The following is a 449,515-nucleotide window of genomic DNA, read 5'->3' on the forward strand; positions in this document are numbered from 1 at the left end:
GGTGAAGGGCGAGCCGCGCGTGCACCGCGTGACCGCCGGCGTGCATGCCAACCGCGTGGTCAACCCGTTGTCGGCCGAGGCCCAGATCCAGGGCGGCTGCGTGTTCGGGCTGGCGATGACCAGGCCGGGGTTTGCCATCGAGATCGAGAACGGCGCCGTGAAGAACAGCAACTTCACGGACTTCCCGCCGCCACGCATCACCGATGCACCGGTGGTGGAGGTGTTCTTCGTGCCCTCGCAGGAGAACCCCACCGGCCTGGGCGAGCCGGGCGTGCCGCCGATCGCGCCCGCGGTGGCGAATGCGCTGTTCCGGCTGACCGGCAAGCGGCAGCGGCAGTTGCCGTTCGAGCTGGCGTAGGCGGCCGCCAGGGGCTGGCCGGATCACCGTGCCGATGGCGATATCGGCCACGCGGGCGCTATCGCGGTAAGGCAGCTCCGCCAGCTCACGCAGCGCCAGCACGTTGCGATAGGCCAGCGGCAGCTGGGGTAAGGGGGGTAGGCGGCCCTATTGCCTTTGCCCTGCGAGCCGCGTAGAACGTAGGGAAACCGGCGCCGCCAGCGGCGCCGCAGCCGCCTGCCATGCGCGGCAGCGCACAATGGAGGATCGAGGTGTGGCCATGGAGACCCAAGACAGCGCGCTGACGCTTGCCCTGTTGACCGAACCCGCGCGCGCCACGATCTGCCGCGCGCTGCTGGAAGCCGGCGAGGAAGGGCTGCCTGCCGCCGAACTGGCGCGGCTGGCCGGCCTGAGCCTGCCGCGCGCCGCGCATGTGTTCCAGGAACTGGTGCAGGCCGATGTGGTGGCGCTGGCGATCCGCGAGCGCCAGGTCTGCTACCTGCTCAAGGCCAGGCGCGCGGTGCGCGAGGCGCTGGGCTATATCGACAGCAGCGGCCTGGCTGACTGACCGGCGCGGCTGACACGCCGGCGCCATGCCGGCCGGCTATTTCCGCACCTGCTCCAGCGCCCGCTTGCGCGCGGCCTCCTGATCCTGCATCAGCCGGTAGGCCGCGTAGTACTTGAAGATGTTGCGCACATAAGTGGTGGTCTCGATGCCGATCTTCTCCGCCACCACGATCTCGACATTGTTGAACCACTTGTCGGGATCCAGGCCGCGCGCCGCCGCTTCCTTGCGCATCTTGGCGATATTGCCCGGCCCGGCGTTATAGCTGGCAAAGGCGAACAGCGGCCGGTTCGATTCCGAGAAATGCGCGTCGGGGAAGTACTTCGTCATCAGCCGGTCCATGTACTTGGCGCCGGCGTGGACGTTGGACTCGGCCATCCGGATATTGCCGACATTCAGCTCCTTGCCGGTAGCCGGCATGATCTGCATGATGCCGACCGCGCCGACGTGGCTGCGCGCCTCCTGGTTCAGCTGCGACTCCTGGAAGCCCTGCGCGGCCAGCATCAGCGGGTCGAAGCCATAGTCCTTGCCGTACTTCTCGAAGAAGGCGATGGTCTGCTGGAAGCGCTTGTACTCGGCATCCTCGGTGTTGTTCTTGATCTGCTTGACGCGCTGCATGGCCTGCTTGAGCCGGTACTCCGCCACGCCCTGCTTCTTGACGAAGTTGACGTAGAAGTCCTCGATCGCCTGCCGCAGCTGCGGGCTGTTCTTGCGGAACGCCCAGCCGACATGGCCGCCTTCGCGCACGGCCAGGTCTTCGCGCACCTTGATGTCCGGCAGGATCTGCGCCCACATCGCGGCCTTCCAGTCATCGACCACGACGATCTGCAGCACGCCCGCGTTAAGCATCTCCAGCGCGTCTTCATCTTCGAGCGCCTCAGGCAGCATGACCAGCTTCATCGGCGCCTTGCCCGCATGGCGCAGGCGGTCGTTCAGCACGGTCAGGCTGTCGAAATAGCTGCTGGCGCGCCGTACGTGCACGGTCTTGCCGGAAAGGTCGTCGAGACGCTGCAAAGCCGGCGCCTTCGGCCCGGTGACCACCAGCTCGCGCACCGGCTTGCGGTCGCGCGGCGCGGCGAAATCGACCTGCTTCAGCCGGTTCTCGGTCTCGGTCAGGTTGCCCGCGGCGATATCGCCAAGCCCCGCCATCAGGTCAGGCAGCAGGCGGTCGCGCGTGGTCGGGATGATGATGATCGTCAGCGGGCGCTTGCCGAGATCGTCGGCGTATTTCTTGTTCAGGTAGCGCTCGAAGTCACGCACCAGTTCCGCGGTCAGTCCGCGCTCGCGACCCTTGTCGCTGAAGTAGAGCGTGCGGCTGTATGGCACCAGCACGCGGATCACGCGGCTCTTGAACATCACGTCGAAGTCGCCGGTACGGGGCTTGTTGGCAAGGTTCAGGCCACGTGGCTTGGCGGGGATTGCCTGGCTTGGCGGCGCGGTCGCGGCAGGAGCCGTCGCAGCGGGCGCGGCTTTTTGCGACGGCGGAATTTGCTGCGCCACAGCAGAGGGCGCGCGCAGGCCGAGGATACCCATCAGGCCGGACAGAAGCAGGCCTGCCAACCAGAAAGACGGGCGGACAGCGGGCATGGCGTGGATTGCAAGCCGCGCAAGCATGCGCGCGGCTTGCCCATAACGAGTCTAGGCTCGATACGGCAGCTTGCAAGCGGGAGGCAGCGCGCGGCCCGCGTAAAGGCAGCGCAGGGATGCGCAATCCAGGAGGAGCGCGTCGAGGGAGTGAAAAGAAGGCGGCCGGCTTGCGCCGGCCACCCATGGCATTCGCGCTTGCGCGATGCCGCTATTGCTTGGGCGCTGCCATTTCCTGGCGGGCAGTGGAGTCCGCGGCCTTGTTCTCGACCTTGCGCTCTTGCTTGGCCTCGCTGACTTCTTCCTTGTACTCGCCCTTGGCGGCCTTCTTCTTCGCCTTGTATTCGTCGGAGGCGCGTTTGCGTGCCTCGCGGCGCTCGACCAGCGGGTCCTTGGGCGGTTCGATCTGGGTCACGCCGGGCGGCACGCCCTGCGCGCCCGACGGGGGTGCCGCGGGCGCGGCCGTGGTCTGGGCCAGCACGGTGGCGCAGCTGAGGCCTGCCAGGCCGGCGGCAATCGCGCCGACGATCTTGGGAAGGCTAGCGGGCTGTTTCGGATCCATGGAAAACCTCCAGAGTTGTTGTCGGAGGCGCCGGTAGTGGAGGGGCCCGGCGCGGCTTTGACCGCGCATCGCCGCCGTGGCGGGGATGCAGCGGTAGCACTCAGTCTAGGCAGCGGGGCGGTGTTGCGCTGTCGGGCGCACGCTGATGCGCCGCCGGCGTTACTCCTACACGGCCGCGTTGATGCCTGGCCGCAACAGACTCCTGTCAAGGGGCCCGGCCGCCACATCGTGGCCGGCGCGGTTCAGCGAAACGCAGCGAGGCTCAGCGAAACCCAGCGAGGCTCAGCGAGGCGGTGACAGCGCCACGCCGAGCAGCGCGGCGATCAGCGGGCGGTCCTTGCGCACGTCCAGGCAGCACAGCGCGTAGTCGATCGACAGCAGCGCATCGTCGACCGGCACTTCCTGCAGTCCCGGCAGCGGGATGCATTCGATCTGCGTGACGAAGCTGATGCCCATGCCGCTGGCCACGGCATGCAGCGTGGCCTCGCGGCTGTTGATCTCCATCGCGCAGTGCAATGCCACGCCATGCTGCGCGCAGGCGCGCTCGACGCGGTCGCGCGTCTTCGAGCCCGGCTCGCGCAGGATCACGGACTCGCCGGCAAGGTCCTGCAAGGTGATCGCGTGGCGCGATGCCAGCCGGTGCCCGCGCGGCACCACCGCGACGATGCGTTCGCTGCGGTAGGGGGCGATGTGCAGTCCCGGCACGGGATCGGGTTCGGCCACGATGCCGACATCGATGTCGAAATCCTGCAGGCCGCGCAGCACCGAGTCTTCCGAGCCGATCGTGACGGTGAGGTCCAGAGAAGGATACGCGCCGCGGAAGCTCCGCGCCAGCTCCAGCGCGATCGGCGGCGAGACCGCGCCCACGCGCACCAGCCCGGTCTTGAGCTTGTGCGCGCTGTGCAGGAACTGCATCGCTTCCTCTTCCTGCCCGAACAGTCCCTGCGTGATGGCGTAGAGGCGCGCGCCGGTATCGGTCAGGCGCACGGTGCGGCCGGCGCGCAGGAACAGTTCAACGCCGAAGCGCATCTCCAGCGCCTTGACCTGGTCGGTCACGGTGGGCTGCCCGATATGCAGGTACTGCGCCGCGGCAGTGAAGCCGCCGGTGCGCGCCACCGCGTGGAAGCAGCGGATCGCCTTGTAGTACTGGTGGAACATGTGGGGTCAGGGAGGACGGCCGCGGCCCGGTGCCGCAGGCGTCAAGAGTCTCCCACAGCCACACGCCGGCGCCCACGCAGGGTTTCCCCCGAGGCCACGCGATCCATCGGTTTTTCCGCATCGGCCCGTCAAAGATGCGATTGGACTGCCCTCTGGCGGTCTCCCACACTTCGGTCAACGCAGGGCGCGGCGCACGCCGCTCCCGCCCCGCCACAAAGAAAAGTGAGGAGCCCCCCATGATCCATGCGTATTACAACCCCGTCTCGATCCACTGCGGGCCGGGCAGCCTTGACCGGCTGCCTGCCTTGCTGCACGGCCGCCGTGCCGTGGTCGTGACCTTTCCCGAAGCCCGCGCGCTGGGGCTGGTCGCGAGGCTCGAGGCGCTGCTCGGCGCCGGCCTCGTTGCCGTGATCGAAGACGTACAGCCCAATCCCGACGTGGCGCAGCTGTCGGGCCTCTACAACCGCTTCTGGGAACAGCCCGACGCCTGCGACGCGATCGTCGCGGTCGGCGGCGGCAGCGCCATCGACACGGCCAAGGCGCTGATGGTCGGCACGGCCGGAACGACCGGATCAACGAGCGGCGGCCGCTTCGATTCGCTGCTCAGCCTGCTCGCCACCGGCAAGCCGTTCGCGCCGGCGCAGGTCAAGCCGCTGATCGCGGTGCCGACCACCGCGGGCACTGGCAGCGAAGTGACGCCATGGGCCACGATCTGGGACGCGGCCAACCAGAAGAAATACTCGCTGCACCTAGACGCGACCTGGCCGGAGGCGGCCATCGTCGACCCGGGGCTGATGGTGTCGGTGCCGCTGGGCACGACGGTCTCCACCGGCCTCGACGCGCTCTCGCACGCACTGGAATCGGTGTGGAACGTCAACGCCAACCCGATCTCCGACACCTACGCGGTGTCGGCGGTGGAAGACATTTTCGAGACCCTCCCGGCGCTGGTGCGCAACCCGGCCGACATCGCGCTGCGCGAGCGCATGGCGCTGGCCGCGCTCAAGGCCGGCCTGGCGTTCTCCAACACCAAGACCGCGCTGGCGCATTCGATCTCGTACGAAATGACGCTGCGCCACGGCCTGCCGCACGGCATCGCGTGCTCGTTCACGCTGCCGCTGGTGCTGGAGAAGGCGTGGGCGCGCCGCCCCGACCGCGACCGTACGCTGCAGCGGCTGTTCGGGCCGTCGCTGGAAGCCGGCCAGCAGCGCCTGCGCGCCTTCCTGCAGGGGCTGGGCGTGAAGACCGAGTTTGCCGACTACGGCGTCTCCGACGAGGAGGCCGGCGCCATGATCGCGCGAGCGCTGGACGGCGCGCGCGGCAGGAATTTCATCGGCGCCGTGCCGGCTTAGCGGGGCGTCCGCCACGGGCAAGGTTTACCCCGGCCACCAGAGCCCCCCAGAGCCCGCAATACGGGCCGACAATACAACAGGAGACAAGAATGGAAACTGCCGATCGCATCCAGGTGGGGGCGTTCGTCGCCCCGGCGGCGCAATCGTTCCGGCGCGCACAGTGGCGCATGCTGCTGGCCGCGATGTTTTGCTACTTCTTCTTCTACACCGGCCGCCAGACCTTCGGCTTCGCCATCCCCGGCATCCAGCAGGAATTCGGTTTTTCCAAGGAAGCGCTGGGCTGGGCCTCCACCTGCCTGTTGTGGTGCTATGCGATCGGGCAGGCCATCAACGGCAACCTTGGCGACAAGTTCGGCGGGCGCCGCGTGATGACTGCCGGCGCGATCCTGTCGTGCGCGGCCAACTGGGTGGTCAGCTTTGCCGTGGGGTTCAAGAGCCTGGCGATTCCCTGGGGCATCAACGGCTACTTCCAGGCGCTAGGCTGGGCGCCGGGCAGCCGGCTGCTGTCGAACTGGTGGGGGGCCGGCGAGCGCGGCAAAGTCTATGGCTTCTACGTGTTCGCCGCGGGCTGCGCGTCGGTGCTGTCGTTCGTCACGTCGATCGTGGTGGTCAATATCCTGCACCTGGACTGGCGCTGGATCTTCCGGCTGCCGGTGCTGCTGATGCTGGTAGGCGGCATCACCTTCTACCTGATCGTGCGCGAACGTCCGGAAGACCTCGGCTACAGGTCGCCGGATACCGGCGTGGCCAAGGGCGAGGATGGCGGCCAGGGCACGCATGCCGGGACCGATGCCGATGAAAGTTCCTGGTCGCGCTACAAGGCCGTGCTGCGCAACCCGCGCCTGCTGATCGCCGGCCTGTCGATCGGCTTCCAGAATGCCGCGCGCTATGGCCTGATCGTCTGGGTGCCGGTGCACTTCCTGGGCAAGGACTGGAAGCATGCCGACAGCCTGATCGACCCGGCCTGGATCTCGGTGGCGCTGCCGGTGGGCATGGCCTTCGGCGCGCTGTCCAACGGCTGGATCTCCGACCGCCTGTTCGGCTCCAGCCGCAGCAAGGCCATCATGCTCTACATGGTGCTGGGCGCGATCGCGTCGATGGTCATGTACCAGCTGCCCACCGGCATGGGTGCGATCGTGGCGCTGTTCCTGGCCGGCTTCTTCGTCTACGGCCCGGCCTCGTCGTTCTGGGCGCTGTGCCCCGACCTGGTCGGCGCCAGGCGCGCCGGCACCGCGACCGGCATCCTGAACTTCTTTTCCTACCTGCTCGCCGGCCTGGGCGAGCCGCTGATCGGCCGCATGCTGGACCACTCCGGCAACACCTCGCTGGTGTTCCCGATCGTCGCGGCCAGCTGCGTGATCAGTGCCGTGATCGCGGCCTTTATTCGTCGCTGAACCTCCGTCGCTGAACCTCCGCCGCTGAACGAAGCGGCCGGCGCCGCGCCGGCGCCTGCCTTGTTTCCATCCTGAAGACACGCCCTGAATCCCGGGGCATCGACATCATGAACGCATCCCACGCCATCCCTGAAATCCGCCACGACATCCGCCACCACATCCGGCACGAAGCGCTGCGCATCGCCGGCGAAAAGATCTACCGCGAAGACGTGATCGAGGTGACCTACCCGTACACCGGCGAAGTCATTGCGACCGTGCCCAAGGCCACGCTGGACGACGTGCGCCGCGCCTACCGCATCGCGCGTGATTACCAGCCCACGCTGACGCGCTACGAGCGCTACAGGATCCTGATGCGCGCCGGCGAGATCATCGCCTCGCGGCTGGACGAGATCTCGCGCACCATCACGCTGGAGTCCGGGCTGTGCCGCAAGGATTCGCTGTATGAAGTGGGCCGCGCCTCTGACGTGCTGCTGTTCGCCGCCAACCAGGCGCTGGTCGACGACGGCCAGGTGTTCTCGTGCGACCTGACGCACCACGGCAAGAGCCGCAAGGTCTATACGCTGCGCGAACCCTTGCTGGGCGTGATCACCGCGATCACGCCGTTCAACCATCCGCTTAACCAGGTCATCCACAAGGTCGCGCCGGCGGTGGCCACCAACAACCGCATGGTGCTCAAGCCCAGCGAGAAGACGCCGCTGGCGGCCTTCATGCTGGCCGATATCCTGTACGAGGCCGGCCTGCCGCCGCAGATGCTGTCCGTCGTCACCGGCGACCCGCGCGAGATTGCCGACGAGATGCTGACGCACCCCGATGTCGACCTGGTGACCTTCACCGGCGGCGTGCCGATCGGCAAGTACATCGCGGCCACCGCCACCTACAAGCGCCAGGTGCTGGAGCTGGGCGGCAACGACCCGATCATCGTGATGGAAGACGCCGACCTGGAAGAAGCCGCCACGCTCGCGGCCAGCGGCTCGTACAAGAACTCGGGCCAGCGCTGCACGGCGATCAAGCGCATGCTGGTGCATGAAGCCGTGGCCGACCGCTTTGTCGAGCTGCTGGTGCAGAAGACCGAAGCCGTCAATTATGGCGACCCGATGGACCCGAAGGTCGACATGGGCACCGTGATCGACGAGGCCGCCGCGATCCAGTTCGAGACCGTCGTCAATGAAGCCATCGCCGCCGGCGCGACGCTGCGCTACGGCAATATCCGCTGCGGCGCGCTGTACTCGCCCACGGTGCTGGACCACGTCGATCCTGGGATGACGGTGGCCAGACACGAAACCTTCGGGCCGGTGTCGCCGGTGATCCGCTTCAGGGATATCGACGAAGCGATCCACATCTCCAACGGCACCGCCTACGGCCTGTCGTCGTCGGTCTGCACCAACCGGCTCGACTACATCACGCGCTTCGTGCGCGAGCTGAAGGTTGGCAGCGTCAATGTGCGTGAAGTGCCCGGCTACCGGCTGGAACTGACGCCGTTCGGCGGCATCAAGGACTCCGGCCTGGGCTACAAGGAAGGCGTGCTGGAAGCGATGAAGAGCTTCTGCAATACCAAGACGTATTCGCTGCCCTGGTAAGCCCTTGCCTTCAGGCGTTCGAGACTGGTCGCAGCGTGCGGAAATGCGCGGCGACCAGCGCGGCGAATTCCTCGGCGATGGTCGAGGGCGACCAATGGCCTGAAAACGCCATGCGGACATCCACGCCGCAGCGCGGGGACAGCGGCACCACGCGCAACGCGTGCGCGAACACGTTGGCAACGTACTGGATGCCGATGCCGATGCCGATGCCGGTGCCCTGCGCGGCCATCGTGCAGATCGTGCCGGAATAGGTGGTCTCGATGGTGGCAGCGGGCTCGGCGCCGACGCGGCGCATGCTTCGCTCAGCGCCACTTGCAGCGGGTCGTCGGCATTGAGCGTGATCAGCGATTGCCCGGCGAGGTCGCGCACATGCAGCGACGTGCGGCGCGACAACGGATGGTCCGGATGCATGACACAGACCGCGTGGCTCCGGTGCATGATGCGCACGTTGAACTGGGGATGGTCCAGCGGGCTGGTGCTCAGCACCAGGTCGTACTGCCCGGTCAGCGATCCGTCGCGCAGCGCATGCGCGCCGACGGTCTGCACGTTCAGGTGGATATCGGCATGCCGGGCCGAAAACTGGCCGACCACCGCGGGCAGCACGCCCAGCCCCAGCGACATCGCCAGCGGCGAGTCGCGGCTGATCCTGAGCTACCAGGCGTTGCGCCAGTTCCATCCGCGCGCGTCGATGGACAAGGCGATCCAATGGGTCAGCCACATCGAGATCAATCCCGCCTCGTCGCGCGTGCTGCTGCTGCATCGCTGGACCGAGCGGGTCGAGGACGAGACCTGCTTCCTGCACCGGCTCGTCACGGTCAATCCGGACGGCAGCGACTTGCGGCTGCTGGAGTGCTCGGACCATCCGCTGCCCCAGCTCGCCGACGATTTCGATCCGAACGCGGTCGGCACCTTCGACTACGAGAAGTCCGAGTACCAGATCTCGCATCCGCTCTGGCGCGATGACGACACCATCATCGTGTGGGGTCCGCATGCGGGCAGCATCCACTACCACCTGTACCAGGACCGCGAGGAGGGCAAGCGCGGCGAGGTGCGCGTGGTCGGCGACGGCGTGCTGACCGAGAACGGGCATATGACGTTCTCGCCGGTGAATCCGCGCTGGCTGCTCAGCGACACCTATCCCGATGCGCAAACCAACGAGCGCACGCTGTTCCTGTACGACATGCAGCAGGGCATGCGCCACGACCTGGGACGCTTCTACACCAGCCCCGCGCTGAAGAAGGAGAACCGCTGCGACCTGCATCCGCGCTGGAGCCGCGATGGCCGGCGGGTGTGCATCGACTCCATCCACGAGTCGGAGCGCCAGCTCTACGTGATCGACGTGTCGCCGCTGGTTGCAGCGTGATGGCGCGGCGGGCGTGCCCGGACACCAGTCACGCCCGCGCTGCGGCGCGCTATTCCGCCTTCACATTGGCGCCGCGCACCACTTCGCCCCAGCGCTTGAGTTCCGCCGCGGTGAAGTCCTGGAATTGCTTGCCAGGCATGTAGCTGGGCAAGGCGCCATCGGCCTCCATTGCGGACCTGAGCTTCGGCTGGGCCAGCGCCTTGCCCACGGCGGCCTGCAGCTTCTCCAGCACGTCCGGTGGCGTCTTCGCCGGCGCCACGATGCCGGCCCATGAAGTGACCTCGAATCCCGCCAGCCCCGCCTCGGACAGCGTCGGCAATTGCGGCAACGCCGGCGAGCGCTGCCCCGACGTGACGGCAAGGCCCTTGAGCTTGCCGGACTTCACGTGCGGGATCATGGCGGGAATGGTCTCGATCGTCATGGTGACCTCGCCGCCCATCGCGGCCAGCATGGCCGGGCCGCCGCCCTTGTAGGCGACGTGGGTCAGGTCGACCTTGCCCATCGACTTGACCAGCTCGCCGCTGAGGTGGCCGGGCGAGCCGGAGCCCGCCGACGAGAAGAACACCTTGCCGGGATTGGCGCGCATGTAGGCGAGCAGTTCTGCGGACGTCTGCGCCGGCAGCGCCGGGTTGACCGCCACCACCAGCGGGTAGCGCGCGACCAGCGCCACCGGCTCGAAGCTCTTTATCGGGTCGAATGCCAGCTTGGGGTAGATCCAGGGATTGATGGCCTGGCTGCTCAGCGTCGCCATGAACAAGGTATAGCCGTCCGGCGCCGCCTGTGCGACATACTGCGCGGCGATGTTGCCTGCCGCGCCCGGGCGGTTCTCGACCACCACCTGCTGCCCGAGCGCATCCTGCATCTCCCTGGCCAGCAGCCGGGCCAGCTTGTCGGTCGAGCCGCCGGCGGCGAAGCCGACCACCAGGCTGACCGGGCGCGCGGGATAGCCGCCCTGCGCGTAGGCAGCGCAGCACGCGGTCGCGGCCACGCCGAAGACGGCCAGGGTTGTGCGGAGGCGCCGGAAAGGTTGCCGCTTGCGCTGGGTGGCTTGCATGTCTGTCTCCTGTGTGGACGTTTGTCGTCGTCGTTGTTTTCGTTGTTGTTTTCTTTATAGTTTCACGCCGCGCCTGGATTGCCGGCAACCAGCGCTGGAACATCTTCGTGCATCGTGCCGCGCAGCGCACCGGGCATGCTTACCGGCGCGGCGCACAGCAGGGCGTTCATCTGTGACAGCTCGCGCAGCGTATCGAGGTGCAGCGCGCTGGTCTCCACGCTGGCCGTGCGCCGCTGCGACACCCGGGCGAGGTGGCGGGCGGTGAAGCGTTCGGCGCGCGCCTGGAAGCGCGCGGCGCAGTCGTTGAGCAGCGCGTGGGCGGCGCGGTCGCCGGCGACGAACAGCGACATCCGGGTACGCAGGTTGGCCGCCAGCATGTCGCATAGCTCCAGCAGTTCGGCGCTGCCCTCGTCCGAGAAGCAATAGTTGCGGCGCAGCTTGCGCTGGTCCAGGTCGACCAGGGTCCGCTCGGCGATATCGCCCGCATATTCCAGGTTGATATTGAGCAGCATGATCTCGTCCCAGCGCATGGCGTCCTCCGCGCCGAGCTTGCCGGCATCGACGTCGGTCAGGTACATCTTGACCGACGAGTAGAGTTCGTCGACGCGGTCGTCCAGCGCGCAGCAGCGCGCGTTCGCGGCACGGTCGTTGGCGACGATCGCCAGCTTCATGCCGGCGAGCATGTCCTCGATGACGTCGCCGATGCGCACGACTTCGCGGGTGGCATTGCCCAGTGCCACCGACGGATGCTGCAGGTCGCCCTGGCTCAGGTAACGCGCGCCGCGCGACGCCGCCCCGGCGGGCGCATCGGGCAGCCATCGCGCGCACAGGGCGGCCACCGGTCTGACAAACCAGATCAGCGTTGCCGCCAGCGTCAGGTTGAAGGCCATGTGGAAGTCGATGGCCATGGTGGCGGCACTGCTGCCGATGCCCGCGAGCAGCGGCGGCACGGCGTCCAGCAGCGGCAGGAACACCAGCACCCCCGCGATGCGGAAGAGCAGGTTGGCAAGCGATACGCGCCTGGCCGCGGGCACGCTGGCGGAATTGGCCAGGCAGGCTATCAGGCCGCTGCCGAGATTGGCGCCAAGCACCAGCGGCAGCGCGGTCTCCGGCGCGATGACGCCACCCATCGCCAGCGTTGCGGTCAGCAGGACGGCGGCCAGGCTGGAGTACGCCAGCAGGGCCAGCAGTGCGCCGATCACCACCGCGAGCAGCGCGTCATGGCCGAGCGAGGTAAAGATGGCGCGCACAAGGTCGGCATGCAGCAGCGGTGCGGCGTAGAAGCGGATCAGCTGCAGGGCCAGCGTGATCAGCCCGAGTCCCACCACGACCTCGCCCGCGCGCCCGCGCAGGCTGGCCTTGCCGGACAGCCGCATGGCGATGCCGGTCACCAGCAGCAGCGGCGACAGCCACGAGATATCGACCGACAGCAGGCGCGCCATCATGCTGGTGCCGACATCGGCGCCGAGCACGATCGGCAGCGCCGCCGACAGCGACACCAGGCCCTCGGCGACGAAGGCGCTGGTCATCAGCGCCGTGGCGCTGCTGCTCTGGATCAGCGCGGTCACGCCCAGCCCGGCCGCGAAACCGCGCGCCGGGCTTGCGGTGCCCGCTGCCAGCACCAGCCGCAGCCGTGGCCCCAGCAGTTCCAGCATGCCGTGGCGCGTGACATGCGTGCCCCAGATCAGCAGGGCAACGCCGGACATCAGGGAAAGCAGGATCTGCATGGCGCCTCGCTGTGCCTGCGTGCTTCGGTGGGCGTGTTTCGGTGGGGGTATTTCAGTCGGCGTGGTTCAGTCGGCGCAATTCAGCGCCAGCCGCAGGATGTCGAAATTGCGCAGCCGCTGGCCGGCCGGCGCGCTCACCTTGCGGTTGAACAGCAGCGGCACCTTCTGCTCGGACAGGCCGCCGTGCGAACGCAGCGGCACGTCGAGGCCGCTCAGGTCATGGCGTGCCGGCGTGGTGCCGATCACGGTCAGGCGCTCGCTGACCACCACCAGGTCGCCGATGCGGTCGGCCGGCAGTTCAAAGCGCTCGCAGGCGGCGCGCTTGTCGAGCACCAGCTCGATGCCCGGCAGCGCGGCAATGGCTTCGTGCACCGCGCGCTGGTCGGCGCCCGCCGGCAGGTACACCGTGGCGTATGACCCCAGTGCGCCATGGTGGGCGACGTACGGGTCGGTGATCGGCAGCAGCACGCGCGTGGCTGCCGTGCCAAAGCGATCGTCCAGCAGTTGCTGCAGGTACAGGATGTTGGCCTTGCCGAGCGAATCGGTCTTGGCATTCATGCCATGGTCGGCGGTCACGCCGATGACCGCGCCGAGTGCGTCGAGCCGCTGCAGGTAGCTGTCCATCATCGCGTAGAACGCATTGGCGCCGGCCGTGCCGGGCGCGTGCTTGTGCTGGATGTAGTCGGTGGTGGACAGGTACATCAGGTCCGGCCGCTCGGTTTCGAGCAGGGCCACACCGGCGGCGAACACGAACTCGGACAGGTCCGCGCTGTAGACCGAAGGCAGCGGCATGCCGACGCGGGCCAGCACGTTGTCGATGCCGTTTTCCTCGACACTCGCCTGGTCGGCCTTCTCCGCCGAGAAGCAGATGCCCTGCAGGCCGTGGCCGAGCAGGGCGCGCAGCTTGTCCTTGGCCGTCACCACGGCGACCTTCGCGCCAGCCTTTGCCGCGGCGGCCAGCACCGTGGGCGCGCGCAGGTAGCGGGCGTCGTTCATCAGCACCTCTTCGCCGGATTCGGTGTCGTAGAAGAAGTTGCCGCAGATGCCGTGCACCGACGGCGGCACGCCGGTCACGATCGACAGGTTGTTGGGGTTGGTGAACGACGGCACCACGCAGTCGCCGGTCAGCACCGTGCCGCGTTGCGCCAGGCTGGCAAAGAAGGGCGCGACGCCGGCCTGCACGGCCAGGTTGATGTACTCCTGCTCGCAGCCGTCGATGCAGACGATCACGGTGGGGCGGGCGGGAAGCTGGTAGCGGTGTCCGTTGGCTTCGATGTGGGCGTTCATGGCGGGTCTCGTGGGAGGGAGTCGGTAAGCCGCCGCCGGATGCGGGGCGGCGCGTTTTCTTGAGACCATGCTAAGGTTTCCAATAAACTCACACAAACGAGTTTATTTCCCACAATCTGTCAGGAAATATCACAGTGCCGCATAAGCTACCTCCGCTCAACGCGCTGCGCATCTTCGAGGTTGCGGCCCGCGCCGGCAGCTTTTCCGCGGCGGCGCGCGAGCTGCACCTGACGCATGGCGCGGTCAGCCGCCAGATCGAGATCCTGGAGCAATGGCTGGGGCAGCCGCTGTTTATCCGCCAGGGGCAGCGCATGGTGCCGACGGTGCACGCGCAGGCCTTCGGGCGCGAGGTCAGCGCCGCTTTCGACCATCTCAGCGCGGCGTCGGAGCGCTATGGGCGCATCGCCACGCGCAAGGTGGTGCGCGTGAACGCGCCCGCCACCTTCGCCATGCGCTGGCTGATCCCGCGGCTCGATGATTTCCGCCAGCAGCAGCCGGAAGTCGATGTACGGGTGTCAACTGCCTTCAGCAACGAGGCCGGGTTCAACGGCACCTTTGACGTCGCCATCCGGCGCACGCTGGAGCGCGGCGAGCAGTTCGAGTCCGTGCCGATCTTTGCCGAATACCAGACCGTGATCGCCAGCCCCGCGTTGCTGGCGCAGGCGCCGGTGCGCGATGTCGAAGACCTGGCCGACAGCGTGCTGCTGTACACGGAGACGCGCCCCGGCAGCTGGGAATCGTGGCTGCAGCAGGCCGGCCATGCATCGCTGCGGCCGGTGCGCACGCTGCGCTTCGACCATTTCTTCGTCACGCTGCAGGCGGTGGTGGACAGCCTGGGCTTTGCCATCGGCACCTTCCCGACGCTGGCGGCGGATCTTGACGGCGCACGCATTGCCACGCCGTTCGACGCTATCCGCGCGCCGGGCAACACCTACCACGCGCTGGTGCCACGCGATGCCGACAAGCCGCTGCACCTGCGCGCGTTCGTGGAGTGGCTGGTGCAGCAGGGCGAAGCGCCGGCGGCGGACGCCGGGCGCAAGGGCCGCCGCCAGCGGTGAGCGGTCAGGTCACCGCTTCAGATCACCCCTGCCGCGCGCAACGCCTGCATCTCCTGCCGGGTCAGCCCGGCCGCGGCGTAGATCTCTTCGTTGTGCTCGCCGACTGACGGCCCGGTCCGGGGCACGGCGGGCTCGTACCCGGAGAAGCGCGGCACGTGGCACGGCGCGGGGACCGAGCCCAGGTCCGGATCAGGCAGGCGCACGATGGCCTCGCGCGCGCGGAAGTGCGGGTCTTCCAGGATGTCCTGGATGGTGAAGATCTTGCTGAACGGGATCTGTTGCGCCTCCAGCGCCGCCGCGACGGCATGGTAATCGTGCGCCGCGAACCAGGCGCCGATCGCGTCATCCAGCGTGTCGAGGTGCTGCACGCGCGCCGGATTGGTGGCGTAGCGCGGATCGTCCGCCAGTGCCGGCTGGCCGATGGCCGCGCACAGGCGCCGGAAGATCGGGTTGGACGACGCCACCATCGACACCCAATGGCCGTCGGCGGTCGCATACATGTTGGACGGCGCCGTGTAAGTGGCCCGGTTGCCCGCGCGCTGGCGCACCTGGCCGAGCTGCTCGTATTCCACCGCGAGCGGCTCCAGCAGGCGGAACAGCGCCTCGGTGGCGGAGAGGTCGATATCCCGGCCGCTATCCCGGCCGCTATCCCGGCCGGGGGCGGCGGGATCGCGCCTGCGCTCCGCCGCGGCGGTGGCGATGGCGAATGCGCCAAACAAGCCGGCCACCACGTCGCCGGCCGGATAGTTCATGTGCAGCGGCGGACCGCCCGGTTCGCCGGCAAGGTTGGTGAAGCCGCTCATCGCTTCGAACACGCGCGCGAAGCCGGCGCGCGACGCATACGGGCCGGTCTGGCCGAAGCCGGTCAGGCGCAGGATGATCAGGCGCGGGTTCGCTTCGCGCAAGGTCTGCGCGTCGAGGCCCCAGCGGTCGAGCGTGCCGGTGCGGAAGTTCTCGACCAGCACGTCGAATTCGGGCAGCAGCCTGAGGAACAGCGCGCGCCCCTGTGGCTGCCGCACGTCGAGCGAGATGCCGCGCTTGCCGCGATTGGCCACCTTCCAGTAGAGCGGCAGGCCGTCCTTGACCGGTGCCAGGCCGCGCAGCGGATCGCTGCCGTCGGGCAGTTCAAGCTTGACCACGTCGGCGCCCATGTCGGCGCACAGCGTGCAGGCCAGTGGCGCGGCCAGCACCGTGGCCATGTCGAGGATGCGCAGGCCGGCGAGGGGGCCCTCGGTCTTGCCGTTGCCGTTCACAAGCGAGGTCTGGTTCATGCGTCCACCTTGATGTCGCGGGCCTTGATCAATGCCGCCCAGCGCGTTGCCTCGGCCAGCAGCAACTGGTCGAACTGCCTGGCGTCGAGCGGGAGGATTTCCGCATCCAGCGCCGCCAGCCGGTTGCGCACGTCGGCGCTGCCCATCGCCGCCTGCAGCGCGGCGCCAAGGTAGTCGACGATGGCCGGCGCCGTGCGTGCGTGGACGGCCAGGCCGTACCAGGACTGCACCAGCGCGTCGGGATAACCCGCTTCGGCGATGGTCGGGACCTCCGGCAGCGAGCGCGTGCGCCGCGCGGCATTGACTGCGAGCGGCCGCACGCGTTTCGACTGGATCAGCGGCAGCACCAGGTTCTGCGACACCAGCGCGAACTGCAGCTGTCCGCGCCCAAGGTCCAGCACCGAAGGCGGCTGGCCCTTGTAGCCGACGTTGGTCACGCGCACGCCGGTGGCTTCGAAGAACAGCTCCTGCGCCAGGTGCAGCGAGCTGCCGGCGCCCGGCACCGGCACGTTGACGGCGCCGGGGCGCGCCTTGGCCCAGGCCGCGAACTCCTTCAGCGTCTTCACCGGGACGTCGTTATGCACCACGAACACCGACGGCACCGCGGCCACCGAGCCGATGGCGCGGAAGTTCTGCACGCGAATGCCGGAGTCCGGGTAGAGCGTCTGCGCCACCGCCAGCACCGGCGTGACGCCCAGCATCGTGTAGCCGTCCGCCGGCGCGCGGCTGGCGAACTCGACGCCGATGCGGCCATCGGCACCGGGCTTGTTCTCCACGACCACGCGCTGCGGCAGGTCGAGCGACATGCGGTCAAGCGCGGCGCGCAGGGTCACATCGACCACGCCGCCGGCCGGGTAGGGCACCACCGCGCGCAGCGGCCGCTCGGGGAAGTTGCCCGGGCCGGTGCCGGCGCGGGCCAGCGCTGGCAAGAGGCCGGGCGCGGCCATCATCAGGGCGGTCTGGAACGCAGTCCTTCCGAATGCTCGGCGATCCATGCTGTCTCCTCGTTCTCGTATCTGTCTGGTCTATTTGCCTGCGGGCGGCAGGTAAGGGCGCAGGCATTCGAGCGACTGGCGCGTCTGCCGCACCAGCCGGTCCATGATCCGCGCCACGGGCTCGACTTCCTTTACCCAGGCCACGCTCTGGCCCGCCGCCTCGTACATCAGCGGGGCGATCCCGTGCTCTTCCACTGCCGCCAGCAGCCGGCCGGTCAGGGCCTGCTGGTAAGGCATGTCGAGAGGCGCCGGGGCGTCGGCCGCCGCCCATGCATCGGAGAAGGCGCTGCGCACCACGCGGCAGGGCTTGCCGCTGTGCGCGCGCGTGATCACCGTGTCTTCGCTGCCGGCGGCCAGCAGCCGCTCGGTCAGCGCGGCCGGCAACCGGTGCTCGGCGCTGCCCAGCCACACGGTGCCGAGCCACGCGCCCTGCGCCCCCATTGCCAGCGCCGCGGCGATCTGGCTGCCTTCGCCGATGCCGCCGGCGGCAAGCACCGGGCGCCCCTCGGCGGCCGCGATGATCTGCGGCACCAGCGTGAAGGTGCCGATCGTGCCGGTATGCCCGCCGGCGTCATAGCCCTGCGCGACCAGCACGTCGACGCCGGCCGCAATGGCCTTGCGCGCATGCTTGACGGCGCCGACCAGCGCCATGGTGGTCTTGCCGGCACGGCGCACCCTGGCGATGGTGTCGGCCGGTGTGCCGACACCCGCCGCGAACACCTCCACCTCGCTCTCCGCCACGGCCGCGACCTGCTCCTCGAACAAGGCCTGCGAACGCACGTACTGCGAGAAGAAGTTGCCCGCCGTGGCCGGCGGTACGGCAAAGCGCTCGAACAGGCCGTCGACGAAGCGGCGATGTCCTTCGGGAATCGCGGCGCTCACGTCCTCGGGGGTGGAGACGCCCGGCAGCGTGGTGGGCAGCAGCAGGTCCACGCCCACCGGCACGTCGGGGCACAGCGCGCGCAGGTCGCGCAGCTTTTGCGCCAGTTCGTTGGGGCCGTCGCGTGCCGCGGCATACACGCCGAGCCCGCCGGCATTGGAAATGGCCGCGGCGACTTCGATGCTGTGCGCGAGCCCGAACACCGGGTAGCGGATGCCCAGCCGGCGGCACAGCGCGTTGGCCAGGCTCTGGTCGGCGGTGCTTGCCATCATTGCGCTCCGAACAGGTTTGGCTCGAAATCGAGGCAGGGGTGTTGCGGCATCGCCGACGCCGTTTTCATCACGTGCCGGCCGATCAGGTTCTTGTGGACCTCGCTGGTGCCTTCGCCGATCTGGTTCATCTTGGCGTCACGCAGGAAGCGCTCGATCGGATACGCATTCAGGTAGCCGTTGCCGCCCAGCAACTGCGCGCAGTCCACCACCACGCGCATGCACAGGTCGGTGCTGTGCATCTTGGCGATCGAGGCGTGGATCGAGGTCTCGGGGTCCTTGCGGTCGTAGCGCTGCGCCGAACTGTAGACCAGGCAGCGCGCGGCCTCGATGCGCGCGGCCATGTCGGCCAGCATCCACTGGATGCCCTGGTGCTCGCCCACCGCCTTGCCCGACACCTGCCGGTGCCCCGCGTATTGCGCGGCAATCTGCAGCGCACCGGTCATCCGCCCCAGCGCGATCGCGGCATGGCCGACGCGCGCGCGCACCAGCGTGTCCTGCGCCAGCGCCATGCCCTGTCCCTCTTCGCCGAGGCGATGCGAGACCGGCACGAACACATCGTCGAGGCGGACCTCGGCGATCGGCACGCCATGCCAGCCGAGCTTGGGAATGATCGGCGAGACGCTCAGCCCTTCCGCATCGCGCGGCACCAGGAACGCCGTCAGCCCCTTGCTGCCGCCGGGGCCATCGGCAAGCGAGGCCACCGCGACAAACATGTCAGCCACGTTGGCGCGGGTGATGAACTTCTTCACGCCGGACAGTCGATAACCGCCGGGGTGCCGGCTGGCGACGGTGCGCAGCCGCGCGAGGTCCGATCCCGCGCCAGGCTCGGTCAGCGCGAAGGCTGACTGCTTGCTGCCGTTGGCCAGCAGCGGCACCGTCTGCGCGCAAAGCTCCGCGGAACCGCCGGCGACGATCGGGCGCGACGACAGGTCGGTGCCGGTGACGATCGATGCCGCCGTGCTGCACGTCCGCGCAATCTCTTCGATGATCCTGACGCGCAGCAGCATCGAGGCGTCGGTGCCGCCGAGCGCGGTGGGAAACGCCGTGGCGATGACGCCGCTTTCCGCCAGCGTGCGGAAGGTGTCCCACGCGAATTCGTCGTCGCGGTTCACCGCGTTGGCCCTGGGCCCGATGGTGTCGCGGACCAGTGCCTGGACACGGGCCAGCATGTCGTTCTCCGCCGCATCGAGCGGCGCCAGCGGATGGTGTTCGGCGGACAGGGGCATGAGGCGCAATCTCCTTGGTGGTGGTGTGCGATTGCCTCTAAAGATAGAGAGGCGGTATCCTCGGATCAATGCCGGTATGGGAAAGCAGATATCTCCACAGGAGATAGCAGGAGGGGATATGCATGCGGATGCGGGACACGACCTGACGCTCAAGGCGTTGACCACCTTCGTCGCCGTGGCGCGCACGGGCAGCGTTTCGGGCGCCGCGGCGCAGCTTGGCCTGGCACAGTCGGCGATCAGCCGGCAGGTCGCCGAGCTGGAGAAGATGTTTGGCGGCCCGCTGTTCTACCGCACGGGGCGCGGCGTGCGCCCGACGACGCTGGCCGCGCAGGTGCTGGCCGATGCCGAGCCGCTGCTGGACGGCGCCAGGCAGCTGGTCGAGTCGGCGCGCGGCCGTGCCGGCAACGTCAGCGGCATGGTCACGCTGGGGCTGGTGCCGGCGGTGGCGCCGCTGCTGTCGAGCCGGCTCTACGCCGCCGTGCAGGAGCGGCTGCCCGCGGTGAAGCTGCGCATCGTGGAGGGCTACAGCGGCGAGATGGAGACGCAGTTGACCCAGGGCAGCATCGATCTCGCCGTGCTGAACCGCTATCGTGCCGAAGGCCGGAACAGCTACCGCCGGCTGCTCGATACGCCGCTGATGCTGGTCGGGCGGCGCGAGACCCACCAGGCGCACTGGCGCGCCGCGGGCGGCAGGCCCGCTTCGATGTTGCTGCGCCAGCTCGGCGGCGTGCCGCTGGTGCTGCCGGTGCCGCCCAACGCCATCCGCAACCTGCTGGAAGAGGCTGCCGCCGCGCACCGCATCGCGTTCAACATCTGCATGGAGGCCAGTTCATCGGTGGTCATCAAGCGGATCCTGTCCGACCATGCGGCGTTTTCCGTGCTGCCATACCACGCGGTGGCGGCCGAGCTGGAGCGCGGGGAGTACGACGCCGTGCCGTTGGCGGACCGCGCCATGCGGCAGAGCGTGGTGCTGGCGACAAGCAGCCAGCGTCCCTTTACCGCCGCGGCGCGGCAGGTGGCGCAGATGATCCCCAAACTTGCCGAGGCGCTGATCGGCGAAGGGAAGTGGCGGCGGTGATGGCGTTCAGCGGGCGCTCAGCGGGCGCTCAGCGGGCGCTCAGCGGCGATCCCCGCTGTCCGCGCGCTCCAGCAACCGCCCCGGCAGCGCCAGCAGCAAGGCCACGGCACCCACCGCCAGCAGCGCGGCAAGCAGGTCGAAGGCCAGGTACAGGTCGCCGGTGCGGGTCTTGATCGCACCCACCGCGATCGGGCTGAGCAAGGCCGCCACGCCGCCCAGGCTGCTGACCAGCGCGATGCCGGCGGGGGCCTGGTTGCCGCCCAGGTAGGCCGGCGGAATCGTCCAGAACACCGGCAGCGCGGCCAGGCACGCGGCGGAGCCGACCGTCATGCACGCCACCGCCGGCATCAGTTCGCCGCGCAGGACGCCCATCAGCAGGAAGCTGGCGGCCGCCACCAGCAGGCAGCCCGCCACATGCCAGCGCCGTTCCAGGCGGCGGTCCGAACTGCGCGCGAGCAGGTACATCGTCAACAGGCCGAGTACATAGGGCAGGGTGGAGATCCAGCCGATGCGTGCCATGTGCGCTTCACCGAAGCCCTGGATCAGCGTCGGCATCCAGTAGGCGATGGTGTTGGTGCAGGCATAGATGGACAGGAAGGTCAGGCCGATGACATAGATGCGTGGATCCCTGAGCAGCGCCCGGATGCCGCCGTGCTGGCGCGCGTGGCCTTCCTTGCCGAGGTCGCTCGCGAGCATGGCCTTCTCCGCCGGCGTGAGCCACGCTGCCTGCGCCGGACTGTCGTCGAGGTAGCGCCAGGCAACCAGGCCCAGCAGCATTGCGGGAAGGCCTTCCACCACGAACAGCGCCTGCCAGTCGCGCAGCCCCAGCCACCCGTCCAGGTGCAGCATGATCGCCGCCGCCAGCGGGCCGCTGATCATGCCGGCGAAGGTGCCCGACATCAGGAACAGCGACGTGATCCGTCCGCGGCGCTGCGCCGGGAACCAGTAGGTCAGGTACAGGATGACGCCCGGGAAGAAGCCGGCCTCGGCCACGCCCAGCAGGAAGCGCGCGACGTAGAGCGCCTCGGGCGAATTGACCTGGCTGGTGGCGACGGTTGCGAGGCCCCACAGCAGCAGGATGCGCGTGATGGTCCGGCGCGCGCCGGTCTTCTGCATATAGAGGTTGCTGGGCACCTCGAACAGGATGTACCCGGCGAAAAAGGCCGCCGCGCCGATGCCGTAGGCCGCATCCGAGAGACCCAGGTCGCTGGCCATGCGCAACTTGGCGAACGAGATGTTGATGCGGTCGATCGTGTTCAGCACATAGGCCGCGAACAGGAACGGCAGCAGCCGCCACGTGATCTTGCGGTAGAGGGCGGCAAGCGAGCCGGCATCCTGCAGTGGTGCCGAAGCAATGGCCGAGGCGGGGGCGAGTGGTTGCACTTGGTACTCCTGGGCTTTGCGGCTGTTGTCTCCCCGCTCCCGCAAGCGGGAGCGGGGAGCAAGCCGGTCGCGGGGTCAGGCTGCGGTTTCCCGCATGGCGCGGTCCAGCATCGGCACCGCGAGTTCGCAGGTCTCGATGCCTTGCAGGCTGACGATCTTCAGCACGGCCAGGATCTGCGCGCGCGTGGCGCCGAGGCGCAGCGCGGCTTCGATATGCCGCTGGGTGCCGTGGCCGTACATGTGGGTGATTGCCGCATCGCCGGCGATGCAGAGGAACTCGATCCACAGCGGCGGCAGGATGTTGTCCTGCCACAGGCCGAAGCCCATCGCCAGGAATTTCTCCAGGTACTGCGGATCCCAGCGGTACAGCGTTTCCCACAGCGGATTGAACATGCCGTTGGCGCGCACCGCGTCGCACACGGGCGTGGCGCCGGGCGTGACTGACGCAACAGCGGGTTCATCGGAGATGCCGGCACGCGCCAGTTCCTCGGCCAGTGCCGGCACGCCGACCGCGCAGGCATGGATGCCGACCACGCTGGCGAGCTTGAAGACTTCCAGGATCTCGGCACGCGTGGCGCCCAGCCGGATGGCTTCGCGCACGTGGCGCGACACGCCCGGCTTGTACAGGTGCGTGGCGGTGACGTCGATATTCAGGCGGATCAGCGCCACCAGCTTGGGGTCAAGTACGCCTTCGGCCTGCGCATCGCGGGCCAGCGCGACCCAGCTGGCAATCCACTTGGGATCCCATTCGGTCAGCGGATCGAGCTCGCTGCCGAGCGCACCGGTGTCGCGCAGCGCCTTGTAGTGGGGAAAGAGGTTGTGTTGCATGGCTGTCGAAATCCGGGATGGGCTCAGATGGCCGAGCCGCCGTTGGGGCTGATGACCTGGCCGACCAGGTAGTGTTCGTCGCTGGCGAGGTGCAGCACGGTGGCGGCGTATTCCTCCACGGTGCCGAAGCGGCCCGCCGGGCAGCTTTGCCAGAGCCGGTTGCGGCCGTCTTCGCCGATCTTTTCCAGGTATTCATTGAAGGCCGGCGTCGCGACCCCACCGGGCGCCATGGCGTTGACGCAGATATTGGCGCCGGCCACTTCCAGCGCCACGGAGCGGGTGAAGGCAACCACCGCGCCCTTGGTGGCGCTGTAGTGCGGGCTGTGCGCGCTGCGGGACGAGATCCCGGCAATCGAGGCGATATTGACGATGCGGCCGTAGCGTTGCGGCTGCATCAGCCGCAGCGCCTCGCGCGTGCAGTAGAACGTGCCGTGTACGTTCACGCCCCAGTAGCGCAGCCATTCCTCGTCGGTGATCTCGCTGGTAAAGCCCAGCGACGCGCGCGGCACCGGTGTCTGCAGGTACGCGTAAAGCTTGTTGCGGCGCTCGGTGTCCACCGGTCGGTTCGGGGTCAGCGCGGCGTTGTTGACGAGGATATGCACCGTGCCGAAGGTCTCGCGCGCCTGCGCGAACATGTCGGCCACTTGCTGGCTCGACGATACGTCGCAGACGACGGAAAGGCAGCGGCGGCCTTCGGCCAGCACCGCTTCGCGCGCCGCGGCCAGCGATGCCGGGTTGATGTCGCAGATCACCAGGTCGGCGCCTGCGCGCGCCAGCGCCACGGCGATGCCCTGGCCCAGGCCGGGGCCGACGCCGGTCACCACGGCGATCTTGTTGGTCAGTTTCATGATCGGTTGCTGCAAAGGGGGCTGTGTTCAGAGGCCGACGGCACGCGCGGCCGAAGCATGGCGCGCCGTGGCGGGTGACTGCGCTCAGACGCTGCCGGGTACCGGGAAACCGCGTTGGCCCGGCTTGCGGTTCGGTGCCATGCCGAGCTGGCGGATGGTCTCGTCGGCGCTGTCGTACCACTCGTCGATCTTGTAGATGCGGCGCGCTTCCTTGCCGTTGGCCACATCGCGGCCAAGCTCGCGCGCCAGGCGCACGGTCTGCTCGATCTGCTGCACGGAGGTCATGCGCTCGCCCTTGCGGCCCCACAGGTTGTCTTCGATGCCCACGCGCACATGCAGGCCCAGCGCAATCGCCATCGCGTTCATCGGCAGCACCGCGCGCATCGCGCTTTCGATCGTCAGCACCGCGCCGTCCGGCGTGCGGCGCGCGAATTCGATCATGTCGGCCGGGTGCAGGCCCGCCGCGCCGCCGCCGATGGCGACGTAGTTCAGGATCAGCGGGCCGCGGTACAGGCCCTTGCGGATCAGGCGCTCCACCGTCTCCAGTTGCGCCACGTGGCCGAGCATGAAGTGCGGCTGGATGCCGGCCCTGGCCAGGCGCTCCAGGTGCTCGATGAAGAACGACGGCTTGGAGTCGACCACCATTTCGCTGTACGCGTTGAAGTATTCGGGCTTCTCGAGGATGGTGCCCTGCACGTCGTCGGCGGTCAGCATCTCGCAGATATTCATCTGGCTGGTGTTGATCGCGATCGTGACCTGGTCAGGCTTCGGATCGAGTGCGGCCAGCATGTGGCGCGTGTCATAGTCCAGCCACTCGGCGGCCTTGCCTTCGCCTTCGGGCGCGAACGAGATCGAGCCGCCGACCTGCAGCACCATGTCGGGCACGGCTTCACGCAGGCGCGCCAGCATCTCGTTGAACATCGAGATGCGCTTGGAGCCCTTGCCGTCCGACTCGCGCACATGCACGTGCAGCACCGTGGCGCCGGCGTTGTAGCAATCGACCGCCTTCTGGATCTGCGCATCCATGCTGACCGGGATGTCGTCCGAGTCGGAGGGCAGCCACTGCGGGCCGTAGGGAGCGACCTGGATCACCAGTTTTTCCTGGTTTTCGGGAAGCAGGCTGTCGTCGAGAAAATGCATGGATAGTCTCCTGATGGTGAAGCCCTCTGCACGGGGGCGGTGCAGGTATTCTGGACGCCGGCCGCATGCGGCGTTTATCCTGCTGTCACTATTTCCTATCCCTTTGGCACAGCTGGTGAAAACCCGAACGCTGGGGCCCGGGAAGCGCTCCGGGCACGGCTTGCCGTGCCATCCGCGCCGTGCTGGCATGACCAGTCGCTTATGTTTCCGCGGTTTTATTTCATTGGTTTTTGCGGCCGGACCGTGCGCAAAATCCCGGTGCACACACGCCACCGATGCCATCGGCACCATCGACCTCGGGCATCGCATCCACAGAAGCGGCGTGGGCTTACGGAGACAATATGAAATCAAGCCCGACATGCCGCGGCAAGCGCGCATGGCATCTCGCAGTACTGACCGCCACCGCACTGGCAGCCGCCCCCGTCCTCGCGCAGGGCACATGGCCGTCACGCCCTATCCGCATGGTCGTGCCGAGCCCGGGCGGCAGCGGCCCCGACGTGCTGGCGCGCGTGTTCGCCGAACAGATCTCGCAAGCACTGAAGCAGCCCGTGGTGGTCGACAACAAGCCCGGCGCCAACGGCCAGCTGTCGGTCGATGCCGTCGTGCGCGCGCAGCCGGACGGCTATACCGTGCTGCTGGCGAGTGCCTCGGCTACCGTGATGAACCAGGCGATCCAGCCGAAGCTGCCGTTCAACATCGTCGATGACCTGGTGCCGGTCGCGCAGATCGGCTCGGGCGGCGTGCTGCTGGTGGTCACGCCGGACTTTCCGGCCAGGGACATGAAGTCCTTCGTGGCAACGGTCAAGGCGCAGCCCGGCAAGTATGACTACGGCAGCTGGGGGATCGGCTCGGGCGGGCACCTTGCCATGGCGCAGCTGCACACGCTGGCGGGCATCGATCTGACCCATGTGCCCTACAAGGGCGTGCCGCCGATCCTGACCGACCTGCAGGGCGGCGTGCTGAAGATCGCCTTTGTCGATATCACCACCTCGGTGCCGCTGGTGAAGAGCGGCAAGATCCGCCCGCTGGGCATCACGGGCAAGCACCGCGCGCCGGCGTTCCCCGATGTGCCGACCATGGCCGAGCAAGGCTTCCCGATGACCAACGAGGGCTGGTACGGGCTGTTCGTGCCTAAAGGGACGTCGCGCGAGATCGTCGCGACGCTGAACCGGGAGATCAACAAGGCGCTGCGCTCGCCGGCGCTGGGCACGCGCTTCCAGCAGCTCAACATGATGACCGATCCGCCGCTGACCACGCCGGACGAGTTCGCGCGCACGGTGCGCAACGACTATGCCACGTGGGCCAACGTGGTCAGGATCAACGGCATCAAGCCGGAATAGCGGGGCGCGGGGGCGGGGCGCGGGGCGAACAGCAGGCAAGTCAGCCGGCCGCGGCCAGCTCCGCGCAATGCTGGAACAGCTCGATGGCCGGCGAGGGGGCCTTGCCGGCCAGCGTGAAGGTGGACACCGGCAGCAGCACGCCCGGTATCTCCAGCGGAAGGACATGGGCGAGGCCGCGCGCTTCATAGGTGCGCGCCAGGCGCCCGGTCATCATCGCCACCGCCTGCATCGCCTCCAGCAGGCCCAGCACCAGGCCAGCCGATACGGACTCGACATGGTTGGCCGGCACCTCCACCTTCATGCGCCGCAGCGACGCGTCCAGGCTCTGGCGCAGCCGCGCCGTGCGCGGCGGCACGACCCACGGGTACGCCACAAGGTCGGGCCAGTCCACCGTCGCGCAGGCCGCCAGCGGATGTTCCGGGTGGACCGCCACGCGCATCACTTCCTCATACAAGTGGCGCTGCTCGATGTCCCCGGCCGTGGCACGTTCCGATAGCGCACCCAGCACGATGTCCAGCCGCCCCGTGCGCAACTGGCCCATCAGCACGTCCATCGGCGCCTCGTACACCGCGATATTCAGCGTCGGCCTGCGCGCCTTGGCCAGCGCGATGATGCGCGGCGCGAGCGCCAGCGTCGAACCCGGCATGGCGCCGACGGCAATCGATGCGCATGCGCCTTGCCCCAGCGCCAGCAGTTCATCGCCGGCGCGGTCCAGTTCGTCCAGGATCGACTGCGCATAGCGGACAAAGATCATGCCGTGCGGCGTGGGCTCGATGCCGCGGGGCTGGCGCACGAACAAGGGGTAGCCCAGCCCTTCCTCGACCTCGGTCAGCGCCTTCGATACCGCCGGCTGCGTGATGTTCATCGCGTTCGCGACACGCGCGACCTGCCGGTACTCCTCCAGTGCTATGACCAGACGGAGATGGCGCAGCTTTAGTCCGCTGCGCAGGAAGCCGATCGCATCCATGCTGAAAACCCCTAGAAACCAAGCGTGATTCGTTGCGGCGCGGCCGGTGAAGGCAAGGCGTCGCCGTGGGCGATATTACCTTTTGGTTTGGTCAGTCGCATCACTTTTCATTAGTCATGCGCACGCTGCCTTCGCACAATGGCTGCACCGGCCCGGCACTGGCGCCGAGACAACAAGGAGACAGCAATGGAAGCAGCACAGACGGCAGCAGCACTGAAGGCGGTGGAGACCCCGGCGGCGTGGGAGGCCAGCGACATTGCCGCAAGGGAGGGTGAATGGGTGGTCTGGCTGGGCGCGGACGAAATCGCGCAACTCGACGCAGCGCTGGCGCATACGAAATCGCTTGGGCTCGCCGTGCCGGCCATCTGCAAGGAGACATTCCCCCTCGGCAGCCTTGCCGCGAAGCTCGAAGTCCTGCGCCATCGCCTGGAACGGGGGCTGGGCGTGGTGCTGCTGCGCGGACTGCCGGTCGAGCGCTATTCCAAGATGGATGCCGGCACGATCTACTGGGGCATCGGCATGCACCTGGGCCGCGCCGTCGCGCAGAACGCGTTTGGCGACGTGCTGGGCCACGTCTGGGACCTTGGCAAGGACCCGAAGGAAGACATGACGGCGCGCGGCTACCAGTCCCGCCATCGGCTGCCGTTCCATACCGATGGCGCCGACGTGGTCGGCCTGCTGTGCCTGCGCACGGCGCGCCGTGGCGGCATGAGCAGCATTGCCAGTTCGATGGGCATCCACAACGCCATGCTGCGCGAGCATCCCGAACTGCTGGCACGGCTGTACCAGCCCTTTGCCTTCGACCGCCGGCACGAAGAAGCGCCGGGCCAGGCGCCGTACACGATGACGCATGTCTTCAGCTGGCACAACGGCCGGCTGTTCAACCGCTATATCCGCAGCTTCATCAATACCGCGCAGCGCTTCCCGGACGCGCCGCGTCTGGCGCCCGAGGATATTGCCGCGCTCGACCAGTTCGACGCATACACGCAGGACCCGCGCTTCCGCATCGACATGGCGCTGGCGCCCGGCGACATGCAGTTCCTGAACAACTACGTCGTGCTGCACTCGCGCACCAGCTACGAGGACCATCCCGAGCTTGACCGCAAGCGCCACCTGCTGCGGCTGTGGCTGTTCACGCCGGGCCTGGCCGACGTGCCGGAGAGCTTCCGGCTGCGCTACCTGCTGACCGACGCGTGGGCGAAGAACCCGCGTCCGCCGATCTATGACGTCAACCAGATCATGGGCGTGACCACGCATTGATGCGTACCGCGCGCCAACTCTCTTCAGCCATCCCAGACAAAGGAACCCCGCAATGCACGCCCCCATGATTTCCCTGCACGGCAAGACCGCCTGGATCACCGGCGGCTCCAGCGGCATCGGCCGCGCCTGCGCGCTGTCGCTGTGGCAAGCCGGCGCGACCGTCGTGATCTCCGCGCGCAGCGAAGCGGCGATCGCCGCGCTGGCCGCCGAATGCGGCAATGAGCGCGTGATCGCGCTGCCGCTGGACGTCTCCGACCGCGAGGCCGTGGCCGCCGCCGGCCGGCAGCTGCAGGAGCGCGTCGGCGCCATCGACATCCTCGTCAACGCGGCCGGCATCAACGTGGTCAACCGCAGGCTGTCCAGGCTGACGCCGGCCGACTGGGACCAGGTCATCGACATCAACCTCAACGGCGCGTTCTACTGCATGCACGCGGTGCTGCCCGGCATGCGCGACAAGGGGGAGGGCACCATCATCAATATCTCGTCGTGGGCGGGGCGCCATGCGTCGGCGCTGACGGGCGCCGCCTACGGCGCCAGCAAGCACGCCATGGCGGCGATGACAACTTCCGTGGCGATGGAGGAGTGCGCCCACGGCATCCGCGCGTGCGCCATCTATCCCGGCGAGACCGCCACGCCGATCCTGATCAACCGGCCCACGCCGCCCGCCGCGGAAGACCTAGCCCGCATGCTGCAGCCGGAAGACGTGGCCGACGCCGTGGCGTTCGTGGTGTCCCTGCCGGCGCGCGCCACCGTGAACGAGCTGGTCATCAGCCCCACCTGGAATCGCGCCTTCCTTGGCTTCCAGCCGCCGCTTAAGCGCGGCTGAGCGCGGCTGAGCAGCTTAGCAGCACCGGCGGCCGACACGGCCGCTGCCATGGTGCGAGCAGCACCTGGCAGCGGCGTGCGGTCAATGCATGGCAGGACAATCCCGGAAGAAGACAACCATGAACCGACGCAGATGGTTGCAGGACCTGATCCCCGCCGCGATGGCGGCGTGCCTCGCCCCAAGGGTGTTCGCTCAAGCCGCGGCCCCTCCGGCGTGGCCATCGCGGCCGTTGCGGATGATCGTGCCGGGCGGCGCGGGCTCGGGCACCGACCTGATCGCCAGGGTGTTCGCCGAGCCGCTCGCGCGCGCGCTGCGGCAACCGGTCGTGGTGGAAAACCGCGCGGGCGCCAACGGCATCGTCGGCAACAACCTGGCGGCCAAGGCGGCACCCGACGGCTATACCATCCTCTTCAGCAACGCCTCCGCCATCGCAATCAACGCGGCCCTGCGCGACACCATGCCCTACGACACCCTCAGGGACCTCGCGCCGGTGATCCAGGTCAGCGCCGGCGGGGTGCTGCTGGTGGCGACGGCCGAGACCCCGGTGCGCGACCTCGCAGGCTTCGTCGAATACGTCCGCGCGCATCCCAACATTGCGTACGGCACCTGGGGCGTCGGCTCGACCGGACACCTGGCGATGGAAGCCATTGCCCGCGCGCGCGACCTGCGCATGCGGCATATCCCGTACAAGACCATGGGGCAACTGCTTACCGATCTGCAGGGCGGGGTCGTCAGCATTGCGTTCGTGGATGCACGCTCGCCGCTGTCGCTGATCCAGGCCGGCAAGCTGGTGCCGCTCGCCATGACCGGCACGCGGCGCTCGCCGATGTTGCCGGAGGTGCGGACGCTGAAGCAGCAGGGCTTCGACCTGGATCTCGATGGCTGGTACGGCGTATTCGTTCCGGCGCATACGCCTGCCGGCATCGTGCTGCGGCTCAACGAGGAAATCGCCAGGGTGATGGTGGCGCCGGCATTGCAGGCCAGCTTCACGCAGCAGGGCTTGCTGTGGGTCGAGAAGAACTCGCCGGAACAGTTCGCGCGGGTGATCCAGAGCGATATCCGGGCGTGGAAAGCGCTGGCGACGACGGCGCGGATCCAGGTCGACTGAGCAACGGTCCGCTACGGCGGACCGTTTGCTACGCGGCGGCGCGCGTAGGGTACAGCGCTTCGAGCGGCCGGCTCGCGCCGACAGACAGCGCCGCAGCGCGCGCTCCTGCGCATCTTTATACGTTCTTTATACGCACCGATCACCTTTCTACCCGGTTTTTACGACCCCGTCGCTAAGCTGCAAGGCGAAACCATTCAAAGGTGCTTTGTCATGGACGGGATCTACTTGATCGTATTGATCGGCTTCGCGGTGCTGAGCGCAGCCCTGCTCGGGCTTTGCGCTGCGCTCGCGCCCAACGCGCCGGCACGCAGCGAACACGGCGGCCCGCATCACCAGATGCCGGTAAAGAACAGCGCAACGGACAGGGGGTTGTGATGAGCTGGACGGACCTGTTGAGCGGCGCGCTGGCCGTTGCCATTTTTGCCTACCTCCTCATTGCGTTGTTCCGGCCGGAGAAATTCTGATGTCCTCCCAATTCGTGGGCCTGCTGGTCCTCTATCTCGCCGTCCTGCTGGCGTGCGCCCCTTTTCTCGGCCGCTATCTCCGGCGTGCGGTGGAGGACGGCAGCTATTCGCTGACCGCCTGGGGCCGTCCGCTGGAACGGGTGCTGTATCGACTGGGCGGCGTGCGTGCCGAGTCCGGGATGGGGTGGAAGCAGTACGCCATCGCGGTGCTGGCCTTCAACCTGCTTGGCGTGGTGGCGGTCTATGCGCTGCAGCGCGTGCAAGGCATGCTGCCATTGAACCCGCAAGGCTTCGGTGCCATTACGCCGGACTCGGCCTTCAACACGGCCATCAGCTTTGTCAGCAACACCAACTGGCAAGGCTATGCCGGCGAGTCGACCATGGGCTATCTGACCCAGATGCTCGCGCTCACCGTGCAGAATTTCCTGTCCGCGGCAACCGGCATCGCCGTGGTGTTTGCGCTGATCCGCGGCTTTGCGCGCCAGAGCGCCGCCACCATCGGCAACTTCTGGGTCGACATGACGCGGGTCACGCTGTACGTGCTGGCGCCGATCGCGACCGTGATTGCGCTGGCGCTGGTCAGCCAGGGCGTTATCCAGAATTTCGACGCCTACAAGGAAGCCAGCCTGGTCACGCCGGCCGAATACAGCCAGCCGAAGGTCGACGCGGCCGGGCAGCCGGTGCTCGATGCGCAAGGCAAGCCGGTGGCGGAAGACCTGAAGACCGACAAGCAGACGCTGGCGATGGGCCCGGTTGCCTCGCAGGAAGCCATCAAGATGCTGGGCACCAACGGCGGCGGCTTCTTCAATGCCAACTCGGCGCATCCGTTCGAAAACCCGAATGGCCTGGCCAACCTCATCGAGATGCTGGCGATCTTCCTGATCCCGGCGGCGCTGTGCTTCACCTTTGGCGAGATGGTGGGAGACAGGCGACAGGGTGTGGCGGTGCTGGCTTCCATGACGGTCATTTTTGTCGCGATGGCCTGCGTGGCGGCGATGTCCGAGCAGATGGCCAATACGGCGCTGGCCGGGCTGCCGGTGGATCACGCCGCGTCGATGTGGCAGGCCGGCGGCAACATGGAAGGCAAGGAAACACGCTTCGGCATCGCGGCATCGGCACTGTTCGCCACCATCACGACGGCGGCATCGTGCGGCGCCGTCAACGCCATGCATGACTCCTTCACCGCCATCGGTGGCCTGGTGCCGATGCTGCTGATGCAGCTGGGCGAGGTGGTGTTTGGCGGCGTGGGTTCGGGGCTGTACGGCATGCTGGTCTACGCCGTGCTCGCGGTGTTTATCGCCGGCCTGATGATCGGCCGCACGCCGGAGTACCTCGGCAAGAAGATCGAAGTCTACGAAATGAAGATGACGGCCGTGGCGATCCTGGTCACGCCGCTGCTGGTGCTGCTCGGCACGTCGGTGGCGGTGATGGCCGAGGCGGGGCGCGCCGGTGTGTTCAATCCCGGCACGCACGGCTTCTCCGAGATCCTGTATGCACTCTCGTCGGCGGCCAACAACAATGGCAGCGCCTTTGCGGGCCTGTCCGCCAACACGCCGTTCTACAACACGCTGCTGGCGGCGGCCATGTGGTTCGGCAGGTTCTGGATCATCATCCCGGTCCTTGCGCTGGCGGGCTCGCTGGCAGCCAAGAAGCGCGTCCCGGCGAGCGGCGGCACGATGCCGACGCACGGCCCGCTGTTTGTCGTCCTGCTGGTGGGCACGGTACTGCTGGTCGGTGCGCTGACCTATGTCCCGGCGCTGGCGCTGGGGCCGGTCGCCGAGCAGCTGCAGGGCACGGCGGCGGCAACGGTGGCCAGGTAAATCGACCTCTGACAAAAACATATCGAGCATTCCTGACACGTTCGGCCCCTGCACTGACTCGCCAATGCAGGTGCCGTCCGTCTCCAGCGGATTGCGGAGCAACCATGCGACATGAATCGACGGCCCCGGTGGCCAAGGGCGGCGCCAACAGGACCGGCGCATCTGCCTCCAACACGCCTCAGGCGAAGAGCGCGCCGGTGTCGGACCGGCAACACGGTTCGCACCATCATCGCCCGCCAGCGCGCAGCATGTTCGCGCCGGAGCTGGTGAAGCCCGCGCTGGTCGCGGCCTTCAGGAAGCTGTCGCCGCGCGACCAGCTGCGCAACCCGGTGATGTTCGTGGTCTACGCGGGCAGCATCCTGACGACCATTCTTTTCCTGAAGGCATTGGCCGCGCCGGCAGCCGCCGGTGGAGAATCCGCCGGCTTCATCCTGGCGGTTGCGGTGTGGCTCTGGTTCACGGTGCTGTTCGCAAACTTTGCCGAGGCGCTTGCCGAAGGCCGGAGCAAGCAACAGGCCGAGGCGCTGCGCGGCCTGAAGACCACTGTCACCGCGCGCGTGCTCAAGGACGGCAAGCGCGGCAGCGCCACCGAAGCGCGCCCAGCGACCGCGCTGCGACGCGGCGACGTGGTGCTCGTCGAGGCGGGCGAAATGATCCCGGGCGATGGCGAAGTGATCGACGGCGTGGCCTCGGTCGACGAAAGCGCCATCACGGGCGAATCGGCGCCGGTGATCCGCGAGTCGGGCGGTGACTTCTCGTCGGTGACCGGCGGTACGCGCGTGCTGTCCGACTGGATCGTGGTGCGCGTCACGACCAACCCCGGCGAAAGCTTCATCGACCGCATGATCACGATGGTCGAAGGCGCCAAGCGGCAGAAGACGCCGAACGAACTGGCCCTGACGATCCTGCTGGTGGGGCTGACCATCGTGCTTCTGCTGGCCACGGCCACGCTGCAGCCGTTCTCGCTCTACAGCGTCCTGGTGGCCAAGGCGGGCGTGCCGGTCACGATCACCGTGCTGGTGGCGCTGCTGGTGTGCCTGATCCCGACCACGATCGGCGGGCTGCTTTCCGCGATTGGCGTGGCCGGCATGAGCCGGATGATGGAAGCAAACGTGATCGCCACCTCGGGCCGGGCTGTAGAAGCCGCCGGCGACGTAGACGTGCTGCTGCTCGACAAGACCGGCACCATCACCCATGGCAACCGCCAGGCCTCGCGCTTCATTCCGGCGCCGGGCGTGTCGCCGTTGCAGCTCGCGGAAGCGGCGTGGCTGTCGTCGCTGGCCGACGAAACGCCGGAAGGGCGCAGCATCATCACGCTGGCCCGCCAGTTGCCGGGGGTGACCGCGCCGGCGATGGCAAGCCTGAAGCCGGAGTTCGTGCCGTTCAGTGCGCAGACCCGCATGAGCGGAGTGGATCTGCGCGATGACGGCGGCGAGCGTCACGTGCGCAAGGGTGCCGCGGCTGCCGTGCGCCGGTACGTCACGGAACGCGCCGGCAAGTTTCCCGATGCGGTATTGCAGGCCGTCGATGAGGTCGCCCGTGCCGGCAGCACGCCACTGGTGGTTGCCGACGCCAACGGCGATTCGGTGCGCGTGCTTGGCGTGATCGAGCTGAAGGACATCGTCAAGACCGGCATTCGCGAGCGCTTCGGCGAACTGCGCAGGATGGGCATCAAGACGGTGATGATCACCGGCGACAACCGGCTGACGGCGGCGTCGATCGCAGCGGAAGCAGGCGTTGACGACTTCCTGGCCGAAGCCACGCCGGAGGCCAAGCTCAAGCTGATCCGCGAGTACCAGGCAGAAGGGCGGCTCGTCGCGATGACCGGCGATGGCACCAACGACGCCCCCGCGCTCGCCCAGGCCGACGTGGCCGTGGCGATGAACAGCGGTACGCAGGCGGCCAAGGAGGCCGGCAACATGGTCGACCTGGACAGCAACCCGACCAAGCTGATCGAGATTGTCGAGATCGGCAAGCAGATGCTGATGACGCGCGGCTCGCTGACGACCTTCAGCGTGGCCAACGACATCGCCAAGTATTTCGCGATCATCCCGGCGGCCTTTGCCACCACGTATCCGCAGCTCAACCTGCTCAACGTGATGGGGCTGGCCACGCCGGCGTCGGCCATCATGTCGGCGGTGATCTTCAACGCGCTGATCATCGTCGTGCTGATCCCGCTGGCGCTCAAGGGCGTGGTCTACCGTCCGCTGGGCGCCGCGGTGCTGCTGCGCCGCAACCTGCTGATCTACGGCCTTGGCGGCATCCTGGTGCCGTTTGCCGGCATCAAGCTGATCGACATGATCCTGGCCCTGTTCGGCTGGGTCTGATTCGCTTCTCTCTCTCTCTCTCTCTCTCTCTACCCCTTCTACGATTCGGAGCATTCATGAATACGCAAGTGCAGTCCCGGCAGCCGTCTCCGGCACCCGTGCAGGGTGGCTTGTTGCGGCCAATGCTGGTGGTGTTCGTCGGCCTTTCGCTGGTGACTGGTCTGCTGTATCCCGGCGTGATCACGGCCATCTCCAAAGCCGTGTTCCCCCATCAGGCAGGCGGCTCGCTCATCGAGAAGGATGGCAAGGTGGTTGGCTCGGAACTGATCGGCCAGCCGTTCTCCGACCCGAAGTACTTCTGGGGCCGGCTGTCCGCCACCGCACCGATGCCGTATAACGGCGCGGCTTCGGTGGGGTCCAACCTCGGGCCCGCCAATCCGGCGCTGACCGACGCCGCTCGCGCGCGCGTCGACGCACTGCACGCCGCAGATCCGGACAATCAGGCGCCGGTTCCCGTGGATCTGGTGACGGCATCCGGCAGCGGGCTCGACCCGCACATCAGCCCCGCGGCCGCCGAATACCAGGTGGCGCGCGTCGCCCGCGTCAGGGGGATTCCGATCGAACAGGTGAAGCAGCTGGTTGCCGCACACACGGAAGCGCCGCTGCTGCCAGTGCTGGGGGACCCGGGCGTCAATGTCTTGAAGCTGAACCTTGCGTTGGATGCCATCGCACGGAAGTAGCACGGTGCCGCGTGCGTGCCACGACGCCGCCGCGCAGAGGCGCGGCGGCACTGGCCTGCCCGCGCGAAATCCCGGCACCTTTATCGAATTTGCACACGGACGCTGCAGCTTTTGATGCCGTTTTTACGCGTCAGTCCATATCGTGGCGAGGCTCCCGGTAACGGGGGATTCCTTCAACTCTCGTCGCATCAACAATGACTGACCTGCGCCATACCGCGGCCGTGCTGCTCGCATGTTCCGCATCTTCCATCCTTGCCTTCACTGCCATGCCCGCCATGGCGCAATCCCAGCCTGACGCCGAGCCGTCTGCGCATACGCTCACGGCCAACCTCTCGATCGCCACCGACTACCGCTACCGCGGTCTGATGCAGACGAACCGCCGGCCGGCGATTCAGGGCGGGTTCGACTACAGCCATGCGAGTGGGTTCTACCTCGGCAACTGGAATTCGAGCATCAGCTGGCTGGGAGACAGCAATCCCGAGGTGTCGGCCCCGATCGAGATGGATTTCTACGGCGGCTACAAGAATACGTTCGGTGGCGACTGGACCTACGATCTCGGCATGCTGCAGTACTACTACCCGGGCGACTACCCGGCGAACTACACGCGCCCGTACACCACCGAGGTGTACGCGGCCCTGGGCTACGGTCCGGTGACGCTCAAGTACTCGTACGCCCCGACCAATCTCTTTGGCTTCGCCGACAGCAGGCACAGCTGGTACGTAGACCTGACCGCCAACGTGCCGCTCAATGTCTGGGACCTTACGCTGAACACCCATGTGGGTTACCAGAAGGTGCAGGTCGCCAATGCATCGTATATGGACTGGAAGATCGGCCTGACCAAGGACCTGGGCAAGGGATTCGCGCTGGCCGTGGCCTACATCGACACCAATGCCGACAAGGCGGTGTACACCAATGCCAGGGGCCGCTACATGGGCCGTGGCACCGCATGGGCTTCCTTGACGAAGACGTTCTGAGCGCGCGTGGCCGGCGCTGCCGATTTTGATGCGGATTTAATGCGTCGGCCTTATCTCCTTACATCAAATTTAGACGGCGCTGGCTAGCATGAGGGCATGTTCAACACGTGACCCGCAAGCGCGGGTTCATCCCAACATGCGATAGTCAAGCCTGGCCCGTTGATGCTGGAGGAGGCCATTGCCCTGCTTCCTCAGCCATCCGTGGCGCGGGATGAGCATCTGGCAGCCTGAAAGTCCTGCCTGTCGAGACGACGATGAAACCCCCTGTCCCACTCTTCTTCACCTGCGCGGTGTGCGGGCACGTTCACTCCGAGACCTTGCAGGATCTGGTCTCGGGGAAGGCGCCGCGGCCGCTGACTTGTCCTGCCTGCCACCGCGAGCTGGGCATCGACTGGGGCTGGGTCACTGACCAGGCGGCCCAGCCAGGGCTCATCTCCACAGAGCGGTAGGGCACTCGCCCGTACCGCCTGCTCCCACCCCGATCGCCCGTCCGGGAAAACCCCCATAAAGCCGCTGTCTTGAAATGGCCATACCCCGTCCCTATAATTAGCACTCGTCGGGGGTGAGTGCTAACAGCATCAAGTGCCCCTTGCGACACCTGAACATTTCAGACGGCCGTCGCCTCGGTAGCCGGCCGATTTGTGATCGAAAACTCACTTTTGTATCTAGGAGTCCGTATGAACCTGCGTCCTCTGCACGACCGCGTGATCGTGAAGCGTCTGGACAACGAAACCAAGACCGCGTCCGGTATCGTGATTCCCGACAACGCTGCCGAGAAGCCCGATCAAGGCGAAGTGCTGGCGATTGGTCCCGGCAAGAAGGATGACAAGGGCAACAACATTGCCCTGGACGTCAAGGTCGGCGATCGCGTGCTGTTCGGCAAGTATGCCGGCCAGGGCGTGAAGGTGGATGGCCAGGAACTGCTGGTCATGCGCGAAGAAGACATCATGGCCGTGGTCAACAAGTAATTCGTTACTTGCAGCACACCACCCGTACAGATTTCAGGAGATTCAAGAATGGCAGCTAAAGACGTAGTGTTCGGCGACGCCGCACGTGCCAAGATGGTTGAAGGCGTGAACATCCTCGCCAACGCAGTCAAGGTGACCCTGGGCCCGAAGGGCCGCAACGTGGTGCTGGAGCGCAGCTTCGGCGGCCCGACCGTGACCAAGGACGGCGTGTCCGTGGCCAAGGAAATCGAGCTGAAGGACAAGCTGCAGAACATGGGCGCCCAGATGGTCAAGGAAGTGGCTTCCAAGACCAGCGACAACGCCGGTGACGGTACCACCACCGCTACCGTGCTGGCCCAGTCGATCGTGCGCGAAGGCATGAAGTTCGTTGCCGCCGGCATGAACCCGATGGACCTGAAGCGCGGTATCGACAAGGCTGTCGGCGCCGCCGTGGAAGAGCTGAAGAAGGTCAGCAAGCCCACCACCACCAGCAAGGAAATCGCCCAGGTTGGCGCGATCTCGGCCAACAGCGACACCTCGATCGGTGAGCGCATTGCCGAAGCCATGGACAAGGTCGGCAAGGAAGGCGTGATCACCGTCGAAGACGGCAAGTCGCTGGCCGACGAGCTGGAAGTCGTGGAAGGCATGCAGTTCGACCGCGGCTACCTGTCGCCGTACTTCATCAACAACCCGGAAAAGCAAGTTGTCCAGCTGGACAGCCCGTTCGTGCTGCTGTTCGACAAGAAGGTCTCGAACATCCGCGACCTGCTGCCGGTGCTGGAGCAAGTGGCCAAGGCCGGCCGTCCGCTGCTGATCATCGCTGAAGACGTCGAGGGCGAAGCCCTGGCGACCCTGGTGGTCAACAACATCCGTGGCATCCTGAAGACCGCCGCCGTCAAGGCCCCGGGCTTCGGCGACCGCCGCAAGGCCATGCTGGAAGACATCGCCATCCTGACCGGCGGCACCGTCATCGCTGAAGAAATCGGCCTGACGCTGGAAAAGGCCACCCTGAACGACCTGGGCCAGGCCAAGCGCATCGAAATCGGCAAGGAAAACACCATCATCATCGATGGCGCCGGCGACGCAGGTGCGATCGAAGGCCGCGTGAAGCAAATCCGCGCCCAGATCGAAGAAGCGACCTCGGACTACGACCGTGAAAAGCTGCAAGAGCGCGTGGCCAAGCTGGCTGGCGGTGTTGCCGTGATCAAGGTTGGCGCTGCCACCGAAGTCGAAATGAAGGAAAAGAAGGCCCGCGTGGAAGACGCCCTGCACGCCACCCGCGCTGCGGTGGAAGAAGGCATCGTCCCCGGCGGCGGTGTGGCCCTGCTGCGTGCCCGCGCTGCGATCTCGGCACTGACCGGTGAAAACCCGGACCAGAACGCCGGTATCAAGATCGTGCTGCGCGCCATGGAAGAGCCGCTGCGCCAGATCGTGCTGAACGCCGGTGAAGAAGCGTCGGTCGTCGTTGCCAAGGTCATCGAAGGCAAGGGCAACTACGGCTACAACGCGGCATCGGGCGAGTACGGCGACCTGGTCGAAATGGGCGTGCTGGACCCGACCAAGGTCACCCGCACCGCACTGCAGAACGCCGCTTCGGTGGCTTCGCTGATGCTGACCACGGACTGCGCTGTTGCCGAATCGCCGAAGGAAGAGTCGGCTCCGGCAATGCCGGGCGGCATGGGCGGCATGGGCGGCATGGAAGGCATGATGTAATTTGTGCCGACCGACTGCCGGCAGGGTGTCACAACCTGAGCCGGCAGGCTGTCACAGCAAAAACCCCCGCGGGTGCGAACCCGCGGGGGTTTTTGTTTGTGGGGGCCTTGCCTGCTTTATGACTTGCGGGGCTTCAGGGTCAGACCTCCACCACGTAGCACCAGTCAAAGCGCGCATTTTCCAGTTCCCCCGTCCGCCGGCTGACATAGCCGCGCGGATTGCACACCACGCGTGAATCGTCGATGCAGTAGTCGAAACTGGTGTGCGTATGCCCATGGATCCACAGGTCCGCCTGCGCCACCAGGTCTGGCCGGCGCGACAGGAACCCGCCTGACACCAGGTCGTGCGAGTAGCGCGGGTCGAGACTGCCCAGGTCCGGGCCATGATGCGTGACCACCACGGTCTTGCCCTGGAACGGCCGCGCCAGTTGCGCGGCCAGCCAGGCCGAAGCAGCCTCGTGGCGCGCCAGCGCGTCTTCCGGGGTGAAATGGCGTGCCTTGCCATCGCCGCCTTCCAGTTCGATCAGCCGGTGATCGAGCATCACGCCCGCGCAAGCCTGCATCGAAGCCTCGCGCCGGTCGGCGCCGAACAGCGTGTAGTCGGTCCACCAGGTCGTGCCCAGGATGCGCACGCGGCCCCTGGCGCTATCGAACTCGGCGACGGCATTGTTGAGCACGTGCATGCCGGGGTGGTCCGCGGCAGCCTCGGCCATCTGCCGGTCGACGGCGTTGAAGTTGCTCTCGTAGTACTCGTGATTGCCCGGCACATAGACCACGGGCTTGCCGAAGGTGCGCGCAGCCCAGTCGATGCCGTCGCGGCCGTTGGCGATGTCGCCAGCCAGCACCACGATGTCGGCATCGCAGCCGGGGACTTCCTGCGGCAGGTTGTGCTCGATATGCAGGTCGCTCAGGATGCGCAGTTTCATGGGAACTCCGGGGCGATGTTGTCGGGCTGCATGCGCCGCGCTGTCGGCGGGGGCAGTGGTGGCATTCTTAAGAAGCCTGGCGCCGTGGTCAAGTCCCCCGGGCGAAACGGATGGCCGTAGCCTGTGCCGCCGGAAAGGAAAAAAGCCCGGAACCAGGTCCGGGCAAGGGACTGTCTGGCCGGCGTTGCACCGGGAGACAGCCGGGGGAACCGTTCAGGGTTACCCGAGAGTCCTATCCTCCCTGTCCTGCCATGGTCGGCAGCAGGACGCGATAGATCTGGATAAACGCCGGCCCCAGCAGCACCAGCAGCAGCGAGGGGAAGATGGTAAAGATCAGCGGGAACAGCAGCTTGAGCGCGATCTTGGCGGCCTCTTCCTCGGCCAGCATGCGGCGCTTGGTGCGCAGCATGTCCGACAGCACCCGCAGCGACTCGCCCAGGCTGGTGCCGAAGCGGTCGGCCTGGATCAGCATCGAGGCGAACTTGTCCACATCCTCCACGCCGGTGCGCAGCGACAGGTTGGACAGCGCCTTTTCCTTGGAGAAGCCGGAGCGCAGTTCGAGCAGCATCAGCTGCAATTCGTCGGCCATTACCGGGCAGCGCAGCGCAAGTTCGTCGGCGACCCGCATCAGCGCGGCGTCGAGGCCGAGGCCGGCTTCCACGCACACGGTGAGCAGGTCGATGACGTCGGGAAATTCCTCGAAGACCTTGCGTTGGCGCTCGGCAACCTTGCGTGCCAGCACGACGTTGGGGAGGTAGTAGCCGATCGCGCCCAGCAGCGCCAGCAGGGCGAGCATCGTGTACTGGTCCTCGAACGCTGGATGGCCATTCAGCGCCAGCAGCCCGGTCATCGGCAGCACCAGCGCTAGCACGGTCTTGGCACCAAAATACAGCGGCGCGGCGCTTGCGCTGCGCCAGCCGGCGTTTGTGAAGCGCACGCGCAGCTGTGAATTTTCCCAGCCCTCTTTGGGCAGGGACAGCCGCGACACCGGTTGTGCCAGGCGCACCAGCTTCTCGATCCAGGCCTGCCGCGCGTCGGGAGCGGAGGGCATGCCTGCCTGGCCGGCGAGCTGCTCGACGCGTCCGTGCATGCGGTTCGGTGAAAACGCGTACATCACGGCAAGCACTGTGCCGAATGCCGCCACGAAGACCAGCGCGAGCACGACCAGCTGCTCGGCAGGAATACCCTCGATGATGCCTTGCATGATTGACTCCCCTCAGGACCGTTGTGCCGCCGTGGCTTGCTGTTGTTGTCTCATACTCGGATGCGGATGATCTTGCGCATCCATAGCACGCCGAACACCATCGACACCAGCGCGCCGCCGATCATGCGCCACCCGATCGGGTCTTCCCACAGCACCTTCATGAAGCCCGGGTTGACCACCATGATCATGCCGGCGGTCGCAAATGGCAGCAGGCCCAGGATCCATGCGGACAGGCGTCCTTCGGCAGAAAGCACGCGGATCTTGTCGAACAGCTTCAGCCGCTCGCGCACCATGTTGGCGATGGTGTCGAGGATCTCGGCAAGGTTGCCGCCGCTTTCGCGCTGGATCAGCACGGCGATGACAAAGTAGCGCAGGTCGCCCACCGGCACACGGATTGCCAGGTTGGTCATGGCCTCGTCCAGCGCCACGCCGTAGTTGATTTCTTCGAACGTAGTGCGGAACTCGGGGCCGATCGGGGCCTTGATCTCCTGGCCGACCATGCCCAGCGCACCGCTGAACGAGTGCCCGGCGCGCAGGGAGCGGCTGATCATGTCGACGGCGTCCGGCAGTTGCTTCTCCATCTGCTTGATCCGCTTGATCCGCAGGCGCATCACGTGCAGCACTGGCATCAGCCCGGCCACGGCGGCAATGGCCAGCACCACCGGCGCCGGCACCGGCACCAGTGGGATCAGTGCGACCGTGCACAGCACCACGAGCGCGCAGTAGCCCAACAGTTGCGATACCGACCAGGAACTGCCGGACTGCTCCAGCCAGCGGTCCAGCGAGCCGATGCGCGGCATCCGCATCAGCCACTGCTGCATCCGCGGTGAATCGCTGAGCAGGCGCTTCTTTAGAATCGACAGGCGTTCGGCATTGACGTGGCCGCCCGCGGACAGCGCACGCAGCCGCGCCTCGATACGCTTGGCGGCGGGGCCGTGGTAATTGTTCCACCAGAGATAGATGCCCTCGACGCAGAGCACCACCGCCGCGAACAGCAGGATGCCGAAGGCATAGAAGATCGTGCTCATTTGCGTCTCCCCCGATTGAATGTGCCGCGTGCCTTGCGCGGATCACACTTCATAGCGATGCGCCGGATCGTAAGTTTCATCGGGCAAGCCCACGCCGAACACGCGCAGCCGCTCGGCAAACTTGGGGTACACCCCGGTGGCGCGGAAATGGCCGCGCACGGTGCCGTCCTTGTCCACGCCGGAGCGCTGGAAGGTGAAGATCTCCTGCATGTTGATGATTTCGCCTTCCATGCCGGTGATCTCCGCGATGCTGATGATCTTGCGTCGCCCATCGGTCATGCGTGCGGCCTGGACGATCACCGTGATGGCTGAAGAGATCTGCTGGCGTATCGCCTTGGCCGGCATGGTCAGGCCGGCCATGCTGACCATGTTTTCAAGGCGTGTCAGCGCGTCGCGCGGGGTATTGGCGTGAATGGTGGTCAGCGAGCCTTCGTGGCCGGTGTTCATCGCGTTAAGCATGTCCAGCGCCTCGCCACCACGCACCTCGCCCAGGATGATCCGGTCCGGGCGCATGCGCAGCGCGTTGCGCACCAGCGAGCGCTGCGTGATCTCGCCCTTGCCTTCGATGTTCGGCGGGCGGGTTTCGAGGCGCAGCACATGAGGCTGGCGCAACTGCAGTTCGGCCGCATCCTCGATAGTGACCACGCGCTCATCCTCGGGGATAAATCCGGACAGGATGTTCAGCAGCGTGGTCTTGCCGCTACCGGTGCCGCCGGAGACCAGCACGTTGATCTTGGCGTGCGCCAGCGCCTGCAGCATCTGGGCCATCGGCGGGGTCAGGCTTCTCAGGTTTACCAGGTCGGAAACCTGCAGCGGATTGACTGCGAAGCGGCGGATCGACAGCAGCGGCCCGTCGATCGCCGATGGCGGGATGATGGCGTTGACGCGCGAACCATCGGGCAGGCGCGCGTCGACCATCGGGCTGGTCTCGTCGATGCGGCGCCCCACGCGCGACACGATCTTCTCGATGACCTTCATCAGGTGGGCGTCGTCGTAGAAACCGATATCGGTAAGTTCCAGCTTGCCGCGTCGCTCGACATAGGTTTGCTTCGCCGTGTTGACCAGGATGTCGGACACGGTCGGATCCTGCAGCAGCGGCTCGAGCGGGCCGAAGCCAAACATCTCGTCATAGATGTCCGACGTCATCTGGCGGCGTTCAGTGTCATTGATCAGGATCCGCTCTTCGTCGATGATGGCGTCGATCAGCACGCCAATCTCCGTCTTCACCTGCTCCAGTGGATAGCGCGCCAGCCGCTCGAGTTCGACCCGGTCCAGCACAGCGTCGTGGACGGTCTTCTTGAAATTCCGGTAAGCCTGCGTGGTGCCATGGCTGCGGGCGGGCACAGCATGGCCGTTCATTTGCAGCACCGGGTTCTCTGGCAGGGAAAGCTGTTCGCGGATCGACATGATGGACTCCGGTTCGTGATGCGGTTCAGGCGGCGCTCGACTTCGGGCGCAGGAAGAGCCTGGCCAGCGACTGCCTGGCCGGCTGCGCCTGCCGTTCGGTCCCGGCGCTTGCGGCAAGCGTGGCGCCGAGAGACAGCAGCGACTTGGCGATGGCGCTGCGCTTCTGTCCCTTGAGCACGGGAACGCCGTGGCCGATCGATTCATCCACGGCAACAGGATCATCGGGCAACGCGTGGAAGACCTTCATGCCGAAGACTTCTTCCAGCTTGGCACGCGGCAGCTCGTCGCGGCGGCCCTGGCGGTTCAGCAGGATGCGGATCTTGTCCTCGGTGTAGTGCAGCGCGCGCAGGATATCCAGCAGGCGCTTGCCGGTGCGGACATAGGGGATGCTGGGCTGCACGGTCAGGAAGATGCTGTGGCTGCGGTCGAAAGCCGCAAGCGACAGTGGGGTGACCGACTGCCCGATGTCGATCAGGATGAAATCGTAGCGCGGGCTGACCACGGAAAGGATGTGGTCGATCCTGTCCTTGCGGACCTCGTTGGCCTTGATCGGGTCGATCGCACCGGCCAGGATATCGAATCCCTCGTCGACGCGGGTCATGCAGGCATCGAGGAAGGTATCGTCCATGCGTTCCAGCTGCGAGCACACGTCCGTCAGGGTCGCGGGCGGGGTCTTGTCGCTGACCAGGAATGCCGTATCGCTGAACTGGGTGTTCAGGTCGATCAGAAGTACCCGTTTGCGCTCGCCGGCGCTCAGGGCGTAGGCCAGGTTGCCGGCGATAAAGCTGGTGCCGGCGCCGCCCTTGCATGAAACCAGCGAGATCACGCGCGCTTCGTTGCGCTCCCTGGGCACGTGGTTTGCCTCCAGCCGCCCGAGCGCCTCGCTCAACTGGCCCTTGTCGAGCGGCCACGGCAGGATGTCGCGCACCCCGGCACGCAGTGCCCGGATCAGGACATCCGGCTGCTGCGCCGACGTCACCAGGATGCAAGGCAGGTCGGGATGCTGCTGGCGCAAGGCTTCAATGCCCAGCATCTGCGTGCCGCCGCGGAAGTCCTGGTCGAGGATAAGCGCATCCGCGCTGCGCAGGTGGCTGCCATGCGTGCATAGCGCGGCGGGAGCATCCTGCAGCCGCATGATCTGGAAGGTTCCACAGGCGTCCGCCATACGCGAAAGCTCGCCCAACCTTTCAGCATCCTCGGAAACGATCAGAATTCTGAGCATGGTGTGCTCCTGGTTATGCGTGCTAATTGCAGATCTTGCCGCCGGTTGAAGAGTTCAGGCTTTCCCGCGGCAGCGTAGTCGTGAACGAAGGCATGGCCAGCGTGATCGGCACGACGGGAATGAAGGTCTTGACCGAGATGTTGGCAACGCTGACGGTGACCGAGCGGCACGTGCTGCGGGCAGCGTCGGCGTCCGCGTCGCAGCCGCTGGGCTCGTAGCCGATCTGGATATTGGTGGCCTGTAGCTTCGGCATCAGATTGGTCATCCTGGCCTTGATGGTCGCGTCCTTGGCGTCGCACACCGCCGCGATGCGTGCGCCCAGGCGGGTGGCCTCGCCAGCGGTGTTCCAGTAGAACAGCACGCGCGAGAACTCGGCAATGCCGATCAGCAGCATGAAGAAGATGCTGGCTACCAGGGCGAACTCGATCGCGGTGGCGCCGGCCTGGTGCGGACGCAGGCGGGTGGTACGATGCGGAGTCATAGCACTTGCCTCATGACTGTTGCGATATCGGAGAACGCCAGGTTTCCCACCTTGATGTAGGTCTGGATTGGCGAATATGAGTAACCCGATATCTTCACTTCGACCAGGTTGATGGTGCCGGCCTGCACGCCTGAACTGTCGCCGCCCTCGTAGATGGGGACGTTGGCGAACTGCTTGCCGCCACATCCGCTCGCCTCGACACGGTCACAGACGACCACCATCGAGGTGCTGAGGCCTTTCACCAACACCTCGCCTTCGCAGACGCTCTTGCCATAGACGGCCATGCACTTTGCCTGCGCCAACGGATAGCCCGGCTCGCTGGGCGCGTACTGCGACAAGAAGCGGGCAGCGTCGCGCGTGGCTTTGGTCAGGGCGTTGTATTGGTAAATGGCGCGACCGTACTCCGCCACCCCGCTCACCAGCAGAAGCAAGGGCACCAGGACCAGTGCGAATTCCACCGCGACCACCCCGCGTCGATTGTGCCGAGTGTGCCGATTGCGCCTGCGCTGGCTGCATCGCTCCATGATTCGCTCCTATTGCACCAGCACCGGCACGCGGGGGCCTGCACCTGTATCGGACCCGGGCACGCCCTGGGTCGCGCAGGGGCTGGTTGGATCCTTCGAATTGCCCAGATATTCGAGGTAGACCACATCCTTTGCGCTGGGCTCCTGCATTGGCTGCACCATCAGCATGCAGTTCCAGGAAACTACCTTGGCCAGCTTGGCAGAGGCGAATTCGGTGCAATCCACCATGGGAACATGTACCAGCCTGCGGTCGGCGCCGGCCTTGTGCACCGCCTGTGTCGACTCCGTACCCTTGGTGGTCAGGCCGCTATTCTTGTCCGTCTGGTATGGCGAGTTCGCGCTCCGCTTCTGGATGAAGTCAGCGTAGGCGTTGCCGCCGTTCGGCGGATTCCATGTAGTTACGCTGTAGGCATAGCCGGTAAAGTCCGGCGCCCCATCGGTCGGTCCCTTGTAAGAGCCGGTATAGATACCGAAGCGGGTATTCCACGCCGCGATCAGCGCCGAGATATTGCCCGGTTCACCAACCTTGGAGCCCACTGCCGGCAGGTCGCACTGTCCGCTGCCGGCAATCAGGTCCGCCAGCTCGGAAGCACCGCCGGCCGGAGGCGACAAGTCAGCCCAGCCAAAGCTGCCGGGGCCATACGGGTCCTTCGGATCGACCTTGGACTTGATCCAGTCGCCGCGGTTGTACGCGGTTTTGGGCGGATTGGCCGTCGGCGGCGTGCAGACATAGACCGGGATTGCGCAGGCCGTCTGCGCACTGGTGGTGGTGGCCACGCCCATTGCGCTTACGGTACTGGGCTGAATGTCGATGCCTGGCAGCAGGTTAAGGAGGTGGATGAACCAGTGGGCAATATCCGTGCGCTCGGCGGTGCATTTGACGTACTTCACCTTGTCCAGCGCGAACGGCACCTTGTCCTTGGTGTAATAGGTACCGTCAGGCGTGTCGCCGTACGAGACGTTGAGATCCTTGACCATCTTCACTGCCTCGTTCTGGAACATGGCAGCGTTGCTCGTGCCGGTGGCAAGGCCGGCCGCCTCCGACACAAGCAGCGGCGTGGCCCCGGTAACGTCGCGCGCGGCGGCCAGCGCGCAGGCATCGACGCTGTTCTGCAGCTCGCTCTTGGTCACATAGAGCTTGCCCAGGTCGAGCGCCAGCCCGACGAAGCCGATCAGTACGGCCAGCGACAGGCCGACGATGATGGCGATCGCGCCACGCTGCCGCTTGCGCCAGGTGGTCCGCCGGCCTCGGTGGGTGGTAGGGCGTGACATATCGGCTCTCCGTGGTTTGCGCGGATCAGCGTGACCCGCCGCCTGACATGCCCACGCCACCGTAACCGCCGGCGCCGAAGTCGATCGTCATAGAGGGCGAGCTGCCTTGCTTGCCGTTGGCCAGCGAACGGTCGAAGTTCTTCATTGCCGCCACCGCGGTCTTGCCATCGGTGCCGGTGACCGTGGGTAGGCCAGCCGGCGCATCGGGATTGATGATCTGCATCTGCGTAACCGTGGCGAGCGCCACGCCGCGCTGGCCATCCCACACCGGCGTGGAGGTCATGCAGGCCGACAGCGAGAGGCAGGCCAGGCTGCCGAGCACCAGCGTGGCGGTGCCGCGCGAAAGGTTGAGTTTCTTGATCATGATCATTCTCCTTTGGGCGCGGCGGTTCAGTTGCCGCCCGCGGCGCTGCGCGTGGCGATCGCGGCGGCTTGTGCCTGTGCCAGGCGCGCTGCGGTGGCTTCGATGCGGGCGATGCGCGCGGCGGTGTCCTCGGCAGGGGGGGCGGCGGCGATATTGCGGGCAACTGGTTGGGCCGGTTCCGGCGCGCCGGAGGTCCGAGGCATTGCGGTCGCGGCTGCCTGCGCTCCTGACGATCCAGCAGTTGCCGGCGGGTCCAGTGGGCGACCCGTCGGCACCATCGAGACCGATGTGCCAGTGCCTTCGCTGCGCGGCGTCGACGGCGGCGTGACGGGTGCGGCGGCCGGCGCGGCGGGTTGCGAAGGGGCCGGCGCGGGCTGCGGCGCGGGCTTGCCGCTGCCTTCCATATTGCCCATGAAGTACAGCGACAACGGGTTGGGCGTGGAGAAGCTGTCGGTCGGCAGCGGGTAGTTGTTGGTCTGCATCGGCTTGACCAGGCGCGGCGTGATGACGAACACCAGTTCGGTCAGGTCCTGCTGGTACTGCGTGCTGCGGAACAGCGTGCCCAGCACCGGCACCTCGCCCGCACCCGGCAGCGCCTTGAGCGAGCCGCGCGCGCTATCGGTCAGCAGCCCGCCGATGGCGAAGCTTTCGCCGTCGCGCATCTGCACGGTGGTGGAGGCGCGGCGGGTGGTGATGACAGGCAGGATGGTCTGGCCCGCCAGCGTGCCGCCGCGGATCGTGGCACCCGTGGGCGACAGCTCGGACACTTCCGGCGACACCTTCAGGTGGATGCGGCCGTTTGCCAGCACAGTGGGCGTGAACTTCAGGCCCACGCCGAATTCTTCTTCCTGCAGCGTGACGGTGCCAGCCCCGTTCAGCACATTGGCCTGCGCTACCGGGATGTAGATCTTGCCACCGGCGAGGAAGCTGGCCTCTTGGCCGCTGATCGTGACCAGGTTTGGCTCGGCCAGGATCTTGACCAGGCTGTCGTTCTTTTGCGCGTCGATGGCGAACTCGAAGGGCAGGTTGTTGGCCTTGCTGCCGAAGATGGCCCCCGAAGCGCCGGTCAGCAGCGACGTCACGACACCACCCGTCCACGAGCCAAAGCCGCCCTGCAGGTTGACCGCGGAACCTAGCTGGTTCAGCAGCGTCTTGGATACCTCGGCCACCTTGACTTCCAGCATCACCTGCTGCGGGCTGTCGACGGACAGCATGTTTAGCACGCCGCCTTTCTTGTCCCCGTTCTTGCCGTCGGTGCCTTGTGCCGCGTTGGCGTACGCCTGGGCGATGTCCATGGCCTGCTGGGCGGACTGGGCATTGGTGACGCTGCCGGTCAGCACAAGGTTATCGGCTGCGGTCATTACGCGGATGCCAGGCTCGCCGGGCAAGAGCTGGCCGAGCGACGTCTGCAGGCCGCCGGCATCGGCATTGACCACAACGTTGATGATGGTGCAGGCGCCGCTGCGGCCTTGCACGATCATGTTGGTGGTGCCCACGCTGCGGCCCAGCACGTAGAGCGTCTGGGGCGAGACCATGGTGGCCTGCACGACATTGGGATTGCCCAGGGTGCGGTTGCGCACGGGCTCCTGCAGCGAGATCAGCTGCGACTTGCCGACCGGCACCATCACGCTGGATTCGCTGCGGATCGCGCCGACGCAGTTGGGACCGCGCGCCTCGGCGGACGGCGCGGGTGCCTGCGCCGCGCCCTGCGCCAACGTGGTCGGGGCACCTGGCGTCATGCTGATGGTCATCTGCATCGGTGCCGCAGGTGCCTTGGCCGCGGCTGGCGCAGTGGTCTTGGTCAGAACGCCCGCCTCCATGGCGGCTTGCGCCGCGGCGGCCAGCGGGGTGAAGAGGATGGCGGCAAGCACCAGGATACGGGTGCCGCCTGCGGCGTCGGATCTTTTCTGGTTCATTTTGAATCTCCCCCCGGAGAGGCTGTGATGCAGATCAGGATTCGTTGGGCGTCGTGCGAGACGCAGTCAGAAGCACTCGACGCCGCCCTGCATGCCTGCCAGCACACCGATGCAGTTGCCACGCGAGGGCTGTGCTGCCACCGTGCGGGTCTTCACCACGGTGCGCGTGGCCGTCTGGGTCACGACCTTGACGGGCGGCGCTTCGGGTGCCTTGCCCAGCAGCGTGCCCTTGGTGGCGCCGCCAGTGTTGATGTCAGCAACGTCCATCTGGTTGCGCAGCACGAGCGACAGCGTGCCGACACTGCGGGCCACGTCGAGCTTCTCGGCCTGCTCGGGCGTCACTTCCAGCGTGACGGCATTCACCACCTTGGGCTGCGTGTCGTCACGGCTGACCTGCTGCGCTACCGCCAGCACCAGGATCTTCTCGAGCACGATCTTGGAGATGTTGCTGTTCTGCGCGTTTCGCGCTTCTTCATTCGTATTGACGATCACGTCGACATAGTTGCCCGGCAGCGCGAAGCCGGCCACACCCACCACGTCATTGACGCGAACCGTGATCGCGCGCTTGCCGTCGTTGATGACCGCCGACAGTCCGCCCTTGGTGCCGATCGGCGCCAGCTTGGCATCGAGAACCGGCTCGCCGCGCTGGAGGCTGGTGCGGACCACGCGGCCCTCCAGAGCCTTCATGTCCTGGAACGCACCAGGCGGAACGCTGCCAGTCGGCCAGCTGACAAGCCGCAACTGGCTGCCGTTGAGCGGTTGCCCCAGGTTCAGGTCGTTGGCGGCTACCACTACCTGCCTGACCGAACTCGATGACTGCTGCACCAGCCATCGCGACGCCGACACCACTGCCGCCACGCCGGCGACCAGGGCAATCAGCAGCATCAGGATTGCGCGCATGTTTTTCATGATGACTCTCCCCAGTATTCCCAATGGTTTCCGTGTCGGCTGCTATTGTTCAGCTCGCGGCGCGGTGGTTGTCTGACCAGCGACGGGCGCCGCTGGCCTGCGGCATTCCTTCGGGCGAGGTGCGCAGCCCGTAATAACCCTGCCAGGCCGCCACCAGGCGCTCCTCTGTGACTTGCGGCGCGGCGCCGTGGTAATGCACGCCGGAGGCGACCAGGCGCAGCAGGTCGCGCGGGATGCAGGCGAACAGCGGCGTATCGCTGGCGTAGTGCAGGCTGTCGACAAGGAAGTCGAACACGGCCTCGCCGCTGGCCAGTCCGTATTCGGCGGCAGTGCGCTGGTACACCTCGCGGTAGTCGTCCACCGACAGCGGGCCCACGTAGAGCTTGCTGCCGAGCCGGCGCAGGAAGGCATCGTCGCCGAGCTCCGCCGGTTCAAGGTTGCTCGAGAACACCGGCCATACGTCGAACGGCACCGTGAAGCGCACGCCTGTCTGCAGCGTGAACATGTCGATGTTGCGGTCCAGCGGCACGATCCAGCGGTTCAGCAGGTCGGTGACGCCAACCAGCTGGCGGCCCAGGTCGTCGATGATGTAGATGCCATTGTTCGCCTTCATGTGCGGCGGCGCCTGGTAGAAGCCGGCGACAGGGTCGTGGCGCAGGTCCAGCATGGACAATGTCAGTTCGCCGCCGGACAGCACCACCGGGCGGTGGCAGAGAGTCCAGCGGCGGTCCAGCGAACGGCGTGCCATCGAGTCCTCGCTGTCATCGCAGGGCACATGGACCAGCGGGTCGTAAACCTGGATGATTTCGCCGGCCACGGTGATGGCATGCGGCACCGGCACCGCCCCCGGCAGCAGCATCCCCAGGCGCTGCGCCAGGTAGGTCTTGCCGCTGCCGGCGGGCCCGTAGATCATCAGGGCCCGGCAGGTATTCAGCGACATGCCGATGGCATCCAGCAGGTGCACCGGGATCACCAGGTCATGGAAGGCCGCGGTGACGTCCGCCTTGGTCACCGATGCCTGGCCGACTGAGTGGCGCTCCACCGCCTGGACATAAGCGTCCAGCGTGACCGGCGCAGCGCCGACGTAGCTGCAGCGCGCCGAGGCTTCGGCGGCGCGGGCATAGCCGGCGTCCGTCAGCCGGAAGCGGACGTCGAGGTCGCTGGCGCCGCGGTGGGCGATTTCCAGCAGGCGCTCACGTACGGCGACGGAGGCGACTTCGTTGACCACGGTGCCCGGCAGCTTCAGCGTGTCGGTAAGCACTGCCAGCGTGACGGTGCGGTGCTGGTAGGCGGCCTTCATCAGCAGGCCCAGCAGCAGTGCCACTTCCAGCCCGGTGTCGGCGATGGTGCGCGGCAGGACGTGCCAGGGGGACAGGGCCACCGTGCCGTGGTCGGCCTGGGTATTCCTGGCTGTCGCTACGGGTTCGAGGTGCCGCGTGGCGTGACCCGTGTCGTGGTACTCATTCATTGCCTTCCCCCGGTTGCTGATCTGCTTGTTCTGGCGCTTCAAGGCGCTCGCCGTGTGCTGGCTGCGCTGTCGTGTGGTTCTCAGGTGCTGGCAAAGAGCATGGCAAGCGTGCCGGCGGCAATGGCGACGCCGTAGGGTATTGAGCCTGCGGATGCTTCGGTTTCCGGCTGCACTGGCCTCGCACGGCGTTGAACCGCCATGCTGAGCATGTAGCTCACTCGCGACAGGGTCACAAGCGTCTGCCTGGTGACGAGAAGGTGCACCAGCGCCCACACGCCACCGATCACGCATGTCGCAAGCGCGACGTTCACAACCATGGCCGCGCCAAGCCAGGCGCCCACGGCTGCCAGCAGCTTGACGTCGCCGGCGGCCATGCCGCGCAGCAGGTAGAAGGGCAGAAACAGCGCCAGGCCCACCAGCCAGCCAGACAGCCATGCCAGCGAGCCAGCGGTGATGCCATGAATGGTCATCTGGACTGGCAGCGCGGCGACCCAGGCGCCGAAGGTCAGCCAGTTGGGAATGCGGCGCCGGTCCAGGTCGATGGCCGCAGCGGTCAGCACGATGCCGATCGTGGCGGGGCCTACGAGGGAGGCGAGAGTCGTGGCTGTTTGCATGGCGTGTCGGCTTGAGGGTTGGGGCGATTGGTCAGGGGAATTACTGTGCGGATGTTCTAGGGCATGCTGGAAGCAATTAGGTCGTACATCTCTTTCACTGCGCCGCTAAGCTTGAACACGGAGCCGATAATGGCCACCGCAATCAGCATGCCGAGCAGCGCGTATTCAAGAGAGGAGACGCCTTTGTCGTCTTGCAGCAGATCCTTTGATACGGCGAGGAACTTCGACATTGGCGTCTCCGAATTCACGGCGAAGGCTTGAAGCACGGGCGCACCGCACGGCCAACGCGTTGCTGCAGCCATATATGCGTCCGCGTCGATTGCATATCTATCATCAGGTGGGAGTCTTGTTGGCGTCCTGGAGCGACGTGCCGATCTTGTCAAACGTCAAGTCCAATTCGGTGCCAACAAGCCTGACGGCCGCAATGATGACGACGGCAATCAGCGCGGCAATCAGGCCATATTCAATGGCGGTCACGCCTTCTTCATCGCGGATGAATTGCTTGAACATAGTGGTCAGGGTTTGCATGATTAACTCCTTTGGTTTGGAATAAGCACTACAGGACTGCGGAACTTCGGAAAGGAATGCAACCGGCACCAGATCTCAATGCCGGGAAACACAGCATCACGGCGGGGCGCAGATAGCACATGCATGGAAGGGCCAGCGGCCAGGACCGCCGCACATGCCCTGCGGGCTGCGCGCCTCCAGCCGGCGTTCGGCCGAAGCGTGCATGCAGCGAGCTACGTGGTGCGCATGGCCAGCGCGGGTCATGCAACGGAACGGCACGCTGCCGCCCATGCGGGCGGATGTGGCGTGACCAGCGTTCCGGTGCGTCAGCGCGAAATGGCGTGCGGCAGGCATGGCAAGTTTCCCCGTATCGTTTTTTGGTTCTGATGCCGGCTGGTTGCTCCAGCATCTCGGCATTCGTCTTTGTGGCGGTGCCGGTGCCAGGACATAGGCAAGCGGCGGGCCAGCCAACACGAAACCCTTGTGCCATAAGGCTTTCCGGGAAGCATGGGTGAAGCGGTGGCAGGCCATCGGAACCGTATGCGGTGTTTTCACCGCGCTTCGTTGCCGGCGGGAAACGCAAGCCGCAGAGGCCATTTCGGATGAACCAACTAACGGATTAGGGCGCAGGGCGCGTTGGCACGCGGGGGGCGGTCAATCCAGGGCAGGCGCCTCAACCAAAAGCATGATTTGGCAGGGTTGGATGAGAGCGATACATACGGCGCTTGGATGGGGCTTTGCGGTTGTCGCTGACTGCGGCGCGGACAGTGTTGCCTGATGGATGAGGAAGCCAGCCCGGCGGGCCAACGTTTCCGGATAGAAACGTCGACGCCTTCCGTGGCGCGCCTGGCATGTGTTGCAATCCCGGCCGGATCCCCTGCAACCCCTGTATTTGCGCGGCTTGCCGGCCAGGCAGGCCGCGTGATTCACGGCGGAAACGTTGCTCGATCCGGCGTCGCCCGGGACGGCTGTCCATGCGTTGCCGACGCCCGCGCGCCTTGCTTTCTGTACGGTGTGCGACAAGACTGGGCCAGTAAGAACGGCTGCGCCTCCGCTATGCACGGCGGGTGGCGCATGCACAAGACTAAAAAAGCTCGGGGGAAGATGTCGCATCGACAGCCGGTGTGGTTGCACACGCGCACGCCCCCTGATGCAGGTATTGCCAGCATCGGAGGATCCAGGTCATGTCCAACTATGAAACCCAGCTCCTGTCGTTGGTGGTGCCGTTCCACAACAACGGCGCTGCGACAGATGGCTTCTTTGCGCGCGTGCTGCCGATCCTGGAATCCCTGCACGCCACGCAGTTCGAGATCGTCTGCATCAACGACGGTAGTACGGACGATACGCTGCCCAGGCTGGTCGAAGCGGCGCGCCATGATGGCAGGATCCGCGTGATCGAACTGACGCGCTGCTTTGGCAAGGAGGCGGCCCTGACTGCCGGCATGGACGAGGCACACGGGGACGCCGTAATTCCGTACGATGCCGACCTGCGTGATCCGCCCGAGCTGATCCCGACGCTGGTCCAGTGTTGGCGGCAAGGTGCGGAGGTGGTGCTGGCCCAATGCATGGGTCCAAGTGAGGGCTCCTACCTGAAGCGTTTGGCCGGAGCCGTTTGCGACCGCTTGCACAACGCACTGTCAGACCTGAAGATTCCCAGCAATGTCGGTGAATTTCGTCTGATGGATCGTGCCGTGGTGAATGCCCTCAAGCAGCTTCCCGAAAGGCACCGCTTCATGAAGGGTCTGTTCTCCTGGGTGGGCTTCAGTACCGTGATCGTGCCGTACCAGCGTGAACAGCGCCGTGCGGGCTTATCGAACGACCAGGGAGGCGGGCGGTGGAGGGCGACGCTGGCCGACATCGCCAGCTTTGGATCGGTGCCGCTGCGTGGCTGGACGTACCTTGGCTCGTGCATCGCGCTGGTTTCAATCTGCTACGGCCTTTACATCGTCGCATGTAGTGCGATGGGTAATGCGGACGGCTTCGGCTATGCGCCGGTGATCGCGCTGTTGCTGTTTTTCAGCGGCGTGCAGCTGATTGGCATTGGCCTGCTTGGCCAATATATCGGGCGCATCTACGAGGAATCAAAAGGCCGGCCGATCTACCTGGTCAAGCGCCGCTACCATACGCGCCGTCCGCAGCGGCGCGCAGGCGGGGACGGCAAGATCATTCCACTGGTTGCCGGCAAGCGCAGCTGACAGACGCCTGCGCCGGTGCGGCCGCGCGGCGTCGCGGCCGGCTATTTTTTTGAGGCAGGCAGGCATGCCGGGCCCCAAGCTAGCAAATCATGAAGGTAAAGCGCTGGCGGGATCGCGATCGACCCCGCCAGCAACGTCGTGAGAGATGGGTTGGGCGTGCGTGCGTAACCGGATGGGCGCGGTTTGCCTGGACGGTCTCCCGCCTCAGCTTCCCTGCACGCACACCATCCCCATATCCCCCTTCTTCACCTGCAGCTTGTAATCCCGCATCAGCCTGAACAGCGTCACGCGCGAAATCCCAAGCTCCGCGGCGACGTCAATGAGCCGTTCGTGATTGCGTTGCAGCGCCTCGATAATGGCGTTCTGCTCCGCGGCCTCGCGGATTGCCGCGAGCGTCAGCGGGCGTTCCTCGGCGGGTGCGGCCAGCTCCAGGTCCGCCGGCTGGATCACGCCGTCTTCGCACATTGCCGCGGCGTGGCGGATGCGGTTGATCAGCTCGCGCACATTGCCCGGCCAGTTGTGTTGCTGGATCGCACGCAAGGCCAGCGGCGAGAAGCCGCGGATGCGTGCCGGCGACTGCTTGCGCACGCCTTCGAGCACGTGCTCGGCGATCAGCATGATGTCGCTGCCGCGTTCGCGCAGCGGGGGCTGGCGCACGCGCAGCACGCACAGGCGGTGGTAAAGGTCGCCGCGGAAGCGCTCGGCGGCAATGGCGGCCTCGAGGTCGACGTGGGTGGCGGAGACGATGCGTACGTTCACTTCGACCGATTCGGTGCCGCCCAGGCGCTCGATGCGGCCGGTCTCCAGGAAGCGCAGCAGGCTGGTCTGGCTTTCCAGCGGCATGTCGCCGATTTCATCGAGGAACAGGGTGCCGCCCTGCGCCATCTCGATGCGGCCGGGCTTGCGCTTGGTCGCGCCGGTGAAGGCACCGCGCTCGTAGCCGAACAGCTCGGACATCAGCAGCGTGGGCGGGATGGCGGCGCAGTTGACAGCCACGAACGGGTGCGAGGCGCGCTCCGACGCTCGGTGGATCGCTTGCGCGGCCAGTTCCTTGCCGGTGCCTGACTCGCCGGAGATCAGGACAGGGGTGTCCCAGCGCGACACCTTCTCGATGCCGCGGAACAGCGTCTGCATGGCCGAGCAGCTGCCGATCATGCCGTCGGGGCGCAAGGTGCCGGGGGTGGCGCGCTGCACACCGGGCCGCAGCTGCGCCATGCCATGCGCATGGCCGAGCGAGTGGGCCAGCTCGGCGTGCTCGAACGGGGCGGTGTAATAGTCGACGAAGTACAGGCCAAGCAGCCGTCGCGCGGTCTCGGTCAGCGCCTCGCGCCCGGCGACGGCGCCGATCCAGCCGATCTGGGGTTGCGCGAGCCAGGGCTCGAACGATTCCAGGTCGGCGTCACTGAAGCCGCTGTGCAGGTCCAGCAGCGCGGCATGGGGCTGGTTGCCGGCCGGCAGGGCATGGAGGTCTTCCAGGCAGGACGCGAAGCTGAGTTTCCAGCCACGTTGGGCAAGGACCCGGCACAGCATGGCGTCGTGGTGCTGCGACAGGTACAGCAGCGGGCGGTTGGCATACGCGCTCATACGATTTCCCCGGATTTCTTCTTATTTAACGAAGCCGGCGGCGGCGGTTGCCGCGCACCGGATTCGGTGGCCCTGAGGCCCGCGCCAGCGCCACGCACTATGGATGCGTCACGCGGGCGTCCTCCCCGAATTCTGTTTTGCCGTCCCGCTGTTGCGCCGCGTAGTCCGCCGCTGCCGCGCCGATGTCGATGGCATCGGTCACGGCAGCGGCGTCTCGCCGCGCCTGCATGGCAGGCCGGTCAGCACCCCATTCATCCAGACGCGCCGGCAAGCCGGTACATCCGCGTTCCCCTTTGCCGCCCGGTGGTCCGGACTGGCGGGGTCTTTCCAGGTTCCACGGGCCGCGCGCTTGCGCGCGGCCCGTGTCCCGAAAGACCTCCTCTGATCTTGTCGGCAACCGCTGCAAAGCAGGCAGCAGCAAGCTCCGGTGCGGGCCAGTTCCAGCCGCGTGGCCCAACGCTTACAGCACCAGCCCGACGCCCCACCCTGGGATGCGAGGGTCGTTCTGAAACTGATCTTCGGCGAACGCGTGCCATATGTTTGCCGCTTCCGTTTCAGACTTCCCCTGTGTCGGGCTTCTGTTCGCGGAGACATAAGTGCGACGAACGTGCCAGAGTGCAGCAGGCCTTTGATTTGAAAAGGAAATCGTGAAAAGCGCGCGCGCGGGTCGCCGGCGAGCCGTCAAAAAACGTTCGGATTTTGATACATCGTTGGCAAGTTTCATGCTGCAGTGCAGCATGTCAACGGTGACACATGCCAGCGATACGTCACACGTTAACCAGATGATGTGTCGAATGGCGTACCTGGAGGCATCCGTTGCCATCCGAAAGAGGGGAAGCGGTAATTTCAACGCTCAGGCGTCATGAAACCTATGCTGCACGCGGAATCGCGCTCCCGGAGGTTTCATTTCCGTTACAGCGAACTGGATCTTTTGCAGCCGGCGTGGCCTGCCGAAGACACCTTGTCTCAGCCTTTTGGCGCTTTGCAGCCAGGTGTGTCTGTGCCGGGAGGCGTCTGCGCCGGACGTTGACAGGCATTTGCGGGGTTCCGCGCATGAGCTGGCATGCCGGGACTCGCCTGTTTGGATGAGTATCGTGGGACGTACACGCGTGCCGGCACGGTCAGCAAAATGGTTGCATCGGTGAAACTCGGAGGGATTTCGGATCCGGGCGAAAGTCCGCTTCCAAGGTACGGCGCCGGGGTTGTGATCGCCCGCCAGCCGTTGAAAAGCCTGGAGTTATCGAAAATGATTCGTATTGCCAACTTCGGCGTACGAAACAATTTCATGAATGAAACTGATGCTGTTGCCCGCCGACGGTTGGAGGCGTCTGCGTGGCCTCGCCCCGCACCTGCTGCTGCAACCAGGCGTGGAAGGCATGGATCGCCTTTTCCCGCGGATTGCCTTCGCGCCAGGTGACCCAGTAGTGCAGGCTGGACGGAATGCGGGTCGAGCCTATCTGCACCAGCTGGCCGGTGGACAGGTAGTCGTGCGCCAGTTGCGCGCGCGCGGTCGCCACGCCCAGCCCGGCCACCGCGGACTGCAGCATCAGCCCTGCATCCTGGAAGATCGGGCCGCGCTCGGGCTCGTCGCCCGGCAGTCCGGCGGCTTCGAGCCAGTCGCGCCACGGGCGCAGTGCAAAGCGCAGCATCGGCAGGCGCGGCACGTCGGCCAGTGTGAAGCCGGGGTAGCGCGCCAGCAGCGCCGGGCTGGCCACGGCGATGACGTGGTCCTCGATCAGGTTGTGGCATTCGAAGCCGGGCAGGTCGACGCGCTGGTGCCAGATGCCGACGTCGACGCTGTAGGGGTCCGGCGGGGTGATCTCGGCGTGCATCCGCAGGTGCAGGTCCAGCGACGGCACCTGCTCGTGCAGGCTGGGCAGCCGCCGGATCAGCCAGGCGTTGGCCAGGTCCTCCATCACGCTGACCTGCAGCCGCACCACCGGCGGCGCGGCGCTGTTGCCAGCCTCGCGCAGCGCGCTTTCGATGCTGTCGAGCGCGGCGCGCACCTGCTCGGCCAGCCGCGCGCCGGCGCTGGTCGGGGTCATCTGGCTGCCGGTGCGCTGGAACAGCTTGGTGCCCAGGCTGGTTTCCAGCCCGCGGATATGGTGGCTGATGGCGCTGTGCGTAAGCGCCAGCTCTTCGGCCGCGCGCGAGAAGCTGCGGTGGCGCGTGGCGGCCTCCAGCGCACGCAGCGCTTGCAGCGGAGGCAGGTGAACGGGGCGATTCGCGGGTTTGCCGGGTGATTTGGCCATGGCCGTCAAATTCTACTCACAATTGCCGCGGGTATGTTTCGTTGGCCTTGCACCGGAATGGGGACGACAATGCAGCCCATGACAACTACCACTTCTACTGCCTTGTCTTCGGCCCCCGCGCCAACACAACAAGCTGACGCCCGCTGGCGCGTGCTGGCCGTATTCTCGCTGGGCTTTCTGGTTTCTTATGTGTTCCGGGGCGTCAACCTGGGCTTCGCGCCGCACCTGACGCGCGAGCTGGGGCTCAATGCCGGCGACCTCGGCCTGCTCACCAGTTTCTATTTCCTCGGCTTTGCCTGTGCCCAGCTGCCGGCCGGCATCCTGCTGGACCGTTTCGGCCCGCGCCGCACCGAGGCGGCGATGCTGCTGGTGGCGGTAGCCGGCTCGCTGGTGTTCGCGCTGGCGCCGGGCATGGCCGGGCTGGCCGCCGGCCGGCTGCTGGTCGGCGTGGGCGTGTCGGTGTGCCTGGGTGCCGCCATCCAGGCGCTGTCGATGTGGTTCCCGCTGTCGCGCATGCCGCTGCTCAACGGCGTGGTGATGGCGATCGGCGGGCTCGGTGCGGTGCTGGTCGGCACGCCGCTGTCGTGGCTGCTGTCGCTGACGGACTGGCGCACGATCAGCGCCGGGCTGGCCTGCGTGTCGCTGGCGATGGCGGTGCTGCTGTGGTTCGGCGTGCCCGACAAGCCGCGCGCCGGCAAGGAAAGCCTGCGCGAGCAACTGCGCGGCACGCGCCAGATCCTGGGCAGCGAGCGCTTCTGGCGCGTGGTGCCGCTGACGCTGCTCAACCAGGGCGTGTTCCTGGCGGTGCAGACGCTTTGGGTCGGTGCCTTCCTGCGCGATGTGTCGGGCTTCGATCCGGCCACCAGCGCGCGGCTGGTCTCGGTGATCGGCTTTGCGATGATGGCGGGCTGCGTCGGCTCGGGCTGGGCGGCGCGCCACCTGGAACGCATCGGCGTGAGCCTGTACGCCTTTGCCGGCATCGGCATGACCGGGTTTATCGTGGTGCAGGGGTTGCTGATGGCACAGGTGCCACTGCCGCCGGCGCTGCTGTGGGCGGCTTACGGTGTGTTCGGTTCCAGCGGCATCCTGACCTATGCGGTGCTGGCGCGCAGCTTCCCGGACGCGCTGATCGGCCGGGCCACCACGGCGCTGACGCTGACAGTGTTCCTGGCCACCTTTGCGTGCCAGGTAGGGGTTGGGTTGGTGCTGGACCTGTGGCCGTCGAGTGCAGGCCATTATCCGAAGGCGGCCCACCTGACGGCGTGGGCGGGGCTGGTTGGGCTGCAGGTGCTGGCTGCGGTCTGGTATCTGATGGGGGCGCGCCGCGCGCCGGCCCGCTAGATCACCATCGGCCGGTCATCCAGCTCATTGGGGTTGTGCCCGCCGTCCGACGGGAAATGGGTAGCCAGCAACTCATGGACGCGTGCCACCGTGGCCAGCACCGGTGCCACCGACAGGTCCTGCTTCAGCCCGTGTGCCAGCTCATCGCACAGTTCGCGCCAGATGGATGGCCCCACGCTGGCGTCGATGCCGCGGTCGGCCAGCAGTTCGACCGCGTGGTCGGCCAGGTTGATGTAGAGCAGCACGCCGGTATGGTCGGCGGTATTCCAGACTTCGAGCGCGCCGAACAGGAAGCGGGCGCGCTCGCGCGGGGTCACGCCGGCCCAGGCGTGGCCCATCGGCAGGCTGGCTTCGATGACCACGCGGATCTCGCCGCGATGGCGCGCCTCGCCGGCATGCACCGCAGCATGGAGCTGCTGCTGGGCCTCGGGCGGGAAGTGCTTGCGCGCGGTGCCGGCGGTGGTGGCGAGATGGTGCAGGGCACGTCGGAGATGGGGCATGGTCGTCGCTTATCTGTTACCAGTTGCCGGATGCGCCGCCGCCATCGAAGCCGCCGCCGCCTCCGCCGCTGAAGCCGCCGCCACCTCCGCCGCCGCCGCCGAATCCTCCGCCACCAAAGCCTCCGCTGCGCCGGCCCCAATCCTGCCCCATGCCATAGCCGCCCAGCCCACCCAGGCCGCCGGCGATCACGTCACGGCCGCGCCCGGTGGTGACGATCTGCGGCCCGCGCGAGCGCAGCATGGCGCCGATAAAGAAGAACAGGATGATCGCCAGCGGGAACAGCACCGGCAGCCAGTCGTCCAGCCCGGAGGCCTGCTGCGCCTTGCGCGGCTGCGGGCCGGCCAGGCCTTCCTTGTCGATGGTGGCCTGGATGGCGGAGATGCCGGCCGCCAGCCCGCCGTAGAAATCGTTCTGGCGGAAGTGCGGCGCCATCACGTCCTGCAGGATGCGCTTGGACATGGCATCGGTCAGCGACCCCTGCACGCCGCGGCCGACCTCAAGCCGCATCTTGCGCAGGCCGGGCGGGTTGTCCTTGGCGATCAGCACGATCACGCCGTCGTCGATGCCCTTGCGCCCGGCACGCCAGGCGTCGGCCACGCGGATGCTGTAGGCGTCGATCGGCTCGGGATCGGTGGTCGGCACCATCAGCACGAAGATCTGGCTGCCGCGCTGCTGCTCGTATTCGCCCAGCACGTTTTCCAGGGCGGTGCGCTGCTGCGAGGTCAGCGTGCCGGTCAGGTCGGTGACGCGCTGGGTCAGCGGCGGCACCGGGACAAAGCCGTCGGCCGCCAGTGCCGGCGCGCACAGCCATGCCGCCAGCCACAGCAGCAGCGCGGCGAAGGCCGGCCGCCACGCGGACGGCCGCGGCATCGGGCTGGTCAGGCGCATGGCCGCTGCCTCAGAACTTGACCGCGGGGGGCGTCGAGATGGCCTTCTCGTTTTCCACCGTGAATGAAGGCTTGACCGGGTACTTGAAGATCATCGCGGTCAGGTTGGTGGGGAAGCTGCGCGCCAGGATGTTGAAGTCCTGCACCGCGGCGATATAGCGCTGGCGCGCCACGGTGATGCGGTTCTCGGTGCCCTCCAGCTGCGACTGCAGGTCGCGGAAAGAGGCGTCGGCCTTCAGTTGCGGGTAGTTCTCGGACACCGCCAGCAGGCGCGACAGCGCGCTGGACAGTTCGCCCTGCGCCTGCTGGAAGCGCTTGAATGCTTCCGGGTCGTTCAGGGTCTCGGGCGAGACCTGGATGCTGGTGGCGGCGGCGCGCGCCTTGGTCACCGCTTCGAGCGTCTCGCGCTCGTGCGTGGCATAGCCCTTGACGGTGTTGACCAGGTTGGGGATCAGGTCGGCGCGGCGCTGGTACTGGTTGATGACCTCGCCCCAGGCCGCCTTGACTGCCTCGTCCTTGGACTGGAAGTCGTTATAGCCGCAGGCGGTCAGCAGGCTGGCCATGGCCGCCAGCAGCAGCCAGCGCAGCACGGACAGCGGCGAGCGCAGTGGCAAAGGCAGGGAGGAAGAAGCGCGCATCGTGGGGCTCCGCAGGTTAGGCATGATGGCATGGACAAGCGAATCCCAAGTGTAGCGCACCGCCTTTCTGACAGGTGACGGCCAGGCGACGGCCAGGCGACGCCCGGCGCGTCGCCTGCCGGCGTGGCCTCAGGCCGCCGCGAACGCCTTGCGCGCGGCGTCGAAGGTGGCGCCCAGGATGGCGTCGTCGTGCTGTGCCGAGACAAAGCCGGCCTCGAACGCCGACGGCGCCAGGTAGACGCCGTTGTCCAGCATGGCATGGAAGAAGCGGTTGAAGCGCGCGGTGTCGCTCTTGGTCACTTCGGCAAAGCTGCCAGGCACGCCTTCGCGGAAATACAGGCCGAACATGCCGCCGATGGCATCCGCGGCGAACGGTACGCCGGCCGCCCGCGCGGCTTCGGCCAGGCCGTCGGCCAGCTTGCGGGTTTGCGCCGCCAGCTTGTCGTAGAAGCCGGGCGCCTGGATCAGCTTGAGCGTGGTCAGGCCGGCGGCCACCGCCAGCGGGTTGCCCGAGAGCGTGCCGGCCTGGTAGACGCCGCCCAGCGGCGCCAGCTTTGCCATGATGTCGCGCCGCCCGCCGAAAGCCGCCGCCGGCATGCCGCCGCCAATGACCTTGCCCAGGCAGGTCATGTCCGGGCGAATGCCGTAATAGGCCTGCGCGCCGCCCAGGGCCACGCGGAAGCCAGTCATCACTTCGTCGAAGATCAGCACCGCGCCGTCGCGGCTGCACAGCTCGCGCATGGCTTTCAGGAAGGCGTCGCTGGCGCGCACCAGGTTCATGTTGCCGGCCACCGGCTCGACGATCACCGCGGCGATCTCGCCGGCGTGCCTGGCGAAGGCCTGCTCCAGCTGCTCGACGTTGTTGTACTCCAGCACCATGGTGTGGCGCGTCACGTCGGCCGGCACGCCCGCCGAGGAGGGCGCGTTCTGCGTGGTGTCGGCAAAGGTCAGCAGGCCCGAGCCGGCCTTGACCAGCAGGCTGTCGGCATGGCCGTGGTAGCAGCCCTCGAACTTGATGATCAGGTCGCGGCCGGTAAAGCCGCGCGCCAGGCGCAGCGCGCTCATGGTGGCCTCGGTGCCGGAAGACACCAGCCGCACCTGCTCGATCGATGGCACCAGCTTGCAGATTTCTTCGGCCATGGTGATCTCGCCCTCGGTGGGCGCGCCGAACGAAAAGCTCTGGGCGCAGGTTTCCTGTACCGCGCGCACCACTTCAGGGTGGGCATGGCCAACGATCATCGGGCCCCAGGAGCCGATGTAGTCGATATAGCGCTGGCCGTCGGCATCCCACATATAGGCTCCCTCGGCGCGCGTAATAAAGCGCGGCGTGCCGCCCACCGAGCGGAAGGCGCGCACGGGGGAGTTGACGCCGCCGGGAATGGTCTGCTGGGCGCGGTCGAAGAGCTGCTGGTTACGGGACATGGCGTTGAGTGGAATCAAGGACTGCTGGGAACGTGGCGGCGCGGCCGGACAGTCCGTAGACATGCAGGCAATACCGATGAACTTCACGGCAATTGCCTGTCAATCCGGCGCTAACATGCGCGAACACGGCGGAACTGGCACGATTCTGGCTGCCGCCGGCTGGCGCGGGCGGCACGGTTTCGGTACCATCTGCGCTGGATTTTAATGGAGAGTGGCCAGAGCCTGTTATGGAATACAAGACTTGGATGTGCCTGATCTGCGGCTGGATCTACGACGAAGCCGCAGGCGCGCCGGAAGACGGCATCGCCCCGGGAACCCGGTGGGAAGACGTGCCCATCAACTGGACCTGCCCGGAATGCGGCGCGCGCAAGGAAGATTTTGAAATGGTGGCCATCTGAAGCTGGCCGCCTGAAGGCACGACGCCAGCTTGCGCGCCATCGAGGCTTCACAGAAAGCCGCCAGACTGGCAGCGCGCGTCGCGCCGATACGACAGAACGCCGGCAAGGGACCGCTGCCCCGGATTGACGGCCCAGCGGCGTCTTGTCACACTCTGTTGCAAATTATGTGGCCGTCCATCCGCCATTGGTAGGGAAGACGGCAGGCAGGTGCGGGGTCCACGCACCGCCGCTGCCGGGTCTGGCCCGGCCTTGAAGGGAAAGCAGAATTATTTGTCGGGGGTCCGTCGGGGCGCGCATGGGTCGCGCTGCTCCGCACGGGTGTTCTCTAGTGCTTGCCGGCGCGCCGCATGGTGTGGCCGGTCGCGGGAACAACATGCGGGTCGCTCAAACAGAAGAAAACCAGCGGGTCAATGCCGCCGGCGTCAGCGTTGCGGCGCCTGGCGTGCCAATGCCGGACACCATGGCGCACGCGCGCCGCAAGGTCCTGGTCATCGACGATTCCAGCACCATCCGCCGTACGGCGGAGATCTTCCTGTCGCAGGCGGGATACCAGGTGATGCTGGCCGAGGACGGCTTCGAGGCGCTGGCCAAGGTCGGCGAGCTGCATCCTGACCTGGTCTTCTGCGACATCCTGATGCCCCGGCTGGACGGCTACCAGACCTGCTCCCTGATCAAGAAAAGCCCGCGCTTCCACACCATCCCCGTAATCATGCTGTCCTCGCGCGACGGCGTGTTCGACCGCTCGCGCGGGCGCCTGGTGGGAGCGCACGACCATCTTGCCAAGCCGTTCACCCGTGAAGCGCTGCTGCAGGCCGTGCAGGCCTGCCTGCCGGACCACGGCGCCGCCTTGCCGGCATGCTGACGGCCTGAACGAATCGAAGGAAACCTCATGACCGCCATCAACAAGATCCTGATCGTCGACGATTCCCCGACCGAAGCGCTGTTCATGTCCGACCTGCTCGGCAAGCGCGGCTTCAAGGTCTCGGTCGCCGGCAACAGCGACCAGGCCTTCGCGCGCCTGGAATCGGAAAATTTCGACCTGATCCTCATGGACGTGGTGATGCCCGGCCAGAACGGCTACCAGGCCACCCGCGCGATCAAGCGCGACGACCGCTTCAAGGACATCCCCGTGATCATGTGCACCAGCAAGGGCCTGGACACCGACCGCATCTGGGGCATGCGCCAGGGCGCGTCGGACTACATCGTCAAGCCGGTGGACGGCGAGGAACTGCTGGGCAAGATCGCCGCGCTGTCGCACTGAGTTGCCAGCGCCAGCCGTACGGGATGCCACTGCCACCAGTACCGGGGACCGCCACATGAACGCGCCACGCCAAGACCTACGCGCCCGCCAGACCCGCCTGCAGGACTACCAGGCCATGCTGGCCCGGCGCCTGCGCGAGGCGCGCAGCCTGCCCGCCGCCGACAGCTACCTGGCGCTGCAGATCGGCACGCGCCACTGGCTGCTGCCGCTGGCCGAGACCGGCGAGGTGCTCGACATGCGCCAGCCCAGCCGCGTGCCGCTGACGCAGCCGTGGTACAGCGGGCTGGTCAATGCACGCGGCAGCCTGCTCGGCGTGATCGATTTCAGCCTGTTCTGCGGCGGCGCGCCGACGCCGGTGCAGCCTGGCAGCAAGCTGGTGGTGCTGTCGCGCCAGGTGGAGCGCGCCTGCGCGGTCCTGGTTACGCGCGTGGCGGGTTTGCGCCATGCCGCGGATTTGGGCCTGCCGCACGAAGAGGCGGCACAAGAACCAGGCGAAGCGCCGGCTTGGGAGGGCCAGCGCTTCGCGGATCGTGAGGGACGCGACTGGCAGGTGCTCAACGTGCGTGCGCTGCTGGAGGCGCCGGCGTTCCTGCAGGTGGGCCGCAGCGCGGCCTGAGGCGGCGTGAACCACCCCACGCCGCAACCGGGCAGGAAATACCGGGCGCTACAACCGGGCAATAACAACCAGGCAATAACACGCGCGGGCCACGGGCTGGCGCACCCGGCACGAGCCGCCGGGCACAACAACGAATAACGGAAGAGGGTGCCATGGGTTTCAAGAAATTCAGCCTGGGCCGGCGTACGCCGGCAGCCGACGCCGCCGCTGCGGCCGCCCTTGGCGGCGGCCCGGAAGCCGCACCCGCCGCACCTGCCGCACCCGCGGCGCCCGCCGGCCTTGGTGCCACGCCGCTGGAGCACGTGTCGGCGTGGCTGGGGCGCATGCCGTTCTCGTCGCAGCAGCGGGCGCTGACGGTGGGCGTGGTGGTGTCGCTGGTGGCGCTGCTGGGCTCGGTGTACCTGGACAACCGCATCGCCAACAATGCCGCGGCGCAGATCGAGATCGCCGGCGACATGCTGATGCACTCGCAGCGCCTGGGCAAGGCGGTGCCGGTGGCGTTGCTGGGCAATGCGCAGGCCTTCAAGCAGCTGCGCGAGTCCAAGGAAACGCTGGCGAACGACTTGAAGGCGTTGCAGGAAGGCAGCGACGAAAAACGCGTGCGCGCCACCAGTGGCGACGCCGGCCCGCTGCTGGAAGCCGCGATGACCTCGTGGAAGCGCTCCGAGAAGAGCGCGGCCGATGTGCTGGCGCAGCAGCCGGTGCTGACCACCATCGGCCAGACCCTGCAGGTCTTCAACGCCTCCAACCCCGAACTGCTGGAAGCCGCCGAGCAGGTGGCCGCGATCAAGCTGCAGTCCGGCGCCAATGCGCGCGAGGTGGCGGCGTCCGCGCAACTGGTGATGCTGACGCAGCGCCTGGGCAAGAACCTGAACGAGTTCCTGGCCGGTGAAGGCGTCAACCCCGAAACCGCGTTCCTGCTCGGCAAGGACACCAACACCTTCCGCGAGACGCTGGACGGGCTCATGAACGGCAGCGAAGCGCTGCGCCTGGGCGCGGCCACCGATGACGAGACGCGCGGGTACCTGAAACAGCTGTCGCAGCGTTTCGACGCGGTCCAGAAGACCACCCAGACCATCCTGCAGAACCTGCCCGGCCTGATCGCCGCCAAGCGCGCGCAGCAGCAGATCTTCAACGACAACGAAGCGCTGCGCGGCGAGCTGTCGGCGCTGCAGCGCGCCTATGCAGAGTCGGCGCGCTTGCGCCCGGTGACGCTGGGCGCGACCGTGGTGTCGGCGCTGCTGACGCTGCTGTGCCTGGTCGGCCTGGCCGCGCTGTACCTGCGCGATTCGCGCATGCGGGCGCTGGAAGCCGAGGCGCGCGAACGCGAGGCCGAATCGCGCCGTCTCGACGAAAAGCGCAACAACGACAACACACAGAAGGCCATTCTGCAGCTGATGAACGAGTTGCAGGACATCGCCGACGGTGACCTGACGCGCCAGGCCACGGTGACCGAGGACATCACCGGCGCCATCGCTGACTCGGTCAACTACACCGTGGAAGAACTGCGCGAGCTGGTCGGCCGGGTGCAGCAGACCGCCGGCGAGGTGACGCAGGCCTCGGGCCAGGTGCACGCCACGTCGACCCAGCTGGTGTCGACCACCGAAGAGCAGTCGCGCCAGATCCGCCAGACCGGCGAATCGGTGGTGGAGATGGCGGACCGCATCACGCAGGTGTCGCGTGGCGCGGCCGAGTCGGCCAACGTGGCGCGCGCCTCGCTGTCCGCCGCCGAGCAGGGCCAGCAGGCGGTGCAGAACGCCATCACCGGCATGAACGACATCCGCGAGCAGATCCAGGAGACCTCCAAGCGGATCAAGCGGCTGGGCGAGTCGTCGCAGGAGATCGGTGAAATCGTCGAGCTGATTTCCGACATTACCGAGCAGACCAACGTGCTGGCACTGAACGCCGCCATCCAGGCCGCATCGGCCGGCGAAGCCGGGCGCGGCTTCTCGGTGGTGGCTGAAGAAGTGCAGCGGCTGGCCGAACGCTCCGGCGAGGCTACCAAGCAGATCGGCGCGCTGATCCGCACCATCCAGACCGATACCCAGGACGCCGTGCACGCGATGGAGCGCAGCACGCAGGGCGTGGTCGAAGGCGCGCGGCTGTCGGACAACGCCGGCGCGGCGCTGGTCGAGATCGGCCGCGTGTCGCGCCAGCTGGCGGAGCTGATCGAGCAGATCTCGCAGTCCACCTCGCACGAAGCCGACCTCGCCACCACCGTGGCGCGCCATATCGAACGCATCCTGCAGGTCACCGAGCAGACCACCACCGGCACGCGCCAGACTGCGCAGTCGGTGCGCCAGCTGACGCTGATGACCGAGGAGCTGCGCAACTCGGTGCAGCGATTCAAGATCGCCTGAGTGGCCGGATGACGCCTGCGACCGCTTCCGCGCTGCGCGGCGCCTGCTGCCACGCCTGCTGCCACGCCTGCCAACAAGCCAACCCAGCGCCTGCCTGCCGCCGCGGCGGGCCGCCCGCGGCCGCCCTGGCGGCGCCGCAATGGAAGCCGTCATGTCCATGAATTTCCCCATCCCGCGCGAAGCGGACGGCGCCGGCGCATCGGCGCCGGCCATGCCCGAACCGGAAGCAGCACCGCTGCCGCCGCGACAGACAGCCACTGCCGGGCCGGCCGACGCCGGCGGCGCGGCGCGCGACCTGTCCGGGCTGGCCTGGCTTGCGCCGAGCCTGCGCGGCGCGCTCGAAGACGCGGCCGCGGAACTGGGCCACTACGTCGAAGAAATCCGCCAGGCGCCCGAGGCGCTGGGCGCGCGCGATACCACCTCGCTGCGGCTCGCCGGCCAGCACCTGCACCAGGCCGCCGGCGCAGTGCATATCGTCGGGCTGCGCGGCACCGACCCGTACTGCCAGGCGCTGCGCCGCCTGCTCGAAGCCATCGATGCCGGCCAGCTCGCCGCCGATGCGCAGGCGCTGGCGGTGTTCCGCGCCGGCGTGCAGGCACTGGCCGAATATGTCGATGACCTGATGGCCGGCGACGACGAGGCCCCGCTGCGGCTGTTCCAGCCTTACGCCGGCGTGCTGGCGCAACTGCGCGAGGAGCGCGTGCATCCGGCCGACCTGTGGCTCGACGAGCTGCAGATGCTGCCCGGCATGCTGCTGCCGGCGCGCAGCCCCGCCGCCATCACGCGCGCGCGCCAGCAGTTCGAAGCCACGCTGCTCAAGGCCATGCGCCTGCCAGTTGCGTGCCAGGACGCGGCCCTGCTGCGCGAGGCCTGGCTGCCGCTGCATGCGGCGCTGGACGAAGTGCGCGCCAACGAGCAGGAACCACGCCGCGCCGCCGACCATCCGGACCGTGGCGTCTGGCATGTGCTGGGGCTGGTGTTCCGCGCGCTGGCGCATGGGCTGCTGCCGTCCGACCTGCTGGCAAAGCGCTTTGCCGGGCGTGCCAACCTGCTGCTGCGCCAGTACCAGCAAGGGCATGTGCGCGTGCCGCAGGCGCTGCTGAACGACGCCGTGTTCCTGCTGGTCTGCACGGGTCTGGCGAAGACGGCTGCCGGCGACGCTCCCCAGGCCGATGGCGCCGCTGCCGTGCGCAGCGACATCGCCCGTACGCTGGTGGCTTTCCGCCTCGATGCCGCGCACGCGGTGGCCGATGCCGACTTCCGGCTGCGTTACTACGGCTGGCTCGACCCGATCGATACGCGCAACCTGCAGCAGGCCGCCGCGGGGCTGGAGCAGGCCGCCGCCGGCGACCAGGCCGGCTGGGAAACCGCGCTCGCCGCGCTGGCCGAAGCCGCACAGCCGCTGGCCCAGCCGGGCCTGCAGCACTGCCTGGCACAGGCGGCGGGGTCCGCCGCGGGGTGCGACTGGGAACGCAGCCGTGCGGGAGCGCTCGGTGCCACCGGCATCGCGCTGTTCCTGACGCGCGCGCTGGCCCTGCCGTGGCGCGTGCACGGACAATCCGCGCATCCCGCCGCGGCGCGCTTTGCCGCGCAGTGCGAGGCGCTGGCCGATTGCCTGCACCAGTCGGTCTCGGATCCAGACGTGGGCGCGCCTGCGTGGCTGGCCAGCATGGTCGACGAAGCGCGCGCGCAGGCGCTGCGCAGCGAGGCCGTGGCGCAGCTGCGCGCGCAGCTTGACAGTGGCGAATCGTGGCTCGACAGCTATGACCGCAATGCGGCGCGCGCCGATGGCGCCGGCCACCTGCGCGATGCGCGCCAGGCGTTCGCGGCGCTGGGCAACACGCTGGAGCGGCTGCAGGCGACGCCGGCGTTGCCGGCTGTGCTGGCCGGCGACGCGGCCAGGGCCACGGCCGCGGTGCAGGCCGTCAACGCGCGCCTGGCCGCGGTCGGCGATGCCTCCTACGCTTCCGACGCCGCTACGCGCACCGAGCTGCTTGCCGCCGTGGCCGCGGAGCTCGGCACCGTCCATGCCTTTGCCGATGCACTGGAATTCGGCCGTGCCCGCCGCCACGACCTGCCCGCCGAAGCGGCAGCCGTCGAGGATGTGCGCGCACCGCAGCATCCGCTCGCTGCCGCCCGCGATGCCGCGGCTGAAGCCCTGCAGGCCGGGCCCATGCCCGACGCGCCGCAGGTGCAGCGCCTGCGTGCCGCGCTGCAGGCGCTGGCCGACCAGGCCGCGATCGACGACAACGCGCCGCTGCGGCGCCGCGCCGCCGACGCCACCACGCAGTGCAATGCCTGGCTGGCCGGCAGCGACGATGCCGCCGGGCGCCTGATGCTGGCGCTGGCCGATGCCGCGGGCGAACCCGATCCCGCGCCGCTGCCTGCCGCCGCCACAGCGCCGGCTCTGCCTGCTGCTGGTGACAGCGCCGCGGTCGATGCCGAACTGCTCGACATCTTCCTGAATGAAGCCGACGAGGTGCTGGGCGGCATTGCCGGCGACCTCAACGCAGGCGTCGAGGCGTTGCGCGATTCCGATACGCTCAGCCGCGTGCGGCGCGCCTTCCATACGCTCAAGGGCTCGAGCCGCATGGTCGGGCTGCATCGCTACGGCGAAGCCGCGTGGGCGGTGGAGCAGGTGATGAACCTGTGGATCGCCGAGGCGCGCGCGCCGGTGCCGGCGCTGCTGTCGCTGCTGCGCCGCGCGCACGCCGAGCTGTCGGCGTGGGTGGCGCAGCTGCACCGCGACGCGGGCGCTGCGCACGATATCGCGCCGCTGGTGGCGACTGCCGAGGCGGTGCGCGACGGCGTCCAGCCGAATGCCGACGAGGCAGTCCCAGCCGAGCCCTCCATTCAGGAGGAGGATTTGCCAGCGGTGTCCGCGGACGACAACCAGCCGGGCGCGGCGGCACCGCAGGACACGGCCGCAGACGAAGACAACGTCATCCCGTTCCGCCTCGCCGGCGGACTGTCCAGCGACGAGGACAACTACAAGGTCATCGGTCCGGTCCGCATCGGCCTGGCGCTCTACAACGTCTACCTGCAGGAGGCCGACGACCTGCTGCGGCAGTTCGCCACCGATATCTCCGAATGGCGCCACGAGGGGCGTCCGTGCCCGAGCGAGCTGGCACTGCGCGTCGCGCACACGCTGCAGGGCAGTGCCTCGACCGTGGGGCTGGAGCCGGTGCGCGAGATCGCCGAAGCGCTGGAAGGATTGCTGCTGCAGCTGGGCTCGCACCCGGTGGCGATGCATCCGGGCGACTTCCGCCTGCTGGAGCAGGCGGCGGAGCGGCTGCGCGGCATGCTGCACCAGTTTGCCGCGGGCGTCTGGCCGCAGGCCGATGCCGGTCTGCGCCGCGGCCTGGTGGAATTCGGCGAGCGCGCCTTGCTGCGTCCGCGCGTGGCCGTGCCGGCGTCGCCCGCGCCGGTGGATGGGATGGCGCAGCTTTATGGCCAGCCGCTGCACGCGGACAACGAAGCGCCGCTGGTGCCGGCCCCGGCCCGGCCCGCGCCGCCTGCGCATCATGATGCCGTCGTGATTGCGCTGCCGACCTCGCACCGGCCGCCGGTCGCGGCGGAGGCCGACGACGGCGACGGCGCCGCACCCGACCCCGCGCTGGTCCAGATCTTCCTCGAGGAAGCCCAGGGTACGCTGCCCGAGCTGGGCAAGCTGGTGCGCACCTGGGAGGCGGCGCCGGTGGACACGCGCCACGGCGGACTGGTGCTGCGCGCGCTGCATACGCTCAAGGGCAGTGCGCGCATGGCCGGCGCCATGACGCTGGGCCAGGCCGCGCACGAGATGGAGACGCTGCTCGATGCCAGCCTGCGTGCGCAGGCCGGGCAGGGCGTCGACCCGCAGCTGTTCGCGCGCCTCTACGCCTGGTACGACCGTATCCTCGCGCACGCTGAAGCGCTGCAGGCCGGCCGCCTGCTGCCCGCGGACGACCCCGACGTGGTCAACGGCCTGGGCGTGTCCCCGCGGGATGAGGCGGAACCCTTTGCAGAAGCGCAGCCAGGAGCGCTGCCAGAGGCGCAGCCAGGAGGGGCCGCGGATCCTGTTGCCGATGCCGCCGTTGCGGTTGCCATGCTGCCGGTCATGCCCGGGCCCGCGGACGTGATGGTGCCAATGCCGCCCACTCTGCCCACGCCTGCCGCCGAGCCGCAGCGTGCGCTGGTGCGCGTGCAGGCGCGCGCGCTCGACACGCTGATCAACGAGGCCGGCGAAGTCGGCGCGACGCGCGCGCGGCTCGACAGCGAGCTCGACGCGATGCGCACCTACCTGGGCGAACTCAACGACAACGTCGCCCGCCTGCGCGGCCAGTTGCGCGAGATCGAGATCCAGGCCGAATCGCAGATGGCGTCGCGGATCGCCGACGCGCAGCACAAGCAGGAGTTCGACCCGCTCGAGTTCGACCGCTTCACCCGCTTCCAGGAACTGACGCGGATGATGGCCGAATCGGTCAACGACGTGGCCACCGTCGAGCAGAACCTGCAGCGCGGCTTCGACCGCGCCGCGGGCGACCTGGCAGCGCAGGCGCGCCTGACGCGCGGGCTGCAGCGCAGCCTGATGCAAGCGCGCATGGTGCAGTTCGACGCGCTGGCCGAGCGCCTGTACCGCGTGGCGCGCCAGGCTGCCGCCGAGACCGGCAAGGAGGTGCGGCTGCTGATCAAGGGCGGCACGGTGGAGATCGACCGCTCCGTGCTGGATCGCATGGCCGGCCCGATCGAACACCTGATCCGGAACGCGGTGGTGCACGGGATCGAGCCCGCGCTGCAACGCCGCGCAGCCGGCAAGCCCGCCACGGGCGCGCTGACGCTGGAAGTGCAGCAGGAAGGCAATGAAGTGGTGCTGCATTTCGTTGATGACGGCAACGGGCTGGACCTGGCGCGCATCCGCGCGCGCGCGGTCGAGCGCCACCTGCTCGCGCCGGACGACGACGCCGGCGAGGCGCGCCTGACCGAGATGATCTTCACTCCCGGCTTCTCCACGGCCGAGGCGGTCTCCGAGCTGGCCGGGCGCGGCGTCGGCATGGACGTGGTGCGCGCCGAGACCGTGGCGCTGGGCGGGCGCATCACGCTGGAATCGAAGCCCGGGCGCGGCACCACCTTTACCGTGCACCTGCCGCTGACCACGGCCATCACGCAGGTGCTGGTGTTTTCGCTGGGCGCGCGGCGCTATGCGGTGCCCAGCGGCATGATCGACCAGGTGCAGCAGCTGCGCGCGCCGGCGCTGGTGGAGGCCTACAACCAGGGGCGCCTGGCGGTGGCCGGCGCCGAGGTGCCGTTCTTCTACTTCGGCGCCTTGCTGGAAGAGGGCAACGCCGTCGCGGCTGGCCGCAAGTACTCGCCGGTGGTGCTGGTGCGCAGCGGCGCCGAACGTGTCGCCGTGCACGTGGACGAGGTGGTCGGCAACCGCGAAGTGGTGGTCAAGCACATCGGGCCGCACCTGGCGCGGCTGGAAGGCATTGCCGGCGCGACCACGCTCGGCGACGGCGAGATCGTGCTGATCTACAACCCGGTGGTGCTGGCGCAGCGCCTGGTGCGCGAGCGCGGCCAGCCCGCGCCGCAGCAGATGGTGCCCGCGCAGTCCGCGCCGGCGCTGGCGCCGCAGTTGGCGCCGCAGTTGGCGCAACCCGTGGCCGGGCCGCTGGGCGCGGTTGCGGAACTGGCCGGCGACGGCAGCGCCGCCCCGGTGGGCGGCCTGGCGCTGCAGCCCACGGTGATGGTGGTCGATGATTCGCTGACCGTGCGCAAGGCGACCCAGCGCCTGCTCAGCCGCGCCGGCTACCAGGTGGTGCTGGCGCGCGACGGCGTGGATGCGCTCAAGCAGCTGCAGGACGTGATGCCGGATGCGATGCTGGTGGATATCGAGATGCCGAACATGGACGGCTTCGACCTGACCCGCAACGTGCGTTCCGATTCGCGCACAACGCATATGCCGCTGGTCATGATCACCTCGCGCACGGCGGACAAGCATCGCCGCTACGCGGAGGAGATCGGCGTCAACGTCTACCTCGGCAAGCCGTATAACGAGGACCAGCTGCTGGCCACGCTGCAGCGCCTGCTGGGCGAGCGCGCGGCGGGGACGGCGGCTTCGGTGGCGCAGATGCTGGGCGAGGGACCCCAGGACTGACGGTTTGCCCCTCGCCCGCTTGCGGGAGAGGGAGACCACCGGCAGCCGCTCGACCGCCTGCAGATAAGAAAAAGCGCGGCATCGCAAGACGCCGCGCCCTTCCTCTCCTCCGGCAACGCCGCGCTGCGGCGCTCCCATCCTCAACCTACCAGCGCATCTGGCTGTTGCGCCCGCCGGTGCTCACCGTGGCCGTCTTGGTCCGGCCCTGGTAAGTCGCCCGCACGTTGTACGTACCGCTCGGCGCCTTCAGCAGGCAGCGTGGCCCGTCCGCGACAAAGCTCGCGACTTCCTTGTTGCCGCGCATCAGCTTGACGTCGACGTCCGACAGGTACTCCCCGCGGTCGCCCTGCGTAAAGAGCAGGCTCATGTTGTAGTTGCGTGACTGCCGTTGCAGCGCGACCTGCTCGTCTTCGGCAACGCCGCCGCAGATATAGGTCACCGGCCCCGCAGTACGCTGCACCATCGCGTCACGCGGTGGCGGAGGCGACGGCGTCGTCAGCGGCGGGCGCGGCTGGGCCGCGGTGGGCGGCGGCGCGGGTACGGCGGGTGCGGCGGGTGCGGCGGGTGCGGCGCCTCCCGGTGCAGGGGTGGGTGACGCCACTGGCGGCGGCGCGGCAGTGCCTGGCGCCGCAGCCGGCGGGGCAGGCTGTGCCACCGGCGGCGGCATGGCGGTCGGCGGCTGCGTTGCAGGCGCGGTCACGCCTGGGGTCGGCGCGATGGCACCGGCAGGAGCTGGGGCAGTCGCTGCCGGGGCTGGCGCAGGTGCAGTCGCTGCCGGGGCTGGTGCAGGTGCAGCGGGAGCAGGCGTTGGCGTGGCTTCGACCACGGGTGCCTGGGCATGGCTGGCGGCAGGCACGACGGCGAGCAGCGCGACCACGCCGGCGCTCAGTGCAATCACGATGCGCTTGACGCGCGTGCGGCGTGCGAGACGCGCTTCAACGCGCTCAAGCGACTGGGTCGGGGCAAACGGGGGCAGGTGCGGCATCGTGGCCTCCTTGGCGAACTTCAGGATTCACATGCCCGGAGGACCCCGTGTGGATCACTCCGGGTGTCTTCCTTTCCATGCTAGGGCGCAAGCCGCGGCCACACTGCCGGGCTTGGTCCTACATCCGCGTCAGCGGACCGCGCGTCGTGGGCAGATGGGCGGCGCGCCAGACACTTGCCGGAATCCCAAAGAAAAACGGCGCCTCCCTTGCCGGAAAGCGCCGTTGCCGGGCCTTGAGCGAAGCGCTTGCCTACCTTCGGCCCACCAGTCGTGCCGGCACCGACAGCGTAAGCGCCGCGCCCACCACCAGGCACGCGGCCAGCAGGTACATGCCGGAGTCCGTGCTCTTGGTCAGGTCCTTGAGCCAGCCCACCGCGTACGGGCTGAGGAAGCCGGCGAGGTTGCCCAGCGAGTTGATCAGCGCAATGCCGGCGGCCGCGCCGGTGCCCGCCAGGAACGATGTGGGCAGGCTCCAGAACAGCGGCAGCGTGGTCAGGATGCCGATGGTGGCCAGCGTCAGCGCGAACATGGCCAGCGTGGTATCGGTGGCCCAGTGCACCGACAGCAGCAGGCCGAACGAGCCGAGCAGCGCGGGGATCGCGATATGCCAGCGCCGTTCGCCGCTGCGGTCGGCGCTGTACGCCACCAGCACCATGCCGATGACCGCGCAGCCATACGGGATCGCGGTCAGCAGGCCGATGTCGAGCGCGCTCTTCACGCCGGTCTGCTTGATGATGGTCGGCAGCCAGAAGCTGACGCCATACAGGCCCATGACGAAGCAGAAGTAGATCGCGCTCATCAGCCAGACGCGCGGGCTGAACAGCACGGTGCGGATCGGCGGGTCTTCCTTGTGTGCGTCTTCGGCGGCGATATTGCGCTCGAGCAGCGCCTTTTCCTCGGCCGTGAGCCACCTGGCGTGCGCGATGCGGTCGTCCAGGTAGGCCAGCACCCACAGCCCGACCAGGATCGAAGGCACGCCTTCCAGCAGGAACATCCACTGCCAGCCCGCCCAGCCATTGTGGCCGTCGAAATTCTGCATGATCCACCCCGACAGCGGGCCGCCGATCACGCCCGACAGCGCGATTGCGGTCATGAAGAAGGTGGTGGTGCGGCCGCGCCGGTTGGCCGGGTACCAGTAGGTCAGGTACAGGATGATGCCGGGGAAGAAGCCGGCCTCGGCAATGCCCAGCAGGAAGCGCAGCACGTAGAACATGGTCGGCGTGGTGACGAACATCATCGCCGCCGAGATCGCGCCCCAGGTGATCATGATGCGCGCGATCCAGATGCGCGCGCCCACCTTGTGCAGGATCACGTTGCTGGGCACTTCGAACAGGAAGTAGCCGATGAAGAAGATGCCTGCGCCCAGCCCGTAGACGGTCTCGCTGAACTTCAGGTCGTTGAGCATCTGCAGCTTGGCGAAGCCCACGTTGACGCGGTCCAGGTAGGCCACCACGTAGCACAGCAGCAGGAAGGGCACCAGGCGCCAGCTCACCTTGCGGTAGGTGGCGTCTTCAAAGGCGGCGCCGCCGACGCCAGGGTTTACTGCGGTCGTTGTCATGCTGTCTCCTGAGGATGGTTGCGTTCTTGCGACGCGGTACAGCGGTATTACGACAAGGAAATTTTCGACAAGGAAATGCTGGTGGGGCAGGGCTCAGACGCAGCGCCCGCCGTCGACTTCGATGCAGGTGCCGGTGATGAAGGCGGCTTCGTCCGAAGCCAGGTACAGGCAGGCGTTGGCGACGTCCTGCGGGGTCGACATGCGTCCCATCGGGATGGTGGCGAGGAATCTGGCGCGGTTCTCGGGCGTGTCGGGCATGCCCATGAATTCTTCGAGCAGCGCGGTGGCGCCGATCACCGGGTTGACGCAGTTGACGCGGATCTTGTCCGGGCCCAGCTCCGCCGCCATCGCCTTGCTGGCGGTGATGACCGCGCCCTTGCTGCCGTTGTACCAGACCAGGCCGGGACGCGGGCGGATGCCGGCGGTGGAAGCGATATTGACGAACACGCCTCCGCCGCGCTGGCGGAAGTGCGGGACAAAGGCACGCGCCGACCAGTAGATGCTCTTGACGTTGACCGCGTAGACGCGGTCGAACTCATCCTCGGTGATCTCCAGGATGGGCTTGTTGCGATGGGTGGTGCCGGCGTTGTTGACGACGATATGCACGTCGCCGAAGGCGGCCAGCGCGGCCTCGCGCATGGCCTCGGTATCGTCGCCGCGCGAGACGTCGGCGCGCACCGCGCGCGCCTGGCCGCCGGCCTCGCGGATCGCCGCGGCAACGCGCTCGGCGGCGTCTTCGCGCAGGTCGGCCACCAGCACGCTGGCGCCCTCGCGCGCGAAGGTGTGGGCGATGCCTTCGCCGAAGCCGGAACCGCCGCCGGTGACGATCGCTACCTTGTTGGCCAGTCTCATCGCTTGTCTCCTTGTGTTGTGGTTTTCGGTGATCGATGCGGGTAAGCGTTCAGTGCGGCGATGTCAGTGCGAAAACGGCCCCCGTCCGCGCAAGGCATTCGCGACCATCATCACCGCCAGCAAGAACGGCAGCGCCACATACAGGCACCAGTGCACGCGATCGCCCATGACGTCGCCCCACTTGCGCTTGAACACCTGCAGCCGCGGCATGCCGGAGGGATTGGTGGCGCGCTTGTTCCGCACATGCCACGCCATCCAGAAAAAGAAGATGGCAAAGGCGATGGAAAGGAAATTGATGTTACCCATGTTGAATGGCGATGGTTTTCAGTGTGGTGAATCCATACAGGGCCTCGAAGCCCTTCTCGCGGCCGTAGCCGGACTGGCCGGTGCCGCCGAAGGGTAGCTCAACGCCGCCCCCCGCACCGTAGTTGTTGATAAAGACCTGGCCCGCGCGCAGCTTGTGCGCCAGGCGCAGCTGGCGGCCGCCGTCGCGGGTCCAGACGCCGGCGACCAGGCCGTAGGGCGTGCCGTTGGCCAGCGCGATGGCATCGGCCTCGGTGTCGAAGGGCATGGCCGCCAGCAGCGGGCCGAACACTTCTTCCTGCGCGAGCCGGTGCGCGGGCGGGACATCGCGGAACAGCATCGGCACCTGGTAGTAGCCGGCCTCGGGCGCCTCGGCCACGATCTGGCCCTGCGCCATGACTGCCACGCCGGCATGCTGTGCGTCGGAGACGAAGTCCCACACGCGCTGCTGCTGCTTGCGGCTGATCAGCGGGCCGCATTCCAGGTCGAGTTCGGCCGGGCCCACGCGCAGCGACTCGAACACCGACGCAATCCGGTCAAGCAGCGCGTTATAGACCGGCCGTTCCACCAGCAGGCGGCTGCCGGCCGAGCAGGTCTGGCCGGCGTTCTGCACGATGCCGTTGACCACCACCGGCACCAGCGCGTCGATGTCGGCATCGGCAAACACGATCTGCGGTGACTTGCCGCCCAGTTCCAGCGTGACCGGCACGTGGTTCTCGGCGGCCAGCTGCGATACCAGCTTGCCGGTCTGCGGCGAGCCGGTGAAGGAGATGTGGTTGATGCCGGGATGGCGCGCCAGCGCGGCGCCGGCTTCGTGGCCGTAGCCGGTGATGATGTTGAGCGCGCCTTCGGGCAGGCCGGCCTCGGCTGCGATCTCCGCCACGCGCAGCAGCGACAGGCAGGCGTCCTCGGCCGGCTTGACCACGCAGGCATTGCCGGCGGCCAGTGCCGCGCCCACGCTGCGCCCGAAGATCTGCAGCGGGTAGTTCCACGGAATGATGTGGCCGGTCACGCCATGCGCCTCGCGCACCGTCAGCACGGTGTAGCCGGGGGTGTAGGGGATGGTCTGGCCGTGCAGCTTGTCGACCGCGCCGGCATAGAACTCGAAGTAGCGCGCCACGGCGCGGGCGTCGGCGCGGGCCTGGCGCAGCGGCTTGCCGGTGTCGCGCGCTTCCAGCGCGGCCAGTTCGTCTTCCTGGGCGATCAGCGCCACGGCAACGCGGTTAAGCAGGCGCACGCGCTCGGCCGGGGCCATCTGGCCCCACGCGCCGTCGGCGGCCTGGCGCGCGGCGTGGACCGCGACGTTGATGTCGGTGGCGTTGCCACGGGCGATCTCGGCAAAGGGCTCGCCGTTGGACGGGTCGAACACCTTGATGCGCAGGCCGTTGTCCGGCGCGATCAGGCGGTTGGCGACAAAGTGCTGGGCATGCATGGGTGGCTCCGGGGCAGCACGGCGGCTGCGGCTATTCAGTGTCGGCTGAAGAATGCGCCATTATCGCGCACGGCGGCGTGGCGGCAACGCGTTGCACCGGGCAGAGAGGGCAGAATGGGGCTGGCTTGTCAGCAACCGGTCAGGCGCGAGCCGTTATAATGCCCGCCATCCGACAACATAGCGCAGGCATCTGGAGAACCGCATGAGCTTCAACCTCGTAACCCCGGGCAAGGACATCCCCAACGATTTCAACGTCATCATCGAGATCTCGGCCCAGAGCGATCCGGTGAAGTACGAAGCCGACAAGGAAACCGGCCTGCTGTTCGTGGACCGCTTTATCGGCACCGGCATGCGCTATCCGGCCAACTACGGCTACATCCCGCAGACCCTGTCGGGCGACGGCGACCCGGTGGACGTGCTGGTGCTGTCCCCGTTCCCGATCCTGGCCGGCGCCGTGGTGCGCTGCCGTGCACTCGGCATGCTGAAGATGACCGACGAGTCGGGTGTGGACGCCAAGCTGGTGGCCGTGCCGCTGGACAAGCTGTCGCCTGCTACTGCCTACATGAAGGGCCTGTCGGACGTTCCGCAGAACCAGTTGGACCAGATCAAGCACTTCTTTGAGCACTACAAGGCACTGGAAGCCGGCAAGTGGGTCAAGGTCGAAGGCTGGGCCGGCATCGAGGAAGCCCACAAGGAAATCACCGACGGCGTGGCGAACTACAAGAAGTAAGCTGAACCTTCGCTGAAGAAACCCCGCCGCGGCGGGGTTTTTTGTTGCCCGCCGCCTGATGGCGGTTAGGACCTGCCCGCGCGGCTTGCGCTACGCTGGGCCGGTGTCGAACGAGAAGGAGAACCACACCATGAACCGCACCACACCGGGCATCAAGCCGATGCAGGGCCTGCCGGAAGTGCTGTCGCCATCGCGCCGCTATGACCGGCTCGCGGTGGGCTTCCATTGGGTGGTGTTCGTGCTGGTGGCCCTGGCATATGCGGCCATCGAACTGAAGGGCAATTTCGACAAGGGCACGCCGGCGCGCGCGCTGGCCATGGATATTCATGAATGGGCCGGGGCGCTGGTGCTCTTTTTGGCGCTGCCGCGGCTGCTGTGGCGGCTGGTGCGCGGCGCCCCGGCGCCCGAGCCCGGCCCGCGCTGGATGCGGCTGGCGGGCGAGGCCATGCACTGGGTGCTGTACCTGTTTATCCTGGCGCAGCCGCTGCTGGGGCTGTTGGCGATGAATGCCGGCGGGCACCTGCTGGCGTTGCCGTCGCTGGGGATCGAGGTGCCCGCGTTGGTGGCGGCGGACCCCGCGCTGAAGGATACGGTCAAGGTTATCCACGAAACGCTGGGGACCGCGTTCTACCTCGTCATCGGGCTGCATGCGATGGCTTCGCTGTTCCACCACTACATGCTGGGCGACAACACGCTGCGGCGCATGTGGCGCTGAGCGCCACGGCGGCTCAGGAACGGGCGAAGGGATTGCGTTCGTTCAGTTCGTCCAGGTAGGCGTCGATGCCGTGGCGCTCGCGCGCGAGGAAGCGCTCCACGGCATCGGCAAAGTCGGCATGCGCCAGCCAGTGCGCCGAGCGCGTGGCCACGGGCAGGAAGCCCCGCGCCATCTTGTGCTCGCCCTGCGCGCCGCCTTCGAAGGTGCGGATGCCGTGGGCGATGCAGAACTCCAGCGGCTGGTAGTACGCGGTCTCGAAGTGCAGGCAGGGGTGGTATTCGAGTGCGCCCCAGTAGCGGCCGTACAGCGTGCTGACGTGCGGCGCATCGTCGTACACCAGCAGCGACGAGGCGATCGGCTGGCCCGCGCGCTCGGCCACCACCAGCAGCAGGTGCTGCGGCATCGCCGCGCCGATGCGCCGGAAGAAGTCCAGGTTCAGGTAGGGGGTGGAATGGTGCTCGCGATAGGTCTGGCGATAGCATCGGTTGAAGAAGCGCCAGGCCTCGTCGTCGATCTCGCTGCCGCGCAGGTGACGGAAGGTGATGCCGGCCTGCGCTACCTGACGCCGTTCGGCGCGGATGTTCTTGCGCTTCTTCTGTGACAGCGTGGCGAGGAAGTCGTCGAAGCTGGCGTAGGGTTTGCCACCGCTTTCGCCATTGCCTTCACCACCATTGGTCCAGTGGAACTGCACGCCGTGCCGCATCAGCATGCCGGCCTGCTGCATCAGCCCGGCTTCGGCCTCGTCGGGGAAGAGGACATGCAGCGACGACATGCCGCTTTCCGCCGCCAGCGCCAGCGCCACCTCCAGCAGCAGCCGGCGGGCTTGCGGATCTTCAGCGATCAGCCGCGCGCCGCGCACCGGCGTGAACGGTATCGCCGACAGCCACTTGGGGTAGTACTCGATGTTGTGCCGGGCATAGGCATCGGCCCAGGCCCAGTCGAACACGTACTCGCCGTACGAATGCGCCTTGGCATAGAGCGGCATCGCCGCAGCCAGGCGGTCGCCTGCCCACAACGTCAGGAAGCGCGGATGCCAGCCGGTCTCGGCGCATGCGCTGCCGCTGGCATGCAAGGCATGCAGGAAGGCGTGGCGCAGGAAGGGCGTCGGTTCAGGCTGGCGCACCAGCAGCGCGTCCCAGGCGGCCGGGTCGATCTCGGCCAGGTCGGAGACGATGCGCGTCTGGTAGGCCGAAGTGTCCGCTTGGCGGGCCTTCTGGTCGTCTGCGCGGCTGCCTGCGGCCGCCGTGTCGCCGGAATCCGACTGCATGGGCTGTAGCTGAAGGGGAGGGACGGGATTACCGCGCGCGGCGCGCATGGCGGCTTGAGTCTACCGGAAACGGCGCGCAGGCGCTGCGGCAAGGCACCTGCGGCAGGGCGCTGGGTGGCGACGTAGAATGGCGGATATGCGTCACCCCCCAGGTTCAGGCGCGGATGACCCGCCCCATGCCTGCCATACCCCAGGGCCCGATATGAAGACTCCGTTTTTCAACCTCTATTCCCACGGCTTCGCCCGCGTGGCGGTCGGCGTGCCGGTCTGCCGCGTGGCCGACCCCGCCTTCAATGCGCGCGAGACGCTGGCGCTGGCCACACAGGCCGCGCAGCGCGGCGCGGTGCTGGCCGCGTTCCCCGAGCTGGGCCTGTCGGCCTATACCTGCGACGACCTGTTCCACCAGCGCACATTGCTCGATGCGTGCGAGGCCGCGCTCGGCACCATCGTCGAAGCTTCGCGCAAGTTGCCGCTGGCGATGGTGGTGGGCATGCCACTGCGCGTGCAGCACCAGCTGTTCAACTGCGCCGTGGTGGTGGCCGCTGGCCGTGTGCAGGGCGTGGTGCCCAAGTCGTTCCTGCCCAACTACTGGGAATTCTATGAAGGGCGCCAGTTCAGCGCGGCCGACTGCGCCACGGTGGACAGCGTGCGGCTGCTGGGCCAGGACGTGCCGTTCGGCGCCGGGCTGCTGTTCGATATCGAAGGGCTGCCCTTCTTCCGCTTCCATGCCGAGATCTGCGAAGACGTGTGGGTGCCGGTGCCGCCGTCGTCGTTTGCCGCGATGGCTGGCGCGACCGTGCTGGTGAACCTGTCGGCATCGAACATCGTGATCGGCAAATCGGGCTACCGGCACCAGCTGGTGTCCCAGCAGTCGGCGCGCTGCCTGGCGGCGTACCTGTACACCTCGGCAGGGAAGGGTGAGTCGTCGACCGACCTGGCCTGGGATGGCCAGGCGCTGATCTACGAGAACGGCGAGATGCTGGCCGAGTCCGAACGCTTCTCCGACGACTCGCACCTGCTGTTTGCCGATGTCGATGTCGAACGCCTGTCGCGCGAGCGTATGCACCAGGTCACCTTCGGCCATTCGGTGCGCCGGCACAAGGCCGAGGTGGGAGCTTTCCGCGTGGTGACCTTCGCACTCGACCTGCCGCGCGACAAGTCGCTGCCGCTGGCGCGCAACGTGGCGCGCTTCCCGTACGTGCCGGCCGATCCGCGCCAGCGCGACGAGCGCTGCATGGAGGTCTACAACATCCAGGTGCAGGCGCTGGTGCAGCGGCTGTCGGCCAGCAAGATCAGCAAGGTGGTGATCGGCGTCTCCGGCGGGCTCGATTCCACGCACGCGCTGCTGGTCTGCGCCAAGGCGATGGACCGCCTGGGGCTGCCGCGCGCCAATATCCTGGCGTACACCATGCCCGGCTTCGCCACCAGCGACCGCACGCTGGACCAGGCGCGCAAGCTGATGCAGGTGGTGGGCTGCAGCGCCACCGAGATCGATATCCGCCCCAGCTGCCTGGCCATGCTGAAGGACCTGGGCCATCCGTACGCCGCCGGCGAGAAGGTCTATGACGTGACCTTCGAGAACGTGCAGGCCGGCGAGCGCACCAACCACCTGTTCCGGCTGGCCAATTTCCAGGGCGCCATCGTGATCGGCACCGGCGACCTGAGCGAGCTGGCGCTGGGCTGGTGCACCTACGGCGTGGGCGACCACATGTCGCACTACAACGTCAACGCCAGCGTGCCCAAGACATTGATCTCGCACCTGGTGCGCTGGGTCGCCGAGACCGGGCAGATCGGCGAGGGCGGTGCCGATGTGCTGCTGGCGGTGCTGGACACCGACATCAGCCCGGAGCTGGTGCCCGGCGACAGCAACCATGGCCCGGAGCAGAAGACCGAAAGCACCATCGGGCCGTACGAACTGCAGGACTTCAATCTCTACTACACGCTGCGCTTTGGCTTCACGCCGTCCAAGATCGCCTTCCTGGCCCAGCACGCCTGGGGCGACCGCGAGCGCGGCGTGTGGCCGTACGGGCCGGAAGTGGCGCGCAACCAGTATGGGCTGCCGGAGATCAAGCGCAACCTTGCGATCTTCCTCGACCGCTTTTTCCGTACCAGCCAGTTCAAGCGCTCGTGCATCCCGAACGCGCCCAAGGTGGGATCGGGCGGTTCGCTGTCGCCGCGCGGCGACTGGCGTGCGCCGAGCGACTCGGAGTCGGCGGTGTGGCTGGCGGACCTGGAGAAGGTGCCGGACTAATACCGCGGTCTCACTAAGCAGTGAAATGGCCCGCATTGTGCGGGCCATTTTCTTGCCGGGGTGCTGTCAGGCAGCCGGCCCCGAGACCAGCTTCAGCCCCATCACGCCGCACAGGATCAGCGCGATGCAGCCCGCGCGTGCCAGCGAGGCCGGCTCGCCCAGCCACAGCATGCCGAGCATTGCGGTGCCGGCCGCGCCGATGCCGGTCCAAACCGCGTAGGCGGTTCCCACCGGCAGCACTCGCAACGACAGCGTCAGCAGCACGATGCTGGCCAGCCCGGTTGCCACCGCATAGACGCTGGGCCAGAACCGGCTGAAACCGGCCGACCATTTCATGCCGAAGGCGAAGGCAATCTCGAGCAGGCCGGCGACGACCAACAGGGTCCACGGCATCGCTCAGCCGGCCAGCAGGCGACGCGTGAACAGGCTGTGCAGCGTACGCACGGACAGCACCGCGATCGCCACCGTCAGGACCAGCAGGATCAGCCCGGCCAGCCAGTGGAGCACGCCGGCCTGCGCGTGGCCCGCATACTTCAGCGCCGCGTTCGACAGCGCCGCCATCGGAAAGCTGATGGCCCACCACGACGGCGCGAACTGCACCGGGCGGCGGAACACGCGCCACGCCAGCAGCACGAACAGGAACAGGCCGAAGTAGAACAGCATGCCGGCAAACAGGTCGACGTGGCCGGTCACGTTGACGTAGGCGAGAAAGCCCACCTCGAACGGCGCGATCAGGATGATCAGCGACGGCACCATGCCGGCGGGCAGCGGATCATGATGGACGAGGCGCGAGAAGATCATCACGAAGAACACCAGCGCGATCACGGTGCCGACGGCGGCGGCGAACAGGTTGACCTCGTGCGCCCACGCCATCGGCATGGTGCCGCCGGCCACGGCGATGTCGAGCGTCGCCACGCCGGGAATCAGCCAGGCCGGCACGACATTGGCCGGCTCGGTGCGGCCGTTGAGCAGGCGGCCCGCGATGACGACGGTCAGCGCCACGGTGAGCACCGTGCCGACCACCCAGATTGCCTGTCCCAGCGCCGCGTGATGCACGCCGACCACCGACGACAGCAGCAGGATGGCGATGGCGATGGTGCCGAAGAAATTGCCGGCGACGGGATGGCTGAATTCCGCGCGGACTGCGTCGGGATAGCGCTTCCACTTGGCCAGATAGCCGGCCGCCAATGCCACGAAGGCGAGCACGGCGAGCACGCCGACGGCCTCGCCGATGGCGGGGCTGGCACCGAAGGGAGTGACTGCGCCGCGCCATGCCAGTGACAGGCCGGACAGGCCCATGACGGCGGCGAACAGGTTGACGGGGAGGTGCTTCACGGAACTGCGGGGCGCCGGCAGGGCGGCCGCGAGATGGGCTGCAACAGTCATATTCGTGGTTCTGCTTCAGGAAATTGCCCGCATTGACGGGTGATAAGGAGCGAGGAGCTTGCCGCGGCCTGCGGGGATTGCGGCAGGGCCTGGTGAAGGGAATTATGGTTTTCGGATGCACTGGCCGATAGGCGCCAGATGCGTCAAATCCTGCCAATCACGGGTCGCTCGCTGCCAGTGGCGACGCAGCGCCGCTTTTCCTGCCTAGACTGCGCGCCGTTTGCGATGCGAAGGAAAGGAAAACTGATGAAGCCATCCCTGATAAAGCGGGCCGCTGGTCCCGCGCTGCTGTTGTTGTGCTGCGTGGGCCTCGCCGCCTGCATCCAGGCGCCGATCCGGCGCCACGAAGGCGAACCGCTGCTTCGGTTCGGCCAGGGCGGCGCGCGCGAACACGTCGACGGCGTCGACATCTGGATGCGAGGCGAGCCGCCGCGACCCTACGAGGTGCTGGCCTACACCACCGTGGAAACCGCGGAAGGCTGGATCGGCGAGCGCTTCCTGCTGAAGCGGGTCGCCAGCCGCGTGCGCGAGGCCGGCGGCGACGGCGCGCTGATCGGCGACCAGCGCAGCCGGCTGGTGGCACTGCAGCGCGCGGGCAGCCATCCCGCGCTGGCGGATTCGCGGCGCATCGTCGAGATTTCCATCGTGCGCTACCGCTGAGGCGCGGCTGGGTGAATCTGCCTAGACTCGTGGTATCCAGCCACGCCGGGCCATCGCCGGCTCTTGCCTTCCAGCCCATGAAAATCGCCGTCGTTGCCTTTCCTGGCTTCCAGATGCTGGACATCGCGGGTCCCATTGACGTGTTCCACGAAGGCGCGCGCCAGGCCGGACAGCCGGATGCCTACCAGTTCGAGATCATTGCGCCGCAGCCCGGGATGCTCACTGCCTCCAACGGCATGCGCATCGAGCCGGACGCGACGCTGAAGACCGCCAGTGACGATATCGACACGCTGCTGGTCGCGGGCGGCCCCGCGCTCTGGCAGCAGACGCAGGACGAAACCGTCCGCGCATGGCTGGCCCGGCAGGCACGCACCGTGCGGAGGATCGGGTCGGTCTGCTCCGGCGCGATGGTGCTGGCGCACGCGGGCTTGCTCGACGGACGCAGCGTTACCACGCACTGGAATACCACCGACCGGCTGGCGCGCATGTTTCCGGGCGTCCAGGTGGAGCCGGACCGGATCTATGTCAAGGACGGCAACCTGTACACCTCTGCCGGCGTGACCGCCGGGCTGGACCTGGCATTGGCGCTGGTCGAGGAGGATTTCGGGCGCGTGGTGGCGCTGCGGGTGGCGCGGGAACTGGTGATGTTCCTCAAGCGGCCGGGCGGGCAGTCGCAGTTCAGCGCTCACCTCGCGGCGCAGACGGCCGAGCGCAATGCCCTCCGCGAGGTGCAGGGCTGGGTGGTCGAGAACCTTGCCGGCGACCTGTCGGTCGAGGCGCTGGCGGCGCGTGCCGGCATGAGCACGCGCAACTTTGCGCGCGTCTTCAGGCAGGAATGCCAGGTGACGCCAGCCGATTTCGTCGAGGCCGCGCGCATCGACGCCGCGCGCCGGCTGCTGGAGGGCTCGCGCCATCCGCTCAAGCGCGTCGCCGCGCTGGCCGGTTTTGGCGATCCCAATACCCTGCGGCGCGCCTTCCTGCGCCGGATCGGGGTGGCGCCTTCGGATTACCGGCGCCGCTTTCTCAGCACGGCCTGACCGGATGCTGTGCACAGGGTTTGCACAGGCTGTGCACAGGATTCCGCGGCGGCTATCCACAGGGTTGTCCACAGGCGCGGGCGGCATTACGCCACCCCGCGATGCGTGACGCCGAACGTTCCGGCCGCGCCGGGGGCGGGATTGCGGGGAATGCATGGCGCCAATGGCTGGTAAAATGCCAGCCGGAGAGCGCCGCGCCCGCGGCGGTGCGCCACCAGGCGCGTGAACAAACGATAACCAGGGGCCAGTCATGAAGCAGATTACCGCCATCATCAAACCGTTCAAGCTCGACGAGGTGCGTGAAGCCCTGGCTGACGTCGGCGTGACCGGGCTGACGGTGACCGAGGTGAAGGGATTTGGCCGCCAGAAAGGGCATACCGAGCTTTATCGTGGTGCCGAGTACGTGGTCGACTTCCTCCCCAAGATCAAGATCGAGGTGGTGGTGGCTGAGAACCAGCTGGACACCGTGCTGGACGCGATCGTCAAGGCCGCGCACACCGGCAAGATCGGCGACGGCAAGATCTTCGTGACCGAAATCGAACGCGTGATCCGCATTCGTACCGGCGAACAGGACGAAGCCGCGGTCTGAACCGCCGGCTGCAAAAGCAAGAACGCCGCCCAACCGGGCGGCGTTTTTTATTTTGGGGTTTGCCCTGCGGAGGGCGAGGCTCAGCTTGGCAGCTTCCAGCCGTAGCGCACCGACACCAGCCGCATCGCGATGATCGCCAGCGCGCCGGTCAGCAGCGCCGCCTCCTGCTGTACCTCCAGCCACGTCAGGCCGACGTAGATCCAGCAGCCGACAAAGGAGCAGGTCGCGTACGGCGAGCGGTCGCGCAGGATCATCGGCACTTCATTGCACAGCACGTCGCGCACCACGCCGCCGAACACGGACGAGATGATGCCCATCATCACCGCCACGGTCGGCGTCATCTGCGCCACCAGCGCCAGCGAGGCGCCGGTGACCGAGAACAGCCCCAGGCCGATCGCATCGGCAACGATCATGGCCCGGTCCGACGCCACGCGGCTGACCACGCGCAGCACGAATGACGCACCGAACGACATCGCGAAGATCAGCAGCACATAGCCTTCATGTTCGACCCAGTAGAACGGTCGCCGGTCCAGCAGCACGTCGCGCAGCGTGCCGCCGCCGAAGGCCGTGGCGAACGCGACCACGAAGGTGCCGACCACGTCGAGCCGCTGCTTGCGCGCGTCGACCACGCCCGACACCGCGAAGGCGAGCACGCCGATGACCTCCATGATATGGAGGATCAGGGGCAGCCGCCCCATCAGCAATTCGAGCGGGAGATGCATCCGGCGCGGGCTGGGGGCTCAGGTCCGGCGCATCAGGGCTTTGGCTGGCGCAGCAGCACCATCAGCGCGCCGGCGCCGCCTTCGGCCTCGCGTGCCTGCACGAAGGCGAGCACTTCTTCCTTCTGCACCAGCCAGCTGCGCACCTTGCCCTTGAGCACTGGAAGCTTGTCGGGCGAGCCCAGGCCCTTGCCGTGGATCACACGCACGCAGCGCACGCCGTTGCGCACCGAGCGGCGCAGGAACTCGGCCAGCGCCTCGCGCGCCTCGTCGCTGCGCAGTCCGTGCAGGTCGACCTTGTCCTGCGGCACCCATTCGCCGCGGCGCAGCTTGCGGATCACGTCCATGCCGATGCCGGGCCGGCGGAACGACAGCGTCTCGTCGGTTTCCAGCAGGCTTTCGACATCGAACTCATCAGACAGGGAGGCCTGCAGCACCGCCTGGTCGTTGCGCTGCGACTGCACCGGCACAGGCGCGGGCTTGCTGGCGGGATGGTGGGCGCGGTTGCGGTCGCGCAGCTGGCTGACCTGGCCCACGCTGGCACGGAACACGTCGGCTTCCTCGCGGGCACGCTGCGCCGCCTGTTCGGCAGCCAGGCGCTCGGCTTCGCGCCGCTCGGCATCGGCCTTGAGGTTGTCGCGCAGGCTGGACAGGTCGTTCAGGCCAAAGCGTTGGGTCGGTCGGTCGGGTTTGCGGGCGCCTTGCGTCATGAAAAAATCTCCGGGGGCACGCCGGGATTATATCGACTGGGGCTGGACAGCCGGGAAGGCTGCGGGGAGGCGGGTGAACCGGCCGCGGCGGGCCGGTTCAGGAGGGCTTGCGCTTACTTCAGGGCTTCGACAAAACGCTGCGCGTCCAGCGCGGCCATGCAGCCGGTGCCGGCGCTGGTGATTGCCTGGCGGTAGACGTGGTCCTGCACGTCGCCGGCGGCGAACACGCCCGGCACGCTGGTAGCGGTGGCGTCGCCCTGCAGGCCCGACTTGGTCACCAGGTAGCCGTTCTGCATGTCCAGCTGGCCGGTGAACAGGTCGGTGTTGGGCTTGTGGCCGATGGCGATGAACACGCCCGCCAGCTTCAGGTCTTCGGTCTGGCTGGTCTTGGCGTTGCGGATGCGGATGCCGGTCACGCCGGAATCGTCGCCCAGCACTTCATCCAGCACGTTGTCGTAGCGGATTTCAATGCGGCCTTCCTTCTCGCGCTGGAGCAGGCGGTCGACCAGGATCGGCTCGGCGCGGAAGCTGTCGCGGCGGTGGATCACGGTCACCTTGCTGGCGATGTGCGACAGGTACAGCGCTTCTTCGACGGCGGTGTTGCCGCCGCCGACCACGGCGACTTCCTGGTTCTTGTAGAAGAAACCGTCGCAGGTGGCGCAGGCCGACACGCCGCGGCCCATGAAGGACTCTTCCGACGGCAGGCCCAGGTACTGGGCCGAGGCGCCGGTGGCGATGACGAGCGCGTCGCAGGTGTATTCGCCGGCGTCGCCGATCAGCGTGAAGGGGCGGGCCGGCTTGCCGTTCTCGTCCACGAGCTTGGCGGTGTGGATGTGATCGAAGATGATTTCGGTCTTGAACTCTTCGGCATGCGCCAGGAGGCGCTGCATCAGTTCCGGACCCTGGACGCCCTTGGCATCGCCCGGCCAGTTCTCGACGTCCGTGGTGGTCATCAGCTGTCCGCCCTGGGCCAGGCCGGTGATCAGCACCGGCTGCAGGTTGGCGCGGGCCGCGTAGACCGCGGCGGTGTAGCCGGCGGGACCAGAACCGAGAATCAGCACTTTTGCGTGTTTTGCCATGATGCGTTCCTGTGGCCGGTGCGGCATGATGCCCACCGGCATTGCTCGAAACCGACATTATAAGAGGTGCCGCATTTGCCCACTGTTGCAAATTCCAATGGGTGCGATAGCCGCCGGCCACGTTAAAATGGCCGCCACGATGCCCGTCAGTCACCTGGCCAGTCAACGCTGACACAGGCCGACGGCGGTGCCAAACGTATTCGGAATCACCCTAAAAGAGTCCTATCCAGGCATGGCCCGAGCTACCACGACCACCCGCACCGATCCGTCAGCCTTGCCTTCCCGCATCGGCAAACTGCTGGGCGAGGTACGCTGGTTCCTGCTTCTGGCCGTCACGCTGGGCTTCCTGTGCGTGCTGGCCAGCTACAGCAAGACCGACCCCGGCTGGTCGCATGCCAACCAGGTCGCCGATATCCATAACCTGGGCGGCCGCGTCGGCGCCTGGGTGGCCGACGTGCTGTTCTTTATCTTCGGCTTCTCGGCCTACTGGTGGGCGGTGTTGCTGGTGCGGCGCTGCTGGCGCGGCTGGCGCACGCTGACCGCCGAGCTGCCCGAGCGCGAGGACCATCGCCAGGGCGTGGCGGTAAGCTGGATCGGCTTCGTGCTGACGCTGCTGTCCAGCATGGGGCTGGAGGCGATCCGCATGTACCCGCTGCGCGCCGCGCTGCCGCGCGCGCCGGGCGGGGTGCTGGGCGACACGCTGGGCGGCTGGATGCAGGTGGCGCTGGGCTTCACCGGTGCGACGCTGCTGCTGCTGTTGCTGTTCGCGATCGGGCTGTCGCTGTTCTTCCACTTCTCGTGGCTGTCGGTGGCCGAGCATATCGGCGGTTTTGTCGAGAAGCTGTTCCTGGGCTTCAAGGCCCGCCGCGAAAGCAAGCAGGACCGCATCATCGGCGAGGCCGCCAAGGTCGAGCGCAAGGAGACCGTTGAGGTCCAGCGCGTGCGCATCGAAGAAGCGCCGCCGGTGCAGATCGTGCGGCCGCAGGCGGTGCCCAAGCATGAACGCGTGGAACGCGAGAAGCAGCAGCCGCTGTTTGCCGATATCCAGGACTCGGACCTGCCGCCGCTGTCGCTGCTGGACCCGATCCCGCCGCACCAGGAAACCGTCAGCGCCGAGACGCTGGAGTACACCTCGCGCCTGATCGAAAAGAAGCTCAAGGACTTCGGCGTCGAGGTCAAGGTGGTGGCCGCCTACCCGGGCCCGGTCATCACGCGCTATGAGATCGAGCCGGCCACCGGCGTCAAGGGCAGCCAGGTGGTCAACCTGGCGCGCGACCTGGCCCGTTCGCTGTCGCTGGTGTCGATTCGCGTGGTCGAGACCATCCCGGGCAAGAACTACATGGGGCTGGAACTACCCAACCCGAAGCGCCAGACCGTGCGGCTGTCGGAAATCCTTGGCTCGCAGGTCTACAACGAGAGTGCTTCCAACCTGACCATGGCGTTGGGCAAGGACATCGCCGGCAAGCCGATGGTGGCGGACCTGGCCAAGATGCCGCATTGCATGGTCGCGGGTACCACCGGCTCGGGCAAGTCGGTGGGCATCAACGCGATGATCCTGTCGCTGCTGTACAAGGCCAAGGCCGAAAGCGTGCGGCTGATCCTGATCGACCCCAAGATGCTTGAAATGAGCGTCTACGAGGGCATCCCGCACCTGCTGTGCCCGGTGGTGACCGATATGCGCCAGGCCGGCAACGCGCTGAACTGGGCGGTCGGCGAGATGGAGCGCCGCTACAAGCTGATGAGCAAGCTGGGCGTGCGCAACCTGGCGGGCTACAACAAGAAGATCGACGAGGCGGCGGCCAGGGAAGAAAAGATCCCGAACCCGTTCAGCCTGACGCCGGACGCGCCGGAGCCGCTGGATAGGCTGCCTACCATCGTCATCGTCATCGACGAGCTGGCCGACCTGATGATGGTGGTCGGCAAGAAGGTGGAAGAGCTGATCGCGCGCATCGCGCAGAAGGCGCGCGCCGCCGGCCTGCACCTGGTGCTGGCCACGCAGCGGCCGTCGGTGGACGTGATCACCGGCCTGATCAAGGCCAACGTGCCGACCCGCATCGCCTTCCAGGTCAGCAGCAAGATCGACTCGCGCACCATCCTCGACCAGCAGGGCGCCGAAGCGCTGCTGGGCATGGGCGACATGCTCTACCTGGCGCCGGGCACCGGCCTGCCGGTGCGCGTGCATGGCGCCTTTGTCTCGGACGATGAAGTCCACCGCGTGGTGGAAAAGCTGAAGGAAGGCGGCGAGGCCAACTACATCGAAGGCATCCTTGAAGGCGGCCTGGCCGACGATGGCGGCGGCGATGGACTTGGCGGCGGTGCCGGCATCGGCGGCGGCGGCGGCGAGGCCGATCCGCTGTATGACCAGGCCGTGGAAGTGGTGCTGAAGAACCGTCGCGCGTCGATCTCGTTGGTGCAGCGCCACCTGCGCATCGGCTACAACCGCGCCGCGCGGCTGCTGGAGGACATGGAGAAAGCCGGGTTGGTGTCGGCGATGTCGGGGAATGGCAACCGCGACATCCTGGTGCAGGGCGGTGGCGCGGCTGCGCGGGATGAGGAGTAAGCAGAGGCGGCATTCCGGCTTGGCCGGGGATTGCCCAGCCGTGTGTGCTAGCGGCGCTTCAGTACCAGGTCGAGCTTCGCGTTGATGTTCTCGACCTTCGCGCTGACGTTTTCGACCTTTGCGTTGATGTTATCGACCTTCGCGTTGACGTTTTCGACCTTTGCGTTGATGTTCTCGACCTTCGCGTTGACGTTCTCCAACTTCGCGTTGATGTTTTCAAACTCCCTTTCGACCCGCACCTCAAGACGCTCAATGCGCGAATCAACCGCATCTAGTCGTCCCGTAAGGCGGCGGTCCATCTCGGTGATCCGCGAGGCGAGCGGACCGGTGGTCTTGTCGATCTTGTCCTGGGTGCTTTCATTCAGCCAGGACATCACGGAAAACACGAACGCTACACCGGCCAGGATGCCCGTGACTACCATGGCGGGATGAAAGGGCTTGGCTGCAGTCATTTCCCTGCGGGCTTCGAGTTCAATCCTGACCTGGCGTGTCACGATCCTCTTCATCTCGTCGCGGTCGAGACGCCTGGCGTCGTGCCGCAATGGCTGACGCCCGGCTGCAGGTTTGGCGGTGGTCATATTGCTGGCCCAGAGTGTTTGGCCGCCTGCCGGCGAAGCAGCGAGCAAGAGGCGGCGTGGCGAGTGCTCTACGTACATGCACTGCATTGTCTTCCACGCCAGGTAAGGAAGTGTTTCGTCCTGATACGAGATTCGCATTGCCGGACCCTTTGCCGCAAATTGAGAGTTTTCGTGCCGGAACCGGCGCAGTTCGCACAGCATCTGCCGTAATATCCCGTTACCCGTGAAGCGCGGATAGCGCGGAATCCTTCCCCGGCAGCCGGCTCTAACCAGACACGTTGACCGTGCAGCAGACTGCCCCGGCAGGTGCCGCACCAGTGCAACGCTTTCGATAACAACCAGGAACCAAACCATGCGCAACCGCATCCTCGTGTCGGCCTGCGCCGCGCTGGCGATGTTTGCCATCCAGGCGCCGGCCCATGCCGCAGCCACCGACCAGTTGCAGAGCTTCGTCACCGGCGTAAAAAGCGCACGCGGCGAGTTCACGCAGCGCCAGGTCAAGGGGCAGGGCGCGAACGTCAAGGTGACCGGCACCTCCAGCGGCACCTTCGTGTTCTCGAGGCCGGGCAAGTTCACCTGGCGCTATACCAAGCCCTACGAGCAACTGCTGCAGGCCGATGGCCAGACCCTGTACATCTACGACAAGGACCTGAACCAGGTCACCGAGCGCAAGCTCGATGCCGCGCTGGGTTCCAGTCCCGCGGCGATCCTGTTCGGCAGCAATGACCTGGAAAAGAACTTCGCCATCAAGAACGGCCCGAGCCGCGATGGCGTGGAATGGCTGGAGCTGACACCCAAGGCCAAGGACACCCAGTTCGAGCGCATCGGTATCGGCTTCAAGGGCGGCAACCTCGAAGCGATGGAGTTGCGCGACGCCTTCGGCAACACCACCATGCTGACCTTCACGAACATGCAGAAGAATCCGCCGCTGGCGGCCGATGCCTTCCGGTTCACGGTGCCCAAGGGCGCCGACGTGATGAAGCAATGAGGTCCGCCATGATCGACAACTCAGCAAAAGCCGGTCGCCTCGTCACTGCCCGCGGACGTTCCGGCGCAGCGATCATCGCCGGTGCCGGCGCACTGGTGCTGGCGGCTTGCGCCAGCACCGGCGGCGGTGCCAGCAAGTTCGATGTCGATTCCTTCCTGCGCGCGTCGGACACCGCATTGCCCGAAGTGCTCGGCAACCCGGCGTTCTTGAAAGCGACCCGCGTGCCCGCATCCGACTGCGCGGTCATGCTGCAGTCCGCCAGCACTGGTGTGCTGGAAGACCTGCCGCCCAGCAGCAACGCGCGCGGTCCCGCCTGGCTGCTGCATCCGAAGGGCAAGCCTGAGCAGGTCTGGCTGGTCGTCAGCGAGGCTGGTGGCGAGCGGACGTGTCACGGCCCGTTGCCGGCCGACGCGATGAAGACGCTGGCTGACCGCGCAAAAGGCTGATCGCGCAAAAAGCTGATCGCGCCGGCTTCAGCGTTGCTTTATTGCGATCGGAACGCCACCGGCGGTCATGTGTCCAAGCATCCTTATCCATGCACAAAACGGGAGAATGACATGACCGCGATCCGAACCACTTCCCGCGCGCGCCGGCTGCTCTGGCTGGCCGCGGGCGCAGCCTTGCTGGCTGGTTGCGCGGCGCAACCCGGCGAGCCGGCACCGATGCCCGGCCCGCAAGGTGCGCGCGGCACGCCGGCCGGCTGTGCCGCCGACAAGGTGGCCGACGATGCGCTGGTGGGCAAGGGCGAGGCCGAGGCCGTCGGCTTGCTGCAAGGCTGCGCGTGGCGGCTGGGCGAGCGCGACGGACAGCAGTTCCCGGGCACGATGGACTACAACCCGCAGCGCCGGACCCTTGGTATCAAGGCTGGCAAGGTGGCGTGGGTGCGCCGTGGCTAATGCGTCGCGCCAGCCGCGAGGCATTGTGTTGAGCGCACAATAATTGATCCATCAACGGGCGCTCAACATGACAGAAATGTAATTTGACCGCCTGAACAAGAATCAATATTGTTTTTGGCTGTCCGGAATCCAATAACCGGGCAGTCCCGGGTGCCCCGGATGCTGGCGACTGCCCACCCATGCTGGGGAGCCATCCGCGTGAAGACCACTATCCGAAACTTGCTGCCGCGTGCCGCGGCGCTGGCCCTGCTGACGCTGCCGCTGGCGGCCGCGGCACAGGAAAAGGTGCTGAACCTCTATACCGCGCGGCACTACCAGACGGACGAGGCGCTGTACGCCAATTTCACCAAGCAGACCGGCATCAAGGTCAACCGCATCGAAGGCCAGGAGGATCCGCTGCTGGAGCGCATCCGCAATGAAGGTGCCAACAGTCCGGCGGATGTGTTCATCACCGTCGATATCGGGCGGCTGTGGCGGGCCCAGCAAGCGGGCGTATTCGCACCGGTCAAGTCGAAGGTGCTGGAATCGCGCATCCCCGCCAACTACCGCGACCCGAACGGCGAGTGGTTCGGCTTCTCGGCGCGCGGCCGCGTAATCGCGTACAACAAGACCGCGGTCAAGGCAGGCGACATCGCCAACTACGAGGATCTGGCCGATCCCAGGTGGAAGGGCAAGGTGTGCACGCGTTCCAGCGGGCACGTCTACAACCTGTCGCTGGTGTCCAGCCTGATCGCCCACGATGGCGAGGCGCGTACCGAGCAGTGGGCGCGCGGCGTGGCAGGCAACCTGGCGCGCGTGCCCAAGGGCGGCGATACCGACCAGCTCAAGGCCGTGGCCGCGGGCGAGTGCGACGTGGCAATCTCCAACACCTACTACATCGCGCGCCTGCTGAAGTCGACCAAGCCGGAAGACAAGGCCGTGGCCGACAAGCTGGGCGTGGTGTGGCCCAACCAGAAGAGCCAGGGCGTGCACATGAACATCTCCGGCGGCGGCATGCTGAAGCACGCGCCGAACAAGGAGGCGGCAGTCAAGTTCCTGGAGTACCTGGCCAGCGACGAAGCGCAGCGCTACTTTGCCGATGGCAACAACGAATGGCCGGTGGTGCAGGGCGTGAAGATCAGCAATCCGGCACTCGACGCACTGGGCGAGTTCAAGGCCGATGCCATTAACGTGGCCGAACTGGGCAAATACCAGCCGCAGGCACAGAAGCTGGTGGACCGCGCGGGCTTCAAGTAAGCCGCTGGCCAGGCCGGCCGTCCCCGCACGAGGATGGCCGGCCGGTTCTGCGTTACAGCAGGAACCGCTTGTTTCCCTTCACCTCGATTGGCTCGACCTTGCGGAACGTCAGCTTGACGCTGCTGTCGAGCCGCCGCCCGGCCTGGCGCCGGATCAGCGCACGGTGCACCAGGCCCTTGTGGCCGACCGTGCCTTCCGCATAGGGCTGGCCCCCGGCCGTGCCCAGCGTCATCGCGGCCAGCGCCTGGTTGCGCTCCGCCGCACTTTTTTCCAGCAGCTTGTCCAGGGCCATGCGGGCACGCACCTGCGCGGCCAGCGCGGTGTCGCCGGGATTGGCGCGGGCTCGCTCGGCGTCCCATGGCAACTTCACCTTGCCCGCCAGCCGGCGCAGCGCCGCGCGCAACTCGGCGCCGTCCATGCGGGTTTCCTGCACGATCCACACCGCATCGTGGCGCACCGCCGCTTCGGCATCCGCCATGCTGCGCACCAGCGCTGGCTGCAGGTTGGGCGAGGTGAACTGGCGCGCGCGGCGGATCGCATTGAGCGCGATGCGGCGCACCCGCGGGTTGGCGTGGTCGCAAAGGTCATCGATGACGCGCGCCGCAGAATCGGCGGAGTCGATCATCTCGGCCAGTTGTCCGGCCAGCGAGATTTCTTCCACGCCGCTCAGCGTGTTGCGGCTGACCAGCCGGTTCAGCTTGAACAACAGGATGTGGTATCGCAGCATACGCCCCCGTCATGCGTTCCGGCGGCAGGCGCCGAAGGACCCGGCGTGCCGCTGTTCTTGTTCCCGGGCGAGCGCCGGGCCATAAAAGGCTATCGGCGCGGCAGGGGCGGTACTTGAGGGGGGTTAGCGCTGCGCTTCGCGCCGGATCGTGCGCGACAGCACGATCACCGGCAGCAGGCCGACAGCGACGATCACCAGCGACGCGGTCGCGGCTTCGGTCAGGCGTTCGTCGGCAGCGAGGTTGTAGGCCTGTACGGCGAGCGTATCGAAATTGAACGGCCGCATCACGAAGGTGGCCGGCAATTCCTTCATCACATCGACAAAGACGATCAGCGCCGCCGTCAGCAGGCTGCCGCGCAGCATCGGGAAATGCACGCGCCGCAGCGTGGCGCCCGGACCGTGGCCGAGGCTGCGCGCGGCGGCGTCCATGCTGGGCGTGATCTTGCCCAGCCCGGCGTTGACCGTCTGCAGCGCCACGCCCAGGAAACGCACCAGCAGCGCATACACCAGCGCCGCGATGCCCCCGGTCAGCAGCAGCCCCACCGACAGCCCGAACTGCTGCTGCAGCCAGCCCGACAGAGCGTTGTCAAAGCGCGCCACCGGCACCAGCACGCCTACGGCGATAACCGAGCCGGGTAACGCATAGCCCATGCCGCACAGGCGCGTCAGCCCGCGCACCAGCCAGCCGCGCCGGCCGTTCGCGGCGCGTCCGGCGTAGCCGATCGCCAGCGCCACCAGCACCGCCGCCAGCGCCGTCGCGCTGGCCAGCAGGAAGCTGTTGCGCACCAGCCCGACAAAGCGCGGACCGAACTGGGCATCGCCGTCGGTGAAAGCCATGCGGCACAACATCAGCGCCGGCACCAGGAAGCCGAGCAGCACCGGCACGGCGCACACCGCCAGCGCGAGCCAGCCGCGCGAGCCATCGAGCGTCCATGCCGCGGCGCGGCGCTGGTTGCCATAGACCTGCGCGCGGCCGCGGCTGGCGCGTTCCATCAGCAGGATCGCGGCGACGAACAGCAGCATGCACGCCGACAGCTGCGCCGCGGCGTTCTTGTCGCCGAGCGAGAACCACGCGCGGTAGATGCCGGTGGAAAACGTGGGGATGGCAAAGTACGCCACGGTGCCGAAGTCGGCCAGCGTCTCCATCATCGCCAGCGCGGTGCCGGCGACGATGCCGGGCCGGGCCAGCGGCAGCACCACGCGCCAGAGCCGGCTCCAGGTGCCGTGGCCGAGCAGGCGCGCGGCCTCTAGCGTGTTCTGCGTCTGCTGCAGGAAGGCGGCGCGCGCCGTCAGGTAGACATAGGGATACAGCACCAGCGAGAACAGCGCGATGGCACCGCCCAGTGAGCGGATATCGGGGAACCAGTAGTCACGCGCTTTCCAGCCCGTCAGCTCGCGCAGCCACCCCTGCACCGGCCCGGCGAACTGCAGCGCATCGGTGTAGGCGTAGGCAATCACGTAGGCCGGCATCGCCATCGGCAGCACCAGCGCCCATTCCATCACGGCATGGCCGGGAAAGCGGTAGGTCGAGACCAGCCACGCCGTGGTCACGCCGAGCAGCAGCACGCCCGCGCCCACGCCCAGCAGCAGCCCGATGGTGTTGAGAACGTACTCTGCCAGCACTGTGTCGATCAGGTGGCGCCAGGTCTCGCCGGCGGGCAGCAGCACGGCCGAGGCAACCACCAGCACCGGCACGGCGATCAGCAGCGCCATCGCAAGCGTGGCCAGGGTCAGGGGGTGGAAGCGGCGGCGGCTGGGCAGGAGCATGCGGTGGATTCGATGGGAGCGCGCCCCCGGACAATGTGGTGTCGGCGCGGCACGCCGGCTGCCGCATTCTAGCAATGCGGCGCACACACCGGCGCAGCGCGACGCCGCGTCCCTATAATGCGCACATGCGAACCGATTCCTATTCCCGATTACCCGGAGCCCAGGCACGCGCGCGGCCGATGGCGCGCAGCGGCACCGACCGGGCTGCCGCTGGCGCTGCCGTCATCGAGGTAGACCGTATCCGCCATGCCTTCGGGCGGCACACGGTGGTCAAGGGCCTGTCGTTTGCGCTGGCGCGCGGCAATATCGCCTGCCTGCTGGGCCCCAGCGGCTGCGGCAAGACCACGGTGCTGCGTGCCATCGCCGGCTTCGAGCCGTTGCTGGATGGCTGCATCATGCTGGACGGGCAGACTGTGTCGTCGTCGGACGCGCTGGTGCCGCCGGAGCAGCGCCGCATCGGCATGGTATTCCAGGATTACGCGCTGTTCCCGCATCTCGATGTGGCGGCCAACGTCGGCTTCGGGCTGACCCGCGCCGGCCGCGCCGAGCGAGCGGCGCGGGTGGAAGAGGTGCTGCAGCTGGTCGGGCTTGCCGGCTCGGGCCGCAAGTATCCGCACGAGCTGTCCGGCGGCCAGCAGCAGCGCGTGGCGCTGGCGCGCGCACTGGCGCCGCGGCCGGAACTGCTGCTGCTCGACGAGCCGTTCTCCAACCTCGATGTCGATTTGCGCGAGCGCCTGAGCCTGGAAGTACGCGCGATCCTGAAGGCACAAGGCACCACCGCCATCCTGGTCACGCACGACCAGTACGAGGCCTTTGCCATGGCCGACGAGATCGGCGTGATGCATGACGGCGTGATCGAGCAGTGGGGCAGCGCGCATGAGTTGTACCACCGTCCCACCTCGCGCTTCGTCGCCGGCTTTGTCGGCCAGGGCGTGCTGATGCCGGGACACCTGCGCGGCGATGCGCGGATCGAAGTGGAGCTGGGCATGCTGCACCCGGCGGTGCCCTTGCAGCTGCCCTCGGGTGCCGCCGTCGACGTGCTGGTGCGTCCGGACGACATCGTCCATGACGACGCCAGCCCGATGCGGGCCGAGGTCGTCCACAAGGCCTTCCGCGGCGCGGAGATCCTGTACACGCTGCGGCTGGCCAGCGGCGGCCGGGTGCTGGCGCTGGTGCCGTCGCACCACAACCACGCCGTGGGGGAACGCATCGGCATCCGGGTCGAGATCGAGGACGTGGTCGCCTTTGCCGCTTAGGCCGGCGCCAGGCCCGGCACCCGAGCGCGGGACGCCGATGGTCTACACTGTGGCGTTCTGCAATCGCAAGGTTTGATGACGTGGCGGACTCGCTGTTCTCCGATACCCCTGACCGTTCCCGGCAACCGCTGGCCGAGCGCCTGCGCCCGCGCACCATCGACGAGGTGATCGGGCAGCAGCATCTGCTGGGCCCGGGCAAGCCGCTGCGCGTGGCGTTCGAGTCGGGCGAGCCGCATTCGATGATCCTGTGGGGCCCGCCTGGCGTGGGCAAGACCACGCTGGCGCGGCTGATGGCCGATGCCTTCGACGCCGAGTTCATCGCGCTGTCGGCGGTGCTGTCGGGCGTCAAGGACATCCGCGAGGCCGTCGAGCGCGCCGAGCAGTTCCGCGCGCACGGGCGGCGCACGCTGGTGTTCGTCGACGAGGTGCACCGCTTTAACAAGAGCCAGCAGGATGCCTTCCTGCCGCACGTCGAGAGCGGGCTGTTCACCTTCATCGGCGCGACCACCGAGAACCCGTCGTTCGAGGTCAACGGCGCGTTGCTGTCGCGCGCGGCGGTCTATGTGCTCAAGAGCCTGGACGATGCCGAGCTGACCCAGCTGGCCGTGCGCGCCACCGAGGAACTGGGCGGCAAGCTGGGCGAACTGAGCTGGCAGGACGAAGCGCTGCAGCTGATCGTGGCATCGGCCGACGGCGATGGACGCAAGCTGCTGAACAATATCGAGATCGTGGCGCGTGCCGCGCGCACCGCTGGTGCCGCGCAGATCGATACCGCGCTGCTGGGCAGCGCGCTGTCGCAAAACCTGCGCCGCTTCGACAAGGGCGGCGATGCTTTCTACGACCAGATCAGCGCGCTGCACAAGTCGGTGCGCGGCTCGGACCCCGATGCCGCGCTGTACTGGTTCTGCCGCATGATCGACGGCGGCGCCGATCCGCGCTACCTGGCGCGGCGCATCGTGCGCATGGCGTGGGAAGACATCGGGCTGGCCGACCCCCGTGCCGCGCGCATCACGCTGGATGCCGCCGAGACCTACGAGCGCCTGGGCTCGCCCGAAGGCGAGCTGGCGCTGGGGCAGGCACTGATCTACCTGGCGGTCGCGCCCAAGTCCAACGCGGGCTACAACGCGTACAACGCTGCCCGCGCGTTCGTCGGCAAGGACAAGTCGCGTGCGGTGCCGGTGCACCTGCGCAACGCGCCGACAAAGCTGATGAAGGAGCTTGGCTACGGCCACGCCTACCGCTATGCGCATGACGAGCCCGAAGCCTACGCCGCCGGCGAGCACTACTTCCCGGACGACCTGAAGGCGCAGGGCTGGTACCGGCCGGTGCCGCGCGGCCTGGAGGGCAAGATCGCCGAGAAGCTGCGTCATCTGCGTGAACTGGACAACGCCTGGCACCGCGAACAGCGTGCGGCCAAGGCGCGCGAAGGTGCCAGGGACGGCAAGGACGGCAAGGATGGAGACAAGGGCGAGTAGTTTTCGCCAGACCCGGCGCGGTGCGCGCCATTCGCTCGTCCCGGGCCATGCGGGTGCAGTAAAATGGCGGCTTCGCCGGCATGTCGCTGGCCCTGCACTTCACCTCAAGCAACATGCTCGACATCCAGCTGTTCCGCAAAGACATCGACGCCGTGGCGCAACGCCTTGCCACGCGCGGCTACCAACTCGACGTGGCGGCGTTCCAGGCACTTGAAGCCGAACGCAAGCAACTGCAGACCCAGACCGAGGAACTGCAGGCGCGCCGCAACAGCCTGTCCAAGCAGATCGGCATGCTCAAGGGCAAGGGCGAGGATGCCTCGGCCGTGATGGCGGAAGTGGGCGGCATCGGCGACACGCTCAAGGCTTCGGCCGCGCGGCTGGACGAAATCCAGGCGCATCTGTCAGAACTGATGCTGTCGATCCCCAACCTGCCGCACGAAAGCGTGCCGGTGGGCAATGACGAGACCCAGAACGTCGAAGTGCGCCGCGTGGGCGAGCCGCGCCAGTTTGACTTTGAAGTGCGCGACCACGTCGACGTGGGCGAGAAGCTGGGCCTGGACTTCGACACCGCGGTCAAGGTCACCGGCTCGCGCTTCTCGATGCTGCGCGGCGGCGTGGCGCGCATGAACCGCGCGCTGGTGCAGCTGATGCTCGACACCCATACGCAGGAACACGGCTATACCGAGATGTACGTGCCGTACATCGTCAATGCCGCGTCGATGCGCGGCACCGGCCAGCTGCCCAAGTTCGAGGAAGACCTGTTCAAGGTGCCGCGCAAGGTCGGTAGTGAGGAAGGCGAGCGCATCGAGAACTTCTACCTGATCCCCACTGCCGAGGTGCCGCTGACCAATATCGTGCGCGATGCCATCGTCGCCGGCGAGAAGCTGCCGCTGCGCTTCGTCGCGCATACGCCGTGCTTCCGCTCGGAAGCCGGCTCGTATGGCAAGGACACGCGCGGCATGATCCGCCAGCACCAGTTCGACAAGGTCGAGATGGTGCAGATCGTGCCGGCCGCGCAGTCGTTCGATGCGCTGGAAGAGCTGACCGGCCACGCCGAGGCGATCCTGAAGAAGCTGGGGCTGCCGTTCCGCACCATCGTGCTGTGCACGGGCGACATGGGCTTCGGCAGCACCAAGACCTATGACCTCGAAGTGTGGATCCCGGCGCAGAACACCTACCGCGAGATCAGCTCGTGCTCGAACATGGGCGACTTCCAGGCGCGCCGCATGCAGGCGCGCATGCGCGCGGGGCAGGGCAAGCCGGAGCTGGTGCATACGCTGAACGGCTCGGGCCTGGCCGTGGGCCGCACGCTGGTGGCAATCCTCGAGAACTACCAGAATGCCGACGGCTCGGTCACCGTGCCAGCCGCGCTGCAGCCCTACATGGGCGGCATCACTCGCCTGGAACCGGAGCTGTAAAAAATCTGTTGCCGGCCTCTTGCACAGGTCGGTACGGTTTGGCTATAATCTTGGTTTCGCCACACGGCAAAGCAGTTACCGGAGAGGTGGCAGAGTGGTCGAATGTACCTGACTCGAAATCAGGCGTACCGGCGACGGTACCGTGGGTTCGAATCCCACCCTCTCCGCCAGACAAGAAGCTGCCCGGTCTCGACCACCGGACAGGCAACAACAGTGTAGTAAAGCTCAGACCGACGCCCACGCAAGTGAGCGTCGGTTTTGTTTTTTGGGCGGTCGGTTTCATCGCGGCCAGCGCCTGGCCGTGCACTATCATGGCGATCCAGCGGACTGCCATGAACGAGGCCACCGATGACACAGCCACCCGCCACGCCTGCCGAATTCCACGGCGACCCCGCCGAACTCCCGAACGATCCCGACCTCATTGCCGGCATGCCATACCGCCACCACAAGGGCGGTGCCTATGCGGTCGTTGGCATCGGGCGGCTTGAGGCCGACCTCGCGCCGGCCGTCGTCTATCGCGCAATGCGCGATCCGGCATTGCTCTGGGTGCGCCGTGCCGACGTGTTCACCGAACCCGTGGCGACGCCGCAGGGCGCGGTGCCGCGCTTCGCCCCGGACTGGCCCGCGGCGCTGGCCTGCCTCGACTTCCTGCCGCGCAGGACGGTGCTGGATGTGCTGGCGCTGCATGACACGCCGTACCGGCACTACCACGATCGCCGCCATATCCTGGAGATGTTCGATGTTGCCCACGCGCGCGGCGTCGCGCTGGATCCGGCGCAGGCCCTTGCGGCGCTGTGCCATGACGCGGTCTATGTGCCGGGATGCGAGCACAACGAATCGGCTTCGGCGGTCCTGGTCGAGACCATTGCACCGGAGCTGGACCGCGCGGTGCTCGGCCGTGCCGCGCAGATCGTGCGCGACACGCGCACGCATGCGCCGACCATCGACGGCGCGGACACCGTGCTCGATCTCGACCTGTTCCGGCTGGCCGCGGCCCCTGACGTATTCGATGCCCACAGTGCCGATGTCTTCGCCGAGAACCGCGCCATGCTGGCTGCGCGCACCGGCCTGCATGGCGATGCGCTGCTGGCGGAGTTCAGGCGCCGCCGTGCCGCCTTCCTCGGCGAACTGGCGCAGCGGCCGCGCCTGTTCCTGACGCCGGCCTTTGCCGACTGCGAGGCGCCCGCACGCGCCAATATCGCGCGCATCGGCGGCACCGGAGTGCCGCGTGCCTGAACTGCCGGCGCGCGTAGGCGCGGTCGCCGATGGCTGGCTGACGCCAGGCACGGCGCTGGGGTTGCTGGGCTTATTCACGCTCGCCACGGTCTTGCTGCTGTGCCTGGTGCCGCTGCTGGTGGCGCTGCTGCGCCCGCTGGTGCGCTGGCTCGATGGCATGCGCGTGTGGGGCGCCGGTGCCTTGTCGACGCGCGTGGCCGCACAGGATCGGCCGCGCCGGCTGAGCACGCTGACGCTGCGCGTGCTGGAGCGCGATATCGCCGAGCTGCTGCTGGTGCTTGTTGCCGGCGCCGCGCTGCTGGCTTGCGGGGCAGCGCTGTTCTGGCTGGCCGCCGAAGTCGCGGAGGGCGAGGAGGTGGTTCACCTCGACCAGCTGGTGTTTGCGCAGCTGCGTGCATGGCGCCGCGACTGGCTCGATATCGCCATGGTCGCGGTGACCGAGCTGGGCGGTGCGCGCATCTCGGTGGCGGTCGGTGTGGCGGTGTTCGCGTGGCTGTGGTGGCGGCGCGCCTGGATCACGGCGCTGTACTGGGCCGCGGCGCTGCTCGGCGCGCGCGCCTGCGTGATGGCGCTCAAGCTCGGCATGGCGCGGGTGCGGCCGGCCAGCATCTACAGCGGGCTGGAGTCGTACTCCTTTCCCAGCGGCCACGCCACCAGCAGCATGGTGACCTACGGTTTCCTGGCGTTCCTGCTGTGCCTGCGCCAGCCATGGCGCGTGCGCATCCCGGTGCTGGCGCTGACCGTGGTGGCGGTGGTGGCGATCGGGGTGTCGCGGCTGTACCTGGGCATGCACTGGCTGTCCGACGTGGCCGCGGGCTATGCGCTGGGGCTGGCGTGGATCGCATTGCTCGGCACCGCCTACCGCACGCTGCACGTGCCGGCGCCGCGGGATGCGGTGGCGCCGGGGCGGCTCGGCGTGGTGGCCGCCGCCGCGGTGGTGGTGTCGTTCAGCTACGTGGCGTGGTTCCGCATGCCGGATACGCTGGAGCGCTATCGCCAGGCCGGACCGGCCACGGCTACGGTTGCTGCGCAGCAGCCTCTTCTGGCGACGGCAGTCGCGATACCAGCAGCTGGTCGATCTTGTGATGGTCGATGTCCAGCACCTCGAAGCGATAGCCTGCCACGGTGATCGACTCGGACTTCTTCGGGATGCGCTTGAGCGCGTAGATCACCAGCCCGCCGGCGGTGTCGACATAGTCCTCGCCGGGCAAGGCATCGAGTTCCAGCGCCTTCTTCAGGTCCACCAGCGGCGTCACGCCGTCGACCAGCCACGAGCTGTCGTCGCGGCGCACGATCTGCTCGTCTTCGCTGGAGTAGAGGATGTCGCCCATCAGCGCGCCGACGATATCGTCGAGCGTGACGATGCCGACCACCAGCCCGTACTCGTTCATCACCACGGCAAAGCTCTGGTGCATTTCGCGGAAGCGCGTCAGCGACTCCGACAGGGTCAGCGTGTCGGGGATCACCAGCACGTTCTTGTCGTGGTGGCGGCCGATATTGCCGATCACCGTGGCGCTTTCGTCGGCCAGCAGCAGTTGCAGGATGTCCTTGGAATCGATATAGCCCTGCACGTCGTCCAGGTCGTGCCCGCACACCGGGTACTGCGCATGCGGCTGGTTGACCAGCTTGCGGCGCACGCTGTCGGCGCTCTCGTCCAGGCTCAGGAAGACCACGTCGTCGCGCGGCGTCATGATCGCGGTAATGCCCTTGAATTCGAGCTCGAACACGTTCTCGATCAGGTGCAGTTCATGCTTGTGCAGCACGCCTGCCTCGGCGCCGGCATCGACCATGGCGGCGATGTCCTCGGTGGTGATCTGGTCGACCGGCTTCGTCGGCAGGCGCAGCAGGCGCAAGGTGGCATCCGCGGCGGCGTTGAAGATCCACACCAGCGGCTTAAGCACGCGCAGCAGCGTCAGCATCGGGTCGATCACAGCCAGCGCGCACCGCTCGGGGAAGGTCATCGCGATGCGCTTGGGGATCAGGTCGGCAAACTGGATGAACAGCAGCGTCACAATCAGGAACGAGCCGATATTGGCCACGCGCTGCGCGTGGACTACCTGCATATACGGCGACAGCGTTTCCAGCAGCAGGTCGGACACATGCTTCTCGCCGAGGATACCGGCCAGGATGGCCACGCTGTTGACGCCGATCTGCACGATGGTGAAGAAATTCCCTGGCTCTTCCTTGAGCAGCAATACGCGCGTGGCGCGGCCATCGCCGCGCTCGGACAAGACTTGAAGCTTGGTGCGGCGTGCGGCGGTCAGCGCGATCTCGGAGATGGAGAAGAAGGCGCTGACCAGGACAAGAGCGGTCAGGGTCAGGACGAACATAGGCAATCTGGCGCTTGCGACCAGTGAGTGCAGGCGGCTTGATGATGGTGCACCGCCTGTGAAGCTGTCAAATCGGGACCGGCGTGGCCGTCACTCCGGTATCGGCGTGCGCACCTTGGCGCCGCCCGGGAGCGCGCCGTCCAGGCTGACCACCGGCACTTCCAGCCGCTGCGCCAGCGTGGCCGCCAGTTCCTGCGCGGCCTGCGCGAACTGCGCGCGCAGGTCGTCGGCCAGGCTGGAGCCGGCGCGGTGGCTGGCGCGCAGCATCTGGATCTCGAACGGCAGTTCCGGCGCCACATCATGCAGCGCCACATGGCCGGGATTGGCGCTGAGCGCGGTGTACTGGTCCAGCAGCGTCAGGCCGAGTCCGGCATCGACCAGCGCCAGCGCCAGCGAGTAGGTCTGCACCTCCAGTGTCGAGCGCGGCTCGAGCGCGTGCCGCGCCAGCGTCTGGCGTACCAGCAGGCCGAGCGAGCTGTTGTCGTCATAGCCGATGAAGGGGCGATCCATCAGCCGCTGCATCGGCACCTGGCGGCGGCGCCCCGCGGCGGGCAGCGGCTGGCCGCGCGGCACCGCCAGCAGCATGCGGCCGCTGGCGACCGGTTCGCTCGAAATGGCCTCGTGGCGCGGCGGCGAGAAGGCGAAACCCAGGTCGATCTGGTTGGCCAGCAGCGCGCCGACGATCTCGTCGGTATGGTGGGTCAGCACCTGCACCTGGGTGTCGGGGTGGCGCGCGCAGAAGCGCCGCACCGCCGGCACCAGCAGCGGGTTGGCCAGGCTCGGCGTGGCCGCCACGCGCAGGCGCCCGGCACCCTTGTGGCGCAGGCTTTCCGAGACGCGGCGCACGCGCTCGATCTCGCCGTATAGCCTTTCGACATCGCCGTACAAGGCGTTGGCCTCCGGCGTCGGCTGCAGCCGCCCGCGCACGCGCTCGAACAGGCGAAAGCCGAGCGAGGCCTCCGCATGCTGCAGCACGCGCGTGACCACCGGCTGCGACACGTGCAGCAGGCGCGCGGCTTCGCTGACGGTGCCGGTCAGCATGACCGCGCGGAAGACTTCGATCTGGCGCAGGCGCATGGGAGCTGGGGCGTCGGGATTGCGGGGGTGCGGGAATTCGGGAATTCGGGAATTCGGCGTACAGGCCATCCATAGCCTGAAGACATATTCTGGCACGTATTCGCATTGGGCAAGCCGGCGCCACTGTTCTACCCTCTGGCATCGGCCTTTTGATGTGAAGGATGGCAATGCGGGTAGTGATCGTGGGCGCTGGCGTGGTTGGCATGACGACGGCGTGGCGCCTGGCCCAGGACGGGCATGCGGTGACGGTGCTGGAGCGGCACCGGGGCCCGGGCGAGGAAACCAGCTTTGCCAATGGCGGGCAGCTCAGCTACAGCTACGTGGCGCCGCTCGCCGGGCCGGGCGTGATGGGCAAGGTGCCGGGCTGGCTGCTGCGGCGTGATTCGCCGATGCGCTTCCGCCCGGTGGCCGATCCCGCGCAATGGCGCTGGCTGGCCGCCTTCATGGGCGCCTGCAATGCCAGCACCAGCGAGGCCACCACGCGCAAGCTGCTGCGCCTGGGTTTCTATTCGCGCGACCAGTTGCAGGCGTTCGTGGCGCAGCATGAGCATAAGGACAGTGGGTTTGGCTTCGATTTTGCGCGGCGCGGCAAGCTGGTGGTGCACCGCGACCAAGCGGCGTTCGCCTCGGCCTGCCGGCTGCTGGATTACCAGGCCAGCCTGGGTTGCGAGCAGAAGGCACTCGACCGCGATGCCTGCGTCGCGCTGGAGCCGGCCCTGGCCGGCATCCGAAACGAGATTGCGGGCGCCATCTACACGCCGAGCGAGGAGGTGGGAGATTGCCACCGCTTCTGCGTGTCGCTGGCACGGTTGCTGCAACACGGCGGCGGCCGCACTGGGGTGTCCCTGCGCTTCGGCACCGTGGTGCAGGGGCTGATGCAGCAGGGCGGGCGCGTGACCGGCGTGCGCACCGACGCTGGCGAGGTGCCGGCGGACGTGGTCGTGGTCGCGGGCGGCATCGGCAGCGTGCCGCTGCTGCGCCCGCTGGGCGTGCGGCCGATGCTGTGGCCGCTCAAGGGCTATAGCATCACCGTGCCGCTGGCCAGCGGCACGCGCGCGCCGCATATCAGCGTGACGGATTTCGCCAACAAGATCGTTTACGCGCGGATCGGCAATACATTGCGGGTGGCGGGCATGGCCGACCTGGTGCGCGGCGGCACCCGCATCGACCCGGAGCGGGTCGGCACGCTGGTGGCGCAGACGCGCGCACTGTTCGACGGCATCGTGCCGGACCTGCCGCTGGCGCAATTGCAGCCGTGGGCGGGGCTGCGCCCGGCCACGCCGGACGGGCTGCCGCTGATCGGGCCGTCGCGCGTATCCGGGCTGTGGCTGAACCTGGGCCACGGCGCGCTGGGATTTACGCTGGCGATGGGCAGCGCCGGCCTGCTGGCCGACCGTCTGGCAGGGCGCCGTCCGGCCCTCGACGCCGCAGATTTCGATGCCGCGCGCGCGTAGCGCGCGAGCATGCAGCAATGGTTCCTGCAATACCCGTGAGTTCGCATTACCTCGAGGAAGCGAGCCTCAATGACCAAGCCCCTACAAGGAGCGCGACATGAAGCCACTGCACACCCGCCTTGCCATCCGTCCTGACGCCCGCCGCATGCTCGCGGCCGCCGCGCTTTTGCTGGCCTCCGGCGTGGCCCACGCCGCCGACGGCGACACGCTGAAGAAGATCAAGGACAGCGGCGTGATCTCGCTGGGCTACCGCGAATCGTCGATCCCGTTCTCGTACACCGACGGCAAGGAGGTGATGGGCTACTCGCACGAGATCCTGCTGCAGATCGTCGACAAGGTGAAGAGCGAGCTGAAGATGCCCAGCCTGCAGGTGCGGCTGACGCCGATCACCTCGCAGAACCGCATCCCGCTGGTGCAGAACGGCACCATCGACATCGAATGCGGCAGCACCACCAATAACCTGGAGCGCCAGAAACAGGTGGCATTCTCCAACAGCCTGTTCGTCTACGGCATCAAGATGCTGACGAAGAAGGATTCGGGCGTGAAGGAGTTCGCCGACCTGAAGGACCGCAACGTGGTCACCACCGCCGGCACCACCGGCGAGCGCCTGCTGGTCAAGATGAACGGCGAGAAGACCATGAACATGAACCTGATCAGCACCAAGGACCATGGCCAGTCCTTCCTGATCCTGGAAAGCGGCCGCGCCGCGGCCTTCGTCATGGACGAGCCGCTGCTGTATGGCGAGCGCACCAAGGCCAAGAGCGCCGGCGACTGGGTAGTGGTGGGCGCGCCGCTGCAGACCGAGAACTACGCCTGCATGTTCCGCAAGGGCGATCCTTCGTTCAAGAAGCTTACCGACGGCGTGATCGCCGACCTGCAGACCAGCGGCCGCGCGGAGAAGCTCTACAACAAGTGGTTCATGTCGCCGATCCCGCCGCGCAACATCAACATGAACTACCCGCTGTCTGCTGACATGAAGGCGCTGTTCGCGGCGCCCAATGACAAGGCCTACCAGTAACGGGGCAGGGCGTTGCCGCCGTGGAGTATGGGTCGCCCCGGCGGTTATATAGCCATAATGAATCGTTATTTTGTCCTCGATAGTGTTTGCGGTAGTGTTGAGCCCGATATAGGCTCATAGCAGCACAAGCGGCCGGCAGCTCTCCACGAGAGGCCAGAAGGCGTTGTCTGCCCACCTACTGCTTATCCGCATTCACTGGAGAACATATGCGATCGATTCGTTCTGGCTGGTTCAAGTCGCTGCTGGCGGCCTCGCTGATGGCCGGGGCCGGCCTGGCTGCCACCGCGGCCCATGCCGCCGACCTGCTCGATACCGTCAAGCAGGCTGGCGTGCTCAAGATCGGCCTGGAGGGCACATACCCGCCGTTCGGCTTCCGCGGCGCCAAGAACGAGCTGGAAGGGTTTGATGTCGACGTGGCTCGTGCGGTGGCGGGCAAGCTGGGGGTCAAGCCCGAGTTCGTCACCACGGAATGGAGCGGCATCATCGCCGGCCTGCAGGCGGGCAAGTTCGACGTAATCGTCAACCAGGTCAACGTCACGCCGCAGCGCCAGCAGGTGCTGGACTTTTCCACGCCCTACGTCTACTCGGATGCGCAACTGATCCAGCGCAAGGACGACAAGCGCCAGTTCAAGTCGCTGGAAGACCTGAAGGGCCACAAGCTCGGCGTCAGCCTGGGCAGCAATTACAACGAACTGGCCAAGGCGGTGGCGGGCATCGACGTCAAGACTTATCCCGGCGCGCCTGAGTACCTGCGCGACCTGGCTGCACAGCGCGTCGACGCCGCGCTGAACGACCGGCTGATGGTCGCCTACCTGGTCAAGACCGCCAACCTGCCGCTGCGTCCGGGCGCGATCGTGGCGGGTGCCACCACCCAGGTGGCCATCCCGTTCCGCAAGGACAACCCCAAGTTCGCGCAGGCCATCAACCATGCGCTGGAAGACCTGGGCAAGGACGGCACGCTTGGCAAGCTGTCGGTGAAGTGGTTCGGCACCGACGTGACCAAGCCCGCCGGCAAGCCGGTCAAGTAAGCCGGTCAGGCAAGCCGGCCAGCAAGCACGGCGGTATCATGTCGCGGCGCGGCGGCCTGCATGGCTGCCGCGCCGCGTTGTTTTTTACCATTAGCCCGCCGCCACGCCCATGTCCGCTCTCCAGCTCGTCATCGATTCCCTGCCCGTGCTGCTGCAGGGCACGCTGCTGACCATCAAGTTCGCACTGTGGTCGATGCTGTTCGGGCTGGTGCTCGGCACCGTGGTCGCGCTGATGGGCATCAGCCACAGCCGCACGCTCAAGGCGGCGGCGCGCACCTACGTCAGCATCATGCGCGGCACGCCGCTGCTGGTGCAGATCTTTGTCGTCTACTACGGGCTGCCGGGCATCGGCATCGCGCTGGAACCCACGCCGGCCGGCGTGCTGACGCTGAGCCTGAATGTCGGGGCCTACCTGTCGGAAAGCATGCGCGGCGCCATCCTCGGCGTGGCGCGCGGCCAGTGGCTGGCGGCTTACAGCCTGGGGCTGACGCCAGCGCAGGCGCTGCGCTTCGTGGTGGGCCCGCAGGCGCTGCGGCTGGCGGTGCCGAGCCTGTCGAACAGCCTGATCAGCCTGATCAAGGATACGTCGCTGGTGTCGGTGATTACCGTGACCGAGTTGTTGCGCACCGCGCAGGAGGTGATCGCGGCGACGTACCAGCCGTTGCCGCTGTACCTGGCGGTGGCAGCGATCTACTGGGTGTTGAGCACGGGGTTGTCAGGGCTGCAGCATATGCTGGAGCGCAAGCTGTCGCTGCCGGGCAGGCACTGAGCCACACCGCTGCCAAAGCAAAAGAGCCAGCTCTGGAGAGCTGGCTCTTTTTTTGCCGGCGATGCGGGCCGTCGCCGGCCCGCACGCTCAGCCCTGCGCGATGCGCCCGGCGATATGCCCCAGCGCCTCTTCCACCTGGTCCACCAGGATCAGGCACAGGTCGCCCGACTTCAGGTGCGACAACGCGGTATCGATCGCCACGAATTCCCCGCGGATTTCCTCGACCTGGCTGGTGCGCTGCGCGCCTTGCAGGCCCTCGCGCAGCAGCGCCAGCACCTCGCCATCGGCACGCCCGCGCTGGCACTGGTCCTGGTACAGCACCACTTCGTCGAACACACCGCCCAGGATCTGCGTCTGGCGGCGGATGTCCTCGTCGCGGCGATCTCCCGCACCGCTGATCACGACCACGCGGCGGCCGGCCGGCATGGTTTCGACCGCGTTGCACAGCGCCTGGATCGCGTCCGGGTTGTGGCCGTAGTCGGCGATCAGCATGGCGCCCTTGTAGTCAAACACGTTGAAGCGGCCCGGAGCTGTCGCGGCGTCGTTGACAAAGGTGGCCAGGCCGCGGCGGATGACGGTCCAGTCGATGCCCAGCGCCCAGGCCGCGGCGATCGACGACATCGCGTTCTCGACCTGGAAGCCGATGGTGCCGTTGCGCGTCAGCGGGATCTCCGCCAGCGCGATGCGCACCTGGGTATCGCCCTCCGACGCCACGATCTCGGCGCCGTCGACAAAGACCACGCGCTTGCCTTGCGCGCGATGCGTGGCCATCGCCGGCTGGTTGGGATCGTGCGCGAAGAAGGTCACGCTGCCGGGACAGGCGTCGGCCATGCGCACCACCATCGGGTCGGCGGCATTGAGCACGGCCATGCCGTGCGGCGCGACGTTCTGCACGATCACGCTCTTGAGCACGGCCAGGTCTTCCACCGAGTTGATGAACGACAGGCCCAGATGGTCGCCCTCGCCGACATTGGTCACCACGGCCACGTCGCAGCGGTCGAAGGCCAGGCCCTCGCGCAGCAGGCCGCCGCGCGCGGTCTCGAACACGGCTGCGTCCACGTCGGGGTGCAGCAGCACGTTGCGCGCGCTGCGCGGGCCGCTGCAGTCGCCGGTGTCGATGCGCTCGCCCTGGATGTAGACGCCGTCGGTGCCGGTCATGCCCATGCGCAGGCCGCTGGTGGCCATGACATGGGTGATCAGGCGCACGGTCGTGGTCTTGCCGTTGGTGCCGGAGACGGCCACCACCGGGATACGGCCATCGTCGCCATCGGAGAACATGGTCGAGATGATGGCCTCGCCCACCGCGCGGCCCTTGCCGTAGGAAGGCTGCAGGTGCATGCGCAGGCCCGGCGCGGCGTTGACCTCGACGATGCCGCCGGCCTGTTCCTCGAACGGCTTGAGCATGGTCTCGCACACCGCGTCGACGCCGGCAATGTCCAGGCCCACCATCTGCGCTGCGGCCACGGCGCGCGCGGCGATGTCCGGGTGGACGTCGTCGGTCACGTCGGTGGCGCTGCCGCCGGTGGACAGGTTGGCGTTGTTGCGCAGCACCACGCGCGTGCCCTTGGCCGGCACGGAATCGGCGGTCAGGTTCTGCTTGGCCAGGACCGCCAGCGCGATATCGTCAAAGCGGATCTTGGTCAGCGAGGTGGCATGGCCTTCGCCGCGGCGCGGGTCACGGTTCACTTCCTCGACCAGCTCGCGCACGGTGTGCACGCCGTCGCCGGTGACTTGCGGCGGGTCGCGGCGCGCGGCCGCCACCAGTTGCTTGCCGACCACCAGCAGGCGGAAGTCGTGGCCCGGGATGTAGCGCTCGACGATCACGTCGGAGCTGATGTCCGAGGCGACCTCGTAGGCCGTCATGACTTCCTCGCGGGTGCGGATGCGCACGGCCACGCCCTTGCCCTGGTTGCCGTCGCGCGGCTTGACCACCACCGCGGCGTCGATTTCCTGCGCGGCGGCCCAGGCTTCCTCGGCGCTGCGCACCGAGCGGCCCAGCGGCACCGGCACGCCGGCGGCGTGCAGCAGGCTCTTGGTCAGTTCCTTGTCCTGCGCGATCGATTCGGCCACGGCGCTGGTGCGGTCGGTCTCGGCGGCCTGGATGCGGCGCTGCTTGCTGCCCCAGCCAAACTGCACCATCGAGCCCTGCGTCAGGCGCCGGTAGGGGATGCCGCGCGCCACGCCGGCGTAGACGATCGAGCCGGTGCTGGGCCCCAGCCGCACGTCTTCGTCCAGGTCGCGCAGACGGTGCAGCGCGTCGGCCAGGTCGAACGGTGTGTCGTCGCGCGCGGCCAGGCACAGGGCCTCGGCCAGCTCGAACGCCAGCCGGCCGACCTCTTCCTCGCTGTATTGCACGATCACCTGGTAGGTGCCGGGCTCCACCGTCTGCGCGGTGCGGCTGAAGGTGACCGGGCAGCCGGCCGCGGCCTGCAGGCGCAGCGCCGTCATTTCCAGCACGTGGGCCAGCGACATCTCGCCCGCTTCCTCGTCCGGGTGTAATGGCCCGACCTCAGGGAATCGGGCGCGCAGCCGGTCTTCAAAGCCGGGCAGGGCCGACAGCATGTCGGCGGTGTCCTGGCAGGCCACGATGGCTTCAATGGCGGTGTGGCGGCACCACAGGTTCGGGCCCCGCAGGGCCCGGATACGGGAGACTTCCATGGAACGGTTCCGTGTCTTCTATGCGCTGTTTCAGGCGCCGCGTCAGGCGCGGCGCGCAGGCTGGCCCATCCAGTGGTGCACCAGGTCGACGGTGGCAGCGGTGGCGGCCTCGTCGCACTGCAGTACCAGCAGGTCGCCTGGCACCAACTGGCCAAGCGCTGCCTCGATAGCATTGGCGCGTGCGCCTTCGTCGATGATCTTGGTCACGCGGCGGCCTTCATACAGGCCTTGCTTGAGCAGCGCGCGTGCCTCGGCATCGGGCAGGGCGCGCTTGACGCTGCGATCTTCGCACAGGAAGACGCGGTCGAAATGCTTGCCCAGCACCTTGCCCTGGCGCACCAGGTCCTGGTCGCGGCGCTGCACGCCGGCACCGTAGACCACCATGCGACGCTCGGACGGGAAGCGCTCCAGCGCGGCCGCCAGCGCTTCCAGCGCGGGGGCGTTGTGGGCGTCGTCGATGACCACGGTGGCACCGTTGCGCTCGAACAACGTGAAGCGGCCCGGCACGTCGACCTGGCCGACGTCGAAGGTCACCACGCCGGCGCGGATCAGGTCGTTGGAGATGCCCAGCGCCCAGCCCGCGGCCACGGCCGCCAGCACGTTCTCTACCTGGAACGCCACGCGGCCGGCGTAGGTCAGCGGCACCGCGGCCACGTCGACCAGCGGCGTTTCCTTGCTGCCGACCGCCAGCACGATCTTGCCTTCGCGCACATACACGGCGCGCTTGCCTGCGGCGCGGTGCGACATGATCGCGGGCAATTCGGGCGTCAGGCCAAAGAAGATCACGTCGCCGTCGCACAACCCGGCCATCTCGACCAGGCGTTCGTCGCGTGCGTTCAGCACGGCGGCGCCGTCCTTGAGCACCACGTCGACCTGCGTGCGCAGCACGTTGTACATGCGGTCCTCGTCCTCGACGTAGTAGTCGCCGAGGTGGTCGGGCTGGTCGAAGTTGGTGACCACGCCGACCTGGCAACGGTCATAGACCAGGCCTTCGGACAGGATGCTGCCGCTGTCGTTCTCGAACACGGCGGCCTCGACCGCGCGGTTCATCAGGATGCGGTGGCCGGCGTCCCAGTTGGCGCGGTCGCCGCTCTGCACCAGGCGCCGGTCCAGGAACAGGCCGTCGCTGCAGGCCAGGCCGGTATGCTTGCCCGACAGCTGCAGCAGGCGGGCGACCAGGCGCGCCACCACGGTCTTGCCGTTGGTGCCGGTCACGCCGACCACCGGGATGCGGCCGCAGTCGTCCTGCTCGGACTCGGGGAACAGGTGGTTGACGATGGCGCGGCCAACCGGACGCGGCGTGCCTTCGGCCGGCTTGATGTGCATCAGCAGGCCGGGGCCGGCGTTGACCTCTACGATGGCCCCGCGCTGTTCGGCCAGTGGGCGTGAGATGTCCTCGGCCACCAGGTCCACGCCAGCGATATCCAGGCCAACCACGCGCGCGGCCAGCGACGCATGCGCGGCCACGCTCGGGTGAACGCGGTCGGTCACGTCGAAGGCGACGTTGCCGTTGCGCTGGATCAGCACGGTGCGGCCTTCCGCCGGCACCGAGCTGCCGTCCATGCCCTGGCGCTTCAGCTCCAAGCGCGCGGCGGAATCCAGGCGCACGCGGTTCAGCGGATGGTCTTCGGTGCTGCCGCGGCGCGGATCGGAATTGATCTGCAGTTCGATCAGCTCGTCGATGGTGGACTTGCCGTCGCCGACCACGCAGGCGGTCTCGCCCATCGCGGCGGCGACCATGCGGCCGCCCACCACCAGCAGGCGGTGTTCGTTGCCTGGGATGAAGCGCTCGACAATGACGCCGCTGCCTTCTTCCAGGGCGACCGCGTACGCGGTCTCGACTTCCTCGCGGGTGATCAGGTTGGTAAAGACGCCGCGGCCGTGGTTGCCGTCATAGGGCTTCACCACCACCGGCACGCCGATGTTTTCGGCGGCGCCCCAGGCGTCTTCCGGCGAGTCAACCATGCGGCCTTCCGGCACCGGCACGCCGCACGACTCCAGCAGGCTCTTGGTCAGGTCCTTGTCGCGCGAGATGCTCTCGCCGATGGCGCTGGTGCGGTCGGTCTCGGCGGTCCAGATGCGGCGCTGGCGCGCACCGTAGCCCAGCTGGACCAGGTTGCCGTCCGACAGGCGGATGGCGGGGATGTCCCGGTCGTCCGCGGCATCGACGATGCACGCGGTGCTGGGGCCGAGGCAATGTTCGTCGACCAGGCGGCGCAGGTGGTCCACGGCGGCGGGGACGTCGAAGGGACGGTCCTCGATCGCGGCCATGACCAGGTCGCGAGCGGCGAACAGGGCGGCGCGGGTGACTTCCTCGTGCCACGCACGGACGATCACCTTGTACACGCCGCGCACCGGGGTCTCGCGCGCCTTGCCGAAGCCGCCGGGCATGCCCGCCAGGTTCTGCAACTCAAGCGTCACGTGTTCCAGGATATGGCCCGGCCAGGTGCCTTCCTTCAGGCGCTGCAGGAAGCCGCCGCGCTCGCCGATGCTGCAGCGATGCTCGATCAGCGATGGCAGCCAGGCCGACAGGCGCTCGTAGAACCCCGGAATCGTGTTGGAGGGAAAGTCCTCCAGTTCCCCGATATCGACCCATGCCTCCAGGACGGGCCGATATGTCCACATATTCGGGCCGCGCAGCGACATGACATCGAAAATCTCAATGTCCTTCTTTTTCATTGAATTTGCTTGAGGCAGTGGGCGGAACGCCCGAGAAATGGAAGCCTAACCTTTCAATAACGTTACAGCTTAGTACAGGTTGACTTTCTTCGATTAAAAGTGATTGTGCAGTGCATCAGGGCAACCCGCGGGTTCGCTGTTATTTGCGTCGTTATGTATACTGCGGGCGAATTCACGGGCAGCTAGTGCGCGCCCGGCCTAAATTTGTTTCAAGTTATGTCCTTTTCCCCTGGACGCTGCATGCCGCGCCATCCATGACCCAGTCCTCCCTGCCTGCCCTCAACACCCCCGCCTCCGACGAGCCGTGGCGTGCCGAATCCGGAACGTGGCTCCGTTCCGGCGAGAACGTCCTGGCCGGACTGATGCTGGACCTCGACGCGAGGCTGCATTTTACCCAAGGGTGGCTGGTTGTGACGGACCAGCGCATCGTCGCCCGGGCGCCGGGTGAAAAAAATGTGCGCGAATGGAGCATCTCGCCCGAACTGCGCCTGTCCCATACCGATCATGCGGGGGTTGGCACCCTCGAACTGGCCGGCCCCGGGGGGCGGCTGGCCAGCTGGCGATATACGCTTGGTTACAATCCTGCCGCGCTGCGGCTGGCCGACCAGTTCGAAACGCGCCGCGACGCAACCTCGGCGGCTCAGGTAGGCGAGCAGGGCGAAGTGGCTTGCCCGACCTGCAAGGCACCGCTGCCGCCAGATGAGGAAGAGTGCCCGCAATGCAACCGCGAGCTGGAAACGCCGCCGTCGACCTGGGCGCTGCTGCGCCTGTGGCGCTTTGCCCAGCCTTACCGCTGGCAACTGCTGGCCGGCTTCATGCTGACGCTGTTTTCCACCGGCGCCACGCTGGTACCGCCGTACCTGACCATGCCGCTGATGGACAAGGTGCTGATTCCGTACCAGAACGGCGTGCCGATCGACTACAACCTGGTGCGCATGTACCTGGGCGGCCTGCTCGGCGCCGCGCTCGTGGCGTGGAGCCTGGGATGGGCGCGCACCTATCTGCTGGCGCGTGTATCCGAGCGCATCGGTGCCGATCTGCGCACAACGACCTATGAACATCTGCTGAAGCTGTCGCTGGAATATTTTGGCGGCAAGCGCACCGGCGACCTGATGGCCCGCATCGGCTCGGAAAGCGACCGCATCTGCGTGTTTCTTTCCCTGCACTTGCTGGACTTCGCCACCGACGTGCTGATGATCGTGATGACGGCGGTGATCCTGGTCTCGATCAACCCCTGGCTGGCGCTGGTCACGCTGGTGCCGCTCCCGTTCATCGCCTGGATGATCCATCTGGTGCGCGACCGCCTGCGCCACGGCTTTGAGAAGATCGACCGCATCTGGTCTGAGATCACCAACGTGCTCGCCGACACCATCCCCGGCATCCGCGTGGTCAAGGCTTTTGCCCAGGAGAAGCGGGAGGTGACGCGCTTTCACGAGGCCAACAAGCACAACCTGGCGATCAATGACCGCGTCAACGCGGTGTGGTCGCTGTTCACGCCGACGGTGACGCTGCTGACCGAGATCGGGCTGCTGATCGTGTGGGTGTTCGGCATCTGGCAGGTGTCGCACAGCGCCATCACGGTGGGCGTGCTGGTTGCCTTCCTGACCTATATCAGCCGCTTCTATACGCGCCTCGATTCGATGAGCCGCATCGTTTCCGTGACGCAGAAGGCCGCGGCGGGCGCCAAGCGGATCTTCGACATCCTTGACCATGTCTCGAGCGTGCCCGAGCCGGTGCGTCCGGCGAAGCTCGACAAGGTCGAAGGCGCCATCGACATGCGCGACCTCGGCTTCCGCTATGGCAACCGGGCGGTGATCCGCGGGCTGGACCTGTCGATCGCCCCGGGCGAGATGATCGGCCTGGTCGGACACAGCGGCTCGGGCAAGAGCACGCTGGTCAACCTGATCTGCCGCTTCTACGATGTTTCCGAAGGGGCGATCCGTGTCGACGGCGTCGATATCCGCTCGCTGCCGGTGTCCGAGTACCGCCGCCATATCGGCCTGGTGCTGCAGGAGCCGTTCCTGTTCTTCGGCACCATCGCCGACAACATCGCCTACGGCAAGCCGGATGCCACGCGCGAGGAGATCATCGCTGCCGCGCGCGCGGCGCATGCGCACGAGTTCATCCTGCGCCTGCCGCACGGCTACGACTCGCTGGTAGGGGAGCGCGGCCAGGCCTTGTCGGGCGGCGAGCGCCAGCGCATCTCGATCGCGCGTGCGCTGCTGATCAACCCGCGCATCCTGATCATGGACGAGGCCACGTCATCGGTCGACACGCAGACTGAGAAGGAAATCCAGAAGGCGCTCGACAACCTGGTGCAGGGCCGTACCACCATCGCCATCGCACACCGGCTGTCGACGCTGCGCAAGGCCGATCGCCTGGTGGTGATGGACCGCGGCAAGATCGTCGAAGTCGGCAGCCACGACGAACTGCTGCTGCGCGAGGGCGCGTACTACAAGCTCTACCAGGCGCAGGCGCGCAACGTCGATACCGAGGATGACGACGAGCGTGAAGCCGTGACCGAACTGCCGGAGGTGGCCAATGCCCACTGACATGACTTTGGCTGACATCAATGCCGCAGCCAGCGCGACCTTCACGCTGTCGCGCAATGCATTCGGCCGCCTGACGCTGATCCATGGCGACGGCACGGTTTATGAAGGGGTGGTGCCGGTACGGGCCTTCCCGATTTCCGCGCCGCAAGGCGGTATCGGCATGATGAGCGCCGACGGGCATGAGGTGGTATGGATTCCGCGGCTTGAAGCCCTGCCTGCCGCCGAGCGCGGCATGATCGAGGAAGAACTCGCGTCGCGCGAATTCATGCCGGAGATCGAGCGCATCGTCGAGGTATCGACGTTTGCCACGCCGAGCGTGTGGACCGTGCAGACCGATCGCGGGCAGACCTCGCTCGTGCTGCGTGGGGAAGAGGCAATCCGGCGCCTGTCCGGCAACACGCTGATGGTGTCGGACAGCCATGGGATCCACTACCTGATCCGGGACCTGATGGCGCTCGACAAGCACAGCCGCAAGCTGCTTGACAGGTTCCTCTGACGGCGGGCAGATGGTCCGGCGCAAGCCGAAGCGGCGCCTGGCGGCGCCGCGTTTCGTTTACTGGTAGTCCAGCGTAAATATCATGGCGCTCGATACGCTGCCAGGCGAAGGCGCGCCCCCCAGCGAGACATAGCGCGCACCGAAGCGGTAGGTGGAAGGCACATTGGCGGCAATGTTGCCCATGGCATTGCGTACTTGCAGCGGCACGGGTTCGCTGCCGGTGGCGTTGACGATCTGCACGCCGGCACCGCTGGCCATGCCGCTCATACCGGCGTTAGCGATGCCAAGGATGCCATTCGGTGCCGATTGCACGGGCGTGCCACCCGCGCCGTCCAGCGTCAGGCCCACGATGGCAGCGCCGCTGCAGGTCAGCTGGATCGTGAAGGGCGTGTTACCGGCGGCTCCTTGGTTAGCCAGCGTGCTGGCACTGACATTGGGCAATGTCACCACGGCGGGGTAATTGACATTGCAGGCAATCTCGCGCGGCGAGGCACTGCCCGAGAAGCCGATGTAGTTGACGTCGCCGCCGCCAAGCGCGCCTGCCGTCGAGCCCTGGTAGACACCAAAGCCGAAGCGAGTCTGTGCCGGATCGAGATTTCCCGCGGAGATGGTCCCAGTCTTCACGAATTCCACCGAAACCGATATGGAATAGGTCATGTCCGCGTTGAGCGTGCCCAGGTTGGCCGAGCGCGTATCGCATTTGACCCCCGAGGCATTTGTCATCGGCTGTCCCGCGGCATTGCGTAGCCGGATGCCGATGCCGGCTACGCCGGTGGAGTAGACGCCGGGCATCACTTCAGTGCCCGAACCGTAATAGCAGGAAATGATCTGTGCGCCGGCAACCACGGACGGCCAGGTCACCGTGCAATTGCCACTGAAAGTGTAATTGCGGATGGTGCCGGGGATGGCGCTTCCGACCGGCAGGTTGGCCGCCACCGCCATATTGTTCATGGTCTGCAGAAAAGGCATGGCAGGCGTGGCAGTGCAGCCGGCATGGGCGAGGTGCGGGGATGCTAGGCACGCGAGCACCAGAAGCCAGCGTTTGAGGGCATCGAGCAGTCGGATACCGATGGGTGGAGCGTTGTGCATGGGTTTCAGCGGTTACGGGCTGGCGGTGGCCGTGGGTTGCCAATTCGCGTTCGCTGGAGCTGGCGCGGCCTGCCGGTTAAAGGACGAGCCAACTGTATTGGTACCGCTTGCGCCCATGGCCGGAAAATTCCGAATGCGCAGGGCAAATTTTCGGCAGTTGCCGCGCTCATGCCGAAACCGGCACCTCTGATACGCACCCGGCGGGCATGAAAAACGGGCCATGGTGGCCCGCTGATCTCGTCGTCCCAATCATATGCCCCGCACGTGGCAGCGCCGCTGAAGCACAACTAGTGCAGCATGTCCGGCGAGTCGTCGTCCTCGTCCCAGTCTTCATGCAGCATCGGCGCATCCGGCGCCATGTCGAAGACCATGGAGTGGTAGCGGATGCTGAACCACTCCCGGAACATGTCCAGCGTCAGGGTCTCCGGCCAAAGCGAGTCGTCGAACCACTCGCCCAGCATGAATTCGAAGAATTCCTGCCAGCGCTTTTCGACCCAGTGGACCGCGTTGGCATGCGTATCCGCGAGTTCTTCGGGCAGCAGGAATACGCTCTGGTCCTCGCGCACCTGCTCCAGCGTGAGACCGGCAACCGGCTGCGGATCGACTGTCTGGATCCAGTCCAGGAACGGCTGTTCCGGAACCAGCGCGACCATGGCACGGTTGAGGGTATAGCGGGGATAGTCGGACATGGGGAAAGGCGCTTATGGCTTCGGCTGAACTGAGTATTGTAGTCGTCCGGATGCCCGAGGTAACGCTCTGTCGCTGCGAATGCGCGGCGGTCGCCTTTCCCGGCCCGACAAGCGCTACTGGTAGCTCATCGAAAACGTCGCAACGGCATTGACGAGTCCGCTCGATACCACGGGGCTGGTCTTGTAGTACCGCGCAGTCATCGGAATGCTGATCGCCTGGTTGTCGCTGTTCGTCCTGATGCCGGCGTCCATGACGGTGCCAAGGCTGATCGGCGCGGCGCCCTGCAAGACCTGCACGCCCACGCCTGTCGCCATTCCGCTGCCGATCCCGTTGGCGAGCACGCCGGGGGCATTGGCGGGATCGGCCGGACCGTCGATGTCGTAGTGGAGGTTGATGTTCGCGTCGCACACCAGCGAGATGGTGAACGGCGTGGCACCCTGCGTCGATCCGACCGCGGCGAGGCTCTGCGCGCTGGTCGTCGGCAGCTTGACGACAATATTGCTGTTCGTCACGCGGCAACTGGCGGTTTTCACGTTGATTTGCGTGCTCGTGAAGAACGTCGAGGCTGCAACGACTCCGCCATACACTGCTGACGCGGTCGGGTTCTGGAACGAGATGACGCCGGGGCTGGTCTCTCCCGTCTTGATGAATTGCGCCCGATAGAGTGCGGGCGGCAGGTAGACGCCGTTCAGGTACGGCATGGTCAGCTGGGCGCGCGGCCAGTTCTGGATCATGGCCTGGTTGATGTCGCCCGGCCTGTCGGCAATCACATTGGACCAGGCAATCTTGATGCCGATTCCGGGAACGCCGGTCTCATACACGCCCGCGATCCCGGTTGGCGTCATCGGCGTCGCGTAACCATAGCTCCATGCTTCATACGGGTTGCATTGGATGTAGGCGGAGTTGGTTCCGACCCAACCCGTGTCAAAGATGATGGCGCCCACCGGCAGGTCCCGCGGAATCTCGAGGTTTGCGGGCAAGTTCATGATCGAGGTGACACCCGTTCCGGTGCAGGCGCGGGCAGGGCCGGTGGCAACGATCAGAAGTAAGAGGCAGGCAATCAGGCAGTGCAATCGGCGCATGGCGGGGCAGGCGGAATGATCGGTGCGACCATTCTATGGAGCGAAGCTTTGCCGCCCGTTCGGACTTTTCCGAGAATGCCCGGGAATTAGCCATGCCGCGCCGCATGCGCCCGGAAACAAAAAACCCGTGAAGACGCTGGTCATCACGGGTTTCCCGGGCTTCGGAGATGGAGGTCTCCGAAGTGTTTAGCTGGTGGAGCCGGCGGGAATCGAACCCGCGTCCGCAAGCCCTCCACAGAGAGTTCTACATACTTAGTTCTGTCATTTGATTTAACCGGCGCATCGCGGACGAACACGCTCTACGACGGCGAGTCACTAAATTTTCGTCTCCGGACCCGTGACACTTCCGGAGCTTATCTGACGTAAATGACCTCGCGTGGTCTTGCGACCCTAGCCCGTCAGCGAGCCAGTGCGAGGACGGCGGCCCTTAGGCTGCCAGTGCGTAACGTTCGTCGTTAGCAGTTATTGCATTCCCATTGATTAACGAGGTGACGGGTCCTCGGTATGCCCTCCACTGCTTTGTAACCCACGTCGAAACCAGGTCGGCCCCAGTTAGAAGAAGATTGTACCCCGTTGGACGGAAAGTGTCGCGAGGAGTTCAATGCCGGCCAGCTGTGCGCTGGCCGCCACGCCGCTAGCAGACGGCCGCGGGTACCAGCAGGGGGATCAGTTCGGCCGGATGCCACACCAGGTGGTCGGCGCCCCATGCCTCCGGCGGCTCGCCGTCGCCGCAGTATCCATAGGCGGCCGTGACGGTCATCATGCCGGCGGCCTTGCCCGCCTGGATGTCGCGCAGGTCGTCGCCCACGTACACGCAGCGGCGTGGATCGACGCCAGCGCTGGCCGCGGCGTGCAGCAGCGGGGCAGGGTGGGGCTTGGCATGGGCGGTGGTGTCGCCGCTGACCACGGCACTGGCGCGCGGCGCCAGTCCGATGGCGGCGACCAGCGGCACCGTGAATCGCGCGATCTTGTTGGTGACGATGCCCCAGGGGATGCCGGCCGCTTCCAGAGCCGACAGCACTTGCGGCATGCCATCGAACAGTCGGGTGTGGACGGCGATGTCGGCCTCGTAATAACCCAGAAAGATATCCCGCAGCGCCGGAAATTCAGCGTCTTCCGGCACCAGCCCGAAAGCCGCGCCGAGCAGGCCGCGCGCACCATGCGAGGCGACCGGGCGAAGCTTCTCGTACGCCACCGGTGGGCGGCCGCGCTCGATCACGAGCCGGTTGGCGGCGGCGGCCAGGTCGGGGGCCGTATCCGCCAGCGTGCCGTCCAGGTCGAAGAAGACGCCTGCGATGCCGGTGTTCATGTTGCCATTCATGCCGCCACCCGGCGGAACGCCATCATGTAGTTCACATCCGTGTCGCGGCCCAGTGCGTAGACCTGCGACAGCGGGTTGTAGGTCATGCCGCGCATTTCGACCAGGTCCAGCCCGGCGTTGCGGGCAAAGCGCGCCAGCTCGGATGGCGTAATGAATTTGTCATAGTCGTGCGTGCCGCGCGGCAGCATGTTCAGTACGTACTCGGCGCCCACGATGGCCAGCAGGTAGGCCTTCAGGTTGCGGTTGATGGTCGAGAAGAAGACGTGGCCCCCCGGCTTCACCAGCGTCGCGCAGGCTTGCACGATAGATGCCGGATCCGGTACGTGTTCCAGCATCTCCATGCAGGTCACGACATCCAGGCTGGCGGGCTCGCGCGCCGCCAGCGCTTCTGCCGCGATCTCCTCGTAGGTCACGGCAACTCCGGACTCCAGGCTGTGCAGGTCTGCGACCTTCAGCGCCTTGCTGGAGAGATCGATGCCGCGCACGGTCGCGCCGAGGCGCGCCATGCTCTCGGACAGGATGCCGCCACCGCAACCCACGTCGACCACGCGCTTGCCCGCCAGGCCGGCGATCCCGTCGATCCATGCAAGGCGCAGCGGATTGAGTTCGTGCAGCGGCTTGAACTCGCTCTCGGGATCCCACCAGCGGTGGGCGAGCTCGCTGAACTTGTCGATTTCCTTGGGGTCTGCGTTCCGGCGCAGCGGATCGGGATGGGCGGACAGGGTCTGGGAGGGCAACGTCATCGTGTACGGGCCGGCGGCAACTGCCCACGCCGGCGGAGGAGGTATCTGGGCAACTGTATCAAAAAAAAAGCCCAGCTTGCGCTGGGCTTTCTTGATCGGAAAGTATCCGATTAACGTGCGCTGCGGGTGCCGACCACTTCGACTTCCACGCGGCGGTTCGGCTGCTGGCAGGCGATCTGGGCCTTGCGGTTGCCCTTGCACGACTTCGGATCGACCTTCAGCTGGCGCTTGCCCTTGCCTTCGGTGTAGACACGGTTGGCTTCAACGCCCTTGCTCACCAGGTAAGCCTTGACCGATTCGGCACGGCGGATCGACAGGCGATCGTTGTACTTGTCCGAACCGAACGAGTCGGTGTGGCCAACGGCGATGATGACTTCCAGGGTGATGCCTTGCAGCTTCGAGACCAGGTCGTCCAGCTTGGCCTTGCCTTCGGGCTTCAGTACAGCCTTGTCGAAGTCGAACAGGGTGTCAGCAGCGAAAGTGACCTTCTCGCTCGACACGACCGGCGGTGCCACCGGAGCCGGTGCCGGAGCGGCCGGGGCTGCGGGGGCCAGGGCGCCGTCGCACAGGGCGTTGGCGGTGGCCGGGGTCCAGGAGCTGTCGCGCCAGCAGAGCTCGTTCGTGCCATTCTTCCACACGTACTCGCTCGTACCGTTGCCCCAGTTATCGTTCACTGCCTTCTTTTCGTAGGGGACGGACTGGGCTTGAGCGGATGCAGCCATTACTGCGGTAGCTGCAACGAGCGCGAGCTTGGCAAATTTTTTCATATTTCTCCTCTCAGGATGAGATCACCGCAGGGTTACTGCGAGCAAATGGACGAAAACAAGTCATACATTCTTCGGAGTATAACATTCTCGATGTGGTGGATGCTCCACTTCGAACAATGTCTGGCTCTTCGCTGGGGAATTGTGCCACAAGGGTCGTTTCCTAAGAAGTAAATATATTCGATTCGCCCCATGGGTTTTGGGCCTGTGGTGTTTGTGCAACATAGGTCTTGTGTCGCCCGCAAAGCCTTGTGGCATCAGGGTTTCCGGGTTTTGGGCAGAGCCGCCGGCCACCTTCGGCGGGCCTGTTTCGGCACGGTAAGGCGGGGGTGCCGGCATGTTAGAATGGCACGTTGCCCAGCCGTCAGGCGCCTGCCCGCGCCACGTGCAAAAGGGCCTGTCATTCGCTTAAACCTGCCGCATAAACCACGCCGCAATGGATCCATTCGCAAAAGAAACCCTTCCGGTCTCCCTCGAAGAGGAAATGCGCCGCTCTTACCTCGACTACGCCATGAGCGTGATCGTGGGGCGCGCGCTTCCCGATGTGCGGGACGGCCTGAAACCGGTGCACCGGCGCGTGCTGTTTGCGATGCACGAGCTCAACAACGACTGGAACCGTGCTTATAAGAAGTCAGCCCGTATCGTCGGGGATGTGATCGGTAAGTACCATCCGCACGGTGACACTGCTGTATACGACACCATTGTCCGCATGGCGCAGAACTTCTCCCTGCGTTACATGCTGGTGGACGGGCAGGGCAATTTCGGCTCGGTCGATGGCGATAACGCCGCGGCCATGCGTTATACCGAAATCCGCCTGTCGAAAATCGCCCACGAGATGCTGCACGACATCGACAAGGAAACCGTCGATTTCGACAGCAACTATGACGGCTCTGAAAAAGAGCCTTCTATACTCCCGGCCCGTATTCCCAATCTGCTAATCAACGGTTCCTCCGGTATTGCAGTGGGTATGGCCACCAATATCCCGCCGCATAACCTGAATGAAATCGTAGACGGCTGCCTGCATCTGCTGCGCAATCCGCAGGCGACGGTGGATGAGCTGATTGAATTGATTCCGGCCCCGGATTTTCCGACCGCCGGCATTATCTATGGCATCCAGGGTGTGCGCGAAGGCTACCGCACCGGTCGGGGCCGCGTCGTCATGCGCGCCAAGACGCATTTCGAGGACATCGACCGGGGTCAGCGCCAGGCGATCATCGTCGACGAGCTGCCCTACCAGGTGAACAAGCGCACCCTGCTGGAGCGCATCGCCGAGCTGGTCACGGAGAAGAAGGTCGAGGGCATTTCGGATATCCGCGACGAGTCGGACAAGTCCGGCATGCGCGTGGTGATCGAGCTCAAGCGCAACGAGGTGCCCGAGGTCGTCCTCAACAACCTGTATAAGAACACCCAGCTGCAGGACACGTTCGGCATGAACATGGTGGCGCTGGTGGACCGCCAGCCGCGCCTGCTGAACCTGAAGCAGATGCTGGAGTACTTCCTCGCGCACCGCCGCGAGGTGGTGACCCGCCGCACCGTGTTCGAATTGCGCAAGGCGCGCGAGCGCGGTCATGTGCTGGAAGGCCTGGCGGTGGCGCTGGCGAACATCGACGAGTTCATTGCCATCATCAAGGCGGCGCCGACGCCGCCGATCGCCAAGCAAGAGCTGATGTCCAAGCCCTGGGATTCGGGCCTGGTGCGCGACATGCTGGCACGAGCCGAAAGTGAGACCCCGGGCGGCCGCGCGTCGTATCGCCCGGACGGCCTGCCGGCGGTTTTCGGCATGCAGGCCGACGGCCTCTATAAGCTGTCCGACGGCCAGGCGCAGGAAATCCTGCAAATGCGCCTGCAACGCCTCACCGGGCTGGAACAGGACAAGATCGTCCAGGAATACCGCGACATCATGGCGGAAATCGCCGATCTGCTGGATATCCTGGCGCGGCCGGAGCGCATTACGGCGATCATCACCGACGAACTCACGGCGATCCGTGCCGAATTCGGTGATGACCGACGTTCGCAGATCGAACTGAACGCGACCGAGCTGGACACCGAAGACCTGATCACGCCGCAGGACATGGTGGTCACGCTGTCGCACAGCGGCTATATGAAGAGCCAGCCGATCTCCGAGTACCGCGCGCAGAAGCGCGGCGGCCGCGGCAAGCTGGCAACTGCGACCAAGGAAGACGACTGGATCGACACCCTGTTCGTCGCCAATACCCACGACTACATCCTGTGCTTCTCGAACCGCGGCCGGCTGTACTGGCTGAAGGTGTACGAGGTGCCGCAGGGTTCGCGCAACTCGCGCGGCCGCCCGATCGTCAATATGTTCCCGCTGTCGGACGGCGAAAAGATCAACGTGATCCTGCCGGTGCGCCAGTTCGACGCCGAGCACTTTATCTTCATGACCACCGCCCGCGGCACGGTCAAGAAGACGGCGCTGACGGAGTTCTCCAATCCGCGCAAGGCCGGCATCATCGCGGTCGACCTCGATGAGGGGGATTACCTGATCGGTGCCGCCGTGACCGACGGCCAGCACGACGTGATGCTGTTCTCCGATGCCGGCAAGGCGGTGCGTTTCGACGAGAACGACGTTCGCCCGATGGGCCGCCAGGCGCGTGGCGTGCGCGGCATGAACCTGGAAGACGGCCAGGCGGTGATCGCCATGCTGGTGGCGCCGGCGGAAGCCGCGGAGGGAGCCGCCGAGGAAGCCGAGGCGGGCGCGCGCGGCAGTGTGCTGACCGCAACCGAGAACGGTTACGGCAAGCGCACGCCGATCGCCGAGTACACTCGGCACGGCCGCGGCACCAAGGGCATGATCGCGATCCAGACCAGCGAGCGCAACGGCCGCGTCGTGGCGGCGGCGCTGGTTTCGCCGGACGACGAAATCATGCTGATCACTACCGGTGGTGTGCTGATCCGTACACGCGTCGCCGAAATCCGTGAAATGGGCCGCGCCACGCAGGGTGTCACGCTGATCAACGTCGACGAGGGCACCAAGTTGTCTGGCCTGCAGCGCATCGTCGAGAGCGATGCCGACAACGGCGCCACCCCGGAAGAGACGGAAGAGGCTGGCGGTAACGCCGATGCTGACGCCAATTCGTAACCAATTGGCCCCATCGCGCGTTAAAACGTAAATTGTTGCAACAACAGGACGTCAGCCGGAACTCGACTTGCGGCTGTCCGGACTAAAACGGACGTATTTACCAGGGAGTCACAATGCTCAAAACCTTTCGACGTATCGCTGTTCTGGCCGCTTTCGTTCCGACCTTCATGGTGGCGCAGCATGCCCATGCACAGGACGCGGAAAAGACGGCAGCCATCAAGGAACTGCTTTCCGTCATGCAGGCTGACCAGGCCGTGAAGGGCCAGGCAGAAAACTGGCAGCAAGGTGCCAAGCAGGAAGCCCCGCTGGTGCTGGAGCAGGTTCTGGTCGAGAACAAGACCCTGAACGACAAGCAAAAGCAGGCCGCGGTTGAAAAGCTGAAGAAGAACGGCGCGGTCCAGCGCATGGTCGACGGCGCCGGCACGGCATTCAACACCGACGGTTTCCGCAAGGATGCCATCCAGGCCCACTATGACGCCTTCGGCAAGTACTACTCCACGCAGGAGTTGAAGGACCTGACCACGTTCCTGAAGTCGGCGACCGGCCAGAAGTTCATGGCCAACCAGGGCAAGGCGACCCAGGAGATCTGGGGTTCGATGATGCAGAAGTACGGCCCGCAGGTCGGCAAGTCGATGCGTGACGCCGCCGAGAAGGAAATCACCGCCGCGTCGAAGTGATCTTCGCCGCAGGATCCGCCTGAGGCAATGCGCCTCAATGCGCCGGTCAGGCCGCTTCGCGCGGGCCGGCGCGGCACCGGGGTCCGGCCCCGGGCGCCCAACCGGGCGCGGGTTTGAGGGATAATGGCTGCTTGGGTAACTCCGGCAGCCATTTTTCCATTCCGTCTCATGAACGATCCCCAGAATCCCGCTCTTGCCGGCATGATGCAGCGTGCATTGGCCGAACGCGTCTACAACTTCTCCCCGGGCCCGGCCGCGCTTCCGACCGAAGTGCTGCAACAGGCTGCCGAGGAAATGCTGTCATGGCGCGGGACCGGAGTCTCGGTGATGGAGATGAGCCACCGCAGCCGCGACTTCGAAGGCATCCACAACGAGGCCATCGCCGACCTGCGCGAGCTGCTGCATATCCCCGACAATTTCCGCGTGCTGTTCCTGCAGGGCGGCGCCATCGGCGAAAACGGCATCGTGCCGCTGAACCTGATGCGCCTTCGTAGTGCCGAGCAGCCGAAGGCCGACTTCGTCATCACCGGCACCTGGTCGATCAAGACCGAGCAGGAAGCGCGCCGCTACGGCACCGTCAATATTGCCGCGTCCAACGAGGCGGGGAAGTTCCACCGTATCCCGGATGTTGCCGACTGGAAGCTGTCGGATGACGCCGCCTACGTGCACCTGTGCACCAACGAGACCATTGTCGGCGTGGAGTTCCAGAACATCCCCGACATCGGCCAGGTCAAGGGCAAGCGCGTGGTGGTGGCCGATGCCTCCAGCCATATTCTGTCGCGCCCGATCGACTGGTCGCGCGTGCAGGTGGTCTACGGCGGTGCGCAGAAGAATATCGGCCCGGCCGGCGTCACCATCGTGATCGTGCGCGAGGACCTGCTGGGCCACGCGCATCCGCTATGCCCGTCGGCATTCAACTGGCGCCAGGTGGCCGAGAACAACTCGATGTACAACACGCCGCCGACGTACGCCATCTACATTGCCGGGCTGGTCTTCAAATGGCTCAAGCGCCAGGGCGGCGTGCCCGCGATCGAGCAGCGCAATATCGCCAAGGCGAAGGCGCTGTACACCTTCCTGGACCAGAGCGACTTCTACCGCAACGAGATCGATCCGAACTGCCGTTCGCGCATGAACGTCCCGTTCTTCCTCGGCGACGAATCGCGCAACGATGCCTTTCTGGCGCAGGCACGCGCCAACGGCCTGGTGCAGCTCAAGGGGCACAAGACCGTGGGCGGCATGCGCGCCAGCATCTACAACGCGATGCCGCTGGAAGGCGTGACCGCGCTGATCGATTTCATGCGCGAGTTCGAACGCACCTCGGCCTGACGTGCGTGCCCGCGACCCAGACCGCGCGCCATTGCGCGCGCTGGCTGGCGCGGACAGGTTTTTCCCCGGCCGCCGCGCCCCGGCGGCCCACCGGATTCATAAAATGACAAATCAAGACAGCACCCCTGCGCGCGAGGAGACGCAGCCCAACGGCAACCACTTGAGCGAGGCCGAACGCAATCTGTCGGTCGAGCTGGCGCCGCTGCGCGAGCAGATCGACACGGTGGACCGCGAACTGCTGGCCATGCTGAACCATCGGGCCAAGCTCGCGCTCGAGGTCGGCGAGGTCAAGAAGAAGTACGGCGCGCCGGTGTTCCGCCCCGAGCGCGAGTTGCAGGTCATCCGCAAGGTGCAGGGCGCCAACCCCGGTCCGCTGCTGGGCGAAAGCGTGGCCGCGATCTGGCGCGAGGTGATGTCCGCCTGCCGCGGGCTGGAGAAGCCGCTCGAAGTCGCTTTCCTCGGCCCGGCCGGCACGTTCTCGGAGCAGGCGTTGTATGCGCACTTCGGCCATGAAGTGAGCGGCGTGCCGTGCCCCAGCATCGACGAAGTGTTCCGCGCGGTGGAAGCGGGGACTGTCGAATACGGCGTGGTTCCGGTGGAAAACTCGACCGAGGGCGCGGTGTCGCGCACCCTCGACCTGTTCCTGCAGACGTCACTGAAGATCAGTGGCGAGATCGCGCTGAAGGTGCACCACAACCTGATGGCGTCAACGCCCGACATGCAGGGCGTGACCGTGGTGCGCGCGCACGCGCAGGCGCTGGCGCAGTGCCAGCACTGGCTGACCGCCAACTATCCGCACCTGGAGCGCCAGGCGGTATCGAGCAATGCCGAAGCGGCGCGCATGGCCAGCGAGGATCCGACCGTCGCGGCGATCGCCGGAGAATCGGCCGCCAATCGCTACCACCTGCACCTGGTGCGCACGCATATCCAGGACGATCCGCACAACCGCACGCGCTTCGCCGTGATCGGCCGCTACGAGACCGAGCCGTCGGGCAGCGACCAGACCTCGCTGATCCTGTCGGTGCCGAACAAGGCCGGCGCGGTGTATCAGCTGCTCGCGCCGCTGGCCGAGAACGGCGTGTCGATGTGCCGCTTCGAGTCGCGCCCGGCGCGCAGCGGTGCCTGGGAGTATTACTTCTACGTCGACGTCGAAGGGCACCAGCATGAGCCGTCGGTAGCGCGTGCCATCGACGAACTGCGCCGCAACGCGGCCTACCTGAAGGTGCTGGGCTCGTATCCGTCGAGCAAGTAAGCTGAATAAACAAGGCCAGCGCAACCGGAGCAAGGAGACAAGATGGCAGAGCAGGGTAAGCAGGGCGGCACGGTGTTCGGGCCGGAGTATGTGCGGGCGATCTCGCCGTACGTTGCCGGCAAGCCGATTTCGGAAGTCGCGCGCGAGTTCGGCCTGGACGAGGCCGGCATCGTCAAGCTGGCCTCTAACGAGAACCCGCTGGGCATGCCGGCTTCGGCGCAGCGCGCCGTCGCAGCCGCGGTGACTGACCTGGGCCGCTATCCGGATGCCAACGGTTTTGCCCTGAAAGCAGCCCTGTCGGCGCGTTTCGGCGTGCCGGACGATTGGCTCACGCTCGGCAACGGCAGCAACGATATCCTGGAGCTGGCGGCGCATGCGCTGGTCGAGCCCGGCCAGTCGATCGTCTATGCCGAGTACTCGTTCGCGGTCTATGCGCTGGCGACGCAGGAGATCGGCGCCCGGGCCATCGAAGTGCCGGCGCGCGACTACGGCCATGACCTCGAGGCCATGCGTGCGGCGATCGCGCCGGATACGCGGCTGGTCTTTATCGCCAACCCCAACAATCCCACCGGCACCTTCCTGCCGGCGGCCCAGATCGAGGCTTTCCTGCAAGCGGTGCCGGCGAACGTGGTGGTGGTGCTCGACGAGGCCTACAACGAATACCTGGATGCCGGCCAGCAATACGATTCGATCGAGTGGGTGCGCCGCTATCCCAACCTGATGGTGTCGCGCACCTTCTCCAAGGCGTATGGCCTGGCGGGGCTGCGCATCGGCTATGCGGTGGCGCAGCCGGCACTGACCGATTTGCTCAACCGCATCCGCCAGCCGTTCAACGTCAACAGCGTGGCGCAGGCCGCGGCGATCGCGGCGCTGGGCGATGACGACTTCCTGCGCCGCAGCGCGGAGCTGAACCGTGCGGGCAAGGCGCAACTGGTCGAGGCCTTCGATCGCCTCGGGCTGGAGTACGTGCCGTCGTCGGGCAACTTCGTGCTGGTGCGCGTCGGCGATGACGACGCTGCCGGTGCGCGCGTCAACCTGGCCTTGCTGAAGCAGGGCGTGATCGTGCGCCCGGTGGGCAACTACAACCTGCCGCGCTGGCTGCGCGTGACCATCGGCCTGCCCGAGGAAAACGCTGCCTTCATTGCGGCGCTGGAGCGGGCGCTGGCGTAAGCCCCGCTACAATCGCGGCGTTTCGCGCCGGGCCGGTGTGCCCGGCGCCGTGCCTTTTTGCTATTGCTCGGCCGGGCCGAGCCACTGCCCGTCGGGCCTGAAATCGTGAGTGCTTTGCATTTTTCCCGTGTTGTCATTGTCGGCGTCGGTCTGATCGGCGGCTCGCTCGCGCTGGCGCTCAAGCGCGCCGGCGTGGCGGGCACGGTGGTCGGCGTGGGCCGCTCGCCCGCGTCGCTGCAGAAGGCGCTGGACCTTGGCGTGATCGACGAAGCGGCGACGCTCGCCGATGCCGCGTGCGGCGCGAGCCTGATCGTGCTGTGCGCGCCGGTGGCGCAGACCTTCGCGCTGCTGCATGCGCTGGAGCCGCACCTGCAGCCCGGCACCATCGTCACCGATGCAGGCAGCACCAAGTCCGACGTGATCATGGCGGCCAAGACCGCATTGGGCGACAAGGTCGCGCAGTTCGTGCCGGCGCACCCGATTGCCGGACGCGAGCTCAACGGCGTGGAAGCCGCGCTCGCCGACCTGTATGTCGGCAAGAAGACCGTGTTGTGCCCGCTGCAGGAAAATGCGCGCGACGATGTCGCGGCGGTCCGCGCGATGTGGGAGCAAGCCGGCGCGCAATGCCACGTGATGTCGGCGGTGCAGCACGACGCGGTGTTCGCGGCGGTCAGCCATCTGCCGCATCTGCTGTCGTACGCGCTGGTGGCGCAGGTAGCCAATGCGGAAGACGCCGCGTTGAAGCTGGACTTCGCCGGTGGCGGGTTCCGCGATTTCACGCGCATTGCCGCGTCGTCGCCGGAAATGTGGCGCGACATCTGCGTGGCCAACCGCGAAGCGCTGCTGCGCGAACTCAATACCTACCAGTCGGTGCTGGCGCACCTGAAGACGCAGATCGAAAAGGGCGACGGCGACGGGCTCGAGCGGATCTTCACGCGCGCCAGCAAGACCCGGCTGGCCTGGGGCGCCGAGCGCGCCGCGGGCAACAATATCGAACCGTAAGCCAGGACGAGCGCGGCATGCTGCCGCATCGCGACTGAACTGCTGAATTTGCCTTATCGCGGCGCCCCGGCGCCCACCGAGACCATGGAACACCTGACGCTAGGCCCCCTGACCCGCGCCACCGGCACCGTGCGGCTGCCAGGCTCGAAGAGCATCTCCAACCGCGTGCTGCTGCTGGCCGCGCTGGCCAGCGGCGAGACCCGCGTGCGCGACCTGCTCGATTCCGACGACACCCGCGTGATGCTGCAGGCGCTGCGCACGCTGGGCGTGGCGTGGCGGCAGGACGGCGCTGATTACATTGTGACTGGCGCCAGCGGCAATTTCCCGAACAAGTCGGCCGAATTGTTCATGGGTAACGCCGGCACGGCGATCCGCCCGCTGACGGCTGCGCTGGCGCTGCAGGGCGGCAGCTACAAGCTGTCGGGCGTGCCGCGCATGCACGAGCGGCCGATCGGCGACCTGGTCGACGGCCTGCGCCAGGTCGGTGCAGTGATCGACTACACGGGCAACGAAGGCTTTCCGCCGCTGCATATCCAGCCGGCCGGCATCCGCATCGACGCGCCGATCCGCGTGCGCGGCGATGTGTCGAGCCAGTTCCTGACGGCGCTGCTGATGAGCCTGCCGATGGCGCAAAGCGACAGCGGCCGGATCGAGATCGAGGTGGTTGGCGAGCTGATCTCCAAGCCCTATATCGAAATCACGCTGAACCTGCTGGCGCGCTTCGGCATCCAGGTCGAGCGGCAGGGCTGGGAGCGTTTCGTGCTGCCTGCCGGCACGGCCTACACGTCACCCGGTGAGATCTTTGTGGAGGGCGATGCCTCCTCGGCATCGTATTTCCTGGCGGCCGGCGCGATCGGCGGTGGCCCGGTGCGGGTCGAGGGCGTGGGCATGGCCAGCATCCAGGGCGACGTGCGCTTTGCCGATGCGCTCAACCGCATGGGCGCCAATATCATGGCCGGCGACAACTGGATCGAAGTGCGCGGTACGGAACGCGACGACGGCCGCCTGCACGGCATCGAGCTGGACTGCAACCACATCCCGGATGCGGCCATGACCCTGGCAGTGGCGGCGCTGTTTGCAGAAGGCACCACCACCCTGACCAACATCGCCAGCTGGCGCGTCAAGGAAACCGACCGGATCGCGGCGATGGCAACGGAACTGCGCAAGCTGGGCGCAGTCGTGGAAGAAGGGGCGGACTATCTGCGTGTGACGCCGCCGCCTGCATGGCAGACCCCGGCCGACGGCATTGGCACCTATGATGACCATCGCATGGCGATGTGTTTCTCGCTGGCCGCATTCGGGCCGCTGCCGGTGCGGATCAACGACCCGGGTTGCGTGGCGAAGACGTTCCCGGATTACTTCAGCGTCTTTGCCGGCGTTACGCGCTGACCAGATCGACGGGCGTGGCTGGGGTGCCGGTTGCTTCATGGCTGGCCGACTGGCGGCGCTCGCGCCGTTCCCAGTAGCGATCGAAGAAGTAATGGGCCACGGTATTGACGGCCGGTTCGATGAACGTGACGGCACCGCTGATGGCAATGCTGCCGGTCAGCGCATACGTCACGCTGAAGGCGATGCCGAGGTGCATGATGCCGAACGTCAGGGTTTTTGCCATGGTAGATTGCCTCGCGACTGAAAACTGAAGGATGCGCCCCGCAAATGCGGCACAGCGCCATGAATCAAATGATAATGATTCTCAGTTGGCTTAACAATAAATCGTTTCTTTGAGTTTCATAACCAATGACTATCGTCAACGTCATCACCATTGACGGGCCGACCGCCTCGGGCAAGGGCACGGTCGCACACAAGGTCGCCGATGCGGTGGATTTCCACCTGCTCGACAGCGGGGCCCTGTACCGGCTGGTGGCGTTGGCCAGCGACCGCGCCGACGTTGACCTGGCTGACGTAGACACCCTTGCAAAGGTCGCCTCCCGCCTCGAAGTGAAATTCGGCCCCGACCGGGTCTGGCTGCGGGGAGAGGAAGTCAGCCTGGCGATCCGGGCCGAAGCCATCGGCAACCGCGCCTCGGCTATCGCCGTGCACCAGCCGGTGCGCGACGCGCTGACCCAGCTGCAGCGCGACTTCCGCAAGCTGCCTGGCCTGGTTGCCGACGGCCGTGACATGGGCACGGTGATCTTCCCGGACGCCCAACTGAAAGTGTTCCTTACGGCAAGTGTGGAGGCGCGTGCTCGCAGGCGCTATAAACAATTGATTGATAAGGGAATTTCTGCTAATATCGAAGACCTTTTGCGTGACCTTGAGGCGCGCGACGCGCGGGATCGCAACCGCGCCGCCGCGCCACTGCGCCCCGCCGAGGATGCAAAGCTGCTCGATACCTCCGACATGACGGTGGATCAGGCAGTGGCGCAGGTGCTGGAGTGGTTTGCCGCTGTGCGGTCCGGTGCATGAAATGCATGCGGACGCATAAGACAAGCGGAATACCCCGAAGGCACCGGTAGTGCCGGCACGGGCTTGCCCGACGCTGGCTTTTGTCAAACCTGACCCCGCTGCACTGGCAGACTGAGCGCGATAGTCGCGCCGGCCAGCGTACTGCGGATTTCACCTTACGTTTATGTCCGACCTGCAAACTAACGAATCCTTTGCCGCACTGTTCGAGGAATCGATCGCCCGCTCCAATATGAAGGCTGGCGAAGTGATCTCCGCTGAAGTCGTGCGCATCGACCACAACTTCGTGGTCGTCAATGCCGGCCTCAAGTCCGAGGCATTTGTGCCGGTGGAGGAGTTCCTGAACGACCAGGGCGAACTCGAAGTGCAGGCCGGCGACTACGTCTCCGTGGCCATCGACGCGCTCGAGAACGGCTATGGCGACACGATCCTCTCCCGCGACAAGGCCAAGCGCCTGGCATCGTGGCTGAACCTCGAGAAGGCGCTGGAAGACGGCGAAATCATCTCGGGCACCGTGACCGGCAAGGTCAAGGGCGGCCTGACGGTGATGGTCAACGGCATCCGCGCGTTCCTGCCGGGCTCGCTGGTCGACGTGCGTCCGATCAAGGACACCACCCCGTACGAAGGCAAGACCCTGGAATTCAAGGTCATCAAGCTGGACCGCAAGCGCAACAACGTTGTGCTGTCGCGCCGCGCCGTGGTCGAAGCGACCCTGGGCGAAGAGCGCCAGAAGCTGATGGAAACCCTGAAGGAAGGCGCCATCGTCAACGGTATCGTCAAGAACATCACCGACTACGGTGCGTTCGTTGACCTGGGCGGCATCGACGGCCTGCTGCACATCACCGACCTGGCCTGGCGCCGTGTCCGCCACCCGAGCGAAGTGCTGTCGGTTGGCCAGGAAATCACCGCCAAGATCCTCAAGTTCGACCAGGAAAAGAACCGCGTCTCGCTGGGCGTGAAGCAGCTGGGCGAAGATCCGTGGGTCGGCATCTCGCGCCGCTACCCGCAAGGCACCCGCCTGTTCGGCAAGGTGACCAACCTGACCGACTACGGCGCGTTCGTCGAGATCGAAGCCGGCATCGAAGGCCTGGTGCACGTGTCGGAAATGGACTGGACCAACAAGAACGTTGCTCCGTCCAAGGTTGTCCAGCTGGGCGACGAAGTGGAAGTCATGGTCCTGGATATCGACGAAGACAAGCGTCGTATCAGCCTGGGCATGAAGCAGTGCAAGGCCAACCCGTGGGACGATTTCTCGCGTAACCACAAGAAGGGCGACAAGCTGAGCGGCCAGATCAAGTCGATCACCGACTTCGGCGTGTTCATCGGCCTGCCTGGTGGCATCGACGGCCTGGTGCACCTGTCCGACCTGTCCTGGCAAGAGTCCGGCGAAGAGGCCGTGCGCAAGTACAAGAAGGGCGACGAAGTCGAAGCCGTGGTTCTGGGCATCGACGTCGACAAGGAACGCATCTCGCTGGGCATCAAGCAACTGTCGGGCGATCCGTTCAACAACTTCATCTCGGCCAACGACAAGGGTTCGCTGGTTCAGGGCACCATCAAGGCCGTTGACGCCAAGGGCGCCGTGGTCCAGCTGGCTGACGACGTGGAAGGCTACCTGCGTGCATCGGAAATCTCCGCTGACCGCGTGGAAGACGCCCGCAACGTGCTGAAGGAAGGCGAGCAGATCACCGCCCTGGTGGTGAACGTCGACCGCAAGTCGCGCAACATCAACCTGTCGATCAAGGCCAAGGACAGCGCAGAGCAGCAAGAAGCGATGCAGAAGTTCCAGGCTGACACCGGCACGGCTGGCACGACCAACCTCGGCGCCCTGCTGAAGGCCAAGCTCGGCCAGGACAACCAGTAATCGCAGGCCCCCGCGCTTGCGCGAATGCCCATGACCAAGTCGGAGCTCGTCGAAAAGCTGGCTGCCCGCTTCCCCCAGCTGCTGCTGCGGGACGCGGACATCTCGGTCAAAACGATACTCGACGCGATGTCCGAGGCGCTGGCCGATGGCCATCGCATCGAGATCCGCGGATTCGGCAGTTTTGGTCTGAACAAGCGTCCGCCTCGCGTGGGGCGCAATCCCAAGTCCGGCGAACGGGTGCTGGTGCCTGAAAAACGGGTACCGCACTTCAAGGCGGGCAAGGAATTGCGCGAACGGGTTGACCGCAGCCAGCCGGCGCCTGCGGGCGTCAATGGCCACGGCCATTCCGCCGGCACGGCCCAAGCCGTGCCAGGCAAGGCAGGCTCCGGTGCGGCTTCGGCTGCGCCTGCCGCTGCAGCGGTGTTGCACGAGGGCGGACTGAACCTGGTTCGCTCCTGAGCAGCGGTCTGCCGACCCGTTGTCTGGTAAGTCAAAAAAAAGCGCCCGTTAGGGCGCTTTTTTTTGTTTTGGAATGTTGGTTCTCCTGCGGTGCGGTGGATGCGGCAATGGCAGCAAAACGTGTCAGCGCCGCCAGATCGCCGCGCGTTAGGCTCTCGTGATCGCCGCGCGTTAAGCGCCCATGATCGTCGCGTTACCGCCGCGTTACCGAATCGACGAAGTGATTCCGTTACAATGCCGGGGTCATTGCCGGCCCGCGCGCAAGCGCCCACGCTGCCTAAACGTCACGCTGCCAAGCTGCCTACCTGCATGAAACTGTTCGCCTGGATCGTCCGTATCGTCGTATTCGTGCTGCTGTTTGTGCTGGCGCTGCGCAATACCGCCGACGCTTCGCTGCAGCTGTTTTTCAATGCCGTCTGGCACGCACCGCTGATCCTGATCCTGTTCGCCGCCTTCGTGCTTGGCGCGGTGGCGGCACTGGCCTCGGTCGCGCCCGGCCTGATGCGCCAGCGCATGGAACTGGCCAAGCTGCGCCGTGCGCTCACGCAGGTGCAGGCGGCCGCCGCATCCGCATCGCCGCAGCCGGCGGCTGGGAGCGCGGCCGCGCCGCGCGACGCCAGGCAGCCGGTCCCTTACAACGTAGTCGGCCCGAAAGTCTGATCCATGATGTTTGAAACCTGGTGGCTGCTGGCGCTGCCACTTGTCTTTGGCCTTGGCTGGATGGCGGCGCGTTTCGACGTGCGGCAGCTCATCAGCGAGCAGGGCGCGCTGCCGCGCTCGTATTTCAAGGGCCTCAACTTCCTGCTCAATGAGCAACCCGACAAGGCCATCGACGCCTTTATCGAGGTCGCCCGCCTCGATCCCGAGACCACCGAACTCCACTTTGCCCTGGGTGCGCTGTTCCGCCGCCGGGGCGAGACCGAGCGCGCGATCCGCGTGCACCAGAACCTGGCGAACCGTCCCGACCTGCCCGAGCCCGAGCGCGAACATGCGCTTTATGAGCTGGGCCAGGATTTCCTGCGCGCCGGCCTGCTCGACCGCGCCGAGGAGTCGCTGCGCCGGTTGATGTCCGGCCCGTATGCGGCCTCGGCCAAGCGCGTGCTGCTCGAACTGTATGAAGTCGAGAAAGAGTGGCAGAAGGCCATTGACGCCGCGCGCGAGCTGCAGACGCTGGAGCAGAAGAGCTACAGCCTGCAGATCGCCCAGTTCTGCTGCGAACTGGCGCAGGACGCACTTCAGCGCAAGCGTCCCGAGGACGCGGTGAAATGGCTGAACCAGGCGATCGCGGAAAATCCGGCCAATGTGCGTGCCCCCATCCTGCTGGGCGACGTGGCCGCAGCCGCTGGCGACGCGCGCGCGGCGCTCGGCCACTGGCTGGGCATCGAACAACAGGACGCCGCTTATCTGCCGCTGGTTGCCGACCGCGTGGTCAAGGCCTATGCCAGCCTGCAGCAGGAAGGCACGGCGCTTGAGTGGCTGCACGGCCTGCTCAAGGGCAAGCTTGCGCCGGAACTGCTCGACACCGCCTACAAGGCGGAGCTGGAAACGAATGGCCCGGAAGCCGCGGCGCGCCTGATGCGCGAGCAGCTGCGGCGCCAGCCCACCCTGCTGGCGCTGACGAAGTATTTCGAGGCGCAGGCCGCCGCGACTACGGTCGAAGCACCTGCGGGCGCCGATGTTCCCGCAGAGGAAGTCGCCAGCGACCGCGAGCAGGAAACCGGCGCGATCCGCGACCTGTTGCAGGCGCGCACGCGCAACCTGGCGCGCTACACCTGCCGCGAATGCGGTTTCCGCGCGCGCCTGTTCTACTGGCAATGCCCGGGCTGCAACCGCTGGGAAACTTACGCGCCGCGGCGTTCCGAGACACTGGGCTGAGCCCGGCGTGCAGCGCTACAGAATCTGATTTGAAGCCATGAAAGTCACCATTATCGGCAGCGGCTATGTCGGCCTCGTCACCGGAGCTTGCCTGGCGGAACTGGGCAACGATGTGTTCTGCCTCGACCTGGACGAACAGAAGATCGCGCTGCTCAATGCGGGCGGCGTACCGATCTACGAGCCGGGCCTGCAGGAGCTGATCCAGCGCAACCGCGCCGCTGGCCGCCTGGTTTTTTCCACCGACGTCGCCGCCAGCGTGGAGCATGCCGACGTGCAGTTCATCGCCGTCGGCACACCGCCGGACGAAGACGGCTCGGCTGACCTGAAGTACGTGCTGGCCGCCGCACGCAATATCGGCCGGCACATGACCGGCTTCAAGGTCGTAGTCGACAAATCCACCGTGCCGGTGGGCACGGGCGACCGCGTCACTGCCGCGATCCGCGAGGAACTGGCCGCGCGCGGACTGGAAGACCTGCAATTCTCCGTGGTGTCGAATCCGGAGTTCCTGAAGGAAGGCGCGGCGGTCGAGGACTTCATGCGCCCCGACCGCATCGTGCTGGGCTGCAACCCGGACGCCGCCGGCCGCCACGCGCAGGCCACCATGCGCACGCTGTACGCGCCGTTCAACCGCCACCATGAGCGCACGTTCTACATGGATGTGCGATCCGCGGAGTTCACCAAGTACGCCGCCAATTCGATGCTGGCCACGCGTATCTCTTTCATGAACGAACTGGCCAACCTGGCCGACGAGGTCGGCGCCGATATCGAACTCGTACGCATGGGCATCGGCTCCGATCCGCGCATCGGCTACAGTTTCCTGTATGCGGGCGCTGGTTACGGTGGTTCGTGCTTTCCCAAGGACGTGCAGGCGCTGATGCGCACCGCGGCCGACCATGGCAAGCCGATGCGCGTGCTCGAGGCGGTGGAGGCGGTCAACGGCGCGCAGAAGCGCGTGCTGGGCGAGAAGATCGTGCGCCGCTTCGGCGACGACCTTGCCGGCCGCACCTTTGCTATCTGGGGGCTGGCATTCAAGCCCAATACCGACGATATGCGCGAGGCGCCGTCGCGGATCCTGGCGCGGGAGCTGGCGTCGCGCGGCGCGGCACTGCGCGTGCACGACCCGGTATCGATGGCAGAAGCGCGCCGCGCGCTGGAGTCCGACCTGTCCGACCTGCCGGACGCGATGGCGCGCGTCAGCTTCCACGACAACCAGATGGATGCGCTGGACGGCGCCGACGCGCTGGTCATCGTGACGGAGTGGAAGGTATTCCGCAGCCCGGACTTCGCCCAGATCAAGCGGCGGCTGAAGACGCCGGTGATCTTCGACGGGCGCAACCTGTATGAGCCCCAGGCGATGGCCGAGACCGGTGTCGAGTACCACGCCATCGGCCGCGCGTTCCGGCAGGGGCAACCGGCGGTGCACGATTTCGCGAACAAATAGGGCATGCACCGGTCAACGACTGATCAACTGACATGCTGACGAGGCCGCGCTGGCTGCCTCGCAATCGCCAAGGATCTTCATGAACAAGACCATCTCGCAGGAACAGATCCGGCAGTCCCATATCCTGGTGGTCGGCGACATGATGCTGGACCGCTACTGGTTCGGCGACGTCGAACGCATCTCGCCGGAAGCCCCGGTGCCGGTGGTGCAGGTCAAGCGCAGCGACGAGCGCCTGGGTGGCGCCGCCAACGTGGCGCGCAACGCCGCCGCGCTGGGCGCGCGCGTGGGCATGCTGGGCGTGGTCGGCGACGACGAGCCGGCACGCACGCTGGAGGCGCTGCTGGCCGAGAGCCACGTCGAGCCCTACCTGCACCGCGATCCCAAGCTCAACACCACCATCAAGCTGCGCGTGGTCGCGCACCAGCAGCAGCTGCTGCGCGTGGACTTCGAGAATGCGCCGGCGCATGAAGTGCTGGCCGCGGTACAGGACCGGTTCCAGGGCCTGGTCAACGACTTCCAGGTGCTGGTGCTGTCCGACTACGGCAAGGGCGGCCTGACGCACGTCGCGCGCATGATCGACGCCGGCCGCGCGGCGGGCCGCAAGGTGCTGATCGATCCCAAGGGCGACGACTACTCGCGCTACCGCGGCGCCACGCTGATCACCCCCAACCGCTCCGAGATGCGTGCCGTGGTCGGCGCCTGGAAGACCGAGGCCGACCTCACCATCCGCGCGCAGAACCTGCGCCGCGAGCTGCAGCTCGAAGCCCTGCTGCTGACGCGTTCGGAAGAGGGCATGACGCTCTACACGGAAGCCGAAGTGCTGCACGTCTCGGCCCAGGCGCGCGAGGTCTATGATGTATCGGGTGCCGGCGATACCGTGATTGCCACCCTGGCTACCATGCTTGGCGCCGGCGTGCCGCTCAAGGAGGCCGTGCAGCATGCCAACCGCGCCGGCGCCATCGTGGTCGGCAAGCTCGGCACCGCCGTCGTCACCTACCCTGAATTGTTTGGCGCCGCCCCGTGACGCGCGGCGCCCATTACTGAAGCGACCATGACCATCATCGTGACCGGCGCCGCCGGCTTTATCGGCAGCAACCTTGTCAAGGGCCTGAACGACCGGGGCGAGACCAACGTCATCGCCGTCGACAACCTGACCCGTGCCGACAAGTTCCACAACCTCGTCGACTGCGAGATCTCCGACTACCTGGACAAGGAGGACTTCCTTGAGCGCTTTGCCAGGGGGCAGTTCGGCAAGGTCCGCGCGGTGTTCCACGAAGGCGCCTGCTCCGACACCATGGAGAGCGACGGGCGCTACATGATGGAGAACAACTACCGCTACACGCTGTCGCTGATGGAGAGCTGCCTGGAGCAGGGCGCGCAGTTCCTCTATGCCTCGTCGGCCGCGACCTACGGCGCTTCGCAGGTGTTCCGCGAGGACCGCGAGTTCGAGCGGCCGCTGAACGTGTACGGCTATTCCAAGTTCCTGTTCGACCAGATCGTGCGGCGCAGGCTGCCGTCAGCGCTGTCGCAGATCGTGGGCTTCCGATATTTCAACGTGTATGGTCCGCGCGAGAACCACAAGGGCCGCATGGCCTCGGTGGCCTTCCACAATTTCAACCAGTTCCGCGCCGACGGTACCGTGAAGCTGTTCGGCGAGTACGGCGGCTACGGTCCCGGCATGCAGAGCCGCGACTTTATCTCGGTCGAGGACGTGGTCAAGGTCAACCTGTTCTTCCTGGGCCATCCGGAGAAGTCCGGCATCTTCAACCTGGGTACCGGCCGGGCGCAGCCGTTCAACGACATCGCCGTCACCGTGGTCAACACGCTGCGCGAGGCCGAAGGCAGGCAGCGCCTGTCGCTGGAAGAGCTGGTGCAGGAAGGCCTGGTCGAGTACGTCAAGTTCCCGGACGCGCTGCGCGGCAAATACCAGTGCTTTACGCAGTCCGATGTGTCGAAGCTGCGCAGTGCCGGCTACAACGAAGCCTTCCTGACGGTCGAGGAAGGCGTGGCGCGCTACTGCCGCTGGCTGATCGAGCGCAACGGCTGACGCTGGCGCACGACCGCACTCCCGTATTACCGCAATCCCAATGACCGGCCGACACGTTTTCGTGCGGCCGGTGTCAACTTGTGTTGCCGTATGCGTCGCCGTGGCGCGCTGATCCTATCCTGAGCTGGCCTCGCCACGATGGCGGGGTGGTACTACCTACCATCCACAGCAAAGGAGCTTTTATGTTCAAGCATTGGGTCTGGCAACTCGTCCGTCGATTTTCCCTGTTGGCTGCGATGTGCCTGTGCGCGGGCGGGGCGGCGTATGCCGCCATCGACGTCAATACGGCCGACGAGGCCGCGCTGACTTCGGTAAAGGGCGTTGGCCCTGCCACCGCGCGCAACATAGTCGATGAGCGCAACAAGCGCGGGCCTTACAAGGATGCCGCCGACCTCGCGGAGCGCGTCAGCGGGGTGGGGCCGAAGTCCGTGGCCAGGCTGCAGGAAGGAGGGCTGGTGTTCGGCGCCGCTGGCGCTGCGCCGGCCCCCGCGGCCAAGCCCGCCAAGGCGGCTGTCGCGCCGGCTGCCGGCGCCGCCAAGGCAGCGCGCTGAACCGGCAAACGGCTCCTGTCGCCCTGTGCCGTGCCCGGATGCGTCCGGGCTGGTCCTTGCTGGTACGTCTCGTGCTCGACCTTCGCGGCTTCGCAGCCATCCGGCTGCGGAGTATCATGCGGACGCCGCGCTGGCAGGATCTGCCGCGCGCGCGTGCCAACCGGCAATATGCGGCCGGTTGGCGGCTGATCACCAATCACAATCGCGGCGGCCGCTGACGGAGCGGCCCGCCCGGACCACAGGGAGCACAACACATGGCGAATGGCGAGGACGCGGGTTTCCTGCCGAAATGGCGGCTCAAGACCGAAGGGGTGATCGGGCCCGACGAACGGCTGCCGGCGGGGCAGACGCTGCTGGCCGGCATCCAGCACGTGGTGGCGATGTTCGGCTCGACCGCCATCGCGCCGATCCTGATGGGCTTCAATCCCAATATCGCCATCCTGTTTTCCGGTATCGGCACGCTCATCTTCTTCCTGTGCGTGCGCGGCCGGGTGCCCAGCTACCTCGGTTCCAGCTTTGCCTTTATCGCCGTGGTGATCGCCGCTACCGGCTACGCCGGCAGCGGCCCCAACCTTAATATCCCGGTGGCATTGGGCGGCATCATCGCCGCGGGCGCGCTCTATACGGTGATCGGCCTGGTGGTGCAGGCGGTGGGCTACGCCTGGGTGGAAAAACTGATGCCGCCGGTGGTCACCGGCGCGATCGTCGCGGCCATCGGGCTGAACCTGGCCCCGGTCGCGGTCAAGGCCGTCAGCGGCGCGTCGCTCGACACCTGGGTGGGTCTGCTCACGGTGCTGGCCGTGGGGCTGGTCGCGGTGCGCGCGCCAGGCATGCTCGGCCGCCTGCCGGTGCTGATCGGCGGACTGGCGGGGTACGTTGCCTACTATGTGGGCACTAACGTGATGGGGCTGGGCAAGCCGATCGACTTCTCCAGCGTCGCCGCGGCCAGCTGGTTCGGCTTGCCTGCGTTCACCGCGCCGGTGTTCGAGGCCAGCGCCATGCTGCTGATCGCCCCGGTGGCGATCGTGCTGGTGGCCGAGAACCTGGGCCATATCAAGGCCATTGGTGTGATGACGGGCCGCAACCTCGATCCGTATATCGGCCGCGCGTTTATCGGCGACGGCATCGCGACCATGCTGTCGGCCAGCGGCGGCGGCACCGGCGTGACCACCTATGCCGAAAACATGGGCGTGATGGCGGTCACCAAGATCTACTCCACGCTGATCTTCGTGGTGGCGGCAGCGGTCGCCATCCTGCTGGGCTTTTCGCCCAAGTTCGGTGCGCTGATCCTGACCATCCCGGGGCCGGTGATAGGCGGCCTGACCATCGTGGTGTTCGGCCTGATCGCCGCGACCGCGGGCCGGATCTGGGTGCAGAACAAGGTGGACTTCTCCAGCTCGCGCAACCTGATCACAGTCGGCGCCACGCTGACGGTGGCCGCGGGCGACCTGACGCTGAAGCTGGGCGGCATGACGCTGGGTGGCATCGGTACCGCGACCTTTGGCTGCATCCTGCTGTATCACCTGCTGGGTGAAGGCAACCACGAGGCCGACTGAGTCGCGCGGGAAAGCGGGGAAGGAGGCGGGGCGCATCGGCGCAAATCCCGCCTGCCGGCGAGGGAAAGGTGACTGGATTACAATGGCCGGCGAACCTGACCTACCATCGCCACCCCCTCCCTCCATGGCTTACAAGACTATTGAAGACACCATCGGCAATACGCCGCTGGTCAGACTGCAGCGCATTCCCGGTGCCGACAACGACGCGCGCGGCAATGTGATCCTCGGCAAGCTGGAAGGCAACAACCCCGCCGGTTCGGTCAAGGACCGCCCGGCGGTATCGATGATTGCCCGCGCCGAGGCGCGCGGCCGCATCAAGCCGGGCGATACGCTGATCGAGGCCACCTCGGGCAATACCGGCATCGCGCTGGCCATGGCAGCCGCCATCCGCGGCTACAAGATGGTGCTGATCATGCCCGAGGACCTGAGCCTGGAGCGCCGGCAGAGCATGGCGGCCTATGGTGCCGAGATCGTGCTGACCCCGGTGAAGGGCGGCATGGAATACGCCCGTGATCTGGCGGACGCGATGGAGCGCGAAGGCAAGGGCGTCATCCTTGACCAGTTCGCCAACCCGGACAACCCGCAAGCCCATTACGAAGGTACCGGCCCCGAGATCTGGCGCGATACCGACGGCCGTGTCACCCATTTTGTTTCGGCAATGGGCACGACCGGCACCATCACCGGTGTGTCGCGCTATTTGAAGGAGCAGAACCCGGCGATCCAGGTCATTGGCGCCCAGCCGGCCGAAGGGTCGCGCATCCCTGGCATCCGCAAGTGGCCGGAAGCCTACCTGCCCAAGATCTACGACCCCAGCCACATCGACCGTACCGAGCCGGTGAGCCAGTCCGATGCCGAGCACATGGCGCGCCGCATGGCGGCAGAAGAGGGCATCTTCTGCGGCATATCGGCGGCCGGCGCATTGTGCGTGGCGCTGCGGATCGCCGAGGAAGTGGAGAACGCCACCATCGTGTTCGTGGTGTGCGACCGCGGCGACCGCTACCTGTCGACCGGCGTGTTCCCTGCCTGATCCGGACCTGATCCGGGCCTGATCCGAGTGGTGACGCCAGACAAAAAAGCCTCGCGCGTGCGAGGCTTTTTTGCGTCACGGGTGTCGGGCGGGCTCAGCCCATCGCCGCCTTGACCGCTTCGCCCAGTTGATACACCGCCAGTGCGTAGAAAAAGCTGCGGTTATAGCGCGTCAGCACATAGAAGTTGCGCAGGCCCAGCAGGTACTCGGTCGGCTGGTCCGGCGTGGGCAGATCGACCACCAGCACGCCGGTCTCGCCTTCGCGCGCCGTATCGATGGGCTCATCCACGCGCAGGCCTGCGCGGGTCAGCTGGTTAAGCGTGCGCGTTGGCCACGGCTCGCCATCCGCTGCCGCAGTGGCGACGCCCAGGCTGCCGCTGTCGCCGGCAATGCGCCATGCCACCGGCCGGCCCGGTTCCCAGCCGTGCAGCTGCAGGAAGCGCGCCACGCTGCCGATCGCATCGGTGGGACTGTTGCGCAGGTCGATGCGGCCGTTGTTGTCGTAGTCGATGGCGTATTCGCGCAGGCTGGTCGGCATGAACTGCGGGATGCCGATCGCGCCAGCGTATGAACCCAGCACCGAGTACACGTCGGTGCGCGTATCGCGGCACCACAGCAGGTAATCGGCCAGCTGGTTGCGGAACAGCGTGGAGCGCGCGGCGCGGTTCGGCGTGTCGGGGTAGTCGAAGGCCAGCGTCGACAGCGAATCGAGCACGCGGAACGTGCCCATGTCGCGGCCATAGATGGTCTCTACGCCGATGATGCCGACGATCACCGAGGCCGGCACGCCGAATTCGGCTTCGGCGCGGCGCAGCGTGTCGCGGTTGTCCTGCCAGAAGCGCACGCCGGCATTGATGCGGATCGGCTCGATAAAGCGCGAGCGGTAGGCGCGCCAGCTTTTGCGGCCGGTGGTGGTTGGCGGCATGATCAGCCGCACCACGGTCGAGGAATAGACCGCCTGGCCGAACCAGTCCTGCAGCGTGCCGCGGTCGAAGCCGTGGCGCCCCACCATTTCATCGATGAAGGCGCGGGTTTGCGGGTTGTCGCGGTAGCGGCCGGGTTCGATTTCTTCTTCACGCACATTGACGCGGCGCTTACCGGCAGCGAGAAGGCTGGGAGAGAGGCCGCAGAGTCCGAGTGCGGCAGCGGAAAGCGCGGCGCCCAGCAGGGGGCGTCGCAGTGAGCGCTGGGTGTCGGTCATGGTGTCCTTTGCAAGTCGCACCGAGTATAGCGGATGCCACTGCAGCGTCCGGGCGCCAGCTTGCGCAACCCGCCGTGCGAACCCGATTCGACCGCGGGCTCGCCGCGAGCACGCGCATTGGGTAACGGCGCCCGCCCTGTGCTAACGTAGCGAATGGAGACAACCGAGCGACGATAAGAGATGCCGACAGGCTATTACACGCACCCAGAGTTCCAGCGGCACGAGATGGGGCATTTCCATCCCGAGTGTCCGGAACGCCTGCAGGCGATCGAGGATCACCTGATTTCGCACGGGCTGGACGGGCTGCTGGAGCGCCGCGAGCCTACGCCAGCGACGCGCGAGCAGATCGAGCGCGTGCACCGGGCCGACTATGTCGATTCGCTGGAAAGCACCAGCCCGGCCAGCGGCTACTACCCCATCGACCCGGATACTTCGATGAACGCCCACACCCTGAGCGCGGCCAGGCTGGCCGCCGGCGCCGCGGTGGCAGCGACCGATGCGGTGATCTCGGGCGAGTTCGAGAACGCCTTCTGCTGCGTGCGCCCGCCTGGCCACCATGCCGAGCCTGACCGCGCCATGGGCTTCTGCTTCTTCAACAACGTGGCCATTGCCGCACGCCACGCGCTGCAGGCGCACGGGCTGGAACGCGTCGCCATCATCGATTTCGATGTCCACCATGGCAACGGCACCGAGTCGGCCTTCCGCGGCGACGAGCATGTGCTGATGTGCAGTTTCTTCCAGCACCCGTTCTACCCATACAGCGGCACCGAGCACCTTGCATCCAATATGGCGAACATCCCGCTGCCGGCCTACACCAATGGCATGGCGGTGCGCGAGGTGGTCGAGACCATCTGGCTGCCGCGCCTGCATGAGTTCCGCCCGCAGATGCTGTTCATCTCCGCCGGCTTCGACGCGCACCGCGAGGACGACCTGGGGCAGATGGGGCTGGTGGAACAGGACTATGCATGGATTACCGGCCAGCTTGTCGACGTGGCGCGCACGCACGCGCAGGGGCGCATCGTCAGCTGCCTGGAAGGCGGCTACAACCTGAGCGCGCTCGGGCGCAGCGTGCTGGCCCACCTGAAAGTCCTGCTGGAACGATAGGAGGCATCCGACGTGGCCGAAAACGATGCGCGCCTGGACGCGCCGCTGCTGACCGAAACGCGCGATGCCGCGGGCGTAGTGTTCGTGACCATGAACCGGCCACATGCTTTCAACGCCTTGTCCGAAGGCCTGCTGGACGCGCTGGCCGAGACCTTCGGCCGGCTAGCCGCCGACGACGCCGTGCGCGTGGTGGTGCTGGCCGGTGCCGGCAAGGCCTTCTGCGCTGGCCATGACCTGCGTGAGATGCGCGCGACGCCGTCGCATGACTATTACCGGCGCCTGTTCGACCGCTGCACGCGTGTGATGATGGCGATCCAGAAGATGCCGCAGCCGGTGATCGCACGCGTACAAGGCATTGCTACCGCGGCCGGCTGCCAGCTGGTGGCGATGTGCGACCTCGCCGTTGCCGCCGAGGACGCGCGCTTTGCGGTGTCCGGCGTCAACCTCGGCCTGTTCTGCTCGACGCCAGGCGTGGCGTTGTCGCGCAACCTGCACCGCAAGCAGGCGATGGAAATGCTGCTGACCGGCGACATGATCGATGCCGCCAGTGCGCGCGAGCGCGGGCTGGTCAACCGCGTGGTGCCGGCCGCAGCACTGGATGACGAGGTGGCGCGGCTGGCCGCCAGCATCTGCGCCAAGCCGGCCGCGGCCGTCGCCGCCGGCAAGGGGCTGTTTTACCGCCAGCTTGAAATGGGCATCGAAGCCGCCTACCAGCTGGCCGGCCAGACGATGGCCTGCAACATGATGGACGACTCCGCGCTGGAAGGCGTGCAGGCCTTCCTCGACAAGCGCGCACCCGCTTGGCGTGGCGAATAGCCGACTTCGCACCGTTCTTTATGCCAGGTATGCATAAAGACATCGGTAAAAATTCGTTTATGGTATGAAGCGAATCGCATAAAATACCCGCTTCACAAAAATAAGTGCGGCAACAGCGCTCGAGACAACCTCGCCTGTTGCCGTTTTCTTTTGGTCACCTGTACATGATCGAACTGCAAGGACTTTCGCAGCGCTTCCCGGGCGCGTCAGGCGACGTGCATGCATTGCGGGACGTCAGCCTGTCGATTGCAGCGGGCGAAGTCTTCGGCATTATCGGCCGCAGCGGCGCCGGCAAGAGCACGCTGGTTCGCGCCATCAACCTGCTGAACCGGCCCAGCAGCGGCCGGGTGGTCGTCGCTGGCCAGGACCTGACTGCGCTGGGTAACGGCGCGTTGCGGCTGGCGCGGCGCGAGATCGGCATGATCTTCCAGCATTTCAACCTGCTGTCGTCGCGCACTGTCTATGACAACGTGGCGCTGCCACTGGAACTGGCCGGCAAGCCCAAGGCGGAGATTGCCGCCACGGTGCTGCCGCTGCTGGACCTGGTCGGGCTGTCGGCGCTGAAGGACCGCTACCCGGCGCAGATCAGCGGCGGGCAGAAGCAGCGCGTGGGCATTGCGCGCGCGCTCGCGAGCAAGCCCAAGGTGCTGCTGTCTGACGAAGCGACCTCTGCGCTGGACCCGGAAACCACCCGTTCCATCCTGGAACTACTCAAGCAAATTAACCGGGAGCTGGGCCTGACCATCGTGATGATCACGCACCAGATGGAGGTCATCAAGCAGGTGTGCGACCGCGTCGCCGTGCTCGAAGCCGGCGAGGTGGTCGAGCAGGGCCGCGTGATTGACGTGTTCCTGCGTCCGCAGCACGACGTCACCCGCGCCATGATCGGCGATGTCATTTCGCAGGAGCTGCCGGCGAGCGTGCTCAAGCGCGTCGAAAGCCGGCTCGGCAACGGCCGCGACCACGTCTACCGCCTCGCTTTTACCGGCGAGGGCGTCGACCAGCCGGTGCTGGCGCAGGCGATCCGCCGCTACGGGCTGGACTTCAACATCCTGCACGGCCATATCGACGAGATCCAGGGCCAGGCCTTCGGCTCGCTGGCGATCATGGCCACCGGCGAGCTGGCCGACGTGAAGGCAGCAATGGAATACCTGCAGGCGCAAGGCGTCGTGGTGGAGGAGTTCGAGCATGTGGTCTGAAATGTTTGACCTGTTCCTGACTTCGTTCAACGAGACGCTGCTGATGGTGGCGATCTCCGGCGTGGTCGGCTCGCTGCTGGGCGTGCCGCTGGGCGTGCTGCTGCACCTGACCAACCGCGGCGGCGTGCTGTCGCATCCGCTGTTCAACCGCACCATCGGCGTGGTGGTCAATGCGGTGCGCTCGATCCCGTTCATCATCCTGCTGGTGGTGGTGATTCCGTTCACGCGCTTTATCGTGGGTTCGTCGATCGGTACCACCGCGGCGATCGTGCCGCTGACCATCGCGGCGATCCCCTTTATTGCCCGCCTGGTCGAAAGCGCGCTGCGCGAGGTCGACAAGGGCCTGGTCGAGGCCGCCCAGTCGATGGGCGCGACGACCGGCCAGATCGTGTGGAAGGTGCTGCTGCCCGAGGCCATGCCTGGCATCGTCGCTGGCCTGACCATCACTTTCGTCAGCCTGGTCGGCTACTCGGCCATGGCCGGTGCGATCGGCGGCGGCGGCCTGGGCGACCTGGGCATCCGCTATGGCTACCAGCGCTACATCACCGAGGTGATGGTAGCGGTGGTGGTGATCCTGATCATCTTCGTGCAGGCGGTACAGAGCTTCGGCGACTGGCTGGTCCGGCGCATCAGCCACCGCTGAGTCCAACTACTTTCTAGAGATAGGTACGTACATCATGCAACGTCGCAACCTGCTGCAATGGATTCTCGGCGCCGCGCTCGGCGCCTCGCTGGCCACCGGCGTGGTCGCCCAGGAAAAGCCGATCAAGATCGGCGTGACCGGCGGCCCGCACGCCCAGATCATGGAACAGGTGAAGAAGGTCGCCGCCAAGGACGGCCTGAACATCCAGGTGGTCGAGTTCAGCGACTACGTCCAGCCCAACGCGGCGCTGGCCGCCGGCGATCTGGATGCCAACAGCTACCAGCACCTGCCGTACCTGGAAGCCCAGATCAAGGACCGCGGCTACAAGTTCACGCACATCGCCTATACGGTGACCTTCCCGATGGGCGTGTACTCCAAGAAGATCAAGTCGCTTGACCAGCTCAAGCAGGGCGCGCGCGTGGGCGTGCCGAACGATCCGACCAATGGCGGTCGCGGCCTGCTGCTGCTGCAGAGCAAGGGCGTGATCAAGCTCAAGCCCAACGCCGGCCTGAAGGCGACCCCACTGGACATCGTCGAGAACCCGAAGAAGATCCGCATCGTCGAACTGGATGCCGCGCAGTTGCCGCGCTCGCTGGATGACCTGGACGCTGCCGCGATCAACGGCAATTACGCGGAATCGGCCGGCCTGTCGCCGACCAAGGACGCGATCGCCATCGAAGGTCCGAAAGGCCCGTACGCCAACCTGATCGCGATCCGCGAGGCCGACAAGAGCAAGCCGTGGGTGGCCAAGCTGGTGAAGGCGTACCATTCGCCGGAAATCAAGCAGTACGTGAATTCGACCTTCAAGGATTCCGTGATCACTGCATGGTAATCCTTGGTCACCGCGGTTAAGTACCGGTCACTTTGAGGCTTCCGTCCAATCAGACGATGCGCGCAAGTCTCAATTTCCGGCACAATCTCCGGACGGCTGGCGACTGCCGGGCTATGCCCGGCATCATTTTGCCGATAAAATAGTACGATCGTTCGAAAAACAGGAGAGCCGCCAACCCGGTGGTTATAATGACGAGCGAACAAAATTTCTGACTATCAGCTATCAGTGGAGTGAGCGCATGAAAGTACTCGTCGCAGTCAAGCGGGTGGTGGATTACAACGTCAAGGTCCGCGTCAAGGCGGACGGCACGGGCGTCGATCTGGCCAACGTCAAGATGAGCATGAACCCGTTCGACGAAATCGCCGTCGAAGAGGCCGTCCGCCTTAAGGAAGCCGGCGTTGTCACCGAGGTCGTGGCCGTTTCCTGCGGCGTCACGCAGTGCCAGGAAACCCTGCGCACCGCGATGGCCATCGGTGCCGACCGCGGCATCCTGGTGGAGTCGAACGAAGACCTGCAACCGCTGGCCGTGGCCAAGCTGCTGAAGGCGCTGATCGACAAGGAACAGCCGCAGTTGGTGATCCTGGGCAAGCAGGCCATCGACGACGACTCGAACCAGACCGGCCAGATGGTGGCCGCGCTGGCCGGCCTGCCGCAAGCCACGTTCGCCTCGAAGGTGGTGGTGGCCGATGGCAAGGCATCGGTGACCCGTGAAGTCGACGGCGGCCTGGAAACGCTGTCGCTGAAGCTGCCGGCCGTGGTGACGACCGACCTGCGCCTGAACGAGCCGCGCTACGTCACGCTGCCGAACATCATGAAGGCGAAGAAGAAGCCGCTGGATACCGTCAAGCCGGAAGACCTCGGCGTGGACGTGAAGCCGCGCCTGTCGACCCTGAAGGTGGTCGAGCCTGCCAAGCGCAGCGCCGGTGTGATGGTGCCGGACGTCGCGACGCTGGTGCAGAAGCTGAAGAACGAAGCCAAGGTTATCTGAGAGCGCGGGGGAGAAATAACATGACTGCACTCGTCATTGCTGAACACGACAATCAATCGATCAAGGGCGCCACGCTGAACACCGTGACCGCCGCAGCCCAATGCGGCGGCGACGTGCACGTGCTGGTGGCCGGTTCCAACGCCAAGGCCGCCGCTGACGCCGCCGCCAAGATCGCCGGCGTGACCAAGGTCCTGCTGGCAGACGCCGCCTACTTTGGCGACGGCCTGGCCGAAAACGTGGCCGAGCAGGCACTGGCCATCGCCAACGACTACTCGCACATCCTGGCTCCGGCCACCCCGTACGGCAAGAACATCCTGCCGCGCGTGGCCGCCAAGCTGGACGTGGCCCAGATCTCGGAAATCTCCAAGGTCGACGCCCCGGACACCTTCGAGCGCCCGATCTACGCCGGTAACGCCATTGCCACGGTCAAGTCGGAAGACAAGATCAAGGTGATCACCGTGCGCGGCACCGCGTTTGACGCCGCCGCTGCCGAAGGTGGCTCGGCCGCCGTGGAAACCCTGCCGGCCGTGGCCGACGCGGGCGTTTCGCAGTTCGTTTCGCGCGAAGTGGCCAAGAGCGACCGTCCGGAACTGACCGCCGCCAAGATCATCGTCTCGGGTGGCCGTGGCGTGGGTTCGGGCGAGAACTACACCAAGGTGCTGACGCCGCTGGCCGACAAGCTGGGCGCCGCGCTGGGTGCCTCGCGCGCCGCTGTGGACGCCGGCTTCGTGCCGAACGACTACCAGGTCGGCCAGACCGGCAAGATCGTCGCGCCGCAGCTGTACATCGCCGTCGGTATCTCGGGCGCGATCCAGCATCTGGCCGGCATGAAGGACTCCAAGGTGATCGTCGCGATCAACAAGGATGCCGAAGCCCCGATCTTCTCCGTGGCCGATTACGGTCTGGTGGGCGATCTGAACACCGTGGTGCCGGAGCTGGTGGCCGCGCTGGGCTGATGCCGTCAGCTTGCCGGCCGTGAGGTGGATGACGCGGCCGGCAATGTTCGCAAAAGGAGCCGTTCCCGGGATTTCCCGCGAACGGCTTTTTTGCGTCTGATCATTGCTCCATTTCTGCGGAGGTCCGCGATGCCAGCCAAACAAAAAGGGCGGCCTCCGGGGCCGCCCTTGCGTTGCCTGTGTGCCGCCGCTGTCAGGCGTGCGCCGGCCGCGGTGCCACATGATGGCGTGTGGGTTTGAGGTAGCGTCCCACTGACAGGTCATCGGCACGGATCGCCGGTGAAGTGCCGGAAACCAGGTCCGACAGCAGCTTGCCCGAGCCGCAGGCCATGGTCCAGCCCAGCGTGCCGTGCCCGGTGTTCAGCCACAGGCCACGTACCTGCGTCGGGCCGACGATCGGCGTGCCGTCCGGCGTCATCGGACGCAGGCCGGTCCAGAACGTGGCCTGGCTGACATCGCCGGCGCCGGGGAACAAATCGGTGACCACGTGTTCGAGCGTGCGGCGCTTGGCCGGGTCGAGGCTGCGGTCATAGCCGACGATCTGCGCCATGCCGCCGACGCGGATGCGATCCTCAAAGCGGGTGATGGCGACCTTGTAGGTTTCATCGAGCACCGTCGACACCGGGCTGCGCGAGACATCGCTCATCGGCACAGTGATCGAGAAGCCTTTGAGCGGGTACACCGGCAGGTTGGACATGCCCGACAAGAACGGCTTCACCAACTGCGTCGACCAGCTGCCCAGCGCCACGACCACCAGGTCGGCGATCATCGGCTCGCCGTTCACGACGGCGCCAGTGACGGCATCGCCCTGTGTCATCAGGCTGTCGATCGAGCGGTTGTACAGGAACCTGACGCCCAGCGTCTCGGCCATCTGCGAAAGTCGCGTGGTGAACAACTGGCAGTCGCCGGTCTCGTCGTTGGGAAGGCGCAGGCCGCCGCTCAGCTTGTGGCTGACTGTGGCCAGCGCCGGTTCGCTCGCGGCGAGTTCTTCGCGCGAAAGCAACTGGTAGGGCACGCCGGCATCTTCCAGCACGGCGATGTCCTTGGCCGCGCCTTGCAGCTGCTCGTCGGTGCGAAACACCTGCAGCGTGCCTTGCTGGCGGCCTTCATATGCGATTCCGGTTTCCGCGCGCAATGTGCGGATGCAGTCGCGGCTGTATTCGGCCAGCCGCACCATGCGCTCCTTGTTCACGGCGTAGCGCTCGGCGCTGCAGTTCAGCAGCATCTGCCACATCCACTGCAGCTGGAACAGCGTGCCGTCCGGCCGGATGGACAGCGGGGCATGTTCCTGGAACATCCACTTGATCGCTTTCAGCGGCACGCCGGGTGCTGCCCACGGCGACGCATAACCCGGAGAAATCTGCCCCGCGTTGGCAAAGCTGGTGCCGAGCGCGGGCCCGGCCTCGCGATCGACGACGGTCACTTCGTGACCGGCCTTGGCCAGGTACCACGCACTGGTGACGCCAATGACGCCACTACCAAGTACGAGAACGCGCATTTCGGGGACTCCCAACTACGATGTCAGGTTGATGAAGGATTTGTCTCTATACTATTGAATACAATCCAGTCATAGTTACCGAATTTATCGGTTAAACAGGAAAAATTCATGAGAACCAGTCGCCAGCCGGTACGCACCCTAGACCGGCTCGACCGCAGGATCCTGACGCTGCTGCAGGCCGACGGCAGGATCTCGATGAAAGACCTGGCGGAGGCCGTCGGCCTGACCATCACGCCGTGCATCGAGCGGGTCAAGCGCCTGGAGCGCGATGGTGTCATCATGGGCTACTACGCGCGGCTGAACCCGTCCTTGCTGGGCAGCGCGCTGCTGGTCTTCGTGGAGATTTCGCTCGGCAACAAATCGGGCAATATGTTCGAGCAGTTCCGCCGCGAGGTGCTGCGCATCCCGGAAGTGCTGGAATGTCACCTCGTGTCGGGCGATTTCGACTACCTGATCAAGGCACGCATCCGCGAGATCGGCGAATACCGCCGGCTGCTGGGCGACATCCTGTTGCAGCTGCCGGGCGCCGCGCAGTCGAAAAGCTATGTCGTGATGGAAGAAATCAAGGAAACGCTGGCAATCTCGGTCGAGGACAAAAGCCAGCCGACCTGACCACCCGCGCCAGGCGAGCGATGCCGGCAACCATGAAGCGCCCCACGAATCCACCGAAAGACACCCTGCGTACCGGCCAGCGGCCGAGCGCCGATGCAGATACGTCATGGCCGGAGCCAGGCCAGCGGCCGCCCGTCGCCCGCAAGGGGCGCGGCGCGGTCAGCAACCTGCAGGGACGATTCGAGCGCGACCAGCGCGAAGCCTTCGACGACGGCTGGCATAGCCCGGCCGCGGACGAGCCGGCCGCCGGGGTCGGCCAGGGGCATCCGGAGGATGCCGCCAACCCTGCGCCGGCGCCGGAAATGCCGTTGTTGCCGCTGCGCACCCAGGTACGCATCGAACGCGCGCGTTCGATCCTGACGCGCAACGCTTCGCCGGATATCCCGTTCGACGTCTCGCTGAACCCGTACCGCGGCTGCGAGCACGGCTGCATTTACTGCTTCGCGCGGCCTACGCACGCCTATCTGGACCTGTCGCCGGGGCTCGACTTCGAAACCCGGCTGTTCGCCAAGGCCAACGCCGCTGAAAAGCTGCGCGAGGCACTGGCGCGCCCCTCGTACCGCTGCGAGACCATTGCGCTGGGCGTCAACACCGACGCCTACCAGCCGATCGAGCGCGAGCAGCGCATTACCCGCGGCATCCTCGAGGTGCTGAGCGAGCATGACCATCCGGTCGCTCTGATCACCAAGTCTTCACTGATCGAGCGGGATATCGACCTGCTGGCGCCGATGGCCGCCAGGCGGCTCGCGGTGGCTGCCGTGACCATTACCACGCTGGATGCGGACATCGCGCGCACGCTCGAGCCGCGTGCGGCCACGCCGTCACGGCGCCTGCGTACGATCCGTACGCTGACCGACGCCGGCATCCCGGTAGGCGTGAGCATTGCCCCGGTGATCCCGTTCATCACCGAGCCTGACCTGGAACGTGTGCTGGAAGCGGCGCGCGAGGCGGGCGCCGTCTATGCGAACTACATCGTGCTGCGGCTGCCATGGGAGGTGCGGCCGCTGTTCGAGGAATGGCTGCTGGCGCATTTCCCTGACCGTGCCGAGCGGGTCATGAACCGCGTTCGCGACATGCGCGAAGGCAAAGCCTACGATGCCAGCTTTGCCACGCGCATGCGGGGCACGGGCGTGTGGGCGGACTTGCTGCGTCAGCGCTTCTACAAGGCCGCCGACCGGCTCGGCTTCCGCTATAACCGGTTCGAACTGGATACTTCGCGGTTCCGGCCACCCGCGGGACCACGCGGCAAGGACGATCCGCAGGGTTCCTTGTTCTGAGCGGCTTCGGTGGCTTGCTGGTCGCCGATCATACGGCTGGCCAGGTCCAGCGCGGCCTTGGCGCTCGATGGCGGCAGTCCGGAGGACAGCGCCAGCCTGACGGCGATTGCTGCCAGGCGTCCTTCGTCATACGTCGGCATGTCGATTGGTGCTCCTTTGCGCCGCATGAGCCACGCTCCGCCGCGCATGTCGCCGCCAGGATCGGACGGTCTTTCCAGTATGGGCGATTTGGGCGAAAGGGGAATTGCCGATTGCGCCCGCCTTGATCGCGCGCAAATGCAGGCATAACTCAGCACCTTCCGCGATGGTCGGCGTCAGGCAGATCCCAATAGGGAGGATCGCCAAAGCGCTTCGCATAGAAATCGACAAACGCGCGCGTCTTGGCCGGCACCAGGTGGCGGCTGGGAAAGACTGCCCAGATCGACACGGCCGGCAGCACCGGGTATTCGTCCAGCACCGTCACCAGCGCGCCACTGCGCAGCAGCGGCCCGACATCCCAGGTCGACTTTAGGGCGATGCCGACGCCCGCGACCAGCGCATCGCGGATCACTTCGCCATTGTCTGCCCGCAGGTTGCCGCGTACGTGGACCACCGTTTCGCCCAGTGGCGTGTCGAAGCGCCAGGCCGACTGGTCGGCCAGCAGCAGGCAGTTGTGCGCGCGCAGGTCGTCGGGATGGCGGGGCACGCCCCGTTCACGCAAATACGCTGGCGCGGCACAGATCACGCGGCGGCTCGGGGCGAGCGGGCGCGCCACCAGCGTGGAGTCGGGCAGCACACCCATGCGCAGCGCCACGTCGATGCTGGCGTCGACCAGCCCGATGACCTGGTCGGTCAGGCGCAGGTCCAGCGTGATGTCCGGATAGGCGGCCAGGAAATCGGGCAGGGCCGGCGAGACATGCTGGCGGCCGAATGAAGCCGGCACCGTGACGCGCAGCTGGCCGCGCGGATGCTCGGCGCTGCTGCCGACCGATTGCGCCGCAAGTTCCGCGGTTGCCAGCAGTTGTTCGGCGTGCGGCAGGAAGCGCTCGCCGTCGGCGGTCAGCGCCAGCCGGCGTGTGGTGCGATGCAGCAGGCGGCTGCCCAGCGCTTGTTCGAGCCGGCCCAGCCGGGCGCTGGCCGTGGAAGTGGACAAGCCAAGGTCGCGTGCCGCCGCGGACAGGTTGCCCAGCGCCGCGGCGCGGGCAAAGACGGCGACGTCGAGCAGGTCGAAATGCATGGCGCCGCCGCCGCGGCTATTGCGACAGCTCGCGCGCCGCCTCAACCTGCGATTCGAAGAAGGTCTGGAAGCTGATTGCCAGCCCCGCCATCAGCAGGCCGGTGCCGATCAGCAGCGACAGGATCACCAGGATCACGACCGGCCAGCCTGAGCGCGTGGGCTTGCCATGGGGATTGAAGCGCGCGTCCCACTTGTCGTCCGGGCGCAGGCCATAGACGATCGCGGCCAGGAAGGCGCTGATGACCGAGACTCCGCCGGCAACGGCGAACGTCCAGTTGAGCGCGGGGGAGCCGGCATCCGTCGTCATCGAGGTAATACCGATGACGCCCGCCAGCAACCCCAGCAGGTGAGCCCAGCCGTACACGTCGCGCAGCCCGCCCAGGTAAAAGCGGTGCGCTCCCAGGCTGCCGAACAGGAACGCCAGCGCGACCGTCAGCAGCTTGGACTTGCCGCGGGCCGGGACGGGAGCGCGGGTGGTGGTAGCGGGACTGGCTGGCGTGGCGGCAGGCATGGCGTAGGGGCGTGCGGGGCAGTTCAGGAAAAAACGGCGGCACACGAATGCCAGCCGGCAGTCATTGTACGCCGGCGGTCACGGCCAGGGAGAGGAAGTGCATCAGCAGACGCGCGGGGCGACGCTAATGCCAGCCGCCTGAGAGCAGGCTCTTGATAAAGGTGGCGGCGTGTTCGCTGATATGCGTTTCGCCGTAAAGGACCAGGGTAAGAATTCCCATGAACAGGATGGACAGCGATAACTGGCCTGCGTGTTCGGCCAGGTCGCTAAGCAGGGGTGACATGACAAACCTCACAGAATTATTGTCATTCTGGAGGCCGCGCCCGAGCTGTCATGATCGGGTCCGACAGGAGGTGTCGGGCAGAGGCAGGTCAGTTCGATTGCCGTCTGCACTAGACGGCACGCTGTGAGCCCCGGGCAGCGCCGGGCGGCAGCCTGTGTGCAGCACCCGGAAAGCGGGGCACACTCAGGTACAGACAGTCGAGGCGAGGGCGGAGTTCCGCAGGGAGGCGGCGGCGCTGCACAAGCGCCGGTACGGAAGCCGGGTCAGCGTCCGCCGTTGTCGCGGCCGCGCGCCTGCCAGCCGGGACCCACGTTGATGGGCCGCGAGTCGTTGCGGGCGTCTGGAGGGTTGCTGCGCTGATCCTGGGCCCGCGCTCGGTTATCGTCGCGAGCGCCCTGCATGGCGGCTGCACGGCGGCCGCTGAGGCGGTCGTCTGCACGCGCACGGGCTTCCATGCGGTCGATCTGCGCCTGCACGTGATCGCGGCTTTCGGCGCGCACACTGGCGACTTGCCAGCCGTCGCCGGCCTGCAGTCGCACCGGCCGGGCATCGGGGCGGCCTTGTTGCCAGAACGCGACCTGGGCATGACTGGCGGCTACCGCGCCGACCAGGCCCGAGGCCACCAGGATGCCAGCTACCAGGTCGCGCAGGAGAGAGCGGGAGAACATGCGGATTCCCAGGGTCCTGTCGCGCTGAGTTGCTGTTGGAAGATGGGTTCATGGTACGCATGGGCCATCGGGTCGCGCTATGCCAAGCGCGTTACCGGTGTAACGGATTGTTTCGGGTACACAGCCCTTGCTCCTCCTGGTGTTCAGGCTGTTTTGCGGGGCGCACGCGTGGTCCTCTGGGCCTACGGCGCATAGCGGATCCGGTAGATTGCGCCAGCCAGGTCGTCGCTGACCAGCAGCGAGCCATCCGGGGCGACCAGCACGTCGGCCGGGCGGCCCCACGGGTGCTTGCCGCGCAGCCATCCCTGGGCAAACACTTCCTGCCGGGCTGCCTTGCCGGACTCGTCCAGCAGGACGCGCACTACGCGGTAGCCGGACGGCTCGCTGCGATCCCAGCTGCCGTGTTCGGCGATAAACACGTTGTTGCGGTACGCCGAGGGGAACTGGTTGCCGGTGTAGAAGCGCATGCCGAGCGCGGCCACATGCGCGCCCAGCCGCGCGACCGGAGCGACAAATTCCGAACACGCGCGCTGGCTGCCAAACTCCGGGTCGGCGACGTTCCCGGCGTGGCAGTATGGGTAGCCGAAATGCTGGTTCGGCGCGGTGGCACGGTTCAGCTCATCGTCGGGCACGTTGTCGCCCATGCGGTCGCGGCCGTTATCGGTGAACCACAGCTCGCGCGTGGACGGATGCCAGTCGAAGCCGACGGTATTGCGCACGCCCCGGGCCACCACCTGCAGGTCGCTGCCGTCGGGCTTCATCTTCATGATGTTGGCGTAGCGATTCTCGTCCTTCGCGCAGATGTTGCAGGGCGCGCCCACCGGAACGTACAGGTATCCGTCCGGACCGAAGGCGATGAATTTCCAGCCGTGGTGTGTATCGGTGGGAAAGCGGTCGCTTACCACCACCGGCTCCGGCGGGTTGTCCAGGCGAGCTTCGATATTATCGAGGCGCACGATCCTGGACACCGACGAGGCGTACAGGCTGCCATCGCGCAGGGCCACCCCGGCCGGCATGCTCAGGCCGCTGGCGACGGTCCGCACGCGAGGCCTGGCGCCGAGCGCATCGGTCACCGCATAGACTTTGCCCTCCCGGAGTGTGCCGACGAACAGCGTTCCCGATGGCGACAGCGTCATCGCCCGTGCACCTGGCACGTCCTGGGTCAGTACTTCGATACGGAAGCCGGCCGGCAGCTTGATCTGCTCCAGCGGCAGGGCCGCCGCCGCGCTGCCTGCCAGCAGGACCACGGCGAGCAGGGCGGATTGCCGTATGGTACGAAGCAAGAAGTGCAGGTGCGGGCGCATGTCGGGCCTCCTGTCGCGGTTTTTGCCACGATGCCTGCACGGCACTGGCACGTCAATCACCTAAGTGTTTGTTTGGCCTCGGAAACTGGGCTATACTCTTGTGTTTCGTGTTCGTTTGAACACCCGGACACCCGTTTTCTGAGGAATCATCCCATGGTCGTTATCCGTCTGGCTCGCGGCGGCAGCAAGAAGCGCCCGTTCTTCAACATCGTCGCTACCGACTCGCGCAACCGTCGCGATGGCCGTTTCATCGAGCGCGTTGGCTTCTACAACCCGCTGGCTTCGGAAGGCGAAGAAGGCCTGCGCCTGGCGCAAGACCGTCTGGCCTACTGGCAAGGCGTTGGCGCCCAGCTGTCGCCGACCGTTGCCCGCCTGGTCAAGCAAGGCGCCAAGGCTGCTGCCTGATTGACGCTCGGTCCATCGGACTGAGCGAAACATAGCGTGCCCGAAAGGGCACGTTCTTCGTTGCGCACGTGACTGAACGCATACAACGGCCGCTGAACCGGCCGCAGGGCCAACAGGGTGAGAGCCCCAAAGCCCCCAAGCTGCCCGCGGCGCTGCTGTATGCCGACGCCCTGCCGGAAGACCTGGTGGAGGTCGGCTATGTCGGCGCTGCCTACGGTATCCGCGGCTGGATCAAGGTCCAGCCGCATGCCGATGACGCGTCCGCCTTGCTGCATGCGCGCCGCTGGTGGTTGCTGGCACCGCCGCAGGCGGGGCTGGTGACGGCCGATGCGCAGCATGCCCAACCGGTCTGCGTGAAGATCGCGCAGTCTCGCGAGCACAGTGGCACGGTGGTGGCGCATGCTGCCGGCGTTGCCGACCGCAATCTTGCGGAAGCGCTCAGGGGCCGTCGCGTGTGGATCCGGCGTGCGGATTTTCCGGCGCCGGATGAAGATGAGTTTTACTGGGTCGACCTGATCGGCTGCAGCGTCAGCAACGAGCAAGGCGAGTTGCTGGGCGAAGTGTCCGGCCTGATCGACAACGGTGCCCACCAGATCCTGCAGATTGCGTACGCGCTGCCTGACGGCAAGGCCGGCGAACGGCTGGTCCCGTTTGTCGAAGCGTTCGTGCGCACGGTCGATACGGCCGGCAAGCGAATCGTGGTGGACTGGGGACTCGATTTCTGACCCCCGGAGCTGAGCCCGGCATGTGCCCAGGAAAGGGGGAGAGCGGATGCAGTTCGATGTGATCACGCTGTTTCCCGAGATGTTTCGCGCGCTGACCGACTGGGGCATTACCAGCCGGGCAGCCAAGCAACAGCGGTATGCGTTGCGCACGTGGAATCCGCGCGATTTCACGGTGGATAACTACCGCACCATCGACGATCGCCCCTATGGCGGTGGCCCCGGCATGGTAATGCTGGCCAGGCCGCTGGATGACGCGATCGATGCTGCGGTGGCAGCGCAGGCGCAGGCCAGCGTGCCGCAGCCACATGTGGTGCTGATGTCGCCGCAGGGCAACACGCTGTCGCATGCCAAAGTGATGGAGCTGGCCGAACGGCCTGGCCTGGTCCTGCTGTGCGGCCGCTATGAGGCCATCGACCAGCGGCTGATCGACCGCCGCGTGGACGAGGAAATCAGCCTCGGCGACTTTGTGCTGTCAGGCGGCGAATTGCCGGCGATGGCGCTGATCGACGCGGTGGTGCGCCACCTGCCCGGCGTGCTGGGCGACGCGCAGTCCGCGGTGCAGGACAGTTTCGTCAACGGCCTGCTGGATTGTCCGCACTACACGCGGCCGGAAGAATATGAAGGCGTGCGGGTGCCCGAGATTCTGCTCGGGGGCCATCATGCCGAGATCGAGAAATGGCGGCGCCAGCAGGCGCTGACCAATACCGCGAGAAAGCGCCCCGACCTGATCGAGGCGGCTCGCGAACAAGGTTTGCTGTCCCGCGCCGACGAGAAATTCTTGTCGGAATGGGCGGCGAAGGAAGGGCGGGAGGCAACTCCCGCCAGGTAAAACCCCATCCTCTGCCGGGGCCCGGGACATGCCTGGGGCATACAACGCCGGCACGATGGTTACGGAGAAAAAACGATGAACCTCATCGAGCAGATCGAGAAGGAAGAGATCGCGCGTCTGACCGCGAACAAGACCATCCCCGCATTCGCACCCGGCGACACCGTGATCGTCAGCGTGAACGTGGTGGAAGGTACCCGCAAGCGCGTGCAGGCCTACGAAGGCGTGGTGATCGCCAAGCGTAACCGCGGCCTGAACTCGTCCTTCATCGTGCGCAAGATCTCGTCGGGTGAAGGCGTGGAACGTACGTTCCAGCTGTACTCGCCGCTGATCGCTGCCATCGAAGTCAAGCGTCGCGGCGACGTGCGTCGCGCGAAGCTGTACTACCTGCGCCAGCGTTCGGGCAAGTCCGCACGTATCAAGGAAAAGCTGGTGTCGAAGGCTGCCGCCGCTGCCAAGGCCGCGCAGTAAGCCGGACATGCCGGCCGGGGCAACCCGGCCAGCGTTTCCTCAGGAAGGGCACCCCACGGGTGCCCTTTCTGCATTGGCGCGCGGGCAACAGCCTGATTTTGCTGCGGCGCCGAATTGCGCGCTTCTGTCATACTTGCAGTTGTTATGCGTCCCGCCTTCGATCCCGAATCCCTTCCTGTCGTCGACACCGACCTGCGCAATGCGCCACTGAGCGAGCCGCGCCTGCAGGTTGACTTCATCCGGCACCGCTTCGAGGTGCCACCCGCCTGGGCACCGGAGCTGACCGACGAATCCCGCGTCTACGACCGCAGCCGCGGACTGCGCGATGCCGCCGTGCTGGTGCCGCTGGTGGAACGTCACGATGGCCTGACCGTGTTGCTGACGCAGCGCAATGCCAACCTGAGCGCGCATGCGGGCCAGATCAGCTTTCCCGGCGGCAGGCAGGAGACCTGGGACGTGAACCGCATTGACACGGCTCTGCGCGAGACGGAGGAAGAAGTCGGCCTGGCGCGCGACTACGTGGAAGTGCTGGGCGCGCTGCCTGACTACATCACCGGCACGGGGTTCCATGTCAGCCCGGTGGTGGGCCTCGTGCGCGACGGCTTTACGCTGCGCCCGGATGCCTCGGAAGTGGCCGATGTTTTTGAAGTGCCGCTCGCCTTCCTGATGAACCCGTCGCACCATGAGCGGCGCCTGTTCCGCTGGGTCGACGGCGAACGGCTGTTCTACGCGATGCCCTATCCGCGGGCGGGAGGCGGCCACCGCTTTATCTGGGGCGCCACCGCGGGCATGCTGCGCAACCTCTACCACCTGCTGGCGGCCTGAGCGGCCGCCGCGGCTTTTTCTCAGGCTGCCGCCTGTTTCGTGCCGATGCAGTGCGGGCAACTCTTGCCGATCACGTAGTGCGGGCTCTGCTGTTCTTCCGGCGTAACCACGGCGCGGCAGGCAAAGCACTGCTTGGGCCCCGCCGGCTCCAGGCTGGGGTTCAGCGCGGTGCGGTAGTCGAAGACAAAGCAGTCGCCCTGATAGTGGCTGCCGCCGACTTCCTCGAAGTACTTCAGGATGCCGCCCTCGAGCTGGTAGACGCGCTCGATGCCGACTTCCTGCATGTGGATCGCCGCCTTTTCGCAGCGGATACCGCCGGTGCAGAACGACACCACGGTCTTGCCTTCATAGTCGGCCATGTGGGCGGCAACCTGCTGCGGAAATTCGCTGAACTTGGCGATGTCGTACTCGACCGCCTGATCGAACGTGCCCACCGCCACCTCGAAATCATTGCGCGTGTCCAGCATCACCACCGGGCGTCCTTCGTCGTCGTGCCCCTGGTCCAGCCAGCGCTTCAGATCGACCGGCCGCACCGAAGGCGCACGGCCTTCCTCCGGGCGGATCAGCGGCATCTTCATGGTGATGATCTCCTTCTTGGCGCGTACCAGCATGCGCTTGAAGGGCTGGTTTTCCGACAGGCTCTCCTTGGGTGCGATGTCGGCAAAGCGCGCATCGGCATGCAGCCACGCCATGAAGCCGTCGATGGCTTCGCGCGGGCCGGCCAGGAACATGTTGATGCCTTCCGGCGCGAGCAGGATCGTGCCTTTCAGGCCGGCCGCTTCACAGCGCTCGCGCATGTCCGGGCGCAGGGTCTCGATGTCGTCCAGCGAGACGAATTTGTAAGCGGAAATGTTGACGATCTGCATGGGAGACTGGGCCCGCACGGCTGCGTCCGGGAGGGCGCCGACGGCTTGCGATAACTGCCTGATTGGAAAGGCGAAATTATAACGCGAGCGGCCGCGGCTGCTGCGCATTCCCCAGCACGCCGATCAGCTTTGAAGGCGGGCCGTACCGCGCCGGCTGCACGCAATATTGGAGGCCGGCGACCGGGCCGAGCCGGTACAATGTCGCCCATGTCTGCACCCCGCTTTGTCCATCTTCGACTCCATTCCGAATACTCCGTCGTGGACGGTATCGTCCGCCTGGAGGACGCCGTCAAGGCCGCTGCCGCCGATGGCATGGGCGCGCTCGCCCTGACAGACCTCGCCAACGCTTTCGGGTTGATCCGTTATTACAAGGAGGCGCGCGGCAAGGGCGTGAAGCCGGTGCTTGGGGCCGATGTCTGGCTGACCAATGCGGAGGACCGCGACAAGCCTTCGCGCCTGCTGCTGCTGGTGCAGGACCGCCGTGGTTACCTGAACCTGTGCATGCTGCTGTCGCGCGCGTGGCTGGGCAACCAGCATCGAGGCCGCGCCGAGATCGACCCGGCCTGGTTCCTCGAGCCGGGCGAGGACGACATGCCGCTGGCCACTGGCCTGATTGCACTGTCCGGAGCGATGGGCGGCGACGTCGGCATGGCGCTGGGCAACGGCAACCTCGATGGCGCGCGCCGCGCCGCGCAGCACTGGTCGTCGGTGTTCCCGCAGCGCTTCTATATCGAGCTGCAGCGCGCCGGCCATGCCGGCACCGATGCCTACGTGCAGCAGGCCGTGCAGCTTGCCGCCGAGCTGCAACTCCCGGTGGTTGCCACGCATCCGGTGCAGTTCATGACGCCGGACGACTACACCGCACACGAGGCGCGCGTGTGCATCGCCGAGGGCGAACTGCTGGCCAATCCGCGCCGCACGCGACGCTTCACCACCGACCAGTATTTCAAGACCCAGGACGAGATGTGCGCGCTGTTCGCGGACATCCCCTCGGCGCTGGAGAACGCGGTCGAGATCGCGCGCCGCTGCAACCTGACGCTGGAGCTGGGCAAGCCGCGCCTGCCGCTGTTCCCGACGCCGGACGGCATGTCGCTGGACGACTACCTGGTATTCATGGCCAAGGACGGCCTGGAAAAACGCCTGGCCGTGCTGTTCCCCGACGAAGCGGTGCGCGAGGCGAAGCGCCCCGAATACTACGCACGGCTGGAGTTCGAGACCGGCACCATCATCAAGATGGGCTTCCCCGGCTACTTCCTGATCGTGGCGGACTTTATCAACTGGGCCAAGAACAACGGCGTGCCGGTCGGGCCGGGCCGCGGTTCGGGCGCCGGTTCGCTGGTGGCCTATGCGCTCGGCATTACCGACCTCGATCCGCTCAAGTACGCGCTGCTGTTCGAGCGCTTCCTGAACCCGGAACGGGTGTCGATGCCTGACTTCGACATCGACTTCTGCCAGCACGGCCGCGATCGCGTGATCACGTACGTGAAGGAAAAGTACGGCAAGGATGCGGTGTCGCAGATCGCCACCTTCGGCACCATGGCGGCGAAGGCCGCGGTGCGCGACGTGGGCCGCGTGCTTGACCTGGGCTATGGCTTTGTCGACGGCATTGCCAAGCTGATCCCGTTCAAACCGGGCAAGCTGGTCACCATCGAGGAAGCGAAAAAAGAAGAGCCGCTGCTCACCGAGCGCGAGAACAACGAGGAAGAAGTGCGCCAGTTGCTGGAGCTGGCGCAGCGCGTCGAAGGCATGACCCGTAACGTCGGCATGCACGCCGGCGGCGTGCTGATCGCGCCCGGCAGGCTGACCGATTTCTGCCCGCTGTACACGCAGGGTGCGCAGAACGACGGCATGAGCGGCGTCGTCAGCCAGTATGACAAGGACGACGTCGAGGCCGCCGGCCTGGTCAAGTTCGACTTTCTGGGCCTGACCACGCTGACTATCCTGGACTGGGCCGAGCGCTATATCCGCCGCCTCGACCCGAGCAAGAACGACTGGAACTGCAGCCATATCCCGCTCGACGACAGCCCCGCCTTCGATATCCTGAAGACGGCCAACACGGTCGCCGTGTTCCAGCTGGAAAGCCGCGGCATGCAGGGCATGCTGAAAGACGCCAAGCCTGACCGCTTCGAGGACATCATCGCGCTGGTGGCACTCTACCGCCCGGGCCCGATGGACCTGATCCCCAGCTTCTGCGCGCGCAAGCATGGGCGCGAGAAGGTGGAGTACCCCGATCCGCGCGTCGAACCCGTCCTGAAAGAGACCTACGGCATCATGGTCTACCAGGAGCAGGTGATGCAGATGGCGCAGATCATCGGCGGCTACTCGCTCGGCGGCGCCGATTTGCTGCGCCGCGCGATGGGCAAGAAGAAGCCGGAAGAGATGGCGCAGCACCGCGTCATGTTCCGCGAAGGTGCCGACAAGAACGGCCTGTCCTCGCAGCAGGCCGACGACATCTTCGACCTGATGGAGAAGTTCGCGGGCTACGGCTTCAACAAGTCGCACGCGGCCGCCTATGCGCTGCTGGCGTACTACACGGCCTGGCTCAAGGCTCACCATCCGGCCGAATTCATGGCAGCCAACATGTCGCTGGCCATGGATGACACCGACAAGGTCAAGATCCTCTACGAGGATTGCAAGCTCAACAAGATCGCGGTGCTGCCGCCGGACGTCAACGCCAGCGAATACCGTTTCGCGCCGACCGATCCGAAGACCATCCGCTATGGCCTGGGCGGCATCAAGGGCAGCGGGCAGGGCGCGATCGAAGACATCCTGCGCGCGCGCGAAGAGGGTGGAGCGTTCAAGGACCTGTTCGACTTCTGCGAGCGCGTCGACCGCCGCCAGGTCAATCGCCGCACCATGGAAGCGCTGATCCGCGCCGGCGCCTTCGACAGCCTGAACGACAACCGCGCCCAGTTGCTGGCGTCGGTGCCGATCGCGATGGAGGCCGCCGAGCAGAAGGCCGAATCCGCCAACCAGGTCTCGCTGTTCGACCTGATGGGCGATGCCGGCGAAGCGCACCGCCCCGAACTGCTCGACGAACCGCGCTGGAGCCCCAAGCGGACGCTGCAGGAAGAGAAGCAGGCGCTCGGCTACTACTTCTCCGGCCACCTGTTCGACGCCTACCGCGACGAAGTGCGCCGCTTCAACAAGGGCACGCTGGCCTCGCTGGAGAAGGAAGTGCAGGGCAACGGCGGCGGCTTCGGCCGCGACGTGCGTGGCAAGACCATCGCCGGCGTGATCTCCGGCATCCGCACGCAGATGACCCAGCGCGGCAAGATGCTGATCGTGACGCTGGACGACGGTACCGGGGTGGTCGAGATGACGGTGTTCAACGAGGTCTTCGACGCCAACCGGCAGATGTTTCGCGAAGACGAACTGCTGATCGCCACCGGCAATGCGCGGCACGATACGTTCACGGGCGGCGTCCGGTTCACGGCGGAGTCGGTGATGGACCTGACCGCGGCGCGCATCCGCTTCGCTTCGGCGGTGCGCCTGGCGATGAATGGTAATTCGTCGACGGGCATGCTGCGCGAGCTGTTGATGCCGCACCTGGCGCGCGCCACTGGTGCGCAGGGATTGCCAGTGCGGATCGGCTACGAGGCCCGGACCGCGTCGTGCGAAGCCGTGCTGGGGCCGGACTGGCAGGTGGTGCCGTCCGACGAAGCGCTGGGCGCGCTGCGCCAGGCGCTGTCGGCGGAGAGCGTGAGCACCCTGTACGACTGAGCAGGGCGGACGAAGCTGCCGCCCGGCATTTCAGCCGCGCCTGAACAGGTTGCCCAGGAAGTAGAACGGCGCGTAGGCCGCTGGCGCCGCGGCGTACAGGAACATGCGCAGCCGGTGGCCGAGCGTGACGCGTCGCGCGCCAAACAGGATCCTTAGCCGCGCCATGTTGTCGGGCGCGGCAAAGACATCGGCGGTGTACTGTTCACGGGCCAGCTTGCGTGCCTTGAGCCGGCGCATGGCGTCACCGTGGCCGGCACGCTCGGCATCTTCGATGAACTGCAACGTTTCCGCCAGCGAGCTGCGATTGGTCAGCCTGATGCGGCGGACGAAATCCGCAGGCGTGTGCCACCTGCGCTTGCCCGAGGTGCCGCCGCGGCGGTAGTGCACCAGCGGTCGCCGAAGGTTGTATGCGCCGCCCAGCAGCGAAGCCCGCAGGGTCGTGATCTGGTCTTCCGAAATCATGCCGGGTGCGATCGGGCCGAATTGGTCGAACATGCGTCGCGTCCAGGTGTGCGAGGCGCCGATGACATGGGGGGGATGTCCCGCCCAGTATTCGAACGAACGATAAGAACCGAGCTCACTGTGCCGGATTTCGCCATGCAGCGTGCCGTCATACGCCATGTCGATGAGATCCGTCGCGATCAGGTCAGGCTGGGGGTGTTGTGACAGCCAGGCCTGCACTACCTCGCTGCAGCGGGTGGGCAGCGAAAAATCGTCCGCCGCGGCGACAAAGATGAGTTCCCCGCGCGCCTGCGCGACCAACTTGCTCAAATGTCCGCTGATTCCCAGGTTGACCGGGTTGCGCAGCAGCGACACGGTGTGCGGGCCGGCGTACCCTTCCAGCGCACGCTGTGCGGTGGCATAGGTGCCATCGGTCGACGCGTCATCGGAGACAAAGATCTCAAGCTGCGGGTAGTCCTGGGCCAATGCGCCGCGGATTGCCGCTTCAATGAAATCCTGCTGGTTATAGGCGATCAGAAGCATCGAAACCAGCGGGAGCGCTGCTTCGGGGGCGTGGTCGCGGTGAGGCAATTCCATCACAAATACCTAGATAGACAAGCGCGCAAGATACCACGCCAAGCGGCGCCCCTGATCGGCAGTCCGGTTACTCGAGGTTGGTATAATGCGCGGTTTTGCAGGCAAATTGTCCGGCGGCAGCTGCCGCCCTTTATTGCCTGCCGTTTGCGTCGTACATATTAGAGATGTAACGCCCTGTATCAACACACCCGTCAAAGCGAATCAATCAGATAGAAGTACCCGGATGCAAAGGAACAGTTTCGCCATTCGCATGGCGGCACTTGCTGCCGCATTGTCGCCATTCCTGATCCTTACCGTGCAGGGAGGCGCCGGATACTGCTATTTCGCGGTTTTTGCTGCCGGCCTGCTATGGCTGCGGGACGCCGCCAACCGGCAAACGGGGTGGCGCTTGCTGGTTGAGTACAAGTGGTACGTGCTGGCAATGACTGCCTATCCGCTAGCCGTGCTGCTGCAGCAGGTGATCGGCGGCTACGTGCTGCCGCGTGCGCTGGACGCGCCGGCGCGCCTATTCCTGATCCTTCCTGGCTTCCTGCTATTGTCCGCGGTGCCGGCTAGCCAGTTGCGCGCCGTCCAGATCGGTTGTGCACTGGGGGCGGTCAGCGCGGCGTGCTGGTCGGTGCTGGTGCTGGTATCACCCGCTGATTGGGTCATCTCGGGCCGCGCCGGCAATCCGTTCACCAACCCGATCCCGTTCGGGGACACGGCGATACTGCTGGCCTTCATGAGCGCCGCACCGCGCCGGGAAGGCAGCGCGCCCACCTGGGAACGTGCGCTGCGACTGTTCGGGCTGGCCTGTGGCCTGTTCGCATCGTTTGTCTCAGGCAGCCGCGGGGGCTGGATTGCCGTGCCGATCATGCTGTGGCTGCTGACCATGCACCTGCGTCGCCAGCACAATGTATCGCCAGGACTGCGTATCAGCGTGATCGTCATCATGACGCTGGGCCTGACTGGCATCGCCAGCACACCCATGTTCCACGAACGCATGAACGCGGCGATTTCGGATTTCGACAAGATGGCGCACGGCGATGCGAGTACGTCGATTGGTATGCGCGTGCAACTGTGGGAGGCATCCTGGACGCTGTTCACGGAGCATCCCGTCCTGGGCGTGGGGCGCGGGCGGCTTGAGGCCTCGCTGCAGGAAATGGCCGACCAGGGTCGTATTTCAGCGCAGATCGTCAACGCTCATGCGCATAACGAGATTTTTTCCACGATGGCGGAAATGGGCAGCATCGGCCTGATCGCCCTGTTCCTGCTCTATTTCGGCTCCAGCTATTACTTCTGGCGCCACCGTCGCTCCAGCGATCCACCGACCGCTACGGCTGCCACCATGGGGCTGGTGATGACCTTCGGCACCATCGTATTCGGCCTGACCATCGATGTATTCACATTGATCATGAATGCAGCGTTCTATGCGCTCACCACGGCAACGCTGCTGGGCATCATTGCCAACCGGCGGGCGACGCTGGCGGCGAAGGATGCCAGTTCGGGCGCTGAGTATTCCAGCCCACTTTCCATGAAAGGTAACTCTCCAACATGACGGACACCCGCGCGACCATCAGCGTGATCATCGTGGCGATGAACGAGGCGCACGATATTGGCGACTGTCTTGCCTCGGTGCGCGACTGGGCAACCGAGATGATCGTGTTCGATTCCGGCAGCACCGACGGCACCCAGGACATCTGCCGCAGCTACGGCGCGCGGGTATTCGAGACGGACTGGCCGGGCGATGGCCCGCAGAAGAACCGCGCGCTCGACCAGGCTACCGGGGAGTGGGTGCTGTGTCTCGATGCCGACGAGCGTGTGGGCGATGAGTTGCGCGCCGAGATTTTTGCCGTGCTCGAAGGCCGTGCCCCTGAATCCTCGCACGTTGCCTATTCGATGCCCCGGCGCTCCAGCTTCTGCGGCCGTTTCATGAAGCACTCCGGATGGTGGCCGGACCGCATCACGCGCCTGTTCCTCCGTGGCAAGGGTCGCTTCACCGATGTGCGCACGCATACCCACATCGAGCTGCAGGGCACCACGGGGCGCCTCAGACACCCCATCATCCATATCAGCATCCCGACCCTGCATGAAGCGCTGGACAAGAACAATGTCTATTCCAGCGAAGGCGCCAAGACCATGTATGAGCAGGGCAAGCGCTCTTCGCTCGCGAAGGCGATCGGGAAAGGCATGTGGGCTTTCCTGCGCACTTATGTCTTCCGGCTGGGTGTGCTCGACGGCCCGGAAGGCTTCATGCTGGCCGTGGCGAACGCCGAGAGCACCTACTACCGCTATCTCAAGCTGATGCTGATGTGCAAGGCCGCAGACAAGGCGGCCCGGCAGGCATACACCGCCTAGAACAGGCGCCGCAAGCCGTCCAGGTGGGCGGCCAGGCCAGGATCGTAGGCAATGTGGCGGAGCGGTTGCGCCACACGGGCGGTGCCGCTGGCGGCCCAGTCCGCCGCGGCTGCGAGCGCGGCCCGGATGCTGGCCGGCTCGGTACGCGAGAAGCGCCGCGAGACCTGGTCGTCCAGCACCTCCAGGCAGGAAATGTTGTCGGCCAGCAGTGCCGGCGTGCCGCACAGTACGGATTCGATGGCAACCAGGCCGAATGGCTCATAGCTTGACGCCAGCACGGTGAAATCCGCGGCGCGGTATAGGTCCGCCATGTTCTTGCAATAGCCCAGTTCGCGTACGCCCGGCAACGAGCCATGCACCGCGCGCCCGGCCACCGCGATGACGCCGTTGATGCCACTGCCCGCGAGTGCCTCGGCGAGCGGCCGCAAGCCCTTGCGCTCGTGGTCCGACGAGGGGAAGAGGAATATCAGCTCGTCGCCAAACCCGAATTGTTTGCGCAATGCCGCCCGCGTAACGTCGTCTACGGGGCTGAACCGCTCCGGGTCCACGGGAGGATAGAGCAGGGCAATCCTGGATTCCGGCAGGCCGTACAACGACTGCAGCTCCCCGGCCATCAGCTTCGAGTGGGCAACCACATAGCGCGCGGCCTCGTAATGCCGGCTTTCCAGGGAAATCTGCGCGCGATCCCTGGACGTCGGGTTGCGCCCCGCAGTGCGCAGGAAGCCGCGATGGGTCCCGCCGCATACGGCGATGTCGGCCCCGACGATCCGGTTGCAGCCGATCAGCACGTCGCAGTGCCGATGGGCATTGCGCATGCCCCAGGAGAATGCCGCATCCCGGAACCGGCCCGGCAGCCAACGGACGTGCACCGTATGGCGGTCTACCGCCCCGAATTCCGGCACATCGGTGTCGAATCGCCGGGCAAAGACGGCGGGGGGGTCGCCAGCAGCCAGCAGGCCGCGCACCAGGTCCAGCGCGTAGCGCTCAAAACCGCCGCCGCGGCCAAAGCGGTTGCAGGAAATTCCGATCTTCATTCAGGGTTGATTCCGTTGACAGTCGGTCTGTTGCGGCTGCATGCCCGGAGGGTGTGCCGGGAGGGCAATCCACTATAATCGCGTCTTTGCCATTTCCAGCCGGCAAAAGGTGCCGGGGGATGCCCCCGGAGCGGGCGTGCATGCGGCCGTGGCGCCGCATCAGGCGCTGCCGCGCACGGCCTCGCGTGCCGGGCGGCACGAGTGCGCCATTGTACCTGCAGCCTTTGCAATGGCCGCCGGCATGTGGCGCTGAATCCTTTAAGGAGTCTTCTTGTCCAGTCTTCCGACTCAAGGTACGCCCTCGATGGCCACGCGGCTGTGGTCATACCTGCGTCCTGAGCTCCGTATCTTTGTGGCGGCGATCGTCGCGATGGCCGTGGTCGCGGCCAGCGAAGGCGTGATCCCCAAGGTCGTGAATGACCTGCTCGACAAGGGCTTCGGCGGCAGCTACGCCGGCACCCTGTGGCATGTCCCGGCCATCCTCACGGGCGTGGCGCTCATCCGCGGCGTCGCGCAGTTCGCTTCCGGCTACCTGCTGAACCTGATCTCCAACCGCGTGCTGCTGAAGATGCGGATGCAGATGTTCGAGCGCATGCTGCACGCGCCGGCAGCGTTCTATCACCGCAATACGGCGGCATCGCTGATCAACGCCGTGATTTTCGAAGTCAACCAGGTGCTGCAGATCCTGACCAGCGTGTTCATTACGTTGGTGCGCGATTCGCTCACTGTGGTCGCGCTGCTGATCTACCTGTTCTATACGAACTGGCGGCTGACGCTGATCGTGGCCGTGATCCTGCCGGTCATCGGCTACCTGATGTCAAAGATCAACCGGCGGCTGCGCAAGCTGAACCGGGACCACCAGACCTACACCAACAACGCTGCCTATGTGGTGGAAGAAGCCGCTGGCGGCTACAAGGTGGTCAAGCTGCATGGCGGCGAGGCGTACGAGCTGTCGCGCTTCCGTACCGTGGCTGAGCGGCTGAAGAATTACTCGATGCGCATGGCGGTGGCCGGCGGCCTGAACCAGCCGGTCACGGCATTCCTGGCGGCGCTGGCCCTGTCCGTGATCATCACCATTGCCATGGTGCAGGCGCAAGGCAACCAGACCACGGTGGGTGGCTTCACCGGCTTCGTGATGGCAATGCTGCTGCTGATCTCGCCGCTGAAGCACCTGACCGATATCAACCAGCCCCTGACCCGCGGCATCACTGCCGCCGAGATGATCTTCCGGCTGATCGACGAACCGGTCGAACCGCAGGATGGCGGCAAGGCGATCGGCCGGGCCCGCGGCGAACTCGCCCTCGAGGGCGTCGGCTTCCGCTATGGCGATGCTCCGCGCGCGGCGCTGGAAAACCTCGACCTGCGCGTAATGCCAGGTGAGGTGGTGGCGCTGGTTGGCCCGTCCGGCAGCGGCAAGACCACGCTGGTCAACCTGGTGCCGCGTTTTTTTGACCCGACGCAAGGGCGCATCCTGCTAGACGGCCTGCCGCTGCCGGAGCTGGCGCTGAAGGATCTGCGCGACCAGATCGCGTTCGTCAGCCAGGACGTCGTGTTGTTCAACGACACTGTCGCCAACAATGTGGCTTACGGGGCGCAGCCGGACGAAGAGGTAGACATGGCGCGCGTCGAGCAGGCGCTGGCGGCCGCCTACCTGACGGAGACCGTCAAGGGCCTGCCGGATGGCGTGAACACCAATATCGGCGACAACGGCATGAAGCTGTCCGGCGGCCAGCGTCAGCGCCTGGCGATTGCCCGCGCGTTGTACAAGGACGCGCCGATCCTGATCCTGGACGAGGCGACTTCCGCGCTGGATTCGGAGTCCGAGCGCCAGGTGCAGGCGGCACTCGAGCAGTTGATGAAGGGGCGTACCACCCTGGTCATTGCCCACAGGCTCTCCACCATCGAGAACGCCGACCGGATCGTCGTACTGGACCATGGCCGCGTGGCGGAGCAGGGCACGCACGACGAACTGCTCGCAGCCAACGGGCTCTATGCCGGGCTGCACCGGATCCAGTTCGCGACCCAATAACAAGAAAAGCCCGGCTTCCACCGGGCTTTTCGCTAACTACTGCTTGCGCTCAGTTGAGCGAAGTGACCGGCGGTTGCACGCCCATGACTTCGTCGATCGCGGCCAGCACCGCGGCGCGCGTCGGAATATCGCCGTGGCCGCCAAGCGAAACGGCACGCCCGGGCGCACTGACGCCGTACAGGTGACGGGAAGTGGTAGTGAAGAGGATCACGGTCGGGCGGCGCAGTGCGTCGGCAATATGCACGAAGCCTGTGTCCATGCCGACCACCAGCGAGGCCTTGCCTGTCATCTGGGCCACGCCCGTGATGCTCAGGCGCGGCATGACCTCGGCGCCTGGTACGCCGGCGGCAATGGTCTCCGCTTCCTTGCGCTCGGCCTCGTTACCCCACGGCACCAGCACGCGCAGGCCCCGCGCGGCAATCGCATTGCCCACGCTGATCCAGTCCGCCACCGGCCATTTCTTTTCCTCGCTCGACGTGGCGTGGAACAGCATGGCATAGGGCCCCTTGTCAGCCGGCGCCGGCGTGTCCGGCGGCATGACAAGGCCGTAGTCCATGTCGTCGCTCAGTGCAAAGCCGAACGCGCGGCTGACGGCGCGGCGCATCCGCTGCCGGGAGGAATCCGCATCGATGTGCGGGGCGAAGATGTGGTTGTAGGCGAAGCGCGCACCACTTTCCCCCAGCTCCTCGACCGGGTAGCCGTAACGATGGCGCGTACGCGCCAGGAACGACACGATGGCGCTCTTGTAGACGCCATGGACATCCAGCACCGCATCGTATTTCTCGCGCCGCAGTTCGCGCAGCGCGTTGAAGATCTCGCGCAGGCCAGCCCAGCTGCGCTTTTTCTTGAAGCCGCGCAGTGGGGCGGCAATGACGCGTTCGATGCTAGGGTTCCAGCGCGGCACATCGGCGCAGTAGGAATCCGCGATCCAGTCGATCTTCACGCCGGGAAAGGCCCGCTGCAGGTCAGCGACCAGCGGCTGGGTGAACACCATGTCGCCCAGCGAGGTCAGCTTGACGATGAGAATACGTTTCATCGGGAAGAGATAGCGCACGCGAGTGGGGGCGCTTGCCTGGTTCAGGAAGGGACGTAGTATGCCTTATCCTGCGGACATCTGGTTCTGCGATGCATGAGCAACATGGTGCCGGGCCCCGTGCCGGGGATCCGGTAGACTTTGAAGCACCACCCAGTACAGACATTAGGGACGACAAAGTCGACGAAAACGCATCGCCAACAGGAGACACCATGCCCGACACCGCTTTGGCCATCAGCCGCTATCCCGTTCCCGCCCTGAAAGACCTCCCCGACGACATCCGCGCCCGCATCCTGGAAGTCCAGGACAAGGCTGGCTTTGTCCCCAATGTCTTTCTGGCGCTGGCACACCGCCCCGACGAATTCCGCGCCTTTTTTGCCTATCACGACGCGCTGATGCTGAAGGAGGGCGGGCTGACCAAGGGCGAGCGCGAGATGATCGTGGTGGCGACTTCCGGTGCCAACCAGTGCCTGTATTGCGTGGTCGCGCATGGCGCGATCCTGCGGATCTACGAGAAGAAGCCGCTGGTGGCGGACCAGGTCGCGGTGAACTACATGAAAGCCGACATCCCGCCGCGCCAGCGGGCCATGCTCGATTTTGCGATGAAGGTGTGCAAGGCGTCGCATGAAGTCGGCGACGCGGATTTTGCGGCGCTGCGCGAGCATGGGTTTTCCGACGAAGACGCGTGGGACATCGCCGCGATCACCGCGTTCTTCGGCTTGTCGAACCGGATGGCCAACACCATCAGCATGCGCCCGAACGATGAGTTCTACCTGATGGGCCGCGTGCCGAAGGGGCGAAGTAGGCAGCGCGCCGGAGAAGCTCAGCGCACCTCGGCGCAGTTCCCGCTCTTGGGATCGAACAGCACCGGCCAGGCCTGCTCGTAGATGCCCGGGGTGCAGTACTTCTCGCAGCGGTTATGCGCCAGGGTCACGCGGCGCGGATCCTGCCACACCAGCAGCTTGCACTGGCTGCCGTCGATGGCCTGGAGTTCGATGTGCGGCGTGGTGCGGACCTGGCGGAACTGGACCAGGTTGAACTCGCAACTGCCGCGCCGCGACACCCACAGTTTCCACCTCAACGCCTCCACCTTGTTGGCGGTGACGTCCATCAGCGCGTCCTCGCGGAAGCCGTCTTCCTCGGTGCGCTTGCATGCGCCGGCAATGGTAATGGTCTTGGCTGCGATCGGCGCCGCGCGTGCCTTTGGGGGCGGCGGTGCTTCGGCAACTGGCGCGGCTGGGCGCGGCGGCGGTGGCCGGTACTGGGCGATTGGCAGCGGCACGCAGGCGGTGCCCACCAGGACGGCCAGCAAACAGGCCCCATGTTTCGTGGCGTTCATGCCGGACTCCTTCTCGCACCCTCAACCTTCGCTTAGTTATAGCGGATCGACGACGAATAAGGAGTAGGACCATCCCGCAGCCTGGCGTCAGGCCAGGACTACATCAGGATGATGTCGTACTGTTCCTGGTGGAAGGTCGATTCCACCTGCAAGGAGATCGGCTTGCCGATGAAATCGCCGAGCATCGCCAGGTGCTGGCTTTCTTCTTCCAGGAACAGGTCGATGACTTCCTGCGAGGCCAGGATGCGGAATTCACGCGGGTTGAACTGGCGCGATTCGCGCATGATCTCGCGCAGGATGTCGTAGCACGCCGTGCGCGGCGTCTTGACCTGGCCCTTGCCCTGGCATACCGGGCATTGCTCGCACAGCACGTGCGCCAGCGATTCGCGCGTGCGCTTGCGCGTCATCTCGACCAGCCCGAGCTGCGAGAAGTTGTTGACGGTGATGCGGGTGCGGTCGCGCGACAGCGCGCGCTTGAGCTCGGACAGGACCGCTTCGCGGTGCTCGGCATTCTCCATATCGATGAAATCGATGATGATGATGCCGCCGAGGTTGCGCAGGCGCAGTTGCCGCGCGATGGTATGGGCCGCCTCCAGGTTGGTCTTGAAGATGGTGTCGTCGAAATTGCGCGCGCCCACGTAGCCGCCGGTGTTGACGTCGATCGTCGTCATCGCCTCGGTCTGGTCGATCATCAGGTAGCCGCCTGACTTCAGGTCGACCCGGCGCGACAGCGCCTTCTCGATCTCGGCATCGATATTGAACAGGTCGAAGATCGGCCGCTCGCCGGTGTAGTGCGACAGCCGCGACAGCACCGCCGGCGTGTATTCCTTGGCGAACTCCACCAGCATCTGGTAGTTCTCGCGCGAGTCAATCTGGATCACGCCGGTGGCGTCGTTGATGAAGTCGCGCAGCACGCGCTGGGCCAGGTTCAGGTCCTGGTAGAGCAGCGCCGGCGCCGGCAGCGTGGTGGCGTTCTGGCGGATCACGCCCCAGATCTTGCGCAGGTAGGCGATGTCGTTGCCGAGTTCCTCGTCGGTCGCTTCCTCCGCGATGGTGCGCACGATAAAGCCGCCGCGCTCGTCAGCCGGCACCAGGCCCTGCACGCGGCTGCGCAGCGCCTCGCGGTCCACTTCGCCTTCGATGCGCTGCGAGATGCCGATATGCGGATCCTGAGGCAGGTACACGAGCGTGCGCCCGGCGATGCTCACCTGCGTGGACAGCCGCGCACCCTTGGTGCCGATCGGATCCTTGATCACCTGCACCATCAGCGCCTGGCCTTCGAACAGGGTCTTCTCGATCGCCAGCTGCGGCGTGTTGCCGTTGCGGTCGTTGTCGCGCGGGTGCCAGATATCGGCTACGTGCAGGAAGGCGGCGCGCTCCAGGCCGATGTCGATAAAGGCGGACTGCATGCCGGGCAACACGCGCACCACCTTGCCCAGGTAAATATTGCCGACCAGCCCGCGCGTGAGCGTGCGTTCGACGTGCAGTTCCTGGACGGCGGCCTGCTGCACGATGGCAACGCGCGTCTCCTGGGGCGTGATGTTGACGAGGATGTCTTCAGTCATAGCGGTGAAACGCGGTCGCCGGTGGTCCGGCGGTATTGGGGTTGCCCGGCGCGGCCGGGTCTTGTCCTGGGCGGCGGCGTGGCCGGGGCTCAGAACCGCAGGCGGGCCTGGCGAAGTAACGCCGCCGTCTCAAACAAGGGCAAGCCCATGATACCTGAATAGCTGCCCGCGATCCGCTCGACGAACTCGGCCGCGCGGCCCTGGATGCCGTACGCGCCGGCCTTGCCCAGCGGCTCGCCGCTGACGACATAGCGGTCGATCTCGTCCGGCCGCATCGGGCGGAAGGTCACTTCGGAGACGGACAGCGCGTGGTGCATGCCCAGGGTGGAGACCACCGTGACCGCCGTGAGCACCCGGTGCGTACTGCCGGACAGCGCGGCCAGCATGGCCTGCGCATCGGCGGCATCGTCGGGTTTGCCGAGGATTCGTCCGCCCAGGCAGACGGTGGTGTCGGAGGTGAGCACGGGCGCGTCGGGCAGGGCGCGGCGCTCGCGGCGGCGCAGCGCGGCTTCGGCCTTCAGCGCGCAGACGCGCTGTACGTAGTCGTCGGGGGTTTCGCCGGGCAGGACGGCTTCCAGCGCTTCGGCGTCCTCGTCGTCATTGGCAAGCAGCAGCTCGTAGCGTACGCCCAGCTGGGTCAGCAATTCGCGTCGGCGCGGGCTTTGGGAGGCGAGGTAGAGATAGTCGTGCATCGCGGCAGGCGGGGTCGGGGCTGCCGGCGGCAGGCGGGCCGGCAGTGGCGTGAATTGTAACGCCCGCGGCGGCCGGCTTTCGGGCAACTTCCCGGGCAACTTCCCGGGTACCGTATCAGGCGCGGTGGTAAGGGTGGTTCTGCGTGACCGACCAGGCCCGGTACAGCTGTTCGGCCAGCAGCACGCGCACCATGCCGTGCGGCAGCGTCAGGCTGGACAGGCGGATCAGCGTACTGGCACGCGCCTTCAGCGCGGGGTCGAGTCCATCGGCGCCGCCGATCAGGAAGGCGACATCGCCGCCTTCGCGCTGCCAGTCAGTCAGCTGCGCAGCCAGTTGCACGGTGGTGAAGTCGCGGCCGCGTTCATCCAGCGCGACAATCCGGCATTGCTTCGACAGCGAGCCCAGCACGGCCTCGATGCGCGCGGCTTCGCGCTGCATCACGGTGGTGGCGTTGTTACTGGACGAGCGGGCTTCAGGCTTGACCTCGCGCAGCTCGATGCGCAGCTCGGGCGGCATGCGCTTGGCGTACTCGGTGAAGCCGGTTTCGATCCAGGCGGGCATCTTGTGGCCGACGGCCACGATCACCAGTTGCATGAGGCGGTATGCGCGGCGCGGCCATCAGATGGCCGCGCGCCGTGCGGATCAGGCCGAGCGGGTGGCGCGCTTGCGCGCGGCCGGCTTGGCTGCCGCGGTCTTGCCGGCAGTCTTGGCGGCGGTCTTGGTGGCCGTTTTAGTTGCGGTCTTGGTTGCCGTCTTAGTTGCCGTCTTGGTAGCGGTCTTGCGTGCCGTGGTGCCGGCGGCAGTCTTGCGCGGCGCTGCGGCGCGGGTGCCAGCCGTCTTGGTGGCGGCGGTCTTGGTAGCCGTCTTGGTCGCGGTCTTGCGGGCCGGCTTGCGGATCGTGGCGATGGCGTCCGGGTCGGTATCCTCGTGCCCCATCGGCGGCGACGGCTCCTTCATGCCTTCGGGCAGGCGGGCCAGCGCCGGGCGCAGGCTGCTGGCACGGCGCGTGCCGCGCGCGGCCGGGACTTCGTCCTCGTCTTCGTCCATCGGCTCGCTGGCCTTGGCCAGGCTGCGGGCGCCGGTGGTCAGCTTCATGCGCACCGGCTTGTCGCCCCAGATTTCTTCCAGGTTGTAGTACAGGCGCAACTGCGGCTGCAGGATGTGGACCACGGCGTCGCCGCAATCGACCAGCACCCATTCGCCGGTTTCCAGGCCCTCGACCGCCACGATATGGCCGCCGGCATCCTTCACCGTATCCCGCACCGAAGCCGCAAGCGCCTTGGTCTGGCGATTGGACGTCCCGCTGGCAATCACCACCCGGTCGAACAGCTCGGTCAGGTGGCTGGTGTCGTACACCTTGATGTCCTGCGCTTTGACATCCTCGAGGCCGTCGACGATGGCGCGTTGCAGTTTACGAATATCCATGGTGTCTTCTTGTTCAGCTGAGATCGGTTGGGTGGTGGTGGGCGCCGGGTTTGCTCAACCCGGTCAGGCCCTGGCCGGGGCGTCGCGGTACAGCCCGTGGCTAGCGATGTAGTGTGCCACGCCCGGTGGCAGTTGGTCATCTGCCGGCTGGCCGGCTGCCAGGCGCTGGCGCAGGTGGGTGGAAGACAGGTCGACGGCGAGCGTCTGGTCGATCCACATCCGGCCGGAGGGCGTGCATTGTATCAGGGTCGTGTCGGCCTGGCGCTGCGACAGCGCTTCCAGCACCGGGCCCTCCAGCGCGGCGAGCTCGAAGCGTGGTCGCGTGGCGGTGCACAGGTGCACGTGCGCGAACAGTTCCTGCCAGCCGTGCCAGGTATGCAGGCGCAGCAACTGGTCGGCACCCATCAGCCAGCACAGCGAGGCCTGGGGGCCGTATTCGGCGCGCAGCTGGCGCACGGTGTCGATGGTGTAGCTGGGACCGGCGCGGTCGACTTCCATGCGGCTGACGCGGACCCTGGCGCCGGTGTCGCCCAGGGCGGCGGCGGCCAGTTCGGTCATCGCCAGGCGGTCGGCGGCTGGCGTCACGTCGGTGCCCTTCTGCCAGGACTGGCCGGTGGGAATCCAGACCAGTTCGTCCAGCTCCAGGTGGTCGATGCACAGCCGCGCCAGAGCCAGGTGCCCGGCATGGGGCGGGTCAAAGGTGCCGCCGAGGATACCCAGGCGGTAGGGGCGGTTGGGGCGGTTGGACGGGAGCGGCGGGTCGCCCGCGTCAGCGGGGGGCGTGCGGTCTTGCGCGGTATTGGCCATAGGTCTGCCGTCAGGTCCAGTCGCGTGCGGGCAGGAAGTCGGTGTACAGCGCCGCTTCGGCGCTGCCCGCTTCCGGTTGCCAGTCATAGCGCCAGGTCACCAGCGGCGGCATCGACATCAGGATGGATTCGGCGCGTCCGCCCGACTGCAGGCCGAACAGCGTGCCGCGGTCGAACACCAGGTTGAATTCGACATATCGTCCGCGCCGGTAGGCCTGGAAGCCGCGCTCGCGCTCGCCGTAGGGCGTGTCCTTGCGGGCCTGCAGGATGGGCAGGTAGGCGTCCAGGAAGGCGTCGCCGACCGATTGCATCATCGCGAAGCTGGGCTCGAAGCCCAGCGCCGAGAAGTCGTCGAAGAAGATCCCGCCTACACCGCGTGCTTCGTTGCGGTGCTTCAGGAAGAAATACTCGTCGCACCACTGCTTGAAGCGCGGGTACAGCTCGTCGCCATAAGGCGCCAGCGCCTGCTTGCAGGTGCGGTGGAAATGGCTGCAGTCGTCGGCGTTGCCATAGTACGGCGTCAGGTCCATGCCGCCGCCGAACCACCAGACCGGCTCGGCATCCGGCTTTACTGCCAGGAAGCAGCGCACGTTCATGTGGACCGTGGGTACGTAGGGGTTGCGCGGATGGAACACCAGCGACACGCCCATCGCCTCGAAGCTGCGCCCGGCCAGTTCGGGCCGGTTGGCGCTGGCTGACGGCGGCAGGGTATCGCCGCTGACGTGCGAGAAGCCCACGCCGGCGCGCTCCATCACCGCGCCGCCTTCCAGGATCCGGGTGCGGCCGCTGCCGCGCAGGCGTTCGGTGGGCGGCTTCTCCCAGGCGTCGGTCAGGAACGGCTGGCCGTCAATGGCGCCGATGGCATCGGTGATGCGGTCTTGCAGACCGAGCAAATAGGCACGGACTGCCTGGGAATCGATCATGGTTGGCGGAAAACGAATGGACCGGATGGGCCGGGCTGATGGCATTCCGGCAGCCCTGAGGCTGCCGGGGGCGTCACAGCGTTGTCACGATTGTACCGGCTGGGGCGGCCAGGTGGTCGCCAGGCCCCGGAAGGCCCGCCGGCGGCCAATCAGCGCTTGATGGCGCGGTAACCGATGTCGGTCCGGTACTGCATGCCGTCGAACCGGATCTGCTCGACCGCGGCATAGGCAGCACGCTGCGCGGCCTTGACGGTGTCGGCCAGGCCGACCACGCACAGCACGCGCCCGCCCGTGGTCAGCAGCGTGCCATCCTTGAGCGTGGTGCCCGCGTGGAAGGTCACGCTGTCATCGGTTTCGGCCGGGATGCCGGTGATGGTATCGCCCTTGCGCGGGTTCTCCGGGTAGCCGTACGCGGCCATCACCACGCCCAGCGCGGTGCGGCGGTCCCAGTCCAGTTCGATGCTGTCGAGCTTGCCGTCGACGGCGTGCTCCATTACCTCGACCAGGTCGGTCTTCAGGCGCGCCAGGATCGGCTGGGTCTCGGGGTCGCCCATGCGGCAGTTGAATTCCAGCGTCTTGAGGTTGCCGTCCTTGTCGATCATCAGGCCGGCGTACAGGAAGCCGGTGTACGGGATGCCATCCTTCTCCATGCCGCGCACGGTCGGCAGGATGATCTCGCGCAGCGCGCGCGCATGCAGCGCGGGCGTGACCACCGGGGCGGGGGAGTAGGCGCCCATGCCGCCGGTGTTGGGGCCGGCGTCGGCGTCGAGCAGGCGCTTGTGGTCCTGGCTGGTGGCCAGTGCCAGCACGTTCTTGCCGTCGACCAGCACGATAAAGCTGGCTTCCTCGCCCTCCAGGAATTCCTCGATCACCACGCGTGCGCCGGCATCGCCCAGCTTGTTGTCGGCCAGCATCATGTCGACCGCGCCATGGGCTTCTTCCAGCGACATGGCCACCACCACGCCCTTGCCCGCGGCCAGGCCGTCGGCCTTGATCACGATCGGCGCGCCCTGCGCGTCGATATAGGCGTGCGCCTGGGTCGCGTCGGAGAAGGTCTGGTAGGCGGCGGTCGGGATGCCATGGCGCTGCATGAACGCCTTGGCAAAGTCCTTGGACGATTCCAGCTGCGCGGCCGCCTTGCTCGGCCCGAAGATGCGCAGGCCCTTGGCGCGGAAGATATCGACGATGCCGGCCGCCAGCGGCGCCTCCGGCCCGACCACGGTAAAGGCCACGCCTTCGCGCTCGGCAAATGCGGCGATGACCTCGGGATCGGTCAGCGGAACATTCTGCAGGCGCTTGTCGAGCGCGGTCCCGCCGTTGCCCGGCGCGACGTACACCACCTGTACCTTGGGAGACTGGGCCAATTTCCAGGCCAGCGCGTGTTCACGTCCACCCGAGCCGACAACCAATACTTTCATGATCCACTGCCAGAAAAGAAACACATACTAAAAGGCGGCGGCCTGGGTCTTGTCCGGGCCGCCGCCGTGGGGGGCTTGTTGCTGCAGCTTAGTCTTCGATCACCGCGTTGGTGAAGACTTCCTGCACGTCGTCCAGGTTTTCCAGGGCGTCGAGCAGCTTCTGCATCCTGGCCGCGTCGTCGCCGGCGAAGCTGACTTCGTTCTGCGGCTTCATCACCACGTCAGCCACTTCCGCCTTGAAGCCGGCGCCTTCCAGCGCGGTCTTGACCGCCGGGAAATCGTTGGGCGGGCAGGTCACTTCGATCGAGTCGTCGTCATTGGTGACGACGTCGTCGGCGCCCGCCTCCAGCGCGGCTTCCATCAGCTTGTCTTCCGGCGTGCCGGGCGCGAACAGGAACTGGCCGCAGTGGGTGAACATGAATGCCACCGAGCCTTCGTTGCCCATGTTGCCGCCATGCTTGGAGAACGCGTGGCGCACTTCGGCCACGGTGCGGGTGCGGTTGTCGGTCAGGCAGTCGACGATGATGGCCGCACCGGCCAGGCCGTAGCCTTCGTAGCGGATCTCTTCGTAGTTGGCGCCTTCCAGGCCGCCCACGCCGCGCTGGATGGCGCGCTGGATGTTGTCCTTGGGCATGTTCGCGTCCATGGCCTTGTCGATCGACAGGCGCAGGCGCGGATTGGAGTCGACATCGCCGCCGCCGAGCTTGGCGGCAACGGTGATTTCCTTGATCAGGCGGGTCCAGATCTTGCCGCGCTTGGCGTCAGCGGCAGCTTTCTTGTGTTTGATATTGGCCCATTTCGAGTGACCGGCCATGTTTCTCTCCGAGGCGGAAAACGGTGTTATGCGGTGATGGAATTCGGGATGCCAGGCGCGGGCGCCAGGTGACGGATATGCCTGGCGGCTGGCTATAATCAGCCCAGGATTTTATCACGCGGGCCTGCCCGCGCCGCTGCCGTGGCGAGTCCCGCGGCACTTGCTATCAGGAAGATCATGGCCGACCCCATCCTTATCGCCAAGAACGCCGAACACGAACTGGTGCTGCTGCCCCAGATGGGCAACCGGCACGGGCTGATCACGGGCGCGACCGGCACCGGCAAGACCGTCACGCTGCAGACGCTGGCGCAGGGGTTTTCGCGCCTGGGCGTGCCGGTGTTCATGGCGGACGTCAAAGGTGACCTGACCGGCATTTCGCAGTCCGGCCAGTTGTCTGACAAGCTCAGGCAGCGCCTGGCCGACCTGGGCCTGCCCGAACCGGCCTGGGGCGGATGCCCGACCACGCTGTGGGACGTGTTCGGCCAGAAGGGCCACCCGGTGCGCGCCACGGTCTCGCACATGGGGCCGCTGCTGCTGTCGCGCATGCTGGAGCTCAACGACACCCAGCAGGGCGTGCTCAACCTGGTGTTCCGCATCGCCGATGCCAACGGCCTGCTGCTGCTTGACGCCAAGGACCTGCGCGCAATGCTGCAGTACGTGGGCGACAATGCCTCGCAGTTCACGACCGAGTACGGCAATATCTCAACCGCCTCGGTCGGCGCGATCCAGCGCGGGCTGCTGGCGCTGGAGTCGCAGGGCGGCGATGTCTTCTTCGGCGAGCCGATGCTGAACCTGGAAGACTTCATCCAGACCGAGAAGGGCCAGGGCGTGGTCAATATCCTGGCGGCGGACAAGCTGATGAACTCGCCGCGGTTGTACGCGACCTTCCTGCTGTGGATGCTGTCCGAGCTGTTCGAGAAACTGCCCGAGGCCGGCGACCTCGACAAGCCCAAGCTGGTGTTCTTCTTCGACGAGGCGCATCTGCTGTTCAACGACGCGCCCAAGGCGCTGCTCGACAAGATCGAGCAGGTGGTGCGGCTGGTCCGCTCCAAGGGCGTAGGCGTGTATTTCGTCACGCAGAACCCGGTGGACATCCCCGACACGGTGCTGGGCCAGCTGGGCAACCGCGTGCAGCACGCGCTGCGCGCGTTCACGCCGCGCGACCAGAAGGCGGTCAAGGTGGCGGCCACCACCATGCGCGCCAATCCCAAGCTGAACCTGGAAACAGCGATCGGCGAGCTTGGGGTGGGCGAGGCGCTGGTGTCGTTCCTCGACGCCAAGGGCACGCCGTGCGTGACCGAGCGCGCCTGGGTACTGCCGCCGGGCAGCCGGATCGGGCCGGCTACCGATGAGGAGCGCAAGCAGCTGGTCGCAAACTCGCTGGTCGCGGGAACGTACGAGACGGCCGTGGATCGCGAATCGGCTTACGAGAAGCTGCGCGGCAGCGTGCCGACGGTGGCCAATGGCAATGGCAACGGCAAGGGCAAGCAGCCGGAAGCCCGGCCGGAAGCGGAACAGGATAGCGGCTGGCTCGGTACCGCGGGGGATATCTTCGGCACGCTGACCAAGGGCACCGGCAAGAGCGGGCGCGGCGATTCGATTTTGGAGTCGATGGCCAAGTCGGCCGCGCGCACGGTGGGGTCGCAGGTAGGCCGCGAGCTGATTCGCGGCGTGCTGGGCAGCCTGCTCGGGAAGAAAAAGTAAAAGACCCGAAGGGGAGAAACAAGGGCCGCGCAGCGGCCCTTTGTTTTCAGTGGCGCCGGGCGCCTTGCTGCGCTTTCGCCGCCGCAGCGTCCTCGCGCATCTTGCGCGCAAACATCCGCGCAAAGAACCAGCCCATGCCGATGATGAAGACGATCACGCCCAGGCTCATCAGGCCGGTGCTGGTGCTGAAGAGAATCTTGATGGCTTCCAAGGTTGGCTCCCTGTGGTTGGCGGCATGTGGTTGGCGCCATATGCCGGCGGAAGTACCGCCAGCGGCTGCCGCCAGCGGGGGCCTCCAGTGTAGGGAGCCATGGGGCGCGGGCTGTTGAGGCTGGTCAAGCCCGCGCAAGTCCGGCTCGTGTCAGTTCTTGGTGCCGAACAGCCGGTCGCCCGCATCGCCCAGGCCCGGCACGATGTACGCGTCGGCATCCAGGTGGCTGTCCAGCGAGGCCACGAACAGCTTCACGCCCGGATGCGCCTTCTGGAACACCTCCACGCCTTCCGGCGCCGCCACCAGCGCGACGAAGGTGATGGCCTCGTCCTTGACGCCGCGGCGTTTGAGCACTTCCACCGCATGCACGGCCGAATAGCCCGTCGCCACCATCGGATCGCACAGGATAAAGCTGCGGTCTTCCAGGTCCGGCAGCCGCACCAGGTATTCGACCGGGCGGTGCTGCTCGTCGCGGTACACGCCGATATGGCCGATCCGCGCCGACGGGATCAGCTCGACCAGGCCATCGCTCATGCCCACGCCGGCGCGCAGCACCGGCACGATGGTCAGCTTCTTGCCGGCGATCACCGGTGCATCCAGTTCCACCAGCGGCGTGTCGATGCGGCGCGTGGTCAGTGGCAGGTTGCGCGTGATCTCGTAGCCCATCAGCAGCGTGATCTCGCGCAGCAACTCGCGGAAGGTGCGCGTGGACGTTTCCTTGTCGCGCATGTGCGAGAGCTTGTGCTGGATCAGCGGGTGGTCGAGGATGAACAGGTTGGGAAAGCGCGGATCTTGTTTCATGGCTGGCGGCGAGGGCTCGGCGGGGATAGGAGCAAGCTGGTGAAGCGGGCGGCCGGGTCGGGTGGAGCCGGCCGCCGCGCCGTTGTAGCCGGATTGTAATGGAAGCGGGCCGCAGCGCGGCTGCGGCCCGATACCCGGCAAGCTTGCCGCTACCTGGCCTTAGTCCAGCGCGCGGTCCTTCGACTCGATATCCACCATGAAGATCGCGAAGGCCGCCACGGCAAGGAAGGACGAAAGCAGCCCAAGCGCCAGCGTGAACTGGGTAGCCATGATCGGTGCAATGATCGAAGGGGCGAACAGGCCACCAAATCGTGCCATCGCACCGGCGGTGCCCATCCCGCTGGCCCGCAGGTCCGTCGGATACACTTCCGGCGTGAAGGCGTAGAGTGCGCCCCAGGTGCCCAGCAGCGCGAAGCTCATCAGCAGGGTGGAGCCGACGATCAACCCGGTGGACGTGCCCAGGCTATACAGCATGCAACCTGCCGCGCTGAGCAGCAGGAAGCCGATCAGGGTCGGCTTCCGGCCCCAGCGCTCAACGCCGTGCGCGGCGAGCGCGAACCCGGGAAGCTGCACCAGCGCGAGCAGGATCAGGAAGACCTGGCCACGCATGAAGCCAAAGCCCTGGCCGGCCAGCTTCACCGGCAGATAGACGAAGACACCGTAATAGGCGATCGAGATCAGCATCCACGCGGCAAGCAGGCAGATGCTGCGGCGCCGGCATCCGGCCGCGAACAGCGCGAAGACCGATTTGCGCTCCATCTTCTGCGGCTCCAGCGGGGCGATTTCCACCGAAACCCGATTGGCTTTGGCAACGCGCTGAAGTACCGCGCGTGCCTCTTCCGAGCGTCCCGATTTATTCAGGTAGAGCGGTGACTCTGGCACAAAGAACCGAACCACCACGCCGACCAGCGCGGGGAGGCCTGTGACAAAGAAGATCAGGCGCCAGGCATCGTTGCCTTGCGAGACGGCGACCAGGGCCAGGATGGCGAGCAGGATCGTGCCGACGGCCCAGAAGGACTCCAGCAGGACCAGCCAGCGGCCGCGCCGGTCCGAGGGAAGGAACTCGGCCATCATGGTGTAGTCGACGGGCAACGTGCCGCCGACGCCGATGCCGGTCAGGAAGCGCAGCAGCAGCAGCCACTGGAAGTCCGGGGCAAAGGCGGAGGCGACGCCGCAGATGGCGTCAAGGATCACCGCCATCATCAGGACGGGCCGGCGGCCGATCCGGTCCGCAAGCCGGCCGAACGCGAAGGCGCCGATCAGCATGCCGACGAAGAACATCGTCCCGGTCTGCAAGGCGCTCGGCACGGGAATGCCGAATGTCGAGGCAATGGAAGGCGCGGTGAACCCGATCGACAGGACCTGCATCGCGTCAGCCAGCCAGACCAGGCCGAAAATGCCGAACAGCCGATACTGGAACCGGCCGACACCGGCTGCGCGGATGCCTTGCTCGATCGTGATGGTTTGGGACGTCGATGCCCGCGCGCTTGGGTGGGGAGCCGCGCTGATCGTCGCCTCGGGGATTGTCGATGCTGCCATTGAGGAAATTGATGACGACATATTGTCTACCTGTCTTTATAGGCTGGTTCTTGAATTCGGAAGCCACGCACCGCGATGCGGCCAAACCTGTGGCTACCCCAAGCTAGCGAGGCCAGAACTGGTCAGGTAGTCCTCTCGCAACACCTTCCTGGTACTGATACGACATAGTCACTCCTTGTTGTCTACCCTTGGTTGTCCGGGCCCGAATCCCCGGTCGGCACGGCGGTGGACTATGCAAGCCCCGGGCCAGCGCTTCCGGTGTTGTAAAGGGCCAATCTTGTGGTCTTGTTGTCTCGTTTGCGCGGTTCTTGCGCCGTACTTGTGCCGGGAGGCACCGTGGCGCGTCTTCTTATACTTATGCCGGCACTCATGTAGTGCGCACTACATGATCGTTCAGCGTAAGCTACATGAAACTGGCGGGCAAGGCCGAACTGCGGTTTCTCTCCTCGGGGTTTTCCCGCGCATGGCGCGTAGCGTGCCGAAGTGTCGGCGCAGGTCTCCCTGCCCGGTGGCAAAGCGCCTTGCCAGGCACGGCACGGATGCATGTCAGCATGGATGCGGAAGGCGCGGCAAGCCGGCCGCGCAGGCCTCCGCTGGTCTTTAGTGCGCTGGCGCCGCGCGCAGCCGCGCGACGGTGTTCTCCAGGTCCTGCCAGGCGGGTTGGTCGGGGGCAAAGCGCGCTCGCAGGTACTGCGCCAGCTGCGCGATCTGCCTGTCGTCGAAGGTGTCGGCATAGGCCGGCATCGCGCCCAGTTCACTGTTGGGCGGCGCGGGCATGCCTTGCAGCAGCACCTGGATCACGTTGTCAGGCAGCTTGCTGTGCAGGTTGGTGTTGAGTGCGAGCGATGGCTTCACGCCGAACTGCGCGATGCCCTGGTCTGATTGATGGCACACCGCGCAGGCGCTCTGGTACAGGCGTTCACCGGGACCGCCGAGCGTGCGCGCAGCCTGCGCGCTGCGTCGTTCGAGACTGGCAGCCTGCGCGTCCAGCACGGAAGGCGCGGGCGGCGGCGTGCCGAATGACGCGACGTAGTGCGCGATCGCGCGCACATCCGATTCGGGCAGCTGCGCGAGTTCTTCCACCACCGGCGCCATCGGCCCGGCGGCGGCGCCATGATGCGGCGCATAGCCGCCGCGCAGGTAGGTGAACAGCGCCGCTTCGGTCCATGGCACCGGCGCGTGCGAGAGCGCGGTCAGCGGCGGCGCTTCCCAGTTTTCGGCACTGCCGCCGGTCAGGTACTTGCGGCCGCCTTGCTCGGCGCCGAGTGCGTTGCGCGGGGAATGGCAGGCGCTGCAATGGCCCAGCCCTTCGGCGAGATACGCGCCGCGGTTCCATTGCGCGGAGCGCGCGGGGTCGGCCTTGAAGGGTTCGTTGCGATGGAACAGCAGGTTCCAGCCCGCCAGCAGCGGGCGCACGTTGAACGGGAATGCCAGCTGGGTTTGCGGCACTGCTGACTTCACTGGTTCGGCCGACATCAGGTACGCATACAGCGCCTGCATGTCGGCGTCGCTGACCTTGGCGAACGCGGTGTAGGGGAAGGCCGGATAAAGGCGTCGCCCGTCGCGGTGGATGCCTTCGCGCATCGCGCGTTCGAAGGCGGCGAACGACCAGTTGCCGATGCCGGTCTGCACATCGGGCGTGATGTTGGTGCTGTAGACCGTGCCAAAGGGCGTTTCCAGCGGCAGGCCGCCCGCATTCTTCACGCCGCCGGGGACGGTATGGCATACCGCGCAGTCACCTGCCGAAGCCACCAGGCGGCCGCGCTCCAGCGTGGCTGCGGAATAGAAGCCAGGCTCGGGCGGGGCGACCGGCGCGATCGGCGCGCGCCACGGCATCAGTGTTGCGCACAGGCCTGCCGCGGTCGCGGCAGCGGCGGCGATCCAGCCGCGCTTGCTGCGCTTGCCGGCGCGCTTGTCCTCACTCTCGGCCAGCGCAAGCCGGATGCGCTCGGCGCTGAAAGGTGGCGTGCGCAGGCGCACGCCGGTGGCGTCGAAGATGGCGTTGGCCACGGCGGCCGCGGCAGGCAGCGTATCGGCCGGACCCGCGGCCAGCTGGTCGCGCTCGGTGAGCGTGCCAGCCAGGTGGACTTCCGGCAATACTGTGCTGGTTGCGACGGCGGGGAGCGATTGGCTGGCCGGCGCCTCCGTGGCAGGCCAGGTATCGAATGCCGGGCTGGCAGCGGTCAATTGCAGGGTAGCGTCGGCAACAGCCTGTTCCAGCGAGCGCGCAGCGGGTGTGGCTTGCGCGGACGCCAGCGATTCGCTGTCATGCCCCACCGTCACGCGCGTGACCGCCAGTTCGCCGGTGGTGCCATCGACTTCGACTTCCGCCACCCATGCCGACCAGCTCTGGCCCGCATCGTGGTCGATGGTGTGCGCATAGGCAAAACCGCGCCCGCGCCGCACGTTGCCGGCCGGTGCGGTGGCATGCGGGACGGATGGGGTCCAGCCGGCGCGCTCGGTGACCTGTTTGACCAGCGCCGTGCCACGCGCATCGTCGAGGTGGGCCAGCCGCAGCGCAACCGGATCCGTGCCGGATGCGGTGGCGATTTCGTCGAGATGGGATTCGCGCGCAAAGACATGGGCCCGCGCGGCGGCCAGCGGTGCGGCATCGAAGGCGGCCACTGCCCCGGCCGTGCCGACATCGACATCGGGAATGCGGTAGGGCGGCATCACTGCGCTGGCTGTGTGGCCGGTGTCCGTCACGGGCGACGCGGTATGCGTCAGCCACAATGCCAGCGGCACGGGTGGTGCGGCCGTGCCGGCCAGCGTGGCGGCGTAGGCGTCGATGGCTGCGCCGTTTTGCGCGGTGTCGACATGAACGGCGAGCTGCGCATCGGACAGGCCGATGTCGTCGGCGCACAGCCGCCGCATTACTGGTTTGCCGGCGGCATGGGCCAGCAATGCGGCGTCGGCGGCTGCGTGATGGGCGAGCAGGGCCGGATCGCCGGCATCGGCAGTTGCCTGCCAGCAGGCCAGCGCGACCTGTTGCGGCGCGATGCCCAGCAGCGCGGCCAGTTCTTCGCGCAGCGCGCCCGGGCGCAGGCTCGGCAGCCACACGTGCAGCATGCCGTCGCGCCAGTCCGCGATTGCGGTGCAAAACGCTTCCGTCCTGGTACCGGCCAGCGGCCACTGGTAGTGCTGCGCGTGGCGCGTGGCGGCGCTGGCGAGCGCGCGGCTCGCGTCACCGCGCTGCACAACGGCGTGGCGCGATACCGGGGTTGCCTCCGCGCGCGGCGGTGCCGACCAGCGCGCCTGCAGCGCGCGGACAGCGTTGGCCGCCATGGCATCGCTTTCCGCGGCAACACCCGTGAACTGGTTGCGAACCACAACTGCGCGCACGCCTGGCAGCGCGAGGGCCGCGTCGCGGTCCGCGCCGAGCAGGCGCGGCACCAGCGGCTTGCCGTCAAGCCAGCGCAGGCCCGGCGGCGTCAGCGCGTGGCCGACGAGACACATGGACTCAGGCGGCGGCACGTTGCCGGCCAGGGCGCCGGTGTGGCTGGTTTGCACTGCGAGGCGTTCCGTCACGATGTTGCCCCTTCAGCCGCGCGTCGCATCAGCACCGCCGCGCGCTGCACCGCGCGCACGATTTCCACGTGCGTGCCGCAGCGGCACAGGTTAAAGCGCAGCGCCTCGCGGATCTGCGCTTCATCGGGATCGGGATTCTGCGCGAGCAGCGCCTTGGCGGTCATGATCATGCCGTTCAGGCAATAGCCGCATTGCGCGGCCTGCTCGTCGATAAACGCTTGTTGCACGGGATCGGGATGCTCCGCCGTGCCCAGGCCTTCCAGCGTGGTGACTGCGTGGCCCACCGCGGCCCTGACCGGCAGCACGCACGAGCGCGCGGGCCGGCCGTCGACCAGCACCGTGCACGCGCCGCACTGGCCCAGCCCGCAACCGTACTTGGGGCCATTGCAGGCCAGGTCGTTGCGCAGGATATAGAGCAGCGGCGTGTCGGGCGCCACGCTGAGCGTGTGCTCGGCGTGGTTGACTTGTAGCGTCAGGGGGCGAGGCGTGTTCATCGGGGGCGGCAAGTTGCAGATCACGCGGCCGGCACGCCGCGCCCCTTCGTGCGAGGGGCTGCGGCGTGCAGGTTCAGGTCAGGCCTAAGGTCGCCGTTACGCGGCAGCGGACAGCGGCGCAGGCCCGGCCGATACCAGCGGCACGTTGAACACATCGTAGCCGAAACACCAGTCCGGGTTCTCGTTGCTGCGCAGCCACGTGTTGTTGTGCGAAACCAGCTGGACCTTGCCGGCGCGCTCGGCGCGGTTGGCTTCGTACAGCGCAAACGCGGCGGCGTAGTCTTCCAGGCCGGTCTCGGTGAAGCAGCGCGTCAGCATGGCAGCGTCCTCGATCGCCATTGCGGCGCCCTGCGCCATGTGCGGCTTCATCGGGTGGCAGGCATCGCCCAGCAGTACCAGGCGGCCGCGGCTCCACACCGGCAGCGGGTCGCGCTCCAGCAGCGGCCATTTGGTCACTTCGACCGTGCCTTCGATCAGCGACTGCACACCTTCGTGCCAGCCGTCGAACGCGGCGCGCATCTCTTCGATGCTGCTCGGCACCCAGCTCTTGCTCATGTCCCACTCAGGCTCGGGCACGCCGGTGACGTAGTAGATCTCGTCCAGCTTGCTGGTGTCGAAGTAAACCATCATGTGGCGGTCGTCGGTCCACCACTTGGTGCAGCGCTCATGCGTGAAGCCCTTGACGCGCGAGATCGGGAATACCGCGCGGTGCGCCACGTAGCCGGTGTACTTGGGCGGCTCGGCACCCAGCAGGGTTTCGCGGATGCGCGAGTTGACGCCGTCGGCGCCGATCACGATGTCCGCTTCGTCCACCGTGCCGTCGGTGAAGCGCAGCTCGACCACGTCGCCCTGGTCGGTGACGCTTTCCAGCTTCTTGTTGAAAAACAGCGTGTCCGGCGCCACGGCGTCGGTCAGCAGCTTGTGGAAATCGCCGCGGTGCACGGTCAGGTAGCTGGCGCCATAGTGCCGCTCCGCGTAGTCGCCCAGCGGGATCTGCGCGATCACTTCGCCGGTCAGGCCGTCGCGGCTGTACCAGAAGTCAGGGTGGCAGCCCATGTCGTTGAGCGCGTCCTCGATGCCGATGCGCCGCATGATTTTCATCACGTTGGGCCCCACGTGGATGCCCGCTCCCAGACGCGAGAACGCCGGTGCCTGTTCATACAGCCTGACTTGGAAGCCGGCTCGCTGCAGCAGGGCGGCCGCGGCCGTTCCTCCGAGTCCGGCGCCGACAACTGCGATTCGCGGTTTGCCTTGCACGTTATTTCTCCTGGGGCAATGACACATGGGTCGATGGGGGCTTGGGCGACCGATCCGGCCGACCGTTGAAAACGAGTGTACACACTCAAAATATCAACGGCAAGGAAGAAAATGACGATCCTATGGAAAACCCTTATGACATCATGAATCGCGACGCACAATGCTTGAATACGGTGAATTTGTGCGCTAAAACAGGGATTGATTAATTAAGTAGGCACTGAACGAGTGAATCGCGCACGGCGCAGATTCTATTTGCCTAGATAAAGTGTGTACACTACAATCGATCGCAGCATGCAAGGCCATCCGGGCAGGGCAGGCGGGTAGACAGACAAACAGATGACGGAGTCGACAGTGCAGAAAGTTTTCCGAATCGGCCAGATCGTGCCGAGCTCCAACACCACGATGGAAACCGAGATCCCGGCGATGCTGGCCGCGCGCCAGCTGGTGCGTCCGGAGCGCTTTACTTTCCACTCAAGCCGCATGCGGATGAAGAAGGTGGTCAAGGAGGAACTGGCGGCGATGGATGCCGAGTCCGACCGCTGCGCGGTGGAGCTGAGCGACGCCCGCGTTGACGTGCTCGGTTACGCCTGCCTGGTGGCGATCATGGCGATGGGCCACGGCTACCACCGCGTGTCGGAGCAGCGCCTGCAGGCGCACACCGCCGAGAACGGCGGCGACGCCCCTGTGATCACCAGCGCCGGCGCGCTGGTCGATGCGCTCAAGGTGATGGGCGCCAAGCGCATTGCCGTGGTGGCGCCGTACATGAAGCCGCTGACCGAGCTGGTGGTCGACTACATCCGCAACGAAGGCTATGAAGTCGTGGACTACCGCGCGCTGGAGATCCCCGACAACCTCGACGTCGGCCGCCATGACCCGTCGCGCCTGCCGGAGATCGTTGCGCAGATGAATTTCGCCGATGCCGACGTCATTGTGCTGTCTGCCTGCGTGCAGATGCCGTCGCTGCCGGCGGTGGCCAAGGTCGAGGCGATGACCGGCAAGCCGGTGGTCACCGCCGCCATCGCCACCACCTATGCGCTGCTCAAGCGCCTGGGCCTGGAGCCGGTGGTGCCGGGCGCGGGCGCGCTGCTGTCCGGCGCCTACTGAAGGAGCCGGCCATGACGACCAGCACCTTCCTCTACGGCGGCAACGTCCATGCCAACGGCATTCGCCAGCACTACCTGCGTTATGGCGGCGAGGGCGGCCAGGACGGCGCGCGCGCGCAGCGCGACACCGTGATCATCGTGCCCGGCATCACCAGCCCGGCGGTCACGTGGGGCTTCGTCGGCGAGCAGTTCGGACGGCAGTTCGATACCTATGTGCTCGACGTGCGCGGCCGCGGCTTGTCGCAGGCCGGCGCGGAACTGGACTACAGCCTCGATGCGCAGGCTGCTGACGTGATCGCGTTTGCCAAAGCGCTCGGGCTGCAACGCTATGCCATCGTCGGCCATTCGATGGGCGCGCGCATCGGCATCCGCGCCGCACGCAGCAAGCCCGCTGGACTGACGCGGCTGGTGCTGGTCGATCCGCCCGTCTCGGGCCCGGGCCGCCGTGCGTATCCCGCGCAACTGCCGTGGTACATCGATTCGATCCGGCTGGCACAGCAGGGCATCGACGCGGAAGGCATGCGCCGCTTCTGCCCCACCTGGACCGAAGACCAGTTGCGCCTGCGTGCGCAATGGCTGCATACCTGCGACGAGCGCGCGATCCTGGCCAGCTTCAACGGCTTCCATGAGGACGATATCCACGCCGACCTGCCGCAGGTCGAGGTGCCGGCCCTGCTGATGACCGCGGGCCGCGGCGACGTGATCCGCGAGGAAGACGTGCAGGAGATGCGCAAGCTGTTGCCCGCGCTGCTGGTCGCACATGTCGCCAATGCCGGACACATGATCCCGTGGGACGACGAGCCCGGCTTCTACCGCGCCTTCGGCGACTTCCTCGGCGCGGCGCTGAACTGACCGCTGAACTGATAATGGAGCGAACATGCCCGTAAGCGATTACGACCTGACCGCGGCGTGGAAGCAGGTGCTGACGCTGTCCAAGCTGCAGCCGGGGCAGACCGTCACCGTGCTGACCGGCGCGGCCACGCACCCGCAGACGCTGCGCACGGCGATGGTGGCGGCGCAGTCGATGGGCGCCATCGTCAACCGGCTCGACCTGCCGCCGGTCAATGGCGAGAAGGCGCTCAGCCGCGACGCGCTGGCCTATCTCGGCACCACGCCGCTGACCGGCAACCCGGCAGCGATCGCCGCGTTGAAAGCAAGCGACCTGGTGCTGGACCTGATGACGCTGCTGTTCTCGCCCGAGCAGCACGAGATCCTGTCCGGCGGCACAAAAATCCTGCTGGCGGTGGAGCCGCCCGAAGTGCTGGCGCGGCTGGTGCCGACCGAGGCCGACCGCGCCCGCGTCAAGGCTGCCACCGAGCGGCTGGGCCGCGCGCGCGAGATGCATATCGTGTCTGACGCCGGCATGGACCTGCGCTGCCGCCTGGGTGAATTCCCCGCGATCAGCGAGTACGGCTTTGTCGACGAGCCCGGCCGTTGGGACCACTGGCCGAGCGGCTTCGTGCTGACCTGGCCGGACGAGGGCGGTACCAACGGCACCATCGTGCTGGACCGCGGCGACATCCTGCTGCCGATGAAGTCCTATCTGCAGGCGCCGATCCGCATCACGGTCGAGGCCGGCTACGTGCGCCGCATCGAAGGCGGTGTCGATGCCGAGCTGCTGGCCGACTATATGGCCTCGTTCAACGACCCGGAAGCGTATGCGATGTCGCATATCGGCTGGGGCCTGCAGCCGCGCGCAAGCTGGTCGGCGCTGGCGATGTACGACCGCGAGGCCACCATCGGCATGGACGCGCGCGCCTACGAAGGCAATTTCCTGTGCTCGTTCGGCCCCAACAACGAAGCAGGCGGCAGTCGCACCACCGCCTGCCATATCGATATCCCGGTGCGCCACTGCACGGTCAGCCTCGACGGTGAGCCGGTGGTGGTGCGCGGCAAGGTGATGGACGGGCACCATGCTCCCGCCGCATCGCTCTACAAGGCAGACAAGGACTCTCGCCATGGATGACGCAGTGCAGACCTACCAGCGCCAGGGCTTCGGCGCGTCGATGGAACTCAAGGCGCCGTATGGCCTGCTGATCATCGACTTCGTCAACGGCTTTGCCGACCCGGCGGTATTCGGCGGCGGCAATATCCCCGAAGCCATCCGCAACACCCAGCCGCTGTTGCGCGCCGCGCGCGAGCAGGGCTGGCCGGTGGCGCACAGCCGCATCGTGTTCGCCGACGACGACAGCGACCACAATATCTTCACGCTGAAGGTGCCCGGCATGCTGACGCTGAAGGAAGACGGCCACAACAGCCAGATCGTGCCCGAGCTGGCGCCCGCGCCGGGCGAACTGGTGGTGCGCAAGACGGTGCCGTCGGCGTTCTTCGGCACCTCGCTGGCGGCGTGGCTGACGCAGCGCGGCGTGCAGACGCTGCTGGTGGCGGGCTGCGTGACCAGCGGCTGCGTGCGCGCCAGCGTGGTCGATGCGATGTCGCTGGGCTTCCGTCCGCTGGTGGTGTCCGACTGCGTGGGCGACCGCGCCATCGGCCCGCACGATGCCAACCTGTTCGACATGGCGCAGAAGTACGCGACCGTGCTCACGCGCGACGAAGCGCTGGCGCAAGTGGCGGGCGAGGGTGAGGGTGAAGGCGCTCGCGCCGCCGCCTGAGCGGCGACGGTGCGCCGGCGCGGCGTTTCAGCCTGCAGCCGCCCGCCTGGTGCGTGCGGTCTTGCGCGCCGGCGTAGCCGGCGGCACGCGGGCTTCCGGCACGGCGCCGGGCACCGACACCGTGCGCAGCACTGTCTGCTGGATCACATCGCGCCAGTGCGCCAGCGCGGGCGGGCTCATCATGGCCTCGCCCAGGAAGGCGCCGAGCGTATGATGGTTGGAGTTGTAGAAGTAACCGAGCGAAGCGATCACCAGGTAGACATCGCGCGCGCCGATCTCTGGACGGAACAACTCCGCGGACTTGCCGCGCGTGAGGATCCCGTCGAGCACCGACAGCGCGTAGCTGGAGATTTCCTTGAGCCGGACCGACTTCTTCGCGTGCTTGCCCTGGCTCATGTTCTCGCTGGACAGGATCGCAACGAACTCGGGGTGGTCGAGGTAGTACTGCCAGATGAAGTCGACCAGTTGCGACAGCGCGCGCACGGGATCGGCGGCGTCGAGTTCTTGCTCGAGCTGCTGCTCGGCTTCGTTGAGCTGCAGGTAGATGGTCTCCAGCACTTCGACAAACAGCTTTTCCTTGCTGCCGAAGTAGTAGTAGATCATCCGGTCGTAGGTCTTGGCCAGCGACGAAATACGCTCGATGCGGCCACCGTCGTAGCCGCGCTGGGCGAAGACCTTGATGGCCGCTTTCAGGATGCGGTCGCGGCTGTCCTGCGCTTGCCTGGCCCGGGTGCCGGGAGCCGCCCGCTTGGCGGCTGGCTTCGACGCGGTGTTGATCGTCATGATGGTTGGGTGGCTCTGACTCTGTTGGCTGGCAGTATAACGGCGCCCCCGTTGAAGGAGATTGGAAGACGATGACGGCAACGACCCTGCAACCCGTGGAACAGGCCGATCCCGCCACGCCCCGCGCGCTGCGGCTGGCACTGCTGCAGGCAACCGGTGTGCTGCTGGTCACGCGCGCGCCGCAGGCGGCGGCGCGTCCCGCGCCCGGCCAGCCCGGCGCGGCGTCGGATTACGTGCCGGCGCTGCCCGATATCTTTATCGCCGTCCGTGACAGTGGCGAGGTGCTGGCCTTCAACGGCCATGTCGACCTTGGCACCGGCATCCGCACGGCGCTGGCGCAGATCGTGGCGGAAGAACTCGACGTGCCGCTGTCGCAGGTGCGCATGGTGCTCGGCCATACCGAAGCGACCCCTAACCAGGGGCCAACCATCGCCAGCGCATCGATCCAGATTTCCGCAATCCCGCTGCGCCGTGCCGCGGCGCAGGCCCGCGCGTGGCTGCTGGCGCGCGCCGCACAACAGCTTGGCGTGGCGCCCGACCAGCTCGAAGCGCAGGATGGCGAGTTCCGCGTGCGCGGGTCCGACGCCCCCATCGGCTATGGCACGCTGGTGCAAGGCGAGCATGTGGCGCTGCCGCTGGCCGACGACGTGCCGATCAAGCCGGTGGAGTCCTACCGCATCGTCGGCCGCTCGGCTGGCCGCGTCGATATCCCCGCCAAGGCGCGCGGCGTGCTGACCTTCGTCCACGATGTGCGCGTGCCCGGCATGCTGCATGGGCGCGTGGTGCGGCCGCCGTATGCTGGCCGCGACAGCGGCGACTTCGTCGGCAACAGCCTGCTCGCGGTCGACCGCGAATCGGTGCGCGATGTGCCGGGCCTGGTCGATGTGGTGGTGCAGGGCGACTTCGTAGGCGTGGTGGCCGAGCGCGAAGAGTATGCGGTGCTGGCCGCGCGCAAGCTGCGGGTGCAGTGGAAGGCGGTACCGCCAATGCCGTCGCTTGCTGACCCTGAACCCGCGCTACGCGCCAACCCGGCGACGCGGCGCGAACTGTTGAACGACGGCGAGATGCCTCCGGCCGGGGCCGGCAAGACGCTGGATCGGCACTACGTCTGGCCATACCAGATGCATGGCTCGATTGGCCCGTCGTGCGCGGTCGCCGACTGGCATGAGGATGGCCTGACGGTATGGTCGGGCACGCAGAACCCGCATGTGCTGCGCATCGACCTGGCACGCCTGTGCGGGCTGGGCGAGGACAGCATCGAGATCGTGCGCATGGAAGCCGCCGGCTGCTATGGCCGCAATTGCGCGGACGATGTCTGCGCCGATGCCGCGCTGCTGTCGCGCGCCGTGGGGCGGCCCGTTCGCGTGCAGCTGTCGCGCGAGCAGGAACACCTGTGGGAGCCCAAGGGCGCGGCCCAGTTGATGGATGTCAGCGCAACGCTCGGCGCCGACGGTGAACTGCTCGGCTATGACTTCACCAGCCGCTATCCGTCCAACGATGCGCCGACGCTGGCGCTGGTGCTTGCCGGCATCGTGCCCAACGCGCCGCGCACGCTGGAGATGGGCGACCGCACCGCGGTGCCGCCGTATGCCTACCGCGCGCGCCGCATCGGCTGTGATGACACGCCCGCCATCGTGCGTGCGTCATGGTTGCGTGGCGTGTCGGCGCTGCCGAATTCCTTCGCGCATGAATGCGTGATCGATGAACTCGCCGCCGAAGCCGGTATGGATCCGATTGATTTCCGGCTGCGCCATTTGCCGGACCCGCGCGCCGCCGAACTGCTGCACGCGGTGGCCGACGCGGCGGACTGGCAGCGGGGCGCGCACGGTTCGCGTGGCAGCGCCGGCGCCGACGGTATGCTGCGCGGGCGCGGCGTTGCCTACGCGCGCTATATCCACAGCCGCTTCCCGGGCTTCGGCGCGGCGTGGGCGGCATGGGTGGTCGACGTGGCGGTGGAAGCGGCAACGGGCCGCATCACCGTGCAAAAGCTGGTGGTCGGGCAGGACACGGGCATGATGGTGAATCCGGACGGCGTGCGCCACCAGATCCACGGGAACGTGGTGCAGACCTTGAGCCGGGTGTTGAAGGAGCAGGTGCGCTTCGACGCCGATGGTGTCGCCAGCCGCGAGTGGGGCAGCTATCCGTTGCTCACTTTCCCTGAGATTCCACCGATCGAGGTGGTGCTGATGCCGCGGCAGGAGGAGCCGCCGATGGGGGCAGGGGAGTCGGCATCGCTGCCGGGCGCGCCGGCAATTGCCAATGCGCTGTTCGATGCGATCGGGGTGCGGCTGCGGCGGCCGCCGTTCGTGCCGGAGACGGTGTTGGCGGCGTTGCGGAGCTGAAGCCCTGAGCATACCGGTGGCACGCCGGTGGTCTCGGTCTAGCTCACACGCCGCCATTCCCCTCATCAATCTCGCTCATCTTCCGCAGTAGATAAGTCACCGCCACCCGCTCTGCCGGGTTCAAACCGCCAAACGTCTGCTCCGAAATCTGCCTGGCAAACGGCACCGTCTCATCGATCAACGCCAGCCCCCCGGGCGTCACCGTCACCACCACCTTGCGCCGGTCGTTCGGGTCATGCGACACCGCCACCAGCTTGCGCGCCTTCAGCCGCTCGATGATGCCGCGCACTGTCGCCTGGTCGATCGCCGTGGCGCGTACCACTTCATTGAGCGAACACGGCTGCCGGTCCCTGACCGCGCACAGCACCACGAACTGCGCCGCAGTGAGCTGCGAATCCGGGATGGTCTGCTGGAAGATCGCCACGTGGCGCTGGTAGGCGCGCCGCAGCAGGTGGCCGACCTGCTCGGTGAAATCGTAGTCGGGGGCGGTCTCGTCTGATGACGATGCGGAGGATGCGGAGGGGTTGGGCACGTCGATCGTGATGCGTTGGATGAGCGTGCCCCGAGTATATCCGCTGCTTGCGCGTCCGATGCCTACTCGACGGTGATCCCCGCCGTCTTCGCCACCTTGCCGAAGCGCTCGTATTCCGACTGCGTCAGCGCCTGCAGTTCAGCCGCGCTCGATCCCTTGGGATTGAAGCCTGCCTGCACCAGCTTCTCGCGCACATCGGGACGCGCCAGCGCCTCGACGAAGGCGCTGTTGAGCGCCTGCACCACCGGCGCCGGCAGGTTGGCCGGGCCATAGACGCCGAACCACGGCTCGACCGCATAGCCTTGCAGGCCGGCTTCGGCCAGCGTCGGTACGTCAGGCAGCGACGGTGCGCGCTGCTTGCCGGCCACCGCCAGCGCGCGCAGCTTGCCCGCCTGGATATGCGGCAGCGATGCCGGCAGGTTGTCGAACATCACCGTGATATGCCCGCCGAGCATGTCGTTGATCGCCGGGCTGCTGCCCTTGTACGGCGCGTGCGTCAGGCTGGTCTGCGTCATCTGCGCGAACATTGCGCCGGCCAGGTGCATCGAGGTGCCGGTGCCGGCGGTCGCATAGGTCAGCCCGGGATTGGCCTTGGCGTACGCCACCAGATCCTTCACGGTCTTCACCGGCAGCGACGGGCTGACTTCCAGCACGATGGTCGAGGTGCCCAGCAGGCTGATGGCGGTGAAGTCCTTGCGCGGGTCGAACGGCACCTGCTTGTAGATATGCGGATTGAGCGCATTGGTGGAGATCGCGCCGAAGCCGATGGTGTAGCCGTCCGGCGCCGCCTTGGCCACCGCGTCCATGCCGACATTGCCGCCGGCGCCGGGGCGGTTCTCGATCACCACCGGCTGGCCCAGTTTTTCGCCCACGCGCTGGCCGACGGTGCGCGCCACCAGGTCGGTGGTGCCGCCGGCAGCGTAGGGCACGACAAAGCGGATCGGCCGGGACGGATAGCCGTCGCCGGGCGCGGCGGTGGCACTGAGACTGGCGGCGAGCGCGGTGGCGCCGGCCAGGGCAGCGAGCAGCAGCGGCCGGCGGCCGGCCTGTGCGGGGTGGGTCGGCATGTCGAGAAGTCTCCTTTGGCTTGTTATTGTGACGCCGCCCGTGATGCAGGCTGCGCGCGGCCATTGTAGGGGATCGGCAGGGCGGGCGGCGGGCCTGTGCCGCCGCCGATGCGGTTGCGTCTTTTCGAATACAATCGTCGGGTCGTTTCGCGGGGCCGGTGTGCCGGCCCGCCGGCCCGCTTTCCACGTATTCCCGTGCCCGCCTCCCAGAAGTCCCTCGCCGCGCCTGCCGCGCTGCCCTCGCCGCAGCGCGCGGGGCTTGCCATCGCCGCCGTCGGCGCGGTGCTGTTCTCCGCCAAGGCGATCGTCGCCAAGCTGATGTACCGCTACAACGTCGATGCCGTGATGGTGCTGACGCTGCGCATGCTGTTCGCGGTGCCGCTGTTCATGGCGATCGGCTGGTGGCAGTCGCGCCGCCTGGCGCCGCTGTCGTGGGCGGACCGCGGGCGCGTGGTGTTCCTCGGCTTTATCGGCTATTACCTGTCGAGCTTCCTCGATTTCATCGGCCTGCAATACATCACCGCCGGGCTGGAGCGGCTGATCCTGTTCCTGACGCCGTCGTTCGTGCTGCTGGCCACCGCGCTGGTATTCCGCCGGCCGATCAGTTCGCGCCAGTGGCTTTCGCTGCTGCTGGCGTACGCCGGCATCGTGCTGGTCTTCGCCCATGACCTCGACGTCAGCGGCAGCCAGGTGTGGCTGGGCGGCGCGCTGGTCCTGGGCAGTGCCATGACGTACGCTGTCTACCTGATCCTGAGCGGCGAGCTGGTGAAACGCATCGGCTCGCTGCGGCTGGTGGCTTATGCGATGTGCGTGTCCACCGCCTGCTGCGTGATCCAGTATGTGGCGCTGGGGCGGCCCGTGGCCGGGCTGGCGCAGCCGGCGCCGGTGATGTGGCTGTCACTCATCAATGCAGTGTTCTGCACGGTACTGCCAGTTTCGATGACCATGGTGGCGGTGGCGCGCATCGGTGCGCCGCTGGCCTCGCAGGCCGGCATGATCGGCCCGGTATCGACGCTGCTCCTTGGCTTCTGGCTGCTGGGCGAGCCGGTGAGCAGCGTGCAGCTGGCAGGCAGCGCGCTGGTCATGGGCGGCATGTACCTGCTTTCGGCAAAGAAAACCTGATGCATCGGCCGGATGCCCGGCCGGGACAATACAACCGACTAAGGAGAAACACATGGACCTGGGATTGCGCGGCAAGCATGCGCTGGTGTGCGGCGCCAGCAAGGGCCTTGGACTTGCCTGCGCCGACGCGCTCGCGGCGGAAGGCGTTGACGTGGTGATCGTGGCGCGCGGCGCCGAGGCGCTGGAGAAGGCCGCCGCCGACCTGCGCGCCCGCCATGGCCGCCGCGTGATCGCGGTGGCGACCGACATCACCACGCCCGCAGGCCGCAAGGCGGCGCTGGATGCGGTGGCCAAGCTGGGCGACCTCGACATCCTGGTCAACAACGCCGGCGGCCCGCCGCCGGGCAACTTCCGCGACTGGGAGCGCAGCGACTGGCTGGCAGCGCTCGACGCCAACATGCTGACCCCGATCGAGCTGATCAAGGCCACCGTCGACGGCATGATCGCGCGCAAGTGGGGCCGCATCATCAATATCACCAGCGGCGCGGTCAAGGCACCGATCGACGTGCTGGGCTTGTCCAACGGCGCGCGCTCGGGCCTGACCGGCTTTGTCGCGGGTGTGGCGCGCGAAGTGGCGCAGCATGGCGTGACCATCAACAACCTGCTGCCCGGTCCGTTCAATACCGACCGCCTGCGCAAGACCATGGAAGGCGGTGCCCAGAAGGCCGGCCTGAGCGTCGAGGAAGTGGCGCAGCGCCGTGCCGCGCAGAACCCGACGCGCCGCTTCGGCGAGCCGGCCGAGTTCGGCGCCGCCTGCGCCTTCCTGTGCAGCCGCAACGCCGCCTATATCACCGGGCAGAACCTGCTGATCGACGGCGGCGCGTACCCCGGCACGTTCTGATCTCCACCAGCCTGCTGCAGTCCGACCACCCCAACCAGGAATTTCTGATGACACGCCCTCGCATCGCGCTGATCGCCCACGACCACAAGAAGGACGACATCGTCGCCTTCGCCACGCGCCATCGTGCGTTCCTCTCGCAGTGCGAGCTGCTGGCCACCGGCACCACCGGCGGCCGCCTGATCGACGAGGTCGGACTGGAAGTGACGCGCATGCTGTCGGGGCCGTGGGGCGGCGACCTGCAGATCGGCGCGCAGCTGGCCGAAGGGCGCGTGCGCGCCGTGGTGTTCCTGCGCGACCCGATGACGCCGCAGCCGCATGAACCCGATATCAACGCGCTGGTGCGCGCGTGCGACGTGCACAACGTGCCGTGCGCCACCAATGTGGCCACCGCCGAGCTGCTGATCGCCGGCCTGGCCGACTCGGCTGACGGCGCGCAGGCCAGCTGAATTCCCCCGATCGATGCAACACCACAAGAAGGAGCGACGCAGATGAGCAAAGCCATCCGGATCGAACAGACCGGCGGTCCTGAAGTCATGCAGTGGGTCGATGTGGAAGTGGGCGAGCCCGGCCCCGGCGAGGTGCGCGTGCGCCACGAGGCGGTGGGCCTGAACTACATCGACGTCTATTTCCGCACCGGCCTGTACAAGCAGCCGCTGCCTGGCGGCCTGGGCATGGAAGGCGCGGGCGTGGTCGAGGCGGTGGGCGAGGGTGTCAGCCACGTCAGCGTGGGCGACCGCGTGGCCTACGCCGGCCGTCCGACCGGCGCCTATGCGCAGATTCGCGTGATGCCGGCCGATATCGTGGTGCGGCTGCCGGACGCGATCCCGTTCGACACCGCCGCGGCCATGATGCTGCAGGGCCTGACCGCGCAGTACCTGATCCGCGACAGCTACAAGGTGCAGCCGGGCGACACGGTGCTGCTGCACGCGGCCGCCGGCGGCGTGGGTTTGATCGTCAGCCAGTGGCTCAAGGCGCTTGGCGTAACGGTGATCGGCACCGTCGGCACGGATGAGAAGGCCGAGCTGGCGCGCGCCAATGGCTGCGCCCATACCATCGTCTACACGCGCGAATCGTTCGTCGACCGCGTCAGGGAAATCACCAACGGCAAAGGCGTGCCGGCGGTCTATGACTCGATCGGCGCCGATACCTTCAAGGGCTCGCTCGACTGCCTGGCGCCGCGTGGCACCATGGTGAGCTTCGGCAATGCCTCGGGCCCGGTGCCGCCGTTCGATCTTTCCGTGCTGGGCAACAAGGGTTCGCTGCGGCTGACGCGCCCGACGCTGATGACCTACGTGGTGCATCGCGAACTGCTCGAGCCGATGGTGGCCGACCTGTTCGATGCGGTCACGACCGGCAAGGTCAAGGTCGATATCCGCCAGCGCTATGCGCTGTCGGAAGTGGCGCAGGCGCACCGCGACCTGGAATCGCGCAAGACCACCGGCTCGACCATCCTGCTGCCGCACTGAATCCGGTTCTGCGCAGGCATAAAAAATCCCCGGGGCAATCGCTGCCCCGGGGATTTTTCTTTGGCGGCTTCAGTGCGGCCGGACCGTGGTGGCGGTCGCGCGCGCCTGCGCCTGGCGCAGGATATGCGGCGGCAGGCGCTTCAGGATCAGGTGGACGGCCAGCGGGATCAGCACCACGTCATCGATGATGCCGAGCCCCGCGACCACGTCAGGCACGAGGTCGATCGGGGAGATCGCGTACAGCAACAGCCCGATCGCCGCGGGTTTCAGCCATGCCGGGGCATCCGGGTGGCGCAGCGCATACCAGAACAGCCGCCCGTCGCGGCGTACCAGCGTCCACAGGGCCGAAAATCGCTTCAACATGAGAGGCCTCCTTCACATGGCGCGCGCCTGACACTGGCGCATACGCAGATAGCTTGGGCCGTTATTGGTGGCTTCAAGTTCCGCGGCTCAATGTGATGGGAGAGGCTGGCGCACCAAAGCCGTCCGAGTCGGGCCTTGGCAAGGTGTTCTCCCTCCCAGCGCGCGGGAGAGGTAGAACACCGCGTCACCACTGAAATCAGCCCGGAATCTTCCCTTCCACACCCTCGACGTAGAACTTCACGCCGTGGAGGAACTTGTCGTCCGCGACCTGATCCTTCGCCAACTGCTCCTTGCCGGTGTTGTCCTTGATCGGACCCTTCCAGATCGGCGCGCTGCCATCGGCAATGGCCTTCTTGCGCTCCTCGACCAGTTTCTTCACGTCCTCGGGCACAACCGCGTTGAACGACTTCAGGTCGATCATGCCTTCCTTCAGGCCCCACCACGTGGTGCTGTTCTTCCACTGGTTGTTCAGCACGTCTTCCACCACCTTGTTGTAGTAGACGCCCCACGAGATCACCGACGCGGCCAGGTGGGCCTTGTCACCGAACTTGGTCATGTCGCTGTCCCAGCCAAAAGCATGTACGCCTTTTTCCTGCGCGGTCTGCACCACGGCGGCGGAGTCGGTGTTCTGCATCAGCATGTCGACGCCCTGGCCGATCAGCGTGGTGGCGGCTTCGCGTTCCTTGCCCGGGTCGAACCACTTGTTGACCCACACCACCTTGACCGTGGCGCCCGGGTTGACGCTGCGCGCGCCCAGCGTGAACGAGTCGATATTGCGGATCACTTCGGGGATGGGCACCGAAGCCACCACGCCCATCTTGCCGGTCTTGCTCATCTTGCCGGCGACCACGCCCGCCAGGTACGCGCCTTCATAGGTGCGCACGTCGTACTGGGCCAGGTTGTCGGCGGTCTTGAAGCCGGTGGCGTGCTCGAACTTTACGTCCGGGAATTCCTTGGCGACCTTGAGCATCGACTCCATGTAGCCGAAGGTGGTGCCGAAGATCAGCTTGTTGCCCTGGCTGGCCAGGTCGCGGAACACGCGTTCGGCGTCGGCGGCGGATTCGGGCACGTTTTCGACAAAGGTAGTCTTGACCTTGCTGCCGAACTTTTCTTCCACGGCCTTGCGGCCGTTGTCATGCGCATAGGTCCAGCCGGCATCGCCGACCGGGCCGATATAGACGAAGGCGACCTTGAGCGGCTCGGCCGCCTGCCCGGCAGCGGGCGCGGAAGCGGCGCCGGCCGTTTCGGCAGGCTTGTCGGCTTCCTTCTTGCCGCAGCCGGCGAGAGCCAGCACTGCGGTGGCGGCAAGGGCCGCCAGGGTCTTCCTGCGCGTGACGATCATGATTTCTCCTTGTGTGAATTGTTGGTAGCTCAGGGATTTCCGTCAAAAACGATCAGGCATTGCCCGGGCGGAACGGCTTGCCCAGCGATGCCGGCATGTTCAGGCGTATCCACGCCGGGTTGCGCGAGATCAGCGCCAGCACCACGATGGTGGCCGCATAAGGCAGCATCGACAGGAACTGCGACGGCACCGATACGCCGATGCCCTGCAGGTAGAACTGCAGGATCGTCACGCCGCCGAACAGCCACGCGCCCACCAGCACGCGGCCGGGCCGCCAGGTGGCGAAGGTCGTCAGCGCCAGCGCGATCCAGCCGCGGCCGGCGACCAGGTTCTCGACCCACATCGGGGTATAGACCAGCGACAGATAGGCGCCTGCCAGCCCGCAGCAGGCGCCGCCGAACAGCAGCGCGCCGAAGCGGATGGTGCGCACCGGGTAGCCGAGCGCGTGCGCGGATTCCGGCGATTCGCCGATCGCGCGCAGCGTCAGGCCCGCGCGCGTGCGGAACAGGAACCACATGATGGCAAGGCACAGCAGCAGGCTGAAATACACCATCCAGTGATGCTGGAAGAACGCCGGGCCAACAAAGGGCAGGTGGGCCAGTCCGGGTACGGCCTTGGCCTGCGCCGGCATGGCGAAGCCGACGAAGCGCTGGCCCATGAAGGCCGACAGCCCCGTGCCGAAGATCGACAGCGCCAGGCCCGTGGCGACCTGGTTGGTGGCCAGCACCAGCGCCAGCCACGAGAACAGCGTGGCCATCAGCATGCCGGCCAGCGCGCCGGCGGCAAAGCCGAGCATCGGCGACTGGGTCTGGTAGCCGACCATGAAGCCGGCCACCGCCGCGACCAGCATCATGCCTTCGGCGCCCAGGTTGAGCACGCCCGAGCGTTCGTTGATCAGCAGGCCCAGCGCGGCAAGCAGCAGCGGCGTGCCGGCGTTGATGGCGGTGGCGATGAGGGGAGCGAGTTGTTCCATGTTCTTTGTTTGCTCCGCTCAGGCCGTGGTGGCGCGCCAGCGCAGGCGGTTTTCGATCAGCGTGTCGCATGCCAGCAGGAAGAACAGCAGCATGCCCTGGAACACCCAGCCTATGGCTGATGGCAGGCCCAGGCGCGACTGCGCCATCTCGCCGCCGATATAGAACAGCGACATCATGATGCCGCCGAAGACGGTGCCGACCGGATGCAGCCGGCCGATAAACGCGACGATGATCGCGGTGAAGCCATAGCCCGGCGAGATCGATGGCAACAGCTGGCCGATCGGGCCGACCACTTCAAACGCGCCTGTCAGTCCCGCGGTCGCGCCCGAGATCAACAGGGCGCTCCACAACGCGCTGCGCGCGGAAAAGCCCGCGTAGCGCGCCGCCGACGGCGCCGTGCCGCCCACCTGCAGGCGATAGCCGGCGAAGCTGCGGAACACGAACACCGTCATCACCACCACCAGCACCAGCATCACCGCAAAGCCGGCATGCAGGCGCGAGCCCGACATCAGGTTGGGGAGCAGGAACTCGGACGAGAACACCTTCGATTGCGGGAAGTTCATGCCATTGGGATCCTTCAGCGGCCCGTTGACCACCCACAGCAGCAACTGCTGCGCGATGTAGGTGAGCATCAGCGAAACCAGGATCTCGTTGGCGTTGAACCTGTCCTTCAGCAGCGCGGTGAGCGAAGCCCAGGCCATGCCGCCGACGATGCCTGCAAGCGAGGCCAGTACCAGCACCACGGTGCCGTTCATGGTCTGCCCCGGCACGTCGAAATACAGCACCGTGGCACCGGCGCAGATGCCGCCGGCGATCAACTGGCCGTCGGCGCCGATGTTCCATACATTGGCCCGGTAGCACACCGACAGGCCGAGCGCGCACAGCACCAGCGGCACGGTCTTGAGCAGCACTTCGCCGATGGCGCGCTTGTCACGCAGCGGATCGGCCAGGAAGACCTTGAGCGCGGCCACCGGGTCCTTGCCGAGCACCAGGAACAGCAGCGCACCGAACAGCAGCGTCAGCGCCAGCGCAACCACCGGCGAGGCATAGGCCATGGTGCGCGACGGCAGCCCGCGCGGTGCCAGCGTAAGCGGGGAAAGGGGGAGAAGACGTCGCACATCAGCCATGGCTTGCCACCTCCGCAGGGCGTGCCTGGGCGGGACCGCCTTCCCACAATCCGCTCATCCACAGGCCGACCTGCTCGCGCGTGGCGGTCTCGGTTGGCACCGACGGCGACAGGTGGCCCTTGGCGACCACGTGCAGCCGATCGCAGATCGCAAACAGCTCGTCGAGTTCTTCCGACACCACCAGGATGGCGCAGCCGGTGGCTTTCAGCGCCAGGATTTCGTTATGGATCTGCGCCGCGGCGCCCACGTCCACGCCCCAGGTCGGTTGCGCCACGATCAATACCTTCGGGCCGCTTTCGATCTCGCGGCCGACAATGAATTTCTGCAGGTTGCCGCCGGACAGGCTGCGCGCCAGCGCATCCGGTCCGCTGGCCTTGACGCGGAAGCGGTCGATCACCGCCGCCGCCAGGCCGGTCGCCGCGCGCGGCGAGATCATGCCTTGGCGCACATAGGGCGGGGTCTGGTGCGACAGCAGGATATTGGCGGCCAGGCTCATGCCCGGCACCGCGCCACGCCCCAGGCGCTCTTCTGGCACAAAGGCCAGCCCCGCGCGGCGGCGCCGACGCGCGTCGAGCTTGCCGACCGGCTTGCCGCCAAGCTGCACCGAGACGTTCGGCGCGCGCGTGTCTTCACCTGACAGCGCGGCGAGCAATTCCTGCTGGCCGTTGCCAGAGACGCCGGCGATGCCGACGATCTCGCCCGCATGCACGTCGAGCGAAACGCGGTTCAGTTCCGTGGCAAACGCGTGCGATCGCGGCAGCGACAGTTCCTGCACGCTCAGCCGCACCGGCCCGCGTTCGGCCGCAATGCGCGCTTCACGCGGCGGCTCGCCGCCGATCATCAGCCGTGACAGCGACGCCGCGGTTTCCTGGCGCGGCTCGCACACGCCGGTGACCTTGCCCATGCGCATCACGGTGGCGTGATGGCACAGCGCGCGGATCTCGTCGAGCTTGTGGCTGATGTAGAGGATGCTGGTGCCCTCGTCGGCCAGTTGGCGCAGCGTGACGAATAGCGTCTCGACTGCCTGCGGTGTCAGCACCGAAGTGGGCTCGTCCAGGATCAGCAACTGGGGGTTGGCCAGCAGCGCGCGCACGATCTCCACGCGCTGGCGCTCGCCGACCGACAGCGTGTGCACGTGGCGGTTGGGTTCGAGCGGCAGGCCGTACCGTTCCGCGGTGGCGCGGATGCGCTCGGCCAGCTGCTTCATGTTGCCTTGCTGGCTGGCCGGCAGGCCGAGCGCGATGTTCTCGGTCACCGTCAGCGTGTCGAACAGCGAGAAATGCTGGAACACCATGGCGATGCCCAGGTTGCGGGCATCGTGCGGGCTGTTGATCGTGACCGGCGCCCCGTTGAAGTGCACCTCGCCGGCATCGGGCCGGACGGCACCGAAGATGATCTTCATCAGGGTGGACTTGCCGGCGCCGTTCTCGCCCAGTACGGCGTGGATCTCGCCGGGGGCCACGGTAAGGCTGACGTCGTCGTTGGCAACGACGCCCGGATAGCGCTTGCTGATATGGGCAAGCGCCAGCCTGGGAGGGGTTTGTGATGTCACTGAGGCGGCTCGGGTTGTTGTGAGGGCAGCAACGTCGGGATGAGTCAAAGCGCGGCAGTGCGTGGCGCAGGATCGCCGCGACGCATTGCAGCATTCATCATGATCTGGTGATGCTCGATATAGGTGTCGAATTATATAAGTGAGCGGGAGCCGGAAGGCCTGAAACGGACGAGTGTCCAGTGCCTGCAACGGTTGCAGGCAGGTTGCAAGTCGCATGCCGGCTACGGCACGAAAAAAAGCCGCCGCCTCCTGGCGGAGGCGGCGGCTTGCAGTGCAGGGGGAAGCCCCGAAGGGCCCGGCGTCAGGCCCCGCTGGCAGCCGCGATCGTCGCGAACCGCCCATCCCGGAAATCCGCCAGCGTCTGGTAGATCTGCTCCTGCGTGTTCATCACGAACGGGCCGTACTGCGCAATCGGCTCGTTCAGCGGCTTGCCGGCGATCAGCAGGAAACGCGCGTCCGCGTCCGCCCGCACGACGACGCCATCGGCCACGCCGGCATTGTCCAGCACGCCCATGCGCTGGGGCTCGACCACCGCGCGGTCATCGCCATCGCCGATCGACACTTCGCCCTGGTAGACGTACACAAAGGCGTTGTGCCCGCCCGGCAGTGCCTGCCTGAACGTCTGTCCGGGCGGAAGGTGCACGTCGAGGTAGAGCGGTTCGGTCACCGGGCGCTTGATCGCACCGGCCACGCCGTGGCTGGCGCCCGCCAGCACACGCACTGTGCCACCGTTGTCCAGAGCCACCGTCGGAATCTCGGCCGAGGGCATGTCGCGGTACCACGGCGCGGTCATCTTGTCCGCGGCCGGCAGGTTCAGCCAGAGCTGGAAGCCTTCCATGCGGCCGTCCTCCTGCTCGGGCATCTCCGAGTGCACCACGCCGGCGCCGGCCACCATCCACTGGGCGCCGCCGTTCTGCAGCAGGCCTTCGTTGCCCGCGCTGTCGCGATGGCGCATGCGGCCGGCCAGCATGTACGTGATGGTCTCGAAGCCGCGGTGCGGGTGATCGGGGAAGCCGCCGATGTAGTCATCCTTGCTGTCGGTGCCGAAGGCATCGAGCATCAGGAACGGGTCCAGCCGGCGCTGCAGGTTCTGCGTCAGCACGCGGGTCAGCTTGACGCCGGCGCCGTCGGAGGTGGCGATGCCCCGCACGACGCGGTCCACGGTGCGCGAGCGTTGCACGCTTTCCGCGGCGGTGGCGGCAACGGTGGTGAAGGGGGTACGGGTGTCCATGTCTTTCTCCGGTGGGCGGGAGGCGCTGCGATCGTGCCGCGCGGTCCCGTCGTTTCAGCTACCCCGTCAATTTAGTGGTTTGGCAGGGAAAGAGTAGAGGGCGGGAAGGCAACAGATTGTTCCATCCATAGGTCGATGCCTCCGGCCTCAGCAATCGAATTTGGAACACTGCAACAGCCGAAACCGGCCCCGGCGACCGGTGTCGGGAACGCCTCACGAAAGCATAAAATTGCCGCCAAATGGCCGCCGGAAAGCGGGAAGATGACAAGATCGATGAAGATCGCTATAATAGCGCTCTCTTTGTCATCCGTTGATGTGAATTGCAAGGTGGCCGAATCCGCGCCAGCCCTTGCCAGTCAACGGCCAATGGATCGGCGGCGCGTCGAAAAACCTCAATACCTGCGCTGCCACTGGCCAACTGGTCGCCACGCTTAAGCGTCGCCGGCTGCGCCGCTTCAGGGAATGTCCGGCCGCATGCCGGCATCCCGTCAATCGGGCTCCACCGCCGACGGCGGAAGGGCCCACAGACCGTCCGCCGGCACTCCTGCCGGTCATGGCGGCAAGGCAATCTGAACCGGGCCGGTGGCGCCTCTATCTCCGAAACCACCAGCCCTATTGTTTTCCGTTGTCGAAAAGTGGCGTCTTGCTCTCTTTTCTGGCCCGGAAGAGGGGAGAGTATGTCAAAGCAATCGGCCCGGTCTTTCGCCTGGGCAGGACTGACGCTTGCCGCGATCGCCGCATTGGTCGCGTGGATTGGCGTCGATGTGATTCAGAAATATCAGGAACGCCTGCTGTACGACGTGGCTGACCATCTGCGCCTGGTGGCGATGTCGATGTCGCTGGCGCTGGCCACCGGCATCCCGGCGGGGATCGCGCTGAGCCGGCCGTGCATGCGCCGTTGGGCCGACCGGCTGATGCAGGTCTTCAACGTCGGCAACACGGTGCCCTCGCTGGCGGTGCTGGCGCTGGCACTGGCGGTGCTCGGCATCGGCGAGCGTCCGGCGATCCTGGCGCTGTGGCTGGCCTCGCTGCTGCCGATCGTGCGCAATACCTACGAAGGGCTGCGCAATGTCTCGCCCACGCTGCTGGAAGCGGCACGCGGTATCGGCATGACGCCGGTGCAGCGGCTGGTGCGCGTGGAATTGCCGAATGCGCTGCCGGTGATGCTGGCCGGCATCCGCATCGCGCTGGTGATCAACGTCGGCACCGTGCCGCTGTCGTTCCTGATCGGCGCCAACAGCCTGGGCGAACTGATTTTCCCGGGCATTTACCTGAACAACCAGTCGCTGCTGCTGCTGGGCGCGGCCGCCACCGCGCTGCTGGCGCTGGCGCTGGACGCGCTGTTCGCCGCTGCCGGCCAGATGTACCTGCGCCGCCGCGGCCTGGCGCGCTGATCCGCTGACCAAGGGGGCCGACATGAAAGACCCAATGCAATTCATCCGCCGCCGTGCGCGGCGCGCCGCGATGCTGGTGGCAGCCGTCACCGCGTTCGCGGCAGGCCTGGCGCTGGCCACGGCGCCCGAGGTGCACGCGGCCGATGCCGGCGCAGCGCCGATCCGCGTGGGCGGCAAGAACTTCACCGAGCAGTTGCTGCTGTCGTCGATGACGTCGAAGTACCTGCGCGCCAAGGGCTTCACCACCGAGCTGACCGCTGGCCTGGGCAGTACGCTGATGCGCCAGGCCATGGAAAGCAACCAGCTCGACGTGGTCTGGGACTACACCGGGACCGCGCTGATCGTGTTCAACAAGGTCCAGGAAAAGCTGGGCGCGAAAGAAAGCTATGAGCGCGTCAAGCAGATGGACGGCGCGCGCGGGCTGGTGTGGCTGGATGCCTCCAACATCAACAACACCTATGCACTGGCGATGCCGAAGGAACGCGCTGGCAAAGGCGTGGCCACGCTGTCGGCGTTTGCCGAGCAGATGCGCAAGGCCGGCCCCGATGCCAGCCACCCGTTCGCTGTCGACATGGAATTCGCCGCGCGCCCGGATGGCCTGGAGCCGCTCAAGGAGTTGTACAAGCTGCCGTTCTCGCGCCGCGACGTGATCCAGCTCGACCCGGGCCTGGTCTACACCGCGCTGAAGAACAACCAGGTGGAACTGGGGCTGGTCTACGCCACCGATGGCCGCGTCAAGGGCTTTGACTTGGTGCTGCTGGAAGACGACCTGCATTTCTTCCCGCCTTACAACGCGGTGCCGGTGGTGCGCAAGCCGTTGCTCGACAAGCATCCGGAACTGGCGGGCCTGCTCAACGCGCTGGCGGTCAAGCTCGACAACGAGAGCATGACCGACATGAACTACAAGGTGGACATCGGCCAGCAGCCGGTGGACAAGGTCGCGGAGGACTTCCTGCGCAGCCACGGACTGATCTGAGGAGGGCCGCATGGACTTGTTCACTTACCTGCAGCACAGCTGGCCCACGCTGCTGAAGATGACCGGCGAGCATCTCGCGCTGGTCGGCTCGGCGGTGGGGCTGGCAATCCTGATCGGGGTGCCGCTCGGCGTCGTGATCACGCGCTTCCGCGCACTGGCCACGCCGCTGCTGGCACTGGCGACGATCGTGCTGACGCTGCCGTCGATCGCGCTGTTCGGGCTGATGATCCCGATCTTTGCGCGCTTCGGCCATGCGCTGGGGTATGTGCCGGCGGTGACGGCGGTATTCCTGTACTCGCTGCTGCCGATCATGCGCAACACCTACACCGCGCTGGCCAATGTCGACCCCGGCATCCAGGAAGCGGGCCGCGGCATCGGCATGACCACCTGGCAACGGATGCGGCTGGTCGACCTGCCGCTGGCCGTGCCGGTGATCCTCGGCGGCGTGCGTACCGCCGTCGTGATGAATATCGGGGTTGCCACCATTGCCGCCATCATCGGCGCGGGTGGCCTCGGGGTGCTGATCCTGCAAGCGATCAGCCAGAGCAACATGAGCAAGCTGGCCGTGGGCGCGGTCCTGGTCAGCCTGCTCGCCATCGTGGCGGACGCTTTCCTGCAGTGGTTGCAGCGGGCGCTGACGCCGAAGGGGATCCGTCTATGATCGAACTCGACCAACTCACCAAGTCCTTCCCGCAAAAGAACGGCGCTGAAGTGCGCGCGGTGGATGCCGTGTCGCTCAAGGTGCCAAGCGGCGAGATCTGCGTCTTCCTCGGCCCGTCAGGCTGCGGCAAGACCACCACGCTAAAGATGATCAACCGGCTGATCGAGCCGACTTCGGGCACGGTGCGCATCGAGGGCGAGGACACGCGCGGCATCGACGGCGTGACCCTGCGCCGCAAGATTGGCTACGTGATCCAGCAGATCGGCCTGTTCCCCAACATGACCATCGAAGAGAACATCATGGTGGTGCCGCGACTGCTCGGCTGGGACAAGAAGCAATGCCGCGAGCGCGCGCGCGAACTGATGGCGATGGTGCAGCTCGATCCCAACCTGATGCTCGGCCGCTATCCGCGCGAGCTGTCGGGCGGGCAGCAGCAGCGCATTGGCGTGATCCGCGCGCTGGCGGCCGATGCGCCGGTATTGCTGATGGACGAACCGTTCGGCGCGGTCGACCCGATCAACCGGGAAAGCATCCAGAACGAGTTCCTGCAGATGCAGCGCCAGCTCGGCAAGACCGTGATCATGGTTTCGCACGATATCGATGAAGCGATCAAGCTGGCCGACAAGGTCGCGGTGTTCCGCCGTGGCAAGCTGGTGCAGTTCGACCACCCCGATGCGCTGCTGGCGCATCCGGCCGATGAGTTCGTGCAGGCCTTCGTCGGCCACGACAACACGCTCAAGCGCCTGCTGCTGGTGCGCGCCGGCGACGCCGCCACCATGCCGCCGAGCTGCCGCCCTGACATGCCGCTGGCCGAAGCGCTGGGCGTGATGGACGATGCCGACGTGCGCCACCTGCCGGTGGTGGACGACGCGCAGCGCGCGTTGGGGTACGTCACGCGTCGCGACGCGCGCTCGGGCAAGGGCGTGTGCAGCGAGGTGATGCGTCCGTTCGCGGTGACCGCGGCGTTCGACGAGCACCTGCGCATCGTGCTGTCGCGCATGTACCAGCACAACACCAGCTGGCTGCCGGTGATGGGTGCGGATGGCGACTACCTGGGTGAAGTGACGCAGGAATCGATCGCCGGCTACCTCAGCTCCGGCCGTTCGCGCGGCCAGTCGGCGCTGGCAATGCCGGCGGTCGCCGCGCCGGCGCCGCTGCGCGCCGCGGCCTGAGGGCAGGGCAAGGCAGGGCGCGAGCATCCGGGCTATGCTTGACGCATGCTCCGCTACTGCCGCTCTCCGCTCTGCCTGGTCGTCGAAACCCGCTGGCTGATCCCGCGCGGCTTTGACGGCTTTACGCCTGGCCCACTGATCCTGCTGCGGCCCGGCGCCAGCGATGCGCTGATCGAACACGAAAAGGTCCACGTGCGCCAGTTCTGGCGCAGCTGGGGGCTGATGGGCGTGCTGTATCTCGCCAGCCGGCGCTGGCGGCTGCGCTATGAGGTGGAGGCGTACCGGGAGCAACTGCGGTACTGCCACCCGGACTCGGCACACGCATTTGCGCGCGTGCTGGCGCAGAAGTACCGGCTGAAAATTTCAGAGGCCGAAGCCTACCGGTTGCTGACGCAGTGTCCGGAATCGACTTCCAAATAAGAACGGCCCGCACCGGTTGCCTGGTGCGGGCCGTCTTGCTGTCTGGCGGAAGCGGTGAGATTCGAACTCACGGATGGGTCACCCCATCGGCAGTTTTCAAGACTGCTGCCTTAAACCACTCGGCCACGCTTCCGGAAAGTGCGGGCATTGTAGCGCGAAAGGGCGGATCCTTCGGCGCCTTGTTGCCATCGACCTGACGGTCAGGCCGCGCATTATACAAGGCCTGCGTGGCAGCGGGTGGCCTGCGCTGCAATGAACCTGCGTGCGTAAGCTTCCTGCCACACCGCGGGCCGGTGGCTGTCGGCGTCTGTCTGACATCGCGGAACCTTCACATGTGGTCGTCGCTCATATTGGTGTGCCCGGGGGCGCGGTGTGTGCCGCATTCCCGGCTTCGCCTGGCAACAGAGGAGAACTCAATATGCGAATGCAAAGCAAGAAATGGCTGGTTCTGCCAGCCGCCGCCGCGGTGGCGGTTCTGGCTGGTTGTGCTGCGCCGTACGGCGGCGGCTACAGCAATACCGGATACAACACGGCGCCGCCTCCGGGCTACCAGACGCCCAATAGCACGCAGGCGCCTGCCGGTTCGGTGTACTACGGCCGCGTGGAATCGATCGAGCCGATCACCTCCACGCAAGGCAGTTCGGGCCTGCTCGGCACGGTCATCGGCGGTGCCGCCGGCGGCCTGCTGGGACACCAGGTCGGCGGCGGGCGCGGGCAGACCGCGGCCACCATCGGTGGTGCCGTGGTCGGCGCGGTGGCGGGCAACCAGATCGAGAAGCGTGCGGGCAGCAATACGCAGAACGCGTATCGCGTCAACGTGCGCCTGGACGATGGCCGCGTCGCGACCGTGACGCAGTCGAGCCTGGGCAACCTGCAAGTGGGCATGCGTGCGCGCGTGGCCAACGACATGGCGACGGCGTATTGACGCTGGTTTCCGTGCGGAAAGAGAAAGGCCACGTGTTTGCGTGGCCTTTTTTCTTGATGATACCGCTCCGTCCGCAACTCAGTCCTTCAGGAACATCTCCTGCAGGTCATTGAGAAAGCGCCGCCCAAGCTCCGTCGGACGGATAGTGGTCAGGTCCGCTTCCAGCAATCCCTTCTTCTCCGCTTCGGCCAGTTGCTTGCTGATGGTATGCAGCGGCAGCCCGGTATGGTCCTGGAAGCTCGATGCCGGCACGCCATCGGTGAGCCGCAGCGCATTGAGCATGAACTCGAACGGCAACTCGTCCGCGCTCACGTCGCGCGCTTCCTGCAAGGCATTGCCGGCAAGTGCCTGCGCCATGTACGTAGCCGGGTGCTTGTGCCGCATCTGGCGCAGGATGCGGTGCGGGAACGACAGCTTGCCGTGCGCGCCCGCGCCGACGCCAAGGTAGTCCCCAAACCGCCAGTAGTTGAGGTTGTGGCGCGCCTCGCGATGCGCCTTGGCATAGGCCGACGTCTCGTAATGGCGATAGCCCGCCTCGGCCGTGCGTGCCTCGATCAGGTCCTGCATCTCGTACGCGCTGTCGTCGTCCGGCAGCGCTGGCGGGTACTTGGCGAACAGCGTGTTTGGCTCCAGCGTCAGGTGGTATAGCGACAGGTGCGTCGTGCCGTACGACAGCGCGGTCTCCAGGTCCTGGCGGCACTCGTCCATCGTCTGGCCCGGCAGGGCGTACATCACGTCGAGGTTGATGTTGTCGAAACTCGCCTGCGCGATATCGATCGCCTTGCGCGCTTCGGCGCTGCCGTGGATGCGGCCGAGCGCCTGCAGGTGCCGGTCGTTGAAGCTCTGGATGCCGATCGACAGCCGGTTGATGCCGCTGGCGCGGTAGCTGGCGAACTTGTCGGCCTCGAAGGTGCCGGGGTTGGCCTCCATCGTGATCTCGGCATCCGCATCGAGCGGCAGCAAGGCGCGGATATCGGACAGCAGGCGGTCCATGCCGGCTGCCGACAGCAAGCTGGGCGTGCCGCCGCCGATAAAGACGGTATGCACAGGGCGGCCCCACACCAGCGGCAGCGATTGCTCCAGGTCCGCGCGCAGCGCGTCCAGGTAGATCTCTTCCGGGATCTCGTGGTTGTCGGCGCCCGGCGCGGCGTGCGAATTGAAATCGCAATACGGGCACTTGCGCACGCACCACGGGATATGCACGTACAGCGACAGCGGCGGCGAGCCGGGCAGGCTGATCTGCCCGGGCTTGAGCCACAATTGCTTGCTGTCGACAGGAGAAACAGCGGCCGGTGCCGCACTGCCGGCCGGTACGATCGGGATCATCGGCCGTAGCGCTGCGCGGCGTCGGCCTGCAGCCGGACCACCAGTGCGCGCAGAGCCTGCGCGCGGTGGCTGACCGCGTTCTTCTCTTCTGCCGACAGTTCGGCGGCAGTCTTGCCCAGCCCCGGCAGCAGGAAATGCGGATCGTAGCCAAAGCCGCCAGCGCCGCGAGGCGCGTCGACGACCTCGCCATGCCACACGCCCTCGGCGATCAGCGGACAGGGATCCTCGGCATGGCGCACGAACACCAGCACGCAATAGTAGTGCGCGTGGCGGTCCAGCTTGCCGGCCAGTTGCGACACCAGGTGCGCGTTGTTGGCCGCGTCCGACTTGGGCTTGCCGGCCATCTGCGCGTAGCGCGCCGAATAGACGCCTGGGGCGCCGCCGAGCGCGCGCGCGCTGATGCCGGAATCATCGGCCAGCGCGGGCAGGCCGGACAGCCGGCTGGCGTGGCGCGCCTTGGTCAGCGCGTTCTCGACAAAGGTGACGAAGGGCTCTTCGGCCTCGGGAATGCCCAGGTCGCCCTGCGGCACCACATCGAAACCGAGCGGGGCCAGCAGCGTGCCGAACTCGCGCAGCTTGCCGGCGTTGTTGGAGGCGAGTACCAGTCGTTGCATCGTCGGATCCTGCTTCAGGCCAATCCAAGTGCGTCGCGCTGGTGCTGCACCAGGCGGGCGATGCCGGCTTCGGCAAGGCGCGTCATGGCGTCCAGGTCGGCGCGGCTGAAGGGCACGCCTTCGGCGGTGCCCTGCACCTCGACAAAGCCGCCGCTGCCGGTCATGACCACGTTCATGTCGGTGTCGCAGTTGCTGTCCTCGGCGTAGTCCAGGTCCAGCACCGGCACGCCGTCGACCATGCCGACCGAGACCGCGGCCACGTGGTCGCGGATCGGGCTGGCCGAGATCAGGCCAGCGCGCAGCATGGTGGCAACCGCATCGTGCGCGGCGACAAAGGCGCCGGTGATGGCCGCGGTGCGGGTGCCGCCGTCGGCCTGCAGCACGTCGCAGTCGAGGTGGATAGTGTGCTCGCCCAGCGCCGCCAGGTCGAACACCGAGCGCATGGCGCGGCCGATCAGGCGCTGGATTTCCTGCGTGCGCCCGGTCTGCTTGCCGCGCGCGGCCTCGCGGTCCGAGCGGGTGTGGGTGGCGCGGGGCAGCATGCCGTATTCGGCCGTGACCCAGCCTTCGCCGCTGCCTTTCTTGTGCGGCGGCACCTTGGCCAGCACGCTGGCGGTGCAGAGCACCTTGGTGTCGCCAAAGGCACACAGAACGGAGCCTTCGGCATGGCGGGTGTAGTGGCGGGTAAGGCTGATGGAACGCAGCGCATCGGCTGCGCGGCCGCTGGGTCGCATGGGATAAATGGGTTGGAATCGGGGGAGAGAACGCGATTCTAACGCCGCCGGGCCGTGCGCGCTGCATGCCGGGGCTATCGTTGGGACGCGGTGACGGATAAAAGCCGCCTCGGGCGAACCAGCCTCGGCGAACCAGGTCAGCGCATCAGGTTGCTGGTCTTGTCGATCGCCGCGCGGATCTCGGCGATCGAGCGCTCGATTTCTTCCTCCGACAGCAGGTCGCTATCGGTGCCGGTGCGGTCCAGGATCGAGGTGGTAAACGCATTCAGCGGCAGCGTATCGGTCATCACCGAATCGGGCCCGGTAGTGTTGTTGTCGAGCTCCCACATCATGGCGATGCCGGTGGTGTTGTCGGCACCTTCGCCAGCGTTCTGCAGCGCCAGCTCGATCAGCGCCGGCACCGCCTGCACCACCGACAGCCGCGACAGCTTGTCGACCAGCGCCTGCTCGTCCAGCGGCCCCCACAGGCCGTCGGAGCAGAGCAGGGCGATGTCGCCCGGCTCCAGCCGCACCGGGCCGCCCAGGTCGATCAGCGGCAGGTTGGGCGAGCCCAGGCAGTTGTAGAGCTTGTTGCGCTCGGGGTGGTTGGCCACGTGCATCGGCAGCACGCGTTCCTGCTGCAGCAGGTTTTCGATCTTGGAATGGTCGCGCGTGCGCGTCAGCAGGCGGCCCTTGCGCAACAGGTAGTAGCGCGAATCGCCGGCATGCGCCCAGTAGACCTGGCCGTGCTGTACCAGGCAGCAGACCACCGTGGTACGCGGCACGTCGGCCATGCGGTTGGCTTCCGCATAGCGGTGGATCTCGCGGTGCGCCAGCATGATGGTGTCCTGCAGGAACTCCGCGGGATTGCGCACCACCGGGCGCGCCTGCGCCTGGAACTGGCGCGCCAGCGTCTGCAGCGCCTGCTGGGCGGCCACCTCGCCGTGCGCATGGCCGCCCAGTCCGTCGGCCAGCACCATCAGCAGCGCGTCACGCGTGAAGCAATAGCCCATGCGGTCCTGGTTGACACGGCGGCCGCCTTTCCTGCTTTCCTGGTAGACAGAGAATCGCATGTTGGCTTTGGAAATTCAGTAAGGTCATCGCGCCACGGCGGGCGCGATTTGTGATTTATTCTACGCTCGCGCCCGGGGCCGGCTCGTCGCGGCGGCGCAGCAGCGTGAGGAAGCGTGAAGCCGGGGCAGGGCGCTCGGTTGCAGGAGCCGGCGGCGCTGCCGCCAGCATTGCCTGCTCGCTCAGCGCGTTGGTCTGCTCGCGCAACTCCTTTTGCAGCCGGAACACGCTTTGCGGCCGCTCCGACGGCGCCAGCCGCAGGCACCATTCGACCAGGTCGACCAGGCCGTTGGTATAGCTGCTGCGCAGCCGCACCAGCGCCTCGGCCATGCGGTCGTCCTTCTCGCGCTGGTTGGCTTCCTGTGGCGGCATGCCGGCCATGCAGGCATAAAGCGTGGCCCCCAGGCTGTAGATATCGGTCCAGGGACCCAGGTCGGAATGCTTGCCGTACAGCTCGGGCGCGGCGAAGCCGGGGGTGTACATCGGCTGGAAGCGCGCCGCTTCCATGGTCAGCGTCTGCCGCGCGGCGCCGAAATCCAGCAGGATCGGCGACTCGTCCTCGCGCAGGTAGATGTTGCCGGGCTTGATGTCCAGGTGCAGCAGCTTGTGGATATGCACCTCGCGCAGGCCGCTCATCAGGTCGTGGAAGACCTTGCGCATGAAATGCTCGCGCAGCACCTTGGCGCGGCCCTGCTGCCGGGCGGCCAGCACGTGCTCCTGCAGCGTCTTGCCCAGCTCGTAGTTCATCACCATGTAGACCGTGGCGTTCTCGCGGAAGAAATTCACCACGCGCACCACGCTGGGATGGGAAATGCGGGCCAGCGAGCGGCCCTCTTCAAAGAAATACTTCAGTCCGAGCCGGAATGCCGCGGCGTTTTCCTCGGGCACCACGGGGATCAGTTCGCCCGGATTGCGCCGCGCCAGCGACGATGGCAGGTACTCCTTGATCGCGACCGGCGCGCCGGTTTCATCGGTGGCGAGGTAGACGAAACTGAACCCCCCGCTGGCCAACTTCTTTACAATACGATAGTTGGACAACAGCGTGCCGACGGGCAGCGGTGCACTCTTCAGTTGTGTCGTGCCCTTGGACTCTGTCATGGGAATAGGGGCCGGATTTGCCTCAGCGGATGACTCCGCAGATTTGCCAACGGATTGTCCGGGCTAATCGGTCACTTGTAAAGAACACAAATACGGGCATTGTTGCCCTCCTTTCAACGTTTTGAGAGCGCTCCGGCATCCGGTTGCGGGAGGCTCGAGGAGGGCGCCTGCGGGCCGCCAGCGCCCCAGGGCCGCCTCCACTCACGAGAACATCCAATGATCCACAGCATGACAGGCTATGGCCTGGCGACGCGCCAGGCGCCACTGACCAACGCACAGGGCGAGCCGAGCGGGCGCACCGCCTCCGTTTCGGTGGAATTCCGCACTGTCAATTCGCGTTTCCTCGACCTGTTGTTCCGGGCCCCGGAAGAGTGCCGCGCCTTTGAGCCGGCGCTGCGCGAGATGCTGATGGCCGAACTGTCGCGCGGCAAGCTGGAATGCCGCATCAACCTGCAGCGCACCGATTCGGGCGGCGCCACGCTGGCGCTCAACGACGGCCTGCTGGGGCAGATCCGCGCGCTCGAAACCACCGTGGCCGGCACCTTCCCCAGCGCGGGCACGCTGCGCATGGGCGAGATCCTGCGCTGGCCGGGCGTGCTGGTCGAGCCCGAGCTGTCGCAGGAAGCCCTGCGCGAAGCAGTGACCGGCGCCGCGCGAGAGGCGCTGGACCAGCTGCTCGAAGCGCGCCGCCGCGAGGGCGAGGCGCTCAAGGCGACGCTGATGGAGCGCGTCGATGCCATGCTGGCGATCGTCGAGCGCCTGACGCCGGCGATCCCGCAACTGATCGCGCACCACCAGCAGAAGCTGACCGAGCGCCTGCAGGAAGCGTTCAACCTGGCCGCGCCCACCGGCATGCCGTCGATGAGCCGCGACGAGATCGCGGAGCGCATCCGTCAGGAAGCCACCGTCTACGGCATCCGCATCGACATCGCCGAAGAGCTGTCGCGGCTGCAGGCACACCTGAACGAGACCCGCCATATCCTGAAGAAGGGCGGGCAGGTCGGCAAGCGCCTCGATTTCATGATGCAGGAGCTGAACCGCGAGGCCAACACGCTCGGTTCCAAGGCCGCGGCCAAGGAACTGGCCGATGCCTCGATGGAGCTCAAGCTGCTGATCGAGCAGATGCGCGAGCAGGTCCAGAACCTCGAATAACGCAGCAAAGCATCAGAATCACCCCGAGAATTACCCCGAAGTTACCGAATCATCATCATGAGCCAAACGTCCCAAACCGCGCCGCATCCTCCCATCGACACCGTCTACCCGGGCAACCTGTTCATGGTGGTGGCGCCGTCGGGAGCCGGCAAGTCGACGCTGGTCAACGCGCTGCTGGCGCAGGACCCGGCCATCCGCCTGTCGATCTCGCATACCACGCGCGCGCCGCGCCCGGGCGAGCAGAATGGCCGCGAATACCACTTCGTCAACGTCGATGCCTTCCGCGCGGCGCGTGACCGCGGCGAGTTCCTGGAGTGGGCCGAGGTCCACGGCAACTACTACGCGACCTCGCGCGTGTGGATCGAGCAGCAGATGGCGCAAGGCAACGACGTGCTGCTCGAGATCGACTGGCAGGGCGCGCAGCAGGTGCACCAGCGCTTCTCCAACGCGGTCGAGATCTTTATCCTGCCGCCGTCGCTGACCGCGCTGGAAGAGCGCCTGAAGAAGCGCGGCCAGGACGAGCCCAACGTGATCGTGCGCCGCCTGCTGGCCGCGGGCAGTGAGATGTCCCATGCGTCGGAGTCGGACTACGTCATCATCAACGAGGTCTTCGACAATGCGCTGGAAGAGCTGCGCAACGTGGTTCGGGCCACCCGTTTGCGCTTTTCGTCGCAGAAGGCACGGCACGCGGAGCTGTTTATCGAGCTCGGTATCCACTGAGCCGAGGCACGTGCGCGGAGGCGCCGCCGGCGTTTTCCGCCGCGTGCTGTAAAATGGCATCCCAACACAAGGTTTTGTCCCAAGGTGGATTTGATATGGCGCGTATTACCGTCGAAGATTGTCTGAAACACATCCCGAATCGTTTCGAGCTCGCCCTGGCGGCCACGTACCGTGCGCGCCAGCTGGTGCAGGGCCACACGCCCAAGGTCGAGGCCAAGGACAAGCCGACCGTGGTGGCACTGCGCGAGATCGCGTCGGGCCAGGTCGGCATCGAGATGCTGAAGAAAGTCCCGACCTGATCGACCCGATCGAGCGGCCGGCCCATGGTTCATCCTCGCAACGTGCCAGCATATTTCCAGGCTCTCCAGCCGGATTCCAGGGGCCGCCGCCATGCCTTCGCCGCATCTGCCCTCCCAGCCTTCCTCTCCGCCGACGCCCGCGGCAGGCGCGCTCGGCGATGCGGCGCCGCCCACGGCGCGTAAGCGCACCATCCCGGGCCAGTCTTCCGTGAACGCGCGCACCGGCGCTCCCAATCTTCCCGATCCGCTCGGCGACGACGTCGTCGGGGAGCGTGCCGTCGCGCCGGCGCTGGCGCCGGGCAAGGCGAGGGCGCCCGCGCTGCAGGACGAACTGGCGGCAGTGCAGGAAGCGGCGCCTCCGGTGGCGGACAGTCTGTTTATCGATGCAGTGCTGGCGCAGTCATACCGGCACTTCTTCGGCCCGACCTCGCAGCCGGCGGTGCCGCCGCGCCAGCAGGTCATTTCCATCACCCGGCTGATGGAAAAGCTCGCGTACCTGAAGGCGCCCGACCTGGCGCGCGTACGCGAGGCCTTCCAGTTTTCCGACGAGGCCCACCTGGGCCAGTACCGCCAGAGCGGCGAGCCCTACATCACCCATCCGGTGGCGGTGGCGGAGCTGTGCGCGGACTGGAAGCTGGACGTGCAGTCCATCATGGCGGCGCTGCTGCACGACGTGATGGAAGACCAGGGCATCACCAAGAGCGAACTGGCCGAGAAATTCGGGCCCAAGGTTTCCGAACTGGTCGACGGGCTGACCAAGCTGGACAAGCTTGAGTTCCAGAGCCGCGAGCAGGCGCAGGCGGAGAGCTTCCGCAAGATGCTGCTGGCGATGGCGCGCGACGTGCGCGTGATCCTGGTGAAACTGGCCGACCGTACGCACAACATGCGCACGCTCGACTTCGTGCCGCCGGAGAAGCGCCGCCGCATCGCGCTGGAGACCATGGAGATCTATGCGCCGATCGCGCACCGTCTCGGTCTCAACACGATCTACCGCGAGCTGCAGGAACTGTCGTTCAAGGTCGGCTCGCCGTTCCGCTACGCCACGCTGGAAAAGGCCGTCAAGGCCGCTCGCGGCAACCGGCGCGAAGTGGTCAAGCGGATCCTGGAAGCCGCGCAGAAGTCGCTGGCCGATGCCGGCATCGTTGCCGAACTCTCCGGCCGCGAAAAAACGCTTTACAGCATCTATCGCAAGATGCACGACAAGCAGCTGTCGTTCTCGCAGGTGCTGGACGTGTACGGTTTCCGCGTGGTGGTGGAAACGCAGATGCATTGCTATATGGCGATGGGCGCGCTGCATGGCCTGTACAAGCCGATGCCCGGCAAGTTCAAGGACTACATCGCGATCCCCAAGATCAACGGCTACCAGTCGCTGCACACCACGCTGGTCGGCCCGTTCGGCACGCCGGTGGAGTTCCAGATCCGCACGCGCGACATGCACCAGATCGCCGAGGCCGGCGTGGCCGCGCACTGGATGTACAAGCACCAGGCCGACCACGCCAACGATATCCAGCAGCAGGCGCACCAGTGGCTGCAGTCGCTGCTCGACATCCAGAGCCAGACCGGCGATTCGCAGGAATTCCTCGAGCACGTCAAGATCGACCTGTTTCCGGATGCGGTCTACGTGTTTACGCCCAAGGGGCATATCCGCGCGCTGCCGCGCGGCGCCACCGCGCTGGACTTTGCCTACGCGGTGCACAGCGACCTGGGCAACCAGTGCGTCGCGGTCAAGATCAACAACGAGCTGCTGCCGCTGCGCACCGAGCTCAAGAGCGGCGATATCGTCGAGGTGGTGACGGCGCCGTACTCCAAGCCGAATCCGGCGTGGCTGTCGTTCGTGCGCACCGGCAAGGCGCGCGCGGCGATCCGCCATTACCTGAAGACCACCAAGCTGGACGAGGCGATCCAGCTCGGCGAGCGGCTGCTCGAACAATCCGCGCGCCAGCTCGGCATCGAGCTGAAGGCCGTGCCGCAGTCGGTGTGGGACCGCATGATCCAGTGGACCGGCAACAAGCAGCGCGAAGACATCTTCGCCGACCTGGCGCTGGGCCGGCGCGTGCCGGCGGTAGTGGCCAAGCGCATGGAGATCCTGCTGCAGGAGCTGTCCGGCGACGTCGACAGCGCGCTGCTGGCGGCGGTGCAGACCTTTGCCGGCGAAGAAGCGCCTGCGGTGCCGATCACCGGCGACGAAGGCATGTCGATGATCTTCTCGGCATGCTGCCGCCCGATCCCCGGCGATTCGATCGTCGGTTACCTGGGCAAGGGCGAAGGGCTGCAGATCCACGTGCAGGACTGCAAGATCGCCAAGCGCCTGCACAGCAAGGATCCGGAGCACTGGATCGACGTGATGTGGGCCAAGAAGACCACGCGGGCCTTCGACGTGTCGATCAAGGTGATGGTGCGCAACGTCAAGGGTATCGTCGCGCGCGTCGCCGCGGACCTGACCGCGGCCGATGCCAACGTCGCGCACGTGGCGATGGAGCAGCAGGACGGCAGCCACCAGGAAGCCACCTACATGCAGTTCATCATCCAGGTGCAGAACCGCCTGCACCTGGCCAACGTGATGCGCGGGCTGCGCCGCAACCCCGACGTCATCCGCATCTTCCGCGACCGCAACGACGGCTAGGCGGGCGTTTTTAGGACGGCCCTGGCGTCGTTGTGCGGCCTTGCCGTACTACTTGGACTGTCTGCGGCCGCGCGCTCCTGGCCAGGGCCGCCCTGACACGCCCGCCCACTGGTTCACTTATTGTTTCTCTGACGGGTAGCTGACTTCCAGGATATCGATCTGCTCGACCCCGGCCGGCGTGCGCAGCGGCACGGTGTCGCCCTCGCGCGCCTTGATCAGCGCCTTGGCGATCGGCGAGATCCAGCTGACGCGGTTGCTGTCCAGGTCGACTTCGTCCATACCCACGATGGTGATGGTGGTTTCTTCGCCGGCGCGGTTGGCGTAAGTGACGGTGGCGCCGAAAAAGATCTGGTCGTTGTCGCCCTGCAATGAGGGATCGACCACCTCGGCCTTGTCCAGGCGCCGCGTCAGGAAGCGGATGCGCCGGTCGATCTCGCGCAGCCGCTTCTTGCCGTAGAGGTAATCGCCATTTTCCGAGCGGTCGCCGTTGGATGCGGCCCACGAGACGATCTGCACCACATCGGGCCGGTCGACGTCGATCAACTGCATCAGCTCATTGCGCAGGCGGTTGTAGCCATCGGCTGTGATGTAGTTCTTGGTGCCGGGAGGCAGCGGCGTTGCGCCTTCGGGAAGGTCGTCGTCCTCGTCGCCAGAGGACTCTTTGACAAATGCCTTGTTCATGGTCCGGATCACATCTTCGGGTTCTCATTATAGAAAAACACTGCCGACAGGCCGCACTTCGCGAAAAGAAGAGAAAAAAGTGTCGAAGGGGGTTCACAAATCTGAAATCTCAGATATAATCTCTTTTCTCGAGTGCGGCTGTAGCTCAGTTGGATAGAGTACTTGGCTACGAACCAAGGGGTCGTGGGTTCGAATCCTGCCAGCCGCGCCACCTATGTAGTAAGAAAAGGGCTTCCGGAAACGGAAGCCCTTTTTGTTTTTCTGCTTTCCTTCCCCCAGCCGATCGCGTCGCGTGGGCCGTCAGGCCGATGCCTGCTTCGCTTCCCCCCTTTGTCGCCCTTACGCCGACAGCGCTTTTGCTGCGCCACGGCTTGCGCGCGCACGTGCCGCCTCCTAGGCTCGAAGCAGCAGGCGAAGCACGCCGACCCTCCGGAGCAATGGGTATGGAAAACGACTGGCGCGTCGAGCAGTACCGCGACATGGATGTCTACGTGCTGGTGTCGCCGCAGGGCGAGAGCACTATCGGCCGATGGGGCTATGAAGTCCGCGTGGCGCAGGAGGGGGCAGATCCTGCCGACGCGGGCGACATCGAAGCGCTGGCGAGTGGCGCGCAGCAGTTCGCCACGCGTCACGCTGCGGAAGTGGCTGCTTTCGGTGCCGGTTATGCGCTGGTGGACCGGATGCTCGGGCCGCCGCCGGAGTGATGCCCGGGCGGGCCACATGCGCGGCTATTGCCAACGGCGCAATGGCATATATCACACGATGATCAATCGACCTTGACCGGGATCATTTTTGATCCGGACCGGTATTCCTACGCTGGATTTGGAAGCGAGCGACGTCTTGCTCGCCGTTGCAGCAGAAGGAGTGCCCCGCCATGCCTGAATTCGAAGGCTACAAGGTCGTCTATGAAGTGATTGCGCTGCCCAAGCGCAAATGGGCTATCTTTATCGAAGTCATTCGCCGCAGAGATGGCATTGTCGTCGCCGGGCGGCATAACCCGTTCCCCAACCACGCGTTCGACACCAAGCTCGAGGCGCTTGAGCAGGTGAATCGCTCCATCGGGGTACTGCTTGCCGCGCACGAGGCCGATGGCAACACCACGCCTCGCGCATGAGCGCGCCAGCGATTCCACGATGAGCAGAGAAAAGACTTGCCAGATGCGCACAAGTGCTGCATAATCTTTTTCTTCGGACGCGGGGTGGAGCAGTTGGCAGCTCGTCGGGCTCATAACCCGAAGGTCGCAGGTTCAAGTCCTGCCCCCGCAACCAACGCCTTTCGCGGCATTCGCCGCAATCCTTCAAGGTGTTGTTCTCAAGGCCGTCCGGCCTGATTTATTCCCTGCTACGAACTGAACCTGAACCGCGAACTTCCGCGATGATCGCGCGCGTGGTGCTTGCTCGCCGTCAGGCCGGCAATCGTTGCGCTGCCTGCAGGAAGGTATTGCGCACCAGTGCCTGGTCTTCGCGCTCGGCCGCTTCCGCTCGCTCGCGCAACCGCTTGGCCAGCACCGCCAGCGTGCCTTGTGCCTGCGGACCACCGGCGGCCTGGCATTTGGCGACCGCTTCGCGCATCACGGCATCGAGCTCGGCACCGACATCGGCACCGTCGAAGGCGCTCACCGACAGGGCTGAAATTCGTTCCAGGTAGAGATTGACCAGCGCTTCGTCGTGTAGCGGTTCGGACATGGCTTCTCCTAGGCGATAACGGAAACACAAAAACCATTGTAGTGGAGGCGGCGCCTGCACAAGATCAAACAGTAATGATTCTTGTTCGAGTCATGCCAGGGTTCACCTACAATACGCGTTCGCGACGCGTTCGTCCGGCGTGCGCGCTTTCCCCATTCTTGCCCAAAGGTTGTCGCCACCATGTTGCTGCAGATTCCCGACGTACTCTCCAAGGACCAGGTGGCGCAGGTGCGGCAGGTCATCGATGCCGCACCGTGGACTGACGGCAATGAAACTTCGGGCTACCAGTCGGCGCTGGCCAAGCGCAACCTGCAGCTGCCCGAGGGCTCGCCCGCGGCGCGGCAGGTTGGCGACCTGATCCAGGATGCGCTGGGAAACAACGCGTTGTTCTTCTCGGCGGCATTGCCGCTGAAGGTTTATCCGCCGCTGTTCAACCGCTACGAGGGCGGCCACACCTTTGCCAACCATGTCGACAATGCGATCCGCTACCTGCGCGGCACCAGCTTCCGCATCCGCAGCGACCTGTCGGCAACGCTGTTCCTGACCGAGCCGGACCAGTACGACGGCGGCGAGCTGGTGATCGAGGACACTTACGGCCAGCAACGCGTGAAGCTGCCGGCCGGGCATATGGTGCTGTACCCGGCCACCAGCATCCACCACGTGACGCCGGTCACGCGCGGCGCGCGGGTGTCGTCGTTCTTCTGGATACAGAGCATGGTGCGCGACGACGGCAAGCGTTCGCTGCTGTTCGAGATGGACGGGCGCATTCGCCAGACGGCGCAGGAACTCGGCCAGTCGCATGAAGCCGTGATCGGCCTGACCGGCGTCTATCACAACCTGCTGCGCCGCTGGGCGGACGCCTGAACGCCGCCAGCGCCCGCCACCGGGCCACCGGCGGGGCGCTGCGTGACAGCGAGCGGCGCGCTATTCGTCGCGCCGTCGTCGCATCTGCAACTGCTCGATCGGAGAGGGCTGGATGCGGCGCCGTGCCGGCCGCAGGGCGCGGTTCGGCCACAGCACGTAGTTGGTGTGGGGGTCCAGCGGCTTGCCGAGATACGAGACCCAGACCTGCACGCCGTGCTCGGTTTCGGCGATCACTGCCGCAACGGCGCGTGCCGCGGCGGAAGGGGACTTGAGCAGTTCCGCCAGGGCTTCGACGCCCTGCACGACATGGTGCTTTACCCCTGAAAACCATGCGTACTGACGCATGGCGGACAACAAACGCTTGGTCATGAACGCGACTCTGGTGTGTGTGGAAGTGCGAATGAGACTGCTTCCCGTCCGATTTGTTCAACGGAAGCTTGCGGACGCCAGTATGACTGTGCGTGCGCTCCCACGCATTTGGTGCGTACCCTGAGACCGGACTTTTGCCGGGATGACGGCAGCGTCACACGAGGCGCGCCGGGTCGGGGGCCAACGCAGAGAGTACCATCGCCAGCCGGTCGAGCGCGGGATCGATGTCGAGCAGGTCGATGGCGCCGAAGCCCAGCAGCAAGCCTGAGCAGTTCGGCGGCGGCGTGGCGTGGAAGGGGTCCAGCGTGGCCAGTTCCAGGTCCGCGAGCCGGGCCATTGCCACCAGCGCGTCGGCAGCCACCGGCACACGCAGCCGCGCCGCCAGGTGGAAGCCCGCCATCGCCGGCAACGCTTCGAGCCACGGTGACAGGTCGCCGTGCAGCCGCGCCAGCAGGCGCGCGCGCCGCTGCACATGGCGCGCGTGCGAGCGGCGGATATGGCGCAACAGGTGCCCCTCCGACAGGAAGCGCGCCAGCGCCTGCTGGGTCAGCGTCGGGGTGTACCAGTCCATCAGGTGCTTGACCTTGCGCGCCGCCGGCATCAGCCATGGCGGCACCACCAGGTAGCCGCCCCGCAGGTTGGCCAACAGCGTCTTGGAAAACGTTCCCAGGTACACCACGCGCCCGTGGCGGTCCAGCGTCTGCAGCGCGTCCAGCGCCTGCCCGCCATAGCGGAACTCGCTGTCGTAGTCGTCTTCCAGGATCACCGCGTGGCGGCGCGCGGCCCAGTCGAGCAGCGCCTGCCGGCGTGCCAGGCTCATCGGCACGCCCAGCGGCGACTGGTGCGACGGCGTGACGAAGACCAGCGTTGCCTCGCCGGGCAGCGCCTCCACCACCAGCCCTTCGCCGTCGACCGGCACCGGCACCACGCGCGCGCCCAGCCCCTGGAACAGCGCGCGCGCCATCGGGTAGCCGGGATTTTCCATGGCTACCACGGCACCCGGCCCCAGCAGCAGTCGGGCGACCAGGTCGATGCCCTGCTGTGCGCCGGCGGTGACCAGGATATCCGTGGCAGCGCTCTGCACGCCGCGGGTGAAGGCGATATGGGTGGCAATGGCCTGCCGCAGCGGCATCTCGCCACACGGGTCCGCGGGCCCGGGCGGACGCTGCCGCTCCGCCGCCAGGGCCGCACGCACGCAGCGCGACCAGGCTTCGTGCGGAAAGCGCGTGGTGTCGGCCTGGCCCGGCTGGAAGGCGTAGCGCGCACCGCCCATCGGCCCGAGGAAGGGCGTCTCCACCGCCATCCAGCGCAGCACCGCCGGCGGCAGTACCGGCGCGGCGGCGATGCGCACCGGCTTGCGCGCCAGCCCCTCGGCGACATAAGTGCCGTCCCCGACGCGCGCATGCAGCCAGCCTTCGGCCAACAACCGTTCATAGGCCGTGGTTACGGTCTTGCGTGCGACGCCCAACTGGGTGCCGAGCAGCCGCGTGGGCGGCATGCGCGCACCAGCTTCCAGGCGTCCGGCCTGGATGGCGTCGCGGATCTGGTGGACGATCTGCGCCGTGAGGTCGCTGGCGTGGTCCAGCGCGAGATGGAGTTCCATGATGCTGCCCCAAAATTGGTCTACTGATTTTGCCGTAAATTGGCAGTGTACGGAGCCAATCGCGGGGGCTATCTTTGAGTCCAACGGGCCAGCGCCCGCCAACTCACTCAACCGGATCCCTGGAGAATCGACATGGAAGAACGCATGAACTGGCAAGACGTGGCCCCGGACGCCTACAAGGCAATGGTCGGCGTGGAGATCTACCTGGCCCGCTGCGGCCTGGAAAACAGCCTGAAGGAACTGGTGAAGATCCGCGCCTCGCAGATCAACGGCTGCGCCTTCTGCCTCGACATGCATGTGACCGATGCGCGCAAGCATGGCGAAAGCGATCGCCGCCTGAGCCTGCTGCCGGCATGGCGCGAAGTGAGCTGGTTCACCGCGCGCGAGCGTGCCGCGCTGGGCTGGACCGAGGCGCTGACGCTGCTGCCGCAAAGCCAGGCGCCCGACGCCGACTACAACGCGGTGCGCGAGCAGTTTTCTGAAAAGGAAATCGCCGACCTGACCCTGCTGATCTCGATGATCAATGCGTGGAACCGCTTCGGCGCCGGCTTCCGCCGCCAGCCGCCGGCGCTCTGATCGCAGCGCTACGCTTGCCACCCCTGCCGCCGCGGCTCGTCGATTGACAAGCCGCGGCGCGCTGTGCGGCTGGGTGCTGGCGCGGGCGCATGCCAGGGGCAGCGGGCTGGCCGCCGAGGTCAGCGGCCACCTGGAACGGAGCGACCGGATGGCCGATGCAATGGTAGGCTATGCCAATGGCTATGCCGACCAGGTCGGGCGCGACTATGAGCAGTTCGTTGCCGCGTGCCGGTCGGGCCGCCTGGAGGCGCGCACCGACGCCGGCATGGCGGGAGATTTTCGCGCGTAGCCGCGCTGGCGGTGCCCTTTGCGTTTGCGTTCATGTTTTGCCAGGAGTCTGCCCATGACAGAAGACACCCTGCTGCAACTGATGGCCGAGGTCGAGAAGGAAGACCCGATCGACTACGCCGACCTGCCGTTCGACGACCGCGCGCTGCGCCAGCTGGCGTGCCGGCTGATCGCCGAGCGCTCCGAGCAGATGGAAGCGTCCGGCTTGTCGACGGAGGCGCTGCTGGCCACGATGTGGGCCTCGACCGCCAAGCTGGTGCTGGAAAACCTGGTGCTCAACGCGCGCCTGCTGACGCTGCAGGGCATGCCCGACGACGCCCAGGCGCTGATCGACCGCATTGCGCGGCAGTCGCGCGGCGGCCCGGATCGAGAGTCCTGACTGGCCAACTTCTTATGTGACGCGTTCGCTACTAACTGCGGTGCTGCGTCTGTTTCGCTAAAATACTGGTTTTCGCCCAGCCGGCCCGCGGCGTGCTTTGCCACGTGCGTAACAGGGGCGGCCAACCAGGAGGATTTCGGGTGATCAAGTGGATATTCGTCGCGGGCTATCTCGGTGCCATCCTGTATGTGCACTTCCGCGGCAAGGTAAGACTGAAGATCTGGCGCCAGCTGCTGGACCATTCGGCGCTGGTGGCGCCGATCAACTGCTTCATGTATGCGTTCTCGGGCGTGCCGCGCACGCCGTATATTCCGGTCGATAATTTCCCCGACCTGGAAAAGCTGCGCGCCGCGTGGCCGGAGATCCGCGACGAAGGGCTGGCGCTGGGAGCGATGCGCAAGATCAAGGCCGCGGACAAGAACGACGACGCCGGCTTCAATTCGTTCTTCAAATACGGCTGGAAGCGTTTCTACCTGAAGTGGTACGAGGCCCAGCACCCGTCTGCGGAGACGCTGTGCCCCAAGACCGTGGCGCTGCTGCGCGAACTGCCGACCGTGAAGGCGGCGATGTTCGCCGAGCTGCCGCCTGGCGGCAAGCTCAATCCGCACCGCGACCCGTTCGCGGGCTCGCTGCGCTACCACCTGGGCTTGTCCACGCCCAACGATGACCGCTGCTTTATCGAGGTCGACGGCGAGCGCCACAGCTGGCGCGACGGCGAGGGCGTGGTCTTCGACGAAACCTACCTGCACTGGGCCGAAAACCGCAGCGAGACCAATCGCCTGATCCTGTTCTGCGATATCGAACGCCCGATGCGCTATGGCTGGGCCATGAAGTTCAACCACTGGATGGGCCGCAAGGTCATGACCGCGGCCAGCTCGCCCAACGACGAGCACGACCAGACCGGCATGATCAACAAGCTGTTCCGCTTCGTCTGGCTGGGCGGGCAATACCGCCGCCGCTTCAAGGCATGGAACCGCCAGCTGTATTACGTGGCCAAGTTCGGGCTGATCGTGGGGGGCGTGGCCCTGATCGTGTACCTGTAACCGCAAGAGAGCCGGCGCAAGCCGGCTCTTTGCTTTTTGGGGGGCTGCCCCGTCATGGAGATCCCGATGCGTGTGCGATCCGCCCTGTGGCTGGCGGCCGCCAGCCTTGGCGCCGCCGCCTGCACTACCACACCGGGAGGCCAGTCCGCAGCGCAGCCGGCCAGCGCGGCGCCCACGGTCGGCATGCCCAATCCGGCTTCGGTCAACTGCACCCGGCGCGGCGGCAAGCTGTCGATCGTACCGACGCCCGCCGGCCAGACCGGCATCTGCACCTTCCCCTCAGGCAAGCAGTGCGAGGAATGGGCGCTGATGCGCGGAGAGTGCGCGCCGGGCTGAGGCGTGCCGCCGGCCCTTTAGTTGCCCCTGCTGCGGCGCTCGTTGCCCAGCGCTTCGTAATGCGCGCGCTTGGCTTCGTACATGCGGCTGTCAGCCACCTTGACCGTGTCACTGAGCCGCTCGCCCTGCACGCAGGTGGCGTGGCCGATGGAAAAGCTCAGGCGCACGCCGGGATAGAAGGTGTTGTTCAGCTCGACTACCTTCTCGACCTGCTCGACCACCGTGGCGGCGCCGCGCTCGTCGCGGCCGGGCAGCAGGATCATGAATTCATCGCCGCCGATGCGGGCCACGCAGGCCTGCTCGCCCACGGCTTTCTTCAGCACCTCGCCGGTGCGGCGCAGCAGGCCATCGCCGTCGCCGTGGCCGAACTGGTCGTTGACCACCTTGAGCCCGTTCAGGTCCACCGCCACCACGCTGACCGGCCATGGTCCCTTGCGGCCCAGCCGCGCCAGTTCGTCCTCGTAATAAGCGCGGTTGTAGAGCTTGGTCAGCACGTCGTGCTTGCCCAGGAACTCGACATAGGCCTCGGCCTTCTTGCGCGCGGTGATATCGGTGAGCGACACCAGCACCTGGTCCCAGTCGGCCTCGCAGCCGGGGAACACCGACCACTGCATGTAGACATCGACCTGCCGGCCGTCGAGCGCGTAGTTGATGACCTCGCGCTGCTGCCACAGTTTCTCGTGCCAGAGGTCGATCAACTGCTCGGCGAAATGGATGCGCATGTCGTCGCGGAACACGTCGCCGAGGCGCGACAGCAGGATTTCCTTGGACTCGGCGCCGAACATCAGCAGTGTCTGCCGGTTGACGTCGAGCACGCGGATCTCCTGCATGCAGCGCGAGACAAAGTCTGGATGCACGTTGAGGAAGGTGCGGAAGTCGGTGATGCCGGCCGCGCGCACTTCGTCGAGCAGCACCTTGACCGCGCTGAAGTCTTCCACCCACAGTGACACCGGCGAGTGTTCGAACAGGCCCAGCGCGTATTGCTCGCTGCGGCGCAGCTCGCGTTCGCTACGCACGCGCGCGCTGATGTCCTCGATCGACAGCAGCACGCGCTCCCACGTGCCTTCATGGCCGGGCATGACCGTCGCTTCGAGCCGGATGTCGAGGCGTTCGCCGTCCAGCGTGTAGTTGACGGTCTGGCTGGCAAAGCGGGTGCCGCCGTCCCAGAGCTGGCCGAGTTCTTCCACGTGCTGGTCGAACATGTCGTCGCGGAAGACGGTGTCGAGGTTGGCGACCAGGTCGTCGAGGTCGGCCGCGCGGAACAGGTCGAGCGTGCGCTGGTTGACGTCGATCACGCGGATCAGCGACGAGCATTGCGCCACCTGGTGCGGATTGGCGCGCAGGTAGGCGCGCAGGTCGGTGACCCCGTCGCGGCGCAGCTGGTCGAAATGGGCGCGCACGTCGCTGAAGTCTTCCAGCCACAGCGACACGGGCGCGAGCTGGAACAGCGTCTGGTAATCGTCGAGGGTGTTGCCGGGCGGGGTGCCGGCGGGGCGGTTGCTGCTGTGAGCGCGTGATGCCGCGGAAGGACTGCTCAAGGCCACTCTCCTTTGTTCTTGTTCCCGTCTCGTGGCGGGGCTGGCAGCGTTCGAGGGAACCAGCAGAGCCTCGGCCGCCGCGCCAGCGCACTAGGATAGGTGAGGCGGCGGAAAATGGGGATAAACCGGGCGCAAAAAGCAGGTCAATCAGGCAGGGGCGCCACCGGTGTTGCGAAAATGCGCGAGGCTCGGCGCGCGGCTAGCTCGCCAGGCTTTGCACCACGCCCGCCAGCGTGGCCAGCGCGCGCTCGATCTGCGTTGAGCGCGGCGTGCCGCAGTTGATGCGCAGGCAATGGTCGAAACGCCCGGCGTTGGAGAACATCACCCCCGGCATGACGCGGATGCCGGCCTGCAGCGCCTGGTCGAAAACCGCCTCGGACGATACCTGCGCAGGCATCTCCACCCACAGGTGCATGCCGCCGCGCGGGGCACCCAGCCGCGTGCCCGCCGGGAAGCTGGCCGCCACCGCCTGCGCGAACCATTCGCGCTGAAGCTGCAGCCGCGTGCGCAACCGGCGCAGGTGCCGTTCATGCGCGCCGCTGGCGAGGAAGTCCGCCGCGGCCATCTGCGACAGCATCTCGTTGGGGCGCGACAGCCCGAACTTGAGCATTTCCACGCGCGGCTGCCATTTACCGGCAGCGATCCAGCCGAGCCGCATGCCGGGCGCCAGCACCTTGTGCAGCGAGGCGCAGTGGATCACGTTGCCGCTGCCGTCCCAGGCCTTGGCCGCAGCCGGCTGGGTATCGCCGTCAGCGGTGGCGGAGAAGCAGTCGTCCTCGATCAGCGCGATGCCGCGTGACTCGCACCACTGCACCAGCCGCGCCTTGTGCGCGTCCGGCATGATGCAGCCGAGCGGGTTCTGCAGGTTGGGCACCACCGCCACCGCGCGGATATTGTCGTAGTGCTGCGCCGCCAGCTCCAGCGCCTCCAGCGAGAGCCCGGTCTGCGGGCTGCACGGGATTTCCAGCGCGCGCATGCCGAGGCTTTCGAGGATCTGCAGCAGGCCGTAATAGGTGGGCGATTCCACCGCGATCACGTCGCCCGGGCCGGCCACCGCGCGCAGCGCAAGGTTGAGGGCCTCGGTGCAGCCGTGCGTGATGACGATCTCCTCCGGCGCCAGCTGCATCCGCGCATGCAGCGCCTGGCGCGCGATGGCGCTGCGCAGCGGCGCGTAGCCCTCCGGCTCGACGGCCTCGCCGAACAGCATCGGATGCCGGCGCAATGCGCGCGCCGCGGCGCTGCGCAATGCATCGGCGGGATAGAGCGAGGGCGCACAGTAGGCGCCGCCAAGATTGGTATGGACGTGCTGGTGCTGGCTGCGCGCCAGCAGCGCCGAAATGCGCTGGTGGATGCCGACGTACTGCGCGGGATCGGGCAGCGCGGCGTCGGGTTCGGTCAGCGGTGCCAGCGGCGCGCGCACGGGTGCCGCGACGAAATAGCCGGCGCGCGGGCGGGCTTCGAGCAGGCCATCGCTCTCCAGCTGGCGGCAGGCCTGCAGCGCCGTGGACAGGCTGACGCCATGCAGTCCCATCAGCGCGCGCACGGATGGCATGCGGTCGCCGGCGGTCAGCGTGCCGGATTCGATGGCGCGGCGGTAATGGCCGGCAACCTGGCGGTAAAGCGGGGTGGATTCCATGGCGGCATGGTGGCGCGGTTGGCCATCAGGGTACAGATACAGATGCGGGGCGCCTGTATCGTAACAGCCCCGGTTTTTCCTTGCTGTTCTGGTAGAGGTCGTGCGGGGGTGTGCCTGCCGCGCGCGCGAGCCGGCCGATAGGCTGGAGTCCTGAGCTTTTATCGGAGCCAAGCCATGCCAAGCGTATCGATCGACCCTCCAGAAGCCATCTTGCAGGCGTCCGCCACGCGCCTGTCTGCCGGGCAATGCCTGCACCTGCGCGTGCCGGCGGGCACGGTGCTGCATGCCGGCGCCGGCCAGATCGAGGTCAGCGGGCCGCCGCAATGGCTGGCCGAAACCTGCCACATACCGCGCTGGCGCCTGCGCGCGGGCGAGTCGCTGGCCATACCGGCACGCGGCTGGCTACAGGTGGCGGCGCGCGGCGACGCCGCCGTCACCATCGCCGTGCCACCCGGCTTGATCGCTCGCGTGGCGGCGTTGCTGACGTGGCGCAAGCGCCGCGTGCCGTGGCCATGGCGGCACCAGCCGCAATCGATTGCCGACCCGGCACCCGAAAGACTATAAAATTGCGCTCCGGCCGGACCTGGCACATTGGTGTGCCCAACCCCCCGGCCGCAGTTCTCGGGTTCCCCATGCTACGTCTAAGTGAAGTCAAACTCCCGCTCGACCATACCGAAAGCGACCTGGACGCCGCCGTGCGTGCCGGCGCCGCGCAGATCGGTGTCAAGGGAGACGGCCTGATCGGCTATACCGTGTTCCGCCGCGCCCACGATGCGCGCAAGCGCTCCGATATCAAGCTGACCTACATCATCGATATCGAAGTCAGTGACGAAGCCGCGGCGCTCAAGCGCATGGCCGGCAAGCCGAACTGGAGCGTGACGCCCGATATGGAGTACCGCTTCGTCGCGCGTGCGCCGCAGGGCGGCCCCGCGCTGCGTCCGGTGGTGATCGGCATGGGCCCGTGCGGCCTGCTGGCCGGCCTGATCCTGGCGCAGTCGGGCTTCCGCCCGATCATCCTGGAGCGCGGCAAGGAAGTGCGCGAGCGCACCAAGGACACCTTCGGCCTGTGGCGCAAGAGCGTGCTCAACCCTGAGTCCAACGTGCAGTTCGGCGAAGGCGGCGCGGGCACGTTCTCGGACGGCAAGCTGTACAGCCAGATCAAGGACCCGAAGCACTATGGCCGCAAGGTGCTCAACGAGTTCGTGCGCGCCGGTGCGCCGGAAGACATCCTGTACAAGGCGCGCCCGCATATCGGCACCTTCCGCCTGGTGAGCATGGTCGAGAAGATGCGCGCCGAGATCATCGAACTGGGCGGCGAAATCCGCTTCGGGACACGCGTCGACGATGTCGACATCGACGGCGGCCGCGTGCGCGGCCTGAAGCTGTCCGGCGGCGAATACCTGGAAGCCAGCCACGTCATCCTGGCGGTCGGCCACAGCGCGCGCGATACCTTCGAGATGCTGCACGGCCGCGGCGTGTTCATGGAGGCCAAGCCGTTCTCGCTGGGCTTCCGCATCGAGCATCCGCAGGGCCTGATCAACCGCAGCCGCTTCGGCAAGTTCGCCGGCAACAAGCTGCTGGGCGCGGCCGACTACAAGGTGGTGCACCACTGCAGCAACGGGCGTTCGGTGTACAGCTTCTGCATGTGCCCGGGCGGCACGGTGGTGGCGGCGGCGTCGGAGCCGGGGCGCGTGGTGACCAATGGCATGAGCCAGTACAAGCGTGCCGAGCGCAACGCCAACGCCGGCATCGTTGTCGGCATCACGCCGGATGACTATCCGGGTGGCCCGCTGGCCGGCATCGAGTTCCAGCGCAAGTGGGAAGAGCGCGCGTTCGAGCTGGGCGGCAGCAACTACAATGCGCCGGGCCAGCTGGTGGGCGACTTTGTCGCTGGCCGGCCGTCGACCTCGCTGGGCTCGGTCGAGCCTTCGTACAAGCCGGGCGTGACGCCGACCGACCTGAGCACGGCGCTGCCCGACTACGTGATCGAGGCGATCCGCGAAGGCATTCCCGAGATCGACAAGAAGCTGCCCGGATTCGCGCTGCATGACGCGGTGCTGACCGGCGTGGAAACACGTACCTCGTCGCCGCTGCGCATCCGCCGCAACAACGACGACTACCAGAGCATCAACGTCCAGGGCCTGTACCCGGCGGGCGAGGGCGCGGGCTATGCCGGCGGCATCTACTCGGCCGCGATCGACGGCATCGAGGTGGCCGAAGCGGTGGCGCTCAGCATCGCCGGCGGCAAGCAGGCCTGAGCCTGCCCCTGAGCCTGCCCTTAAGCCTGCCCTTAAGCCTGCTGCAGATACGCCGCGGCGCCCTGCGCCGCGGTGCGCCCGCTGGCGAAGCATGCTGTCAGCAGGTAACCCCCGGTGGGCGCCTCCCAGTCCAGCATTTCGCCCGCGCAGAACACGCCGGGCAGCGCGCGCAGCATCAGCCGTTCATCCATCGCTTCGAAACGCACGCCGCCTGCGCTGCTGATGACCTCGTCGATCGGGCGCGGGCGCAGCAGGCGCAGCGGCAATGCCTTGAGCGAAATCGCCAGCGTGCCTGGATCCTGCATCGCATCCTTCGCCAGGCATTCGCGCAGCAGCCCGGCCTTGACGCCGGTGATGCCGAGCCGGCTCTGCAGGTGACTCGACAGTGAACGCGAGCCGCGCGGATGGTTCACTGCGTTGCCGACCTGTTCCGCGGTGTGCGAGGGCAACAGGTCGAGGTGGATCACTGCGCTGCCGTCGGCTTCGATCCGGTCGCGAATCGGCGCCGACAACGCATAGACCAGGCTGCCTTCGATGCCGGTGGCGCTGATGACGAACTCGCCCTGGCGGTAGTGCGCGTTGCCGTCGCGGTCGGTCAGTGCGATTGCCACCGGCTTGACCGGCGTGCCGGCGAAGCGGTCGGCAAATGATGCGCTCCATGCCACATCGAAGCCGCAATTGGCGGGGCGCAGCGGCGCGACATCGACGCCACGCTCAGCCAGCCGCGGCACCCACGCACCATCCGATCCCAGTCGCGCCCAACTCGCGCCGCCCAGCGCCAGCACCACGGCACGCGCGGGCACGGATGTCTCGCCGTGCGGCGTGGCAAAACGCAGCGTATGCGCAACGCCTTCATCCCAGCCCAGCCAGCGATGGCGCATATGGAACTGCACGCCGGCTTCGCGCAGCCGGTGCAGCCATGCGCGCAGCATTGGCGCGGCCTTCATGTCGGCCGGGAAAACGCGGCCCGAACTGCCAATGAAGGTGTCGATGCCAAGCCCGTGGACCCACTCGCGTAGCATCTGCGGCCCGAAGTCCGCGAGCATCGGCGCGATTTGCGCCGCACGCGCGCCATAGCGGCCGAGGAAGGCCGGTTCCGGCTCCGCATGCGTCAGGTTCATGCCGCCCTTGCCGGCCATCAGGAACTTGCGCCCGACCGAGGGCATCGCGTCATATACCGCCACGCTGGCCCCTTGCGCCACCAGCACTTCGGCCGCCATCAGGCCGGCAGGACCGCCGCCGATGATGGCGACGTCAGGTCGGTTGGCGGTGGCTGCGGTAGGGGTGGCAAGGGACATGGGGGTTCGGCAAGGGCAAGTGTGTTTCCGCCGCGGATTATAGAGCCTGCGGCAGCGCTAGAATGACGCTTTCCCCGGTATTCCCCAGCTATTGCCAGCATGTCTTCCGCCGCCACATCCGCAGACGCCGTCATCGCCGCCACCCGCCACTGGCTTGAACGCGCGGTGATCGGGCTCAACCTGTGCCCCTTTGCCAAGAGCGTCTATGTGAAGGAGCAGGTGCGCTACGTGGTCAGCACGGCAACCGAAGCGCCGGATGTGCTGGATGAACTGGAACGCGAGCTCCGGCTGCTTGATGAGACAGATCCGGCGGGGATCGACACCACGCTGCTGATCCTGCCCGATGCCGTGGCCGATTTCCTCGACTACAACGACCTGCTGTACTTTGCCGGGCGCCTGCTTGGAAGCCTGGGCCTGGAAGGCACGCTGCAGATCGCCAGCTTCCATCCTCAGTACCAGTTCGCCGATACCGAGCCGGACGATATCGAGAACTACACCAACCGCGCGCCGTATCCGATCCTGCACTTGCTGCGCGAGGACAGCATTGCGCGTGCGGCGGCGGCATTCCCGGACGCGGCGGATATCTATGAGCGCAACCAGGCGACCATGCGCAGCCTTGGGCATGAGGGCTGGCGGCGCTGGATGGCGGGCGAGGACGAACCTGAAGACAACGCCGCCGGCAAGAACCCGGCCGCGCAGGACTGACTGACTGACCGACTTACGCCCGCTCGGCCCGCTCGACCGGTTCGGCCGGCGCGGTAGATTCCGGGGTGGTGAAGAAACGCTCGTTCATCTCTTCCAGCCCCAGCGTTTCCAGCACGTTCTGCAGCCGCTCCGCCGGGCGCCGGCGCGGCAGGTCCTTGTACTGGGCGATGATCAGCTCGTTCTTCATCGAATGTTCCCAGCCCACCAGCTCGGTCACGCTGACCTGGTAGCCATGGGCTTCCAGCTGCAGGCAGCGCAGCACATTGGTCACCTGGCTGCCGAACTCGCGCGTATGCAGCGGGTGGCGCCAGATCTCGGTCAGCGGATTGCCCGCCAGCAGCTTGCCCTTGTGCTTGCGCAGCACGCTGGCCACTTCGGCCTGGCAGCAGGGCACCAGCACGATATGCTGCGCACGCTTGGCCAGCGCGAAGTGGATGGCATCGTCGGTGGCGGTATTGCACGCATGCAGCGCGGTGACCACGTCGACGGTCGGCGGCAGCTGCGGCGAGGTGATCGAATCCGCCACCGACAGGTTCAGGAACGACATACCGGGAAAGCCCAGCCGCGCCGCCAGCGCCTGCGAGGTCTTCACCAGTTCCTCGCGCGTTTCGATGCCGTAGATGTGGGAATCGTCCTTCAATGCCTTGAAGAACAGGTCGTACAGGATGAAACCGAGGTACGACTTGCCGGCACCATGGTCGACCAGGGTGACGCGGCCGCGCTCGTCCTTGACCTGCTGAAGCAGCGGTTCGATGAACTGGAACAGGTGGTAGACCTGCTTGAGCTTGCGCCGGCTGTCCTGGTTCATCTTGCCGTCGCGCGTCAGGATATGGAGTTCCTTGAGCAACTCGGTGGACTGGCCGGGGCGGATTTCGTGGGTATTTGACATGGGGACTGCGCAGGCTGCGGGGCGCGGCGCGCCCCGGAAATGCCGACAGTTTACCGAAAAGTCCGGCGATGCCCCGTCAGTCGTGGTCGGCATCACCCCACCCCGGCGGGGATCGTTGTTCGCTCAAGTTTCTGGCCCCAGCTGCCGATGGTCAAGGATCGATAACAAGTGGAGCGCTAGCCATCCGGGCACGCCCTGTCCGCCAGCGCGGACAGGCAGCGGTGACGGGCCGGCCTGCAGCTCCGCAGAAAAATCAGGGGACTCATGATGCACGAGTCGGGTTTGCGCCTGGAGCTGACCGAGCCAGGCGAGCAGGTGCATGCACGCTACACGCCGGAGCCAGGCAGGCTGGCGCCGGATCACGCCAGCCTGAAACAGTGCCTGGACAGCCACGGCTGGGCCGGCGCCAGGCTGGATGCGCGCGCCGTTGCGCAGTTCTTGCAGCAGTGCCAGCGCGCCGAGCACGAGATCGACGCTGCCATTGGCGCACTGGTTGACGGCGCTTTCGAGCTGGATGTCACGGGCGACTGCCTGGCTGTGCGGCTCACGTTGATGCCTGCCGAAGGTGGCCGCCCGGCCACGGAGGACGATATCCGCCGTGCTGTCGCAGAGCGCGGCGTGGTGGCGCCGATCCAGGCGCTTGCACTTGACGCCGCGCTGGCGGAAGGCCGCTGCGAATTGCACACCATCGCCGCCGGCGTGGCGCCGCGCCAGGGCGAGCCGGCGCGTTTCCTCAACCTGCTGCAGCCGCGCAAGCCGGCGCAGGCCGAAGACGAAGATTCGCGCGTCGACCTGCGCGACCTTGGCAACCTGCTGCTGGTCAGTCCCGGCACGCCGCTGATGCGCCGGATCCCGGCCGTGGCCGGCAACGATGGCATGGACGTGTTCGGCAAACCGGTGCCCGCCGATCCTGTCGATGATGCGCCCTTTGCCGAGGGCCTGACCGGCGCCGCCGCCGATCCCGACGACCCCGACCTGCTGGTCGCCGTGATCGCCGGCTCGCCGGTGGTCGGCGTGCATGGCATTGCCGTGAGCCCGGTGGTGCAGGTGGAGGCAGTCGACCTGCATTCGGGCAACGTCGCGTTTGACGGCACGCTGCGCGTAGCGGGCGATATCCGTACCGGCATGTCGGTGCGCGTCAGCGGCGACGTGCTGGTCGAAGGCACCATCGAAGCCGCCGACATCGACGCCGGCGGCAATGTCGTGGTCAAGGGCGGCATCATCGGCAAGGCCGAGACAGGCCATGCCGACGGCGGCATCAGCCGCGCCAGCGTGCGCTGCAAGGGCGCGGTCAAGGCGCGCTTCATCGAGAATGCCGTGGTCGAGGCCGGCACCGAGGTGAACGTCGACAGCGGCATCCGCCAGAGCGACGTTGCCGCGGGCGAGCGCATCGTGGTCGGCGGACCCGGCGTGCAGGGGAGCATCAGCGGCGGGCGCACGCGCGCCATGCTGGCGGTGCGCGTCGCGGTGCTCGGCAGCCCTGCCGGTAGCGCCACCAGTGTGCAGGTGGGCTTGAACCCTTACGCGGACGCTCAACGTGCCGCGCTGGAGGCCGACCGCCGCAAGCTGCTGGAAGAGCAGAACAAGGTCAGGCAACTGGTGACGTTTTTTGCCAAGCATCCGGAGAAGGCCGTCGGCGACTTGCGCGAGAAGGCGCGCGCCACGCTGTTCAAGCTTTCGCGCGACATGTTCGAGCTGGAAGGTCGCCTGACGGAACTGGGCCAGCAAATGCAGCCATCGGCCGATGCCGTGATCGACGCCGCGCGCCGCATCCATGGCGGCGTCACGCTGCAGGTGGGCAGCCGCGTGCTCAAGGTGATGGAAGACAAGCCTGGCGGCCAGATCCGCCTGGCTGACGACCGCATTGTGGTGAACTGACCACGGACCGGGCGCGCCCCGGGCACGCACCTTCGCCACGCGCGAATTTGTACTATCCTGCAGGTATGTCCTGGGGTGCCGCAGGATGGGCGAGAGAGCTAGACTCGGGCAGTGAATGCAGAAGCGGACCAGCAAACTGTGGAAGCGTTACACGGAACCGAATCACGTGGCACTTGAGATACCGGAAGGCCAGCCAATGCGGCTGGCCTTCCTGCTTTTGCAGGCACCGACATCGCGCGCGATCCGACCTACACTGAAGGTGCAACCAGTCTCTCACAGGAGGTTGCTATGACTGCCGCAATGATCACGGCACTGGCGCTGATCGCCCTGGTCGCTTGTGCCGCACTTGTCATCTGGGTCATGCGCGAGAAAGATCCGACGCTGCTGCAGCAGCAGGAGCAGTCGGTGCGCACATGGTTCGACCATATGATCCATCGCCACTAGCGCCGCACCGTAGCCTGGCGGTACGTGCCGCAAGAGCCCGCCATGCCGGCGGGCTTTTTCATGCGTGCCGTCTCACCCCGTCGATATGCGCAGTTCGTGCAGCGCGCTGCGCTCGACGCGGGTGCCGAGCGCGCGACCTTCGTAGGCGAACATCGCCAGCAGCCATGCGATGTCGACTTCGCCCGCATATTTGAGCCGGAAATGGCTGCGCCGCAGCGGCACCAGCCGCAAGTCCGCGTTGCCTGCCGCATCGAAGCTGACGAACACCATCAGCGCCAGGTCCGGCCGGTAGTCGTCGTAGCCGCCGATGCCCTCGTAGTCGTTGATAAAGTCACCGCAGCCATAGAGGATGGGTTTGCCCGCATGCAGCTCGATGCCCAGCGGATGGTGCGAGGAATGTCCATGCACGATATCCACGCCGGCCCTTTCCACCAGCCCGTGCGCGAAGGCGCGTTGCGCGGGATCGATGTGGTAGCCCCAGTTGCCACCCCAGTGGATCGATGCCACCACGAGGTCGCGGGCGCGCCTGTCCTTGCTGATCCGCGCCGCGATGCGGTCGCACGAGGCGGCGGACCAGTCATCCAGCAGGGTCACGCCGGAGTGGCCGGCGGTGGCGCGCCATGCCGCGGGCGTGCCGCTGTTCTGCATGGCGAAGGCATAGACCGCGACACGGCCGCCGCCCGGCCGCGGCAGCCACGCCGGCTGCATCGCGCTGTCCTCATCGGGGCCGGCGCCGGCATGCGCGATATGCGCAGCATCGAGCGCAGCCAGCGTGTCTGCCAGGCCCGCGCGTCCCCAGTCGAGCACGTGGTTGTTGGCCAGCGCCACGCAGTCGAGGGCCGCGGCCTGCAGGCAGTCGACATTGCCCGGATGCATGCGGTAATGCACGGCCTTGCCGGGCCATGCGTCGTCGCTGGTGGTGATCGCTGTTTCCAGGTTGGCAATGCGCGGCCGTGCGCCGCGGCGATCCAGTTCCGCGAGCGCGTCGCCCCACGGATACGCCGGCGCCACCGGCCGAGCTATTGGCCCCGCCTTGCGCTCGGCCAGGTGCACGTAGTCGAGCGCCGAGTGCACATACGACTCGTGCAGCAGCGGCTGGCTGGGATGCGCCAGGATCTGGTCGATGCCGCGCCCGGTCATCACATCGCCGCACAGGAACAGGGGTGGGTGGCTGGTTGTGTCCATTGCGCAGCCGGTCGGCGCCGTTGCACCGTGCCGGCGTGCTTCCATGATAGGCCGCCACGGCGGCATGATCGCGTTGCGGCACTTGAGCCGGACGCGTTGCATGCCGCGTTTACATTCAGCGGGGGCCTGCCTTAAATGGTGAAGTCATCGGTTCTCGTGGCCATCATTCTTCACCCCGGCTGCCGCGCGTCGTCCGATGGTTCTAACTCGCATCGGGAGACAGATCATGGGCCAGTTATCGCAAGAACATGTTGAGTCACTAAAGGGGCAACTGCGCGGCCGGCTGCTGCAGCCCGCCGACGCCGCCTACGACGAAGCCCGCCGCATCTGGAACGCGATGATTGACCGCCGGCCGCAGTTGATCGTGCAGGCCGCAGGCGTCGCTGACGTGATGGCCGCGGTCAACTTCGCACGCGAGCACGGCGTGCTGCTGTCGATACGCGGCGGCGGCCACAATATCGGCGGGCTCGCGATCTGCGACGACGGCATGGTGCTCGACCTGTCATCGATGCGCTCGGTGCGCATCGATCCGCAGGCGCAGCGCGCCTGGGTCGAACCCGGCGCCACGCTGCGCGACTTCGACCATGAAGCGCAGGCCTTCGGGCTGGCCACGCCGCTGGGCATCAACTCGACCACGGGGGTCGCGGGGCTGACGCTGGGCGGCGGCTTCGGCTGGATCAGCCGCAAGTTTGGCACCACCGTCGACAACCTGGTCTCTGCGCACGTGGTCACCGCCGAAGGCAAGCTGGTGCGCGCCAGTGCCGACGAGCATCCCGACCTGTTCTGGGCGCTGCGCGGCGGCGGCGGCAACTTCGGCGTAGTCACGATGTTCGAGTTCCGGTTGCACCCGGTGGGGCCCGAGGTCTATGGTGGCCTGATCGTCTACCCGCTCGAACAGGCCCTCACCGTGCTGCCAGCCTTCCGCGATCTCTTCCAGTCCATGCCGGACGAGCTGACGGTCTGGGCGGTGCTGCGCCAGGCCCCGCCGCTGCCGTTCCTGCCGCCGGAGGCACACGGCAAGCCGATCGTGGCGCTGGCGATCTGCTATATCGGCCCGCCGGGACAGGGCCCCGCACTGGTCGAGCCGCTACGCAAGCTTGGCACGCCGTATGGCGAGCATGTCGGACCGATGCCGTTCGCCACATGGCAACAGGCCTTCGATCCCTTGCTCACGCCGGGCGCACGCAATTACTGGAAATCGCACAACTTCGACGGGCTCGACGACGGCCTGATCGCGATGCTGGTCGAGCAGATCGGCAAGCTGCCATCGTCGCAATGCGAGGTATTTGTCGGCGCGATGGGCGGCCAGACCAACCGCGTGGCGCCGGACGCCACCGCCTACGCCAACCGCGATGCGCAGTTCATCATGAACCTGCACGGGCGCTGGGACACTGCGGCGGAGGACGACGCGTGCATTGGCTGGGCGCGCGATGTGTTCCGCGCCGCGGCGCCGTTCGCGCTGGGCAGCGTCTACGTCAACTTCCTGACCCAGGAAGAAACCGACCGGGTCGGCGCCGCCTATGGCCCCAACTTCGCGCGGCTGGTCGAGGTCAAGCGCCGCTACGATCCGGACAACCTGTTCCGCCACAACCACAACATCAATCCGGCGGCATAGCGCGCGGAGGCGTTCACGCGGCTGCAACACTGGCGTGCCAGCATCGGCGCGACCGCGATGTATCCGACAGGAGGAGCAGATGAGACCGGGCGAGGCACAGCTGGTACGGCGCATCCACAACGAAGTTGCCGACTACTACGACGAAGAGATCGAACTGGAGCTGGACGACCGCGAAGCCAGCGAAGCCTTCGGCGACCCGGTACACCTGCCTGACGGGGCCGAGCAGGACAGCCGCCGCCACTATTTCCGCGAACTGTTCCGCCTGCAGGGCGAGCTGGTGCGGCTGCAGAGCTGGGTCGCGGCCACCGGCCACAAGCTGGTGATCCTCTTCGAAGGGCGCGACGCCGCCGGCAAGGGCGGCGTGATCAAGCGCATCACGCAGCGGCTGAACCCGCGCGTATGCCGCGTGGCCGCGCTGCCCGCGCCCAACGACCGCGAGCGCACGCAGTGGTACTTCCAGCGCTACGCGGCGCACCTGCCCGCGGCAGGCGAGATCGTGCTGTTCGACCGGAGCTGGTACAACCGCGCCGGCGTCGAGCGCGTGATGGGCTTCTGCAACGACGACCAGTACGAAGAATTCTTCCGCTCAGTGCCCGAGTTCGAGAAGATGCTGGTCCGCTCCGGCATCCAGGTCGTCAAGTACTGGTTCTCGATCACGCACGACGAACAGCGCCTGCGCTTCCTCAGCCGCATCCACGATCCGCTCAAGCAATGGAAGCTCAGCCCGATGGACCTGGAGTCACAGCGGCGCTGGGAGGACTACACCAAGGCCAAGGAGATCATGCTCGAGCGCACCCACATCGCCGAGGCGCCATGGTGGGTGGTGCAGGCCGACGACAAGAAGCGCGCGCGGCTGAACTGCATCCACCACCTGCTCAGCCTGGTGCCTTACCAGGACGTGGACGCACCCACGATCGTGCTGCCGGCGCGCGAGCGGCATGAGGACTACGTGCGGCATCCCGTACCGCAAGAAATGTTTGTGCCGGGAGTGTACTGACGCACCCTGCGTTAGGGTAAGTGCGGGGTGCGGTATCGGCCCCGCAGCGGCAGCGCTCCCTATAATGAAAACGGCCACCTGGCAAACAAGGGTGGCCGTGCATCGTGGAACTGCTTGTTTTTTGGGCGACCATGCTTGTCGCCTTCCTCCTCATGAAGCACGCTGGCTGCTTCAGCCAGCCTGTGCTCTATCCCGACTTCGACCATCCGTTCCGGTATTGGTGGGCACGGCGGTTGGGGCGGTAGCCTGCCTCACCCCGTTCGCTGGAACGCCATGGCCGACGCGTCGGCGGCGGCGTCATGCGCGCCGCATCCCCGCTGACGCACGAGACGCCGCGAGGGTGGGAGCCTATCGAGACGCTAGAGGATCCACTTGCGCTGGCCTGAGCCGAGTTTCAGAAAGCAGGCAACAAAAAACCCGGAGAGCGTGACGCTGTCCGGGTTTGCGTGGGCGATGCCCTGAATTCTTTTGGTGCCGAAGAGAGGAATCGAACCCCCGACCTTCTCATTACGAATGAGCTGCTCTACCGACTGAGCTACTTCGGCAACAAGTTCCGGTGAACTGGAACAGCCCGCAATAGTAGCAGTGTTTTCTGGCCTTGTGAAGCCCTTTTGTGTCGCCCATGCCATCCGGCCGGGCCCAAAGAAAACAGGGCGCCCACCGGGCGCCCTGTCTCAATGCCGTGTGCCGGACTCAGGCCTTGCCTTCGGCTTCGAGGTGGTAGCGCGTGACGCGCTCCACTTCGTTCTTGGAGCCCAGGATCACGGAGACGCGCTGGTGCAGCTTTTCGGGCTGCACGTCCATGATGCGGTGGTGGCCGTTGGTGGCGGCACCGCCGGCCTGTTCGACCAGCATGGCCATCGGGTTGGCTTCGTACATCAGGCGCAGCTTGCCGGGTTTTTCCGGCTCGCGCTTGTCCCACGGGTACATGAAGACGCCGCCGCGGGTCAGGATGCGGTGCACGTCGGCGACCATCGAGGCGACCCAGCGCATGTTGAAGTTCTTGCCGCGCGGGCCTTCTTCGCCGGCCAGGCATTCGTCGATATAGCGGCGCACGGGCGGGGCCCAGTGGCGCATGTTCGACATGTTGATGGCGAATTCCTTGGTGTCGTCCGGGATCGTCACGTTGGAGTGCGTCAGCACGAAGCTGCCGGCCTCGCGGTCCAGCGTGAACATGTGCACGCCGTTGCCGACGGTCAGCACCAGGGTGGTCTGCGGGCCGTAGACGGCGTAGCCGGCGGCGACCTGGTGGGTGCCGGGCTGCATGAAGTCGGCCTCGGTCACGGTCTGGCCCGGCTTGGGCATGTGCAGCACCGAGAAGATGGTGCCGATCGAGACGTTGACGTCAATGTTCGACGAGCCGTCCAGCGGGTCGAACATCAGCAGGTATTCGCCCTTCGGGTAGCGGTTGGGAATCTCGTAGAACGATTCCATTTCTTCCGACGCCATGGCGGCGAGGTGGCCGCCCCATTCGTTGGCGTCGAGCAGCACTTCATTGGCGATCACGTCCAGCTTCTGCTGGGTTTCGCCCTGGACGTTGCCGGTGCCTGCCGAGCCCAGCACGCCGGCGAGGGCGCCCTTGCTGACGGCGTTGGAAATGGCCTTGCAGGCGCGCGCGACCACTTCGATCAGCAGCCGCAGTTCGGGCTGGATCGTGTTGTGCTTGCGCTGCTCCTCGACCAGGTAGCGGGTGAGGCTGATGCGAGTCATGGTTGGTTCTCCTTGGATGGCCGCAATTCTACATGCCCGGCCGGCCCTGGCCGGGCAAAGGGGGCGTTGCGGGGCCTCCCTGACGTACTCATTGTTCAGGCGGCCAGCGCCTTGCCGACGATCTCCCTGACGTCGCGCGACAGCGAGGTGCTGGCGGCCACGCGTTCCAGTTCGGCGCGCATGCGGTCGCGCAGCGTCAGCTCATATTTTTGCCAGCGGTCCATCACCCGCGCCAGGCGCGCGGCCACCTGCGGGTTGATGGCGTCGAGCGCCAGCACCTGGTCGGCCCAGAAGCGGTAGCCCGAGCCGTCTTCGGCATGGAACTGCGCCGGGTTGCCGGAGCAGAAGCTGAAGATCAGCGAGCGCGCGCGGTTGGGGTTGCGCAGGTTGAAGGCCGGGTGCTCCATCAGCCTGAGCACGGTGTCGATGGTGCGCTTGCCGGCGTGCGGACCACCCGGTTGTGTCCCCACGCTGCCGCGTTGCATGCCTTGCAGCGAGAACCACTTGTCGATCACCAGCGGGTCGTCCTCGAAGCGCTCATAGAAATCAGCGAGTGCATGCTCGCGCCCGGGCGCGAAGCTGTTCACCAGCGCCGACAGCGCGGCGAAGCGGTCGGTCATGTTGTCGGCGGCATGGTACTGCTTGTCGGCCAGCGCGTGCATGTCGGCTTCGCCGCTGTCGGCCAGGTAGCCGAGCGCCAGGTTGCGCAGTGCGCGCCTGGCGGAGGAAGTGGCATCCGGCGAGTAAAGGCCGGGCGTGGCGTTGGCCTTGTAGGCGGCCAGCCAGTCAGCCTTGAGCGCGCGGGCCAGGCCTTCGCGCATGAACTGGCGGGCGCGGTGGATGGCGGCGGGATCGGCCACGCCCATGCGCTCGGCCAGGTAGGCTTCGGCGGGCAGCACCAGCGCCTGCTCGCGGAAGGCGGGGTTGAGCGTGTCGTCGGTCAGCACTGCGCGCATGGCCTGCACCAGCGCCGGGTCGAGCTTGAGTTCGCGGCCGGCCTGCACGTCGGCGACCAGCTGCAGCAGCGCGCGCGTGGCCAGGCGCTGGCCGGCTTCCCAGCGGTTGAAGGCGTCGCTGTCGTGCGCCAGCAGGAAGGTCAGCTGCGCGTCGGTGTACTCGGCATCGACGATCACCGGCGCGGAGAAATTGCGCAGCAGCGACGGCAGCGGCGCCTCGGTGCCGCGCGGCAGGTTGATGAAGCGGAAGGTCTGCTCGGCCTGCGTGAGGTCGAGCACGCGCGTGGTCGCGCCGGGCGCGCCGGGCGCGCTCTCGCCTTCGAGTTGCAGCGGCAGGTCCTTGCCGTCGGCGCCGAGCAGGCCGAGCGCGAACGGGATGTGGAAGGGCTGCTTCTCGGGCGTGCCGGCGCGGGTCTCGATGCCGACCTTGGGGCAGCGCTGCGTCAGCGTCAGCGTCAGGCTGCCGTCGTCGCCGTTCCAGGCGGTGCGCGCGGTTACCACCGGCGTGCCGGCCTGGCTGTACCACAGGCCGAACTGTGTCAGGTCGCGGCCGTTGGCGTCGGCCATCGCCGCGCGGAAATCGTCGCAGGTGACAGCGTGGCCGTCATGGCGCTGGAAGTACAGGTCCATGCCCTTGCGGAAGCCGTCGCGGCCCAGCAGGGTCTGGTACATGCGCACGACCTCGGCGCCTTTCTCGTACACCGTGACGGTGTAGAAATTGTTGATCTCTTCGTAGCTGTCCGGGCGCACCGGGTGCGCCATCGGGCCGGCGTCCTCGGGGAACTGCACCTGGCGCAGCACGCGCACGTCTTCGATGCGCTTGACCGCGCGGCCGGATTCCGAGCCCATCATGTCGGCGGAGAATTCCTGGTCGCGGAATACCGTCAGGCCTTCCTTGAGCGACAGCTGGAACCAGTCGCGGCAGGTCACGCGGTTGCCGGTCCAGTTGTGGAAGTACTCGTGGCCGACCACTGCCTCGATATTGGCGAAGTCCGTGTCGGTGGCGGTCTCCGCATTGGCCAGCACATACTTGGTGTTGAAGATGTTCAGGCCCTTGTTCTCCATCGCGCCCATGTTGAAGTCGCCGACGGCGACGATCATGAAGCGGTCGAGATCCAGCTCCAGCCCGAAGCGCTTTTCATCCCAGCGGATCGAGTGGACCAGCGAATCCATCGCGTGGCGGGTCTTGTCCAGGTCGCGCGCCTCGACCCAGACCTGCAGCAGCTTGTCCTTGCCGGAGGCGGACTGGATCCGTTCCTCGATGCATTCCAGCTTGCCGGCCACCAGCGCGAACAGGTACGACGGCTTGCGGAACGGGTCTTCCCATACGGCCTCATGGCGGCCGTCGGGCAGGTCCTGCTCGCTCACCAGGTTGCCGTTGGACAGCAGCACCGGATAGGCGTCGCGATTGGCGCGCAGCGTGACGCGGAACGTCGCCATCACGTCCGGGCGGTCGAGGAAGTAGGTAATGCGGCGGAAGCCTTCGGCCTCGCACTGCGTGAAAAAGTTGCCGTTGGACACGTACAGGCCCGACAGCGTTGTATTGGCCGCGGGCTGGCACGCGGTGGTGATCTCCAGCGTGCCCTGCGCGGGCAGCCCGGGAACGGTCAGCGTGCCGGCGTCCTGGGTGGCGCTGGCCACCGGCTTGCCATCCAGGCTGACGCCGACCAGTTCGAGTTCGTCGCCGCACAGCACCAGCGGCGCTTCGGCGGCGGCGCCGGGCTGGCGTGCGAAGCGCAGCGTGCTGGTAACGACGGTGCGCTGGGGATCGAGGTCGAGCACCAGGTCGGCATGGTCGATGGCGAACGGGGGCGCGGTATAGTCCTTGCGATAGACGGTAACGGGCGTGTCGGTGCGCAGCATGGAGAGATCCTGTCTTCGGAAGACCGTTGGGGAGGGTGCCATGCGCGCGCGGGCGAAGCATGGCGCCGAAGTCCTCATTGTAGCCAAGGGGGTGGCGGGGCATAGTCAGCCGGAACACCCGGGGCGGTGGGAATTCCGCCGGTGCCGCGTGGTCTCAGCGACACGCAGGACGATTTCGAGAGTGTGGAAAGCGAGGTAGCACTATGTGGCAGCGCGCAGGCGGTGTCGGCAATGAAATAAAAAGAAGCGCTGGGGTCATGGGGTTCTCAGGGCTCTGGGGCACGATGGCGCTGCTGGCGGCGCTGCTGCTGTCTGGCTGCGCCAGCACCGTGGTGACCGATGTCACCGCGTTCCGGCAGCCCGGCTGGCAGAACGAGGCGCCGCGCACCTACAGCTTCGAGCGTACCCCGGAGCAGGCGGGGCAGCTGGACCGCCAGACCTACGAGCAATGGCTGGCCGAGGCGCTGTACGACGTCGGCTACGAGCAGGTGCCGGAGAAGCAGGCGCGCTACCGCATCAGCATGGACTACGACGCCGCGCCCGGCATCGTGCGCGTGGCCGAGACGGTCTATCCCGACCCCTGGTACGGCCCGTGGGGGCCCTATTGGGGGCCGTACTGGGGTCCCGGATATTACCGGCCTTGGGGTCCGTGGGGTCCGTGGGGACCGGGCTACTGGCCGCCGCAGACGGTGGTGCGCGACGTACCGGTGCTGTTCTCGAACCTGCGGGTCTATTTCAAGGACGCTGCCAGTGGCAAGCGGGTCTACCAGGTCACGGCGCAGAACCAGACCGAGAACGGCAGCCTGCCCGCGACGATGCCGTACCTGATCCGCAGCGCCCTAACGGACTTCCCGGGGGACAGCGGACGGCCGCGGCGGGTCAAGCTGGAAGTCGAAAAGCCGCAGAAATAGAACTGCGTGCAAATGCGTGCAGAGGCATGCTTCTGCACGTTCATTGCATACCCATTGGTAAAAGCTGTTTTACTGGAACATTCCGAGCAAAAAACGGCTTCCCGACTGGCTTTGGTGGCACTTTGCACGAAGCCGTGGGCTAGAATAACTGCTCGATTTTTCCGGCCTTGTGGTCGGGATCGTCAGTTTCACTGCCAGATGTTTTTCTTCGCTTCCGGTCCCTCTCCCGATTGCGGCCGACGCGAACCCTGGCGGGAGAGGGGCGCTTCCGGCACCGGGCCATTATCCGGACGAGCCAATGAGCAGCCAGAACAGCGGTGATGCACCGCAACATGCCCCGAACAGTCCTGAAGCGCAATTGCGCCTCGCTGCACTGGAATACCACCGCAGTCCCACCAAGGGAAAAATCCAGGTAACCGCGACCAAGGCGCTGTCCAACCAGCGCGACCTGTCGCTGGCCTACTCGCCGGGCGTCGCGTACGCCTGCGAGGAAATCGCCAAGGATCCCGCCACCGCCGCTGAATACACCTCGCGTGCCAACCTGGTGGCCGTGGTGACCAACGGCACCGCCGTGCTGGGCCTGGGCGACATCGGTCCGCTGGCCGGCAAGCCGGTGATGGAGGGCAAGGGCTGCCTGTTCAAGAAGTTCGCCGGCATCGACGTGTTCGACATCGAGCTCGACGCGCGCGACCCGGACAAGATCGTCGAGATCGTTGCTGCGCTGGAGCCCACGCTGGGCGGCGTGAACCTGGAAGACATCAAGGCGCCGGAATGCTTCTACATCGAGCAGAAGCTGCGCGAGCGCATGAACATCCCCGTCTTCCACGACGACCAGCACGGCACCGCCATTATCTCGGCGGCGGCGCTGCTGAACGGCCTGAAGGTGGTCGGCAAGGATATCGCCAAGGTCAAGATGGCGGTGTCGGGCGCCGGTGCCGCGGCGATTGCCTGCCTGGACACCATGGTGAGCCTGGGCGTGAAGCGCGAGAACGTCTCGGTGGTGGACTCCAAGGGCGTGATCTACGTTGGCCGCGATGCCAACATGGAAGCCAACAAGGCCCGCTACGCGCAGGACACGTCGGCGCGCACGCTGGCTGACATCGTCAAGGGCGCGGACGTGTTCCTGGGCTGCTCGACCGCCGGCGTGCTGACCGGCGACATGGTCAAGACCATGGCCGACAAGCCCATCATCCTGGCGCTGGCCAACCCCGAGCCGGAAATCCGCCCGGAAGTGGCCAAGGCCGCGCGCCCGGACTGCATCATCGCGACCGGCCGTTCGGACTACCCGAACCAGGTCAACAACGTGCTGTGCTTCCCGTACATCTTCCGCGGCGCACTCGATTGCGGCGCGACCAAGATCACGGAAGCGATGAAGCTGGCCTGCGTGAAGGCGATCGCCGAGCTGGCCGAAGCCGAGCTGAACGATGCCGTTGCTGCTGCCTACGGTGGCCGCGAACTGAAGTTCGGCCCCGACTACATCATCCCGACGCCGTTCGACCAGCGCCTGATCGAGAAGATCGCGCCGGCGGTGGCCAAGGCCGCTGAAGAATCCGGCGTGGCGACGCGCCCGATCCAGGACCTGGAAGCGTATCGCCAGCAGCTGACGACCTACGTCTACCACACCGGCCTGATCATGAAGCCGGTGTTCTCGGCCGCCAAGGCCGCGCCCAAGCGCGTGGCCTATGCCGAGGGCGAGGAAGAGCGCGTGCTGCGCGCGGTGCAGGGCGTGGTCGACGAAGGCCTGGCCCGCCCGATCCTGATCGGCCGCCCGCACGTGATCCAGATGCGCATCGAGAAGGCCGGCCTGCGCCTGAAACCTAGCGTGGACTTCGAGCTGATCAACCCCGAGGACGATCCGCGCTACCGCGCCTACCACGAGGCATACCACAACCTGCGCGGCCGCGACGGCGTCACGCCGGACATGGCCAAGGTGGCGCTGCGCCGCTCGAACACGCTGATCGGCACCATGCTGATGCACATGGGCGACGCCGACGCGCTGCTGTGCGGCACCGTGGGCCGCTTCGAGGCGCACCTGGAGCATGTGCGCGACGTGATCGGCCTGGCGCCGGGTGCCAAGGTGTTCGCCGCGATGAACGCGCTGATGCTGGAAAAGCACACGCTGTTCATCACCGACACCTTCGTCAATGACGATCCCACCGCGGAAGAACTGGCCGCGATCGCGCAGCTGGCCGCCGAGGAGATCGCGCGCTTCGGCCTGCATCCCAAGGCCGCGCTGATGTCGCACTCGATGTTCGGTTCTTCGACCCGTCCGTCGGCGCGCAAGATGCGCGAGGCTGCCGCGATCCTGGCCAAGGCGGCACCGCACCTGGAAGTGGAGGGCGAAATGCAGGGCGATGCCGCCCTGGACGAAGACGTGCGCCGCCACTTCCTGCCGTCGACCAAGCTGGCCGGCAGTGCCAACCTGCTGGTGATGCCGACGCTGGACGCCGCCAACATTGCCTTCAACCTGCTCAAGATCACGGGCGGACAAGGCGTGACCGTGGGCCCGATCCTGCTGGGCGCGGCCAAGCCGGTGCATATCCTGAACCCGCAGGCGACCACGCGCCGCATCGTCAACATGACGGCGGTGGCGGTAGCGGAGTGCAATGCCATCCGCTGAGCGGTGAGAGGGGTGTTATCTGGCCTTGCGCCAGGATGCAAAAAGCCGGGTCGCTGACCCGGCTTTTTGCTTGATGCTGCCTTGCCGCACAACACGTGCGGCAGGCATTCGGTGCGGTGGCTATTGCAGCACGTTGTACTGCTCACGCATGACCACGATAATTGATTTAGCCGCAGCCAGCTGGGTGTCGAGGTTTTCCACGTATTCCTGTCGAAAATCGACCTCGGCGCTCCAGTTGCATCCGGTGTGGTCAGGCTGGTGCGTTCGCACCGCGTGCAGCTCGCATTCGCCGCACTCGGGGTTGTTGTCGAGGCACTGGTTCAGGATGGCCATCAGTTCGGATCGCGTCTTCGCATATCGCCGCATGAGTCACCTCTCTAGGATCGAGTTTTGAGGCCTGGAACACCAATCTAGGTAGCGCAAGGAGGGGCTTCCAATTGAATCCCGCTATGGAGCGAAGGTTTCCGATCCGGCGATGGGCCTGGCATCTAATGGCGCAGCGCAGCATTCCTTGATGTTTTTTTGCTGCAAGTGATGGATGCAGGTGCAATAAAAAGCCCGCCGAAAAGGCGGGCATCAGGACTGCCGGGTGTGGCGGTTAAGCCATCAGAACTTGTGGCGCACACCTACGCCGAAGGTATCGCCGTGCTCGATGCCGGTGATCTTGTCGTAGTAGTAGGCGGCGTAGACATCGGTACGCTTGGACAGGTTGTAGTCGTAGGCGACGGCGAAGGTGTTGCGCTTGAAGTCGCCCAGCGAGTTGTCGACCTTGCCGTAGGCGTACGAAGCCAGCAGGCTGCCGGCGCCGATGGGCACCGAGGCACCGAACTGGCCGTCGATGTGCTTGGTGTCGCCCGACGGTGCGGTGGTGGCGCGGGTCTTGATGTACTGGCCCTGCGCGAACAGCTTGACCACCTTGAAGTCATAGGACAGGCCGACCTGGGCGGCGTCCTGGCGCGACAGGCCGGCGTCGGTCATGTCGGTCGGCACGTTGTTGAAGCGCACCTGCTGGTAGGCAACGGTGGCCGCGAACGGGCCGCTGAAGTACATCAGGTTGCCGCCCCACTTGTTCTTGCCGGCGGCGCCGGCCTGTTCGCCGAACGAGTAGATGAAGTTGGCGGTCAGGCCGCCGAAGTTCGGCGTGGAGTACAGCACCGAGTTGTTCCAGCCCGAATCGCCGATGATGCCCGGATCCACCACCGCGCCGCTGGTCGCGCCGAAGTAGGTGTGGAAGATCGTCGGCGAGAACACGTACGAGTCGATCAGCGGGTTGAACAGGATGGTCGAGACGAAGTACGGCGTGGTGTTGCGGCCCAGCTTGATCGTGCCAGCCTTGTCGTTCTGCAGGCCGACGTAGGCATTGCGGCTGAACATCGAGTCGCCGGTGAAGCGGCCGCTGTTGCCGCTGTCGGTACGGAAGAAGCCGTTCAGGTCGAAGATGGCCTTGGTGCCGCTGCCCAGGTCTTCAGTGCCCTTGATACCCCAGTACGACGTCTGCATCCCGCCCGAATTGGCGACCCATGCGCGCTCGCCCACACCCGGGCTCTTGACCGCACCGACGAACATGTCGGCCTGGCCGTACAGCGTCACGCTGGACTGGGCCATGGCCGTGCCGGAAAGAAGGGTAGCCGCTACCGCCGCCAGCTTCATTGCCGGCTTGTACTGCTTCTGCATGTTTAGACCTCCGTGGTTTTGAATCCTGCTTGGAACGTTGTGTACTGGGTCCCTGTCGGGTTCTTTTAATGTCTTTGTGCTTTTATTCGTGCCGCCTGGCGTTGGCTCGGTGTGGTGTGGTGTTGCTTGGGTGCCGGCGGCATCGGGTACAGCGTTTTTTGTTATACAGGTGACGCTTTTTTTCTCAGGCGGATACTAAGTCGTCAAGACGGAACTGCGCAATGCGATGGATCTGCCCGATGCAGGTTTGCAACTCTTCCTTCGGCGAGTTTTCTACGCGGCGCGCGAACTCCGCGATGATCCCGTGGCGGTCGTAGCCTCGCACGGCGAGGATGAACGGGAAGCCGAACTTCTGGTTGTACGCGGCGTTGAGCGCCTGCAGGCGATCGAATTCCTCCGGCGTGCACAGGTTCAGGCCGGCGCCGCTTTGCTCGCGCGTGGACTCGGCGGTCAGCTCGCCGCGCACCGCGGCCTTGCCGGCCAGCTCCGGGTGGGCGCGCACCAGCTTCAGCTGCGCGGCTTCGCCCGCTTCATCGACGGCCTTGCGCAGTGCTTGCGTCAGTGCGGCGACGTCGGCGAAGGGGCGTTGCGTGGCAGCGGCTTCGGCAAACCACGGTGAATGTTCATAGATGCCGCCCAGCACCTGCACGAATTCCGCGACAGGCATGGTGTTGAGTTGGGCGAGGGTGTAGGTCTGGCTCATGCTGAATCCGGGTTACCTGGCGGGCGTGTAGGGATGGGTCTCGGCCCAGTGGCGGGCGATGTCGACACGGCGGCAGATCCACACCTTGTCATGGCCCTGCACGTAGTCGAGAAAGCGCTGCAGCGCGCGGAAGCGGCCGGGACGGCCGAGCAGCCGGCAGTGCATGCCGATCGACAGCATCTTGGGGCTGTCCTGTCCGCCGGGGTCGCCTTCTTCATACAGCACGTCGAACGCATCCTTCAAATACTGGAAGAATTGCTCGCCGGTGTTGAAGCCTTGCGGCGTGGCAAAGCGCATGTCGTTCGAGTCCAGCGTGTACGGCACCACCAGGTGCGGCTTCTTTTCGCCGCCGGTGACTTCGACTTCAGTCCAGAAGGGCAGGTCGTCGCCGTAGTAGTCCGAGTCGTACAGCAAGCCGCCGTGCTCGACGACGAGGCGGCGCGTGTTGGGGCTGTCGCGGCCGGTGTACCAGCCCAGCGGCAGCTCGCCGGTCAGCTCCTTGATGATCTGCATGCCGATGCGCATGTGCTCGCGCTCGGTGGCTTCGTCCATGTTCTGGTAGTGGATCCAGCGCCAGCCGTGGCAGGCGATCTCGTGGCCCAGTTCGACGAAGGCGCGCGTCAGATCCGGATGGCGCTGCAGCGCCATCGACACGCCGAAGATGGTCAGCGGCAGGCCGCGCTTTTCGAACTCGCGCAGGATGCGCCAGGCACCCGCGCGCGAGCCGTATTCATAGATGCCCTCCATGCTCATGTGGCGGTCGGGGTAGGCCGCCGCGCCGACGATCTCGGAGAGGAACTGCTCGGAGGCGGCGTCGCCGTGCAGCACGCAGTTCTCCCCGCCTTCTTCATAGTTGAGGACGAACTGCACGGCGATGCGCGCGCCGCCCGGCCAGCGGGCGTGCGGCGGCTTGGCGCCGTAACCGATGAGATCGCGTGGATAGTTCTCTGTTGTCATGGTCGTTGCTTGCTTCAGGGGGAACCGTCCGGGCCGCGGCGCCCGCAAGCGCCGTTGACTGTGCAATGAGCGTGCCAGTCGCTGGCCCGGCGGCGTACTTCGGGATAACCGTTACTCGGTGCCGTGCGAGTTGGCGGCAGCGTTGCGCATTGCTTCCTCGCGCGACTGGATGCCGTTGTAGAACAGGTTCAGCGCCACGGCCACGATCGTGCCGAGCACGATGCCGCTATGGGTGAAGGGGTCGGTCCACTTGGGCAGGTACTGGAAGAACGTCGGTGCCAGCGTCGGGATCATGCCGAAGCCGATCGAGATGGCGACGATGAACAGGTTGTGGCGGTTGCGGTTGAAATCGCACGAGCCCAGGATGCGGATGCCGGTGGCGGCCACCATGCCGAACATCACGATGCCGGCGCCGCCCAGCACGAACTGCGGCACCGAGGCGACCACGTGGGCCATCTTGGGGAACAAGCCGAACGCGATCAGGATCAGGCCACCCGCTGCAGCCACGTAGCGCGAGCGCACGCCGGTCACGGTGACCAGGCCCACGTTCTGCGAGAAAGAGGTGTACGGGAAGGTGTTGAAGATGCCGCCGATCACGGTGCCCAGGCCATCGGCGCGCAGGCCGCGGGTCAGGTCGTCGTTGCTCAGCTTCTTGCCGGTGATGTCCGACAGCGCCAGGAACATGCCGGTCGATTCCACCAGCGTGATCAGCATGACGATGCACATCGACAGGATCGCGGTCACCTCGAAAGTCGGCATGCCGAAGTGCAGCGGCGTGATGACGGCGACGAAGCTGGCTTCGTCCAGGCCTTCGAACGAGACCTTGCCCATGGCCATCGCCGCCAGCGTGCCGATGATGATGCCCAGCAGCACCGCGCAATTGGCCACCAGGCCGCGACCGTATTTGGTCAGCAGCAGGATGGTCAGCAGCGTCAGCCCCGCAATGCCGAGGTTGGTCAGGTCACCGTAGGCGAGATTGGGCACTTCCTTGGCCACGCCGTCGATCACCGCGCGCGTGGTGGGCTGGCCGCCGGCCGCCCAGTTGATGCCCACGCGCATCAGCGACACGCCGATCAGCGTGATCACCGTGCCGGTCACCACCGGCGGGAACAATCCAAGCATGCGCCCCATCATCGGCGAAATCAGGATGCCGAAGATCCCTGACGCGATCACCGCGCCGTAGATGCCGAGCAGGCCGACGTTGGGATCGGTGCCGATGGCGATCATCGGCGCCACCGAGGCAAAGGTTACGCCCATCATCACCGGCAGGCGGATGCCGAACTTCCAGAACCCGATCGCCTGGATCAGCGTGGCCAGGCCCGCGGCGAAGAGATCGGCGTTGATGAGGAAAGCCAGCTGGTCCTTGGGCAGCTTCAGCGCACCGCCAACGATCAGGGGAACGGCTACCGTGCCGGCATACATCACCAGAACGTGCTGCAAACCAAGCGCGAGCAGGCGCCCTGAAGGCAAACGCTCGTTGGTGAGGTCCGTGGGGACCGTGGTGCTTGCGGAATTCATTGGTGCGTCTCCTCTCCTTTGGTTTGATGGGAACGCCACGCCCGTGCCTGTTGTGTTGCCGGCAATGCGTGTTGCCGGCGTTGTTATTGTTGTTTTCGGCCTGCCGTCGCTGCGCTCTCGTTTGCGCTGCCTGGGCGCGGTGCGGTCGGCGGGCGTTCGGCCTTCTTCTTGCGGGGGCGTGGCGGGAACACCGTACTAGGTGGAGCGGCCTAGTACGCTGCGAAGATCGAAGTTGCCCGGCTCGTCCGGCTGCACGCGGTCGGCGCAGGCGCCGAGGTGGTGCGCCATGCGCGACTGGGCCAGCGCGGCATCGCCCTGTTCCAGGGCGTCGAGGATTTCCTCGTGTTCGTCGAACGAGCAGGCGTTGTTGCCCGGGGCTTCCACGCTGGCGATCATCAGCGTGGTGCGCGACACCAGCCGGCGCATCATGTTGACCAGCAGGGCGTTGCCCGACAGCTCCGCCAGTGCCGTGTGGAATTCGGCGGACAGGCGGATCCATTTGGGGCGGTCGTGCGTCAGGAAGGCCTGGCGCTCGCTGGTGACCATCTTGCGCAGCGGCGCGATCACGGTCTTCACGTCCGGCATGCCGGCGAGCTTTTCCAGCACCGCGCGCTCCAGCATCTGGCGCAGCTCGAACATGTCGTGCGCTTCGTCGGTGGAGGGGCTGGCGATAAAGGCACCGCGGTTGGGTTCGAGGTCGACCATGCCGTCGGCGGCCAGGTGCGACAGCACCTTGCGCACCGTGTGACGCGCGGTGGCATAGATCTCGCAAAGCGAATGCTCGGTGAGCTTGGTGCGCGGCGGCAGCCGGTGCTCCATGATCGCGTCGTAGATCTCGTGGTACATGCGCTCTTCGACCGAGCCCTTGCGTGCGGGCTTTTCCGGCCTGGCGGGCAGGGACCCGGTCGGCTCGGCATCGGAAACGCCGGTGACACCGGCAATCAGCTTCAGGCTCTTGGACATCTTGGCACCAGCAGTCATGCAATCAGGTCGGTCCGGACCGCCGTAATCCCCTGTATCAGGGTCCGGTGATCCGAAAATTGTTGACAATTATTTGGCTGTGGCTTCAATATTGTCAACAAAACCAACTCAGGTTTTCGACAACTCAGGGAAATCCCTGAATTGCCAACCGGGTCGGGCAGGCGCATTGTCGCCACGCACCAACCCAGCGCCGGGATGCGTTACCAGACGTACCGAGCGGGCACCATTCCCACAAATGGTGCTAGTGAAGGCAGCGGCGCCCCTCACAACCCAATCGCAAAAGGACAAATACGATGGGACGCTTGACCACCCATGTTCTTGACACCGCTGCCGGCACGCCCGGACAAGGGATGTCGATTACTCTCCATAAAATTGTCGACAATCGCCGCGAAACCCTGAAGACCGTGGTCACCAACCACGACGGCCGCTGCGACCAGCCGCTGCTGGAAGGCGCCGACCTGGTCGCCGGCGTGTACGAGCTGGAATTTGCCGCGGGAGACTATTTCCGCACACAGGGCACGAAGCTGCCCGAGCCGGCTTTCCTGGACGTGGTGCCGCTGCGCTTCGGCATTGCCGACGTCAACGCGCACTACCACGTGCCGCTCCTGGTTTCGCCCTGGTCGTACTCGACCTACCGTGGCAGCTGACGCGGTGGCATAGGGAAACAGGAGACAAGACATGGAAGGCTATATCCTCGACTGGGCCAATATGCTGCTGCGGTGGGTGCACGTCATCACCGCCATCGCATGGATCGGCTCTTCGTTCTATTTCGTGTGGCTGGACAACAGCCTGACCAAGCCCACCGCACCTGACCTGAAGGAGAAGGGCGTCGACGGCGAGTTGTGGGCCGTGCACGGCGGTGGCTTCTACAACCCGCAGAAGTACCTGACCGCACCCAAGTCGTTGCCGGAGAACCTGCACTGGTTCTACTGGGAGTCGTATTCGACCTGGATGAGCGGTTTCGCGCTGCTGGTGGTGCTGTACCTGTTCAACGCAAGCACGTTCCTGATCGACAAGAATGTGTTCGATATGTCGCCTGGCGCGGCGGTCGGCTTTGCGGTGTCGTACCTGCTGATCGGCTGGATCGTCTATGACAGCATCTGCCGCCTGTTCAACAAGAATGACCGCCTGGTCGGCATCCTGGTGGCGCTCTATATCGCCGCCGCAGCCTTCGTGGCGTGCCATGTCTTCTCCGGCCGCGCGGCGTTCCTGCTGACCGGCGCGATGGTGGCCACGATCATGAGCGCCAACGTGCTGGCGTGGATCATCCCGGGCCAGCGCAAGGTGGTGGCGGCACTGAAGGCCGGCCAGCCGGTGGACCCGATCCACGGCAAGCGCGGCAAGCAGCGTAGCGTGCACAACACCTACTTCACGCTGCCGGTGCTGTTCGCGATGCTGTCGAACCACTACAGCATGACGTACGCGTCCAAGTACAACTGGGTGGTGCTGATCCTGATCATGCTGTCGGGCGTGCTGATCCGCCAGTTCTTCATCCTGAAGCACAAGGGCAAGATCAACGTGCTGTGGCCCGCCGCCGGTGTTGCAGCGCTGGGCGTGGTGGCAGTGATGATCGCGCCGCAGCCGCGCCCGGCCGTGGCCAAGGGTGGCGAGGCAGCCGCTGCGACCGTCAGCTTTGCCAAGGTCCAGGAAGTGATGAACGCACGCTGCGTGCAGTGCCACGCCGAGCAGCCGAAGATGATGCCGACCGCGGCCAAGGGGATCAAGCTGGAGACGCCGGAAGACATCAAGGCCCACGCCCAGCTGATCTACCAGCAGGCCGTGCAGCAGAAGGCGATGCCGCTGGGCAACGTGACGCAGATTACCGACGACGAACGCGCGCTGCTGGGGCAGTGGTTCGAAGGCGGTGCCAAGACCACCAACTGATGGTGGCCTGAGCTGAAAGAGTTGGGGCCGGCTTCTGACGAGCCGGCCCGCGAAATCCGAGCATCGGTGATCGACGGTCCGGAGGGCTGAGCAGCTGGCAGCCATCAGTACCGGACCGGCGAGGGTTTGAACGGGGCCTTGTGCCCCGTTTTTTTTATGGCGTGCGCGCCGCCCTTATGCCGCCCTTATGCCACCCTCACGCCGCCCTCACGCCACCCTCACGCCACCGCCTTGCCGTGCCGCGCGCCGTCGCCCACGTACTGCGCGATGTCGACGGCATCGATCTGGTCAGGCCGCATGAAGCGCTCGGCGTAGCGCAGGTAGACGCCCGAGGTCAGGAACAACTCGAACAGCTGTGGGTCGATATGTTGCTGCGCCGCCGCCGTGGCCATGATGCGCACCGATTCCGACAGGCTCTTGGCCTTCTTGTACGGGCGATCGGCGGCGGTCAGCGCCTCGAAGATATCGGCAATTGCCATCATCCGGGCCAATGGGCTCATCGCGCTGCCATGCAGCTTGCGCGGGTAGCCCGTGCCGTCCATCTTCTCGTGATGGCTGCCGGCGATTTCCGGTACCTGGCGCAGGTGGCGGGGGAATGGCAGGCGCGACAGCATGACCTGCGTCTGCACGATATGCTCCTCGATCTTGAAGCGCTCCTCCTCCGACAGCGTGCCGCGGCTGACCAGCAGGTTGTGCAGTTCGCCGCGGTCGTAGAGGTGCGTGGGCGTATTCAGCCGGAAGCCCCATGGATTGTCGGCCGGGAAGATGTCGCGCGTGCCGCGCGCGATCGCATGTTCGGGCTTGTCGGCCAGCAGCGGTTCCACGGCCGGTAGCGGTGCCGCGGGGCGGTGTGCCTTGCGCGCCAGTTCCTCCTGCGAGATGCCGAGGCGGTCATCCAGCGTGCGCAACCAGGTGCGCTCCGCAATGCGCATCAGCCGTTCCTGCTGCGGTGCATCCATGAACTCGCCGCCCTGGTTGCAGGCGGCGACAAAGGCAAAGTCGTCGTCCAGCGCCATGAGTTCGGCATCGCATCGCTGCCGCGCCGCGCTTGCATCCTCGCCGGCGGCGATGGCGCGCAGGCAGGCGATCTCGGCATCGCGCTTGAGCACCTCGAAGCGCATCCGTACCTCATGGATGCGGTCGCACAGCGTTTCCAGCTTGGTGGCCTTGTCGATGATGTATTCGGGGGTCGTGACCTTGCCGCAGTCGTGCAGCCACGCGGCAACGTGCAGGGCTTCCCACTGCGCGTCGGTCATCTGGAACGTGCGGTAGGGGCCGTCGGTGGCATCGCAGGCGGCGCGGGCCAGCAGCCTGGCGAGTTCCGGCACGCGTTCGCAGTGGCCGCCGGTGTGCGGGCTCTTGGCATCGATGGCGCCCGCCATCATCCGGATAAAGGCATCGAAGAGATTGCGCTGGGCTTGCGTCAGCGCGCGCACTTCCAGCGCGCCGGCGCACAGGCTGGCCAGGGTGCCGACGAAGGCGAGCCGGGCCGGATCGATCGGCGTGTCGCGCAAGACCAGGAGCAGGCCCTGCAATTCCTGCTGCCGCGTCGCGAGCGGAATCGCGGCGGCGTAGCATGGTGCGTCCGATGCCAGCAGTTCCAGCTTCGCCGCGCGAATGTCGTCGGGCGTCAGCGGGCCCGTCTGCGGCGCGAGCACGGCGGCAGCCGCACGCACCAGCGGCAGCGATTGCCGGATCGGGCTTGGTGGCATCGCCTGCGATACGCTGGCGCCGTCGCGATCGAATGCCGCGGCCACGCTCAGCGCCTCGCCGTCCGCCAGGTACAACGCACCCGCGCTGCCCCCCGCGGCGTCGAGCATTTTCCTCAGCAGCACCGGCAGCAGTTGCTCCAGGCGGCTTTCGGCGGAGACGGCCTGGACAATGACCACAAAGCGCTGGACGGTCTGCCGCATGTCTTCCGTGGCGCCGGCAAGGGCATTCACCTCGCTGATGCGCGACCGCACCGCGATCGGCTGGCGGAAGTCGAACCGGCGCAGGGCTTCGACGCTGCCGGCCAGGTCATGCAGCGGCCGGGAAAGATAGCGGGCCACCAGCCAGATCAGCGGCAGCGACAGCAGCACGACCGCGACCGTGGCGCCCATGCCCAGCCAGGCGCGCTGCCTTGCTGTCTTGAGCAGTTCCTCCTGCGGAATGGCCGCGAGCAGGTACAGCGGCTTGCCGCCCGTGGGCGTCAACAGGTCGATGGTGGTGTACCAGGCCTCGTCGCCGGCGTGCATCAGTTCCTGCCGGCCGGAAGGGGCGCCGCGCGCGCCGATGCGTGCCGCGAGCCGGGTCAGGATGGGAATGCCGAAATCGCCTGGCATGACGAGCAATTCCGTGCGGATGGTGTCGGGGGCGGAGGCGGAATCCGGAAATTTGCGATCGATCGCGACGATGCGTCCGCTGCTATCGAGCAAGGCCAGCAACGAGCGCGGCATGGTCGTCTTGCGCGCCAGCATGCTGCCCAGCGAGTCCAGGCGGAAGTCGCCGCCCACCACGGCATCGCGGCGGGGGGTGGGAATGGCCACCGTGGCCCCGGAATCGTTGTCGGAAAAGAACAGGTAGGGTTCGGTCCTGACCAGGCCGCCGCTGGACATGGCGTCCTGGTACCAGGGCCGCCGGCGCGGGTCGAATTTGCTGGCGAAATCGTGATCGTCGACGCTGCGCAGGATGCCGAGACCAGCATCGAGGAAGTCGAGCCGGCCACGGCTTTGTGCGTTGCCGCCCCGCTCGACACTGCGCAAGACATAGGCGGCCTGCCCGGGTGCCTTGAACAGCGCCCGGTCGGCGTCGCCGCGCAGTGCCCGGATATAGAAAAAGCTGCCGTCGGCATAGCCGAGAAAAAGCGACTGCAGCACCGGCGAGGTGTCCAGCGCGTCACGCAGCAAGGCCAGCCGCGCCAGCCGCGCGTCGACCGTGGAGGCCTCGGCCAGCGAACTGTGGCTGACCAGCTTGATGGCCATCTGCGCCGGCACGATCAGCTCGTTCACTTCGTCGAGCGTTTCCCGGCTGATGCGGTGGATGGCGTCGGAGGCAGCGGACTCCAGTGCCGTCTTGGTCATGAAGAAGTTGATGCCGCAAGTCAGCGCACCAACTGCCAGGACCAGCGACCCGAACAGCAGCCACAGGTGGACGTGAAGCGGGAAACTCTTGCGCGCTTGCATAGGCACCTCCCTCGGCAGGGTGTTGCACGGCGCGTAGCGGCGGCCGCCGCGTTACCTTGGCGGCCGTCCTGCGTGTAGCCCAACGTCCAGTTTCGAATGCGCGAGGGTGATCGTCAAGGCGCGCCTGGGGCGGCGCGGCGGCGCGGGGGATCAGCCGCCGATATTCAGCAGTGCCAGCACGCCAAGCACCACGAAGATCGCCGCGGCGATCTTGTGCACCAGCGCGATCGGCATCTTGTTGGCAAACTTGTCGCCCAGCAGCACGGCCGGCGCATTGGCGATCATCATGCCGAAGGTCGTGCCGGCCACCACCGCGACCACCGCATCGCTGAAGCGCGCTGCCAGCGCCACCGTGGCGATCTGCGTCTTGTCGCCCATCTCGGCGAAGAAGAAGGCAACGATGGTGGTGGCCAGGATGCCTAGCGCTCCCTTGACCGGCTTGGCCTGTTCGGCCTCGTCGAGCTTGTCGGGAATCAGCATCCATGCACCCATTGCGATAAAGCCCAGGCCCAGGATCCAGCGCAGCAGGCTTTCGCCGACCACATGCGTGATCCAGCCGCCGAGCGCGCCGGCAAAGCCGTGGTTGACGAGCGTGGCGATCAGGATGCCAAGGATGATGGGAAGGGGCTTGCGATAGCGCGCGGCCAGCACCAGCGACAGCAGTTGCGTCTTGTCGCCCATTTCAGCGAGCGCGACGATGCCTGTGGAGACGAGGAAGGCTTCCATGTTTTTTTGTGGGATAACCGGGCCGCAATGCATCGCGAGATGCCAATGACGCACACCTTTCCCGGCCCGGCCAGAAAGGTATGGTCATCGGTCTCGCCAGGCATGGACGCTGCCTGGGCCAGTCTGGCCAGGCGGGTCCGGAGCTGCGCACGCCATAACCGCAAGCGGTCAAGTCTGTTGACGTACGCCCCTGTCCCCCGGAGTCCGCATTGCGCGGCGCGGTGAGAGCAGGGCGGCTACTCCCCAATGGAAGCGCTAATTATAACTGTGGCGGCGGTGGGTCGTCCACCGCCGCCACGCGGGTGTGGCGCTCAGGCCGGTACCGGCGCGTTGTCGCTGGTCTGGCGGCCGCGGAAGTCGGTCCAGCACAGTGCCTTGAAGTCGTACAGCTTGCAGCGGCGCGCGGTGTCGAAATACCAGCGCCAGGAGAAGTTCTCGACGATGATGCGGCCCGGCAGTGCATGCTCCAGCAGCGCCTGGGCGCGCTTGAGGCGGTACAGCGGCACGCTCATGTCAACGTGGTGCGCGGTGTGCTCCATGATGTGGTGCAGCGCGGAGCCAATGCCATGGCGGAAGCGCAGGTGCACGGTGGTCGAGACGAACGGCTGCGCCTTGGCCCACATGGTCTTGGTGTCGTACCACGCCACGCTGGCATGGGTATGGTGCACGTACAGCACAAAGCCCACGGTCACATTCCACACCAGGAAGGGCAGCACGAAGCCGGCGCCGACCAGCATCCAGGCCGACTGGCCCGTAGCAAGGGCCACTGCCACCAGCCCGCCGATCCAGGCCACGCCGAAGGCCGCCACCAGCAGGCAATCGCGAACGAAGACCGGGCGGCGCGTTGCCATTTGCCGCTTGCTGGGGAAAAACAGCTTGCTCCACCAGATCTCGACCAGGTAGTACAGGCCCGGGCCGAAGCCAGTGCGGTAGATGCGCTCCATCGCACGGCGCCAGCGCGGCAGCGCGTTGAATTCTTCCAGCGAATAGGGCGCCCAGACGAAGTCGAAGCCCTTCAGGTTGGTGTAGCCGTGGTGGACCACGTTATGGCCGACTTCCCACAGGCTGTAGGGCGTCAGTGACGGCAGGAAGGTCAGCCGGCCCAGCCATTTGTTCAGGCCGCGGCGCGGCGTCAGGCTCTGGTGGCAGGCATCGTGGCCGATGATGAACAGGCGCGCGATCACCAGCCCGGCCAGCACGCCCAACGCCAGCTTGGCGGCCCAGTGCGGGGCCAGCACCACGCCGGCCAGCACGGCGGCGAACAGCAGGTAGTCGAAGGCGAACAGCGCCAGCGCGCGCGGCGTGCTGCGCGCGCCCAACGGGATCAGCCAGCCGCGGATGATCTTGCGCGACGGAAAATGCGCATCCGGGGCGATCGGCTCTGGCAACGGCAGCCGGCCCGGCTTGGCGGACTGCCGGGCATGCGGGGCATGCTCGGGATGCGCTGCGGGCGCTGAGGGCGCTGATGGGATTGCGGTCATGCGGAACCTTCTGGTTTTGCGGTCGGATGGTGTCAGCCGTGCGGCGACGCATGCCGGCCATGGCGAAACCGTAAGGTTAGAAGGCTTTGCCGGTGGGGTTCTTGACGGGCGTCAATCCGGAGGGATGCGCTAAGCGGTAGAAGCGCGCCCGCCGCGCAGGGGCGGGCGCCATGATGTGGGATGTAATGGCAATATGTGACGGATCAGGCAGCGGCGCGCGCCGGCTCACCCATGATGTAGACGCTGTCGATCACGCGGTCGTCGCCCAGCATGGCAAAGGCGAACAGCTCTTCTTCCAGCGTCTCGGAGCGGTTGCTGCGGCGGGCGATCAGCGGCGTGGCCTTGGGATCGAGCACGACGAAGTCAGCCTCGCAGCCTTCGCTGAAGCTGCCGACGCGGGCGGTCCAGCCCAGCGCCTCGGCGGCGGCGCGCGTGGCCAGGTAGAACATGCGCAGCGCGGTCAGGTAGTAGCCGCCCATGCGTGCGACCTTGTGCGCGGCGTTCATGGTGCGGAACATCGAGAACGAGGTGCCGCCGCCGACGTCGGTCGCCAGCGTCACGTTCAGGCGGTTGGCGTCGGACTGGTGGAAGTCATAGAAGCCGCTGCCCAGGAACAGGTTGGAGGTGGGGCAGTGCGCCACCGCGGCGCCGCTGTCGGCCAGCCGGCGGCGGTCGTCCTGGTCCAGGTAGATGGCGTGGCCGTACATCGCGCCGGGGCGCAGCAGGCCGTAGCGGTCGTAGACGTCCAGGTAGCTGCGGGAATCCGGGAACAGCTCGGCGACCCATTTCACTTCGTCGCGGTTCTCGGCCACGTGGGTCTGGATAAAGGCGTCGGGATAGGCGCGCGCCAGTTCGCCGCAGGCGGCCAGCTGCGCTTCAGTCGAGGTCGGCGCGAAACGCGGCGTGATGGCGTACGACAGGCGGCCCTTGTTATGCCAGCGCGACAGCAGGTCGGCCGAGTCCTTCGCGCCGGTTTCGGCGGTATCGCGCAGGAATTCGGGGCAGTTGCGGTCCATCATCACCTTGCCGGTGACCATGCGCAGGTTGCGCGCCTCGCTTTCGGCAAAGAGCGCGTCGGCCGAAGCCTTGTGCACCGTGCTCCAGACCACCGCGCTTGTGGTGCCGTTGCGCAGCAGTTCTTCGGTAAAGAAGCCGGCCACGCCGCGCGCGTATTCGGGATCGGCGAAGCGGCGCTCTTCCGGGAAGGTGTAGGTGTCGAGCCAGTGCAGCAGGCCCGGCGACGGCGACGCGATCATGTCGGTCTGCGGGTAGTGCACGTGGGTGTCGATAAAGCCAGGCACGATCAGCTTGCCGCGGTGGTCGACGATCTCGGCGCCGGCCGGGATGCGTTCAACGAGCTTCGCATACTCGCCGGCCGCGGCGATGCGGCCGTCGGTGACGATCAGCACCCCATCGTCCCAATACTGGTACGCATCCTCATGGAACTGCGGGTCGCGCAGGAAATGCAGCACGCGGCCGCGGATGGCACGGGTGGTGGATTCAGTCGTGGGGGTGGTCGTCATCGTTTGTCTCTTGTCGCCGGCCCGCGCGTGAATACGCGGCGGGTCGGGCTATTGCATGCGCCGTTCAGGCCGTGGGGGCCGTCGCGGGCGGGGATTTGGGCCTGGCCGACCAGAAGTGGTCGACTTCGGCCAGGAACTCGGCCTTCTGCTGGTCGGACAGGAAGGCCGCTTCAAAGCTGTTGCGCGCCAGCTTGTGTGCGTCGGACTCGTCCAGCGGCAGCGCGTCGAAGGTGGCTTCCCAGTTGGCGTTCATGTAGCCGCCAAAGTAGGCCGGATCGTCCGAATGCAGCGTGATCGCCACGCCCGCATCCAGCATGCGCTTGAGCGGGTGGTCGCGCAGGTCGGGGTAGACCTTGAGCTTGACGTTGGACAGCGGGCATACCGTCAGCGCCACGCGCTCGCGCGCCAGGCGCTGGATCAGCGCGGCATCGTCGATGGCACGCACGCCGTGGTCGATGCGCTCGACGTTGAGGATGTCGAGTGCGTCGGTGACATATTGCGCCGGACCTTCCTCGCCAGCGTGTGCGACCAGGTGCAGGCCCAGCTCCTTCGCCCGCGCGAACACGCGTGCGAACTTCTCCGGGGGGTTGCCTTTCTCGGAGGAATCCAGCCCCACGCCGACGAAGCGATCGCGGTAGGACAGCGCGGCTTCCAGCGTGGCAAAGGCGTCTTCTTCCGACAGGTGGCGCAGGAAGCACAGGATCAGGCTGCTGGAGAAGTCATACTCCGTGCGTGCCTGGGCCAGCGCGTCGGCAATGCCGTCGATCACCACGCCGATCGGCACGCCGCGCGCGGTATGGGTCTGCGGATCGAAGAAGATCTCGGCGTGGCGGACATTGTCGGCGACGGCGCGCTTGACGTAGTCCATGGTCATGTCGAAGAAATCTTCCTCGGTCAGCAGCACGCTGGCGCCGGCGTAGTAGATGTCCAGGAACGACTGCAGGTCGGTAAAGGCATAGGCGGCGCGCAGCGCCTCCACGCTGGGGTAGGGCAGCGCCACCTGGTTGCGCTGGGCGAGCCGGAAGATCAGTTCCGGCTCAAGCGTGCCTTCGATATGCACATGCAGTTCGGCCTTTGGGGTACGGCGGATTTTGTCCGCCAGTGCGGCATCGATGGTCATGGGGGCCTCGTGTTCTCTATGCCCGCCGGCCAGGGCCGGCGGCACGGGTTCTCAGGGATGCACCGCCTCCGCCAGGCCCGCACGCAGCGCGGCTAAGCGCTGCTCGCGAACCTGGAGCAGCTGGGCGACGATGGCTACCGCAATCATAGCCGGAGCCTTGTCGGTAATCCCGGGAACCCCCATGGGGCATGTCATTTCCGCAAACCTGGCCGGGTCGATGCCGTGCTCGGCCATGCGGTGTTCAAAGCGTGCGCGCTTGGTCTTGGAGCCGATCAGGCCGAAGTAGGCAAAATCGGTGCGCTTCAGGATTTCTTCGCACAGGGTCTGGTCAAGCGCATGGCTGTGCGTCATCACCAGGAAATAGCTGCCCGCCGGGGCCTGCGCGACCACGGCCTCGGGCGTGTCGCTGGCCTCGGCCTCGACGTTGTCGGGCAGGCCGCCGGGGAACAGCGTGTCGCGCTCGTCGACCCAGTGGACGCGGCACGGCAGCGTCGCCAGGACCTTGACCAGCGCATGGCCGACGTGGCCGGCGCCGAACAGCACCACGTGCATGGCATCGGGCACCAGCGTGTCGGTCCAGCTGCCATCCTGCTGCAGGTCGACGGTGGGCAGGACGGCGCGGCTGTCGGCAAAGGTCACTGCGCCAGTGGCGGGCACGTGCCGCTGCAGCGAGCGCTGCGCGGCGAAGTTGCGTTCGACCGCGTCGAGCCACGCCAGGTCGGCTTCGCCGAGCACCTCGAATGCCAGCTGCACCACGCCGCCGCAGCACTGGCCCAGCGCCGGGCCCAGCGGGATGCGCTCGATGCGGCGCTGCTCATGCCGCACCAGCATCTCCCGCGCGATATCCATGCCGCGCCACTCCAGGTGGCCGCCGCCAATGGTGCCGACCAGATCGTTGGGGCTGACCAGCATGCGGATGCCGGGCTCGCGCGGGGCCGAGCCCTTGACCTCGACGATGGTCACCATCGCCACCGGCACGCCAGTGCGCACCATGCGGGCGGCGTCGGCGAAGCGGAAGGGTTTGAGCGGTGCGTCCTGCATGTCGGGGGCCTTGTTCGAATACTGGGTCTTGCTTGGGGGCAGGGTTGGCGCGCGCCTGCTTCTTCCGCCGGCCCCGTGCCTGTCAAGGCAGGCACGGGGGGAAAGTCCGGGGCGCCCGCGGGCGCGCGCTTCCTTGCGATCGCTTCGTTGCTGCGCTCAGGCAGCCTGGGCTGCCGCGTCGCGCACCGCTTCCACGGCGTCGAGGATCGCCTCGCTGGTGGCGGGCGCCTTCAGCGGCGGGTTGATGCGGTAGTCGCCCACCGCCGCGATCGCGTCGCGGATCGCGAAGAACACCGAGAACGGCAGCAGCAGCGGCGGCTCGCCCACAGCCTTGGAGCGGTGGATGCTGTCCTCGACGTTCTGGTTCTGGAACAGGCGTACGTTGAATTCCTCCGGGCAGTCATTGACGGTCGGGATCTTGTACGTGGACGGGGCGTGCGTCATCAGCTTGCCGTCCTTGTTCCACCACAGTTCCTCGGTGGTCAGCCAGCCCATGCCCTGGATGAACGCGCCCTCGACCTGGCCGATATCCAGCGCCGGGTTCAGCGAGCGGCCGGCGTCGTGCAGCGCATCGGCGCGCAGCAGCTTCCATTCGCCGGTGAGCGTGTCGACCAGCACCTCGGAGCAGGCGGCGCCGTAGGCGTAGTAGTAGAACGGGCGGCCATGCAGCTTGCTCTGGTCCCAGTGCAGCTTGGGCGTGGTGTAGAAGCCGTCGGACCACAGCTGCACGCGCGCCACGTAGGCCTCGCGCGCCAGGTCGCCGAAGGACACGCGCAGTTCACCGGCGCTGACGAGGTCATCGTTGAAGCGCACTTCGGAAGGCTCGACGCCTGCCTTGCGCGCGGCAAACGCGGCCAGGCGCTCGCGGATCTGGCGGGCGGCATCCTGCGCGGCCTTGCCGTTCAGGTCGGCACCGGTCGATGCTGCGGTCGCCGAAGTGTTGGCCACCTTGCTGGTATCGGTCGCGGTCACGCGCACGCGTTCCATGCGGATGCCCAGCTCATGCGCCACCACCATCGCCACCTTGGTGTTGAGGCCCTGGCCCATCTCGGTGCCGCCGTGGTTCACCAGCACCGAACCGTCGTTGTAGACGTGCACCAGCGCGCCGGCCTGGTTGAAGTGGGCCACGTTGAACGAGATGCCGAACTTCACCGGAGTGATGGCGATACCCTTCTTCAGGATCGGGCTCTGCGCGTTGAACGCGCGGGTGGCCTCGCGGCGGGCGCGGTATGCGCTGGTCGCGACCAGTTCGTCGATCAGCTCATGGATGACGTTGTCTTCCACGGTCTGGCCGTAGGGCGTGACGTTGTTCTCGGTCTTGCCGTAGAAGTTGGCGCGGCGCACGTCCAGCGAATCCTTGCCGACGTTGCGGGCCACGTTGTCCAGGATGTACTCGATCGCGAACGCGCCCTGCGGGCCGCCGAAGCCGCGGAAGGCGGTGTTGCTCTGCGTATTGGTCTTGCCGCAGTAGCCGTCGATCTGCACGTTCGGCAGCCAGTAGGCGTTGTCGAAGTGGCAGATGGCGCGGGTCATCACCGGGCCCGACAGGTCGGCGGAAAAGCCGGCGCGCGACACCATTTCGACCTTGACGCCCTCGATGCGGCCGTCGTCATCGTGGCCGACCTCGAAGTCGAACACGAAATCATGGCGCTTGCCGGTGATCATCATGTCGTCGTCGCGGTCCGGACGCAGCTTGACCGGGCACATCAGCTTCCACGCGGCGAGCGCTGCGCAGCAGGCGAACAGCGCCGACTGCGACTCCTTGCCGCCGAAGCCGCCGCCCATGCGGCGACACTCGACCAGCACCTGGTGCGCCTGCCAGCCCAGCATATGGCAAACGGCGTGCTGCATCTCGGTCGGGTGCTGGGTTGAGCACCACACGTGCATGCCATCGTTTTCACGCGGGGCGGCGTAGGAGATCTGGCCTTCGAGGTAGAACTGTTCCTGTCCGCCCAGGCGGATATTGCCGCCGTCCTTGTGGGCAGCGCCGGCGATATGGCTGGCGGCCTCGCCGCGCTTCAGGTGCATCGGCGGCAGCACGTAGCTGCCGGCTTCGTGCGCGGCCTCCGGCGACAGCACCGGCGGCAGGTCTTCATACTCGATCACGCCCAGGCGTGCGGCGCGGCGGGCGGCGTCGTGCGAGGTCGCCACCACGATAAAGACCGGCTGGCCGATGAACTGCACCACGTCGCGCGCCAGGATCGGGTCGTCGTGGATGATCGGGCCGCAGTCGTTGGTGCCGGGGATGTCGTCAACCGTCAGCACCGACACCACGCCGGGCGCGGCGCGGACCTTGTCGAGCGAGATCGACTTGATGCGTGCGTGGGCGCGGCTGCTCATGCCAAGCGCGGCGTGCAGCGTGCCGGCCAGCTCGGGGATGTCGTCCGTGTAGGTGGCGGTACCGGCCACGTGCAGGTGGGCGGATTCATGCGGACGCGAGATGCCGACCTGCGGCACTGCCTCGGCGGCAATGGTGGCGTCGAGCAGGAAGGGTTCGGTTTGCTTGTTCATGCCGATTTTCCTTTTTCTCTCAGGCCGTGACGATTGCGATGGTGCCGGCGCCGGGCGCACGGACGTTGACGGCTGCCGCGGGCAGCGCTTCGCTGGTGGTTTCCAGCCAGAAGCGGTACAGCAGGTTGGCGGCGCCACGGCTGCGATACGACGCGGTCGCGCGCATATCGCTCAGCGGGGTGTAGTCCTGCGCCAGCGCGGCCATGCCGGCGCGGGCGGTGGCTTCGTTCCACGGCTGGCCGATCAGTGCCGCTTCCGTGGCAGCCGCGCGCTTGGGCGTGGCGGCCATGCCGCCGAAGGCGATGCGCGCCTCGCTGACGATGCCGTCCTGCACGGTAATGCCGAATGCGGCACACACGGCGGAGATATCCTCGTCAAAACGTTTGGACAGCTTGTAGGTGCGGAAGTGCTGCAGCCCCGCCACCGGCACGCGCAGCGCGGCGACGAATTCGCCCTGCTGCATCGCGGTCTTCTGGTAGGCCAGGTACAGGTCTTCCAGCGGCAGCGTGCGGCGGGTTTCGCCAAGCTGCAGCACCACTTCCGTGCCGAGCGCGATCAGCGCCGGCATCGAGTCGCCGATCGGCGAGCCGTTGGCGATATTGCCGCCCAGCGTGCCGGCATTGCGGATCGGCAGCGAAGCGAAGCGCTTCCACAGCTCTTCCAGTTCCGGGTGCGCCGCGTTCAGCGCGGCATAGGCTTTTTCCAGCGTCACGGCAGCGCCGATTTCGACCATGCCGTCGCGTTCCTCGATCCGGTTCAGGTCTTCCACCTGGCCCACATAGAGCAGGTTACCCAGCTCGCGGAACTGCTTGGTCACCCACAGGCCGACATCGGTGCTGCCGGCCAGGATGCGGATATCGGGCTGCGCCGCCTTGATCGCGCCGAACTCGGCCGCAGTGCGCGGGGCAAAGAAGTCCTGGCCCTGCGCGCGGTAGCGGAAGGTCTCGCCGCGCTTGAGGTTGCGCAGCGTTTCGGCGATCTGCTTCGGGTCCAGCCTGTTGTCGGTGGGGGCGGGCAGGGCCATCATGCGCTCGCCGGCGTCGATGATCGGGCGGTAGCCGGTGCAGCGGCACAGGTTGCCGGTCAGCACGTCGCAGATGGTCTGGCGCGAAGGGGCCTCGCCACCCGGGGTGTGCTGCTGGTACAGCGCCCACAGCGACATCACGAACCCGGGAGTGCAGAATCCGCACTGCGAGCCGTGGCACTCGACCATGGCCTCCTGCACCGGATGCAGGGTGCCGTCGGCCTGGCGCAGGTCCTCGACCGTGATCAGGGCCTTGCCGTCCAGCGTGGGCAGGAACTGGATGCAGGCGTTGACCGCCTTGAATTCGACGTCGCCGCCGCCCTGCAGCTCGCCGATGACGACGGTACAGGCGCCGCAGTCGCCTTCGGCACAGCCTTCCTTGGTGCCGGTGCAGCGGGCGTCTTCACGCAGGTACTGCAGCACGGTGCGGGTAATGGGGGCGTCGGATACTTCCTTGACCTGGCCGCGGTGGAAAAAGCGGATGGTTTGCGTCTCCATGGTCTTCTCTCTCTTGGGGATGGCGGAAACATAGCATCGCTACGTTTCATGCAATATTCGACCCAGGTGATATGCGCCATCAGCGGGCACGCCCGTCGGTGCCCGGCCGCACTGAGCGGTATGCCGATTTGACCGATTGTGGGGTGCGTGTCATACACTATGCGCCGTTCCCATCCCCCACGCCACCCATCTGGCCCCCGCCGGAGGGCTGCCCATCGCCATGCACGGACGCGACCATCTCGATACTTATTTGCTGCGGGTGCTGCACACCCTGCTGACCGAGCAGAGCGTGACCCGTACCGCCGTGCGCCTTGGCCAGTCGCAGCCCGCCATCAGCAACACGCTGAAGCGCCTGCGCGAGATCACCGGCGACGCCATTTTGGTGCGGGGCAAAAACGGCATGGTGCCGACCGAGCGCGGCCGCGAACTGCTCGCGCTGGCCGAGCAAAGCCTGGCGGCGATGGACCGCATCGCCCGCCCGCCGCAGCAGTTCGACCCGGCCACCACCACGCGTACCTTCCACCTGGGCGCGCCGGACTACCTGGACGCGTTCTTCCTGCCCAATATCGTCGAGCGCGTGCGCCGGCTGGCGCCGGGCGCCAAGCTGTTCGTGCATCCGATGACGTCGTCGTCGGACTTCCTTGACGACCTGGAGCAGGGGCAGCTGGATATCGTGGTCGGCAACTGGCTGTCGCCGCCGGAGCACCTGCATATTTCGCCGCTGTTCGACGATGAAGTGGTCTGCATGCTGGGCGCCCAGCATCCGCTGGCACGCAAGGGGCTGACGCTGAAGCACTATCTGGAAATGCCGCACCTGGCGCCTGCGCCATATGCATCGATGCAGCGCAGCATGATCGACCAGGCGCTGGCCGAGCAGGGCTACAAGCGCAATATCCAGGTGACGCTGCCGTATTTCGGGCTGGTGCCGTATGTGCTGATGAAGACCGACATGGTCTTCACCACCGGCCGCCAGTTCGCGGCGCACTATGCGCAATACCTGCCGATCCGGATGGTGCCGTCGCCGGTGTCGTTCCCGCGCATGCGCTTCTACCAGCTGTGGCACGAGCGCTGCCATGCGGCGCCGGACATCATGTGGATCCGGCGGATGATCGCAGAGGTGGCAGCGGACCTGCCGCAATTGCCGCGGCTGGAGGCGGAGGCGGGGTGAGGCGGGGTGTGGTCCCCCCCGGCGCCTTATTTCTGCGCGGTCTGCGCCTTGTAGCTCGGGAAGAACAGCTGTTCCCCCTCCACCTTGTACCCGGCGATCGCCTCCTGCCCTTCCTTCGACGTGATCCACTCCACCAGCTTCATCGCATCCGCATAGTTGGTGCCCGAGTGCCTGGCCGGATTGACCGCGATGATCCCGTACGGATTGAACATCTTCGGGTCGCCCTCGATGGCAATGGCCAGCCCCGTCTTGGCGCGGTAGGCGCCGTAGGTGGCGCGGTCTGACAGCGTGTAGCCCGGCATCTGCGCGGCCATGGTCAAGACCTCGCCCATGCCCAGCCCCGCGCTGACGTACCACGGCTTGCCCTTGGGCTCGATGCCGATCTCTTTCCAGTAATCCTTTTCCATCACGTCGGTGCCGGAGTTGTCGCCGCGCGAGATGAATTTGCTGCCGCTGCCGGAGAGCTTGCGGAAGCCTGCCAGCACGTCCTTGCCGCCCTTGACGCCGGCAGGGTCGCTGGCCGGGCCGACCACGATGAAGTCGTTGTACATCACGTCGCGCCGGTTGACGCCGTAGCCGGCGGCGACGAATTCGTCTTCCATCTTGCGGGCGTGGACCAGCAGCACGTCGACATCGCCCATCTCGCCCATTTTCATCGCCTTGCCGGAGCCGACGGCGATCACCTTGACGCTGACGCCGGACTTCTGCTCGAAGCGGGGCAGCAGGTATTTCAACAGGCCGGAGTTCTCGGTGCTGGTGGTGGTGGCGAGTTTCAGTTGCCCGGCATGCGCGGCCGACATCATGACCAGGCAGGCGACGGCGGTGGCACGGCGCAGATGGCGGAGCGGGCTGGAGGTGTAGCGCGGCTGCATGCTGGGATCCCTTTAGTTATGTTCTAACGGACATAATTGCCTTTCGCTATAGCTCTCAGGGAGAATGCAACGAAAGACAAAGAAACATGGGGGTGTTCATTGTGGTCCAGCAAGATTTCCCAAGTAAATATGAGACGGAGAACATATGAGCTTTCGCTTTGACTTGTTCCCCGTCATCGCGCCCGACGACAATCCGCGCGCCAACGACAAGGTGTTCCAGCTGCTCAAGGCGGTGCGCGAGACTGGCTCGCTGCACCGCGCCGCGCGCGAGATCGGCTTGTCGTACCGCCATGCCTGGGGCGTGATGCGAACGTGGGAAGAGATGCTGGGGCGCACCATGCTCGACATGGAGCGCGGCCGCGGCGCCTCGCTGACGCGCTTTGGAGAGCGGCTGCTGCGTGCCGAGCTGCGCTTGCGCGAGTCGGTCGAGCCGGTGGTGCAGAAGGCCATGGCGGAGTTCATCGCCGAGCTGGACGATGCGCAGCAGCCACAATCCAGCGTGCATTTCACCGGCAGCCATGATCCGGCGGTGGAACTGCTGGCCGCAGCGCTGGGGGAGGCGACTACACCGTTGAAGCTCGATACCGTGTTCTGCGGCAGCGTGGAAGGGCTGGTCTGCCTGCAGGAGCGGCAGTCGGAGCTGGCGGGCTTCTACGTCTCGCCGGTACAGACGGCGGGGTCGGTGGCGCATGTGACCTTGCGCAAATGGCTGCGGCCGGCGTCGGTACGGCTGCTGCGGCTGGCGTGGCGCGAGCAGGGGCTGATTGTGGCGCCGGAAGTGGCGCGCGAGATCCGCGACCTGCGCGACCTGGTGCGCACCCAGGCGCGCTTCATCAACCGCCAGCGCAGCTCGGGCACGCGCATGCTGTTCGACCAGCTGCTGGCGGCGCAGGGCCTGTATCCGGACCAGATCGCCGGCTACGAGGATACCGAGTTCAGCAACGAGAAAGTGGGCGAGGCGGTGCATGGCGGCCGTGCCCAGGTCGGCTTCGGGCTGCGCATGAACGCGGAAAGCCTCGGCCTGGCCTTCGTGCCGCTGACGCGCGAGGCCTATTACCTGGCGTTGCGCAAGAACGACCAGACCGCCGGCTGGCTGGCGGCGCTGATGGCCCTGCTGGCCGATCCGGCGTTTGCCAGACGCATTGAAGCGCTGCCGGGATACGCCATGGCGGAGCCGGCCGGGGTGCTGACGCCGCAGGAGGCGCTGCCCTGGTTCGGGCCGGACGGCAAGGAAGGCAACTGAGCGGCGGGCCGGGCGGCCTGCCGTTGGCATGACGGGCCGCGCTGCCCGTCCGCCCCGGTCGTATTACACTCCTTGCCAGGGCGTGCCCCGCGCGCGCCCGGCCTTGCAAGGAGCACCATGCTGGAAACCGCCGCGCTGGCCGCGGGCATGTCCTGGGCCAGCGGTTTTCGCCTTTACCTCGCCGTGCTCGCCGCCGGCGTGATGGCACGCCTGGGCTGGCTGGAGCTGCCGCCCGGGCTGCAGCCGCTGGAATCGTGGTGGGTGATCGGCATCGCCGCGGTGCTGGCCGTGGCCGAGTTCGTTGCCGACAAGGTGCCGGGCTTCGATACGGTCTGGGACGGCATCCATACCTTCGTGCGCATCCCCGCCGGTGCGATCCTGGCGGCTGCCGCATTTGGCCAGCTCGACCCGCAGTGGGTGGTGGCGGCCGGCCTGATTGGCGGCACGCTGGCCGGCACCGCGCATGCGGCCAAGGCTGGCACGCGGGCGCTGATCAACGTTTCGCCGGAACCGTTTTCCAACTGGGCAGCCTCATTCACCGAGGACCTGACCGCAACCGGCAGCCTGATGCTGGCGTTTTTCCTGCCGGTGGTGTTCCTGGTGGTGCTGGTACTGTTCCTGGTGGCCGCCATCTGGCTGCTGCCCAAGCTGTGGCGCGGCGTGCGCCGGCTGCATGCCGGCCTGCGCGGCGGCAGCGCGCGGTCGGGGCGGCCGGGACCGCCCTAGCTTTTGCCGTCCACGCCGGATCCGTATTCCTTGTTTCCGGCTTTCCGACTGACCCGAGGCGCACCGGCGCCACGCAAGAACCGAACCACCGATGCCCCCCGAGTCCGCCATCGACGCCCCGACCACCAACGCCAGTCCCGCTGCCGGCGCGCTCAATGCGCAAGCTGGCAGGTTTTCCGCGTGGCGCCAGGCGCTGCGCATGGCGCGCCGCGACTGGCTCGCCGGCGAGCTTTACCTGCTGCTGTTCGCGCTGGTGCTGGCGGTGGCGGCGCTGTCCAGCGTCGGCTTCATGGCTGACCGCATGCGGCTGGGGCTGGAGCGCGATGCGCGGCAGATGATCGCCGCGGACGTGCTGCTGGTCTCGGACCATCCCTTCGACGCCGCCTTCGCGCAGCGCGCCAGGGAACAGGGGCTGGCGGTCGCGCAGACGGTAACCTTCCCGAGCATGGCCACGGCCAGCGGCAAGCCGCGCGCCGCCGGCGCCGAGGCGCCCAGCCAGCTGGCCGCGCTCAAGGCCGTGACCGACGGCTATCCGCTGCGCGGCAGGCTCAGGGTGACCAACACGCCGGGCACGCCGGATGCGCCCGCCGAAGGCATCCCCGCGCCGGGCACGGTATGGGTCGACGAAGCGCTGATGGGCGCGCTCGGCGTCGGCGTGGGCGATGCGCTGCAGCTCGGCAGCCGCACCTTCCGCATCGACCGCATCATCACGCAGGAGATGGACCGCGGCACGGGCTTCATGAACTTCGCGCCGCGCGTGCTGATGCCGCTGTCGGACCTGGAAGCCACCGGCCTGATCGGCTGGGGCAGCCGCGTGACCTACCGGCTGCTGGTGGCCGGTACGGATGCGGCCGGCGCCGCGTACCAGAAGTGGGCCCGGGATGAGATTGGCCGCCGCAAGCTGCGCAACACCCGGATCGAGTCGCTCGAATCCGGCCAGCCGCAGATGCGTGCCACGCTCGACCGGGCCGAGCGCTTTTTGTCGCTGGTGGCGGTGCTGTCATCGATGATCGCGGCGGTGGCGATCGCGATGTCGGCGCGCCGCTACATGCAGCGCCATACCGACGCCTGCGCGGTCTACAAATGCCTGGGGCTGTCGCGCGGACAGATCCTGCGCGCGTTCGGGCTGGAATTCCTGCTGATCGGCGCGGGCGGTGCGCTGGCCGGCGTGCTGATCGGCTACGTGGCGCACTACGGGCTGCTGCTGTCGCTGGGCGGGCTGCTCAAGGTGTCGCTGCCGCAGCCTTCGGCGTTGCCGGCGCTGGTGGGCGTGCTGGCCGGGCTGGTGCTGCTGGCCGGGTTTGCGCTGCCGCCGCTGCTGGCGCTGACGCGCGTGGCGCCGCTGCGGGTGCTGCGGCGTGATATCGGGCCGCCGCCGGTGTCGGCGTGGGTCGCGTATGCGCTGGGCCTGGGCGCCTTTGTCGCGCTGCTGCTGGTGGCGGCGCGCGACCTGCGGCTCGGGTTGACCACGGCCGGCGGCTTTGTCGCCGCCGGCGTGGTGTTCGGCGTGCTGGCGCTGGGCCTGCTGACGCTGCTGTCGCGCGTGCTGCGCGGCCGCCTGCGCGGCGCCGCGTCGATGGGCTGGCGCTTTGCCCTGGCGGTGCTGGAGCGCCGCCGCGGCGTCACCGTGCTGCAGACCGTGGCGCTGGCGGTGGGGCTGATGGCACTGCTGCTGCTCGGCATGACCCGCAACGACCTGGTCGATTCGTGGCGCAGCGCCACGCCGGCCGATGCGCCCAACCGCTTCATCATCAATATCCAGCCCGACCAGCGCGAGCCGCTGCGCATGATGCTAGCCGGCGCGGGCATCAAAGACCTGCTTTATCCGATGGTGCGCGGGCGCCTGACCCATATCGGCGAGCGTGCGATCCAGGCCGGCAGCTTCGAGGAAGGTCGCGCGCGCAACCTGGTCGAGCGCGAATTCAACCTGTCCTATACCGATGTGCTGCCGGAGGGCAACCGCGTGATCGCCGGGCGGTGGTCCGACGGCAGCGCCGGCACCGACGCGGGCGCCTCGGTGGAGGAGGGCATTGCCAAGACGCTGGGAATCCACCTCGGCGACACGCTGCGCTTCGACGTGGCCGGCCAGGCGGTGCAGGCACGCGTGACCTCGCTGCGCAAGCTCGACTGGGGCTCGATGCGGGTCAACTTCTTCGTGATCCTGCCGCCGTCGGCGATGCAGGGCATGCCCGAGACCTACATCACCTCGTTCCACCTGCCGGCTGCCAGCACGGCGCTGGGCAACCGGCTGATCGCGGCCTTCCCCAACATCACGGTGGTCAACACCGACATGATCCTGCGCCAGATCCAGGACATCCTGGACCAGGTGATCGCGGCGGTGGAGTTCCTGTTTGTCTTCACGCTCGCCGCCGGGGTCACGGTGCTGTACGCGGCGCTGTCCGGGGCGCGCGACGAGCGCATGCGCGACGCCGGCCTGCTCAAGGCGCTGGGGGCGTCGGCGGCACTGGTGCGGCAGACCCAATACGCTGAATTTTTGGTCGTGGGCGGCCTGGCTGGCTTCCTGGCGAGCCTGGGCGCGATCGCGGTAGGGTGGGGGCTGTCGCAGTTCGTGTTCGACTTCCCGTACCGCTTCAATGTGTGGATCGTGCCGGTCGGCGTGGTTTCTGGCATGCTGTGCGCTTTTGCCGGCGGCTGGCTGGGCCTGCGCGAAGTGCTGCGCCAGCCGGCGCTGGCGACCTTGCGTGACGCCTGAGCGGCACCGCGCCCCGAGTGTGTGATGAGTACTGAATCCAATCAAAAATCCGACAGCGCCGGCAGCGCCGGCAGCACCCCTGAAGGGCAGACCGAAGTGACGGCGTTCGACCTGGTCGGCGGCGAGGCGCGCGTGCGCGAGCTGGTCGACCGCTTCTACGACCTGATGGACCTGGAAACCCAGTTTGCCGGGCTGCGCGCGATCCATCCGCCTTCGCTGGAAGGCTCGCGCGACAAGCTGTTCTGGTTCCTGTGCGGCTGGCTGGGCGGCCCCAACCACTTTATCGAGCGTTTCGGCCATCCGCGCCTGCGCGCGCGCCACATGCCGTTCGAGATCGGCGTCAGCGAGCGCGACCAGTGGATGCGCTGCATGGCATTGGCGATGCAGGACGTCGGCCTGCCCGAGGACCTGCAGCTGCGCCTGATGCAGGCGTTCTTCCAGACCGCCGACTGGATGCGCAACGTCGCGCGCTGAAGCCACGCTGAAGCGCCTACCTTCCCCTTTTCATCGCGAAAGAATCTCCGCTTATGTCCGTGCAACTGCCTGAAGGTGCCTGCCGCGTGCTCGATTTCTGGTTCGACCAGCCTGGTTCAGCGGCCTGGAATACCTCGCGCCCCGCATGGTTCATCAAGTCGGATGACTTCGATGCCCAGATCCGCACGCACTTCCTGTCTGACTGGCAGGTTGCCAGCGAGGGCGCGGCGGACGACTGGTCGGTCACGCCCGCAGGCGCCTGCGCGCGCGTGGTGCTGCTGGACCAGTTCCCGCGCAACATCTTCCGCAACGACCCGCGCAGCTTCGGCACCGATGCGCAGGCGCTGGCGCTGGCCAGGCGCATCGTCGCCACCGGCATGGACCGGGCGCTGCCGACGGACTACCACCGCATGTTCTGCTACATGCCATTCGAGCATTCGGAAGCGCTGGAGGACCAGGACGAGGCGGTGCGGCTGATGACGCAGCTGCGCGAGTCCAGTGGCGGCAAGGTGGATGTGGTGGAGTGGGCCGACAAGCACCGCGAGATCATCGTGCGCTTTGGCCGCTTCCCGCACCGCAATGCGGTGCTGGGCAGGCCGAGCACGGCCGGGGAACAGGCGTTCCTGCAGCAGCCGGGCTCGTCGTTCTAGGCGCGGCAGGCGCCGCGCCGGGCATCAGGTCTTGTCGCGGGCCTGCTGCCACTTGTCCACGCGCACGCGCGGCGCGGCGGCCAGCTGGTCGAGCAGCGTGCCAGGCAGGTCGGCCACATGCAGCAGGTCGGCATGCACCTGCTTCAGGAAACCTTCCTGCACGGCATGGTTGAGGAAACCCAGCATGCCGTCATAGAAGCCGCTGACGTTGAGCAGGCCCACCGGCTTGTCGTGGTAGCCCAGCTGCAGCCAGGTGAAGGTCTCGAACAGCTCTTCGAAGGTGCCTACGCCGCCGGGCATGGCGATGAAGGCATCGGAGCGGTCGGCCATCATCTGCTTGCGCTCGTGCATGTTGCGCACCACGTGCAGCTCGGTCAGGCCGCGGTGGCCAACTTCCTTCTGCATCAGCGCGTCCGGGATGATGCCGATGACGGTGCCGCCGTGTTCCAGCACCGCGTCGGCCACGGTGCCCATCAGGCCGACCTTGCCGCCGCCATAGACCAGCGCCAGGCCGCGCTCGGCCAGCGTGCGGCCGAGCAGGCGCGCGCCCTCGGCATATTCGGGGCGGTTGCCGGGGCTGGAGCCGCAATAGACACAGACAGATTTCACTTCTTTTCCTTTGCCGCCTCGGTGGCTGCCCTGGATGCCGCGTAATCGCGGGCCAGCTGGTCGAAGGCCTCGCGCGCGCGGCCGCGCAGGTAGGGCGCGAGGATCGAGAAGATGTGGTAGCTGGAGCCGTGCAGGTAGCCGCGGATCTGCTCGGGATCGTTGTACTGGCGCGGATGCTGCACGAACTGGAACGACAGCCAGTAGGTGGCGATGACCACCATGTTGGTGCAGATCGCCTCGACCTGCTCGGGCGTGGCTTCCATCTCGCCGTCTTCCAGGAACTGCCGGCAGATCTCGTGCGCGAAGCGCTGCTTCTGCTCGACGATGCGCTTGAAGTTGGTCTCCAGCATCCGGTTGCGCGCCAGCAGGTCGTTGATGTCGCGATACAGGAAGCGGTAGTTCCACAGGAACTCGGACATGTACTGCAGGTAGCCCCAGCTCTCGTCCAGGGTCGCCTTGTGGTCGTCCGGCATCTTCAGCCGGCGCTCCATCTCCTGCTCGAAGCGCACGAAGATGGAGTTGATGATGTCGTCCTTGTTGCGGAAGTGGTAGTAGAGATTGCCGGGGCTGATCTCCATCGCTTCCGCGATCGTCGTGGTGGTGACGTTCGGTTCGCCGACTTCGTTGAACAGGCGCAGCGAGACGTCGAGGATGCGGTCCCTGGTACGGCGGGGGCCGGTTTGCGGTTTCGGTTCCATGGGCGTCCGGGCGATGGGTCGATCGGTGAATCGTGGCAGGGTAGCGATTATAAGCAATCGGCCCGGCCCAAGGCCCGGCGGGCCCTGGCTGGTTCCCCGCCCCGGAGGTCAGCCGGCCAGTGCCCGTGCCCAGTGCACCACGTGGGGCCCGGCAATGGCAAGCCAGGTGCCCCCGCACAGCACCAGCGCCAGCAACACCGCTGCGCTGCCGAAATCCTTGGCGCGCTTGGACAGGCTGTGGCGTTCCAGCGAGATCCGGTCGATTGCCGCCTCGACGCTGGAGTTGAGCAGTTCCACGATCAGCACGACCAGGAGCGTGCCGAGCAGCAGGATGCGTTCGACCACCCCCACCGGCAGCAGGAAGGCGCATGGCGCCAGGATCGCCACCAGCGTCAGTTCCTGGCGGAACGCGCTTTCCTCCAGCACCGCGTAGCGCAGGCCGGACAGCGAGTTGATCGCGGCACGCCAGGCGCGTGCCAGGCCGCGGTTGCCTTTGTGGGGGTTCTGCTCGATCGTGTAGTCAGCGCTCTGGGCTGCCGGCGGCCTCTGCAGGGGCGGGTCGGACGGCAGTTCCGGATGGGGTTTCGGCATGGGTTTGCGATGCGGGTTGGGCCGCTGCGCCGACCGGCTTGCCGGCGGCGAACGGCCGCAAGTGGGCCAGGAACTGCTCGGAGGCGGCGCGCCATGAAAACCTCTCGGCATGGCCTCGGGCCGTGGCGCGGTCGATGCGCAGCGCTTCCAGGCAGGCTTCGCGCAGGTCTTCGTGCATCACGCCCGCGGGGCTGTCGCCCAGCACGTCGATCGGGCCGGTGACCGGGTACGCCGCCACCGGCAGGCCGCTGGCCAGCGCTTCCAGCAGCACCAGCCCGAAGGTGTCGGTGCGGCTCGGGAACACGAAGACATCAGCCGAAGCATACACCCGGGCCAGTTCCGGCTGGCTCAGCACGCCCAGGTAGTTGGCGCCGGGATAGCGCGTACGCAGCGAGGGCAGTGCGGGGCCGTCGCCGACCACCCACTTGGAGCCGGGCAGGTCCAGCGCCAGGAAGGCCTCGACGTTCTTCTCCACCGCCACGCGGCCCACGTACAGGAAGATCGGGTGCGCCGTGTTGAGCACGTTGGCGCGCTGTGGCGTGAACACGTCCAGGTCGACGCCGCGCGTCCACAGCACGCCATGGTCGATGCCGTGCTGGTGCAGGTCGTCTAGCACCACCGGCGTCGGCGCCATCACCGACTGCGCCGGGCCGTGGAACCAGCGCAGGAAGCGGTAGGTCCAGGCCAGCGGGATCCCGAAGCGCGCCTGCACGTACTCCGGAAATCGCGTGTGGTAGGCCGTGGTGAAGGGCAGTCGCCGGCGCAGCGCATGGCGCCGCGCGGCCAGGCCCAGCGGGCCTTCGGTGGCGATATGCAGGGCATCGGGGCCGAACGCTTCGATGCGCCGCCGCACCCGCGCCGACGGCAGCAGCGACAGCCGGATCTCGGGGTAGGTCGGGCACGGCACCGTGCGGAATTCCAGCGGCGTGATCATGTCGACCGTGTGGCCCAGTGCCTCCAGCTCGCGGCGCGTGGATTTGAGCGTGCGCACCACGCCGTTGACTTGCGGTTCCCAGGCATCGGTGACGATCAGGATCTTCATGCAGCCTCCTCGGGGGCGTTGGCAGGGCAAGGCGGAATCAGGGTTGCCGGGGCAGGATCAGCCCGCCACCGCGGCACGGCGCCGGCGGCGCGTGGCCGGTTCGGGCGGATCCAGCAGTGTGGTCCAGTAGACGATCTTCAGTTCGCCTTCCATGGTCTCGACCAGCGCCGACAGGCTCTCGACCCAGTCGCCGTCATTGCAGTAGAGCTGGCCGTTGACCTCGCGGATCTCGGCCTTGTGGATGTGGCCGCAGACCACGCCGTCGCAGCCGCGCCGGCGCGCTTCGTCGACCATCGCGGTCTCGAAGGCGCTGATGTAGTTGACCGCGTTCTTGACCTGGTGCTTCAGGAACTGCGACAGCGACCAGTACGGGAAGCCCAGTCGCGCACGTAGCCGGTTGAAGTGCCGGTTCAGCGCCAGGATCATCGTGTACAGCGAATCGCCCAGGTAGGCGAGCCAGCGCGCGTGCTGCACCACGCCGTCGAACAGGTCGCCGTGCACCACCCACAGCCGGCGTCCGGTGGCGGTGACATGCACCGCCTCTTCGCGCACGGTGATGTCGCCGAACGCCATGCCGTCGAACTGGCGCGCGGCTTCGTCGTGGTTGCCGGGCACGTAGATCACCTCGGTGCCCTTGCGCGCCTTGCGCAGCAGCTTCTGCACCACATCGTTGTGGCTTTGCGGCCAGTACCAGCCGCGGCGCAGCTGCCAGCCGTCGATGATGTCGCCGACCAGGTAGAGCTGGTCGGATTCGTTGTGCTTGAGGAAGTCGAGCAGGTAGGTGGCCTGGCAGCCAGGCGTGCCCAGGTGGATGTCGGACAGCCAGATGGCGCGGTAACGGTGGACCGGGTGCGGCTCCGGCGGATAGGTGTCCGGCTGCTCGCGCAGCGGCGCGAGTGCGGCGCCGTCAAGGCCTGGCGGCAGGAAGGCGGTGAGCGGCGCGGCTTCCCAGCCGGTGTCGGCACCGCGGCGCAGCCGTTGCTTCAGTTGCGCGGCCTTCGACAGGTATCCGCGGGCGGATCGGAGTGCTTGCACCATGGCAGTCCCGGTAGCGGCGATGGCTGCATTCAGCCAGCGCGCGATGACGGCGCCGTGACGGAAACATGACTGACTTGTGAAGCGTGGGAAACCGTGGCGTAGGCGGGACAGCAGCGATGCCGTCGGTGTCGGCTAGCGTCCGCGTGCCGACAGCTCCTGCAGTGCATCCAGCACCGCCTGGATCGCCGCCGGATGCCGCAGCAGCGAGACATGGCCGATGCCTGACAGCGCGATATGTCCCGCGCCGTCGAGCCAGCCGGTGCAGGGCGGCCCGGCGATCGAGTCGTGCCAGCTGAACACCGAGACCATGCGCGCGCGCAGGCGCGGGCTTTCCGCGCCGGCAAGCGCGCGCAGCCAGGGGCTGCCGCAGCGCATCTGCCTGGCGTTATGCCCGCCGCCGAAGCGCGCCAGCGCGCTGCCATGGTGCGGAGTGCCGAGGGTCACGATGCCGGCGCAGGCGTCCTCGTCGCCAGCCAGCTGCAGCGCCGCGCGCGCCACCAGTCCGCCCATGCTGTGGCACACCAGCAGCGGCGCCCGGCCGTATGCCGCGGCCATGCGCCGCATCGCGGCGAGCAGCGCGTGGGAGTAGTCGTCGATATCGCCGAAGACCGGCAGCAGGTCGATGCCTTCGCAGCGGTAGCCTGCCGCCGCCAGCGCCGGCTGCAGGTCGAGCCAGATCGCCTGCCCGCAGGCGTACCCGTGGACCAGCAGCACCGGCGGTGCGTCGCGGCCGGGCAGGGCGTCAGCGGGCGGGGCAAAGGGGGCGCGGGCGCGGAACGGCTGCAGCCAGTCGAACATGCGCAGCACGGCGCGGATCTCGTTCAGGTAGCACCGCAACGCTTCAGGCACGCGCAAGGGACGGCGCGTCGCGACCAGTTCCTGTGGCGGTGCGGGCGGGCGCTGGCCCGCCGCCACCCATAGTCCGCGCTCGGTAAAGGCAAAGGCGATGGCGATGCTGGCTGCGAAGGCGCCGAGGATCACCGCCACGCCGGCGGCGATCGCGCCCGGCCACGGCCATCCCGCCAGCCGTACCAGCGCGGCGCCGGTGCCCAGCGCCGCGGCCGCCTGCGCGGTCACCGCCAGGCGGCGGATGCCGGCGGCGTTGAGCGTCATGCCTTGGGCGTGCGCAAATCCGCGAGCCGTGTACCGGCGAGGCGGTCGTGCAGGAACTGGCGGCGCGGGTCGAGCCAGGCCAGCAGGATCCAGATCAGCAGGCCGGCGCACAGCACGCCGACGAACGGGCCCTTGACCAGTCCCAGCAGATGCCCGACCGCCGCCGACGGCGGCAGCCACAGCCACGCCAGCACGTAGCGCAGCGCTGCCTGCGGCCAGCGCGGTGGCACGCCGGCGGCGTTCTCGACACGGATGCGCCAGGTCTGCATGGCCAGGGTCTGGCCGTTGCGCTGCCAGAACCAGGTGAAATACAGGCCCATCACCACGAAGCTCCATAGCTGGATCGTCAGCGGACCGTCCAGGCCGAGACGCTGCAGCAGCGGCCGCAGCAGCAGGAAGAGGGCAGTAGAAGCGCTCAGCACGCCGAACAGCAGGACGCCTTCGTACAGCATGCAGGCAAAGCGGCGGCGCAGAGGCGGGGCCACCGGTGCGGGAGCTGCGGCGGGCTTTGGGTCGAGGGTGGTGGCAGCGGGCATGTCAGGCGAAAGAGGGCGGCGCAAGCAAGCGAAACGCAACGCGAGCAAGACAGCCATTATGCCAAAGGGCATGGCGGCCACCCGTCCAACAGGCGACTACTGGCGCGCCGTGCCTTCGGAGGCCGCCGCGGCCTCGGTGGCAGGTTCCGGAGCGGCCGGGGCAGTGCTGGTGGCCGCCGGTGGCGTGGCTGCGGGTGTCGTCGCGGGTGTGGGCACGGTGGCGGACACTGCGGCCGGCGCGGATGACGCTGCCGCCGTGGCCGGCGCTACTGCTGCCGACGCGGCCTGGACTTCGCTGGCCGGCTTGCCGGCGGCGCCACCGGCGCCACCGGCTTTGGGCTCGTGCCGGACCGCGTGGCTGGTGCTGCCCGGCAGGCGCTTGGTGCTCGGCAGCGCGCTGACGGCACCGGGCCGGCTGGGCACGCGCTCGGCGGCGGCCAGCTTCTTCTTCTGCTCTTCCGGGAGGGCCTGGTACTTGTCCCACGCCTCGGCCTTTTTCTCGGCCGGCAGCGCGCGGGTGATCTGGTAGTTCTCGCGCGCCAGCCGCCGCTGCTGCGGCGTCATCTTGACCCATTCGTCCATGCGCGTCTGCAGCCGGGCCTGTTCCGCCGGCGAGAACTTCGGGTAGCGCTCGGCAATGCGCAGCCACTTGCGGCGATTCAGTTCGGGCAGGGTGTCCCAGAGTGGCTGCAGCGGCGCCAGGATGCGCTGGTTGACCGGGCTCAGCTCGGACCACGCAGGGCGTGCGCTTGCTGCCGCGCTGGCGCCGGAGGCGGCTTGCGCGTGCGCGGCGGCCGGCAGCAGGCACCAGCCAGTGGCGGCGCCGGACATGGCCAGCAGCAGCGCGGCCAGCCGGCGGCGCAGGGCGTCGGGGCGGGACAGTGCAGGCGCCATGCTATTGCCCGCGTTTCAGGAAGACGTGGAAGCCCTCGTCGGCGTAGGCCGTGGGCGGCAGGTCGTCGAGCAGCATGGCCGCATCGACATCGGCCAGTTCTTCCACGCGCTTCTGTTGCTGCCAGTGGTAGATACCCATCAGGCCGGCGGCCAGCGCCACCAGCGTCCAGATCAGGCCCAGGCGGCGCAGCCAGGCACCAGCGCGGTGCAGCGGCGAGGTCTCGTCATCGAATATCGGGACATGCGGTCCCGGCATGGCGAATTGCGGCACCGGCACGGTTGCTTCAGCCTTCTTGCGCGCGAGCGCAATCCGGCGCGCGGCGGCGAGCCGTTCGGTGATGTCGGCCGGCAATGCCTCCGCACTGGCATCCAGTGCCGTGCGGATCTCATGGGTGAACCGGCGTTCGCGGATATCTCTCTCGTTTATGCTCATAGTCGAACCCCCCGTGCGCGCAGGGCTTGCGCCAGAGTATGCGTGGCACGGGAACAGTGCGTCTTGACGCTGCCCTCGGAGCAACCCATCACGGCTGCGGTTTCGGCAACGTCCATATCTTCCCAGTAACGCATCAGGAATGCCTCGCGTTGACGCGCCGGCAGGCGCTGGATCTCCTGCTCGATGATGTGCATCACCTGAGCGCGTTCGACCTGGTCGGCACTGCTTTCCGCCGATGCCGAGCCGGCCTGCGCCTCCAGCGTTTCCAGCAAGTCGTTGTCGTCGCCCCCGTCGCGGTCGTCGCGCAGGCTGGAAAACAGCGTCACCCACGTGTTGCGCACCTTCTGGCGGCGGAACCAGTCGTGGATGGTGTTCTGCAGGATGCGCTGGAACAGCGGCGGGAGTTCGCCGGCACCTTTGTCGCCATATTTCTCGGCCAGCTTGATCATGGCGTCCTGCACGATATCCAGCGCCGCCTCGTCGTCGCGGACCGCGAACACGGCCTGCTTGAAGGCGCGGCGTTCGACGCTGGCAAGAAAATCGGTCAGTTCCTGGTCGGTGGCCATTCAGGCGGAGTGCGGCTTGGTGTGCGGCTTGCTGTGGAGCCTGTTGCGTCGATCGATTGCCCGGTCCTTGCGAATGTGCTGCGTACGACCCGTGGCACACGCAAGGTGCTGCGATGCTAGCAAAAAAACCCGCGGATGTACCATTTTGTATTGAGGGAAATACATTGGCTGACTGCTAAAGCGCCTGCTAAAGCAGCCAGCGGCCCGGTAAAACCCTGAGCGGCGCGGGGTGAAACAACCATAGACCGCGCTGGTGCATTGCAGTATCATCGAAGGTTCACACGACATCAGTGGTTGTCTCATCCGGCCGCTTATGAGGCGGTCTTCCATGCAGACGCGCACCGCTTGAACCCGAGCCACAAGTTCGGCAGAGAGCATCCAAACAATTTTTTGCCGAAAATTGCAAAGGACTGAAATGAACATGCCCAGCGCGGAATTCTCCCACGCAGACAGCAATTCATCTGCCGCACCCGAAATGATCGGGGCGGAAATTCTCGTTCACGCACTTGCCGAAGAAGGCGTCGAGTACGTCTGGGGCTATCCCGGCGGCGCAGTGCTGTATATCTACGACGAGCTCCACAAGCAAACCAAGTTCGAGCACATCCTGGTGCGCCACGAGCAGGCCGCGGTTCATGCCGCAGACGGCTACGCACGCGCAACGGGCAAGGTGGGTGTCGCCCTGGTGACCTCTGGTCCCGGCGTGACCAATGCTGTCACCGGCATTGCCACCGCGTACCTCGACTCGATCCCGATGGTAGTGATCACCGGCAACGTGCCGACCCACGCCATTGGCCAGGACGCCTTCCAGGAGTGCGACACCGTCGGCATCACCCGCCCGATCGTCAAGCACAACTTCCTGGTGAAGGACGTGCGCGACCTCGCCGCGACCATCAAGAAGGCGTTCTTCATCGCCTCGACCGGCCGTCCGGGCCCGGTGGTGGTGGACATTCCCAAGGATGTTTCCCGCAATTCCTGCAAGTACGAGTACCCCAAGTCGATCGACATGCGCTCGTACAACCCGGTGAACAAGGGACACTCGGGCCAGATCCGCAAGGCGGTGGCGCTGCTGCAGGGCGCCGAGCGCCCGTACATCTACTCCGGCGGCGGCGTGGTGCTGGCCAATGCCAGCGACGAGTTGCGCCAGCTGGCCGCGATGACCGGCCACCCGGTGACCAACACGCTGATGGGCCTGGGCGCGTTCCCCGGCACCAGCAAGCAGTTCGTCGGCATGCTCGGCATGCACGGCACGTATGAAGCCAACATGGCCATGCAGAACTGCGACGTGCTGATCGCCATCGGCGCCCGCTTCGACGACCGCGTGATCGGCAACCCGTCGCACTTCACCTCGCAGGCGCGCAAGATTATCCATATCGATATCGACCCGTCGTCGATCTCGAAGCGCGTCAAGGTGGACATCCCCATCGTCGGCAACGTCAAGGACGTGCTGCAGGAACTGATCGCCCAGCTCAAGGCCAGCGACGTCAAGCCCAAGCGCGAGGCCCTGGCCAAGTGGTGGGAGCAGATCGAGCAATGGCGCTCGGTCGACTGCCTGAAGTACGACCGCAGCTCCGAGATCATCAAGCCGCAGTACGTGGTGGAAAAGATCTGGGAACTGACCCACGGCGATGCCTTCATCTGCTCCGATGTCGGCCAGCACCAGATGTGGGCCGCGCAGTTCTACAAGTTCAACGAGCCGCGCCGCTGGATCAACTCGGGTGGCCTGGGCACGATGGGCGTGGGGCTGCCGTACGCGATGGGCATCAAGAAGGCATTCCCGGAGAAGGAAGTCGTCACCATCACCGGTGAAGGCTCGATCCAGATGTGCATCCAGGAACTGTCGACCTGCCTGCAGTACGACACCCCGGTGAAGATCTGCTCGCTCAACAACGGCTACCTCGGCATGGTGCGCCAGTGGCAGGAGATCGAGTACGACAACCGCTACTCGCACTCCTACATGGACGCGCTGCCCGACTTCGTCAAGCTGGCCGAGGCCTACGGGCATATCGGCATGCGCGTCGAGAAGACGTCCGACGTCGAGCCGGCGCTGCGCGAGGCGTTCCGCCTGAAGGACCGTACCGTGTTCCTGGACTTCCAGACCGATCCCACCGAAAACGTCTGGCCGATGGTCCAGGCGGGCAAGGGCATTTCCGAAATGCTGCTCGGCGCGGAGGACCTGTAATGCGACACATCATTTCGGTCCTGCTGGAAAACGAAGCCGGTGCGCTGTCGCGCGTGGTGGGCCTGTTCTCGGCCCGCGGCTACAACATCGAGACGCTGACTGTGGCGCCGACGGAGGATTCCTCGCTGTCGCGCATGACCATCGTCACCACCGGCTCGGATGACGTGATCGAGCAGATCACCAAGCACCTGAACCGCCTGGTCGAAGTGGTCAAGGTGGTCGACCTGACCGAAGGCGCGCACATCGAGCGCGAGCTCATGCTCGTCAAGGTGCGCGCGGTCGGCAAGGAGCGCGAAGAAATGAAGCGCACCGCCGACATCTTCCGCGGCCGCATCATCGATGTCACCGAGAAGACCTACACCATCGAGCTGACCGGCAACGGCGTCAAGCTCGATGCGTTCCTGGACGCGATCGACCGCACCGCCATCCTGGAGACCGTCCGTACCGGCGGCTCGGGCATTGGCCGCGGCGAGCGCATCCTGAAGGTCTGATCCAACGCCGCTCGCACAGCCAGTCGCACAGGTTCAAGCAGTATCCCCGGGCGGCGCGATCCGTGCGCACACAATGCACACGAGGATGCCGCCCCCCTCATATAAAAGACAGAGATTGAAGGATTTATCATGAAAGTGTTTTACGACAAGGACGCCGACCTCTCGCTGATCAAGGGCAAGAACGTCACCATCATCGGTTATGGCTCGCAGGGCCACGCCCACGCGCTGAACCTGAAGGATTCGGGCGTCAACGTGACGGTCGGCCTGCGCAAGAGCGGCGCGTCGTGGAACAAGGCCGCCAACGCCGGCCTGCAAGTCAAGGAAGTGGCCGAGGCCGTCAAGGGTGCCGACGTGGTCATGATCCTGCTGCCGGACGAGCAGATCGCCGACGTGTACAAGAACGAAGTGCACGACAACATCAAGGAAGGCGCCGCGCTGGCCTTCGCCCACGGCTTCAACGTGCACTACGGTGCCGTGATCCCGCGTGCCGACCTGGACGTGATCATGATCGCGCCGAAGGCCCCGGGCCACACCGTGCGCGCCACGTACACGCAAGGTGGCGGCGTGCCGCACCTGATCGCCGTGCACCAGAACAAGTCCGGCGCCGCCCGTGACATCGCCCTGTCGTACGCCACCGCCAACGGCGGCGGCCGTGCCGGCATCATCGAGACCAACTTCCGCGAAGAGACCGAAACCGACCTGTTCGGCGAGCAGGCCGTGCTGTGCGGCGGTACCGTCGAGCTGATCAAGGCTGGCTTCGAGACCCTGGTGGAAGCCGGCTACGCGCCGGAAATGGCCTACTTCGAGTGCCTGCACGAACTGAAGCTGATTGTCGACCTGATCTACGAAGGCGGCATCGCCAACATGAACTACTCGATCTCCAACAACGCGGAATATGGTGAATACGTCACTGGTCCGCGCGTGGTGACCGAAGAGACCAAGAAGGCGATGAAGCAGTGCCTGACCGACATCCAGACCGGCGAGTACGCCAAGAGCTTCCTGCTGGAGAACAAGGCCGGCGCCCCGACCCTGATCTCGCGCCGCCGCCTGAACGCCGAGCACGAGATCGAAGTGGTGGGTGAGAAGCTGCGCGCGATGATGCCGTGGATCGCCAAGAACAAGATGGTCGACCAGTCGAAGAACTGATCTGTAGCGCTGCCTGATGGCCCGCGCCGCACGGCGGCGGGCCGAAGCCGTTCAGCGTTCCGTGCCATGCCCTTCTATCATCGGAAGGGGATTGCCGGGACCTGAACGGCTTTTTGTTATCCTTGTCGAACTTTTTCGGGCAAGGCGTGCGCCTGATGCTGCTCCGCAACATGGGCCGGCAAGCGCCGCTGCAGCGGATATCGCCGCCGCCGCACCGCCTCCGCCCTGGTTTTGACTCCACCGAAACTCGTACTGCATGAACTATCCTCATCCGCTGATCGCCCGTGAAGGCTGGCCGTTCCTGGCCGGCGCCTTTGTCATTTCACTGCTGGTGCACGCCAGCGCGGGCTTCTGGTGGGCGCTGCCGCTGTGGATCATCACGGTGTTCGTGCTGCAGTTCTTCCGCGATCCGCCGCGCCCGATCCCGTCGGCGCCCAACGCGGTGCTGGCACCGGCCGACGGCCGCATCGTCGTGGTCGAAAAGGCCATGGATCCGTACGCTAACCGCGAGGCGCTGAAGATCAGCGTCTTCATGAACGTCTTCAACGTGCACTCGAACCGCGTGTCGGTCGATGGCGCGGTTGAAAAGGTCGAATATTTCCCGGGCAAGTTCGTCAACGCCGACCTGGACAAGGCCTCGACCGAGAACGAGCGCAATGCCGTGATCATCCGCCGTGCAACCGACGGCCAGGTGGTCACGCTGGTGCAGGTGGCCGGCCTGGTGGCGCGACGTATCCTGTGCTACACCAAGGTGGGCGACAAGCTCTCGCGAGGCCAGCGCTACGGCTTTATCCGCTTTGGCTCCCGCGTCGATGTCTACCTGCCGCTCGACGCGCGTCCGCGCGTGACCATTGGCGAGAAGGTGTCGGCGTCGTCGACCATCCTCGCCGAACTCGACGTGAAGTGAGCGAAGGCCTGACCAGGACCACAGGACGACAGGAGGACTGCGATGGTTGCCTTCAATCGACGTAACAAGCGGGTCAGCAGCGGCAACGTGACGCATCTGCGCCCGTTCCGCCATAACCAGTTGCGCGGTGCCGAGGACTATGACGACGATGCCGCGGACGACCACGACATCGCCTACGAGCGCCAGCGGCCGCGCCGCCGCGGCATCTACCTGCTGCCCAACGCGTTCACCACCGCGGCGCTGTTCGCCGGCTTCTTCGCCATCGTGCAGGCGATGAACATGCGCTTCGACGTGGCCGCCATCGCGATCTTCGCGGCCATGGTGCTCGATGGCATGGACGGCCGCGTGGCGCGCATCACCAATACGCAGAGCGCGTTCGGCGAGCAGTATGACTCGCTGTCGGACATGACCTCGTTCGGCGTCGCGCCGGCGCTGGTGATGTACGAATGGATCCTGCATGACCTCGGCAAGTGGGGCTGGATCGCGGCCTTTGTCTACTGCACCTGCGCGGCGCTGCGGCTGGCACGCTTCAACGCCAATATCGGCGTGGTCGACAAGCGTTTCTTCCAGGGCCTGCCCAGCCCGGCCGCCGCAGCGCTGGTGGCGGGCTTTGTCTGGCTGGTGATCGACAACAAGCTGCCGGTCAAGGAGCTGTGGATGCCGTGGGTGGCGTTCGGCATCACGCTGTACGCGGGGCTGTCGATGGTGTCCAACGCGCCGTTCTACAGCGGCAAGGCGCTGGACGTGCGTTACCGCGTGCCGTTCGGCATGATGGTGCTGGTCCTGGTGCTGTTCGTGGTGGTGTCGACCGATCCGCCGGTGGCGCTGTTCGGGCTGTTCGTTGCCTACGCGATCTCGGGTTACGTGCTGTGGGGCTGGCGTGCCATCCATGGGCAGCCCGGCGGAATCCGCAAGGTGCGCGAAAGCGGCAATGGCGGAAACGGCGGCAACGATTGAGTGTTGCGGGCAGGGAAGGGCGCTACGGCGCCCTTCGTGCTTTCCCGGTTTCACAATTGTTTTTACGCCGCGGCCACTGGCCGTGGCACTCTGCAGTGTTTTCCACTTACCGTCAGGAGGATGTCATGGGCATGTTCGACTTCATCAAGGAAGCGGGGGAAAAGCTGTTCGGCACCGGCGAGGCCAAGGCGGCGCAGCAGGCCGCGGCGGCAGATGCATCGGCCGAAAAGGTAGATGCCGCCAACCGTGCCGCGGGCGATGCGATCGAGGCATACATCAAGAAGATGGGACTGGATGCCACCGGGCTGATGGTGCAGGTGGATGGCTCGCAGGGGCTGGTGACGGTGTTCGGCGTGGCGCCCGACCAGGCCACGCGCGAGAAGATCATCCTGTGCGCAGGCAACGTCGAAGGGGTGGACAAGGTTGAGGACAAGATGTCGGTCAACGTCGAGTCGTCCGAATCGCAGTGGCATACCGTGGTGAAGGGCGACACGCTGTGGGCAATCGCTCAGGCCGCCTACGGCAACGGCGCCGAGTACAACAAGATCTTCGAGGCCAACAAGCCGATGCTGTCGCATCCCGACAAGATCTACCCGGGCCAGAAGCTGCGCATCCCGCCCAAGGGCTGATGCCCGCGGCAACGCGAAGGCGCGTTCGGCAAAAACCCTGTATTGCACGGGCGCGCCAAACCGGCTATAGTCGGTCCCATGATTTCGCGCCAAGTCCTAATCGCCCGCACCACCCTAGGTGGCCTACTAGGCCATCAGGTCGGGACGCGCGCGCGCTGAGGACAACGCAACCCTTAGCACGGAATCCGTAAGGAACACCAACGCCCCGGCCTGCTTGTGCACGCCGGGGCGTTTTGCATTCCACAGCCGTGGAGCGCGGAACAGGCGGTAAGCCCCGGACACAGCATGCCGGGGACAGCACACCAGAAAGCTACACAGGAGCTCCACAAAATGTCTGACAAACTCATCATTTTCGACACCACCTTGCGTGACGGCGAGCAGTCGCCCGGCGCTTCCATGACCCGCGAGGAAAAGATCCGCATCGCGCGCCAGCTGGAACGCCTGAGGGTCGATGTGATCGAGGCCGGCTTTGCGGCCAGCTCCAACGGTGACTTCGAAGCGATCCGCTCGATCGCCCAGGTGGTCAAGGACTCGACCATCTGCTCGCTGGCCCGCGCCAACGACAAGGACATCGCCCGCGCTGCCGAGGCGCTCAAGCCTGCGAATTCGTTCCGCATCCACACCTTTATCGCGACGTCCGCGCTGCACATGGAGAAGAAGCTGCGCATGACGCCTGACCAGGTGTACGAGCAGGCGCGCCTGGCGGTGCGCTTTGCGCGCCAGTTCACCGACGATATCGAGTTCTCGCCCGAAGACGGCAGCCGCTCGGACATGGACTTCCTGTGCCGCGTGCTCGAAGGCGTGATCGCCGAGGGCGCGACCACCATCAACCTGCCGGACACCGTGGGCTATGCCGTGCCCGAGGGCTACGCTGAGCTGATCCGCTCGGTGCGCGAGCGCATCCCCAACTCGGACAAGGCGATCTGGTCGGTGCACTGCCATAACGACCTCGGCATGGCCGTGGCCAACTCGCTGGCAGCGGTCAAGCTGGGCGGTGCGCGCCAGGTGGAGTGCACCATCAACGGCCTTGGCGAACGCGCCGGCAATACCAGCCTGGAAGAGGTAGTGATGGCGGTGAAGACCCGTCGCGACTACTTCGACATGGACGTCGGCGTGGATACCACGCAGATCGTGCCGGCCTCCAAGCTGGTGTCGCAGATCACCGGTTTCGTGGTGCAGCCGAACAAGGCCGTGGTCGGCGCCAATGCCTTCGCGCATGCGTCGGGCATCCACCAGGATGGCGTGCTCAAGGCGCGCGACACCTACGAGATCATGCGAGCGGAGGACGTGGGCTGGTCCGCCAACAAGATCGTGCTGGGCAAGCTGTCGGGCCGCAACGCCTTCAAGCAGCGCCTGCAGGAACTCGGCATCGAGCTGGACAGCGAGAGCGAAGTCAACGCCGCCTTCACGCGCTTCAAGGAGCTGGCCGACCAGAAGGCCGAGATCTTTGATGAAGACATCATGGCGATCGTCTCGAACGAGGCCCAGCACGACGCCAACGAGCACTTCCGCTTCATCTCGCTGTCGCAGCGCTCCGAGACCGGCGAGCGCCCGCATGCGCGCGTGGTGTTCAGCATGGATGGCAAGGAGCAGAGTGGCGAAGGCGAGGGCAACGGCCCGGTGGATGCCACGCTGCATGCGATCGAGTCGCGCGTGTCCAGCGGCGCCGAGATGGTGCTGTATTCGGTGAACGCGATCACCGGCGGTACCGAGGCCCAGGGCGAAGTGACCGTGCGCCTGTCCAAGGCCGGCCGCATCGTCAACGGCGTGGGTACCGACCCGGATATCGTCGCCGCTTCGGCCAAGGCCTACCTGGCCGCGCTGAACAAGCTGCACGACAAGGCCGTGCAAAAGATCAATCCGCAGATCTGACCAAGGCTTCTGCGTTAGACGGCGGACGGCTTACCCGGCCTGAGCGTACGGACCAAGCCCGCCATTCCCGACCCGGGGATGGCGGGCTTTTTCCTGAGCGTCTACCATCGGCGGAATCTTTCATCGGGGTCGTAGAGCGGGTCGGGCGTGATCTGCGTGCGGCGCAGCACGCCGGCATCGTCGAAATAGAAGTGGAACAGCGACGGCCATACGTCTTCATGGCGGAAGCGGTAGGACCAGACCTCATTGCGCATCCGCGGAAAATACTCGACCGGCAGGCGGGTCACGCCGAAATGCTCGGCGACGTCCTCGCGGGTCCAGGTGCCGACCTGCGCCTTGTACAGCTCCAGCGTCGACAGCATGTTGCGGAAGCTGGTCAGGTTGCCGTTGCGGTCGAACTCGGCGCCATAGGCGTACTGGCCCATTGGCTGCTGGGAATAGATCCAGCGCGAAGTGCCGTCGGGCAGGTTGTAGATATCGGTGGGCGGCCCGAACATCGCCTGGACCGCCGCCTTGGGCTGGCCGACCAGCTTGGTGCCTTCCTGGACCGGCATCAGTGTGCTGCACGCGCAGAGCAGGGCGGCAGCAAGCGCCAGGGAGAGCCGGCGGGCGCTGCCGGCGATTGCAGGGTTCATGACGGCCTCGGTCAATGCTTTGTTGATATCGAAAGTGTAGTCCCGCGCCTGCCCTTGGGTGCCCTTGGCGCTGCTTTCTGCCGCTACTTCGCCCAATGTGACGGGATCCGCGCCAAATCCCGGCGAATGCTGCGCAGGCGGCCGTCATTTGCGCCCGACCGGCGTGCTGCCGTACCATCCACCGCTTTCCGGGAGAGACTATGCAGGGTATGGCGCGGTGGCGGAGTTGGCTGGGCGGCGTGTTGCTGGTGGTGGCGGCGGGTGCGTCGGCAGGTGCGTCCGCTCAGGAGCCGATCCGGCTGGGGATGATCGACGGCCTTTCCGGCCCGTTTGCCAACGCGGGCGAGGCAGTGGCGCGCAACCTGCGCCTGGCGATCGAGCGCGTCAATGCCCGCGGCGGCGTCAAGACTGCCGACGGCGCGCGGCCCTTCGAGCTGGTGACGTTCGACAGCAAGGGCAACGTCGACGAAAGCCTGATCCAGTTGCGCGCCCTGACTGACCGGCGTATTCCGTTCGTCCTGCAGGGCAACAGTTCGGCCGTGGCCGGGGCACTGATCTCGGCCATCAACCGCCACAATGCGCGCCAGCCCGATGCGCGCGTGCTGTTCCTGAACTATTCGGCGGTCGATCCTAGCCTGACCAACGAGAACTGCAGCTTCTGGCATTTCCGCTTCGACGCCAGCGCCGACATGCGCATGCAGGCGCTGACAGAGGTGATCCGGCAGGACCAGTCCGTGCGCAAGGTCTACCTGATCGACCAGGACTACAGCTTCGGCCACCAGGTGGCGCGTTCGGCACGCGAGATGCTGGCCGCGCGTCGCCCCGACGTCCAGATCGTTGGCGACGAGTTCCATCCGATCGGCAAGATCAAGGATTTTGCCCCCTATATCGCCAAGATCAAGGCGAGTGGCGCGGACGCCGTCATCACTGGCAACTGGGGCAACGACCTGACGCTGATGGTCAAGGCTGCGCGCGAGGGTGGGTTGCAGGCCAAGTTCTACACCTTCTACGGCAATGGCCTGGGCGCGCCCGCGGCAATGGGTGATGCCGGCGTCGGCCGTGTGCTGGCCGTGGCCGAATGGCACCCGAACGTGGGCGGCGCTGCCTCGGACGCGTTTTACCAGCAGTTCCGCGCGCGTTACCCGGAGCCGAAGGATGATTACGTGCATCTGCGCATGCAGATGATGGTGGAAATGCTGGCACGCGCGATCGAGAAGGCGGGCTCAACCGACGCGGTGAAGGTGGCGCGGGCGCTGGAGAACATGCGGTACGTCAACGACTTCCACGAGGCCACCATCCGCGCCGAGGACCACCAGGTACTGCAGCCGCTCTATGTTTCGGTGATGGAAAAGCAGGGCGGTGCGGTGCGGTTCGACAACGAGGGCTCGGGCTACGGCTTCCGCACGGTGCGCAAGCTGAAGACGGCGCAAACCACGTTGCCGACCACGTGCCGGATGGAGCGCCCCTGAGCGCAGGAGCGCCGCGAAGGCGCCGCGGTTCTCCCTGCGGCCCTTTTCGGCTATAATGTGCGGCTGTCGTCGATCGGCCTCGCGCCGTATCGCGGCAATCCCCGTGACACGACGCAAGCGGCGCATCCCGCGCTGTAGCGTTCGCAAGTGAAAGGAAATCATCATGGCAGTCGCCGATATCAACAAGTCCGAAGTCATCAAGCAGTTCGCCCGTGGCGCCAACGACACCGGCAGCCCCGAAGTGCAAGTGGCCCTGCTGACCACCCGCATCAACGAACTGACCCCGCACTTCAAGGCCAACATGAAGGATCACCACAGCCGCCGCGGCCTGCTGCGCATGGTGAGCCGCCGCCGCCGCCTGCTGGACTACCTCAAGTCCAACGACGCCGACCGCTACCGCGCCCTGATCGAAAAGCTGGGCCTGCGCAAGTAAGCTTGCGCAAGAGGTTGCGTACGATGGCAGCGCGATTCCTGGGTTTGCACGGTTTCGCGTGAGGCCTGGATGCCTGCTTCAGCATTGCTGGGGCAGGCATTTTGCATTTCTGGTCGGGTGATTACGCCCCTGCCGGCAATGCAGCAGGTTGATGGAGTGATTTTCGCTTCACTGCTTCCGGCGAGGACTCCGATTCGCCGGAACCCCGTTGCGGCAAGGCGCGCAACGGAGTAAGTTGTTCTTTTTTTTGGGTTTAGTATCCGGACCGGCCAAGGAAACAGGGCTTTGTGTCATTCCAGCGCGGCATCGGCAACAGTGCCGCGCTGGAATGGCATAGCACTTCCCTGCGACTGCAGCTGTCTCCGGCAGTTAGCCTGCGGCTGAGAACGCAGGCGTGGCACGCTGCGCAATGATTGCGGCGTGCCCGCAAGACAAGGAATGCACATGTCCATGTTCAACAAGATCGTCAAGGAATTCCAATGGGGCCAGCACACGGTCCGCATGGAAACTGGCGAAATCGCCCGCCAGGCCGGCGGTGCCGTGCTGGTCGATGTGGAAGACACCGTAGTGCTGGCGACCGTGGTCGCCGCCAAGAACCCGAAGCCGGGCCAGGACTTCTTCCCGCTGACCGTCGACTACATCGAGAAGACCTATGCGGCCGGCAAGATCCCCGGCGGCTTCTTCAAGCGTGAAGGCCGTCCGTCGGAAAACGAGACGCTGACCTCGCGCCTGATCGACCGTCCGCTGCGTCCGCTGTTCCCGGAAGGCTTCTACAACGAAGTCCAGGTCGTGGTGCACGTGATTTCGCTGAACCCGGAAGTGCCCGCCGACATCCCCGCGCTGATCGGCGCGTCGGCCGCGCTGGCCGTGTCGGGCATCCCGTTCAGCGGCCCGGTGGGCGCCGCGCGCGTGGGCTACAAGGACGGCCAGTACCTGCTGAACCCGACCCGCCCGCAGATCGCCGCTTCGGACCTGGACCTGATCGTCGCCGGCACCGAGCGCGCCGTGCTGATGGTGGAATCGGAAGCCAACCAGCTGTCCGAAGACGTGATGCTGGGCGCCGTGGTCTATGGCCACGAGCAGATGCAGATCGCCATCAACGCCATCCATGAACTGGTGCGCGAAGGCGGCAAGGCCGAGTGGGACTGGACCGCGGCTGCCAAGAACGAGCCGCTGATCGCCAAGGTCACCGAAGTCGCGCAGCCGCTGCTGCAGGAAGCCTATCAGCTGCGCCAGAAGTCGGCCCGCAGCCAGAAGCTGAAGGAAGTGTCGCTCAAGGTGGCCGCCGCGCTGGCAGACGCCGGTGTGGAAGCCGACAAGGTGGAAGTCGGCAACATCATGTTCGACCTGGAAGCCAAGATCGTGCGCGGCCAGATCCTGAACGGCGAGCCGCGCATCGATGGCCGCGACACCCGCACCGTGCGCCCGATCGAGATCCGTTCGTCGGTGCTGCCGCGCGCGCACGGCTCGGCGCTGTTCACCCGCGGCGAGACGCAGGCACTGGTGGTGGCCACGCTGGGCACCAAGAGCGACGAGCAGATCATCGACGCGCTCGCCGGCGAGTACCGCGACCGCTTCATGCTCCACTACAACATGCCCCCGTTCGCCACCGGTGAAACCGGCCGCGTGGGCAGCCCGAAGCGCCGCGAAATCGGCCACGGCCGCCTGGCCAAGCGCGCACTGATCCCGGTGCTGCCGAAGGACGATGAATTCGCCTACACCATCCGCCTGGTTTCGGAAATCACCGAATCCAACGGTTCGTCGTCGATGGCTTCGGTCTGCGGCGGCTGCCTGGCACTGATGGACGCCGGCGTTCCGGTCAAGGCGCACGTGGCCGGCGTGGCCATGGGCCTGATCCTGGAAGGCAACAAGTTTGCCGTGCTGACCGACATCCTGGGCGATGAAGATCACCTGGGTGACATGGACTTCAAGGTTGCGGGTACCGACAACGGCATTACCGCGCTGCAGATGGACATCAAGGTCCAGGGCATCACCAAGGAGATCATGCAGGTCGCGCTGGCGCAGGCCAAGGAAGGCCGCCTGCATATCCTGTCGAACATGCAGGGAGCGATGGGCCACGCCCGCACCGAGCTGTCGGAGCACGCGCCGCGCATGATCACCATGAAGATCCATCCGGACAAGATCCGCGAAGTGATCGGCAAGGGCGGTTCGACCATCCAGGCGCTGACCAAGGAAACCGGTACCACCATCGACATCCAGGAAGACGGCACCATCACCATCGCCTCGACCTCGACCGAAGGCATGGCCGAAGCCAAGCGCCGCATCGAAGGCATCACCGCCGAAGCCGAAGTGGGCAAGATCTACAACGGCACCGTGCTGAAGCTGCTGGACTTCGGCGCCATCGTCAACATCCTGCCGGGCAAGGATGGCCTGCTGCACATCTCGGAAATCGTCAACGAGCGTGTGAAGGACATCAAGGACTGGCTGAAGGAAGGCCAGCAGGTCCGCGTCAAGCTGATCCAGGCCGACGAGAAGGGCCGGCTGCGCCTGTCGCTGAAGGCCGCGCTGGCCGAAGAGGGCGGCAGCATCAGCCCGATCAACGCTGGCGAAGGTGCTGCCCCGGCAGCGCCGGCCGGCGGCTCGGAGCAGCAGCAGTAAGCGGGGCAGTACTGTCCCATAGGTGCCGCCGCAAGGCGGCGCCGCGAAGAAACGGCCGGGCAATGCCCGGCCGTTTTTTTGTTTACACTGCGGCAACCCATCGAGCGAAGGCTCACACCGAGCAAAGACAAGGAGCAGAGAAGCATGCAAGCCATCGAGATCCGCGAATACGGCGCCCCCGAAGTCCTCCAGCTGACCGAGCGGCCCGATCCGGTGCCCGCCGCGGGCGAGGTGCTGATCCGCGTGGCAGCCGCCGGCGTGAACCGCCCGGACGTGTTCCAGCGCACCGGCAACTATCCGGTGCCGCCCGGTGCGTCGGACCTGCCCGGCCTGGAAGTGGCGGGCGTGGTGGTCGGCGGTGACCTGTCTCATGCGGACAACCGCTTCGGCCTCAAGGTGGGCGATCGCGTTTGCGCGCTGGTGCAGGGCGGTGGCTACGCGCAGCTGTGCACCGCGCCGCTGGCGCAGGTATTGCCAGCCCCTGATGGCCTCAGCGATATCGAAGCCGCCGCGCTGCCGGAAACCTTCTTTACGGTGTGGAGCAATGTATTCGACCGCGGCTACCTGGGCCAGGGCCCGCGTGGCAAGGACGAAACGCTGCTGATCCAGGGCGGCTCCAGCGGCATCGGCACCACCGCGATCCAGATCGCCAAGGCGCTGGGCTTCAAGGTGTTCGTCACCGCCGGCACCGATGAAAAGTGCAAGGCGTGCGAGGACCTGGGCGCCGATCGCGCGATCAACTACAAGACGCAGGACTTCGTTGCCGAGGTGGCGGCGCTGACCGGCGGCAAGGGCGCCGACGTGATCCTCGACATGGTCGCCGGTCCGTACCTGGCACGCGAGTTGAAGTGCATCGCCGACGACGGCCGTATCGTCATCATCGCGCTGCTCGGTGGTGCCAAGGCCGAGATCCCGCTCGGCGATATCCTGCGCCGCCGCATCACCGTGACCGGCTCGACGCTGCGGCCGCGTCCGGCATCGTTCAAGGGCAAGATCGCAGCCGCGCTGCATGAGCAGGTGTGGCCGCTGCTGGCCGCCGGCAAGATCAAGCCGGTGATCCACCAGGTGTTCCCGGCCGCGCAGGCCGCCGACGCGCACCGCCTGATGGAGTCGAGCGAGCACATTGGCAAGATCGTGCTGACCTGGTGAGGCCGCGCGCCGTGCGCTGGCGCTGAAACCACGCAACGAAATGCCGCCGCCCGCCGTTGTCGGGCGGCGGTAGCGTCCCGCCCCTGCCACACGCTACAATAGCGGGTTTGATTTTGGAGGGGCACTTCGTGAGACAAAAGCTCGTCATCGGCAATTGGAAGATGCATGGCAGCCTGGCTGCGAACGCGGCGCTGCTGGAGGGAATCAAGGCCGGCGTGGCGCGTGCGTCGCTGGCGGTGTGCGCACCGTTCCCCTATCTTGCACAATGCCAGGCGGTGCTGAACGGCTCGCAAGTGACCTGGGGTGCGCAAGACGTCTCGGCGGAGGCGCGCGGTGCCTTCACGGGCGAAGTGGCCGCCTCCATGCTGGGTGAGTTTGGCTGCACTTATGCATTGGTTGGCCACTCGGAGCGCCGCACCTACCATGGCGAGACCGACCAGGTCGTCGCCGCCAAGGCGCTGCGCGCACTGGAGTTCGGTATCGTCCCGGTGGTCTGCGTCGGCGAAACGCTGGCCGAGCGCGAGGCCGGTCAGACCGAGGCCGTCGTTGGCCGCCAGCTGCAGGCAGTGCTGGACGCGCTGTCGGTGGAGCAGTTGAGCCGCGTGGTGCTGGCCTATGAGCCGGTTTGGGCGATCGGCACCGGCAAGACCGCGACCAACGCACAGGCGCAGGCCGTGCATGCCTTCCTGCGCGGCAAGGTGGCGGCGCGCGACGCGGGCGTGGCCGAGCGCATGGCCATCCTCTACGGCGGCAGCGTCAAGCCGGACAATGCGGCCGAATTGTTTTCCATGGCCGATATCGACGGGGGCCTGATTGGCGGCGCCTCGCTGAAATCGGAAGATTTTCTCGCGATCGGCAACGCCTGAATGCCGGCCGTTCCGATCGTTCCCATCGTTCCGGTCGGGCAGTAACCAGGCAAGTAACGCTTATTTAAATCAAATGGCAATCTTCAAGACTTTGTTGGTGGTGTTGCAGGTGCTGTCGGCCCTGGGCGTGATTGGCCTGGTGCTGATCCAGCATGGCAAGGGCGCCGATGTGGGCGCGGCATTCGGCTCGGGCGCCTCGGGCAGCCTGTTCGGTGCCACCGGCTCGGCAAACTTCCTGTCGCGTACCACCGCCGTGCTGGCCACGCTGTTCTTCGTGTCCACGCTGGCGCTGACGTTGCTGGGCAACTACAAGCCCGCTGCATCGCTGGGCGTGATGGGCGCCGCCCCGGCTTCGGCACCGGCCACGGCAGGCGCATCGGCTCCGGCCGCTGCCCCGGCCGCCGCTGCTGGCGCTTCGGCGCCCGCAGGTCCCGCTGTACCGAAATAATCCGATTGCCTTGCGGCGGATTCCTGAGTTTTTTTGCAGTTGTGCGTTGAACAAAGCAAGAAATTTAGGTTAGAATGCAAGGCTTGAAACGATTCCCCAGCGATGGGGCTTGAGCGAAGGCGAAACGCCCCAGCGAGAGTCCTGAAGGGCCTGAAAACCCGGCGCCAGGCAATATTGTTTCTCCCCCAGCCGACGTGGTGAAATTGGTAGACACGCTATCTTGAGGGGGTAGTGGCGAAAGCTGTGCGAGTTCGAGTCTCGCCGTCGGCACCAAACAACTTGATCGGAGTCCCTGGCCGGGCAATGCACCCGAGCGTGGGACTCCGGCAGTCCGCAAGGCGGCGCGCCATGATTCTCGTGGCTTAGCGCCTGGGGTGGGCAACAGGACGCCGCTTCAGCTGGTGCTGTTGACAACATTCCAGATAAGGCTGGCCGTACCTTGAATCTCGAAGCCTACTTCCCCGTTCTCATCTTCATCATCTTCGGTGTCGTGCTCGGCGTGGCACTGATGTCGATTGGTCGGATCCTCGGTCCGAACAAGCCCGATCCCGCGAAGCTGTCGCCGTACGAGTGCGGCTTCGAAGCGTTCGAGGATGCGCGCATGAAGTTCGACGTGCGCTACTACCTCATCGCCATCCTTTTTATCCTGTTCGATCTCGAAACCGCCTTCCTGTTTCCGTGGGGTGTTGCCCTGAGGGATATCGGCTGGCCGGGATTCATCGCCATGGGCGTGTTTCTGCTGGAATTCATCGTGGGCTTCGTCTACATCTGGAAAAAGGGCGCGCTCGATTGGGAGTGATGTGAAATGGCAATCGAAGGCGTTCTCAACGAAGGCTTTGTCACGACTACTGCTGACAAGCTGATCAATTGGACCCGCACCGGGTCGCTGTGGCCGATGACTTTCGGCCTGGCCTGCTGTGCCGTGGAAATGATGCATGCCGGCGCGGCGCGCTATGACCTGGACCGCTTCGGCGTGGTGTTCCGCCCGTCGCCGCGCCAGTCGGACGTGATGATCGTGGCCGGCACGCTGTGCAACAAGATGGCCCCCGCGCTGCGCAAGGTCTACGACCAGATGGCGGAACCGCGCTGGGTGATCTCGATGGGCTCGTGCGCCAACGGCGGCGGCTACTACCACTATTCGTACTCGGTGGTGCGTGGTTGCGACCGGATCGTGCCGGTGGATATCTACGTGCCGGGCTGCCCGCCGACGGCCGAAGCGCTGATCTACGGCGTGATCCAGCTGCAGAACAAGATCAAGCGTACCAACACCATCGCGCGCAAGGGCTGAAATGGCGAAGCTCGACATCCTGAAGGCCGCGCTCGAGAAGGCTCTCGGCAAGCGCGTGCAGAAACTGATCGAGGCGACCGGCGAACTGACGCTGATCGTCAAGGCCGACGACTACCTGGAAGCCGCCCGCATCCTGCGCGACGATCCCTCGCTGCGCTTCGAGCAGCTGATCGACCTGTGCGGCGTGGACTATTCCGACTTCGGCGACGGCGCCTGGGACGGCCCGCGCTTTGCCGCCGTGTCGCACCTGCTGTCGGTGACCCACAACTGGCGCGTGCGCCTGCGCGTGTTCGCCCCGGAGGACGATTTCCCGGTGGTGGCCAGCCTGATCGACGTCTGGAACTCGGTGAACTGGTTCGAGCGCGAAGCGTTCGATTTCTACGGCATCGTGTTCGACGGCCACCCGGACCTGCGCCGCATCCTGACCGACTACGGTTTCGTCGGCCATCCGTTCCGCAAGGATTTCCCGGTCTCCGGCTACGTCGAGATGCGCTACGACCCCGAACAGAAGCGGGTCATCTACCAGCCGGTCACGATCGAGCCGCGCGAAGTCACGCCGCGCGTGATCCGCGAGGACAAGTACGGCGGTTTGGAGCACTGAGAACGCGCCATGGCAGATATCAAGAATTACACCCTGAACTTCGGCCCGCAGCACCCGGCCGCGCACGGCGTGCTGCGCCTGGTGCTCGAGCTGGACGGCGAAGTCATCCAACGCGCCGACCCGCATATCGGCCTGCTGCACCGTGCCACCGAAAAGCTGGCTGAACAGAAGTCCTGGATCCAGAACGTGCCCTACATGGACCGTCTCGACTACGTGTCGATGATGTCCAACGAGCACGCCTACGTGATGGCGATCGAGCGCCTGCTGGGCCTGGAAGTGCCGGTCCGCGCGCAGTACATCCGCGTGATGTTCGACGAAATCACCCGCATCATGAACCACTTGATGTGGATCGGTGCGCACGCACTCGACGTGGGCGCGATGGCGGTGTTCCTGTACGCCTTCCGCGAGCGCGAAGACCTGTTCGACATGTACGAGGCGGTGTCGGGCGCGCGCATGCACGCGGCCTACTATCGGCCGGGCGGCGTCTACCGCGACCTGCCTGACACGATGCCGCAATATCGTGCCTCGAAGATCCACAACGAGCGTGCCATCAAGGTGATGAACGAAGCGCGTTCGGGCTCGCTGCTGGACTTCATCGAGGATTTCACCAACCGTTTCCCGAAGTACGTCGACGAGTACGAGACGCTGCTGACCGACAACCGGATCTGGAAGCAGCGCCTCGTGGACATCGGCGTGGTCAGTCCGGAACGTGCGCTGCAGATGGGCTTTACCGGCCCGATGTTGCGTGGCTCGGGCATCGAGTGGGACCTGCGCAAGAAGCAGCCGTACGAGGTGTACGACAAGATGGACTTCGACGTGCCGGTGGGTGTGGGTGGCGACTGCTACGCGCGCTACCTGGTGCGCGTGGAAGAGATGCGCCAGTCCAACCGCATCATCAAGCAGTGCATCGAATGGCTGCGCCGCAACCCGGGCCCGGTGATCACCGATAACCACAAGGTGGCGCCGCCCTCGCGCGTGGACATGAAGTCCAACATGGAAGAACTGATCCACCACTTCAAGCTGTTCACCGAAGGCATCCACGTGCCCGAAGGCGAAGCGTACGCAGCGGTGGAACACCCGAAGGGCGAGTTCGGTATCTACGCGATCTCGGACGGCGCGAACAAGCCGTACCGTCTGAAGATCCGTGCACCTGGCTTCCCGCACCTGGCCGCGCTGGACGAAATGGCCAAGGGACACATGATTGCTGACGCGGTAACGATCATCGGCACGCAAGACATCGTCTTCGGCGAGATCGACCGCTAATCACGGACCGCCGGCCCGGACGACGATCCGGGCGCTTTCCGAGGTGCTCCGCTGAGCGGAGCGGCCCGGAAGACCCGCGGCGGACCGGCAAGGCCTAAGGCCCGCCGGCGGAACGGCAGCGACGGCTGCAAACCTGCGGATGTACGCCCAGTGGCGCTGCCTCCGCCGTTTTACTGCAATGACCATGCTATCAGCAGAAGCTCTCAAGGAAATCGATCGCGCGATCGCGAAGTATCCGGCCGACCAGAAGCAGTCGGCCGTGATGGCGGCGCTTGCCGTGGCACAGGGCGAGGTGGGCTGGGTTTCCCCCGAAGTCATGCAGTTCGTCGCCAGCTACCTCGAGATGCCGCCCGTGTGGGTGGAAGAGGTGGCGACCTTCTACAACATGTACGACACCAAGCCGGTGGGCAAATTCAAGCTCGCCGTCTGCACCAACCTGCCGTGCGCGTTGTCGGGCGGCGAGCGGGCTGGCGAGTACCTGAAGCGCAAGCTCGGGATCGACTACAACGAGACCACCGCTGACGGCTGCTTCACCCTGAAAGAGGGCGAGTGCATGGGCGCTTGCGGCGACGCGCCGGTGATGATCGTCAACAACACCCGCATGTGCAGCTTCATGAGCGACGACAAGCTCGACGCGCTTGTCGATGAGCTCAAGAGCGAAGCCGCTGAAGCTGCAAAGGGGGGCAAGTAACATGACCAGTCTGCACGACCGCCATATCCAGCCGCTGATCCTGGCCGGCCTGGACGGCAAGAATTGGCACCTGGAAGACTACGTCAAGCGTGGCGGCTACCAGCAACTGAAGCGCATCCTGACCGAGAAGATCCCGCCCGAGCAGGTGATCGCCGACGTCAAGGCGTCGGGCCTGCGTGGCCGCGGCGGCGCGGGTTTCCCGACCGGCCTGAAGTGGAGCTTCATGCCGCGTACGTTCCCGGGTCAGAAATACCTGGTCTGCAACACCGATGAAGGCGAGCCTGGCACGTTCAAGGACCGCGACATCATTCGCTTCAACCCGCACTCGCTGATCGAAGGCATGGCCATCGGCGCGTATGCGATGGGCATCACCGTGGGCTACAACTACATCCACGGCGAGATCTGGAATGAGTACAAGATCTTCGAGGAAGCCCTCGAAGAGGCGCGTGCTGCCGGCTTCCTGGGCGACAACATCCTGGGCTCGGGCTTCAGCTTCCAGCTGCATGCGCACCACGGTTATGGCGCCTACATCTGCGGCGAGGAAACCGCGCTGCTCGAATCGCTGGAAGGCAAGAAGGGCCAGCCGCGTTTCAAGCCGCCGTTCCCGGCCAGCTTTGGCCTGTACGGCAAGCCGACCACCATCAACAACACCGAGACGTTTGCCGCGGTGCCGTTCCTGCTGGCCATCGGTCCGGAGAATTACCTGAAGCTGGGCAAGCCGAACAACGGCGGCACCAAGATCTTCTCGATCTCGGGCGACGTCGAGCGTCCCGGCAACTATGAGATCCCGCTGGGCACGCCGTTCGCCAAGCTGCTGGAACTGGCCGGCGGCATGCGTGGCGGCAAGCGCATCAAGGCGGTGATCCCGGGTGGCTCGTCGGCGCCGGTGGTGCCGGGCGACCTGATGATGGCGTCCGACATGGACTACGACTCGATTGCCAAGGCCGGCTCGATGCTGGGCTCGGGCGCGGTGATCGTGATGGACGAGACGCGCTGCATGGTCCGCTCGCTGCTGCGCCTGTCGTACTTCTATTTTGAGGAATCGTGCGGGCAGTGCACGCCGTGCCGCGAAGGCACCGGCTGGCTCTACCGCATGGTCAATCGCATCGAACACGGAGAGGGGCGCCAGGAAGACCTGGACCTGCTCAACAACGTCGCGGAAAACATCATGGGCCGCACCATCTGCGCGCTCGGCGATGCCGCGGCGATGCCGGTCCGCGGCATGCTCAAGCACTACTGGAAAGAGTTCGAGTATCACGTCGAACACAAGCAGTGCATGGTTCCGGCCTACATCTAAGCGTGGCAGAACATGGTTGAACTAGAGATCGACGGCAAGAAGGTTGAGGTTGCTGAGGGCAGCCTGGTGATGGAAGCGGCCCGCAAGCTGGGCACCTACATCCCGCACTTCTGCTACCACCGCAAACTGTCCATCGCGGCCAACTGCCGCATGTGCCTGGTCGAGGTCGAGAAGGCCCCGAAGGCGCTGCCTGCCTGCGCCACGCCGGTAACCCCCGGCATGAAGGTCTTCACCAATTCGGAGAAGGCAGTCAAGGCGCAGAAGTCCGTGATGGAATTCCTGCTGATCAACCACCCGCTGGATTGCCCGATCTGCGATCAGGGCGGCGAGTGCCAGCTGCAGGATCTGGCCGTGGGCTACGGTGCCTCGGAGTCGCGCTACAAGGAAGAGAAGCGCGTGGTGTTCCACAAGAACGTGGGCCCGCTGATCTCCATGGAGGAGATGACCCGCTGCATCCACTGCACCCGCTGCGTGCGCTTTGGCCAGGAAGTGGCCGGCGTGATGGAGCTGGGCATGCTCAACCGCGGCGAGCACTCGGAAATCACCACCTTCGTCGGCAAGACCGTTGACTCGGAACTGTCGGGCAACATGATCGACCTGTGCCCGGTCGGCGCGCTGACCAGCAAGCCGTTCCGCTACTCGGCCCGTACCTGGGAACTGGCCCGCCGCAAGTCGGTGTCGCCGCACGATGGCCTTGGCGCGAACCTGGTGGTGCAGACCAAGAACCAGCGCGTGATGCGCGTGCTGCCGCTGGAAAACGAAGACATCAACGAGTGCTGGATCTCCGACAAGGACCGCTTCTCGTATGAAGGCCTGAACAGTGCCGACCGCCTGACCCGCCCGCTGCTCAAGCAGGGCGGCGAGTGGATGGAAACCGACTGGCAGACCGCGCTGGAATACGTGGCCAACGGCCTGGCCGGCATCAAGCGCGAGCATGGCGCCGACCAGATCGCCGCGCTGGCCAGCCCGCACAGCACGCTGGAAGAGCTGTTCCTGCTGGGCAAGCTGGTGCGCGGCCTCGGCAGCGATAACGTCGACTTCCGCCTGCGCCAGTCCGACTTCTCGGCCGCGCTGAAGGGCGCGCCGTGGCTCGGCCTGCCGGTGGCTGACGTCACCGCGCTGCAACGCGTGCTGGTGATCGGCTCGTCGCTGCGCAAGGATCATCCGCTGCTGGCCTCGCGCCTGCGCCAGGCAACCAAGAAGGGTGCCCGCGTGACCGTGCTGGGCGCTGGTGGCGAAGACCTGCTGATGCCGGCGACCCGCATCGACGTGGCACCGTCCGGCTGGACCGCCGCGCTTGCCGGCGTGGCCCGTGCCGTTGCCGCCGCCAAGGGCGTCGCCGCCCCGGCCGGCACCGATGGTTTCGATGGCGGCGACGTCGCCGCCAAGGCGGCAGAAGCGCTGCTGCAAGGCGAGCGCCGTGCCGTGTTCCTCGGCAACGAGGCCGTGCGCCATCCGCAATTCTCGGCGCTGCACGCGCTGGCACAGTGGATTGCCACCGAGACCGGTGCGACGCTGGGCTTCCTGACCGAAGCCGCCAACACCGTCGGCGGCTACATCGCCGGCGCGCTGCCAAAGCAAGGCGGCGCCAATGCGCAGGCGATGCTGGACACGCCGCGCAAGGCCTACATCCTGCTGAACACCGAGCCGGAATTCGATACCGCCGATCCGGGCAAGGCACTGGCCGCGCTGTCGCAGGCCAACACCGTGGTGGTGCTGTCGCCGTTCCGTTCGGAAGCGGCCATGCAGTACGCCGACGTGATCCTGCCGGTGACGCCGTTCACCGAAACCTCCGGCACGTTCGTCAACTGCGAAGGCAAGGCACAGAGTTTCAATGGCGTGGTCCGCGCCCTGGGCGAGTCGCGCCCGGGCTGGAAGGTGCTGCGCGTGCTGGGCAACCTGCTGGACGTCGCCGGCTTCGACTACGAAACCGCCGAATCGGTCCGTGCCGAAGTGCTGTCGGCTCCGGTCGAGGCTCAGCTGAACAATGCCACTGACGCGTCGATCAGCGTGGCCGCCGCTGCCGCCAACGGCATCGAACGCATCGCCGACGTGCCTATCTACCACGCCGACCCGATCGTGCGCCGCGCAGACTCGCTGCAGCTGACCGCCGCCGCGCGCCGCGCCATGCAGATCGCGCTGCCGGCCGACCTGTTTGCCCGCCTGGGCATCCAGTCGGGCGACCCGGTCCGCGTCACGCAAGGGCAGGGCAGCGTGGTGCTGCCGGCCGTGCTCGAAGCCACGCTGCCGGCCAACACCGTGCGCGTGCCCGCGGCAACGCCGGCGGCCATGGGCCTGGGCGGCATGTTCGGTACGGTCACCGTAGAGAAGGCCATCGACCTGGCACCGGCAACCACCGGCGCCGTGGCCACGGCGTAAGAACAAGAGCGAGAAGAAGACATGATTGACTGGATTACCTCGCAAGGGCAGGGCGTGCTGGGCGCGTACTGGACGCCGCTGTGGATCCTGATCCGCGCCGTGCTGATCGTGGTGCCCCTGCTGCTGTGCGTGGCTTACCTGATCCTGTGGGAGCGCAAGCTGATCGGCTGGATGCACGTCCGTCTCGGCCCGAACCGCGTGGGCCCGCTCGGCCTGCTGCAGCCGATCGCCGACGTGCTGAAGCTGCTGCTCAAAGAAGTCATGATGCCGACGCAGGTCAGCCGCGGCATGTACCTGATCGCGCCGCTGATGGTGCTGATGCCTGCCGTCGCGGTCTGGGCCGTGATCCCGTTCCAGGCCGAAGTGGTGATGGCGGACGTCAACGCCGGCCTGCTGTACGTGATGGCGATCAGCTCGGTCGGCGTCTACGGCGTGATCCTGGCCGGCTGGGCCTCGAACTCCAAGTACGCCTTTATCGGTGCCATGCGTGCCGCGGCACAGATGGTGTCGTACGAAATCGCCATGGGCTTCGCGCTGGTGACGGTGCTGATGGTTGCCGGCAGCCTGAACCTGTCGGCTATCGTCAACGGCCAGAACACCGGCTACTTCGCCGACATGGGCATCAACATCCTGTCGTGGAACTGGTTGCCGCTGCTGCCGATGTTCGGCGTGTACTTCATCTCGGGCGTGGCCGAAACCAACCGCCACCCGTTCGATGTGGTGGAAGGCGAGTCGGAAATCGTGGCCGGCCACATGATCGAGTATTCGGGCATGGGCTTCGCGCTGTTCTTCCTGGCCGAGTACATCAACATGATCATCATCTCGGCAATGACCGCGCTGATGTTCCTGGGCGGCTGGGCGCCTCCGTTCTCGAGCGTGATCACCAACGCAGTCCCCGGCTTCTTCTGGCTGCTGATCAAGGTTTTCCTGCTGCTGTCGGTCTTTATCTGGATCCGTGCCTCGTTCCCGCGCTACCGCTATGACCAGATCATGCGCCTGGGCTGGAAGGTGTTCATTCCGCTGACCGTGGCGTGGCTGATCATCGTGGCGATCTGGATCAAGTCGCCGTGGAACATCTGGCCCTGAACAGCCAAACGACGGTGCGCGCCGAAGCGCGCACCGCGTGGAAATACTAGGAAGCAATCGTCATGCTGCTCGCCATCAAGGACTTCTTCAACAGCCTGCTCCTGAAGGAACTCTTCAAGGGCATGGCGCTGACCGGCCGCTATCTCTTCGCGCGCAAGGTCACCGTCCAGTTCCCGGAAGAGAAAACGCCGATCTCGCCGCGCTTCCGTGGCCTGCATGCGCTGCGCCGCTATCCGAACGGCGAAGAGCGCTGCATTGCCTGCAAGCTGTGCGAAGCGGTTTGCCCGGCACTGGCAATCACCATCGAGTCGGACGTGCGCAACGACGGCACGCGCCGTACCACCCGCTACGACATCGACCTCACCAAGTGCATCTTCTGCGGTTTCTGCGAAGAGGCCTGCCCGGTCGATGCCATCGTGGAAACGCAGATCCTGGAGTACCACGGCGAGAAGCGCGGCGACCTGTACTTCACCAAGGACATGCTGCTGGCAGTGGGCGACCGCTACGAGCCGCAGATCGCGGCGGCCAAGGCTGCCGACGCCAAGTATCGCTGACCGGCGCATGCGCCACACGGCAGGGCGGCCACCAGTACCAGACCTGGCTGCTTCTGCCACCGAATTTGAATTCGGTCCCTTCAATGTGAGGGGCCAAAGCAAGGATGCCGCAGGAGCGGGCCACCCGAAGGGGAGGCTTGTGCCGGACGGCCCTGAGAGGATCCGATAGGAACCATGGAACTCACGACCACCATCTTCTATGTCTTTGCGCTGGTGCTGGTGCTCTCCGCACTGAAAGTCATCACTGCGAAGAACCCGGTGCATTCCGCACTGTTCCTCGTGCTGTCGTTCTTCACGGCCGCCGCGATCTGGATGCTGCTCAAGGCGGAATTCCTCGCCATCCTGCTGGTGCTGGTCTATGTCGGCGCGGTGATGGTGCTGTTCCTGTTCGTGGTGATGATGATCGATATCGATATCGAGCACCTGCGCCGCGACTTCTGGACCTACGTGCCGATGGCCTCGGTGGTGGGCGCGCTGATCATCGCCGAAATGGCGATCGTGCTGGTGCGCAGCTTCATCGGCACCACCACGCCGGTGGTCGCCAGCGGTTCGCAGGAGCCGGGCTACTCGAACACCGCCGCGCTCGGCAAGCTGATCTACACCGACTACATCTACGCCTTCGAAGTGGCCGGCATCATCCTGCTGGTGGCTATCATCGCCGCCGTGGCGCTGACCCTGCGCCGCCGCAAGGACACCAAGGCCCAGGACGTGTCGGCGCAGCTGCGTACCCGCCGCGACGAGCGCGTGCGCCTGGTGCCGATGCAGGCCGAAGTCCAGAACCCGCAGACGGAAGCCGCGGCTACCGCCAATAAGAACTAAAGCCCGGAGAAACGCTGTGCTCTCTCTCGCCCACTTCCTCGTGCTCGGTGCGATCCTGTTTGCGATCAGCATCGTCGGCATCTTCCTGAACCGCAAGAACGTGATCGTGCTGCTGATGGCGATCGAACTGATGCTGCTTGCGGTGAACATCAACTTTGTCGCCTTCTCGCATTACCTGGGCGACCTGGCTGGTCAGGTTTTCGTTTTCTTCATCCTTACTGTGGCCGCCGCCGAGTCGGCAATCGGTCTGGCAATCCTGGTCGTGCTGTTCCGCAACCTGGATACGATCAACGTGGACGACATGGACACCCTGAAGTACTGATCCGTGCCGCACTACGCAGATACCCAAGACTCACCGACCGCACACCACTAAGCGTCCTATGGCAACCACGCTCAACCCCAACCTGCTGCTCGCGATTGCGCTGGCGCCGCTAGTCGGCTCAGCGATCGCCGGCCTGTTCGGTACCAAGTTCTTTGGCCTGTTTTCCTCGGAGTCGCGCGGCGGCCGGATCGTGGCCCACACCTCGACCATCCTCGGCGTGGCCATTTCCTTCGTGCTGTCGGTGATGGTGCTGCTCGACGTGATGAACGGCGCCGGCTACAACGGCACCGTCTACGAGTGGATGGCCATCGGCAGCCTGAAGATGGAGGTCGGCTTCCTGGTCGACTCGCTGACCGCGATGATGATGGTCGTGGTGACCTTCGTCTCGCTGATGGTCCATATCTACACCGTCGGCTACATGGACGGGGACCCCGGCTACAACCGCTTCTTCGCCTATATCTCGCTCTTCACCTTCTCGATGCTGATGCTGGTGATGAGCAACAACTTCCTGCAACTGTTCTTCGGCTGGGAAGCGGTGGGCCTGGTGTCTTACCTGCTGATCGGCTTCTGGTACACGCGCCCGACCGCGATCTTCGCCAACCTGAAGGCGTTCCTGGTCAACCGCGTGGGTGACTTCGGCTTTATCCTGGGCATCGGCCTGCTGCTGGCCTACGCCGGCAGCATGAACTACACCGAAGTATTCGCCGCGCGCGACCAGCTGGCTACCGTGGTTTTCCCGGGCACCGACTGGATGATGATCACCGTGGCCTGCATCTGCCTGTTCATCGGTGCGATGGGCAAGTCGGCGCAGTTCCCGCTGCACGTCTGGCTGCCTGACTCGATGGAAGGCCCGACCCCGATCTCCGCACTGATCCACGCGGCAACGATGGTGACTGCCGGCATCTTCATGGTCGCGCGCATGTCGCCGCTGTTCGAGCTGTCGGACGCCGCGCTGTCGTTCGTGCTGGTGATCGGCGCCATCACCGCGCTGTTCATGGGCTTCCTGGGCATCATCCAGAACGACATCAAGCGCGTGGTCGCGTACTCGACGCTGTCGCAGCTGGGCTACATGACCGTGGCGCTGGGTGCTTCGGCCTACTCGGTGGCCGTGTTCCACCTGATGACGCACGCGTTCTTCAAGGCGCTGCTGTTCCTGGGTGCCGGCTCGGTCATCATCGGCATGCACCACGACCAGGACATCCGCAACATGGGTGGCCTGCGCAAGTACATGCCGATCACCTGGATCACCTCGCTGGTGGGTTCGCTGGCGCTGATCGGCACGCCGTTCTTCGCGGGCTTCTATTCCAAGGACTCGATCATCGAGGCCGTGGCCGAGTCGCATATCGCCGGTTCGGGCTTTGCCTACTTCGCCGTGCTGGCCGGTGTGTTCGTCACCGCGTTCTACTCGTTCCGCATGTACTTCCTGGTCTTCCATGGCAAGGAGCGCTGGGGCCAGAACCATGCCCACCAGCACCATGAGGGCGACCACGAGGACGAGGAAGTCTCGCACGACCACCACCATGGCCTGTCCGCCGGCGAGAAGCCGCACGAGTCGCCTTGGGTGGTGACGCTGCCGCTGGTGCTGCTGGCGATCCCGTCGGTGATCATAGGCGCCATCGCGATCGAGCCGATGCTGTTCGGCAACTTCTTCAAGATGGGCATTGCGTTCAAGGACGTGATCTTCGTCGGCGAGAACCACCACGCCATGGCCGAGCTGAAGGAAGCCTTCCACGGCTGGGTGCCGATGGCCATTCACTCGCTGACCACGCCCGTGCTGTGGCTGGCCATCGCCGGTGTCGTGCTGTCGTGGTTCTTCTACATGAAGCGCCCGGATATTCCCGAGGCGATCAAGAACCGCTTCTCGGGCCTGTACAAGCTGCTGGACAACAAGTACTACATGGACGCCATCAACCAGGCCGTGTTCGCCCGCGGCGCACGCCTGCTCGGTACCGGCCTGTGGAAGGGCGGCGACCAGAGCCTGATCGACGGCCTGTTCGTCAACGGCGCGGCGCGCGTGGTGGCTTCTTTCGCTTCGGCCAGCCGCTACCTGCAGTCGGGCTATATCTACCACTACGCGTTCGCGATGATCGTCGGCATGCTGGTGCTGCTGACGCTGACGATCACGGGCGTGATCGGCACCAAGTGATAGGCACCAAGTAAGGAAAACATAGAAATGGTTCTGTCTTTCTCAATCTGGCTGCCTGTCTTTTTCGGCCTGCTGATCCTGGCCTTCGGCTCGGACCGCAGCCCTGGCTTCGTGCGGTGGATGACGCTGTTCGGCTCGATCGCCAGCTTTATCGTCACGCTGCCGCTGGTATTCCACTTCGACCGTACGACCGCGGCGATGCAGTTCGTCGAGAAGGCGAACTGGATCGAGCGCTTCAGCATCCACTACCTGCTGGGTGTCGACGGCTTGTCGATGTGGTTCGTGGTGCTGACCGCCTTCATCACGGTGATCGTGGTGATCTCGGCCTGGGAAGTGATCACCGAGCGCGTGGCCGAGTACATGGCCTCGTTCCTGATCCTGTCCGGCCTGATGATCGGCGTGTTCTGCGCGCTCGATGGCATGCTGTTCTACGTGTTCTTCGAAGCCACGCTGATCCCGATGTACATCATCATCGGCGTCTGGGGCGGCCCGAACCGTGTCTACGCGGCCTTCAAGTTCTTCCTGTACACGCTGCTGGGCTCGTTGTTGACGCTGGTCGCGCTGCTGTACCTGTACAACAAGACCGGTACGTTCGACATCCTGCAATGGCACCAGGCCAAGCTGTCGATGAACGAGCAGATCGCGATCTTCATCGCCTTCTTCGTCGCCTTTGCCGTCAAGGTGCCGATGTGGCCGGTGCACACCTGGCTGCCCGACGCCCACGTGGAAGCGCCGACCGGCGGTTCGGTGGTGCTGGCCGCCATCATGCTGAAGCTGGGCGCCTACGGTTTCCTGCGGTTCTCGCTGCCGATCGCGCCTGACGCGAGCCACTACCTGGCCCCGTTCATCATCACGATCTCGCTGATCGCCGTGATCTACATCGGCCTGGTCGCGCTGGTGCAGGCCGACATGAAGAAGCTGGTGGCGTACTCGTCGATTGCCCACATGGGCTTCGTCACGCTGGGCTTCTTCATCTTCAGCGACATCGGCGTCGAAGGCGGCATCATCCAGATGATCTCGCACGGCTTTATCTCGGGCGCTATGTTCCTGTGCATCGGCGTGCTGTATGACCGCGTGCATTCGCGCCAGATCGCCGACTATGGCGGCGTGGTGAACACCATGCCGAAGTTCGCCGCGCTGTCGGTGTTCTTCGCGATGGCCAACTGCGGCCTGCCGGCCACCTCTGGCTTCGTCGGCGAATTCATGGTGATCCTGGGTGCCGTCAAGTTCAACTTCTGGATCGGCCTGCTGGCTGCCACCGCCCTGATCTTCGGCGCCGCCTATTCGCTGTGGATGGTGAAGCGCGTGATCTTCGGTGACGTCGTGCACCAGCACGTGCGCGAGCTGGTCGACCTGAACAAGCGTGAGTTCGTCATGCTCGGCCTGCTGGCCATCATGACGCTGTACATGGGCCTGCACCCGAAGCCCTTTACCGACGTGATGCACCCGTCCGTGGTCAACCTGCTGCAGCACGCGGCGCAGTCGAAGCTGTAATCGGGGAGAGATATCAATATGCAACCGTCCTCGACACTCGCCCCCGTGGCGCCGATCATCTTCCTGGCGATCGCCATCGCCGCGATCAACTGGATCGACCTGGCCCGGGGCAAGGGCAAGCAGAGCGTGGCCTACCCGCTGTCGCTGCTGACCACGCTGGTGCTGACCGTCTGGTTCGGCATGAACGCCGCCGCCGGCGAGACGCACTATGCGTTCTCCAACCTGGTCGTGATCGACCCGATGGCCAACGTGCTGTCGGCGTTCTGCGCGGCCGGCCTGTTTGTCACGCTGGTCTATACGCGCAGCTACCTGGCTGAGCGCGACATGTTCGCCGGCGAGTTCTACATGCTGGCGCTGTTCACGCTGGGTGGCCAGATCGTGATGATCACCGGCAACAACTTCCTGACCCTGTACCTGGGCCTGGAACTGCTGTCGCTGTCGTCGTACGCGCTGGTGGCGCTGCGCCGCGAGTCGCGCGTGACCTCGGAATCGGCCATGAAGTACTTCGTGCTGGGCGCGCTGGCTTCGGGCTTCCTGCTGTACGGCATCTCGATGATGTACGGCGCCACCGGTTCGCTGAACCTGGGCGAAGTGTTCCGCGTGGTCGAGTCGGGCCGCGTCAATACCACGATGCTGGCTTTCGGCGTGGTGTTCATCGTCGCCGGCCTGTCGTTCAAGCTGGGTGCCGCGCCGTTCCACATGTGGATCCCGGACATCTACCAGGGCTCGCCGACCGCCGTGACGCTGCTGATCGCGGGCGGCCCCAAGGTGGCGGCGTTCGCGCTGTTCATCCGCGTGCTGGTGGAAGGCCTGCTGCCGCTGGCCAACGACTGGCAGATGATGCTGGTGGTGCTGTCGATCGTGTCGCTGGCGATTGGCAACCTGACGGCCATCGTCCAGACCAACCTGAAGCGGATGCTGGCGTACTCGACCATCTCGCACATGGGCTTCGTGCTGCTGGGCCTGCTGTCGGGTGTGGTGGCCAACAAGGCTGACGGCGCCGCCGATGCGTACAGCGCATCGATGTTCTACTCGGTGACCTACCTGCTGACCACGCTGGGTACCTTCGGCATCATCCTGCTGCGCACCAAGAAGGGCTTCGAGGCCGAGACGCTGGAAGACCTGAAGGGCATGTCGCGCCGCAACCCGTGGTTTGCCTTCCTGATGCTGGTGATGATGTTCTCGCTGGCCGGCATCCCGCCGACCGTGGGCTTCTACGCCAAGCTGGCGGTGCTGGATGCCGTGGTCAAGGCCGGCATGAACTGGCTGGCCGTGGTGGCCGTGATGTTCTCGCTGATCGGCGCGTTCTACTACCTGCGCATCGTCAAGCTGATGTACTTCGACCAGCCGGTTGGCGAAGAGCAGCTGGAAGCGACAGCCGGCCTGCGCTCGATGCTGAGCCTGAACGGCGCCGCCGTGATCGTGCTGGGCATTTTCCCGGCCGCGCTGATGAACCTGTGCTACCAGGCCATCCGCTCGACCCTGGGTTCCTGATCCGCTAACGTCCATGAGCGCATCCGCAAGCGGCTGGTTTGTCATCCTGCTGGCACTCGTCAGTGCTAACCTGCCGTTTGTGAACCAGCGCCTGTTCATGGTGATCCCGCTCCGGTGGGCGCGCAAGCCGCTGTGGCTGCGCCTGCTGGAGCTGATCGTCTGGTACGCGATGGCCGGCGCCGCCGGTTTCGCGGTGGAAGCCAGCCTCGGCAATGCCTTCCCGCAGGGCTGGCAGTTCTATGCCATCACCGCCTGCATGATGCTGGTGTTCGCCTTCCCGGGCTTCACCTGGCAATACCTCGTCAAACACCGCACGGCCTGAAGCCGGTCTCGTCGGCGCCGGGCCTGCCTGATCCGGAGCGTCCATGACCGACAAGATTCAACGCGGCACCCATTCGCTCGCCGATCCCGCGGATGCCGCCGGAAACGACGACGCACTGAAAGAAGTGTGCGTCGCCTCGGCCACGGTCCATCGCGGCAAATTCCTCACCCTCAAGCAAGACATCGTCCGCCTGCCCGACGGCAAACAGACCGGGCGCGAGTACATCGTGCATCCGGGTGCGGTGATGATGATTCCGTTGTTTGACGACGGCACCGTGCTGATGGAGCGCCAGTTCCGCTATCCCGTCGGTGAAGTCATGCTGGAATTCCCCGCCGGCAAACTCGATCCGCAAGAGGGCGCCCGGCGCTGCGGCGAACGGGAGTTGCTCGAAGAGACGGGCTATACGGCCAGGCGCTGGGACTACCTGACGCGCATCCATCCGGTCATTTCCTACTCGACTGAATTCATCGACGTCTTCCTGGCGCGCGACCTGACGCATGGCGAGGCGCAGCTGGACGATGGCGAATTCCTGGAGACGTTCATCACGCCGGTGGGGCAGGTGATCGACTGGGTGCGCAGCGGCCGCATCACGGATGTGAAGACCATCATCGGCGCGTTCTGGCTGGAGAAAGTCGTTTCCGGCGCATGGCAGCCGGGCGAGCAGACGGTGCCGGGCTGAGCCAACACAGCAGCGAGGCAAGCACTGCGCTAAGCTGGATGCAGGGCGGAAAACGTGTGTGCTGAAAGCAGCATGTTCGTTCCGCGAACGGTCGTTCGAAAAAATTTAGCACGACCGTTCACAAAATTTCGATTCGCGGATAATATAGCTTTTGACGGGCTGGAAAGATCATGAAGGTGCTCGACCTGCGCTGCGCGCATGACCATCGTTTCGAGGGCTGGTTTGCCTCGGAGGAAGAAGCGCAATCGCAAATCGCGCGTGACCTCGTCCAATGCCCGGTCTGTGGCGATCACGCCGTGACGCGGCTGCCCAGCGCGCCGCGCCTGAACCTGTCAGGCGCGACCGCGCCAAAGGGTGCCGCCAAGCCGGCGCCGCAAGCGGTAACCGCCGCAGCACCGGCGACACTGCAAGCGCTGTACATGAAGGCAGTGAAGCAGGTGCTGGCCCAGACCGAGGACGTTGGCGACCGCTTTGCCGAGGAGGCAAGGCGCATGCACTACGATGAAGCGCCGGAACGCGGCATCCGCGGTTCGGCTTCGCCAGAGGAAGTGCAGGCGCTGGCCGACGAGGGCATCGAGACTTTTCCGCTTGTCGTGCCGGATGCGCTGAAGCAGACGGCTCACTGAATTGCGTCCTGTGCCCGTTGCTGTCGGCGCATGACGCGCAAGGCAGAACAAACCGCCGGCAGCCTGAGACGATGCCGGCACCATCATGGAGACGGGCATGGATCTCAACTACTCGGCGTCCGACAACGCCTTCCGCGAGGAAGTGCGTAGCTGGCTCGAAGCCAACTTGCCGGCGGACATCCGCGGCAAGATTCTCAACCACCGCCGTCCGAACCGCGACGACCTGGTGCGCTGGCACAAGATCCTCGCCGGCAAGGGCTGGTCGGCGCCGCACTGGCCCGTCCAATACGGCGGCACCGGCTGGAACGCCACCCAGCGCCATATCTGGGACGAAGAGAACGCCCGCGTCGGCGCGCCCGGCGTGCTGCCGTTTGGCGTCGCCATGGTGGCGCCCGTGATCATGAAGTACGGCAACGAGCAGCAGAAGTCGTACTTCCTGCCGCGCATCCTGGACTGCACCGACTGGTGGTGCCAGGGCTATTCGGAGCCGGGCTCGGGTTCGGACCTGGCCTCGGTGAAGACCCGCGCTGAACTGACTTCCGACGGCAAGCACTACATCGTCAACGGCCAGAAGACCTGGACCACGCTCGGCCAGCACGCCGACATGATCTTCTGCCTGGTGCGCACCGATCCGGAAGCCAAGAAGCAGGAGGGTATCTCGTTCCTGCTGATCGACATGAAGACGCCGGGCATCACCGTGCGCCCGATCATCATGCTCGACGAAGAGCATGAGGTGAACGAGGTCTTCTTTGACAACGTCAAGGTGCCGGTCGAGAACCGCGTCGGCGAAGAGAACAAGGGCTGGACCTACGCCAAGTACCTGCTCGGCCATGAGCGCACCGGCATCGCGCGCGTGGGCAATTCCAAGCGCGAACTGGGCTTCCTGAAGCGCGTGGCGCGCCAGCAGCAGAAGAACGGCAAGCCGCTGCTGGAAGATCCGGTGTTCGGCGCCAAGGTGGCCGCGCTGGAAATCGAACTGATGGCGCTGGAGATCACCGTGCTGCGCGTGGTGTCGAGCGAAGCCGCCGGCAAGGGCCCCGGCCCCGAGGCGTCGATGCTGAAGATCAAGGGCACCGAGATCCAGCAACTGCTGACCGAGCTGATGGTCGAGGCAGTCGGCCCTTACGCCCAGCCGTTCGACACGGCCTACCTGGAGTGCGAGACCGAGCATGCGGTGACCGGCTACGACGACGCCGCGCCGCTGTCCGCGTACTACTTCAACTATCGCAAGACCTCCATCTACGGCGGGTCCAACGAAATTCAGAAGAACATCATCAGCCAGATGATTCTGGGGCTGTGAGGAGACACGTAACATGAACTTCAATCTCAGCGACGAACAGAAGCAACTGGCCGACGCCGTCCGCCGTTTTGTCGAGAAGGACTACGGTTTCGAGGACCGCAAGAAGAACTACGAAAGCGCCGCCGGCTACGGCGAATCCGCGTGGGGCTCGCTGGTCGAGCTTGGCCTGACTGCGCTGCCGGTGCCGGAAGAGCAGGGCGGTTTCTCGGGCAAGGCGCTCGACATGATGGTGGTGCAGCAGGAGCTGGGCCGCGGGCTGGTGGTGGAGCCGTACCTGGCCACCGTGGTGGGTGCCTACGCACTTGGCCTGGCCGGCGGCCAGGACGCGCTGCTGGAGCAGGTCGCCGGCGGCGAACTGAAGCTGGCCGTGGCCTTCAACGAGCCGCAGTCGCGCTATGAACTGAACAACGTGCGTGTCACGGCCCGCGACGGCAAGCTCAACGGCCGCAAGACCGTGGTGCTGCATGGTGCGCAGGCCGACAAGCTGATCGTGTCGGCACGCAGCAGCGGCGGTGAAGCCGACCAGGATGGCATCTCGCTGTTCCTGGTGGATGCGAAGGGCGCCGGTGTCAGCATCAAGGACTACCGCACCATCGATAACCTGCGCGCGGCGGACATCAGCTTCCAGGATGCGCCGGCCCAATTGCTGGGCGAGGCCGGCAAGGCTTTCCCGGTGATCGAGCAGGTAGCCGACTACGCCGCGGTGCTGCTGTGCGCTGAGGCCGTGGGCGTGATGGACACCCTCAATGCCGCCACGCTGGAATACGCCAAGACGCGCCAGCAGTTCGGCCAGCCGATCGCGCGCTTCCAGGCGCTGCAGCACCGCATGGTCGAGATGTTCATCCATGCCGAGCAGTCGCGCTCGATCACGCTGCTGGCCGCGGCCCGCTTTGAAGAGGCGTCGCCGGAAGAGCGCCGCCGCTATGTCTCGGCCGCCAAGGCGCGCGTGGGACAGGCAGCGCGCACGGTCGGCCAGGAAGCGGTGCAGATCCACGGCGGCATGGGCGTGACCAACGAACTGCCGGCCGCGCACATGTTCAAGCGGCTGACGCTGATCAACACCACCTTCGGTGACGTGGATCACCACCTGGGCCGGTTTGCTGCCCAGCCGGGGTTCCAGGACGCAGCCTGATCCTGTCATCTGCCATGCCAGCCAAAACCGCGCCGTAGTCCCAGGCGCGGTTTTTTTCTTTGCGCGCTGTTAGGGGCGGGTTCGGCAAATACGGACGCTGCGCCCTGGCATGCATGCGATCATCGTCAAGACAAGGCCATAGCCATCCACAACGGAGAGACAAGCAATGCTGTATTTCGAGGACTTTGAGGTCGGCAGCAGCCGTGAGCTGGGCTCCTACGTCGTCACCGAGGAAGAGCTCCTCGCCTTTGCCCGCCAGTACGACCCGCAGCCGTTCCATATCGACAAGGAAGCCGCCGCCAGGAGCATCTACGGCGGGCTGATCTCGAGCGGCTGGATGACGTGCTCGATCATGATGCGCCTGCTGGTGCTGAGCACCACCGGCAAATCGGCCAGCATGGGCTCGCCCGGTGTGGACGAGATCCGCTGGCTCAAGCCGGTGCATGCCGGCGATACCCTTAGCGTGGTGCTGAAGGTCCTGGATAAGCGCGCTTCGCAATCCAAGCCCGACCGCGGCGTGATCCACACCCAGTGGGAAGCCACCAACCAGCGCGGCGAACTGGTCTGCACGGTCAAGGGCATGGGCATGTACGGCCGCCGCCCCGCATAACGACACATCCAACCACCCAACGAGGAGACAACCGAGATGCGTACCATCGCAACGCTGGAAGAACTGGAAGGCCTGCAAGGGCAGGAAGTCGCGGTCAGCGACTGGATGGAGGTGACCCAGCAGCAGGTCAACCAGTTCGCCGAAGCCACCGGCGACCACCAGTGGATCCACGTCGACGTGGAGCGCGCCAAAAAGGAATCACCCTATGGCGCCCCGATTGCCCATGGCTTCCTGACGCTGTCGCTGCTGCCAAAGTTCATGCACAACGCGCTGCACATGCCGTCGAAGATCGGCGTCAACTACGGCCTGAACCGCGTGCGTTTCACCGCCCCCGTGCCGGTGGGCAGCAAGTTGCGGGCACGAATCAAGCTGCTCAAGGTCGAACGCCTGGATCCGCTGCCGAAGTCGCCTGAACTGGCGGGTGCACAGTCCACCTGGGAGGTCACGATCGAGCGCGAGGGCAGCGAGCGTCCGGTATGTGTTGCGGAATCGATTTCCCGCCGCTACGGCTGACCGGAAAAAACGCTGTGTGGGATTGAGGTGCGACAAAGTTTCTGATGCACTGCGACAATATGCCACACAGAAATGTCGCACCAGCAAAGCCGCGCAAATGCGCGGCTTTGTGCATATTTATAGTTGAAATTGTGATCTTGACGGCAATCAAGTGCTGCGATGCGATGCAAGCACATCATTGTCCGGTTATCTGAACGGTGTGTTCTGTGGCGTTGGGTTTACCCTCAATGTTGCGTTGCGGTACATTCGCGCCCACGATGTTTTACGTGTTGCGCTCCCTGGCCGAAAACCGCGCTTGCCCTGAGGGCAGGTCCGCCGGGAAGTGCAAAAGCCTCGTATTCCAACGCTACCCGGCCGCTGTACTGAGCCGGGACCGTTCGCGGTTTCGGCCACCAGGTGCCGCAGCGCCGGCAAGGTCCCACAGGGCCTGCAGCGCGCGCAGTCAGTTGTCCTTCCGTGTTCATGGCGTTGCAAGGCCGCATGGTCCTCCGGCGTTAGATTCGCCGCCCGACCGCAACGCCAGCTAAGGACACGTCCTTCCGGTTTTCCCATAGCCCCACGCCTCTTGCGCGAGCATCAGGCGGTTTAGCCACGCTTTTGCCCAAAGCGCGGTGTAACCAAACCAGTCGTGACATGAAGAAACCCATACTGCCGCGTTGGACGCGGTTCCTGCCCTGCCTCGGCCTGCTTCTGCTCGCCGGTTGCAACATGACGCTGCTCGACCCGAAAGGGCAGGTCGGCGTCGATATCAAGAACATCATCCTGATTGCCACCTGGCTCATGCTGCTGGTGGTGGTGCCGGTGATCGTGCTCACGCTGGTGTTCGCGTGGAAGTACCGCGCGTCCAACACCAAGGCGCGCTATGAGCCGGACTGGTCGCACTCCACCGCGATCGAAGTGGTGGTGTGGCTGATCCCGTGCCTGATCATCATCGCGCTGGGCATCATCACCTGGAAGTCCTCGCACGACCTGGACCCGTACAAGCCGCTGGAATCGAACAAGAAGCCCGTCACCATCGAGGTGGTGGCGCTGAACTGGAAGTGGCTGTTCATCTATCCGGAACTGAAGATCGCGACCGTCAACCAGATCGCGTTCCCGGTCGACACCCCGGTGAACTTCAAGATCACCTCGGATTCGATCATGAATTCGTTCTTCATCCCGCAACTGGGCAGCCAGGTGTACGCCATGGCAGGGATGGAGACCAAGCTGCACCTGATCGCCAACCATGCCGGCTCGTATGACGGCGTGTCCGCCAACTACAGCGGCGGCGGCTTCTCGGGCATGAAGTTCAAGGCGGTCGCCATGTCGAACTACGAGTTCGACGACTGGGTCGCCAAGGTTCGCGCCTCGTCGACCGAACTGGGCGTTGAAGGCTACAAGACGCTGGCACAACCCAGCGAGAAGGAGCCGGTCACGTACTACGGCAAGGTGGAAGACCAGCTCTTCCGCAACATCCTGCACAAGTACATGGACCACAGCGGCACGGCAGTCGCCGCCGACGGGTTCAAGGGCGGCCCGATCTGCACGTCGCGCAACACCCTCGGCGAAGAGCAGCTGTCGATGACCACGCCGGCCAAGCTGCCGGCGGGCGTGTAATCCTGGGAGCAATGATGTTTGGCAAGTTGAGTTTGTCGGCGATTCCGTTTCATGAGCCGATCATCATGGTCGTGCTGGCCGGCGTCGTCCTTGGCGGTGCCGCGCTGCTAGGCGCGATCACGTATTTCAAGAAGTGGGGCTACCTCTGGAACGAGTGGTTCACGTCCGTCGATCACAAGAAGATCGGCGTGATGTACTGCCTGGTTGCCCTGATCATGCTGCTGCGCGGCTTTGCCGACGCGGTCATGATGCGTACCCAGCTGGCGCTCGCCACCAATGGCGCCACCGGTGTCCTGCCGCCTGAGCACTACGACCAGATCTTCACCGCCCACGGCGTGATCATGATCTTCTTCGTGGCCATGCCGCTGATGACCGGCCTGATGAACCTGGTCGTGCCGCTGCAGATCGGCGCGCGCGACGTGGCCTTCCCGTTCCTGAACACGCTGTCGTTCTGGCTGTTCGTGTCGGGCGCCATGCTGGTCAACGTCTCGCTGGGCGTTGGTGAATTCGCCAAGACCGGCTGGCTGGCCTATCCGCCGCTGTCGGGCCTGGACTACAGCCCTGGCGTAGGGGTGGACTATTACCTCTGGAGCTTGCAGATCTCGGGCCTGGGCACGCTGCTGACCGGCGTGAACTTCCTGGTGACGATCCTGCGCATGCGCGCCCCGGGCATGACCCTGATGCGCATGCCGGTGTTCACCTGGACCGCGCTGTGCACCAACGTGCTGATCGTGGCCGCCTTCCCGGTGCTGACCGTGACCCTGGCACTGCTGGGCCTGGACCGCTACATCGGCACCCACTTCTTCACGAACGACGGTGGCGGCAACGCCATGATGTACGTGAACCTGATCTGGATCTGGGGCCACCCCGAGGTGTACATCCTGATCCTGCCGGCGTTCGGTATCTTCTCTGAAGTCATCGCCACGTTCTCGGGCAAGAAGCTGTTCGGCTACAAGGGCATGGTGTACGCGACCGCCGCGATCATGGTGCTGTCGTTCATCGTGTGGCTGCACCACTTCTTCACGATGGGCTCGGGCGCCAACGTCAATGCGTTCTTCGGCATCACGACCATGATCATCTCCATCCCGACCGGGGTGAAGATCTTCAACTGGCTGTTCACCATGTACCGCGGCCGGGTCCAGATGACCTCGCCGGTGCTGTGGACGCTGGGCTTCATGATCACCTTCGTGATCGGCGGCATGACCGGCGTGCTGATGGCCGTGCCGGCTGCTGACTTCGTGCTGCACAACAGCCTGTTCCTGATCGCCCACTTCCACAACGTGATCATCGGCGGCGTGCTGTTCGGCTACCTGGCCGGCATCACCTACTGGTGGCCGAAGGCGTTCGGCTTCACGCTGAACGAGCGCCTGGGCAAGTGCGCCTTCTGGTGCTGGCTGGTCGGCTTCTACTTCGCCTTCATGCCGCTGTACGTGCTGGGCCTGATGGGCATGACCCGCCGCCTGAACCACACCGACAATCCGGCCTGGACGCCGTGGCTGTACCTGGCCGTGGTTGGCGTGGTGTTCGTGGCGCTGGGCATCTTCTTCCAGGTGCTGCAGATCGTTGTGTCGATCCGCGACCGCAAGAAGCTGGCCGACGTGACCGGCGACCCGTGGGGCGGCCGTACCCTGGAGTGGGCCACCTCGTCGCCGCCGCCGTTCTACAACTTCGCGCACACCCCGGTGGTGCGTGACCTGGACGCGTTCGCCGACATGAAGGCCCGTGGCGAGACCCTGCCGACCGAAGGCTACGAGAAGATCCACATGCCCAAGAACACGGGTGCGGGCTTCATCATCGGCGCCTTCAGCCTGGTGTTTGGCTTTGCCCTGACCTGGCATATCTGGTGGATGGCCATCGTTGGCCTGGTGGGCATGGTGTGGGCGTTTATCCACCGCAGCAACGACGACCATATCGACTACTACGTGCCGGCCACCGAGGTCGAGCAGATCGAAACGCGCCATCTGCAGCGCATTGCTTCGCAGGCCTAAGAACCATGTCGACTCAAGTCCTAGACCGCATCCCCGCGCAGGCCGGCGCATCGGCCCACGCCGACGCACATGGCCATGACCATGCGCACCACGATACCAGTGCCAATACGGTGTATGGCTTCTGGATCTACCTGATGAGCGACTGCATCATCTTCGCCGGACTGTTCGCGGCTTTCGCCGTGCTGCGCGGCGAACTGGCAGGCGGCCCGTCGGCGAAGGAGCTGTTCGAGCTCAACTACGTGCTGGTGGAGACCTTCATCCTGCTGTTCTCCTCGATCACGTACGGCATGGCGATGATCTCGCTGCAGAACCGCAGCCTCAAGCACGTGCAGACGTGGCTCGGCGTGACCTTCCTGCTCGGTCTCGCGTTCATGGCGATGGAAATCAACGAGTTCCACCACCTGATCGCCGAAGGCGCCGGCCCGGGCCGCAGCGCGTTCCTGTCGTCGTTCTTCACGCTGGTCGGTACCCACGGCCTGCACGTCGCCAGCGGCATGCTGTGGATGATCGTGCTGATGTGGCAGCTGGGCAAGAAGGGCATCACCCCGACGCTCAGCAAGCGCCTGATGTGCCTGTCGCTGTTCTGGCACTTTCTGGACGTGGTCTGGATCGGCGTGTTTACCGTGGTCTACCTGATGGGACATCTGTGATGGCACAACACAACGCACCGGCGGCGCACGGCGCCCATGACGCGCATGCCGCGCACGACTCGCACAACACCCACGCCAGCTTCAAGGGCTACGCAATCGGCTTCATCCTGGCGGTGATCCTGACCGTGATCCCGTTCAAGCTGGTGATGGACGGCAGCATGGAGAAGGGCACGATCCTGTGGATCATCCTCGGCATGGCCGCGGTCCAGATCCTGGTCCACCTGAAGTATTTCCTGCACCTGGACACGTCGTCCGAGCAGCGCAGCAACGTGATCGCGCTGCTGTTCACGGCGCTGATCCTGGTGATCGTGGTGGCGGGTTCGCTGTGGATCATGTACAACCTGAACACCAACATGATGCCGATGTAAGGACTGCTGTCCCGGCATCGAAGAACGGGGTCCCGCAAGGGGCCCCGTTTTTTTTGTGCCGCTAGTGCCGCTACCCCATCAGGGCTTGAACGTATCGCCCAGCACCACGCCTTCGCGGCGCGGGTCGGCGCCGCCCACCAGCACCGCCGAGCCGCCGATGGTGGTGCGGATGATCGCGCTCAGGCCGCTCGACTGCGCCCCGATGTTCACGGTATGCCCGAGGTTGCGCAGTCCCTTGACCAGCGGGTCGTTGTCTCCCGCGATGCCGCCGGCCGGCACGCTGCTGTCGACGTTGGGATGCTCGCCGCCGACGATCATGGCCGAGCCCGCGCCATTGGAGCCGCCGAAGTCGATCATCGACACTGCCTGCTGCGCGTCCAAGTTCCAGTCCAGCGCCGCCACCAGCGTCTTGGCCACGTACTGGATGATGGTCGCGCCGCCTGGCGAGCCGGTCGTCATGTAGAAGTCCCCACGCGACCCGTCGGCATTGCGCTTGAACACCAGCGTCGGCGACATCGAGCTGCGCGGCCGCTTGCCTGGCTGCACGCGGTTGGCGACCAGCACGCCGCCCACGGCAGGCGCTGCGTTGAAGTCGGTCAGCTCGTTGTTCAGCAGGAAGCCGTTGGTCATGTGGTACGAGCCCAGCCCTGACTCGATGGTGGTGGTCATCGCTACCACGTTGCCGTACTTGTCGTGCAGCGACAGGTGGGTGGTGCCTCGCTCCTGCACGAACGACGGCGACAGCGGCACGTCGCCGAGGTTGCCTGCCGCCACCGGCGTGGTCAGAACGCCGGTGGTGCTGATCAGCGCGGCGCGCTGGCTCAGGTAGGGCTTGTTCAGCATGGTGTCCCAGCTGCCGCCCGGCAGGCCGATGAAGTCGGTGTCGGCCACGTACTTGTTGCGATCGGCATAGGCGAGGTGCCCGGCTTCGCCCAGCAGGTGGGCGCCCAGCACGCTGGGGCGGCCGCCGTTCTGGTCGACCAGCGTGGGACCATGGCTGGCCATGTCGAAGTTCTCGACGATGCCCAGGATCTGCGCCACCGCGATGCCGCCGGAGGAGGGTGGCGGCATGCCGCAAATCTCGTACTGGCGATAGGTGGTGCAGACCGCAGATCGCTTCTTGGCCTGGTAGTTGGCCAGGTCGTCCAGCGTGGTCACGCCAGGCGTGGTGTTGCCGTCGTAGGTGGTCTGGATCTTGTTGACGATGGCCTGCGCGATCGGGCCGTTCTTGTAGAAGGCATCGGCCCCGCCCGCGGCCACGGCCGTGAACACGCCGGCCAGCGCCGGGTTCCTGAGGATGGTATTGACTGCGCGCGGCGTGCCGTCGGGGTTCAGGAAGTAGGCGGCCATTTCCGGGTCGCGCTGGATGTTTGTCACCGTGGCCGCACCGGAAATCGCTGCCGCCATGCGGGGCGGGATCGCGAAGCCGTCGGTGGCAAGCTTGATGGCCGGCGTGAACAGGTCCTTCCAGGCCAGCTTGCCATGGTCATTGTGGGCCAGTTCCAGCACGCGCAGCGTGCCGGGCGTGCCGATCGAGCGGCCGCTGCGGACGGCGGTAGGTGCCGGCGCGGTCTGGTCGGAAGCGGACTTCCACTGGATGTAGTCCTCGTCGGCGCCGGCCGGGGCGGTCTCGCGGCCGTCGTAGGCGGTCACCGCCTTGCTTGCCGCGTCGTAATACATGATGAAGGCGCCGCCGCCGATGCCGGAGGACTGCGGCTCCACCAGGTTCAGCACCATCTGCGCCGCGACCGCGGCATCGGCCGCGGTGCCGCCGTCCTTGAGCACGTCGCAGGCGACCTTGGTGGAGAGCGGGTTGTTGGTCACGGCCATATAGGTCTTGCTGTAGACCGTCGACTTGGGCGCGTAGCCGGTGGCCTGCTCGGGCGCGTTCGGGTCGCCGGGCAGCACCACCGCCTGGCCGCCGGTGCTGCCATCGAGTTCGCAGCCGGTGGCCGCCGGCGTGGTGACAACGGGTGGCGGGTCGTCGCCGCCACCGCAGGCGCCCAGCGCCAGGGTGAAGGCGGCCAGGGCCAGGATGCCTTTGCGGCGCGATGCGGATTGCAGGGCGTGGAGCGACGGTTGCGGGACGGCGAGTGACGCCGTCTGATCTTCGGAAAACGGCATGGCTTCTCTCTGGGTTGTGTGGACCCGCATTCTTGTGTCGACCAGCGCCTGGCGCGATCGGCCACCGCGTCATGGCGGGTTGGACGGCGGCTATCTCTTACCGTAGGTTGGCCATGCGCCGGTCTTAATGGATGGTTGTACCGATTTACAGTCATCCAATTCCGGTTTAAAAGTCTGCTTACTTCTGCGCGGCGTGTCGCCATTGGCAAGCCGCATGCGCTTCAGCGCCATTCCCCCTTGCGCAGCGCGCCGCCGACCCGGCGCGAGCGACACGACCGATTCTGGCGCATGGTCGCAACCCGCTCGCGGGCACCATGCACCGTCACTGCTCCCATTTCTCCCGTTGCACTGTCTCAGTGCCACTCGCGCTGCACGCCCGTGGTGCGCGATGGTCCCCACGACCCGGTTAAGCCATGCGCGTCGTGCCTGGCAGCCAGGTCGCGGCGCGAAATCGGTGGCACGCTAGTTGCAGATGCATCACCCCGGGGAGCGTAGTCCCTACTAACACCACAAACGGGAGCTGCAAATGCAACGACGTGACATGCTGAAGCTGTCGGCCATCGCCGCCGCGGCAATGATCGGTACCAGCCCGCTGGCCATGGCGCAGTCCAAGGAACCGATCAAGGTCGGGATCCTGCACTCGCTGTCCGGCACGATGGCCATCTCGGAAACGTCGCTGAAGGACGTGGCCCTGATGACCATCGACGAGATCAACAAGAGCGGCGGCGTGCTCGGCCGCAAGCTCGAGCCGGTGGTGGTGGACCCGGCCTCCAACTGGCCGCTGTTCGCGGAGAAGGCGCGCCAGCTGGTCAGCAAGGACAAGGTCGCGGTGACTTTCGGTTGCTGGACTTCGGTGTCGCGCAAGTCGGTGCTGCCGGTCTATGAAGAGCTGAACTCGCTGCTGTTCTACCCGGTGCAGTACGAAGGCGAGGAAATGTCCAAGAACGTCTTCTACACCGGCGCAGCGCCCAACCAGCAGGCGATCCCGGCGGTGGAATACCTGATGAGCAAGGAAGGTGGCGGCGCCAAGCGCTTCTACCTGCTGGGTACCGACTACGTCTACCCGCGTACCACCAACAAGATCCTGCGCGCCTTCCTGAAGAGCAAGGGCGTTGCCGACAAGGACATCGAAGAGGTCTACACCCCGTTTGGCCACAGCGACTACCAGACCATCGTCGCCAATATCAAGAAGTTCTCGCAGGGCGGCAAGACCGCGGTGATCTCGACCATCAACGGCGACTCCAACGTGCCCTTCTATAAGGAACTGGGCAACGCCGGCCTGAAGGCCAAGGACGTGCCGGTGGTGGCGTTCTCGGTGGGCGAGGAAGAACTGCGCGGCATCGACACCAAGCCGCTGGTCGGGCACCTTGCGGCGTGGAACTACTTCATGTCGGTCAAGAACGCACAGAACGACGCCTTCAGGAAGCAGTGGGCGGCCTGGGTCAAGGCCAACAACCTGCCAGGCGGCGACAAGCGCGTGACCAACGACCCGATGGAAGCCACCTATGTCGGCATCCATATGTGGGCGCAGGCGGTGAAGAAGGCCGGCACCACCGACACCGACAAGGTGCGTGCGGCGATGTACGGCCAGACCTTCAAGGCGCCGGATGGCTTCACGCTGACCATGGGCGAAAACCACCACCTGTACAAGCCGGTGATGATCGGCGAGGTGAAGGGCGACGGCCAGTTCTCGGTGGTTTGGAAGACGCCGAAGGCCGTGCGCGCGCAGCCGTGGAGCCCGTTCATCTCGGGAAATGAAGGGAAGCCGGACAAGGTGCTGTAAGCCTCGTTTGCTTGCCACCACGCGGCTCCCCCGCTCCCGCTTGCGGGAGAGGGGGAGCAAACAGTCAGCTCGCTTCATTCCTGCCACTCGCAAGCTCCTATGCGCAATCCCTCATCCGTTCAAGTCGTGGCCTGGCTGCGCGCCCTGCTGGCAGCGCTGCTGCTGGCCGCGGCGCCGTGGGCCGTTGCGCTGACGCAGGCCGACCTGAAGCCGCTGGCCGAAGACGACTTCGACGCCAAGACTGCCGCGCTGTCCGCGTTGACCAGGGCATCGCCTGCCGAAGCCGGCCCGATCCTGAAGGCCCTGCAGGACGACACCCTGCAATATGCGCCTTCGGTCGGCATGGTGCGCCAGGACGGCGACAAGGTGGTCGATGCCATCACCGGCAAGGCGGTCACGGTGAAGCCCGACGAGCTCGAATCCCTGACCCTGAACAACAGCCTGCGCGCGCTGGTCGACAGCGCCGCCAGCAGCCTGCAGCTGCAATCGCCTGACATCGCGGTGCGAGCGCAAGCCATCAGCACGCTGCGCGACCAGCCGGAAAGCGCCTCGCTTGCCGCCGTCGAAGCCGCGCGCAAGACCGAGGCCGATGCCGGCCTGCGTGCCAGCCTCGACGTGATCTGGGCCAACCTCGTGCTGGCAGAAACCGCGCCGAACACGGATCCCGCCGCGCATGACGCGCGGCTCGAAGCGATCCGTATCCTCGGCAAGGACAGCAACCCGCAGAGCCGCCAGAAGCTGGCGCCGCTGGTCGAGCGCGACAGCGCCGGCAACTACCGCGAGCCCGATGCCGATGTGCGCCTGGCCGCGCAGCAGGCACTGGACCAGTTGCGCCGCGACCAGCGCCGCGCCGAGCTGATCGGCAATCTGTTCGCCGGCCTGAGCCTGGGCAGCGTGCTGCTGCTGGCCGCGTTGGGCCTGGCCATCACCTATGGCCTGATCGGCGTCATCAACATGGCGCACGGCGAGTTCCTGATGATCGGCGCTTATGCCACCTATGTGGTGCAGTCGCTGTTCCGCACCTATGCACCGGATGCGTTCGCGTGGTACCTGCCCGCCGCGCTGCCGGCGTCGTTCCTGGCGGCGGCCGTGGTGGGCTTCGTGCTGGAGCGGCTGGTGCTGCGCCACCTCTATGGCCGCCCGCTGGAAACGCTGCTGGCCACCTTCGGCATCAGCCTGCTGCTGATGCAGGCGGTGCGCACGCTGTTCGGCGCGCAGAACGTGGAAGTGGCCAATCCCGGATGGATGAGCGGCGGCCTTGAATGGATGCCGGGGCTGGTGATTCCGTACAACCGCGTGGTCATCATCCTGTTCGCGCTGGCGGTGGTGGCGGTGGCGTGGGCGGTGCTCAACCGCACGCGGCTGGGGCTGTTCGTGCGCGCCACGACGCAGAACCGCACCATGGCGGCCTGCGTCGGCGTGCGCACGTGGAAGGTCGACAGTTATGCCTTTGCCTTCGGTGCCGGCATCGCCGGGCTGGGCGGCTGTGCGCTGTCGCAGATCGGCAATGTCGGTCCCGACCTGGGCCAGGCCTACATCATCGATTCGTTCATGGTGGTGGTGCTGGGCGGCGTGGGGCAGCTGGCCGGCACCATCGTGGGCGCGTTCGGGCTGGGCATCATCAACAAGTTCATCGAGCCCTTCTATGGCGCGGTGCTGGCCAAGATCTTTGTCCTGGTGCTGATCGTGCTCTTCATCCAGAAGCGGCCGCAGGGACTTTTCGCGCTCAAGGGGCGCAGCGCGGAGGCATGATGCAGCGATTCCAATCGAGTTCTTCCGCGGCACCGTTCCGGCTTGCCGTACCCGAGCGCCAGTCGCTGTTCTCGCCGCGCGGCTGGATGGCGCTGGTGGCGCTGACCGTGATCGTCGGCATCGGCGTGCCGGTGTGCGCGCTGCTCGTGCCGGAGGGCCATGCGTTGCACCTGTCGGCCTATGCGCTGACGCTGGTCGGCAAGATCATGTGCTTTGCGCTGGCGGCGATCGCGCTCGACCTGGTGTGGGGCTACTGCGGCATCCTGAGCCTCGGCCATGGCCTGTTCTTCGCGCTGGGCGGCTATGCCATGGGCATGTACCTGATGCGCTCGATCGGGCGCGAAGGCGTGTACAAGAGCGACCTGCCTGACTTCATGGTGTTCCTCGACTGGAAGGAGCTGCCGTGGTTCTGGCATGGCACCGACCACCTCGGCTATGCGCTGTTGCTGGTGGTGCTGGTGCCTGGCGTGGTGGCGTGGCTGTTCGGCTTCTTTGCCTTCCGCTCGCGCATCAAGGGCGTGTACCTGTCCATCATCACGCAGGCGTTGACATATGCGGCAATGCTGCTGTTCTTCCGCAACGAGACCGGCTTCGGCGGCAACAATGGCTTTACCGATTTCAAGCGCATCGCCGGCTTTGCCATCGCCGCGCCGCAGACGCGCACGGCGCTGTTCGTGCTGACCTTCCTGGCGCTGCTGGGCGGCTTCGTTGCCTGCCGCTATATCGTCACGTCCAAGCTGGGCCGCGTGGTCACGGCGGTGCGCGATGCGGAGATGCGGGTGATGTTCTCCGGCTATAACCCGCTCGGCTACAAGCTGTTCGTGTGGACCTTCTCCGCCGTGCTGTGCGGCATCGCCGGCGCGCTGTACGTGCCGCAGGTCGGCATCATCAACCCGGGCGAGATGTCGCCCGGCAACTCGATCGAGATGGCGGTGTGGGTCGCCGTGGGCGGCCGCGGCACGCTGATCGGCCCGGTCATCGGCGCGTTCCTTGTCAATGGTGCCAAGACCGTCTTCACCGCCCACTTTGCCGAGTACTGGCTGTTCCTGCTCGGTGCGATGTTCGTGCTGGTGACGCTGTACCTGCCCGACGGCGTGACCGGCCTGTGGAAGCGCTTGCGCGAGCGCCGCGTGCAGGCCGCTGCACCGATCACGCCGGAACCTGTTTCCACGCCCGCGGTGGCTGGCCGCACCGGAGGTGAAGCATGAACGCCGCACTCGAACACGGCCAGGCCGAAAGCGGCGACGCCACCGGGCTGGGCCGGGTGCTGGAGCCGGGCACCATCGATGTTTCGCACGGCCCGATCCTCTACCTGGAAGACGTTACCGTGCAGTTCGACGGCTTCCGCGCGCTCAACAAGCTGAACCTGTCGATCGACCATGGCGAGCTGCGCTGCGTGATTGGCCCTAACGGCGCGGGCAAGACCACGATGATGGATGTCATCACCGGCAAGACCGGGCCGCGCAATGCCAATGTCAACGGGCGTGTATTCCTCGGCCAGACCATCGACCTGATGCGGATGACCGAGCCGCGCATCGCGCAGGTCGGCATCGGCCGCAAGTTCCAGAAGCCCACCGTGTTCGAGCAGCACGCGGTGTGGGAGAACCTGGAGCTGGCGATGAAGGCCGACAAGCGCTGGTGGTCGTCGCTGCGCGCGCGGCTGACCGGCGAGGGGCATCGCCGCATCGAGGAGACGCTGGCGCTTACCGGCCTGGAGGATGAAGCGTACCGGCCCGCCGGACTGCTTTCTCACGGGCAGAAGCAGCGGCTGGAGATCGGCATGCTGCTGATGCAGCAGCCGCAACTGCTGCTGCTCGACGAGCCGGTGGCCGGCATGACCGATGAGGAAACCATGCAGCTGGCCAGCCTGCTCAACGGCTTGCGCGGCAGCTGCTCGATGATGGTGGTGGAGCACGACATGGAGTTCGTGGCCGCGCTGGCCGGCGATGCCGGCAAGGTCACGGTGCTGGCCGAGGGCAGCGTGCTGGCCGAAGGCACGCTGGACAGCGTCAAGCGCGACGAACGCGTGATCGAATCCTACCTGGGAAGATAACCATGCTGCAGGTCAATGCACTGAACCAGTTCTACGGCGGCAGCCATATCCTGCGCAACGTCTCCTTCGACGTGCCCGCGGGCAGGCTGACCACGCTGCTCGGCCGCAACGGCGTAGGCAAGAGCACGCTGCTGAAATGCCTGATGGGCGTCGTGCCGACGCGCAGCGGCAGCATCCACTGGGACGGCAAGCCGCTGGAGAAGAAGGCGCCGTACGAGCGCGTCTCGGCCGGGCTGGCCTATGTGCCCCAGGGGCGCGAGATCTTTCCGCGGCTGACGGTCGAAGAGAACCTGCTGATCGGCGCGGCCAGCCGCGCGCGGCCATCGGGCGTGCCCGATCGCATTTACCAGCTGTTCCCGGTGTTGCGCACGATGCGCCAGCGCCGCGGCGGTGACCTGTCCGGCGGCCAGCAGCAGCAACTGGCGATCGGCCGGGCGCTGATGAGCGAGCCGCAACTGCTGATCCTCGACGAGCCGACCGAAGGCATCCAGCCGTCGATCATCCAGGACATCGGCCGCGCGCTGCGGCTGCTGGTGGATGAGTTCGGCATGACCGTGCTGCTGGTCGAGCAGTACTACGAGTTCGCGCGCCATATCGCCGACCACTATGTGGTGATGAGCCGCGGCGAAGTGGTTGCGCGCGGTGCCGGGCCCGGCATGGAGCAGGACGGCGTACGGGAGCTGATTGCCGTGTAAGGGCAGGGCGGGGGAATGCGCATCGCACGCCGCTTCCGCGCAGGCAGGCGGCGCGCTATGATTGCCTGCAACCCCCGCCATCGCGCGCCCGCCGCCGGCATTGCCACGCCATGCGTCATCCAGATTTTCCTTCGTCACTCGCCGTGCCTGCCGCATGGCAGGCCAGCCTGCGGCTGCGCTTTGCGCAACGCGGCGAACGCACCGCGCTGGTCGAGCGCCGCCACCAGGGGCCATTGCTGGTGCAGAAGCCGCTCTATCCCGAAGGCGGCATCTGCCATGCCGTCATCCTGCATCCGCCGGCTGGCGTGGCGGGCGGCGACAGCCTGGATATCGATGTGACGGTCGAAGCCGGTGCCCATGCGGTGCTGGCCACGCCGGGCGCCACCAAGTGGTACAAGTCGCTCGGCCGCGATGCGGCGCAGCAGGTGCGGCTGTCGGTTGGGGCGGGGGCGCGGCTGGACTGGCTGCCGCAGGAGAACATCGTGTTCGACGATGCACGCGCGCGCATTGCGACGGTGCTCGACGTGGCGCCGGGCGGCAGCGCCATTGGCTGGGATGCCGTGGTGCTGGGCCGGCAGGCATCGGGCGAGCAATGGGCGCGCGGCGCGCTGTGGCTCGATACCCGCGTTGGCGGGGGCGAGCGCGCGTTGTGGATCGAGCAGTCGCATCTCGATGCGGGGTCGCCGCTGCGCACGGCCGTGGCGGGACTCGATGGGCTCAATGTGCTGGGCACGCTGTGGGCGGTGGGCGAGGGCGCCACGCAGGAACTGGCGGAGGCGCTGGCCGGACGGTTGCCCTACGGCCCGGAACTGCGCGCGGGCGTGACCTGCCTGGCAGCCCATGGCCAGTCCATGCTGCTGGTGCGCGTACTCGGCCGTCAGATGGAAGCCGTGCGCCATGTGATGGTCGATTGCTGGAGCGCGCTGCGCGAGCCGATGCACGGTGTGGCGCCGCGACCGCTGCGGCTGTGGGCGACGTAGGGCCACAACGCCACGCAGGGCCACGTAGGGCCACGTAGGGCCACGTAGGGCCACGATCGGACAACAAGACAGACAAGGAACAAGAGATGGAACTGACGCCGAGAGAGAAGGACAAGCTGCTGATCTTTACCGCCGCGCTGCTGGCCGAACGGCGCAAGGCGCGCGGGCTCAAGCTCAACTATCCGGAAGCGGTGGCGCTGATCACCGCCGCCATCATGGAAGGCGCGCGCGACGGCCGCACCGTGGCCGAGCTGATGCACGAAGGCACCACCGTGCTGACGCGCGACGAGGTGATGGACGGCATCGCCGAGATGATCCCCGAGATCCAGGTCGAAGCGACGTTTCCCGACGGCACCAAGCTGGTGACCGTGCACCATCCCATCGTCTGAAGCTTCACTGCGACGACAGATTCGAAGAGCAAATCCAACCGAGAGCCGTTATGAACCGTTCCGCCTGCCTGCGCCTTGCCCTGGGCACCCTCCTGACCGTTGCCGCCACCGCCGCGCTGGCGCACCCCGGCCATGACGCCGCCACCGTAGGCGCCAGCCTGTGGGCCGGCCTGGAACACCCCTTCACCGGCGCCGACCACCTGCTGGCGATGGCGGCGGTGGGCGTATGGAGCGCACTGGTGGCGCGCTCGGCTGCCGATACGCTGCGCCTGCCGCTGGTCTTCGTCGCGCTGATGCTGGTCGGTGCCGCGCTCGGCCTGGCCGGCATGGCGCTGCCCGCGGTGGAACCGATGATCGCCGTGTCCTTGCTGGTAGTGGGCTTGATGCTGGCGCTGCGCGCCAGGCTGCCGGCATGGGCCGGCGCCTTGCTGGTTGGCGGCTTTGCGGTGTTCCACGGTTACGCGCATGGCGCGGAGCTGCCGGCCACCGCCGAGGCGCTGCCCGCCGTGCTGGCCTACGTTGGCGGCTTTGCCGTCGCGACCATGGCGCTGCACCTGCTCGGTATCGCGGCCGGCACGCTGCTGCGACGCCATGCCGGCTGGCTGGCCCGCCTGGCCGGTGCCGGCGTGGCACTGTACGGCGCCGGTCTGCTGGTGGCCTGAGGAGACGCGCCATGATCCCCGGTGAACTGATGCCTGCCGATGGCGAGATCGAACTCAACGTCGGCCGCGCCACGGTCAGCGTGACGGTGGCCAATACCGGCGACCGGCCGATCCAGGTCGGCTCGCACTTCCACTTCTACGAGACCAACACCGCGCTGTCGTTCGATCGCGAGGCCACGCGCGGCTTCCGGCTGAATATCGCGGCGGGCACGGCGGTGCGTTTCGAGCCGGGCCAGACCCGCACTGTCGAGCTGGTGGCGCTGGACGGTGACCGCATCGTCTACGGCTTCAACGGCAAGATCATGGGAGCACTGTGATGGCAAAGATCTCCAGGCAGGCCTATGCCGAGATGTTCGGCCCGACCACAGGCGACCGCGTGCGGCTGGCGGACACCGGGCTCATCATCGAAGTCGAGAAGGACTTCACCATCTACGGCGAGGAAGTGAAGTTCGGCGGCGGCAAGGTGATCCGCGACGGCATGGGCCAGAGCCAGCGCATGGCAAAGGACTGTGTCGATACGGTCATCACCAATGCGCTGATCGTCGACCACTGGGGCATCGTCAAGGCGGACATCGGGCTGAAGGACGGGCGCATCGCGTCGATCGGCAAGGCCGGCAATCCGGATATCCAGCCGGGCGTGACCATCGTGGTCGGGCCCGGCACCGAGGTGATTGCGGGCGAGGGCATGATCGTCACCGCGGGCGGCATCGACAGCCATATCCACTTCATCTGCCCGCAGCAGATCGAAGAGGCGCTGATGAGCGGCGTCACCACCATGATCGGCGGCGGCACCGGGCCGGCGACGGGCACCTTCGCCACCACCGTGACGCCGGGGCCGTGGTTCATGGAGCGGATGCTGCAGGCGGCCGACGCCTACCCGATGAATATCGGCCTGCTCGGCAAGGGCAACGCCAGCCAGCAGGCGCCGATCCTGGAGCAGGTGGAGGCTGGCGCGATCGGGCTGAAGCTGCATGAGGACTGGGGCACCACGCCGGCGGCGATCGACACCTGCCTGTCGGTGGCTGACGCGACCGATACGCAGGTGGCGATCCATACCGATACGCTGAACGAAGCGGGCTTTGTCGAGGCCACGATTGCGGCGTTCAAGGGCCGCACCATCCATACGTACCACACCGAAGGCGCAGGCGGCGGCCATGCGCCGGACATCATCAAGGTGTGCGGCGAGGCCAACGTGCTGCCGTCGTCGACCAACCCGACGCGGCCATACACCGTGAACACGCTGGACGAGCACCTCGACATGCTGATGGTGTGCCACCACCTCGATCCCTCGATCGCCGAGGATATCGCCTTCGCCGAAAGCCGCATCCGCCGCGAGACCATCGCCGCGGAGGATATCCTGCACGACCTCGGCGCGTTCTCGATGATCTCCAGCGATTCGCAGGCCATGGGCCGCGTCGGCGAGGTCATCATCCGCACCTGGCAGACCGCGCACAAGATGGCGCTGCAGCGCGGCAAGCTGCCGGGCGATCCGCACGATGCGCGTGGCGGGCACGACAACTTCCGCGTCAAGCGCTATGTCGCCAAGTACACGATCAACCCGGCACTGACGCACGGCATCGCGCATGAGGTGGGCTCGATCGAGGTCGGCAAATGGGCCGACCTGGTGTTGTGGCGTCCGGCGTTCTTTGGCGTCAAGCCGAGCCTGATCCTGAAGGGCGGCATGATCGCGGCGGCGGCGATGGGCGATCCCAATGCATCGATCCCGACGCCGCAGCCGGTGCATTACCGGCCGATGTTCGCAGCGGCCGGCGGGGCGTTGCACCGGTCTTCGCTGACCTTTGTCTCGCAGGCGGCGCTTTCGGCCAATATCGGCGAACGCTATGGCCTGGCCAAGACGCTGTCGGCGGTGCGCGGCACGCGTACGGTCTGCAAACGCGACATGGTGCACAATGACTGGCAGCCGCACGTCACGGTCGACCCCGAGACCTATCAGGTCGTCGCCGACGGCCAACTGCTGACCTGCGAGCCGGCCACCGAGCTGCCCATGGCGCAGCGCTATTTCCTGTTCTGAACCGCCGGGGCACGCGCCCCGCATCGCGCATGCTGAAGATCGACAAATTCCTGAGCGCCCCGCACGGCATCGCGCCGGTGCTGGTGCGCCGTGCTCCCAAGCTGGTCCTGCCTTTCAACGAACGCAGCAAGAGCCGCCTGCGCGCGGTGCTCGACGACGGCACCGAGGCCGCGCTGTTCCTGCCGCGGGGTACGGTGCTGCGGGGTGGGGATTTGCTGGTGGCCGAGGATGGCAGTTTTGTCGAGGTGCAGGCTGCGGCGGAGGCCGTGCTGGATGTGCGTTCGGAGGACCCGCATGCGCTGATGCGCGCGGCTTACCACCTGGGCAACCGGCACACGCCGGTGGAGATCGGGCGCGACTACCTGCGGCTCGAGTATGACCCGGTGCTGGCCGACATGCTGCAGCGCCTGGGCTTGCGCGCCGAGCGCGCGGAACTGCCGTTCGAACCGGAGGCCGGGGCGTATGGCGGCGGGCACAGGCATGGGCACGATGCCACGTTCGCGGAGGATTATGCGGCGGCGCAGGCGGTGTTCCATGAGCATCACGGGCACTCGCACTCGCACTCGCACGGGCATAGTCATGATCACGAACATGGCGACGCCGAACATGTTCATGATGCGAATTGTGGGCATAAGCACTGATCAGCACCAGAGGCTGAGAGCAACGACGGGCGCTGTGAATCAACCTGAGAACCTGACCGATACCGACACCGTGCTCCCCTCTCCCGCTTGCGGGAGAGGGGCAGGGGGAGAGGGCCAGCGCTTGCCGGCACCGTCATTTGTCCGCATGCTCCGCGCCAACCAGGCCGAAGCGGAGCAACGTCAATGGTACCACTTCCGCGCCCACCGATTTCTGAGGCTGAAATTCAAGCGCCAACACCAGTGTGGACCTTATATTGCAGATTTCATCTGCATGGCGTTCAAACTAGTCATCGAAGTGGATGGTGGCCAGCATGGCGCCGAGGTTGACGCGAAGCGCGATGCCTGGTTTCAGCGTGAGGGATATCGTGTGTTGCGGTTCTGGAATCATGACGTAATGGGTAATACGGAGGCAGTACTGGAGAAAGTACGCGAGGTTTTGTTGGAGCTGGGGTTCGTGGATACGCCGGCCCTCTCCCCCGACGCCTCTCCCGCAAGCGGGCGAGGGGAGCAAACCGTCGCAAAGCGAGGGCCGTCCTCATGACCAACCTCCACCAACTCATCTCGCTGCTGCACCTTGCGTCCCCCGCCTTGCCCATCGGTGGCTTCAGCTATTCGCAAGGGCTTGAAGCCGCGATTGAAGCCGGCATCATCCATGACGCCCAGACGGCTGAGCGCTGGATCCGCGACAACCTGCTCCATGTCCAGGCGCAATGTGAAGCGCCGCTGTGGCTGCTGTTGCATCGCTGCTGGCGTGCCGGTGACACGGCGGCATTGCAGGCGTGGAACGACTGGTTCCATGCCACCCGCGAGACCTCGGAGCTGCGCCTCGAGACTGAGCAGATGGGCTGGTCGCTGTCGAAGCTGATCGCCCAGATGGCATGGGGCACGCCTGCATTGCGCGAAGCGCTGGCAACGCTGTCACCGGTTTGCCTGCCAACCGCCTTCACGGCAGCCTGCGTTGCGCTGGAGGTCGACGCCCACGACGGCCTGGCCGCCTATTGCTTCAACTGGGCCGAGAACCAGGTTGCCGCCGCGATCAAGGCGGTGCCGCTTGGCCAGGTTGCCGGGCAGCACATGCTGCGCCGCCTGCACGGGGCGGTACTGGAAACCGTGGACGAAGCCACGCGCCGTGCCGATGCCACGCCGCCGCAACTATCAACCTTTTCCCCCATGCTGGGCCTGCTTTCCGCACGCCACGAAACGCAGTACTCCCGGCTGTTCCGTTCCTGAATCCACATCGCACCATGACCCAGGCCCGTACCAAGAAGAACCCTCCGCTGCGCGTTGGCGTCGGCGGCCCGGTAGGCTCCGGCAAGACCACGCTGCTCGAGATGCTGTGCAAGGCCATGCGCGACCGCTATGACCTGGTCGCGATCACCAATGACATCTACACCAAGGAAGACCAGCGCCTGCTGACGATCTCCGGCGCGCTGCCCGCAGAACGCATCATGGGCGTGGAAACCGGCGGCTGCCCGCACACCGCGATCCGCGAGGATGCGTCGATCAACCTGGAAGCGGTGGACCGCATGCTGGCGAAGTTCCCGGATGCCGACGTGGTGTTCATCGAGTCCGGCGGCGACAACCTCGCGGCAACGTTCAGCCCAGAACTTTCTGATCTGACGATCTACGTGATCGACGTAGCCGGCGGTGAGAAAATTCCGAGAAAAGGCGGCCCCGGGATTACCAAGTCGGATTTGCTGGTGATCAACAAGACGGACCTCGCGCCGTACGTCGGCGCGTCGCTGGAAGTGATGGAAAGCGATGCCCGCAAGATGCGCGGTGCCCGGCCGTTCGTGATGGGCAGCGTGAAGTCCGGGCAGGGCCTGGACGAAGTGATCCGCTTCATCGAACGGCAGGGCATGCTTGGCGTCTAGGACTCGATGTCGCCCGCGGCGGCCTTGGCGCCGGGTTTGACATAGCTCACCGGCGGGCGGAAGCTGCCCTTGCCCGCCAGCGCCCGCGCTACCGCCGCCACCAGGTTCAGCTCGGGCTCGTTGAGCTCGGCCATATGGCGCATGGTGGCTTCGATGGCCGCCTGCTGCCGGTTGCCGTAGGGCATCGGCGGTTGTTCCACCTGCAAGTCGCTGGCGTCGTGGCGCGCGAAGTCCAGCATTTGAGATGGCGGGACCGCAAGGGTCTCGGCCAGCGTGCAGATATTGATCAGCGCCAGGTTGCGCTTGCCCCCTTCGATGCCGCTCAGGTATGAACGCGCCAGACCGCTTTCCAGCGACAACGTTTCCTGGGACCAGCCGCGCTGCTTGCGCAGCCAGGCGAGATGCAATCCGAAAAGTCTGAGATTTCGAGAAGTCATTGGGGTCGTAAGAAGTTCGGAGTGGTCTGAGGCTAAGGGTTTGACCTTGAGGCCACGACAACTTATTCTCCCCCTCACTATCGATGCCCGATCCGCGGATTAAGGGATGCGCCAGTGCATATGGCGCGGCACGATGGCATGACACCGGACGGCTTGCATGGCCGTGCCAGACGGGACGACTGCGCAATGCCTGGCGCGACGCTTTCGCGCGTGCGCCGTGTTGCGCGGACAGGATGCCCGCATCCTGTCGCCCTGCTCAGGGAATTCCCATGCAGATCTTCACGCTGTTCGAAGCGCAGATGCGCGCCTTCCACTCCGGCCACGCTACCGTGGCGGATCTGACCATCGGTTTCCAGTCGCGCCTGCTGCCCGCTACGGCCGGCATTGGCGAAACCTGCGACTACGTATTTCTACGCGCGGGAGAAGCGCAGCCCCAATTCGTGGCAGAGCGGCCCGAGTGGTGGGCCTGCCTGCGCGGTGGGCTGCGCCTGTCGGCGCCCGGCCGCGGGAGCCTGCTGGCGGGAGGCGGCGAGCTGTTCGCGCCTGCCACCGGCATGCCGATGCAGGTCCGCGCGATGGTCGATACGATCCTGGTGCGCGCCGTGGCGCAGGGTGCGGAAGCGGCGCCGGTGTCGCTGCCCGCTGGCGCGCGTCGCTGCGCGCTGGGCAGGATGGGGGCGGACGAACCTGAAGGCATGGCAGCCGTCGCGGCGGTGGGCGGTGCCGCGCTGCTGCAAGACTGCTCAGGCATGCGGCCCGAATTCATCCAGCTCGATGCGTCCGGCGGCGACTGGGCGCAGCGGCTGCGCGCGCGCGGCTTGCGCTGGGCGCTGTGCTATCGAGGTGCTGCAGGGTTGTACTGGCACGGGCCTGAGGCGCCAGCGGCGGACGACGAGGCGTTCCTGCAGCCCGGCGCGCTTTACGCGCCGGATGCGAACGAAACCTGTCGCCTCGACGTGCTCATGCCCGGCACGGGCCTGCTTTGCTGCTTCGGGCCGCCGGGAGAGCTCGGCGATCGCGGGGAGGAGGACGAAGGCGGGACCGGCCAGGCCTTCCGTTGCGCCGGACGCCTGGCCGGGGAGCGTGCCGCCACGCCGGCGCTGGTGGCGGCGTGAGCGGAGTGAGGGAGCGGCGCTGCGGCCCGGGGCCATGCCCGGGCCGGCCTTCAGTGGCGCTTGTACTGCGTGGCGCCGAACAGCACTTCGCGCGCCGCCTTGTCGTCCTGCAGCGCCTTGCGCGCGCTGGCCAGCACCTCTACGCCGCGCTTGACCGCGGGGCGCTCGGCGATCTCGTTGAACCACCGCTTCAGGTGCGGGTATTGGTCCAGCTCGACGCCCTGGTTCTGCCAGCTGCGCAGCCACGGGAAGGTGGCGATATCGGCGATGGTGTACTGGTCGCCGGCCAGCCATTCGTGCTTTGACAACTGCGTGTCGATCACGCCGTACAGGCGCCTCGCTTCGTTGGTGTAGCGATTCACCGCGTATTCGATCGTCTCGGGCGCGTAGATGCGGAAGTGGTGCGCCTGGCCCAGCATCGGGCCGACGCCGCCCATCTGGAACATCAGCCACTGCAGCGCGTCGTACTTGCCGCGCACGTCCCCGGGCAGGAACTTGCCGGTCTTGCCGGCCAGGTACAGCAGGATGGCGCCCGATTCGAACAGCGAGATCGGCTTGCCGTCCGGGCCGTCGGGATCGACGATGGCGGGAATCTTGTTATTGGGGCTGATCTTGAGGAAGTGCTCGCCGAACTGGTCGCCGGCGCCGATGTTGATCGGATGGACCTTGTACTCCAGGCCGCATTCTTCCAGCATGATGTGGACTTTGTGGCCGTTGGGCGTTGCCCAGGTATAGACGTCGATCATCGCAAAAGCTCCCCTGGCTGCGATCATGTTGACTGCCACGCCAACCACTGACGTGGCGAACCGGGCGATTTAAGCACAGAAGAAAAAAACGCGCAGGCAGGCTGCGCGTTTCCATGCTGGCATCAGGGGCGAGCGCGCCCCCAGCGGCGGGCGCTCAGAAGCCGCGCGCCACCGGCATCTTGATGCTGTCCGGGTTCACGTTCATGTGCTTGGCCAGCTCCAGCTTGGCGATGGCGTTGCGGTGCACCTCGTCCGGACCGTCGGCCAGGCGCAGCGTGCGCTGGTGCGCCCACCAGTTGGCCAGCGGGAAGTCGCTGGAAACACCCGCGGCGCCGTGCACCTGGATGGCCCAGTCGATCACCTTCAGCGCCACGTTCGGTGCGATGACCTTGATCATGGCGATCTCGGCCTTGGCCACCTTGTTGCCGACGGTGTCCATCATGTACGCGGCCTTGAGCGTCAGCAGGCGCGCCATCTCGATCTCGCAGCGCGCTTCGGCGATGCGTTCCTGGGTCACGCCCTGGCTGGACACCGGCTTGCCGAAGGCCACGCGCGACAGCGCGCGCTTGCACAGCAGTTCCAGCGCGCGCTCGGCCACGCCGATGCTGCGCATGCAGTGGTGGATACGGCCCGGGCCGAGGCGGCCCTGCGCGATCTCGAAGCCGCGGCCTTCGCCCAGCAGGATGTTCGAGGCCGGCACGCGCACGTTCTTCAGCTCGATCTCCATGTGGCCGTGCGGCGCGTCGTCGTAGCCGAACACCGGCAGGAAGCGCTTGATGGTGATCCCCGGGGTGTCGGCCGGCACCACGACCATCGACTGCTGCTCATGGCGGCCGGCGTCGGGGTTGGTCTTGCCCATCACGATATAGACCTGGCAGCGCGGATCGCCGGCGCCCGACGACCACCATTTGGTGCCATTGATGACGTAGTGGTCGCCATCGCGCTCGATGCGGCATTCGATGTTGGTGGCGTCCGACGAGGCCACCGCGGGCTCGGTCATCAGGAAGGCAGAGCGGATCTCGCCGGCCAGCAGCGGCTCCAGCCATTTGTCCTTCAGTTCCTCGGAGGCATAGCGCTCCAGCGTCTCCATGTTGCCGGTGTCGGGCGCGGCGCAGTTGAAGACCTCGGCCGACCAGGGCACCCGGCCCATGATCTCGCACAGCGTGGCGTATTCCAGGTTGGACAGGCCCTGCGGCGCGCGCGGCGAGCGCGGCAGGAACAGGTTCCACATGCCAGCTTCGCGCGCCAGCGGCTTCAGTTCCTCGATCACCTTGGTCGGGACCCAGGCGTTGCCGGCGCGGCGGTTGGCGTCGATCTCTTCGGCGAAGCGCTTCTCGTTCGGATAGATGTGCTTGTCGAAGAAGGCCAGCAGCTTGGCCTGCATTTCCTTGACCTTCGGGCTGTACTCGAAATCCATGTGGTCTCCTCGCTACGGGATCAATGGGCGCCGGCATGGCAGCGGCGCCGGTTGGCTACGTCATTCAGGTGGAATGGGCCGATGCAATGCACTCTATCTGAAAGACGTTAATTAGAAAAATGAATTTTCTGGATTTGCCAGTATCAATTCCCTGCATTCCGTGACAGAATCGCCGTCATGCAGCTCTCCCGGATCGACCTCAACCTCTTCGTGGTGTTCGACGCCATCTACAGCGAAGGCAGCATCACCGCGGCCGCGCGCCAGCTCAACCTGACGCAGCCCGCGGTCAGCCATGCGCTGGGGCGGCTGCGCACGCTGTTCGACGACCCGCTGTTCGAGCGCCGCGGGCAGGGCATGGCACCCACGCCGCTGGCCCGTTCGCTGGCGGGCGAGGTGCGCGGCGCGCTGCAATCGTTCGCGCGCACGTTGCAGGATACGCCGCACTTCGATCCGACCAATACGGTGCGGCGCTTCACCATCGGCATGCGCGACGCGCTGGAATCGACGCTGCTGCCGCCGCTGATGGCGCGGGTGACGGCAATGGCGCCGCACGTGGAAATCGCCGCAATCCGCTTTGACCGGCGCGAGATGGAGTCCGAACTGCTGGCCGGGACCATCGACACCGCGATCGATATCCTGCTGCCGGTTTCGCCGGCCATCCACCACGCGCCATTCATGAACGACCCGATGGTGGTGCTGGCACGCCGCGACCATCCGCTGGTGAAGAAGGAACTGACGCTGGAGCGCTACCTGGCGGCCGAGCACGTGCACGTGTCATCGCGCCGCCGTGGCGCCGGGCTGGAAGACCAGGCGCTGCACCGCATGGGCCTGACGCGGCGCGTGCGGCTGCGTTGCCAGCACTATGCCGCCGCGTGCCGCGTGGTCAGCTGCACCGACCTGCTGGCGACGCTGCCGCTGCGCTATGCGCGCATCGCCAACGAGCCCTATGCCAACCGGCTGCTGTCGCTGCCGTTCAAGGTCCCGACGCTGGAACTGCACCTGTACTGGCACGCGGGCGGCGAGAACGATGGCGCCAACAGGTGGCTGCGCGAGCAGTTGATGGCGGTGATGACATCACTGGGTGGTGGCACCGCTGATGTGACGCCTGCGGGCTAAGCGGATGGCACGTCGCATGCCGCTTGCGACAAGGTGCGTCGGAAGCCGCCCCCGTGCTCCGCGCGCGGTTCACACGTAAGCAATTGTTCGCAGGCTAGACCCTGCCGGGTCACGCTCATACCATCGACCGGTCTTTCTGCCTCCGGCGCCTCCCGCGTCGGTTGTCCGCGCGTGCGGATCCCTCAGGCAGATGCCTTATTCCACGACTACGAGACATCCAGACCGATGACCGGGACACGCTTGCTTGCTGATTGCCAACCCACGCTGCCGCGACGCGCGCGCCGCACCACGTTCACCCTGACCGGCCTCTGCGCCGCTGCCGCGCTGGCCCTGTCCGCCTGTGGCGGCGGTGGCGACGGCGGCGGTGGAAGCACCTCGGGCGCTGCGCCACAGGGTTCCTCGCAATCCGGCACCCAGTCCAGCGCGAACCCCAGCGCGAACCCCGGCTCGACGCCCGGTTCCTCTTCCACGCCGGTCACGGCCGGCGGCTGCTACACCGTCAGCGGCGCGGCGCCGGCGCCCGCGGCTGGCAGCGGCATCACGCTGCTGCCGGCGCGCGGCAGCGCGGTCAGCAACTACCGCGTGCTCGACGAACCGCGCAGCGCGGGCCTGTGCTACGCCAACTACCGGCGCGAGCAGGTCGGCCTGCCGGCGCTGGCAGCGCGCGACGCGCTCAACAACGTGGCGCAGAACCACACCGGGTACATGCTGGCCAACGCCACGCTGACGCACGACGAAGTCAGCGGCAAGCCCGGCTATACCGGTGCCACGCCCAACGCGCGCATCCAGGCGGCTTACTCGACCAATGCCACCGCGGAAGTGGTGGCCGGCGCCAACCGCTGGACCTCGGTGGCCAATGCCAACCTGTCGATGTCGCCCAAGGATGCGCTGGCCTCTGACCTGATCAACGCGCCGTTCCACCGCGCCGCGCTGCTGGGCAGCTACGGCTCGGCCGGCAGCGGCTTTGCGGAGAGCGTGGGCCCGAACGGCAGCGGCACGTCTGCAAGCTACTACCAGACCATCGACCTGGCCGATGCGTCCAAGGGCGGCACAGACAACCAGATGGTGGCTTACCCGTTCAACGGCCAGGCCGACGTGCCCGCCAGCTGGGTCAACTCCGAAAGCCCCAACCCGGCGCCGGGCTACGAAGGCAAGACCGTGGGCTACCCGGTCTCGCTGCAGGCGATCAACACCTCGCTGCAGTTCGATGCCGACAACTTCGCCATCACCGACGCACAGGGCAACAGCGTCAACTGCCTGAAGGTCGACAGCCGTTCGTCGGGCCTGTCCAGCGCCGCGCGCGGGCTGGCGATCTGCACGCCGGTGGCACCGTTGGCAAGCGGCCAGCGCTACAACGTGCGCGTGACCGGCCGGCTGGGTTCGCAGCCGGTGGACCTGAGCTGGTCGTTCACCACGCGCTGATCTTCCGCGGTCAGCCACCAGGCACCGGCGCGCTCACTGCGGCGCGCGGTGCTGCAGATCGATGCGCACCTGGCCCGGGGCCAGCGTGCGGTCGGCTTGCACGGCATATGGCAACGGCGGGCGCTGTCCCGCCGGCATCGACTGCCATAGCCGTTCCACCCATTCCCTGATGTCCGCGCTGTCCGGTTCGGCCGCCCACACGCCAAGCGGCGGGCTTGCCTGCATGCGCGCCGCGATTGACGCGGGATCTTCCTGCACCGACACAACCATCGCCGCTGTGGCAAGCGCCGCGGGTGCGCGCGCCGCCGCCATCGGCGGGGCCATCTTGCGCGCGAAGTCGGCGCGCGGGGCGGCTGCCGGCGCCGGTGCGGGCGGGGCCGCTGGCGCAGGCGCGGCTTCCGCCATGGCGGAGTAGGCGGGCATCGGCGGGGCTGCTGCGACGGCGGGGGCTTGAGGCTGCAAGCCTTCGGTGGCCGGGGCAGGGGCGGGCATTGCCTGCGTATCGCCGCGTGGCGTCGCCTTGCGCTCGGCGCGCGGCTGTATGCGCTGGCGCGGGGTGGCTTCGCGTTCTTGCCGTAGCTCCTGCGATGCCGATGTAGTGGCCCTGGGTGCCGGTGGTGCGGGATTTGCCGGAGCGGCGACGGGTGCGTCCTGCGTCGGCGCGGGTGCGTCCCCGGCTGCCGGCGCCGTTGTCGGCGCGGCAGGTGCAGCTGCAGTTGTGGCTGCAGGTGTGGTTGACTCTTGCACCGCTGCCGGTTGCAAGGCGCCTTCGTCGATCTGCCGCAGCACGATGCTGGTGGTCAGCCCGGCCACGGCCGCCACGCTAGCCACCGCGCCGAGCGAACGCCACCAACGGCGTGCGCGTGCCGTGCGTGTCTGTTCTGTCCGCCCTGTGGCCTGCGCGGTGGCTGTGCGGTGCGCCTGCGCCGCCAGCCAGTCGCGCGTGGCATCGCTGACGGGCGCACCCAGGGCCTGCGCCACCGGCTGGCCTGCCGCAATGCCGGTCAGCACCGCATCGCGCCGGCCCGCCTGCGCTGCCTGCAGCCGCGCGGCTTCTTCCATCACCGCGGACGCGAGTCCCGGCGGCGCGGTGAATGGCAGGGAGCCGGCGCGGCGCGCGTCGGCTTCCTGTTGGGCCGCCCGCGCCGCTGCATGCACCGCGTCGGCCAGGCGTTCCGACGGCGTGTAGCGGGGCAGGTCCTTCAGCAGCGCGGCGAGCCGGTCCTGCCCGTCGATGAAGCGGTCGGCGGCGCTCATGGCCCAGGCTCCCGCGCGCCGGGCACGCTGCCTGCCAGGTCGGCACGCAGGCGCGCAAAGGCATAGCGCAGCCGGCTCTTCACGGTCTCGAACTTCTCGCCCAGCATCTGCGCGATATCCTCGACGCTCATGTCGCTGAAGAAGCGCAGCACCACCACCTCGCGCTGCGCCACCGGCAGTTGCAGCAGCGCGCGGTGGACGTGGTGCGCATGCTGCCGCAACTGCAGCTCGGCTTCCGGCGACAGGTCGTCGGCGGGCAGTTCCGGCGGCTGGCCATCGTCCGTGTCATGGCGCTGGCGCGCATCCGCGCTGCGCACCTGGTCAAGCCAGGCATTGCGCGCGATCTGGTACAGGAAGGTGCGGAACGCCGCGGCGGGCTGGTAATCGCCGCAGCGGGTCATCAGCTTGACCCAGGTCTTCTGCGCGATGTCTTCGGCCTCGCCGGTGTTGCCCTGGCACAGCCACGCCACGTAGTTGTAGAGGCCGGCGTTATGGCGGCGGAACAGTTCGGCGATGGGCTGCTCGATGATGCCGGAAGCGACCAGCAGCATCAGGTCCTGGTCGGGCAGCGCGGCCAACGGGGGAGGCGGGACGGGGTCTGGAGCCTGCATGCGCCCGAGTATAGGAGAGCGCAGGGCGGGGCGACAAACCGCTGCGCCGCCCTGCGCCGCTACGTTGTCAGCGCGCCGCACGCTCGGGAGCCGCACCACTGGCATCCGCCGGCTTGCTGGTCGCGAGGCTTTGCGCCAGGTCCACCAGCTTGAGGAATTCGCCGCGGTAGCCGAAGCGGTCGGCGCCGCGCGCGCCTTGCGCCAGCGCATGCGCCTCCGCGTAGCCCCAGCTGGCGGTGTGCTTGCCGCCGCGCAGCGCCTGGCCGAAGCCCGCCACGGCGGCAGCGAAGCGGAAGTCGTCGTCGCCTTGGGCCAGCGGCCGGATCGCCTGCCGCGCCACAGTGATATTCATCAGCTGGCTGGTGCTGGCCGTGGGCAGCTTGTAGCGCAGCTTCACATGCGCCAGTTCGCCATCGCGGCCGTTTGCCGGCGTGGCCGGCTGGTAGCGCAGCGGATCGACCAGCCCGGGCTGGCCGGCCAGCGTCAGCTCATACAGCGCGGTCACCGTATGGCCGGCGCCGATGTCACCGGCGTCGACCTTGTCGTTGTTGAAATCCTCGCGCGCCAGCATGCGGTTTTCATAGCCGATCAGACGGTATTCCTTCACCGTCGCCGGGTTGAATTCCACCTGGATCTTCACGTCTCGCGCGATGGTGGCCAGCGTCGAGCTGACCTCGTTCACCAGCACCTTGTTGCCTTCCATCAGGTTGTCGATATACGAGTAGGCGCCGTCGCCTGCATCGGCCAGCTGCTCCATCAGCTGCTCGTTGTAGTTGCCGGTGCCGAAGCCCAGCGTCGACAGCGACACGCCCGACTTGCGCTTCTCTTCGACCATGCCCTTGAGCTGCCGGAAGTCGGTCACGCCGACATTGAAGTCGCCGTCGGTCGCCAGCAGCACCCGGTTGATGCCGCCTGCAATGTAGCCCTGCTGCGCGGCCTGGTAGGCCAGTGCGATGCCGCTGGCGCCGGCGGTGCTGCCACCGGCCACGAGCTGGTCGATGGCGGCGCTGATGGCGGTCTTGTCGCTGCCCGGCGTGGGCGGCAGCGCCACGCGGGTGCCGCTGGCATAGGTGACCAGCGTGATGCGGTCCTGTGCCCGCAGCTTGTTCACCAGCAGCTTCAGCGAGGACTTGAGCAGCGGCAGCTTGTCGGGCGAGTCCATTGAGCCGGACACGTCGACCAGGAACACCAGGTTGGCCGGCGGCAGCGCGCCGCTGGCGATGTCCTTGCCCTTGATGCCGATGCGCAGCAGCACGTTGGACGGATGCCACGGCGCGGGCGCCAGCGCGGTGTGCACGGCGAAGGGCCTGCCGTCGGCAGGCTGGCCGTAGTCGTAGGGGAAGTAGTTCAGCAGCTCTTCCACGCGCACGGCATCCGCGGGCGGCAGCCGGCCGGCATTGAGCAGGCGGCGCATATTGCTGTAGCTGCCTGTGTCGACGTCGATGCTGAAGGTGGACACCGGGGCCTGCGCGACGAGTTTGACGCTGTTCTCTTCGATCTGGCCGTAGCGCTCGCGGTCCGAGGCCTGCGGTGGCGGCAAATGATAGGGTCGCGGCATGGCCATCGGGGCATGGGGCGCGACGGCGCGCATTTCGGCGGCGGGTGCGACGCTGGCGGCTTTGGCCGATCCGGCAGCGTGGTCGCGGACTGGCGCGGGCGCCGGGGCCGGCGGCACAGGTTGCGGCGCCTGCGTCAGCGAAGGCGAATGCCCGCCGCAGGCCGACAGCGCCAGTGCCAGCGCGGCGGCGCAGCAGGCAGCAGCGGCCCGGGCGCGCCGGGCGCCGACGGTGGAAACGACCGGTGCGCGAAGTTGCATGTTGTTCTCCTGGAGGGCCGCAGGCGGGACGCCGGGTGGCCTGTCCATGAAACGGAGCACGGCCGTCGGCGGGGTTGAATTCCGCAGATTTTTTTCGCTGCACGCTCCGCCAGGTGACGGAAATCAGACTTTGCCCGACCCCCGCATGCGCCGATCGCCACTACAATCGCCTGATTCCTTCCCCCAGGAGACATCGCATGGCCCACTTTGACCTCAATTCGATGGTGTGGCGGAGCACGCTGGCCCTGACCACGGCCGCGCTGCTTGGAGCGTGTGGAACGCAGGGCGGAGGGACAGGGACGCCCGCCGCGTCCGCTGCGCCAGCTGCCGCACCGGCCGCGGCAGCGCCCGCGGCGGCCATGCCGCCGGCTCCGGAGGTCGCCTCCGGCTACCGCGCCGGCATGTCGACGGTCCATGCGCAGCGCCATATGGCCGCCGCGGCCAATCCGCTGGCCACCGAGGCCGGGCGCGCCATGCTGCGCCAGGGCGGCTCGGCCATCGATGCCGCCATCGCCATGCAGGCCGTGCTGACGCTGGTGGAGCCGCAGGCCACCGGCATCGGCGGCGGCGCCTTCATCATGTACTGGGACGGCAAGCGCGTGCAGGCCTTCGACGGCCGCGAGACCGCACCCGCCGGCGCCACTGAAAACATGTTCATGCGCCCCGACGGCAAGCCGATGGAGTTCAGCGAAGCGCAGATCGGCGGGCGTTCGGTCGGCACGCCGGGCGTGATGCGCGCGCTGGAGATGGCGCATCGGCAGCACGGTCGCCTGCCATGGGCCAAGCTGTTCGAGCCGGCGATTTCCCTGGCGGAGAAGGGCTTCCCGATCTCGCAGCGCCTGTACACGCAGGTTGCCGCCGACAAGTTCCTGGCCAATTCGCCGGAAATGGCTGCGTACTTCCTCGATGCGCAGGGCAAGCCCAAGCCGGCCGGCACGGTGCTGAAGAACCCCAAGCTCGCACAGACGCTGCGCGATATCGCCCGGCGCGGTGCCGGCGTGCTGTACGGCGGCCCGATCGCGCAGGACATCGTCACCAAGGTGAACGGCGGCACCAACGCCGGCTCGCTGTCGATGGCCGATCTGCGCAACTACAAGGCCAAGCAGCGCGTGCCGGTCTGCACCGACTACAAGCGCTGGAAGATCTGCGGCATGCCGCCGCCGTCGTCAGGCGGTATCGCCATTGCGCAGATCCTGGGCACGCTGCAGGCGCTGGAGACCAAGAATCCCAAGTACGCGCTGGCCGCGCTCAAGCCGCAAAACGTCAACACGCCCGCGCAGGTGGAAGCCAATCCTGACGCGGTCCACGCGATCGCCGAAGCCGACCGCCTGGCCTATGCGGACCGCGGCCTGTATGTGGCCGATTCCGACTTCGTGCAGATCGACGTGGCTGGCCTCGTCAACCCGAACTACCTCGCGTCCCGCGCCGAGCTGATCAGCGACAAGAGCATGGGCAAGGCGCAGCCGGGCGTACCGCCGGGGCCTGCGGTGGCGTATGCCCCCGACCGCTCGCCGCCGCGCATCTCCACCTCGCAGATCGTGGCGGTCGATGACCGCGGTGGCGCGATCTCGATGACCACCACGATCGAGTCGTACTTCGGCTCGCATCTGATGGTGCGCGGGTTCATGCTGAACAACCAGCTGACTGACTTCTCCTTCGTGGCGAGCGAGAACGGCAAGCCGGTGGCTAACCGCGTCGAGCCGGGCAAACGCCCGCGTTCGTCGATGGCGCCGACGCTGGTGTTCGACCGCCAGACCGGGCAACTCGTGGCCACGGTTGGTTCGCCTGGAGGTTCGCAGATCATCGAGTATGTGTCCAAGACGCTGGTTGGCATGCTGGACTGGAATATGGATCCGCAGGCTGCGATCGGGATGGGTAACTTCGGCAGCCGCAATGGGCCTACCGAGGTGGAGAAGGGGCTGGTGTCGCCGGGGCTGGTGCAGGCGCTGCAGCAGCGTGGGCATCAGGTTGCCGAGATTGAGATGACCAGCGGGACGCAGGCTATCGTGCGCCGGCAGGGGCCCGATGGGAAGGTGGTGTGGGCTGGCGGCGCGGACCCGCGGCGGGAAGGGGTGGCGTTGGGGGATTAAAGGGGGAGGGCAGTTTTTCTGTCGTGGTCGCTGCTGGTGACATGCTGTCCGCCTTTGAACCGCCTGGTTCCGCCCTCCTGGGCGGTTCAACGGCCGACAGCATGTCACCAACCGCGACCACAGCGTCAGAGCCTAACTCCAGTCAACCCTTAGCCTTCTTCGCATACTCCCACCCCATCTCCGCCATCGGCCGCGCCCGCTTGCCCGCATCAGTAGCCTGCGCCGACGAAGCCGTCCCATCCACCACGCGCTTCATGATCCCCTGCAGGATCCCGGCAATACGGAACATGCTGAAGGCCAGATAGAAATTCCAGTCGCCAGTGATTGCACGCCCGGTACGCTGCTCATACATGCGCCGATACGCAGCTTCATCGGGAATCCCCAGCCCCGCATAGTCCAGCCCCGCAATCCCACGGAACTGCCCCGGCGCGATATGCCAGCTCATGCAGTGGTAGCTGAAGTCCGCCATCGGGTGCCCCAGCGTGGACAGCTCCCAGTCCAGCACCGCCAGCACCCGCGGCTCGGTCGGATGGAACATCAGATTGTCGAGCCGGTAATCGCCATGCACGATCGACGTCAGGTCCGCGTCTTCCTGCGGAATATGCTGAGGCAGCCAGTCAATCAGCGCGTCCATGGCCGGGATCGACTCCGTCTCGGACAGCTTGTATTGCTTGCTCCACCGCTCGATCTGGCGCTGGAAGTAGTTGCCGGGCTTGCCGTAGTCGCCCAGCCCGATGGCGTTGTAGTCGACCGTGTGCAGCGCGGCGATGACGCGGTTCATCTCGTCATAGATGGCGCCGCGCTCCACGTTGCCCATGCCGGGCAGCGACTGGTCCCACAGCACGCGGCCGGCGACAAACTCCATGATGTAGAAGGCGCGGCCGATCACAGATTCGTCTTCGCACAGCGCGTACATGCGCGCCACCGGGACATCGGTGCCGGCAAGGGCGGCCATCACGCGGTATTCGCGCTCGATGGCGTGCGCGGACGGCAGCAGCTTGCTCTTGGGGCCGGGCTTGGCGCGCATCACGTAGGTCTGCCCCGGCGTGACCAGCTTGAAGGTCGGGTTGGACTGCCCGCCCTTGAACTGCTCGACGGTCAGCGGGCCGGCGAAACCCTCTACGTGCTGGCGCATCCAGGCTTCCAGCGCGTCGGTGTCGAAGCGTTGCTGGTCTGCCACCGGGCGCGTGCCCTCGAAGTGCGATACGTTGCTCGTCATGCTGTCTCCGTTGGTTTTCTGTTCGGGTTCGGTTGGATGGCTTGGGTGACTCAGGCGGCCGGCTGGCGTCCGCGCAAATACTGGTGCAGCAGCACTTCCATGGTGGTGTGGCGCGAGCCGCTGTGGACGGGCGTCGGCGGCGAGTAGTTGGTCATGCGCACCACCCAGTCGAGCGGGCCGTCGCCCATGTCGAGCACATTGATGCAGCCCGCCGTTTGCAGCAGCGAGCCGAACAGCACGCGCCGCCCGCAGGTGATGGCCTGCGACAGGATGGCGCGGTTGGTGCCCCCATGCAGCACCATCAGCACGGTGTCCCATTCCGGGTCGGCGCGCAGGCGATCCAGCCCGGGCAGCACGCGGTCGAGAAAGGCGCCGATGGTCTCGCCGTTGAGGAAGCGCTTGTCTTCGGGGACTTCGCCTTCAAAGGCGCCGACGAAGGCGTCGCGCAGGTCGGCGTCGGCAATTGCGGACAGGTCGCCGCCGCGGATTTCCTGGAACTCCGGCCAGACCTCGGGCACCACGTCGTCCATGTCGGGCAGTTCGGCCAGCACCCCCTCGGCAGTCTCGACCGTGCGCGGCAGGCCGCTGACGATGACGCGGTCGAAACGGATCTGCTCGGCGGCAAAGGCGCGTCCGGCGGCGGTAGCCTGCATGCGGCCGGTTTCGTTGAGCGGCACCATCTCCGGCAGGGCGGGGCGCCCGCCTTCATCGAAGTACGAAACGGCACCGTGGCGCATCAGATAGATGCGGCGACGCGAGGACGGCGGCAATTCCATGCGTTGTCTCCTTGTGTTGTGCTGGCGTGCCCGTCTGCTGCGGGCTTGCCATGAAGACGGGCAGTGGCCCGTCCGTGTCCTTCAGGTCCGTCAGCGGTATTGCGGCTTGCGCTTCTCCAGGAACGCGCTGATGCCTTCGCCGCCATCGGGGTGATGCAGTGCGGCGACAAAGTTGTCGCGCTCGGCGAGGAGGTGTTCGTCGAGCGATGCCGTGGCCGCGTAGTTGATCAGGCCCTTGATGCGGCCGACCGCGTGCGGCGATTGCCTGGCCAGCCCCGCGGCCAGCCGCAGCGACTCGGCCACCGCCTCGCCCGGCGGCGTGACGCGGTTGACGAGGCCAAACTGGGCCAGCCGCTCGGCGCTGACCGGCTTGCCTTCCATCATCATCTCGCTGGCGAGCTGGCGCGGCAGGGCGCGCGCCAGTTCGTACGAGCCGCCGCCGTCGGGCGTGAGGCCGACCGAGACATAGGCCATCACAAACTTGGCGTCGCTGGCCGCGACCACGAAGTCGCACGCCAGCACCAGCGACAGGCCCGCGCCGGCGGCCGCGCCTTCCACCGCCGCGATGATCGGCTTGGGAAAGGCGTGCAGTGAACGGATAAAGCCGTTCAGCACTTCGATGCTGGCGGCCTGGACCTCGGGCGGCTGGCTGCGGTTGCCGAGCAGCCGGTTCAGGTTGCCGCCGGCGCAGAACATGCCGTCGGCGCCGGTGAAGATCACCGCGCGGATCGAATCGTCGGCGGCGGCCGCATCCAGCGCCGCCTTCGAGCCCGCATAAATGTCCGGGTGCAGCGCGTTGCGCGCCTCGGGGTTCGAGATGGTCAGGACCAGCGTCGAATCGACGCGTTCGGAAAGCAGTTGTGCGGGCATGGGGGCGGACTCTGTAAAACCGGACTCTGAAAACGATAAGGGACGGGCTTACTGCTCTTCGGCCAGCAGCGACAGGCCGAGGCCGGCGCGGCGCCACAGCCACGGGCTCGGGCGGTAGCGCATGTCGCCGGTCAGCGCTTCCATGTTGCGCAGCGTCTCCAGCACCAGTTGCGGGCCGACCGCGTCGCCCAGCGCCAGCGGGCCCTTCGGGTAGCCGAGGCCGAGGTTCACGGCGAGGTCGATGTCCGCCGGCGTGGCGATGCGTTGCTGCGCGATATCGCTGGCGATATTGATGATGCAGCAGAGCACGCGCTGCGCGACGAAGCCGGCCGAGTCGCGGATCAGCGTCACTGGCACGCCGTCGCTGGCAAACAGGCCATGCGCGGCGTCACGCGCGGCGGCGCTGGTGGCCGGCGTGGTCATCAGCGTGCGGCGCCTGGTGGCCTCGAACGGCAGCAGGGTGTCGATGGCGACGGTGCGGGCCGGGTCCAGGCCTTGTTGCAGCACGCTGGTGGTAGCGTCCAGGCCCAGCGGCGTGACGACGATCAGCGCGTCGGCCGACGGCTTGTTGCCGCCTTCCGGGATCACGCCGAGCGCGCCCAGAAGCCTGGTCACCATGGCGTGGCCGCGCTCGCTGTCGTGGCTGACCCACACGCTCGACGGGCGCGCGCTCGGCACCACGGCGGCGGCAGGCACCTGCTTCTGGCCATCGGCGTACGCATAGAACCCGGCGCCGGCCTTGCGGCCGATCAGCCCGCCGACCGCGCGGATCGCGGTGATCGGCGACGGACGGTAGCGCGGCTCCTGGTAGAACTGGTTGTAGATCGACTCCATCACCGGGTGCGACACATCCAGCCCGGTCAGGTCCATCAGCTCGAACGGGCCCATGCGGAAGCCGGCCTGCTCGCGCATGATGTTGTCGATGTCGGCAAACTCGGCCACGCCTTCCTGCGCGACCTTCAGGCCCTCGATGTTCATGCCGCGGCCGGCATGGTTGACGATAAAGCCCGGCATGTCCTTGCAGCGCACCGGCGTATGACCCATGCGCCGCGACAGCGCCATCAGCGCGTCGCCCACAGCGGGGTCGCCCGACAGGCCGTCGATGACCTCGACCACCTTCATCAGCGGCACGGGGTTGAAAAAGTGATAGCCGGCGACGCGGCCCGGGTGTTTGGCACCCACGGCGATCGCGGTGATCGACAGCGACGAGGTGTTCGAGGCGATGATGGCGTCTTCGCGCAGGATCGCTTCCAGCTTTGCGACCAGGTCGCGCTTGACTTCCAGCTTCTCGACGATGGCTTCGACCACCATGTCGCTGTTGGCCAGGTCTTCCAGCGCGGCGCACGGCTTGACGCGGGCCAGCGTCGCCTCGGCGTCGGCGGCGCTGATCTTGCCCTTGTCGGCGAGCTTGGCCAGCGTGTCCTGCAGGTACTGGCGGGCGGCGGCCACAGCTTCCGGGTTGGCGTCGTACAGGTTGACGGTCAGGCCAGCCTGGGCGGCGATCTGTGCGATGCCGCGGCCCATGGCGCCGGTGCCGACGACGCCCAGCGTGTCGATGGTGAAGGTGCTCATCATTTGTCCCAAAAGTTGTGGTTAAATTAGCACGATCGTACGTTTTTTGCACCTTTCCGAACAGACCGGAAGGGCAGGCGGCGTGCGCTGATCGGCCAGCCCGGACACGGCAGGCTCCGGATGGGCCACAATCCCCCTCAGACCCGCGACGCGCGGGCGACCATTCCAACAACGGAGAGAGACGACATGCTGAAGCTCTGCGGCTTTGCCGCCAGCAACTACTACAACAAAGTGAAGCTGGCGCTGCTGGAAAAGAACGTGCCGTTCGAAGAGGTGCTGGCATGGATCGGCGAAACCGACCCGTCTGCATCGCCCGCGGGCAAGGTGCCCTACATGATCACCGAATCCGGCTCACTGTGCGAGTCGGAAGTCATCGTCGAATACCTGGAAGCGGCCTTCCCCCAAACGCCGCTGCTGCCGAAGGATCCGCTGCAGGCAGGCAAGGTGCGCGAGATCGTCACCTTCCTGGAGCTGTACCTGGAACTGACCGCACGCGAGCTGTATCCGGAAGCGTTCTTCGGCGGCAAGGTCAGCGACGGCGTCAAGGAGCGCCAGCACAAGCTGCTGACGCGCTATATCCCGGCGTTTGCCAGGCTGGCCAAATTCTCGCCGTATATCGCCGGCGAAAGCTTCACGCTGGCCGACTGCGCGGCAGCCGTGCACCTGCCGCTGGTGTCGTCGTGCACCAAGATCATCTATGGCACGGATATGCTGGCTGACCTGCCGGTCAAGGATTACCTGAAGACGCTGTCGCAGCGCGAGTCGGTGCAGCAGGTCAATGCGGACCGGAAGGCGAATACCGAGCTGATGATGAGCCGGAGCAAGAAGTAAGCGTCCAGCGCCTTTACGAGACAAAGCAAAACGCCCACGAGCAATCGTGGGCGTTTTGCTTTTGGCCGGATGCCGGGCGCTTGCTTATAGCTTGGCGAGCCGTTCCAGCGCCAGCGCCAGCGTCTCTTCCTTCTTCGCAAAGCAGAACCGCACCACGCCTGACTCACGCGGCTGCGTATAGAACGCCGACACCGGAATCGCCGCCACGCCGATCTCGCGCGTCAGCCACATGGCGAAGTCCGCCTCGCTCAGGTCGGAAATGGCCGAGTAGTCGACGCACTGGAAGTAAGTGCCATCCGACGGCAGCAGCTTGAAGCGCGAACTGGCCAGCCCGGCACGGAAGAAATCGCGCTTGGCCTGGTAGAACGCGGACAACTGCAGGTACGGCGCGGGATCGGCCATATAGTCGGCCAGCCCGTGCTGCACCGGCGTGTTGACGGTGAACACGTTGAACTGGTGCACCTTGCGGAACTCTGCCATCAGCGCCACCGGCGCGGCCACGTAGCCGACCTTCCAGCCGGTCACGTGGTAGGTCTTGCCGAAGCTCGAGACCACGAAGCTGCGGCGCGCCAGTTCGGGATGGCGCGAGACCGATTCATGCCGCTGGCCGTCGTAGACCATGTGCTCGTAGACCTCGTCCGACAGCAGCAGGATGTCGGTGCCCGCCAGGATCTGCGCCAGCTTGTCCATGTCGCCCGCGCGCCAGATCGTGCCGGTCGGGTTGTGCGGCGTGTTGATGAGGATCATGCGCGTGCGCGGCGTGATCGCGGCGGCGAGCTTGTCGAAGGGCACGCGGAATTCCGGCGCCTCCAGCGTGACCGGCACCGCGGTGGCGCCTGCCAGTTCGATCGCCGGCAGGTAGCTGTCGTAGCAGGGCTCGAGCACGATGACCTCGTCGCCCGGATGCACGGCGCACAGGATCGCGGTCAGGATGCCCTGCGTAGCGCCGGCGGTGACAGTGATCTCGGTATCCCAGCTGTATTGGTGGCCGTAGAGCGCGGCGATCTTGTCGGCGATGGCCTGGCGCAGGCGGGGCACGCCCGCCATCGGCGGGTACTGGTTATGGCCGGCGCGCATGGCCCCGGCGACCGCGTCGACGATCCTGGGGTCGCAATCGAAGTCCGGGAAACCCTGGCCCAGGTTGACGGCGTTCTTCTCGATGGCCAGGGCCGACATCACGGTGAAGATCGTGGTGCCGACGGCGGGCAGGCGCGAGGGCGGCGGGGTCAGGGGAGCGAGCGTGGTGTCTGCGGACATGTTGCGGGCGTCAGTGCGGTAAGAGAAAGGCGCGCGTGCCGGATTGGCCCCGCGCGCGATGCGGCAATTTTAAAGCGGATCGGCCGCGGTGTCGGTTGTGAAGTCGGCCGTGGTGCCGGCCTGAGCGGCCAGCCAGGCGCCAAAGCCCGGCGGCGTCAGCACCTCTACGCCGCTGGAGCGGCGCAGGCGGCTGCGCAGCTTGAGCACCGCCTTGTCCTTCGATACCAGGCACGCGGCGCCGGCAAAGTGGGCCAGCTCGACAAACTTCTGGTCGTCGGTGTCCTTGCAGCGGGGCAGCCTGATGGCGTCGGCTTCGTCCTGCGGCGGCAGTGGTTCGAGGCGGGTCAGGCGATCGACGGTGGCCAGCGCGGCGTCGATATCGACCTCGAAGCGGGCAAATTGCGGATAAGCCAGCACTCGGCGCAGCTCTTCGCGGCAATCGGCGCGGATCACCGGGGCGATGATGCCGGCTTCCAGCGCCTGGCGGATGGGCTCGACATGCGGGTCGCGGAAGACCAGCAGGTCGACCCAGATATTGGAGTCGAGCACCACGCAGGGCGCGCCCGTCAGGGCGGATGTGATGCCGGCGGGGCTGGCGGGATGGTCGGTTCCGGTACTGTCGAGGCGCATTCGCTACAATCTTGGCTGGTTTGTCCTTGGCTACTGCCGCGATTTTGCCATGCTCATCGTTTTGTCTCCCGCCAAATCACTGGACTACGAGACACCCCCCCGCATCAAGACCCATACGCTGCCGCGTTTCATCGACCGTTCCGCCGCGCTGATCGAGCGCCTGCGCAAGCTCGCGCCGCAGGACGTGGGCGCGCTGATGGACATCTCCGACAAGCTCGCCGTGCTCAATGTCACGCGCTATGCCGAGTGGTCGCCCGAATTCACCGCGGCCAACAGCAAGCAGGCGGTGCTGGCCTTCAATGGCGATGTCTACGACGGGCTCGATGCTAAGACGCTGCCCGCCGAGGACCTGGCCTTCGCGCAGAAGCACCTCCGCATCCTGTCCGGCCTGTACGGCGTGCTGCGCCCGCTGGACTGGATGCAGCCCTACCGGCTGGAGATGGGCACGCGCCTCGACAACGCCGCGGGCAAGGACCTGTACGCGTTCTGGGGCGACGAGGTCACGCAGATGATCAACGGCGACATTGCCGCGCTCAGGCAGGAAGGCGCGCCGGTGCTGGTCAACCTGGCCTCGGAAGAGTATTTCAAGGTGGTGCGGCCCAAGGTGCTGCAGGCGCGCATCGTCACGCCGGTGTTCGAGGACTGGAAGGGCGGCCGCTACAAGATCATCTCGTTCCACGCCAAGCGCGCGCGCGGCACCATGGCGCGCTACGCCGTCACGCACCGCATCACCGAGCCGGAAAAGCTCAAGCGCTTCGCCGAGGATGGCTATGCCTTCGATGCCTCCGCTTCTGACGCCGGCCGCTGGGTGTTCCGCCGCCGCCTGGAAGACTGACCCTAACGAAACGAGACCGCCAGCCATGCCTTCCGCCCTGCATATCTCCTCGCATTTCGATTCGGGTGCCATCGAGGTCGAGGCGCTCGACCGTGCCGACGATATCCGCCTGCGCCTGCGCGCCGATTCGCACGCCGACTTCCGGCAGTGGTTTCACTTCCGCCTGCAGGGTGCGGCGGGGCAGGCTTGCCGGATGCATTTCCTCAACGCGGGCGACTGCACCTATCCGGACGGCTGGCGCGACTACCGCGCGGTGGCCTCGTATGACCGCGCGCACTGGTTCCGCGTGCCGACGAGTTTCGACGGGCAGGTGATGACGGTGGAGTTCACGCCCGAGCACGACAGCGTCTGGTTCGCGTATTTCGAGCCTTATCCCGACGAGCGCCACCTGTCGCTGCTGGCGAGCTGCCAGCGCTCGCCGCTGGCGCAACTGTCGCACCTGGGCAGCACCGTCGACGGCCGCGACATGACCCGTGTCACACTGGGACAGCCCGGCCCCGGCAAGAAGACCATCTGGATGATCGCGCGCCAGCATCCGGGCGAGAGCATGGCCGAATGGTTTGTCGAGGGCGTGCTGCAGCGCCTGACCGGCACCGGCGTGTGGAATGGCGATCCGGTCGCGCGCAAGCTGCTAGAGCGCGCCGTGTTCCATATCGTGCCGAACATGAACCCGGACGGCTCGGCGCGCGGCAACCTGCGCACCAACGCCGCGGGCGCCAACCTGAACCGCGAATGGATGTCGCCCAGCGCGGATACCAGCCCGGAGGTCTACCACGTGCGCCGCGCCATCGAGGCCACGGGTTGCGACATGTTCTTCGATATCCACGGCGACGAGGGCCTGCCTTACAACTTCGTCGCCGGCAGCGAGATGCTGCCCGGCTTTACCGAGGCGCGCCGGCGCGAGCAGCAGCGCTTCATCGAGGCCTTCAAGCGCGCTTCGCCGGACTTCCAGGACGTGCACGGCTATGCCGCCAGCAAGTACAACGCCGACGCGCTCAAGCTCGCGTCCAAGTACATCGGCCATACCTTCGGCTGCCTGGCGCTGACGCTGGAAATGCCGTTCAAGGACAACGCCGATTTGCCCGATCCGGCGGTGGGCTGGAACGGCGCGCGCAGCGCCCTGCTGGGCACGGCGATGCTGCAGGCGATCCTGGACTACCTGGGCTGAGGTGGTGCCTCTCTCGCACGCTGAGGGTTTGCTCCCCTCTCCCTGACGGGAGAGGGGAGACACAGCGCGCTTACTGCTTCTTCTTGGCCGTGCTGCTCGTCTTCGCCGACCCTGACGCCGATTTCGACGAAGCCGACTTCGTCGACTTGGCCGACGAGGACTTGCTCGACTTCGACGACGCCGTACTCTTGCCTTTCGCACCCTTGCGGCTCTTGCTGGATGACGTGGCCTGGCTCGATGTGGGCACTGCCGGCGCGGCAGCGGGTTCGCTGATGGTGGCGCCGCTGGTGTCCTGCAGTTCATACGCCAGCATCATGCCGTCGTCGTAGCCGCAGCGCACGCGCACCGGCTGCCAGTCGTTGTCGCCACGGCGCTTGTGCGCCGTGGCGTTGAAGGTGACCACGGTGCTGACCGGCACGGCCTGCTTGCCGGGCGAGAAGCGTCCGCTCCAGGGCTCGGTCGTGGCCTGCCCGGCGGCGAGCGCGCCGGTGGGGATCTTCAGGGCATCGTAGGTGGCCGAGCGCGGCACCACCCAACTGGCGTGCGCGGCGCAGTCCGCCACGTCGCTGGTGGCGTTCTCGGTCTTCATCAGCTGCTCGCGCATGCGTGCGCGGTACTCGGACAGGCTGACGCGGCCGCGCTCGGGCAGGGTGATGGTCTTGGTAGGCGGCGCGGAAGTGGCGGCGGGAGCGGAAGCGGCGGGCCGGGCAGGGGTGGGCGTCGGGGCCGGGACCTGGGCGGCGGCCTCGTCGGCGGGCATGTTGGCGCAGCCCGCCAGCCCGATCGCACCGGCCACCGCGGCAGCCACCATGCGGAGCCGGCTGCCGAGCAGTTCGGAAATTCGTCGGATCACAGTGTTTGCGGTGTTTGCGTTCTGGGATTGGCCTGCCGGCGCGGGGCCGGCAGGCCGGGTAGCTTCGCAAAGGAATGCCATGATAGAGGAAACCTATCTGGCAAAGTTCCTAAATCTTGTTACCTATTCTTCTAACGCATGACGACGCGCAGGAAGCGAGGCCTGCTTTCTAGCAGATATTTCCCACGTGGCACAACTGCGGGCAACCCGCACGACCGGTCCGCGGTGATCCAGCGCGGCCCGGCCGTGGTGCGTTGGCAAACGCCTCAGGCTACGCGCGAGGGCATTGCGCGCGTGAAGCGCAGCAGTTCGTCGAGCAGTGCGTTCAGATTGTGGCGCAGCTTGGCAAAGCCGGCGGTGTGGGTCAGGCCCACTTCGTCCATGTACAGCTTGCGGTTGACCTCGAGCTGCAGGCTGTGGCGCCCGGCCTGCGGCTGGCCGACCACGCGCACGATCTCCACGCCTTTGTACGGGTGGTTGCGCCAGACCTCATAGCCCATGTCCTTGAGCACGCCTTCGATGCGGTCGGTGAAGCGCTTGTCGCAGGTGGTGCCGTCGCGGTCGCCGACGACGAAGTCGGGATGCTCCAGGCCGGGGAACTCGGTCGCGTATTGCGCGGCCTGGCTCGGCATCGAATGGCAGTTGATGTGCCAGGCGCTGCCATGGCTGGAGACGGCGCGGTCGGCCAGCTTTTGCAGTTGCGCGTAGTAGGGCAGGTAGCAGCGGTTGATGCGCGCCTGCACTTCTTCCACGGCGAGCTTGCGGTCGTAGATCGCCTCGCCGCTGTCGAGCACGCGCCAGACCAGGCCCTTGCCGAGCCGGGTCTTGGAGGTTTCCTGCCTGGCGCCGGGCCAGGGGGTCTCGAGCAGGGCTTCGTCGATTTCCTCCAGCGCGCGGTTGGCGTCGAGGTAGCTGCGCGGGAAGCCCGCGCACAGCAGCGGGATGCCGCGCGCCGGCGCGCCGGCGTAGAGTTCATCGACAAAGGTGTCTTCGGCCTGCCGCAGCAGCGGCAGCGGCAGGGCGGGATCGGGGCGGAAGTCCGTCGGGTAGATGGTCGCGCTGTGCGGCGAATCCAGGAACAGCGGAGCGGACTCGCCCTCCGGCTGGTACAGGAAGAACGGACTATCCGCGGTGGTTCGGTCGGTATCGGTCATGGTGCTGCGCCAGGGGTCAGTCGAGCGAAATCTTGGCGGCCGCGGCCACGCGCTTGTTCTTGGCCACTTCGCTCTTGATCTGCGCGGCGAAGTGCGCCGGGGTGTCGCCCACCGGGGTCGCGCCCAGCTTTTCCAGCTTGGCCTTGACCTCCGGCAGCGCCAGCACCTTGACGGCGGCGGCATGCAGCTTGTTCTGGATGTCGGCCGGCAGGTTGGCCGGCGCGATCAGGCCGAACCAGGCAGCGTCGTTGACTTCGCCCAGGCCCAGCTCGGCGAAGGTCGGCACGTTCGGCAGCGCCGCCACGCGCTTGGGCGCGGCCACGGCCAGCGCGCGCAGCTTGCCGCCTTCGATGAACGGCAGCGACGACGGCAGGTTGTCGAACAGGATCTGCACCTGGTTGGCCAGCGCGTCGTTCAGCGCCGGGCCCACGCCCTTGTACGGCACGTGCAGCAGTTCGGTCTTGCTGCTCATCTTGAACAGTTCCCCCATCATGTGCGAGACGCTGCCGTTGCCGGCCGAGCCATAAGCCAGCTTGTTCGGCTGCGATTGCGCCAGCGCGATGAAGGACTTCATGTCGGTGGCCTTGACCGCCGGGTTGATGCTCATCACGTTCGGCACGGAGGCCAGGTTGGTGATGGTGGTGAAGTCCTTGGTTGCATCGTAGGACAGGCGAGGGTAGACCGCAGGGTTGATGCCATGGGTCGAGGCCGTGGCAATGCCCAGCGTGTAGCCGTCCGGAGCGGCCTTGGACAGGAAGGTGGTGCCGATGCTGCCGCCGGCGCCGCCGCGGTTGTCGACCACCACGGCCTGGCCCAACTGCTGGCCGAGCTTGTCGGCGACGATGCGCGCCACGATATCCGTGGTACCGCCGGCGGGGAACGGCACGACCAGCGTGATCGGCTTGTTCGGGTAGCCGGACTGGGCGGCTGCGCTGAACGACAGGCCGGTGGCGAGGGCGGCCGAGGCGGCGGCGAGGACGCGGAGGAGGTGGCGACGTTGCATGAGGGTTTTTGTAGGGAAAAGGAGAGACAGAGGTGGTTTCCTGATTCTGCGCGTTTGAGCAAGACCCTCGCAAACGAAATAAAATCCCTAGCTCATTCCATCTGGTCGTGAAGTAGAGGTGAATTATGCGACGCATGTGTCCGTCGCTGACCGAGTTGCAGGCCTTCGAGGCCGCAGCCCGGCACAACAGCTTCACCGTGGCGGCGCGCGAGCTGCATGTGACGCAGGGTGCGGTCAGCAAGCAGGTGCGCAGCCTGGAGGCTTATCTTGGCGTGGAGCTGTTCGATCGCGTGCGCCAGCGGCTGGTGCTGACCACGGCGGGCGAACGCTACCTGGAACGCATCGGCCCCAGCCTGAACGAGCTGGAGGCGGCCACCGTCGAGCTGATGGCGCGGCAGGGTGGCGGCGGCGTGCTGCATATCGCCAGCATGCCGACGCTGGGCGCGAAGTGGCTGATCCCGCGCCTGCCGCAGTTCTTCGCCCGGCATCCGGAAGTAACGCTTGAATTCGTGCCGCATGCGCAAGGCTACGATTTTTCCGAGCCTGACCTGGATGCGGCGATCCGCTTCGGCGACGGTGTCTGGCCCGGCAGCCTGGCCGACTACATGACGGGGCGCGAAGTGCTGCCGGTATGCCGGCCGGGCCTGCTGGCAAATGAACCGGATGGCATCGCGCGCACGCCGGCCGCATTGCTGCACTATCCGCTGCTGCACCACACCACGGTGCCGGAGGCCTGGCCCGACTGGTTCGCCACCCTCGGCGTGACTACGCGGCAGGCGTGGGGCGGCGCGCGCTTCGACCAGTTCTCGCTGCTGACGCAGGCGGCGCTGTCGGGGCTTGGCATTGCGCTGATCCCGCGCTGCCTGATCGAACAGGAACTTGCCACCGGCGCGCTGGTGGTCGCCCATCCGGCGCAGGTGCTGGCCAAGAAGGGCTATTACCTGTGCTACCCGGAGCAAAAGCAGCACTTGCCCGCGCTGCGGACCTTCCGCGCCTGGGTGATGGAAGGCGCTGACCTGGCGCGGCCCGGCTGAGGCGGGGAGCCCAGCATACCGGCGGTTTGCTCCCCTCTCCCGTTTGCGACCCGTTTGCGGGAGAGGGGAGCCTGGTTCGCGCGGCGTCGGCTACGGCGCGCATTTTGAAAAGTCTTACTTCGACAAAACCTTCATCGCCTGCTCCAGCCCGGCCAGCGTAACGGGGAACATGCGCCCCTTCATCAGCTGGTTGATCACGGTGATCGACTGCCGGTACTGCCACAGGCCTTCCGGCTCGGGGTTGAGCCATACGAAGTGCGGGAACTGCTCGGTCATGCGGTTCAGCCACACCGCGCCGGCCTCGGCGTTGTTGTACTCGACCGAGCCGCCTGGCTGCAGGATCTCGTACGGGCTCATGGTGGCGTCGCCGACGAAGATGATCTTGTAGTCGGAGGTGTACTTGTGCAGCAGGTCCCACGTCGCCAGCTTTTCGGCATGGCGGCGGCGGTTGTTCTTCCACACGTAGTCGTACAGGCAGTTGTGGAAGTAGTAGTACTCCAGGTGCTTGAACTCGGTCTTGGTGGCCGAGAACAGTTCTTCCACGCGCTTGATGTGGTCGTCCATCGAGCCGCCCACGTCCATCAGCATCAGCACCTTGACCTTGTTGTGGCGCTCGGGCCGCAGCTTGATGTCGAGCAGGCCGGCATTGGCGGCGGTCGAGTGGATGGTGTCGTCCAGGTCCAGCTCGGTGTCGGCCCCGTCGCGCGCAAAACGGCGCAGGCGGCGCAGCGCCACCTTGATGTTGCGCGTGCCAAGCTCGACCTGGTCGTCGTAGTCCTTGTAGGTGCGCGCTTCCCACACCTTGATCGCGGTGCGGTTGCCCTTGCTCGGGCCGCCGATGCGGATGCCTTCGGGGTTGTAGCCGCCGTGGCCGAACGGAGAGGTGCCGCCGGTGCCGATCCACTTGTTGCCACCCTCGTGCTTTTCCTTCTGCTCCTCGAGCAGTTGCTTGAGGCGCTCCATCAGCTTGTCGAGGCCGCCCATGGCCTCGATCCTGGCCTTTTCCTCGGGCGACAGCTCGCGCTCCAGCGTCTTCTGCAGCCAGTCGAGCGGAATGTCGGACTTCCAGTCGACCAGGCTTTCCACGCCCTTGAAATAGGCGCCGAAGGTCTGGTCGAACTTGTCGAAGTGCTTCTCGTCCTTGACCAGCGTCATGCGCGACAGGTAGTAGAACTCGTCGATCGACGGCGTGATGACCTGTGCCTTGAGCGCTTCCAGCATGGTCAGGTATTCCTTGACCGAGACCGGCAGCTTGGCGTGTCGGAGCGAGAAGAAGAAATCGATCAGCATGATGCCTCGCGTTCAGTAGGCGGCCGCTTCAGCGCGGTCGGTCAAGCTGGAATTGCAGGTGTTGACGCACCGTCGGCCACTCGCTGGCGATGATCGAAAACACCACGGTATCGCGCAACGAGCCGTCCGGCATGCGCTGGTGGTTGCGCAGCACGCCGTCCTGCTTGGCGCCGAGCCGCGCGATCGCGGCGCGGCTCTGCTGGTTCATCCAGTGCGTGCGGAATTCCACGGCGATGCAGTCGAGCTGGTCGAAGGCATGGCCGAGCAGCATCAGCTTGCACTCGGTGTTCAGCGGCGTGCGCTGGACCCGGCGCGCATACCAGGTGGAGCCGATCTCCACGCGCCGGTTGGCCGCGTCGATATTCATGTAGGTGGTCATGCCCGCCAGTTCCCCCGCGGCGTCGCGCACCGCGAACGGCAGCATCGAGCCCTGTTCCTGCAGGCCCAGGCGCCGCGCGATCTCTGCTTCCATGCGTTCGGGCGCGGGCACGCTGGTGTACCAGAGCTTGTACAGCTCGCCGTCTGCCGACGCGGCGCGCAGGCCGTCGGCATGTTCGGGGCGCAGCGGCTCCAGCGTGGCGTGCTTGCCGGCCAGGGTCACGGGTTTGGCAAAGGCGGTCATGACAGGCAGCTCGCTCAGCGGTTGGCGCGGTTCATGAACACCAGGCGCTCGAACAGGTGCACGTCCTGCTCGTTCTTCAGCAGCGCGCCGTGCAGCGGCGGAATCGCGGCCTTCTTGTCCGGGCTCTTCAGCGCCTCGGGCGGAATGTCCTCGGCCATCAGCAGCTTGAGCCAGTCGATCAGCTCGGACGTCGACGGCTTCTTCTTCAGGCCCGGCAGGTTGCGCATCTCGTAGAACGATTCCAGCGCGGCGGCGACCAGCTCGCGCTTGATGCCGGGGTAATGCACGTCGACGATTTGCTGCATGGTGTCGGCGTCCGGGAACTTGATGTAGTGGAAGAAGCAACGGCGCAGGAAGGCGTCGGGCAGTTCCTTCTCGTTGTTCGAGGTGATGATCACCAGCGGACGGTGCCTGGCCTTGACCAGTTCGCGCGTCTCGTAGACGTAGAACTCCATGCGGTCGAGTTCGCGCAGCAGGTCGTTGGGGAATTCGATGTCGGCCTTGTCGATCTCGTCGATCAGCAGCACCACCTGCTCGTCGGCCGAGAAAGCCTGCCACAGCACGCCCTTGACGATGTAGTTGCGGATGTCGTGCACGCGGTCGTCGCCGAGCTGCGAGTCGCGCAGGCGCGAGACCGCGTCGTATTCGTACAGGCCCTGCTGGGCCTTGGTGGTCGACTTGATATGCCACTGCAGCAGCGGCATGCCCAGCGCGGCGGCCACTTCCTCGGCCAGCATGGTCTTGCCGGTGCCGGGCTCGCCCTTGATCAGCAGCGGGCGCTGCAGCGTGCGCGCGGCGTTGACGGCCAGCTTGAGGTCGTCGGTGGCGACATACTGGTCACTGCCCTCGAATTTGACCTGCTGGGCGGAGGGTGCTTGGGCGGAAGCGTTGGCGGTGTTTGACATGAGGCAACCTGGAGGTGACGGCCTTGTCCTGGAAGGGTCGGGCCGGGTTGGCGTGTTTTGGCGCAGTCTCTTCGCGCTGTCACGCGCGCTTTCATTATGGGTGGTACGGTACGGCCGGGCTGGCTGCGGGCGCCAGCGAACGGTCGTGCGCTTTCCCGGAATGGGCCAGTATAAAAGACCTTTGCGGTTCGTGTTGGACAGGGTTGACAGCCCGCCCGCCACGGGGGGGGTGGCTGGACTGCCAGGTGTCGCCTGCTGTACAATGCGCCGGTTTGACGCGCCCCACGTCCAGTTCTCCAGTATCCGGCAGTCCGCGTTCAGAAGTCCCAGCGGCCCGCCCGGGTCGCGGCGATTGCGCGAGGTGGTTCCAGAATGGTGTTCCACATCTCGGCATTAAGACCGGGTGCCGAATGCCTGGCGGGTTGCACCTCTGGCAACCCCATTGCCAAGCCAGGCTTCCCCAGAAGCATTCTGAAACCGTCTCCCGCCCCGGCAGGGCAGGTCAGCACGGTTTAACTTCCAATCCGCAAAGACAATGAAAAAGCTCCTCACGATGGTGGTGCTGGGCGCGGCTGCAATGGCCACGCAGGCACAGGAAGTCAAGGGCAATGGAGACGCTGCCAAGGACAAGGTTGCAATGTGCATCGGATGCCACGGCATTCCGGGCTACCGTGCGTCGTTCCCCGAGATCTATGAAGTACCGCTGCTGGGCGGCCAGAGCGCCAAGTACATCGAAAACGCGCTGAAGGCGTACCAGAAGGGCGAGCGCAAGCACCCGACGATGCGCAGCATCGCCGCCACGCTGACCGAGCAGGATATTGCCGACGTGGCTGCCTACTACTCGCAGCAGAAGGCGAATACCCAGAACAACTCCCTGAAGTAAGAGACCCATCATGAAGACGCTCAAGACGCTTTCGATCGCGCTCGGCGCACTCGTGCTGGGTGCCGCCGCAGTGCCGGCCTCGGCCGCCGACCTCGCCAACGGCAAGACGCTGGTGGAAAAGGGTGCCTGCGTGGCCTGCCACGGCGCGGGCATGAACAAGCCGATTTCGCCTGACTATCCCAAGCTGGCCGGCCAGCATGCCGACTACCTGTACCACGCGTTGCTGTCGTACCAAGTGTCGGGCAACTCCCTGGTGGGCCGCTCCAATGCAATCATGGCCGGCCAGGTCAACGCCAATCCGGCCGTGACCGGCAAGGACGGCAAGCCCCGTCCGTTCACGCGCAAGGAGCTGAAGGACATGGCGGCGTATATCGAGTCGCTGCCGGGCGACCTGGTGCTGAAGAAGTAAGCCGTGGCGCGGCGCCTGCCGCGCCGTCGCAGAGGGAAAGGCCGCCTTGGTACAGGCGGCTTTTTCATTGGGCAGCGCGCCAGCGCGTCCTACGCCGCGACACCTGCCAGCCGGCGGCGCATCCCTGCCGTGGCCCAAGGCTCGCCGTCGCCTACGACCAGCGCGTCGACGCCGGCCGCACTGTGCAGCAGGCCGGCCGCGGCGGACTCGCCCACGACCATCAACGCAGTGCCCAGTCCATTGACCGCCGCGGCCTGTGAAGCCACCAGCGTCACGCCATGCGGACCCGCCGCCGGCATGCCGCTGGCGGGGTCGAGCACGTGGTGGTAGCGCCTGCCGTTGGCGACGAAGCAGCGCTCATAGTCGCCCGAGGACGCGACCACGGCATCGGAAACCGCCAGCACGCCCAGCAGCCGCGCCGGTGCGCGCGGGTCGCGCACGCCTACGCGCCAGTCGCGCCCTTGCAGCTGGCCGCTCGCCAGCACATCGCCGCCGCCATTGATCATGGCATGACGCAATCCATGCCTGCGCAGCACCTGCATGCCCGCCTGCAGGATCGGCAGCTTGGCGATGCCGCCCAGGTCCAGGCGCATGCCCGGGCGTAGCAGCATCGCTTCGCCCCGGCGCTCGTCGAGCATGACCTGCCGGTAGTCCACCAGCGCCCGTTCGCGTGCCAGCTCGGCGGCAGGAGGCACGCGCGCGTTGTCTTCACCAAAGCGCCAGCCGGCGAATGCACCAACGGTAATGTCGAACGCACCACCGGTGCGCGCCGACAGCGCCGCCGCCGCTTGCAACACCGCCATCACTTCCGGTGCGACCGGCACCGGTTGCCGGCCGGCTGCGCGCTGCAGTGCGCTGACCTGGCTGTCGGGCCGGTAGCGCGACATCAGTTGCTCCAGGCGCGCCATCTCGGCAAAGGCGGCGGCGATGCCGGACCTTGCATCCAGGTAAGAACTGTCCTGCACCAAAATATCGACTTGCGTGCCCAGCAGGCGCCGCGACACGCGCGTGACCGTGGCATCGGCCAGCGCCGGCCTGAAGAACATGGCAGTGGCAAGCATCGGCACGCTGGCCGCGGCAGCGCGCAGCACGTTGCGCCGCATGGCGTCGATGCGAGGGGAAGAAGACAGCGTTGCCGGTAGGGTCTTGGCGCGCATGACAGGGTGGGCGGCGCTTGCCGAATTAGTTGATGACGTTGTGGTGCCGCCATTCTCCCGGCAGTTTTCGCAAAAACATGCATTAAAAATGAATATTTAAAAGATCCATGACGACCGTCAACCTCGTTCGCGTCAACTGCTTCGACTATTTGTAGCCGGCACCAACAGGCCACTAAAGGGCCACCAACACAACGAAGAAAGCGGGCGGAGCCCTCCGCCCTTTGCAATGACGGTTCGAGGATCGAAGATGACGAGGCATTCCCAAGACCCCCTGGCACACACCGATGCACCGGCGGCACCGGGACGAAGGCGCTTTATCAATACGGCGGCGCTCGCCGGGCTGGCCGGCGTGGCGGCGTGCACGGACAAGGGCGGCGCGCCCGCCGCGGCCACCGCCACTGCGGCAAGCGGTGCGCACGCAGGACATGGCAGCGCGCATGCCGGTGCTTCGGTGCACCTGAAGCCGGGCGAGCTCGATACCTACTACGGCCTGTGGAGCGGTGGCCATGCGGGCGACGTGCGCGTGCTGGGCCTGCCCTCGGGGCGTGAGCTGCATCGTATCCCGTGCTTCGTGCCCGATGCGCTGACCGGCTGGGGCATCACCAATGAATCCAAGCGCGTGATGGGCACGGGCCCCGACGGCCACGTGATGTACACCGTCGGCGACACGCACCACGTGCATGCCTCGTACAAGGACGGCAATTACGATGGCCGCTACGCATGGATCAACGACAAGATCAACGCGCGGCTGGCGCGCATCCGGCTCGACTATTTCGTCTGCGACAAGATCACCGACCTGCCTAACGTGCAGGGCTTCCACGGCATCTTCCCGGACAAGCGCGACCCCGTCGACGCGAACATCAACTACACCACGCGCGTGTTCTGCGGCGCGGAGTTCGCCCTGCCACTGCCCAATACGCCGACCGAGGACGCGGGCAAGTACCGCTCGCTGTTCACCTGCGTCGATGCGCAGACGATGGCGGTGCGCTGGCAGGTGCTGATCGACGGCAACTGCGACCTGGTCGCGACCTCGTACGACGGCAAGCTGGCCGCTACCAACCAGTACAACGTCGAAATGGGCGCGCGCTATGAAGACATGATGTCGGCCGAGCGCGATGCCTGCCTGTTCTTCAACATCGCCCGCATCGAGGCTGCAATCAAGGCTGGGAAGTTCAAGACCATCGGCGACTCGAAGGTGCCGGTGGTGGACGGCACGCACACGGCCAACGCCGACCCGAAGACCGCGCTGACCGCCTACGTCTCGGTGCCGAAGAACCCGCACGGGGTCAATGCGAGCCCGGACCAGAAGTACTTCATCTGCGCCGGCAAGCTGTCGCCGACCGGCACCGTGATCGAGCTTGCGAAGGTGCTGGACTGGTTCGACGGCAAGCTGGAGAAGCTCGACGACGCCATCGTCGCCGAGGTCGAACTGGGCCTGGGGCCGCTGCATACTGCCTTCGACGGGCGCGGCAATGCCTACACCACGCTGTTCCTCGACAGCCAGATCGTCAAGTGGAACATCGACTCGGCGATCCGCTTCCACAAGGGCGACAAGAACGCCAAGTACGTGGTCGACCGGCTCGACGTGCAGTACCAGCCCGGCCACCTGAACGCCTCGCAGTCCGAGACGATTGCCGCCGACGGCAAGTTCCTGGGAGTAGGCTGCAAGTTCTCCAAGGATCGTTTCCTGCCGGTGGGGCCGCTGCATGCCGAGAACGAGCAGCTGATCGATATCTCCGGCGACAAGATGGTGCTGCTGGCGGACCACCCGGTGCACAGCGAACCGCACGACTTCATCATCTTCCGCCGCGAGCTGCTGCGGCCCAAGCAGGTCTACGCGCTGGATGATTTCCCGCTGGCGGTGAAGGATCCGCAGCAGTCGGGCGTGTTCCGCAACGGCAAGAAGGTGACGGTGAAGATCACGTCGCAGGCGCCTGTGTTCTCGCTGCGCGAGATCAAGCTGAAGAAGGGCGACGAGGTCACGCTGATCCTCACCAACCTGGACAAGATCGAAGACCTGACGCACGGGTTTGCCATCCCCAAGTACAACATCAACTTCATCGTCAATCCGCTCGAAACCGCGTCGGTGACCTTTGTCGCCGACAAGCCGGGCGTGTTCTGGTGCTACTGCACCCACTTCTGCCACGCGCTGCATCTTGAGATGCGCAGCCGCATGATCGTCGAGGCCTGAGACGGCATGCGTGGATGACCTGGCGCGGTGCTTGCCGCTGCGCCGGTTGTCTGCTTGCCCCCAATTCCATGATCCACGCATTTCTCGAACGGCTCGCGGCGTGCTTCGCCGCGTGCGTACTGGCGCTTGGCTTTGTTGCGCCGGCACATGCGGGCGCCTACGAGGCAGCCTTGCCGCCGGAACTGTCCACCGCGGCGGACCTGTGCGCACTGGTGCCCTGCACCGAAGTGCTGCCCGGCGCGACCAGCTTTTCCACGCGCAAGGGTCAACCGCCCTACGTAGAGGGCTATCGCACCGGCGCGGACGGCAAGCAAGATCTGCTCGGCTACGTGATGCTGTCCACCGATATCACCGATACGCCGGCGTATTCCGGCAAGCCGGTGGTGACGCTGATCGGCATGGATACGCGGGGACAGTACACGGGCGTCAGGGTACTGAAGCATTCGGAGCCGATCCTGCTGCTGGGCATCCCGGAATCGGCGCTGCTCGATTTCAACCGGCAGTACGTTGGCAAGTCGGTTGGCGACAAGATCGAGGTCGGGCAGTCGCGGCCGGACGAGGGCGTGGTCGGCGTGGATGCCATTTCCGGGGCTACCGTGACGGTGATCGCGCAGAACCAGGTGCTGACCATATCGGGCGCGGCGGTGGCGCGGCAGGTCGGCATCCTGGCGCCGACGCAGCGGGCACCGGCGCGATATGCGGAAAACGGCAAGCACTATGGCTGGCAGCAAATGGTGGCCGGCGGCCTGGTGCAGCGGCTGCTCGTGCAGCCGGCGCAAGTCGGGCTGGCCGGTGGCGGCGAGCCCTTTATCGAATTATGGTTTGGCGACCTCAACCATCCCGACATCGGCCGCAGCGTGCTGGGCGATGCCGGCTGGCAGGGATTGCGCGCGCAGCTGAAGCCCGGCGAGCATGCCATCTTCGTCATCCGTACCGCGGGGTCGGAGTCGTTCAAGGGCTCCGGGTTCGTGCGCGGCGGCATCTACGATCGCGTGCAGGTGCGACAGGCTGCCGACGCGTTCACCTTCCGCGACCTGGACTACCTCAACCTCTACGGCGTCGCGGCGGAGGGCGCGCCGGCGGTGACGGAGTCTGCGATCTTCGTGATCCGGTCGACGGCGTTTTCCGCCGCCTATCCATGGAAGCTGTCGTTCCTTGGCAATCGCGTCGACCGCGCCACCGGCACGCGCAGCTTCGCCAGCTTCGATGCGCCGTACTGGCTGCCGGCAGCGATGCTGCAGGGCGGCCGGCCACAGGTCGACGAACCCGAGGCGCCGTGGCGCAAGGTCTGGCGCAAGCAGGCCACCGCAATTAGCCTGTTCATCGCGCTGCTCGGTGCGGTCACGCTGGTCTACGCACTGCGCGACCGCCTGACGCGGCGCGCCACGCACAAGAACAAATGGCCGGTCAACGCGTTCAAGTACACGGCCTGGGGCCTCAGCATCGTCTTTGTCGGCTTCGGCGCGATGGCGCAGCCGTCGATCACGCAGGTGCTGACGTGGTTCCATGCGCTGCTGCTGCGCTGGGACTGGGCGTTGTTCCTCAGCGATCCCTTTATCTTCTGCTTCTGGATCTTCATCATCGCCACCGTGCTGCTGTTCGGGCGCGGGCTGTTCTGCGGCTGGCTGTGCCCGTTCGGCTCGCTGTCCGAGGCGATCTACAAGCTGGGCCGCTTCCTCGGACTGAAGCGATGGCAGCGGCAACTGCCGCGTCGCTGGCATGACCGGCTCAAGTGGGTCAAGTACGGTGTGTTTTTCGGGCTGCTGGCGGTGTCGGTGTTTTCGATGGGGCTGGCCGAGATGCTGGCTGAGATCGAGCCGTTCAAGACGACCTTCCTGGTCGGCATCCCGAACCGCGCGTGGCCGTACGGGCTGTTCGCCTGCACGCTGCTGGGACTGTCGCTGTTTGTCGAACGGCCTTACTGCAAGTACCTGTGCCCGCTCGGCGCAGCACTGGCGATGCCCAGCACGTTCCGCTGGTTTGGCCTGCGGCGCAAGCCCGATTGCAACCACTGCAAGGCATGCGCGGTGGGCTGCGGCGCGCAGGCGATCGATGCCGACGGCCGCATCGACCAGCGCGAATGCCTGCATTGCCTCGACTGCATGGTGCTCTATACCGATACGCGCGGCTGCCCGCCGCTGGCCCGCGAGCGCAAGCGGCGCGAGCGCGACGGGCTGGCGCTGGCGCCAGTCGGGCGCGACGGGTATTTCATCCCGCTGGTGCCGGTGCCGGCCGACGCGAAGCAGCCGTCGGGCCCCGATCCGAGGATGCCGACCGACCCGGTGGCGCCGTACGCGGCAAGGGCTGGCGCCACGCGCTGGTCCGCCGAGCTGTGGGACCACTTGTGGCCATGGAGCGGGCAGGGCTGGCGCACCGCCGCTGCATTGCAGATGGCGGGGCTTGCGGTGGCGCTGGCGGCCACCGTCGCGTGGGCGCTGGCCGCCAGCGGACAAATGCGCGCGGGCGCGGTGATCGGATGGTGGCTGGGCTGGAGCCTGTACGAGGTGCTGATCCGCCTGTCGGGCAAGCGCTACGTCAAGGATGGCCCGTGGTGGCGCGGCCGCTGCCGGCGCGCCACGGTGATGGACATGCTCAGCTATGTCGGCTTCAAGAACCTGCTGGTCGGCGCGGTGCTGTTCCTGGTGCTGAAGACGATGGGGATGCTGGCCACATGAAGGCGCTGCTTGGTATCGCGCTGCTTTGCATGACCTGCGCGCAGGCCGCGACCTGGCGCGTGCAGCCCGGCCAGTCGCTGCAGGCGGCGATCGACGCCGCCGGCGCAGGCGACACCATCGAGATTGCGCGCGGCCATTACACCGGCAACTTCGTCGTCGACAAGCCGCTGGTGCTGCGCGGCATTGCACGGCCCACGCTCAGCGGCGCGCTGCGCGGCGATACGCTGCGCATCACGGCGCCCGACGTGACGGTCGAAGGCCTGATCGTGCGCGACTCCGGCGACAGCCTGAAGGACCAGAACGCCGGCATCTATATCCGCCCCGGCGCGCACCGCGCGGCGGTGCGCCGGTGCGACCTGACCTACAACCTGTTCGGGCTGTGGATCGAGAAAGCCGACGATGTCCGCGTCGAACACAACACCATCACCGGCAAGCGCGATTACAACTCGGCGCAGCGCGGTAACGGCGTGCAGCTCTACAACACGCGCGGCGCACGCATCCTCGACAACAACATCAGCTTCGTGCGCGACGCGCTCTACGTCGATGTCTCGCACCATGCCATCTTTCGCGGCAACCGGCTGCACCACAGCCGCTACGGCACCCATTACATGAACTCGTACCACAACCTGTGGGAAGGCAACGACAGCTACCGCAACCGCGGCGGGCTGGCGCTGATGGAAGTGCGCGACCAGCTCGTGCGCAACAACCGCACCTGGGGCAATGCCGACCACGGCATCATGCTGCGCACGCTGCAGGACTCGGTGATCGAAGGCAACGTGGTCGCCGGCAACCAGCGCGGCTTCTTTATCTACGACGTCGAGTACGTGACGCTGCGCGGCAACCTGGTGCTGGGCAATGCGATCGGCGTGCACCTGTCGGCCGGTTCGACGCGCAACGTAGTGCAGGGCAACGATTTCATCGGCAACCGCGAGCCGGTGCGCTACGTGGGCGCGCGCGACGAACCATGGGGCGGGCGCGGGCAGGGCAACTACTGGAGCAACTACCTGGGCTGGGACCGCGACGGCGATGGCGTGGGCGACGTGCCGTACCAGGCCAATGACCTCGTCGACCGGCTGGGCTGGCGCTATCCGGGCGTGACGCTGCTGCTGGGCAGTCCGGCCCTGCAGGCGCTGCGGCTGGCGGGACGGCAGTTCCCGGTGATCCGGGCGCCGGGCGTAGTCGATGCTTATCCGCGGATGCGCCCGGTGCGCGCCAACTGGAGGGACTGGGATGCTCAGGCCAGCGGCCGCTGAACCGCACGACGCCATCGTGCTGGCCGGCGTCAGCCGGCATTTCGGCGCGTTGCGCGCCGTCGACGACGTCAGCCTCAGCGTGGGGCAGGGCGAACTGCTCGGGCTGATCGGGCACAACGGCGCGGGCAAGAGCACGCTGTTCAGGATGATGCTGGGACTGTTGCCACCTACGCATGGCACGTTGCGCGTCGCCGGTGCCGACGTGGGCAGCCGCGCATTTCGCAACGCCCGGTGCGGCATCGGCTACCTGCCCGAGCACTTGGTGCTCTATGACAACCTGAGCGGCCTGGAAACGCTGCGCTTCTTCGCGCGCCTGAAGGGCGCGAGCGCGGATACGTGCGCGCCGATGCTCGATCAGGTCGGCCTGTCCGCCGCCGCCGCGCGGCCGGTGCGCGAGTATTCGAAAGGCATGCGTCAACGGCTCGGCTTCGCGCAGGCGCTGCTCGGCGCGCCGCGCGTGCTGTTCCTCGACGAGCCGACCAACGGACTGGACCCGGCGGCAATCCGCGACTTCTACCTGATGCTCAACGCATTGCGCGAACGCGGCGTGACCATCGTCATCACCTCGCACATCCTGGCCGAGCTGCAGCAGCGCATCGATCGCTTCGCCATTCTCGCCGCCGGCCGTTTGCAGGCCACCGGCAGCCTGGAAGCGCTGCGCGCGCAGGCGGGGCTGCCGCTGACGCTGGCGCTGCGGCTCGAACCGGGCGCGCGCGAAGAGGCGCTGCGCCTGCTGCGGACGCAAGCGTGGGACAACATCGAAGTGGTGGACGGGGAGCCGGCGGAACTGACCGTGCGCTGTCCCGTTGCGGCCAAGATGCCGGTGCTGGCCGCATTGCAGCCGCTGGCGGGCCGCCTGCTGGACCTGCAGATCCGCGAGCCGTCCCTCGAAGACCTGTATCTCGGCATGCGGGGGCAAGCATGAACGCGCGCATCGATGCAAGGCAGGTGGCCGCGATTGCCGCCAAGGAATTCCGCGACCGCATGCGCAACCGCTGGGTGCTCGCCGTGGCGGTCGTCTTCACCGCACTGTCGCTGGCGATCGGCTATTTCGGCGGCGCCGAGCAGGGTGTGCTCGGACCGCGTTCGCTGGAGTTCGTCATCACCAGCCTGGCGAGCCTGGTGATCTACCTGGTGCCGATGATCGCGCTGCTGCTCGGTTTCGATGCCGTGGTGGGCGAGCGCGAGCGTGGCTCGCTCGACCTGCTGCTGTCATTGCCGCTGACGCGCGGCGAGCTGCTGCTGGGCAAGTACCTCGGGCTGGCCGCCGCATTGCTGCTGGCCACCACCGGCGGCTTTGCGTTGATGGCGGTGCTGCTGGCGCGCCAGTTCGGCTGGCCGGGCCTGTACCACTACCTCGGCTTCGTCGCGAGTGCCGCGCTGCTGGGCCTGGCATTCCTGAGCCTGGCGCTGTGGCTGTCGGTGCTGTCGCGCGACCGCGCGCAGGCATCGGGCCTGGCGATCGGCCTGTGGTTCTTCTTCGTGCTGGTGTTCGACCTGCTGCTGCTCGGGCTGCTGGTCGCCGGCGCGGGCGAGGGCGGCGCCAGCGCGTCTGGCACCGACTGGATCGCGTGGCTGCTGCTGCTGAACCCCGCGGACCTGTTCCGCATCGTCAATGCCTTTTCACTCGACCAGTTGCGCAGCGCCGGCGGCGTTGCCAGCATCGTGCCGCCGGCGCTGGCCAGCCCCTGGCCTACCGGCGCGGCGCTGCTGGCGTGGATCGCCGTGCCGCTGGTCCTTGCTGCCCGGAGATTCCGCTGATGTGTTCCCCATCGTCTTTGCGCCGCCGCCACCTGATGCTCGCCATGGCCGGTGCCACGGTCTTCGTTGCCGCCTGCGGCAAGAAGCCCGACGGCGCCGTGCACCCGCATGAGATCGAGTCCGCCACCGCCTGCGAGCTGGATGGCATGCTGCTGGCCGACTATCCTGGCCCCAAGGCGCAGGTCTTCTACGCGGGCGAAGCACGCCCGCACTGGTTCTGCGACACGGTGGAAATGTTCCACGCGCTGCTGCGGCCGGAGCAGGTCAGGCCGGTGCGCGCGGTGTTCGTGCAGGACATGGCGCGGGCTGACTGGGAGCGTCCGCGCGGCCACTGGTTCGATGCCACCACCGGCGTGTATGTCGCCGGCAGCGGGCGCCACGGATCGATGGGGCCGACGCTGGCGAGCTTCCGGGCGCAAAGCGATGCCAGCGCCTTTGTCGCCCGCCATGGCGGCAGGCTGCTGCGCTATGCCGAGGTGACGCCGGAACTGGCGGACCTCAGCGGCGGCGCCATGCACGACAGCCGGATGTAATGGCTGTCACGCAAGGCGCGCGCGATTGGAGGGGTTGGTGGCTCAGTTGCCGCTGCCCGGCACCAGGCGGCGCTGGCGCACCGATTCCGCCAGGCCTTCCAGCACCTTGACCGACTCATCCCAGCCGATGCACGCATCGGTGACCGACTGGCCGTAGGTCAGGTCCTCCAACGGCATGCCCTGCACGTGGTCCTGGCGGCCAGCCACCAGGTGCGATTCGACCATCACGCCGATGATGCGCTGGTCGCCGCCGGCGACCTGGCGGCCGATCTCTTCGCACACCGGGATCTGGTTCTCATGCTTCTTGCTGCTGTTGGCATGCGAGGCATCGATCATCAGGCGCGAGGCCAGCCCGGCCTTGGAGATGGCGTCGCACGCTTCCTGCACGCTGGCGGCATCGTAGTTGGGCGCCTTGCCGCCGCGCAGGATCACGTGGCAGTCCTCGTTGCCGGAGGTCGACACGATCGCCGAGTGGCCGCCCTTGGTCACCGACAGGAAATGGTGCGGCTGCGACGCGGCCTTGATTGCGTCCACCGCGATCTTGACGTTGCCGTCGGTGCCGTTCTTGAAGCCCACCGGGCACGACAGTCCCGAGGCCAGCTCGCGGTGCACCTGCGACTCGGTGGTGCGCGCGCCGATCGCGCCCCAGCTGACCAGGTCGGCGATGTATTGCGGGCTGATCATGTCGAGGTACTCGGTGCCGGTCGGCACGCCCATCTCGCTGATGTTCAGCAGCAGTTCGCGCGCGGTGCGCAGGCCATCGTTGATCTTGAAGCTGCCGTCCATGTGCGGGTCGTTGATCAGGCCTTTCCAGCCCACCGTGGTGCGCGGCTTCTCGAAGTAGACGCGCATCACCACTTCCAGCTCGTTGGCGAAGCGGTCGCGCTGCACCTTGAGCAGCTTGGCGTATTCCAGCGCGGCGCGGGTATCGTGGATCGAGCACGGGCCGATGATGACGATGAGCCGGTCATCCATGCCGTGAAGGATGCGGTGCATGGACTGGCGCGCGCCGTAGATCACGTCCGAAGCCTTTTCAGAGCAGCCAAATTCGCGGATCAGGTGCGCCGGCGGCAGCAGCTCCTTGAGTTCGCGAATGCGCAGGTCGTCGGTGTTCTTCAGCATGATGGCTCCAGGATTTCTTGTGAGGTCGTGAGAGTGGGGGAAACAAACAGGTATAAAAAAACCGCCAGGGTCGCTGGCGGTTTCTTTTGTATTCGGGGCGCTTACAGCCGTCCCTCCCTATCCGCCAGCGGTGTGAGATCGCTAAAAAAGTAAAAGTAAAACTTAGCGGACATGGCGGGAAAGGACGTTGGCTGGGGTCAGCTTGATTCGATTTTGTGGATAGGCGCTGAATTCATGCTGCACTGCGTAGCAGAAAGGCAGGAAATTGCGCGCCGGTCGACAATTGTTTGACGCGCCTTGATTGCCTGCGGCACGACGAAGCATCTTTATAGCGCCTTTTGCCGGGGTTGGCAAGTGTCCGCGGCGTCGCGCGCGCGCTCGCGCCATGCCTCGTGTGGCGCGCAATTTCCTTGCTGTATCGGCTACGGCCGCGGCCTATATTGGACGGGAGGGAGCGCACGGGGAGGTGCATCATGAGCGTCGATGAGGCGAGGCTGAATGCCTTCATGGAGAAATTCGTCCACGATATCGGCGCGGTGATGCACGCGGCCACCGTGGTGGTCGGCGATGAACTGGGCCTGTACAAGGCCATGGCGGAAAAGCCGATGACCGTCGACGTGCTGGCGCAAAAGACCCATACCGACGTGCGCTACCTGCGCGAATGGCTGTCGGCGCAGGCAGCCAGCGGCTACGTCGACTACGATCCCGACAGCGCGGAGTTCAGCCTGAACGAAGAGCAGGCTTTCGCGCTGGCGCAAGAGGGCAGCCCGGCGTTCATCCCCGGCGCGTTCCAGATTGCCGTGGCGCAGTTCCGCGCCATTCCCAGGATGATCGATATCTTCCGCAACGGGCGCGGGCTGGGCTGGCATGAACACGACCCGGCGCTGTTCCACGGGACCGAACGCTTTTTCCGGCCCGGCTATGCCGCGCACCTGGTCTCGGAATGGATCCCCGCGCTCGACGGCATCGAGGCGCGGCTCAGGGACGGCGCCAGCGTGGCCGACGTCGGCTGTGGCCATGGCGCGTCGACCATCATCATGGCGCAGGCCTATCCGGCCTCGCGCTTCGTCGGCTTCGACTACCACGAGCCTTCGGTACGCCATGCCACCGAGGCCGCGCGGCGCGCCGGCGTGGGCGATCGCGTGCGCTTCGAAGTGGCCAGCGCGAAGGACTATGCCGGCAAGGACTACGACCTGGTCGCGGTGTTCGACTGCCTGCACGACATGGGCGATCCGGTCGGCGCGGCGCGGCACGTGCGCGAGACGCTGCGGCCCGACGGCGCATGGCTGATCGTCGAGCCGTTCGCCAACGACAAGCTGGAAGACAACCTCAATCCGGTCGCGCGCGTGTTCTATTCCGCGTCGACCTTCATCTGCACGCCGGCGTCGCGTTCGCAGGAAGTCGGGTTGTGCCTGGGCGCGCAGGCGGGGGAGGCGCGCCTGCGCGGGGTGGCCGAGCAGGCGGGCTTCGGCAGCTTCCGCAGGGCGGCGCAGACGCCGTTCAACCTGGTGTACGAGGCGCGGCCGCACGCACAAGAGGCATCATGAAAAACGGGACCCGCGGGTCCCGTTTCGCTGGGGCGATGCAGCGTCAGGCAGTGCCGCCCACCGTCATGTTTTCAATCCGCAGCGTCGGCTGGCCCACGCCGACCGGCACGCTCTGGCCTTCCTTGCCGCAGACGCCAACGCCGGAATCCAGGCGCATGTCGTTGCCGATCATGGTCACGTCCTTCAGCGATTCCGGGCCGTTGCCGACCAGCGTCGCGCCCTTGACCGGGTACGTGATCTTGCCGTCCTCGATCATGTACGCCTCGCTTGCCGAGAATACGAACCTGCCGTTGGTGATATCGACCTGGCCGCCGCCGAAGTTGACCGCATACAGGCCCTTCTTGACGCTGGCGATGATTTCCTGCGGATCCCTGTCGCCGTTGAGCATGTAGGTGTTGGTCATGCGCGGCATCGGCAGCGCGGCATAGCTTTCGCGGCGCGCGTTGCCGGTGACCGGCATCTTCATCAGGCGCGCGTTGAGCGTGTCCTGGATATAGCCGCGCAGGATGCCGTCCTCGATCAGCGTGGTGCACTGGGTCGGGTTGCCTTCGTCGTCGAGGTTGAGCGAGCCGCGGCGGTTGGCCAGCGTGCCATCGTCGACCACGGTCACGCCCTTGGCCGCGACGCGCTCGCCCATGCGGCCGGCGAAAGCCGATGAGCCCTTGCGGTTGAAGTCGCCTTCCAGCCCATGGCCGACGGCCTCATGCAGCAGCACGCCGGGCCAGCCCGGGCCCAGCACCACGGTCATCGCGCCGGCCGGGGCGGGGCGGGCGTCCAGGTTGACCAGCGCCGACGACACGGCTTCGTCCACGTATTTCTGCAGCAGTTCGTTGCTGAAGTACCCATAGGCATAGCGGCCGCCGCCACCCGAGGAGCCGATCTCGCGGCGCCCGCCCTGTTCGGCGATCACCGTCACCGACACGCGCACCAGCGGCCGCACGTCGGCGGCGATCACGCCGTCGCTGCGCGCCACCAGCACCACGTCGTATTCGCCGGCCAGGCCGGCCATCACCTGCACCACGCGCGGGTCCTTGGCGCGCGCCATGCGTTCGATGCGTTCCAGCAGTGCCACCTTTTCGGCGGCGCTCATCGAATCCAGCGGGTCGTTGGGTGCATACAGGCTGCGGCCGGCGTGCGAGGCCAGTTCGCCCGCCACCTTGACGCGGCCGTTGCCGGCGCGGCCGATGGTGCGGGTGGCGGCTGCCGCCTGCGACAGCGCGGCCAGGCTGATGTCGTCCGAATAGGCAAAGGCGGTCTTGTCGCCCGATACGGCGCGCACGCCCACGCCCTGGTCGATGCTGAAGCTGCCCGACTTGACGATGCCTTCTTCCAGGCTCCACGCCTCGTTGCGGGTGTACTGGAAGTACAGGTCGGCATAGTCGACCTTGTGCGTGAAGATATCGGCCAGCACGCGCTGCAGCTTGGCCTCGTCCAGGCCATATGGCGCCAGCAGCAGTTGCTGCGCGGTGGCCAGGTTGCGGATTCCGAGATCGCCGGCGTTCATGAGATGTCCTTTTTTCCGATTGCCGCCCCGGCGCGACAGGGGTCTTGCCGGTGGCGTGAAATGCCTTGTGCGGGCGCCGCCTGCGGCCCCGCGGTTGCGTACATGCTACAGCACCCGGTGACGCAATGCCGGCAGGTTTTGCCGGACTTCTTCCAGTCGCGCCGGGTCGATGGTGCCGGCCACCACGCCTTCGCCTTCGGGCAGCATGGCCAGCACCTCGCCCCAGGGGTCGACCAGCATCGAGTGGCCCCAGGTGCGGCGACCGTTCTCGTGCTTGCCACCCTGTGCGGCGGCCAGCACATAGCACTGGTTTTCGATGGCGCGGGCGCGCAGCAGGATCTCCCAGTGCGCCTGGCCCGTGGTGTAGGTGAAGGCGGCGGGCATCAGGATCAGGCTGGTGCCTGCGTCGGACGCCAGCCCGCGGTACAGCTCGGGAAAGCGCAGGTCGTAGCACACCGACATGGCCACGCGCCCGCACGGCGCGTCGAAGCTGACGGGGGTGCGGCCGGCCAGGATGGTGCGCGATTCGTCATAGCTCTCGGCCCCGCGCGTGAAGCCGAACAGGTGGATCTTGTCGTAGCGCGCCACGCGCTCGCCGCGCGGGTCGAAGGCGAGCGAGGTGTTGTACACGCGTGCCGGGTCGTCGCACCACATCGGCAGCGTGCCGCCCACCAGCCAGATGCCGTGGCGGCGTGCGGCGTCGGCCAGGAACTGCTGCACCGGGCCGTCGCCGTCGTGCTCGCGCACGGCCACCTTGTCCGCTTCGGAGCGGCCCATCATGCAGAAGTACTCGGGCAGCAGCACCAGTTGCGCGCCGCCGGCGGCGGCCTCGGCGATCAGCGCCTCGGCACGCGCGAGATTGGCATCGAGCGAAGTGCCGGTGACGGTCTGCACGGCGGCCACGTGGAACGGGGCGGGGGCGGTCATGGGCGTTGGTTTCCTCTTGGACTTTCTCGGACTTTCCTGGACGGCAGCGGGCTTCAGCGCGGGAACGCGGGGTCGGCGCGGTTCTGGAACCTGGGGGCTTGCGCCTTATTCTCCTCCAGTTTGCCGATCTGCGGGTTGGCCCAGCTGCCGGTGATGCGGTAGTGCTGGGTGAACACCTTGGAGAATTCGTCGGCAAACAGCAGCTGCGCGGCGAGCGTGCCGATGCCCAGCACCGGGTTGATAAAGGCGGCCGCCACCGAAGTCGAGGTGGCGTTGATGCGCGGCACCACGTCCACGCGCAGGTCCTGGGTCTCGCGCAACAGGTTGGCGGTGCCGCTCATGCTGGCGATGATCTGCGGGCTTTTCAGTTCGAAGTCCTGGATGGTGCCGACGCCGTTCTCGATCGTGCCTGAGCCGGTGATGCGGTCGAACAGCAGCCCGCGGCCCGACAGGCTGCGGAAGTCCAGCGTGGCAAAGCGTAGCAGCCCCTGCAGGCTGAGCACGCCCAGCAGCCGCGCCGCCCCGGGCTCGACGCTCATGATCTGGCCGTTCTCCAGCTCGAGCGACAGCTTGCCGGACAACGTCGGGTAATCGATCGACAGCGGCGAGCCGCGCCAGGCCACGCGGCCTTCCAGCTTGCCCTTGCCGTCGCGCAGCGTGTGCGGCAGCCCCAGCCGGTCGAGCGTGGCGCCGGCGTCGCCGATGTCGATGGTGAACGACAGCAGGGTGCGGCGCTCGGCATTGCCGTCGGCGCGCAGCCGGCGCGGCACGCGCCAGCTGCCCTGGCCGGTCAACGTGGCATCGGGCTGTTCGATCCTCAGCTGGTCCAGGGTCCAGACCGGGTCGGTGCCGCTGGTGCCGGTGTGCGCCTTGACTTCCAGCTTGCCGAAGTCGTGGCCGCGCAGCATGAACTGCTCGGCGACCAGGTCGATGGCGGGCAGTTCGTCGATGCTGCTGGCGAGGGCGTCGACCACGTTGTGCTCATCGCTGGCATCGGGCACGTTCAGGCGCGACAGGCGCAGTTTCAGCGCGCCCGTGGCGTTGGGGCCCGCACCCGCACCCGCACCCGCACCCGCACCCGCACCCGCACCCGCACCCGCACCGGCGGCGGCCGGTTGCCACTGCACGGCGCCGGCGATCTGGCGCGATTCGATCCTGGCGTTCCAGCCGTCGGCTTCGCGCGTGGCATCGAGGGCCACGTCGTCGAGCGTGCGGCCCATGCCATGGAGCGTGCCGGCGCGCAGCGAAATGCGGCCGGGCAGGAAAAGCGAGGGGCGCACGCCTTCGCCGGTGGAAGTTGCGGGGCCGGCGAAGGCCGCGCGCCAGGCATCGATGTCGAGCCGGTCGAAAGTTGCCGCGGCGCTGACGCCGGCCGTCGGCGCCGGCGCCGCCTGCTGCACGCCGATGCCGCCGGCGATGACTTCGATGCCATTGCCGCCGTTATGGTCGCGGCGCAACAGGTAGCGCGCATTGAGGACGTTGCCCAGCTGCAGTGCCAGTTCGTCGATGCCGGCGCGGCCGGGGGCGGGGCGCAGTTCGATGCGCAGCGGCAGGTCGTGCGGCGCCGCCTTGGCCAGCGGCGCCGGCAAGCCGATCGCCATGCCGTTGAGCGCGGAATTCAGCTGCACCTGCAGCTCGCGTTCGCGCACCGCGATCACGGTGTTGTAGCCGGTGCTGCCCTCCAGCTTGGCCGCCAGCGGTGCGAGTGCCGAGCCCGCCGCGGCCTCGCGCAGACCCGCGGCGGAGGCGGTGCCGCTCGCGGTGACGCGCGTGCCGCCGTCCGGCTGGGTCCCGCCGCCCAGCCTGACTTCGCCGCCCAGGAAGCGCGCGCGCAGGTTCTCCAGCCCGAACCCGTGCTCATTGAATGTGATGTCCCCGCTGGCGTTGCCGAATGCCGGCAGCTGCGGGTTCAGCACGACGTCGTTGCCGGGGAAGCGGAAACGCCCGTCCACCTTGGCCGCGTTGGCGTGCTCCAGCGGCATGTCGAGCTTGAGCCTGAGCTCGCCGTTGCCGTGCGCGCGCGCCGCGTCGGCCACGCGCGCGGTCCATTCGCGCACCGGCGACGCGGCGATGTAGCGCAGGAAGCCCTGCACCGGCCCGCTGGCGCCGCCGTCGATGGCGAGGCGGCCGTGTTCGCTGAGGTCGTCGATGCGGCCGCTGACGTCCTGCAGCACCACGCCCGGGATGTCGTGCACCGCGGCGCGCCGTGCCAGGAAGGTCATGCCGCCGCGGTCGAACGTGACCAGTCCGGCGATGTCGGTGAACGCCGGCCACAGCGGCGCGCCACCCGCGCCTGTCTCGTGCGGCGCGATCTGGTAGCTGACGTGCTCGATCGGCACGTCGACGCGGAACTCTCCTGCTTTCTCGAACGGCCCGTGGAACGGGAAGTGCTCCAGGTCGCCCTTGAGCAGGAAGCCGACGCTGGCTGCGTCGCCGCGAATCAGCGCGCCCGCCAGATAGTGCCGGGTGCCCGCGGGGATGGTCAGCGGCAGGTAGCGCGGCACGCGCGCGACCTGGGCGCGGGTCATCTCGCCGCTCAGGTCGGCGATGCCGGACGTGCCGTCGCCGCCGGCGCGCCAGGTGCCGCGCACCGAGCCCGCGGCATCGGCGTTGGCAAAGCGGATGCCGTCCAGCGTCACCACCAGCTTGCCGCCGGCGTGGTGCCAGCGCACGTCGCCGCCGATCTGGTCGAACGGCACGCGCGGCTCTTCGAACAGCCCCGGCACCACCAGCGACGCGCCATTGCCCTCGAAGCGCGCATTGCCTTGCTGGTCGTCGAACGAGAACGTGCCCGACAGGCGCGAGAAACCGGGTGTGCCCAGCCGCGGATGCCCCTTGGCATCCAGGGCCGGCACCGCCGGCTGGCCGTTGACCGAGACGTCGCGCAGCGTGCCCTGCACGTTGTAGTGGAGCTTGCCGCCGCTGCGGTCGAGCATGCCGGCGCGCTCGCGGCTCCAGCTGACGTTGAGGTTGTCGAGATGGCCGGCCGGCTGCAGCGCGCGCAGGCGGCGCAGCACCGCGGTCTCCAGCGGCATCGAACTGGCCAGCGCGCGCACCGTGTTGAGGTCAAGCGTAGGCGCCTTCAGGGTGAACTTGCGCAGGCTGCCGTCCTTCGCATAAGCCCAGCCGAACTCGACCTTGCGCATGCCTTCGCGCCAGTTGCCATCCGCGGGCGCCGGCTGGCCGTCGGCGGGCTGCGGCCGCCACAGCAGCGTGTCGACGGTGAGCAGGTTGCTGCCGTCGCGCTCGGTCCGGTGCAGCAGGAAGGCCTGCGCATTGGCCAGCCGCAGGGGGGCGGCGGCGCCGGCCAGCTGCAGGTCGATGTCGCTGGCGCGCAGCCGGGTCTGGCTGCGCACGATGCGGCCCTGGCGGAATTCAATGCTGCCGTCGGTGCTGAAGGTGCCGCTGGCCACGCCCTCGACCATGGCCAGGTAGCGCTGCAGCACCGGCAGCTCCAGCTGGGCCACGTCCCAGCTGGCCTGGCCGGTCCAGTAGCGCCAGTTGCCGGCGCTGTGCAGGTAATCGTTGCGAAAGCTGGATTTGACCACCAGCGGGCGCGGGCCCAGCGCCGGCGAGCGCGCTTCCAGGGTCAGCGTATGGCGCGAGCCGTCGCGGCGGGTGTCGAGGCGGATTTCGCCGATATCGAGCCGCGGCAGCCCGGCCTTCTCGTCCAGCCAGCGCAGCTTGCCGTCGGACAGCGACACGCGGCCCTGCGACATCAGCCAGCCCAGGAAGCGGTCGTCCTCCTGCTGGCCGCCGGTGGCGTCGACCGGCATGCCGCCGACCAGCAACTTGCCCTCGGGCGTGCGGCGCACCAGGATGTCGGTGCCGGTGGCGCCCAGGCTGACGAACTGCAGGTCCATGCCGAACAGGGAGCGCCACGACAGCTTGCCGTCGAGCGTGGCGGTCGCCAGCAGCACGCGCTTGCCATCGTCCACGGCGCGCAGGTCGCGGGCGCGGAAGGCGGGGTTCCAGCCGTCCCAGTAGGTATCGAGCGCACCGATGGTGACTTGTGCCGACAGCGCGACCGAGCCGCGCTCCTCCAGCCATTCGCGCGCGGCCGATGCCTGCGGCCATAGCACGAAGCGGATCAGCAGGCCCGCCACCAGCGCCAGCACGCCCAGCACCAGCGCCAGCCGCACCAGCGCGCGTCCGAGCCCGCGCCAGAACGGGTGGCGCACCACGGCAACGGCCGCGCGCACGCCGGCGCCGGCGAGGCCGCGCAGGCGCGCAAGTCCCGACGCGGGGCGCGTCAGGGCAGGGGAATCGATACCGGGAGCAGCCAAGGAATTTGCTGGTGGTGGCGAAGCGGGGTTGGTAGCCGGACTGTTAGCGGGGTTGTGTGCCGGATCGGGCAGCGTAGCGGCGGCCTCATGCCTACCCGCGCCGCCATTGGGGGGAGAACCGTTAGCGGGTTGTGGGGCGCGGCTGGACATGCGCAGATTATCCGACAATACTAGCCGCTCTCCAATCTGGTGCCCGGCCGGCTACAACAACACAGCGCGCACCGCGCGCAGCGCGAACCGGGGCAGCATGGCCCGGGCACGCCCAATCTGGCGACGGTACTGGCCGCACCTTTTCTCGCATTTCAAGTTACTGGAATGACTGTCTCTGACCCGACGAGTTCCGCCGCTGGCGATCCCTCCGACCAACGTGGCGCGGGCGCCACACCGGCGCCGACGGATCCCGCGGCGCGTGCCTCGGGCGAGGGGCCCGGGACCATGACCGCCGGCGCCTTTGCCGTCTCCGCGGCGCAGGCATTGCCGCAGGGTCTGCAGATGGCCGATTGCGGCGGCCACGTATTGTACTCGGCGGCGTATTCGCACTACGCGCGGCGAGTGCTGCAGGCCCGCCCCGAGTTGCCGGCGGTGATCGCCGCGGCGGCGGGGCAGCCGCTCACTCGCGCATGGATGGAGGCGCGGCTGCAGGCGCTGCATGAGCCTTCCGCGGATGCCGAGGAAGCCACCAAGCGTACCTTGCGCCGGCTGCGCGCCGAAGTCATGTGCGTGGTGATCGAGCGCGACCTGCGCGGCCTGGCCCCGCTGGGCGAAATCACCGGCGCCATGACCGACCTGGCCGAATTGGTCGTCCAGCACGGCCTGGCTGTGCTCGGCGCGGATCTCGCCGCCACCTTCGGCCGCCCGGTCGGGGAGCAGAGCGGCGAGGTGCAGGAGCTGGTGGTGGTCGGCATGGGCAAGCTCGGCGGGCGCGAGCTGAACGTCTCGTCCGACATCGACCTGATCTTCCTGTATGACGAAGATGGCGACACACAGGGCGGCACGCGCAGCCTGTCCAACCACGAGTATTTCATCCGCCTCGGCCGCCGCCTGATCAACCTGCTTGCCGAAGTGACCGCCGACGGCTACGTGTTCCGCGTCGACATGCGGCTGCGGCCCAATGGCGACGCCGGTCCGCTGGCGTGCAGCCTGGGCATGCTGGAGGAATACCTGGTGGTGCAGGGGCGCGAGTGGGAGCGCTACGCCTGGATCAAGGGCCGCGTGGTGTCGGCGCTCGACACGCCGCACGCGCAGCGCACCGCCGGCCTGCTGGCGCGCCTGACCACGCCGTTCGTGTTCCGCCGCTACCTGGACTACGGCGTGATCGCGGCGATCCGCTCGCTGCATGCGCAGATCCGCAGCGAGGCGGCCAAGCGCAGTGGCGGGCTGTCGGGCCACGGCATGAACATCGGCAGCCAGCGTTCGTTCAATATCAAGCTCGGCCGCGGCGGGATCCGCGAGATCGAGTTCATGGCGCAGGTGTTTCAGCTGATCCGCGGCGGCCAGGACCCGGCGCTGCGGGTCCGGCCGACCCTCGAAGTGCTGGGCGTGGCGGTCGGACGCGGCCTGCTGCCGGCCGGCCAGGCCGGGCAACTGGGCGACGCCTACCGCTTCCTGCGCCAGCTGGAACACCGTCTGCAATACCGCGACGACGCGCAGACCCATCATCTGCCTACCTCGGAAGACGAGCAGCAGGCAGTGGCGCAGATGATGGGCTGCGCAAGCTGGACCGAACTGCTGGCGCGCCTGGCGGCGCTGCAGGACCCGGTGGCGCAGCAGTTCGAGGCCACCTTCTCCGATCCCGACGCCGCGCCCTGCGAAGCGTTGTGGCCCGATATCGTGCTCGACGACAACGCAGCGCGCGCGCAGGACAACCCGCAGGAGGATGCCGCCGCGCAGGCACAGGCCGAGGAGGGCGGCCAGGGAGGGTGCGACGATGATGCCACGCCGTGCGGGCGCCTGCAGGCGGCCGGCTTCACCGACTGCACCGGCCTGCTCGACCGGCTGCGCGCGATCGCGTCGTCGCTGCGCTACCGCGCGCTGTCCGAATCCAGCCGCACCCGCTTCGACCTGCTGGTGAACCGCGCGCTTGACCTGGCCGCGCGCCAGGACGACGCCGACAGCACCATCGCGCGCTTTATCGACTTCCTCGAGGCGATCAGCCGGCGCGCCTCTTACCTGTCGCTGCTGTCCGAGTTCCCGCAGGCGATGGACCGCGTCGCGCAGACGCTGCACGCCTCGCGCTGGGCCGCGGCCTACCTGACGCGCCACCCGCAACTGCTCGACGAACTGCTCGACAGCGATGCGCTGGCCGGCGCGCCCGACTGGGCCGCGTTCCGCAAGCGCCTGCACGAGCGGCTGCTGGCCGCCGAAGGGCAGGTCGAGCACCAGATGGACATCCTGCGCCGCGAGCACCATGCCGAGACCTTCCGCGTACTGCTGCAGGACCTGCAGGGCATGCTGACGGTGGAGCAGGTGGCCGACCGCCTGTCGGACCTGGCCGACGCCATGCTCGATGCCACGCTGGAGACGGTGTGGCGCCAGCTTGCCACGCGCCATCGCGACACGCCGCGCTTCGCGGTGATCGCCTACGGCCGGCTTGGCGGCAAGGAGCTGGGCTATGCCTCGGACCTCGACATCATTTTCCTGTATGACGACGAGCACGAGCGCGCGCCCGACGTCTATGCCGCCTTCGCGCGCCGGCTGATCACCTGGCTCACCAGCCATACCGCGGCCGGCGCGCTGTTCGACGTAGACACGCGGTTGCGCCCCAACGGCGCCGCCGGCCTGCTGGTCACCAGCTTCGACGCTTTCCGCCGCTACCAGCTGCGCGAGGGCGACAACACCGCATGGGTGTGGGAACACCAGGCGCTCACGCGCGCGCGCTTCTGCGCCGGCGACGCGGCCATCGGCGAGCGCTTCGAGGCACTGCGCGACGAGGTGCTGCGCCAGCAGCGCGATGCCGCGGTGCTGTGCGACGAGATCGTGCAGATGCGCCGCAAGGTCGCCGAGGGCCATCCCAATCCCACCAGCCTGTTCGACCTCAAGCATGATCGCGGCGGCATGGTCGACATCGAGTTCACGGTGCAATACCTGGTGCTGCTGCACAGCCGCGCGCATCCGCAGCTGACGCGCAACGCGGGCAATATCGCGCTGCTGCGCGAAGCCGGCGAGCTCGGGCTGATCGATGCCGCGCTGGCCCTGGCGGTGGGCGATGCCTACCGGCTGTTCCGCGCACGCCAGCACCAGTTGCGGCTCGACGGGCAGGCGCACGCGCGCGTGGCGGCGGAATCGGTCTCCGCGCAGACGGCGCAGGTGCGCACGCTGTGGCGCGCGGTGTTCGGTGAGGACTGAGGCCGCAGCGGCCGCAGTTGCAGCGGTGGCCCCGAGCCGGCCCGCCGGTGCTTCGTGGCCGGGGCTGCTGGCGGCGATCGCGCTGGTCTGGGCGCTGTCGGCCTGCTTCACCTTCGTGCCGTGGTGGCACGCACACGGCCTCTACCTGCGCGATGCGGTGCGGCTCGACGGCCAGTGGTGGCGGCTGGCCACTGCCATGTGGGTGCACCTGAACGCCATGCACTGGCTGGCCAACGCACTCGCGGCCGCGGGCCTGCTGGCCCTGGCCGGGCGTGTGGCGCGGGCGTGGGCCATGCTGCTGGTGCTGGTGGCCTGCGGCCTCGCCGCGCAGGCCGCGCTGCTGCGCGTGCCATCGGTCGGCTGGTATGGCGGCTTGTCGGGCGCCTTGCACGGGCTGGCGCTGTGGGGCGGGCTCAGCCTGTTGCGCACGCCCGGATTGTCGCGCGTGCTCGGCGTGATCCTGTGCCTGGGTGTGCTGGCCAAGGTCTGGATCGAGCAATCGTGGCTGGCACCGGTCCTCCTCGATCCGTCATGGGGCTTCGGTGTGGTGCGCGCCGCGCACGCAGCCGGCGCGGTGGCCGGGCTGCTGTGCTGGGTGGTGCAGGAGTGGCGGCTGGCGCGGCGGCCACTGCGTGGCGTTGACGACGACTGAGCCGTGTCCGCAGCACTGGCAGCACCGGCCAGCACTGGCCAGCACTGGCCAGCGTCAGGCGCGCCGGCGCAGCGCGAAGCCGAGCAGTCCCGAGCAGGCCAGCGCCAGCGCCAGCCAGTGTGGCACCGCACCGCCGCCACCGCCGCCATTGGACGGGGCCGGTTCCGCGGGCGCCGGCGGGGCTGATATGGCCGCCGCCAGCGCATTGTCGGCATCGAGCAGGCCGGCGCCGCACACGCCCGGGTTGGTGGTGCAATAGGTGCCGGAAGGGTGCGGCCGCGCCGACGACTTCAACGCCGCGGTCACCTGCGCCGGCGTCAGCGATCCGTTCAGCGCAAACATCATCGCCACCACGCCCGACACCATCGGCGCCGCGAAGCTGGTGCCCTGCGACGACGACACCGTGTAGGCCCCGAACGAAGTGCCGCCGTCGTTGCCCAGCGTGCGGATCACCGACGGCGTAGTGGTGCACGATCCGTTCTGCACGCGCGAGTTGCCGCAGCCGCCGCCCGGCGCGCTGAGCGCGACCTGCGGGCCGATGTTGGCATAAGTGGCGTTTTCGCCGTCGTTGGCGTGGGCCGTGACCGCGATCACGCCGCTGCAGTCGGCCGGCGCTTCGACCGCGCTGCGGTTGTTGCCCGCCGCCGCCACCACCACCACGCCGCGCGCGTTCAGGTCGTTGACCGCCTGCTGCTCGATGCTGCTGCACGTGCCGCCGCCCAGGCTGATATTGACCACGCGCGCCGGCGTGGGATTGGCCGGCACGCCGGGCACCGACATGCCGCCGGCCCAGCGCATGCCATCGACGGTATCGGACAGCAGTGCGCCGCACCGTCCCGAGACCCGCACCGGCAGGATGCGCGCGCTCCAGTCCACCGCGGCAATGCCGTCGCCGTTGTTGGTGGCCGCGCCCAGTACGCTTGCCACGCGCGTGCCGTGCCAGCTGTTGGTCGTGGCGTCGGTGGTCGGGGCGGAACTGCCCGGGCAGGTAAAGCCAGCGGGGACATTGTCGCCGGTGTCGGTGGCATCGCCGTCGCGCCCGTCGCCGTCGTTGGAGACGGTGGTGGTGCTGATGAAGTCATAGCCCGGCAGCAGCCGGGGGGCCAGGTCGGGGTGGTTCAGCGTCCCGGTATCGACCACCGCGATCACGATGCCGCTGCTGCCGCGCGTGCGGTCCCACGCGCGCGGCAGGTTGACGCCGCCGACCGTGGTGCCGGTGCCCAGCAGGTAAGGCTGGTTGGCGCGGAATTCCGGATCGTTGGGCAGCGTGTCGTGCAGCCGCAGCCAGCGGTCCGGCACCGCGTCGGCAACACGCGGGTCCAGGCGCAGGCGCGCGGCCGCGGCTTCGGGGTCGGTGGCGAGGTCGTCCGGCACCTGCAGCAGGTCCACGTTGCCGCCCATGGGCCGGCGCAGCGTGGCGGCGATGCCGGTACGCTCGCGCAACTGCTGCAGCTGGCTTGCCGCCTGCGCGGGGGCTGCCGACGCGGCCGGTGTCCTGCTGGCCGCGTCCGGGGTGATGGTGGAGGCGGTGCCATCGCGCCAGCGCACGATGATCTGGCCGGTATAGGCTGCGGCCGGGGTGGCCGGGGTGGCCGGGGTGGCCGGGGTGGCCGGGGTGGAGGCGCCGGTGGCGCTGGCCGCGAATGCCGCGCTGGTCGGTGCCGTGGCGCACAGCGCGGCGATGGCGATCAGGAATACCCGCCATCGATGGACCGGGATGCAGCGACGGAAGACGGACTGCGCGGAATGCGGCATGTATTCCTCCAGATGCACCCCGCGCGGCATTGGCCGCGCAAGGGAATCTTATGTAGGGAATACGATCCGCTGCGGTTGTGCAAGGGCTACCGAAGGTTTAGAACCCGGCGCTTGCGGACAGGTCCCGGGCGCGGGCTCAGCTCTTCGGCATGTCCCGGCTGGTCGGCATGGTGCGGTTGGGCTGGATGAGCCGGTCCGGCTCGGCGGTCTCGATGCGTGGCGTAGCGCGCAGGGTATCCACCGCCTGGTCGATGGTGGCGTCGGCCGAACTGGAAATGGCCGTCACCAGCCACACGCCGCCCGACATCGGGCGCTTGACCACGTAGCGGATCGGGCCCTTGATCTCGGCCAGCAGCTTGCCCGCATCCTCGGACATGTCGACCGCGGGCGGCTTGAAGCGGACCATGATGTCGCCCAGCGCGCGGTCGTCGGTGATGCTGTCCGGCGGCGGGGCAGAGGCCCCGGAGTGCGCCTGGCAGCCGGACAGTGCCAGCAGTGCGGCCGTGGCCGCGGTGGCCAGGGCCAGTACGGCGCGCAAGGGGCGGTGGCGGCGGCCTGCCGGCGGCGCGTGGCGGGTCATGATGAGACTCCTGTGAAAGTTGGTTCGGTAGGCCGGGAGGCCAGCGCTAGTCGGGGCGCCAGCTGGGACGCCAGTCGGGGCTCCACCTGGGACGCCCGGTTGGGACGCCGGTTGGGACGCCGGTGGGGACGTCAGCCGGCGGCGCGCCGGCCGCGCCGGCTTTCCTTTGCCGTGCCGCGCGCCGGGGCGCCGGCCTGGCCTTCGGCGCCTTGCGCCAGCATCTCTTCGGCATGTTGCAACGTGGTCGCGGTGACGGTGGCGCCTCCCAGCATGCGCGCGGTCTCGACCACGCGCCCGGCCGGGTCGAGCATGCGGATGCGCGATCGCGTAACCGAGCGCGTGACCGAGCCCTCACCGCCATCGGTGGTCTCCTTGCTGACGAGCAGGTGCGTGCCGGCCTGCGCGGCGACCTGCGGCAAGTGGGTCACGCACAGCACCTGGCGCGCGCGGCCCAGTTCCTGCAGGCGCCGGCCGACAACTTCAGCGACGGCGCCGCCGATGCCGGTGTCGACTTCGTCAAAGATCAGCGTCGGCGTGGGCGAGGCCTCGCTGGTGATCACCGAGATGGCCAGGCTGATGCGCGCCAGTTCGCCGCCGGAGGCGACGCGTGCCAGCGGCCGCGCGCTGACGCCGGCATGGCCGGCCACCAGGAACTCGACCTGCTCCAGCCCGTAGCTCTGGCCTTCTTCCAGCGCGTTCAGCGCGGCGACGAAGCTGCCGCCCGCCATCGACAGGCCCTGCATGGCTTCGGTGACCGCCGCCGACAGTGCCTGCGCCGCTTGCTTGCGCGCATGGCTGAGGTGTTGCGCCAGCGTCAGGTAGGCGGCCTTGGCCGCGGCTTCGCGCGCTATCACCTTGTTCAGGTCCTGCGCGGCCTGCAGGTCGTCGAGTTGCTGGCGGCGCGCCAGCAGTTCGTCAGGCAGCTGCTCGGGCGGCAGGCGGTACTTGCGCGCGGTGGCGTGCAGCCCCTGCATGCGTTCTTCGACGGCCTGCAGCCGTTCGGGATCCAGTTCGAGCCGGTCGACGTAGCGGGTCAGCGAGTGCGCGGCTTCCTCGGCCTGCACTTGGGCGGGCTCGAGCGCGGCCAGCACGTCGCGCAGGGCGGGATCGACGTCGGCCAGTTGCTGCAGCCGATGCACGATCGAATTCAGCGCCGACAGGACCGAGCCGTCGGCCTCGGACAGCGCGTCCAGCGCCGCGCGGCTGCCGTCGATCAGGCCGGCGGCGTGCGACAGGCGGTTGTACTCGGCCTGGATCTCTTCCCATTCGCCCGGCTGCGGATTGAGCTTGTCGAGCTCGCCCACCTGCCATTCCAGCCGCTCGCGCTCAAGCTGCATCTCGCGCGACTGGTGCTCGACCGCCTCGCGCTGGCGCACGCAGGCGCGCCACGCGCGCCAGGCCTCGGCCACCGCACCGGCCTGCTGGGTCAGCCCGGCGTGGGCGTCGAACAGCAGCCGCTGCGCATCCGGGCGCAGCAGCAGCTGGTGCGCGTGCTGCCCGTGGATGTCGACCAGCTGGTCGCCCACTTCGCGCAGTTGCGCCAGCGTGGCCGCGGCGCCATTGATAAAGGCCTTGCTGCGGCCGCCGGCATCGACCGTGCGGCGCAGCAGCACCGAGCCGGCGCCATCGGCGCCATCGCCGGCATTGAGTTCGCGCTCGGCCAGCCAGGCGTCGAGCGCCGGGTGGGTCGAGAAGGTGGCGCTGATGCTGGCGCGGGCAGCGCCTTCGCGCACGATGCCAGCATCGGCGCGCTCGCCCAGCACCAGGGCCAGGGCGTCGATCAGGATCGACTTGCCGGCGCCGGTCTCGCCGGTGAAGACGGTGAAGCCAGTGGTGAAATCCAGGTCGAGCGAGTCGACGATGACGAAATCGCGGATGGACAGGCTGCGCAGCATCGTGGCGGAAAGTGAGATCGGTCCGGGAGGTCGGGCTGGCGTCGGATCGGGGTGGCTAGCTCGGGCTCTGGGGGCGGCTCAGAGGCGGTTGTCTTCGGACGGGTATTCGTGCCAGTGCAGCTTCTTGCGCAGCGTGGCGTAGTAGTTGTAGCCCACCGGGTGCAGCAGGTTGATGCTCTTCTCCGAGCGCCGCACCACGATCCGGTCGCCGGGCAGCAGCGAGGTCAGCGACTGCATGTCGAAATTGACGCTGGCGTCGCGCGCGCTGGCGACTTCGATGGTGACCTCGGCGTCGTGCGGCAGCACGATCGGCCGGTTCGACAGCGCATGCGGGGCGATCGGCACCAGCACCACGCCAGACAGCGTCGGGTGCAGGATCGGGCCGCCGGCGGACAGCGCGTAGGCGGTCGATCCGGTCGCGGTCGACACGATCAGGCCGTCCGAACGCTGGTTGTACATGAAGTAGCCGTCTACGGACACCGCCAGCTCGACCATGCCGGAAATGCCCGAACGGTTCACCACCACGTCGTTCAGCGCCAGCGCGGAAAAAATGACGTTGTCGTCGCGTACCACGCGTGACTCGAGCAGCAGCCGGTTCTCGGCCTCGTAGCGGCCGTCGAGCATGTCGGGCAGCACCGTGTGCGCGTCTTCCAGCGCGATGTCGGTCATGAAACCGAGCCGCCCGTGGTTGACCCCGATCAGCGGCACGTCGTACCCGGCCAGCTGGCGGGCAATGCCCAGCAGCGTGCCGTCGCCGCCCAGCACCACCGCCACGTCCGCGTGCTTGCCGATTTCCTCGGCCGACAGGGCAGGGTAGGCGGTCAGCCCGGTGGCCAGCGCGGTCTCGCGCTCGAACACCACATCCTGGCCGTTGCGCAGGATATAAGAGGCAATCTCCTCCAGCGGTCCTTCGATGCCGGCAGTCGAGTAGCGGCCCACCAGGGCGACGGTGTTGAACGAAGTGCGCAAGGCGCTGGCTCTCGGGGGGGCGGACATGCCGGGATTAGACCATACCGCCGCTGCCCTTGCCAGCAGGCGCCGGAGCCGCAACCCAGGCGGGGCGCCAGAAGGTCTAAAACTTGCGTAAAATCGGGACATCATGGATGAACGTTCCAAAACGCTGCTCAAGACCCTGATCGAGCGCTACATCGCCGAAGGCCAGCCGGTCGGATCCCGCACCCTGTCGAAGTTCTCGGGGCTGGACCTGTCGCCGGCGACCATCCGCAATGTGATGTCCGACCTGGAGGAAATGGGCTTTATCGCCAGCCCGCATACGTCGGCCGGCCGCATCCCGACGCCGCGCGGGTACCGGCTGTTCGTCGATTCCATGCTGACGGCCAAGCCGCTGGAGCGCAACGCCGACCTGGCCGAACTGACCGGCCAGATCCAGGGCCAGCTCGGTGCCCAGCAACTGGGGCCGCAGCGCATGATCACGGCGGCGGCGCGCACGCTGTCCAACCTGTCGCACTTCGCCGGCGTGGTGATGACGCCGCGGCGCGCGCAGGCGTTCCGGCAGATCGAATTCATGCGCCTGTCCGACAAGCGCATCCTGCTGATCATCGTCAGTCCCGAGGGCGATGTGCAGAACCGGATCATCCAGACCGAGCTGTCATACACCCCGGCCCAGCTGATCGAGGCGGCCAACTACTTCAACTCGCACTACACCGGCATGAGTTTCGACGCCGTGCGCAGCCACCTGCGCGTCGAGCTGCGGGACCTGCGCCGCGACATGTCGCAGCTGATGCAGGCGGCGGTCGAGGCCGGCAGCGTGGCCGACGACGAGGAAGACGACCACGTCTATATCAGCGGCGAGCGCAAGCTGCTGGAAGTGGAAGACCTGTCTTCCAGCATGGACAAGCTGCGCCGGCTGTTCGACGTGTTCGAGCACAAGACCAGCCTGCTGCAGCTGCTCGATGTCTCCAGCCACGCGCAGGGCGTGCAGATCTTCATCGGCGGCGAAAGCCAGCTGGTGCCGCTGGAAGACATGGCGGTCATCACCGCGCCGTACGAGGTCGACGGGCAGATCGTCGGCACCCTCGGCGTGATCGGCCCGACACGCATGGCATACGAGCGCGTGATCCCGATCGTCGACATCACCGCGCGGCTGCTGTCCAGCGCGCTGAGCCAGAACCAGTGACGCGGCTGGCCGGTCTGACAAGCTGCCCCATTCCTACCGAGCGCCGACTTTGGCGGCGCGCCACCATGGCGCGTTCCCGGCCGTGCGCCAACCCGGAAGCGACATGACGTTTTCACCCGAACCGGTCTACCAGCACGGCCAGGCGCCGCGCACGGCGATCCTGCTGGTCAACCTGGGCACTCCCGACGCACCCACGCCCAAGGCGGTGGGGCGCTACCTGAAGGAATTCCTGTCCGACCCGCGCGTGGTCGAGATCCCGCGCGCCGCCTGGCTGCCGCTGCTGCATGGCGTGATCCTGCCGTTGCGGTCACGCGCGTCGGCGCTGAAGTACGAGTCGATCTGGCTGCGCGAGGCGCATATGACCGGCTCGCCGCTGCTGGTCTACAGCGAGCGCCAGGCGCACGCGCTGCAGCGGCTGCTGAACCAGAACGGCCATGAAGTCACGGTGGCGTGTGCCATGCGCTACGGCAACCCGTCGATCGCCTCGGTGATGGAGGCGCTACGCCGCCAGGGCTGCGAGCAGGTGCTGGTGCTGCCGATGTATCCGCAGTATTCGGGCACCACTACTGCCACCGCGTTCGACGAGGTCTTCCGCGTGCTGGGTCAATGGCGCAACCAGCCCGAGCTGCGGCTGGTCAAACATTTCCATGACCACCCGGCGTATATATCGGCGCTGCACCAGCAGATTGGGGCCTACTGGTCACGGCACGGCATGCCCGACTTTGCACATGGCGACAAGTTGATCCTGTCGTTCCACGGCGTGCCGCGGCGCACGCTCGAGCTGGGCGATCCGTATCACTGCGAGTGCGTGAAGACCGGCCGGCTGCTCGGCGATGCGCTGGGCTTGCAGCCGGGGCAGTACCAGGTGACGTTCCAGTCTCGCTTCGGCAAGGCGGAGTGGCTGCAGCCTTACACGGCGCCCACGCTGGCTGAGTTGGGCAAGGTCGGCGCCGGGCGGGTCGACGTGTTCTGCCCGGGCTTCCCGGCAGACTGCATCGAGACGCTGGAGGAAATTGCAATGGAAGGGCAGACCGCATTCAAGGTGGCCGGGGGCAAGGAGTTCCACTTTATCCCTTGCATGAACGACTCGGCGCCGTGGGTGGCCGCGATGGCGGAGATTGCCCTGCAGCACCTGCAGGGATGGCCGCTCAATACGCCGCACCCGCATGAACTGGAAGCGCGCCGCTCGCGCGCACAGACCCGGGGAGCCGCAGCATGAACGTGGATTATGAGGCGGATGCGCGCCAGCGCATCGACAAATGGCTGTGGTGCGCGCGCTTCTTCAAGACGCGTTCGCTCGCGGCAGAGGCGGTGGAGCGCGGCAAGGTGACCGTCAACGGCCAGCTGGTCAAGAACTCGCGCGAAGTGCGGCCCGGCGACAAGGTTGTGCTTGAAGCACACCAGCAGCGCTGGGAGCTCCAGGTGAAGGGCGTTGCCCCGGCGCGTGGGCCGGCACCGGTGGCGCAAACGCTGTATGAAGAAGGCGCGGACAGCCAGGCGCGCCGGCAGGCCGAGGCCGAGCGCCGCCGCCTGCAGCCGGAACCCGCCGCGCAGCTGCAGGGGCGGCCGACCAAGCGCGACCGCCGCCGCATCGATGATTTCCGGCACTGAGGCCGCCAGCAAGTTGATAAAAGACACGCGGCGGCGCCGGCAGGGTGCCGGGCCGCCGCGGTGTGCGCGTGCGCCGGGAAGTTGCGCGGATGCCTATTCCTGCGAGACTTCCTGGCTGACGATAGGAACGATGTAGTGCTTGAACACCGCCTTGCCGCTGCCATACTCGGTATCGCGCGGCGTGAAGGCGCCGGACAGGCAGATAAAGGCGGTCATGACCGCCAAGGCGGCCACGAGGCAGAGTGTCACAACTGGCAGCTTATGCATGGCCAACCTTTCCGAAGCGGTGCAAAAATGAACCATCTCCAGGGCCCCCGGCATTTTTGTCATTTTTCTTAATGAGAATCTTAGTGAGTGCAGTGCAGCGAGGCAATAAGGCGTCAATTGCATAACTCACGCCTTTGTAACCGCTTGTTTCCGCGTCTCGCCGGCGCCACTCTTGAAATCCGGCGCATCGCCACCAATTGCCCGCTAAACACGCCGATTGACCCATCGCGGCCGTGCCCACGGACGGCCGCGCCAATGCATTGATACGGATCGACATGGAAGAACTGAAGCAGACGCCATCCAACCCGACGCCCAACGACGAAGCCAGCGCTGCCGCCGCGCAGGAGAACGCCGCGCCGGAGGCTGCCGCCGTGGAGGACGTGGCGGCCCAGCTGGCCACCTTGGAAGCCAAGGCGCGTGAGCACTATGACCTGTACATGCGTGCGGTCGCCGAAGGCGAGAACATCCGCCGCCGGGCGCAGGACGATGTGGCCAAGGCCCACAAATTTGCCATCGAAAGCTTCGCCGATAACCTGCTGCCGGTGATGGACAGCCTGCAGGCCGCGCTCGCGGACGGTTCGGGCGACATCGCCAAGCTGCGCGAAGGCGTCGAACTGACCGCGCGCCAGCTGGCCGCCGCGTTCGAGCGCGGCAAGATCGTCGAGCTGAACCCGGTCGGCGAGAAGTTCGACCCGCACCGCCACCAGGCCATTTCGATGGTGCCGGCCGAGCAGGAAGCCAACACCGTCGTCACCGTGCTGCAGCGCGGCTACACCATTGCCGACCGCGTGCTGCGCCCGGCGCTGGTGACGGTGGCGGCACCGAAATAAGAGGGATCAGGAAAGCCAGGACCGCCTGGCGGTGGACGATGCGCCCGGTGCCTCTCAGGCCCGGGCGTTTTGCCTTGTTTTGTCTTTGCGGGAGCCAACCATGTCAAGCGAATCGCCGGCCGGCGGGCCGTCCGCGGACGAAGCCGCGGCACCCCATCTCGACCACCGCGCCTTCGAGGCCTTCGGCATGCGCCAGGTCGATGACGGCAGCATCGACGCCGCGATTGCGCAAGCCGGCGATGCGCTGGTGTGCGTGTTCTTCTGGGGCGTGGATTGCTTCAATTGCGAGATGGCCAAGAAGGCCATGCTCGCCAATCCCGAACCGATCCGGGCGCTGGGCCTGCACTGGCTGCACGCCAACGTCTATGAACATCCCGCGCTGGGCAAACGCTTCGGCCTGCACGGCATCCCGGTCTTCATGTTCTTCCAGAACGGCAAGAAGCTGGGTCGGGCGACCGGCTGGCATGGTCACGGCCAGTTCGCGGCCGCCGTTGCCAATGCCCGGCTGAAGGCGGACGGCAGGCCGCTGGCGGGCTGAGTGGCCAGACCAAGCCAGGCCGCAGGCAGCATCAGAGATTCAGCGCGACAGCGCGTAGCCGATGCGGAACTGCCAGGGCAGTTTGTGGTTGTAGTCGAGCAGGCTTTCGCCATAGCCGACGAAATAACCCGCCATCAGGTAGCCCGCGGTACCCGGCAGCAGCCGCGCCAACGGGTAGGTGAGCTGCGCATCGACGCTGCCGTACCACTTGCGCGTGCCCTTGCGCAGCGTGGCGGAAAACTCCCACGAATCCGGACGCCCATACGCAATGCCCAGGTCCATATACCCGCGATAGTGGGCGATGTCAGGGTTATCGCCCTTTTCCACGTAGGCATAGAGCTTGGGCGCGACGCGCCAGTGCCAGTCGTTCTGGTCGCCGAAGTAGAACGTCGGCTTGACGAACACCGTGTTGATGCTGCGCGACTCGCTGCCGCTGCGGCCGTTGGACTCGTGCTCCACGCCGGCCGCCAGCGACAGCCGGCTGACGGCGCGGTTGCGCACGCCGGTATCCGACAGGTAGTAGAACAGGCTCGGACGGTAATTGGTGTCGCGAAACGGCTTGGACTGCTCTGACAGATCCCACAGCGAAAACTGGGTATAGCCGAGGTAGAGGTTGTCGAACAGGCTCTTCGATGCCGGATCCTCGCCCTCGAAGATCCGGTACTTGAAGCTGAACTGGAACTTTGCGTTGGCGCCGTCGTGGGCGCCGACGGTGAAGAACATCGGATCGTAGAACGACAGGCGCGCGCTGTCGCGCAGGTCTGCCGGTGCCGGGGCGATGGCGCTGGCGCTGGTCACCGGCGTGACGGGAACCGGCGCAGCCTCCGCGCCTTCGCCGGCAGGCGCCGGCGTCGCGGCCACCGCAGGCGGGGAGGTAGTGGCCGCGGTGGCGGCTTCGCCCGGCTGGGGCAGCCGGTTCAGCGTGACCAGCACCGGTGCGGCATCGATGCCGGTTGCATCCAGCCGCACCTGGCCGCGCAACTGCGGCGGCAGCGTCGCGGTGTAGCGGATGGCGCGGTGCTCGCCGCGGCGCAGGCTGACCATGGCCGGCCCGGATACCTCGCGCCAGAGCACCAGCCGCACCGGCGCCTGCATTTCGCTTGAGGCCGTCACTTCCAGGGTGTCGGGGATCCGGTAGCGCCGCGTTGCGCCGTCGGCGCTGACCACCAGCGTCAGCACCAGCGGCTGGTTGCCGTCGATGACGCGCGGCGGTTGCAGCAGCGCTACGCCGGCGTGGGCGGCCAGAGGCCAGGCCAGCGCCAGGGAGAAGGACAGGGATAGGCACAGAGGGGCGACGACGCGGCTGGCGGACGCCAGGCCGCGCCGGCGGGGCAGGGTCACTCGGGACATAAATCTGATACCGCGGGGCGCCGATGTGCGGCGCGCGCGGTCTAGGAAATTTCGGAACCCGCAGAGCCTACCACGCGGTAGAAAGCGGGTTGTGACGAAATGTACGCAGCGGGATTTGCGTGGCGGGCTCAGCGCATTGCACGCCGGCGCACGCTGTCGACGTATTGGTCGCCATCTGGCGGCAGGCCGCTGCGCTGTGCCTGCCACAGCATCTCGCCCAGGCATTCCATCACCTGGTGCTGGGCCTCGTGCGGCGAATCGAGCCGGCGCGCGAGCGCCTCATAGGCCTCCCGGATTCCGCGCGGCTGGTCGACCGAAACCTGTTCCGAAATCGACAGGTGCATCGCCAGGTGCAGGAACGGGTTGGTCTGGCCTTGCTCCGGGGTGTAGTCCTGCGTCAGCGCGCCTTCGGTGTCGCGCAGCAGTTCGTGGTACTCGGGATGCTCGCCGATCCAGTCGACGGCAATGACTTCAAGCGGCGTCAGCACGCTGCCCGCAATCTGCTTCTGCCAGGCTTCGCAGAAGAAACGGCGGACTTCTTCTCGTGAGGGATTAAACATGGTGGCGCCATTGTAAACGAGGGCCGCGGCGAGCGCTGGCGGCCCGGCGGTGCCAAGTAGAATGCGGGATCGCCGACTTCCCGCCATCTTCATGACCGCCTCCGCCTCCACGACCGCCCAGGAACAGGCCCGCGCCAAGCTTGTCGGGGTGCTGCTGATCGCGGTGTCGGCCAGCGCCTTCGGCGCGATGGCGATCTTTGCGCGTTTTGCCTACGCCGCCGGTGCCGACGTCTACGGCCTGCTGTTGGTGCGCTTCGTGCTGGCGGCCGTGGCACTGGCCTGGGTGATGCGCACGCGCGGCATCGGCCTGCCGCCGTTGCGGCGCGTGCTGGCGCTGGCGGCGATGGGCGGCATCGGCTACGTGGGCCAGTCGTTCTGCTTTTTCAGCGCGCTGAACCACGCGCAAGCCAGCCTGGTGGCGCTGCTGCTGTACCTGTATCCGTTGTTCGTGACAATCCTGGCCGCGGTGTTCCTGAAGGAGAGGCTGACCACGGCGGCCGTGATCGCGCTGGTGCTGTGCTCGGTGGGAGCTGGCCTGACCGTCGGCGGGGGCGAGGGTTCGCCGCTGGGCATCGCGTTGGGGCTGGCGGCGGCGGTGATCTATTCGGTCTACATCATCGTCGGCGCGCGCGTGACGGCCGGCGTCAACCCGATCGCCACGACCACGGTGATCTGCACCGCGGCCGCGCTGGTCTACGGCGTGGTCGGGTTGTTGCGCCTCGGCGCGGGGGTGCCGCCGCAGTTCCCGGCCAGCGCCGGCGGCTGGCTGGCACTGGCGGCGATCGCGCTGCTGTCGACGGTGCTGGCGATCCTGACCTTCTTCGCCGGGCTGCAACGGCTCGGCGCGGCGCAGGCTTCGATGTTGTCGACGCTCGAACCGGTGGTCACGGTGCTGCTGGCGGCGTTGTTGCTGGGCGAGCATATCGGCGGCACGCAGGCGGTGGGCGGTGGGATGATCCTGGTAGGCGTGCTGTGGCTGACGCGGCGCAGCAGCGCGCCGGCGCCGGCCCGCGGGGATATGCAAGAGAATTGAACGGGTTGGTCAAAGACACTGGCGCGGCACATCCCGGGGCTTGGGTAAAATCGCCGCTTCTTACACATCACGGATAGGAAGAGCCGCATGTCCCAGATCGACCAAGCCGCGCTGGCGCAACTGTTCACCGAGGCCCGCACCCACAACGTGTGGCAGGACCGCCATGTGGACGACGCCGTCCTGCACCAGATCTATGACGCGATGAAGTTTGGCCCGACCGCCGCCAACAGCGGCCCGGCCCGCATCGTCTTCGTCAAGAGCGCCGCCGAGAAGGCGCGCCTGGTGGAGTGCGTGTCGGCCGGCAACGTCGAGAAGACCCGCTCCGCGCCGGTCACCGCGATCATCGCCTTCGACAAGGCCTTCCACGACCAGTTGCCGCGCCTGTTCCCGCACGCCGACGCGCGTGCCTGGTATGCCGGCAACGAGCAGAAAATCGCCCGCGACGCCCTGATGAACAGCTCGCTGCAAGGCGGCTACTTCATCCTGGCCGCACGTGCGCTGGGCCTGGATTGCGGCCCGATGGCCGGTTTCGACGCCGACAAGGTCAACGCGGCCTTCTTCCCCGATGGCAAGTGGTCGGTCAACTTCCTGGTCAACCTGGGCTACGGCGTTGCCGAGAAGCTGCATCCGCGCCTGCCGCGCCTGTCGTTCGACGAAGCCTGCCGCATCGTCTGAAGACGCCCCGCGCGGGTGGCGCCGCGAATTAAAAAAGCGACTCCTGGGGTCGCTTTTTTCATGGCGCGCGGCAACGTCAGGCAGTCCATTCCTGCGCGGGGCGGCAGGCGAGGTAACGGCCGGGTTCGGCAATGCCGAGCCGGGCGCGCGCCGCGTCGAGCGGTTCGTGCAACAGCTTTTCGTAGTCCTCGCCCAGCAGCCACCCGGCGCGGCGGCCCAGCCGGTAGCCTTCCAGCACCGCGCGTGCAAAGGCCAGGCTGCCGGTCACGCGCAGGCTCTTCAGCGATGCCGCGATGGCGATGAATGCCCATCCCTTGCCGCCGGTCTGCGCGTAGCTGAACGCCACCAGCGCGGCTTCGCCCAGGCTTTCGTCGGCCCGGTAGCCGGTGAGCACATGCCAGATGTCATGGATGTCGCGGGTACGCCGGCCGAACCACAGATAGGCGTCCTCAATCACCGGCTCCTGGTCGAGGTTCGACACCTTGGCCAGGCCGTCCGCGCTGTAGCCGGTCTTTTCCAGGAACGTGCGATAGGCCGCGCCGACCGTGCCCGGGGCGAAGCTGGCGACATAGGCGGGATCGGACAGGCGCTCGGCCAGTTCGATGCGCTGGTAGACCATGCGCCGGCCATCGTGCGTGCCCAGCAGGCGGCTGAAGTTGCGCGGCATCGACGGGCCGTTCAGCGCGCGCATGATGCGGAATACCTGCTCGGTGTCGTTGCCGTTCGCCAGCAGCTTGCGCACGGCCCGGAACGCGGCGAAGACGTCTTGCTTGTAGGGATTGGAAACGGTTGGGGTAGTCATGGCAGGACTCCGTGAATCAGGCGAACTGGGCCGGGCTGGGGGCCGGCGCATGCAGTGGCGCGGCGGCGTCGCGGACAAAGTCGACACAGGTGTCGATGGCGGTCACCGGCAGCATATGGCCGCCACTGACCAGCGTCAGTGTCGCGCCCGGCACCCTGGCCACCAGCGCTTCGCCATGCTCGGCATAGTCGAGGATGCGGTCATCGCTGCCGTACAGTACGCTCACCGGCACACGCAGCGAGCCATAGTGCTGCAGCAGCGCCGGCAGGCTTTGCGCGGCACCGATCAGGTCTTCCGACGCGGCCAGGAAGTGGTCTGGCCGCAGCGCCAGCAGGCCGCCACCCCGGATCGGGAAGTCGAGCGGGAACGGGTCGGGACCGAACACGATATCCATGACTGCCTCGCGCCGCCGAACCGACATCGGCACCACCAGCGTCCACGCCAGCAGCCGGCGCAATGCGCGCGGCACGGTCATCGCCTGGAATACCGGCGAAATCGCCTTGGGCGGGTGCGTCAGCGGCGCGATCAGGGCCAGCCCGCCGACGCGCTCGGGGTGGTAGGCGGCCAGCGCGAGTGCGATCGCACCACCCAGCGAGTGGCCGACCACCAGCGGCTTTTCCAGGCCGAGCTGGCCGCACAGCGCGGCGAGGGCGGCGGCCTGTGCCGGCAAATCCGCCGCAGTGCCCGCCACGCGCGTCGAGTGGCCCGCGCCGGGGCGGTCGACGGCGATCACGCGGAAATGCCGGGCGAGCGGATCGATCATGCCGTAGCCGAAATTCTCCAGCTGGCCCGAGAGTCCATGCACCAGCAGCACGGCGGGACCCTGGCCGCGCTCGACCACATGCAGCCGTGCGCCGGGCACGTCGACAAAGCGGCCGCGTGGCGGCATCGCGGCCTCGATGCGCCGGACGGTGCGTAACGTGTACAGCCAAAGCGCCGCACCCGGCAGCACGAGCAGCGCGATCAGCACGCCAGCGACGGTCAGCGCGATGGTCACGATTGCACCTCGCTGGCGGCGACGGCCGGCACGGCATTGGTTTCTGTGGCGCCCTGGCTGTCCCGGTGGGGCCGGCTAGCCTGGGTCAAGCGAGGCGGGACATCGAACTGCAGCACGCCGTCGGCGATGCGCCCGTGCCGGATCGTCAGCATGTCTTTCAGGTAGTTCTGGTAGACGCGCCATGGCTTGCGGTCCCCCTGCCGGGGCAGCACGGTGGCGGCGCGTTGCACATAGCCCGAGGTGAAGTCCAGGAACGGCGTGGGCTGCATGCCGGCGTGCGCGCTCGGCATCGCCATGCGGTGGCCATGGCGGTCCATATGGCGCAGCAGGCGGCAGACGTATTCGGCGGTGAGGTCTGCCTTGAGCGTCCACGAGGCGTTGGTGTAGCCGAAGGCGAGCACGAGATTGGGTACGTCGCTCAGCATCATTCCCTTGTACGCGAAGGACTCGGCGGGGCGGCGCGGCGCACCGTCGACGCTGACCGCGATATCGCCCAGCATGTTCAGCTTCAACCCGGTCGCCACGACCACGATATCCGTGGGGAGCGTCTTGCCGCCGGCCAGCACGACCCCGTCTTCGGTGAATCGTTCGATGGTGCCGGTCTCCACCGTGGCGAGCCCATTGCGGATCGCGCCGAACAGGTCGCCATCGGGCACCAGGCACAGGCGCTGGTCCCACGGGTTGTAGCGGGGTGTGAAATGGGTAGCGACGTCGAAGTCCGGTGCCAGCTGCGCCGCCGCCATGCCGATCAGCTTTGCCCTGGTGCGCTCCGGCCGCCGCCGCGCCAGCTGGAAGAACAGCATGCCGAGCAGCACGTTCTTCCAGCGCGTGGCGCCGTAGGCCAGCCGCTCGGGCAGCAGCCGGCGCAGCTTGTGGGCGATCGCGTCCTCGGCGGGGCGCGTCACGATGTAGGTGGGCGAGCGTTGCAGCATGGTCACGTGCGCCGCGCGCTTTGCCATCTCCGGCACCAGCGTGACCGCGGTGGCGCCGCTGCCGATCACCACCACGCGCTTGCCGCCGTAGTCGAGCGATTCGTCCCAGAACTGCGGATGCACGATGCGCCCGCGGAAGCGATCCTCGCCGGCAAAAGCCGGGCGGTGGCCTTCGGCATAGCTGTAATAGCCGGCGCAGACATAGAGCAAACGGGCGCGCAGGTGCACCCGGGTGTGATCCATCGTGCGCTCTGCCTCGACCGTCCAGCAGGCCGCCGCGCTGTCCCATGCGGCGCTGACGACCTTGTGGCCGAAGCGGATATGCGGCGTGATGCCGGCTTCCGCGGCGGTCTCGCGGATATAGGCGCGGATCGACGGCCCGTCGGCGATGGCCTTGGCGCCACGCCAGGGCTTGAAGCGGTAGCCCAGCGTGTACATGTCCGAGTCGGAGCGGATACCGGGGTAGCGGAACAGGTCCCAGGTGCCGCCGATGGCGTCCCGTGCCTCCAGGATGGCATAGCGCTTGCCGGGGCAGCGCATCTGCAGGTGGCGCGCGGCGCCGATGCCGGACAGGCCGGCGCCTACGATCAGGACATCCAGGACGGCATCATCGGGACGGGCGGCGGTCATGTCAGGCATCCGGGGCGAATGGAGCTTCTGACAACATAGGTTGTCAGAAGCGATATGACAAGGCATCTGACAATAGGGAATGTCATAATGGCACGCATGACCACCGAGCTCGTCCCTGCACGCCGCTATCGCGGCGCCGAAGCCGAAGAACGGCGCGCGCAGCGCCGGGGCCAGCTGATTGCCGCGGCGGTGCAGGTCTATGGCGAACGTGGCTACCAGAACGCCACGGTCAAGGCCGTGTGCGAGGCCGCCGGCCTGACCGAGCGCTATTTCTACGAGTCATTCGCCAACAGCGAGGCCCTGCTGCTGGCGTCGTTCCAGGCTGTCACCCACCGCTTGCTGCAGACACTGGCCCGCGCCGGGGAGGCCGCAGCCGGCGACGGCCCCAACCGGGCGCTGGCGATGCTGCGCGCCTATTTCGGGGCGCTGCAGTGCGAACCGCGTTCGGCGCGCGTGTTCTTGGTAGAGATCCGCGGCGTCAGCAAGCTGGTCGACGGCGCGCTGGCGGATTCTCTGAGCGAATTTGGCGGCCTGCTGGCGCAAGCGCTGCTGCCGCCGGGCCGGCGGCTCGATCCCTTGCTGACCGCGGGCGTGGCGGGCGGAGTGATCCACGTCGCGCTGCGCTGGATCGGACAGGGCTATACGCCCGACGTTGAGGTGGTGGCACGTACGGCGCTGCAACTGGCCATGGTGCTGGCGCGCGAGCCGGACTGAAGCCGGCCGGCAGCGCTTACAGTTGCGGCGCTTCAGTCTTTTCCCGGAACTCGCATAGCGGCTCGATCACGCAGTGCCAGCATTCCGGCTTGCGCGCCTTGCACACGTACCGGCCGTGCAGGATCAGCCAGTGGTGCGCATCGTGCAGGAATTCATGCGGCACGCACTTGAGCAGCTTCTGCTCGACCACCTGCACGTTTTTGCCGGGCGCCAGCCCGGTGCGGTTCGAGACCCGGAAGATATGCGTATCGACCGCGATGGTGGGCTCGCCGAAGGCCGTGTTGAGGACCACGTTGGCGGTCTTGCGGCCCACGCCCGGCAGCGCTTCCAGCGCTTCGCGGTCGGGCGGCACCTTGCCGCCGTGCCGCTCGACCAGGATGCGGCAGGTCTCGATGACATGCTTCGCCTTGGTCTTGTACAGGCCGATGGTCTTGATGTATTCGCTCAGCCCGGCCTCGCCGAGGTCGAGCATCTGCTGGGGCGTGTGCGCGATCGGGAACAGCCGGCGCGTGGCCTTGTTGACGCCGACGTCGGTGGCCTGCGCCGACAGCAGCACGGCAATCAGCAGCTCGAACGGCGAGCTGTATTCCAGTTCAGTGGTCGGGGCCGGGTTGACTTCGCGCAGCGTCTCGAAAATGGCACGGCACTTGGCGGCGTTCATTGCTGTGGTTCTGGGTCGGGTTTGGCGTCCGGGCCGGCAGCCGGCCCCGTCAGGCCGGCGCGCGCACGGCGCGCTTCGGCGGCATCGATCTGGGCCTGCACCGCAGGCGACACATTCTCCGTATTGCGCGGCTGCGCGGCCTGCTGCTTCTGGCGGGCGCGCTCGATCGCAGCCTGGATGATGGCGCGCTTGCGTTCCTGCGCGGCGCGCTCGGTGTCGTCTTGCGGCGCTTCGGCCTGAACCGCGGCCAGCTTGGCCGCGGCCTTGGCGGCCAGGCGCGCGTCGTTTTCCTCGCGCTCGCGCACCAGCCGGGCCTGGCGCTCCAGGTAGCGCGCGTGGGCCGCGTCGGCCTGGGCCTGTGACCACGCGTCCCAGCCAGTGCGCTCGCCGGTGACCGGGATCATGGCGATGCAGTCGACGGGGCAGGGCGCCACGCACAGGTCGCAGCCGGTGCACAGCTCGGGAATCACCGTATGCATCTGCTTGGCGGCGCCGGCAATGGCGTCAACCGGGCATGCCTGGATGCAAAGGGTGCATCCGATGCACAGGCTCTCGTCGATCAGCGCGACCGCGCGCGGTTGCTCGGTGCCGCGTTCGGGATCGAGCGGCATGGGTTCGACGCCGAGCAACCCGGCCAGCCGGCGTACCCCATCCGCGCCACCCGGCGGGCAGCGGTTGCAGGCCGCTTCGCCGGCGGCCATGGCCTCGGCATAGGGGCGGCAGCCGTTGAATCCGCATTTGGTGCACTGGGTCTGGGGCAGCAGGGCTTCGATGCGATCGGCAAGGGTCTTGACGGCAGGATTCACGACGACGGGCTGGAAATCAGGGGGCAAACCGGATTGGACGGGACAAGGGACATTTTGGGCGCGATGGGCGCAAATGGCGCTGTGCGTTGTTGCCGACATAACTGCGGCCCGGCAGACACCCGGCGTGCAAGCGTCGGCGCACAAAGGTCCGGCGAAACCGTCGCCGGCGGGCCTCAGCGGCCCGGTCGGGCTTCTTCGAGCCCTCGCGCCGCAAGGATTATCCCCGATTTCGCCGATGGACAGAAACGGCGATGATGCGCGTCGCGCAGCCGGACTGCCGCATTCCGGCGTGTGCCATAATCCGCGCAACGATCGACCTGCCATCCATGTCAACAGAGACCAAGACCAAACGCGACCCCGAAGGGACGCGCCGACGCATCCTCGCCGCGGCCACCGAGGAATTCGCCAAGGGTGGTCTGGCCGGCGCCCGCGTCGACCAGATTGCCCGGCGCGCGGAAACCAACGAGCGCATGCTGTATTACTACTACGGCAGCAAGGAAGGGCTGTTCCTGGCGGTGCTGGAAAAACAGTACGCCGAATTCCGCGCCGCCGAAGAGAAGCTACACCTGGTCGACGAAGACCCGATCGCCGGCGTGCGCGCGCTGGCCCGTTTTGTCTGGGACTGGTACTACGAGCATCCCGAGTTCATCCGCCTGATCAACAGCGAGAACCTGCACGAAGCCCGCCACCTGAAGAAATCGGCGCAACTGCAGCAGCTGATCAACCCGGTCGTGGACGTGCTGGCCGACGTGATCCACCGCGGCCAGCAGCAGGGCGTGTTCCGCGACCACATCGACGTGCCGCAGTTCTACCTGACGATCTCGGCGCTGGGCTACTACGTGCTGTCCAACCGCTACACCATCAGTGCCGTGACCGGGCGCGACGTGGCGTCGCAGCACGAGCACGAGCGCTTTGCCGAGCTGCATACCGAGATGCTGCTCTGCTACCTGAAGCGCTGAGGCTGTCCCGAGAGCGCGCATAAGAAGAAACGCCCGCGATTGCGGGCGTTGTCTTGTCTGCGGCAGCGTTACTTCGCCACGGGCTGGTGGTACTTGCGGATGAAATCGCGCAGGTCCGGATAGATGTCCTCGCGCCAGCGGCGGCCCGAGAAAATCCCGTAGTGGCCGCAACGCGGCGCGGTGATGTGCTGCTTGCGGTTTTTCGGGATGCCGCTGCACAGGTCGTGCGCGGCGGCGGTCTGGCCCGCGCCAGAGATATCGTCCAGTTCGCCCTCTACCGTCATCAGCGCGGTGGCCTTGATATCCTGCGGGCGCACCGGCTTGCCATCGATGGACCACGTGCCGTTGGCCAGGCGGAATTCCTGGAACACTTCGCGGATGGTGTCGAGGTAATACTCGGCGGCCATGTCCAGCACCGCGTTGTATTCGTCGTAGAAGCGCACATGCGCCTCGGCGTCGTCGGCGTCGCCCTCGACCAGGCTCAGGTAATAGTCATAGTGCGAGGACAGGTGCCGGTCCGGGTTCATCGCCACGAAGCCGGCATGCTGCAGGAAGCCCGGGTACACGCGGCGCCCATGGCCGGCGTAGTTGGCCGGCACGGTGTAGATCACGTTGTTCTCGAACCACTCGAACGACTTGTTGGTGGCCAGCGAGTTGACGGCGGTCGGGCTCTTGCGGGCATCGATCGGGCCGCCCATCATGGTCATGGTGCGTGGCGTGGTCTCGCCGGCGGAAGCCATCAGCGAGATCGCGGCCAGCACCGGCACGGTCGGCTGGCACACCGAAACCACATGCAGGTTCTCGGCGCCGATATGGCGGATGAACTCCTGGATGTAGTAGATGTAGTCCGAAAGGTGGAAGGCGCCGTCTTCAATTGGCACCATGCGCGCGTCGATCCAGTCGGTCACGTAGACCTTGTGGTCCTGCAGCAGCGTGCGCACGGTGTCGCGCAGCAGCGTGGCATGGTGGCCCGACAGCGGCGCACACACCAGCACCACCGGCTCGTCCTTCAGCAGCTTGATGGTTTCCGGATCGTCGGCATAGCGCTTGAAGCGCAGCAGCTTGCAGAACGGCTTTTCCAGCACGGACTGCTCGACGATGGGGATGTCGCGCCCGTTGGAGCGCACCGACCTGATGTCGAACGCGGGTTTTTCGTATTCCTTGCCGAGCCGGTACAGCAGCTCGTAGCCCGCGGCCAGGCGAGGGGCGCCTGGCACCAGAGACATCGGGCTGAGTGGATTGGTGAAAGTCTTGGCGGTCGCCTGGGCCCACGCGGTGAGCGGGTGCAGGATCGAGCGCTGGAACTCGTGCAATTGGTAGAGCATGCCGTTTCTGCCTGGTCTTACTTTTGGTCACGTACCACCAAGTACTAATGTACTGACAATACACCTAGGATCGCGTCGCGGATTATGCCCGTTCTCGAACGACCGTGCTAACGATCTTGCTTTGCAGCATATACCTTAAGGTACATCCCTATGCGCGGAACACAATAAGGCATTGGCCTGATTTTTGGATGACACGTCCTACAAAACTGAAAACAAATGCAAAAAGCGGCCGGGGCCGCTTTTTTTGTGACGCTTTGTGACGTTGACGCCAGTTGCCATGCGTTGCCGCCCGTTGCCGTGCAGCAACGCCTGCAACGTTACATCACTGCTGCGATCGCATCGACCACCGCGTCGATATTGCGGCTGTTCAGCGCAGCCACGCAGATGCGGCCGGTGCCGACGGCGTAGATGCCGTGCTCATTGCGCAGGCGGTCCACCTGGGCCGAGGTCAGGCCCGAGTACGAGAACATGCCGCGCTGGGCCTTGACGAAGGAGAAGTCACCCGGCACGCCCTTGGCGGCCAGCTTGTCCACCAGCGCATGGCGCATCAGCTTGATGCGGTCGCGCATCTCGGCCAGCTCTTCTTCCCACATGGCGCGCAGTTCCGGGCTGTTCAGCACGGTGGCGACCACGGTGCCGCCGTGCGTCGGCGGGTTGGAGTAGTTGGTGCGGATCACGCGCTTGACCTGCGACATCACGCGCTGGGCTTCTTCCTTGCCGGTGGTGACGATCGACAGCGCGCCCACGCGCTCGCCGTACAGCGAGAAGCTCTTGGAGAACGAGCTCGACACGAAGAAGGGCAGGCCGGAGTCGGCGAACAGGCGCACGGCGGCACCGTCGGCGTCGATGCCGTCGGCGAAGCCCTGGTAGGCCATGTCCAGGAACGGGATCAGGTTGCGTTCCTTGATCAGTCCCACCACTTGCTGCCACTGCTCGGCCGACAGGTCCACGCCGGTCGGGTTATGGCAGCAGGCATGCAGCACGACGATGGTGTTGGCCGGGTACGACTTCAGCGATTCCACCATGCCGGCGAAGTTCAGGCCGTGGCTGGCGGCATCGTAATAGGCGTAGTTGACCACCGGGAAGCCGGCGGCCTCGAACAGGGCGCGGTGGTTTTCCCAGCTCGGGTCGCTGATGGCGACCTTGGCGTCCGGGTACAGGCGCTTGAGGAAGTCGGCGCCGATCTTCAGCGCGCCGGTGCCGCCCAGTGCCTGGGCCGTCACAACGCGGCCTTCGGTGATCAGCGGCGATTCCTTGCCGAACAGCAGCGTCTGCACGGCCTGGTCATAGGCGGCGATGCCTTCGATCGGCAGGTAGCCACGCGGGGTGGCGGTGGTCAGTCGGGCCTTTTCTGCCTCCTGGACGGCGCGCAGCAGCGGGATTTTCCCTTCGTCGGTGAAGTACACGCCAACGCCCAGGTTGACCTTGGTGGCGCGGGTGTCGGCATTGAAGGCTTCGTTGAGGCCCAGGATCGGGTCGCGCGGGGCCATCTCGACGGCAGAAAACAAACTCATTTGGAATCTCGTGGTCGGCAATGAAAGAAAACGGGAAGGCGTAGAATGCTCCGGACTGCGCTGCGGCTGGCAGGCCCCGTTCCGTTCTGGGCGGAATCGGCCCCACGCCGTTGGAAACGGCTTGAAGCGGGGGCTGTCAACCCCAAGATTCTAGCGTATCCGCCCGTTTTCCTGAGGTTTTTCCCTAATCTCGCCATCACTTCTTTCGTTACTTCTTTATTACTTCTCCCGCTATTCCGCCCCCTATGTCGAACCTCGCAGAAGCCGCGCCGGCCCTGGACGAAAGCAAATTCGTCACATTTTCCGGCTCCCCGTTCCAGCTGTACCAGCCGTTCGCGCCCGCCGGCGACCAGCCGGAAGCGATCCGCCAGCTGGTGGAAGGGGTGGAGGACGGCCTGTCGTACCAGACACTGCTGGGCGTGACCGGATCGGGCAAGACCTTCACCATGGCCAACGTGATCGCCCGGATGGGACGGCCGGCGATCGTGTTCGCGCCCAACAAGACGCTGGCGGCCCAGCTCTACGCCGAGTTCCGCGAGTTTTTCCCGCGCAATGCGGTCGAGTACTTCGTCAGCTACTACGACTACTACCAGCCTGAGGCTTACGTCCCGCAGCGCGACCTGTTCATCGAGAAAGACTCGTCGATCAACGAGCATATCGAGCAGATGCGGCTGTCGGCGACCAAGAGCCTGCTGGAGCGCCGCGACACGGTGATCGTGGCGACGGTCTCGGCGATCTATGGTATCGGCAACCCGAACGAATACCACCAGATGATTCTCACTTTGCGGGCCGGCGACAAGATCAGCCAGCGCGATGTGATCGCGCGCCTGATCGCCATGCAATACACCCGCAACGAGACCGATTTCCAGCGCGGCACGTTCCGCGTGCGCGGCGACACCATCGACATCTTCCCGGCCGAACACGCCGAGATGGCGGTGCGGCTGGAGATGTTCGACGACGAAGTGGAATCGCTCCAGTTCTTCGATCCATTGACCGGCCGCGTGAAGCAGAAGATCCCGCGCTTCACGGTCTACCCGTCGAGCCACTACGTGACGCCGCGCGAGACCGTGCTGCGCGCGATCGAGGCGATCAAGGACGAATTGCGCGGCCGGCTGGAGTTCTTCCACAAGGAAAACCGGCTGGTCGAGGCCCAGCGGCTGGAGCAGCGTACCCGCTTCGATCTCGAAATGCTTTCGGAGCTGGGCTTTTGCAAGGGCATCGAGAACTATTCGCGCCACCTGTCCGGCGCGCGCCCCGGGGAACCGCCGCCGACGCTGGTCGACTACCTGCCGTCCGACGCGCTGATGTTCCTGGATGAGTCGCACGTGCTGATCGGCCAGCTCAACGGCATGTACAACGGTGACCGCGCGCGCAAGACCACGCTGGTCGAGTACGGCTTCCGGCTGCCGTCGGCGCTGGACAACCGGCCGCTCAAGTTCGACGAGTTCGAGGGCAAGATGCGCCAGGTAATGTTTGTCTCGGCGACACCGGCGCAGTTCGAGCAGGAGCATGCCGGGCAGGTGGTGGAGCAGGTGGTGCGCCCGACCGGGCTGGTCGACCCGACCATCATCGTGCGTCCGGCGACCACGCAGGTGGACGACCTGCTGTCGGAAATCCACGCGCGCGTGGAGGTCAACGAGCGTGTGCTGGTGACCACGCTGACCAAGCGCATGGCCGAGCAGCTGACCGAGTTCCTGTCCGAGAACGGCGTCAAGGTGCGCTACCTGCACTCGGACATCGACACGGTGGAGCGCGTCGAGATCATCCGCGACCTGCGCCTGGGTACCTTTGACGTGCTGGTCGGCATCAACCTGCTGCGCGAGGGTTTGGATATCCCCGAAGTCTCGCTGGTGGCGATCCTGGATGCCGACAAGGAAGGCTTCCTGCGCGCCGAGCGCTCGCTGATCCAGACCATCGGCCGCGCCGCGCGCAACGTCAATGGCGCCGCCATCCTGTATGCCGACCGCATGACCGAGTCGATGCGCAAGGCCATCAGCGAGACCGAGCGCCGCCGCGCCAAGCAGATGGCCTTCAACGAGGCCAACGGCATCATTCCGCGCGGCGTGGTCAAGCGCATCAAGGACATCATCGACGGCGTCTACAACGCCAGCGATGCCAAGGCCGAGCTGCAGGCCGCGCAGGAGCAGGCGCGCTACGAGGATATGAGCGAAAAGCAGGTGTCTAAGGAAATCAAGCGCCTGGAAAAACTCATGCTCGACCATGCCCGCAACCTGGAATTCGAGCAGGCGGCGCAGGTGCGCGACCAGTTGGCCAAGCTCAAGGCGCAGGTGTTCGGCGCCAGCGGCGAGGGCGCGCTGCCGCCCGCCTGAACCTGCGCCACGGGGCGGGCGTGCGGCGTGGCTGGCCTATAGTGAAATGCGTCAGGACCGATCCCGGAGACGCATCATGGTAAAGCTTGGCCTGTGGGTGCCGCTGGAGGCGCGACCCGGCAAGGAACAGGAAGTCGATCAGTTCCTGCGCGACGGACTGGCGCTGGTGCAGCAGGAGGCCGGTACTGCGGCCTGGTTCGCGCTGCGGCTGGGGCCGTCGATGTTCGGCATCTTCGATGCCTTTGCCGACGAGTCCGCGCGCGACGCACACCTGTCTGGCAAGGTTGCCGCCGCGCTGATGGCCAGGGCGCCGGAACTGTTCATGGGTACGCCGCCGATCCAGAAGCTGGAGGTGCTGGCGGCCAAGCTGCCAGGGTGAACCGGGCGCAAGGAGCTGCCATGGAACGCCAATTCGAGTACGGAGGCTACCTGGTCGTGGCCAGCGCGGTGCCAAATGCCGCAGGCGGTTTTGCCGGGCAGATGCGCATTGCCGACGCCTTTGGCGAGCCGGCCGGCCCTACCTACGAGGCCATTGCCGGCGATGCGCCCACGCAGGAGGCGGCTGTTGCACTGGCCGAGGCCGCGGCGATGCGGGCCATCGATGCCGGCGAGGTCAACTAGCCGTCCGCCCCGTCCCATTTCCCGAGGAGAACACACAATGGCCGAAATCGGCGAGTGGAAGAAGAAGGTCTATGAAACCCACGAGGTGCAGGTGCAGGTCAGGCAACGCTCGCAGAGCGAATGGTCGTACACGGTGCGCGTCTGCCGCCCGGGGACCAATATCCGCGCCGCCGGCACGCTGACCGAGACTTCGCGCATCACCGATCATTTCAAATCCGCCGAAGCCGCCGCGGTGGCCGGGTTTGCGCATGGCGAGCGCCTGGCCAGGCAGCTCGCTTAGGCAGGGCCCGGCGCCACGGCGCGAGCCGGCGAGCATCGGCGGCTTGCTCCGGACAGGCGGCTAGAATTGCGCCTCGCCTAATCTACCGGGCAGGCCGGCAGGCAGGGAGCCTTGAGCGCCACGCCGTGGCCGCGCTTGCGCTTTCACCAGCCCACGCTGTCGATCGACCGATGAAAAAATACGCCATCCTGATGTGTTGCATGGGCAACATCTGCCGTTCACCGACTGCGGAAGGCGTGCTGCGCGCCAAGCTTGCTGCAGCCGGGCTGGAGCCGCTGGTCGAACTGGACTCGGCCGGCACCCATGAGTACCACTTGGGCCGCGCGCCCGACCCGCGCACCCAGCGCGCCGCGCTGCGCCGCGGCTACGACCTGTCGGCGCTGCGCGCCCGCAAGGTCGGCCTGCCTGACTTTGACCGTTTCGACCTGATTTTGGCGATGGACCGCGAGAATCTCGCCGGCCTGACTCGGCTGCATCCCGATGCCGGCGACAAGGTGCGCCTGCTGATGAGCTTCGCCACTCTTCACGACGCCGACGAAGTGCCTGATCCGTACTACGGCGAGGGCGACGGTTTCGAGCGCGTGCTCGACTATGTCGAGGACGCCTGCGACGGACTGATCGCGATGCTTCGCCAGCACCTGCAAGACCCGGCCGGCTGAGCCGGCACCCGCGCGCATCCTCCCGCGGCCGGCGCTTCGCTCACGCAATTTGCGGCGGGTGGATCGCGCCGAGCCAAGCGCCGTCGTGCGGCGCCGCATCCTGAAACACCCGCTTTCGCTGGTCGTGCCGCCCCGCGCCGCAAGCCCGGAGAGGGTTGCCGGCGAGTGCAGCGCTTGATGCGCTGCGGCAGCGGTAGTTGACTGAATTAGTCGGGTACCTTTATACTTGACGGAAACGATCAAGTATTCGCTTTACCCCCAGAGCCCTGCACCATGAGACTGACCACCAAAGGCCGCTTCGCGGTCACTGCGATGATCGACCTGGCGATGCGCCAGGACCAGGGACCGGTGACGCTCGCCGGCATCAGCCAGCGGCAAAAGATCTCCCTGTCGTACCTGGAACAGCTGTTCGGCAAGCTGCGCCGGCATGAGATCGTCGAAAGCGTACGCGGTCCGGGCGGTGGCTACAGCCTGGCACGCAAGGCCGAAGACGTCACGGTGGCGGACATCATCATCGCCGTCGACGAGCCGCTGGACGCTACCCAGTGCGGCGGAAAGGGTAATTGTAACGGAGATGACGGCTCCGGGCGTTGCATGACCCACGAGTTGTGGGCAACGCTGAACCAGAAGATGGTCGAGTACCTCGACTCCGTCTCCCTCAAGAACCTGGTTGACCAGCAGCGCGCCCGCCAGCCGGCGGTGCTGCACGACATGCGCGAGGAAGCCGCGCAGCCGGCAACCGCCGCCGCGCGCGGCAAGGCCGACAAGCAGGAAAAGCCGGTCCGGGCGAGGGTGGTGAATTCAGTTTTCAGCCTGGCGCAGTCCTGACCCCCAAAGGCGCGACACAGGCAACGGTAGAAATCAGCGATCAGCGGTCCCTAAAAAGGCAGTCATAACGATGAGCACCCCACATTTCCCCATCTACATGGATTACTCGGCCACCACGCCGGTAGACCCGCGCGTGGCGGACAAGATGATTCCGTACCTGCGCGAGCAGTTCGGCAACCCCGCCTCGCGCAGCCATGCGTACGGCTGGGAGGCGGAGCGCGCGGTGGAAGAGGCGCGTGAGCAGGTGGCAGCACTGGTCGGCGCGGACCCGCGCGAGATCGTGTGGACGTCGGGTGCGACCGAATCGAACAACCTGGCCATCAAGGGTGCCGCGAACTTCTATTCGGGCAAGGGCAAGCATCTCATCACCGTGAAGACCGAGCACAAGGCCGTGCTCGACACCACGCGCGAACTGGAACGCCAGGGCTTCGAGGTGACCTACCTGGACGTGAAGGAAAACGGCCTGGTCGATATCGACGTATTCAAGCAGGCGCTGCGCCCGGACACGATCCTGGTGTCGGTGATGCTGGTCAACAACGAGATCGGCGTGATCCAGGACGTCGAGCAGATCGGCGAGATCTGCCGCGAAAAGGGCATCATCTTCCATTGCGACGCCGCGCAGGCGACCGGCAAGGTGGTGATCGACCTGAACAAGCTGAAGTGCGACCTGATGTCGTTCTCGGCCCACAAGACTTATGGCCCGAAGGGCGTCGGCGCGTTGTATGTGCGCCGCAAGCCGCGCGTGCGCATCGAGGCGCAGATGCACGGCGGCGGCCATGAGCGCGGCATGCGCTCGGGCACGCTGGCCACGCACCAGATCGTCGGCATGGGCGAAGCCTTCCGCATCGCCCGCGAAGAAATGGCGACGGAGAACGAACGCATTCGCATGCTGCGCGACCGCCTGTGGAACGGCCTGTCGGACATGGAAGAGGTCTACCTGAACGGTGACCTGGACCACCGCGTGCCGCACAACCTGAATGTCAGCTTCAACTTCGTCGAAGGCGAGTCGCTGATCATGGCGATCAAGGACGTGGCGGTGTCGTCGGGTTCGGCCTGCACCTCGGCTTCGCTGGAGCCGTCGTACGTGCTGCGCGCGCTGGGCCGCAATGACGAGCTGGCGCACAGCTCGATCCGCTTCACGGTCGGCCGCTTCACCACCGAGCAGGAGATCGACTACACCGTCCAGCTGCTCAAGTCCAAGATCGGCAAGCTGCGCGACCTGTCGCCGCTGTGGGAAATGTTCAAGGACGGCGTCGACCTGAATTCGATCCAGTGGGCCGCGCACTGAGCGCATTAAGTACCCGCAGGATCCAGCCAAAACAAAAGCAAGACCCCCGTAAAAGATACGCAAGAGGTAAGCAAAATGTCATACAGCACGAAGGTTCTCGACCACTATGAAAACCCCCGCAACGTCGGTTCGTTCGACAAGAACGACGATGCGGTCGGCACCGGCATGGTCGGCGCCCCGGCTTGCGGCGACGTGATGAAGCTGCAGATCAAGGTCAACGAAGCTGGCGTGATCGAAGACGCCAAGTTCAAGACCTATGGCTGCGGCTCGGCCATCGCCTCGTCGTCGCTGGTGACCGAGTGGGTCAAGGGCAAGACCGTGGACCAGGCGCTGGAGATCAAGAACACCCAGATCGCTGAAGAACTGGCCCTGCCGCCGGTGAAGATCCACTGCTCGATCCTGGCTGAAGACGCGATCAAGGCTGCTGTCGAAGACTACAAGAAGAAGCACGGCGCCGAGCAGAAGGCTGCCTGATCCTGTCGATCGACAAGAAGCACGAAGGAAGACGCAACGATGATCACGATGACCGAGAAGGCGGCCAAGCACGTCGCCCGCTATCTGGAACGCCGCGGCAAGGGCGTGGGCCTGCGCCTGGGCGTGAAGACCACCGGCTGCTCGGGCCTGGCCTACAAGCTGGAATATGTGGACGAGCTGCTGCCGGAAGACGCGGTGTTCGAGTCGCACGGCATCAAGGTCATCGTTGACGCCAAGAGCCTGCCGTACATCGACGGCACCGAACTCGACTATGCGCGCGAAGGGTTGAACGAAGGGTTCCGCTTCAACAACCCCAACGTCAAGGACGAGTGCGGCTGCGGCGAGTCGTTCACGGTCTGAGCAGCATCGCACCAAAGCCACGAAGGACGTCGGTGGAGCGCAGCATCACCGGATTCCACCGGGACGCGGAAGGCTACTGGGTGGCTGAACTCGATTGCGGCCATGGCCAGCACGTGCGGCACGATCCGCCGTGGCAGTTGCGGCCGTGGACACAGAGCGAGCAGGGCCGCGCCGGCATGGTTGGCGCGCGGGTGAATTGCCTGAAGTGCGACCGCAACGAACCGCCGGCGGAGTGGGCCCTGGCGCGGGCCAGCCAGCCTGCCGGCCGGTGACGGCGGCAAATGGACGAAGGGGCGGCGCGGCCGCTCTTTTTTCTTGGGGAAGCAGTTGAAAGACGATTTTTTTGCGCTGTTCGGTCTGCCGGCGCAGTTCGGCGTAGACGAGGCCGCGCTGGATGCGGCCTATCTCACCGTGCAGTCGCAGGCGCACCCGGACCGCTTCGCCAACGCCGGCGATGCCGAGCGCCGCGTGGCCATGCAGTGGGCCGCGCATGCCAATGAAGCCTACCGCACGCTGCGCCAGCCGTTGCGGCGCGCGACCTACCTGCTGAAGCTGCGCGGCGTCGACGTGCAGGCGGAGAACAACACCGCCATGTCGCCCGCCTTCCTGATGCAGCAGATGGAGTGGCGCGAAGCGCTGCAGGAAGCGGTGGAAGCGCGCGACGTGGACCGCCTCGATGCGCTGCTGCGCGAGCTGCGCCAGGAAAAGCGCGAGCGCCATGCCGCGCTGGGCGCGCTGCTGGATGGCGGCGACAACGAGGCAGCCGGTGGCGCGGTCCGGCAACTGATGTTTATCGAGAAGATCGAGCACGATACCAGCGAGGCCATCGACCGGCTGGAAGACTGACCGGCAAGATTGCCGGGGCCGTGACACAATGGCGCCCGGTGTGAAAACCGCCCCCATGCGGCCCGCATGCGGTTTCCCCTGCCGCACAAGACAGCGAAGAATTACCATGGCACTGCTCCAGATTTCCGAACCCGGCATGTCGCCGGCGCCCCACCAACGCCGCCTGGCCGTCGGCATCGACCTCGGCACCACCAACTCGCTGGTGGCCGCGGTGCGCAGCAGCATCCCTGAGGTGCTGGGCGACGAGCGCGGCCGCGCGCTGCTGCCGTCGGTCGTGCGCTACCTGCCGGACCGCACCGCGCATATTGGCTACCGGGCCCAGGAAGAGGCGGTGCGCGATCCCAAGAACACCATCGTCTCGGTCAAGCGCTTCATGGGCCGTGGCCTGCGCGACGTGGCCAATATCGAGCACAGCCCGTACGACTTCGTCGACGCGCCCGGCATGGTGCAGATCAAGACCGCCGCGGGGGTGAAGAGCCCGGTTGAAATCTCGGCCGAGATCCTGGCCACGCTGCGCCAGCGCGCCGAAGACACGCTGGGTGACGACCTCGTCGGCGCGGTCATCACCGTACCGGCATATTTCGATGAGGCGCAGCGCCAGGCGACCAAGGACGCCGCGCGCCTGGCCGGCCTGGAAGTGCTGCGCCTGCTGAACGAGCCGACCGCCGCAGCCATTGCCTATGGCCTCGACAACGCCGCCGAAGGCGTCTACGCGGTCTATGACCTGGGCGGCGGCACTTTCGATATCTCGGTGCTCAAGCTCACGCGCGGCGTGTTCGAGGTGTTGGCCACCGGCGGCGATTCCGCGCTGGGCGGTGATGACTTCGACCAGCGCCTGCTGTGCTGGATTGTCGAGCAGGCCAGCCTGCAGCCGCTGTCGGCGCAGGACATGCGCCTGCTGATGGTGCGCGCGCGCGCCGCCAAGGAAGCGCTGTCGGAAGCGGACAGCACCGTGATCGATGCCGTGCTTGACTCCGGCGAGATCGTCCACCTGACGCTGACCGACGAGACTTTCGAGAAGATCACCGCCCATCTGGTGCAGAAGACGCTGGCGCCGGTGCGCAAGGCGCTGCGCGACGCCGGTGTGGCGCCCGACGACGTCAAGGGCGTGGTGCTGGTCGGCGGCGCCACGCGCATGCCCTCGATCCGCAAGGCCGTCGGTGATCACTTCGGCCAGACCCCGCTGACCAACCTTGACCCCGACCGCGTGGTGGCGCTGGGCGCCGCAATGCAGGCCAACCTGCTGGCTGGCAACCACGCTCCCGGTGAAGACTGGCTGCTGCTCGACGTGATCCCGCTGTCGCTGGGCGTAGAGACCATGGGTGGCCTGGTCGAGAAGATCATCCCGCGCAACAGCACCATCCCGGTGGCGCGTGCGCAGGAATTCACCACTTTCAAGGACGGCCAGACCGCGATGGCGATCCACGTGCTGCAGGGCGAGCGCGAGCTGGCGAGCGACTGCCGCTCGCTGGCGCGCTTCGAGCTGCGCGGCATCCCGCCGATGGTGGCCGGCGCGGCGCGCATCCGCGTGACCTACCAGGTCGATGCCGACGGCCTGCTGTCGGTGACGGCCCGCGAGACGCACTCCGGCGTGGAAGCTTCGGTGACGGTCAAGCCGTCATACGGGCTGGCCGACGACGATATCGCGCGCATGCTGCAGGACAGCTTCCGCGAAGCCGAGCACGACATGAAGAGCCGCGCGCTGGCTGAAGAGCGCGTCGAGGCCGACCGGTTGGGCGAGGCCACGCGGCGCGCGCTGGAGACCGACGGCGACCTGCTGTCGGCCGAAGAGCGCGCCGACGTCGAAGCGCTGATCGCCAGCGTGCGCGAGATTGCCAGGGGCGAAGACCACCTGGCGATCCGTGCCGCGGTGGAAAAACTGTCGCACGGCACCGATGAATTCGCCGCCCGCCGCATGGACCGCTCGATCAAGAGTGCGCTGGCCGGGCGCAAGGTGCAGGAACTGGGCTGATCACCGCGCCTGCACCGCATTACAGAACCCCAGGAAACGACATGCCACAGATCATTGTTTTGCCCCACGTCGAATACTGTCCCGAAGGGAAGGTGATCGAGGCCGAGAAGGGCGTCAGCGTCCTCGACTCCCTCCTTTCCCACGGTATCGATCTCGAACACGCGTGCGAGAAGTCGTGCGCCTGCACCACTTGCCACGTGATCGTGCGCGAAGGCTTTGACTCGCTCAACGAGGCTGAAGAGAAGGAAGAAGACCTGCTCGACAAGGCCTGGGGCCTGGAGCCGAATTCGCGCCTCTCGTGCCAGGCCATCGTCGACGAGGACGACCTGACCGTCGAGATCCCCAAGTACACCATCAACCACGCCAAGGAAGGCCACTGAGCCGACGGCGCAGATCTCAGCGGAGAACGACCCATGAAGTGGACCGATACCTACGACATTGCTTCGGCGCTGTACGACAAATATCCTGATGTCGACCCGGCCGGCGTACGCTTTACCGACCTGCGCAGCTGGGTGCTGGAGCTCGACGGCTTTGCCGACGATCCCGCACGTTCGGGCGAGAAGATCCTGGAGGCGATCCAGCAAGCCTGGATCGAGGAAGCGGAATAAAGCTTTCGGTATCGGGGAGAAGCAAAAGGCCGGCATAGTCGCCGGCCTTTTGCATTGGTGCTGCGCGAGCGTGGGAATCAGCCTCGCACCAGCGCACCGTTCTCCATGTGCACGCGCTCGCCGACCTGCACCGCGGGATCCTTTTCATACGTAAAGGTGCGCTGGCTGCCGTCATCCATGCGGACGCGCACCTCGTAGTGCGTGTCCTTGCTCACGGCCTTCTCGATCTGGTTGCCTGCGACACCGCCGCCCACCGCACCGACAACAGTGCCGACGATACGGCCATTGCCCTTGCCGACCTGGTTGCCAACCAGGCCGCCGACCACGGCGCCGCCCAGCGCGCCCAGGCCGCTGGTGTTGGGCTTCTGGGTCTGGATCGGCGTGACGGCGACAATGCGGCCGGCATACGGGCTGCCCTTGGCGGCCGGGCGGTCGGCCTCGGCGCGCTGGCTGGCGCGAGGCTCGCTGTCGCGCTGGGCAGCCTGGCGTGCGGGAGCGGTACGCGGCGTCGGTTGCGAGGAGGCGGTGTTCGGGCGCGATTGCGCCGGCTGGCCATCGTCATAGACTGGCGGGCGCGTCGTACTGCCCGGCGGCGGCGCGGTCTGCGCGGTGACTGGCAGCGGCCCTTGCGGCGCCTGTGCCCCTTGCTGACTTTGCTGCGCCTGCAGGTCAGGGTTGGCCTTGCTGATCGGCAGCACACCGGTGACGGCGGCTACGGCGGTCAGGCTGGCAATGACCACGGCCACGGCGGCCGCGCCGAGCAGCGGATGCAGCCGGCGTTGCGGCGGCAGCGGGGCGGGGGTGTGGTCGTGCGAAGTGGCTTGGCTCTGCATTGTGGCTCCGGTGCGGCGATGGCCGCGATGGGATGGAACCAGTTTGGCGGAAGCGGGGCGCGTTTTCCGTTTGTTTTTGTAAATATATGTAGGCGGAAAAGGCCTTTTGTATCAATGGGTTGCGAGAGGCTTGCGGGGCGGGGAGCGGGCGCTGTAACAACCCGCGAGCGACGCGAGGAGGCTTGAATCACCCGCTTGTTTGCTCCCTCTCCCGCTTGCGGGAGAGGGAGCAAACCGTCAGTCTTCCTTGCGCAGGTGCGGGAACAGGATGACGTCGCGGATATTGGGGCTATCCGTCAGCAGCATCACCAGACGGTCGATGCCGATACCGCAGCCGCCCGTCGGGGGCATGCCGTATTCCAGCGCGCGGATGTAGTCGGCGTCGAAATACATCGCTTCCTCGTCACCGGCGTCCTTCTGCTCGACCTGCTTGCGGAAACGGTCGGCCTGGTCTTCGGCGTCATTCAGTTCCGAGAAGCCGTTGGCGATCTCGCGGCCGGTGATGAACAGCTCGAAACGCTCGGTAATGCCCGGCACCGTGTCCGAAGCGCGCGCCAGCGGCGAGACCTCGACCGGGTAGTCGATGATAAAGGTCGGCTCCCACAGCTGGCTCTCGGCGGTTTCCTCGAACAGCACCAGTTGCAGCGTGCCCAGCCCGGCATTGAGGAACTGCGGCGCGTTGGTGTTGACGCCGAACTTCTTCAGCTCAACGCGCAGGAACTCGGCATCGGCCAGTTGCGCGTCGGTGTATTGCGGCGCGAACTTCTGGATCGCCTGGCAGATGGTCAGGCGGTGGAACGGCTTGGACAGGTCCAGCTCGCGTTCCTGGTATGTCAGCACGGCGCTGCCGCGCGCATCGATCGCGGCCTTGCGGATCAGGTCTTCGGTGAAGTCCATCAGCCAGCGGTAGTCCGTGTAGGCCGCGTAGAACTCCATCATGGTGAACTCGGGATTGTGGCGCGGGCTCACCCCCTCGTTACGGAAGTTGCGGTTGATCTCGAACACGCGCTCGAAGCCGCCGACCACCAGGCGCTTCAGGTACAGCTCGGGCGCGATGCGCATGAACATCTGCATGTCCAGCGCATTGTGGTGCGTGATAAAGGGCTTGGCCGCGGCGCCGCCCGGGATCGGGTGCAGCATCGGCGTTTCCACTTCCATGAAGCCGGCGTCGGCCATATGGCGGCGCAGCGACGAGATCGCGTTGGTGCGGGCGCGGAAGGTGTTGCGCGTTTCCGGCGACACGATCAGGTCGACATAGCGCTGGCGGTACTTCATTTCCTGGTCCGCCAGGCCGTGGAACTTGTCCGGCAGCGGGCGCAGCGACTTGGAAAGCAGGCGCAGCTCGCGCACCTGGACCGACAGTTCGCCCTTGTTGGTGCGGAACAGCTCGCCGCGGGCGCTGATGATGTCGCCCAGGTCCCAGTGCTTGAAGGCGGCGTAGACCTCTTCGCCGACCTTGTCGCGCGTGATGTAGAACTGGATCTGGCCGCTGCCGTCCTGCACGGTGGCGAAGCTGGCCTTGCCCATCACGCGCTTGAGCATCATGCGGCCGGCGATCGAGACTTCAACCGGGCTGGCTTCGAGCGCGGCCTGGTCGGTCTCGCCGTATTGCGCGTGCAGCGCGGCGGCCTGGTGGGTGGGGCGGAAATCGTTGGGGAAGGCCACGCCTTGCTGGCGCAGCGCGGCCAGTTTCTCGCGCCGCTCCGCGATGATCTTGTTTTCGTCGACGGCGGGGGTGTCTGTGGCGGCGGGCTTGGCCTGCGACTTGGCCTGGGCGTGGTTCGGTTCGGTCATGATGTCTTGTAGCGTCGCACGCGGCGGGCCGCATGCGGTGTCAGTATGGCTTCAGTAATTGCGGAGGTCGTCCAGCTCGGTGCTGCCGAAATCCGGGCGGTGCAGGTAAGCAACGATGCGGCCCGCGGTTTCCTCGGCGGAAGCGAGCTGCTCGTTCGCCTTCAGGTCGCGGAAACGCTGCACCTGGGCAAAGTCGGCATTGCGGATCACGTCCTGCATGCCGGTATCGATCACGCCCGGCGCCAGCGCCACCGCGCGCACGGTGCGCGGTGCCGGTGCCTGCGCGTACTCGGCGTTGACCGAGCGCATGAACATGTCGAGGCCCGCCTTGCCGGCGCAGTAGGCGCTCCAGCCCTCGATCGGGCGGCGCGCCGCGCCGGAAGAGATTGCCAGCACCTTGCGCGGGCAGTCGTACTTCTCGGTGCGCTCCAGGAAGGCAGCGGTCATTGTCATCGGCGCCGCGAGGTTGGTCAGCAGGTGCGGCACCAGCGTGCTTTCCTGCAGGCGCGAGACCGGGCCGATCGGCTCGACCACGCCGGCGTTCAGGATCAGCGTGGCGCTGGTCGGCGGCTGGTCGAGGGTATCGATCACGCTGGCCAGCCAGGTGGCCGCGGGCCCGGCCTGGGACAGGTCCTGCAGGTGCCAGGCCACCGGCACGCCGCTCATGGTGGCGATGCGCTCGAGCTCATTGTTGCGGCTGCGCGCCACGCAGATCAGGCGGTTGCCCGGCACGAGCAGGGCGTTGGTCAGTGCCGCGCCCAGCCCGCGCGAGGCGCCGGTGATGATGTAGAGGTGATTGGCTTCGCTCATGGTGCCCCGGTCGGAAAGGCCGCAAGTGCGGCGGTACAGCAGTGAGGTGCAGCTGTGACGCAGCGAATGCGGCGATGTTGCCGTGCCGCCGCGGGTGCCGCCGCCGCGCCGCAGGGCGCGGGGCGGGCAGCCCGGTACGGCCTTACAGTCCCTGCTTGAGGCTGGCCTCGATGAACGGGTCCAGGTCGCCGTCCAGCACCTTCTGGGTGTTGGACATTTCCACGTTGGTGCGCAGATCCTTGATGCGGCTCTGGTCCAGCACGTAGGAGCGAATCTGGTGGCCCCAGCCCACGTCGGTCTTGCCGGCTTCCAGCTTGTCGGCCTCGGCCTGGCGCTTGCGCATCTCGTGCTCGTACAGGCGCGACTTCAGCATCGACATGGCCTCGGCACGGTTGCGGTGCTGTGAGCGGTCGTTCTGGCACTGCACCACGATGCCGGTCGGGATGTGCGTGATCCGCACGGCCGAGTCGGTCTTGTTGATGTGCTGGCCGCCGGCGCCCGAGGCGCGGTAGGTATCCACGCGCAGGTCCGCCGGGTTGACTTCCACCTCGAACGATTCATCCACCTCGGGGTAGACGAACACCGACGAGAACGAGGTATGGCGCCCGCCCGACGAATCGAACGGCGACTTGCGCACCAGGCGGTGCACGCCCGTTTCCGTGCGCAGGTAGCCAAAGGCGTATTCGCCCTCGATCTTGATGGTCGCGCTCTTGATGCCGGCCACGTCGCCTTCGGACTCTTCCAGCACCTCGGCCTTGAAGCCCTTGCGCTCGCAGTACTTCAGGTACTGGCGCAGCAGCATCGAGGCCCAGTCGCACGCTTCGGTGCCGCCGGCGCCGGCCTGGATGTCGATAAAGGCGTTGGCCTGGTCCATCTCGCCGGAGAACATGCGGCGGAATTCCATGCCCGCCACGATCTCCTCGAAGCCCTTGACGTCGGTTTCGATCGATTCGAGCGTCTCGTCGTCGCCTTCTTCCCTGGCGAGTTCAAACAGCTCGTCGGCGCCGCCAAGGTCGTCCGTGAGCTTGCCCAGGACGCTTACCACGCCCTCGAGAGCCTTCTTTTCCTTGCCGAGATCCTGGGCACGCTTGGGGTTATTCCAGACGTCCGGGTCTTCCAGCAAGCCGTTGACTTCGTCCAGCCTTCCTACTTTGACATCGTAGTCAAAGATACCCCCGTAGATCTTCCGTCCGGGAACGGAGATCGGAGATGGCACCGGAGATGGCGTTGAGGCGTTCTGCTTCCATGATGTTCCTGCGCTTCGAAAACCTTGAATTATAGCGGATTGATGCCCGGAATCGGTCGCGGATTCGGGGATTCCGGCCGCCCCCGGCATGGTGCGCCGCGAACGGAAAGGGCGTGCGATGGTCTATCCGGCGGTGCCGGGCAGCGCACGCGGCGATAATACGCATTCGCAAACCGCCTCCCGGCATGAAGACAAACAGGGACGCATGACGAAAACCAGACATGACATCGAACCAGGCCGGCGCCGCGCGCTGGGCCTGCTGCTGGCGGCCACGGCCGCCGCGGTCGCGGCCGGCTGCGGCACCACCGGCGGCCCCGTGCCGGATGGCTATTACCGCGTGGAACGGGGCGATACGCTCTATTCGATCGCCCGCAAGCACGGTCGCACCGTGCGCGACCTGACCCGCTGGAACAGCGAGATCACCAGCCCCAGCCAGATCGAGGTGGGCCAGCTGATCCGCGTGCGGCCTGCCGGCGGCAGTGCCGCGGCCGGCACCGGCACCGGCCAGGCCGTCACCGAGACCCCGCGTGTCGACAGCGGCGCGTCGAAGCCGCCCGCCAGCAGCATCCGCCTGCAATGGCCGGCCGACGGCCGCGTCACCGCAAATTACTCGCCGCCCGCCAGCAAGGGCCTGACCATCGCCGTGCCTGCCAACGGCACGGTGCGTGCGGCCGCCGCCGGCCGGGCCATCCATGTGGGCAACCTGCGTGGCTACGGCATGCTGGTGATCGTCAAGCACAACGACGACTGGCTGACCGTCTACGGCAACCTCGACCAGCCGCTGGTCAGCGAGGGCGCGACGGTCGCGGCCGGACAGGACGTTGGCCGCATGGGCGCGAGCGCCAGCGAGCTGCATTTCGAGGTGCGGGGCAACGGCAAGCCGGTCGATCCGATGGCGTACCTGCCGGCGCGCGGCTAGGGCCGGGGGCAATCCCCGGGCACGCTATTGCGCGTGCTCGATCACCAGCTGCACGCGGGTGACGCCGTTGAAGGTGTTGTTGTCCAGCCGGTAGGCAATCTGCGCGCTGGCGCCGAGCGAATCGGCGTGGTTGAACCAGATCGCGTCAAAGCGCTGGCTGCCGCGCCCCAGCTGCAGCTTCAGGTGCTTGCCCTTGAGCACGGTCTGGCGCAGCACGTCGAACTCGCCGCAAAAGGTCGGGGCGGGGAAGCCCTGGCCCCAGACCTGCTGCTCCAGCAGCGTGACGAACTCCGGGCTGAAACACTGGTCCTCGATATCGCCGTCGGTCTCGATCACGCGCGCGAGCTGGTCGTCGGTCAGCCATTCCTTGCCGACCGCTTCGAACGCCTCCTGGAACTCGGCGAAGCGCTCGGCGCGCACGGTCAGGCCGGCCGCCATGGCGTGGCCGCCGAACTTGACCATCATGCCCGGGCAGCGCTTGGACACCAGGTCGAGCGCGTCGCGCAGGTGGAAGCCCGGGATCGAGCGGCCGGAGCCCTTGATGGTGGCTTCGTCGCCAGGCGCGAAGGTGATGGTGGGGCGGTGGTACTTGTCCTTGAGCCGCGATGCGACGATGCCGATCACGCCCTGGTGCCAGGTGTCGTTGAACACGCTGACGGTAAAGCGCGCCGACGGATCGGGGCCGGCAAGACCGGCCATGGGCTGTTCCAGGATCTGCAGCGCCTCCTGCTGCATGCCGGCCTCGATATCGCGCCGCTCGCGGTTCATGCTGTCGAGTTCCTGGGCGATTTCCCGGGCGCGGTTGGCATCGTCGGTCAGCAGGCATTCAATGCCCAGCGACATGTCCGCCAGCCGGCCGGCGGCGTTCAGGCGCGGGCCCAGCCCGAAGCCGAGGTCGAAGGTGTTGGCGCGCGACGCCTCGCGTCCCGCGGCGCGGAACAGCGCCGCGACGCCCGGATGCATGCGTCCCGCGCGCATCCGGCGCAGGCCCTGCGCCACCAGGATGCGGTTGTTGGTGTCGAGCTTGACCACGTCGGCGACAGTGCCCAGCGCCACCAGGTCAAGCAGCGTCTGCAGCGGCGGCTGGGTCGCCTGGGTGTAGACGCCGCGCTGGCGCAGCTCGGCGCGCAGCGCCAGCAGCACATAGAACATCACGCCCACGCCCGCCAGGTTCTTGCTGGGGAATTCGCAACCGGGCTGGTTCGGGTTGACGATCACCGCCGCCTCCGGCAGTTCCGCGCCCGGCAGGTGGTGGTCGGTCACCACCACGTCGATTCCCAGCGCATTGGCCGCGGCCACGCCGTCGACGCTGGCGATGCCGTTATCGACCGTGACGATCACGTCGGGCTGTTGCTTCGCCGCCAGCGCCACGATTTCAGGCGTCAGGCCGTAGCCATACTCGAAGCGGTTGGGAACGATGTACTCGACCCGCGCGCCCAGCATGCGCAGCCCGCGCACCCCAACCGCGCAAGCGGTGGCGCCGTCGCAGTCATAGTCGGCGACGATCAGCAGTCGTTTGCCGGCGGCGATGGCGTCGGCGAGGTAGGCGGCGGCATGGCCGATGCCTTTCATGGCGCCCGGTGGCACCAGCTCAGGCAGGTCGGTCGCCAGCTCGGCGGTGCGCGCCACGCCGCGCGCGGCCAGGATGCGGGCCAGGGTCGGATGCAGGCCGGCGGCGGCCAGCGTGGTGACGTGTTCGGACGAATAGGTGCGGATGGCAATCCGGGTCATGGCGGGGGTCTTGTTCTTGCGGTAGGGGCGGCAGTCGGGCGACGTTAGGCGGTCTTGGGTGACGTTCGGCGATATTCAGGCGGCAAAGGCGAGGTCGGACAGCAGGGCGCGCCAGTTGCCGCGCTGGCCCATGCCGCGCCAGAACTTGCGCAGGTCGGCGCGGGTCACGGTGAACTCGGCAAAGTGGTTCTCGCCCCCCAGCACCAGCGTCACGGCGCCGATGCCGCCGGCCGCCAGCGCCTCCAGCGCCGGCGCGAACCAGTCGGCATCGAGCGCATGCATGCGCTCGATCCACAGGCCCCAGTCCTCCGTGATATGGGCTTCGGTGGCCCGTTCCAGCATCGCCAGCACCGATCCCTCGGCCTCGGCCACCCCGGCCAGTCCCGCTGGCACTGGCAGCACGCGGCTGCCGGCGGCCAGCGCCAGCCCGGCCAGGAACGGGTCGTCGCTCAGTACCGTGTCGGCCAGGCGCGGCACCGTCTGCAGCGCGCCGCCGCCGTACAGCCAGACCGAGTTCACCGGCAACTCGCCGCGCGCCTCGCGGGCCTGGTTGACCGGGTGGTCGAACCAGGTCATCTGGATCTCGTTCTGTACCCGGCGCCAGTCGCGCGCACGCTCGCCGGCCTGCATCCAGATATCGATGTTGCGCCCCGCCGCGCGCAGCGGGGTGGTGGCTTCCAGCGGCCCGAACACGGACTCGGGCAGGTACCAGCGCGACGGGCTGGGCGTTTCGACCGCGATGCCGGACTCCTGCAGCAGCGGAGCGATGGCGGCGCGCAGGGCGTCGGCCTCTTCCGGCCGGATGCCGAGGTGCGTTGGCGGCATCAGCACCAGGTGGTCGCGCGCCGCGTGGATGTGCACCGGCTGCAGGCAGGCCCAGGTCTGGCCGTCCTGCGCAGCAGGGACGGCTGCGCCGCTGTCGGCCAGCTGCATATAAGGCGCCGACGGCACCCGGCTGGTATCCAGTCCCGTCTTGCCGGCCAGCCAGCGTTCCTGCGGGAGGCTGCGCAGAAACGGGTCGTCGTGGCGCTCGCGCGGGCCGGGCGTGGCCCGCGTCAGCAACTTTCCGAGCGCGGGCAGCTCCAACTGCCGCAGCAGCGCGCCGGGAATGACGTCGTCGCGGCCGTCGTCGCCGGCGCCCGGCGGGACGGAAAAGGGCACAATCAGGGTCAGGTGCGTCATCATGGTGGCGAGATTGTAAACTTCCGGCTGGCCGATGTGAGTACCGAGCCAGTACGGGGCCAGTCCCGGCCGAGTCCGGTGCAGCGTGGACCGCGCCCGCGACGGCTCGCACGAGTGCCGTCGGCGCCCCTCGGAGGGGCGCCGGCGATATCCCGAAACAACAGGAATCCTCTTGAACTTCCCCTACGAGTGGCAGATCGGCTGGCGATACACCCGCGCAAGCAAGCGCGCCAGCCGCAACACCTTCATTTCGTTCATCTCGATGATCTCGATGCTTGGGATCGCCCTGGGCGTGGCCGCGCTGATCGTGGTGCTGTCGGTGATGAACGGCTTCCAGAAAGAGGTGCGCGACCGCATGCTGTCGGTGCTGTCGCATATCGAGGTCATCGGCCCGTCGTCGCTGCCCGACTGGCAGCACACCGCGGCCGAGGCCATGCAGAACAAGGAAGTGGCCGGCGCCGCGCCCTATGTGGCGGCGCAGGCCATGCTGACCCGCGAGGATGCCGTGCGCGGCGTGCTGCTGCGCGGCGTCGAGCCGTCGCAGGAGCCCAAGGTCTCGGACATTGGCAGCCAGTTCAAGTCCGGCAGCATGAACGCGCTGGTGCCGGGCGAGTTTGGCATTGCGCTGGGCAACGAGCTGGCCAATGCCATGGGCGTGCAGGTCGGCGACAAGGTCACGCTGGTCGCGCCGCAGGGCACCATCACGCCGGCCGGCGTGCTGCCGCGGCTCAAGCAGTTCACCGTGACCGGCATCTTTTCGTCGGGCCATTTCGAATTCGACAGCGCGCTGGCGCTGGTCAACATGCATGATGCCGAGACGCTGTTCCGCCTGAGCGGCCCCACTGGCGTGCGGCTGAAGCTGCACGACATGCAGCGCGCGCCGCAGGTGGCGCAGCAGCTCGCCGGCACCATGTCGGGCGAGCTCTACCTGCGTGACTGGTCCAAGCAGAACCGCAACTGGTTCGCCGCCGTGCAGACCGAAAAGCGCATGATGTTCATCATCCTGACGCTGATCATCGCGGTGGCCGCGTTCAACCTGGTGTCGACGCTGGTGATGACCGTGACCGACAAGCAGGCCGATATCGCCATCCTGCGCACCATGGGCGCGCAGCCCCGCTCGATCATGAAGATCTTTATCGTGCAGGGCGTGGCCATCGGCTTTATCGGCACGCTCCTTGGCGTGGGCGGCGGCACGCTGATCGCGACCAATATCGACGTGATCGTGCCTTTCATCGAACGGGTGCTGCACGTGCAGTTCCTGCCGCGCGACATTTATTTCATCAGCGAATTGCCCTCGGATCCCCGCGTGAACGACATCGTCACCATCGGCATCATCTCCTTCGTGCTGGCCACGCTGGCCACGCTCTATCCCAGCTGGCGTGCCGCCCGCGTCAACCCCGCGGAGGCGCTGCGCTATGAGTGAAGCAGTGCTGCAAGCGGATACCGCCGCCAACACGGCGGGCCAGCCGCGCGCCGGATCGCCGGTGCTGGTCGCCGAGGGCCTGACCAAGCGTTTCCGCCAGGGCGAACTCGATGTCGATGTGCTGCGCGGCGTGGACGTGCGCGTCAACGCCGGCGAGAAGGTCGCCATCGTCGGCGCGTCCGGCTCCGGCAAGAGCACGCTGCTGCATGTGCTGGGCGGGCTCGACAATCCCGACTCGGGCCGCGTCGCGCTGCTCGGCAAGCCATTCACGGCGCTGCGCGAGCGCGAGCGCAACGTGGTGCGCAACCGCTCGCTGGGCTTTGTCTACCAGTTCCACCACCTGCTGCCGGAATTCACCGCGCTCGACAACGTGGCGATGCCGATGCGCATCCGCGGCCTGACGCAGCACGATGCGCGCGGCACGGCGCAGGCGATGCTGGAACGCGTGGGGCTGGGCGGCCGCGCCAAGCACCGTCCCGGCGAACTGTCCGGCGGCGAACGCCAGCGCGTGGCGATCGCGCGCGCGCTGGTGGGGCAGCCTGCCTGCGTGCTGGCCGACGAACCGACCGGCAACCTCGACGACCACACCGCTGGCGGCGTCTACGATCTGATGCTGGAGCTGTCGCGCACGCTCGGTACCAGCTTCGTCATCGTCACCCATGACCTCGACCTGGCCGGCCGCTGCGACCGCG

At 66.6% G+C, this 449,515-nt stretch carries 412 protein-coding genes, 6 tRNA genes, 1 other RNA gene, 4 pseudogenes and 1 riboswitch (2 of these 424 cut by a window edge); of the genes and pseudogenes, 234 read left to right on the plus strand and 189 right to left on the minus strand.

All coding sequences use genetic code 11. From position 1 onward, the window contains the following. A protein-coding gene (locus CTP10_RS03125; RefSeq protein ID WP_116317289.1) for a xanthine dehydrogenase family protein molybdopterin-binding subunit crosses the window boundary here: on the plus strand, window positions 1–358 show its final stretch. 1,892 nt of this gene lie to the left of the window's left edge; 358 of the gene's 2,250 nt are visible here — the last part of the coding sequence; the start codon falls outside the window, past its left edge; the stop codon is at window positions 356–358. A gap of 259 nt (window positions 359–617) precedes the next feature. Next, on the plus strand, window positions 618–905 hold the full coding sequence (locus tag CTP10_RS03135; protein WP_116317290.1) for a winged helix-turn-helix domain-containing protein: 288 nt from the start codon (window positions 618–620) through the stop codon (window positions 903–905). Window positions 906–941: 36 nt separating this feature from the next. Here the strand turns inward: CTP10_RS03135 and CTP10_RS03140 are convergent, their stop codons facing one another. From CTP10_RS03140 to CTP10_RS03150, 3 genes are all read right to left on the minus strand, one after another. Next, window positions 942–2,489 carry a transglycosylase SLT domain-containing protein gene (locus tag CTP10_RS03140; RefSeq protein WP_116317828.1) on the minus strand — a complete coding sequence of 516 codons (1,548 nt, stop codon included), beginning with the start codon at window positions 2,487–2,489 and terminating at the stop codon, window positions 942–944. 208 nt (window positions 2,490–2,697) lie between these two features. Then, complete coding sequence (locus tag CTP10_RS03145) at window positions 2,698–3,048, minus strand: hypothetical protein (protein WP_116317291.1); 351 nt, start codon at window positions 3,046–3,048, stop codon at window positions 2,698–2,700. A 282-nt stretch (window positions 3,049–3,330) separates the two neighbouring features. After that, a complete protein-coding gene (locus CTP10_RS03150; protein ID WP_116317292.1) occupies window positions 3,331–4,206 on the minus strand; it encodes a LysR substrate-binding domain-containing protein in 876 nt (291 codons plus the stop codon). Window positions 4,207–4,442: 236 nt separating this feature from the next. On the opposite strand from CTP10_RS03150, the gene psrA reads away from it, so the two are divergent. The 3 genes from psrA (at window position 4,443) to phnY (ending at window position 8,526) form a co-directional block, all read left to right on the plus strand. Next, window positions 4,443–5,555, plus strand: coding sequence for an iron-containing alcohol dehydrogenase PsrA (psrA, locus tag CTP10_RS03155; RefSeq protein WP_116317293.1), 1,113 nt, complete (start codon window positions 4,443–4,445; stop codon window positions 5,553–5,555). Between the two features lie 89 nt (window positions 5,556–5,644). After that, window positions 5,645–6,949 carry an MFS transporter gene (locus tag CTP10_RS03160; RefSeq protein WP_116317294.1) on the plus strand — a complete coding sequence of 435 codons (1,305 nt, stop codon included), beginning with the start codon at window positions 5,645–5,647 and terminating at the stop codon, window positions 6,947–6,949. Window positions 6,950–7,056: 107 nt separating this feature from the next. Next, window positions 7,057–8,526, plus strand: a complete 1,470-nt coding sequence (gene phnY, locus CTP10_RS03165; protein ID WP_116317295.1) for a phosphonoacetaldehyde dehydrogenase — start codon at window positions 7,057–7,059, stop codon at window positions 8,524–8,526. A 10-nt stretch (window positions 8,527–8,536) separates the two neighbouring features. Here phnY and CTP10_RS03170 read toward each other — a convergent pair whose 3' ends face one another. Together CTP10_RS03170 and CTP10_RS41250 are read right to left on the minus strand one after the other, a co-directional pair. Beyond that, on the minus strand, window positions 8,537–8,821 hold the full coding sequence (locus CTP10_RS03170; RefSeq protein WP_116317296.1) for a hypothetical protein: 285 nt from the start codon (window positions 8,819–8,821) through the stop codon (window positions 8,537–8,539). Between the two features lie 35 nt (window positions 8,822–8,856). Further along, a pseudogene (locus CTP10_RS41250) lies at window positions 8,857–9,147 on the minus strand (LysR substrate-binding domain-containing protein); the annotation flags it as partial. On the opposite strand from CTP10_RS41250, the pseudogene CTP10_RS03175 reads away from it, so the two are divergent. Then, window positions 9,143–9,889: pseudogene (locus tag CTP10_RS03175) on the plus strand (hypothetical protein); the annotation flags it as partial. The pseudogenes CTP10_RS41250 and CTP10_RS03175 sit on opposite strands and share 5 nt — an antisense overlap. Before the next feature lie 49 nt (window positions 9,890–9,938). Here the strand turns inward: CTP10_RS03175 and CTP10_RS03180 are convergent. The 3 genes from CTP10_RS03180 to phnA all read right to left on the minus strand — a co-directional run bounded on the left by CTP10_RS03180 (window position 9,939) and on the right by phnA (window position 13,957). Continuing rightward, the gene (locus CTP10_RS03180; protein ID WP_116317297.1) at window positions 9,939–10,943 is read right to left on the minus strand and encodes a Bug family tripartite tricarboxylate transporter substrate binding protein; all 1,005 of its coding nucleotides are present in this window, start codon (window positions 10,941–10,943) and stop codon (window positions 9,939–9,941) included. A gap of 62 nt (window positions 10,944–11,005) precedes the next feature. Then, window positions 11,006–12,670, minus strand: a complete 1,665-nt coding sequence (locus CTP10_RS03185) for a Na/Pi cotransporter family protein (RefSeq protein WP_116317298.1) — start codon at window positions 12,668–12,670, stop codon at window positions 11,006–11,008. 66 nt (window positions 12,671–12,736) lie between these two features. Beyond that, window positions 12,737–13,957: a phosphonoacetate hydrolase gene (gene phnA / locus CTP10_RS03190; RefSeq protein WP_116317299.1), complete on the minus strand. Its 1,221-nt coding sequence runs from the start codon at window positions 13,955–13,957 to the stop codon at window positions 12,737–12,739. Window positions 13,958–14,091: 134 nt separating this feature from the next. Between phnA and CTP10_RS03195 the strand changes: the two genes are divergently transcribed. After that, the gene (locus CTP10_RS03195; protein WP_116317300.1) at window positions 14,092–15,015 is read left to right on the plus strand and encodes a LysR substrate-binding domain-containing protein; all 924 of its coding nucleotides are present in this window, start codon (window positions 14,092–14,094) and stop codon (window positions 15,013–15,015) included. Window positions 15,016–15,032: 17 nt separating this feature from the next. On the opposite strand, the gene CTP10_RS03200 is transcribed toward CTP10_RS03195, so the two are convergent. From CTP10_RS03200 to CTP10_RS03215, 4 genes are read right to left on the minus strand one after another with little or no spacing between them, the layout of a single operon-like run. Beyond that, window positions 15,033–16,286: a CaiB/BaiF CoA transferase family protein gene (locus tag CTP10_RS03200; RefSeq protein WP_116317301.1), complete on the minus strand. Its 1,254-nt coding sequence runs from the start codon at window positions 16,284–16,286 to the stop codon at window positions 15,033–15,035. Next, complete coding sequence (locus CTP10_RS03205; protein WP_116317302.1) at window positions 16,283–17,281, minus strand: Bug family tripartite tricarboxylate transporter substrate binding protein; 999 nt, start codon at window positions 17,279–17,281, stop codon at window positions 16,283–16,285. Before CTP10_RS03205 ends, CTP10_RS03200 begins: the two co-directional genes overlap by 4 nt. Before the next feature lie 30 nt (window positions 17,282–17,311). After that, complete coding sequence (locus tag CTP10_RS03210; protein WP_233527946.1) at window positions 17,312–18,433, minus strand: NAD(P)H-dependent flavin oxidoreductase; 1,122 nt, start codon at window positions 18,431–18,433, stop codon at window positions 17,312–17,314. Then, window positions 18,430–19,659: an acyl-CoA dehydrogenase family protein gene (locus CTP10_RS03215; RefSeq protein ID WP_116317304.1), complete on the minus strand. Its 1,230-nt coding sequence runs from the start codon at window positions 19,657–19,659 to the stop codon at window positions 18,430–18,432. The genes CTP10_RS03210 and CTP10_RS03215 overlap by 4 nt, the downstream gene beginning before the upstream one ends. 118 nt (window positions 19,660–19,777) lie before the next feature. Between CTP10_RS03215 and CTP10_RS03220 the strand changes: the two genes are divergently transcribed. Next, a complete protein-coding gene (locus CTP10_RS03220) occupies window positions 19,778–20,737 on the plus strand; it encodes a LysR family transcriptional regulator (RefSeq protein ID WP_116317305.1) in 960 nt (319 codons plus the stop codon). A gap of 39 nt (window positions 20,738–20,776) precedes the next feature. On the opposite strand, the gene CTP10_RS03225 is transcribed toward CTP10_RS03220, so the two are convergent. The 4 genes from CTP10_RS03225 to CTP10_RS03240 form a co-directional block, all read right to left on the minus strand. Beyond that, on the minus strand, window positions 20,777–22,120 hold the full coding sequence (locus tag CTP10_RS03225) for an MFS transporter (RefSeq protein ID WP_116317306.1): 1,344 nt from the start codon (window positions 22,118–22,120) through the stop codon (window positions 20,777–20,779). A gap of 75 nt (window positions 22,121–22,195) precedes the next feature. Further along, window positions 22,196–22,948, minus strand: a complete 753-nt coding sequence (locus tag CTP10_RS03230) for a carboxymuconolactone decarboxylase family protein (RefSeq protein WP_116317307.1) — start codon at window positions 22,946–22,948, stop codon at window positions 22,196–22,198. 23 nt (window positions 22,949–22,971) lie between these two features. After that, window positions 22,972–23,796 (minus strand): SDR family NAD(P)-dependent oxidoreductase, encoded by an 825-nt coding sequence (locus CTP10_RS03235; protein WP_116317308.1) that lies wholly within the window; start codon window positions 23,794–23,796, stop codon window positions 22,972–22,974. Between the two features lie 84 nt (window positions 23,797–23,880). Continuing rightward, window positions 23,881–24,936, minus strand: coding sequence for a 3-keto-5-aminohexanoate cleavage protein (locus tag CTP10_RS03240; protein ID WP_116317309.1), 1,056 nt, complete (start codon window positions 24,934–24,936; stop codon window positions 23,881–23,883). Window positions 24,937–25,277: 341 nt separating this feature from the next. Between CTP10_RS03240 and CTP10_RS03245 the strand changes: the two genes are divergently transcribed. Next, window positions 25,278–26,276 carry a Bug family tripartite tricarboxylate transporter substrate binding protein gene (locus tag CTP10_RS03245; RefSeq protein ID WP_158577628.1) on the plus strand — a complete coding sequence of 333 codons (999 nt, stop codon included), beginning with the start codon at window positions 25,278–25,280 and terminating at the stop codon, window positions 26,274–26,276. A 40-nt stretch (window positions 26,277–26,316) separates the two neighbouring features. On the opposite strand, the gene CTP10_RS03250 is transcribed toward CTP10_RS03245, so the two are convergent. Further along, window positions 26,317–27,243: a LysR substrate-binding domain-containing protein gene (locus tag CTP10_RS03250; protein WP_116317311.1), complete on the minus strand. Its 927-nt coding sequence runs from the start codon at window positions 27,241–27,243 to the stop codon at window positions 26,317–26,319. Between the two features lie 186 nt (window positions 27,244–27,429). On the opposite strand from CTP10_RS03250, the gene CTP10_RS03255 reads away from it, so the two are divergent. From CTP10_RS03255 to groL, 11 genes are all read left to right on the plus strand, one after another. Continuing rightward, a complete protein-coding gene (locus CTP10_RS03255; protein ID WP_116317312.1) occupies window positions 27,430–28,503 on the plus strand; it encodes a TauD/TfdA family dioxygenase in 1,074 nt (357 codons plus the stop codon). 52 nt (window positions 28,504–28,555) lie between these two features. Continuing rightward, window positions 28,556–29,329 carry an SDR family oxidoreductase gene (locus CTP10_RS03260; RefSeq protein WP_233527947.1) on the plus strand — a complete coding sequence of 258 codons (774 nt, stop codon included), beginning with the start codon at window positions 28,556–28,558 and terminating at the stop codon, window positions 29,327–29,329. 118 nt (window positions 29,330–29,447) lie between these two features. After that, window positions 29,448–30,437 (plus strand): Bug family tripartite tricarboxylate transporter substrate binding protein, encoded by a 990-nt coding sequence (locus CTP10_RS03265; protein ID WP_233527948.1) that lies wholly within the window; start codon window positions 29,448–29,450, stop codon window positions 30,435–30,437. A gap of 210 nt (window positions 30,438–30,647) precedes the next feature. Beyond that, on the plus strand, window positions 30,648–30,812 hold the full coding sequence (locus CTP10_RS03270) for a hypothetical protein (protein ID WP_158577629.1): 165 nt from the start codon (window positions 30,648–30,650) through the stop codon (window positions 30,810–30,812). Beyond that, the gene (gene kdpF / locus CTP10_RS03275) at window positions 30,812–30,901 is read left to right on the plus strand and encodes a K(+)-transporting ATPase subunit F (protein WP_116317313.1); all 90 of its coding nucleotides are present in this window, start codon (window positions 30,812–30,814) and stop codon (window positions 30,899–30,901) included. The genes CTP10_RS03270 and kdpF overlap by 1 nt, the downstream gene beginning before the upstream one ends. Further along, entirely contained in the window at window positions 30,901–32,721 is a 1,821-nt protein-coding gene (gene kdpA, locus CTP10_RS03280; RefSeq protein ID WP_116317314.1) for a potassium-transporting ATPase subunit KdpA, read from the plus strand. Before kdpF ends, kdpA begins: the two co-directional genes overlap by 1 nt. Window positions 32,722–32,825: 104 nt before the next feature. Next, window positions 32,826–35,048, plus strand: coding sequence for a potassium-transporting ATPase subunit KdpB (kdpB, locus tag CTP10_RS03285; RefSeq protein WP_116317315.1), 2,223 nt, complete (start codon window positions 32,826–32,828; stop codon window positions 35,046–35,048). 56 nt (window positions 35,049–35,104) lie between these two features. Continuing rightward, window positions 35,105–35,728: a potassium-transporting ATPase subunit KdpC gene (gene kdpC, locus CTP10_RS03290; protein WP_116317316.1), complete on the plus strand. Its 624-nt coding sequence runs from the start codon at window positions 35,105–35,107 to the stop codon at window positions 35,726–35,728. Between the two features lie 194 nt (window positions 35,729–35,922). After that, the gene (locus CTP10_RS03295) at window positions 35,923–36,702 is read left to right on the plus strand and encodes a TorF family putative porin (protein ID WP_116317317.1); all 780 of its coding nucleotides are present in this window, start codon (window positions 35,923–35,925) and stop codon (window positions 36,700–36,702) included. Window positions 36,703–37,379: 677 nt separating this feature from the next. After that, the gene (gene groES, locus CTP10_RS03300) at window positions 37,380–37,670 is read left to right on the plus strand and encodes a co-chaperone GroES (RefSeq protein ID WP_008644494.1); all 291 of its coding nucleotides are present in this window, start codon (window positions 37,380–37,382) and stop codon (window positions 37,668–37,670) included. Window positions 37,671–37,718: 48 nt separating this feature from the next. Further along, a complete protein-coding gene (groL, locus tag CTP10_RS03305; protein ID WP_116317319.1) occupies window positions 37,719–39,362 on the plus strand; it encodes a chaperonin GroEL in 1,644 nt (547 codons plus the stop codon). Between the two features lie 139 nt (window positions 39,363–39,501). On the opposite strand, the gene CTP10_RS03310 is transcribed toward groL, so the two are convergent. The 15 genes from CTP10_RS03310 to CTP10_RS03380 form a co-directional block, all read right to left on the minus strand. Continuing rightward, window positions 39,502–40,287, minus strand: coding sequence for a metallophosphoesterase (locus CTP10_RS03310; RefSeq protein WP_116317320.1), 786 nt, complete (start codon window positions 40,285–40,287; stop codon window positions 39,502–39,504). 232 nt (window positions 40,288–40,519) lie between these two features. Then, complete coding sequence (locus CTP10_RS03315; RefSeq protein ID WP_116317321.1) at window positions 40,520–41,491, minus strand: type II secretion system F family protein; 972 nt, start codon at window positions 41,489–41,491, stop codon at window positions 40,520–40,522. A 50-nt stretch (window positions 41,492–41,541) separates the two neighbouring features. Continuing rightward, window positions 41,542–42,519: a type II secretion system F family protein gene (locus tag CTP10_RS03320; RefSeq protein ID WP_116317322.1), complete on the minus strand. Its 978-nt coding sequence runs from the start codon at window positions 42,517–42,519 to the stop codon at window positions 41,542–41,544. 42 nt (window positions 42,520–42,561) lie between these two features. Continuing rightward, a complete protein-coding gene (locus CTP10_RS03325; RefSeq protein ID WP_116317323.1) occupies window positions 42,562–43,926 on the minus strand; it encodes a CpaF family protein in 1,365 nt (454 codons plus the stop codon). 25 nt (window positions 43,927–43,951) lie between these two features. Continuing rightward, window positions 43,952–45,148 (minus strand): AAA family ATPase, encoded by a 1,197-nt coding sequence (locus CTP10_RS03330; RefSeq protein ID WP_116317324.1) that lies wholly within the window; start codon window positions 45,146–45,148, stop codon window positions 43,952–43,954. Between the two features lie 22 nt (window positions 45,149–45,170). Beyond that, window positions 45,171–45,629 (minus strand): TadE/TadG family type IV pilus assembly protein, encoded by a 459-nt coding sequence (locus CTP10_RS03335; protein ID WP_116317325.1) that lies wholly within the window; start codon window positions 45,627–45,629, stop codon window positions 45,171–45,173. After that, on the minus strand, window positions 45,626–46,153 hold the full coding sequence (locus tag CTP10_RS03340) for a TadE/TadG family type IV pilus assembly protein (RefSeq protein WP_116317326.1): 528 nt from the start codon (window positions 46,151–46,153) through the stop codon (window positions 45,626–45,628). Before CTP10_RS03340 ends, CTP10_RS03335 begins: the two co-directional genes overlap by 4 nt. 9 nt (window positions 46,154–46,162) lie before the next feature. Then, window positions 46,163–47,425, minus strand: coding sequence for a pilus assembly protein TadG-related protein (locus CTP10_RS03345; RefSeq protein ID WP_116317327.1), 1,263 nt, complete (start codon window positions 47,423–47,425; stop codon window positions 46,163–46,165). Window positions 47,426–47,450: 25 nt separating this feature from the next. Beyond that, on the minus strand, window positions 47,451–47,789 hold the full coding sequence (locus CTP10_RS03350; protein WP_116317831.1) for a hypothetical protein: 339 nt from the start codon (window positions 47,787–47,789) through the stop codon (window positions 47,451–47,453). A 26-nt stretch (window positions 47,790–47,815) separates the two neighbouring features. Beyond that, window positions 47,816–49,705, minus strand: coding sequence for a type II and III secretion system protein family protein (locus tag CTP10_RS03355; protein ID WP_116317328.1), 1,890 nt, complete (start codon window positions 49,703–49,705; stop codon window positions 47,816–47,818). A gap of 66 nt (window positions 49,706–49,771) precedes the next feature. Further along, the gene (gene cpaB / locus CTP10_RS03360) at window positions 49,772–50,614 is read right to left on the minus strand and encodes a Flp pilus assembly protein CpaB (protein WP_116317329.1); all 843 of its coding nucleotides are present in this window, start codon (window positions 50,612–50,614) and stop codon (window positions 49,772–49,774) included. Window positions 50,615–50,663: 49 nt separating this feature from the next. Continuing rightward, window positions 50,664–52,082 carry an ATP-binding protein gene (locus tag CTP10_RS03365; protein WP_116317832.1) on the minus strand — a complete coding sequence of 473 codons (1,419 nt, stop codon included), beginning with the start codon at window positions 52,080–52,082 and terminating at the stop codon, window positions 50,664–50,666. An 80-nt stretch (window positions 52,083–52,162) separates the two neighbouring features. Next, window positions 52,163–52,696: an A24 family peptidase gene (locus CTP10_RS03370; RefSeq protein ID WP_116317330.1), complete on the minus strand. Its 534-nt coding sequence runs from the start codon at window positions 52,694–52,696 to the stop codon at window positions 52,163–52,165. 56 nt (window positions 52,697–52,752) lie between these two features. After that, the gene (locus tag CTP10_RS03375; protein ID WP_116317331.1) at window positions 52,753–52,926 is read right to left on the minus strand and encodes a Flp family type IVb pilin; all 174 of its coding nucleotides are present in this window, start codon (window positions 52,924–52,926) and stop codon (window positions 52,753–52,755) included. 103 nt (window positions 52,927–53,029) lie between these two features. Further along, on the minus strand, window positions 53,030–53,224 hold the full coding sequence (locus CTP10_RS03380) for a Flp family type IVb pilin (protein ID WP_116317332.1): 195 nt from the start codon (window positions 53,222–53,224) through the stop codon (window positions 53,030–53,032). A gap of 1,163 nt (window positions 53,225–54,387) precedes the next feature. On the opposite strand from CTP10_RS03380, the gene CTP10_RS03385 reads away from it, so the two are divergent. Further along, complete coding sequence (locus tag CTP10_RS03385; protein WP_116317333.1) at window positions 54,388–55,398, plus strand: glycosyltransferase family 2 protein; 1,011 nt, start codon at window positions 54,388–54,390, stop codon at window positions 55,396–55,398. Window positions 55,399–55,602: 204 nt separating this feature from the next. On the opposite strand, the gene CTP10_RS03390 is transcribed toward CTP10_RS03385, so the two are convergent. The 3 genes from CTP10_RS03390 to CTP10_RS03400 all read right to left on the minus strand — a co-directional run bounded on the left by CTP10_RS03390 (window position 55,603) and on the right by CTP10_RS03400 (window position 59,234). Beyond that, window positions 55,603–56,982 carry a sigma-54 dependent transcriptional regulator gene (locus tag CTP10_RS03390; protein ID WP_116317334.1) on the minus strand — a complete coding sequence of 460 codons (1,380 nt, stop codon included), beginning with the start codon at window positions 56,980–56,982 and terminating at the stop codon, window positions 55,603–55,605. A 460-nt stretch (window positions 56,983–57,442) separates the two neighbouring features. Then, window positions 57,443–57,706, minus strand: a complete 264-nt coding sequence (locus CTP10_RS03395) for a hypothetical protein (RefSeq protein ID WP_147316179.1) — start codon at window positions 57,704–57,706, stop codon at window positions 57,443–57,445. Between the two features lie 559 nt (window positions 57,707–58,265). Beyond that, window positions 58,266–59,234, minus strand: coding sequence for a LysR substrate-binding domain-containing protein (locus CTP10_RS03400; RefSeq protein ID WP_116317335.1), 969 nt, complete (start codon window positions 59,232–59,234; stop codon window positions 58,266–58,268). 78 nt (window positions 59,235–59,312) lie between these two features. On the opposite strand from CTP10_RS03400, the gene CTP10_RS03405 reads away from it, so the two are divergent. Next, window positions 59,313–60,575, plus strand: a complete 1,263-nt coding sequence (locus tag CTP10_RS03405; protein ID WP_116317833.1) for an MFS transporter — start codon at window positions 59,313–59,315, stop codon at window positions 60,573–60,575. On the opposite strand, the gene CTP10_RS03410 is transcribed toward CTP10_RS03405, so the two are convergent. The 4 genes from CTP10_RS03410 to hemL all read right to left on the minus strand — a co-directional run bounded on the left by CTP10_RS03410 (window position 60,572) and on the right by hemL (window position 64,023). Then, window positions 60,572–61,075, minus strand: a complete 504-nt coding sequence (locus CTP10_RS03410) for a TPM domain-containing protein (RefSeq protein WP_116317336.1) — start codon at window positions 61,073–61,075, stop codon at window positions 60,572–60,574. The two genes, CTP10_RS03405 and CTP10_RS03410, sit on opposite strands and share 4 nt — an antisense overlap. Window positions 61,076–61,091: 16 nt before the next feature. Then, complete coding sequence (locus CTP10_RS03415; RefSeq protein ID WP_116317337.1) at window positions 61,092–61,964, minus strand: TPM domain-containing protein; 873 nt, start codon at window positions 61,962–61,964, stop codon at window positions 61,092–61,094. A gap of 10 nt (window positions 61,965–61,974) precedes the next feature. Further along, on the minus strand, window positions 61,975–62,601 hold the full coding sequence (locus CTP10_RS03420) for a LemA family protein (RefSeq protein ID WP_116317338.1): 627 nt from the start codon (window positions 62,599–62,601) through the stop codon (window positions 61,975–61,977). A 129-nt stretch (window positions 62,602–62,730) separates the two neighbouring features. Next, window positions 62,731–64,023 carry a glutamate-1-semialdehyde 2,1-aminomutase gene (gene hemL, locus CTP10_RS03425; protein ID WP_116317339.1) on the minus strand — a complete coding sequence of 431 codons (1,293 nt, stop codon included), beginning with the start codon at window positions 64,021–64,023 and terminating at the stop codon, window positions 62,731–62,733. A gap of 227 nt (window positions 64,024–64,250) precedes the next feature. Between hemL and CTP10_RS03430 the strand changes: the two genes are divergently transcribed. The 6 genes from CTP10_RS03430 to CTP10_RS03455 all read left to right on the plus strand — a co-directional run bounded on the left by CTP10_RS03430 (window position 64,251) and on the right by CTP10_RS03455 (window position 74,791). Beyond that, complete coding sequence (locus CTP10_RS03430) at window positions 64,251–64,421, plus strand: rubredoxin (protein ID WP_010813017.1); 171 nt, start codon at window positions 64,251–64,253, stop codon at window positions 64,419–64,421. A gap of 373 nt (window positions 64,422–64,794) precedes the next feature. Next, the gene (locus CTP10_RS03435; RefSeq protein WP_116317340.1) at window positions 64,795–65,283 is read left to right on the plus strand and encodes a response regulator; all 489 of its coding nucleotides are present in this window, start codon (window positions 64,795–64,797) and stop codon (window positions 65,281–65,283) included. A 27-nt stretch (window positions 65,284–65,310) separates the two neighbouring features. Then, a complete protein-coding gene (locus CTP10_RS03440) occupies window positions 65,311–65,682 on the plus strand; it encodes a response regulator (RefSeq protein WP_116317341.1) in 372 nt (123 codons plus the stop codon). A gap of 55 nt (window positions 65,683–65,737) precedes the next feature. Then, window positions 65,738–66,298: a chemotaxis protein CheW gene (locus tag CTP10_RS03445; protein WP_116317342.1), complete on the plus strand. Its 561-nt coding sequence runs from the start codon at window positions 65,738–65,740 to the stop codon at window positions 66,296–66,298. A 152-nt stretch (window positions 66,299–66,450) separates the two neighbouring features. Continuing rightward, on the plus strand, window positions 66,451–68,658 hold the full coding sequence (locus CTP10_RS03450; RefSeq protein ID WP_116317343.1) for a methyl-accepting chemotaxis protein: 2,208 nt from the start codon (window positions 66,451–66,453) through the stop codon (window positions 68,656–68,658). A gap of 151 nt (window positions 68,659–68,809) precedes the next feature. Continuing rightward, window positions 68,810–74,791, plus strand: coding sequence for a hybrid sensor histidine kinase/response regulator (locus CTP10_RS03455; protein WP_116317834.1), 5,982 nt, complete (start codon window positions 68,810–68,812; stop codon window positions 74,789–74,791). 145 nt (window positions 74,792–74,936) lie between these two features. On the opposite strand, the gene CTP10_RS41255 is transcribed toward CTP10_RS03455, so the two are convergent. The 5 genes from CTP10_RS41255 to CTP10_RS03480 all read right to left on the minus strand — a co-directional run bounded on the left by CTP10_RS41255 (window position 74,937) and on the right by CTP10_RS03480 (window position 79,921). Beyond that, window positions 74,937–75,776, minus strand: coding sequence for a hypothetical protein (locus CTP10_RS41255; protein WP_116317344.1), 840 nt, complete (start codon window positions 75,774–75,776; stop codon window positions 74,937–74,939). Window positions 75,777–76,026: 250 nt separating this feature from the next. Next, complete coding sequence (locus tag CTP10_RS03465) at window positions 76,027–77,334, minus strand: MFS transporter (protein WP_116317345.1); 1,308 nt, start codon at window positions 77,332–77,334, stop codon at window positions 76,027–76,029. 93 nt (window positions 77,335–77,427) lie between these two features. Next, window positions 77,428–78,186, minus strand: coding sequence for an SDR family oxidoreductase (locus CTP10_RS03470; protein ID WP_116317346.1), 759 nt, complete (start codon window positions 78,184–78,186; stop codon window positions 77,428–77,430). 63 nt (window positions 78,187–78,249) lie between these two features. Next, window positions 78,250–78,492: a hypothetical protein gene (locus CTP10_RS03475; protein ID WP_116317347.1), complete on the minus strand. Its 243-nt coding sequence runs from the start codon at window positions 78,490–78,492 to the stop codon at window positions 78,250–78,252. Further along, the gene (locus tag CTP10_RS03480) at window positions 78,485–79,921 is read right to left on the minus strand and encodes an aldehyde dehydrogenase family protein (protein ID WP_116317348.1); all 1,437 of its coding nucleotides are present in this window, start codon (window positions 79,919–79,921) and stop codon (window positions 78,485–78,487) included. Before CTP10_RS03480 ends, CTP10_RS03475 begins: the two co-directional genes overlap by 8 nt. A gap of 202 nt (window positions 79,922–80,123) precedes the next feature. Here CTP10_RS03480 and ppa point away from each other — a divergent pair, with 202 nt between their 5' ends. Both ppa and CTP10_RS03490 read left to right on the plus strand, forming a co-directional pair. Further along, the gene (gene ppa / locus CTP10_RS03485) at window positions 80,124–80,651 is read left to right on the plus strand and encodes an inorganic diphosphatase (RefSeq protein ID WP_010813006.1); all 528 of its coding nucleotides are present in this window, start codon (window positions 80,124–80,126) and stop codon (window positions 80,649–80,651) included. A 130-nt stretch (window positions 80,652–80,781) separates the two neighbouring features. After that, entirely contained in the window at window positions 80,782–81,366 is a 585-nt protein-coding gene (locus CTP10_RS03490) for a cytochrome b (protein ID WP_442875107.1), read from the plus strand. 13 nt (window positions 81,367–81,379) lie between these two features. Here the strand turns inward: CTP10_RS03490 and CTP10_RS03495 are convergent, their stop codons facing one another. After that, window positions 81,380–82,633, minus strand: a complete 1,254-nt coding sequence (locus CTP10_RS03495; RefSeq protein WP_116317349.1) for a GNAT family N-acetyltransferase — start codon at window positions 82,631–82,633, stop codon at window positions 81,380–81,382. A gap of 202 nt (window positions 82,634–82,835) precedes the next feature. Here CTP10_RS03495 and CTP10_RS03500 point away from each other — a divergent pair, with 202 nt between their 5' ends. Then, complete coding sequence (locus CTP10_RS03500; RefSeq protein ID WP_116317350.1) at window positions 82,836–84,884, plus strand: NAD(+) synthase; 2,049 nt, start codon at window positions 82,836–82,838, stop codon at window positions 84,882–84,884. A 66-nt stretch (window positions 84,885–84,950) separates the two neighbouring features. Here the strand turns inward: CTP10_RS03500 and CTP10_RS03505 are convergent, their stop codons facing one another. Further along, complete coding sequence (locus CTP10_RS03505) at window positions 84,951–85,277, minus strand: DMT family transporter (RefSeq protein WP_116317351.1); 327 nt, start codon at window positions 85,275–85,277, stop codon at window positions 84,951–84,953. 3 nt (window positions 85,278–85,280) lie between these two features. Continuing rightward, window positions 85,281–86,270, minus strand: coding sequence for an SLAC1 anion channel family protein (locus CTP10_RS03510; RefSeq protein ID WP_116317352.1), 990 nt, complete (start codon window positions 86,268–86,270; stop codon window positions 85,281–85,283). 246 nt (window positions 86,271–86,516) lie between these two features. Here CTP10_RS03510 and CTP10_RS03515 point away from each other — a divergent pair, with 246 nt between their 5' ends. From CTP10_RS03515 to glnK, 3 genes are all read left to right on the plus strand, one after another. Then, window positions 86,517–86,930 carry a hypothetical protein gene (locus tag CTP10_RS03515; RefSeq protein WP_116317353.1) on the plus strand — a complete coding sequence of 138 codons (414 nt, stop codon included), beginning with the start codon at window positions 86,517–86,519 and terminating at the stop codon, window positions 86,928–86,930. A 77-nt stretch (window positions 86,931–87,007) separates the two neighbouring features. After that, the gene (locus tag CTP10_RS03520; protein ID WP_116317354.1) at window positions 87,008–87,967 is read left to right on the plus strand and encodes a GlxA family transcriptional regulator; all 960 of its coding nucleotides are present in this window, start codon (window positions 87,008–87,010) and stop codon (window positions 87,965–87,967) included. A 250-nt stretch (window positions 87,968–88,217) separates the two neighbouring features. Then, a complete protein-coding gene (gene glnK / locus CTP10_RS03525) occupies window positions 88,218–88,556 on the plus strand; it encodes a P-II family nitrogen regulator (protein WP_006162803.1) in 339 nt (112 codons plus the stop codon). Between the two features lie 80 nt (window positions 88,557–88,636). On the opposite strand, the gene CTP10_RS03530 is transcribed toward glnK, so the two are convergent. From CTP10_RS03530 to trxB, 3 genes are all read right to left on the minus strand, one after another. Further along, window positions 88,637–89,278: a trimeric intracellular cation channel family protein gene (locus tag CTP10_RS03530; RefSeq protein WP_116317355.1), complete on the minus strand. Its 642-nt coding sequence runs from the start codon at window positions 89,276–89,278 to the stop codon at window positions 88,637–88,639. A gap of 32 nt (window positions 89,279–89,310) precedes the next feature. Beyond that, window positions 89,311–89,985 (minus strand): Smr/MutS family protein, encoded by a 675-nt coding sequence (locus CTP10_RS03535; RefSeq protein WP_116317356.1) that lies wholly within the window; start codon window positions 89,983–89,985, stop codon window positions 89,311–89,313. Window positions 89,986–90,098: 113 nt separating this feature from the next. Next, entirely contained in the window at window positions 90,099–91,064 is a 966-nt protein-coding gene (gene trxB / locus CTP10_RS03540) for a thioredoxin-disulfide reductase (RefSeq protein ID WP_116317836.1), read from the minus strand. Window positions 91,065–91,296: 232 nt separating this feature from the next. Between trxB and CTP10_RS03545 the strand changes: the two genes are divergently transcribed. Next, window positions 91,297–93,624 carry a DNA translocase FtsK gene (locus CTP10_RS03545; RefSeq protein WP_116317357.1) on the plus strand — a complete coding sequence of 776 codons (2,328 nt, stop codon included), beginning with the start codon at window positions 91,297–91,299 and terminating at the stop codon, window positions 93,622–93,624. A 47-nt stretch (window positions 93,625–93,671) separates the two neighbouring features. Here the strand turns inward: CTP10_RS03545 and CTP10_RS03550 are convergent, their stop codons facing one another. Next, window positions 93,672–94,556, minus strand: a complete 885-nt coding sequence (locus CTP10_RS03550; RefSeq protein ID WP_147316180.1) for a hypothetical protein — start codon at window positions 94,554–94,556, stop codon at window positions 93,672–93,674. Between CTP10_RS03550 and lolA the strand changes: the two genes are divergently transcribed. The 4 genes from lolA to CTP10_RS03570 all read left to right on the plus strand — a co-directional run bounded on the left by lolA (window position 94,555) and on the right by CTP10_RS03570 (window position 97,322). Further along, a complete protein-coding gene (gene lolA, locus CTP10_RS03555) occupies window positions 94,555–95,190 on the plus strand; it encodes an outer membrane lipoprotein chaperone LolA (RefSeq protein WP_116317359.1) in 636 nt (211 codons plus the stop codon). The genes CTP10_RS03550 and lolA overlap by 2 nt on opposite strands. A gap of 8 nt (window positions 95,191–95,198) precedes the next feature. Then, window positions 95,199–95,636 carry a hypothetical protein gene (locus tag CTP10_RS03560; RefSeq protein ID WP_233527949.1) on the plus strand — a complete coding sequence of 146 codons (438 nt, stop codon included), beginning with the start codon at window positions 95,199–95,201 and terminating at the stop codon, window positions 95,634–95,636. Between the two features lie 111 nt (window positions 95,637–95,747). Next, window positions 95,748–96,086, plus strand: coding sequence for a hypothetical protein (locus tag CTP10_RS03565; RefSeq protein WP_116317360.1), 339 nt, complete (start codon window positions 95,748–95,750; stop codon window positions 96,084–96,086). A gap of 198 nt (window positions 96,087–96,284) precedes the next feature. After that, window positions 96,285–97,322: a Fe(3+) ABC transporter substrate-binding protein gene (locus CTP10_RS03570; RefSeq protein ID WP_116317838.1), complete on the plus strand. Its 1,038-nt coding sequence runs from the start codon at window positions 96,285–96,287 to the stop codon at window positions 97,320–97,322. Between the two features lie 52 nt (window positions 97,323–97,374). Here the strand turns inward: CTP10_RS03570 and CTP10_RS03575 are convergent, their stop codons facing one another. Together CTP10_RS03575 and CTP10_RS03580 are read right to left on the minus strand one after the other, a co-directional pair. Continuing rightward, on the minus strand, window positions 97,375–98,049 hold the full coding sequence (locus CTP10_RS03575; protein ID WP_116317361.1) for a hypothetical protein: 675 nt from the start codon (window positions 98,047–98,049) through the stop codon (window positions 97,375–97,377). A 123-nt stretch (window positions 98,050–98,172) separates the two neighbouring features. Continuing rightward, window positions 98,173–99,816 (minus strand): ABC transporter permease, encoded by a 1,644-nt coding sequence (locus CTP10_RS03580; protein WP_116317362.1) that lies wholly within the window; start codon window positions 99,814–99,816, stop codon window positions 98,173–98,175. A gap of 125 nt (window positions 99,817–99,941) precedes the next feature. Between CTP10_RS03580 and CTP10_RS03585 the strand changes: the two genes are divergently transcribed. The 6 genes from CTP10_RS03585 to CTP10_RS03610 all read left to right on the plus strand — a co-directional run bounded on the left by CTP10_RS03585 (window position 99,942) and on the right by CTP10_RS03610 (window position 106,330). Then, window positions 99,942–101,072, plus strand: a complete 1,131-nt coding sequence (locus CTP10_RS03585) for an ABC transporter ATP-binding protein (RefSeq protein WP_116317363.1) — start codon at window positions 99,942–99,944, stop codon at window positions 101,070–101,072. 80 nt (window positions 101,073–101,152) lie between these two features. After that, window positions 101,153–102,547: a replication-associated recombination protein A gene (locus tag CTP10_RS03590; protein WP_116317364.1), complete on the plus strand. Its 1,395-nt coding sequence runs from the start codon at window positions 101,153–101,155 to the stop codon at window positions 102,545–102,547. A 113-nt stretch (window positions 102,548–102,660) separates the two neighbouring features. Further along, complete coding sequence (serS, locus tag CTP10_RS03595) at window positions 102,661–103,965, plus strand: serine--tRNA ligase (RefSeq protein WP_116317839.1); 1,305 nt, start codon at window positions 102,661–102,663, stop codon at window positions 103,963–103,965. Between the two features lie 80 nt (window positions 103,966–104,045). Beyond that, a tRNA-Ser gene (locus CTP10_RS03600) sits at window positions 104,046–104,135 on the plus strand. A gap of 178 nt (window positions 104,136–104,313) precedes the next feature. Beyond that, on the plus strand, window positions 104,314–105,201 hold the full coding sequence (locus tag CTP10_RS03605) for a DUF1653 domain-containing protein (RefSeq protein WP_116317365.1): 888 nt from the start codon (window positions 104,314–104,316) through the stop codon (window positions 105,199–105,201). Further along, window positions 105,194–106,330 (plus strand): phosphatase PAP2 family protein, encoded by a 1,137-nt coding sequence (locus tag CTP10_RS03610; RefSeq protein ID WP_116317366.1) that lies wholly within the window; start codon window positions 105,194–105,196, stop codon window positions 106,328–106,330. Before CTP10_RS03605 ends, CTP10_RS03610 begins: the two co-directional genes overlap by 8 nt. Here the strand turns inward: CTP10_RS03610 and CTP10_RS03615 are convergent. After that, window positions 106,218–107,531 carry a hemolysin family protein gene (locus CTP10_RS03615; RefSeq protein ID WP_116317367.1) on the minus strand — a complete coding sequence of 438 codons (1,314 nt, stop codon included), beginning with the start codon at window positions 107,529–107,531 and terminating at the stop codon, window positions 106,218–106,220. The genes CTP10_RS03610 and CTP10_RS03615 overlap by 113 nt on opposite strands. 90 nt (window positions 107,532–107,621) lie before the next feature. Next, a complete protein-coding gene (locus CTP10_RS03620) occupies window positions 107,622–108,608 on the minus strand; it encodes a LysR family transcriptional regulator (RefSeq protein ID WP_116317368.1) in 987 nt (328 codons plus the stop codon). A gap of 167 nt (window positions 108,609–108,775) precedes the next feature. Between CTP10_RS03620 and CTP10_RS03625 the strand changes: the two genes are divergently transcribed. The 4 genes from CTP10_RS03625 to CTP10_RS03640 all read left to right on the plus strand — a co-directional run bounded on the left by CTP10_RS03625 (window position 108,776) and on the right by CTP10_RS03640 (window position 112,877). After that, window positions 108,776–110,062 carry a D-amino acid dehydrogenase gene (locus CTP10_RS03625; protein ID WP_116317369.1) on the plus strand — a complete coding sequence of 429 codons (1,287 nt, stop codon included), beginning with the start codon at window positions 108,776–108,778 and terminating at the stop codon, window positions 110,060–110,062. A gap of 97 nt (window positions 110,063–110,159) precedes the next feature. Continuing rightward, entirely contained in the window at window positions 110,160–111,080 is a 921-nt protein-coding gene (locus CTP10_RS03630; protein WP_116317370.1) for a glutamate/aspartate ABC transporter substrate-binding protein, read from the plus strand. A 206-nt stretch (window positions 111,081–111,286) separates the two neighbouring features. Next, entirely contained in the window at window positions 111,287–112,108 is an 822-nt protein-coding gene (locus tag CTP10_RS03635; protein ID WP_116317371.1) for a transporter substrate-binding domain-containing protein, read from the plus strand. Between the two features lie 109 nt (window positions 112,109–112,217). Beyond that, on the plus strand, window positions 112,218–112,877 hold the full coding sequence (locus tag CTP10_RS03640) for an amino acid ABC transporter permease (RefSeq protein ID WP_116317372.1): 660 nt from the start codon (window positions 112,218–112,220) through the stop codon (window positions 112,875–112,877). A gap of 87 nt (window positions 112,878–112,964) precedes the next feature. Here CTP10_RS03640 and cphA (CTP10_RS03645) read toward each other — a convergent pair whose 3' ends face one another. Both cphA (CTP10_RS03645) and cphA (CTP10_RS03650) read right to left on the minus strand, forming a co-directional pair. Continuing rightward, window positions 112,965–115,535 carry a cyanophycin synthetase gene (gene cphA, locus CTP10_RS03645; RefSeq protein WP_116317373.1) on the minus strand — a complete coding sequence of 857 codons (2,571 nt, stop codon included), beginning with the start codon at window positions 115,533–115,535 and terminating at the stop codon, window positions 112,965–112,967. Between the two features lie 42 nt (window positions 115,536–115,577). Further along, a complete protein-coding gene (gene cphA, locus CTP10_RS03650) occupies window positions 115,578–118,214 on the minus strand; it encodes a cyanophycin synthetase (RefSeq protein WP_116317374.1) in 2,637 nt (878 codons plus the stop codon). A 254-nt stretch (window positions 118,215–118,468) separates the two neighbouring features. On the opposite strand from cphA (CTP10_RS03650), the gene CTP10_RS03655 reads away from it, so the two are divergent. Together CTP10_RS03655 and CTP10_RS03660 are read left to right on the plus strand one after the other, a co-directional pair. Continuing rightward, on the plus strand, window positions 118,469–120,766 hold the full coding sequence (locus CTP10_RS03655; protein WP_116317375.1) for a cyanophycin metabolism-associated ABC transporter: 2,298 nt from the start codon (window positions 118,469–118,471) through the stop codon (window positions 120,764–120,766). Then, window positions 120,756–121,262 carry a cyanophycin metabolism-associated DUF1854 family protein gene (locus CTP10_RS03660; protein WP_233527950.1) on the plus strand — a complete coding sequence of 169 codons (507 nt, stop codon included), beginning with the start codon at window positions 120,756–120,758 and terminating at the stop codon, window positions 121,260–121,262. The genes CTP10_RS03655 and CTP10_RS03660 overlap by 11 nt, the downstream gene beginning before the upstream one ends. Window positions 121,263–121,319: 57 nt before the next feature. Here the strand turns inward: CTP10_RS03660 and CTP10_RS03665 are convergent, their stop codons facing one another. The 7 genes from CTP10_RS03665 to ompA all read right to left on the minus strand — a co-directional run bounded on the left by CTP10_RS03665 (window position 121,320) and on the right by ompA (window position 126,954). After that, the gene (locus CTP10_RS03665; protein ID WP_271815506.1) at window positions 121,320–122,231 is read right to left on the minus strand and encodes a fimbrial protein; all 912 of its coding nucleotides are present in this window, start codon (window positions 122,229–122,231) and stop codon (window positions 121,320–121,322) included. Between the two features lie 407 nt (window positions 122,232–122,638). Continuing rightward, window positions 122,639–123,040: a hypothetical protein gene (locus CTP10_RS03670; RefSeq protein ID WP_116317378.1), complete on the minus strand. Its 402-nt coding sequence runs from the start codon at window positions 123,038–123,040 to the stop codon at window positions 122,639–122,641. 114 nt (window positions 123,041–123,154) lie between these two features. Next, window positions 123,155–124,123, minus strand: coding sequence for a fimbrial protein (locus tag CTP10_RS03675; RefSeq protein ID WP_116317379.1), 969 nt, complete (start codon window positions 124,121–124,123; stop codon window positions 123,155–123,157). Window positions 124,124–124,314: 191 nt separating this feature from the next. Next, window positions 124,315–124,673: a transfer-messenger RNA gene (gene ssrA, locus CTP10_RS03680) on the minus strand. 84 nt (window positions 124,674–124,757) lie between these two features. Then, window positions 124,758–125,432, minus strand: coding sequence for a phosphoglycolate phosphatase (gene gph, locus CTP10_RS03685; protein WP_116317380.1), 675 nt, complete (start codon window positions 125,430–125,432; stop codon window positions 124,758–124,760). An 8-nt stretch (window positions 125,433–125,440) separates the two neighbouring features. Continuing rightward, window positions 125,441–126,187: a bifunctional 2-polyprenyl-6-hydroxyphenol methylase/3-demethylubiquinol 3-O-methyltransferase UbiG gene (gene ubiG / locus CTP10_RS03690; RefSeq protein WP_116317381.1), complete on the minus strand. Its 747-nt coding sequence runs from the start codon at window positions 126,185–126,187 to the stop codon at window positions 125,441–125,443. A 110-nt stretch (window positions 126,188–126,297) separates the two neighbouring features. Further along, window positions 126,298–126,954: an outer membrane protein OmpA gene (gene ompA, locus CTP10_RS03695; RefSeq protein WP_042884472.1), complete on the minus strand. Its 657-nt coding sequence runs from the start codon at window positions 126,952–126,954 to the stop codon at window positions 126,298–126,300. A gap of 433 nt (window positions 126,955–127,387) precedes the next feature. On the opposite strand from ompA, the gene gyrA reads away from it, so the two are divergent. The 7 genes from gyrA (at window position 127,388) to aroA (ending at window position 136,867) form a co-directional block, all read left to right on the plus strand. Continuing rightward, window positions 127,388–130,051 carry a DNA gyrase subunit A gene (gene gyrA / locus CTP10_RS03700; protein ID WP_116317382.1) on the plus strand — a complete coding sequence of 888 codons (2,664 nt, stop codon included), beginning with the start codon at window positions 127,388–127,390 and terminating at the stop codon, window positions 130,049–130,051. A gap of 113 nt (window positions 130,052–130,164) precedes the next feature. Then, the gene (locus CTP10_RS03705) at window positions 130,165–130,728 is read left to right on the plus strand and encodes a DUF2059 domain-containing protein (RefSeq protein ID WP_116317383.1); all 564 of its coding nucleotides are present in this window, start codon (window positions 130,165–130,167) and stop codon (window positions 130,726–130,728) included. A gap of 168 nt (window positions 130,729–130,896) precedes the next feature. Then, the gene (gene serC / locus CTP10_RS03710; RefSeq protein ID WP_116317384.1) at window positions 130,897–132,054 is read left to right on the plus strand and encodes a 3-phosphoserine/phosphohydroxythreonine transaminase; all 1,158 of its coding nucleotides are present in this window, start codon (window positions 130,897–130,899) and stop codon (window positions 132,052–132,054) included. A gap of 103 nt (window positions 132,055–132,157) precedes the next feature. Next, entirely contained in the window at window positions 132,158–133,306 is a 1,149-nt protein-coding gene (pheA, locus tag CTP10_RS03715) for a prephenate dehydratase (protein ID WP_116317385.1), read from the plus strand. A 42-nt stretch (window positions 133,307–133,348) separates the two neighbouring features. Further along, a complete protein-coding gene (hisC, locus tag CTP10_RS03720; protein ID WP_116317386.1) occupies window positions 133,349–134,476 on the plus strand; it encodes a histidinol-phosphate transaminase in 1,128 nt (375 codons plus the stop codon). Between the two features lie 105 nt (window positions 134,477–134,581). Beyond that, window positions 134,582–135,478 (plus strand): prephenate dehydrogenase, encoded by an 897-nt coding sequence (locus tag CTP10_RS03725; protein WP_116317387.1) that lies wholly within the window; start codon window positions 134,582–134,584, stop codon window positions 135,476–135,478. Between the two features lie 84 nt (window positions 135,479–135,562). After that, window positions 135,563–136,867, plus strand: a complete 1,305-nt coding sequence (aroA, locus tag CTP10_RS03730) for a 3-phosphoshikimate 1-carboxyvinyltransferase (RefSeq protein ID WP_116317840.1) — start codon at window positions 135,563–135,565, stop codon at window positions 136,865–136,867. On the opposite strand, the gene CTP10_RS03735 is transcribed toward aroA, so the two are convergent. Continuing rightward, window positions 136,857–137,090, minus strand: a complete 234-nt coding sequence (locus tag CTP10_RS03735) for a DUF2061 domain-containing protein (RefSeq protein ID WP_116317388.1) — start codon at window positions 137,088–137,090, stop codon at window positions 136,857–136,859. The two genes, aroA and CTP10_RS03735, sit on opposite strands and share 11 nt — an antisense overlap. Before the next feature lie 125 nt (window positions 137,091–137,215). On the opposite strand from CTP10_RS03735, the gene cmk reads away from it, so the two are divergent. The 12 genes from cmk (at window position 137,216) to cysM (ending at window position 148,698) form a co-directional block, all read left to right on the plus strand. Beyond that, window positions 137,216–137,884, plus strand: a complete 669-nt coding sequence (gene cmk / locus CTP10_RS03740; RefSeq protein ID WP_116317389.1) for a (d)CMP kinase — start codon at window positions 137,216–137,218, stop codon at window positions 137,882–137,884. Window positions 137,885–138,047: 163 nt separating this feature from the next. Next, the gene (gene rpsA, locus CTP10_RS03745) at window positions 138,048–139,742 is read left to right on the plus strand and encodes a 30S ribosomal protein S1 (RefSeq protein WP_012352088.1); all 1,695 of its coding nucleotides are present in this window, start codon (window positions 138,048–138,050) and stop codon (window positions 139,740–139,742) included. A gap of 30 nt (window positions 139,743–139,772) precedes the next feature. Next, a complete protein-coding gene (locus tag CTP10_RS03750; RefSeq protein ID WP_116317841.1) occupies window positions 139,773–140,201 on the plus strand; it encodes an integration host factor subunit beta in 429 nt (142 codons plus the stop codon). Window positions 140,202–140,510: 309 nt separating this feature from the next. Then, window positions 140,511–140,861, plus strand: a complete 351-nt coding sequence (locus CTP10_RS03755; protein ID WP_116317390.1) for a LapA family protein — start codon at window positions 140,511–140,513, stop codon at window positions 140,859–140,861. Between the two features lie 3 nt (window positions 140,862–140,864). Further along, on the plus strand, window positions 140,865–142,076 hold the full coding sequence (gene lapB / locus CTP10_RS03760) for a lipopolysaccharide assembly protein LapB (protein WP_116317391.1): 1,212 nt from the start codon (window positions 140,865–140,867) through the stop codon (window positions 142,074–142,076). 37 nt (window positions 142,077–142,113) lie between these two features. Further along, window positions 142,114–143,517, plus strand: a complete 1,404-nt coding sequence (locus tag CTP10_RS03765; RefSeq protein WP_116317392.1) for a UDP-glucose dehydrogenase family protein — start codon at window positions 142,114–142,116, stop codon at window positions 143,515–143,517. A gap of 79 nt (window positions 143,518–143,596) precedes the next feature. Then, window positions 143,597–144,541: a D-glycero-beta-D-manno-heptose-7-phosphate kinase gene (rfaE1, locus tag CTP10_RS03770; protein ID WP_116317393.1), complete on the plus strand. Its 945-nt coding sequence runs from the start codon at window positions 143,597–143,599 to the stop codon at window positions 144,539–144,541. 27 nt (window positions 144,542–144,568) lie between these two features. Then, a complete protein-coding gene (gene rfaD, locus CTP10_RS03775; RefSeq protein WP_116317394.1) occupies window positions 144,569–145,564 on the plus strand; it encodes an ADP-glyceromanno-heptose 6-epimerase in 996 nt (331 codons plus the stop codon). Between the two features lie 182 nt (window positions 145,565–145,746). Continuing rightward, complete coding sequence (locus tag CTP10_RS03780; protein WP_116317395.1) at window positions 145,747–146,115, plus strand: ComEA family DNA-binding protein; 369 nt, start codon at window positions 145,747–145,749, stop codon at window positions 146,113–146,115. A 56-nt stretch (window positions 146,116–146,171) separates the two neighbouring features. Beyond that, window positions 146,172–146,333, plus strand: a complete 162-nt coding sequence (locus CTP10_RS03785) for a hypothetical protein (RefSeq protein WP_158577631.1) — start codon at window positions 146,172–146,174, stop codon at window positions 146,331–146,333. A gap of 36 nt (window positions 146,334–146,369) precedes the next feature. Next, the gene (locus tag CTP10_RS03790) at window positions 146,370–147,671 is read left to right on the plus strand and encodes a solute carrier family 23 protein (protein WP_116317397.1); all 1,302 of its coding nucleotides are present in this window, start codon (window positions 146,370–146,372) and stop codon (window positions 147,669–147,671) included. Between the two features lie 124 nt (window positions 147,672–147,795). Next, on the plus strand, window positions 147,796–148,698 hold the full coding sequence (cysM, locus tag CTP10_RS03795) for a cysteine synthase CysM (protein WP_116317398.1): 903 nt from the start codon (window positions 147,796–147,798) through the stop codon (window positions 148,696–148,698). A 94-nt stretch (window positions 148,699–148,792) separates the two neighbouring features. On the opposite strand, the gene mltB is transcribed toward cysM, so the two are convergent. Further along, window positions 148,793–149,899: a lytic murein transglycosylase B gene (gene mltB / locus CTP10_RS03800; RefSeq protein ID WP_116317399.1), complete on the minus strand. Its 1,107-nt coding sequence runs from the start codon at window positions 149,897–149,899 to the stop codon at window positions 148,793–148,795. Between the two features lie 180 nt (window positions 149,900–150,079). Between mltB and CTP10_RS03805 the strand changes: the two genes are divergently transcribed. From CTP10_RS03805 to CTP10_RS03835, 7 genes are all read left to right on the plus strand, one after another. Further along, entirely contained in the window at window positions 150,080–151,003 is a 924-nt protein-coding gene (locus CTP10_RS03805) for a histone deacetylase family protein (protein WP_116317400.1), read from the plus strand. A 12-nt stretch (window positions 151,004–151,015) separates the two neighbouring features. Further along, window positions 151,016–151,819: an enoyl-CoA hydratase gene (locus CTP10_RS03810; RefSeq protein ID WP_116317401.1), complete on the plus strand. Its 804-nt coding sequence runs from the start codon at window positions 151,016–151,018 to the stop codon at window positions 151,817–151,819. Window positions 151,820–151,983: 164 nt separating this feature from the next. Next, window positions 151,984–153,018 carry a methionine ABC transporter ATP-binding protein gene (locus CTP10_RS03815; RefSeq protein ID WP_116317842.1) on the plus strand — a complete coding sequence of 345 codons (1,035 nt, stop codon included), beginning with the start codon at window positions 151,984–151,986 and terminating at the stop codon, window positions 153,016–153,018. Next, complete coding sequence (locus CTP10_RS03820; RefSeq protein WP_116317402.1) at window positions 153,008–153,661, plus strand: methionine ABC transporter permease; 654 nt, start codon at window positions 153,008–153,010, stop codon at window positions 153,659–153,661. Before CTP10_RS03815 ends, CTP10_RS03820 begins: the two co-directional genes overlap by 11 nt. 34 nt (window positions 153,662–153,695) lie before the next feature. Next, complete coding sequence (locus tag CTP10_RS03825) at window positions 153,696–154,493, plus strand: MetQ/NlpA family ABC transporter substrate-binding protein (protein ID WP_116317403.1); 798 nt, start codon at window positions 153,696–153,698, stop codon at window positions 154,491–154,493. A gap of 238 nt (window positions 154,494–154,731) precedes the next feature. Beyond that, window positions 154,732–155,481, plus strand: a complete 750-nt coding sequence (locus CTP10_RS03830) for an electron transfer flavoprotein subunit beta/FixA family protein (protein WP_029045694.1) — start codon at window positions 154,732–154,734, stop codon at window positions 155,479–155,481. A 20-nt stretch (window positions 155,482–155,501) separates the two neighbouring features. Next, complete coding sequence (locus tag CTP10_RS03835; RefSeq protein WP_029045693.1) at window positions 155,502–156,437, plus strand: electron transfer flavoprotein subunit alpha/FixB family protein; 936 nt, start codon at window positions 155,502–155,504, stop codon at window positions 156,435–156,437. Between the two features lie 193 nt (window positions 156,438–156,630). Here CTP10_RS03835 and CTP10_RS03840 read toward each other — a convergent pair whose 3' ends face one another. Beyond that, window positions 156,631–157,935: a D-amino acid dehydrogenase gene (locus tag CTP10_RS03840; protein WP_116317404.1), complete on the minus strand. Its 1,305-nt coding sequence runs from the start codon at window positions 157,933–157,935 to the stop codon at window positions 156,631–156,633. A 108-nt stretch (window positions 157,936–158,043) separates the two neighbouring features. Between CTP10_RS03840 and CTP10_RS03845 the strand changes: the two genes are divergently transcribed. Then, window positions 158,044–158,547, plus strand: a complete 504-nt coding sequence (locus CTP10_RS03845; RefSeq protein ID WP_116317405.1) for an Lrp/AsnC ligand binding domain-containing protein — start codon at window positions 158,044–158,046, stop codon at window positions 158,545–158,547. A gap of 32 nt (window positions 158,548–158,579) precedes the next feature. Next, on the plus strand, window positions 158,580–159,824 hold the full coding sequence (locus CTP10_RS03850; RefSeq protein ID WP_116317843.1) for a PA0069 family radical SAM protein: 1,245 nt from the start codon (window positions 158,580–158,582) through the stop codon (window positions 159,822–159,824). Between the two features lie 289 nt (window positions 159,825–160,113). Here the strand turns inward: CTP10_RS03850 and CTP10_RS03855 are convergent, their stop codons facing one another. From CTP10_RS03855 to CTP10_RS03875, 5 genes are all read right to left on the minus strand, one after another. Next, window positions 160,114–161,040, minus strand: coding sequence for a LysR family transcriptional regulator (locus CTP10_RS03855; RefSeq protein ID WP_116317406.1), 927 nt, complete (start codon window positions 161,038–161,040; stop codon window positions 160,114–160,116). Window positions 161,041–161,056: 16 nt separating this feature from the next. Continuing rightward, entirely contained in the window at window positions 161,057–161,551 is a 495-nt protein-coding gene (locus CTP10_RS03860; RefSeq protein ID WP_116317407.1) for an NINE protein, read from the minus strand. Window positions 161,552–161,675: 124 nt separating this feature from the next. Next, complete coding sequence (locus tag CTP10_RS03865; RefSeq protein ID WP_199414497.1) at window positions 161,676–161,834, minus strand: hypothetical protein; 159 nt, start codon at window positions 161,832–161,834, stop codon at window positions 161,676–161,678. Between the two features lie 263 nt (window positions 161,835–162,097). Continuing rightward, complete coding sequence (locus CTP10_RS03870) at window positions 162,098–162,502, minus strand: hypothetical protein (RefSeq protein ID WP_116317408.1); 405 nt, start codon at window positions 162,500–162,502, stop codon at window positions 162,098–162,100. A gap of 182 nt (window positions 162,503–162,684) precedes the next feature. Beyond that, a complete protein-coding gene (locus CTP10_RS03875; protein WP_116317409.1) occupies window positions 162,685–163,806 on the minus strand; it encodes a PQQ-dependent sugar dehydrogenase in 1,122 nt (373 codons plus the stop codon). Window positions 163,807–163,959: 153 nt separating this feature from the next. Between CTP10_RS03875 and rpsP the strand changes: the two genes are divergently transcribed. The 5 genes from rpsP (at window position 163,960) to CTP10_RS03900 (ending at window position 167,058) form a co-directional block, all read left to right on the plus strand. After that, window positions 163,960–164,211, plus strand: coding sequence for a 30S ribosomal protein S16 (rpsP, locus tag CTP10_RS03880; RefSeq protein WP_029045686.1), 252 nt, complete (start codon window positions 163,960–163,962; stop codon window positions 164,209–164,211). Between the two features lie 68 nt (window positions 164,212–164,279). Further along, window positions 164,280–164,936, plus strand: a complete 657-nt coding sequence (gene rimM, locus CTP10_RS03885) for a ribosome maturation factor RimM (protein ID WP_116317410.1) — start codon at window positions 164,280–164,282, stop codon at window positions 164,934–164,936. Between the two features lie 46 nt (window positions 164,937–164,982). After that, window positions 164,983–165,765 carry a tRNA (guanosine(37)-N1)-methyltransferase TrmD gene (gene trmD, locus CTP10_RS03890; protein WP_116317411.1) on the plus strand — a complete coding sequence of 261 codons (783 nt, stop codon included), beginning with the start codon at window positions 164,983–164,985 and terminating at the stop codon, window positions 165,763–165,765. 75 nt (window positions 165,766–165,840) lie between these two features. Next, a complete protein-coding gene (gene rplS, locus CTP10_RS03895) occupies window positions 165,841–166,233 on the plus strand; it encodes a 50S ribosomal protein L19 (protein ID WP_116317412.1) in 393 nt (130 codons plus the stop codon). A 144-nt stretch (window positions 166,234–166,377) separates the two neighbouring features. Continuing rightward, window positions 166,378–167,058 (plus strand): CoA pyrophosphatase, encoded by a 681-nt coding sequence (locus tag CTP10_RS03900; RefSeq protein WP_116317413.1) that lies wholly within the window; start codon window positions 166,378–166,380, stop codon window positions 167,056–167,058. 20 nt (window positions 167,059–167,078) lie between these two features. On the opposite strand, the gene CTP10_RS03905 is transcribed toward CTP10_RS03900, so the two are convergent. Further along, window positions 167,079–167,924 (minus strand): sulfurtransferase, encoded by an 846-nt coding sequence (locus CTP10_RS03905; RefSeq protein ID WP_116317414.1) that lies wholly within the window; start codon window positions 167,922–167,924, stop codon window positions 167,079–167,081. A gap of 207 nt (window positions 167,925–168,131) precedes the next feature. Here CTP10_RS03905 and dnaE point away from each other — a divergent pair, with 207 nt between their 5' ends. Next, complete coding sequence (dnaE, locus tag CTP10_RS03910) at window positions 168,132–171,647, plus strand: DNA polymerase III subunit alpha (protein ID WP_116317844.1); 3,516 nt, start codon at window positions 168,132–168,134, stop codon at window positions 171,645–171,647. Window positions 171,648–171,677: 30 nt separating this feature from the next. Here the strand turns inward: dnaE and CTP10_RS03915 are convergent, their stop codons facing one another. Next, entirely contained in the window at window positions 171,678–172,685 is a 1,008-nt protein-coding gene (locus CTP10_RS03915) for a glycosyltransferase family 2 protein (protein WP_116317415.1), read from the minus strand. An 85-nt stretch (window positions 172,686–172,770) separates the two neighbouring features. On the opposite strand from CTP10_RS03915, the gene CTP10_RS03920 reads away from it, so the two are divergent. Further along, window positions 172,771–174,222 carry an O-antigen ligase family protein gene (locus CTP10_RS03920; protein ID WP_116317416.1) on the plus strand — a complete coding sequence of 484 codons (1,452 nt, stop codon included), beginning with the start codon at window positions 172,771–172,773 and terminating at the stop codon, window positions 174,220–174,222. Beyond that, window positions 174,219–175,022: a glycosyltransferase family 2 protein gene (locus CTP10_RS03925; RefSeq protein WP_116317417.1), complete on the plus strand. Its 804-nt coding sequence runs from the start codon at window positions 174,219–174,221 to the stop codon at window positions 175,020–175,022. Before CTP10_RS03920 ends, CTP10_RS03925 begins: the two co-directional genes overlap by 4 nt. Here CTP10_RS03925 and CTP10_RS03930 read toward each other — a convergent pair. Next, window positions 175,019–176,056, minus strand: a complete 1,038-nt coding sequence (locus tag CTP10_RS03930; protein ID WP_116317418.1) for a glycosyltransferase family 4 protein — start codon at window positions 176,054–176,056, stop codon at window positions 175,019–175,021. The genes CTP10_RS03925 and CTP10_RS03930 overlap by 4 nt on opposite strands. A gap of 304 nt (window positions 176,057–176,360) precedes the next feature. On the opposite strand from CTP10_RS03930, the gene msbA reads away from it, so the two are divergent. Then, complete coding sequence (gene msbA / locus CTP10_RS03935) at window positions 176,361–178,085, plus strand: lipid A export permease/ATP-binding protein MsbA (RefSeq protein WP_116317419.1); 1,725 nt, start codon at window positions 176,361–176,363, stop codon at window positions 178,083–178,085. A gap of 49 nt (window positions 178,086–178,134) precedes the next feature. Here msbA and waaC read toward each other — a convergent pair whose 3' ends face one another. After that, window positions 178,135–179,121 carry a lipopolysaccharide heptosyltransferase I gene (waaC, locus tag CTP10_RS03940; protein WP_116317420.1) on the minus strand — a complete coding sequence of 329 codons (987 nt, stop codon included), beginning with the start codon at window positions 179,119–179,121 and terminating at the stop codon, window positions 178,135–178,137. 209 nt (window positions 179,122–179,330) lie between these two features. Here waaC and CTP10_RS03945 point away from each other — a divergent pair. Beyond that, a pseudogene (locus CTP10_RS03945) lies at window positions 179,331–179,918 on the plus strand (peroxidase-related enzyme); the annotation flags it as partial. A gap of 23 nt (window positions 179,919–179,941) precedes the next feature. On the opposite strand, the gene CTP10_RS03950 reads toward CTP10_RS03945, so the two are convergent. From CTP10_RS03950 to CTP10_RS03990, 9 genes are all read right to left on the minus strand, one after another. Further along, the gene (locus CTP10_RS03950) at window positions 179,942–180,457 is read right to left on the minus strand and encodes a hypothetical protein (protein WP_116317421.1); all 516 of its coding nucleotides are present in this window, start codon (window positions 180,455–180,457) and stop codon (window positions 179,942–179,944) included. Between the two features lie 98 nt (window positions 180,458–180,555). Continuing rightward, complete coding sequence (gene rng / locus CTP10_RS03955; RefSeq protein WP_116317422.1) at window positions 180,556–182,022, minus strand: ribonuclease G; 1,467 nt, start codon at window positions 182,020–182,022, stop codon at window positions 180,556–180,558. A gap of 89 nt (window positions 182,023–182,111) precedes the next feature. Further along, entirely contained in the window at window positions 182,112–182,714 is a 603-nt protein-coding gene (locus CTP10_RS03960) for a Maf family protein (protein ID WP_116317423.1), read from the minus strand. Between the two features lie 115 nt (window positions 182,715–182,829). Continuing rightward, window positions 182,830–183,309 carry a 23S rRNA (pseudouridine(1915)-N(3))-methyltransferase RlmH gene (gene rlmH, locus CTP10_RS03965; RefSeq protein WP_116317424.1) on the minus strand — a complete coding sequence of 160 codons (480 nt, stop codon included), beginning with the start codon at window positions 183,307–183,309 and terminating at the stop codon, window positions 182,830–182,832. A gap of 48 nt (window positions 183,310–183,357) precedes the next feature. Next, complete coding sequence (gene rsfS / locus CTP10_RS03970) at window positions 183,358–184,140, minus strand: ribosome silencing factor (RefSeq protein WP_199414498.1); 783 nt, start codon at window positions 184,138–184,140, stop codon at window positions 183,358–183,360. Between the two features lie 63 nt (window positions 184,141–184,203). Further along, entirely contained in the window at window positions 184,204–184,947 is a 744-nt protein-coding gene (locus CTP10_RS03975; RefSeq protein ID WP_116317426.1) for a nicotinate-nucleotide adenylyltransferase, read from the minus strand. A 10-nt stretch (window positions 184,948–184,957) separates the two neighbouring features. After that, window positions 184,958–185,869 (minus strand): oxygen-dependent coproporphyrinogen oxidase, encoded by a 912-nt coding sequence (gene hemF, locus CTP10_RS03980; RefSeq protein WP_116317427.1) that lies wholly within the window; start codon window positions 185,867–185,869, stop codon window positions 184,958–184,960. A 149-nt stretch (window positions 185,870–186,018) separates the two neighbouring features. Continuing rightward, a complete protein-coding gene (purD, locus tag CTP10_RS03985) occupies window positions 186,019–187,287 on the minus strand; it encodes a phosphoribosylamine--glycine ligase (protein WP_116317428.1) in 1,269 nt (422 codons plus the stop codon). A gap of 88 nt (window positions 187,288–187,375) precedes the next feature. Next, window positions 187,376–188,101 (minus strand): YebC/PmpR family DNA-binding transcriptional regulator, encoded by a 726-nt coding sequence (locus CTP10_RS03990; protein WP_116317429.1) that lies wholly within the window; start codon window positions 188,099–188,101, stop codon window positions 187,376–187,378. A 177-nt stretch (window positions 188,102–188,278) separates the two neighbouring features. On the opposite strand from CTP10_RS03990, the gene CTP10_RS03995 reads away from it, so the two are divergent. Beyond that, window positions 188,279–189,805, plus strand: a complete 1,527-nt coding sequence (locus CTP10_RS03995) for a helicase HerA-like C-terminal domain-containing protein (RefSeq protein WP_116317430.1) — start codon at window positions 188,279–188,281, stop codon at window positions 189,803–189,805. Between the two features lie 46 nt (window positions 189,806–189,851). Here the strand turns inward: CTP10_RS03995 and CTP10_RS04000 are convergent, their stop codons facing one another. The 6 genes from CTP10_RS04000 to CTP10_RS04025 form a co-directional block, all read right to left on the minus strand. Continuing rightward, window positions 189,852–190,016, minus strand: coding sequence for a DUF3149 domain-containing protein (locus CTP10_RS04000; protein ID WP_116317431.1), 165 nt, complete (start codon window positions 190,014–190,016; stop codon window positions 189,852–189,854). A 150-nt stretch (window positions 190,017–190,166) separates the two neighbouring features. After that, the gene (gene upp, locus CTP10_RS04005) at window positions 190,167–190,817 is read right to left on the minus strand and encodes a uracil phosphoribosyltransferase (RefSeq protein ID WP_116317432.1); all 651 of its coding nucleotides are present in this window, start codon (window positions 190,815–190,817) and stop codon (window positions 190,167–190,169) included. Window positions 190,818–190,976: 159 nt separating this feature from the next. After that, entirely contained in the window at window positions 190,977–192,377 is a 1,401-nt protein-coding gene (locus CTP10_RS04010) for an MFS transporter (protein ID WP_233527953.1), read from the minus strand. Between the two features lie 579 nt (window positions 192,378–192,956). After that, window positions 192,957–195,812 carry a c-type cytochrome gene (locus CTP10_RS04015; RefSeq protein WP_116317846.1) on the minus strand — a complete coding sequence of 952 codons (2,856 nt, stop codon included), beginning with the start codon at window positions 195,810–195,812 and terminating at the stop codon, window positions 192,957–192,959. Between the two features lie 68 nt (window positions 195,813–195,880). Continuing rightward, window positions 195,881–196,378, minus strand: coding sequence for a (2Fe-2S)-binding protein (locus CTP10_RS04020; protein WP_116317433.1), 498 nt, complete (start codon window positions 196,376–196,378; stop codon window positions 195,881–195,883). Window positions 196,379–196,474: 96 nt separating this feature from the next. After that, window positions 196,475–197,635, minus strand: coding sequence for an FAD-dependent monooxygenase (locus CTP10_RS04025; protein WP_116317434.1), 1,161 nt, complete (start codon window positions 197,633–197,635; stop codon window positions 196,475–196,477). 351 nt (window positions 197,636–197,986) lie between these two features. Here CTP10_RS04025 and CTP10_RS04030 point away from each other — a divergent pair, with 351 nt between their 5' ends. From CTP10_RS04030 to CTP10_RS04045, 4 genes are read left to right on the plus strand one after another with little or no spacing between them, the layout of a single operon-like run. Then, window positions 197,987–198,739 carry a maleate cis-trans isomerase family protein gene (locus tag CTP10_RS04030; RefSeq protein WP_116317435.1) on the plus strand — a complete coding sequence of 251 codons (753 nt, stop codon included), beginning with the start codon at window positions 197,987–197,989 and terminating at the stop codon, window positions 198,737–198,739. A gap of 11 nt (window positions 198,740–198,750) precedes the next feature. After that, entirely contained in the window at window positions 198,751–199,590 is an 840-nt protein-coding gene (locus CTP10_RS04035) for an alpha/beta fold hydrolase (protein ID WP_116317436.1), read from the plus strand. Between the two features lie 25 nt (window positions 199,591–199,615). Further along, window positions 199,616–200,704 (plus strand): 2,5-dihydroxypyridine 5,6-dioxygenase, encoded by a 1,089-nt coding sequence (locus tag CTP10_RS04040; RefSeq protein ID WP_116317437.1) that lies wholly within the window; start codon window positions 199,616–199,618, stop codon window positions 200,702–200,704. Next, window positions 200,697–201,350, plus strand: coding sequence for an N-carbamoylsarcosine amidohydrolase (locus tag CTP10_RS04045; RefSeq protein ID WP_116317438.1), 654 nt, complete (start codon window positions 200,697–200,699; stop codon window positions 201,348–201,350). The genes CTP10_RS04040 and CTP10_RS04045 overlap by 8 nt, the downstream gene beginning before the upstream one ends. Window positions 201,351–201,377: 27 nt before the next feature. On the opposite strand, the gene CTP10_RS04050 is transcribed toward CTP10_RS04045, so the two are convergent. Continuing rightward, window positions 201,378–202,133 carry a TetR/AcrR family transcriptional regulator gene (locus tag CTP10_RS04050; protein WP_116317439.1) on the minus strand — a complete coding sequence of 252 codons (756 nt, stop codon included), beginning with the start codon at window positions 202,131–202,133 and terminating at the stop codon, window positions 201,378–201,380. A 71-nt stretch (window positions 202,134–202,204) separates the two neighbouring features. Here CTP10_RS04050 and CTP10_RS04055 point away from each other — a divergent pair, with 71 nt between their 5' ends. Further along, window positions 202,205–204,475: a xanthine dehydrogenase family protein molybdopterin-binding subunit gene (locus CTP10_RS04055; RefSeq protein WP_116317440.1), complete on the plus strand. Its 2,271-nt coding sequence runs from the start codon at window positions 202,205–202,207 to the stop codon at window positions 204,473–204,475. A 43-nt stretch (window positions 204,476–204,518) separates the two neighbouring features. On the opposite strand, the gene CTP10_RS04060 is transcribed toward CTP10_RS04055, so the two are convergent. After that, entirely contained in the window at window positions 204,519–205,007 is a 489-nt protein-coding gene (locus CTP10_RS04060; RefSeq protein ID WP_116317441.1) for a MarR family winged helix-turn-helix transcriptional regulator, read from the minus strand. Window positions 205,008–205,069: 62 nt separating this feature from the next. Continuing rightward, entirely contained in the window at window positions 205,070–206,074 is a 1,005-nt protein-coding gene (locus CTP10_RS04065; RefSeq protein WP_116317442.1) for a Bug family tripartite tricarboxylate transporter substrate binding protein, read from the minus strand. A 234-nt stretch (window positions 206,075–206,308) separates the two neighbouring features. Here CTP10_RS04065 and CTP10_RS04070 point away from each other — a divergent pair, with 234 nt between their 5' ends. Genes CTP10_RS04070 through CTP10_RS04085 form a run of 4 tightly spaced genes read left to right on the plus strand, consistent with a single transcriptional unit; the run spans window position 206,309 to window position 209,503 of the window. Further along, on the plus strand, window positions 206,309–207,196 hold the full coding sequence (locus CTP10_RS04070; RefSeq protein WP_116317847.1) for a DMT family transporter: 888 nt from the start codon (window positions 206,309–206,311) through the stop codon (window positions 207,194–207,196). A 52-nt stretch (window positions 207,197–207,248) separates the two neighbouring features. Then, complete coding sequence (locus tag CTP10_RS04075; protein WP_116317443.1) at window positions 207,249–208,037, plus strand: SDR family oxidoreductase; 789 nt, start codon at window positions 207,249–207,251, stop codon at window positions 208,035–208,037. 44 nt (window positions 208,038–208,081) lie between these two features. Next, a complete protein-coding gene (locus tag CTP10_RS04080) occupies window positions 208,082–208,483 on the plus strand; it encodes a methylglyoxal synthase (RefSeq protein WP_199414517.1) in 402 nt (133 codons plus the stop codon). A gap of 42 nt (window positions 208,484–208,525) precedes the next feature. Next, window positions 208,526–209,503 (plus strand): quinone oxidoreductase family protein, encoded by a 978-nt coding sequence (locus CTP10_RS04085; RefSeq protein ID WP_116317445.1) that lies wholly within the window; start codon window positions 208,526–208,528, stop codon window positions 209,501–209,503. Between the two features lie 69 nt (window positions 209,504–209,572). Here CTP10_RS04085 and CTP10_RS04090 read toward each other — a convergent pair whose 3' ends face one another. The 7 genes from CTP10_RS04090 to CTP10_RS04120 all read right to left on the minus strand — a co-directional run bounded on the left by CTP10_RS04090 (window position 209,573) and on the right by CTP10_RS04120 (window position 216,418). Next, window positions 209,573–209,866: a YkvA family protein gene (locus CTP10_RS04090; protein ID WP_062797448.1), complete on the minus strand. Its 294-nt coding sequence runs from the start codon at window positions 209,864–209,866 to the stop codon at window positions 209,573–209,575. Between the two features lie 196 nt (window positions 209,867–210,062). After that, entirely contained in the window at window positions 210,063–211,208 is a 1,146-nt protein-coding gene (locus CTP10_RS04095; protein WP_116317446.1) for a BMP family ABC transporter substrate-binding protein, read from the minus strand. A gap of 52 nt (window positions 211,209–211,260) precedes the next feature. Beyond that, window positions 211,261–212,181 carry an ABC transporter permease gene (locus CTP10_RS04100; RefSeq protein ID WP_116317447.1) on the minus strand — a complete coding sequence of 307 codons (921 nt, stop codon included), beginning with the start codon at window positions 212,179–212,181 and terminating at the stop codon, window positions 211,261–211,263. Window positions 212,182–212,199: 18 nt separating this feature from the next. Continuing rightward, window positions 212,200–213,309, minus strand: a complete 1,110-nt coding sequence (locus CTP10_RS04105; RefSeq protein ID WP_116317448.1) for an ABC transporter permease — start codon at window positions 213,307–213,309, stop codon at window positions 212,200–212,202. After that, the gene (locus CTP10_RS04110; RefSeq protein ID WP_116317449.1) at window positions 213,302–214,861 is read right to left on the minus strand and encodes an ABC transporter ATP-binding protein; all 1,560 of its coding nucleotides are present in this window, start codon (window positions 214,859–214,861) and stop codon (window positions 213,302–213,304) included. Before CTP10_RS04110 ends, CTP10_RS04105 begins: the two co-directional genes overlap by 8 nt. Before the next feature lie 301 nt (window positions 214,862–215,162). Next, window positions 215,163–216,092 (minus strand): pirin family protein, encoded by a 930-nt coding sequence (locus CTP10_RS04115; RefSeq protein WP_116317450.1) that lies wholly within the window; start codon window positions 216,090–216,092, stop codon window positions 215,163–215,165. 71 nt (window positions 216,093–216,163) lie between these two features. Beyond that, window positions 216,164–216,418, minus strand: a complete 255-nt coding sequence (locus CTP10_RS04120; protein WP_147316181.1) for a hypothetical protein — start codon at window positions 216,416–216,418, stop codon at window positions 216,164–216,166. 351 nt (window positions 216,419–216,769) lie between these two features. Here CTP10_RS04120 and CTP10_RS04125 point away from each other — a divergent pair, with 351 nt between their 5' ends. From CTP10_RS04125 to CTP10_RS04145, 5 genes are read left to right on the plus strand one after another with little or no spacing between them, the layout of a single operon-like run. Then, window positions 216,770–217,486 (plus strand): ABC transporter permease, encoded by a 717-nt coding sequence (locus CTP10_RS04125; RefSeq protein WP_116317451.1) that lies wholly within the window; start codon window positions 216,770–216,772, stop codon window positions 217,484–217,486. 34 nt (window positions 217,487–217,520) lie between these two features. Beyond that, the gene (locus tag CTP10_RS04130) at window positions 217,521–218,462 is read left to right on the plus strand and encodes a glycine betaine ABC transporter substrate-binding protein (protein WP_116317452.1); all 942 of its coding nucleotides are present in this window, start codon (window positions 217,521–217,523) and stop codon (window positions 218,460–218,462) included. 10 nt (window positions 218,463–218,472) lie between these two features. Then, a complete protein-coding gene (locus tag CTP10_RS04135; protein WP_116317453.1) occupies window positions 218,473–219,123 on the plus strand; it encodes an ABC transporter permease in 651 nt (216 codons plus the stop codon). Next, window positions 219,120–220,295: an osmoprotectant ABC transporter ATP-binding protein OsmV gene (locus tag CTP10_RS04140; protein WP_116317454.1), complete on the plus strand. Its 1,176-nt coding sequence runs from the start codon at window positions 219,120–219,122 to the stop codon at window positions 220,293–220,295. Before CTP10_RS04135 ends, CTP10_RS04140 begins: the two co-directional genes overlap by 4 nt. Before the next feature lie 45 nt (window positions 220,296–220,340). Then, window positions 220,341–220,715 (plus strand): hypothetical protein, encoded by a 375-nt coding sequence (locus CTP10_RS04145; protein ID WP_116317455.1) that lies wholly within the window; start codon window positions 220,341–220,343, stop codon window positions 220,713–220,715. Window positions 220,716–220,758: 43 nt separating this feature from the next. Here the strand turns inward: CTP10_RS04145 and CTP10_RS04150 are convergent. After that, window positions 220,759–220,848 (minus strand) — tRNA-Ser (locus tag CTP10_RS04150). A 285-nt stretch (window positions 220,849–221,133) separates the two neighbouring features. Between CTP10_RS04150 and CTP10_RS04155 the strand changes: the two genes are divergently transcribed. Then, window positions 221,134–221,640 (plus strand): glycine zipper 2TM domain-containing protein, encoded by a 507-nt coding sequence (locus CTP10_RS04155; protein WP_116317456.1) that lies wholly within the window; start codon window positions 221,134–221,136, stop codon window positions 221,638–221,640. Between the two features lie 78 nt (window positions 221,641–221,718). On the opposite strand, the gene hemW is transcribed toward CTP10_RS04155, so the two are convergent. From hemW to CTP10_RS04180, 5 genes are all read right to left on the minus strand, one after another. Beyond that, on the minus strand, window positions 221,719–222,966 hold the full coding sequence (gene hemW / locus CTP10_RS04160; RefSeq protein WP_116317457.1) for a radical SAM family heme chaperone HemW: 1,248 nt from the start codon (window positions 222,964–222,966) through the stop codon (window positions 221,719–221,721). After that, window positions 222,963–223,580: an RdgB/HAM1 family non-canonical purine NTP pyrophosphatase gene (gene rdgB, locus CTP10_RS04165; RefSeq protein WP_116317458.1), complete on the minus strand. Its 618-nt coding sequence runs from the start codon at window positions 223,578–223,580 to the stop codon at window positions 222,963–222,965. Before rdgB ends, hemW begins: the two co-directional genes overlap by 4 nt. 14 nt (window positions 223,581–223,594) lie before the next feature. Next, on the minus strand, window positions 223,595–224,314 hold the full coding sequence (gene rph / locus CTP10_RS04170; RefSeq protein WP_116317459.1) for a ribonuclease PH: 720 nt from the start codon (window positions 224,312–224,314) through the stop codon (window positions 223,595–223,597). A 137-nt stretch (window positions 224,315–224,451) separates the two neighbouring features. Further along, window positions 224,452–225,366 carry a PP2C family protein-serine/threonine phosphatase gene (locus CTP10_RS04175; RefSeq protein ID WP_116317460.1) on the minus strand — a complete coding sequence of 305 codons (915 nt, stop codon included), beginning with the start codon at window positions 225,364–225,366 and terminating at the stop codon, window positions 224,452–224,454. Between the two features lie 55 nt (window positions 225,367–225,421). Next, window positions 225,422–226,462, minus strand: a complete 1,041-nt coding sequence (locus tag CTP10_RS04180; protein ID WP_116317461.1) for a serine/threonine protein kinase — start codon at window positions 226,460–226,462, stop codon at window positions 225,422–225,424. Between the two features lie 216 nt (window positions 226,463–226,678). Here CTP10_RS04180 and CTP10_RS04185 point away from each other — a divergent pair, with 216 nt between their 5' ends. The 4 genes from CTP10_RS04185 to CTP10_RS04200 all read left to right on the plus strand — a co-directional run bounded on the left by CTP10_RS04185 (window position 226,679) and on the right by CTP10_RS04200 (window position 231,256). Continuing rightward, window positions 226,679–227,614 (plus strand): YicC/YloC family endoribonuclease, encoded by a 936-nt coding sequence (locus CTP10_RS04185; protein ID WP_116317462.1) that lies wholly within the window; start codon window positions 226,679–226,681, stop codon window positions 227,612–227,614. 57 nt (window positions 227,615–227,671) lie between these two features. After that, on the plus strand, window positions 227,672–228,334 hold the full coding sequence (gene gmk / locus CTP10_RS04190; protein WP_116317463.1) for a guanylate kinase: 663 nt from the start codon (window positions 227,672–227,674) through the stop codon (window positions 228,332–228,334). A 95-nt stretch (window positions 228,335–228,429) separates the two neighbouring features. Next, on the plus strand, window positions 228,430–228,633 hold the full coding sequence (gene rpoZ / locus CTP10_RS04195) for a DNA-directed RNA polymerase subunit omega (RefSeq protein WP_006578656.1): 204 nt from the start codon (window positions 228,430–228,432) through the stop codon (window positions 228,631–228,633). A gap of 91 nt (window positions 228,634–228,724) precedes the next feature. Beyond that, entirely contained in the window at window positions 228,725–231,256 is a 2,532-nt protein-coding gene (locus tag CTP10_RS04200; RefSeq protein ID WP_233527954.1) for a RelA/SpoT family protein, read from the plus strand. Between the two features lie 117 nt (window positions 231,257–231,373). Here CTP10_RS04200 and greB read toward each other — a convergent pair whose 3' ends face one another. Next, window positions 231,374–231,937, minus strand: a complete 564-nt coding sequence (gene greB / locus CTP10_RS04205) for a transcription elongation factor GreB (RefSeq protein WP_116317464.1) — start codon at window positions 231,935–231,937, stop codon at window positions 231,374–231,376. Between the two features lie 134 nt (window positions 231,938–232,071). Between greB and CTP10_RS04210 the strand changes: the two genes are divergently transcribed. The 4 genes from CTP10_RS04210 to CTP10_RS04225 all read left to right on the plus strand — a co-directional run bounded on the left by CTP10_RS04210 (window position 232,072) and on the right by CTP10_RS04225 (window position 233,205). Next, window positions 232,072–232,148, plus strand: a tRNA-Arg gene (locus CTP10_RS04210). 232 nt (window positions 232,149–232,380) lie between these two features. Further along, window positions 232,381–232,641: a hypothetical protein gene (locus CTP10_RS04215; RefSeq protein ID WP_116317465.1), complete on the plus strand. Its 261-nt coding sequence runs from the start codon at window positions 232,381–232,383 to the stop codon at window positions 232,639–232,641. 170 nt (window positions 232,642–232,811) lie between these two features. Continuing rightward, window positions 232,812–233,051 (plus strand): hypothetical protein, encoded by a 240-nt coding sequence (locus CTP10_RS04220; RefSeq protein ID WP_116317466.1) that lies wholly within the window; start codon window positions 232,812–232,814, stop codon window positions 233,049–233,051. A 78-nt stretch (window positions 233,052–233,129) separates the two neighbouring features. Then, window positions 233,130–233,205 (plus strand) — tRNA-Met (locus CTP10_RS04225). 135 nt (window positions 233,206–233,340) lie between these two features. On the opposite strand, the gene CTP10_RS04230 is transcribed toward CTP10_RS04225, so the two are convergent. Then, entirely contained in the window at window positions 233,341–233,622 is a 282-nt protein-coding gene (locus CTP10_RS04230) for a hypothetical protein (RefSeq protein WP_116317467.1), read from the minus strand. Window positions 233,623–233,802: 180 nt separating this feature from the next. Here CTP10_RS04230 and CTP10_RS04235 point away from each other — a divergent pair, with 180 nt between their 5' ends. Further along, complete coding sequence (locus CTP10_RS04235) at window positions 233,803–234,486, plus strand: Fe2+-dependent dioxygenase (RefSeq protein ID WP_116317468.1); 684 nt, start codon at window positions 233,803–233,805, stop codon at window positions 234,484–234,486. A gap of 60 nt (window positions 234,487–234,546) precedes the next feature. Here the strand turns inward: CTP10_RS04235 and CTP10_RS04240 are convergent, their stop codons facing one another. Beyond that, window positions 234,547–234,855 (minus strand): hypothetical protein, encoded by a 309-nt coding sequence (locus tag CTP10_RS04240; RefSeq protein WP_116317469.1) that lies wholly within the window; start codon window positions 234,853–234,855, stop codon window positions 234,547–234,549. 154 nt (window positions 234,856–235,009) lie between these two features. After that, window positions 235,010–236,458, minus strand: coding sequence for a MocR-like pyridoxine biosynthesis transcription factor PdxR (gene pdxR, locus CTP10_RS04245; protein ID WP_116317470.1), 1,449 nt, complete (start codon window positions 236,456–236,458; stop codon window positions 235,010–235,012). Between the two features lie 132 nt (window positions 236,459–236,590). Between pdxR and CTP10_RS04250 the strand changes: the two genes are divergently transcribed. The 5 genes and pseudogenes from CTP10_RS04250 (at window position 236,591) to CTP10_RS04270 (ending at window position 239,080) form a co-directional block, all read left to right on the plus strand. After that, on the plus strand, window positions 236,591–237,034 hold the full coding sequence (locus tag CTP10_RS04250; RefSeq protein ID WP_116317471.1) for a carboxymuconolactone decarboxylase family protein: 444 nt from the start codon (window positions 236,591–236,593) through the stop codon (window positions 237,032–237,034). Between the two features lie 43 nt (window positions 237,035–237,077). Continuing rightward, window positions 237,078–237,323, plus strand: a pseudogene (locus CTP10_RS04255) (DUF2252 family protein); the annotation flags it as partial. A 54-nt stretch (window positions 237,324–237,377) separates the two neighbouring features. Further along, window positions 237,378–237,701: a hypothetical protein gene (locus CTP10_RS04260; RefSeq protein ID WP_116317472.1), complete on the plus strand. Its 324-nt coding sequence runs from the start codon at window positions 237,378–237,380 to the stop codon at window positions 237,699–237,701. A gap of 140 nt (window positions 237,702–237,841) precedes the next feature. Beyond that, complete coding sequence (gene lpxO / locus CTP10_RS04265; protein WP_116317473.1) at window positions 237,842–238,744, plus strand: lipid A hydroxylase LpxO; 903 nt, start codon at window positions 237,842–237,844, stop codon at window positions 238,742–238,744. Window positions 238,745–238,810: 66 nt separating this feature from the next. Further along, window positions 238,811–239,080 carry a putative hemolysin gene (locus CTP10_RS04270; protein ID WP_116317474.1) on the plus strand — a complete coding sequence of 90 codons (270 nt, stop codon included), beginning with the start codon at window positions 238,811–238,813 and terminating at the stop codon, window positions 239,078–239,080. A gap of 17 nt (window positions 239,081–239,097) precedes the next feature. Here the strand turns inward: CTP10_RS04270 and CTP10_RS04275 are convergent, their stop codons facing one another. Continuing rightward, window positions 239,098–240,624 carry a sensor domain-containing diguanylate cyclase gene (locus CTP10_RS04275; protein ID WP_376790631.1) on the minus strand — a complete coding sequence of 509 codons (1,527 nt, stop codon included), beginning with the start codon at window positions 240,622–240,624 and terminating at the stop codon, window positions 239,098–239,100. Window positions 240,625–240,817: 193 nt separating this feature from the next. Then, on the minus strand, window positions 240,818–242,254 hold the full coding sequence (locus tag CTP10_RS04280) for an aminotransferase-like domain-containing protein (protein ID WP_116317475.1): 1,437 nt from the start codon (window positions 242,252–242,254) through the stop codon (window positions 240,818–240,820). Between the two features lie 174 nt (window positions 242,255–242,428). Between CTP10_RS04280 and CTP10_RS04285 the strand changes: the two genes are divergently transcribed. Together CTP10_RS04285 and CTP10_RS04290 are read left to right on the plus strand one after the other, a co-directional pair. Continuing rightward, entirely contained in the window at window positions 242,429–242,818 is a 390-nt protein-coding gene (locus CTP10_RS04285) for a hypothetical protein (RefSeq protein WP_116317476.1), read from the plus strand. Window positions 242,819–242,886: 68 nt separating this feature from the next. After that, the gene (locus tag CTP10_RS04290; RefSeq protein WP_116317477.1) at window positions 242,887–244,512 is read left to right on the plus strand and encodes an NAD(P)/FAD-dependent oxidoreductase; all 1,626 of its coding nucleotides are present in this window, start codon (window positions 242,887–242,889) and stop codon (window positions 244,510–244,512) included. A gap of 32 nt (window positions 244,513–244,544) precedes the next feature. Here the strand turns inward: CTP10_RS04290 and CTP10_RS04295 are convergent, their stop codons facing one another. Continuing rightward, window positions 244,545–245,810: a TIGR03862 family flavoprotein gene (locus CTP10_RS04295; RefSeq protein ID WP_116317478.1), complete on the minus strand. Its 1,266-nt coding sequence runs from the start codon at window positions 245,808–245,810 to the stop codon at window positions 244,545–244,547. Between the two features lie 99 nt (window positions 245,811–245,909). On the opposite strand from CTP10_RS04295, the gene CTP10_RS04300 reads away from it, so the two are divergent. Next, entirely contained in the window at window positions 245,910–246,515 is a 606-nt protein-coding gene (locus CTP10_RS04300; protein WP_116317479.1) for a DUF1415 domain-containing protein, read from the plus strand. A gap of 13 nt (window positions 246,516–246,528) precedes the next feature. Here the strand turns inward: CTP10_RS04300 and CTP10_RS04305 are convergent, their stop codons facing one another. Next, window positions 246,529–247,404 (minus strand): class I SAM-dependent methyltransferase, encoded by an 876-nt coding sequence (locus tag CTP10_RS04305; RefSeq protein ID WP_116317480.1) that lies wholly within the window; start codon window positions 247,402–247,404, stop codon window positions 246,529–246,531. Window positions 247,405–247,668: 264 nt separating this feature from the next. On the opposite strand from CTP10_RS04305, the gene CTP10_RS04310 reads away from it, so the two are divergent. Both CTP10_RS04310 and CTP10_RS04315 read left to right on the plus strand, forming a co-directional pair. Next, the gene (locus tag CTP10_RS04310; RefSeq protein WP_116317481.1) at window positions 247,669–249,282 is read left to right on the plus strand and encodes a DUF342 domain-containing protein; all 1,614 of its coding nucleotides are present in this window, start codon (window positions 247,669–247,671) and stop codon (window positions 249,280–249,282) included. 288 nt (window positions 249,283–249,570) lie between these two features. Next, entirely contained in the window at window positions 249,571–249,726 is a 156-nt protein-coding gene (locus CTP10_RS04315; protein WP_199414499.1) for a hypothetical protein, read from the plus strand. Between the two features lie 72 nt (window positions 249,727–249,798). On the opposite strand, the gene CTP10_RS04320 is transcribed toward CTP10_RS04315, so the two are convergent. Then, window positions 249,799–250,911, minus strand: coding sequence for a CapA family protein (locus tag CTP10_RS04320; RefSeq protein WP_233527955.1), 1,113 nt, complete (start codon window positions 250,909–250,911; stop codon window positions 249,799–249,801). Between the two features lie 226 nt (window positions 250,912–251,137). Between CTP10_RS04320 and CTP10_RS04325 the strand changes: the two genes are divergently transcribed. Then, window positions 251,138–252,526 carry an FAD-binding oxidoreductase gene (locus CTP10_RS04325; protein WP_116317482.1) on the plus strand — a complete coding sequence of 463 codons (1,389 nt, stop codon included), beginning with the start codon at window positions 251,138–251,140 and terminating at the stop codon, window positions 252,524–252,526. Window positions 252,527–252,605: 79 nt separating this feature from the next. Then, entirely contained in the window at window positions 252,606–253,523 is a 918-nt protein-coding gene (gene ppk2 / locus CTP10_RS04330; RefSeq protein WP_116317483.1) for a polyphosphate kinase 2, read from the plus strand. A gap of 469 nt (window positions 253,524–253,992) precedes the next feature. Here ppk2 and CTP10_RS04335 read toward each other — a convergent pair. The 3 genes from CTP10_RS04335 to pepN form a co-directional block, all read right to left on the minus strand. After that, window positions 253,993–254,068 (minus strand) — tRNA-Thr (locus CTP10_RS04335). Window positions 254,069–254,216: 148 nt separating this feature from the next. Beyond that, window positions 254,217–255,233 (minus strand): class 1 fructose-bisphosphatase, encoded by a 1,017-nt coding sequence (locus CTP10_RS04340; protein WP_116317484.1) that lies wholly within the window; start codon window positions 255,231–255,233, stop codon window positions 254,217–254,219. Between the two features lie 95 nt (window positions 255,234–255,328). Next, entirely contained in the window at window positions 255,329–258,052 is a 2,724-nt protein-coding gene (pepN, locus tag CTP10_RS04345; protein WP_116317485.1) for an aminopeptidase N, read from the minus strand. Window positions 258,053–258,336: 284 nt separating this feature from the next. On the opposite strand from pepN, the gene CTP10_RS04350 reads away from it, so the two are divergent. Together CTP10_RS04350 and CTP10_RS04355 are read left to right on the plus strand one after the other, a co-directional pair. Then, window positions 258,337–258,963, plus strand: a complete 627-nt coding sequence (locus tag CTP10_RS04350) for a DUF4136 domain-containing protein (RefSeq protein WP_116317851.1) — start codon at window positions 258,337–258,339, stop codon at window positions 258,961–258,963. 298 nt (window positions 258,964–259,261) lie between these two features. Then, window positions 259,262–261,583 (plus strand): NADP-dependent malic enzyme, encoded by a 2,322-nt coding sequence (locus tag CTP10_RS04355; protein WP_116317486.1) that lies wholly within the window; start codon window positions 259,262–259,264, stop codon window positions 261,581–261,583. 120 nt (window positions 261,584–261,703) lie between these two features. Here CTP10_RS04355 and CTP10_RS04360 read toward each other — a convergent pair whose 3' ends face one another. From CTP10_RS04360 to CTP10_RS04385, 6 genes are all read right to left on the minus strand, one after another. Further along, window positions 261,704–261,949, minus strand: a complete 246-nt coding sequence (locus CTP10_RS04360) for a hypothetical protein (RefSeq protein ID WP_116317487.1) — start codon at window positions 261,947–261,949, stop codon at window positions 261,704–261,706. A gap of 240 nt (window positions 261,950–262,189) precedes the next feature. Beyond that, entirely contained in the window at window positions 262,190–263,257 is a 1,068-nt protein-coding gene (locus tag CTP10_RS04365) for a porin (RefSeq protein WP_116317488.1), read from the minus strand. Window positions 263,258–263,441: 184 nt separating this feature from the next. Beyond that, window positions 263,442–263,960: a 2-oxo-4-hydroxy-4-carboxy-5-ureidoimidazoline decarboxylase gene (gene uraD / locus CTP10_RS04370; protein ID WP_116317489.1), complete on the minus strand. Its 519-nt coding sequence runs from the start codon at window positions 263,958–263,960 to the stop codon at window positions 263,442–263,444. A 12-nt stretch (window positions 263,961–263,972) separates the two neighbouring features. Next, the gene (gene puuE, locus CTP10_RS04375) at window positions 263,973–264,917 is read right to left on the minus strand and encodes an allantoinase PuuE (protein ID WP_116317490.1); all 945 of its coding nucleotides are present in this window, start codon (window positions 264,915–264,917) and stop codon (window positions 263,973–263,975) included. A gap of 111 nt (window positions 264,918–265,028) precedes the next feature. Next, complete coding sequence (locus tag CTP10_RS04380; protein WP_116317491.1) at window positions 265,029–266,435, minus strand: nucleobase:cation symporter-2 family protein; 1,407 nt, start codon at window positions 266,433–266,435, stop codon at window positions 265,029–265,031. A 195-nt stretch (window positions 266,436–266,630) separates the two neighbouring features. Further along, window positions 266,631–267,398 (minus strand): GntR family transcriptional regulator, encoded by a 768-nt coding sequence (locus tag CTP10_RS04385; protein WP_116317852.1) that lies wholly within the window; start codon window positions 267,396–267,398, stop codon window positions 266,631–266,633. A gap of 311 nt (window positions 267,399–267,709) precedes the next feature. On the opposite strand from CTP10_RS04385, the gene uraH reads away from it, so the two are divergent. After that, on the plus strand, window positions 267,710–268,063 hold the full coding sequence (gene uraH / locus CTP10_RS04390) for a hydroxyisourate hydrolase (protein ID WP_116317492.1): 354 nt from the start codon (window positions 267,710–267,712) through the stop codon (window positions 268,061–268,063). Window positions 268,064–268,094: 31 nt separating this feature from the next. Then, entirely contained in the window at window positions 268,095–269,300 is a 1,206-nt protein-coding gene (locus CTP10_RS04395) for a urate hydroxylase PuuD (protein ID WP_116317493.1), read from the plus strand. A gap of 218 nt (window positions 269,301–269,518) precedes the next feature. Here CTP10_RS04395 and CTP10_RS04400 read toward each other — a convergent pair whose 3' ends face one another. The 8 genes from CTP10_RS04400 to xdhA all read right to left on the minus strand — a co-directional run bounded on the left by CTP10_RS04400 (window position 269,519) and on the right by xdhA (window position 282,388). Further along, window positions 269,519–272,464, minus strand: coding sequence for an HD domain-containing phosphohydrolase (locus tag CTP10_RS04400; RefSeq protein ID WP_233527957.1), 2,946 nt, complete (start codon window positions 272,462–272,464; stop codon window positions 269,519–269,521). A gap of 150 nt (window positions 272,465–272,614) precedes the next feature. Next, window positions 272,615–273,190, minus strand: a complete 576-nt coding sequence (locus tag CTP10_RS04405) for a TMEM165/GDT1 family protein (protein WP_116317495.1) — start codon at window positions 273,188–273,190, stop codon at window positions 272,615–272,617. Window positions 273,191–273,221: 31 nt separating this feature from the next. Continuing rightward, a riboswitch (yybP-ykoY riboswitch) is annotated at window positions 273,222–273,461 on the minus strand. A gap of 40 nt (window positions 273,462–273,501) precedes the next feature. Next, the gene (locus CTP10_RS04410; protein ID WP_116317496.1) at window positions 273,502–274,671 is read right to left on the minus strand and encodes a fatty acid desaturase; all 1,170 of its coding nucleotides are present in this window, start codon (window positions 274,669–274,671) and stop codon (window positions 273,502–273,504) included. A gap of 203 nt (window positions 274,672–274,874) precedes the next feature. Beyond that, the gene (gene guaD, locus CTP10_RS04415; protein WP_116317497.1) at window positions 274,875–276,194 is read right to left on the minus strand and encodes a guanine deaminase; all 1,320 of its coding nucleotides are present in this window, start codon (window positions 276,192–276,194) and stop codon (window positions 274,875–274,877) included. 64 nt (window positions 276,195–276,258) lie between these two features. After that, entirely contained in the window at window positions 276,259–277,314 is a 1,056-nt protein-coding gene (locus tag CTP10_RS04420) for an adenosine deaminase (protein ID WP_116317498.1), read from the minus strand. A 51-nt stretch (window positions 277,315–277,365) separates the two neighbouring features. Continuing rightward, on the minus strand, window positions 277,366–278,355 hold the full coding sequence (gene xdhC / locus CTP10_RS04425; protein WP_116317499.1) for a xanthine dehydrogenase accessory protein XdhC: 990 nt from the start codon (window positions 278,353–278,355) through the stop codon (window positions 277,366–277,368). A 156-nt stretch (window positions 278,356–278,511) separates the two neighbouring features. After that, window positions 278,512–280,866, minus strand: coding sequence for a xanthine dehydrogenase molybdopterin binding subunit (xdhB, locus tag CTP10_RS04430; RefSeq protein WP_116317500.1), 2,355 nt, complete (start codon window positions 280,864–280,866; stop codon window positions 278,512–278,514). 19 nt (window positions 280,867–280,885) lie between these two features. Next, a complete protein-coding gene (gene xdhA, locus CTP10_RS04435; protein ID WP_116317501.1) occupies window positions 280,886–282,388 on the minus strand; it encodes a xanthine dehydrogenase small subunit in 1,503 nt (500 codons plus the stop codon). 220 nt (window positions 282,389–282,608) lie between these two features. Between xdhA and CTP10_RS04440 the strand changes: the two genes are divergently transcribed. Next, window positions 282,609–283,556, plus strand: coding sequence for a LysR substrate-binding domain-containing protein (locus CTP10_RS04440; RefSeq protein WP_063241445.1), 948 nt, complete (start codon window positions 282,609–282,611; stop codon window positions 283,554–283,556). Between the two features lie 26 nt (window positions 283,557–283,582). Here CTP10_RS04440 and CTP10_RS04445 read toward each other — a convergent pair whose 3' ends face one another. Then, window positions 283,583–284,428: a substrate-binding domain-containing protein gene (locus CTP10_RS04445; protein ID WP_116317502.1), complete on the minus strand. Its 846-nt coding sequence runs from the start codon at window positions 284,426–284,428 to the stop codon at window positions 283,583–283,585. Window positions 284,429–284,573: 145 nt separating this feature from the next. On the opposite strand from CTP10_RS04445, the gene CTP10_RS04450 reads away from it, so the two are divergent. The 5 genes from CTP10_RS04450 to CTP10_RS04470 all read left to right on the plus strand — a co-directional run bounded on the left by CTP10_RS04450 (window position 284,574) and on the right by CTP10_RS04470 (window position 290,234). Further along, window positions 284,574–285,671 carry a substrate-binding domain-containing protein gene (locus CTP10_RS04450; protein ID WP_116317503.1) on the plus strand — a complete coding sequence of 366 codons (1,098 nt, stop codon included), beginning with the start codon at window positions 284,574–284,576 and terminating at the stop codon, window positions 285,669–285,671. A gap of 117 nt (window positions 285,672–285,788) precedes the next feature. Further along, window positions 285,789–286,397, plus strand: coding sequence for a DUF4126 domain-containing protein (locus CTP10_RS04455; RefSeq protein ID WP_116317504.1), 609 nt, complete (start codon window positions 285,789–285,791; stop codon window positions 286,395–286,397). A gap of 91 nt (window positions 286,398–286,488) precedes the next feature. Next, window positions 286,489–289,110 carry an ABC transporter permease gene (locus CTP10_RS04460; protein WP_116317505.1) on the plus strand — a complete coding sequence of 874 codons (2,622 nt, stop codon included), beginning with the start codon at window positions 286,489–286,491 and terminating at the stop codon, window positions 289,108–289,110. Between the two features lie 24 nt (window positions 289,111–289,134). Further along, window positions 289,135–289,584 carry a group II truncated hemoglobin gene (locus tag CTP10_RS04465; protein ID WP_233527958.1) on the plus strand — a complete coding sequence of 150 codons (450 nt, stop codon included), beginning with the start codon at window positions 289,135–289,137 and terminating at the stop codon, window positions 289,582–289,584. A gap of 53 nt (window positions 289,585–289,637) precedes the next feature. Continuing rightward, window positions 289,638–290,234, plus strand: a complete 597-nt coding sequence (locus CTP10_RS04470; RefSeq protein ID WP_116317506.1) for a DUF924 family protein — start codon at window positions 289,638–289,640, stop codon at window positions 290,232–290,234. Between the two features lie 24 nt (window positions 290,235–290,258). On the opposite strand, the gene CTP10_RS04475 is transcribed toward CTP10_RS04470, so the two are convergent. The 10 genes from CTP10_RS04475 to CTP10_RS04520 form a co-directional block, all read right to left on the minus strand. Further along, a complete protein-coding gene (locus tag CTP10_RS04475) occupies window positions 290,259–290,843 on the minus strand; it encodes a TIGR00730 family Rossman fold protein (protein WP_116317507.1) in 585 nt (194 codons plus the stop codon). Continuing rightward, the gene (locus tag CTP10_RS04480; protein WP_116317508.1) at window positions 290,840–291,541 is read right to left on the minus strand and encodes a TetR/AcrR family transcriptional regulator; all 702 of its coding nucleotides are present in this window, start codon (window positions 291,539–291,541) and stop codon (window positions 290,840–290,842) included. Before CTP10_RS04480 ends, CTP10_RS04475 begins: the two co-directional genes overlap by 4 nt. A 108-nt stretch (window positions 291,542–291,649) precedes the next feature. Then, window positions 291,650–292,132, minus strand: a complete 483-nt coding sequence (locus CTP10_RS04485) for a diacylglycerol kinase (RefSeq protein WP_116317509.1) — start codon at window positions 292,130–292,132, stop codon at window positions 291,650–291,652. Continuing rightward, window positions 292,062–293,174, minus strand: coding sequence for a glycosyltransferase family 4 protein (locus CTP10_RS04490; protein ID WP_116317510.1), 1,113 nt, complete (start codon window positions 293,172–293,174; stop codon window positions 292,062–292,064). Before CTP10_RS04490 ends, CTP10_RS04485 begins: the two co-directional genes overlap by 71 nt. Before the next feature lie 57 nt (window positions 293,175–293,231). Next, window positions 293,232–294,212, minus strand: a complete 981-nt coding sequence (locus tag CTP10_RS04495) for a UDP-2,3-diacylglucosamine diphosphatase (RefSeq protein WP_116317511.1) — start codon at window positions 294,210–294,212, stop codon at window positions 293,232–293,234. A gap of 132 nt (window positions 294,213–294,344) precedes the next feature. Then, window positions 294,345–295,325: a lipase family alpha/beta hydrolase gene (locus CTP10_RS04500; RefSeq protein ID WP_116317512.1), complete on the minus strand. Its 981-nt coding sequence runs from the start codon at window positions 295,323–295,325 to the stop codon at window positions 294,345–294,347. Continuing rightward, window positions 295,322–295,861 carry an RDD family protein gene (locus CTP10_RS04505; RefSeq protein WP_116317513.1) on the minus strand — a complete coding sequence of 180 codons (540 nt, stop codon included), beginning with the start codon at window positions 295,859–295,861 and terminating at the stop codon, window positions 295,322–295,324. The genes CTP10_RS04500 and CTP10_RS04505 overlap by 4 nt, the downstream gene beginning before the upstream one ends. A gap of 96 nt (window positions 295,862–295,957) precedes the next feature. Then, on the minus strand, window positions 295,958–296,755 hold the full coding sequence (locus CTP10_RS04510; RefSeq protein ID WP_116317514.1) for a DUF3106 domain-containing protein: 798 nt from the start codon (window positions 296,753–296,755) through the stop codon (window positions 295,958–295,960). 1 nt (window position 296,756) lies between these two features. Further along, a complete protein-coding gene (locus tag CTP10_RS04515) occupies window positions 296,757–297,188 on the minus strand; it encodes a DUF3619 family protein (RefSeq protein ID WP_116317515.1) in 432 nt (143 codons plus the stop codon). Continuing rightward, window positions 297,185–297,754, minus strand: a complete 570-nt coding sequence (locus CTP10_RS04520; protein WP_116317516.1) for an RNA polymerase sigma factor — start codon at window positions 297,752–297,754, stop codon at window positions 297,185–297,187. The genes CTP10_RS04515 and CTP10_RS04520 overlap by 4 nt, the downstream gene beginning before the upstream one ends. 415 nt (window positions 297,755–298,169) lie before the next feature. Between CTP10_RS04520 and CTP10_RS04525 the strand changes: the two genes are divergently transcribed. From CTP10_RS04525 to CTP10_RS04555, 7 genes are all read left to right on the plus strand, one after another. After that, entirely contained in the window at window positions 298,170–299,933 is a 1,764-nt protein-coding gene (locus CTP10_RS04525; RefSeq protein ID WP_116317517.1) for an acetolactate synthase 3 catalytic subunit, read from the plus strand. Further along, the gene (gene ilvN / locus CTP10_RS04530) at window positions 299,933–300,424 is read left to right on the plus strand and encodes an acetolactate synthase small subunit (RefSeq protein ID WP_012352317.1); all 492 of its coding nucleotides are present in this window, start codon (window positions 299,933–299,935) and stop codon (window positions 300,422–300,424) included. The genes CTP10_RS04525 and ilvN overlap by 1 nt, the downstream gene beginning before the upstream one ends. A 129-nt stretch (window positions 300,425–300,553) precedes the next feature. Beyond that, the gene (ilvC, locus tag CTP10_RS04535; protein ID WP_116317518.1) at window positions 300,554–301,570 is read left to right on the plus strand and encodes a ketol-acid reductoisomerase; all 1,017 of its coding nucleotides are present in this window, start codon (window positions 300,554–300,556) and stop codon (window positions 301,568–301,570) included. A gap of 256 nt (window positions 301,571–301,826) precedes the next feature. Beyond that, window positions 301,827–302,477, plus strand: coding sequence for a phosphatidylserine decarboxylase (locus CTP10_RS04540; protein WP_116317519.1), 651 nt, complete (start codon window positions 301,827–301,829; stop codon window positions 302,475–302,477). A gap of 42 nt (window positions 302,478–302,519) precedes the next feature. Continuing rightward, on the plus strand, window positions 302,520–303,434 hold the full coding sequence (gene pssA / locus CTP10_RS04545) for a CDP-diacylglycerol--serine O-phosphatidyltransferase (protein ID WP_116317520.1): 915 nt from the start codon (window positions 302,520–302,522) through the stop codon (window positions 303,432–303,434). A gap of 125 nt (window positions 303,435–303,559) precedes the next feature. Continuing rightward, complete coding sequence (lysM, locus tag CTP10_RS04550; RefSeq protein ID WP_116317521.1) at window positions 303,560–304,063, plus strand: peptidoglycan-binding protein LysM; 504 nt, start codon at window positions 303,560–303,562, stop codon at window positions 304,061–304,063. 330 nt (window positions 304,064–304,393) lie between these two features. Next, a complete protein-coding gene (locus tag CTP10_RS04555) occupies window positions 304,394–305,935 on the plus strand; it encodes a 2-isopropylmalate synthase (RefSeq protein ID WP_116317522.1) in 1,542 nt (513 codons plus the stop codon). Between the two features lie 101 nt (window positions 305,936–306,036). On the opposite strand, the gene CTP10_RS04560 is transcribed toward CTP10_RS04555, so the two are convergent. After that, on the minus strand, window positions 306,037–306,570 hold the full coding sequence (locus CTP10_RS04560; protein WP_116317854.1) for a hypothetical protein: 534 nt from the start codon (window positions 306,568–306,570) through the stop codon (window positions 306,037–306,039). A gap of 200 nt (window positions 306,571–306,770) precedes the next feature. Between CTP10_RS04560 and CTP10_RS04565 the strand changes: the two genes are divergently transcribed. The 32 genes from CTP10_RS04565 (at window position 306,771) to cyoD (ending at window position 338,772) form a co-directional block, all read left to right on the plus strand. After that, a complete protein-coding gene (locus CTP10_RS04565; protein WP_116317523.1) occupies window positions 306,771–308,039 on the plus strand; it encodes a branched-chain amino acid ABC transporter substrate-binding protein in 1,269 nt (422 codons plus the stop codon). A gap of 163 nt (window positions 308,040–308,202) precedes the next feature. Next, window positions 308,203–308,472, plus strand: coding sequence for a 30S ribosomal protein S15 (rpsO, locus tag CTP10_RS04570; RefSeq protein WP_010809136.1), 270 nt, complete (start codon window positions 308,203–308,205; stop codon window positions 308,470–308,472). Window positions 308,473–308,916: 444 nt separating this feature from the next. After that, on the plus strand, window positions 308,917–311,091 hold the full coding sequence (gene pnp / locus CTP10_RS04575) for a polyribonucleotide nucleotidyltransferase (protein ID WP_116317524.1): 2,175 nt from the start codon (window positions 308,917–308,919) through the stop codon (window positions 311,089–311,091). A gap of 144 nt (window positions 311,092–311,235) precedes the next feature. Beyond that, entirely contained in the window at window positions 311,236–312,240 is a 1,005-nt protein-coding gene (locus tag CTP10_RS04580) for an NAD(P)H-quinone oxidoreductase (protein ID WP_116317525.1), read from the plus strand. 128 nt (window positions 312,241–312,368) lie between these two features. Further along, window positions 312,369–313,106: a triose-phosphate isomerase gene (tpiA, locus tag CTP10_RS04585; RefSeq protein ID WP_116317526.1), complete on the plus strand. Its 738-nt coding sequence runs from the start codon at window positions 312,369–312,371 to the stop codon at window positions 313,104–313,106. A gap of 73 nt (window positions 313,107–313,179) precedes the next feature. After that, window positions 313,180–313,554, plus strand: a complete 375-nt coding sequence (gene secG, locus CTP10_RS04590) for a preprotein translocase subunit SecG (RefSeq protein ID WP_029044771.1) — start codon at window positions 313,180–313,182, stop codon at window positions 313,552–313,554. A 188-nt stretch (window positions 313,555–313,742) separates the two neighbouring features. Further along, window positions 313,743–313,827: transfer RNA gene (locus CTP10_RS04595), tRNA-Leu, on the plus strand. Between the two features lie 166 nt (window positions 313,828–313,993). Further along, window positions 313,994–314,353, plus strand: coding sequence for an NADH-quinone oxidoreductase subunit A (locus CTP10_RS04600; RefSeq protein WP_010809131.1), 360 nt, complete (start codon window positions 313,994–313,996; stop codon window positions 314,351–314,353). Between the two features lie 6 nt (window positions 314,354–314,359). After that, complete coding sequence (locus tag CTP10_RS04605; RefSeq protein WP_011297145.1) at window positions 314,360–314,842, plus strand: NuoB/complex I 20 kDa subunit family protein; 483 nt, start codon at window positions 314,360–314,362, stop codon at window positions 314,840–314,842. Window position 314,843: 1 nt separating this feature from the next. Beyond that, on the plus strand, window positions 314,844–315,443 hold the full coding sequence (locus CTP10_RS04610) for an NADH-quinone oxidoreductase subunit C (RefSeq protein WP_116317527.1): 600 nt from the start codon (window positions 314,844–314,846) through the stop codon (window positions 315,441–315,443). Window positions 315,444–315,452: 9 nt separating this feature from the next. After that, complete coding sequence (locus CTP10_RS04615) at window positions 315,453–316,706, plus strand: NADH-quinone oxidoreductase subunit D (protein ID WP_116317528.1); 1,254 nt, start codon at window positions 315,453–315,455, stop codon at window positions 316,704–316,706. Window positions 316,707–316,890: 184 nt separating this feature from the next. Beyond that, window positions 316,891–317,397, plus strand: a complete 507-nt coding sequence (nuoE, locus tag CTP10_RS04620; protein WP_116317855.1) for an NADH-quinone oxidoreductase subunit NuoE — start codon at window positions 316,891–316,893, stop codon at window positions 317,395–317,397. Window position 317,398: 1 nt separating this feature from the next. Continuing rightward, on the plus strand, window positions 317,399–318,694 hold the full coding sequence (gene nuoF / locus CTP10_RS04625; RefSeq protein ID WP_116317529.1) for an NADH-quinone oxidoreductase subunit NuoF: 1,296 nt from the start codon (window positions 317,399–317,401) through the stop codon (window positions 318,692–318,694). Window positions 318,695–318,706: 12 nt separating this feature from the next. Then, on the plus strand, window positions 318,707–321,073 hold the full coding sequence (nuoG, locus tag CTP10_RS04630) for an NADH-quinone oxidoreductase subunit NuoG (RefSeq protein WP_116317530.1): 2,367 nt from the start codon (window positions 318,707–318,709) through the stop codon (window positions 321,071–321,073). A gap of 21 nt (window positions 321,074–321,094) precedes the next feature. Next, window positions 321,095–322,159, plus strand: coding sequence for an NADH-quinone oxidoreductase subunit NuoH (nuoH, locus tag CTP10_RS04635; protein WP_116317531.1), 1,065 nt, complete (start codon window positions 321,095–321,097; stop codon window positions 322,157–322,159). A 62-nt stretch (window positions 322,160–322,221) separates the two neighbouring features. Further along, entirely contained in the window at window positions 322,222–322,713 is a 492-nt protein-coding gene (gene nuoI, locus CTP10_RS04640; protein ID WP_022534067.1) for an NADH-quinone oxidoreductase subunit NuoI, read from the plus strand. Between the two features lie 174 nt (window positions 322,714–322,887). Then, window positions 322,888–323,532 (plus strand): NADH-quinone oxidoreductase subunit J, encoded by a 645-nt coding sequence (locus CTP10_RS04645; RefSeq protein WP_116317532.1) that lies wholly within the window; start codon window positions 322,888–322,890, stop codon window positions 323,530–323,532. Between the two features lie 16 nt (window positions 323,533–323,548). Further along, window positions 323,549–323,854, plus strand: coding sequence for an NADH-quinone oxidoreductase subunit NuoK (gene nuoK, locus CTP10_RS04650; RefSeq protein ID WP_029044763.1), 306 nt, complete (start codon window positions 323,549–323,551; stop codon window positions 323,852–323,854). 58 nt (window positions 323,855–323,912) lie between these two features. Next, window positions 323,913–326,000, plus strand: a complete 2,088-nt coding sequence (gene nuoL / locus CTP10_RS04655) for an NADH-quinone oxidoreductase subunit L (protein WP_116317533.1) — start codon at window positions 323,913–323,915, stop codon at window positions 325,998–326,000. Between the two features lie 27 nt (window positions 326,001–326,027). Further along, window positions 326,028–327,494, plus strand: a complete 1,467-nt coding sequence (locus tag CTP10_RS04660) for an NADH-quinone oxidoreductase subunit M (protein WP_116317534.1) — start codon at window positions 326,028–326,030, stop codon at window positions 327,492–327,494. 18 nt (window positions 327,495–327,512) lie between these two features. Then, the gene (gene nuoN / locus CTP10_RS04665) at window positions 327,513–328,988 is read left to right on the plus strand and encodes an NADH-quinone oxidoreductase subunit NuoN (RefSeq protein ID WP_116317535.1); all 1,476 of its coding nucleotides are present in this window, start codon (window positions 327,513–327,515) and stop codon (window positions 328,986–328,988) included. Between the two features lie 13 nt (window positions 328,989–329,001). Further along, a complete protein-coding gene (locus CTP10_RS04670; RefSeq protein WP_116317536.1) occupies window positions 329,002–329,310 on the plus strand; it encodes a DUF2818 family protein in 309 nt (102 codons plus the stop codon). 43 nt (window positions 329,311–329,353) lie between these two features. Beyond that, window positions 329,354–329,989 carry an NUDIX domain-containing protein gene (locus CTP10_RS04675; RefSeq protein WP_199414500.1) on the plus strand — a complete coding sequence of 212 codons (636 nt, stop codon included), beginning with the start codon at window positions 329,354–329,356 and terminating at the stop codon, window positions 329,987–329,989. A 170-nt stretch (window positions 329,990–330,159) separates the two neighbouring features. Next, window positions 330,160–330,615, plus strand: coding sequence for a DUF1178 family protein (locus CTP10_RS04680; RefSeq protein ID WP_116317537.1), 456 nt, complete (start codon window positions 330,160–330,162; stop codon window positions 330,613–330,615). A gap of 97 nt (window positions 330,616–330,712) precedes the next feature. Then, window positions 330,713–331,915 (plus strand): acyl-CoA dehydrogenase family protein, encoded by a 1,203-nt coding sequence (locus tag CTP10_RS04685; RefSeq protein WP_116317538.1) that lies wholly within the window; start codon window positions 330,713–330,715, stop codon window positions 331,913–331,915. A 13-nt stretch (window positions 331,916–331,928) separates the two neighbouring features. Beyond that, a complete protein-coding gene (locus CTP10_RS04690; RefSeq protein ID WP_116317539.1) occupies window positions 331,929–333,047 on the plus strand; it encodes an acyl-CoA dehydrogenase family protein in 1,119 nt (372 codons plus the stop codon). Window positions 333,048–333,213: 166 nt separating this feature from the next. After that, complete coding sequence (locus CTP10_RS04695) at window positions 333,214–333,657, plus strand: MaoC family dehydratase (RefSeq protein WP_116317540.1); 444 nt, start codon at window positions 333,214–333,216, stop codon at window positions 333,655–333,657. A 36-nt stretch (window positions 333,658–333,693) separates the two neighbouring features. Next, window positions 333,694–334,170 carry a MaoC family dehydratase gene (locus CTP10_RS04700; protein WP_116317541.1) on the plus strand — a complete coding sequence of 159 codons (477 nt, stop codon included), beginning with the start codon at window positions 333,694–333,696 and terminating at the stop codon, window positions 334,168–334,170. Window positions 334,171–334,803: 633 nt separating this feature from the next. After that, a complete protein-coding gene (gene cyoA, locus CTP10_RS04705) occupies window positions 334,804–335,766 on the plus strand; it encodes a ubiquinol oxidase subunit II (protein WP_116317542.1) in 963 nt (320 codons plus the stop codon). Window positions 335,767–335,780: 14 nt separating this feature from the next. Next, window positions 335,781–337,754, plus strand: coding sequence for a cytochrome o ubiquinol oxidase subunit I (gene cyoB, locus CTP10_RS04710; protein WP_116317857.1), 1,974 nt, complete (start codon window positions 335,781–335,783; stop codon window positions 337,752–337,754). 5 nt (window positions 337,755–337,759) lie between these two features. Beyond that, window positions 337,760–338,404 carry a cytochrome o ubiquinol oxidase subunit III gene (cyoC, locus tag CTP10_RS04715; protein WP_116317543.1) on the plus strand — a complete coding sequence of 215 codons (645 nt, stop codon included), beginning with the start codon at window positions 337,760–337,762 and terminating at the stop codon, window positions 338,402–338,404. Further along, entirely contained in the window at window positions 338,404–338,772 is a 369-nt protein-coding gene (gene cyoD / locus CTP10_RS04720) for a cytochrome o ubiquinol oxidase subunit IV (protein ID WP_116317544.1), read from the plus strand. The genes cyoC and cyoD overlap by 1 nt, the downstream gene beginning before the upstream one ends. Before the next feature lie 78 nt (window positions 338,773–338,850). On the opposite strand, the gene CTP10_RS04725 is transcribed toward cyoD, so the two are convergent. Next, complete coding sequence (locus CTP10_RS04725) at window positions 338,851–340,896, minus strand: gamma-glutamyltransferase family protein (RefSeq protein WP_116317545.1); 2,046 nt, start codon at window positions 340,894–340,896, stop codon at window positions 338,851–338,853. Between the two features lie 526 nt (window positions 340,897–341,422). Here CTP10_RS04725 and urtA point away from each other — a divergent pair. From urtA to ureG, 14 genes are all read left to right on the plus strand, one after another. Then, window positions 341,423–342,679: an urea ABC transporter substrate-binding protein gene (gene urtA, locus CTP10_RS04730; protein ID WP_116317546.1), complete on the plus strand. Its 1,257-nt coding sequence runs from the start codon at window positions 341,423–341,425 to the stop codon at window positions 342,677–342,679. Window positions 342,680–342,778: 99 nt separating this feature from the next. Then, complete coding sequence (gene urtB, locus CTP10_RS04735; protein ID WP_116317547.1) at window positions 342,779–344,431, plus strand: urea ABC transporter permease subunit UrtB; 1,653 nt, start codon at window positions 342,779–342,781, stop codon at window positions 344,429–344,431. Continuing rightward, complete coding sequence (gene urtC / locus CTP10_RS04740) at window positions 344,431–345,639, plus strand: urea ABC transporter permease subunit UrtC (RefSeq protein WP_116317548.1); 1,209 nt, start codon at window positions 344,431–344,433, stop codon at window positions 345,637–345,639. The genes urtB and urtC overlap by 1 nt, the downstream gene beginning before the upstream one ends. Further along, complete coding sequence (gene urtD, locus CTP10_RS04745; RefSeq protein WP_116317549.1) at window positions 345,636–346,484, plus strand: urea ABC transporter ATP-binding protein UrtD; 849 nt, start codon at window positions 345,636–345,638, stop codon at window positions 346,482–346,484. Before urtC ends, urtD begins: the two co-directional genes overlap by 4 nt. A gap of 2 nt (window positions 346,485–346,486) precedes the next feature. Next, complete coding sequence (gene urtE / locus CTP10_RS04750; RefSeq protein WP_116317550.1) at window positions 346,487–347,179, plus strand: urea ABC transporter ATP-binding subunit UrtE; 693 nt, start codon at window positions 346,487–346,489, stop codon at window positions 347,177–347,179. 110 nt (window positions 347,180–347,289) lie between these two features. Beyond that, a complete protein-coding gene (locus tag CTP10_RS04755) occupies window positions 347,290–348,159 on the plus strand; it encodes an urease accessory protein UreD (protein WP_116317551.1) in 870 nt (289 codons plus the stop codon). A gap of 86 nt (window positions 348,160–348,245) precedes the next feature. Then, on the plus strand, window positions 348,246–348,548 hold the full coding sequence (locus CTP10_RS04760; RefSeq protein ID WP_116317552.1) for an urease subunit gamma: 303 nt from the start codon (window positions 348,246–348,248) through the stop codon (window positions 348,546–348,548). A gap of 50 nt (window positions 348,549–348,598) precedes the next feature. Then, window positions 348,599–349,210, plus strand: coding sequence for a HupE/UreJ family protein (locus tag CTP10_RS04765; RefSeq protein ID WP_116317553.1), 612 nt, complete (start codon window positions 348,599–348,601; stop codon window positions 349,208–349,210). 11 nt (window positions 349,211–349,221) lie between these two features. Further along, window positions 349,222–349,527: an urease subunit beta gene (locus CTP10_RS04770; protein ID WP_116317554.1), complete on the plus strand. Its 306-nt coding sequence runs from the start codon at window positions 349,222–349,224 to the stop codon at window positions 349,525–349,527. After that, on the plus strand, window positions 349,524–351,242 hold the full coding sequence (gene ureC, locus CTP10_RS04775) for an urease subunit alpha (RefSeq protein ID WP_271815524.1): 1,719 nt from the start codon (window positions 349,524–349,526) through the stop codon (window positions 351,240–351,242). The genes CTP10_RS04770 and ureC overlap by 4 nt, the downstream gene beginning before the upstream one ends. Window positions 351,243–351,271: 29 nt before the next feature. Continuing rightward, window positions 351,272–351,883: an urease accessory protein UreE gene (gene ureE / locus CTP10_RS04780; protein WP_116317556.1), complete on the plus strand. Its 612-nt coding sequence runs from the start codon at window positions 351,272–351,274 to the stop codon at window positions 351,881–351,883. A gap of 145 nt (window positions 351,884–352,028) precedes the next feature. After that, window positions 352,029–352,424 carry an endonuclease domain-containing protein gene (locus CTP10_RS04785; protein WP_199414501.1) on the plus strand — a complete coding sequence of 132 codons (396 nt, stop codon included), beginning with the start codon at window positions 352,029–352,031 and terminating at the stop codon, window positions 352,422–352,424. After that, window positions 352,421–353,113 carry an urease accessory protein UreF gene (locus CTP10_RS04790; RefSeq protein WP_116317557.1) on the plus strand — a complete coding sequence of 231 codons (693 nt, stop codon included), beginning with the start codon at window positions 352,421–352,423 and terminating at the stop codon, window positions 353,111–353,113. Before CTP10_RS04785 ends, CTP10_RS04790 begins: the two co-directional genes overlap by 4 nt. 14 nt (window positions 353,114–353,127) lie before the next feature. After that, a complete protein-coding gene (ureG, locus tag CTP10_RS04795) occupies window positions 353,128–353,757 on the plus strand; it encodes an urease accessory protein UreG (RefSeq protein ID WP_063241503.1) in 630 nt (209 codons plus the stop codon). On the opposite strand, the gene CTP10_RS04800 is transcribed toward ureG, so the two are convergent. Beyond that, window positions 353,754–354,194: a helix-turn-helix domain-containing protein gene (locus CTP10_RS04800; protein WP_116317558.1), complete on the minus strand. Its 441-nt coding sequence runs from the start codon at window positions 354,192–354,194 to the stop codon at window positions 353,754–353,756. The two genes, ureG and CTP10_RS04800, sit on opposite strands and share 4 nt — an antisense overlap. A 269-nt stretch (window positions 354,195–354,463) precedes the next feature. Between CTP10_RS04800 and CTP10_RS04805 the strand changes: the two genes are divergently transcribed. Continuing rightward, window positions 354,464–355,309, plus strand: a complete 846-nt coding sequence (locus tag CTP10_RS04805) for a hypothetical protein (RefSeq protein WP_116317559.1) — start codon at window positions 354,464–354,466, stop codon at window positions 355,307–355,309. A gap of 50 nt (window positions 355,310–355,359) precedes the next feature. Here CTP10_RS04805 and CTP10_RS04810 read toward each other — a convergent pair whose 3' ends face one another. Together CTP10_RS04810 and CTP10_RS04815 are read right to left on the minus strand one after the other, a co-directional pair. Beyond that, window positions 355,360–356,055 carry a glutathione binding-like protein gene (locus CTP10_RS04810; RefSeq protein ID WP_116317560.1) on the minus strand — a complete coding sequence of 232 codons (696 nt, stop codon included), beginning with the start codon at window positions 356,053–356,055 and terminating at the stop codon, window positions 355,360–355,362. 154 nt (window positions 356,056–356,209) lie between these two features. Next, window positions 356,210–357,472 (minus strand): acyl-CoA dehydrogenase family protein, encoded by a 1,263-nt coding sequence (locus CTP10_RS04815; RefSeq protein ID WP_116317561.1) that lies wholly within the window; start codon window positions 357,470–357,472, stop codon window positions 356,210–356,212. Between the two features lie 177 nt (window positions 357,473–357,649). On the opposite strand from CTP10_RS04815, the gene CTP10_RS04820 reads away from it, so the two are divergent. Next, window positions 357,650–358,588: a LysR family transcriptional regulator gene (locus CTP10_RS04820; protein ID WP_063241508.1), complete on the plus strand. Its 939-nt coding sequence runs from the start codon at window positions 357,650–357,652 to the stop codon at window positions 358,586–358,588. A 225-nt stretch (window positions 358,589–358,813) separates the two neighbouring features. Beyond that, window positions 358,814–360,010 carry a CAP domain-containing protein gene (locus tag CTP10_RS04825; protein ID WP_116317562.1) on the plus strand — a complete coding sequence of 399 codons (1,197 nt, stop codon included), beginning with the start codon at window positions 358,814–358,816 and terminating at the stop codon, window positions 360,008–360,010. Between the two features lie 33 nt (window positions 360,011–360,043). Here CTP10_RS04825 and CTP10_RS04830 read toward each other — a convergent pair whose 3' ends face one another. The 3 genes from CTP10_RS04830 to CTP10_RS04840 form a co-directional block, all read right to left on the minus strand. After that, a complete protein-coding gene (locus CTP10_RS04830) occupies window positions 360,044–361,267 on the minus strand; it encodes a hypothetical protein (protein ID WP_116317563.1) in 1,224 nt (407 codons plus the stop codon). Then, a complete protein-coding gene (locus tag CTP10_RS04835; protein WP_233527959.1) occupies window positions 361,264–361,845 on the minus strand; it encodes a sigma-70 family RNA polymerase sigma factor in 582 nt (193 codons plus the stop codon). The genes CTP10_RS04830 and CTP10_RS04835 overlap by 4 nt, the downstream gene beginning before the upstream one ends. Window positions 361,846–361,945: 100 nt before the next feature. Then, window positions 361,946–363,694, minus strand: coding sequence for a vWA domain-containing protein (locus tag CTP10_RS04840; protein WP_116317565.1), 1,749 nt, complete (start codon window positions 363,692–363,694; stop codon window positions 361,946–361,948). Between the two features lie 197 nt (window positions 363,695–363,891). Here CTP10_RS04840 and ggt point away from each other — a divergent pair, with 197 nt between their 5' ends. Next, a complete protein-coding gene (gene ggt, locus CTP10_RS04845; RefSeq protein ID WP_116317566.1) occupies window positions 363,892–365,784 on the plus strand; it encodes a gamma-glutamyltransferase in 1,893 nt (630 codons plus the stop codon). A gap of 142 nt (window positions 365,785–365,926) precedes the next feature. On the opposite strand, the gene CTP10_RS04850 is transcribed toward ggt, so the two are convergent. The 4 genes from CTP10_RS04850 to CTP10_RS04865 all read right to left on the minus strand — a co-directional run bounded on the left by CTP10_RS04850 (window position 365,927) and on the right by CTP10_RS04865 (window position 370,221). Beyond that, complete coding sequence (locus CTP10_RS04850; protein WP_116317567.1) at window positions 365,927–367,003, minus strand: phosphotransferase; 1,077 nt, start codon at window positions 367,001–367,003, stop codon at window positions 365,927–365,929. 50 nt (window positions 367,004–367,053) lie between these two features. Further along, window positions 367,054–367,779: a histidine phosphatase family protein gene (locus tag CTP10_RS04855; protein ID WP_116317568.1), complete on the minus strand. Its 726-nt coding sequence runs from the start codon at window positions 367,777–367,779 to the stop codon at window positions 367,054–367,056. Between the two features lie 90 nt (window positions 367,780–367,869). Next, complete coding sequence (locus CTP10_RS04860) at window positions 367,870–368,649, minus strand: oxepin-CoA hydrolase, alternative type (protein WP_116317569.1); 780 nt, start codon at window positions 368,647–368,649, stop codon at window positions 367,870–367,872. A 48-nt stretch (window positions 368,650–368,697) separates the two neighbouring features. Further along, window positions 368,698–370,221, minus strand: coding sequence for a 3-hydroxyacyl-CoA dehydrogenase (locus tag CTP10_RS04865; RefSeq protein ID WP_116317570.1), 1,524 nt, complete (start codon window positions 370,219–370,221; stop codon window positions 368,698–368,700). Between the two features lie 186 nt (window positions 370,222–370,407). Here CTP10_RS04865 and CTP10_RS04870 point away from each other — a divergent pair, with 186 nt between their 5' ends. Further along, window positions 370,408–371,052 (plus strand): glutathione S-transferase, encoded by a 645-nt coding sequence (locus tag CTP10_RS04870; protein WP_116317571.1) that lies wholly within the window; start codon window positions 370,408–370,410, stop codon window positions 371,050–371,052. A gap of 84 nt (window positions 371,053–371,136) precedes the next feature. Here the strand turns inward: CTP10_RS04870 and CTP10_RS04875 are convergent, their stop codons facing one another. Together CTP10_RS04875 and CTP10_RS04880 are read right to left on the minus strand one after the other, a co-directional pair. Further along, entirely contained in the window at window positions 371,137–372,309 is a 1,173-nt protein-coding gene (locus CTP10_RS04875; RefSeq protein WP_116317572.1) for a pyridoxal phosphate-dependent aminotransferase, read from the minus strand. Between the two features lie 69 nt (window positions 372,310–372,378). After that, complete coding sequence (locus CTP10_RS04880) at window positions 372,379–372,939, minus strand: PIN domain-containing protein (protein WP_116317573.1); 561 nt, start codon at window positions 372,937–372,939, stop codon at window positions 372,379–372,381. 49 nt (window positions 372,940–372,988) lie between these two features. On the opposite strand from CTP10_RS04880, the gene yaaA reads away from it, so the two are divergent. Both yaaA and CTP10_RS04890 read left to right on the plus strand, forming a co-directional pair. Continuing rightward, window positions 372,989–373,774: a peroxide stress protein YaaA gene (gene yaaA / locus CTP10_RS04885; protein WP_116317859.1), complete on the plus strand. Its 786-nt coding sequence runs from the start codon at window positions 372,989–372,991 to the stop codon at window positions 373,772–373,774. Window positions 373,775–373,799: 25 nt separating this feature from the next. Continuing rightward, window positions 373,800–374,942, plus strand: a complete 1,143-nt coding sequence (locus CTP10_RS04890; RefSeq protein WP_116317574.1) for a M14 family metallopeptidase — start codon at window positions 373,800–373,802, stop codon at window positions 374,940–374,942. 70 nt (window positions 374,943–375,012) lie between these two features. Here the strand turns inward: CTP10_RS04890 and CTP10_RS04895 are convergent, their stop codons facing one another. From CTP10_RS04895 to CTP10_RS04905, 3 genes are all read right to left on the minus strand, one after another. Beyond that, entirely contained in the window at window positions 375,013–375,795 is a 783-nt protein-coding gene (locus tag CTP10_RS04895) for a BspC domain-containing protein (protein ID WP_442875109.1), read from the minus strand. Window positions 375,796–376,061: 266 nt separating this feature from the next. Next, a complete protein-coding gene (locus CTP10_RS04900; RefSeq protein WP_116317575.1) occupies window positions 376,062–376,949 on the minus strand; it encodes an N-formylglutamate amidohydrolase in 888 nt (295 codons plus the stop codon). 16 nt (window positions 376,950–376,965) lie between these two features. Then, complete coding sequence (locus CTP10_RS04905) at window positions 376,966–377,952, minus strand: tripartite tricarboxylate transporter substrate binding protein BugE (protein WP_116317576.1); 987 nt, start codon at window positions 377,950–377,952, stop codon at window positions 376,966–376,968. A 125-nt stretch (window positions 377,953–378,077) separates the two neighbouring features. On the opposite strand from CTP10_RS04905, the gene CTP10_RS04910 reads away from it, so the two are divergent. Then, a complete protein-coding gene (locus tag CTP10_RS04910) occupies window positions 378,078–378,986 on the plus strand; it encodes a LysR family transcriptional regulator (protein ID WP_116317577.1) in 909 nt (302 codons plus the stop codon). 114 nt (window positions 378,987–379,100) lie between these two features. Here the strand turns inward: CTP10_RS04910 and CTP10_RS04915 are convergent, their stop codons facing one another. From CTP10_RS04915 to CTP10_RS04925, 3 genes are read right to left on the minus strand one after another with little or no spacing between them, the layout of a single operon-like run. After that, window positions 379,101–380,276, minus strand: coding sequence for a vWA domain-containing protein (locus CTP10_RS04915; protein ID WP_116317578.1), 1,176 nt, complete (start codon window positions 380,274–380,276; stop codon window positions 379,101–379,103). 28 nt (window positions 380,277–380,304) lie between these two features. Next, window positions 380,305–380,898 (minus strand): GNAT family N-acetyltransferase, encoded by a 594-nt coding sequence (locus CTP10_RS04920; protein WP_116317579.1) that lies wholly within the window; start codon window positions 380,896–380,898, stop codon window positions 380,305–380,307. Window positions 380,899–380,912: 14 nt separating this feature from the next. Then, on the minus strand, window positions 380,913–381,803 hold the full coding sequence (locus CTP10_RS04925; protein WP_116317580.1) for an AAA family ATPase: 891 nt from the start codon (window positions 381,801–381,803) through the stop codon (window positions 380,913–380,915). Between the two features lie 535 nt (window positions 381,804–382,338). On the opposite strand from CTP10_RS04925, the gene CTP10_RS04930 reads away from it, so the two are divergent. Together CTP10_RS04930 and CTP10_RS04935 are read left to right on the plus strand one after the other, a co-directional pair. Continuing rightward, entirely contained in the window at window positions 382,339–382,686 is a 348-nt protein-coding gene (locus CTP10_RS04930) for a c-type cytochrome (RefSeq protein ID WP_116317581.1), read from the plus strand. Between the two features lie 10 nt (window positions 382,687–382,696). Continuing rightward, complete coding sequence (locus tag CTP10_RS04935) at window positions 382,697–383,095, plus strand: c-type cytochrome (protein WP_116317582.1); 399 nt, start codon at window positions 382,697–382,699, stop codon at window positions 383,093–383,095. A gap of 89 nt (window positions 383,096–383,184) precedes the next feature. Here the strand turns inward: CTP10_RS04935 and CTP10_RS04940 are convergent, their stop codons facing one another. After that, the gene (locus CTP10_RS04940) at window positions 383,185–384,198 is read right to left on the minus strand and encodes an FAD:protein FMN transferase (RefSeq protein ID WP_116317583.1); all 1,014 of its coding nucleotides are present in this window, start codon (window positions 384,196–384,198) and stop codon (window positions 383,185–383,187) included. 301 nt (window positions 384,199–384,499) lie between these two features. Between CTP10_RS04940 and nosZ the strand changes: the two genes are divergently transcribed. From nosZ to CTP10_RS04970, 6 genes are all read left to right on the plus strand, one after another. Next, window positions 384,500–386,443 carry a TAT-dependent nitrous-oxide reductase gene (gene nosZ, locus CTP10_RS04945; RefSeq protein ID WP_116317584.1) on the plus strand — a complete coding sequence of 648 codons (1,944 nt, stop codon included), beginning with the start codon at window positions 384,500–384,502 and terminating at the stop codon, window positions 386,441–386,443. A gap of 68 nt (window positions 386,444–386,511) precedes the next feature. Continuing rightward, on the plus strand, window positions 386,512–389,118 hold the full coding sequence (locus CTP10_RS04950; RefSeq protein ID WP_116317585.1) for a NosR/NirI family protein: 2,607 nt from the start codon (window positions 386,512–386,514) through the stop codon (window positions 389,116–389,118). After that, window positions 389,115–390,371, plus strand: a complete 1,257-nt coding sequence (locus CTP10_RS04955) for a nitrous oxide reductase family maturation protein NosD (RefSeq protein WP_116317586.1) — start codon at window positions 389,115–389,117, stop codon at window positions 390,369–390,371. The genes CTP10_RS04950 and CTP10_RS04955 overlap by 4 nt, the downstream gene beginning before the upstream one ends. After that, complete coding sequence (locus tag CTP10_RS04960; protein WP_116317587.1) at window positions 390,349–391,296, plus strand: ABC transporter ATP-binding protein; 948 nt, start codon at window positions 390,349–390,351, stop codon at window positions 391,294–391,296. Before CTP10_RS04955 ends, CTP10_RS04960 begins: the two co-directional genes overlap by 23 nt. Continuing rightward, the gene (locus CTP10_RS04965) at window positions 391,293–392,132 is read left to right on the plus strand and encodes an ABC transporter permease (RefSeq protein WP_199414502.1); all 840 of its coding nucleotides are present in this window, start codon (window positions 391,293–391,295) and stop codon (window positions 392,130–392,132) included. The genes CTP10_RS04960 and CTP10_RS04965 overlap by 4 nt, the downstream gene beginning before the upstream one ends. Beyond that, window positions 392,132–392,665, plus strand: a complete 534-nt coding sequence (locus CTP10_RS04970) for a nitrous oxide reductase accessory protein NosL (protein ID WP_116317588.1) — start codon at window positions 392,132–392,134, stop codon at window positions 392,663–392,665. Before CTP10_RS04965 ends, CTP10_RS04970 begins: the two co-directional genes overlap by 1 nt. A gap of 42 nt (window positions 392,666–392,707) precedes the next feature. On the opposite strand, the gene aroG is transcribed toward CTP10_RS04970, so the two are convergent. Beyond that, a complete protein-coding gene (aroG, locus tag CTP10_RS04975; RefSeq protein WP_116317589.1) occupies window positions 392,708–393,787 on the minus strand; it encodes a 3-deoxy-7-phosphoheptulonate synthase AroG in 1,080 nt (359 codons plus the stop codon). A 473-nt stretch (window positions 393,788–394,260) separates the two neighbouring features. Between aroG and CTP10_RS04980 the strand changes: the two genes are divergently transcribed. Next, on the plus strand, window positions 394,261–395,334 hold the full coding sequence (locus CTP10_RS04980; protein WP_116317590.1) for a class I SAM-dependent methyltransferase: 1,074 nt from the start codon (window positions 394,261–394,263) through the stop codon (window positions 395,332–395,334). Window positions 395,335–395,377: 43 nt separating this feature from the next. Here the strand turns inward: CTP10_RS04980 and tldD are convergent, their stop codons facing one another. The 3 genes from tldD to CTP10_RS04995 all read right to left on the minus strand — a co-directional run bounded on the left by tldD (window position 395,378) and on the right by CTP10_RS04995 (window position 402,201). After that, window positions 395,378–396,838 (minus strand): metalloprotease TldD, encoded by a 1,461-nt coding sequence (tldD, locus tag CTP10_RS04985; RefSeq protein ID WP_116317591.1) that lies wholly within the window; start codon window positions 396,836–396,838, stop codon window positions 395,378–395,380. A gap of 105 nt (window positions 396,839–396,943) precedes the next feature. Continuing rightward, complete coding sequence (locus CTP10_RS04990; RefSeq protein WP_116317592.1) at window positions 396,944–397,765, minus strand: carbon-nitrogen hydrolase family protein; 822 nt, start codon at window positions 397,763–397,765, stop codon at window positions 396,944–396,946. Between the two features lie 53 nt (window positions 397,766–397,818). Continuing rightward, on the minus strand, window positions 397,819–402,201 hold the full coding sequence (locus CTP10_RS04995) for a YhdP family protein (protein ID WP_199414503.1): 4,383 nt from the start codon (window positions 402,199–402,201) through the stop codon (window positions 397,819–397,821). Window positions 402,202–402,366: 165 nt separating this feature from the next. Here CTP10_RS04995 and glnE point away from each other — a divergent pair, with 165 nt between their 5' ends. Both glnE and rrtA read left to right on the plus strand, forming a co-directional pair. Then, window positions 402,367–405,396 (plus strand): bifunctional [glutamate--ammonia ligase]-adenylyl-L-tyrosine phosphorylase/[glutamate--ammonia-ligase] adenylyltransferase, encoded by a 3,030-nt coding sequence (gene glnE, locus CTP10_RS05000; RefSeq protein ID WP_199414504.1) that lies wholly within the window; start codon window positions 402,367–402,369, stop codon window positions 405,394–405,396. A 25-nt stretch (window positions 405,397–405,421) separates the two neighbouring features. Next, window positions 405,422–406,048 (plus strand): rhombosortase, encoded by a 627-nt coding sequence (rrtA, locus tag CTP10_RS05005; protein ID WP_233527960.1) that lies wholly within the window; start codon window positions 405,422–405,424, stop codon window positions 406,046–406,048. A 54-nt stretch (window positions 406,049–406,102) separates the two neighbouring features. Here rrtA and mprA read toward each other — a convergent pair whose 3' ends face one another. From mprA to CTP10_RS05025, 4 genes are all read right to left on the minus strand, one after another. Beyond that, the gene (gene mprA, locus CTP10_RS05010) at window positions 406,103–407,803 is read right to left on the minus strand and encodes an MprA protease, GlyGly-CTERM protein-sorting domain-containing form (protein WP_116317864.1); all 1,701 of its coding nucleotides are present in this window, start codon (window positions 407,801–407,803) and stop codon (window positions 406,103–406,105) included. Between the two features lie 136 nt (window positions 407,804–407,939). Continuing rightward, a complete protein-coding gene (locus tag CTP10_RS05015; protein ID WP_116317594.1) occupies window positions 407,940–408,383 on the minus strand; it encodes a hypothetical protein in 444 nt (147 codons plus the stop codon). A gap of 131 nt (window positions 408,384–408,514) precedes the next feature. Then, complete coding sequence (gene recN, locus CTP10_RS05020) at window positions 408,515–410,278, minus strand: DNA repair protein RecN (RefSeq protein ID WP_116317595.1); 1,764 nt, start codon at window positions 410,276–410,278, stop codon at window positions 408,515–408,517. Between the two features lie 78 nt (window positions 410,279–410,356). Further along, entirely contained in the window at window positions 410,357–411,274 is a 918-nt protein-coding gene (locus CTP10_RS05025) for an NAD kinase (RefSeq protein WP_116317596.1), read from the minus strand. 103 nt (window positions 411,275–411,377) lie between these two features. Between CTP10_RS05025 and hrcA the strand changes: the two genes are divergently transcribed. From hrcA to CTP10_RS05040, 3 genes are all read left to right on the plus strand, one after another. Further along, entirely contained in the window at window positions 411,378–412,415 is a 1,038-nt protein-coding gene (hrcA, locus tag CTP10_RS05030; RefSeq protein WP_116317597.1) for a heat-inducible transcriptional repressor HrcA, read from the plus strand. Between the two features lie 103 nt (window positions 412,416–412,518). Next, on the plus strand, window positions 412,519–413,634 hold the full coding sequence (gene hemH, locus CTP10_RS05035; RefSeq protein ID WP_116317598.1) for a ferrochelatase: 1,116 nt from the start codon (window positions 412,519–412,521) through the stop codon (window positions 413,632–413,634). Further along, window positions 413,631–414,026: an RNA-binding S4 domain-containing protein gene (locus CTP10_RS05040; protein ID WP_116317599.1), complete on the plus strand. Its 396-nt coding sequence runs from the start codon at window positions 413,631–413,633 to the stop codon at window positions 414,024–414,026. The genes hemH and CTP10_RS05040 overlap by 4 nt, the downstream gene beginning before the upstream one ends. A 93-nt stretch (window positions 414,027–414,119) precedes the next feature. On the opposite strand, the gene CTP10_RS05045 is transcribed toward CTP10_RS05040, so the two are convergent. Further along, window positions 414,120–414,293: a hypothetical protein gene (locus CTP10_RS05045; RefSeq protein WP_199414505.1), complete on the minus strand. Its 174-nt coding sequence runs from the start codon at window positions 414,291–414,293 to the stop codon at window positions 414,120–414,122. 275 nt (window positions 414,294–414,568) lie between these two features. Between CTP10_RS05045 and grpE the strand changes: the two genes are divergently transcribed. Both grpE and CTP10_RS05055 read left to right on the plus strand, forming a co-directional pair. Beyond that, complete coding sequence (gene grpE, locus CTP10_RS05050; RefSeq protein ID WP_116317600.1) at window positions 414,569–415,123, plus strand: nucleotide exchange factor GrpE; 555 nt, start codon at window positions 414,569–414,571, stop codon at window positions 415,121–415,123. 100 nt (window positions 415,124–415,223) lie between these two features. Next, on the plus strand, window positions 415,224–415,661 hold the full coding sequence (locus tag CTP10_RS05055) for a thioredoxin family protein (RefSeq protein WP_116317601.1): 438 nt from the start codon (window positions 415,224–415,226) through the stop codon (window positions 415,659–415,661). Window positions 415,662–415,700: 39 nt separating this feature from the next. On the opposite strand, the gene CTP10_RS05060 is transcribed toward CTP10_RS05055, so the two are convergent. Together CTP10_RS05060 and CTP10_RS05065 are read right to left on the minus strand one after the other, a co-directional pair. Next, window positions 415,701–417,011: a phospholipase A gene (locus tag CTP10_RS05060; protein ID WP_116317602.1), complete on the minus strand. Its 1,311-nt coding sequence runs from the start codon at window positions 417,009–417,011 to the stop codon at window positions 415,701–415,703. Window positions 417,012–417,139: 128 nt separating this feature from the next. Next, window positions 417,140–417,571: a DUF1841 family protein gene (locus CTP10_RS05065; protein ID WP_116317603.1), complete on the minus strand. Its 432-nt coding sequence runs from the start codon at window positions 417,569–417,571 to the stop codon at window positions 417,140–417,142. Between the two features lie 91 nt (window positions 417,572–417,662). Between CTP10_RS05065 and CTP10_RS05070 the strand changes: the two genes are divergently transcribed. Both CTP10_RS05070 and CTP10_RS05075 read left to right on the plus strand, forming a co-directional pair. Beyond that, window positions 417,663–418,604, plus strand: coding sequence for a DMT family transporter (locus CTP10_RS05070; protein WP_116317865.1), 942 nt, complete (start codon window positions 417,663–417,665; stop codon window positions 418,602–418,604). Window positions 418,605–418,691: 87 nt separating this feature from the next. Beyond that, a complete protein-coding gene (locus tag CTP10_RS05075) occupies window positions 418,692–419,279 on the plus strand; it encodes a malonic semialdehyde reductase (protein ID WP_116317604.1) in 588 nt (195 codons plus the stop codon). Between the two features lie 76 nt (window positions 419,280–419,355). Here the strand turns inward: CTP10_RS05075 and CTP10_RS05080 are convergent, their stop codons facing one another. From CTP10_RS05080 to CTP10_RS05090, 3 genes are read right to left on the minus strand one after another with little or no spacing between them, the layout of a single operon-like run. Continuing rightward, entirely contained in the window at window positions 419,356–420,081 is a 726-nt protein-coding gene (locus tag CTP10_RS05080) for a Coq4 family protein (protein WP_116317605.1), read from the minus strand. Between the two features lie 16 nt (window positions 420,082–420,097). Then, window positions 420,098–421,078 (minus strand): alpha/beta fold hydrolase, encoded by a 981-nt coding sequence (locus CTP10_RS05085; protein ID WP_116317606.1) that lies wholly within the window; start codon window positions 421,076–421,078, stop codon window positions 420,098–420,100. Next, window positions 421,075–422,640 carry a flavin-containing monooxygenase gene (locus tag CTP10_RS05090; protein ID WP_116317607.1) on the minus strand — a complete coding sequence of 522 codons (1,566 nt, stop codon included), beginning with the start codon at window positions 422,638–422,640 and terminating at the stop codon, window positions 421,075–421,077. Before CTP10_RS05090 ends, CTP10_RS05085 begins: the two co-directional genes overlap by 4 nt. Before the next feature lie 87 nt (window positions 422,641–422,727). Here CTP10_RS05090 and CTP10_RS05095 point away from each other — a divergent pair, with 87 nt between their 5' ends. Continuing rightward, complete coding sequence (locus CTP10_RS05095) at window positions 422,728–423,354, plus strand: TetR/AcrR family transcriptional regulator (protein WP_116317608.1); 627 nt, start codon at window positions 422,728–422,730, stop codon at window positions 423,352–423,354. A 16-nt stretch (window positions 423,355–423,370) separates the two neighbouring features. Here CTP10_RS05095 and nth read toward each other — a convergent pair whose 3' ends face one another. Continuing rightward, the gene (nth, locus tag CTP10_RS05100; protein ID WP_116317609.1) at window positions 423,371–424,015 is read right to left on the minus strand and encodes an endonuclease III; all 645 of its coding nucleotides are present in this window, start codon (window positions 424,013–424,015) and stop codon (window positions 423,371–423,373) included. After that, window positions 424,012–424,821, minus strand: coding sequence for an electron transport complex subunit RsxB (gene rsxB, locus CTP10_RS05105; protein ID WP_116317610.1), 810 nt, complete (start codon window positions 424,819–424,821; stop codon window positions 424,012–424,014). Before rsxB ends, nth begins: the two co-directional genes overlap by 4 nt. Window positions 424,822–425,147: 326 nt before the next feature. On the opposite strand from rsxB, the gene CTP10_RS05110 reads away from it, so the two are divergent. Beyond that, window positions 425,148–425,780, plus strand: coding sequence for a TetR family transcriptional regulator (locus tag CTP10_RS05110; RefSeq protein WP_116317866.1), 633 nt, complete (start codon window positions 425,148–425,150; stop codon window positions 425,778–425,780). A gap of 68 nt (window positions 425,781–425,848) precedes the next feature. Here the strand turns inward: CTP10_RS05110 and CTP10_RS05115 are convergent, their stop codons facing one another. Further along, window positions 425,849–427,105 (minus strand): polyhydroxyalkanoate depolymerase, encoded by a 1,257-nt coding sequence (locus tag CTP10_RS05115; protein WP_116317611.1) that lies wholly within the window; start codon window positions 427,103–427,105, stop codon window positions 425,849–425,851. Window positions 427,106–427,422: 317 nt separating this feature from the next. Further along, on the minus strand, window positions 427,423–428,619 hold the full coding sequence (locus CTP10_RS05120) for an amino acid aminotransferase (protein WP_116317612.1): 1,197 nt from the start codon (window positions 428,617–428,619) through the stop codon (window positions 427,423–427,425). Between the two features lie 245 nt (window positions 428,620–428,864). On the opposite strand from CTP10_RS05120, the gene uvrB reads away from it, so the two are divergent. The 14 genes from uvrB to iscX all read left to right on the plus strand — a co-directional run bounded on the left by uvrB (window position 428,865) and on the right by iscX (window position 438,885). After that, entirely contained in the window at window positions 428,865–430,949 is a 2,085-nt protein-coding gene (gene uvrB / locus CTP10_RS05125; protein WP_116317613.1) for an excinuclease ABC subunit UvrB, read from the plus strand. A gap of 76 nt (window positions 430,950–431,025) precedes the next feature. Further along, on the plus strand, window positions 431,026–431,328 hold the full coding sequence (locus CTP10_RS05130) for a putative quinol monooxygenase (protein ID WP_116317614.1): 303 nt from the start codon (window positions 431,026–431,028) through the stop codon (window positions 431,326–431,328). Window positions 431,329–431,348: 20 nt separating this feature from the next. Continuing rightward, entirely contained in the window at window positions 431,349–431,570 is a 222-nt protein-coding gene (locus CTP10_RS05135; RefSeq protein ID WP_029046863.1) for a hypothetical protein, read from the plus strand. 37 nt (window positions 431,571–431,607) lie between these two features. Then, window positions 431,608–431,850 carry a hypothetical protein gene (locus CTP10_RS05140; RefSeq protein WP_116317615.1) on the plus strand — a complete coding sequence of 81 codons (243 nt, stop codon included), beginning with the start codon at window positions 431,608–431,610 and terminating at the stop codon, window positions 431,848–431,850. 170 nt (window positions 431,851–432,020) lie between these two features. Next, window positions 432,021–432,509: a low molecular weight protein-tyrosine-phosphatase gene (locus CTP10_RS05145; protein WP_116317616.1), complete on the plus strand. Its 489-nt coding sequence runs from the start codon at window positions 432,021–432,023 to the stop codon at window positions 432,507–432,509. A gap of 273 nt (window positions 432,510–432,782) precedes the next feature. Next, complete coding sequence (iscR, locus tag CTP10_RS05150) at window positions 432,783–433,337, plus strand: Fe-S cluster assembly transcriptional regulator IscR (protein ID WP_116317617.1); 555 nt, start codon at window positions 432,783–432,785, stop codon at window positions 433,335–433,337. Window positions 433,338–433,401: 64 nt separating this feature from the next. After that, window positions 433,402–434,625: an IscS subfamily cysteine desulfurase gene (locus CTP10_RS05155; RefSeq protein WP_271815680.1), complete on the plus strand. Its 1,224-nt coding sequence runs from the start codon at window positions 433,402–433,404 to the stop codon at window positions 434,623–434,625. 75 nt (window positions 434,626–434,700) lie between these two features. Then, window positions 434,701–435,099: a Fe-S cluster assembly scaffold IscU gene (iscU, locus tag CTP10_RS05160; RefSeq protein ID WP_010809025.1), complete on the plus strand. Its 399-nt coding sequence runs from the start codon at window positions 434,701–434,703 to the stop codon at window positions 435,097–435,099. A 39-nt stretch (window positions 435,100–435,138) separates the two neighbouring features. Continuing rightward, window positions 435,139–435,459 (plus strand): iron-sulfur cluster assembly protein IscA, encoded by a 321-nt coding sequence (gene iscA, locus CTP10_RS05165; RefSeq protein ID WP_010809024.1) that lies wholly within the window; start codon window positions 435,139–435,141, stop codon window positions 435,457–435,459. 32 nt (window positions 435,460–435,491) lie between these two features. Next, entirely contained in the window at window positions 435,492–435,731 is a 240-nt protein-coding gene (locus CTP10_RS05170; protein WP_116317619.1) for a DUF3565 domain-containing protein, read from the plus strand. A gap of 55 nt (window positions 435,732–435,786) precedes the next feature. After that, window positions 435,787–436,305: a Fe-S protein assembly co-chaperone HscB gene (gene hscB, locus CTP10_RS05175; protein ID WP_116317620.1), complete on the plus strand. Its 519-nt coding sequence runs from the start codon at window positions 435,787–435,789 to the stop codon at window positions 436,303–436,305. A gap of 106 nt (window positions 436,306–436,411) precedes the next feature. After that, window positions 436,412–438,277, plus strand: a complete 1,866-nt coding sequence (hscA, locus tag CTP10_RS05180; protein WP_116317621.1) for a Fe-S protein assembly chaperone HscA — start codon at window positions 436,412–436,414, stop codon at window positions 438,275–438,277. Between the two features lie 41 nt (window positions 438,278–438,318). Then, window positions 438,319–438,657, plus strand: coding sequence for an ISC system 2Fe-2S type ferredoxin (fdx, locus tag CTP10_RS05185; RefSeq protein ID WP_063238412.1), 339 nt, complete (start codon window positions 438,319–438,321; stop codon window positions 438,655–438,657). A gap of 33 nt (window positions 438,658–438,690) precedes the next feature. Further along, window positions 438,691–438,885, plus strand: coding sequence for a Fe-S cluster assembly protein IscX (gene iscX / locus CTP10_RS05190; RefSeq protein ID WP_116317622.1), 195 nt, complete (start codon window positions 438,691–438,693; stop codon window positions 438,883–438,885). A gap of 77 nt (window positions 438,886–438,962) precedes the next feature. Here the strand turns inward: iscX and CTP10_RS05195 are convergent, their stop codons facing one another. From CTP10_RS05195 to prfB, 4 genes are all read right to left on the minus strand, one after another. Beyond that, window positions 438,963–439,718, minus strand: a complete 756-nt coding sequence (locus tag CTP10_RS05195; RefSeq protein ID WP_116317623.1) for a glycine zipper 2TM domain-containing protein — start codon at window positions 439,716–439,718, stop codon at window positions 438,963–438,965. A gap of 237 nt (window positions 439,719–439,955) precedes the next feature. Beyond that, complete coding sequence (gene lysS / locus CTP10_RS05200; protein WP_116317624.1) at window positions 439,956–441,512, minus strand: lysine--tRNA ligase; 1,557 nt, start codon at window positions 441,510–441,512, stop codon at window positions 439,956–439,958. A gap of 51 nt (window positions 441,513–441,563) precedes the next feature. Beyond that, window positions 441,564–442,322 carry an SDR family oxidoreductase gene (locus CTP10_RS05205; RefSeq protein ID WP_116317625.1) on the minus strand — a complete coding sequence of 253 codons (759 nt, stop codon included), beginning with the start codon at window positions 442,320–442,322 and terminating at the stop codon, window positions 441,564–441,566. Between the two features lie 142 nt (window positions 442,323–442,464). Next, window positions 442,465–443,538: a peptide chain release factor 2 gene (prfB, locus tag CTP10_RS05210; protein WP_158577632.1), complete on the minus strand. Its 1,074-nt coding sequence runs from the start codon at window positions 443,536–443,538 to the stop codon at window positions 442,465–442,467. Between the two features lie 235 nt (window positions 443,539–443,773). On the opposite strand from prfB, the gene CTP10_RS05215 reads away from it, so the two are divergent. Continuing rightward, window positions 443,774–444,487, plus strand: a complete 714-nt coding sequence (locus CTP10_RS05215; protein ID WP_116317867.1) for a peptidoglycan DD-metalloendopeptidase family protein — start codon at window positions 443,774–443,776, stop codon at window positions 444,485–444,487. Between the two features lie 24 nt (window positions 444,488–444,511). Here the strand turns inward: CTP10_RS05215 and recJ are convergent, their stop codons facing one another. Both recJ and CTP10_RS05225 read right to left on the minus strand, forming a co-directional pair. Continuing rightward, window positions 444,512–446,218, minus strand: a complete 1,707-nt coding sequence (gene recJ, locus CTP10_RS05220) for a single-stranded-DNA-specific exonuclease RecJ (protein WP_116317626.1) — start codon at window positions 446,216–446,218, stop codon at window positions 444,512–444,514. A 75-nt stretch (window positions 446,219–446,293) separates the two neighbouring features. Then, window positions 446,294–447,403, minus strand: coding sequence for a hypothetical protein (locus CTP10_RS05225; protein WP_116317627.1), 1,110 nt, complete (start codon window positions 447,401–447,403; stop codon window positions 446,294–446,296). 169 nt (window positions 447,404–447,572) lie between these two features. On the opposite strand from CTP10_RS05225, the gene CTP10_RS05230 reads away from it, so the two are divergent. Together CTP10_RS05230 and lolD are read left to right on the plus strand one after the other, a co-directional pair. After that, entirely contained in the window at window positions 447,573–448,823 is a 1,251-nt protein-coding gene (locus CTP10_RS05230; RefSeq protein ID WP_116317628.1) for a lipoprotein-releasing ABC transporter permease subunit, read from the plus strand. Then, a protein-coding gene (gene lolD, locus CTP10_RS05235) for a lipoprotein-releasing ABC transporter ATP-binding protein LolD (protein ID WP_116317629.1) crosses the window boundary here: on the plus strand, window positions 448,816–449,515 show its 5' portion. Its footprint extends 41 nt past the window's final position; only the first 700 of its 741 coding nucleotides appear in the window; it begins with the start codon at window positions 448,816–448,818; the stop codon falls past the right edge of the window. Before CTP10_RS05230 ends, lolD begins: the two co-directional genes overlap by 8 nt.

Origin of the sequence: Cupriavidus sp. P-10, assembly GCF_003402535.2 — a bacterium.
Classification (GTDB): Bacteria; Pseudomonadota; Gammaproteobacteria; order Burkholderiales; family Burkholderiaceae; genus Cupriavidus.

What these genes read in the sequence shown, in the direction of transcription:
- serC (WP_116317384.1), top strand. Translation starts at nt 130,897, where the DNA reads ATGAACGATCCCCAGAATCCCGCTCTTGCCGGCATGATGCAGCGTGCA.
- CTP10_RS04695 (WP_116317540.1), top strand. Translation starts at nt 333,214, where the DNA reads ATGCTGTATTTCGAGGACTTTGAGGTCGGCAGCAGCCGTGAGCTGGGC.
- CTP10_RS04020 (WP_116317433.1), bottom strand. Translation starts at nt 196,378, where the DNA reads ATGAACACGCCTCGCCCCCTGACGCTACAAGTCAACCACGCCGAGCAC.
- CTP10_RS04250 (WP_116317471.1), top strand. Translation starts at nt 236,591, where the DNA reads ATGGAAGAACGCATGAACTGGCAAGACGTGGCCCCGGACGCCTACAAG.
- CTP10_RS03655 (WP_116317375.1), top strand. Translation starts at nt 118,469, where the DNA reads ATGACCCAGTCCTCCCTGCCTGCCCTCAACACCCCCGCCTCCGACGAG.
- CTP10_RS03950 (WP_116317421.1), bottom strand. Translation starts at nt 180,457, where the DNA reads ATGAACGCCACGAAACATGGGGCCTGTTTGCTGGCCGTCCTGGTGGGC.
- gyrA (WP_116317382.1), top strand. Translation starts at nt 127,388, where the DNA reads ATGGATCCATTCGCAAAAGAAACCCTTCCGGTCTCCCTCGAAGAGGAA.
- CTP10_RS04960 (WP_116317587.1), top strand. Translation starts at nt 390,349, where the DNA reads ATGCTCAGGCCAGCGGCCGCTGAACCGCACGACGCCATCGTGCTGGCC.
- lolA (WP_116317359.1), top strand. Translation starts at nt 94,555, where the DNA reads ATGCGCAACCGCATCCTCGTGTCGGCCTGCGCCGCGCTGGCGATGTTT.
- CTP10_RS03355 (WP_116317328.1), bottom strand. Translation starts at nt 49,705, where the DNA reads ATGAACCAGAAAAGATCCGACGCCGCAGGCGGCACCCGTATCCTGGTG.
- CTP10_RS03450 (WP_116317343.1), top strand. Translation starts at nt 66,451, where the DNA reads ATGGGTTTCAAGAAATTCAGCCTGGGCCGGCGTACGCCGGCAGCCGAC.
- CTP10_RS04815 (WP_116317561.1), bottom strand. Translation starts at nt 357,472, where the DNA reads ATGGATTTCGAGTACAGCCCGAAGGTCAAGGAAATGCAGGCCAAGCTG.
- CTP10_RS04490 (WP_116317510.1), bottom strand. Translation starts at nt 293,174, where the DNA reads ATGAAGATCCTGATCGTCACCGATGCCTGGGAACCGCAAGTCAACGGC.
- CTP10_RS04670 (WP_116317536.1), top strand. Translation starts at nt 329,002, where the DNA reads ATGAGCGCATCCGCAAGCGGCTGGTTTGTCATCCTGCTGGCACTCGTC.
- uvrB (WP_116317613.1), top strand. Translation starts at nt 428,865, where the DNA reads ATGTCGAACCTCGCAGAAGCCGCGCCGGCCCTGGACGAAAGCAAATTC.
- CTP10_RS04385 (WP_116317852.1), bottom strand. Translation starts at nt 267,398, where the DNA reads ATGTCCAAGAGCCTGAAGCTGATTGCCGGTGTCACCGGCGTTTCCGAT.
- CTP10_RS04685 (WP_116317538.1), top strand. Translation starts at nt 330,713, where the DNA reads ATGGATCTCAACTACTCGGCGTCCGACAACGCCTTCCGCGAGGAAGTG.
- greB (WP_116317464.1), bottom strand. Translation starts at nt 231,937, where the DNA reads ATGAACAAGGCATTTGTCAAAGAGTCCTCTGGCGACGAGGACGACGAC.
- lapB (WP_116317391.1), top strand. Translation starts at nt 140,865, where the DNA reads ATGATGTTTGAAACCTGGTGGCTGCTGGCGCTGCCACTTGTCTTTGGC.
- CTP10_RS03330 (WP_116317324.1), bottom strand. Translation starts at nt 45,148, where the DNA reads ATGCTCAGAATTCTGATCGTTTCCGAGGATGCTGAAAGGTTGGGCGAG.
- CTP10_RS04085 (WP_116317445.1), top strand. Translation starts at nt 208,526, where the DNA reads ATGAGCAAAGCCATCCGGATCGAACAGACCGGCGGTCCTGAAGTCATG.
- CTP10_RS03475 (WP_116317347.1), bottom strand. Translation starts at nt 78,492, where the DNA reads ATGGGTAACATCAATTTCCTTTCCATCGCCTTTGCCATCTTCTTTTTC.
- nuoN (WP_116317535.1), top strand. Translation starts at nt 327,513, where the DNA reads ATGCAACCGTCCTCGACACTCGCCCCCGTGGCGCCGATCATCTTCCTG.
- phnA (WP_116317299.1), bottom strand. Translation starts at nt 13,957, where the DNA reads ATGAACGCCCACATCGAAGCCAACGGACACCGCTACCAGCTTCCCGCC.
- CTP10_RS04440 (WP_063241445.1), top strand. Translation starts at nt 282,609, where the DNA reads ATGCACGGACGCGACCATCTCGATACTTATTTGCTGCGGGTGCTGCAC.
- CTP10_RS04660 (WP_116317534.1), top strand. Translation starts at nt 326,028, where the DNA reads ATGGTTCTGTCTTTCTCAATCTGGCTGCCTGTCTTTTTCGGCCTGCTG.
- aroA (WP_116317840.1), top strand. Translation starts at nt 135,563, where the DNA reads ATGGAACACCTGACGCTAGGCCCCCTGACCCGCGCCACCGGCACCGTG.
- CTP10_RS03865 (WP_199414497.1), bottom strand. Translation starts at nt 161,834, where the DNA reads ATGTCACCCCTGCTTAGCGACCTGGCCGAACACGCAGGCCAGTTATCG.
- CTP10_RS03310 (WP_116317320.1), bottom strand. Translation starts at nt 40,287, where the DNA reads ATGAAACTGCGCATCCTGAGCGACCTGCATATCGAGCACAACCTGCCG.
- rpsO (WP_010809136.1), top strand. Translation starts at nt 308,203, where the DNA reads ATGGCAGTCGCCGATATCAACAAGTCCGAAGTCATCAAGCAGTTCGCC.
- CTP10_RS04215 (WP_116317465.1), top strand. Translation starts at nt 232,381, where the DNA reads ATGGAAAACGACTGGCGCGTCGAGCAGTACCGCGACATGGATGTCTAC.
- ilvC (WP_116317518.1), top strand. Translation starts at nt 300,554, where the DNA reads ATGAAAGTGTTTTACGACAAGGACGCCGACCTCTCGCTGATCAAGGGC.
- CTP10_RS03370 (WP_116317330.1), bottom strand. Translation starts at nt 52,696, where the DNA reads ATGCAAACAGCCACGACTCTCGCCTCCCTCGTAGGCCCCGCCACGATC.
- CTP10_RS03250 (WP_116317311.1), bottom strand. Translation starts at nt 27,243, where the DNA reads ATGGATGCGATCGGCTTCCTGCGCAGCGGACTAAAGCTGCGCCATCTC.
- pssA (WP_116317520.1), top strand. Translation starts at nt 302,520, where the DNA reads ATGGTTGCCTTCAATCGACGTAACAAGCGGGTCAGCAGCGGCAACGTG.
- CTP10_RS03435 (WP_116317340.1), top strand. Translation starts at nt 64,795, where the DNA reads ATGCGGGTCGCTCAAACAGAAGAAAACCAGCGGGTCAATGCCGCCGGC.
- CTP10_RS03625 (WP_116317369.1), top strand. Translation starts at nt 108,776, where the DNA reads ATGCGGGTAGTGATCGTGGGCGCTGGCGTGGTTGGCATGACGACGGCG.
- CTP10_RS04925 (WP_116317580.1), bottom strand. Translation starts at nt 381,803, where the DNA reads ATGTCAAACACCGCCAACGCTTCCGCCCAAGCACCCTCCGCCCAGCAG.
- CTP10_RS04880 (WP_116317573.1), bottom strand. Translation starts at nt 372,939, where the DNA reads ATGCGCCTCGACAGTACCGGAACCGACCATCCCGCCAGCCCCGCCGGC.
- CTP10_RS04355 (WP_116317486.1), top strand. Translation starts at nt 259,262, where the DNA reads ATGAGCAGCCAGAACAGCGGTGATGCACCGCAACATGCCCCGAACAGT.
- CTP10_RS04040 (WP_116317437.1), top strand. Translation starts at nt 199,616, where the DNA reads ATGCCCGTAAGCGATTACGACCTGACCGCGGCGTGGAAGCAGGTGCTG.
- CTP10_RS04980 (WP_116317590.1), top strand. Translation starts at nt 394,261, where the DNA reads ATGAGCGTCGATGAGGCGAGGCTGAATGCCTTCATGGAGAAATTCGTC.
- CTP10_RS03815 (WP_116317842.1), top strand. Translation starts at nt 151,984, where the DNA reads ATGATCGAACTGCAAGGACTTTCGCAGCGCTTCCCGGGCGCGTCAGGC.
- CTP10_RS04410 (WP_116317496.1), bottom strand. Translation starts at nt 274,671, where the DNA reads ATGACCGCAATCCCATCAGCGCCCTCAGCGCCCGCAGCGCATCCCGAG.
- CTP10_RS04310 (WP_116317481.1), top strand. Translation starts at nt 247,669, where the DNA reads ATGATGCACGAGTCGGGTTTGCGCCTGGAGCTGACCGAGCCAGGCGAG.
- CTP10_RS04405 (WP_116317495.1), bottom strand. Translation starts at nt 273,190, where the DNA reads ATGGAAGCCTTCCTCGTCTCCACAGGCATCGTCGCGCTCGCTGAAATG.
- CTP10_RS04680 (WP_116317537.1), top strand. Translation starts at nt 330,160, where the DNA reads ATGAAGGTGCTCGACCTGCGCTGCGCGCATGACCATCGTTTCGAGGGC.
- CTP10_RS04485 (WP_116317509.1), bottom strand. Translation starts at nt 292,132, where the DNA reads ATGCCGAAACCCCATCCGGAACTGCCGTCCGACCCGCCCCTGCAGAGG.
- xdhC (WP_116317499.1), bottom strand. Translation starts at nt 278,355, where the DNA reads ATGCAGGACGCACCGCTCAAACCCTTCCGCTTCGCCGACGCCGCCCGC.
- CTP10_RS04940 (WP_116317583.1), bottom strand. Translation starts at nt 384,198, where the DNA reads ATGCGGCGCAACGTGCTGCGCGCTGCCGCGGCCAGCGTGCCGATGCTT.
- CTP10_RS04645 (WP_116317532.1), top strand. Translation starts at nt 322,888, where the DNA reads ATGGAACTCACGACCACCATCTTCTATGTCTTTGCGCTGGTGCTGGTG.
- CTP10_RS03255 (WP_116317312.1), top strand. Translation starts at nt 27,430, where the DNA reads ATGGAAGCAGCACAGACGGCAGCAGCACTGAAGGCGGTGGAGACCCCG.
- CTP10_RS03410 (WP_116317336.1), bottom strand. Translation starts at nt 61,075, where the DNA reads ATGCCCCATCTCCGACGTGCCCTGCACCATCTCGCCACCACCGCCGGC.
- nuoI (WP_022534067.1), top strand. Translation starts at nt 322,222, where the DNA reads ATGCTGCTCGCCATCAAGGACTTCTTCAACAGCCTGCTCCTGAAGGAA.
- rsfS (WP_199414498.1), bottom strand. Translation starts at nt 184,140, where the DNA reads ATGGATATTCGTAAACTGCAACGCGCCATCGTCGACGGCCTCGAGGAT.
- CTP10_RS04580 (WP_116317525.1), top strand. Translation starts at nt 311,236, where the DNA reads ATGCAAGCCATCGAGATCCGCGAATACGGCGCCCCCGAAGTCCTCCAG.
- mltB (WP_116317399.1), bottom strand. Translation starts at nt 149,899, where the DNA reads ATGACCGACACCCAGCGCTCACTGCGACGCCCCCTGCTGGGCGCCGCG.
- CTP10_RS03520 (WP_116317354.1), top strand. Translation starts at nt 87,008, where the DNA reads ATGAAAATCGCCGTCGTTGCCTTTCCTGGCTTCCAGATGCTGGACATC.
- nuoE (WP_116317855.1), top strand. Translation starts at nt 316,891, where the DNA reads ATGCTATCAGCAGAAGCTCTCAAGGAAATCGATCGCGCGATCGCGAAG.
- CTP10_RS04900 (WP_116317575.1), bottom strand. Translation starts at nt 376,949, where the DNA reads ATGACCGATACCGACCGAACCACCGCGGATAGTCCGTTCTTCCTGTAC.
- CTP10_RS04810 (WP_116317560.1), bottom strand. Translation starts at nt 356,055, where the DNA reads ATGATCGACGTCTATACCTGGGCAACGCCCAACGGCCACAAAGTCCAC.
- CTP10_RS04135 (WP_116317453.1), top strand. Translation starts at nt 218,473, where the DNA reads ATGGACTTGTTCACTTACCTGCAGCACAGCTGGCCCACGCTGCTGAAG.
- CTP10_RS03585 (WP_116317363.1), top strand. Translation starts at nt 99,942, where the DNA reads ATGCGAACCGATTCCTATTCCCGATTACCCGGAGCCCAGGCACGCGCG.
- pepN (WP_116317485.1), bottom strand. Translation starts at nt 258,052, where the DNA reads ATGCTGCGCACCGACACGCCCGTTACCGTCTATCGCAAGGACTATACC.
- CTP10_RS03430 (WP_010813017.1), top strand. Translation starts at nt 64,251, where the DNA reads ATGGAATACAAGACTTGGATGTGCCTGATCTGCGGCTGGATCTACGAC.
- yaaA (WP_116317859.1), top strand. Translation starts at nt 372,989, where the DNA reads ATGCTCATCGTTTTGTCTCCCGCCAAATCACTGGACTACGAGACACCC.
- iscU (WP_010809025.1), top strand. Translation starts at nt 434,701, where the DNA reads ATGTCATACAGCACGAAGGTTCTCGACCACTATGAAAACCCCCGCAAC.
- CTP10_RS03835 (WP_029045693.1), top strand. Translation starts at nt 155,502, where the DNA reads ATGACTGCACTCGTCATTGCTGAACACGACAATCAATCGATCAAGGGC.
- CTP10_RS03780 (WP_116317395.1), top strand. Translation starts at nt 145,747, where the DNA reads ATGTTCAAGCATTGGGTCTGGCAACTCGTCCGTCGATTTTCCCTGTTG.
- CTP10_RS04340 (WP_116317484.1), bottom strand. Translation starts at nt 255,233, where the DNA reads ATGACTCGCATCAGCCTCACCCGCTACCTGGTCGAGGAGCAGCGCAAG.
- CTP10_RS04865 (WP_116317570.1), bottom strand. Translation starts at nt 370,221, where the DNA reads ATGAGCACCTTCACCATCGACACGCTGGGCGTCGTCGGCACCGGCGCC.
- CTP10_RS04350 (WP_116317851.1), top strand. Translation starts at nt 258,337, where the DNA reads ATGGCGCTGCTGGCGGCGCTGCTGCTGTCTGGCTGCGCCAGCACCGTG.
- rpsA (WP_012352088.1), top strand. Translation starts at nt 138,048, where the DNA reads ATGTCCGACCTGCAAACTAACGAATCCTTTGCCGCACTGTTCGAGGAA.
- psrA (WP_116317293.1), top strand. Translation starts at nt 4,443, where the DNA reads ATGATCCATGCGTATTACAACCCCGTCTCGATCCACTGCGGGCCGGGC.
- CTP10_RS05095 (WP_116317608.1), top strand. Translation starts at nt 422,728, where the DNA reads ATGGCACGCATGACCACCGAGCTCGTCCCTGCACGCCGCTATCGCGGC.
- CTP10_RS03230 (WP_116317307.1), bottom strand. Translation starts at nt 22,948, where the DNA reads ATGCAACACAACCTCTTTCCCCACTACAAGGCGCTGCGCGACACCGGT.
- CTP10_RS04615 (WP_116317528.1), top strand. Translation starts at nt 315,453, where the DNA reads ATGGCAGATATCAAGAATTACACCCTGAACTTCGGCCCGCAGCACCCG.
- xdhA (WP_116317501.1), bottom strand. Translation starts at nt 282,388, where the DNA reads ATGGAGACGCAAACCATCCGCTTTTTCCACCGCGGCCAGGTCAAGGAA.
- msbA (WP_116317419.1), top strand. Translation starts at nt 176,361, where the DNA reads ATGGCCACGCGGCTGTGGTCATACCTGCGTCCTGAGCTCCGTATCTTT.
- CTP10_RS03505 (WP_116317351.1), bottom strand. Translation starts at nt 85,277, where the DNA reads ATGCCGTGGACCCTGTTGGTCGTCGCCGGCCTGCTCGAGATTGCCTTC.
- CTP10_RS04870 (WP_116317571.1), top strand. Translation starts at nt 370,408, where the DNA reads ATGCTGAAGCTCTGCGGCTTTGCCGCCAGCAACTACTACAACAAAGTG.
- CTP10_RS04520 (WP_116317516.1), bottom strand. Translation starts at nt 297,754, where the DNA reads ATGGCCACCGACCAGGAACTGACCGATTTTCTTGCCAGCGTCGAACGC.
- CTP10_RS03735 (WP_116317388.1), bottom strand. Translation starts at nt 137,090, where the DNA reads ATGGCAAAAACCCTGACGTTCGGCATCATGCACCTCGGCATCGCCTTC.
- CTP10_RS04820 (WP_063241508.1), top strand. Translation starts at nt 357,650, where the DNA reads ATGCAGCTCTCCCGGATCGACCTCAACCTCTTCGTGGTGTTCGACGCC.
- CTP10_RS03930 (WP_116317418.1), bottom strand. Translation starts at nt 176,056, where the DNA reads ATGAAGATCGGAATTTCCTGCAACCGCTTTGGCCGCGGCGGCGGTTTT.
- waaC (WP_116317420.1), bottom strand. Translation starts at nt 179,121, where the DNA reads ATGAAACGTATTCTCATCGTCAAGCTGACCTCGCTGGGCGACATGGTG.
- CTP10_RS05080 (WP_116317605.1), bottom strand. Translation starts at nt 420,081, where the DNA reads ATGACTACCCCAACCGTTTCCAATCCCTACAAGCAAGACGTCTTCGCC.
- CTP10_RS03245 (WP_158577628.1), top strand. Translation starts at nt 25,278, where the DNA reads ATGAAATCAAGCCCGACATGCCGCGGCAAGCGCGCATGGCATCTCGCA.
- CTP10_RS04505 (WP_116317513.1), bottom strand. Translation starts at nt 295,861, where the DNA reads ATGCCCGCTGCCACCACCCTCGACCCAAAGCCCGCCGCAGCTCCCGCA.
- phnY (WP_116317295.1), top strand. Translation starts at nt 7,057, where the DNA reads ATGAACGCATCCCACGCCATCCCTGAAATCCGCCACGACATCCGCCAC.
- rph (WP_116317459.1), bottom strand. Translation starts at nt 224,314, where the DNA reads ATGCGACCCAGCGGCCGCGCAGCCGATGCGCTGCGTTCCATCAGCCTT.
- CTP10_RS03825 (WP_116317403.1), top strand. Translation starts at nt 153,696, where the DNA reads ATGCAACGTCGCAACCTGCTGCAATGGATTCTCGGCGCCGCGCTCGGC.
- CTP10_RS03560 (WP_233527949.1), top strand. Translation starts at nt 95,199, where the DNA reads ATGATCGACAACTCAGCAAAAGCCGGTCGCCTCGTCACTGCCCGCGGA.
- CTP10_RS04840 (WP_116317565.1), bottom strand. Translation starts at nt 363,694, where the DNA reads ATGCAACTTCGCGCACCGGTCGTTTCCACCGTCGGCGCCCGGCGCGCC.
- CTP10_RS04320 (WP_233527955.1), bottom strand. Translation starts at nt 250,911, where the DNA reads ATGGACACAACCAGCCACCCACCCCTGTTCCTGTGCGGCGATGTGATG.
- CTP10_RS05015 (WP_116317594.1), bottom strand. Translation starts at nt 408,383, where the DNA reads ATGACCCGCCACGCGCCGCCGGCAGGCCGCCGCCACCGCCCCTTGCGC.
- CTP10_RS04235 (WP_116317468.1), top strand. Translation starts at nt 233,803, where the DNA reads ATGTTGCTGCAGATTCCCGACGTACTCTCCAAGGACCAGGTGGCGCAG.
- CTP10_RS04115 (WP_116317450.1), bottom strand. Translation starts at nt 216,092, where the DNA reads ATGGACACCCGTACCCCCTTCACCACCGTTGCCGCCACCGCCGCGGAA.
- ompA (WP_042884472.1), bottom strand. Translation starts at nt 126,954, where the DNA reads ATGAAAAAATTTGCCAAGCTCGCGCTCGTTGCAGCTACCGCAGTAATG.
- CTP10_RS03265 (WP_233527948.1), top strand. Translation starts at nt 29,448, where the DNA reads ATGAACCGACGCAGATGGTTGCAGGACCTGATCCCCGCCGCGATGGCG.
- CTP10_RS04290 (WP_116317477.1), top strand. Translation starts at nt 242,887, where the DNA reads ATGCTACGTCTAAGTGAAGTCAAACTCCCGCTCGACCATACCGAAAGC.
- CTP10_RS04935 (WP_116317582.1), top strand. Translation starts at nt 382,697, where the DNA reads ATGAAGACGCTCAAGACGCTTTCGATCGCGCTCGGCGCACTCGTGCTG.
- CTP10_RS04105 (WP_116317448.1), bottom strand. Translation starts at nt 213,309, where the DNA reads ATGGCTGATGTGCGACGTCTTCTCCCCCTTTCCCCGCTTACGCTGGCA.
- CTP10_RS03580 (WP_116317362.1), bottom strand. Translation starts at nt 99,816, where the DNA reads ATGCTCCTGCCCAGCCGCCGCCGCTTCCACCCCCTGACCCTGGCCACG.
- CTP10_RS03920 (WP_116317416.1), top strand. Translation starts at nt 172,771, where the DNA reads ATGCGCGGTTTTGCAGGCAAATTGTCCGGCGGCAGCTGCCGCCCTTTA.
- CTP10_RS04825 (WP_116317562.1), top strand. Translation starts at nt 358,814, where the DNA reads ATGACCGGGACACGCTTGCTTGCTGATTGCCAACCCACGCTGCCGCGA.
- CTP10_RS05145 (WP_116317616.1), top strand. Translation starts at nt 432,021, where the DNA reads ATGAAAAAATACGCCATCCTGATGTGTTGCATGGGCAACATCTGCCGT.
- CTP10_RS04765 (WP_116317553.1), top strand. Translation starts at nt 348,599, where the DNA reads ATGAACCGTTCCGCCTGCCTGCGCCTTGCCCTGGGCACCCTCCTGACC.
- CTP10_RS04130 (WP_116317452.1), top strand. Translation starts at nt 217,521, where the DNA reads ATGCAATTCATCCGCCGCCGTGCGCGGCGCGCCGCGATGCTGGTGGCA.
- fdx (WP_063238412.1), top strand. Translation starts at nt 438,319, where the DNA reads ATGCCACAGATCATTGTTTTGCCCCACGTCGAATACTGTCCCGAAGGG.
- CTP10_RS03345 (WP_116317327.1), bottom strand. Translation starts at nt 47,425, where the DNA reads ATGTCACGCCCTACCACCCACCGAGGCCGGCGGACCACCTGGCGCAAG.
- urtE (WP_116317550.1), top strand. Translation starts at nt 346,487, where the DNA reads ATGCTGCAGGTCAATGCACTGAACCAGTTCTACGGCGGCAGCCATATC.
- CTP10_RS03325 (WP_116317323.1), bottom strand. Translation starts at nt 43,926, where the DNA reads ATGTCGATCCGCGAACAGCTTTCCCTGCCAGAGAACCCGGTGCTGCAA.
- CTP10_RS03550 (WP_147316180.1), bottom strand. Translation starts at nt 94,556, where the DNA reads ATGGTTTGGTTCCTGGTTGTTATCGAAAGCGTTGCACTGGTGCGGCAC.
- CTP10_RS04230 (WP_116317467.1), bottom strand. Translation starts at nt 233,622, where the DNA reads ATGTCCGAACCGCTACACGACGAAGCGCTGGTCAATCTCTACCTGGAA.
- CTP10_RS05140 (WP_116317615.1), top strand. Translation starts at nt 431,608, where the DNA reads ATGGCCGAAATCGGCGAGTGGAAGAAGAAGGTCTATGAAACCCACGAG.
- CTP10_RS04240 (WP_116317469.1), bottom strand. Translation starts at nt 234,855, where the DNA reads ATGACCAAGCGTTTGTTGTCCGCCATGCGTCAGTACGCATGGTTTTCA.
- recJ (WP_116317626.1), bottom strand. Translation starts at nt 446,218, where the DNA reads ATGACCCGGATTGCCATCCGCACCTATTCGTCCGAACACGTCACCACG.
- CTP10_RS05025 (WP_116317596.1), bottom strand. Translation starts at nt 411,274, where the DNA reads ATGTCCGCCCCCCCGAGAGCCAGCGCCTTGCGCACTTCGTTCAACACC.
- CTP10_RS03315 (WP_116317321.1), bottom strand. Translation starts at nt 41,491, where the DNA reads ATGCAAGGCATCATCGAGGGTATTCCTGCCGAGCAGCTGGTCGTGCTC.
- CTP10_RS04455 (WP_116317504.1), top strand. Translation starts at nt 285,789, where the DNA reads ATGCTGGAAACCGCCGCGCTGGCCGCGGGCATGTCCTGGGCCAGCGGT.
- CTP10_RS03400 (WP_116317335.1), bottom strand. Translation starts at nt 59,234, where the DNA reads ATGGCCAAATCACCCGGCAAACCCGCGAATCGCCCCGTTCACCTGCCT.
- rpsP (WP_029045686.1), top strand. Translation starts at nt 163,960, where the DNA reads ATGGTCGTTATCCGTCTGGCTCGCGGCGGCAGCAAGAAGCGCCCGTTC.
- CTP10_RS03510 (WP_116317352.1), bottom strand. Translation starts at nt 86,270, where the DNA reads ATGACTGTTGCAGCCCATCTCGCGGCCGCCCTGCCGGCGCCCCGCAGT.
- hemL (WP_116317339.1), bottom strand. Translation starts at nt 64,023, where the DNA reads ATGTCCCGTAACCAGCAGCTCTTCGACCGCGCCCAGCAGACCATTCCC.
- CTP10_RS05070 (WP_116317865.1), top strand. Translation starts at nt 417,663, where the DNA reads ATGACCGCCTCCGCCTCCACGACCGCCCAGGAACAGGCCCGCGCCAAG.
- CTP10_RS03975 (WP_116317426.1), bottom strand. Translation starts at nt 184,947, where the DNA reads ATGGCCAATACCGCGCAAGACCGCACGCCCCCCGCTGACGCGGGCGAC.
- CTP10_RS05075 (WP_116317604.1), top strand. Translation starts at nt 418,692, where the DNA reads ATGTCCCAGATCGACCAAGCCGCGCTGGCGCAACTGTTCACCGAGGCC.
- CTP10_RS04155 (WP_116317456.1), top strand. Translation starts at nt 221,134, where the DNA reads ATGCGAATGCAAAGCAAGAAATGGCTGGTTCTGCCAGCCGCCGCCGCG.
- CTP10_RS04890 (WP_116317574.1), top strand. Translation starts at nt 373,800, where the DNA reads ATGCCTTCCGCCCTGCATATCTCCTCGCATTTCGATTCGGGTGCCATC.
- CTP10_RS04610 (WP_116317527.1), top strand. Translation starts at nt 314,844, where the DNA reads ATGGCGAAGCTCGACATCCTGAAGGCCGCGCTCGAGAAGGCTCTCGGC.
- pheA (WP_116317385.1), top strand. Translation starts at nt 132,158, where the DNA reads ATGACAAATCAAGACAGCACCCCTGCGCGCGAGGAGACGCAGCCCAAC.
- cphA (WP_116317373.1), bottom strand. Translation starts at nt 115,535, where the DNA reads ATGGAAGTCTCCCGTATCCGGGCCCTGCGGGGCCCGAACCTGTGGTGC.
- CTP10_RS03615 (WP_116317367.1), bottom strand. Translation starts at nt 107,531, where the DNA reads ATGTTCGTCCTGACCCTGACCGCTCTTGTCCTGGTCAGCGCCTTCTTC.
- CTP10_RS04075 (WP_116317443.1), top strand. Translation starts at nt 207,249, where the DNA reads ATGGACCTGGGATTGCGCGGCAAGCATGCGCTGGTGTGCGGCGCCAGC.
- trxB (WP_116317836.1), bottom strand. Translation starts at nt 91,064, where the DNA reads ATGGCAAAACACGCAAAAGTGCTGATTCTCGGTTCTGGTCCCGCCGGC.
- CTP10_RS03805 (WP_116317400.1), top strand. Translation starts at nt 150,080, where the DNA reads ATGCCGACAGGCTATTACACGCACCCAGAGTTCCAGCGGCACGAGATG.
- hisC (WP_116317386.1), top strand. Translation starts at nt 133,349, where the DNA reads ATGGCAGAGCAGGGTAAGCAGGGCGGCACGGTGTTCGGGCCGGAGTAT.
- CTP10_RS03210 (WP_233527946.1), bottom strand. Translation starts at nt 18,433, where the DNA reads ATGATGGCAAGCACCGCCGACCAGAGCCTGGCCAACGCGCTGTGCCGC.
- CTP10_RS03575 (WP_116317361.1), bottom strand. Translation starts at nt 98,049, where the DNA reads ATGCTGCGATACCACATCCTGTTGTTCAAGCTGAACCGGCTGGTCAGC.
- CTP10_RS03765 (WP_116317392.1), top strand. Translation starts at nt 142,114, where the DNA reads ATGAAAGTCACCATTATCGGCAGCGGCTATGTCGGCCTCGTCACCGGA.
- CTP10_RS04090 (WP_062797448.1), bottom strand. Translation starts at nt 209,866, where the DNA reads ATGTTGAAGCGATTTTCGGCCCTGTGGACGCTGGTACGCCGCGACGGG.
- nuoL (WP_116317533.1), top strand. Translation starts at nt 323,913, where the DNA reads ATGGCAACCACGCTCAACCCCAACCTGCTGCTCGCGATTGCGCTGGCG.
- CTP10_RS04180 (WP_116317461.1), bottom strand. Translation starts at nt 226,462, where the DNA reads ATGACAGAGTCCAAGGGCACGACACAACTGAAGAGTGCACCGCTGCCC.
- xdhB (WP_116317500.1), bottom strand. Translation starts at nt 280,866, where the DNA reads ATGAACAAGCAAACCGAACCCTTCCTGCTCGACGCCACCATTGCCGCC.
- CTP10_RS03415 (WP_116317337.1), bottom strand. Translation starts at nt 61,964, where the DNA reads ATGCGCCTGACCAGCCCGATGCCGCGGCCGTCCGCGTGGCGGCCGGCC.
- urtB (WP_116317547.1), top strand. Translation starts at nt 342,779, where the DNA reads ATGCGCAATCCCTCATCCGTTCAAGTCGTGGCCTGGCTGCGCGCCCTG.
- CTP10_RS04755 (WP_116317551.1), top strand. Translation starts at nt 347,290, where the DNA reads ATGCGTCATCCAGATTTTCCTTCGTCACTCGCCGTGCCTGCCGCATGG.
- CTP10_RS03405 (WP_116317833.1), top strand. Translation starts at nt 59,313, where the DNA reads ATGACAACTACCACTTCTACTGCCTTGTCTTCGGCCCCCGCGCCAACA.
- lysM (WP_116317521.1), top strand. Translation starts at nt 303,560, where the DNA reads ATGGGCATGTTCGACTTCATCAAGGAAGCGGGGGAAAAGCTGTTCGGC.
- CTP10_RS03900 (WP_116317413.1), top strand. Translation starts at nt 166,378, where the DNA reads ATGCGTCCCGCCTTCGATCCCGAATCCCTTCCTGTCGTCGACACCGAC.
- CTP10_RS04200 (WP_233527954.1), top strand. Translation starts at nt 228,725, where the DNA reads ATGCCTTCGCCGCATCTGCCCTCCCAGCCTTCCTCTCCGCCGACGCCC.
- rfaE1 (WP_116317393.1), top strand. Translation starts at nt 143,597, where the DNA reads ATGAACAAGACCATCTCGCAGGAACAGATCCGGCAGTCCCATATCCTG.
- CTP10_RS03335 (WP_116317325.1), bottom strand. Translation starts at nt 45,629, where the DNA reads ATGACTCCGCATCGTACCACCCGCCTGCGTCCGCACCAGGCCGGCGCC.
- CTP10_RS03630 (WP_116317370.1), top strand. Translation starts at nt 110,160, where the DNA reads ATGAAGCCACTGCACACCCGCCTTGCCATCCGTCCTGACGCCCGCCGC.
- CTP10_RS04790 (WP_116317557.1), top strand. Translation starts at nt 352,421, where the DNA reads ATGACCAACCTCCACCAACTCATCTCGCTGCTGCACCTTGCGTCCCCC.
- CTP10_RS03490 (WP_442875107.1), top strand. Translation starts at nt 80,782, where the DNA reads ATGAACCGCACCACACCGGGCATCAAGCCGATGCAGGGCCTGCCGGAA.
- CTP10_RS03545 (WP_116317357.1), top strand. Translation starts at nt 91,297, where the DNA reads ATGGCCCGAGCTACCACGACCACCCGCACCGATCCGTCAGCCTTGCCT.
- CTP10_RS03445 (WP_116317342.1), top strand. Translation starts at nt 65,738, where the DNA reads ATGAACGCGCCACGCCAAGACCTACGCGCCCGCCAGACCCGCCTGCAG.
- uraD (WP_116317489.1), bottom strand. Translation starts at nt 263,960, where the DNA reads ATGAGCCAGACCTACACCCTCGCCCAACTCAACACCATGCCTGTCGCG.
- CTP10_RS03840 (WP_116317404.1), bottom strand. Translation starts at nt 157,935, where the DNA reads ATGCGCGTTCTCGTACTTGGTAGTGGCGTCATTGGCGTCACCAGTGCG.
- CTP10_RS04690 (WP_116317539.1), top strand. Translation starts at nt 331,929, where the DNA reads ATGAACTTCAATCTCAGCGACGAACAGAAGCAACTGGCCGACGCCGTC.
- CTP10_RS03605 (WP_116317365.1), top strand. Translation starts at nt 104,314, where the DNA reads ATGACACAGCCACCCGCCACGCCTGCCGAATTCCACGGCGACCCCGCC.
- hscA (WP_116317621.1), top strand. Translation starts at nt 436,412, where the DNA reads ATGGCACTGCTCCAGATTTCCGAACCCGGCATGTCGCCGGCGCCCCAC.
- rng (WP_116317422.1), bottom strand. Translation starts at nt 182,022, where the DNA reads ATGACTGAAGACATCCTCGTCAACATCACGCCCCAGGAGACGCGCGTT.
- CTP10_RS03150 (WP_116317292.1), bottom strand. Translation starts at nt 4,206, where the DNA reads ATGTTCCACCAGTACTACAAGGCGATCCGCTGCTTCCACGCGGTGGCG.
- recN (WP_116317595.1), bottom strand. Translation starts at nt 410,278, where the DNA reads ATGCTGCGCAGCCTGTCCATCCGCGATTTCGTCATCGTCGACTCGCTC.
- CTP10_RS04035 (WP_116317436.1), top strand. Translation starts at nt 198,751, where the DNA reads ATGACGACCAGCACCTTCCTCTACGGCGGCAACGTCCATGCCAACGGC.
- rfaD (WP_116317394.1), top strand. Translation starts at nt 144,569, where the DNA reads ATGACCATCATCGTGACCGGCGCCGCCGGCTTTATCGGCAGCAACCTT.
- CTP10_RS03875 (WP_116317409.1), bottom strand. Translation starts at nt 163,806, where the DNA reads ATGCGCCCGCACCTGCACTTCTTGCTTCGTACCATACGGCAATCCGCC.
- cyoB (WP_116317857.1), top strand. Translation starts at nt 335,781, where the DNA reads ATGTTTGGCAAGTTGAGTTTGTCGGCGATTCCGTTTCATGAGCCGATC.
- kdpC (WP_116317316.1), top strand. Translation starts at nt 35,105, where the DNA reads ATGAATACGCAAGTGCAGTCCCGGCAGCCGTCTCCGGCACCCGTGCAG.
- CTP10_RS03295 (WP_116317317.1), top strand. Translation starts at nt 35,923, where the DNA reads ATGACTGACCTGCGCCATACCGCGGCCGTGCTGCTCGCATGTTCCGCA.
- iscX (WP_116317622.1), top strand. Translation starts at nt 438,691, where the DNA reads ATGAAGTGGACCGATACCTACGACATTGCTTCGGCGCTGTACGACAAA.
- CTP10_RS04950 (WP_116317585.1), top strand. Translation starts at nt 386,512, where the DNA reads ATGATCCACGCATTTCTCGAACGGCTCGCGGCGTGCTTCGCCGCGTGC.
- gmk (WP_116317463.1), top strand. Translation starts at nt 227,672, where the DNA reads ATGAGCCAAACGTCCCAAACCGCGCCGCATCCTCCCATCGACACCGTC.
- CTP10_RS03480 (WP_116317348.1), bottom strand. Translation starts at nt 79,921, where the DNA reads ATGCATGCCCAGCACTTTGTCGCCAACCGCCTGATCGCGCCGGACAAC.
- CTP10_RS05090 (WP_116317607.1), bottom strand. Translation starts at nt 422,640, where the DNA reads ATGACCGCCGCCCGTCCCGATGATGCCGTCCTGGATGTCCTGATCGTA.
- groL (WP_116317319.1), top strand. Translation starts at nt 37,719, where the DNA reads ATGGCAGCTAAAGACGTAGTGTTCGGCGACGCCGCACGTGCCAAGATG.
- CTP10_RS03675 (WP_116317379.1), bottom strand. Translation starts at nt 124,123, where the DNA reads ATGCGCCGATTGCACTGCCTGATTGCCTGCCTCTTACTTCTGATCGTT.
- CTP10_RS03220 (WP_116317305.1), top strand. Translation starts at nt 19,778, where the DNA reads ATGCATGCGGATGCGGGACACGACCTGACGCTCAAGGCGTTGACCACC.
- CTP10_RS03420 (WP_116317338.1), bottom strand. Translation starts at nt 62,601, where the DNA reads ATGCGCGCTTCTTCCTCCCTGCCTTTGCCACTGCGCTCGCCGCTGTCC.
- CTP10_RS04565 (WP_116317523.1), top strand. Translation starts at nt 306,771, where the DNA reads ATGCAGGGTATGGCGCGGTGGCGGAGTTGGCTGGGCGGCGTGTTGCTG.
- cyoC (WP_116317543.1), top strand. Translation starts at nt 337,760, where the DNA reads ATGTCGACTCAAGTCCTAGACCGCATCCCCGCGCAGGCCGGCGCATCG.
- CTP10_RS03180 (WP_116317297.1), bottom strand. Translation starts at nt 10,943, where the DNA reads ATGCAAGCCACCCAGCGCAAGCGGCAACCTTTCCGGCGCCTCCGCACA.
- CTP10_RS04285 (WP_116317476.1), top strand. Translation starts at nt 242,429, where the DNA reads ATGCCAAGCGTATCGATCGACCCTCCAGAAGCCATCTTGCAGGCGTCC.
- CTP10_RS03860 (WP_116317407.1), bottom strand. Translation starts at nt 161,551, where the DNA reads ATGCCTGCCGCCACGCCAGCCAGTCCCGCTACCACCACCCGCGCTCCC.
- hrcA (WP_116317597.1), top strand. Translation starts at nt 411,378, where the DNA reads ATGGATGAACGTTCCAAAACGCTGCTCAAGACCCTGATCGAGCGCTAC.
- CTP10_RS04300 (WP_116317479.1), top strand. Translation starts at nt 245,910, where the DNA reads ATGTCTTCCGCCGCCACATCCGCAGACGCCGTCATCGCCGCCACCCGC.
- CTP10_RS04955 (WP_116317586.1), top strand. Translation starts at nt 389,115, where the DNA reads ATGAAGGCGCTGCTTGGTATCGCGCTGCTTTGCATGACCTGCGCGCAG.
- nuoF (WP_116317529.1), top strand. Translation starts at nt 317,399, where the DNA reads ATGACCAGTCTGCACGACCGCCATATCCAGCCGCTGATCCTGGCCGGC.
- CTP10_RS03470 (WP_116317346.1), bottom strand. Translation starts at nt 78,186, where the DNA reads ATGAGACTGGCCAACAAGGTAGCGATCGTCACCGGCGGCGGTTCCGGC.
- CTP10_RS04360 (WP_116317487.1), bottom strand. Translation starts at nt 261,949, where the DNA reads ATGCGGCGATATGCGAAGACGCGATCCGAACTGATGGCCATCCTGAAC.
- CTP10_RS04260 (WP_116317472.1), top strand. Translation starts at nt 237,378, where the DNA reads ATGACAGAAGACACCCTGCTGCAACTGATGGCCGAGGTCGAGAAGGAA.
- CTP10_RS04280 (WP_116317475.1), bottom strand. Translation starts at nt 242,254, where the DNA reads ATGGAATCCACCCCGCTTTACCGCCAGGTTGCCGGCCATTACCGCCGC.
- iscA (WP_010809024.1), top strand. Translation starts at nt 435,139, where the DNA reads ATGATCACGATGACCGAGAAGGCGGCCAAGCACGTCGCCCGCTATCTG.
- CTP10_RS04380 (WP_116317491.1), bottom strand. Translation starts at nt 266,435, where the DNA reads ATGAATTCCGCAAGCACCACGGTCCCCACGGACCTCACCAACGAGCGT.
- nuoH (WP_116317531.1), top strand. Translation starts at nt 321,095, where the DNA reads ATGATTGACTGGATTACCTCGCAAGGGCAGGGCGTGCTGGGCGCGTAC.
- ppk2 (WP_116317483.1), top strand. Translation starts at nt 252,606, where the DNA reads ATGAGACCGGGCGAGGCACAGCTGGTACGGCGCATCCACAACGAAGTT.
- CTP10_RS03340 (WP_116317326.1), bottom strand. Translation starts at nt 46,153, where the DNA reads ATGGAGCGATGCAGCCAGCGCAGGCGCAATCGGCACACTCGGCACAAT.
- hemH (WP_116317598.1), top strand. Translation starts at nt 412,519, where the DNA reads ATGACGTTTTCACCCGAACCGGTCTACCAGCACGGCCAGGCGCCGCGC.
- aroG (WP_116317589.1), bottom strand. Translation starts at nt 393,787, where the DNA reads ATGCTGAAGAACACCGACGACCTGCGCATTCGCGAACTCAAGGAGCTG.
- CTP10_RS03905 (WP_116317414.1), bottom strand. Translation starts at nt 167,924, where the DNA reads ATGCAGATCGTCAACATTTCCGCTTACAAATTCGTCTCGCTGGACGAC.
- CTP10_RS04760 (WP_116317552.1), top strand. Translation starts at nt 348,246, where the DNA reads ATGGAACTGACGCCGAGAGAGAAGGACAAGCTGCTGATCTTTACCGCC.
- CTP10_RS03515 (WP_116317353.1), top strand. Translation starts at nt 86,517, where the DNA reads ATGAAGCCATCCCTGATAAAGCGGGCCGCTGGTCCCGCGCTGCTGTTG.
- CTP10_RS03755 (WP_116317390.1), top strand. Translation starts at nt 140,511, where the DNA reads ATGAAACTGTTCGCCTGGATCGTCCGTATCGTCGTATTCGTGCTGCTG.
- CTP10_RS04770 (WP_116317554.1), top strand. Translation starts at nt 349,222, where the DNA reads ATGATCCCCGGTGAACTGATGCCTGCCGATGGCGAGATCGAACTCAAC.
- CTP10_RS04855 (WP_116317568.1), bottom strand. Translation starts at nt 367,779, where the DNA reads ATGGAATTGCCGCCGTCCTCGCGTCGCCGCATCTATCTGATGCGCCAC.
- dnaE (WP_116317844.1), top strand. Translation starts at nt 168,132, where the DNA reads ATGTCTGCACCCCGCTTTGTCCATCTTCGACTCCATTCCGAATACTCC.
- uraH (WP_116317492.1), top strand. Translation starts at nt 267,710, where the DNA reads ATGGGACGCTTGACCACCCATGTTCTTGACACCGCTGCCGGCACGCCC.
- cmk (WP_116317389.1), top strand. Translation starts at nt 137,216, where the DNA reads ATGACTATCGTCAACGTCATCACCATTGACGGGCCGACCGCCTCGGGC.
- ppa (WP_010813006.1), top strand. Translation starts at nt 80,124, where the DNA reads ATGAGCTTCAACCTCGTAACCCCGGGCAAGGACATCCCCAACGATTTC.
- CTP10_RS03820 (WP_116317402.1), top strand. Translation starts at nt 153,008, where the DNA reads ATGTGGTCTGAAATGTTTGACCTGTTCCTGACTTCGTTCAACGAGACG.
- CTP10_RS03185 (WP_116317298.1), bottom strand. Translation starts at nt 12,670, where the DNA reads ATGCAGATCCTGCTTTCCCTGATGTCCGGCGTTGCCCTGCTGATCTGG.
- rpoZ (WP_006578656.1), top strand. Translation starts at nt 228,430, where the DNA reads ATGGCGCGTATTACCGTCGAAGATTGTCTGAAACACATCCCGAATCGT.
- CTP10_RS05045 (WP_199414505.1), bottom strand. Translation starts at nt 414,293, where the DNA reads ATGCATAAGCTGCCAGTTGTGACACTCTGCCTCGTGGCCGCCTTGGCG.
- CTP10_RS03990 (WP_116317429.1), bottom strand. Translation starts at nt 188,101, where the DNA reads ATGGCCGGTCACTCGAAATGGGCCAATATCAAACACAAGAAAGCTGCC.
- serS (WP_116317839.1), top strand. Translation starts at nt 102,661, where the DNA reads ATGCTCGACATCCAGCTGTTCCGCAAAGACATCGACGCCGTGGCGCAA.
- CTP10_RS03365 (WP_116317832.1), bottom strand. Translation starts at nt 52,082, where the DNA reads ATGAATGAGTACCACGACACGGGTCACGCCACGCGGCACCTCGAACCC.
- CTP10_RS03205 (WP_116317302.1), bottom strand. Translation starts at nt 17,281, where the DNA reads ATGGATCGCCGAGCATTCGGAAGGACTGCGTTCCAGACCGCCCTGATG.
- CTP10_RS04420 (WP_116317498.1), bottom strand. Translation starts at nt 277,314, where the DNA reads ATGACCATCGATGCCGCACTGGCGGACAAAATCCGCCGTACCCCAAAG.
- CTP10_RS04460 (WP_116317505.1), top strand. Translation starts at nt 286,489, where the DNA reads ATGCCCCCCGAGTCCGCCATCGACGCCCCGACCACCAACGCCAGTCCC.
- CTP10_RS05215 (WP_116317867.1), top strand. Translation starts at nt 443,774, where the DNA reads ATGACGAAAACCAGACATGACATCGAACCAGGCCGGCGCCGCGCGCTG.
- CTP10_RS04555 (WP_116317522.1), top strand. Translation starts at nt 304,394, where the DNA reads ATGTCTGACAAACTCATCATTTTCGACACCACCTTGCGTGACGGCGAG.
- CTP10_RS04995 (WP_199414503.1), bottom strand. Translation starts at nt 402,201, where the DNA reads ATGTCCAGCCGCGCCCCACAACCCGCTAACGGTTCTCCCCCCAATGGC.
- CTP10_RS04445 (WP_116317502.1), bottom strand. Translation starts at nt 284,428, where the DNA reads ATGCAGCCGCGCTACACCTCCAGCCCGCTCCGCCATCTGCGCCGTGCC.
- CTP10_RS04970 (WP_116317588.1), top strand. Translation starts at nt 392,132, where the DNA reads ATGTGTTCCCCATCGTCTTTGCGCCGCCGCCACCTGATGCTCGCCATG.
- CTP10_RS03620 (WP_116317368.1), bottom strand. Translation starts at nt 108,608, where the DNA reads ATGCGCCTGCGCCAGATCGAAGTCTTCCGCGCGGTCATGCTGACCGGC.
- CTP10_RS04510 (WP_116317514.1), bottom strand. Translation starts at nt 296,755, where the DNA reads ATGGCGCCTGCACTGTCCCGCCCCGACGCCCTGCGCCGCCGGCTGGCC.
- CTP10_RS05115 (WP_116317611.1), bottom strand. Translation starts at nt 427,105, where the DNA reads ATGCTCTACCAATTGCACGAGTTCCAGCGCTCGATCCTGCACCCGCTC.
- CTP10_RS03320 (WP_116317322.1), bottom strand. Translation starts at nt 42,519, where the DNA reads ATGAGCACGATCTTCTATGCCTTCGGCATCCTGCTGTTCGCGGCGGTG.
- CTP10_RS03830 (WP_029045694.1), top strand. Translation starts at nt 154,732, where the DNA reads ATGAAAGTACTCGTCGCAGTCAAGCGGGTGGTGGATTACAACGTCAAG.
- CTP10_RS04875 (WP_116317572.1), bottom strand. Translation starts at nt 372,309, where the DNA reads ATGTCCGCAGACACCACGCTCGCTCCCCTGACCCCGCCGCCCTCGCGC.
- CTP10_RS04495 (WP_116317511.1), bottom strand. Translation starts at nt 294,212, where the DNA reads ATGGTGCAAGCACTCCGATCCGCCCGCGGATACCTGTCGAAGGCCGCG.
- CTP10_RS04470 (WP_116317506.1), top strand. Translation starts at nt 289,638, where the DNA reads ATGTCCGTGCAACTGCCTGAAGGTGCCTGCCGCGTGCTCGATTTCTGG.
- CTP10_RS03850 (WP_116317843.1), top strand. Translation starts at nt 158,580, where the DNA reads ATGAAGCGCCCCACGAATCCACCGAAAGACACCCTGCGTACCGGCCAG.
- mprA (WP_116317864.1), bottom strand. Translation starts at nt 407,803, where the DNA reads ATGCCGCATTCCGCGCAGTCCGTCTTCCGTCGCTGCATCCCGGTCCAT.
- CTP10_RS03170 (WP_116317296.1), bottom strand. Translation starts at nt 8,821, where the DNA reads ATGCGCCGCGTCGGCGCCGAGCCCGCTGCCACCATCGAGACCACCTAT.
- cpaB (WP_116317329.1), bottom strand. Translation starts at nt 50,614, where the DNA reads ATGAAAAACATGCGCGCAATCCTGATGCTGCTGATTGCCCTGGTCGCC.
- CTP10_RS03530 (WP_116317355.1), bottom strand. Translation starts at nt 89,278, where the DNA reads ATGCATCTCCCGCTCGAATTGCTGATGGGGCGGCTGCCCCTGATCCTC.
- tldD (WP_116317591.1), bottom strand. Translation starts at nt 396,838, where the DNA reads ATGAACGCCGGCGATCTCGGAATCCGCAACCTGGCCACCGCGCAGCAA.
- CTP10_RS03750 (WP_116317841.1), top strand. Translation starts at nt 139,773, where the DNA reads ATGACCAAGTCGGAGCTCGTCGAAAAGCTGGCTGCCCGCTTCCCCCAG.
- CTP10_RS05060 (WP_116317602.1), bottom strand. Translation starts at nt 417,011, where the DNA reads ATGTCCCGAGTGACCCTGCCCCGCCGGCGCGGCCTGGCGTCCGCCAGC.
- CTP10_RS03465 (WP_116317345.1), bottom strand. Translation starts at nt 77,334, where the DNA reads ATGACAACGACCGCAGTAAACCCTGGCGTCGGCGGCGCCGCCTTTGAA.
- CTP10_RS04725 (WP_116317545.1), bottom strand. Translation starts at nt 340,896, where the DNA reads ATGCCGTTTTCCGAAGATCAGACGGCGTCACTCGCCGTCCCGCAACCG.
- CTP10_RS05195 (WP_116317623.1), bottom strand. Translation starts at nt 439,718, where the DNA reads ATGCAGAGCCAAGCCACTTCGCACGACCACACCCCCGCCCCGCTGCCG.
- CTP10_RS04270 (WP_116317474.1), top strand. Translation starts at nt 238,811, where the DNA reads ATGCGTGTGCGATCCGCCCTGTGGCTGGCGGCCGCCAGCCTTGGCGCC.
- CTP10_RS04915 (WP_116317578.1), bottom strand. Translation starts at nt 380,276, where the DNA reads ATGCTGATCGATTTCTTCTTCTCGCTCCGACACGCCAAGCTGCCGGTC.
- grpE (WP_116317600.1), top strand. Translation starts at nt 414,569, where the DNA reads ATGGAAGAACTGAAGCAGACGCCATCCAACCCGACGCCCAACGACGAA.
- CTP10_RS04540 (WP_116317519.1), top strand. Translation starts at nt 301,827, where the DNA reads ATGAACTATCCTCATCCGCTGATCGCCCGTGAAGGCTGGCCGTTCCTG.
- CTP10_RS04175 (WP_116317460.1), bottom strand. Translation starts at nt 225,366, where the DNA reads ATGCGATTCTCTGTCTACCAGGAAAGCAGGAAAGGCGGCCGCCGTGTC.
- CTP10_RS41255 (WP_116317344.1), bottom strand. Translation starts at nt 75,776, where the DNA reads ATGCCGCACCTGCCCCCGTTTGCCCCGACCCAGTCGCTTGAGCGCGTT.
- CTP10_RS03145 (WP_116317291.1), bottom strand. Translation starts at nt 3,048, where the DNA reads ATGGATCCGAAACAGCCCGCTAGCCTTCCCAAGATCGTCGGCGCGATT.
- CTP10_RS03635 (WP_116317371.1), top strand. Translation starts at nt 111,287, where the DNA reads ATGCGATCGATTCGTTCTGGCTGGTTCAAGTCGCTGCTGGCGGCCTCG.
- hemF (WP_116317427.1), bottom strand. Translation starts at nt 185,869, where the DNA reads ATGATCGATTCCCAGGCAGTCCGTGCCTATTTGCTCGGTCTGCAAGAC.
- CTP10_RS04930 (WP_116317581.1), top strand. Translation starts at nt 382,339, where the DNA reads ATGAAAAAGCTCCTCACGATGGTGGTGCTGGGCGCGGCTGCAATGGCC.
- CTP10_RS03670 (WP_116317378.1), bottom strand. Translation starts at nt 123,040, where the DNA reads ATGTCCGACTATCCCCGCTATACCCTCAACCGTGCCATGGTCGCGCTG.
- CTP10_RS03915 (WP_116317415.1), bottom strand. Translation starts at nt 172,685, where the DNA reads ATGGAATTGCCTCACCGCGACCACGCCCCCGAAGCAGCGCTCCCGCTG.
- CTP10_RS04010 (WP_233527953.1), bottom strand. Translation starts at nt 192,377, where the DNA reads ATGTCGTCATCAATTTCCTCAATGGCAGCATCGACAATCCCCGAGGCG.
- CTP10_RS03495 (WP_116317349.1), bottom strand. Translation starts at nt 82,633, where the DNA reads ATGCAGTCGGATTCCGGCGACACGGCGGCCGCAGGCAGCCGCGCAGAC.
- CTP10_RS04055 (WP_116317440.1), top strand. Translation starts at nt 202,205, where the DNA reads ATGACGGCAACGACCCTGCAACCCGTGGAACAGGCCGATCCCGCCACG.
- CTP10_RS04100 (WP_116317447.1), bottom strand. Translation starts at nt 212,181, where the DNA reads ATGGAACAACTCGCTCCCCTCATCGCCACCGCCATCAACGCCGGCACG.
- CTP10_RS03215 (WP_116317304.1), bottom strand. Translation starts at nt 19,659, where the DNA reads ATGCCCCTGTCCGCCGAACACCATCCGCTGGCGCCGCTCGATGCGGCG.
- CTP10_RS03385 (WP_116317333.1), top strand. Translation starts at nt 54,388, where the DNA reads ATGTCCAACTATGAAACCCAGCTCCTGTCGTTGGTGGTGCCGTTCCAC.
- CTP10_RS05130 (WP_116317614.1), top strand. Translation starts at nt 431,026, where the DNA reads ATGGTAAAGCTTGGCCTGTGGGTGCCGCTGGAGGCGCGACCCGGCAAG.
- CTP10_RS03790 (WP_116317397.1), top strand. Translation starts at nt 146,370, where the DNA reads ATGGCGAATGGCGAGGACGCGGGTTTCCTGCCGAAATGGCGGCTCAAG.
- CTP10_RS04560 (WP_116317854.1), bottom strand. Translation starts at nt 306,570, where the DNA reads ATGAACCCTGCAATCGCCGGCAGCGCCCGCCGGCTCTCCCTGGCGCTT.
- CTP10_RS04185 (WP_116317462.1), top strand. Translation starts at nt 226,679, where the DNA reads ATGATCCACAGCATGACAGGCTATGGCCTGGCGACGCGCCAGGCGCCA.
- CTP10_RS03350 (WP_116317831.1), bottom strand. Translation starts at nt 47,789, where the DNA reads ATGATCAAGAAACTCAACCTTTCGCGCGGCACCGCCACGCTGGTGCTC.
- CTP10_RS05040 (WP_116317599.1), top strand. Translation starts at nt 413,631, where the DNA reads ATGAACGTGGATTATGAGGCGGATGCGCGCCAGCGCATCGACAAATGG.
- CTP10_RS03135 (WP_116317290.1), top strand. Translation starts at nt 618, where the DNA reads ATGGAGACCCAAGACAGCGCGCTGACGCTTGCCCTGTTGACCGAACCC.
- CTP10_RS04400 (WP_233527957.1), bottom strand. Translation starts at nt 272,464, where the DNA reads ATGCAAGCGCGCAAGAGTTTCCCGCTTCACGTCCACCTGTGGCTGCTG.
- CTP10_RS04805 (WP_116317559.1), top strand. Translation starts at nt 354,464, where the DNA reads ATGCAGATCTTCACGCTGTTCGAAGCGCAGATGCGCGCCTTCCACTCC.
- CTP10_RS04785 (WP_199414501.1), top strand. Translation starts at nt 352,029, where the DNA reads ATGCTCCGCGCCAACCAGGCCGAAGCGGAGCAACGTCAATGGTACCAC.
- CTP10_RS03455 (WP_116317834.1), top strand. Translation starts at nt 68,810, where the DNA reads ATGTCCATGAATTTCCCCATCCCGCGCGAAGCGGACGGCGCCGGCGCA.
- CTP10_RS04850 (WP_116317567.1), bottom strand. Translation starts at nt 367,003, where the DNA reads ATGACGAGCAACGTATCGCACTTCGAGGGCACGCGCCCGGTGGCAGAC.
- CTP10_RS05135 (WP_029046863.1), top strand. Translation starts at nt 431,349, where the DNA reads ATGGAACGCCAATTCGAGTACGGAGGCTACCTGGTCGTGGCCAGCGCG.
- nth (WP_116317609.1), bottom strand. Translation starts at nt 424,015, where the DNA reads ATGAACGCCGCCAAGTGCCGTGCCATTTTCGAGACGCTGCGCGAAGTC.
- CTP10_RS03870 (WP_116317408.1), bottom strand. Translation starts at nt 162,502, where the DNA reads ATGTTCTCCCGCTCTCTCCTGCGCGACCTGGTAGCTGGCATCCTGGTG.
- CTP10_RS03855 (WP_116317406.1), bottom strand. Translation starts at nt 161,040, where the DNA reads ATGCATTTCGACCTGCTCGACGTCGCCGTCTTTGCCCGCGCCGCGGCG.
- CTP10_RS04450 (WP_116317503.1), top strand. Translation starts at nt 284,574, where the DNA reads ATGAGCTTTCGCTTTGACTTGTTCCCCGTCATCGCGCCCGACGACAAT.
- CTP10_RS04515 (WP_116317515.1), bottom strand. Translation starts at nt 297,188, where the DNA reads ATGAGCATAAACGAGAGAGATATCCGCGAACGCCGGTTCACCCATGAG.
- glnK (WP_006162803.1), top strand. Translation starts at nt 88,218, where the DNA reads ATGAAGCAGATTACCGCCATCATCAAACCGTTCAAGCTCGACGAGGTG.
- glnE (WP_199414504.1), top strand. Translation starts at nt 402,367, where the DNA reads ATGACTGTCTCTGACCCGACGAGTTCCGCCGCTGGCGATCCCTCCGAC.
- CTP10_RS04045 (WP_116317438.1), top strand. Translation starts at nt 200,697, where the DNA reads ATGGATGACGCAGTGCAGACCTACCAGCGCCAGGGCTTCGGCGCGTCG.
- urtD (WP_116317549.1), top strand. Translation starts at nt 345,636, where the DNA reads ATGAACGCCGCACTCGAACACGGCCAGGCCGAAAGCGGCGACGCCACC.
- urtC (WP_116317548.1), top strand. Translation starts at nt 344,431, where the DNA reads ATGCAGCGATTCCAATCGAGTTCTTCCGCGGCACCGTTCCGGCTTGCC.
- ureG (WP_063241503.1), top strand. Translation starts at nt 353,128, where the DNA reads ATGACCCAGGCCCGTACCAAGAAGAACCCTCCGCTGCGCGTTGGCGTC.
- nuoG (WP_116317530.1), top strand. Translation starts at nt 318,707, where the DNA reads ATGGTTGAACTAGAGATCGACGGCAAGAAGGTTGAGGTTGCTGAGGGC.
- rplS (WP_116317412.1), top strand. Translation starts at nt 165,841, where the DNA reads ATGAACCTCATCGAGCAGATCGAGAAGGAAGAGATCGCGCGTCTGACC.
- CTP10_RS03260 (WP_233527947.1), top strand. Translation starts at nt 28,556, where the DNA reads ATGCACGCCCCCATGATTTCCCTGCACGGCAAGACCGCCTGGATCACC.
- CTP10_RS04125 (WP_116317451.1), top strand. Translation starts at nt 216,770, where the DNA reads ATGTCAAAGCAATCGGCCCGGTCTTTCGCCTGGGCAGGACTGACGCTT.
- CTP10_RS03995 (WP_116317430.1), top strand. Translation starts at nt 188,279, where the DNA reads ATGGCCGACCCCATCCTTATCGCCAAGAACGCCGAACACGAACTGGTG.
- CTP10_RS03960 (WP_116317423.1), bottom strand. Translation starts at nt 182,714, where the DNA reads ATGCACGACTATCTCTACCTCGCCTCCCAAAGCCCGCGCCGACGCGAA.
- guaD (WP_116317497.1), bottom strand. Translation starts at nt 276,194, where the DNA reads ATGACGACCACCCCCACGACTGAATCCACCACCCGTGCCATCCGCGGC.
- hemW (WP_116317457.1), bottom strand. Translation starts at nt 222,966, where the DNA reads ATGATCCCGATCGTACCGGCCGGCAGTGCGGCACCGGCCGCTGTTTCT.
- pdxR (WP_116317470.1), bottom strand. Translation starts at nt 236,458, where the DNA reads ATGGAACTCCATCTCGCGCTGGACCACGCCAGCGACCTCACGGCGCAG.
- CTP10_RS03140 (WP_116317828.1), bottom strand. Translation starts at nt 2,489, where the DNA reads ATGCCCGCTGTCCGCCCGTCTTTCTGGTTGGCAGGCCTGCTTCTGTCC.
- CTP10_RS03925 (WP_116317417.1), top strand. Translation starts at nt 174,219, where the DNA reads ATGACGGACACCCGCGCGACCATCAGCGTGATCATCGTGGCGATGAAC.
- CTP10_RS04965 (WP_199414502.1), top strand. Translation starts at nt 391,293, where the DNA reads ATGAACGCGCGCATCGATGCAAGGCAGGTGGCCGCGATTGCCGCCAAG.
- CTP10_RS03440 (WP_116317341.1), top strand. Translation starts at nt 65,311, where the DNA reads ATGACCGCCATCAACAAGATCCTGATCGTCGACGATTCCCCGACCGAA.
- CTP10_RS04910 (WP_116317577.1), top strand. Translation starts at nt 378,078, where the DNA reads ATGCGACGCATGTGTCCGTCGCTGACCGAGTTGCAGGCCTTCGAGGCC.
- CTP10_RS04525 (WP_116317517.1), top strand. Translation starts at nt 298,170, where the DNA reads ATGAACATGCCCAGCGCGGAATTCTCCCACGCAGACAGCAATTCATCT.
- urtA (WP_116317546.1), top strand. Translation starts at nt 341,423, where the DNA reads ATGCAACGACGTGACATGCTGAAGCTGTCGGCCATCGCCGCCGCGGCA.
- CTP10_RS04860 (WP_116317569.1), bottom strand. Translation starts at nt 368,649, where the DNA reads ATGCCCGCACAACTGCTTTCCGAACGCGTCGATTCGACGCTGGTCCTG.
- CTP10_RS04500 (WP_116317512.1), bottom strand. Translation starts at nt 295,325, where the DNA reads ATGACGCTCAACGCCGCCGGCATCCGCCGCCTGGCGGTGACCGCGCAG.
- trmD (WP_116317411.1), top strand. Translation starts at nt 164,983, where the DNA reads ATGCAGTTCGATGTGATCACGCTGTTTCCCGAGATGTTTCGCGCGCTG.
- CTP10_RS03705 (WP_116317383.1), top strand. Translation starts at nt 130,165, where the DNA reads ATGCTCAAAACCTTTCGACGTATCGCTGTTCTGGCCGCTTTCGTTCCG.
- CTP10_RS04295 (WP_116317478.1), bottom strand. Translation starts at nt 245,810, where the DNA reads ATGTCCCTTGCCACCCCTACCGCAGCCACCGCCAACCGACCTGACGTC.
- purD (WP_116317428.1), bottom strand. Translation starts at nt 187,287, where the DNA reads ATGAAAGTATTGGTTGTCGGCTCGGGTGGACGTGAACACGCGCTGGCC.
- gph (WP_116317380.1), bottom strand. Translation starts at nt 125,432, where the DNA reads ATGAACACCGGCATCGCAGGCGTCTTCTTCGACCTGGACGGCACGCTG.
- CTP10_RS03240 (WP_116317309.1), bottom strand. Translation starts at nt 24,936, where the DNA reads ATGCATTTTCTCGACGACAGCCTGCTTCCCGAAAACCAGGAAAAACTG.
- lysS (WP_116317624.1), bottom strand. Translation starts at nt 441,512, where the DNA reads ATGACCGAACCGAACCACGCCCAGGCCAAGTCGCAGGCCAAGCCCGCC.
- cyoA (WP_116317542.1), top strand. Translation starts at nt 334,804, where the DNA reads ATGAAGAAACCCATACTGCCGCGTTGGACGCGGTTCCTGCCCTGCCTC.
- CTP10_RS04395 (WP_116317493.1), top strand. Translation starts at nt 268,095, where the DNA reads ATGGAAGGCTATATCCTCGACTGGGCCAATATGCTGCTGCGGTGGGTG.
- pnp (WP_116317524.1), top strand. Translation starts at nt 308,917, where the DNA reads ATGTCCATGTTCAACAAGATCGTCAAGGAATTCCAATGGGGCCAGCAC.
- cysM (WP_116317398.1), top strand. Translation starts at nt 147,796, where the DNA reads ATGGCTTACAAGACTATTGAAGACACCATCGGCAATACGCCGCTGGTC.
- CTP10_RS03160 (WP_116317294.1), top strand. Translation starts at nt 5,645, where the DNA reads ATGGAAACTGCCGATCGCATCCAGGTGGGGGCGTTCGTCGCCCCGGCG.
- CTP10_RS04325 (WP_116317482.1), top strand. Translation starts at nt 251,138, where the DNA reads ATGGGCCAGTTATCGCAAGAACATGTTGAGTCACTAAAGGGGCAACTG.
- CTP10_RS04830 (WP_116317563.1), bottom strand. Translation starts at nt 361,267, where the DNA reads ATGAGCGCCGCCGACCGCTTCATCGACGGGCAGGACCGGCTCGCCGCG.
- CTP10_RS04145 (WP_116317455.1), top strand. Translation starts at nt 220,341, where the DNA reads ATGCTCCGCTACTGCCGCTCTCCGCTCTGCCTGGTCGTCGAAACCCGC.
- ureE (WP_116317556.1), top strand. Translation starts at nt 351,272, where the DNA reads ATGCTGAAGATCGACAAATTCCTGAGCGCCCCGCACGGCATCGCGCCG.
- CTP10_RS04990 (WP_116317592.1), bottom strand. Translation starts at nt 397,765, where the DNA reads ATGACCGCCCCCGCCCCGTTCCACGTGGCCGCCGTGCAGACCGTCACC.
- CTP10_RS04095 (WP_116317446.1), bottom strand. Translation starts at nt 211,208, where the DNA reads ATGATCGTCACGCGCAGGAAGACCCTGGCGGCCCTTGCCGCCACCGCA.
- kdpF (WP_116317313.1), top strand. Translation starts at nt 30,812, where the DNA reads ATGAGCTGGACGGACCTGTTGAGCGGCGCGCTGGCCGTTGCCATTTTT.
- CTP10_RS04065 (WP_116317442.1), bottom strand. Translation starts at nt 206,074, where the DNA reads ATGCCGACCCACCCCGCACAGGCCGGCCGCCGGCCGCTGCTGCTCGCT.
- CTP10_RS03660 (WP_233527950.1), top strand. Translation starts at nt 120,756, where the DNA reads ATGCCCACTGACATGACTTTGGCTGACATCAATGCCGCAGCCAGCGCG.
- CTP10_RS04800 (WP_116317558.1), bottom strand. Translation starts at nt 354,194, where the DNA reads ATGACTTCTCGAAATCTCAGACTTTTCGGATTGCATCTCGCCTGGCTG.
- CTP10_RS03535 (WP_116317356.1), bottom strand. Translation starts at nt 89,985, where the DNA reads ATGACGCAAGGCGCCCGCAAACCCGACCGACCGACCCAACGCTTTGGC.
- CTP10_RS03235 (WP_116317308.1), bottom strand. Translation starts at nt 23,796, where the DNA reads ATGAAACTGACCAACAAGATCGCCGTGGTGACCGGCGTCGGCCCCGGC.
- CTP10_RS05225 (WP_116317627.1), bottom strand. Translation starts at nt 447,403, where the DNA reads ATGATGACGCACCTGACCCTGATTGTGCCCTTTTCCGTCCCGCCGGGC.
- CTP10_RS04675 (WP_199414500.1), top strand. Translation starts at nt 329,354, where the DNA reads ATGACCGACAAGATTCAACGCGGCACCCATTCGCTCGCCGATCCCGCG.
- CTP10_RS04220 (WP_116317466.1), top strand. Translation starts at nt 232,812, where the DNA reads ATGCCTGAATTCGAAGGCTACAAGGTCGTCTATGAAGTGATTGCGCTG.
- CTP10_RS03845 (WP_116317405.1), top strand. Translation starts at nt 158,044, where the DNA reads ATGAGAACCAGTCGCCAGCCGGTACGCACCCTAGACCGGCTCGACCGC.
- CTP10_RS03270 (WP_158577629.1), top strand. Translation starts at nt 30,648, where the DNA reads ATGGACGGGATCTACTTGATCGTATTGATCGGCTTCGCGGTGCTGAGC.
- nosZ (WP_116317584.1), top strand. Translation starts at nt 384,500, where the DNA reads ATGACGAGGCATTCCCAAGACCCCCTGGCACACACCGATGCACCGGCG.
- CTP10_RS03640 (WP_116317372.1), top strand. Translation starts at nt 112,218, where the DNA reads ATGTCCGCTCTCCAGCTCGTCATCGATTCCCTGCCCGTGCTGCTGCAG.
- ilvN (WP_012352317.1), top strand. Translation starts at nt 299,933, where the DNA reads ATGCGACACATCATTTCGGTCCTGCTGGAAAACGAAGCCGGTGCGCTG.
- CTP10_RS05205 (WP_116317625.1), bottom strand. Translation starts at nt 442,322, where the DNA reads ATGAGCGAAGCCAATCACCTCTACATCATCACCGGCGCCTCGCGCGGG.
- CTP10_RS04315 (WP_199414499.1), top strand. Translation starts at nt 249,571, where the DNA reads ATGACTGCCGCAATGATCACGGCACTGGCGCTGATCGCCCTGGTCGCT.
- CTP10_RS03565 (WP_116317360.1), top strand. Translation starts at nt 95,748, where the DNA reads ATGACCGCGATCCGAACCACTTCCCGCGCGCGCCGGCTGCTCTGGCTG.
- iscR (WP_116317617.1), top strand. Translation starts at nt 432,783, where the DNA reads ATGAGACTGACCACCAAAGGCCGCTTCGCGGTCACTGCGATGATCGAC.
- CTP10_RS04465 (WP_233527958.1), top strand. Translation starts at nt 289,135, where the DNA reads ATGAGTACTGAATCCAATCAAAAATCCGACAGCGCCGGCAGCGCCGGC.
- CTP10_RS03380 (WP_116317332.1), bottom strand. Translation starts at nt 53,224, where the DNA reads ATGCAAACCCTGACCACTATGTTCAAGCAATTCATCCGCGATGAAGAA.
- kdpA (WP_116317314.1), top strand. Translation starts at nt 30,901, where the DNA reads ATGTCCTCCCAATTCGTGGGCCTGCTGGTCCTCTATCTCGCCGTCCTG.
- cyoD (WP_116317544.1), top strand. Translation starts at nt 338,404, where the DNA reads ATGGCACAACACAACGCACCGGCGGCGCACGGCGCCCATGACGCGCAT.
- ggt (WP_116317566.1), top strand. Translation starts at nt 363,892, where the DNA reads ATGGCCCACTTTGACCTCAATTCGATGGTGTGGCGGAGCACGCTGGCC.
- CTP10_RS05065 (WP_116317603.1), bottom strand. Translation starts at nt 417,571, where the DNA reads ATGTTTAATCCCTCACGAGAAGAAGTCCGCCGTTTCTTCTGCGAAGCC.
- CTP10_RS03665 (WP_271815506.1), bottom strand. Translation starts at nt 122,231, where the DNA reads ATGCCTTTTCTGCAGACCATGAACAATATGGCGGTGGCGGCCAACCTG.
- upp (WP_116317432.1), bottom strand. Translation starts at nt 190,817, where the DNA reads ATGAAACAAGATCCGCGCTTTCCCAACCTGTTCATCCTCGACCACCCG.
- CTP10_RS04140 (WP_116317454.1), top strand. Translation starts at nt 219,120, where the DNA reads ATGATCGAACTCGACCAACTCACCAAGTCCTTCCCGCAAAAGAACGGC.
- CTP10_RS04015 (WP_116317846.1), bottom strand. Translation starts at nt 195,812, where the DNA reads ATGTGTCTCGTCGGCCACGCGCTGACGCCGCCGGGCCTGCGCTGGCTT.
- CTP10_RS03390 (WP_116317334.1), bottom strand. Translation starts at nt 56,982, where the DNA reads ATGAGCGCGTATGCCAACCGCCCGCTGCTGTACCTGTCGCAGCACCAC.
- CTP10_RS04905 (WP_116317576.1), bottom strand. Translation starts at nt 377,952, where the DNA reads ATGCAACGTCGCCACCTCCTCCGCGTCCTCGCCGCCGCCTCGGCCGCC.
- CTP10_RS03395 (WP_147316179.1), bottom strand. Translation starts at nt 57,706, where the DNA reads ATGAAACTTGCCAACGATGTATCAAAATCCGAACGTTTTTTGACGGCT.
- CTP10_RS05110 (WP_116317866.1), top strand. Translation starts at nt 425,148, where the DNA reads ATGTCAACAGAGACCAAGACCAAACGCGACCCCGAAGGGACGCGCCGA.
- CTP10_RS05120 (WP_116317612.1), bottom strand. Translation starts at nt 428,619, where the DNA reads ATGAGTTTGTTTTCTGCCGTCGAGATGGCCCCGCGCGACCCGATCCTG.
- rlmH (WP_116317424.1), bottom strand. Translation starts at nt 183,309, where the DNA reads ATGCAACTGGTGATCGTGGCCGTCGGCCACAAGATGCCCGCCTGGATC.
- groES (WP_008644494.1), top strand. Translation starts at nt 37,380, where the DNA reads ATGAACCTGCGTCCTCTGCACGACCGCGTGATCGTGAAGCGTCTGGAC.
- CTP10_RS04605 (WP_011297145.1), top strand. Translation starts at nt 314,360, where the DNA reads ATGGCAATCGAAGGCGTTCTCAACGAAGGCTTTGTCACGACTACTGCT.
- CTP10_RS04920 (WP_116317579.1), bottom strand. Translation starts at nt 380,898, where the DNA reads ATGACCGCCTTTGCCAAACCCGTGACCCTGGCCGGCAAGCACGCCACG.
- rdgB (WP_116317458.1), bottom strand. Translation starts at nt 223,580, where the DNA reads ATGCAACGACTGGTACTCGCCTCCAACAACGCCGGCAAGCTGCGCGAG.
- CTP10_RS04050 (WP_116317439.1), bottom strand. Translation starts at nt 202,133, where the DNA reads ATGACGATCAACACCGCGTCGAAGCCAGCCGCCAAGCGGGCGGCTCCC.
- CTP10_RS04305 (WP_116317480.1), bottom strand. Translation starts at nt 247,404, where the DNA reads ATGTCAAATACCCACGAAATCCGCCCCGGCCAGTCCACCGAGTTGCTC.
- cphA (WP_116317374.1), bottom strand. Translation starts at nt 118,214, where the DNA reads ATGAAAAAGAAGGACATTGAGATTTTCGATGTCATGTCGCTGCGCGGC.
- CTP10_RS04700 (WP_116317541.1), top strand. Translation starts at nt 333,694, where the DNA reads ATGCGTACCATCGCAACGCTGGAAGAACTGGAAGGCCTGCAAGGGCAG.
- CTP10_RS04480 (WP_116317508.1), bottom strand. Translation starts at nt 291,541, where the DNA reads ATGGAACCGAAACCGCAAACCGGCCCCCGCCGTACCAGGGACCGCATC.
- kdpB (WP_116317315.1), top strand. Translation starts at nt 32,826, where the DNA reads ATGCGACATGAATCGACGGCCCCGGTGGCCAAGGGCGGCGCCAACAGG.
- puuE (WP_116317490.1), bottom strand. Translation starts at nt 264,917, where the DNA reads ATGACAACAGAGAACTATCCACGCGATCTCATCGGTTACGGCGCCAAG.
- ubiG (WP_116317381.1), bottom strand. Translation starts at nt 126,187, where the DNA reads ATGACGTTGCCCTCCCAGACCCTGTCCGCCCATCCCGATCCGCTGCGC.
- CTP10_RS03500 (WP_116317350.1), top strand. Translation starts at nt 82,836, where the DNA reads ATGAAGACTCCGTTTTTCAACCTCTATTCCCACGGCTTCGCCCGCGTG.
- CTP10_RS05055 (WP_116317601.1), top strand. Translation starts at nt 415,224, where the DNA reads ATGTCAAGCGAATCGCCGGCCGGCGGGCCGTCCGCGGACGAAGCCGCG.
- CTP10_RS04365 (WP_116317488.1), bottom strand. Translation starts at nt 263,257, where the DNA reads ATGCAGAAGCAGTACAAGCCGGCAATGAAGCTGGCGGCGGTAGCGGCT.
- secG (WP_029044771.1), top strand. Translation starts at nt 313,180, where the DNA reads ATGGCAATCTTCAAGACTTTGTTGGTGGTGTTGCAGGTGCTGTCGGCC.
- CTP10_RS03375 (WP_116317331.1), bottom strand. Translation starts at nt 52,926, where the DNA reads ATGTCGAAGTTCCTCGCCGTATCAAAGGATCTGCTGCAAGACGACAAA.
- CTP10_RS03200 (WP_116317301.1), bottom strand. Translation starts at nt 16,286, where the DNA reads ATGAACCAGACCTCGCTTGTGAACGGCAACGGCAAGACCGAGGGCCCC.